Consider the following 461,373-nt stretch of genomic DNA (forward strand, 5'->3'; position numbering starts at 1 on the left):
GCGAGCCGCTTCGAGCCGGTCCGCTCCCCCACCGTGTCGTAGGGCCGTCGGCCTCCCCGTCCACGACGGGCAGAGGCACCCCCACCCGACCGAGACCACGCGACCACGCGACTCCACCCGGCCGCCCCGCCGTCTCCCCGCCTCCCCCTCCCGAAGGGGACAGCAGGCATCACGAGCCACAGCCCCGAGCCCCGGCCCGGCCACGACGTACAGAGCCGAAAACCGCACGCGATGTTCCGGCACGTCTTCAACGAACGTACGAACACCGGAGGTTGCCGTGGCCGATCCCCAGGGCGTGTCCAAGGCCCATGACGTCGCAGTCGTCGGCTGCGGGCTGATGGGCAGCGCCCTCGTGCGGGCCCTCGCCGCCGGCGGGCACTCCGTGGCCGCCTGGAACCGCACCCCCGAACGGGCCGAGGCGCTCGCCTCCGATCACGTCACGCCCGTGCGCTCCGTCGACGACGCGGTGGCCGGCACACGGCTCGTCATCACCTGCGTCCTGAACCACCGGAGCACCCTCGAAGCGCTCCGCCCCGTCCGCTCCTGGGAGGGCGTCACCCTGGCCGATGTCGGCACCACCATGCCGGACGAGGCCCGCGCGATGGAGCGGTGGGCCGCCGACCGGGGCGCCCGGTACCTCGACGGGGCCATCCTGTGCTTCCCCCGGGACATCGGTTCCCCGGAGGCGACGGTCCTCTACGCCGGATCGCCGGCGGCCTGGTCGGAGCACCGGAAGCCGCTGATGGCCTTGGGGGGAGCGTCGCGGTTCCTGTCCGACCGCGTCGTCTCGGCCGGCCTGGTCGACGTCGCCCTCGCCGGCGGCTGGTTCATCGCCTCGCTCGGCGCCTACGTCGAGGCGGCCACCTACATGCTGGAGCGGGGAGTGCCCGCCCGGGTGCTGTACGAGCAGGCCGAAGGAGCTTTGCGCGTGCTGCGCGACGCGGTGCGGGACGCGACCGGCGAGATCGAGCGGGGCGACTTCCGGACGGAGCAGGCGACGCTGGAGATCTACGCCCGCGGAGGCCGCGCCGCTCTCGGCGTCATGCGTGCCGACGGGCACCGGGCGCGGCTGCTGGGAGCCGCCGTCGAGAACCTGACCGAGGCCGAGGCCCACGGCCTGGGCCGGCTCGCCTTCTCCGCCCAGACCAAGGTCGCCCGGGGCACGCGCCCGGCCTGAGAGACACCGTCGGCCTTGCCGGCAGGCGCTCGCGCGGATACCGCCCGGCCCCACCCTCCCCCTCGTCCCGAGGAGACGTCGTGACCCCCACGGAACTGGAACGGCTCCTGACCCGCGTCGTACACGGGGAGAAGGCCCCGCCCGACAAGACCATCGGCCTCTCCGGAGAGGCGCTGGACCGGAGCTTCGAGGACCTGGACGTCGACTCGCTCGCCAGGGCCGAGCTGATCACCATCGTCAGCGACGACTACGGCATCGAGATCAGCGACGCCCAGGCGTCCGCCCTCACCACCGCCCGCTCCGTGCTGGATTTCGTCAACACCCGCCTCGACGCCCGCGCCGCTCGGGGCGACCGGTGAGAGCCGCGGCCGTACGCCCCTGCCGCGTGGCCGCCATCGGCGCCTACCGCCCCGTGCGGGAGGACGCGGGACGGGTGGCCGAACGGCTCGGCGCGACGCGGGACTGGGTCCTCTCCCGCACCGGGGTGGAGACCCGGTGCGTGGCGGGGCCGGACGAATCCGTGGTCGACATGGCCGGTCTCGCCGCCCGCGAGGCGCTGGCGGCGGCCGCGGTGCCGGCGGACGCGGTGGACGCGGTGCTCGTCGCGACGTCCACCAACCCGCAGCCCTGCCCGGCCGTCGCCCCCCAGGTCGCCGCGGGGCTCGGGCTGCGCGTCGCCGCCTTCGACATCAACATCGCCTGCGCCGGCTTCTGCCACGCCCTGCACGTCGCCCGGTCCCTGATCGGGGCCGGCGGCTGCGCGACGGTGCTCGTCGTCGGAGCGGACCGCATGCTCGACCTCGTCGACCCCGTCGACAGGGCCACCGCGCCCGTCTTCGCCGACGGCGCGGGCGCGGTCCTGGTCACCGCCACGGACGGGCCGCCCGGAGTGGGCCCGGTGGTGTGGGGGTCGGACGGCGCGCGGGCCTCCGCGCTGGAGGTACGGCCCCCGCTCTTCGCGGCCCTCGGCCCGCTCTCCCCCACCCCGGCGCTCCGCATGGACGGCCTGGCCGTCACCCGCTGGGCCTGCTCCACCGTGCCGGCCGTCGTACGGGACATCATGTCGGCGACCGGGATCGGCTGGGACGACGTCGCCGCGCTGGTCCCCCACCAGGCGAACGGGAGGCTGATCCGGCGCATCGCCACCCGCCTGGACGTGCCGGACGGGGTCGTGGTGGCCGACGACGTGCGGTTCACCGGCAACACCAGCTCCGCGTCCGTACCCCTGGCCCTGCACGGCCTCCTCGCCGACGGGCGGATCCGCGGCGGCCGGTGGGCCGTCCTGGTCGGCTTCGGCTCGGGTCTCGCCTACGCCGGACAAGCCGTCCGCATCCCCGAACCCCCGTGATTCCCCCGCGCCTTGAGCCCCCCATCCCCTCCGACGGCCCGCGGCAGAGGAGGCAGACCATGCCGATCACTCCACTCGACGACGCCCGCCGGCACCTGCCGGTCCCGCCGGGGCCCCGTATCCCCCCGCCGGTGCAGACGGTCGTCTTCACCTGGTGGCGCCACCTGTGGGCCCCCGGCTGCGCGCGAAGTACGGCGACCTGGTGTCCCTGAGAGTCTTCCCGTGGGGCCGGGTGATCCTCGTCAGCGATCCCGGCCACATCGCGGCCGTGTTCGCCTCGCCGCACGGCAGGTTCCACGCCGGCGAGGGCAACCGCATCCTGGCGCCGGTGTTCGGGAGGCACTCGCTGATCACCTCCGACGGCGACGAACACCGGCGGCTGCGCCGGCTGATGGCGCCCATGTTCGGCGGGGCCGCCGTGCGCGGCTACCGGGAAACCGTGCGCGCGATGACCGAACACGAGCTGCGGGGCTGGCCGGAACGGGTCCCGTTCCGGACGATGGAACGGGTGCGCGGGCTGAGCTTCGACATCATCTGGCGGATCCTCCTCGGCCCCGACGGCGGACGCCGCCACGACCGGCTGCGCACCTCGCTGCGCCGGCTCCCCATGACCGACGTCGCGGTGCTCATGGGGCTCAACCACCCGTGCGCACGCCGCCTGTGGCCCTGGCGGAACACCGTCCGGCTCCTGCGTGAGATCGACGCGCTGCTCTACCGGACCATCCGCGAGCGACGGGCCGCACCGGATCTGCGCGACCGCGTCGACATCCTGTCCCGGCTGATCACCGCGGGCGACGCCGGGGACCGGCTGAGCGACACCGAGATCCGGGACCAGATCGTCACCCTGCTGTTCGCCGGGCACGAGACCACCGCCACCACCCTCGCCTGGGCGCTGCACGAGTTGGCCCGCGCGCCCGAGGCGGCGCGGAACGCCGCACGGGCCGCCCGCTCCGGTGACACCGGCTACCTGGAGGCGGTGGTGAAGGAGACGCTGCGGCGCCGCCCGCCGGTCTTCGAGGCCACCTGGACGCTCACCGAGGACGTCGAGCTGGACGGGTACCGGCTGCCCAGGGGGGCGACGCTCATGCCGCTCCTCGGCATCGTGCACATGGACCCGGCGAACTACCCGGCGCCCGGCGACTTCCGGCCGGAACGCTTCCTCGGCGACGCCGTCCCCCCGCACGCGTTCATCCCCTTCGGCGGCGGCGCGCGACGCTGCATCGGCGCCCAGCTGTCCATGATCGAGTCGGTCGAGGTGCTGCGGGTGCTGCTGTCGCGGCGCGGCGTCACCACCGACCGTCCCGCGCCGGAAGCGGCCGTCTTCAAGCACGTGACCCTCTCGCCCGCGGGAGGCGCCCGCGTCCTCATGACACCGGCGCCGGGCACCATTGATCACACACCTGCGGAAGGGAGTTGACGTGCGGCTCCGCGCGGTCGCGGCCGCCTTTCCCTCACGCGAGATCACCAACGCCGACGTCCTGGAGCTGGTCGGCACCCACAGCGCCGGCCACTTCCGCGGCGACCTCGACCACGCGCTGCACCGGATCGACGGGTTCCTGCGCCGTACGGGATCGGACACCCGCTACTGGCTGGACACCGGCGAACGCCCCGTCGACCTGCTCCGCGACGCGGCGAACACCGCGCTGGCGCAAGCCGGCATCGCCCCCGAACGGATCGACCTGCTGATCTACACCGGCATCGGCCGCGGCTTCCTCGAACCCGGGGGCGCCTACCACGCGGCCGCCGCCATCGGGCTGTCCCACGCGCACTGCTTCGACGTCCTCGACGCGTGCATGAGCTGGACGAGGGCCGTGCAGATCGCCGACGCCCTGTTCCGCACCGGGCCGTTCCGCACCGCGATGATCGTCAACGCCGAGTTCAACATGCGGCCCGGCGGCCCGGTCGTCCCGCACCTGTTCCGCCTGGAACACATGGAGGCCCTGAAGTCGACCCTGCCCGCCTACACGCTCGGCGAGGCGGCCACGGCCACCATCCTCACCGCGGAGGACGGCGCGCCCTGGACGTTCCGCTTCCGCACCCGCCCCGACCTCGCCCCGCTGTGCAACGTCCCCCTCGCCGGTTACGAGGGGTACTGCGACCCCTCCGACAAGCTCGCCGCCAACGGCGTCGGCGTGTTCGCCTCGTTCTGCTTCGAGATGCACGGGCCCGGCGAGCGGGAGGCCCGGGCCGTCTTCGCCCAGCTCGCCCCGCCCGTCGCCGAGGTCGCCGTCCTGTTCACCCACGCCTCCAGCCGACGCGACTGGCAGGACCTGGCCGACGGCGTCGGGCTCGGCGGCGTCGTCCACCACGTCTACGACCGGATCGGCAACGTGGTGTCCGCCTCCGTCCCCGCCGCCATCGCCTCCGCCGTCGCCGCCGGCCGGCTCCGGCCGGGCCGGCGGGCCGTCGGGTGGGTGGGCAGCGCCGGGATGTCCTTCGGCGCCTTCACCTTCGTCCTCTGAACGCCGATCCGCTGGACGCCGACCCCCTGAACCCCGACCCCTGAACACCGGTCCCCAGAACCCCGGCCCTCCTGAACGCCGGTCCCTCGAACCCCGATTCCCTGAACGCCGCTCAGAACGCCGAGTGCCAGCCGGCCCATACGCCGAGTGGGAGCCAGCCCATGATCCGCCACCTCGCCAGAGCCGTCTTCCGGGCCGCGTTCGGGTCGGCACGCTACGCCCTCGCCCGCGCGCGCCGGCCGGATCCCGCCACCCGCGACCGGTGCCGCGCCGAAGCCGTCCTGGACTTCCTGCTCCGGATGGGCCCCGTCTACGTCAAGCTCGGCCAGATCGCCGCCACCCGCTCGGACCTCCTGTCGCCGGACTGGGTGGACACCCTGCGGGCCCTCCAGGACCGGACCCCGCACATGACACCCGAGCGCACCCGCCGCGCGGTCGAACGGGAACTCGGCGGACCGCTGGAGGACACCTTCCGCTCCTTCGCCCTCAAGCCGGTCGCCAGCGCCTCCGTCGCCCAGGTCCACGCGGCCACGCTCCACGACGGCCGCCGAGTCGCCGTCAAGCTGGTCAAGGACGGGGTCCCCCGGCAGATCGAGGAAAGCCTCCGTTCGCTGCGCACCCTGCTGCGCCTGGTGCACCGCGCCGTGCCGCGGGTGCGGAGGCTCGACCTGCCCCGGCGCTTCGACGAGATCGCCCGGCTGCTCGCGCCGCAGGCCGACATGGCCCAGGAAGCCGGCCGGCAGCAGCGCGTCCGCGCCGACTTCGCCGGCCACCCCTACGTACGCGTCCCCGCCGTGCTGGCCGGGCTGGTCACCCCGCGCATGCTCGTCATGGAATACGTGGACGGGATCCCCTGCCGGCACGCCGAGGCCGTCGGCCTGCCCCGCGCGCGCCTGGCCCGGCGGCTCCAGGACACCGTCTACACGATGCTGTACCTGCACGGGCTCAGCCATGGCGACCCCCACCCGGGCAACATCATGTTCACTCCCGCCGGTGAGCTGGTCCTCCTCGACTTCGGCGTCACCGTGGAGCTCGGCGAGGACGAGAAGTGGGGCCTGTCGTCGTTCTACTACGCCTGTTCCCGCAGGGAATGGGACGTGGCGATCGACCGCTTCACCCGCCACTTCGTCCTCTGCGGTCCCGAACTCGACGCGCGCCGGGCCGAGTACGAGGAGCGGATGACGGAAGTGCTGCGCCACCACTTCGACATCAGCTCCAACCGGTGGTCGACCATCGCCTACTTCCACGACGTCAACACCCTGCTGCACCGGTTCGGCGCCCGGTACACCACCACCTTCACCAAGGTCGAGCTGGTGTTCCTCTCCGGCGAGGGGGCCGCCACCCAGCTCGACCCCGGCATCGACATCTGGGCGAACGCCCGCGGGTTCACCGACCGTTACTCGCCCTACATGAGCGAGGAGGTGGAGCGGCGCTTCACGCGGACGTTCGCCGCGCGGATGCCCGCCTCCCTGGCGGCGCGGGACCGGGCGGACGCCACGCTGGTGGCACCGACCCACATCGACCGGTACTTCTTCCCCAGCCTCTTCCCGGTCTTCGTCAAGGAAGCCTTCGGCGGCCGCGTACGCGATCTCGACGGCAACGAGTACCTGGACCTGTGCGGCGGGTACGGGCCGCACCTGCTCGGTTACGCCCATCCCGCGATCACGGCGGCAATCGCCGACGTCCTCGGCCGGGGCTGGGTCAACGGCATCGGCAACCCGTACGAGATCGCGCTCGCCGAGCAGCTCGTGGCCGCCTTCCCGGCGGCCGAGAAGGCGCTGCTGTGCAATTCGGGCAGCGAGGCGGTCCTCTTCGCCGTCCGGATGTGCCGCGGCCGGCGGCGCCGCGGGATGGTCGCCAAGTTCGAGGGCCATTACCACGGCTTCTCCGACCAGGGCATGGTGAGTTCCTGGTTCCGTTTCTCCGGCGACCGGGACCGGCCCGCCCCCATCGCGGGGACCCTCGGCTGCGACCCCGGCGCGGTCGGCGGCACGCTCGTCCTCCAGTACGGCTCCGTCGAGGGCCTGGACCGGCTGCGGGAGCACGCCCGGGACCTGGCCTGCGTCATCGTCGAACCGATGCCGACGTCGGTGGTCGCCCTCGACGTGCCGTTCCTCACCGCGCTGCGCGCCGTGTGCGCCGAACTCGGCGTCCCCCTCGTCTTCGACGAGGTCGTCAGCGGCTTCCGCGTCGCCTACGGGGGCGTCCAGGTCATGACCGGCGTCGCCCCCGACCTCACCTGCCTCGGCAAGGTCATCGGCGGCGGCCTGCCCTGCGGCGCCGTCGTCGGCCGCTCCGACCTCGTCCGGATGGCCAAGAGCTCCCGGGACCCGTTCTACGACTACGAGCACAAGGTCTTCGCCGGAGGCACCCTGAGCGGCAACTCCCTGTCCTGCGCGGCCGGCCTGGCCGCCCTCCGCCACCTCGAAGCCGACCGGCGCCTCTACGACCGCCTGGAGGACAACACCCGGCGGCTCGCGGACCTGCTGCGCCAGGCCGCGGGGAAACGCGGGATCCCCTGCCGCGTCGGCGCCCGCAACTCGATCTTCTCGCTGACCTTCAGCCACCGCGAGGCCGGCCTGTACCGGGACCGCATGACGGGCAGCAACTTCAAGGCCACCATCGCGCTCGCCTATTACATGCGGAAGCACGGCGTCTACCTGCCGGAACTGCACAGCTTCCTCATCAGCGCCGCGCACACCCCCGACGACATGGACGAGATCGCGCACGCCTTCGAGGCGAGCCTCGACGAGATGCTCGCCGACCGGCTCTTCGTGACGTGACCGGCCGCGCCCCCGGCGGGGACGCGGCCGGACACCGGTCCGGGCCGGTCACGCCCGCGCGGCCGCCTCCCGGGCGGGCTCAGCCTCGCCGGAGCCGGAGTCGGAGCCGGACTCGGAGCCGGACTCGGACTCGGAGGCCGCCCGCGTCGGGGCCTGCGGCGGGGCGGGGCGGACGAGGGCCAGGGTGAGCAGACCGCCCAGGACCGCGGCGGCGGCGGACCAGAGGAAGACGGACTGGAGACCATCGGCGAAGGCGCGGTGGACCAGTTCCTCGGCCGCGGACCGGTGCTCCTCCGGCGCGGCGGCGACCAGGCGCCGGGCCTGGCCGCCGGCGAGGGCGGATGCGGCGCCGTGCGCGTCCGGGACGGCGCCGGAGAGGTCGGCGCGGGCGGCGTGGGTGAACACGGCGCCGAGGATGGCGATGGCGAGGCTGGTGCCGAGCTGGCGGAAGGTGTTGACCGCGCCGGCGGCCATGCCCATGCGCTGCGGCGGCACGCTGCCGGTCGCGGCCGACACCAGCACCGGCGTGGCGAGGCCGACGCCGACGCCCGCGACGGCCAGCCCGAGCACCAGGGCCGAGCGGCCGGCGTCGGCGGACATCGCGGTGTACAGCAGGTACATGCCGAGGGCGACGAGCAGCAGGCCGACGCCGATGGGCAGCCGCGGCGCGATCCGCTGGGTGTACCGGCCGGCGAGCGCGGCCACCAGGAAGGAGGCCACGGCCATCGGCGTCAGGGCGAGGCCGCTCTCCACCGGGCCGAGGCCCAGCACGGACTGCAGCCAGATGGAGACGAGGACGAGGCCGCCGAACGCGCCGCCCTGGAACAGCAGCGCGCCGCCCATCAGGCCGGCGAACGACGGCCGGCGGAGCAGGGCCAGGTCGAGCATGGGCACCCCGCCCCGGCGCCCGGCACGGGTCTCGGCGAGAACGAACCCGACGAGGGCGGCGGCGGTGACGGCGAACGAGGTGAGGACGGTGGCCGAGGTCCAGCCGGACTCGGCGCTGCGGATCAGCCCGTAGGTGAGGGCCGCCGCGGCGAGGGTGAAGGTGACGGCGCCGGGGATGTCCACCCGGGTGCGGCGTGCGCCGGCGGCGCGCGGCCGGTCGGCGCGGACGACGCGGAGGGTGAGCAGCACGGCCGCCGCGGCGATCGGCAGGTTGACCAGGAAGATCGCCTCCCAGCCGATGTGCTCGGTGAGCAGTCCGCCGAGGATGGGGCCGGCCGCGGCGGCGGCGCCGTTGACCGCGCCCCAGATGCCGAAGGCCGTACCGCGGTCCCGGCCCTGGTAGGTGGCGCCGAGCAGGGCGGCCGAGGTGGCGAACATCGCGGCGCCGCCGGCGCCCTGCACCGCGCGGGCGGCCACCAGGACGCCCGCGTTCGGGGCGAGCCCGCAGCCCAGGGAGGCCAGGGCGAAGAGGGTCAGGCCCGCCACGTAGAGCCGGCGGTGGCCGAACAGGTCGGCCAGCGAGCCGGCGACCAGCAGCAGCGCGGCCAGGGAGAGGGCGTAGGCGTCGACCACCCACTGGAGGGACGAGAAGGTGGCGTGGAGGTCGTCCCCCATGTCCGGCAGGGCGACGTTCACGATGGTGACGTCCACCAGCAGGATGAAGGCGCCCAGGCTCACCGCCACCAAGGGCCACCATTTACGCATGTGATTACTCCGTTCGTTCGGGCCGCGGAACGGTCGCCGCGTCGCCCGCGTCGAAACCTTCCGCCGGACCGGCCCCTTCCCCACAGCCAGGACGGCCCCAGGCGCGAAATCCGACAGGAGATAGCCTGGAACGGTGAATCTCGACACCCCGGCCGACGCCCCGCCCGGCCCCCCGCTCGGCACCGCGCCCGACGCCTCCCGTGCCGTGCCGCTGCCGCTCGACGCGTCCGACCAGGCCCTGGCCCACGCCCTGCAGGTCGACGGCCGGGCACCGTTCCGCAGGATCGCCGAGGTGCTCGGCGTCTCCGACCAGACGGTCGCCCGCCGCTACGGGCGGCTGCGGTCGGCCGGTGTCCTGCGGGTCCTGGGCCTGACCGAGCCGCTGCGCATGGGGCAGGCGCCGTGGATCGTCCGGATCCGCTGCGCGCCGAGCGCGTCCGCGCAGATCGCCACGGCGCTGGCCCGCCGCAGGGACACGACCTGGATCAACCTGACGGCCGGCGGCACCGAGATCACCTGTCTCGTCCGGCCGGAACGGCCCGGGGAGGACGCCCTGCTGCTGGAGAAGCTGCCGGGCACGCCCCGGGTGGTGGACGTCGCGGCCCATTCGCTGCTGCACGTCTTCTTCGGCCTCGACCGCAGCCTGGTGACCAAGTCGGGCCCGCTGTCGGCGGAGCAGGTGGCCGCGCTCACCCCCCGGGACGGGCCGGACGTCCCGCCGTCCGACCCGTCGCCGCCCTTCCCGGTGGACGCGGGGGACCACCGGATGTTCGACGTGCTGGCACGGGACGGCCGGGCCTCCGTCGGGGAGCTGGCGGCGGCCACCGGGTGGTCGCAGACGACGGTACGGCGCCGGATGTCGGAGCTGCGGGCGGCCGGGCTGCTCTATTACGACGTCGACTACCACCCCCGGGTGATCCAGCGGAACTTCCGCTCCCTGCTGTGGCTGAACGTCGAGCCGTCCCGGATCGAGGAGGTCGGCAGGGCGCTCGCCGCCCACCCGGAGGTGCCGTTCGCGGCGGCGACCACGGGCGACTCCAATGTGCACGCCAGCGTCACCACGCCGGACGTCACGGCGTTCTACCGCTACCTCACCGGCCCGGTGGCGGCGCTGCCCGGCATTCTCGGCACCGGCACCACGCCCATCCACCGCACGATCAAGGGGGCGGGGCCGGTGTGGGTGCCGGAGTGGGGACAGCGGTGATCCGGAGGGCGTCTCCCGAAGACACCGCGACATGCGTGGTCCGGACCAATCGAAACATCGATTTCCGGTCCTCTCCCCTCTTGTGCCTCAGAGGAAAGTGACGGGGGAAAATGCCGAAACCCTCCCGCCGCCTCGCTCCTTTCGCATACCTTCCGTCGCAACGGACACGCCACCGGTAATCGCCCGAGGGCGGGAGAGGATTGTGTGACCGTGCCGTGCACCCGCCCGACTCCACCGAATCCATCATGAGGCGCGCCTTGAGGCAGTTCGCCGGAAGGAGGCAGTCGATGACCGCCGCACCACCCGAAGTGCTCGCGGAGTTACAGGAGTTACGGGTCAGGGTTCCGTATCTGACCGGTGCGATGGTGGCGAGCACGGACGGCCTGGTGATCGCCCACCTGCTCGCCAACGCGGAACCCGACGGGGTGGCCGCGCTGACCGCCGCGGCGCTGGGCGTGGGAGCCCGGCTGACGGACGCCGTGGGCCACGGCGGCTTCCGCGAGCTGCTGGTCAACGGCGAGTTCGGCTACGTGGCCACCTACGCGGCGGGCACCGCCAGCGTCCTGACGCTGCTGGCCACCGCCGACGCGAACGTCGGCCGGCTCAACATCGAGGCCCGCCGGGCCTGCCCCCGCCTCGGCGCCCTGATCGACGGTGCCCTGCAGCGGCAGCGGCAGCCGTAGCGGCGCGTCCCGACGACCCGCGGCGCAGGCGCCCGAGAAGCGCCCCCGCATCCCTTACCGACACCGAAAGCGGAACTCTCATGGCCAACACCGAAATGGCACTCAAGGACGCGATGAACTCCATCGAGGGGGCCATCGGCGTCGCACTCGTCGACTACGGCAGCGGCATGGCGCTCGGCACCCTGGGCGGCAACCAGTCGATCGACCTCAATGTGGCCGCGGCGGCCAACACCGACGTCGTCCGGGCCAAACTGCGCGCCATGGAGATGCTGAACCTCCAAGACCGCATCGAGGACATCCTCATCACCCTCGGCACCCAGTACCACCTGATACGGCTGCTCACCGGGCGCGGGGGCAACGGCCTCTTCCTCTACCTCGTGCTGGACGCCAAGCGGGCCAATCTGGCGATGGCCCGCCACCAGCTCAAGCGCATAGAGAGCGACCTGGAGGTCTGAGCGGCCGGCGGTCAGCGGAGGCCCGCGGGCTGCCGCTCGGCGGACGCACGCTCGTCGAGGAAGGCCGCGAGCTTCGCGGCGAAGCCCTCGGGGTCCTCCGCGGGCGCGCCGTGCCCGGCGTCGATCTCCGCGTACCGGCTGTCCGCGATGCCGGACAGCAGCGCCTGCTGCTGGCCCGCGTCGATGATCCGGTCGTGCGCGCTGGCCAGTACCAGGGTGGGCGCGGTGATGCGGCCCAGCAGCGGGCCCAGGTCGACCGTCAGATCGACCTCGGTCTGCCGGTCGGCGCCGGAGGCGATCGCCCCGGAGAGCGCGCCGACCAGGGCCTCGTAGGAGGTCTCGTCGGTGTGCTCCCAGTACCGCGGGCCGAAGGCCATCAGCGGCAGCATCCGGACGAACAGGTCCGTGCCGTGCAGGGCGTCGGCGCGCAGCAGGGCGAGCCAGTAGCGGAACTCCGCGGCCATTCGGGAGTCCGTGCGCACCCACGCGGCGTGCAGCGCCAGCGAGCGGACGCGGCCGGGGTGCGTCGCGGCGAGGTGCGCGGCCACGACGGCGCCGAGCGAGTGGCCGGCCAGGTGGAAGGTGTCGAGCCCGGCGTCGTCGGCGGCGGCGAGGACCTCGTCGGCGAGGTCGGTGACGGTCAGGGGGCTGCCGTGGTCGGTGGTGGCGCCGGACCCGGAGAGGTCGGGCGCCACGACCGTGAAGCGGTCGGCGACGGCCCCGGTCAGGGGCTGCCACTGTTCCTTGGTCGCGCCCGTGCCGTGGACGAGGACCAGCCCGGGACCGGACCCGGTGCGGTCGTAGGCGACGGTGGCTTCGCCGTGGGAGAGGGTGGCGGTGGTGGTGGGCATGGATGTCCGTTTCTCGTGTGAAGCGTGAAGCGTGAAGCGTGCAGGGGATGGGGCGGCGGCCCGTTACGCGGGGACGCCGTCCCGGATGCCGGCGAGCAGGCCCCGCAGCGCCTCGTTGAAGGCGGCGGGCCGCTCCTGGTGCGCCATGTGGCCGGCGCCGGCGATGACGCGGACCTCGGCGCCGGGGGTCAGCCCGGCGCACTCCCGGGAGACCGCGACGGGGATGTGGCTGAGCTCGCCGTGGATGTAGTGGACCGGCACGCGCAGTTCCGGCAGCGCCGGGCGCGGGTCGTAGGCGAGGGCCCGGTCGAACTGCCCGTCGATGAAGACGCCCGAGTCCAGGATCTGGCGGATCGTCCAGTCGGCCAGCACCGGCGAGGCGTCCGGCCCGAACCAGCCGGGGACCCAGCCGGCCACGGTGCCCGCCCGGTCCTCGCGCAGGCCGTGGAGGAGGTCCGTGGGCAACGGCTCGAGCGTCGGCCAGTGGGCGGATCCGTCCACCGAGACCGCCCCGGCGACCAGTCCGGGGTGCCGCAGGGCCAGTTCGAGGGCGAAGACGGCGCCGATGGACGAGCCGACGACCACGGGCCGGTCCAGCCCCAGGGTGCCGATCAGTTCGACGGTGTCGCGGACCACGCCGTCGATGTCGTTGCCCGCGGCGGGCCGGTCCGACCGGCCGCAGCCGCGCCAGTCGACGGTGACGACGCGGTGGTCCGGGACGAACGCGGGGAGCTGGGCGCCCCACACCCGTCCGCTGGTGCCCCAGCCGTGCAGGAACAGCAGGGCCGGTCCGGTGCCCTCGTCCTCGTAGTACAGCGTGGTGCCGTTGACGTTCGCGTACGGCATGGCGGGCTCCTCCCGGGCGGTCGGACCGGCTCTGCCGCCGGTCCGTCGATGTCCCCACTCCATCGCGAGACCCGCCCGCGACCAAGGCGCGAAGTGCGCCTACACTCATCACGAATCGAGATCGGTGCAGGTGGGGGCGGGCGGGCATGGAGATCAGACAGCTGGAGTACTTCCTGGCGGTGGCGGAGGAACTGCACTTCGGGCGGGCCGCCGAGCGGCTGCACATCGTGCAGTCGGCCGTGAGCCAGCAGGTGCGCCGGCTGGAACGGGAGCTGGGGATGCCGCTGTTCGACCGGACGACGCGGGCCGTCGGACTGACCGAGGCCGGACGCCGCCTGCTGCCGCACGCCCGCGAGGTGCTGGCCGCGCGGGAGCGGGCCCGGGCGGCCGTCGACGAACTGCGCACCGAGCGCGCGGCCACCCTGCGGCTCGGCACCAGCGCGGGACTGGGAGCCCGGCTGGAGGCGATCCTCGACGGCTTCGCCCGGCTCGCCCCCTCGGCCCAGCTCGAACTGATCACCGCCGCCACGGACGACCGGCTGCGGCGCGTCCGCTCCGGCGAGCTGGACGCGACCCTGCTGCGCGGCGACCGGCCGGTCCCCGGGCTGGAGTTGCTGCCGCTGTGGGAGGACGACGTCATGGTCGCGCTGCCCGCCCGGCACGACCTGGCGGTGCGCGACACGATCGACATGGCCGAGCTGGCCGGGCTCCCGCTGCGGCTGTCGGGCCGCGAGCGCAACCCCGCGCTGTACGACCTGATCCTGCGCTCGTGCGAGGAGGCGGGCTTCGTCCCCGACTTCGGCCCGGAGTTCACCACCGCCCAGGACACCCTGGCGTCCATCGGATACGGAAAACCGTCCTGGACGGTCTTCTACGCGCCGCACGCCGACCAACTGCCGGTGCCCGGTGTGGTCTTCCGGCGGCTGCGCGCCCCCGCGCCGGTCATGCGGGCGTACCTGGCGGTGCGCCCCGACCCGCCGCGGGCGGAGCTGCGGGCGCTGATCGAGGCGTGCCACGGCGCCGCGGCCTGAGCCCGCCCCGGGCGGAAGTGCCGGTCCGGTTAATTGCGTTGGGCCGCGGCCGGCCGCTCCCTAGGATGCGGCACATGATCACATCCTCCGCGTCCGTCCCTGACCTGCTGAACCGCCACCGCCCCGCCGACGACCGGGAGCGCGCCGACGTCGGGCGGGTGCGCGCCCTGCTCGCCGCCGGTGGCGACCCCTGGCAGCGCGTCCTGCCCCTGCACCTCACCGCGACGGCGGTGATCGTCCACCCGGAGAGCCGCCGGGTGCTGCTCCGCCGGCACCCGCGTCTCGGTTCCTGGCTGCTGGTGGGCGGGCACGGCGATCCCGGGGAGACCGACCCGCTGGCCGTGGTGGCGCGCGAGGGCCGGGAGGAGACGGCGCTGACGGACCTGACGCCCTGGCCGGACGGGGAGTTGGCGCACGTCGTGGTGGTGCCGGTGCCCGCCTCCGACCGCGAGCCGGCACACGAACACGCCGACCTGCGATTCGTCCTGGCGACCGGGACACCGGAGGCGGTCCGCCCCGAGCATCCGGGCGCGGAGCTGCGCTGGGCGGCCGTCGACGAGGCGCTGGAGTCGGTCGCCGAGGAGAACGTGCGCGAGACGCTGTCCCGGGTACGGCCGTTGCTGGAGGGCTGACGCCCGGGCGGGGGCCCGACTCGGGGCGTCTTACCGACCTCCACGGTCGGGAGCGCCGGGGAGCACTGCGGCCCGTTCCGCATGGTGTCTCGTACGGAGCGTGACCGGCTCCCACTCCGATTCGTTGGATGATCGCACCGGGGTCACGGCCGGATCACACACCGGCCGTGCGGCACGGAGAACAGGCCGCGCCCACCCCCTGACGAACACCGAGGAGCCTTCATGGTCCGCCGTACGCCGAGCGGCCCCGCGTTCCGTCCCGACGGGGCGAGGACCCCGGGCGGAGCGGCCCGCCTTCCCGCTCTCCTGGTCACCGGCCTCGCTCTCGGCGGTCTGGCGTCCGGCACGCTCCAGACCCCTGCCGCCCATGCCCTGCCGTCCGCCCACGGCAGGCGCGTCTTCACCACGGTCCAGGCTCAGATCGTCCCCATCCCCAAGGAGACCAGGACCTTCACCTTCACGCTGTGGGGCGGGGGCGGCGGCGGAGGGGGCGGCGCGGGAGGCGGGGGCGGAGGGGGTGGTGGCGGAGGCGGCGGCGCGCGCAAGGGCTCGTCCGCCAAGGTCTCCTACGGCGGTGGCGGCGGCGGGGCGTCCGGCGCCAGTGGCGGCGGCGCCGGCGGAGGCGGCGGCGCGGGGAGCTTCGTCAAGTGCCGCGTCGTCTTCGGCCCCGATCAGGAGTCGTTCTACTTTCGCGTCGGTGGCGGCGGCCGGGCCGGAGGAAAGGGCCGGAGGACGGGCAACCGCGGCGGGTACGGCAGGGGCGGCGCGGGGGAAGCGGACCGGTAAGCGCCGGCGGCAACGGTGACGACGGCGCCCCCGGCGAAGACGGGCGGCGCGGGGACGACGGAGGCGACACCTTCGTGTGGGGCAAGGGCCGCAAGGAACTGGTCAGGGCGGCCGGCGGCCACGCGGGCACGGGCGGACAGGCCGGGGCCCTGGGCAACGGTGGCGAGGGCGGCTTGTCGGCCTTCCGGGGAGGCACGCCGGGGAAGCGCGCCCCGCTCAACGGCCCGGCGGCGGGCGGCCCGGCGGGTGCCGGTCAGACACAGGTCACATGCGTCGGCGACCTGCTCCGGCGGCAGGACGGGCCGGCCGGACTGCCCGGGTCCGGCTCCGCCCCGGGCGGCTGGCGCAACGTGGGCGCCCACGGCAACGGAACGGAACACGGAGCGGGTGGTGAGGCGCGCGCCCCGGGGCACAAGGGGCGCGCCGGGGCCGGTGTCCACCAGGCTTCGGTCACGGCGGGGAGCGGCGGCGACGGCGGTGACGGCGGCCCGGGCGGGCGCGGAGGGTCCGGCGGGCGAGGTGGTGAATTCGCGGGAGGCGCCGACGGTGCCGACGGCCGCCCCGGAGCACCTGGTCACGACGGCGGGAAGGGCGGCGCGGGAGCCATCGTCATCGAGTGGTGAGGCACCCTCCCGCGACACCGGGGAGAGGTCCGCGGCCGACGGCGCGTCAGGGACGACGTACCCCAAGGGCCGCCTGAGCGGGTGGGATTGACGGGGATCCGGGCTGCGTCGGTCCCGGCGGAGCGCCGAAGTCCGGAGGCCGGGGCTCGCTCTTCGTGGCCGCCCCGGCCCTCGCGGCAGCCCGCCTGTCCTCAGCGACCGGCGGTCACCCTGCGGCGGCCGTGCGTCCGTTCGCCGGCGGCGGACGGCGGCGTGCCGCCGGATGACGCGGTGGTGCCGGAAGACCGCGCGGCGCCGGACCGCGTGCCGGAGCCGGCCACGCGCCGGGACTTCGTGCGCCGCGTCGCGGCGACGGCCACGCCGAGCAGCACGATCAGGCCGCCGACGCCGGCCAGCGGCGCGGGGACGTTGCCGAACAGGGCGGCGTCCAGGGCCAGGGCCGCGACGGGCACGGCGTAGAGCACCAGCGAGCTGGTGGCCGCCGTCGCGGCGCGGAGGACGCGCGACCAGGTGCAGAAGGCGAGGACGGTGCAGCCGAGGCCGAGCCAGCCGACGGCCGCCCCTGCCGCCAGCCGACCGCGGCCGACTGCCGTACGGCGTCGGGGACCGCGAACAGCAGCGGCAGCAGGCCGAAGACGCTGCCGTAGAAGATGCAGTCCAGCCCGAGTAGCGGCGCAGCAGCGGCTTCTGGAGGACGAACGAGGTGGCCTGCGCGGCCGCGGCGACGACGATCATCGCCATGGCGGTGTGCGAACCGCCGCCCGCGCCGCCGGCCATGGCGACGAGGAGGGCTCCGCCCAGCGCCACCAGCAGGCCGACGACGCCCCGGGCGCCGGGCCGTTCCTTGAGGACGAGCATGCCGAGGAGCGTGGCGAAGACGGGCGAGGTGGCCACCAGCATGGCGGCGGTGCCGCCCTCGACGTGCCGTTCGCCCGCGTACAGCAGCAGTTGGTAGGCGGTCATGCCGGTGAGGCCGAAGCCCGCCATGCGCAGGGCGTCCGCCCGGCGGAGCCGGCTGATGCGGCCGGTGAGCGCGCAGGGGACGAGGATCGCCGCGGCGCAGAGGAGGCGCAGGATGGCGATGGACGTCGGGGAGTAGCCGTCGAGGGCGATGCGGATCGCGGGGAAGGCGGACCCCCAGAGGATCGCCGTCGCGGCCATGAACGTCCAGGGGGACGTCGTTCGGCGCTCGGCCGCCATGGGAGGTCACCGCCCATCGGTAGGGGATGTGCAGGAAGGGATGTGTGCGGAGGGGCCGTGGGAAGCGGTTGTTCGCCGGTTTCCGGGCCGCTTTCGACGCTAGCGGCATTCCATCCATAAGTCGAATAATGAATTCCGTTATGGAACCCAAGACTTCCTTTGGGATGGCGTCGGGGAACGACCGCGCGCGGGCACGACAAGGGGGCCGAGGTCGCGCCGGACGCCCTCCCCTCCTCGGGGCGCCGACCCTCCCTCGGCCCGCTCAACTCCCATGATTCCAGAGAGCATTCGTTCCGTCACGAGCTGTAACCGGACGGCCGGGGTGTGGCTCCCGGCCTCGCGCCCCGGCGTGCGCCGTTGTGCCCCATCTGCTCAGCTGGATGAGTGGGCGCAAACCGCCCCGGGAGGAGGAGTCCACATGGCTATGGCCACTCGGGATGCCACCCGGACCGGCACCGGGACCCTGCGCGAGCTGCTGGCCGCGCCGGGCCCGTTCGCCTCGGTCTATTTCGACCTCGAAGCACGCCCGGAGCGGGCGGAGGAGGCCGGGGCCCGCTGGCGCGAACTGGCCGCCCGGCTCGCCCGCGAGGGCGCCGACGCCGCCACCGTCGACGCGCTCACGGCCCACGTCATGGACGCGCTGCCGGGCACCGGCGTCCTCGCCCTCTTCGCCTCGCACGGCGAGGTGCGCCACGCCGCCGGACTGCCCGGCGGCCACCACGGCGACGTCGCCGAATTCGCCGCCGTACCGCACCTGTTGCCGCTGCTGGAGTGGCGGCAGGAGCACCCCGCGCACGTCGTCGCCGTCGTCGACCGCACCGGCGCCGACCTGCTCGTCCACGCCGAGGGCGGCACCGAGCCCCGGCGGCGCACGGTCCAGGGGACCGACGACGAGATCCTGCGCACCTCGGGCCTGCCGAACATGCGCTTCCAGCACCGCGCCGAGGACTCCTGGGAGCGGAACGCGAAGGTCGTCGCCGAGGCCGTGGAGGAGGCGCTCGCCGAGGTGTCGGCGTCCCTGCTGCTGGTCGCGGGCGACGTCCGGGCCCGGCAGTACCTGACCAAGCACCTGCCCGCGCGGGTCCGCCGGGACGTCACCGTCGGGCACATCAGCGGCAGCCGGTCGGCCGACGGCTCGACGGCGGTGCGGACGTCCCGCACCGAGACCGAGGTGGCCCGGGCCGGGCACGCCCGGACCGCGGAACTGCTGCGCACCCTGGAGCATGAGCTCGCGCCCGGTGGGCACGCGGTCGAAGGGGTTCGCGCCACGCTCGACGCACTCGCCGTCGGCCGGGTGGGAACCCTGACGGTCACCGGCGACCCGCGGGACCAGCGGACCGCCTGGTTCGGCGAATCGCCGGCCGAGCTCGCCGAGCGCCGCGACGACCTGCCGCCGGACGGCGGCGGGGAGCCGCACGAGGGGCGCCTCGCCGACGTGGCGGTCCGGGCGGCCCTGCTGACCGGCGCCGACGTACGGGTGCTGGAGCCGGGCGAGGCCCGGACCCCGGCGCAGGGCACGGGAGGCATCTGCCGCTACCCGTGACGGCCGTCACCGCGGTGACCGTCGAGACAGCCGATCCAGACGAGCAGGACAAGGAGAACACCGCATGAAGGTGGCATTTCTCGTGGCCCCCGAAGGCATCGAGCAGGTCGAGCTGACCGACCCGTGGCAGGCGGTCCTGAACGCCGGCGGCACCCCGCGCCTCGTCTCCACCGAGGCGGGCAGCGTGCAGGCGTTCCACCACCTCGACAAGGCCGACACCTTCCCCGTCGACGACGTGGTGGACCAGGTGTCCGTCCAGGAGTACGACGGCCTGGTGCTCCCCGGCGGCGTGGCCAATCCGGACGCGCTGCGGATGCACGAGGGCGCCGTCGCCTTCGTCAAGTCCTTCTTCGAGGCGGGCAAGCCGGTCGCCGCGATCTGCCACGCCCCGTGGACGCTGGTGGAGGCCGACGTGCTGCGCGACCGGACCCTCACCTCGTGGCCCAGCCTGCGTACCGACATCCGCAACGCGGGCGGCACCTGGGTGGACGAGCAGGTGAAGGTGTGCACCGGCGGCCCCAACACCCTGATCACCAGCCGGAAGCCGGGCGACCTGCCGGCCTTCTGCTCGGCGTTCGTGAAGGAGTTCCGCAACACCGCGAACGCCTGACCGCGACAGCCCGGCCGGAACGCCCGGCCGCGTGGGCCGGCGGCACCCCGCCCGTCATGACAGGGCGCGGGCGGCCGCCGGCCGAGTTGCGAGCGGGAGCGGTGCTCCTACGGTGGCACTGTGATCGGCACACCGGATCCCCGGGCCGGTACGGACGGACCGCTCCGCCGGCTCCTGCGCGCCCCGGGCGCACCGGAGGCGCTGCGCCGCGCCACCTGGCTGACCGTCGCCGGCTGCGCGGGGTTCTACACGTTCGCCTACGCCTTCGGCCGGCGCGACATGGCGCTGTTCGCCATGTTCGGCGCACTGCCCCTGATCCTCTTCTCCTCGGTCCCGGGACCACCCCCGCGGCGGACCGGGACCCTGCTGCTGACGCTGCCCGTCGGCTGGGCGCTGGTCACCGCCGGTACCCTGCTCGCCGTCCGCGACTGGTCGGCGGCGCTGGGGATGCTGGTGGTGGGCTTCGCCGTCTCCCTGCTCGCGAACGGGGGCCCGCGGACGGCCGGCCCGGCGCCCGCCTTCCAGCTCTACTACGTGCTCCCCTGCTTCCCGCCCTACGCGCCGGACGCCCTGCCCGCCCGCCTGGCCGGCCTCACCGTCGGCATCCTGCTCACCGCCCTCGTGGACCGGCTGCTGTGGCGCGACCCGCCGACCGTCCCGTACCGCACGCCGCTCGCGGCCGCCGCCGAGGCCACGGCCGGCTACTGCGCCGCCGTCGGCCGGCTCCTGGCGGGCGACGACGGGGCCGAGGACGTCCGGGACGCGCGGGAGGCGGCCCACCGGGCCCTGACGGCGACACTGCTGTCCCAGGTGCCGCCGGCCGAACGCCCCACCACCGCCACGCCCGGCGACCGGGCCCTCGCCCACACCCGCGCCGCCGTGCGGCACGTCCGCGACCTCCTGGACGGCGTCGTCGACGACCCCGGCGGACCCGTGCCCGGCGCGCCCGGGCTGCTGCGGCACTGCGCGGAATCCCTGCGGCGCACCGCCTCGTCGCTGCGCGCGGACGTCCGGGACCCGGGGGCGAGGACGCCCTACCGGCCGTGCTGGCCGCCTTCGACGCGGAGCGGGCCCGGGGGCTCCCCCAGGCCACGCCCGGACGGCTGCGCCGGGACGCCGTGGTCCGCCGGGTGGCGGAAGGGACCCTCGTGGCGGCCGAGGCGGGGCGCCTCGCGGCCGGCGGGCGGCTCTCCGCCGCCTGGGACTACCCCGGCACCCCCTTCGCGTACGCCGGCGTCAGCACCGCCGCGTGGTGGTGGCACCGGCTGGCCGTACGCCTGACCCCGAGGTCCGTGCTGTTCCGGAACGCCCTCCGGCTCTCCCTGGCCCTGGCCTGCGCCCGGCTCCTGGTCGGCGTCCTGGAACTGCCGCACGGCTTCTGGGTGCTGCTGGCGATCCTCAGCCTGATGCGCACCTCCGCGGCCGACACCCGGGCCGCGCTGGTGCCCGGCGTCGTCGGCACGGTCGTCGGCGGCGTCCTCGCCACCGGGATGCTGCTCGCCGCGGACGGCACGACCGCCTTCTACGCGGCCTTCACCCCCGTCTTCCTGCTGGTGGGCCTGACCGTCGGCCCGGTGCTCGGCCCCGCGTGGACGCAGGGAGTGGTGACGGTCGCCCTCGTGCTGATCTTCGGCCAGGTGGCGCCGCCCGACTGGGACCTGCCCGCCGTCCGGCTCCTCACCGTCCTGATCGGCGGGGGATCGGCGCGGTGGCGAGCCTGCTCGCCTGGCCCGGGGCGCGGCCGGACAACTGCGGCACGACATCGCCCAGTTCCTGACCCGGGCCGCCGCGGCGTGCCCGGCCGTCACCGCCCGGCTCGTCCACCCGGGCGACGGGGGCGCGGAGGAACTGGAGGCGGCGCGGCGGGCCTTGTTCCTTGCGCAGGGGACCTACCTCCAGTACCACATGGAGGCCGCCTCGCGGGACGGCCGGGACCCGCCCTGGGAGGCGTTCATGCTGCCCGGGTACGCGGCGGTCGGCGGCGGCGCCATGATGCTCGCCCGGCGCCGGGACGGCGACCGCCCGCCGCTGCCGGGCGCCGCCGGCGAGGAGTTGGCCGGGCTGGCGGGGTGGCGGCGGCGGGGTGCCTGGCGGCGGCGGAGGCCCTCCGCTCGGGGCGGGCCCCCGGGGACGCCGGCGGTACGCCGGCCGCCGAGGCGTCGGGCGCTCTGCGGTGGGCGGCCGGCCACGCGTCGTCGGCCCGGGTGGCCGACGTCCTGCTGGTCGCCGACGCGGAGGCGTGGCTGGCGGGGGTGGTGCGGGACGCCGGCGCGGCTCGCGGGTGAGGGTGCCCCGGTCCCTCCCTTTCGCCGTTTCCTGGGGCTGCGCCCCAGACCCCCTTTCGCGGCTTCGCCGCTCGTCCTCAAGCGCCGGACGGGCTGAAAATAAGCCCGTCCGGCGCTTGAGGACAACCGCGCGGAGCGCGGTTTCGGGGGTGCGGGGGCGCAGCCCCCGCAAGAAACGGTGAAAGGGCGGGCCCGGGGCACCTCACACCCGATCGGCCCCCCGCCGCCGCAGATACACCCCCCACGTGACCACCAAACACACCACGTACCACCCCAGAAACGCCAGATACGCCGGTTCGCCACTCCCCCCGCTCTGGAACGCCTGCCGGAACGCGACGTTGATCAGAACGCCACCGAGCGCCCCGACCGCACCGATGACACCCATGGCGGCGTTGGCGTGCCGGTGCGCCAGCCGGTAAGCCGCCTCCTGGTCCGCACCCTCCGCCACCCGGCGGCGAGCGGCGGCGCGGTGCAGCGCGGGAATCATCTTGTAGGTCGAGCCGTTGCCGAGTCCGCTGAGGCAGAAGAGGAGCACGAACCCGGTCAGGAACAGCGGCAGCGACTGCTCCCGCGAGGCCGCGACGACGAGGGCGGTGCTGCCCGCCATGGCGGCGAACGTCCAGAACGTGACGCGTGCCCCGCCCCACCGGTCGGCCAGGACACCGCCCAGGGGCCGGACCAGGGAGCCCAGCAGCGGCCCCAGGAAGGTGAGGGAGGCCGCCCGGACGGGGGTCGGGAAGTCGTCCGGGAACTGGACGAGGAGCACCTGCCCGAAGGCGAAGCCGAAGCCGATGAACGAGCCGAACGTCCCGATGTAGAGCAGGGACACGATCCAGGTGTGCCCGTGCCGAGCCACCTCGCGCAGCGGCCGGCCGGCCGGGCGGGGGACGTCGAGGTCGTCCATGCGCAGGGCGGCGGCGAGGGCGGCCAGCACGATGAGCGGGATGTAGACGAGGACGATCAGCCGGGGGTGCCCCGCGCCCGCCGTGCCCAGCACCAGGAGGCCGAGCAACTGCACGGCGGGGACGCCGAGGTTGCCGCCGCCGGCGTTGACGCCCAGGGCGCGGCCCTTGAGGCGCTGGGGGTAGAACGCGTTGATGTTGGCCATCGACGAGGCGAAGTTGCCGCCCCCGACGCCCGCGACGGCGGCCACCAGCACCAACGTCGAGTAGGAGACGCCCGGTTCGAGGACGGCGGCGGCGAGCGCCGTGGGGACGAGCAGGGCGGCGGCGCTGATCACCGTCCAGGTCCGGCCGCCGAACACGCCCACGGCGACGGTGTACGGCAGCCGCAGCGCGCCGCCGACGAGTGTGGGCACGGCCGTGAGCAGGAACTTCCCGGCCGGGTCGATGCCGTACTCGGGGCCGAGGAAGAGGACGAGGACGGACCACAGGCTCCACACCGAGAAGCCGATGTGCTCGCAGAGGACGGAGAGGACGAGGTTGCGCCGGGCGGTCCGGGCACCCCCGGCCGCCCAGAACGCCGGGTCCTCGGGCCGCCAGTCCTCGACGCGCCGCCGGCGGCGGGATGCGGGGACGGCGGATGGTCCGGGGGCCCGTTCGGCGGCGGGGGTGGCGGGGGTGATGGGGCTGGCGGGGTTCACGGGTGCTCCCGGGCGGGGCGGACGAGCGGTCGGCGGGCGGGGCGGTGGTCGCGGCGGCGAGGCGGTCGGGGCCGCCGGGAGCGCCTGCGGGGCGCCGACCGGCGGCCTCGGGAGCGCCTGCCCGTCGTCCGGGGTCCTCGGCAGCGCCCGAGCGACAGCCGGCGGCCTCGGAGGCAACGGCGCGGCGGCCGGCGTCGCCGGGCCCGCCGGCCGTGCCCTCCTCGGACGCGCCCGCGAGGCGCACCGGCCACACGGGCAGCGTGGCGGGAGCGCCGCCGGGTGCCTCGGGCTCGTCGGGGCAGACGCCCGAGCGCAGGTCGAAGGCGCGGTGGTACATGGGCTCGACGACGACGGGCGTCCCGTCGCGGCTCCCGAGGAGGCCGCGGGAGACCACGTACGCCCCGCTGAACGGGTCCCGGTTGCCGACGGCGTAGAGCCGTCCGGCGCGGTCCCGGAAGACCGCCACCTGGTGCCCGCCGACGAGCGCGGCGACCCCGCGCCCGGGGATCAGGTCGTCGTAGGAGCAGACGGGGGTCCAGCCGGCGCCGGTGTCGACCTCGACGGCGGCGCGGCGGGCGGTCATCGGGCCACCGCCGCGACAGCCGGGCTGGCCGGGACGCTCGGGACGGGGAGGACGGGCGGGGCGGCCGGGCGGATCCGTCCCGGTTCGCCCTCGAAGCGGACGGCCGGGTCGGGGGTGCCGGGCGCGTTGACGAACGAGACGAAGCGGCGCAGCCGTTCGGGGTCGTCGAGGGTGGCGCGCCACTCGTCCTCGTAGGTGGCGACGTGCCGGTCCATCAGGGCGTCGAGGTCGGCGCAGATGCCGAGGGAGTCGTCGACGACGACGGACCGCAGCCGGTCGAGTCCGCCTTCCATCCGCGCGATCCAGGGGGCGGTGCGCTCCAGCCGGTCGGCGGTGCGGATGTAGAACATCAGGAAGCGGTCGAGGGTGCGGACGAGGGTGTCGCGGTCGGCGTCGGCGAGGAGGAGTTCGGCGTGGCGGGGGGTCGTCCCGCCGTTGCCGCCGATGTAGAGGTTCCAGCCGGCGGCGGTGGCGATGACGCCGAAGTCCTTGCCGCGGGCCTCGGCGCACTCGCGGGCGCAGCCGCTGACGGCGGCCTTGAGCTTGTGCGGGGAGCGCAGGCCGCGGTAGCGGAGTTCGAGTTCGACGGCGAGCGCGACGGAGTCCTGGACGCCGTAGCGGCACCAGACCGAGCCGACGCAGGACTTCACCGTGCGCAGGGCCTTGCCGTAGGCGTGTCCGGACTCGAAGCCGGCGTCGACGAGCCGCCGCCAGATGTGCGGGAGCTGGTCGACGGTGGCGCCGAGCAGGTCGATGCGCTGCCCGCCGGTGATCTTCGTGTAGAGGCCGAAGTCGCGGGCGACCTCGCCGATGACGATGAGCTTCTCTGGGGTGATCTCGCCGGCCGGGACGCGGGGGACGACGGAGTAGGAGCCGTTGCGCTGGAGGTTGGCGAGGAAGTGGTCGTTGGTGTCCTGGAGGGCGGCCTGTTCGCCGTCGAGGATGTGGACGGAGTTGCCGAGGCGGGGGTTGAGGGTGGCGAGGATGGAGGCGACGACGGGTTTGCAGGTGTCGCAACCGTCGCTGCCGTGGGCAGCGCTCCCGTGTTCGTCGATGAGGCGGGAGAAGGTGGTGATGCCGGTGACGCTGATGATGTCGAAGAGTTCGGCCCGGGTGTGGGTGAAGTGTTCGCAGAGGCCCTTGAGGGCGGGAGTGGCGCCGGCGGGCGTGGTCGCGCCCTCGACGAGCTTGGTCACCATGGAGACGCAGGAGCCGCAGCCGGTGCCGGCGTGGGTGTGCCGCTGGACCGCGCGGACGTCCGCGCAGCCGTGCTCGGTGACGGCGGCACGGATGCAGCCCTTGGTGACGTTGTGGCAGGAGCAGACGATCGTGCTGTCCGGGAGGCTCTCCGGGCCGGGTGCCGCCGCGCCCGCCGCGGAGGCCGGCAGCAGGAGCCGTTCCGGCGCGGTGGTGAGCGGGGTGCCCGCCTCCGCGAGCGGCCGGAGCACGTCGTAGGCGTCCGTGTCACCGACGAGGACGCCGCCGAGCAGCCGGCCGTCGGGGGCGACGACGAGCTTCTTGTACACGCCTTCGCGGCTGTTGGCGTAGCTCACCTCCAGGGCGTCGTCGCCGGTGGCGTGGGCGTCGCCGAAGCTGGCGACGGCGACGCCGAGGAGTTTGAGGCGGGCGGCGGGTTCGGCGCCGGTGAAGCTGCCGTCGCCGCCCGTGATCCGGTCGGCGGCGGCCTCGGCCATCGCGTAGCCCGGGGCGACCAGCCCGTGCACCCGGCCGTCGGGGGTCAGGGCGCACTCGCCGACGGCCCAGACGCGGGGGTCGGCGGTGCGGCAGCCGTCGTCGACGACGATGCCGCCGCGCTCGCCGACGGGCAGGCCGCAGGCGCGGGCGAGTTCGTCGCGGGGCCGGACCCCGGCGGAGAACACGACGAGCCCGCACGGGACGACCGTGCCGTCCGAGAGCGTCACGCTGCCGACGGTCCCGTCCGGCCCGGCCTCGACGGCACGGGCGCCGACGCCGGTGTGCACGACGACGCCCAGCTCCTCGACCTTGCGGCGCAGGGCGGCGCCACCGCCGTCGTCCACCTGCGCGGCCATCAACCGGGGCGTGAACTCGACGACATGCGTCTCCAGCCCCAGGGCCCGCAGCGCCCCCGCCGCCTCAAGACCGAGCAGCCCGCCACCGACGACGAGCCCGGTACGCACGCCCTCGGCGCGGGCGCGGAGGGCCTCCAGGTCGTCGAGGGTGCGGTAGACGAAGCAGCCCGGGGTGTCCTGACCGGTGACGGGCGGGACGAAGGGGCGCGATCCGGTGGCCAGGACGAGGGTGTCGTACGCGTACACCGCACCCGAGCGGGTGGTGACCTCGCGGGCGGCACGGTCGACGGCCGTGACGGGGTCGTCGAGATGCAGCCCGATACCGGGGCGCCGCGCGAACTCCTCCGGCCAGAGCGACAGTTCCTCCTCCGAGACACCGGAGAGGAACGAGGTGAGCCGGACGCGGTCGTACGCGGGCCGCGGCTCCTCGGCGAGGACGGTGACGCGCGGGGCGCCGGCACCGAGCCCGTCGGCGCGCCGGACGAACGCTTCCAGGAAGCGCTGGCCGACCATGCCGTGGCCGACGAGCACGAGGTGGGGCGGGGTGCGGTGGGGCGGGGTGCTGAGGGTGGTCATGCGGTCGGTCCGCCTTTCGGGATCGTCAGCGGGCGCACGGAGGCGGCGCGACGCGGCGCGGGACGCTGCGTCGGGCTCGCACCCTGGGTGCACGGGGTGACTGCGGGGCCCCGGCGTCGTCGGCGGGGAGGAAGGCTCACTGGTGTGACAGGGCGGTGCACGGCGGGCTCACGCCCGGCGCCCCCGGATGACTTGGGATGTCGAGGGAGCCCCGGCGCCATTGTCAGGACGAACGGATGAACCGGGGCGGCGTGGAGTGGGCTCGCGCCCGGCCTGTGATGTCGAGGGCCCCGGCGCCATCGGCGGGGAGGACGGACGTCCGGCCGGTGTGGCGGGGAAGGCGCGGCCCCGCCCGCGCGGTGGCGGGTGCCGGCGGGGAGCCGCCCGGCCGTCGTGGCGCGGCCTCATGGGCAGCCCTCCCCCACGAGCAGGTCCAGGGCGTCCCCCGCCACGGGCTCGCCGCGTGCCACGGCGTCCCCCACCTCACCCACGGTCGCCAGATCCCCGACGAGGATCGCGCCGACGGGCACGCCCCCGCGCAGCACCAGCTTCCGGTAGGTGCCGCGCGTCGCGTCGGCCAGGGTGACGACATCGGTGTCGTCGCCCGAGGCCGTGGAGTCGCCGAACGCGGCCACCTCCACCGGCCCACCGCCAAGCCGGAGGAGGCGGCCCGGAGAGATGGAAGGACCGGCGTTCGTCGGGGTTCCGGACAGTTCCGCGGCCAGGGCGTCGGCCAGTGCGTCGGCCTGTTCCCAGGCGGCTTCGGCCCGGCCGTGCACGACGTTCCGGTGCTCGGCGCAGTCGCCGATCGCGTACACGTGCGGCACGGACGTGGTGAGGGTGTCGTCCACGACGACGCCCGTGGCCACGGCGAGGCCGGCGGCCCGGGCGAGTTCCGTCCGGGGACGTACGCCGCAGGTGAGGACGACGGTCCGGGCGTCGATCGACGTCCCGTCCGACAACCGCACCCCGGCGACCGGGCCGTCGTCGCCGAGCGCCGTGAGGGTGCCCGGCTCGTGGTGCACGACGACGCCGAGCGAGGCGAGGGTACGGCGCACGACGGCGGCACCGCCCGCGTCGAGGTGACAGTTCATCAAGTGGGCCTGATCATGTACCAGATGGACCGCGGCCCCCGACCCGGCGAGCGCCTGCGCCGCGCCGACGCCGAGGACTCCCCCGCCGACGACGACGGCCGTCCCGCCGCTCCGGACGCCCGCCGCGATCCTGGCGCGGTCGCCGAGCGTGCGCAACGGGTGGATCCCGTCCCGGAGCGCCCCGGCGGCGGTGCGCAGGCCGGGCAGGTCCGGGACGACGGGCTCGGCGCCGGTGGCCAGGACGAGGGTGTCGTACGCGGCGGTCTCCCCGCCGGCCGTGCGCAGGGTGCGCGGCCCGGGGGCGATCGCGACGACCTCGGTGCCGGTGCGGACGGCCGCCCCGCCGGTGGGCAGGGCGATGGCGCCGGACGCGTACCGGCCGCGCAGCAGGCCGGTGAGGAGGGTGCGGTTGTACGGCGCGTACGGCTCCGCGCCGTACAACGTCACCCGCGCGCTCCCCTCCGGTGCGAGCGCGAGCAGCTGCCGCGCGAACCGGGCGGCGGCCATTCCCGCCCCGACGACGGCGACGCGGTGGGGGCCCGGGGGCGCGGCGACCGCCGTACGGCGGATCCCGGGAGGGGTGGAGCGCCGGGCCCGTCCGCCGATCCGGAGCCATCCTCGGTGGCGCGCGGGGGGCCTGACTCCCGTCCGGGCGTCCCCGTCGGCCGTGGGCCCACCGTGCCTCCGGCCGACGTCACATCCGCCGACGGCTGCCTCACGGGTAACGTCCCGGTCCGGGCATCCGGCGCCGGCGGGACGCCGGCCGCGCCCGCGGACCGTACAGCCGGGCCCGGCCGGTCGGCGGACACCGGGGAAGCTCCGGCGACCCCACCCGTCCCACGCGCGCCCGCCATGACCTCGTTCACTGCGCCACCTCCCGCTCCGCCGCCTCCACCCGTACCGCGCACACCTTGAACTCCGGCATGCGGGAGACCGGGTCGAGGGCGGGGTTGGTGAGGGTGTTGGCGCGGCCGGGGCCGGGCCAGTGGAAGGGCATGAAGACGGTGTCGGGCCGGATCCGGTCGGTGACCACGGCGGGGGCGGTGACGCTCCCCGCCGGCTGGTGACCGTCAGCGGGGCGCCGTCGGCGACGCCCAGCCGGGCCGCCAGCCGTGGGTGGATCTCGACGAAGGGGCCCGGCGCCGCCCGGTCGAGCTCCGGGGTGCGGCGCGTCTGGGCGCCGCTCTGGTAGTGCGCGAGGACGCGCCCGGTCGTGAGGCGCAGCGGGTAGTCGGCGTCCGGTTCCTCGGCCGCCGGCCGGTGGGAGACGTCGGCGAAGCGGGCGCGGCCGTCCGGGGTGGCGAAGCGGTCGAGGAACAGCCTCGGGGTCCCCGGGTGGTGGGGCCGTCCGACGTCGGCGCGGGGGCAGGGCCAGAAGACGCCGTCCTCGGCCCGGATGCGGGCGTAGTCGATGCCGGAGTAGTCGGCCTGGCCGCCGGCGGACGCCTCCCGCAGTTCCTCGAAGGCTTCCTCGGCCTCCGTGGGGAACCCCTTCTCGACGCCGAGGCGTTCGGCGAGCCCGTGCAGGACGTCGAGGTCGGTCCGGACGCCGGGGGCGGGGCGAGGGCCGGGCTGCGGAGGATCACCCGGCCTTCCAGGTTGGTCATGGTGCCGGTCTCCTCGGCCCATTGGGCGGTCGGCAGGACGACGTCGGCAAGCTCGGCGGTCTCGGACCGGACGACGTCGCAGACGACGAGGCAGTCGAGGGCACGCAGCCGCTCCGTGACGTGGGAGGCGTGCGGGGCGGAGACGACCGGGTTGGAGCCCATGAGCAGCAGGGCGCGTACGCCGCCGTCGGTGCCGAGCGTGTCGAGGAGTTCGTACGCGGAGCGGCCCGGCCCCGGGAGGGTGTCGGGGTCGACTCCCCATACGGCGGCGACGTGCGCGCGGGCCGCCGGGTCGGTGATGGACCGGTAGCCGGGCAACTGGTCGGCCTTCTGCCCGTGTTCGCGGCCTCCCTGGCCGTTGCCCTGCCCGGTCAGACAGCCGTAGCCGCTGTGCGGGCGGCCGGCCCGGCCCGTCGCCAGGCACAGGTTGATCCACGCGCCGACGGTGTCCACGCCCTTGCTGTGCTGTTCTCCGCCGCGTGCGGTGAGGACCATGCCGGTGGGCGCGTCGCAGAACAGTTCCACGGCCCGGCGCATGGCGGCCACCGGGACTCCGGTGATGCGCTCGACCCGTTCCGGCCAGTGCGCCATGACGGCCGCTCGGGCCTCCTCCCAGCCGGTGGTCCGGGCGGCCACGAACTCCTCGTCCACCCGCCCCTCCGCGACGACGAGGTGGAGCAGGCCGAGGGCGAGCGCGAGGTCCGTGCCCGGGGCCGGGCGCAGGTGCAGGTCGGCGGTCTCGGCTGTCCGGGTGCGGCGCGGGTCGACGACCACCAGCTTGCCGCCGGACGCCTGTTGGGCCTGGAAGTAGCGCATGGCGGGCGGCATGGTGTCGGCGGGGTTGCCGCCGACCAGGATGAGGCAGCCGGTGCGGGAGATGTCCGCGAGGGGGAAGGGCAGCCCGCGGTCGATGCCGAACGCGGCCCGCTGGGCCGCGGCGGCGGACGACATGCAGAACCGGCCGTTGTAGTCGATGTTGGCCGTGCGCAGCGCGACCCGGGCGAACTTGCCCAGCAGGTACGCCTTCTCGTTGGTGAGCCCGCCGCCGCCGAACACGCCCGCCGCGTCGCGTCCGTACCGCGCGGCGGCGTCCGCGAGTCCTTCGGCGGCCCGGTCCAGCGCCTCGTCCCAACCGGCCTCCCGCAGCCGGCCGGTGCGGTCGTCGCGGACCAGCGGCGCGGTCAGCCGGACGCCGGGCGCGAGCACGGCCGCGGCCGAACGGCCCTTGCCGCACAGCGCTCCGCGGTTGACGGGGAAGTCGGGCCGCTCCTCCACCGCGACGGCGGGCGCGTCCGGCTCCGTGCCGGGTGACTCTGCGCCGGGAGGCTTTGCGCCCGGAGCCTCTGCGGAAACGATACGGCGCAGCCGCATGCCGCACTGCAGGGAGCAGTACGGGCAATGGGTGTCGGCCGGCTGTGCTGCTGGGGTCATGCCGGTTAGCGTCATCCGCCCTCGTTACCACGGTGAAACATCCGTGTTGCCATGCGCTCACGTCGCACACACCCCGGGCGCTACCCGATGTGCGTTCGCCGACACGTTCTTGTACGAATGCATGCACGGTCCTTACGCCCCCGTGACTATGGTGAAATGACGGCTTAATCCCCGTCGGCGAGCCTCGGTCCATGGGAACAGCCGTGCCGGGAGCGCCCGGTGAGACGATCGGGCCGTTGACGGGCCTCACCGTGGGGGTCACCGCGGACCGGCGCCGCGACGAACTCGCCGCCCTCCTGCTCCGCCGCGGCGCCTCGGTGACCGTCGCCCCCGCCCTGCGCATGGTGCCGCTCGCCGACGACGCGCTGCTCCGCGCCGCCACCGAGGCGTGCCTCGCCCGCCAGGTCGACTACGTGGTGGCCACCACGGGCGTCGGCTGGCGCGGCTGGATGAGCGCCGCCGAGGGCTGGGGCCTCGCCGACGCCCTCCTCGCCGCCTGCCGGGAGGCCGCCGTCCTCAGCCGCGGCTCGAAGACGACGGGGGCGCTGCGCGCCTGCGGACTGCGCGAGGACCACGCGCCGGAGTCCGAGACCATGGACGCGCTCCTCGCCTGGCTGCTCGACCGCGACCTGCGCGGACGCCACGTCGTCGTCCAGGAACACGGCGCTCCGACCGCCGGCTTCACCGACGCGCTGCGCGCCCGGGGCGCGGCCGTGACCGTACTCCCCGTATACCGCTGGGGCCCGCCCGAGGATCCCGACGCCGTACGCCGGCTCGTCGCCCGGACGGTACGTGGGGAGATCCACGCGCTGCCGTTCACGAGCGCACCGGCGATCGAGGCGTTCCTGGCCGCGGCGGGCCCTGGACGGAACGACGTCCTGACCGCCCTCCGCCAGGACGTCCTGGCGGCCTGCATAGGCCCCCTGTGCGCCCGCCCTCTCCTGACGGCCGGAGTCCCCTGCGCCTGGCCCGACCGTGGCCGCCTCGGCTCCCTCGTCCGCCTCCTCACCGACGAACTCCCCCGCCGCCACCGCCGCGAACTCTCCACCCCGGCAGGCCCCCTGACCATCCAGGGCACGGCCGTCCTCACCGGCGACGCTCTCCTCCGCCTCCCGCCCTTGCCTGCCGCACTACTCGCCGCTTTGGCGGAACGCCCGGGTGCCGTACTCAGCCGCGCGGAACTGGTGCGACGGCTGTGGCCTCCGGTGGGCGGCGGCGTGCTCGGCCGGGAGGCCGAGCAACAGCAGCACGCGCTGCGCGCGTTGGAGGCGACGGTGGGGAGGCTGCGGGGGCGTTGGGGGCTTATGGAGGTGTGGTGGGGACGGTTACCAAGAGGGGGTATCGGTTGGTGGGGGCGGGGGTTGGGGGTAGGAGGAGTAGGGGGTGAGCCCCGCGTGCGCGGGGACCACCCGAAGCCGGTCTACGCGGATCTGGAGACCTGGGGACCACCCCCGCATGCGCGGGGACCACACCTGGGCATCGGAGTCCAGCACCCCGACCTTGGGACCACCCCCGCACGCGCGGGGACCACAGACCCAGACCTGGCACTCTACCCGGACCCACCCCCGTTCTTACCCACTTCCATAGAACGCGACATAAGGCCCGAAAGCCCCAAATCAAACAGCCGCAGCCCCCCGCTCCACCGCCGTGACCAGCATCGCGCCAATCCGAATCAACTGGTGATTCAGCGCGTCAAGCGCCTGCCGCTCCGTATCCGGAATGTGCCACTCCTCCCACCACCCGGCCTCTTCCACCGAGCACGACTCGAAAGCCTCGGCCTCCCAAGCGCGTAGCAAATCGGCGGCATAAGGAACAGCCGGACGGGCCTGATGGGCGTACGCCTCCAGGAGGGCGATCATGTGGCTCTCCTGGAGGTAGCCGCGCCAGGCGGCGAGGAGGGTGTCGATGATGCCGACGACGTCCTCCAGCCACAGCACGTGCTCGGTCACCCAGCCCTGCGGATCGGGGCAGGCGGGCATGCCGGGCAGCAGGCGCCGCTGGAGCCCTTCGCGGCGGTGGAAGAAATCCTTGCCCAAGGCCACCTCTTCACTCGTGGGCAGCCAGGCGTTCCGGCTCAGGGCGGTCACGGCGGCATCGAAGGGATGGGTCGTCATTCCGCCAACCCTACGCGGTGCGGAGTGCCCCTCGGGAGGGGAGGTTGTGCCTGTTCAGGGGTGGTTCGGCGGCGGTATGACGGCACGTCGCCGAACCAGCTCCCACGACCCGGTCAGCATTCCTCGTGGACGTCCGCGACCACGCAGCTCACGTTGTCCGGAGCACCCGACGCGAGCGCCAGGGCGACCAGTTCGTGAACCGTCCGTTCCGGATCCCCGTCGGTGGTGGCCACGCGTCGTACCGCCGCGTCCGGGACGACCGCCGAGAGGCCGTCGGAGCACAGCAGGTACCGGTCACCCGCCCGTACCTCGCGCAAGCGGACGTCGGCGACGGCCCGTTCGCCCGCGCCCAGCGCCCTGAGCAGCAACGCCCGTTGCGGGTGGGAGGCGGCCTCCTCGGGGGTGAGGGCCCCCTGTTCGACCATCGCGCCGACGAGCGTGTGGTCGTGGGTGATCTGGAAGAACTCGCCTCCGCGCAGCAGGTAGGCGCGGGAGTCTCCGATGTGGACGAGGGCCATACGGGAGCCGGTCAAGAGCAGCGCCGTCAGTGTCGTACCGGAGGTACCAGAAGCACCGGAAGTACCAGAAGCACCGGAAGTGCCGGAAGCATCAGGAGCACCGGAAGCACCGGAGGCGGCAGACGCGTCCGCCACCGTCCCGCCCACCGCCCCGCCCGGCGCCGCGACTTCGCGCACCGCCCGGTCCGCCCGTTCGACCACCTCCTGAAGGGCGTTGAGCAGGTCACCGACGCCAGGGTCCGCGAACCCCTTCAGCGCCTCGACCGCCGCCGCCCCCGCCCGTTCGCCGTGCTCGCCGTACCCGTCCGCGACGGCGAGGAGGCGGGGGCCGGCGTAGGCGGTGTCCTGGTTGTGGGTCCGGACGGATCCGGTGTCGGAGAGGGCCGCGCAGCGGATACGGAGGGACGGGCTGCCGGGCGTCGTCATGGTGGGATGGTCCTTCCACGTGAGGTGGTCGACGAGGAAGGCGGCGAGTTCGCGCCGGGCGGCGAACGCCGTCTCGGACTCGGACCAGAAGGCGCGGACCTCCTCGGCCGCCGCGGGTGGCGCCGTGTCGTGGAGTTCGCACACCCGTCGGATCCGGGCGAGTGGCATGCCGACGCGCCGCAGCCACGCCACGAGCCGGGCCCGTTCGAGCTGGCCGGGTTCGTAAAGGCGGTAGCCGGTGGCCGGGTCGACGCGGGCCGGGGGCAGCAGGCCGAGGTCGTCGTACAGGCGGAGCGCCTTCGGCGAGAGCCGGGACGCCCTGGCGAACGCCCCGATGGTCAGCAGTCCCATGACCGGCCCTTCGTCCTTCCGTCCTTCGTCCTTCCTCGCGCCGGGCCTGTCGCCCGGCATCGCACCGCCGATGCTGAGGCTTCCCCCAGGGGCAAGGTCAACCGCCCGCCCCGGCTAGCGTGCGGATACGTCACACCACACCACCAGGGGGTCCCGACATGGCAACCGAAGCGCTTTACCCGCCGATCGAACCGTACGACGAGGGGATGCTCGACGTCGGGGACGGCAACCTCGTCCACTGGGAGGCGTCCGGCCGGCCGGACGGGAAGCCGGCGCTCGTCGTGCACGGCGGGCCGGGGTCCGGCTGCTCGCCGGGGGCCCGCGGGTTCTTCGACCCGGACCGCTACCGGGTCGTCCTCTTCGACCAGCGCGGCTGCGGCCGCAGCACACCGCACGCCGCCGACCCGTCGACCGACATGCGGCACAACACCACCCACCACCTGATCGCCGACATGGAACGGCTGCGCGAGCACCTGGGCGTCGACCGGTGGACGCTGTTCGGCGGGTCCTGGGGGTCCACACTCATCCTGGCGTACGCCGAGCGGCACCCGGAGCGGGTGGCGGAGATCGTGATCACCGGGGTCACCACCACCCGCCGCTCGGAGATCGACTGGCTGTACCGGGGCGCCGCCCGCTTCTTCCCCGGGCAGTGGGGACGTTTCCGGGACGGCGTCCCGCCGGCGGAGCGCGACGGGGACCTGATCGCCGCGTACGCCCGCATGATGGAGCATCCGGACCCCGCCGTTCGCGAACGGGCCGTACGCGACTGGTGCGCCTGGGAGGACGCGGTCGTCTCCGCCGAACCCGACGCCGAACCCGGCGCCACCCCCGCGCCCTACACCGGCCGCCCGCCGAGGGCCCGGCGTGGCTTCGTCCGGATCGCCGCCCACTACTTCGCGCACGGCGCCTGGCTGGAGGAGGGCGCCCTGTTGCGGGACGCGCACCGGCTGGCGGGGATCCCGGGTGTGCTGCTGCACGGCCGGTTCGACGTCGCCGGCCCGCCGGCCACCGCCTGGGAACTGGCCAGGGCGTGGCCGGACGCCCGGCTGATCATCGTCCCCGACGCGGGCCACCTGGGCAGCGAGACCTTCCGGTCGGAGGCCCGTGCGGCGCTGGACCGGTTCGCCACCGAGGCGGGTGCGTGATGGGAGGTAACAGCCCTCCCATTTCCAAGCGTTCGGCGATCGTCCCCTCAGCGGGCCGTCACCAGGCCACGGGCAGCTCGCGCGGCCCGCGCACCAACAGCCCCGGCCGGTACGGAAGAAGCCCTGGATCGACGGCGAGCCGCAGCCCCGGCAGCGCGTCGAAGAGCAGCGGCAGGGCGACCGTCGCCTCCAGCCGGGCCAGCCGGGCGCCGAGGCAGAAGTGCGGGCCGTGGCCGAACGCGGCGTGCGCGGCGGCCCGTTCGGGACCGGGAAGGTAGCGGCCGGGGCGGAAGGCGTCCGGTTCCGGGAAGCGGCCGGGGTCGCGGTTGGCGGCGGCGAGGACGACGAGGACGGAGGCTCCGGCGGGTATGACCGCTCCCCCGCCCATGTCCACATCCTCGGTCGTCCGCCGCCAGGTGGTCCCCTCCAGCGGGCTGGCGTGCCGCAGCGCCTCCTCGGTCACGGCGTCCCAGTACCGCCCGGCGGTGTCCTGCCGGGCGGCCGCGAGCTCGTCGGGGTGGGTGAGCAGCAGCAGGGTGGCGGAGGCGAGGAGGTTCATGGTCGTCTCGTAGCCCGCGAACAGCAACAGGAAGGCCATGGCGAGGAGTTCCCCGTCCGCCAGGCCGCCCTCCCGGGCGTCGTGCACCAGACAGCTGAAGAGGTCGTCGCCGGGTGCGCGCCGCTTGTCCGCGATGAGCGCGGTGAAGTACGCGTGGAGGGCGGTCCAGGCGTCGTCCACCGCGCCGGGGGCGAGCGCGTCGGCGGGCGATCCGACGCGGTACGTCCACGCGCGCAGGTCGGCGCGGTCGGCCTCGGGGACGCCGAGCACCTCGCCGATGACGAGGACGGGCAGCGGGAAGGCGAACGCGTCGACGAGGTCGGTGGTGCCGTCCCGCTCCAGCCGGGCCGCGAGGTCCCCGGCCAGCCCGGCGGCCAGCCGCGCGATGCGCGGGCGGAGGGCGTCGACGCGGCGCGGGGTGAACGCGGCGGTGGTCAGCCGGCGGAGCCGGGTGTGGTCGGGGGCGTCGGAGTTGAGCATGTGACGGGCGAGGCACGCCTGGGCGCGGCGGGCGGGCGAGTCGGGCCGGGGCGGCCGGCGGCCTTCGGGGGCACGTTGGAGAAGCGGGGGTCCGACAGGACGGCCCGGGCCTCCCGGTAGCCGGTGACCAGCCAGGCGTGCGTGCCGTTGGCGAGTTCCACCCGCGCCGCGGGGCCGCGGGCGCGCAGCCGGGCGTAGTACGGGTAGGGGTCGCGCGCGAAGGCGGGGTCCGCCGGGTTCAGGAGATCGGCCACCCGCTCATCCTCACCGACGCACGGGCCCGGGCACCGGTGCGGCAAGGGTCAGGGCGGACGGGCCGGGCCTGTGGGATCCCTACAACGAGACGGCCGTTGTCAGACCCTGCTGCCATGCTGACGGCATGATCCTGCAAGCGTGTCTCAACGGTTCCCGCGACCGGCGCGAGCATCCGGGCCTGCCCGTCACCGCCGCCGAACTGGCGGAGGCGGCGCGGGAGGCGGTCGCCGCCGGGGCGGTGGACCTCCACGTGCATCCGAAGGACGCCACCGGAGCCGACACTCTCGACCCGGAGGCCGTCGCGGACACCGTGTCGCGGATACGGGCCGCGGTGCCGGGGGTCCCGGTCGGGGTCACCACGGGCGCGTGGGCGGCGCCCGACCCGCGGATACGCGCCGAGCTGGTGCGCTCGTGGACCGTCCTGCCGGACCACGCGTCCGTCAACTGGCACGAGGACGGCGCCGACCTGGTCGCCGCCGCACTGGCCGAGCGTGGCGTCGCCATCGAGGCGGGCCTGTTCTCCGGCACGGACGCGGTGACCCGCTTTCGCGCCTCGCCCTTCGCGGGCGCGGCGCTCCGCATCCTGGCCGAGGTCACCGAACCCGACCCCACCACCGCCGAAACGACGGCCCGGGCCCTGCTGACCGCCCTCGGCCCGGACCTGCCCGCCCCCGTCCTCCTCCACGGCGAGGACGGCGGCGCCTGGCCCGTACTCCGCCTGGCCTTGCGCCGGGGCCTGTCGGCCCGCGTCGGTCTGGAGGACACCCTCCATCTCCCGGACGGCGCCCCGGCCCCCGGGAACGCGGCGCTCACACGGGCGGCGGCGTCCGTCGCCGAAGCCGACGGCGGCCGCCGTTGTGGCGGCGTGGACGAGCGGGGGTGACACCGGCCGACCCGTCGTCCTGGGCCGGTGCGCGGTCGGCTCTCCCGGCCGGACTGTTCCCCTGCGGCTCCGGCTTGTCCCCGACGGCCGGTGCCATGATCGCGCCACGATCCCGGCCGCCACGATGACGGCGGTCGAGATGACGGCGGTTGGGATGACGGCGGTCAGGATGACGATCCGGACGGGTGGGCCGGGACCGCGGCGGTGCCTCCGGGAGGAACACCAGGGGAGCCGGCCCGCGCGCGACCAGCGGGTACACGCCCCGGCGACACGTCGTGCCGTTCGGGAACCCGGGCCGTGAAGGCCAGGGCGGCCGGCGCGTTGACGGCAAGCGCACGCGGATCGGCGAGGCCGTCGTACTAACCGGACTCTCCCCGCGCGCCATCCGGCATCGGCGGCCTCACGTCCGGGACCGCCCTCGCCCGCGCGCGGACCGGGCCGCGGCGGCGGCCCGTGTCGTGGGCCACAGCAGCCGGGTCGCGAGGAGGGCGACGCAGCCGCCGGCCAGGTTCAGAGCGACGCGCACCGCCGTCGCGTACCAGGGCACCGGTTCGTCGAAGTCGCTGAGGAGGAGCAGCAGAACGGGTGAGGCGAGCGACCAGTACACGTAGTCGGCGGGGCGGAAGGCGTAGGCCGCCGCGCCGGACACACCGACGAGCGCCGCCACGGCGTACGGGCCGGGATCGCAGAGCAGGATCAGCGCGGCCGCCACCCCGCCGAGGCTGTTGCCCACCAGTCGCTTGGCGAACTTCGTCCGCGTCTCCTCGGGCGTGGGCCGCAGCGTCAGGAGCAGTGACGTCACGAACCAGTGCCCCTCGCCCCAGAGCCCGCCCTGGGCTCCGGTGACGGCCACGGCCGCGGCGGTGAGCGTGCCGAGGCGGGTGGCGTGCCGCGACCGGCCGGCCGGCGGGGGCGGGGACGCGGGTGGTGGCCGCGGTCCCGCCTCACCGGCCGGCCGGTCGCCCCGGCCGGAGCCGACTCCGCCGTTCCGTCGTGCGACGGCCGTCGTGCGGCGCGCGGTCGCCCTTCCGGCCCGGGGCACTCCCTCACCCCGCCGGAAGGCGGTCGTGCCGTCCGCCAGCCCGGCCCCACCCCGTCGGCGGTGGGCCGCTCCCCGTCCGAGGGCGTCCGCCGTACCCCGGGGGCGGAGCGCGCCGTGGCGGGCGGCGGGCGTTCCGGACCGCCGGAGGCCGGCCCGGTGCCGTCGGCCCTCGACGCGGTGACGGCCGGTGCTCGTTCGCCCCCGCCGGCCCTCGGCCCGGCCCCGGTCCGGCTCCTTCCGGCGGACGGCCGCTGCCGGAGGGGCAGCAGCAGCGCCGACGTCCAGGCGCACCCCACCAGTTGCGCGAGACCCGGGACCGGCAGGCCCTCCGGTGGAGCCCCCTGAGCGCCGGTGATGCCGGTGAGGAGGACGGCGAGGGCCGCCGTGGTGCCCACGCGGGGGAAGAGGGCCCCGGTGAAGGCGGTGACGCCCACGCCCAGGGCCAGGGCGAGTACGCCGCTGCCCGCGAGGGCGGTGTAGACGCCGGCGGCGGTCGTCCAGGCGGCGCGTACGGCGAGGCAGCGGGCGCGTTCGGCCCGGCCCGCGCCTTCCGGAAAGGGCATGGCGAGCAGGACCGCCGGCAGGGCGACGGCCGCGCCCGTGCCGGGGTGGCCGGTGGCGGCGCCGACGGCGAGCGGCACCACGAGCGCGGCCCCGGCGGCGACGCCGTCCGCGTACCGCGGCCGGCCCCCGGGCCGGAGGAGAGCGGGTCGCCGCAGCGGGCCGGGCCGTCGTTTCCTCCGCCCCGTCCCCCACGCCCCGGAACGCGGTCCGGTCATGGAGCGGTCGGGACGGCGGGCGGCGGGGGGCCGGGTGCCGCCGTGGGCAGCCGGACCTCGATCGTCGTGCCGGCGCCGGGCGCGCTGTCCGCCGTGAACCGCCCGCCCGCGCTCTCGACCCGTACGTAGTGGCTGGCCAGGCCGATGTGCCCGGCGCGCAGCCGCTCCTGGACGATGCCCGGGTCGAAGCCGACGCCGTTGTCGCGGACGGTCAGCACGGTCTCGTCGCCCTCCGTGGCCAGGGTCAGCCATACGTCGTCGGCCCGCGCGTGCTTGACGATGTTGCGGAGGAGTTCCCGGGCGGTGGAGTAGAGCAGGGCCTCGTGGCCGACGCGGCCGGGCAGCCGTACGTCGTAGTGGACGCGGAAGCCGCCGCGCCGCGCGAACCGCTCCCCCGCGGCCTCCAGCGCGGCGCCCAGCCCGGCGGCGGCGAGGATCTGCGGATGGAGGTTGAAGATGATCTCCCGCATCTCCCGGACGGTGCGCCGCACTTCGCCCTGGGCCCGGCCGAGGGCGGCGCGGGCCGCCGGATCGGTGACGCCCTCCTCGGCCTCCTCCAGGTCGTGGAGGGCGGCCAGCAGCGTCTGCACCGCGCCGTCGTGCAGGGCGTCGGCGACCCGGGACCGTTCCCGGGTCTCGGCGGCGAGCGCGTCGTCGAGCAGCAGCTCGCGCGTGTCGAGGAGTTCGGCCACCCGCCGGCTGCGCCGGGCCAGCAGGACCGCGATGAGCACCGAGGCGCCGACCGTCCACAGCAGGTACGCCTCGTCGACGACGATGTTCCAGGAGTCCGCCGCCGGGTGCGTCAGGGTGTGCGGCACCGACATCGCAGCGTAGCAGACCACGCAGACGGCGCCGAAGACGGCCGTGACCTTCGGCATCTGCCATAGGACGGTGGCGGTGGACCAGAGGAAGTAGGCGTAGCGGACCGGGGAGTCCGGGCCGCCGGAGACCGCGGCGAGGGCCGTGATCAGGGCGAGGTCCACGACGAGGGCGCCGGCGGCGCCGCGTACGCCGGCCACCGGGCGGCGCCGGATCCACAGCATCCGCCCGACGGCCCAGAGCAGGTAGGCGACGAGCAGGCCGTCGAACCAGTGCCGGTACGAGACGTCGGGCGGCCGGCGGCCCGCCATGAACAAGGGGACGGTCATGGCGAGCCGGATCCAGGCCACGCGACGGGAGGCGAGCGCCGTGGTGCCGCCCAGCCGTTCCTCCCGGTGGTGGGTGGTCATCGGGGGCCGCCGCCCGGGCGGGCCGGCCCGGAACACCCGGGCGGCCCGCCTCCGTCCCGTCCTGTCCGGTACCGCACGGTTCCGACCCTAGACCGGCTCCCCCACCCGCGCCCGGCGGAGCTGGGCGGCAGGCCGTCAGGACACGACGGGCCGCGCGGGAGGGGCGGCGCACGCCAGCAGCGCCGCGAGCACCGGCGGGGCCGTCACCTGGTAGCCGAGCCATATCTCGCCCCCTACGGTGCCGCCCCGCCAGGCCACCAGCAGGGCGGCGAGCGTCGCCGGCGCCCAGCCGCCGTCGTAGGCGATCATCAGCCGCTGGTAGACGGGCAGCGGACGGCGGCGTACGCACCCGAGCCCGACGCCCGCGCCGGCCGGCAGCGCGACGCCCCCGACGCGCGGGCGGCCATGGCACTGCAGATCACCCTGCTGGACATGGCCGTGCACGACCCCGAGCCGGGCGCCCGGTTCGCCGCGACGTTCCGGGAGCAGGAGGGCCGGCTGGTCGCGGTGTTCACCGGGCGACCGCACCGCGCGAGCGTCGTGACGCCGCGTCAGGCCCACCGGCTGACCACCGCGCTCCGCGGCCTGTTCATCGGCCTCAGCCAGGGCGTCGCCCTGGGCCTCGCTCTCCACGCCGACGAGCGGTACTCCGCCGACGCCGCACGCGCCCTGGTGTCGGACGCGACCCTCGTCGAAGACGAGGACGAAGACACGGCCGACGGCGACGGCGACGGCGACGGCGAAAGACCGTCCGGCGGAGAGGACGCCGACAACGACACCCCCGGCCCGGCGTCCCCGTGACCGTCCGCCCTCACCGGCGCGCGCGACGCGGAGCGTCAACCCCCGCGCTCACGGCGCGCGTTGCGAAGTCAGGAGCCCGGGCCCCGGCGTGCGCCGCCGCCTCGCGGGACGGGCGGTGCGCCCGGGGGTGGCTCCCGTAGTATTCGACCATGGGCGACGAGCAGACCCCCGACTTCGAGCGGATCAGCATCACGGTCCCCCGCGAGCTGGCCGAGCAGTTGCGCGGCATGCAGGACGCGAACGTGATCGAGTCCGTGTCCGCCTTCGTGACGAGAACACTGGCCGGCCAGATCGACCGCGACCGCCGCCACCGCGAGAGCGAGGAGCGGCTGCGGCGGGACTTCGGCGTGGACGAGGAGTACATCGCCCTGGCCCGCGAGTGGGCGGACGACGCGACCGGCCGCCGTACCCGGCTGCCCCTCGACCAGTACATCGCCACCCGCCGGAGCAGCGCCGCGTGACGGCCGACGCGGTGACGGGCGTCGTCCTCGACGCCGGATTCCTCTCCGACCTGGCCACCGACCGCAGGATTGAGCACGAGGTCCTCACCGACCGCTGGAGCTGGCACGCCGTCTCGGTCAACGTGCCGCAGACCGAGCTCGTCCTCGCCGAGCGCGAGAAGCCCGGCCGCGCCCGGGCGGCACTGGAGCTGCTGCTGGCCCGCTGCGGGCCCTCGGTGCTCATCCGGCCGCTGGACCTGACGGCCGTCGAGGCGGCCGGGACGATGATGCGGCGGTACGCGCTCGACGACATCGCCCTCGCGCACACGGCCGCCGTCGCGGTCCCCTCCGGGTGGACGGTCTTCACCACCGCCCCCGGGCGCTACCGGCCGCTCGGCGACGCGGTCGACGTGTTCGGGCTCACCTGACTCCCCCGCCCCCACACGGGCGCCTTCCGCGCACCACGGCCGCGCCCTTGCCCTGACGGCCATGACGGGCACCCCACGGCACCCCGACGCCGAGACCGCCCTCCGCTGCCACACCGCCCTGGCCCGCCGGGTCACCGCCGAAGAGCCGGCGCTCTTCTTCCCTCCGGACGTCGTGCAGCACGAGTTCCCCAACGCCCTCGCCCCCGACGGCGCGGTCCGCGACCTGCTCGGGATCCTGGAGGCGGCGGAGCGGGGCCGCGCCGTGCTGAGCGGGCAGGCGTTCGACGTCGTCGAGGCGGTCGCGGCCGGCGGCACGGTCGGTCGTCCTGGAGGTCCGCTGGCGCGGCACGCTCGCCGTGCCGCTGGGCGCACTCCCTGTCGGGCACGAGCTGCGGGCGCGGCTCGCCGTGTTTCTGGAGTTCCGCGACGGCCGGATCGTCGCGCAGCGCAACTACGACTGCTTCGACCGCCTCGTCCGAGATTCGACGACCCCGGCCGGAAGAGTCCGATTCCCTTGCGGTGCATTCTGTGACACTCTTGAGTGCAGTCCAGTGAACCCAGGGAGAGTCATGTCCGCCGCCGACCTCAAGAGCCTGCTCGACACCGCCACCGTCGACCGGGCGGTGCACGTGCTGCGCCCCGACTACCGGGCCCTCCTCGTCGCCGCCGAGGACCTCCGGCCCGGGCCGAGCGACGCCGCGAGCGAGCGGCTGCTGGCGGCGGCCGAGGAGACCGCCCGTCGCCGCTTCGACGCCGCGCCGCCGGAGGAGCACCCGCACCTGGCCGCCTGGCGCGAGGCGTTCCGCGCGTTCGGCGCCAAGCCGCAGCGGACCCGGCCGAGCGCCGAGGCGCTGCTCCGCCGCGTCCCGGCGGGCCTGCCGCGCGTGGACCGGCTGACCGACGTCTACAACGCGGTCTCCGTCGCCCACGCCCTGCCGCTCGGCGGCGAGGACCTGGACCACTACACGGGCGCGCCCCGGCTGGTCCGGGCCACCGGCGACGAGCCGTTCGAGACCACGGCGGGCGGGGAGGCCGTCGTCGAGCACTGCCCGCCCGGTGAGGTGGTCTGGCGGGACGACGCGGGCGTCACCTGCCGGCGCTGGAACTGGCGCCAGTGCACCCGCACCCGGCTCACCGGCACCACCACCCGGGCGCTGTTCGTCCTCGACGCGCTCGGGCCGATGAGCGACGCGGAGCTCGCCGCGGCCGGGGACGCCCTCGCCGAGGCGCTGACGGAGACCAGCCCGGGGGCGGTGCTGGAGTCCCGGCTGCTGACCGGCTGACTCGGACCCCCGGGCCGGAAGCGCCCGCTCAGTGCCCGTCGGGCACCCGCTCCAGGACGAAGACCGGGATCTCCCGGTCGGTCTTCTTCTGGTAGTCCGCGTAGTCCGGGTACGCCGCCACCGCGCGCTCCCACCAGCGGGCCTTCTCCTCGCCGGTCACCTCACGGGCCGTCATGTCCTGCCGCAGGGGGCCGTCCTGGAGTTCGGCCCGGGGGTCGGCCTTGAGGTTGTGGTACCAGACCGGGTGCTTGGGGGCGCCGCCGAGCGAGGCGACGACGGCGTACCGGCCCTCGTGCTCGACCCGCATCACGGGCGTCTTGCGGAGCTTCCCGCTCTTCGCCCCGCGGGTCGTGAGGACGACGACGGGCATGCCGCGCAGCGTCGTCCCCTCGGTCCCGCCGGAGCTCTCGTACTGCTCCACCTGGTCCCTGACCCACTGCTCGGGGCTCGGTTCGTACTCGCCTTCCAGCGGCATGTCCTCTGCCTTTCTCTCGGCACTTCCGTCTCGGCCGGTCTCCGGCGGGCCGTCGGGTGAACGCCTCCGGCCCACACAGGCTCAGGCATACCCGTGGCGCACGGGAGTTCACCCCGTCCACCACCGTCGCGGAACAAGCGCGTGAGGCCGGGACGCATTCCCGGCCCCACCCCCACCCGGCCCCGCGGCGTCAGACGGCCGCGACGGCACGGCCCCGGCGGGCCAGGACGGTCAGCCCGCCGGCCGCCGCCACCACCGCGAGGACCGTCGCGAAGACCGTCGCGCCGGTCGGCAGCCCCACCGCGTCGCTGAGGAAGCCGGCGGCGACGGGCAGGGTGCCCGCCGGTACGTAACCGCCCACGTTCATGGCCGCGTTCGCCTCGGCGAGCCGCCGGGCCGGGACGCCGGCGTTGAGCAGGGAGAGCCCGCCGAGCTGCCCCAGGCCCTGGCCGGCGCCGGCGAGCAGCGCGGCGGCGATCAGGAGGACGGCCGAGGAGAGGCGCACCGCGCCGACGAGGGCGGCCATGGCGAGGACGGTGCTCACGGCGCCGCCGAGCAGGACGGTCTCGGGGCACAGCCGGCGGACGGCGAACTGGATGCCGGTGGCGGCGAGGAACATCACGAAGGCCATGGCACCGGCGACCACCCGGTTGGTGGTGCCGAGGAGACCGGAGAGGAGGGAGGGGCCGAGGGAGAGGACGAACGAGGTGGCGGTGATGCCGGGGGCGAACACGGCGATGCCCCGCAGCAGGTCGCCGCCCCGGCCGCGCGGCACGCCCGGCACCCGGATCCAGGAGCCGCCGCTGCCGCCGGCCGGCCGCGGAAGGGGCATGCGCAGGACGACGGCCAGGGCGAGGACGAGGAGGACGGCCTCGACGCCGAAGACGGTGGCGGTTGGGGCGGGGAGGGTCTCGGAGAGGACGCCGGCCAGCAGCGGGCCGAGGCCCGCGCCGAGCACCATCGCGGTGGAGGCGAGCAGCGCCGCCTGCCGTTTGCGCGCTGGTCCGGCGACGTCGGAGACGGCCGCCATGCCGGCGGAGACGACCGCGCCGACGGCGATCCCGGTGAGCAGCCGGGCGGCCATCAGGGCCGCGACGGAGGAGGCGGTGGCGAAGATCCCGCAGGCGACCAGGGCGAGGAGCACCGCCGGGACGAGGACGGGCCGCCGGCCGATCCGGTCGGAGAGGACGCCCGAGACGAGGAGCGAGCCGATCAGGCCCGCGATGTAGCAGGCGAAGACGAGGGTCAGGGTCCCGCGGGAGAAGCCGATGTCCCGCTGCCAGAGCGCGTAGAGCGGTGTGGCGGCGTTGGAGAGGGCGAACACGGCCGTCACGGGCCAGGCGGCCGCCCAGAGCCACCGGCGGGGGCGGCCCCGGGAGTGGCGGCCGTTCGGCGGGCGGGGCGTGCGTCCACGGGGGCGAGCCGGATGTCCGTCACCGGAGCTCCTTTTCGAAGTCTGGAAGCCGACGAGATCGAGGAAGTCGAGAAAGTCGTGGGCGTCGAGGGAGTCGGGGGCCGGGGCAGGCCGGCGCGCCGTCGGCGGCACCCGGAGGCGCCGCTGTACGAGTTATTTCGAACCTAGCACGTAGTACGATCAAACTCGTACAATCCACGGCCGTCCGGACTCCGTTGGAAACGAGGAAGCAGATGACCGACTCCCGCCCCGCCTTCGCCGTCCCCCCGGAGCCGGCCGGCGCGCCGGCCCCCTGCCCGAGCCCGACGTGGCGGACCTGCGGCTGGAGACCGTCCTCGGCGCGCTGAGCGATCCGCTGCGGCTGCGCGTCGTCCGCAAACTGCTGCTGGAATCCGAGGCGTTCGACCACCCGTGCGGCTGGTTCGGTCTCGACCGGCCCAAGTCCTCGCTGACCCACCACTTCAAGGCGCTCCGCGAGGCCGGCGTCACCCGACAGCGCCAGTACGGGCTGGAGCGGCGCAGCCAGGTACGGGTGGCGGACCTGGAGGCCCGGTTCCCCGGGCTGCTCGCACTGGTGGCCGACTGGACGCCCCCGTCCGGGTGACGCCCGGCGGCCGGCCGGCGCGGCCCTCCGGGCGGGCCGGGTTTCCCGCGCGGGCATCGGGTCAGACGCCTGGCGAACGTCACCGGTCGTCCGGAGGGAACCGATGGACCACACGCAGGCACCCGTCCTGGAAGCACTCGCCGCCTACCACGAGGCGGGCCGGCTGCCGTTCACCCCGCCCGGCCACAAACAGGCCAGGGGCGCCGATCCGGCCGCCCGCCGGGAGCTGGGGGACGCCGTGTTCCGCGCGGATGTCCTGGCCACCGGCGGTCTGGACGACCGGCGGACCAGCGGCCGGGTCCTGGAGCGGGCGGAGGCGCTGATGGCCGAGGCCGTCCACGCCGAGCACACGTTCTTCACCACCTGCGGCAGCTCGCTGTCGGTCAAGGCGGCGATGCTGGCCGTCGCCGGCCCGCACGAGGAACTGCTGGTCGGCCGGGACGCGCACAAGTCGGTGGTCGCCGGGCTGATCCTGGCCGGCATCCGCCCGGTGTGGGTGGAACCGCAGTGGGACGCGGAGCGGCACCTCGCCCATCCGCCGTCCGCCGAGGCGTTCGAACGGGCCTTCGCGGCGCACCCGGACGCGCGCGGCGCGCTGGTCACCAGCCCGACCCCGTACGGGTCCTGCGCGGATCTGGAGGGCATCGCCGAGGTCTGCCACCGGCGGGGACGCCCGCTCATCGTGGACGAGGCGTGGGGCGCCCACCTCCCGTTCCACCCCGACCTGCCGACGTGGGCCATGGACGCCGGCGCGGACGTGTGCGTGACCAGCATCCACAAGATGGGCAGCGGCCTGGAGCAGGGCTCGGTGTTCCACCTCCGGGGCGACCTCATCGACCCGGCCGCGCTGAAGTCCCGCGCCGACCTGCTGGGCACCACCAGTCCGTCCGTCCTCATCCTGGCCGGGATCGACGGCTGGCGGCGGCAGATGATGCTGCACGGCCACGAACTGCTGGACCGTACGCTGGAACTGGCGGCATCGGTGCGCAAGGGGATCGAGCGGATCGACGGGCTGCACGTCAACGACCGGGCCGACTTCACCGGGACCGGACTGGCGGCGGACCTGGACCCGCTGCCCGTGATCATCGACATCGCCGAGCTCGGCACCACGGGCTACCGGGCCGCGGACTGGCTGCGCGACGAGCACCACATCGACCTGCACCTCGTCGACCACCGGCGGATCAGCGCCCAGCTCACCCACGCCGACGACGAGGAGACCGTCCGGACCCTGCTCGACGCGCTGCGCGACCTGTCCGAGCGGGCGCCCGGGCTGCGTCCCGCGCCCGCCGTCGCCGTGCCGTCGCCGCGCGAGCTGCGCATGGAGCAGGTCCTGCCGCCCCGGGACGCCTATTTCGGGCCCGTCGAGGACGTCCCCCACGACCGGGCCGAGGGGCGGATCGCCGCCGAGATGCTGACCCCGTACCCGCCGGGCATCCCGGCGGCCCTGCCCGGCGAGCGCCTCACCGGGCCGGTGCTGGAGTACCTGCGCACGGGGATCGGGGCGGGGATGAACCTGCCGGACGCGGCGGACCCGGAGCTGCGGACGGTCCGGGTGGCGCGGGAGACCGACGGCTCCTGACTGCCCCGGCTTCCCCGCGGGAGGCGCAGCACCCTCATGCCCCCGGCTTCCCCGCGGGAGGCGCAGCACCCCTCGTGCCCCCGGCGGGCCCGCTCCGCCGAGTGTCCCGCGCCGCTCCGCCGCGCGCACGTCCCGTGCGGCCGAACGGCTCGGGGGCCGCACCGCGGGTTTCCCCTGGGCCGCTCAGGGCACTCGGGGGTGCATGGTGCACATCGGCTACACAATGATGACCGAGCAGGCCGGGCCCCGGGAGCTGGTCGAGCACGTGGTGGGCGCCGAGAAGGCGGGTTTCGACTTCTCCGTCACCTCCGACCACTACTTCCCCTGGCTCGCCTCCCAGGGACACGCCCCGAACGCCTGGGCCGTCCTGGGCGCCGCGGCGCAGGCGACCTCGCGGATCCCGCTGATGACGTACGTGACGTGTCCGACGACGCGCTACCACCCGGCCGTCGTGGCCCAGCAGGCGGCGACGGTGCAGCTGCTGTCCGAGGGCCGGTTCCGGCTGGGGCTGGGGTCGGGCGAGAACCTCAACGAGCACGTGGTGGGCGGCGGTTGGCCGTCGGCGGACGTCCGGCTGGAGATGCTGGAGGAGGCCACCGAAATCATTCGGGCCCTCTTCGAGGGCCGCACCCTCACCCATCACGGTCCGCACTACGACGTCGAGCACGCCAAGCTGTGGGATTTGCCGGAGACCGCCCCGCCGATCGGCATCGCGGTGTCCGGCGAGCGCTCGTGCCGGCTGGCCGGGCACCTCGCCGACCTGGTCATCGCCACCGAGCCGAAGAAGGAGCTGCTGGACGCCTTCGACCGGCACGGCGGCGCCGGGAAGCCCCGCGTGGGGCAGTTGCCCGTCTGCTACGACACCGACCGGGACGCGGCCATCGAGCGGGCCCACGACCAGTTCCGCTGGTTCGGCCTCGGCTGGAAGGTCAACTCCGAGCTGCGGGACGACCGCGGGTTCACCGCCGCGACCCAGTTCGTGACCAAGGACGACATCGCGGAGAGCATCGCCTGCGGGTCGAAGGTGGAGGACTTCGTCGAGGCGGTCCGGCCGTACGCGGAGGCCGGGTTCGAGGAGATCGCGCTGGTCCAGATCGGCGGCGGGCACCAGGAGCCGTTCCTGAAGTGGTCGGCCGACGAACTGCTGCCCGCGCTGCGGGAACTGTGACGGCCCCGGAGGGCACGTCCGTCGTGCGCGGCACCGCGAAACCCGCCGTCGGAGCGGCACGGCCCCGCGGGGCGCGGCGGCTGGTCCGGCCGCCCGGGGTGTACGCGCCGCAGGACGACTCGTTCCTGCTGGCCGAGGCGCTCGAACGGGAGCCGCTGCCCGCCGGAGCGCGGGTGCTCGACGTCGGCACCGGCACCGGCGCGCTGGCCGTCGCCGCGGCCCGCCGGGGGCACGGCGTCCGGGTGACGGCCGTCGACGCCTCGCTCCGCGCGGTGCTCACGGCCCGGCTGAACGCCCTGCTCGCCGGGTGCCGCGTCGAGGTGCGGCGGGGCGACCTGCTCGCCCCGGTCGCGGACCGGCGCTTCGACCTCGTCCTCGCCAACCCCCCGTACGTCCCCTCCCCCGACGGCACGTTCCCCGGGCGGGGGCCCGCGCGCGCCTGGGAGGCGGGGGACGACGGACGGGCGGTGCTCGACCAACTGTGCGTCGAGGCACCGCCGTTGCTGCGTTCGTCCGGGGTGCTGCTGCTGGTGCAGTCGGCGCTGAGCGGGGCGGACCGGACGCTGGAGCTGCTGCGGCGGGCAGGGATGGAGGCCGAGGTGGCGGACCGCAGGTCCGTGCCGTTCGGGCCGGTGCTGCGCGCCCGCGCCGGCTGGCTGCGCGAGCGCGGGCTGCTGGCGGCGGGGCAGGACAAGGAGGAGCTGGTGGTGATCCGTGGACGGCGCACGCCCTGACGCGGTGCGGCGGCCCCCGGGGACGAAGGGGCGCGGCCCGGCGCCGGCGGGCCCGCGCCGAAGCCCGCCCGCCGCGTCTCCCGCGAGCCGAACGGGCCGTTCCTGGTGGAGGGGCCGGTGGAGGTGGTCATGGAGGACGGTTCGGTCGTGCGCTCGGACCGTCCGGTGGTGGCCCTCTGTACCTGCCGGCGCAGCGAGCAGTTCCCGTGGTGCGACACCAGCCACCGCCGCCGTCGCAGGCCCCCGGCGTGACGGGCCCGGCGCCGGGTAACCGTCCCTCCCGCGAACCCTGCGGACCTCGGAGGCTCACCATGCACTGTCCGGCCGCGCGCGGCGAACTGTCCGGCGCGCTCCTGGAACTGTTCGGCCGCGACCCGGGCGACGGCCGGGACCCGCTGCCGGGCGCGCCCGCCGTGGCAGCGGCCGACCCCTACGGGGAGGACGTCCAACTGGCCCTCCACCTCTGCTACGAGCTGCACTACCGCGGCCTGCCGGGTGTGTCGGACGCCTGGGAGTGGGACCCGCGCGCGCTGCGGCTGCGGGCCGTGCTGGAGAGCGCCTTCCTGGCGGCGCTGCGGGCCGACGCGCCGATCGGGGAGGGCGTGGACGCCGTGCTGGAGGAGCTGGTCACGGAACCGCCGGACGGCGAGGCGGACGGCGCGTCGTACTTCCTGCGCGACCACGGCACATGGGGACAGCTCCGCGAGTACGCCGTGCACCGCTCGGTGTACCAGCTGAAGGAGGCCGACCCGCACGCCTGGGCCATCCCCCGGCTCACGGGCGCGGCCAAGGCCGGCCTGGTGGCGGTGGAGTACGACGAGTTCGGCGCGGGCCGCGCGGACCGGGTGCACGCGAAGCTGTACGCGGACCTGATGCGAGACCTGGGCCTGGACGACGCCTACGGCCACTACGTCGACGCCGTGCCCGCGGCCACCCTGGCCACCGGCAACCTGATGTCGCTCTTCGGCCTGCACCGGGCGCTGCGCGGCTGCCTGGTGGGCCACTTCGCGACCCTGGAGTGCACCTCGCCGCCCGGCTCGCGGCGGCTGGTCCGGGCCATGGAGCGGCTGGGGGCCGGTCCCGCCGCCGTCCGGTTCTACGCCGAGCACGTGTCGGCCGACGCGGTGCACGAGCAGTTGGTGCGCCGCGACGTGGTGGGCGGGCTGCTCCGGGAGGAGCCCGGGCTGGCGGCGGACGTGGAGTTCGGCGTCACCGCCACGCAGTGGGTGGAGGGGCGGTTCGAGCGCCGGGTGCTGGAGGCGTGGCGCGCGGGGCGTTCGTCGCTGCTGCGCCCGCTGGACGGCGAGGGGGAGCCGGCGGAGGCGGGCGGTACGGGAGCGGCCCCCGGGTCGCGGGGTGGCGGTGCGGGGCCCTGAGCCCGCCGGTGCCCGCGGAATTCAGGAATCCCCTGTTCCCCTCCCCCTGTTTCATGGTCATTCGGGCCCCTTTCGGGTGCACCGCCGCTGCGCCGCCATCCGAATTTCACTTTTTTACCTTCCGATTGCCGGACCCGCTGTGTACGGTCGATGCCGTCCGCCGAGGGGGGACACCTTGGCGTTCCACCACGAGGTGACCACCCCCGGGTCCTTTTTTCGGAAAGGTGTGGAGCATTGTCCGAACTGGCTGATGAGTCCGGCGGTCCGATACCGGGGCGCGCGACGGCGGCGCGGGACTGGCTGCACGACTACGTGTGCCTCCCGGACGCGCGGCTCGCCCGTGAGGGTCCGGTCTGCCCGTTCGTGCCGCCCTCGCTGGAGGCCGGCACCCTGCGGTTCGAGGTCTGGCCGGTGACGGCCTCCCCGGCGGGCCTGGACGCCCTGATCGCGTGCATGGTCGAGGTGTTCGGCGCCACCCGGTGGGCCCACCGCAACCGCACCCTGCACGCTCTCCTGGTGGTCCTCGACGGCCTTCCGGGGGACGCCGACAGCCTGGCCGCGCTGGACGCGGCGCAGGCCCGCGCTAAACCGGGCATCGTGGAAAAGGGGCTGATGATCAGCCAGTTCCACCCGCTCTGCGACGAGTCCGCCGCCCGGAATCCGGAATTCAAAGCGCTCCGCGCGCCGGTGCCGATGCTCGCCCTCCGCCACATGGCCTTGCACGACATCGTATTCCTTAATGGCGACGCGCGATGGTTCGCCGAATACGAGAGCAGGTTCGGCGTCCGTTACGACCGCGGGTCGGTGCAGGATCCCCTTTTCCGCGAGGTGTTCGACCGGGCGCGGGAGCGGTTCTCCCGGTCCGCGCCCGTCCCGGCGCCCGTCTCCGGGGCCCGCTGAGCGCCGCCGTCCGGCGCCCCCTCACTCCCCCGCCCGCCGCCGCACGTCCTCCACCACGGTCCGGTCCAGGGCGGCGCGGACGAGGGCGGCGGCCAGCTCCGGCGTCCGTTCCGGGCCGGCCAGCCGGGCGAGGGCCTCGGGCCGTTCGGGGAGGCCGAGGCGGGCGGCGCCCTGGAGGGCCTTGTCGTCGAGGTACGGCAGGAGTTCCGGCCAGACGCCCTGGACCTCGCGGAGGAAGATGCTCGCCCCGGCGGGGCCCAGACCGGGGATCTCCTGGAGGATCTCCGGGAGGCGGCCGGGATCGCCGTCGGCGGCGGCGCGCATCCGGCGGACGTCGCCGCCGTACCGGTCGAGCAGCAGCTCGGCGCCCTCGCCCAGCTGGGTGGCGGTCCGCTCGTCGTAGCGGCGGTAGCCGCCCGCGCCGAGCGCGTCGACGCGCCGCTGCCAGGTCGCGTCGGCCATCCGGCGCGGATCCTTCAGCCCGGCGTCCGCCAGGCAGCGGGCGGTGGCCACGGCGACCGACGCCCGGATGCGGGCGCTGAGCAGGCAGGCCAGGACGAGGAGGCGGTACAGCGGCTGCGGGGTGTCCCGCAGCCGGATGCCCGCCTCCTCGGCGTAGGTGCGGCCGTACGCGTCCAGCAGCGCCCGTACCGTGCGCCGGCCGTCGGCGGCGTTCACCGTCCGCTCCCCCGGGCTCAGTTGAGCAGGCCCGGGCGGCGCGGGAAGCGGTGCAGCGCGATGGCGGCGGCGAAGGCGTCGGCGACGTCCTCGACCGAGGCGGTGCCGTCGCCGGCGAACACCCCGTAGGAGGGCGCCGATTCGCCGAGGACGACGTCCTCGGGCAGCCGGGCCGCCGTCAGCAGGCGGGTCCCCTCGCCGAAGACCGCGAGCGGCTTGCCGTGCCGGTACGCCTCCTCGACGAACCGCACGGCCGCGGGGTCGGCGGCCAGCACCGACACCGCCTGGGCGCCGCCCGGCACGAGGACCGCGTCGTAGAGGACGGACGCCATGGTGGGCATCGCCCGGTCCACGTCGAGGACTTCGCCCCCGGCGCCCTGCACGGAGCCGTCGCGGGCGGCCAGCACCTCGACGATCGCGCCGTGCGCGGTGAGCCGGCCGCGGGCGGCGGCGACCTGCCCGGCGTCCGTCCCGTCCGCCGCCAGCACGGCGATCTTGCGGGTGCGGATGCCCTCGCCCATCAGGTTCTCCTGGCTCAGGGCGGGGGACGCGGCGGTGGGGACGCTCGCGTCGGGCGCGGGGGCGGGCAGGCCCAGGCCGTCGGCCACCAGGGCGGCCAGCTCGCCGTCGACGTGGGCCAGGTTGCCGACCATGCGCTCGCGCACCTCGACGGACATGACCTTGCCCAGCTCGAAGCGGAACGCCTCGACGATGTGCCGCTTCTCCCAGTCGGCCATGCTGTGCCAGAACAGCGCCGCCTGGCTGTAGTGGTCCTGGAAGCTCTCGCTGCGCACCCGGATCTTCTCGCCGTCCACCCGTTCGGCGTAGTGCCGGAAGACGCCCGCGCCGCCGCCCGCGCCCGCGTGCGCCGGGCAGCCGCCGCCGAGGGAGTTGGGGAAGTAGTTGGTTCCGGGGTGGATGACCTGCTGGCCGAAGCCGTCGCGGTGGTTGTGGTGGACGTCCGCGATCGGCCGGTTGACGGGCAGCTGGCTGAAGTTGGGGCCGCCGAGCCGGATCAGCTGGGTGTCCAGGTAGGAGAAGTTCCGGCCCTGGAGCAGCGGGTCGTTGGTGAAGTCGATGCCGGGCACGACGTTCGCCGTGTGGAAGGCGACCTGTTCGGTCTCGGCGAAGAAGTTCTGCGGGTTCCGGTTGAGGACCATGCGCCCGATCGGCCGGACGGGCACCTGCTCCTCCGGGATGATCTTCGTGGCGTCGAGGAGGTCGAAGTCGAAGTCGAACTCGTTCTCCTCCGGCACCAGCTGGACGCCGAGCTCCCACTCCGGGTACTCGCCGGCCTCGATGGACTCCCAGAGGTCCCGGCGGTTGAAGTCGGGGTCGCGGCCCGCGATGATCTGCGTCTCGTCCCACACCAGGGAGTGCACGCCCAGCTTGGGCTTCCAGTGGAACTTCACGAACGTGCCCCGCCCGTCCGCCGTGACGAAGCGGAACGTGTGCACGCCGAAGCCCTGCATCATCCGGTAGCTGCGCGGGATGGCCCGGTCCGACATCAGCCACATCAGCATGTGGGTGGACTCGGGCTGGAGCGAGCAGAAGTCCCAGAACGTGTCGTGGGCCGAGGCGCCGGTGGGGATCTCGTTGTGCGGCTCCATCTTCACCGCGTGCACGAAGTCCGGGAACTTGATGGCGTCCTGGATGAAGAAGACCGGCATGTTGTTGCCGACCAGGTCGTAATTGCCCTCGCGGGTGTAGAACTTGGTGGCGAACCCGCGGACGTCCCGCACGGTGTCGGCGGAGCCGCGCGGCCCCTGGACCGTGGAGAAGCGGACGAAGACGGGCGTCCGCCGGCCGGCCTCGGCGAGGAAGTCGGCGCAGGTGTACTCGCTCAGCGACTGGTACGGCTCGAAGTAGCCGTAGGCGCCGGCGCCCCGGGCGTGCACCACGCGTTCCGGGATGCGCTCGTGGTCGAAGTGGGTGAGCTTCTCCCGGTTGTGGAAGTCCTCCAGCAGCGTGGGCCCGCGCCGGCCGGCCCGCAGCGCGTTGTCGGTGTCGTCGACGCGCACGCCCTGGTCGGTGGTGAGCGCGTCGTGGGCGGGAGCGGCGCGGAACCGTTCCAGCTGCTGGTCCTTGGCGTCCTGCGCCGCCGGGTCGATGCTCCGGCCTGACTCGGGTTGAGCGGGCACGCGCGTACGTCCTTCCTGGTCGATGCCTCGTCGCGGCGGCCGCCGGCCGGGGCCGTCCCGCGTGCCGCGGTTCCCGGCGCCGGCGCGACCGCCCCGGAGGGCCGGCGTCCTGCGGCGCCGATCGCCTCCTCAGGCTCACCCGCCTGCCCCGGGCGGGCAAGCCGAAACGGGCGGGGCGGGCGGTACCGCCGGGCCCGGGTTGCCCCAGGTGGCCCAACCGCCGGGGCTGTGCGACGCTTCTAGCCGAGCCGCATTCGCTACGGCGGGTCACGACCGCGAGCCCCGGGTGAACCGGGCCGGGTGACCGCCCCCGCGCCGAGCCCTTCCCGGCCGGCCGCAGAGACAGAACTCCATTCCGCGTCGTCCCCGGGCCCCGGCCACCGGACGGTCCGGCGCCGCGGCAGCCCGCCCCGACGGGACGACGACAGCCGGTCCCCCACCGGCGGGCCGTACCGCACCGGGACCGGTGCCCGTACGCGAAGGAGTGAGATCATGGACGAACGACGCTGGACCCGTGCGGTGATCACCGGAGGAGCGGGTTTCGTCGGATCCCACCTGTGCGAACGGCTGCTGGCCGAGGGCACCGAGGTGTGCTGCGTGGACAACCTCGCCACGGGGTCCCGCGACAACATCGCCCACCTGGAAGGGGATCCGCGGTTCTCCTTCGTCCGCGCCGACGTGTCGGACCCGGCCGCCCTGGCCGCCGTCCCCGGCCCGGTGGACCTGGTCCTGCACCTGGCCTGCCCGGCCTCGCCCGCCGACTACCTGCGGCTGCCGATCCAGACGATGGAGGTGGGCAGCAACGGCACCCGGGCGGCCCTGGAGCTCGCCCGCCGGAACGCCGCCCGCTTCCTGCTGACCTCCACCTCCGAGGTGTACGGCGACCCGCTCGAACACCCCCAGCGCGAGGACTACTGGGGCAACGTCAACCCGATCGGCCCGCGCAGCGTCTACGACGAGTCCAAGCGCTACGCCGAGGCCCTGGTCGCCGCCTACCGGCGCACCCACGGCACGGACACCGCCATCGTCCGCCTCTTCAACACCTACGGCCCCAGGATGCGGGCCGACGACGGGCGGGCGGTGCCCAACTTCATCCGGCAGGCGCTCGACGGCGAGCCGCTGACGGTGGCCGGCGACGGCGGCCAGACGCGCTCCCTGACCTACATCGACGACACGGTGGACGGCATCCTGGCGCTCGCCGCCCGCGGCCACCCGGGCCCGGTCAACATCGGCGGGACGGACGAGACGACCGTCCTCGAACTGGCCCGTTTCATCGTGGACCTGACCGGCTCCGCCTCGGTGATCGAGTTCGTCGACCGGCCGGTCGACGACCCCGGCAAGCGCCGCCCCGACACCACGCTGGCCCGCCGCCTCCTCGGCTGGTCGCCCCGTGTGGACTGCGCGGAGGGCCTCAAACGGACCGTGGAGTGGTTCGCGCGGACGGCCCCCTCCTCGTAACCCCCGCCCGGCCCCCGCGAGTTCCGGCGCCCGACCCCCACGAGAGACGGAGCACGGCATGCGCATCCTCGGTATCAACGCCCTCTTCCACGACCCGGCCGCGGCGCTGGTCGCCGACGGGCGGATCGTCGCCGCCGCCGAGGAGGAGCGGTTCTCCCGGCGCAAGCACGGCAAGCGGCCGGTGCCGTTCGCGGCCTGGGAGCTGCCGGTGCTCTCCGCCCGGTGGTGCCTGGAGTACGCCGGGCTCGACCCCGGCGACCTGGACGCCGTCGCCTACTCCTACGATCCGGCGCTCGCCCTGCCCGCCGCCGAGATGGGGCTCGACGACCCGTGGGACCACCTGCGGCAGACCTACGCCCGCGAGGCGCCGGCCTTCCTCGCCGACGCCCTGCCGGGCCTGGACCCCGCGCGCGTCCGCTTCGTCGCCCACCACGTGGCGCACGCCGCGTCCGCCGGCCTCGCGGCCCCGCACGCCGACAGCGCGGTCCTCGTCCTGGACGGGCGCGGGGAGTGCGCGTCGCACCTGGCCGGCCGCTACACCGGCGGCGACCTGGAGGTGCTGGCCACCCAGCGGCTGCCGCAGTCCCTGGGCCTGGTCTACGAGGAACTCACCGCGCACCTGGGCTTCCTGCGCAGCAGCGACGAGTACAAGGTGATGGCCCTCGCGGCGTACGGGAAGCCGCGCTTCCTGGCCGAGGTGCGGACGTACCTGCACGCCACGGAGGACGGCGGGTTCCGGGCGAGCGCGGTGCCGTGGGCGGCGCTCACCGAGCCGCGCGCCCCCGGCCAGGAGTGGACGCAGGACCACGCCGACCTCGCCGCCAGCACCCAGCAGTGCCTGGAGGAACTCCTGTTGGACCTGGCCCGCTGGCTGCACGGCCGGACCGGCGCGGAGTCGCTGGCCATGGCCGGCGGGGTGGCCCTCAACTGCGTCGCCAACTCCCGTATCGCCGTGGAGGGTCCGTTCCGCCGGGTGTGGGTGCAGCCCGCCGCCGGCGACGCGGGCACGGCCCTGGGCGCCGCGCTCCAGCTCGCCGCGGACGGCGGCGCCCCCACCGCGCCGATGGACGGCGCCGACCTGGGCCGCGGCTGGTCCGACGAGGAGCTGCGCGGGTGGCTGGAACGGGCCCGGGTGCCGTACGAGCGGCCGCCGGACATCGCGGCGGCGGTGGCCGAGACGCTGGCCGCGGACGGGATCGTCGCCTGGTTCCAGGGCCGGAGCGAGTACGGGCCCCGGGCGCTCGGCCACCGGTCGCTGATGGCCCACCCCGGCCGGGCGGAGAACCTGGAGCGGCTCAACCACGTCAAGGGGCGCGAGGAGTTCCGGCCGGTCGCGCCGATGGTCCTCGCCGACCGGGCGGCCGAGATCTTCGAAGGGCCGCTGCCCAGTCCGTACATGCTGTTCGTGCACGGCGTGGCCCGGCCGTGGCGGGACCGGATCCCGGCGGTCGTGCACGTGGACGGCACGGCCCGGATCCAGACCGTGGAGCCGCGTCGGGAACCGCTGGTGGCCCGGATGCTCGCCGAGTTCGAACGCCGCACCGGGCTGCCCGTCGTCGTCAACACCAGCCTGAACACGGCCGGCCGGCCGATGGTCGACGACCCGCGCGACGCGCTGGAGTGCTTCGGCTCGGCGCCCGTGGACCTGCTGGCCATCGGCCCGTACGCGGTCCGGCGCGGCGGCGCGTACGCCGGAGGGAGGACCTCGGCATGAACTCCTCTCCCGGAACGACCGGTTCCTTCGGCTACGCGGTGGTGATCCCCACCGTCGGGCGGCCCTGCCTCGCCGACTGCCTCGACGCGCTGGCGTCGTCGGCGGGCCCCGAGCCCCGCGAGGTGGTCGTCGTCGACGACCGTCGCGGCCCCGGCACGCCCGGCCGCCGCTGCCGCTGGCGGCCCTGGGGACGCTGCGGCCCCGCGCGTCGGTGCTGAACGCCGGCGGCCGGGGGCCCGCCGCGGCCCGCAACGCCGGCTGGCGGGCGGTCGACAGTCCCTGGGTGGTCTTCCTCGACGACGACGTCCGGGTGGGGCCCGCCTGGCGCGACGACCTGGCCGGCGACCTGCTGCGGGCCGGCCCCGACGTGGCCGGCGTCCAGGGCGTCATCGAGGTGCCGCTGCCGTCCGGGCGGCGCCCCACCGACTGGGAGCGCAACACCGCCGGACTGGCGGACGCCCGGTGGGCCACGGCCGACATGGCGTACCGCACCGCCGCCCTGAAGGCGGTGGGCGGCTTCGACGAGCGCTTCCCGCGCGCCTTCCGCGAGGACGCCGACCTGGCGCTGCGCGTCCTGGCGACCGGCAGGCGGCTGGAGCGCGGCACCCGGACCACCCGGCACCCGGTGCGCCCGGCCGGCCCCTGGGTCTCGGTGCGCGCCCAGGCGGGCAACGCCGACGACGCGCTGATGCTGCGGCTGCACGGCTCCGACTGGTGGCGGCGGGCCGGGGCGCCGCGCGGGCGGCTGCGCGGGCACGTGCTGGTGACCGCGGCCGGGACGCTGGCGGCGGCCCTGGCGATCTCCGGTCACCCGGGCGCGGGCGCGGCGGCGGCCGCCGGCTGGGCGCTGGGCACGGCCGAGTTCGCCTGGGCCCGGATCGCGCCGGGTCCCCGCACCGCGCCCGAGGTGGCGGCGATGCTCGCGACCAGCGCGGTCATCCCGCCGCTGGCGGTCTGCCACCGGCTGCGCGGCACCTGGCGGCACCGGGGCGTCCGGCCGGTACGGCCGGCGGCGCGCGGCCCGCGCGTCGTCCCCGTGGCGGTACGGACCGCCCCGCGCAAGGGGGTGCGGCCATGACGGCCCGCCGGCTCCCGGCCGCCGTGCTGTTCGACCGGGACGGCACGCTGGTCCGCGACGTGCCCTACAACGGCGACCCGGCGCGGGTGGTCCCCGCCCCCGGCGCCCGGCAGGCCGTGTCCCTGCTGCGGCGGCTGGGCGTGCCGCTCGGGGTGGTCAGCAACCAGTCGGGCGTGGCGCGCGGCCTGTTGACGCCGGCCCAGGTCGACCGGGTGAACGCGCGCGTGGAGCGGCTGCTCGGCCGGTTCGACGCATGGGCGGTCTGCCCGCACGGCCCGCACGACGGCTGCCCCTGCCGCAAGCCCGCCCCGGGCCTGGTCCTGGCGGCCGCCCGCACGCTGGGCGTCGACCCCGAGGACTGCGTCGTCATCGGCGACATCGGCAGCGACATGGACGCGGCGGCGGCGGCCGGCGCGGCGGGCGTCCTCGTCCCGACGCGGGCGACGCGCCTGGAGGAGGTGGCGCGGGCCGGGTGCTGGGCGCCGGACCTGCCGTCGGCGGTACGGATCGCGCTCGCGCGCCACGCGGGCGGCGGCACGACCGCCGCCGAAGTCCCGGTGGCCTCCCCCGCCACCACCGGCGCCCCGGGCCCCGCCCGCACGGCGTCCGGCAGCGGCATCCCGCCCGGGGCGGGGGCCCGGGGCACGGGCGGCGGTGCCGACGGCACGGGCGGAAGCGGGGCCGGCCGCGTCCGGGCCGTCCGCAGGGCGCTGCCGGCCACGGTGGGCGGTGAACGGCGCCGCGCCGCGAACGTTCACGAGCCGTCCGGGGCCCCGCTCCGCCGGGGCCCCCACCCGGCCGCGAGGGGCGCGGCCGGCGCCGTCGCGCCCCGGCCGGCCGGCGGGTCGGCCGGCTCGGGCGGGCGGGCCCCGGATCCGTGCGACGACGGCGTCCGCGCCGTCCGGCGGCCGGGCCCCGGAGCGGGGGCGGCTCCGCCGGTCCCGGAAGCGGGACGACCCGCCCGTGCGGACGCCCCCGTTCCGGACCCGGCGGAAGGGGGCCGGCCGTGAAAGCGCTCGTGGCCCGTCTCGACAGTTTCGGGGACGTCCTGCTCGCCGGCCCCGCCGTGCGGGCCGTCGCCGCGGGGGCCGCCCGGACCACGCTGCTGTGCGGGCCGCGCGGCGCGCCCGCCGCGCGGATGCTGCCCGGCGTGGACGACGTGGTGGTGTGGGACGCGCCGTGGGTGGGGTTCGAACCGCCGGCCGTGGAGCGGGCGGACGTCGGGGCGTTCGTCGGGCGGATCGCCGCGGACCCGCCGGACGTCGCCCTGATCCTCACCTCGTTCCACCAGAGCCCGCTGCCCCTGGCCCTGCTGCTGCGGCTCGCCGGGGTGGAGCGCATCGCGGCGGACTCCGTCGACTATCCGGGCGCCCTCCTGGACGTACGGCACCGGCGGGGGCCGCGCCGGCACGAGGCGGCCGCCGCGCTGGACCTCGCCGAGGCGGCCGGCTTCCGGCTGCCGGAGGGGGACGACGGGCGGCTCGCCGTCCGGGAACCGCCGGGCCCGCTCCCGGAGTTGGGCGACGCGTCCGGCTACGTCGTCGTGCATCCCGGCGCGGCCGTGCCCGCCCGCCGCTGGAGCGGCGACCGGTGCGCGGCGGCGGTCCGGGCGCTGGCCAGGGCCGGCTACCGGGTGGTGGTCACCGGCGGCCCCGGGGAGCGCGAGCTGACCGCGGCCGTCGCCGGCGGCGTGGCCCTCGACCTGGGCGGGCGGACCGGGCCCGCCGAGCTGGCCGGGGTGCTGGCGCGGGCCGCCGCCGTCGTGGTGGGCAACACCGGCCCGGCGCACCTGGCGGCGGCCGTGGGCACGCCGGTGGTGTGCCTGTTCGCCCCCGTGGTGCCGGCCGAGCGCTGGGCCCCGTACGGGGTGCCGCACGTGCTGCTCGGGGACGAGCGGGCGCCCTGCGCGGGCAGCAGGGCCCGGGAGTGCCCGGTGCCCGGCCACCCGTGCCTGAACGGGGTGTCCCCCGAGGACGTGCTGGCCGCCGTGGAGAAGCTGACCGGGCGCACGCCCGGCCTGGAGCCCGGCCCCGCCCCGGCGGGCCGGCCCGAACGGACGGAGCGAACGCCATGAGGATCCTGCTGTGGCACGTGCACGGCTCGTGGACGACGGCGTTCGTCCAGGGCCCGCACACCTACCTGGTGCCGGTGACGCCGGACCGCGGCCCGGACGGGCTGGGCCGGGCGGCCACCTTCGACTGGCCGGAGTCGGTCGTCGAGGTGCCCCCGGAGGAGCTTCGGGACACCGACGTCGATCTGCTGGTCCTGCAACGCCCGCACGAGATCGGGCTGGCCCGCGAATGGCTGGGCCGCCGCCCGGGCGTCGAGGTGCCCACGGTCTACCTGGAGCACAACGCGCCGGGCGGGCCGGTCCCGGACACCCGGCATCCGGCCGCCGACCGCCCTGAGCTGACGATCGTCCACGTCACGCACTTCAACCGGCTGATGTGGGACTGCGGGACGACGCCCACCGCCGTGATCGAGCACGGCATCGTCGACCCCGGCCCGCTGTGGACGGGCCGGCTGGAGCGGGCCGCCGTGGTCGTCAACGAGCCGCTGCGGCGCGGCCGGACGACCGGCACGGACCTGCTCCCGTACTTCTCGGAGGCCGCGCCGCTGGACGTGTTCGGCATGGGCACGGAGGGGATCGCCGGGCGGCTGGGCGTCTTGGAGGACCGCTGCCGGGGCCGGGAGCTCGTCCAGAGCGCCCTGCACCCCGCCCTGGCCGAGCGCCGGGTGTACCTGCACCCGGTGCGCTGGACCTCGCTGGGCCTGTCCCTGCTGGAGGCGATGCACCTCGGCATGCCGGTGGTGGCGCTGGCCACCACGGAGGCGTGCGAGGCGGTGCCGCCGGGCGCGGGGGTGCTGTCCAACCGGTTGGACGTGCTGCACGACGCCGTCCGCGGCTTCGTCGCCGAACCGGAGCTGGCCCGCGAGACGGGCCGCGCGGCCCGGAAGGCGGCCCTGGCCCGGTACGGGCTGCCCCGGTTCCTGGACGACTGGGACCGGTTGATCAAGGAGGTGACGCGATGAGGATCGCCATGGTGTCCGAGCACGCGAGCCCGCTCGCCGCGCTCGGCGGCCCCGACGCGGGGGGCCAGAACGTCTATGTGGCGCGGCTGGCGGACCTGCTCGCCGAGCGCGGCCACGAGGTGACCGTCTACACGCGGCGGGAGGACGCGACGTCGCCGGACCGGGTGCCGCTGCCGTCCGGTGCGGTGGTGGAACACGTCCGCGCCGGTCCCGACCGGTATGTGCCCAAGGACCGGCTGCTGGCCCATATGCCGCACTTCGGCGGGCACTTGGCGCGGGCGTGGCGGCACGACCGGCCGGACGTGGTGCACGCCCACTTCTGGATGTCCGGCCTGGTGGCGCTGATGGGCACGCACGGGCTGGGGGTGCCCGTCGTCCAGACGTACCACGCGCTGGGCACCGTGAAGCGGCGGCACCAGGGGAAGGCGGACACCAGCCCGCCGGAGCGGCTGGAGGTGGAGCGGACCATCGGCGCGTCCTGCGCGCGGGTCCTGGCCACCTGTTCCGACGAGGTGGACGAGCTGGAGCTGATGGGCGTCGCCCGGGACCGCTGCTCGGTGGTGCCGTGCGGGGTGGACACCGAGCACTTCTCGGCCCGCGGCCGGGTCGCCCTGGCCCCGGCTCGCCGGGCCCGGCACCGGCTGCTGGTGGTCGGCCGGCTCGTCCCCCGCAAGGGCGTCGACCTGGCCCTGAAGGCGCTCCAGCGCATACCCGACGCCGAGTTGGTGGTGGCCGGCGGGCCGCCCGTCGACGGGCTGCTGAAGGATCCGGAGGCGGTACGGCTGCTGGGCCTGGCCCGCCGGCTGCGGGTGGCCGACCGGTTCGTGCCGCTCGGCTGCGTACCGCACGAGGACATGCCCGCGCTGATCCGCGGTGCCGACGTGGTGCTGTGCACCCCGGTGTACGAGCCGTTCGGCATCGTGCCGCTGGAGGCGATGGCCTGCGGCGTCCCGGTGGTGGCCACGGACGTGGGCGGCCACCGCGACACGGTCGCGCACGGCGAGACCGGGCTGCTGGTCCCGGCCGGGAAGCACGTCGAACTGGCCGACGCCGTCACCAGTTTGCTCGCCGATCCGGAGCGGATCGCGGCGTACGGCCGCGAGGGGCGGGCCCGGGCGGTGGCCCGGTACGCCTGGGAGACGGTCGCGGAAGGCGTCGAGCAGGTCTACGAGCGGGTCACGGGACGGGTCGCGGAACCGGCCCCCGTCTCCCCCGTCGCCACGGGAGGTGTGCGATGACCGTCACCCGTACCGTACGGCCGCCGGACACCGCCGGCGGCGACCACTGCGGCCGGCTGCTGACGGCCCTGGAGCTGTTCCGCGCGGAGCAGGCGGCCGTCGCCGAGCGCTGGGGCCGGCGGCTGGCCGGGGTGCTGTCCGCGGGCGGCCGGCTGCTGGCCGCCGGCAACGGCGGCAGCGCCGCCCAGGCGCAGCACCTGACGGCCGAGCTGGTCGGCCGCTACCGCGACGACCGGCCGCCGTTCTCGGCCATCGCGCTGCACGCCGACACCTCCAGTTGCACGGCGATCGTCAACGACTACGGCCCGGACGAGCTGTTCGCCCGCCAGGTGCGGGCGCACGCGCGCCCCGGCGACGTCCTGGTCCTGCTGTCGACGAGCGGCGCCAGCCCCAACCTGCTGGCCGCCGCGGCGGCGGGCCGGGCCTCCGCCGTGGAGGTGTGGTCGCTGACCGGCCCGGCCCCCAACCCGCTGGCGGAGGCCGGCCACGACCGGCTGTGCGTGACGGCCGGGACGACGGCGAACGTCCAGGAACTGCACCTGGTCGCGGTGCACTTGCTGTGCGCGTCGTTCGACGCGGCGCTCGCCGCGGGCCCGTGAATCCTCGTCAGGGAACGACAGTTGGGAGCCCCCATGACGCCCCGGACCCCCCTGCTGGTCGTCGGCGACGCGCTGCTCGACCGCGACCTGGCCGGCACCGCGGACCGGCTCGCGCCGGACGCGCCCGTCCCGGTGCTGGACGACTGCGAGGAGCGGCTGCGGCCGGGCGGCGCCGCGCTGGCCGCCTACCTGGCGGCGCGGGCGGGCCGGCCCGTCATGTTGGTGACGCCCCTGGGCGCCGACCCGGCGGCCCGCCAGGTGCGCGAACTCCTCGAACCCTGGCTCCGGTTGATCCCGCTGCCCTCGGACGGGCCGCTGCCGGAGAAGACCCGGGTGCTGGCGGGCGGGCGGCCCGTCGTCCGGCTCGACCGGGGCGCCGGGCGCGCGGCCGGCGTCACCGAACAGGCGCTGGAGGCCGTCGCGGAGGCCCGCGCGATCCTCGTCGCCGACTACGCCCGGGGCACCGCCGACGTCCTCCGCGACGCGCTCGCCGCCCGGGCCCCGCACACCGCCCTGGTCTGGGACCCGCACCCGCGCGGCCGGCCACCGGTGCGCGGGGCGCGGCTGGTGACGCCGACCGGCGAGGAGGCGCGCCGGTTTGCTTCGGACACGGCCGACACCGACGGCGACGCGCTGGGCGCGGTCGCCCGCACGGCGGCCGAACTGGTGCGCCGCTGGCACGCGGTGAGCGTCGCGGTCACCCTCGGCGGGCGCGGCGCGCTGCTCTCGCAGGGCGACAGCCCGCTGCTGGTGCCGACCGCCGCCCGGCACAGCGGCGACGCGTGCGGCGCCGGCGACTGCTTCGCCGCGACGGCCGCGGGCCTGCTCGGCGACGGCGCCCTGCCCGCCGAGGCCGTCCAGGAGGCCGTGGCGGCGGCCACCCGCTACGTGGCGGAGGGCGGCCCGCGCGCGGTGTCCGGCGGCCCCAGCCCGGCCCCGCCCTTCGCCGGCGGCACGGACACCGACGCGCTGCGCCTGGCCCGCCGGGTCCGCGCGGCGGGCGGCACGGTCGTGGCCGCGGGCGGCTGCTTCGACCTGCTGCACGCCGGCCACGTCAGCCTCCTGCAACAGGCCCGGGGCATCGGCGACTGCCTGATCGTCTGCCTCAACTCGGACGCCTCCGTCCGCCGCCGCAAGGGCGCCGGCCGCCCGATCAATCCCCTGCACGACCGCGTCAGAGTGCTCCGCGCCCTCCAGTGCGTCGACGCGGTGGCCGTCTTCGACGAGGACACCCCCGAGGCCCTCCTCGCCGAACTCCGCCCGCACATCTGGGTCAAGGGCGGCGACTACGCCGTCGAACAACTCCCGGAGGCCCCCCAACTCGCCTCCTGGGGCGGCCAGGCCGTCCTCCTCCCCTACCTCGACGGCCGCTCCAGCACACTGCTGGCGACGCGGGCGGCTTCCTGCGCGGAGCGCGGTGGCCTCCGGCGGCCGGCGAACGGGACGGACCGTCCGCCGGCCGGCGGTGCCGTGCGCGCGGCCACGGCCGGAGGCGCGGCGCGGGCCGGGAGCCCCCGGCCGCACCGGTGGGCGCGGGGCCGGCCACGGACACGGTGGCGGTGGGAGGCCCGGATGCCCGGCGTGCCGACGCGGCTTCGGCCCGCGGCGGCCGGGGTGGAGCCGCGACCGGGGGCCCGGAACCCGGCACCGGCCGGTCGCCGGCAGGAGGCACACCGAACGGGCGCGCCGGTACGGGACCGCACACGAGCGCAGCGGCGGTACGGAGCCCGGATGCCGGCCCCGCCACGGCTCGCGGCGCGCGGAGCGGCACCGCGAACGCCGGGCCGGAACCGGGCACCGGCACGACACCGGCACCAAGCCGGCGACCGGAGAGCGGCGCCGGCGCGGACGCGGCGGGCAGAGCGGGGGCAGGCCCGCTGCCGGAAGCGGCGGGGCGGGGACCGGCGGCGTACGCGGTACCAGGAGTGGGCCGGCCGCCGGTGGGCTACGCGGCACGACGTTCGGCCGCACCGGCGGGGAAGACGCTGCGCGTGCGGCGGGACGTGCCGAAGGTGGCCCGGTCGTCGACCCTCCGGGGGGCCGGCACGGTGCTCGTGGCGGTGCCTCTCGGCGTACGGGACCCACGCGGGACGAGCGACGGTGAGCGCGAGGCCGGCCGGGGGCTCCGGCTCGCGGGTGGACCCCGGCTCGCGGGTGGTACGGCCGTCCCGCGCCGCCGCGTCGCCGGACCGCCCCCGGCTGCTGGTGCTGCGCGCCCTGGGGCTCGGCGATCTGCTCGCCGGTGTGCCGGCGTTGCGGGCGCTGCGCCGGGCGCATCCGGGGCATGAGATCGTGCTCGCCGCGCCGGCGGACCTCGCGCCCGTCGCCGCCGCCACGGGCGCCGTCGACCGGCTGCTCCCGGCGTCCGCGCCCGGCAGGGCCGTGCCGAGCGCCCTGGCCTGGACGGGCCGCCCGCCGGAGGTGGCCGTCGACCTGCACGGCAACGGCCCCCCGAGCCACCGGCTGCTTTCCGCGCTGCGGCCGGGACGGCTGCTGGCGTTCGCCCACCCGGGCACCCCCGACATCGACGGGCCGCCCTGGCGGGCGGACGAGCACGAGCGCGAGCGCTGGTGCCGGCTGCTGCGCTCCTACGGCGTCCCGGCCGACGCCGCCGACCTGGCCCTGTCGCGTCCGGAAGCCCCCTCCCCGGCCCCGGAGCGGTGATCGTGCACCCGGGCGCGGCGTCGCCCGCCCGCCGCTGGCCGCCGGAGCGGTACGCGGCGGTGGTGCGCGCGCTCGCCGCGGCGGGCCACGACGTGGTGGTCACGGGCGGGCCGGGCGAGGAGGAGCTCGTACGGCAGGTGGCCGCGGAAGGTGGACGTCCGCTGGCCGGCGGGTTGCCGTTCGCCGCGCTGTCGGCGCTCGTCGCGGGCGCGGCGGCGGTCGTCAGCGGGGACACGGGCATCGCCCATCTGGCCGTGGCCCACGCCGCGTCGAGCGTCACCCTCTTCGGTCCGGTCTCCCCCGCGCTCTGGGGCCCGCCGCCCTGCCCGCGCCACCGGGTGCTGTGGCACCCGGGCCCGCCGGGCGACCCGCACGGCCGCGTACCGGACCCGCTGCTGCTGCGGATCGGGGTGGACGAGGTGCTGGAAGCGGTGGGGTCGGCGACGGGCCGGGAGGGCGGCGGCGGATCCGGGGCACACGTCCCGCGTGGCCCCCGCCCCCACCACGCGGCACCCTGAAGACGAAGACGACAGCCACCGGAACGCCGTGGGGGACGACACGACAGGAAGGCGAACCGCCATGACCGGTACCAACCCCGATCCGGACCCGGCCCGCACGCCCGGTCTGGAGCCCGGCGGCGGCGTACCGCCGGGCGAGACGCCGCCCGGCGAGGACAGCACGGGCGGCGCGGGCCCCGGGAGACCTACAACCCGACGCGGGGCTGGGCGAAGGGGCCGCTCGTCGCGATCGGCATCCTCGTCCTGGTCTTCGTGGTGACGATGATCGTCTGGGCCGCGCTGGTGTGAGGCGCCCTCCGGGAGGAGGGGCCCTGTTTCCGGTGGTTCTCCGGGTCCCTGGACAGGGGCCCACGGCCGGCGGCCCCGCGCCTCCACGGATGGGGACCCGCCGCCCCCGGGACCGGGATCCGTACGGCGGCCGGGCCCGCGCCCGGCTGCGCTCAGGCCGCCGTCTGGAAGGCCGGTTCGGCGACCGGCGCCATCGCCGGGCGGACGGCCGGCACGCTCCGCCGGCGGCGGAACAGCATGCCCGCGCCGATGACGGCCGTGATGACCGCACCACCGATCACGAGCGCGCCGCGCTCGCCCGCGCCCTGGACGAGGAGGCCCAGCAGCGGCGGGCCGGCGAGGCCCCAGGCGGTGCTCACGCTGCGCCAGACGCCGAGGACGCGGCCGCGCATGTGCGGCGGCGGGTCGGTCTGGAGGACGGTCGTGGTGGCCGTGTCCGAGACGGACTCGACGATCGCCATCGGCACCACCATCACCAGCAGCATCATCAGCATCGGGCTCACGCCCGCCGCCATCTGGAGCACCGCCCCCGCCGCGGCGAGCAGCGCGACCAGCCGCACGGTCGGCTTCCGCAGCCGGCCGGCCACCACGGCACCCACGATGCCGCCGACGGCGAGCAGCGCGGAGACCAGCCCGTAGGCGCCGGCGCCGCCGTGCAGCGGCCCGGTGACGAGGGTGGCGAGGGTGAGCTGGTAGTTGCGGCCGAGGACGGCGCTGACGGCGGCGATCACCGCGAGGGCGACCAGCGTGCGCCGGCTGAGGAAGAACGCCAGGCCACCGCGCCCGCCCCCGGCCGCCGCGGCGGCGGCCGGCGCGGCCTCGTCCGCCGCGCGGGCGTCCGGGTGCAGCTTGAGGAACGGGATGACCGCGGTCACGAACAGGAACGACACGCCGTTGAGCGCGTAGGCGCCCGCCGTGCCGATGGTGGCGATGCCGACGGCCGCGAGGGCGGTACCGGCGAGCCGGCCGACGCTGTGCACGACCGAGCCCAGCGCGATGGCCGAGGGCACGTCCTTCTCCGGGACGAGGTCGTTGCCGAGCAGCGAGGTCGCCGGACCGTCGACGGTGGCGATCAGGCCGGTCACGGCGGCGAGGACCATCAGGACGGGCACGGTGAGCATGCCGCAGCCCACCAGCACGGCGGTGGTGAAGGCCACGGCGGCCAGCAGCGCCTGGCTGACGGCGGCGGTGAGCTTGCGCGGCAGCCGGTCCACGACGGCGCCGCCGAGCAGGCCGAACAGCAGGCCGGGCGCGGCCTGGACGGAGAGCGAGAGGCCGGTCGCGGCGGCGGAGCCGGTCAGCTGGAGGACGAGCAGGTTCTGCACGGTCAGCTGCATCCAGGTGCCGAGGTTCGACACCAGGTTGGCGGCCGACCACCAGCGCATGCTGCGGCTGCGCAGACAGCGCCAGGGCGACCGGTCGCCCTGGCCGCCGGCCGGACGGCGGGTGAGCAGGGCGCGGACCGGGCGCACGCGCGTGGCGGCATCGGTCGTGAGGGCTGCGGGCTGGGCGGGCGTGGGGCGCAAGGGTCCGTCCGTGGGTAGGCGAGCGGGTCGGGCGGGCCGGCACGTTCGGGCCCCACGTGTCCGCGCGCCGCGATGGTCGCGTGCGGATCGGTCGTCCGGGCGTCGAAAGCCCCGCCGCGGTGCGCGGCGGGGGCCGGGGGACGCCGTGGACGGGCTCGCGTGGTGGGCGGCGCTCCTGGCGTCCCGGACATCGTCACAAGCGGTTCCCCGCCGGGAGAAGCGCGGGAGGTGTGCGGTGGGTCACCACGGGCGAAGCCGCAGGTGGGAGGCGTGATCGGGGGCCAGTGGGCCCGGTCACAGGGGTGGGGTGCCCCGGTCCCGCCCTTTCTCCCCCAGCTACCGCTGGGAGGTGCCCCCAGTTTCCTGGGGCTGCGCCCCAGACCCCGCTTGTCGCGGCTTCGCCGCTCGTCCTCAAACTCCCCAGAGGGGGCACCCCCAACGGGCTGACTAGTCAGCCCGTTGGGGGTGCCCCCTCTGGGGGAGATTGAGGACAACCGCGCGGAGCGCGGTTTCAGGGGTGCGGGGGCTCGCCCCCGCAAGAAACGGCGAAATGGGGGTGCCCCCTCTGGGGGAGGGACCGGGGCACCCTCACCACCGGCCCCCGCGGCGCCACCGCTCACGGCCCGGTCCGCTGGTTGTAGCGGCGGGCGGCCCGGTCGTTGAGGGCGGTGAGGCGGGCGACCGCGGCGGAGCCGAGGCGGCGGGCGGCCTGTCGGCCGGGTACGTCGTGGGCGGGTCCGGGTCCGCCGCGCGGCAGCAGCCGGGCGCCGAGGGTGAGGGCGCGGGTGGTGGTGGCGGGGGCCAGGCCGTGCAGCCGGACGGCGGCCTTGGCGACGGGGGTGAGCACCAGCTCGGGGCGGCGGCGTTCGGCGGCGCGGACGATGGCGCGGGCGGCCCGCTCGGCGTCCATGGACAGCAGGGGCAGCCCGGAGGAGACGGCGAACCAGGCGTATTCGCGGGTGGGTTGGCCGCTGAAGCGGGCGGCCGTGTGCGATCCGGTGCGCATCAGGCCGGGCAGGACGGTGGTGACGCTGATGCCGTCGGCGGCGAGTTCGGCCCGCAGGCCCTGGGAGAGGCCGGTGAGGGCGAACTTGGCGCCGACGTAGGGCAGGAGGTGGGGCGCGGCGATCCGGCCGCCGAGCGAGGCGATGGTGACGACGCGCCCGCCGCCGCGTTCGCGCATCTCGGGCAGGGCGGTCAGGACGAGCCGCAGCGGCGCGAAGTACATGGTCTCCATGGCGTCGCGGAAGTCGGTCTCCGTCATCGCGGACACCGGCCCCACCTGGATGGTGCCGGCGTTGTTGACGAGGATGTCGATGCCGCCGAACGCGGCGGTCGTGGCGTCGACGAGCCGCCGGGCGGCCGAGGGGCCGGTGACGTCGCAGGCGGGGGCGCGGACTTCGGCGCCTTCGGCGCGCAGCATGCGTTCGGCCCGGCCCAGTTCCTCGCCGTCGCGGGCGCAGACGAGCACCTTGCAGCCGCGGCGGGCGAGTTCGCGGGCGATGAGCAGGCCCAGTCCCCGGGAGGCGCCGGTCACCAGCGCGGCGCGGCCCGCCAGGCGGTCGTGGGACGGATGCGTCATAAACCCTCCTTGGCGGTCACTCGCCGACGGCCTGCTGCATCCGGACCCGTACGAACTGCAGCAGGTCGGAGCCGGTGAGCGCGGTGAGCGCGGCGGCGGCCAGCCGGGTGGGCCGGGGGCGAAGACCAGCCCGGCCGCCAGCCCGCTGACGATCCACATGCCGGTGCAGAACGGGCAGGTCAGCAGCTCGCCGACGACCTTGCGGGCGCCGTGGCCGCGCACCTCCTCCTGGACCTCGCCGGGGCCGCCGGCGCCGCGGAAGCGGGCGAACGGAACCCGTAGCGGGCTGGTCACGGAGTCCTTGGTGATCAGCCGGGACAGCCGGTGGGTGGCGCCCGCGCACAGCAGCACGTCCCACGGCCCGGGCTCGGGCACCCGGCGGCCGGCGAGCCGGGCGGCGCCGGCCAGGGCGGCGATGCCCGCGACGTACACGCCCATGGCTCCGGCGTACGCGCCGACGGGGTGGTCCTCGCCTCCGTAGGCGTCCCGTTCCTCGTCGGCGGCCCGCCGCAGGCGGTTCTCGGCGTCCTCGGGGCTCGGCATGCTGCCTCCAGCTGTGCGCGTCGGTCGGTCGGTTCGGGTCCGTGCCGCGCCCCGCCCACCGTGCCACGGGGTGGCGGTGCGCGCACGTCGGCCGGGGACGGCCGTTTCCCGGGTGGGGCCGTGGGTACGCTCCCCGGCCTCGTCCCGCCAGGAAGGGTTCTCGCCATGGGCTCGCGCAAACCCCCTCTCCGCCCGGTCGTCTGGCTCCCGCCGCGCCGCCTCCGGCGTCCGGTCCCCGGCGCGGCGCCGGCCGGACTGCCCCCGGTGCGGCGGCTGCCGCTGGGCGCCTCCGGCCCGGAGGACGTCCGGTGGGACGCCGCCTCGGGCCGGCTGCTGACCGGGGTGGCGGACGGGCGGATCCTGTCCGTGGACCCGGCGGGCGGCGGTCCGCCCCGGACGCTCGCGGCCACCGGTGGCCGCCCGCTGGGCCTGTGGCCGCTCCCCGACGGGCGGCTGCTGGTGTGCGACGCCGAACGGGGGCTGCTGCGCCTCGACCCGGCGTCCGGCCGTACCGAGACGCTGCTGGGGGCGGGCGGCGATCCGCTGTGGGTGTGCAGCAACGCGGTCGTCGCGCCGGGCGGTGCCGTGTACGTCAGCGACGCCTCCGCCCGGTTCCCGCTGGAGCACTGGATGGGGGACCTGCTGGAACACTCCGGCACGGGGCGGCTGCTGCGGTACGAGCCCGGGTCCGCGCGCCCCGAAGTGCTGCTGGACGGGCTGCAGTTCGCCAATGGCGTGGCCGTGACGGGCGACGGCTCGTCCGTCGTGGTCGCCGAGTCGGGGGCGTACCGGCTGACGCGCCTGTGGCTGACGGGCCCGCGGGCGGGCCGCCGCGAGGTGTTCGCCGACGCCCTCCCCGGTTTTCCCGACAACCTCTCCACCGGCCCGGACGGCCTCGTCTGGGTGGCCCTGGCGGGCCCGCGCGAGCCCCTGCTCGACCTGCTGCACCGGTCGCCGCCGGTCTTCCGGCGGGCCGTCTGGGCGCTGCCGTCCGCACTGCTGTCGCGGCCCCGGCCGGTCACCCGGCTGCTGGCGCTGGACGCGGCCGGCCGGGTGGTCCGGGACCTGCGCCGGCCGTCGCGCGGCTTCCGCATGGTGACCAGCGTGTGCGCCCACGCCGGGCGGCTGTACCTGGGGAGCCTGGTGGAGTCGGCGGTGGGGGTCGTGGAACTGCCGTGACCTTTCGGGGCTCAGCGGCCGAGGGCCCGCTTCAGTTCGTCCTTGTTCATCTGCGACCGTCCTTCGACGTTCTTCTTCTTGGCCTCTTCGTACAGCTGGTCCCTGGTCGGGCCCTTGGCTCCGGAGTGCGACCGCTGACCGCCCCGCTTGGCGGACGACATGTCCTGGAGGGAGGTGCGACTGGCCGTCTCGGACTCGCCGGCGCGGGCGCGTTCCTTGTTGACCGTGCGGCTGGCGATCTCCTTGGCGCGCTTCTCGCTCGCGCCGCGCGATTCCGCGCTGTCCTTGATGTGCTCGTACTGCCGCTCGCGCTTGGGGCTGGATCCTGCGGGCATGGTGCTGCTCCTTCACTCGCTGCGCTCGTTCCCCCTGGACGCGCCTGCCCTCACCGTGACACGCCATGCGGGCCGCCGCCGGGGGAACGGGACCGATCGGGGGCGGCACGGCCGGCCACCCGGCGGCGGGCGGCGGATCGCCGGGCGTCGGGCGTCACTTGCGGGCGCGGTAGCGGAACAGCGCCCAGCAGGGCAGGGCGAACCAGCAGAACACGAACCACACGACGAGCCCGGCGACCACCCACGGCACCGCCGGGCCGCGCAGGGCGACCCGCAGGATGAGCAGCAGTGCCGAGGCCACCGTGGCCAGCAGGAGCATCAGGCCGACGACGGTCAGCCGGGACACCCACACCACCGTCTCGGGCTTCAGCCGCCGCCCGGTGACGATCCGGTGGAAGGAGACGGGCCCGACCAGGGCGCCGGTGGTGGCGGCCCCGAGAACCACCGTGACGACGTAGATGGTGCGGTCGGTGGGGGCCAGGGTGGTGAAGCGCGGGGTGAAGGCGACGGTCAGCAGGAAGCCGAAGAGGATCTGCACACCGGTCTGGGCGACCCGAACCTCCTGGAGGAGTTCGGTCCAGCGCCGGTCGGCGCGTTCCTCCTGCGTCTCGTGCCGCCCCTTGTCCTCGCGTCCCGTCTCTCCCTCCCTGGTCCGCGCGCGGTCGTCGCGTTCTCGGGGCGTGGGCATGGGGCGTCCTCCTCTGGCCGGGGCGGGTACCCCCGCGCACACCCGGCCATGCACGCCCCGGGGCGGCGCCGGGGCCCCCGCCGGCGGGGGCGGGCTCCCGGCCGCCGGAATCCGGGGGCGGACGACCAGGACAAAACGGATCAGGCGGAGGACACTGGAGATGCACAGGCCGTCCCCATGGCGGGTGGGCGACCGACAGGAGGTGATCACTGTGGTGCCGCTGCTCCTGGTACTGATCCTCGCGATCGTTCTCTTCGGCGCGGGTTTCGCGGTGAAGATTTTGTGGTGGATCGCGCTGGCCGTGCTGGTCATCTGGCTGCTCGGCTTCCTCGTCCGCTCCGGCGGAGGCCGGTGGTACCGCTGGTAGCGCGGACCCGCGCCCGGTGAACCACCGGGCGCGGGTCACCGGCGAGGGGTGCCGGAGTCGTTCGACCGGCCACCGCCCGATCGGGCGCTCTCCCATTCGATCAGGCGTTCCCCGACCCGGTCCCGATCAGGCGCTCTCTCCCGGCCCCGATCAGGCGCTCTCCAGACGGCCGAAGGGGCTGTCGTCCAGCCCCTCCAGCAGGTCGGCGGGATCGCGGTAGACCGCGACCGCGCCGGCCTCCTTCAATTCGGCGCGCGCGATGCCGCCGGACAGCAGGGCGACGCAGTCCACTCCGGCCTTCCGTGCCGCGTGCACGTCCCAGACCGTGTCGCCGAGGAACAGCGCGCGGCCGGGCTCGGTCCCGGCCTGTTCCAGGGCCTGCCGTACGGGGTCGGGGGCGGGCTTGCTCGCCTTCACGTCGTCGGCGCTGGTCGCGGCGAGGATCGCGTCGTCCGCCCCGATCGCCTCCCGCAGCGCATCCAGTTCCGACCCCTGGGCCGAGGTGGCGAGGACGACGCGCCAGCCGCGCCCGGCGAGGGTCCGTACCAGTTCCTGTGCCCCCTCGACGACCGGCAGGCGTTCGAACCAGGTGGCGTAGAGGGTCTTGTGCGCGGCGCTGAGGGTTTCGTCGGCGTCGCGGTCGCGGTCCTCGCCCAGCAGCCGGTCGAGGAGCCGGCCGGAGCCCATGCCGATGGTGTGGTGGATGTCCGTCATCGGGACCCGGTGCCCGGCCTGGCGGAGCGCCTCGAACCAGCAGACGGTGTGCAGGTAGTTGGTGTCGACGAGGGTGCCGTCGACGTCGAGGAGGGCCGCGAGCGGCCGGCCGGTCACGCGGCGGCCCCGGGCTTGAGCAGGGTCTTGACCATGCCGTCCTCCTTGGCCTGGAACGTCCGGTAGGCGTTCGGTCCCTCCTCCAGCGGCAGGGTGTGGGTGGCGAACCCCTCGACGCCGAGCGGGTCGGCGTCGTCGAGCAGCGGCAGGATGTCGTCCACCCAGCGGCGGACGTTGGCCTGGCCCATGCGCAGCTGGATCTGCTTGTCGAACATCGTCATCATCGGCATCGGGTCGAGCATCCCGCCGTAGACGCCGGAGAGGGAGACGGTCCCGCCGCGGCGTACCGCCTCGATCGCCGTGTGCAGCGCCGTCAGCCGGTCGACCCCGGCCCGTTCCATCAGCTTCCGCGCCCACGCGTCCGGCAGCATGCCGACGAGCTGGTGGGCGGTCTTCCCCGCCGGCGCGCCGTGCGCCTCCATGCCGACGGCGTCGATGACGGCGTCGGTCCCGCGTCCCTGGGTGAGGTCCCGGATGGCGGTGACGACGTCGTCGCCGGGTTCGGTGTGGGCGCGCAGGTCGAGGACGGTGACGCCGCGGGCGGCGGCCCGGGCCAGCCGCTCGGGCACCAGGTCGACGCCGATGACCAGGCTCGCGCCGCGGTGCAGGGCGATGCGGGCGGCCATGTCGCCGATCGGTCCGAGGCCGAGCACCGTGACGGTGCCGCCGGGCGGGATCGCGGCGTACTCGACGGCCTGCCAGGCGGTGGGCAGGACGTCGGAGAGGTAGACGTACCGCTCGTCGGGCGGCCCGTGCGGAACCTTGACCGGCAGCGTGTTGCCGAACGGCACCCGCAGGAACTCGGCCTGCCCGCCGGGCACCTGGCCGTAGAGCTTGCTGTAGCCGAACAGGGCGGCGCCCATGCCGCGCTCGCGCACCTGGGTGGTCTCGCACTGCGACTGCAGTCCCTGGTCGCACATGTGGCAGGCGCCGCACGAGACGTTGAAGGGGACCACGACCCGGTCGCCGGGCGCGAGGGCGGTGACGTCCGGCCCGGTCTCCTCGACGACGCCCATCGCCTCGTGGCCGAGGATGTCGCCCGGGTCCAGGAACGGTCCGAGGACCTCGTAGAGGTGGAGGTCCGATCCGCAGATGCCGGTGGAGGTGACGCGGACGATGACGTCCGTGGGCTCCTCCAGCCGGGGGTCGGGGACCGTCTCCACCCGGACGTCCCGCTTTCCGTGCCAGGTCAGGGCCCGCATGCCGTCTCCCTCGTGCCGCTTTTCGTCGCTTCGCGCCTGTCGGCCCCGGCTCCGGGGGGGCCGGATTCCGGAACCGGGTTCCCCGGCGGCACGCGGCGAAACCGGGGCGCGGACGGGTCGGCCGAACGGACGAACCGCGAACGCGGGCCCGGGTAGGTCCGCCGCGCGGGGGAATCCGTTCCTCCATGGCGCACCCTTCCGGCCCCTCCGGCCCCTCCCGGCCCTCCGGCCCGCTCCTGCACGGCGAACCCGAGTCGTACTGGCTGTCCACCGCCCCCGCCTCCCCCGACTCCGCGTACCCCCCGCTCACCGGAATCGGGACCGACGTCGACGTGGCCGTGATCGGCGGCGGCGTCGCCGGACTCAGCGCCGCGTGGGAACTGGCCCGCGCCGGGCGGTCCGTGGCCCTCCTGGAGGCGGACCGGATCGCCGCCGGGGTGACGGGCCACACCACCGCCAAGGTCACCGCCCTGCACGGCCTGGTCTACGCCCGGCTGCGGCGCACCCGCGGCCCCGAGGGCGCGCGGCTGTACGCGCGGTCGCAGACGGAGGCGGTCGAGCGCGTCGCGGAGGTGGCGGCCCTGCTGGAGGCCGACTGCGAGCTGGAACGCCGGCCGGCCTTCACTTACGTCACCCGCCCGGAGGGCCGCGGCGACGTCCGCGAGGAGGTCAACGCGGCGGCGCAGGCCGGGCTCGACGCGACGTACGTGGAACGGACCGGCCTGCCCTACCGGGTCGAGGCGGCGGTACGCCTCGACGACCAGCTCCAGTTCCACCCGCGCAAATACCTGCTCGCCCTCGCGCGGGATCTGGTCGCGCACGGCGGTGCCATCCACGAGCACACCCGGGTCACCGGCCTGGACGAGGGCACGCCCTGCCGGGTGACGACCGCGGACGGCGCCGTGCTCACCGCCCGGGACGTGGTGGTCGCCACCCACTACCCGGTGTTCGACCGGGCCCTGCTGTTCGCCCGGCTGTCACCGCGCCGGGAACTGGTGGTCACCGGCACCGTGCCCGCCGACCAGGACCCGGGCGGGATGTACATCACCGAGGAGGGCGGCAAACGGTCCGTCCGCAGCGCCCCGCACGAGGACGGGCGGCGGCTGCTCATCGTCACCGGGGAGAGCTTCAAGCCCGGCACCGCCGACGTCGCCGCCCGCTTCGAGCGGCTGGCCGCCTGGGCCCGCGAGCGCTTTCCCTCGATCGCGTTCGACCGGCACTGGGCGACCCAGGACAACGACTCCACCGACACCGTCCCCCTGGTCGGCGCCTTCCACCCGCGCGCCCGCCACACCTGGGTCGCCACCGGCTTCGGCGGCTGGGGCATGAGCGGCGGCGTCATGGCCGGCCGGCTGCTCACCGAACTGATCGACGGCCGCCGCCCGCCGTGGGCCGACCTCTACGACCCGCGCCGGCTGTGGACCCAGGTCCGCGAGGCCCCCGCGTTCCTCCGGCACCAGGCCGAGGTCGCCCGGCACTTCGTCGGCGACCGGCTCCGGCCGGGCGGCGCGGACGCCGTCGCCGGCATCGCCCCCGGGACGGGCGAGGTGGTGCGGGTCAACGGGCGGCACTGCGCGGTGTACCGCGATGAGGACGGTACCGCGCACGCGGTGTCCGCCCGCTGTACGCATCTGGGCTGCCTGGTCGCTTTCAACGCGGCGGAGCGGGCGTGGGAATGCCCCTGCCACGGCTCGCGCTTCGCACCCGACGGCTCGGTGCTCCAGGGGCCGGCGGTACGGCCCCTGGAGCGGCGGGAGGTCGGGGGGTGAGGGTGCCCCGGACCCGCCCTTTCTCCCCCAGCTACCGCTGGGAGGTGCCCCCAGCTTCCTGGGGCTGCGCCCCAGACCCCCTTTTCGCGGCTTCGCCGCTCGTCCTCAAACTCCCCCAGAGGGGGGAGTTTGAGGACAGCGCGCGCAGCGCGCTTCAGGGGTACGGGGGCTTGCCCCGCAAGAAAAGGTGTAAGGGCGGGACCGGGGCCACCCCACCGTTTGCGCCCCCACGCAACGGTTACCCAGGGAGCGTGACCGACGCCCCCACCTCCCCCACCCCCGCGTAGGCGTCGTCATCATCACCCGCAACCGCCGCCCCCGCCTCCTCCGCACCCTCCGCCACCTCACCGAACTCCCCGAGCACCCCCCGATCGTCGTCGTCGACAACGGCTCCCGCGACGGCACCCCCGCCGCCGTGCGCGACCTGCACCCGGGCGTCCGTCTCCTGGAGACGGGCCGCAACCTCGGCGCCGTGGGCCGCAACGTCGGCGCGGCAGTCCTGGACACGCCCTACGTCGCGTTCGCCGACGACGACTCCTGGTGGGAGCCCGGCTCCCTCGCCGCGGCGGCCGAGTTGTTCGACGCCCACGCGCGGCTCGCGTTGATCGCCGCCACCACCCGGGTGGGCGCCGAAGGCCGTCCCGATCCCATCAACCGCGTCCTCGCGGCCTCCCCTCTGGGCCGGGCGCCCGATCTGCCCGGTCCGTCCATCCTCGGCTTCCTCGCCTGCTCGGCCGTCGTACGGCGGGAGCCCTTCCTCGAAGCGGGCGGTTTCGACCCGCTGCTGCACTTCTTGGGCGAAGAGACCCTGCTCGCCCTCGAACTGGCCCGGCGGGGCTGGGGGCTGGTCCACTGCCCGGCCCTCGTCGCCCGGCACTGTCCCGACCCGGCACCGCGTTCCGGCCGGCCCGCCCGGGCGCGGCGCAACGAGCTGCTGACGGCCTGGCTGGTCCGTCCCCTGCCGTACGCCCTGTCCCGCACCTGGTCGCTGGTGCGGGACTGCCCCGGCGACCGGGAGGCCCGGCGCGCGCTGGCCGGGGTCCTCCGCCGGCTCCCCACCGCCCTGGCACGCCGGCGCCCCCTGCCGCCGGCCGTGGAACGCGGTGCACGACTCGTCGATTCCGCTCCCCGGCCCGCACCGGAAGTGGCTCCCGCCGCCCCGCGCCCGGCCCCCGGAGCGGGCCGCCGCCCGTCACGGCCCGCCGCGCGAGGGAGGAGGAGCCGTGACCGGTCCCCGCACCGACCTCGTAGCCCGCCGCCGACCGGTGGAGGCGCCCCGACGGGCCTCCTGCACCCGACGGGCCTCCCCCGCCCGCCGCTCCAACGGCCGCCCTACCCCTGGCTCTTCCCCTTCGTGACCGCGTCCGCTATGCGGAGGGTCATCTTCATCTGGGTCTGGTCGCGGTGCGTGGGGTTGAAGGAGTACACGACGCGCCGCTGCTGGTCGCGGGTGGCCACCATGGCCGAGTTGTAGCCGTACCGCTCGCCGGTCTTGCCCCAGAGCGTCACCCCGTTCACCGTGACCGTCTGCAGTCCGGTGCTGTAGCGGGCCGGGCTGCCGTCCACCATGCGCACGTTGGAGGGCGGCAGCGTGAACATCTTCTCCAACTGGGCCGCGGGCAGCAGCCGGCCGGAGAAGAGCGCGGAGATGAAGCGGTCCAGGTCCCCGGTCGTGGAGATCATCTCTCCCTCGCCCCAGGCTTCCGTCTGGTCGTAGACCGTGGCGTCCCGGAGAGTGCCGTCGGACATCGCCAAGTAGCCGTGCACGTGCGGCCCGTGGATCGTGGGGTCACTGCCGGGCACGGACGTCCGGGTGAGGTGGAGGGGTCGGATGATCCGCTTGCCTATCTCCTCCCCGTAGGCGTGCCCGGTCACCTTCTCGACCACCATGGCGGCCAGCACGTAATTGATGCCCCGGTATTCCTGCTTGGTCCCCGGCTCGAATTTCATCGGTCCATGGCTCACCAGCGACACCATGTCCCGCGGCGTCCACCGGTCGTAGCGGTGTTCCAGGACCTTCTCGGGGGTGGAGAGGTCCGGGGTGCCGCTCTCCGACGGCAGGCCGCTGGTGTGGTTCAGCAGCTGGGTGATCGTGATCGGAGGGAAGCCGGCGGGCAGGACGCCCGGCAGGTAGCGCTGGACGGGGGCGTCAAGGTCCACCTTGTGCTCCGCGGCCAGTTGCAGCACCACGGTGGCGACGAACACCTTGGTGATGCTGCCGATCCGGAACGCGTCGTCCTGCCGGACGGGACGCTTCGTCCGGAGGTCCGCGACGCCCGACGTGCCGTACCAGCGCCCGGCCGAACCGTCGACTCTCACCTGCGCGGCCGTGGCCTGCGGGTCGCCGAGGTTCGCGATGGCGGCGCGGAGGGCCTGGGTGTCCAGCGGCGGCACCGCCTGCCCCCGGGCGGGGGCGAGGGCCGCGGCGGCTCCCGTGTCGGCCACGGCCAGGGCGGCCGGCGCCCCCACGGTCAGGAACAGCGAACCGGCCAGCGCGGCCCCGGCGAGGGCCCGTCGGCGGCGCCGGGAAGCGGGGGGCACGGTCCCGCCCGTAGCAGACGGAGTGGACGTCGAAGAAGAATTCATGTGCCCCATGCTTCTCCGCCGGCACCGCCCCGGCATCCGGGCCTTCCCCACTTCGTCCCTGACCCCACCCTGAGAAAAGCCGACGCCCCCTCAGGGTCGCACCCCGAGGAGGCCCCCGCCCCGCACACCGCGGCTCAGTGCACCGAGAACCCGCCGTCCACGAACACCGACTGCCCCGTCACGTACGCCGAGGCCCGGCTCGCCAGGAAGACCACCGCCCCCGCGAAGTCCTCGGCGAGCCCGTTGCGTCCGGCGAGGGTGCGGCCGGCGAGCGCGGCGACCTTCTCCGGGTCGGAGGAGAGGCGTTCGTTCAGCGGGGTCATGACGAAGCCGGGGACGAGGGTGTTGCAGGTGACGCCGTACGGCGACCACGCCTCGGCCTGGGAGCGGGCGAGGGATTCCAGGGCGCCCTTGGAGACGCCGTAGGCACCGCTCTGCACGAACGCCCGGTGCGCCTGCTGTGAGGTGACGTGGATGATCCGCCCGTACCCGCGCTCGGCCATGCCGGGCCCGAACCGCTGCCCGAGCAGGAACGGGGCCTCCAGGTTGACGGCCAGGGTGGTGTCCCACACGTCCTCCCCCAGTTCGCCCATCGGCGGCCGCAGGTTGACGCCCGCGCTGTTGACGAGGATGTCGGGCTCGCCGAACGCCCGGACGGCCTCCTCGGCGGCGGCGCGGACGCCGTCCCGGGTGCCGAGGTCGGCGCTGACCCGCGCCGCCCGGCCCCCGTGGGCCGCCATCTCGCGGACGGTGTCGTCGAGTTCGGCCTCCCTGCGGGCCACCACGACGACGCTCGCCCCGGCCCGGGCGAGGGCCACCGCCATGGCCCGGCCGATGCCGGAGCTGCCGCCCGTGACGACGGCGACCCGCCCGTGCAGCGAGAACAGTTCGGAGAGGTAGTCGGTTGCGCTCATGGGGCGCACCCTAGGGTGCACCCCATCAGTCACACCAACCTCAATCGCCTCACCGATATCCGGGAGGCGCCTCCGACTCGGCGTGGGCGACCGCGCGGCGCCGCGCCGGACTGCGGCCCGCGGGCTGTTCCGGCGCGGGCCGGACGGGCAGCTGCGGCACCTCGCGGGACTCCGACGCGGCGGGAGTGACCGTCAGCTTCTCCCCGCAGTGCCGGATGTCCAGGGCCTCCCCTTCGAGGAGGGTGTACGTGGCCGTGGTGCCCGTGATCTCCACCCGCAGCCTGCGCCCCCTGACCTGGAGGGTGAAGGCGAGCCTGCCGAGCTGTTCGGGCAGCCGGGGCGCGAAGGCGAGCGCGTCGCCCTGGTCGCGCATCCCGCCGAACCCCATGACCAGGGCGAACCAGGTGCCCGCGAGGGAGGCGATGTGTATCCCGTCGCGGGTGTTCCCCTCCAGGTCGGAGAGGTCCATCATGGCCGCCTCGCCCAGGTAGTCGTAGGCGAGCCGCATGTGCCCCACCTCGGCGGCCATGACCGCCTGCCCGCAGGCGGAGAGCGAGGAGTCGCGGACGGTCAGCGCCTCGTAGTAGGCGAAGTTGCGCGCCTTCTGCTCGGGGGTGAAGGCGTCACCGCGCAGGCACATGGCGAGGACGAGGTCCGCCTGTTTGACGACCTGCTTGCGGTAGAGGTCGAAGTAGGGGAAGTGCAGCATCAGCGGGTACTGGTCCTCGTCCGTGTGCGCGAAGTCCCACATCTGGTGGCCGGTGAACCCCGCCGACTGTTCGTGGACGCCCAGGTCCTCGTTGTACGGCAGGGTCATCCGGTGGGCGGCGTCGCGCCAGGCGGCGGTCTCCTCGTCGTCGACACCGAGGGTACCGGCCGCGTCGGGGTGGCGTTCGGCCGCCGCGGCGGCGGCACGCAGGTTCTGTTGCGCCATCAGATTGGTGTAGAGGTTGTCGTCGCAGACGGCGCTGTACTCGTCGGGTCCGGTCACCCCGTCGATGTGGAAGTCGCCGTGGTGGTCGTGGTGGCCCAGCGACCGCCAGAGCCGGGCGGTCTCGACGAGCAGCGGCAGCCCGATCTCCCGCTCGAAGTCCTCGTCGTCGGTGGCGGACACGTACCGCACCACCGCGTCCGAGATGTCGGCGTTGACGTGGAACGCGGCCGTGCCGGCCGGCCAGTAGGCCGAGCACTCGTCGCCGTTGATGGTCCGCCAGGGGAACGCGGCGCCGCGCAGCCCCAGTTGGCGGGCGCGCTCCTGGGCGGCGGGCATGGTGCTGTGGCGCCAGCGCAGCGCCTGTTCGACGGCCTGGGGGGCGGTGTAGGTGAGCGCCGGGAGGACGAAGGACTCGGTGTCCCAGAAGCAGTGGCCGTCGTAGCCGGGCCCGGTGAGGCCCTTGGCGGGCAGGGCGCGGGCCTCGCCGCGGGCGCCCGCCTGGAGGACGTGGAAGAGGGCGAAGCGGACGGCCTGCTGGATCTCGGCGTCCCCGTCCACCTCGACGTCGGCGCGGGCCCAGAAGTGGTCGAGGTAGGCGCGCTGTTCCTGGAGCAGCCCGCGCCAGCCGGTGCTGGTGGCGCCGGCGAGCGCGGCGTCCACCTGGTCGTGCAGGGCGGAGACGGAGCGGACGGCCGACCAGCCGTGGGAGACGAACTTCTCCACCCGCAGCCGCTGTCCCGAGCCGAGCCGCGCGGCCACGGTGAGCCGGCTGAGGTTCTCGCTGCTCTCCGACGACACCTCGGTCTTCTCGGGCCCGTCGACGACGTGGTCCGCGGAGACGGCGATCTTCAGGTCGCTGCGGGCGGTGCGGTGGAGCAGCCGCAGCCGTGAGCCGTGGGCGGCGGCCTGCTCCGGGACGAGCGGATCCTTGAGGTGGGAGGCCGTCCGCGGGTCGCCGCCCAGGTCGGGCATCTCCTCGTTGGCCACCAGCTCCGACTGGACGACGATCCGCACCTCGCCGTCGAGGGGTTCCACCTCGAACGCCACGGCCGCCACCGCGCGCTGGGTGAAGGAGACCAGCCGGGTGGAGCGGACGCGGACGCTCCGGCCGCTGGGCGACGTCCACTCGGCGGTGCGGTGCAGCAGGCCGGTGCGGAAGTCCAGCACCCGCTCGTGCCGGTGCAGCCGGCCGTAGCGGAGGTCGAACGGCTCGTCGTCGACGAGCAGCCGGATCACCTTGCCGTTGGTGACGTTGATGACCGTCTGGCCGGACTCCGGATAGCCGTAGCCGGCCTCGGCGTAGGGCAGCGGGCGGAACTCGAAGACGCCGTTGAGGTAGCTGCCGGGGAGACCGTGCGGCTCGCCCTCGTCCAGGTTGCCGCGCCAGCCGATGTGGCCGTTGGACAGCGCGAAGACCGACTCGCTCTGGGAGAGCACCCCCAGGTTGAGTTCGGTCTCGCGGAGGCACCAGGGTTCGACGAGAAAGGCCGGATGAGTGATCACGTTGTCTCCCCCAGAAGGTCGGAAAGGTCGTCCACGACGACGTCCGCGCCGTGTTGGCGCAGCGCCTCGGCCTGGTCGGCCCGGTTGACACCCACGACGTGGCCGAACTTCCCGGAGCGCCCGGCCTCCATGCCGGCCAGGGCGTCCTCGAAGACCGCGGCCTCATCCGGTGCGACGCCGAGCGCCTCGGCGGCGGCGAGGAAGGTGTCGGGGTGCGGTTTGCCCGGCAGGTGCCGTTCGGTGGCGACGAGCCCGTCGATCCGCACCTCGAACAGGTCCTCGATGCCCGCCGCGACGAGGACGTCGCGGCAGTTGGCGCTGGACGAGACGACGGCCCGGCGCAGCCCGGCGTCCCGGACGGCCTCGACGTACCGCACGGAGCCGGGGTAGGGCTGGACGCCCTCCTTCTTGATCTTCGCCAGGACCAGGGCGTTCTTGCGGTTGCCGAGCCCGTGCACGGTCTCCCGGTCCGGCGGGTCGTCGTCGTTCCCCTCGGGGAGGGTGATGTCGCGCGAGGCGAGGAAGGTCCGGACGCCATCGGCCCTGGGCATGCCGTCCACGTAGGCGTCGTAGTCGGCCACCGGGTCGAACGGCCGGAAGTCCGGCCCGTCGCGCTGGGCCAGGAAGGCGTCGAACATCTCCTTCCAGGCCGCGGCGTGGACGGTCGCCGTCCGGGTGAGGACGCCGTCCAGGTCGAACAGGCAGGCGCGGACGGTGGCGGGCAGGCCGAGAGCGGTCACGGTGTTTCCCCTTTCCCTGGTCGCGGCACCGCCTGCCCACGAAGGGGGCGAATCACTCGTTCGCCCGCTTGGGACGACGGGTTCGTCGGGGCGGTCCGGCCGGCCGGAGCGCCGTCGGCGCCCGGAGGAGCGGCTCTCGGCGGTCGCTCGCGGGGGCCGTACGCGCGCGTGAGCCCCCACCGGCGCGCGCGGCCGGCCGGCGCGGGCGCCCGTACACGCTCGTGCGGTCCTGCCGGCGCGCGCCCGTACACGCTCGGAGCTCCTCGCCGGTCCCACCCGCGCGCCCTGCGCCATCCGGCGGCACCGCCCGGCACCGGCGGCCCGCCTCTCGCCGCCGCCGCTGCGGATCGGTGACGCCGGCGCCGGCGCCGGCCGCCGCCGGTACGCATTCGGCCCGCCCGGCCGGGTACGCGGAGCCGGTACCGAGAAGATTCCGACATATCCCGCGCGCGCCCCGAGGGCCGAGCGCGGAGCGAGGAGGCACCATGACCCGGCCGGCACAGCAGCAGGAGGTTCCGGGCGTCGAGAAGGAGCTGCGGCCCCGGGCCGACCACGGCGAGGAGAGCTACCGGGGTTCGGGGCGGCTGAAGGACAAGGTGGCGGTGGTCACCGGCGGGGACAGCGGCATCGGCAAGGCCGTGGCCATCGCCTACGCCCGGGAGGGTGCCGACGTCCTGATCTCCTACCTGGACGAGGACGAGGACGCCCGGGACACCGCCCGCTGGGTGGAGGAGGCCGGGCGGCGCGCGGTGCTGGTCCCCGGCGACCTCGCCCGGCCGGAGCACTGCCGGGCGGTGATCGCCAAGGCCGTCGAGGAGTTCGGCCGGATCGACGTGCTGGTCTCCAACGCCGCGTTCCAAATGACCCACGGGACGCTGGAGGAGGTCACGGACGAGGAGTGGGACCGCACCCTGGCCACCAACCTCAGCGCCATGTTCCACCTGTGCAAGGCCGCGCTGCCGCACATGAGCGCCGGGGCCTCGATCATCGGCAGCAGCTCGGTCAACTCCGACATGCCCGTGCCGACGCTCCTGCCGTACGACGTCACCAAGGCGGGCGTCGCCAACCTCTGCGCCGCCCTCGCCCAGCTCGTCGGCGAGCGCGGCATCCGTGTCAACAGCGTGGCCCCGGGCCCGATCTGGACCCCACTGATCCCCTCCACCATGCCGCCCGAGCAGGTGGAGCACTTCGGCGAGCAGACCCCGCTGGGGCGCCCCGGGCAGCCCGCCGAGGTGGCGCCCGTCTACGTCCTGCTCGCCTCCGACGAGGGCAGCTACATCTCCGGCGCCCGCGTCGCGGTGACCGGCGGGAAGCCCATCCTGTGAGCGCGGCGCCCGGCGTCCCCTGGTACCCGCTGGAGCTGACGACGCCCGTCAGGCAGCACGTCTTCGGCGGCCGGGCCATCGCGGACCGGCTGGGCCGCACCGGGCTCCCGGCGGGCCGGGTCGCGGAGACCTGGGAGGTCAGCGACGTGGACGGGGACATCGCCCGGGTGACCGACGGGCCGCTGGCCGGGCGGACGTTGCGCGAGCTGCACCTGGAGCACCCGGACGAGCTCACCGGGCCGGGCCGGCGCGGCCCGCACTTCCCGCTGCTCACCAAGTTCATCGACGCCCACGGCGCGCTCCCCGTCCACCTGCACGCCGACGACCGCACCGCCCGGCGGCTGGAGAACCAGCCGCACGGCAAGACCGAGGCGTGGCACATCCTGCACGCCGCCCCGGGCGCCACCGCGTACGCCGGCGTGCGGGCGGGCGTCGGCCGGGACGAGCTGCGCCGGGCGCTGCTGCGGCAGGACTTCGACGCGGTGCTCCGCCGGCTCCCCGTCCGCGCCGGGGAGACGGTGTACGTGCCGGGCGGCACCGTGCACAGCTTCGGGCCCGGGACGCTCGTCTACGAGATCGAGCAGACCTCGGACGTCCAGCAGCACGCCATGCGCCACCGGATGGAGGACGGCTCTCCCCTCTCGGACGACGAGTGGCACACCAACGTCGAACGGCTGCTGGAGCAGTGGGATCCCGCGCCGCGGCCCCGGTGCCTGCCCGGCCTGGCACTGCCCGCCGCCCGGGGCGGAACGCGGACGCTGCTGACCGCGGGGCCGTACTTCGTGCTCGAACGCTGGACGGTCCCCGCCGGGGAAGCGCTGCGGCACTCCTTCACCGGCGCCCTCGTCGTCACCGTCCTCGACGGCCCGGCGGAACTGCGGTACGCCGGCGGCGCGTCGACCGTGGGCCGGGCCCGGACGGTCCTGCTGCCGGCGGCGCTCGGGGAGGTGGAACTGACCGGGCCCTGCTCGGCCCTCGTCGGCCGGCTGCCGGACGATCTCGACCGGGACGTCCGCGCGCCCCTGCGGGCGGCGGGCCACCCGCCGGAGGCGGTGGCCGCACTGGTGGCGTCCGGTCCGGACTCCGCTGCGGACTGAGGGGTTCCGGTCCGCTCCCGTACGCGCGCACGGCATCCGACACGCGGGCAGGAACGTGCCTGCGCCGCGCGGGCCGCGGAACGCGGTGCCATGGCCGGGTGGGGTACGGGATGGGAAAGGGGTGGTGCCGGATGTCCGTGCAGTTCGCGGGGCCCGGTCCGGTGCGGGTGCTGGAGGTCGAAAGCGCCGCCTACCGGCGGGCGTTCGAGCTCTTCCTGGCCGGGACGGACGAGAAGGACGACATCGAGGCGCGCCTGGTCGGCCTCGTCGAGGGGCTCGGGCGGCGCCGGGTGTTCCTGGACGTCGGCGCGGGCGAGGGGCGGACCACCGCCCGGCTGGCGCCGTACTTCGAGCGGACGGTCGCCGTCGAGCCCAGCGCGGCCATGCGGGAGGCGCTGCGTGCGGCGTGCCCCGGTGCCGTCGTGGTGGCGGAGCCCGTCGACCGCGCCGAGCCCGGCGTTGGAGCCGATCTGGTCCTCCTCTCGCACGTGCTGTACTACCTGCCCGAGGAGGAGTGGCCAGGCACCCTCGACCGGGTCTTCGGCTGGACGGCGCCCGGCGGCACGCTCCTCGTCCTGCTGCAGGATCCGGACAACGCGTGCATGCGCATGGTCCGGCACTTCACCGGCGCCCGGTTCGACCTGCGGGCCGCCGCCCGGCGGCTGGTGGAGCGGCAGGCGGGGCGGGTGGCCGACTGGTCCGTGGAGACGGTCGGGAACGCGTACCGGACGACCGATCCGCGCGAGGCCCTGGACACCGCCGAGTTCATGATCAATGTGCCCGGTCTGAGGAACCTCGATCCGCTTCCCTCCCGTGCCGGTCTCGCGGCCTACGTGGAGGAGCACTTCGCCCGGCCGGACGGCACGTACGCCATCGACCACGCCCATGACGTCGTGCGGATCCGCCGCGCGCCGGACCAGCCGGGCTGAGAACGGTCCCGTTTCGTCGGCGCAACCCCGCCCGACCTGGGTATACGGGCCTCGAACGACAAGCGGAACCCTGGGAAGGGGCGATGGCGGCATGCGGAGCGTCGGAGTGGAAGAGGAGCTCCTCCTGGTGGATCCGGGCAGCGGGGAACCGCGGGCCGTGGCCGGGACGGTGCTGGCACTGGAGGGCCTGGCCCGGGGAGACGATCCGGAGCTGGAGAAGGAGCTCCAACGGGAGCAGTTGGAGACGGCCACCCGGCCGACGGCGGACATGACGGACCTGGCCGCGGAGGTTCGGCGGCGGCGTGCCACGGCGATCGAGCGGGCGGGGGCCGCCGGCGCCGCGGTGGCGGCCCTGGCCACCTCGCCGCTGCCGGTGGCCCCGTCGCTGAGCGCGGGCCGGCGCTACCGCCAGGTGGCCGAGGAGTTCGGTCTCACGGCTCAGGAGCAGCTCACCTGCGGGTGCCATGTGCATGTGAGTGTCGAGTCGGACGAGGAGGGGGTGGCGGTCCTGGACCGGATCCGCCCCTGGCTGGCCCCCTTGCTCGCGCTCAGCGCCAACTCCCCGTTCTGGCAGGGCCACGACAGCGGCTACAGCAGTTACCGGAGTCAGGTGTGGGGCCGCTGGCCGTCGGCCGGGCCGGTGGAGGTGTTCGGCGGTCCGGAGCGGTACCACGCCCACGTACGGCAGTTGCTCGACACGCGGACGCTGCTCGACAAGGGCATGATCTATTTCGACGCGCGGCTGTCGCGGAACTACCCCACCGTGGAGATCCGGGTGTCCGACGTCTGCCTGGACCCGGACGACACGGTCCTGGTGGCGGCGCTGGCCCGGGGCCTGGTGGACACGGCGGCCCGTGACTGGCGGGCCGGCCGGCCGCCGGAGCCGGTCTCCGTGGGGCTGCTGCGGCTGGCGTCCTGGCGGGCCGCGAAGTCCGGTGTCACGGAGGGGCTGGTGCACCCGCTGGAATTGACGCCGGCCCCGGCGGAGACGGTGGTACGGGCGCTGGTCGACCACGTCCGCGACGCGCTCTCGGACTCCGGCGACCTGGACCTGGTGGAGGAGTCGGTGGCCCGGCTGTTCGCCCGGGGCGGCGGCGCGGCCCTCCAGCGCGCGGCCCTGGCCCGCACGGGCGAGCTGCCGGCGGTCGTCAAGGAGGCGGTGGAGCGCACGGCGTCCTGAGAGCCGACCCTCGCCGATGACCTTTGTTTCATTGCAAGGAAGTGAACCCTTCCTTTCATAACCAGGCCATTCCGGGTTTCGCTCCTACGATCTCCAGCGACCCGCCGGTGATCGTCTTCCGAACCGGCCCCGCATCGGCACCACCCGGAATGAGCCCTCATGAAACACGCACTCCGCCGCGCCGCGGCGACGTCCGTCGCGGCCGCCCTCACCGCCCTGCTGTCGGCCTGCGGGACGTCCGGCTCGTCCGCCGACGGACAGGTGCGGATCGGGGTGAACGGGTCCGACCCGGAGTGGGACGTGCTCGCCGAGGAGGCCGAGAAGGGGGGCATCCACGTCAAGATCGTCAACTTCGACGACTACCAGCTGCCCAACCGGGCCCTGGCCGACGGCGACATCGAGCTCAACGCCTTCCAGCACCTGGCCTTCCTCGGCAAGTTCAACCGGCAGAACGGCACCGCCATCGTGCCGCTCGCCTCCACCTCCGTCGCCCCCATGGGCCTGTACTCGCTCAAGCACACATCGGTGGACGACATCCCCGACGGCGCCCGGATCGCGATCCCCAACGACCCGTCGAACCAGGGCCGGGCGCTGCTCGTGCTCCGTGCGGCCAAGCTGATCGGACTCAAGGAGAAGGCCGGCATCTACGGCACGCCGGACGACGTCACCGACAACCCCAAGCACCTGAAGCTCACCCCGGTCGACGCGCAGCAGACGCCGCGCGCCCTCAAGGACACCGCGGCCTCCGTCATCAACGCCGGCGTCGCGGAACAGGCCGGCTACGGCGTCGGTCAGGCCGTCTTCCGGGACGACCCGGAGAGCCCCGCCACCCGCCCGTACGTCAACGTCATCGCGGCGCGGGCGAAGGACAAGGGCGACGCGACGCTGCGCAAGGTCGTCCGCATCTACCGGTCGGCCAAGGTCCAGGCGGCCGTGCGGAAGTCCGGCAAGGGCGCGCGGTACGTGGTGGACATCCCGCCCGCCACGCTGGAGAAGGAGCTCGACCGCCTCTCCGGGCAGGGGAGCTGACGGCCGTGATCGAACTGCGGGACGTCCGCAAGACCTATCCCGGCAAGCACGGCACGGAGTTCACCGCGGTCGACGGGGTGTCCCTGACCGTCGCCGAAGGCACCGTCCTGGGCGTCGTCGGGCACAGCGGCGCCGGGAAGAGCACCCTGCTGCGGCTCGTCAACCACCTCGAAGTCCCCACCGCGGGGCGGGTGCTGGTCGGCGGCCGGGACCTCACGGCGCTCGACGAGCGGGGGCGCCGGGCCGTCCGGCGGTCCATCGGGATGGTCTTCCAGCACGTCAACCTGTTCCGCTCGCGCACGGTCCTCGGCAATGTCGCCTATCCGCTGCGGCTGGCCGGCACGCCGCGCGCCGAGGCCCGTCGGCGGGCCCTGGAGGTGCTGCGCTTCGTCGGCCTGGAGGACCGGGCCCGGCACTGGCCGGAGCAGCTGTCGGGCGGCCAGCGGCAGCGCGTCGGCGTCGCCCGCGCCCTGGCCACGTCGCCGAAGGTGCTGCTGTGCGACGAGGCGACCTCGGCCCTGGACCCGCAGACCACCCGGGAGGTGCTGGAGCTGCTGCGGCGCGTCAACGCCGAACTGGGCATCACCATCGTCCTCATCACGCATGAGATGGACGTGGTCCGGTTCCTGTGCGACCGGGTGGCCGTGATGTCGGAGGGCCGGGTCGTCGAGAGCGGCGAGGTGTACGAGGTGTTCGCCCGGCCGCGGCACCCCGTCACCAAGGTGTTCGTCCGCTCCGCGCTCGGGGACCCGCCCGAGGGCGAGGCGCTGGAACGGCTGCGCGGCCGGCACGCCGGGCGGCTGGTCACCGTCCCGGTGACGCGGGACGCGCCGGGCGCGGCGCACCTGTCGCGGCTGCTGCGCGAGCACCGGGTGGACTTCACGATCGCCCACGCGGGCGTCGGCGAGGTCCGCGACGCCGCGCTCGGCAGTGTGACGCTCGAACTGCGCGGCGAGGAAGGGGACGTGGACGCGTTCGTGGCGGCGCTGGACGCCGTCCGGACCACGACGGAGGTGGGCGCCGATGCACGCTGACTGGAACGTCTTCTGGCCCAAGGTGGTCGACGCGACCGGCGAGACGGTCTACATGGTGCTGGTCACCCTGGCGCTGTCGGCGGTGCTCGGCATGACCGTCGGCCTCACCCTCTACGCCACGCGCAAGGGCGGGGTGCTGCCGAACCGGCTGGTCTTCGCCCTGCTCAACACGCTGGTGAACATCGTCCGCCCGGTGCCGTTCGTCATCGCCATCGTCGCGCTCTCCCCGGTGACGCGCGAGGTGGTGGGCACGATGATCGGGACGGACGCGGCGGTCTTCCCGATGGTCGTCGTGGCCACGTTCGGCGTCGCCCGGATCGTCGAGACGAACCTGCTGTCCGTCGAGTCCGGGGTGATCGAGGCCGCCCGGTCGATGGGCGCGGGCCCGCTGCGGATCCTCCTCACCGTGCTGGTGCCCGAGGCCCTGGGGCCGCTCGTCCTCGGCTTCACGTTCATGCTCGTCGCGCTGATCGACTTCTCGGCGGTGGCCGGGACGGTGGGCGGCGGCGGAGTGGGCAACCTGGCCATGACGTACGGCTACCTGCGGTTCGACACGTCGGTGATGGTCGTGGCGGTAGCGGTGCTGATCGTCCTCGTCCAGGTGGCTCAGCTGCTGGGGAACGTGCTGGCCCGCAAGGTGCTCCGCCGCTGATGGCGGTGGCGGTGGCGGTGCTGATCGTCCTCGTCCGGGTCGCTCAGCCGCTGGGGAACGCGCCGGCCCGCAAGGTGCTCCGCCGCTGATCCCCCGCCGCTTGCGCGGGCGCCGGGCCCCGGCCGAGACTGAAGGGGAACGGGAGGCGGGAGGTATACGCCGGTGACCGTGACCGTGGCCCTGGCCGGGGACACCATGCTGGGACGCGGCGTCGCCGAACGACTGGCGGCGGCGCCCGCGCCGGACACCCTGGTCTCCCCCGGAGTGCGGGAGGCCCTGGCCGAGGCCGACCTCTTCGTCCTCAACCTGGAGTGCTGCGTCTCCGCGCGCGGAGAACCGTGGCCGGCCCCCGGCAAGCCCTTCTTCTTCCGCGCCCCGCCGGTGGCCGCGCGGGTCCTCGCCCGCCTCGGCGTCGACTGCGTGAACCTGGCCAACAACCACGCCCTCGACTACGGCGCCGAAGCGCTCGCGGACACGCTGCGCCTGCTGGGCGAGGCCGGGATCGCGGTGGTCGGGGCGGGCGCCGACGCGGCCGGTGCCCGGGCGGCCGCCCTGCTGGAGGCGCGCGGCCTGCGGCTCGCGGTGCTCGGCGCCACCGACCACCCGGAGGACTTCGCCGTCGCCCCCGGCCGTCCCGGCGTCGCCTGGGCCGACCTCCACCACGGTCTGCCCGACTGGCTCCACGACGCGGTGGCGGCCGCCGCCGGGGACGCCGACGCGGTGCTCGTCACCCCGCACTGGGGCCCCAACATGACCTCCGCCCCGCCCGGCTACGTCCGCGAGGCCGCCACCCGCCTGCACACGGCGGGCGCGACCCTCGTCGCCGGCCACTCGGCCCACGTCTTCCACGGCGCCGGCCGGCGGACCCTGTTCGACATGGGCGACTTCGTCGACGACTACGCCGTGGACCCCGTCCTCCGCAACGACCTCGGCCTCCTCTTCCTCGTCACCTTCGAGGGCCCCGCCCCGACCCGCCTGGAGGCCGTCCCCCTCCAACTCGGCTACGGCCACACGGAACTCGCCTCGGAGGGCGGCCGCGCCCGGATCGGCCACCGCTTCGCCCGGGCGTCGGCGGACCTGGGGACGACGGTGGCCGTCGGGGAGGGCGGAAGACTGACGGCGGACTGGCGGGAGCCATTCAGCCCGTCCGGGGTACCCCTCTGGGGGAGTTTGAGGACTGGGGGCACCCCCTCCGGGGGAGCGCGCAGCGTGCTTGGGGGTGCGGGGGCGCAGCCCCCGCAGGAAACGGTGAGAGGGCGGGGCTGGGGGCATACCTACCCCGCCGACGGAACCGCGGACCGGGCCCCCCGAACCGCTCCTCGAAGCGGCCGAAGGCCGCCTCCTGCTTCCACTCCACCGCCGCCTTCGCGCTCCCCGCCAGCAGAGCCGCACAGGCCGGCCGAGGCCGCCCCGCCCCGGCCCGGTCCTGGGCACAGGGCGCCGCGGGGACGAAGCCCCCGCGATCCCGCCACAGGCTCCGCCCGGGCAGGAACCCGTACTCCAGCGACGTCCGGGCGAGATCCTTGAGCGCCCGGTAGTCAAGCCGATGGGCGGTGACCGCCTGCTCGTACTCGGCAGTGATGTCACTCCGCTCCACCCCCGCGTCATCCGTCGCGAGAGCGACGGGCACCCCGTGCTCCCGGTAGAGCGCGAAAGGATGCCGACGCCCCGCCACCCCAGGATCTGGGCATTGCTGACCAGTGGGACCTCCACCAGAACCCGCCGCGCCGCCATCACCGCCAACAGCTCGCGCGAGGCGTCCTCCCACCCGATGTCCACCCCGTGCCCGATCCGCCGGGCGTGCCCGGTGAGCACGGCCTGCCGGATGTGCGACCGCAGGTCCTCCGGCCCGACCAGACCGGGCACCAGCTCCCCGGCGTGGAGGGTGACGGGCACCCGCGGGTACCAGGCGTGCAGCCGCTCCAGCATGCGCATGTGCAGCCCGTAATCCCGCAGCGCGACCGCGCCGTCCTCCGGCGAGACCAGGTTGACGGAGACGAACCACCGGTCGCGCCGGGCCAGTTCGAAGCCGAGGAGCAGCTCGGTGAAGACCTGCTCGGGGGCGGCGGAACGGTCGACCTGGGTGATGAACCGGATCTCCAGCCCGCAGCCGGGGCGGGGCCGCCGCGTCCCGCAGCGGGAGGCGGCGCGGAACTCGGCGGCGGCCCGGTCCATGGCGGCCCGGGCCCGGGCGACCAGCCGGCCGAGCCCGTCCCCGGCGAGCAGCCTGCCGCGCAGCCGGCCGAGGTCCGGGTCGAAGCCGGTGCGCGCGGCGAGCGCGGCCACCCCGGCGGTGGCGTGGGTGACCATGGTCTCCAGGTAGAACTGGTGCTGTGCGGCGGCCCGGTCGGCCACTTCGCTCAGCAGCCGGCCCATGTGCCCGATCTCCACCGGCTCGAACTTCTCGAAGGTGGCGAAGAAGTGGTCGTGCCCGGACTCCCGGCCGGGCCGGAAGTCCTGCATGGACCAGGCGCGGACGAGGCGCCGGTGGAACGCCCGGTCGGCGTGGACGTCGGCGGCCGGCCTGCCGCCCGCCGGGCAGGGCGGCGGCACGGCGCGCAGCCGCTCCCCCTCGATGCACAGCCCGTCCCGCGCGGCGAGGTCGACGAGCAGCTCGGTGCCGGCGGCGCCGCCGAGGTGGTTGTGCAGGTCGGCGCCCTTGGGGAGGGCGTGGAGGAAGGCGCGGAGGGCCCGCCGGTCGGTGCGGACGGCTTCCATGTAGGCGGCGGTGGCGGCCTCCGTCCCGGGGGCGCGGGGTTCCGCCGGTCGCGGCCCGGGGTGCCCCAGGCGGGCAGGACGGCGGCGCAGAGGACCGCGGCCAGGGCGCCGCGCAGCAGCGTACGTCGTGGGCTCACGGAACCTCCTGGCGACGGCCGTTGTCCGGGGTGACGACACTGGTCTACCGTCCGGCCACCGCCGTTCACCACGGCAACGCGACATCACACGCACAACGGACCCATTCCCCCTGCGCAGTTGACGCCCCGGATCCACGGCGTTCCACCCGAACGACGCGCCTCAGTAATGGGTCACGGCCCGGCACGGAACGGTCCGCTCCGTACAGCGGGGCGCTGCGCCGCGTACGGGAAGCGTCACGCCGTGCACCCGGACCGGTCGTGGACGGTCGCGCGGACGCCGGCGGCGGCAGAATGGAGGCGGGGACACCCGAGCGAGGAGTGAGCCATGGAGCACACGACCGAGTGGAGGATCCGGCTGGACCTCACCGAGGACGGCGGCACCACGAAGGCCCGCGCGGTCCTCGACACCGGCGCCACCACCGTCACGGGCCAGGGCGTCGCCCGGTGCGCGCCGGGCGACCAGGACGTCCCGGTGATCGGTGACGAGTTCGCCGCGGGCCGCGCCCTGCGCGAGCTCGGGGACCGGCTGATCGGCACGGCGGAGCGGGACGTGGCGACGCGCGGGGCGGGGCCGGAGCCGCGCCGGTCGCCGATGTACGGCTGGGAGCTCTGAGCGCCGGTGTATGGCCGCGAGGCTCCGGTCGGCGGGCTCCGAGGCCCGGACGTCCCGGCCGGTCACGTACCCCCGCCCTCCCGCCGCAGCACGTCCAGGACCACCGCGCCGTCCACCGTCTCCTTGGCGACCAGCAGGTCCGCCAGCCGGTCGAGGGCGGCACGGTGTTCGCGGAGCAGGCCCAGCGCGCGTTCCTCGGCCTGCCCCAGCAGCCGGGCCACTTCCTGGTCGACGATCCGCTGGGTCTGCTCCGAGTAGGGCCGCCGTTGCAGTTCCTCGGCCGTCTCGCCGAGCAGTTGCTGTCCGGGCGCCGCGTATCCGACGGGTCCCAGCACGCTCGACAGGCCGAACTCCCGGACCATCCGGGTGGCGATGAGGGTGGCGCCCGCCAGGTCGTTGGCGGCGCCGGTCGAGCCCTCGCCGAAGACCACCAGTTCGGCGGCCCGGCCGCCGAGCCGGACGGCGAGCAGGTCGGTGAGGTAGCCCTCGCTGTACAGGTGCCGTTCCGCCTCGGGGAGTTGCTCGGTGACGCCGAGGGACACCCCGGCGGGCAGGATGGTGACCTTGGCGACGGGGTCGGCGTGCTCGCACAGGGCGGCGACGAGGGCGTGGCCGGACTCGTGGACGGCCACCGAGCGGCGCTCCTCGGGCAGCAGGGCGTTGGAGGTCTCGCGGCGGCCGAGGAGCACCCGGTCGCGGGCGGTGTCGAGGTCCTGCGCGGTGAGGACGGCCCGGTCGGCACGGACGGCGTTGATGGCGGCCTCGTTGACGAGGTTGGCGAGGTCGGCGCCGGAGAAACCGGGGGTGGCGCGGGCGACGGTGTCGAGGTCGACCCCGGGGTCCAGGGTCTTGCCGCGGGCGTGGACGGCGAGGATGGCCGCGCGTTCGGTCTGATTGGGCAGCGGCACGGTGACCTGCCGGTCGAAGCGGCCGGGGCGCAGCAGCGCGGGGTCGAGGGCGTCCGGCCGGTTGGTCGCGGCGACGACGACGATGCCGCTGCTCTGGTCGAAGCCGTCCATCTCGGCGAGGAGCTGGTTGAGGGTCTGCTCGCGTTCGTCGTTGCCGCCGAGCCGGGTGCCGCCGCCGCGCCGGCCGCCGACGGCGTCGATCTCGTCGATGAAGATGATGGAGGGCGCCCGTTTGCGGGCCTCGTCGAAGAGGTCGCGGACCCGGGAGGCGCCGACGCCGACGAACATCTCGACGAACGCGGAGCCGGTCACGGACAGGAACGGCACGTCGGCCTCGCCGGCGACCGCCCGGGCGAGGAGCGTCTTGCCGGTGCCGGGCGGCCCGACCATGATCACGCCGCGGGGTCCCTTGGCGCCCGCCCGGGCGTACCGCTCGGGGCTGCGCAGGAAGTCGACGACCTCGCCGATCTCCTGTTTGACGCCCTCGTAGCCGGCGACGTCGGCGAAGCCGGTGGTGGGCCGCTCGGCCTCGATGATCTTCGCGCGGGAGCGGCCGATGGCGCTGATGCCGCCGGACAGCGAGCCGGCGGCGCGGCGGGCGCCCCAGAGGAAGAAGGCGCCCAGGAACAGCAGGGGCAGGAAGGCCAGCAGGACGGACAGCCAGGGGCTGCCCTGGCCGCTGCGAGAGGCGGTGATCTCCACGTGCTGCGCCTGGAGCCGCTGTTCGAGCTGCCCGGCGCCGAGGGCGGTCGGCAGCTGGGTGGTGAACTCGGTGCCGTCCTTGAGCCGGCCGGTCACGGTGCCCTTGTCGCCGATGTCGACGCTGCGTACCTGCCCGGCGTCCACCTTGGCGACGAAGTCGCTGTAGGACTGCTCGTGCGTCCGCCCGCCGGGCAGCCCGCGGGCGAGCAGGATGACGATCACGAACAGCACCAGCACGAAGGCCAGCACCCAGCGGCCCCAGCCGGGCTTGGGCTGCGGCGGGGGGCGCCGGGGCGGCTCGGGCGGGGGCCCGGGGCGCCCCGGCGGCGCCAGGTGCCGGTGCGGCAGCCGAATGCGTGTGATCACGGACCGCTCTCCCTCGCGGGGCGCCGCCATGGCACCGCCCCAGTCGTCCCAGTCGACCCAATCATCCTGGTCATCCCATTCGTCCAGGATCGGGGATCAGGGCCCCACCCGGCAGAGCCGAACGGGGTCGCACTGGGCCACTCGGGGCATGCGCCCCTGCTCAGGGGGTACCCGGCCGGGCGCCGCGGGTGGTCCGCCACGGACGGACCCGCCCCGAGTGCCGCGCGGCCGGCCGGCCCGTACGGTCGAGCCGGGGGACGCGGCGGCAGCGGCCGACCACGGCACGACGCAAAGGAGCCCCCGGTGACCAACCCGGACAGCGCGGATCACGTCAGCGTCCATCTGACCGGCTGCGGCCGGGAGACCGCCGACGCGGTCATCGCCGCCCTGGACGCCGCCTTCCCCACCTCCCCCGGCACCGTCGTCGCCGAGCGGAGCGGGGGCCGCGGGACGGCGCCGGGCAAGCCCGTCGTCTGGTGCACGGTGGTCGACACCCGGGCCCGCCGCCCGCGCACCGACCCCGGCCCCGTGGCCCTCGACGCCCCCGTCACCGTCGACCTGTTCGGCGCCGCGCAGCCCGTACGCCAGGTGCAGGAGGAGCTCGCCGGGGCCTTCGGGGTGGAGGAGCACGGCACCGTGCCGGGCGAGCACGAGCTGGAGGTCCGCCTCGTCCTGACGCCGGGCACGGGCGCCTGAACACCGCGGGCCGCGGACCCCGTACCGTACGGTCGTATGGCACACCAGACGGTCACCGACACCCCTCCCCCGGCCCCTCCCGCCCGGCGCCCCCGCCGGGCCCTGCCCGTTCTCCTCCTGTCGGCGGCCGCCTGCTCCCTCCTCCTGACCTCCTGCGGCGCCGACCCGGGCCCCCGCGACGACCACCGCCGCCCGGGCACGTCGAGCGACGCGACCCCCCTCGACGACGAGGCGTACGACGAAGACGGCGACCCCGCCGAGGACGACGAGGACGAGGCGTACGCCGAGGACGACGAGGCCGCCGGCGACGAGGCCCCCGACGCCGGCGCGGAAGCCGAGGACGACGAAGCCCCCGACGACGAGACGACGGCCCCGGACGGCGCGAACCCGGAGGACGACGAGGAGGAGACCCCCGAATCCGCCTACGACGACGGCTTCGACACCGGCCAGGACGTCCTGCGGGCCGGCGGCAAGGGCACGGCCGTCCACGAGGTCGTCCGCGGCGGCTGCGAAAAACGCGCCCACCGTGCCGGCACCGCCTACACGGCCGCCTGGACCCGCGGCTGCCGCGAGGGAGTACAGACCTTCCAGGGCCGGTGACCGGACGCACGGTGCCCCGGCGGCGGCTCACCGCGGCGTGATCACCGTCGCCCGGCCCAGCGCCCCACGGGTCTCCGTCACCCGGACCGCGACGTCGCGGCCCCCGATAAGCTCCGCGAGCCGTGCCCGCCCCGGCTGGAGCCGCCCCCGCGCGTAGAGGACGAAGCTGGTGCGGACCCGGGCCGGCGGCCGGGGACGAGCCCGGTACTGGGCGAAGGTGACGGCGTCGCAGCCGGAGTACCAGCCGGTCTCGGGCTCGTACGCCGTGACGACCAGACAGGGCCGCCGCCCGTCCGCCAGGTCGCGGGCCACGGGCACGGTGGACGCGTGCTGCGCCATCGGCTTCGGCATCGCGTCGCGTGCCACGTACTGGGCGGTGGCCGGCACGGTCACCGCCGCGAGCACGGCGACGGCGGCGAGCAGCGGAGCCGCGTACCGGCCGGCGCGGTCGGCGAGATGCCGGACGCCCAGGATGGTGAGCAGGACCACCGGCAGGTACACGAAACGCGGTTCGCCGTCCGTGGCCGTGCCGAGGACGACGGGGACGAGGACGGCCGTCAGCCCCAGGAAGGCATGGCGCCGGTCCTCTCTCCCCGCGCGGCGGCCGCGCAGCCGCCGGACCGCCGCGGCCGCGCAGCAGAGGCCGGCCGTCATGACCACTGCCCCCAGGTCGCCGGCCAGCCGGTACGGGAAGACGGCCAGGTAGTAGACGAGCCCGTCACCCGGGTAGGAGCGGTTGGCCCGGTCCGTCGCGTCGACGATCAGGCCCAGTGGCGATCCCGTCGCGCCGGTGGCGTGGACGAAGTGCGGGACGAGGCCGGCGAGCAGGACACCGGCGGCGACGGCCAGGCGGCGCCACTGGGCCAGCCAGGCGCGCGGACCGTACGCGAGGGCGGCGGCGAGGGCCACGCCGGCCAGGCTCCCCACCACGCCGTAGCGGAGGTGGAAGGCGACCAGCGCGACCCCGGCGGCGGCCGGCAGCGGAAGCGGACCCGGCGTCTCCTGCGCGCGGACGAGGAGGACGACGACGAGCAGCAACAGGCCTGTCGCCCCTATGTCGTTGAGGAACTCCGGCACCCGGCGCAGAAACCCCAGCCCGCCCAGCACCAGGAGCGTCACGAGCACCGCCTGCCGGGGAGTGGTCCAGCGGGCGGCGGCCCACCAGGTGACGGCCAGGGTGAACAGCGCCAGAACGAGGGCGACCGCCCGCAGGGCGCCCACGTCGTCGTGGACGGCGAGTGCGAGCCGCCCCAGGGCGGGCAGACCCGGCGGCCGGTACTCCCCCCAGCCGGCGGCGGGCGTTCCGTCCCGCCAGGACCGGGCCTTGTTCGCGTACACCGCCTCCTCGTGCCCGATCAGGGGTTCGTGGTCCTGGAGGACGGCCCAGACGGCGCCCGCCGCGGCGAGCACGGCGAGGGCCCCGGCCCACGCGGGCGTCCGCCGCAGGGCGTCCGTCCCCCGCAGGACGGCCCTGGGCACCGGGCGTTTCACCCAGGGACGGGCCACCAGCCAGGCGGGGGCGGCGAGGAGCAGGAAGGGCCACGGCTGCCCGCCGGGCAGCAGGTCGCCGCCCCCGCACGCGAACAGGACCTGCTGTGCGACGGCGACGCCGGTGGCGAGCGCCGCGACGGCCGACGCCGGCCGCCGGACGGCGGGTGGAACGGTCCGCCACCGGGGACCCGGGTCGGCGGCGGCAGGCGGCGGGGGCACGGCGGTCTGCATGGCGGCCTTCTGCGAGCGGCGGGCGGGAGACCCGGATGCTCTCCCGGCACCGCTGAAGGGACGCTGAAGAAAGCTGAGGTTTTCTTCAGGTGACCGCGAGGGGGCCGGTGATACTGGCCCGATGCGCTTGTTGGTGATAGAGGACGAGGAACGGCTCGCCGCCTCCCTGCAAAGCGGGCTCTCCGCCGCCGGATACGCCGTGGACGTGGCCCACGACGGGCTCACCGGGCTGTACTTGGCGCGGGAGCACCCGTACCGGGCGATCGTCCTCGACATCATGCTGCCCGGCCTCAACGGCTACCGGGTCTGCGCCCGGTTGCGGGCGGAGGGCGTCACCACGCCGGTCCTCATGCTGACGGCGAAGAACGGCGAGTACGACGAGGCCGAGGCCCTGGACACGGGCGCCGACGACTTCCTGGCCAAGCCGTTCTCGTACGTGGTGCTGGAGGCGCGGCTGCGCGCCCTGCTGCGGCGGGGCGGTGGCGGCCGGGCGGTCCTCAACATCGGCGACCTCTGGCTCGATCCGGCGGACCGGTCCTGCCGGCGGGGCGAGACGCCCGTGCCGCTGACGGCGAAGGAGTTCGCCGTCCTGGAGTGCCTGATGCGGCGCCCCGGAGAGGTCGTGTCCAAGGCGGACGTCGTCGAGCAGGTGTGGTCGGCCGAGTACGACGGTGACCTCAACATCGTCGAGGTGTACGTGAGCGCACTGCGCCGGAAGGTGGACGCGCCGTTCGGCCGCGCGACCATCGGGACGGTACGCGGGGGCGGTTACCGGGTGAGCGCGGGATGAGAGCCGGTTCCGCGCTCCTGCGGCGGGCGGCGGGCGATCCCCGGACGAGGGCCGCCGGGGCGGCCGCGCTGACGGCGGCCGGTGTACTGCTGCTGGCCGTCCTCCTGTTGCACCTCGTGGACGCCGCCGCGCACGGCGGGGTGCCTCCGGTGGGCCGGCCGCCCGACCGGGCCGGCCCGGTGATCGCATGGATCCGGCGATTCGGTGCGCCCTTGGCGGCCCTGCTGGTGGCCGCCGCGGCCTGGACGGCCGGCGGGCCGCCGCGTGGACCGCGGGTCCGCGCCTCCGTCGCCGCGGGCGCTCTCACGGCGTGGCAGCTGGCCGCGCTCGCGGACTGGCTCCGGGAGTACGACGCCGCCGACCCCCTAGGGACCGCCCGGTACGCCGACCGGTGGGGGCCGCTGTTCGCCGCTCCCGTCGTCGCCCTGGTCGTCGCCGTCGCGGCCTGGACGGCGGCGGAACCCTCGTGGCGGACGCTGTCCCTGCGCGGCCGGCTGGCGCTCGCCGCCGGCGCCGGGGGCGCACTCGTCGTCCCGGGCGGCCTGTGGTGGGGGTCCCATATGGGGGAGAACCCGGCCGGCTACTCGCCCACCCTCGGCTGGGGCCTGCTCTTCTGGCCGCCGGTCGCCGCCGCGCTGCTCGCCGTCGCCGCGTGGACGACGGCCGGGCGGGCGCTGCGGCCGGTCGAGGCGATCCGCCGGGAGCTGGAGGACATCACGGCCCGTTCGCTGGACCGGCGGGTACCCGTGCCCGCGTCGGGCGACGAGATCACCCGGCTGGCGCTGACCACCAACGCGATCCTGGACCGGCTGGAGAGCGCGGCCGAGCTGCAGCGGCGGTTCGTCGCCGACGCCTCCCACGAGCTGCGCAGCCCGCTCACGGCCCTGCGGACCTCCCTCGAAGCCGCCCTGGCCCATCCCGGGGAGGCCGACTGGCCGGGCGCCGTCCGCAGCGCGCTCGCCGACGTCGTCCGGTTGCAGCGGCTGAGCGAGGACCTCCTGCTGCTGGCCCGGCTGGACGGGGGCGTGCCGCCCGGCGACGCGGTGGTCGACCTCGCCGGTCTGGTCCACGACCTGACCGAGGAGTACCGCCACCGGCGCCGGACGCGGCCGTTGCGGATCCACTGCGCCGTCGGCGAGGGCCCGGCCGTGGTGCGCGGCAGCGCCGTCCAGTTGGAACGCCTGCTCCGCAACCTGCTGGACAACGCCTGCCGGCACGCCCGCACCACCGTGGGAATCACCCTGCGCTCGGAGACGGACGGAGCCGTCGTGGTCGAGGTGTCCGACGACGGGCCCGGGGTGCCGGCCGCCGAACGGGAGCGCGTCTTCGAGCGGTTCGGCCGGCTGGAGGACGCGCGGGGCCGGTCGACCGGCGGCGCCGGGCTCGGCCTGGCCATCTCCCGGGAGATCGCGCTGCTGCACGGCGGGACGCTGCGCCTGGCGGACGCGGACCGGGGGGCGCGGGCGGTCGGGCGCTTCCCCGGCCTTGGTGACGGCGCCGCTCCGGCGGAGGCCGGCTGAAGGACTTACAGCACCCGCCGCAGCCAGCCGTGTTCGTCCTCCGCGCGGCCGAACTGGATGTCCAGGACGCGCTCGCGCAGGGCCAGGGTCTTCTTGCCGGGGGTGCCGTCGGCGATGGGGAAGGTGTGGGCTTCGCTCTTGAAGCCGGTGACGGGGGTGATGACGGCGGCCGTGCCGACGGCGAAGACCTCGGTGACGCGGCCGTCGGCGGCGGAGGTGCGCAGTTCGTCGAAGGTGACGGTCCGTTCGACGGGGGTGAGGCCGAGGTCGGGGGCGAGGGTGAGGACGGTGTCGCGGGTGACGCCTTCCAGGATGGTGCCGAGGGACGGGGTGACGAGTTCGTCGTCGGAGGTGATCAGGCAGAGGTTCATGGTGCCGGATTCCTCCAGGGTGCCCCGGCCCGCGCTGTCCAGGTACAGCACCTGGTCGCAGCCGTGGTCCCGGGCCTCGAGCTGGGCGGCCAGGCCGGCGGCGTAGTTGCCGCCGCACTTGGCGGCTCCGGTGCCGCCCGGGGCGGCGCGGGTGTAGCGGCCGCTGATCCAGAGGGTGACGCCGGTGACGCCGGAGGGGAAGTACGGGCCCGCCGGGCTGGCGATCACCGAGTAGCGCGCCTCGGCGGCGGGCCGTACGCCGAGGAACGCCTCGGAGGCGAACAGGAAGGGGCGCAGGTAGAGGCTTTCCTCGCCGGTGGGGACGGGGACCCAGGCCGCGTCGGCCCGGACCAGTTCCTCGATGCTCGCGAGGAAGTCCTCCTCGGGCAGTTCCGGCAGGGCCAGGCGGCGGGCGGAGCGGATGAAGCGGCGGGCGTTGGCCTCCGGGCGGAACAGCCAGACGCTGCCGTCGGGGTGCCGGTACGCCTTCAGCCCCTCGAAGATCTCCTGGGCGTAGTGCAGGACGGCGGCGCTGGGGTGCAGGGTGAACGGGGCGAGCGGGCCGATGCCGCGGTCGTGCCAGCCGGCGTCCGCCGTCCAGGTGGCGGTGGCCATGTGGTCCGTGAAGTACCGGCCGAAGCCCGGGGCCGCGAGCCGCGCGGCCCGCTCGGCCTCGGGGACGGGGCGGCTGGTCCGGGTCAGGGGGAAGGCGGTGCTCATGGCCGGCTCCTCACGCTGGGCGGTCCCGTCATGGTAAGCGCCCGGGGCGTGCGGCTCACCGCCCGCGGGCGGTGCCGACGTCGGAGACGTCGACGGCGAAGCGGGCGGTCGCCCAGGCCATCGCGTCGCCGAACTGGCCGAGGATGGTCCGGTCGAGGTGGGAGAGCGTGTCGCAGGTCTGGTGGTAGCAGGGGTCGGTGAGTTCACCGGCGGTGCCGCCGAACAGCCGTTGCCATTCGGGGGTCTTGAGGTGGTTGTAGCCGGCGGAGCCGCCCCCGGCGGGGATGCCGGCGGCCATGAACGGCGCGAAGTCGGACCGGCCGTCGAACTCCAGCGGGACGGTGGGCAGTCCGCGTCGGGCGAAGCGGTCGGTGAAGACCTTCTCGACGGTGTCGGTACCGGGCGGTACGGCGCCGGTGCCGTGGTAGACCATGCGGGCGTAGTTGGGCGAGGCGATGGTCTCGAAGTTGAGGACGAGCGCGGTCTCGCGGCGCTCCCGGTCGGTCAGCTGCCCGACGTAGTGCCCGGAGCCGATCATGCCCTCCTCCTCGGCGCCCCAGAAGGCGAAGCGCACCCGGTTGCGGACCTCGTCGCGGTGCGGGGCGAGTCGCAGGGCGGTCTCCAGGACCATGGCCGCGCTGCTGCCGTTGTCGTTGAGGCCGGGGCCCTCGGTGGCGCTGTCCAGGTGCGAGCCGAGGACCACGGTGCGGTCGGCGCGTCCGGCGGGGGTGTCGGCGAGCAGGTTGTACGAGTCGGTGGTGACGGCCCGGCCGCGCAGGTCGAGGAAGAGGTCGACGGGTCCGCGGGCGGCGTCGGCGGCGAGCCCTTCGGCCTCGCCGCGCGGCAGGTTGGCGGTGGGGACGCGGGCGACGGCGGGCGGGCGGACGGTGGAACGGATGTTCATTCCGGCCGGCTGCTGGTCGACGTTCACCAGTAGGGCGGCGACGCCGGCCGCGGCGGCCAGTTCGGTCTTGCGGGCCAGGTCGCAGCCGCCGACGCGGGCGAGGACGGCGTGGCCGCGGACGTCCCCGGCGTAGTCGGCGGCGTCGCAGCCGTAGGCGTTCGCCGGCAGGACGGCGAGGCGTCCGCGCCATCCGCCGTCCGGGGTGGCGGGCGAGAACCGGGCGAGCAGCGGGTGCAGGGTGCGCGGGTCGGGCCCGGTGACCTGGACGGTCTGGGCCACGGGCACGCTGTCGGGGAAGGAGAAGCGCTGGACGCGGACCTGGTAGCCGGCCTCGGTCAGCCGCCGGGTGACGTAGCGCGCCGAGGCGTCGTACCCGGCGGTGCCGGCGGCGCGGACGCCGTCGTGGTCGTCGGCCGCGCGCTGGAACGCCTCCAGGTGGCGCCAGGCGCCGGCTGCGGTGACCTCCGACGCCAGCCGGCCGGCCAGCCGCTCGGCGTCCGCCCGGACCGCGTTCGCCCGGCCGGACGGCGCGGGAGTGGCTCCGGACGCGGCGGGGCCTCCGGAAGCGGAAGTGGCTCCGGACGCGGTTGATCCTCCGAAAACGGGAGTGGCTCCGGGGGCGGGCGCCGCCGTGGCCACCAGGAGCGCGGCGCAGGCCAGCGCGCAGGCCGGCGCCGCCGTCCGGAAGGGCGGCCGGGTCAGGGCCACGCGCCACCGGGCGCGCGCCGGGCGACCGGCGGCGGGGCAGGTGGCGGCCGGATCGGGGGAGGAAAGGGGAGGCGCCCCCTGAAGGGCGCGTCGAGCCGTCCGTCGCATCATCCGTCGCAAGAGCATCTGGAGTCCCCCGATTACTCATCCGGCCTGAACCGCGTGTGGCGGGGCAGCCTAACGCGCCCGCTGGGGCGCGCAAGAGGCCGGGCGGCGGTTTCGGGCCGATGTCCGGCCGGGCGAACGGCCCCCGAACGCCCTCCATTTCGCCGATTGACCGCCCCCGAGAGGGCGATGAGAATCGGAACGCCCTCTCCACTTCACGCCCGACCGGGCGTAACCGGGCCTTTCCGGGAAGGGAAGCAGGGGGGAACGATGAGGAAATCCGGGGAAGGAAAAGGGAGTTCCGGCCGCCGGGGTGGCGCGTTCCATACGCTCCGGCGCGTTCGAGGGCGCATGCGACGGGTAGGCGCAGCGAGCATGACAGCCCGTGAAACTCGGGGGAAAACTCAAGGAAAGGGACTGCTCGTGACACGCCTCACCGCCACACGCCTCGTGAGTGTCGCCGCCGCCGCGGGGATCGCGCTCGCCGCCGCGTCCGGGACGGCGGGCGCCGCCCAGGACGGGCCGGAGGCCGCGTCGGGTACTCCGACGTGCGGCACCTCCGACCTGCGGATCTCGTTCGCCGAGCGGCTGGGCGGCGGGATGAACCACGCGGGCGGGACACTGGAGTTGAAGAACACCACCCAGCGCACGTGCGCGCTGCGCGGGTACCCGGGCCTGGGCCTGGCGGACTCCCAGCGCAAGGATCTGCCCTCGCGCACGGTGTGGGGCAGCACCTGGTACGCGGACGACCCGGGCAACAAGCTCATATACCTCAAGCCCGGCGAGGCCGCGCAGGCCAACGTGGCCTGGACGCACTCCGGCACGGCGGCCCGCAAGGGCACGTACCTGCTGGTGACGCCGCCCGCCGCGCGGACCCACCAGGCGATCCCGCTCGACGATCTGGTGGACAACGGAGAGCTGCACGTCACCGCGGTGGCACACAAGGTGCCGGTCCGCGGCTGACGCCAGGCATGACGGGGGGACCGGCCGTCCCGGACGGTGCGAGCGCCTTTCGGCGCAAAAGCACCGCACCGCCCGGGGCTTTGCATTTCCCTGATTGCCCCATGACCAAGACTTGACTAACCTCCGGACCGGAAGTGAGGGGCGTCACTCCGCACCGCGCGGAGCCGGCCCCGAGCACCCACGGCAGAGAACCGCACACAGCACAGAACCCGGGGCCGCCGTTCTCCACGGCGGACACCCGGGTCCTGGTCAGCATCGCGCGGCCGGTCTCAAGCTTGGCGGCAGCGGCCGGCCCGCGCGTTGCCCAACTCACCCCGGAGGGTACCGTGAACCACCCGAATCGGCTACGCGCCGCGATAGCGGACACCGGCACCACCCCGCTCATCGGTGTCTTCGACATGTTCTCCGCCTCCGTGGCGGCCCGGCACTACGACGGCATGTTCGTCTCCGGCTTCGGCTTCGCCGCCTCCCACTACGGCCTGCCCGACATCGGGTTCATCGCCTGGCCCGACCTCGTCGGTTTCGTCCAGCGGCTGCGCCAGGCGTTCCCGGCGCAGCACCTGCTCGTCGACATCGACGACGGCTACGTCGACCCCGAGACGGCCTGCCACGTGGTGCGGTCGCTGGAGCAGGTCGGCGCGTCCGGCGTGATCCTGGAGGACCAGAAGCGGCCCCGGCGCTGCGGGCACGTGGACGGCAAGCTGATCCTTCCGCTGGAGGAGTACCTGGAGAAGCTCGACATGGTGCTCCGGGCGCGCCGCGACATGGTGGTCGTGGCCCGTACCGACGCCACGGACGAGCCCGAGATCCTGCGCCGCGCCAAGGCGTTGGCGGCGACGGACTGCGATGTGATCCTCGTCGATGGGGTGCGCAGCGTCGACCGGATCCGCGCGGTACGGGACGTCATCGGCGACAAGCCGCTGCTGTTCAACCAGATCGCGGGCGGCAAGTCGCCCCGGCTGTCGCTGCCCGAGCTGTCGGAGCTGGGCGTGGACGTCGCCATCTACAGCACCCCGTGCCTGTTCGCGGCGCAGACCGCGATGGACGAGGCGCTGACCGGGCTGAAGCGGGACGACGGACGGCTGCCCGCGTTCACTCCGGCGTCGGTGGGGGTGGCGGACTGCCTGGCGCTGCTGGAGAAGAACATCTCCCGCCATCATGACCGGGGGCACGACCGCGAGCACGACCGGCGGCACGACCGGGAGCCGGTGGCCGCGGGCTGACCGGGACGGTTCCCCCTTTACGGGCGCGAGTGCCGCGCCCGTAAAGGGGGAACGTCAGGCGCGGGTGCGCCGGGTGCTCCGGCTGCCGAACCGGCTGCGGACCACCCGCCGCCTGAGCCGGTGCAGGAGCGGCCAGCGCTCCCGGGACGCCCGCGAGTGCCGGTCCAGCTCCTCCGTCAGCCGCTCGGTGCGCTTCTCGACGTCGAGTTCGTCGAGGATGCGGTCGATCTCGGCGAGCAGCGAGCCGTGCAGCTGCCACTGTCCGGGGTGCTCGCGGACCTTGTCCAGCAGCAGGTGGGCGGCCCGGTCGCGGCTCTCCCGGCCGATGGCCAGGTCCTCGACCAGCCGGGACTCCGCCTCCTCCGCGTTGGCGCTCACCTGGCTGGTGATCAGCACGGCGAAGCTCTCCAGGGCCCGGGCGAGGTGGTGTATGACGTCGGTGAGCGCGGCGGCGACGTCCTCGGGGAAGAGGGGCTCGTCGGTGCGCTCGCGCGCCAGGTCGGTCAGGGACCGGCACATCACCCGGACCACGACGGCGGAGATCTCCAGCGCGTCCAGCCCGGTGCGCAGCACGATCCGGGACAGCAGGCCCTCCTTGACCCGGGGGTTGAGCCGGAGGCTGTCCTCGGCCTGCCGCAGGGAGACGTCCACCTCGGCGACGTCGTGGTCCAGCCGGCGCGCCTCGTGCAGCCGGGCGGCGGCCTCCGCGACGGGGGTGGGCCGGCCCACCTCGGATCCGAGGTGGCGGAGGAGTCCGCTTATCCGGCGCGCCAGGTCCTGGATGGCGTCGCCGGCCGGCTCCACCCAGACGGGCGGTACGAGCAGCACGTTGAAGAGGAGTCCGACGACGGCGCCGATCAGGGTCTCCAGGACCCGGTCCCAGGCCGTCTCCGCCACCCGGGTGACGCCGAGGACGAGCATGGCGCTGATCGCCACCTCGGGGACGAACTCCCCCACGTGGACGAAGCGCCCGATGACCAGTGACGCCAGGATGATCAGTCCCAGGCTCCACCAGGTGAGGCCGACCAGGACGCTGAAGCCGATGGCGATCAGGACGCCCGCGACGACGGAGTTCACCCGGCGGATGCCGGTGGTCAGGGTGGAGTACAGGGTCACCTGGACGACGAGCAGGGCGGTCAGCGGCGCGGTGAGCGGCGCCGGTTCCCTGCTGAGCGTCAGCGCCACCGCGTACGCGATGACGGCGGCGGCCGTGGACCGCACCGTCTGCGCGACCGCGGGCTCTCTGCCGCGTCGGACCAGGGTCGTCAGGGGTTCGGGAAGATCACGCACCGTAGACGCTTTCCCGATCACTCGCGCGGCAGACCCCGAGGTGAGGCACGCCACCCGGGTGGTCGCGGGGCGTTCCGTCGCCGCGCGGTGACGGTCCGTCGGCGGAGGCGGGCGGCACGGTCGCGGCCGGCCAGCGGAAGCGGGCGGCGCAGCCGGGCGGCGAGGCGGCGGGCAGGCCGACCACCGGGCAACCCTGAAGACGGCGGCCGGCCGCGCCCGCGCCGGACGGGACGGACGTCCGGCGGCCGCCGGGACCGGGCGCCTCCGACGCGCGGGCCCGTTCGGCGGACGGCGTCCGCGCCGGCGGTCCGTGGACGGGCGATGGCAGACGACGACGGCCGTAGGCGGCGGAGCGGTCGGTGACGACAGCCGTAGGCGGCGCCGCCCGCCCCACCGTCCCTTCAGCGCACCGCGAGCGGAACCGTCGCCGCCGCCAGGGCGGAGACCGAGATGAGGAGGCCGGCCAGGAAGGTGATGAGGCGGCGTTGGGCGCGGAGCCGGGCGTCGCGGACCGCGTCCTGTACGCGGCGGGCGCGCTCGGCCGTCGCACAGGCGGCGAGGAACTCCCGTTCCGGACCACCGGGCGGGTAGGAGGCATCCGAACCGCCGGGCGGGCAGGAGGCGTCCGGGCCGCCCGACGGGTACGCCGCGCCCGGACGGCCGGGCGCGGCGGCTCCGGCCCCACCCGGCGCCCCCGCCTCCAGCTCCGCCTCCGCCTCGGCGAGCCGCCGCCCGCGCCAGAGGGCCGCCGGGTCGCGGCCGGACTCCTCCCAGGCGCGGGCCGCCCGGGTGAGCCGTCGGCGGCGGCGCAGCGCCTCCGGGTCCTCGGCCGTCCAGGCGGCGAGCCGGGGCCAGCCCTGGGTGACGGCGCAGTGGGCGAGGACGGCCCGGTCGTGGTCGAGGGTGAGCACCCGGGCGGCGGCGAGGCGTTCGAGGACGGCGGACGTGCCGGGGCCGTCGCCGAGTTCGCGGCGGTCGAGGGCGCGCGGCGCCCCGTCGTCGCCGGGTTCGGTCAGGCGGAGCAGGATGTCCCGGGCGCGGCGCCGCGGTCCGTCGGCGAGTTCGGCCCAGACGGCCTCGGCGCCCCGGGTGACGGCGCCCTCGAACCCGCCGGCGGCGTGGAAGCCGGCGAGGGTGAGCCGGTTGCCGTCGCGGTGGCGCCAGGTGGCGAGGAGGGCGGCGGAGAGCATGGGGAGGCCGCCGGGCTGCCGGTGGGCGCCGGCGACGAGGACGGCGAGCAGCCGGTCCTCGACCGTGCAGTCGGCCGCGGCGGCCGGTTCGGTGACGACGCGGGTGAGGTCCTCGGGGGTCGGCGGCGGTACGGTCAGCGGTTCGCCGGCCAGCAGGGGGTGGCCGGCGAACCGGTCGTGGACGTCGGTGCGCAGGCCCAGCACCAGCCGGCAGGGTGCGGCGCGCAGCACGTCCAGGAGGCCGGGCAGGTCCGGCGGGCCGGCGGAACGGACGCGTCCGCCCGGGGCCGGTCCCGGCGCCTGGAGCCGTTCCAGCTGGTCGACGACGAGGACGGAGTCGGGGTCCGGGAGCCGGGCGAGGCAGCGGGCGAGTTCGGCGACGGGGTCCGGCCCCGGGGTGAACGTGCCGACGGCGGGCGGGTTTCCGGCCGTGCCGAGCCGGTGGACGACGCCCGCCTGGAGGAGCGAGGTGGTCCCGGCTCCGGAGGCGCCGGTGACGACGACGAGCCGGTCCCGGCGCAACCGCTCGACCGCCTCGTCCACCAGGCGTTCCCGGCCGAAGAAACGGTCGCCGTCGGCCGCCGTGTACGCGGCGGGGCCGGCGTAGGGCGGTGGCCGACGGCGGGCGAGGGCGGAGGCCACGGCGTGCCAGCGGTCCGCCCACTCCCCCACGTCGCCGCCGCAGGCGCGGACGTAGGCGCTGGTGACGGCGAGGGTCGGGAACCTGCGGCCGCCCGCGGCGACCGAGAGACTGGCGGCCGAGGAGTGGGCGCGGAGGGCGAGTTGGCGGTATGTGGGGCTGCCCGCCCGTTCGCGCAGGGCGCGCAGGTCCGCGGCGAAGCGCAGCAGGGGGCTGTCGCCCGGGTCCAGGGGCCGTTCACTGCGTGCCACTGCCCTGCCTTTCCAGCCGTGCCGCACGGCGCCGGGCCAGGGGTGGGGCGGTGGCGCGAGCGGGCCGAACATAGCGGTGGTCGTTACGGTAACGGCCAGGCAATGGCCAACAACACTATGATTTCCGTCAATTCGACAATGACAGTTCGGTCGTGAATGACCAATCCCCATTGTTCGGCGTTGTTCGGAGTTGCTTGTTCGGGGCACGCGGAGCGGTCTCGAACAGCCCGGGTGCGGTAGGCATGGAACCGCGGGGGCGGATCACGACGCCACCGCGCCCTGCTCGCTTCCGCCGGCCCTCGTCGGAGATCCCATGAAGTACTCGCGGTACTGCCGGTCCCTGCTGTCCACCCCCGCCACCGCCGTCCCTCGCTACGCCGCCGGCCACCGCTCGGGGGCCGACATCTCCATGGTCGATCTGGAGGACTCCGTTCCGCCGGCGCGGAAGGAGGAGGCGCGCAGACGGGCCGAAGGCTTCTTCACCCTCCCCAGCGCCGCCGCGACCCGCTGCGCGGTGCGCATCAACACCATCAGCGGGCCGGACGGCCTGCGCGACCTGCTGGCCCTGCGCCAGTACGCGGTCAAGCCGCCGCTCGTCCTGATCCCCATGGTGGAGTCGCGCCGCGACGTCGAGATCGTGGAGCACGTGCTGGGCCCGGAGTGCCCGGACACCGAGTTCATCGCCGTCGTGGAGACGCCGCGCGGTCTCCAGCACGCGGCCGGCATCGCCTCGTCCTCCCGCAGGCTGCGGGCCCTGGTCTTCGGTTCGGCGGACTACGCGTTCGCCACCGGCGCCCGGATCGCCTGGGACGCCCTGGCCTACGCGCGGGGCGTGCTGGTCAACAGCGCGCGGGCGGCCGGGATCGAGGTGATGGACGCGCCCTTCTTCGAGGTGCACGACGACGGCGCGCTGCGCTGCGAGGCGGCCCTCGCCAAGGACATGGGGTTCAGCGGCAAGATAGCCGTGCACCCCCGCCAAGTGCCGTTGATCAACGAGGCGTTCTCGCCGGACGACGACACGCTCGGCCGCGCCCGCCGGATCGTCGCCGCCGGGCGGGAGAACGGCCGGGACATCACCGTGGTCGACGGCGTGATGATCGGCATCCCGTTCTTCGAGGCGTCCCAGCGGCTGGTCGAGGAGTTCGGCGACGGGCTCCCGGGACCGTCCGCACCGTCTCCCGGAATCGACGGACCATCGCCCCCGAGACCCGCGGCCCCGCTGCGCCGGACCCCGGCCACGCCCCACCCGTACCCCGACGTCCCACGCTCCACCACCGCCACGCAGGAGAGGGAACAGTGACCGACACCCCCCGGAACCCCACGCCCGACGTCGTCGGACCGCACCACTACCGCAACAGCGCCACCATGATCCGCACGGCCGACCCGGCGTGGCTGGGTGCCGCGCAGGCCGGGCTGATCGGCGTCGTCGCCGACTCCCCCGACGCCAACAACCGGCTCGTCACCCCGGACGGGCACGAGTTCGTCAACATGTGCTCCTGCTCGTACCTGGGCCTCAACCACCACCCCGCCGTGGTGGAGGGCGCGATCGAGGCGCTCCGGGAGACCGGCGCCACCTCGCTCGTGATGCCGACCACCCGGGTCCGGCACCGGCTGCTGGCCCGGCTGGAGGAGGAACTCGGCGACCTCTTCGGCTGCCACGCCCTGCCGGGCGCCTCGTGCAGCGCGCTCACCGCCGGCATCCTGCCGCTGATCGCCTCGGGCCATCTGTCCGACGGGCAGCCGCGCGTGATGGTCTTCGACCGGTTCTGCCACTTCTGCATGTCGTACATGAAGCCCGTCTGCGGTGACGAGAGCCTCGTCCTCACCTGCGACCACAACGACCTCGACCGGCTGGAGGAGATCTGCCGGACGTATCCGCGGGTCGCCTACGTCGCCGACGGCGCGTACTCCATGGGCGGCGCGGCGGCCCTGGACGGGCTGCGGCGGCTCCAGGAGCGGTACGGCCTCTTCCTCTATCTGGACGACTCGCACTCGCTCTCCATCCTCGGCGAGCACGGCGAGGGCTTCGCCCGCTCACAGCTGGAGATGAACGAGCTGACCGTCATCACCGCCAGCCTGGGCAAGGCGTTCGGCACCGCGGGCGGCATAGCGATGCTCGGCAGCCGGGAGAAGTTCGAGTTCCTGCACCGCCACGCGGGTCCGGTCGGCTGGTCGCAGAACATCTCCTTCCCGGTCGTCGGCGCCTCCCTCGCCTCGGCCGCCATCCACCGCTCCCCCGAGCTCGGTGAACTCCAGCGCAGACTCCAGGAGAACATCGCCTACTTCGACGCCGCCTTCCCCACCTCCTTCGCCGGCAACGGCCTCCCCGTGCGCCGCATCACCGTCGGCGACCCGGAGGCGGCGGTCAAGCTCTCCGCCGACATGTTCCAGCGCGGTTTCTACTGCTCGGCGGTCTTCTTCCCCATCGTCCCGAAGGGCGAGGCGGGCCTGCGCATCATGATCCGCGCGGATCTGTCCCGGGAGAAGCTCGACGAGTTCATCGGCCACATCAAGGACCTCTCCCCCACGCACTGAGAACGGACGGTACGGATCCATGGCGGACGACACCCCGCCCAGCGGCTACGAACGGCTGGGCCCGCAGCACTACCGGGAAGTGGTGGGCTTCCTCTACGAGGAGTTCACCGTCGGCGACGTGATCGAGCACCGGCCCGGCCGGACCATCACCGAGATGGACAACGTCCTGATGAGCACGCTGTCCATGAACGACGCGCCCCTGCACATCGACGCCGCGTTCTGCGCGGACACCCCCTGGGGCCGGCCACTGGTCTCCAGCCTGGTCACCCTGAGCATCGTCGGCGGCATGACGGCCCGCAGCACCAGCGGCAAGGCCCTGGCCAACCTGGGCTGGGACCGCATCCGGCTGCCCAACCCGGTGTTCACCGGCGACACCCTCTACGCCACCACCGAGATCCTCGGCAAACGGCTCTCCCGCAGCCGGCCGGGCGAGGGCATCGTCTCCTGCCGCACCACCGGCACCAAGTCCACCGGCGAGGTCGTGCTCGTCTTCGAGCGCAGCTTCCTGGTGCCCTGCCGCGACCCCGAGCCCGGCGACCCGGACGCCGCGCCGCGGGGGGACGGATGACGGCGCTCCTGATCGGCAACAACCGGGCCGCGGAGATGGCCGGCGGACCGGACGGCACCCCGGACGAGCGACGGCGGGCGGCCCGGGGCGCCCAGCGGCTGCTGTGGTGGGCCCGGGACGGCGACGTCCTGCTGCTGCCGGAGGCGCCCGACGACGCCTTCGCCGACCACGTCACCGGCCTCACCGGCACCCGCCGCACCACACTCACCGTCGTCACCGCCGCCCTCCCGCCGACCGGCGCCCTGCCCGACGCGACGGTCGCGGCCGTCCGCGCCGCCCTGGCCGGCCGGACCGTCGACCGGGTGCTGCCGGTGTACGCCGACACCGGCGTCACGGACCTCGTCCGGCGGTTGGGCGCCGAACGGGCGCTGCCCGGCTGGGCGTTCCACGCCCAGGGCGGCAGCGCCCTGGTGAACAGCAAGGCCGCCTTCCGCGCGGTGGCGGCGGGCACCGGGACGCCCGTCGCCGCCGGTACGGTGGCCGGCACCCCGGACGCGGCGGGCGCCGCCGCGGCGGAGCTGCTCGCCGCCGGGCACTCCGCCGTCCTCAAGGCCGCGTTCCACTCCGGCGGCCTCGGCAACGAGGTCCTCACCACCGACCCGGCCGTCCGTCCCCTGGGGGCGCACCGCGCCGTCGTCCTCCCGGGGCCGGGCGCCGCCCGGGAGCACGTCGCCCGGCACTGGGCCGGGCTGTCGTCCGGCGGGCGGCACCCCATCGTCGTCGAGCGGTACCACCCCGAATCCACGCCCGTGTACGCCGAGTTCGGGATCGAGGACGCCGGGGTCCTGCTGTCGGGCCACGGCGAGATGCTGATGGACCCGATGGTGGACGGCGAGACCGTGCCCGCCGCCCTGCCGCCGGAGCTGCTGGACCGGCTGGTCGGGGGCGGGCGGCGGCTGTGCGAGGCGTACCACGCCCTCGGCTACCGGGGGACGCTCAGCGCCGACGCCATCGTCACCCCCGCCGGCGAGCTGCTGTTCACCGAGGCCAACGGCCGGCTCACCGGCTCGTCGCACCTGCACTCCGTGCTCGCCGCGCGGCTCGTCGGCGAACCCCCGCGGTCCCGGCGGGTGTTCCTGGAGAAGGGGGCCTGGCAGGTCCCCTCCTTCGGCACGGCCCTCGACGCGCTGGAGCGGTCCGGGCTCGCCTTCGACCCCGCGACGCGCACCGGCGTCGTCCTCGTCGGCGACCGCGTCCCGGTGGACGGCACGGTCGTCCCCTGTGTCATCGCCCCCGACCGGACCGCCGCCGACGCCGTACGGCGCTCCCTCCCGGCCTTCGCCGCCGAGCCCGCCTCCGCCTCCTGAACGCTCCCCCTCGTGAACGCTCCCCCTCCTGAACGAAAGGCCACCGCATGTCCCTGAACAGCTACGACAGTTGGTCCCCCCTGCGTGAAGTGGTCGTCGGCTCGGCCGAGAACTACTCCTCGCACGAACGGGAGCTGTCCTTCGACCTGTTCTTCCACGACGAGATGCCGTACAGCCGCATGTACTACCCGCGCCACCGGGCGCCGGGCGAGGACGCTCCCGGGGCGGACGGCACCGACACCGGGGCCCGGCAGAGCCCCATCAAGAAGCGCTACGTCGAGGAGCTCCAGGAGGACGTCGAGGGGATCGTCGACACGCTCACCTCCCTCGGCGTCACCGTGCACCGGCCCGCGCCGCTCGCCGAGCACATCGAGGTCCGCACGCCGACCTTCCGGGCCGCCGTCATCCCGGCGCTCAACGTCCGCGACAACAGCATCGTCCTCGGCGACGAGGTCATCGAGACGGCCCCGCAGGTGCGCGCCCGATACTTCGAGACGCAGCTCCTCAAGCCGGTGTTCGCCGACTACTTCCGGCGCGGCGCGCGCTGGACGGTGATGCCCCGGCCGCTGATGACCGACGCGTCCTTCGACCTGTCCTACGTCACGGCGCACACCGCGCCCGGCGAGCTGATGGAGCCGATCACCGATCCCCGGCCGTCGCCGTACGACGTCGGGCACGAGATGATGATCGACGGCGCGCAGTGCCTGCGGCTGGGCCGGGACGTCTTCGTCAACGTCTCCACCGCCAACCACGCCCTCGGCTGCGACTGGCTGGAGCGCCATCTGGAGGGGCGGTTCCGGGTGCACCGGCTGGACTCGCTGTCCGACAGCCACATCGACAGCACCGTGCTGGCGCTCCGCCCCGGGCTGCTGCTGGTGCGCACCCCGCAGATCGCCGAGCGGCTGCCCAAGCGGCTCCGCTCCTGGGACATGATCTTCCCGCCGGAGCCGGAGGACAACCAGTTCCCCGTCTACGACGATGACGACCTGCTCCTGACCAGCCGCTACATCGACCTGAACGTGCTGTCCGTCTCCCCCGACACCGTCCTCGTCAACTCCGCCTGCCCGGAGCTCATCCGGACGCTGGAGAAGCACCGCTTCACCGTGGTGCCGGTGCGCCACCGCCACCGCCGCCTCTTCGGCGGCGGCCTGCACTGCTTCACCCTCGACACGGTCCGGGAGGGCTCCGCGCCCGAGGACTACCTGGAGGGCTGAGCGTCATGCGGGCTGTGGTGGTACGCCGGTTCGGCGGGCCGGAGGTGCTGGAGACGACGGAGCTCCCGGAACCGGTCGCCGGCGCCGGGGAGTCCCTCGTCGACGTCACCCTGGCCGGGGTCAACTACGGCGATCTGGAGGTCCGGGCGGGCGTCTACCGTCCGCCGCGGCTGCCCGCGGTCCTCGGCGCGGAGGTCGTCGGCGTCCGGCGGCGGGACGGACGGCGGGTGGCCGCGCTGCTGCGGGACGGGGGCGGCTACGCGGAGGTGGCCGTCGCCCGGGACGCGTACACCGTGGAGCTCCCCGACGGCATCGACGACCGCGCGGGCGCCGCCCTGGTCGAGCAGGGCTGCACGGCGTACGCCGCCCTGGTCACGGCCGGCCGGCTGCGGGCGGGGGAACGGGTGGCGGTCGCCTCCGCCGCGGGCGGAGTCGGTCACCTGGCCGTCCAACTGGCGCGCGCCCTGGGCGCGTCCGTCGTCGCCGGGACCGCCTCGACCGCGGCCAAGCGGGAGTTCGTCCGGCGGCTCGGCGCGGAGCACGCGGTCGAGGGCCCGGAGGACCTGCCGGAGCTGCTGCCGGACGGCGTGGACCTCTACCTGGACTCCCTGGGCGGCCCCCGCGTCGAGGCCGCGCTCGCCGCACTGGCCCCCTTCGGCCGGCTGGTCTCCATCGGCCACCGCGAGGAGCCGGCCGTCGTCGCCGTGGACGCGCTCACCCGGCGCTCGCTCGGCGTGGTGACGCTGTGGATGCAGCAAGTCCTGGAAACGGACGGCCTGTTCGCGGAGGTGGCCGGCCGGGTCCTCGCGCTCGCGGGCGAGGGGCGGCTCGTCCCGCACGTCGACATGGTCGTCCCGCTGGACGGCACCGCCGCGGCGCACCGGGCCGTCGCCGCCCGGGAGACGACCGGCAAGGTGCTCGTGGACGTCCGGGCGGCGGGGTGTTGACACGGGGATTGTGCCGGGCGGCGGCGGCTGGATAGGGTCCCGTCGGGCCCGCGACAGGGCCGTTGCTGGCACGCGGTGGTAGGTGGGGAATGTCTGTGGTCACGGGTAAGATAATCCGCTTCGACGAATTCCGGGGGTATGGGTTCGTCGCCCCGGACACCGGCGGCGAGGATGTGTTCGTGCACGTCAACGACGTCCAGGCGGACAAACGCCTGATCGTCCCCGGTGCTTTCGTCGAGTTCTCGGTGGAGGAGGGCGAGCGGGGCCTCAAGGCGTCCCACGTCCGCCTGCTGGACCGGGCGTCCGCCCGGCCGGCGGAGGTCCCGGTGGAGGGCTACGTCCCCGGCCCGTCGGGCGACGACGGCGACTGCGACGTGCTGTCCGCCAAGGAGTTCACGAACGAGGTCACCGAACTCCTCCTGAGCGCGGCCCCCACCATGACCGCGGAACAGATCCTGCTGGTCCGCCAGCGCCTGGTCCGGCTGGCCGTGAACCACGGCTGGGTCGAGGCGTAAGCGCTGGAACGGCGCCGCCCTTTCGGGGCGGCGCCGCGTGCGTTCAACCCCGCGCCGGCGTAGTGAGCGCCCCCACCGGATCGTGACCGTGTATCCACGCCAGCCGGTCCGGAAGCGTGCCGAGGCTCGCGTCGCGGGCCGTGGCCTGGGGGCCGTCGGGGAGGTGGAGGCAGGTGGCGTTCTGGCGGGAGCCGGTCTGGATGGCCCGGGTCCGGGGGCGGCGCGTCAGTTCGTAGCCGCGCAGGGCGGCGGGGACGTCGGCCGGCGCGGCGTCCGCGAGGAGGGCGGCGAGGACGGCCGCGTCCTCCAGCGCCTGGTTCGCCCCCTGCCCGTGGTGCGGCAGCATGGGGTGTGCGGCGTCGCCGAGCAGGGTCACCCGGCCGTGCGTCCAGACGCGCCGGGGCTCGCGGTCGTACAGCGCCCAGCGGCCGGGGCGGTCGACGGCGGCCAGCAGGCCGGTGAGGGCCGGGTGCCAGCCGTCGAAGGCGGCCAGCAGGTCGGCCGTCCGGCCTTCCGTGACCCAGGACTCGACGGTCCAGGCGGGGTCCGGGACGACGGCCAGGAGGTTGAGCAGGCGGCCGCCCGCGACCGGGTAGACCACCACGTGCCGGCCCGGTCCGACCCACAACCACAGGACGGGCTCGGCGAGTTCGGGCAGGTCCGGCAAGCGGTCGAGGGGGACGAGGGCTCGGTAGCCGCTGGTGCCGGAGAAGACCGCCTCGTCGGGGCCGAAGACGGCGTCCCGGACGGCGGAGTGGATGCCGTCCGCGCCGACCACCGCGTCCGCCTCGGCCGCCGAGCCGTCGGCGAAGCGGACGGCGGCGCCGTCGGGGGTCTGCTCCACGCCGGTGCAGCGGGCGCCGAAGCGCACCGGTATCGCGTCGGCGGCGGCGAGCAGCGCGTCCTGCAGGGCGGAGCGTTCGAGGTGCCAGAAGGGGGCGCCGAACCGCTGCTCGTAGCTGTCGCCGACCCCGAGCCCGGCCACCGTCCGGCCGGTGCGCCAGTGCCGGAAGTCGACGCGCAGCGGGGCGACGGACGTCGCGGCGAGCCGCCGGTCGACGCCCAGGGAGCGCAGCACGCGGTGGCCGTTGGCCCCGATGGCGACGCCCGCGCCGGTGGCCGTCGGCTCCGGCGCCTGTTCGTGGACGACGACGTCGAGGCCGCTCCGCCGCAGCGCGACGGCGGCGGCCAGTCCGCCGATGCCGCCGCCGACGACGGCGATCCTGGGCCGTCTTCCGGCCATGGTCCGCTCCCTCCCACCCGGCGGAATCCGGTCCGTGTCCCGCCCGGACGCCGAGCCTACCCACGGGTCGACGGGCCGCGCACGGGTCCGGTTCCGGAGGATCGGGCGGGCGGCGGACGGGAGGTGGCGGGTTTCCGACAGGAGTTGGCACATTATCGGAAGCGCGACGCGCGAGGGAGCCGTCACGATCGGGGGGTGCCGAAGAACCGATCCCTCAACTCCCGTAACCGCCCGGTCCTGCTGCTGTCCTCGGGGCACGCCTGCGTGGACGTCTACCAGGGAGCGGTCGCCGCCCTGGTCCCGTTCTTCGTCTCGGAGCGGGCGTACACCTACGCCGCCGCCTCGGGCGTCGTCCTGGCCGCGTCGCTGCTGTCGTCGGTGGTGCAGCCACTGTTCGGGGCACTCACCGACCGGTGGGCCATGCCGTGGCTGCTCCCGGTGAGCACACTGGTGGCCGGCGTGGGCGTCGCCCTGAGCGGGCTCACCGGCTCGTACGCGCTCACCCTCGCCGCCGTCGCCGTGTCCGGGATCGGCGTGGCCGCGTACCATCCCGAGTCCGCCCGGGTGGCGCGCCGGGCGAGCCGGGGCAGCCACGTGGCGATGGGCTGGTTCTCCCTCGGCGGCAACCTCGGCTTCGCCGCGGCCCCGCTGCTGGTCTCCGCCGTCGTCGCCACCGGCGGCCTGCGCGCGACGCCGCTGCTGGCGCTCCCGGCCGTCGCGGGCGCGGCCCTGTGCGCCGCCGCGCTGCGCACGGCCCGCGCGCCGGGGGACGCGGCGGGCTCGCGGGCCGCGTCCCGCGCGGCCGGACGGGACGACTGGGCGTCGTTCCGCCGGCTGACCGGGGCCATCATGTGCCGTTCGGTCGTCTTCGTCGGCCTGAGCGCGTTCGTCTCGTTGCACGTCCGCCAGCGCACCGGCTGGGGGCAACTGGCCGGGACGGCGGCCCTGTTCGTGCTGTACGTGGGCGGCGCGGTGGGCACGGTGGCGGGCGGGAAGCTGGCCGGGCGGTACGGGCGGACGACGGTCGTCCGCTGGTCGTACGCCCTGGCGGTGCCGGCGGTCGCGGGCGTCGTCCTCGTCCCCGGCCCGGCGCTCTACCTGTTCGTGGCCCTGACCTCGGCCGCCCTGTACGTCCCGTTCTCCCTGCACGTCACGCTCGGCCAGGACTACCTGCCGCGCCGGGTGGGCACCGCGAGCGGCGTCACCCTCGGCCTGGCGGTCAGCGTCGGCGGCGTGGCGAGCCCGCTGATCGGCGCCCTCGCCGACGTCACGTCGCTGCGGGTCGCCCTCGCGCCGCTGATCGCCCTGCCCGCCGTCGGCTGGCTGCTGCTGCGCCCGCTGCGCGAGCCCGACGCGCCGGGGGCGTCCCGCGTACCCGGCGCGTCACCGGCGGCCGACACCCCGGCGTCCCCCGCGAGGCGTGAGCCGCGTCGTTGGACGCCGGGCGCCGTGGTGCGCGAGAGTGGTCCAAGACGTAATGATCAAGGAAGGGACAGTGCCGTGGCACAGGAAGTCCGGGGCGTGGTGGCGCCGGGGAAGAACCGGCCGGTGCGGGTCGAGACCATCGTGGTGCCGGACCCGGGACCCGGCGAGGCCGTGGTGAAGGTGCAGGCGTGCGGCGTCTGCCACACCGACCTGCACTACAAGCAGGGCGGCATCAACGACGACTTCCCGTTCCTGCTGGGCCACGAGGCGGCCGGCGTGGTCGAGGCGGTCGGCGAGGGCGTCACCGAGGTCGCGCCCGGCGACTTCGTCGTCCTCAACTGGCGTGCCGTCTGCGGCCAGTGCCGGGCCTGTCTGCGCGGCCGCCCGCAGTACTGCTTCGCCACGCACAACGCCCGGCAGAAGATGACCCTGACCGACGGCACCGAGCTGACGCCCGCGCTGGGCATCGGCGCGTTCGCCGAGAAGACGCTGGTCGCGGCCGGCCAGTGCACCAAGGTGGACCCCGAGGTCTCCCCCGCCGTCGCCGGGCTGCTCGGCTGCGGCGTGATGGCGGGCATCGGCGGCGCCATCAACACCGGCGCGGTGGGACGCGGCGACTCGGTCGCCGTCATCGGCTGCGGCGGCGTCGGCGACGCGGCCGTCGCCGGCTCGCGGCTCGCGGGCGCGGCCCGGATCATCGCCGTCGACATCGACGACCGCAAGCTGGAGACCGCCCGCCGGATGGGCGCCACCCACACGGTGAACTCGCGGTCCACCGACCCGGTCGAGGCGATCCGCGAGCTGACCGGCGGCTTCGGCGCCGACGTGGTCATCGAGGCGGTCGGCCGCCCGGAGACGTACGAGCAGGCGTTCTACGCCCGCGACCTGGCCGGCACCGTCGTCCTGGTGGGCGTCCCGACCCCGGACATGCGGATCGACCTGCCGCTGCTCGACGTCTTCGGCCGCGGCGGCGCCCTGAAGTCGTCCTGGTACGGCGACTGCCTGCCCTCCCGCGACTTCCCGATGCTCGTCGACCTGCACCTCCAGGGCCGGCTCGACCTGGCGGCGTTCGTCACCGAGACCATCGGCCTGGGCGACGTCGAGGCGGCCTTCGACCGGATGCACCAGGGCGACGTGCTGCGCTCGGTGGTGGTGTTCTGATGCCGGCCCGGATCGACCACCTCGTCACCTCAGGCACGTTCTCCCTCGACGGGGGCACGTGGGAGGTCGACAACAACGTCTGGATCGTGGGCGACGACCACGAGGCGATCGTCGTCGACGCGGCGCACGACGCGGACGCCATCGCCCGGGCGCTCGGCGGCCGCCGGCTGCTGGCCGTCGTCTGCACCCACGCGCACGACGACCACGTCAACGCCGCCCCGGCCCTGGCCGAGCGCACCGGCGCGCCGGTCCTGCTGCACCCCGACGACCGGCCCCTGTGGGACCGCACCCACCCGGACCGCGCGCCCGACGGCGAGCTGGCGGACGGGCAGGTGCTGCGGGTGGCCGGCACGGAGCTCACCGTGCTGCACACGCCGGGGCACGCACCGGGCGCGGTCTGCCTGCACGCCCCGGAGCTGAACACGGTGTTCTCCGGGGACACTCTGTTCCAGGGCGGACCGGGCGCCACCGGCCGGTCGTTCTCCGACTTCCCGACCATCGTCACGTCGATCCGCGACCGCCTGCTGACCCTCGACCCCGCCACGGTCGTCCGGACGGGCCACGGCGACACGACGACGATCGGGGCCGAGGCGCCGCACCTGGAGGAGTGGATCGCCCGCGGCCACTGAGCCGCGGGGGTCGTCGGGCGCGCCGGCCGGGCGGTGACCGGACCGGCCGGCGACCCGGGCGGCCGGTGACCCGGGCGGCCGGCGCACCTAGGATCGACGGCGTCACGGGACGCGCCGCACGACGGGGGAACCACCATGGACATGACGGACCTGGTCGAGATCACCGAGCCCGGTGAACTGACGGAACTCCTCGGGGAACCGCTCCCCCGCGTCCGCGACAAGACCCGTACGCGCCTGGGCGAGTTGGACCGGCAGTGGCTGGAGCGCTCGCCGTTCTGCCTGGTGGCGACCTCGGACGCGGACGGCAACTGCGACGTCTCCCCCAAGGGCGACCCGGCCGGCGGCCTGACGCTCGTCCTGGACGACACCACCCTCGCCATCGCCGAACGCCCGGGCAACCGGCGGGCGGACGGCTTCCGCAACATCCTCTCCAACCCCCACGTCGGCCTGGTCTTCCTGATGCCCGGCCGCGGCGACACCCTCCGCGTCAACGGCCGGGCCCGGCTGGTGCGCGAGGCGCCGTTCCTCGACCGGATGACGGTCCAGGGCCACCGCCCGCTCCTCGCCCTGCTGGTCGAGGTCGAGGAGGTCTTCTACCACTGCTCGAAGGCGTTCCTCCGCTCCGAGCTGTGGAAGCCGGAGACCTGGCGGCCGGACGAGGTCCCGTCCCGGGCGCGCATCGCCAAGGCCCTGGAACGGCCCGAGGACTCCCTGGAGGAGCTGGAGACCTACTACGGGCCGCGGTACGCCGCGCACCTCTACAACTGAGACGAGGACCGAGGCGGCCGGGCGGCGCGGCACGCGTCAACTGATGCGCGGGGAGATGGACGAACTGGAGGCCGGGCTCCTCAAGATGGCCCGGGGGCGCGGCATGACCTGGCCCGACATCGCCTTCGGGCTCGGGCTCGGCACTCCGCAGGCCGCCCGGCAGCGCTACGAGCGGCTGGCGGACCGCACGGCGGCGGACGAGCGACAGCCGTAGGGCGGAGGGCCGGTGGGGCCGTCAGCCGACGGACGCGGCGTCCGACCGCGCGGCCGCGGACCGCAGCGCGTTCTTGTCGATCTTGCCGGTGGCGTTGCGGGGCAGGGCCGTCACCACCTCCACGGACGTGGGGCACTTGAAACCGGCCAGCCGCTTGCGGCAGAACGCGCGGAGCTCCGCCGGGTCGACCGGCCCTCCGCCGGCCGTCACCAGGACAGCCCGCACCGCCTCGCCCCACTTCTCGTCGGGCACCCCGACCACGGCGGCCTCGACGACGGCGGGGTGTTCGGCCAGCACTCGTTCGACCTCGGCGGGGCAGACGTTCTCGCCGCCGGTGATGATCAGGTCCTTGAGCCGGTCCTCGACGAAGACGTAGCCGTCCTCGTCGATCCGCGCCAGGTCGCCGGTGCGCAGCCAGCCGTCGGGGGTGACGGTCTCCGCCGTCGCGGCGGGGTTGCCGAGGTAGCCCTTCATCCGCTGGCGGGTCCGGATCCACAGTTCCCCCGGTGGCCCGGCGGCAGTTCGGCGCGGGTGGCGGGGTCGACGACGCGGGCCTCGACGCCCGGCATCGGGCGGCCGGCGGAGACGAGGCGGTGGGCCTGGCCGGGGTCGCGGTGGACCTCGGGGGCCAGGACGGTGACGGCGCCGGACAGTTCGGTCATGCCGTAGAGCTGGAGGAACCGGACCTCCGGGAACAGCGCGAGCGCCCGGCGCAGGACCGGCAGCGGCATGGGCGAGGCGCCGTAGAGGCAGTACCGCAGCCCGGCGAAGGCGGCGACCGCGTCCGGGCCGGCGGCCAGGATGCCGGGCAGCAGGGCCGGCACCAGCAGCAGGTGGGTGGCGCCCTCGGCGACGGCCCGGCAGATCGTCTCCGGGGCGGCTTCGCGCAGGACGACGGTGGCGGCCCCGGCGAGCAGCGCGGTGACGACGTAGCAGACGCCGCCGACGTGGAAGAACGGGAGGACGGCGAGGCTGCGGTCGGCTGGGCCCATGGGGAGCAGGGCGAGCAGCGCGGCGCACTGCCCCAGCATGCCGCGGTGGGTCAGTTCGGCGCCCTTGGGGTTTCCGGTGGTGCCGGAGGTGTAGAGGATGACGCAGGTGTCGTCCGGGTCGAGGTCGTCGCGGGCGGCGAGCGGTTCCGCGCGTGCCAGCAGCGACGCGTACGTCTCGTAGGCGGCGGCCGGTTCTGTCCTGTCGGCCGGTTCGGCTCCGGCGAACGGTTCGACGCCGTCGCCCGGTTCGGCGCCGTCGGCCCGGACGGCTCCATGAGCCCGTTCGCCACCGTCGGCCCGCTCGGCGCCATGGGCCCGTCCGGCGCCGTGACCCCGCTCGGCACCATCACCGGTGACGACCAGGCGGGGCGGGGCCTCCATCGTGCCGAGGGCCGTCCGCACGGCGCCCAGCACCTCCGCGTCGGCGAACAGGACGGTGGCGCCGGAGTCGGCGATGACGTGGGCGAGTTCGGGCGGGGCGAGGCGCCAGTTGAGGATGGCGGTGGCCGCGCCGGCGCCGGCGGCGGCGAGGACGGTCTCCAGACAGGCGAGGCTGTTCCGGCCGACGACCGCGACCCTGCTCCCCCGGACCGTGCCGAGGGCGCGCAGGGCGCCGCGCAGCAGGTCGGCGCGGGAGCGGAGGCCGCTCCAGGTGAGGCGGGTGCCGTCGCAGACGAGCGCCTCGGCATCCGGTGCGCGGGCGGCCCAGTGGGCGGGCAACTCGTGCAGCAGGCGCGGGCGTTGTGCGAGCGGTGTGGGCATCCGTTCCCCCCGGTCGGCGCTCCGGGCAGCGTACCCGCGCACCGGTGGGTCCGCCACCGGCGGACGGGAGGGGAGCACACCGGCGGACCGGGGCGTCGGAACGCCCGGCCCGCCGGTGCGCGGCCCGGTCAGGTGCCGGGCTTGCGGCCGTACACGAAGACGTCGTCGCCCTTGTGCAGCAGGTTCCAGTACGCCTGGGCGTCCTTCATCCGCATGTTGACGCAGCCGTGGGAGCCGGGCGGCGAGTAGACGCTGCCGCCGATGGCGTGGAACGCCTGGCCCCCGTCGAAGAACTGGCTGTACGGCATGCTCACGTCGTAGAGCGACGAGCGGTGGTTCTTGTCGCGCCAGTAGACCTTCTTGAGGCCGGTGCGCGTGGCGAAGCCCTTTCTGCCCGAGCGTATGTGGACCGGGCCGTACTTGATCTTCTTGCCGTCCTGTATCCAGCTCACCTGGCGGGTGAGGTCGACACAGGCGATGCGGCCCTTGTCCGTCGGACAGGAGACCTTGGCGGGCGCCTTGGCCGGGGCCTTGGCGGGGGCCGCCTCGGCGGTCCCGCCGGCCGTCACGGCCAGGGGGACGGCCAGTCCGGCGGCGCCGAGGACGACGCCCAGCCGGGTCCGCAGAGGGGTGCGTTTCATTGTCATGAACGGTAAGACCATCGAAATCCCCACTTGGTTGCATACCGCACTCGCCGCTTCGGACGCCGTTTCCGGCGGAACCCGATCTTCCTCCCGCCGACGGTCGACCAGCCGCCCACCTGGGGTTAGGCTCGTCCGGGCGGCAGCACGAACTCCCTTGCGTGCCACGGCTCTTGTCGCGGCACCCCCTCGTACTCCGCCTGCCCCCGTCGCCCCCGCCGACTCCTCGGCCCCGGAAAAAGCAGTCTCCGACCCGTCCCCCGTTCCCCAGCACCAGGACCTCCCCGTGACCATCCCCCCATCCGTCGCCGCCGGCCCGCCGGCCGTCCGCTCCGCCCGCGTCCGCGCCCGGACCACCGCCCACCGTCCACCGGCCACCCGGCCGGCCCTGCACGACGGGGTGGGCTGATGGCCAGGGAGACGACGGCCCCCACCGGCGGCGGCTTCCGCCCGGTCCACCATCCGGCCGGGCTCGACGACGCCCTGCGCATCGCGGTCGAGGAGGTGTGGGCGGGCCGCTGGATGGCCATGCGGGACCTGCTGGACCGCACCGGCGCCGACTGGGCGCTGCGCACGGCCCGTACCCAGGTCCTCGGCGCGGTGGCCGCCGGTTCGACGATCGTCGAGGCGTGGGCGGCGGAGGAGGGCCACAGCGTGGACGCCCGGGTGATGTGGGCCCGGGTGGTGGTGCAGCGGGCGCAGCGCGCGCACCGGCAGCGGCACCCGGAGGCCGTCCATCTGGAGCACCAGGCTCGCGAGGCGTGCCGGCTGGCGGTCGAGGCCGCGCCCGGCGACCCGGTGCCGTGGATCTGCCTGCTGACACTGGCCTCGCTGGACGAGCGCCAGGAGCGGCCCGAACACCAGCTCCAGCCATGGGAGATCATGCTGCCGCCGGGCCCATGGGGGCTGCTCTCCCGGATCTGGGAGCGCGACCAGTGCAACCGCGAGGCGTTCCACCGGATGCTGCAGTTCTTCCAGTCGTGCACGACGGGCGCGGCGGCCTCGGTGTCGGCGGTCGACTTCGCCCGCTGGGTGGCGTCGTGGGCGCCGGCCGGCTCGGCGCTGCTGGCGCTGCCGCTGTTCGCCTACGCCGACCTGCACCGGCGGCAGGCCGCGGACCCGCGGGGCAGGGCCGGTCGGACGCGCTGCTGCGCTCGCAGTGGTCGGTGGACCCGATCCGTTCCGAGACCCTGCGCGCCTACCAGGGCTGGTTCGCCGCCCGGGGCCGCGGCGGGCCGGCGCCGCTGTCCGTGGCCGACCTGTCGCACCTGGCCTTCGCGATGTGGTCGGCCCGGCATTACGCGGAGGCGGCGGAGGTGTTCGCGGCCATGGGCGCGCACACGGCCGTCCAGCCGTGGGCGTCGTTCACCGACGACCCGAGCCGGCCGGACCTGGCGACCGAGGAGTTCCTGCGGGCGCGGCGGCACTGCCTGGGCGCGTGACGGCCGGACGCGGACCGGCGCGGGCGAGTGACCCGGATCACGGCCGGACGGTCGGGAGTTGTGCGATGTTGCCCGGATGAACGCTTCCGCGGATCCGTCCGGGCCGGTCACCGTCCGGCTCGCCGGCTACTCCGTCACCGAGATCTTCGGCGACACCCCCGACCCGTTCGGCATCGGCACCCTGGAGATGACCTGGCGGCCCAAGGACGAGCACTTCGGCGTCCGCTGGGACGGCCGCCTGGTGGCCCACGCGGGGCTGGTGGCCGTGCCGTTGACGGCCGGCGGCGTCCGGATGGACGTGGCGGGGCTCGGCGGGGTCGCCGTGGCGCCCGGGATGCGGGGCCGCGGCCTCGCGCGGCGGGCCGTCGCCGCCGCGATGGACGACGCCCGGGCCCGGGGCTTCTCCTTCGGCCTGCTCTTCTGCCTGCCGGACCGGGTCGGCCTCTACGAGCGGCTCGGCTGGCACCTGGTGACCGGCGAGGTGGAGGTGGAGCAGCCCGACGGTCCGCGCGTCATGCCGCTGCGGACCATGTGGACCGGGCTGCGGGCGGGGGCCGCGTGGCCCCCGGGTCCGGTACGGCTGCACTCGCTGCCGATGTGACCCCGGTGCGACGGGGTACCGGCGGTTCAGTGCCCTCCGAAGCGGACGCTGGAGAACGCCGTGTCGCGCGGCGCCCGCTGCCCCGGCGCCACGCGCACGGCCGTGCCCGAGCACTTCTTGCCGCTGTAGATGGTGGCCGGGGAGTCCGTCCCGTTGTGGGCGCCGTGCGCTTCCTGGCTCATGGTGAAGCAGCGGTTGTCCGGCGGGTTGTCGACGAAGAAGGGCTTGTTCTTCGGGCCGAGGAAGCCGAACGGGCCCTTCGCGGCCACCGCCGCGTCCACGGGTCCGGCCATGGCCAGCGCGAGCCCGGCGAGTACGACGACGATCGGACGGAAGAGACGCATCTGTGGTCCTTTTCCCGGTGGTGGGCGATGAGCCCGGAATGAGCTCATCGCCCTCAACGACGCCGCCCCCGCGCACGACACGTCCGGTGTCAACTCCCCGCCGGGAAAGGACGCTCGCGGTGGCCCGTTCAGCGCCGCGCCCGGCTGCGGACGGCGACCGCGGCGAGACCGGACAGGACGGGCGCGACCAGCCGGAACGTCCCGGCGGCGCAGGTGCCGGCGAGGGTGGGGTCCGGGGCGCCGGAGCGGAGGCCGACGGCGCAGGACCGTCCGTACGGAGGTCCCCGGCCGACCGCGGCCGCCCTTCTCACCGGCCACGACGGCACCACCGGCCCGCGAACACGATGCCCGCGCCGGCACCGGACCGCGGAACGCCCCCGCCCCGCCCCCGTCTCCGAGAACGCACCCACCGCCTGGCCCCTGGGCACCGCGAGGCACAGTGCGCGCCGGATCCCGGCCCTGTGGTTGCATGACCCCTTCCGCGCGGCACACCGGCCGCCGGAGAGGACCGGAGAAGGGGCGGAACCCGTGCTGATCGACACGGTGGCCTGGGTGCGGGTCGAGGACGGACGGGTCCTCTGCGCGCGGCCGAAGGGGAAGGACGTGTTCTATGTGCCCGGCGGGAAACGGGAGGGCGCGGAGAGCGACCTGGAGACCCTGCTGCGGGAGGTCGAGGAGGAGCTGACGGTCCTCCTCGACCCGGCGACGGTGGCCCACGTAGGCACCTACGAGGCACCGGTGCCGGAGCTGCCGGACGGCACGGTGGTGCGGATGAGCTGCTACACGGGCGAGTACGGCGGGACGCTGACGGCCAGCGCGGAGATCGAGGAGGTGGCCTGGTTCTCGTACGCGGACCGTCCGCTCGTCCCGCCGGTCGACCGGCTGCTGTTCGACGACCTCAGGGCGGCGGGCCTGCTGCGCTGACGCGGACGCGGCACGGGAGCTTCGCGCGCGGCGGGCCGCGTGCGCGTTCCGGCTCCGGGCCGGGCGGACCGCGCCGGATCGGACCGGCCCGAGCCGCGGAGAACGACGGGTGGGCCGGGCCGCCCGGGTGGCGAGGAGGCGGCCGCAGGAACCGTGTCCGTACCGGGCCGGGCCCGCGTGAGCCTCTCGCGCGGCCGGACCGACCGAGAGAGTGGAGCGACGACGATCCGGCCCTCGTCTCCGAGGAGGGGAATTCCCCTGATCAGATGACCTTCCCGGAAAGGGCCCGCGTCCCCGCCCGCCGGCCGGTCTACTGGCCGCCGACGGCCGCGCCACCCGGGCGCGGCACCGGAAGACGGGGAAGACCCTTGGGCATCGGGAAGAAGACCGGGACCGTGCTCGCCGCCCTCGCCCTCGGCCTGGTGGCCGCGGCGCCCGCGCAGGCGGGGGTCGACGGGCACTGCGGGAAGTACCTGTGTGTGATGACGGCCCATCACAACCGGTTCGTGCAGGACATCACGGTGGAGACGAAGGACGGCCTGCCCGGCACCCTCCGCGCCTACTGGGGCGACTACCACTCGCCGAAGGCGCACGCGGCGTCCCAACGCTGGGAGGTGGGCCGGGAGCAGAAGAACGCCAAGCTGGTCTGCGGCGGGCTGGAACGCGACGGCCGGACCATCGAGGACGGCGTCTGCGTCACCATCTGACGGGCGGACCGGCGGGCTGTGTCCCTGCCGGTCCGCGGCCGGAGCGGGCGCCATAGTGGCTGTCTGACGGACGGTGTCCACCGCCCGTCGAGCGGCCACAGCGCAGGAAAGGTCCCGGCATGCTCGTGCTTTCCACGGACCGCGGCCACGCCCCCGTCCCGTTCGGCCCGTCGGACAGGTACCAGTACCTGCGCGCCCGGACGGCGGCGGACCCGGCCCGCGCCCACGTCTGCATCGCGGCGCGGATGACGGGACCGCCGCCCACCCGCGAGGAGTTGGAGCGGCTGGTGGCGGACGCGGTGGCGCGCGTGCCGGCGCTCGGGTACCGGGTGGGCGGTACGGTCCGCCGGCCGCGCTTCGAGCCGGCGGGCTCGCTGGACGTCTCGCGGCACGTCGAGGAGGTCGAGGTGCCCGCCGGGCGGTCCCCGGGGCGGTGTGCGCTGGACGCGCTGGCGGCGCCCCTGCCGGCGGGCCGGCCGCTGTGGGGCGTCCGGCTGGTCCGGGGTCACCGCCCGGACGAATACCTACTGGCGTACCGCGCGGCCCATCTCTTCCAGGACGGTCTGGCGATGGCGCAGGCCATGGGCGCCGCCCTGTCGGGCGCCCGGCTGCCGGCGCCCGCGCCCCGGCCGGCGCCCCGGGCGCCCTCGCCGCGGACGGTGGCCGCCTGCGCGCGTCTGCTCCCGCACCTGTTCGGGCGCACGGCGCGCTGGCTGCCGCCGGGCTCCGCCGTCACGGGCGGGCGGACGCTGCACACCGCCACCCTGGACCGGTCGGTGTTCGACGAGGTCGCCCGCCGTACCGGCGCGTCCGCCGCCCAGGTGGCGATCGCCGCGCTGACCGGCGCCCTCCGGGCGTGGACGCCCGGACACTGGTGCGGCACGGGCGGCCGGCGGCAGCGCCACGGCCTGCGGGTCTATCTGCCCGTCAGTCTCCGGCACCCCGGGGACCGCGCGGCGCTGGGCAGCGAGCTGGGCGTCATGCCGCTCGTCCTCCCCTGCGCCGAGCCCTCCCCCGCCCGCCGGCTGGCGGTCGTCGTCCGGGACACCGGGCCGATGACGCTGTACCGGTTCCGCGAGCTCTTCGGTTACCTGCTGCGGGCGCCGGGCCCGGTGGCCTGGCTCGCCCACCGCGCCGTACACCACTGCTCGCCGCCCCGGCTGGGCGTCACCGTCATCCCGGCGGACGCCCACGACGCCGGCCCGGGCATCGCGGGCCTCATCCCGGTGTCCCCGCCGCTCGGTTCGTCCCCGGGCGGCTGCGTGTTCGTCCTGGAGAAGACCCGGGTGTCCGTGTCGTTCCTGTTCGACGCGGGCGTGCCGGGCACGGAGCGGCTGCCGGGGCTGCTGGGGGCGGCGCTGGAGGAACTGCGGGCGGCCGTATAGCCCGTCCGGCGTTGGAGAACACGGGGGTGCGGGGGCGCGGCCCCCGCAAGAAACGGTGAAAGGGCGGGGCTGGGGCACACCCGAAGGCGCGCGCCACGCGGAAGCACCAGCACGATTCAGGAGGCAAGGATGGCAGGACGCAGCCGACGCGAGGCACTGGGCCTCGCGGCCCGAACCGGCCTGGCCGCGCTGGGCGCGGCGGCGCTGGGCAGCCGCGCCGCGGCGGCGGCGACCCGCACGGACTTCCGTGCGGTGGTGGTCGGTTCGGGCTTCGGCGGAGCGGTCGCGGCACTGCGCCTGGGGCAGGCGGGGGTGGACACCGTGGTGCTGGAGCGCGGCCGGGAGTGGCCCGTCGCGCCGGCCCGGCCGCTGTTCGGATCGGTCGACGGGGTGACGGACACGATGTTCTGGTTCCGCCGCACGGCCCGCTACCCGGGGATGCTGCCCGTGCCGCTGCACCCGGGTCCGGGCATCCTGGAGGTGGCGGAGGAACCGGGGCTGGACATCTGGTGCGGGGCGGGCGTCGGCGGCGGGTCGCTGGTCTACACGGGGGTGACGGTCGCTCCGCCGCGCCGCTGCTTCGAGCGGCTGTACCCCTCCGGGCTGCGGTACGAGGAGTTCGCCCGCGTCTGGTTCCCGCGGGCGCGGGCGATGCTGGGCGCCTCGCCGATGCCGCGCGACGTCTACGCGTCCGAGCCGTTCCTCCACTCCCGGGTGTGGGACCGGCAGGTGACTCGGGCGGGCTTCCATCCGGAGCCCCTGGACTCGACGTTCGACTGGGAGGTGGTGCGCGGCGAGCTGGCGCACCGGGTGCCGCTGTCCGCGACGGCCGGCGAGTCGGACTTCGGCTGCGGCAACGGCGCGAAGAAGTCCCTGACGCGCACCTACCTGCCCGCCGCCCTGGCCACGGGCCGCGTGCAGTTGCGCCCGCTGCACGAGGTCCGCTCGGTGAGCCGGCGGCGGGACGGCCGCTTCCGGCTGGAGGTCCGCCGTCTGACACCCGGCGGCGCGGTGCCGGGCACCGAGGAGTTCACCTGCGACCTGCTGTTCCTGGCCGCCGGCACGCTCAACACCAACCGGCTGCTGGTCGCCGCCCGCGACCGGGGCGACCTGCCGGACCTGCCGGCGGCCGTCGGCGAGGGCTTCGGCGACAACGGCGACCAGGTGACCGTCCGTTCGCAGCCGCTCGTCCGGCACGGGGCGACGCAGGGGTCGCCGTGTGCGTCGGGCGTGTTCGTGCCGGACGGCTGCGTGCTGCCGCTGCGTGCGGAGAGCTGGGTGCTGCCCGGGTTCCACGGGCTGCCGGCGGTCGTGACCTTGACCGTGACGGCGGACGGCGACCACCGGGGCGCGTTCCGCTCCGATCCGCGGACCGGCCGGGTGCGGCTGACGGGCTGGGGCGACGGGTCGGCGGCCGCGGCCCGCGCCGCGCTGGCGTTCAGCCGGCGCGTCATCGCCGCCAATCCCGGCACCCTGCCCCTGACCCTGCGGATCCCGTCCTTCACGGCGCATCCGGTGGGCGGGTGCGCGATCGGCCGGGTGACGGACCCGGAGGGCCGGGTCCGGGGCGTGCCGGGACTGTACGTCGTCGACGGGTCGCTGCTGCCGGGGACGGTGGGCGGCGCCAACCCGTCCCTGACCATCACGGCGCTCGCCGAGCGCGCGCTGGCGGGGATCGTCGCGCGGGCGGGGTGACGGCCGGGGCGGGCGCCGCGCTCACCGCGTCCAGCCCGGCGCGGGCCGCGGCGCGGGCGAAGACCGCCGCGTCGAGGACGGCGGCCCCGCCCGGGTCGTTGTTGAAGTAGGCGTATACGTCGGCCTGTCGGGGCCAGGTGTCCGCCACCCGCGCGGCCCAGGTGGCGAGCGCCTGGCGGCCGTAGCGCGGCCAGGGCCGGGCCCGGCCGCCGTGGAAGCGCAGATAGCCCCAGCCGGCGGTGCGCCACAGCGGCCCGGCGGGCCGGGAGCCGGCGTCGGCCCAGCAGAGGGCGGCGCCGCGGCGTTCGAGGACGGCCCGTACCTCGTCCGTCCACCAGGAGGGGTGGCGGGGTTCGACGGCCACCCGGACGCCGGACGGGAACTCGGCGAGGGCGGCGTCCAGCGTCGCGGGGTCGGCGCGCAGGGTGGGCGGCAGTTGGAGCAGGACGGGCCCGAGCCGGTCGCCGAGGCCCGCCGCGTGCCGCAGCAGCCGGGCGACGGGCTCGGCCGGGTCGCGGAGCCGCTTGATGTGGGTGAGGAAGCGGCTGGCCTTGACGGCCATCACGAACCCGTCGGGCGTGCGGTCGCGCCAGTCGGCGAAGGTGTCCGGGGAGGGCAGCCGGTAGAAGGCGTTGTTGTTCTCGACGGTGGCGAAGTGGCGGACGTACTCCTCCAGCCACAGCCGCTGGGGCAGTCCGTCCGGGTAGAGACCGCCGCGCCAGTCGGCGTACTGCCAGCCGGAGGTTCCGACGAGGAGGGGCATGGGGGATCCCTGCCCGGTGGGGGGTGACGGATCACGGGAGGGCGGGCGGTTCAGCCCGTCCGGCGTTCGAGGACAACCGCGCGGAGCGCGGTTTCGGGGATCCGGGGCGCGGCCTCGGGAAAGGGGGGACGGGGGCATCACCAAACCGGACGGCGCCCGGAGCTCACGAGTACCCTCCGGGCGCGAGCCGGTCCCACTCGGCGTCCTCGGTCCCGCTCCCCTGCCGCCAGGGCGGCGCCGCCCCGCCGTCGGTCCACGCGGCGAGGGCCCGCGCGTCGAGGCAGAGGATGCCGCTGCGGGCGGCGTACTCGAGTGCGGGTCCGGTGAAGTCGCTGGTGGTGACGAGGGCCGCGATGTGGGCGCCGTGAATGGTGAAGCAGGTGCCGCCGAAGCGCTGCAGGTCCTGGGAACCGACCTTGTGGTCGGGCCCGTACCGCTTGCACTGGACGACGAGGCGCCGCCCGTCGGGCGCGGTGGCGAGCACGTCGGCCCCGAGGTCGCCCGCGCCGCCGACCACGTGGACGTCGGTACAGCCGTCGCGTGCGCACAGTTCGGCGATCGCCTGCTCGAACTCGGCGGGGTCCATGGCGGCGTAGTCCACCGGCGGAGCGGCTTCCACCATGGGCGCGGGCCGGTCCCCGGGATACCCCGCCGTCGTCCTGAACGCATCACGCAGCCGGTGGCGGCCGCGCAGGCCCGCCGCTCCGGCGCAACCGAGCGCGAGCAGGGTGACGAGGGCGCCGGCCGGATGCTCGCCGGCGTGGGCGGCGGCGGTCCGCAGCGTCAGGCCGACGCCGCAGATCACGATGGTGAGCAGGGCGAGGGCGAAGGCGGTCCGGCGTCCGGTGCGGTCCCGCCGGGGGGCGGAGGGCTCGGGCATCGTCATCTTCGGCGGCTCCCCCCACGTCGACTTTCAAGATCACCTGGTGCCGTGCGCTTGCCCCCTTCCGGGGGTTTCATGGGCCCTTCCCGGGCACCCGAGCGGAAGGGAGGGTTCCACCGTCGCGAAGGCTCATCCCCGGCGAGAATCGCCGCCACGGACAGGTCGCCGGCCCACCGGCCCACGATCGATGGACACTCGGACCATGCGGGAATCACGGAATCCCTCGACGGCGGACTGCGTCTTCTGCGCGATCGCGACGGGCGGGGCGCCCGCCCACCGGGTGCTGGCGGACGACGCGGTGGTGGCGTTCCTGGACGTCCGGCCGCTGTTCCCCGGGCATGTGCTGGTGGTGCCCCGGCGGCACGCGGAGACCCTGACCGAGCTGCCCGAGGCGGACGTGGGGCCGTTCTTCACCCGGGTGCGGCGGATCGCCGGGGCGGTGGAGCGCGGGATGGGCGCGGCCGGTTCGTTCGTCGCGGCGAACAACAAGGTGAGCCAGTCGGTGCCGCACTTCCATGTGCACGTCGTGCCGCGCAACCGGAAGGACGGGCTCCGGGGCTTCTTCTGGCCGCGCACGCGGTACGCGTCGGAGGAGGAGGCGGAGGGGGTCGCGGAGCGCGTCCGGGCGGCGCTGGCGGACGGCGGTTGAGCGCCCCGGCCGGGTTGGTGCGCACCGGCGGGGGTCGCATAGTGGAAGGGAGACCCCTTACCCGCCGGGGAGACCCCTTTCCCGCCGGCCGGGCGCGTCCGGCTGCCGGAGGTGGACGATGCGATTCGACGACCGAGTGGACGCGGGCCGGCGGCTGGCCGAGCGGCTGGAGCACCTGCGCGGAGACGATCCCGTCGTGCTGGGCCTCCCGCGCGGCGGTGTGCCGGTGGCCCACCAGGTGGCCCGGGCGCTGCGCGCGCCGCTGGACGTGATCCTGGTGCGCAAGCTGGGCGTTCCCTCGCACCGGGAGCTGGGTTTCGGGGCGCTCGGCGAGGGCGGGGTGCGGGTGGTGCGCGACGACATCATGCGGCTGGGCCGGGTGGACGAGGACGATCTCGCGGAGGTCCAGCGGGCCGAGGAGCGCCACCTGCGGGAGCAGGCCGACCGCTTCCGCGGCGGGCGGCCGAGGGTGCCGCTGGAGGGCCGGACGGCGGTGGTGGTGGACGACGGGATCGCCACCGGTTCGACGGCCGCCGCGGCGTGCCGGGTGGCGCGGGCCCAGGGCGCCCGGCGGGTGGTCCTGGCCGTGCCCGTGACCTCGCCGGACGCGGTGGCGTCGCTGCGCGGCGAGGTGGACGAACTCGTGTACCTGTCGGCGCCGGCCGGGTTCTCGGCGGTGGGCGAGTGGTACCGGGACTTCTCCCAGACGGAGGACGAGGAGGTCGTCGCCCTGCTGCGGCACGACACGTCCGCGCCGCCCCACACCGGGGCGCACATCCACGGCCCGGCCCCGGTGAAGCTGCCGGTGGACGACCGTACGGTCACGCTGGACGGCGACCTGACGATGCCGCCGGGCGCGCCGGCGGTCGTCCTGTTCGCGCACGGCAGCGGCAGCAGCCGGCACAGTCCGCGCAACCGTGCCGTGGCCGGGGTGCTGAACCGGGCGGGCCTGGGGACGCTGCTGTTCGACCTGCTGACGCCGGACGAGGCGGAGGACCGGGCCAAGGTCTTCGACATCGGCCTGCTGGCCGGCCGGCTGGGCCAGGTGACGGAGTGGATGCGCCGCGAGTCCGTCCCGCTGTGCTATTTCGGCGCGAGCACGGGAGCGGCGGCGGCCCTGTGGGCGGCGGCGGAGGAGGAGGGCCGTGAGGGCCCGGCGGCCGTGGTGTCCCGGGGCGGCCGGCCCGACCTGGCCATGGACCGGCTGGGCACCGTCCGGGCACCGACGCTGTTCCTGGTGGGCGGCCTGGACGAGACCGTCCTCGACCTGAACCGGCGGGCGGCGGCCAGGTTGCGGTGCGAGAACCGGCTGGTGGTCGTGGACGGCGCCACCCACCTGTTCGAGGAGCCGGGCGCCCTGGACACGGTGGCCGAGCTGGCGTGCGAGTGGTTCACGGACCACCTCGGCGCGACGCCCTGAGACCCGCCCTGAGACCCACCCCGGCGCCGCCGTGGCGGCGGAACGATCCGGGGGCCGGGGGCCCTTCGCGCGGGCTTCACCCCCGGTTCCGGGCCGCGTGGACGGCCGGAGGCCGGGTGACCGTCCGCGCGGGCGAGTCGGACCCGGGCGCGCTCCGGCTGCGGTCGCGGTCCCTGTCGACCCTCTCGACGGCATGACCGGGGCCACCCCGCGGATGCGTGAGCTCCAGTGACCCTTTCGCCGGGGACCGGCTCCGCCGGCATGGCGGTCGGCGGGGGAAACCACTCGGCTCGCTGTGCGGTCCGCAACCCGGAGGGCGGCGTCACCGTGCAGGAAGGAACTGCCACGCGACCAGAGCACGAGGTTAGGTTCTCGGAGCGGAACGACAGTCGTTCCGCGGCACACGAAAACCGCGTCTGCGCAGCCGGTTTGCGCTACAGACATGCCCGCAAGGAGAGACCACTGATGTCCGAGAAGCCCAGGGGAAAGAAGACCGGGGTCGCGCTCGCGGTTCCCGCCGTGCGCAGGCGCGCCATCGGCACGGCCGTGGCCTCCGGCGCCCTGGCCCTCGCCGCGGTGCTCGGTGCCGGCGGACAGGCCGTCGCCGGCACCAACGGCCAGCAGATCGTCATCGCCGACTACACCGGCAGGGTCGGGTCGGTGAAGATCATCAGCCAGGACCAGAAGGGCGCGCCCCGCACCTACTGCCTCGCCACTCCCCACAAGGAGACCAGCCTGGCGGGTTGGTGGTGGCGGGACTACACCCGTCTCGCGAAGTGGACCGACTCCAGCTGCGGCGCCGGCGGCGGCACCTACCTCGGCAGCCAGGACGAGTGGGTGAACGCCACGCAGTACGACAGCGACTGGACGTGGCTCAACATCTACAAGAACACCTACTGATCCCACGAGCGCGGGCGGCTCCCACCGCCGCCCGCACCCGGGCCTCGCGGGAGGCGTGGACGAGGACGCGTGCCCCGGCCGAGCAGGGCAGCCGTGCTCTCGCATCCGGACTACCAGGTGACGATCATGTACCCCTTGCCGCCGGAACCACCGCGGGCCCCGTCGGCACCGTCGCCGCCGGGGGCGGCGGGAGCATGGTGGAGGACCGCACCCGCGCCCGAGGACCCGCCACGCCCTCCGGAGCCACCCTGCCCGCCGACGCCGATGCCCGGCGGCAGCTTCACTCCTTCCGGCCCGGTGCTCTTGGCCGATTCCCCGCCGGCTCCCGGAAAGTGCTGTTTCCTTCCCTGCTTGCCGGCGCCACCCTGGAGGGATTCCGTCACCGTGCCTCCGGGGCACCTTCCCGGCCATGCCTTGCGCGTGACCGTGCCGGCGGCGCCCGGCTTGCCGTGGTGACCGGGGCCACCGCTCTTGCCGCCGCCTTCACCGGCCGTGCCTTCCAGCCCGCGGATGCCGGCGGGCCCTTCGTCCACGTTGGCCACCTGCACGTTCTTCGTCGTGTCGAACAGTTCGGTCCGTCGGCGCGCCTCGTTGCCGTTGTTGCCGGGCCGGCCCGGCCGCCCGCTCTGCCCGTCCTGCCCGGAATTACCGGAACCGGCCGCACCGCCCTGGCCCTTGCGGCCGCCCTCGCCTCCGCTGCCACCACCGGCGACCGTCACCTCATAGGTGTGGGACGGATCCAGCGTGATCCGGCAGGCCAGATAAGAACCGCCGCCACCACCGCCGCCGGCCCCTCCCGCTCCACCGGAGCCGCCCCTGCGCCCGTCGGTTCCGGTGTTGGAGTCGAAGACGTCCTTCACGGGGGCTTCGCCACCGCCCCCGCCACCACCGCCACCGCCCCCGCCGCCCGTGCCACCCGCGCCCCAGATGTAGACGGTCGCTTTGCTCACTCCCGCCTGGGGCTTCCACGTGGTGGACGAATCGAAGGTCTTGTGCTGCGCGGCGGGTGCGGCCTCCGCACCGGGGCTCAGGGAGACTGCCAGCAGGTGGGCCGCGACCAGTCCGGCAGTGGCCGCCCATGCCGCGCGGCGCCTCACCGGGGGCACTCGTACGTGCCCCATCCTCGCGTTCTCCTCGTCCATTCGATCACCCATCCGGTCGTGCGTCCGATCGTCCGTCCGGTCGTTCATCCGGCACGTTCCTTTCCTGGCCCCGGGAGCGGCACCGCCGGAATCCGGCTTGGCGGGAACACCACCGACCCGCTGCGCTTTCCGGAAGGGCGGGGAGGGAGGCGACGGTTGCGGGCAGCCGAGCGGGCGGGCGCTGCCGTCGGCGGGGGCGCCTCGGCGGCAGGCCCGTCCTACGGGCCCGGAGCCGGGCCGGTCAAATCGTCCGATGAGTGGGCCGGAAGTGTTCCCTTACACGTGTACGAGGTTCGAGCCGACGTGCCGACGCGGTGCCGCCCCTACGCCGCTCAGCCGCCCGGCCGGAGGCCGTCTCAAACACTCCGCTGACGTACCGAAGGAGTGAACCCGGGCCCTGCGCGGGCAACTCCAAGCGTCTGCCGACGACACCTCGCCCCTTCGGGGTGACGCCGGTCCACTCCGCGCGGCCATCACACCGTTACGAGGGACCGTTCCGGTCCGGGCCGGGCGTCATCGTGTCAGGCCCCCCACGCCACCCGTGATCGGGACCGCTCACGGAGAGGTTCAGGGCCCACTGGCACTGTCCGCTCCGTAGGCGGCGCGCCACGCGGCCGGGGGCGTGGCGGTCTGGCGGCGGAAGAAGGTGGTGAAGGCGGCGGCGTCCCGGAAGCCGAGCCGTCGGGCGCAGCCGACGACCGGCAGGTCGGTGTGCGCGAGCAGCCTCTTGGCCTCGAGCAGGACGCGCTGGTCGAGGAAGGTCTTGGCGCCCGTGCCGGTGGCGGCGCGTGTCGCCCGGGTGAGGGTGCGCACGTCGTAGCCCAACGCCCGGGCGTAGTCGGCCACCTGGTGCCAGTCGGCGAAGTGCTCCTCCACGGCGGCCCGGTAGAGGCCGAACACGCCCGCCGAACGGTCGCGGTGGCCGGCCGAGGCCGCGTCTGTGCGGGCCGGCGCGTCGGGAAGGACACGCAGGAGCAGTGCCGCCAGCAAGTGGGAGAGCAGCGCGGGGGACGCCAGGCGCGGAGTGTCCACCGCCGCGTCGTGCTCGCGCCCGAGGTGCCCGGCCGCGAACAGGGCGAGGTCCAGGCGCTGTCGGCCAAGCCGCCAGCACGCCGGCGCGGTGGCCTCCGCCGTGGTGAAACCGGGAAGGAAACCGGCCCGGAAGAGGATCAGCGGGCCGTCGCAGGCGTCGATGTCGCTCCAGCGGTGCACCATGCCGGGCCGTATCCATACGACGCTGCCTTCCGCCAGCCGGTGGGCGCCGAAGTCCGCTTCGTGGCTTCCGGTGCCGGAGGCGATCAGGGCGAGGACGTGGAAGTCGGGGCGCTGGGGCCGTACGCGATGCCGGTGGACGTCCATGTGCCGCAGCGCGGCGAAGTCGATGACCTCCACGCCGTGGGACGAGCCGACGGCGGGCGAGTAGCGCAGCTGCCGCACCGCCGGATGTCCGTTTTCCACAACGACTGTGTCCCTTTCCAGCGGGCGGCGGAGCTCGCCGCCCATACGGTCGGACAGGCGCCTGACAGCCGACTCGGATCCAGGTCGGATCCGGCGCAGGCCCGAACCAGGTTACGTGTTCCGAGGCTGCGGCCGAGCGGCACCGCTCGCCCCGCGCAGCCGTGGGAGAGATGCGGGAGAGATGTCGTGATGATGGAAACGACAAGGCCGGTACCGGTGGCGGGCGGGGCCCTGGACGTACGCGTGGGAGGCCGCACCGGACCGGCGCTGGTGTTCGTCCACTACTGGGGCGGCTCAGCCGGCACCTGGAACCAGGTGATCGCCCGCCTCCCGTCCGGGCGGGCGACGGTCCGCTTCGACCAGCGCGGCTGGGGCACCGCGCGAACGCTGCCCGGCCCCTACCACCTCGGCCGGCTCGCCGACGACCTCGCCCGGGTGCTCGCCGCCTGCGTACCGGGCGCGTTCGTGCTCGTCGGCCACTCCATGGGCGCCAAGGTGTGCCAACTCCTCGCCGGCCGCGGGCCCGTCGGCCTGGCCGGCCTGGTGCTCGTCGCGCCCGCGCCGCCCGAGCCGCCCACCACGGTGACCGAGGAGTACCGGCGGGGCCTGTCCCACGCCTACGACTCACCCGATGCCGTTCGGTACGCCCTCGACCACGTCCTGACCGCCGGCCCGCTGCCCGAACCGGCACGGACGACCGCGGTGCGCGACAGTCTCGCCGCAGGCCCCGAGGCCCGGCGGGAGTGGCCGCTGCGCGGGATCGCCGAGGACATCACCGACGCCGTACGCCGCATCACCGTTCCGGTGACCGTACTGGCCGCGGAGCAGGACGCGGTGGAACCACCGCGCGTCCTGCGGGAGTTCCTCCTGCCGCACATCCCGCACGCGACCCTCACCACCGTCCCCGACGCCGGCCACCTGCTCCCCGTGGAGCACCCCGGCGCCGTCGCGGCGGCCATCGGCGACTTCTTCGCGGCTCTCGGATCCTGACCATCCCTTGAGCTCGGCCCTCGCTCCCGCCCCGACCGGTCCCGGCCGGCCGCCTACGCGGTCCTCGGTTCCGCCGAGAAGGCCAACACGCCGGGGACCACGGCGAAGACGCGCCGCAGCTCGGCCGCCAGGGCGTCGCGCCCGGGGGCGCCGGGGAGGGCCACCCACGCCTCCAGGGCGTGCCGGTGGGCGGCGACGAAGAAGTCGAGCGCGAGGCGGAGGCGGAGTTCGTCCCGGGGGCCGTCGACGCGCAGCCGACGCGTCAGGATGCCGGCCGCGCTGCGGACGGTGCGGTCGCAGAAGTGCAGGCCGTGGGCGTCCATGGACGGCGTCTCGGCGGCCAGTCGGCGGCTGAGGCGGACGTTCCGCGCCCAGCCTTCGCCGGTCATCCGTTCCAACGCCCCGTACAGCGACGCCTGCAGCGTCTCCGGAAGGGTTCCGCCGATCGGCTCGCGGGTCTCCAGATCGTCGAGGAACGCGGCCCACAGGTCCTGGGTCGGCGCCATCGCCACGTCTTCCTTGCTGGCGAAGTAGCGGAAGAACGTGCGCTTGGACACCTCGACCGCGTCGCACAGTTCGTCGAGCGTCGCGCCGTCGAAACCGCGTTCCGTGAAGAGCTCCAGGGCGGTATCGGTCAGCGCCTGACGGGTGCGCAGCTTCTTGCGCTCGCGCAGCGGCAGGCGTTCCGGGGTGGGTGCGTCGGTGGCGGCCATCGTCCTCAGTGTAGCGCGGGAGCTTATGCGCCTTGTAGGTTTATGCCACTGAGAGGCACAATCGGCTCCCGGAAGGACCGCCCCTGCCATGCGCGCACTCCTCGTCGACCCCACCGCCCCCGCCCGTCTGCGTCTGGGCGAGGCGCCGGAACCCGAACCGGCACCCCACCAGGCGCTCGTCCGCACCGTCGCGACCTCCCTCAACTCCGGTGAGATCAACCACGTTTTGGCGGAGGCGCCCGCCGGGGCCGTGCTCGGCTGGGACGCGGCGGGGATCGTCGAACGCGCGGCGGCCGACGGCTCCGGCCCCGCGGTCGGCACCCCCGTCGTCACGCTGGGCTGGGACGGAGCCTGGGCCGAACTCCGCGCGGTCGACACCGACCGCATCGGCACCGTGCCCGAGGGCGCGGACCTCGGCGCGATCAGTACGATCCCCGTGGCCGGCGCCACCGCCCTGCGCGCACTCCGGCGCCTCGGCCCGCTCCTCGGCCGCCGCGTCCTCATCACCGGCGCCACCGGCGGCACCGGCCGGTACGCCGTCCAACTGGCCCGCCGCGCGGGCGCGTACGTCATCGCGTCCACCGGCGACCCCCGCGCACACGGCGACGGCCTGCGGGCACTCGGCGCACACGAGGTCGTGACCGGCCCGGAAACCCTCACCGGACCGGTGCACGGCATCGTCGACATGGTCGGCGGACGGCACCTCGTCGAGGGATACGCCCGACTCGCCGAACACGGCACCCTCGTCAACGTGGGCCGCGCGACCCCGGAACCCGACACCTTCCCGCCCGGCGCCTTCTCCGGCGCCCCGGAGGCCCACGACCGGGCACTGGTCAGCTTCTTCCTCCTGCGCTGCACAGGGCTCCACGAGGACCTGACCCTACTGGCCGGCCTGGTGGCCTCCGGGGAACTGGACGCCCACATCGCCTGGCGGAGCACATGGAACCAGGCGGCGGACGCCATCGACCTCCTCGTCGGACGCCGCCTGCACGGCAAGGCGGTGCTGGACTTGCCGGCCTGAACACGGCACGAGCCGGCCACCTGAGTACCGAACCTGAGTACGAGCGCTCAGGTCCGGCGGCCTGTCGGGCGGCAGGCTGAAGCCATGACCACGCCGCTCGCCGGATCCCGGCCGCACCCCGCCTACCCGCCGTTCCCCGCCTTCCCGGCGCCCCTCCCGCCCGCACCGCCGCGCCGCCGCCGGCGTGGGCTGCTGGCCGGGGGTGTCGCCCTGACCGTCCTGGCCGGCGGCGGCACCGCCGGGGCCTGGTGGCTGACGCGGGACGGGGACGGTTCCCCGCTGGCCGGGCGCCCCCGGGTGACGGACAGCGCGGCCGGGCTGTCCTACGCCATCCCCAAGGGCTGGGAGCACGACAGGAAGCAGGAGCTCATCGACGCCTTCACCACGGCGATCGGCCGGAAGAAGCAGGACGACCACCACATGGCCGTCGTCCTGACCGGGCGCTCGGGCGCGATCCCCCAGGACCGGCTGCGGATGTGGGCCGAGCGCTCCGCACGTTCGAACGCGGAGTTCTTCTACCCGGACCGGCCCGTCGCGCCGGAGGAGTCCCGCCCGACCTCGGTGGACGGGCACCCCGCCCACACCGTGGCCCTGCGGGTGGACGCCGAGGAAGGCGGACCCGCCCGGCTGCGGATGACGCTCCTGCGCGTGGACGACACCCGGGCCGCCTTCCTCCTCGGCATCGACCAGCCGGCCGGGGGGCCGGTGCAGAAGGAGGTCGATCAGGTACTGGAGAGCGCCAAGGTGACGGAGGGACGGCCGGAGTCCGGCGGACGGCCGGAGTCCGGCGGACGGCCGGAGTCCGGCGGACGGCCGCAGCCCGGGGAACGGTCAGGGCATGGTGAACGGTCAGGGTCCGGGTCACCGTCCGGGTCCGGGTCACCGTCCGGGTTCGGGTCACCGTCCGGGTCCGGGGAACGGTCACGGCCCCAGGAACCGGCAGGGCCCGGCACGCCGCCCCAGTCCCTGCCGGAGCTCGGCACCGACCGTCGCCGCCTCTGACCCGCCTGCCCCGTCCCGTCCCACCTCCACCCCACCCCCTCACTCCTCGAAGAACTCCCGCACCACCCGCTCGGCCGCCTCGTCCGCCGCCGCCGCGGGCGAGAGTTCGCTGAGGGTGTCCAGGTCGGTGTCCTCGCTGAGTTCCGCCTCCCACGCGGCGGCCAGTTGTTCCTGCCGCTCGGGCGGCTGGCTCTCGACCTTCTTCCGGCTCGCGGGGCTCAGGGCCGCCAGGAAGCGGGGCAGTTCGTCGGCGGGCATACGGGCCTCTCTCGTCGCGGTCGCTCCTCCCCCGCCGCACCCGGGGCGCGCGAGGGCTTCTGATCAGGTGTTCCAGGCACCGGCCCGGCATCCCTGCCCGGGGCCGCCCGCTCACCCGAACGGCCCCCGCGCCGCGCGCCGTCGCGTCCCCGATCGGCCGCCGGACGCGCCGTAGCCTGGCGCCATGCCCGTCGCTCTCGCCCTGTTCACCTCCGACCTGCGGCTCCACGACAACCCGGTACTGCGGGCGGCCCTGCGCGCCGGTGACCGCGTCGTCCCGCTGTTCGTCGTCGACAGCGGCGTCGCCGCCGCCGGTTTCGCCGCGCCGAACCGGTCGGCGTTCCTCGCCGGCTGTCTGGCCGACCTCGACGAGGGGCTGCGGGCGCGCGGCGGCCGGCTGGTCGTCCGCCGGGGCGACGTGGTCGAGGAGACCTGCCGGGTGGCCGCCGCGACGGGCGCGGCGGAGGTGCACGTCGCCGCCGGGGTGAGCGGTTACGCGCACCGCCGCGAGGAGCGGCTGCGCGCCGCGCTGGAGGCGGACGGGCGGCGGCTGCGCGTGCACGACGCGGTGATCACGGTGGTGGCCCCCGGCGAACCGGCCCCCGCCGGGAAGGACCACTTCGCGGTGTTCACGCCGTACTTCCGCCGCTGGTCGGCCGAGCCGCCCCGGGCGGTCGCGGACCCGCCCCGACGCGTCGACGTCCCGGACGTGGACGGGCTGCCGGTGCCCTCGGCAGCGGACCTCGGGGCCGGCGGCGCGGCGTCCGGCCTGCCCGCGGGCGGCGAGCGCGAGGGCCGGCGGCGGCTGACGGCCTGGCTGCGGAGCGGCGTCGACCGCTACGCCGAGCTCCACGACGACCTGGCCGCCGACGCCACCTCCCGGCTCTCCCCCTACCTGCACTTCGGCTGTCTGTCACCACTCGAAGTGGTGACGCGGGCGCGCGGCGACTCCCCCGGCGCGGAGGCGTTCGTCCGCCAGCTCGCCTGGCGGGACTTCCACTACCAGGTGCTCGCCGCCCGTCCCCGGGCCGCCGGCACCGACTACCGGACGCGCCACGACCGCTGGCGGTGGGACCCGGGCGAGTTCGACGCCTGGCGGTCCGGGCACACCGGTTACCCGGTCGTCGACGCGGCGATGCGCCAGCTCGCCCACGAGGGCTGGACGCACAACCGGGCCCGGATGATCGTCGCCTCCTTCCTCGCCAAGACCCTCCACCACGACTGGCGGGAGGGCGCCCGGCACTTCCTCCGCCACCTCGTCGACGGCGACCTGGCCAACAACCAGCTCAACTGGCAGTGGATGGCCGGTACGGGCACCGACACCCGCCCCAACCGCGTCCTCAACCCCGTCGTCCAGGGCCGCCGCTTCGATCCCGACGGCGTCTACATCCGCCGTTGGGTCCCTGAACTCGCCGACGTCCCCGGGCCCTCCGTCCACGAGCCGTGGAAGCTTCCCGCCGCCGTCCGCTCCCGGCTGCGCTATCCGGAACCGCTCGTCGACCTCGCCGAGGCCCTGGCGCGCTTCCGGGCGGCACGCGGCCTGGACTGAGCTCCGTGCGTCGCCCGGCCACACGGAGATGCGTGACCAGGTGTTCCGTGGGTGGATGGGGGCAGGGGCCCGGAAGACCGGTCGCGTCGCCGCGCCGGTCGCGTACGACACGGCGGAACGGAGGAGCGTTCTCATGGCCAAGCAGACGGTGGCGGAGCAGTTCGTCGACATCCTGGCGCGGGCCGGGGTGCGGCGGCTCTACGGAGTCGTCGGCGACAGCCTCAACCCGGTCGTGGACGCGGTGCGCCGCAACGCGGCCATCGACTGGGTGCACGTCCGCCACGAGGAGGCCGCCGCGTTCGCCGCGGGCGCGGAGGCGCAGCTGACCGGCAAACTCGCGGCCTGCGCGGGCTCCTGCGGCCCCGGGAACCTGCACTTGATCAACGGGCTGTACGACGCCCACCGTTCCATGGCGCCCGTGCTCGCGCTGGCCTCGCACATCCCGAGCGGCGAGATCGGCACCGGCTTCTTCCAGGAGACCCACCCGGACCGGCTGTTCCAGGAGTGCAGCCACTACTGCGAGCTGGTGTCCACGCCGCAGCAGATGCCGCGCGTGCTGCGCACCGGCATCCAGAACGCGGTCGGGCGCGGCGGCGTCGGCGTCATCGTGCTGCCCGGGGACGTCGCCGGGCAGCCGGCCGCCGCGCCCACCGGGGACCACGCGCTGGTCACCACCCGGCCGTCGGTACGGCCGGGGGACGCGGAGATCGACGCGCTGGCGCGGATGGTCGACGAGGCCGGCAAGGTGACGCTGTTCTGCGGCGCCGGCACGGCGGGGGCGCACGACGAGGTGATGCGGTTCGCCGAACGGGTGAAGGCGCCCGTCGGCCACGCGCTGCGCGGCAAGGAGTGGATCCAGTACGACAATCCGTACGACGTCGGCATGAGCGGCCTGCTCGGCTACGGCGCCGCCTATGAGGCGACCCACGAGTGCGACCTGCTGATCCTGCTGGGCACCGACTTCCCGTACAACGCGTTCCTGCCGGACGACGTGAAGATCGCCCAGGTGGACGTGCGGCCCGAGCACCTGGGCCGGCGGTCCGCGCTGGACCTCGCGGTGTGGGGCGACGTCCGCGAGACGCTGCGCTGCCTGACGCCGAAGGTGCAGGTCAAGAGCGGCCGGAAGTTCCTCGACAAGATGCTGAAGAAGCACGCGGACGCCCTGGAGGGCGTCGTCAAGGCGTACACGCGGAAGGTGGAGAAGCACACGCCGATCCACCCCGAGTACGTGGCGTCGGTGCTGGACGAGGAGGCGGCGGACGACGCGGTCTTCACCGTCGACACGGGGATGAACAACGTCTGGGCCGCCCGCTACCTCACCCCCAACGGCCGGCGGCGCGTCATCGGTTCGTTCACCCACGGCTCGATGGCCAACGCGCTGCCGCAGGCGATCGGCGCGCAGTTCCTCGACCCGGACCGGCAGGTGGTGTCGATGTCCGGGGACGGCGGGTTCTCCATGCTGATGGGCGACTTCCTGACGCTGGTGCAGTACGGGCTGCCGGTGAAGGTGGTGCTGTTCAACAACTCGTCGCTGGGCATGGTGGAGCTGGAGATGATGGTCGGCGGCCTGCCGTCGTACGGCACGGCCAACCGCAACCCGGACTTCGCGGCCCTCGCGACGGCGGCCGGGGCGTACGGGGTGCGGGTGGAGAAGCCCAAGCACGTGCGGGGAGCGCTGCGGGACGCGTTCCGGCACAAGGGGCCGGCGCTGGTGGACATCGTGACCGATCCCAACGCGCTGTCGATGCCTCCGAAGATCAGCGCGGACATGGTGAGCGGGTTCGCTCTTTCGGCGGGGAAGATGGTGCTGGACGGGGGTGTGGGGCGGATGGTGCAGATGGCTCGCTCAAACCTGCGGAACATCCCGCGGCCCTGACCTGGTTCCAGGTGCTTGGCCCCAGGCACTCCCCCTTCCCCAGGCACTCCACTCCCCCGGCACTGCGCCTCCAGGCGCTCGCGGTGGACCGGCCCGCCCGGCGGCCCGTGCGCATCCACCGGACGGACCGGTCCACCGCCACCGTCCGTCGCCCCCGGCTGCCGCCACCCTCGTAAGGAACGTCCGCAGGCCGAGGCGTGCGGAGCGTGCGGGGCCTGCGGAAGGTGGGGCCGTTCGGCCCATGGCACCACCCCGTACGATCGACCACGATCAGCACGAAGCGTGACCGGTCCGACCGGCACGGACGTGACAGGAGGGGCAGTGGAACAGGCAAGGGTCTTCTCTCTGGAGAAGCCGATCCGGGTGTTCCTCCTGGACGACCACGAGGTCGTCCGGCGGGGCATCCAGGACCTGCTGGACGCCGAGGACGACATCACGGTGGCCGGCGAGGCCGGCACGATCGGCCAGGCCCTCGCCCGGGGTCCCGCGCTGCGCCCGGACGTCGCCGTGCTGGACGTCCGGCTGCCCGACGGCGACGGCATCTCGGTCTGCCGGGAACTGCGGTCGCGGATGCCGGACCTGGCCTGCCTGATGCTCACGTCGTTCGACGACGACGACGCGCTGCTCGACGCCATCATGGCCGGGGCGGCGGGCTACGTCCTCAAGCAGATCAAGGGCTCCGACCTGGTGGCGGCCATCCGCACGGTCGCCTCCGGGCAGTCCATGCTCGACCCCGCCACCACCGCCCGGCTGATGAGCAGCCTGCGCGGCGACGAGGGCGCCCACCCGGAGGACGACCGGCTGGCGGGCCTGTCGCCGCGCGAGCGCGACATCCTGGCGCTCATCGGCGAGGGCATGACCAACCGGCAGATCGGCCGGCAGCTCTTTCTCTCCGAGAAGACGGTCAAGAACCACATCTCCCGGCTGCTCGCCAAGCTGGGCGTGGAGCGCCGCATCCAGGCGGCGGTGATCGCCTCGGAGGCGGCCCGGGCGGCCGGCTGAACCACCGGGCTCACCCGTCCCAGGCCCACTCCTCCACCTCCGGCAGGTCCGTGCCGTGCTCGCGGACCCAGGCGTGGTGGCGGGTCCGGACGTCCTCCATCGCCTGCCGCACGGCGGCCGCGCGGACGGCGAGGCCGGGGACGCGGTCGATGACGTCCATGACGAGGCGGTACCGGTCGAGGTCGTTGCGGACGACCATGTCGAACGGCGTGGTCGTCGTGCCGGATTCCTTGTAACCGCGGACGTGCAGGTTGGAGTGGACGGCCCGCCGGTAGGCCAGCCGGTGGATGAGCCACGGATAGCCGTGATACGCGAAGACGACCGGCTTGTCGGTGGTGAAGAGGGCGTCGAACTCGTGGTCCGGCATGCCGTGCGGGTGCTCGCCGTGGGGCAGCAGCCGCGCGATGTCGACGACGTTGACGACGCGCACGGCGAGGTCGGGCAGGTGCCGCCGCAGCAAGGAGGCGGCGGCCAGGGTCTCCTGTGTCGGCACGTCCCCGGCACAGGCGAGGACGACGTCCGGCTCCCGCCGTCCGTCCTCGGTGCCGGCCCATTCCCAGACGCCCGCGCCCCGGGCGCAGTGCGCGCGGGCCTGTTCCAGGGTGAGCCAGTCGAAGCAGGGCTGTTTGCCGGCGACGATGACGTTGACGTAGTCCCGGCTGCGCAGGGCGTGGTCGGCGACGGACAGCAGGGTGTTGGCGTCCGGCGGCAGATACACCCGTACGACTTCCGGGCTCTTGTTGAGGACGTGGTCGACGAAGCCGGGATCCTGATGGGAGAACCCGTTGTGGTCCTGCCGCCAGACGTGCGAGGTGAGCAGGTAGTTGAGGGAGGCGATCGGCCGCCGCCAGGGCAGCCGCCGGGAGACCCGCAGCCATTTGATGTGCTGGTTGACCATCGAGTCGACGATGTGCACGAACGCCTCGTAACAGGAGAACAACCCGTGCCGCCCGGTGAGGAGATATCCCTCCAGCCACCCCTGGCAGGTGTGCTCGGACAGGATCTCCATCACTCGCCCGTGCCGGTCGAGATGCTCGTCGGTGGGGACGGTGGCGGCCTGCCACGCCTTGCCCGTGGCGCCGTAGACCTCCTGCAGCCGGTTGGAGGCGGTCTCGTCCGGGCCCACGAGCCGGAAGTCGCGGCGGCCTGAAGTGGCTTCCATGACGTCGGCGAGCAGCCCGCCGAGGACGGCGGTCGGCTCGTGCCGCCCGGCGCCCGGCCGGTCGACGTCGACCGCGTGCCGCTCCAGGGGCGGAACGGGCAGGTCGCGGAGGAGCAGCCCGCCGTTGGCGTACGGGGTGGCGCCGAGCCGCCGCGCCCCGTCGGGCACGCACTCCAGCACGTCCGGGCGCGGACGCCCGCGCTCGTCGAACAGCTCCTCCGGCCGGTAGGACCGCAGCCACGCCTCCAACTGCCGCAAGTGCGCGGGGTTGTCCCGCACCCCGGAGAGCGGCACCTGATGGGAGCGCCAGGTCCCTTCGACGGGCAGCCCGTCGACCTCGCCGGGCCCGGTCCACCCCTTGGGCGTACGCAGCACGATGAGGGGCCAGGAAGGCCGGTCGGCGATGCCTTCCTCCCGGGCGGTACGCCGAATGGCGGCGATGTGGTCCAGCGCGGTGTCCATGGCGACGGCCATGGCCCGGTGAACGGTCATCGGATCGTCTCCGGCCACGTGCAGAACATGATGCCCGTACCCGTGCAGCAGCCGGTCGAGCTCGTGCTCGGGCAGCCGGGCGAGGACGGTGGGATTGGCGATCTTGTAGCCGTTCAGGTGCAGGATGGGCAGCACGGCACCATCACGAACGGGATCGAGGAACTTGTTGGAATGCCATGAGGCGGCCAGCGGCCCGGTCTCGGCCTCCCCGTCCCCGATGACACAGGCCACGAGCAGCTCGGGCCGGTCGAACGCGGCCCCGTAGGCGTGCGAGAGCGAGTACCCGAGCTCGCCGCCCTCATGAATCGACCCGGGCGTCTCGGGCGCCACATGACTGGGCACCCCGCCGGGAAACGAGAACTGCCGGAACAACCGCCCCATCCCGTCCGCGTCCCGCGTGACGTCGGGATACGTCTCGCTGTAACTCCCCTCCAACCACGAGTTGGCCACCACAGCCGGCCCGCCGTGCCCAGGCCCCCACACACAGAGCGCCTCGGTCCCCCGCCGCTTGATCACCCGGTTGAGGTGGGTGTACACGAGGTTCAGCCCGGGCGAAGTCCCCAGTGCCCGAGCAGCCGCGGTTTGATGTGCTGCGGCCGCAACGGCTCCGCCAGCAGCGGGTTCCCCATCAGATAGATCTGCCCCACGGCCAGATAGTTGGCGGCCCGCCAGTGCGCGTCCAGCACGGCGAGCTCGGCGTCGGACGGAGGCCGAGCATCGTCGGCGCGTACCTGAGACTGCTTGGGCTCCGGCATGCTCCCACGGTTCCACTTCCCGGGGCCGGACGCCATGGGACGGGCGCCGGGCGGGGGCGGTGCGCGGGTCAGCGGCTACCGCGCGCCGGTTCCTCCCCCTCCCGCCGTCCCGTGCCCCATCGGGCACCCTCCCCCCGTCAGCGGGATGCGCCACTCCAGGTGTGTGCCGGTGCCGGCCGGTGGGGTGGTGAGGGTGAGGGTGCCGCCGTGGCGTTCGGCGCGTTCTGTGAGGTTGCGGAGGCCGCTGCGGCGGGTGGCGGTGGGGGTATGCCGTTGCCGTCGTCCACGACCGTCAGGACGAGGGCTCCGCCCTCGTTGACGACGGCGACGTCGACCGTTCCGGCCTCCGCGTGGCGGGCGACGTTGGCCAGGGCTTCGGCGAGGACGGCGACGGCGTCGTCGGCGGCCTCGCGGGGGACCTGGGTGTCGAGGAGGCCCTCCATGCGCAGGCTGGGGGCGAAGCCGAGGGCGGTGCCGGCCTCGGCGACGGCGCGGACGGCGCGGGTGCGGAGGCCGTGCTGGGGGGCGGTCTCGCGGGAGCGGAGGCCGAAGATGGTGGAGCGGATGATCTTTATGGTCTCGTCGAGGTCGCCGACGGCGCGGCGGACGCGTTCGGCGGCCTCGGGGTGGTCGATGAAGCGGTCGGCGCTCTGCAGGGTCATGCCGGTGGCGAACAGCCGCTGGATGGCGAGGTCGTGGAGGTCGCGGGCGATCCGGTCGCGGTCCTCCAGGAGGGCCAACTGGGCGGCGTCGGCCCGGCGTTCGGCCAGTTCCATGGCCAGGCCGGTCTGGCCGGCGAAGGCCAGCAGCGGTTCGGCCTCCCACTCGGGGAAGTCCCCGGCGCCCGCGGCCCGGACGAGCAGCAGGACGCCGTGGACGACGTCGTCGCCGGAGGTGACGGGGACGGCCAGGGCGGGGCCCGGGCCGGCCGGTGCCTCGTCGGCGGGGCCCCGGACGGGTCGGGCGCCGGTGAACGCGGCGCCGCTCAGGGTGCCTTCGAGGGGAAGGACCAGGTGGCGGAGCCCGTCGGCGCCCGTGCCCATGGCCGCCGCGACGGTCAGCGCGCCGTCCCCGGCCTCCGGCTGCGAGAACACGGCGAGGTCGGATCCGGTGATCTCGCGGGCGAGTTCGGTGATGCGGGCGGTGACCTCGGCGCGCGGCCGGTCGGACATCAGGGCGGTCGTCACCTCGGCGCCGGCCCGCAGCCACCGTTCGCGCCGGGTGGACTCCTCGTACAGGCGGGCGTTCTCGATGGCGATGCCGGCGGCGACGGCGAGGGTGGCCAGCACCTCCTCGTCCTCGTCCTCGAAGTCCGCTCCCCCGCGCTTCTCCGTCAGGTAGAGGTTGCCGAAGACGTGGTCGCGGACCCGGATGGGCACCCCGAGGAAGGTGTTCATCGGCGGGTGGCCGGGCGGGAAGCCGTACGAGGCCGGGTGGTCGCAGATCTTCGGCAGCCGCAGCGGTTCCGGACGGCGGATCAGCTCGCCGAGGATGCCGTGGCCGCACGGGTACGGGCCGATGGCCGCGATCTCCTCGTCGGTGAGCCCGACGGTGAGGAACTGGGACAGCCGCCGGCCGTCCGGCCCGATCACGCCGAGGGCGCCGTAGCGGGCGTCGACCAGTACCACGGCCGCCTCGATGATGCCGCGCAGCACCTGTTCCAGCTCCAGGCCGCGGCCGACCGACAGGACGGCCTCCAGCAGCTTGTGCACCCGGTCGCGGGTGCCGCGGGCGGCGTCGAGCCGGGCCTGGACCTCGTCCAGCAGTTCGTCCAGTCTGAGCTGCGGCAGCCGTACCGCCGCCGACCCGGTGTTCTCCACGCCTCTCCTCGCCTCGTCCGGGCCCCGCCGGCACCGCGCCGACGGAGACTTCCGGATACGGCCCCTGACGACCGGTCGGCCCTGTTCAGGGCCCCGCACCACCGTATCGCCGCGCTCTCCGGTGGGGCCGACCGGCCCCTGTCCTCCGCCGCCGGCACCCCGTTGAATGGGTGCGACGGGTCCGCCGCCGAGTGGCGCGGCGGCGGGCTCGCTCCGCCCTGCCCGGCGGCCCGTCGTCCCGCCGGGGGGGCGGGTCCCGCCGGCACGGGCGACCGACGTGCCCAGGGACCAGGAGGGACAGCCATGACCGACACCGCGCTCGACCGGCCCGCCGACCGGGGCGTCCCCGGGCCCGACCGGGCGGCGGGTCCGCCGGACCGGAGGTCCCGGAAGGCCGCCGGGGCCGGCCGGGCGCTGTCCTGGCTGCTGGTCGTCGCCGGGACGCTGGGGCTGCTCGCCTCCTTCCAGATCACCGTCGACAAGATCCGGCTGGCGGAGAACCCGGGGTTCCGGCCCGCGTGCAGCCTCAACGCCGCCGTCTCGTGCACCCCTGTGATGCTGAGCGACCAGGCGTCGGTGTTCGGTTTCCCCAACCCGCTGATCGGCCTGGCCGCCTACGCCGCGGTCGTCGCGCTCGGCGTCGTCCTGCTGACGGGCGCCCGGCTGCCGCGCTGGTGCTGGCTGGGGCTGAACCTGGGGACGCTGGCGGGGGCGGTGTTCTGCATGTGGCTGATGTCCCAGGCGCTGTACGCGATCGGGGCGCTGTGCCTGTGGTGCTGTCTGGCGTGGGTCGTGACGATCGCCCTGTTCTGGTACACGACCGCGCACAACCTCCGGCAGGGCTTCCTGCCGGCGCCGCGCGTGCTGGTGCTGGGGGTGCGGGAGTTCCACTGGGCGGTGCCCGTGGCCTGGTACGGGGTGATCGCGCTGCTTGTGGTGCAACGGTTCTGGGCGCCTTGGTGAGCCCGCGCCCGCCCGCCCGGGTGAAGCCTCGCCCGGTCGAGCCCCTTCCCGGGTAGGCCCCACCCTGACAAGCCGGCCCCGACAATCCCGCCCGGAAGAGGGCCGTTCGGCCCTGCCCCGGGCCCCGCCCGGCCCCTGCTCCGGCCCCCGGCCGCCGCCGATCATGAACGAGGCCGGACGGGCCCGTGGCCCCCACGGTGCGTCCCCGGCCCGTGAAGAACTTTCGGCAGATGCGGAGCAGGTGTGCCAGTGGACGGCGTCGAGGTGCGGAGCGGCCAGAAACCCCTGACGGAACGCCCCCTCGGGGAGGCGACCGCGGGTCCCCGGCCGAGGAGTTCACCCGTCGAGTGGCTGACGACCACCGACCACAAGCGGATCGGGACGCTCTACCTCGTCTCCGCCTTCGTCTTCTTCATCATCGGCGGGGTGCTGGCACTGCTGATGCGCGCGGAACTGGCCCGCCCCGGTTCGCAGATCATGTCGAACGAGCAGTTCAACCAGGCGTTCACGATGCACGGCTCGATCATGCTGCTGCTGTTCGCGATGCCGCTGTTCACCGGCTTCGCGAACTGGATCATGCCGCTGCAGATCGGCGCGCCCGACGTGGCGTTCCCGCGTCTGAACATGCTGTCGTACTGGCTGTTCCTCTTCGGTTCGCTGATGGCCGCCGCCGGCTTCCTCACCCCGCAGGGGGCCGCCGACTTCGGCTGGTTCGCCTACACGCCGCTGTCCGACGCACAGCACTCCCCCACCCTCGGCGCCGACCTGTGGATCATGGGTGTGGCGCTGTCCGGCTTCGGCAGCATCCTGGGTGCCGTCAACTTCATCACCACCATCATCTGCATGCGCGCCCCGGGCATGACGATGTTCCGGATGCCGATCTTCACCTGGAACGTCCTGCTCACGGCCCTGCTCATCCTGCTGGTGTTCCCGGTGCTGGCCGCCGCGCTGTTCGCGCTGGAGATGGACCGCAAGTTCGGCTCGCACATCTTCGACGCGGCCAACGGCGGGGCACTGCTGTGGCAGCACCTCTTCTGGTTCTTCGGGCACCCCGAGGTATACGTCCTGGCGCTGCCGTTCTTCGGCATCGTCTCCGAGGTCATCCCGGTCTTCTCCCGCAAGCCGATGTTCGGTTACTGGGGTCTGATCGCGGCGACGATCTCCATCGCCGGCCTCTCGGTGACGGTGTGGGCGCACCACATGTACGTCACGGGCGGTGTGCTGCTGCCGTTCTTCTCCTTCATGACCTTCCTGATCGCGGTCCCGACCGGGGTGAAGTTCTTCAACTGGATCGGCACCATGTGGAAGGGCTCGCTGTCCTTCGAGACGCCGATGCTGTGGGCCACCGGCTTCCTGATGACCTTCGTCTTCGGCGGTCTGACGGGTGTGCTGCTGGCCGCGCCGCCGCTCGACTTCCACGTCTCGGACTCGTACTTCGTCGTCGCGCACTTCCACTACACGCTCTTCGGCACGGTCGTCTACGCGATGTTCGCCGGATTCCACTTCTGGTGGCCGAAGTTCACGGGCAAGATGCTGGACGAGCGGCTGGGCAAGGTCACCTTCTGGACGCTCACGGTGGGCTTCCATCTGACGTTCCTGGTCCAGCACTGGCTGGGCGCGGAGGGCATGCCCCGCCGGTACGCCGACTACCTGGCGGCGGACGGCTGGACGGCGCTCAACACGCTGTCCACCATCGGTTCGTTCCTCCTCGGGCTGTCGTTCCTGCCGTTCTTCTACAACATCTGGAAGACCGCCAAGTACGGCGAGAAGGTCGAGGTCGACGACCCGTGGGGCTGGGGCCGCTCGCTGGAGTGGGCGACCTCCTGCCCGCCGCCGCGGCACAACTTCTCGTCCCTGCCGAAGATCCGTTCCGAGTCCCCGGCGCTCGACCTGCACCGTCCGGGCCTGGAGTCGGGTGACGCGCGGACGGCGGCGGAACGCGAGCCGGCGGTGACGTCGGCGGGCTGACGGCGGGCTGACGGTCGCGCGGAACGACCGGGGTCCGGGGACGCGTACACAGCGTCCCCGGACCCTTCCGCGTCGCGGACGCAACCACTCCCTCACCCTTTCGTGTGAGTTAGCCCGGAGAGCGACCGTCATCGTCAACGGTCCACCCACTCATGGCGCATTGGGGCACTTCACGTCGCTTGCCCGCTTTCGGGCGCCGCCGTGTCCTTCCCCCATTTGGCGCAGTTGGTCACGGGACCGCCGGAAACGGCACCCGAACGAGTGGAGGGAGCACCAATCGTGACGACCGACCACGAACTCAAACGGACGGCGCACCCACCCGGCCCACCGCAGACGACCGAGGCGGCCGGGGCATCCGAGCCGGCCCGCCCACCCCTGCCCGAACCGAAGGAAGTGCGATGCCGCGACGCCGGGCTACGGGACGCGTTCGAGAGCGCGTCCTTCTTCCGACTCTGCTCCCGCATCCCCGCCCTGCTCGCCCAGATCGCCCGCATGGCCTGGGCGGTCGACCGCCGGGACGTCCTGGTCCTGGTGGGCTGCCAGTTGCTCTCCGGCACGGCGGCGGCCGTCGGCCTCGCGGCGACCGCGCGGGCCATGACGCCCGTGCTCGGCGGCGGCCTGGTGCCCGACCGCATCCGCGAGGCCCTCCCGGCCCTGATCGTCGTGGCGGTGGCCGCGGCCGTCGCCCGCGTCGCGTACGGAGTGGCGTCCTGGGCCGTGAGCCGGCTCAAACCCCGGCTGATGACGGCCGCCGACGTCGCCCTCGTCGAGGCCGTCGTCTCGGTGGAACTGGCCGCGCTCAACCGCGCCGACTTCGCCGACGAGCACGAGGCGGCCGAGACCGGGGCGATCCGCTGCGACCGGATGCTCTACGACGCGCAGGCGTTTATGTCCGCCCTCATCCGGCTCGTCGCCGCCTGCGGGGTGCTGACCGTCCTGCACCCGCTGATGCTGCCGGTGCTGGTGCTGGCGGTGCTGCCGTCCGGGGCGGGCGCGGTCGCCGAGGCGAAGATCGAGCACCGCACCCACTACGCCAACGTGTCCCGCCGCAACGTCAAGGGGATGATGCGCTGGCACGTCACCACACCGCGGCTGGCGGACGAGGTGCGGGCCAACAGCATGCGCGAGTACCTGATGTTCTGGTACCGGACGGTCTCCCACCGCATCGACGCGCGCATCGTCGAGGCCGCCGGCCTGGGGCTGCGCGTCAACCTCCTCGCCGCGGTCGCCGGCGGCGCCTGCCTGACGCTGGCCTGGACGACGCTGGTGTGGCTCACGGTCACCGGCCGGGTGTCGTTCGCCGTCTCCGCCACGGCCGTCGTCGCCGTCCGCGCCGCCCTGGGCAACCTCACCAACGTCGTGCACTACTGCACCAGCCTCTTCCACTCCACCCTCTACCTCGGCGACTGGAAGCGGTTCGTCGACCGCACCCGGGCGCTCGCCCCGAACCGCGGCCGGGAAGCGGCCCCCGCCCACCCGGAGACGATCCGCTTCGAAAAGGTCACCTACTCCTACCCGAACAAGGCCCGGCCCGCCGTCGACGGCCTCGACCTGACGCTGCGCCGGGGCGAGCTCGTCGCGGTGGTCGGCGAGAACGGCTCCGGGAAGTCCACCCTGATGCGGCTGGTGACCGGGCTGTTCACCGCCGACAAGGGGACGGTGTCCTGGGACGGCGTCGACCTGGCGAACGCCGACCCGGACACGGTCTGGGCCCGCACCGGCCTCGTCCCCCAGTTCTTCGCCTACTGGCCGCTCACCGCCCGCGAGAACATCACCCTGGGCCAGCCCCTCACCTGGGACGACGACCGGGTCTGGGAGACCGTCGACCTGGTCGGACTGCGCCCGACCGTCGAGGAGTTCCCCGAAGGGCTCGACATGCTGCTCGCCCGAGAACTGTGGGGCGGCGTCAACCTCTCGGGCGGCCAGTGGCAGCGCATCGCCTGCGCCCGGGCCCTGTACCGCAGGCCCCCGGTGCTCATCCTGGACGAACCGACCAGCGAACTCGACGCCCGCGGCGAGCACATGATCTTCCAGGCGCTCAAGGACATGGCCAAGGACCGCATCACCATCGTCGTCACCCACCGCCTGGACAACACCCGTATCGCGGACCGGATCGTGGTGATGGAGCACGGCCGGATCACCGAGCAGGGGCCGTTCGACCGCCTGGTGACGGCCGGCGGCCTCTTCCAGGAGCTGTACGCGCTCTCGCAGGACCGCTGAGGGTCCGTGGACGACAGAAAGGCGCCCGGCCCCCGGACTGGGAAGTCCGGGGCCGGGCGCCTGCCGCGTCGCGTCGTACCGTCTCCGCTACCCGCGCCGCTCCGCGCGGCGGACGGCCACGCGCCGGCGCAGCAGCACCAGCGGTACGGCGCCGACGAAGGCCACGGCGGTGGGCGCCGTGGCGGCCGCCTTGTCGATGCCCTTCTGGTCGAAGGTGTCGGGCACCGGCAGGGTGGCCCAGCGGTCGATCGGCCAGGCCACGACGATCGCCCGGCCCACGACGTTGCCGACGGGCACGAAGCCGTTGCCCGGCTCCTTCTGGTGGAAGCGGGAGTCGGCGGAGTTCTGCCGGTGGTCGCCCATCACCCAGAGCCGGTCCTTGGGCACGGTGACCTTGAACTGGCCCCAGTCCTCCAGGCTGCACGGGGTGTTCCCCGGGAAGATGTACGGCTCCTGGAGCGGCTTGCCGTTGACCTTCAGCGGGCCGGTTCCCTTGCACTCCACGGTGTCGCCCGCGACCCCGACGACCCGCTTGATCAGATCCTTCTCGTTGGCCGACGGCATCAGCCCGACGAAGCTCAGCGCCTTCTGCACCATGTTGGGCTGCGGCGTCGGCTCGTCCCTCAGCCAGGTGCCGGGGTCGTGGAAGACGATGACCTCGCCGCGCTCGGGCTCCGACCCGAACCACGGGGTCAGCTTGTCGACCAGGACCCGGTCCCCCGGCTGGAGGGTGTTCTGCATGGAGTCCGAGGGGATGGAGAACGCCTGCACCAGGAACGTCTTGATCAGCAGCGCCAGCACCAGGGCGACCACGACGAGGAGGGGCAACTCCTTCCAGAACGGCCGCTGCTGTCCGGCCTTCTTCTTCGCCTTCCCCGTGTTTCCGGCCTGATCGGCCTTCTCGGTCCCGTCGGCCGCCCCCACGGGCTCCTCCTCCGGCCCGCCCTGCTCCGAACGCGCGCCCACCGCAACGTCCCCCACATCCACTCCTCACTTCGACCACCGCCCGTTCCGTGCGCGGCCCGGGCCCCGGCGTTCCCGTCGAGCGGGAGATTCCGGCGGGGTCAGCCTATGCGAAGCGGGAGTGCGGACGTTCGGGGCGGCGGCCTCGCGCGCCGTGACGGGCCGTCGGCGGCGCGGCACGTTCCTCCGTACGGGTCGCGGGCCCCGCCCGGCGCGCCGCCGCGCGCGAGGAGTCTGCGGGCCGCCGGGCGGTGGTGTCGTGGCCCGGGTCGCCTCGGTGACCGGGTCCTCGTCGACCGTGCCGTGGACGGAGGCGCCGGAGGAGTACACCGGCCTGCGCAGGTCCCGGCGCGGCGGCTGGGTGCGTGGCCATGACGTTTGTCATCCCGGAAGGGTGTCGCCGGACACTGACGGCCCGTCGGGGCCGGGCCGTAGCGTGCGGGGCATGGAGATCACGAAGAACGCCGCCGCCCGCACCCGCCGCACCGAGTGGAGCCTGTCGCTCCTGGGCGGCCTCAAGCACCAGGGCGACTTCACGGCCCGGGAGCGGACGGTGCACGTGGCCGCAGTGGGCGGCGCCAAGCTCGACCACACCGCCGCCGACCTGCCGGAGGGACCCACCCACCTGGTGAAGGCGGCCCTCGTCGGCGGCGCGGAACTCGCCTACCCCGAAGGCGCCTCGGCCGAGATCGACGCCTTCTCCGTCCTCGGCGGCGTCGACGTCACCGTCCCCGCCGGCACCACGGTCGAGGTCAGCGGCTTCTCCCTCCTCGGCGGCCGCAGCAAGAACGTGGCCGGCGAGCCCGACGGCGCGGTCGTCAAGGTCCGCTCCTACTCCCTGATCGGCGGCGTCAAGGTACGCCAAGCGTGATCCGGCGCCGCGGCGACGACAGGACGGCGTCTCCCGCCCGCGCCTCCAGGGATCTCGCGCCCGGGACGTGGAGCCGCGTCGTGCCACGGGACACCGCGTGCGGTGCCGCCCCGGAGCCGGTGGACGACGCCGTGACGGGCACGGCGACACCCCGGCGGACGTAGCGGCCCCCGCCGCACCATGAACGACAACCCTCAGCCGTTCAGCGGTGGAACCGGCGGGGCCTCACCGCACGATGCACGTGGTCCTGTTGAGCACGCCGATCGTGTCGCTCCCGCAGTTGTTGCCGCCGCCGTACGCCTGACGTGAGTCCAGGTTCGACAGCACTCCACCCGTCGGGCCGACGAGGGTCCGTTCTCCGTGGCCTCCTCGTCGGACGACGCACTGCCTTTCGTTGAGGATGCCCAGCCTGCTCGTGCCGCACAGGTTCGAGCCACCCGACGCGATCCTGCTGTTGATATTCGACAACAGGCCGCCGGGCAGGGTGTCGATCACGTCGGCGGTGGCGGATCCGGTGACCGTGGGTGACATCAGGAGGGCCGCGGCCATGCCGGCCGGCACCCAGAATCGCTTCGACGCGCGCATCCGTCTGCCTTGCCTTTCCACGGGGAGCGGGTCGTACCGCCCGGCTCCGGTCTGGGTGAGCCGTGGCCGCCGACCATCCGGCCACGCGGATGGGCTAACGCCGTCACACGATCACAGTTACGGCCGGCCCGGAAGGACCCGTGTCGCGTCGTACCGGCGGGGCGCGACGGCGGGCGGGGCGGCGTCCCTGAAGGGCTGTGCGCCCTTGGAGCGCTTTCTTCCGGCCTGGCGTACGGATCATCGGACGGTCATTCGGGACTCGGCGGTCTCCATCCCCCGGCCGTCCCCTCGTACGGGCTAAAGGGCGCGGTGATCGCCCCCACGCCGTCGGGACACCGGGCATGATGCGCCATTTGTGAGAACGTCATATCGGTTCAGCGGGTCCGCGGCGGCCCCCTGCACCACGCATCGGGCCGTGTTGGTGACCGGCTGTTCCACGGGGATCGGGCGCGCCGTCGCCTCGCGGCTGGCGCGCGGGGGCTACGCGGTCGTCGCCACCGCGCGGCGGGTGGAGGACCTTCGGGACCTGGTGGCCGACGGGGATCGGGGGGCCGGCGGTCTGAGCGTCGCGCGCCTCGATGTCACGGACGAGGTGTCGGTGCGCGAGTGCGTGGCCGAGGTCGAGGCGCGGCACGGTGCCGTCTGGGGCCTGGTGAACAACGCCGGGTACGCCCTGCCGGGTCCCCTGGAGGACATCCCGCTCGACGAGGCGCGGCACCAGTTCGAGGTCAATGTCCTCGGTCCGCTGCTCGTGGCACAGGCGGTGCTGCCCGGCATGCGTGCGGCCGGCGAGGGGCGCATCGTCAACGTCTCGTCCGTCGCCGGCCGTTTCTCGCTGCCCGGCGGCGGCTGCTACCACGCCAGCAAGCACGCGCTGACGTCCCTCAGCGCCACGCTCGGGCTGGAAACCCGTTCCTTCGGTGTGCGGGTCAGCACCATCGAACCGGCGGCGGTGCGCACCGCGTTCATCGAGACGGCGCTGAACGTCCTGTCCCGGGGCGGCCGGCGGCTGCCGGTCTACGACGCGTACCGGAAGCGGTTGGAGACCTTTTACGGCCGGGTGCGGAGCCGGCCGCGCCGGTACGGTGTCGGCTCCGCGCAGGCGGTGGCCCGCGCGGTGGAGCACGCCCTGACCTCGCGGGGTCCCCGGTCCCGGTACGTGGTGGGGCCGGCCGCGCGTCTCTCGCTGGGCCTGCACGGTCTGTTGCCCGGTCCGTGGTTCGACGCGCTGGCGTGCGCGGTCTTCCCCGTTCCCCGGCCGGAAGGGGAGTGAACCGTGCGGCAGTGGTGTGTGCTCGTCGCGTTGTGTCTGGCCTTGATGCTGCTGGGCGTCGACCAGACCGTCGTGAACGTGGCCTTGCCGGAGTTGCAGCGCGAGATGGGTCTCACGGCGGCCCAGTTGCAGTGGATCGTCGGGGCCTACACCCTCACGCTGGCCGCGGGGGTGCTGGCCGCGGGCAACTGGGGGGACCGCCGGGGGCGGCGCCGGGCGCTGGTCGCCGGGCTGTGGGTGTGCGTCGCGGCCTCCGTGCTCGGGGGCGTCGCGGGTGATGCCTCTCTGGTGGTGCTGGCGCGCGGGCTCATGGGTGCGGGCGCCGCGTTGATCATGCCGGCGACCCTTTCCATCCTCGTCCATGTGTTCACCTGCCCGGGGCGTCAGCGGCTCGCCGTGACGCTCTGGGCGACCGTCGCGGGCGTGGGCGTCCTGGTGGGCCCCTGGTAGGGGGCTGGCTGCTGGAGCGGTACTCGTGGCGGGCGTGTTTCTGGGGCAACGTCCCCCTGGCCCTGCTCGCTCTGGCCGGGGTCATGGCCGTCGTCCCCGCCTGCCGACAGGAGCGGGCGCCCGGCGCGGATCCGGTGGGACTCCTCCTGGCCTCCGGTGGGCTGGCGGCGGTCGTGTGGGCGTTCATCCAGGCTCCGTCGCACGGGTGGACCAGCGGCCTCGTGGTGGGTGTCGCGGCCGGTGGGGTGGTGCTGCTGGCCGCGATGGTGCGCTGGGAGAGCCGTGCGCGGTCGCCCATGCTTCCGCTGGACCTCTTCCGCGACCGGGGGTACGCGGTGGCGGTGGGGACGCTCTCCCTGCTGTTCTTCACGCTGGTCGGTGCCACCTTCGTCCTCACCTTCCACCTTCAGGGCCTGTTGCGGCTCTCCCCGTTCGAGGCGGGGACCACGATGGTGCTCGGCGGTCTGGGGGTGGCCTGCGGGGGCGTCCTCGCGGCCGTGGCCGCCCGGTGGGTGGCCGCCCGGCACCTGATCGTCGCCGGCCTGGTGTTGTGCGGTGGCTCCTTCCTCGTGCTGGCCGGGGTGTCGGCGGCGGCCGAGGATGCCCGGCTCCGCGTGTTCCTGTGGCTGGTGGGCCTGGGCACCGGCCTGGCCGGAGGCCCGGCCACCGGCCTGATCATGGGCGCGGTACCGCCCGGTACGGCAGGTGTGGGTGCCGCCGTCAACGACGCGGTGCGCAGTGTGGGCAGTACCTCCGGGGTGGCGGCGATGGGTTCGGTGTTCAACACCGTGTACTCCTCGGCCATGCGGAACGGTGCGCCGGCGGCGGGCGGGCCGGGAGCACGGGATCATCTGCTGTCCGCCCTGACGAGGGTGCGGCGCCTGGTGGCCGAGGCCGCGCTGGCCGGCGGGCCCCGCACTCCGGCCGGTGCCCGGCGGCTGCGGGCCGCCGGTGTGCTGGCGCACGACGCGCAGGCGGCGTTCCTCTCCGCGCTGCACCACATCGCGTACCTGTCGGCGGCCTTGTGCCTCGCGGGGTCGTGTGCCGCGGCGTTCCTCCTGTGGGAGAGGGGAAGTGAGCGCGGGCGAGCGGCCCTGGCGCCGGTTCCCGCCGTGCCGGGGCCGGGGCGCCTCCGGTGAGCCGGACGGTCCTCGTCATCGTCAACCCCGCCGCCACCCGGGCGGGGCGGGTCGACGTGGACGCGGTGGTGAGGTCCCTGGCCGGTGCCGGCGGGACGGTGGACGTGGCGGTGACCGGTGGCCCGGCGCACGCGACGGAACTGGCCCGCGAGGCCCGCCGGCGCGGGGTCCGGCTCGTCGTCGCGGTCGGAGGCGACGGGACGGTGAACGAAGTGGCCAACGGCCTGCTGGCCGATGCCCCCGCCGACGGGCCCACCGGCAGACCTGCCGGCGGCGTCCCGGCCGGTGCCCCCGCCCACGGCCTCCCGGCCCACGGGCCCGCCGACGGCGTCCCGGTGCTGGGCATCCTCCCCGCCGGCGCCATGAACGTCGTCGGCCGTTCCCTCGGTGTGAGCACCAGCCCGCCGGGCGCCGTGCGGCAGTTGGCCGCGGCCGTGCGCACCGGCCGGCGCACGCTCGTCAACGTCGGCAGGGTCAACGCACGGTTCTTCCTCTTCGCGTCCGGCGCCGGCTTCGGCGCCGAACTGATGTCCCGGATGGCGGCCGCCCGGCGCCGGAGCGGCAGGACGTCGGTGATCCGCGCCCTCGCCGAGGGCGTGCGGGTCTTCCCCCGCGGAGCGTGCCCGCGCCGGCAGGCGTTGCGGATCACGGGGGGCGGGAGCGAACGACAAGCCCTCGCCCTGCTGGTGGCGAACGCCTCCCCTACGCCTACCTGGGCGGTCGGCCCTCAACCCGTGCCCGGCCGCCGCCTGGGACAAGGACTTGGAGGCGCTGGCGTTCACCGGTTCGTCCCTCCCGCACTGCGCCTTCCTGCTGGCCCGCATGCTCGCGGCACCCCGGCGCGAGCACGCGGGACGGCCGGTGGCGCGGTTCTCCGGCGTCACGAGCCTGTCGGTCACCTCGCAGTCCCCCATCGCGCTGCACGTGGACGGCGAACCGCTGCCCCCTGCCGCGCGCTGTCGTTCCACTCCGTGCGGCAGGCGCTGGCCATCGCCCTGTGAGCGGCCCCGACGGCACTCCCCACAGCCACAGCAGCACCCGTGAGAAAGAGCCACATGCCCCCGACCCGACCTTCGTACGCCCTCGACGGCTCTCCTGTGGCGGAAGTCCCCCACCAGGATCCCGCGCCCTCCGCCCGCCGGGGTCACGGCCGGCCGGACAGCGGACTTCCCGAGATCGTGCGCGCCGACGTGCGGCGCTTCAGCGCCGAGCTGCGCACCCACATCTCGGCGCTCTACCCCGACGCGGACTCCTTCGACGCCCGCGTCGTGCAGGAATTCCTGGGGCTTCCGGACGCCTCGTGCCTCCAGCCCGTGCTGCTCACCCAGATCGTCCCCCGGCTCCACGAGGCCCTGGTGCGGCCCGTGCGGCACCTCGTGGACGGCGGTGGGCGGCGGTGGCGCCCCTACCTGATGGCCAAGGTGATCGAGACGCTGGGCGGTGACAGCCGGCGCTTCGGGCCGATCCTAGCGGCCGGCGAACTCATGCACACCGGTTCCCTCATCGTCGACGACGTCGAGGACGGTGCCGGCCTCCGCCGGGGACGCGGGCGGCCCACCTGGTGTTCGGCGTGCCCGTCGCGCTCAACGCCGGCACCGCGGCGTACCTCGCCTTCCACCGCGCCCTGTGCGCCGTCGTGCCGGACGACGCGCCCTTGCGGTCCGCCGTCCAGGACGTGTACCTGCGCGCGCTCCGTTCGGCCCACGCCGGGCAGGGCCTGGACATCGCCGGGCTGCGGACGGAGATGGACACGGCCGTCGCCACCGGCGACCCGCGGACCCTCCTGGACCAGGTGCGGCTGACGCACCGGCTCAAGTCGGGTGTCCCCGTGCGCGCCGCCTTCGAGGTCGCCGCCCTGCTCACCGGCGCGTCGGCCCGGGTGCGCGACGGGCTCGGGCGCTACGGAGAGGCCATCGGCGTCGCCTACCAGGTCACGGACGACGTCCTGGACCTCCGGGGTGTCGTCCACGAAGGCGCGCCCACGAAATCGGTCGCCGAGGACCTCCGCAACGGCAAGGTCACCATGCCGCTGGCGCACGCGGTCGCCCTGCTCCCCCGCGGGCGGATGCGCGCGCTGTGGCAGCGCGCCCGGGACGGCCGCTGGACACCGGAGTCACTGCGGGAGGACGTGGCCGAGCTGACGCGGTGCGGTGCCCTCCAGGCGTGCGTCGAGGAGGCCGGCCTCCTCCTCGACTCGGCCTGGCGGGAACTCCGGCCGGACCTGCCCCGCAACCGCGCCGCCCTGTTCGTCCGGGCCGTCGCCCGTCACACCGTGCACCGGGCGCGGGTCGCCTGACGACCCGGGGTCAGGGCTGCCGGCGCCACCGGGCGTCGACGTCGCTCGGCGCGGTGACGCCGAAGTCGGCGACCGTGTACTGGTGGTGGGTGCCCGGGTAACTGCGCAGGCTGGGCGGGTCGTCGTAGTACGAGTGGCGCAGCGGCCGTCGCAGGCGCAGCCCGCGCGCCCGCAGCCGCATCAGCGACTCCACCAGGGGACGGGTCAGTCGTGGCTCGGGGTAGGTGAAGGCCCTGCGCAGTGGCTCGTCCATCAGACTGACGACGCCCTTGCGGGCGAGGGGACGAACCGGTGGCGCCACCCAGGAACACGCGATGTCGAGTACGTAGTCCGCGACCTTGCGGCCCGTCGCCGACGGCGCGAACCAGGTCCGCTCGTACTCCCGGTTGAAGCGTTCCAGTCCGGCGTAGTCGTCCGGCAGGTCCTTGACGTTCATGCGCGCGCCGACGGCCCGGTAGAAGCAGAACGCGGCGGTCTTCTCCTGTTCGAGCAGCGGGCGCCATCCGTAGCGGGCGATCCACCGGACCGGCTCGCAGACGAGTGCCGACAGGGTGTAGAGCATGTGCTCGTTGCGGATGGCGTACCAGTGGTGGGCCCGGTTCATGGTGCGCAGGGCGACCTTGCCTTCCGGGGAGTCGTAGCCGTACTTGGCGAGGGCCGCCAGGAGGGCGAGGGTGTCGTCGTAACGGCGCTGGCCGGCGCGGGCGAACTGTCCGGTGGCGTCGATGAGTTCCGAGATCTCGGGCACGGCGAACATGCGGATCAAGGCCAGTTCCAGGGACCGCTGGTAGTCCCAGGGGAACTCCAGGCCCGTACTGAGCCGGTAGATCAGCAGGTGGTCGCGGGCGCCGTCGAGCGAGGCGATGTGGCGGGCACGGTCGTAGCGGGCGCACCGGGAGAGGCGGCTGGGCCGGGAGTCATACTGCCGCATGATCGGACCATGGGCCGTCGCCGGGGAAGGGGCGGGTCACCCGTGCGACGTACACGGCAGGGTGCCACATCCGGCCGTCCACCGGTTCGGGTGGTCTTCCGGCGGGGCAGCGCATCCTTCCCGCCGCCGGTCCGTTGATGTGATGATCCGCGCCCGGCGTCGTGCCGGGCGCGGCGGCCCAGGGTGGAAGCGGCGAGGGGACCGTCATGACCGCGCACACGACGATCCACGCACCCTTCACCGGGCAGGCCCTGGGCCGGGTGCCGCACTGCACGCCGGCCGATGTGGAGCGTACGTTCGGCGAGGCCCGCCGCGCCCAGCGGCTCTGGGCACGGCGGCCGGTGCGGGAGCGGGCCGCCGTGCTGCACCGGGTGCACGAACTCGTCCTGCGGCTCCACGAGGAGGCGCTGGACCTGATCCAGCTGGAGTCCGGCAAGGCGCGCAAGGACGCCTTCGAGGAAGTCCTCGACGTCGCCCTGACCGCCCGCTACTACGGCCGGCACGCACGTGCCCTGCTGCGGCCCAGGCGTCGGCGCGGCGCTCTGCCGGGCTTCACCCACACTGTGGAACACCGCCACCCACGAGGTGTCGTCGGTGTCATCGCCCCGTGGAACTACCCGCTCACGTTCGCGCTCTGCGACGCCCTGCCCGCGCTCGTGGCCGGCAACGCCGTGGTCTGCAAGCCCGATCTCCAGGGGACCTTCACGGCGGTGTGGGCCCGCGACCTGCTGGAGCGGGCGGGACTGCCACCGGGGCTCTTCCGGCTCGTGACCGGCCCCGGCGACGACGCCGGCCCCCTGGTCGTCGCCCACAGCGACTACGTGTGCTTCACCGGTTCCCCGGCCACGGGCAGGAGCGTCGCCGCCTCGGCCGGCCGGCGCCTGGTGGGCTGCACGCTGGAACTGGGCGGGAAGAACGCCCTCATCGTGCTCCAGGACGCGGACGTGCCCAGGGCCGCCGACGGGGCGGTGCGCGCCTGCTTCGCCAACGCGGGCCAACTGTGCATGTCGGCCGAACGCGTACTCGTCCACGAAAGCCTCTACCCGGCGTTCCTGGCGGCGTTCACGGCGAGGACACGCGCACTGCGGATGGGAGCGGCTCTCGACTACAGCACCGACATGGGTTCGCTCGTGTCCCCCGCCCACCTGCGCACCGTGGACGCCCACGTCCGGGACGCCCTGGGCAAGGGCGCCCGCCTGGTCACCGGCGGACGTCCGCGCCCGGACCTGGGACCGTGCTTCTACGAACCCACGATCCTGACCGGCGTCACCGAGGACATGACCGTCGACGGCCGGGAAGTGTTCGGACCGGTCGCGAGCGTCCACCCCGTCCGGGACGAGGACGACGCGGTGCGCCGGGCCAACGCCGGCCCCTACGGCCTCAACGCCAGCATCTGGACACGCGACGCGGCACGCGGCCGTCGCCTCGCGCGGCGCGTCCGGGCCGGGACGGTCAACATCAACGAACCCTACGCGGCCGCCTATTCGTCCGTGGACGCGCCCATGGGCGGCATGGGCGACTCCGGACTCGGCCGCCGCCACGGCCGCGAGGGACTGCTCGCCTACACCGAAGCGCAGACCATCGCCACCCAGCGCCTGCTGCCCCTGCGGGCACCCGCGCACGTGCCCCAGCACCTCTACGCCGAAGCCGCCTGCCGCCTCCTCCTGGCCGCGGCGCGACCCGGGAGACGGGCTCCGCGCGAACCCGTCCGGAGGCGGCGGCCTCCGTGGCCCCGGCTCGGGGCCGATGCCGGGACGGGCCCCCGTGAGAGGCCGGGCACCGGTCACGTCTCGGTCCCGCCCCCGTTCCGCGTCAGCCCGGGGACGCGAGCCTGTGGGCCGACACGAGGTGACGGTCCATCAACCGGCGGGCTGATGCGGCCTGTCCGTCCTCGTGACAGCATTCCGCCGCATGGACACCACGCCGATCGCACGCCGCACCGGGCCGTCCCGCCGCCGCATACTGGGCGCCGCCCTCGCCCTGGGCGCCGTCGCGCCGCTGGGCCTTGCCCGCACCGCCTCGGCCGCTTCCGCCTCCGTCTCCGCCGGCGCTGTTCCCTCCGACGGCACCGGCTCCTCCGCGCGACTCACCCTGCCCGCTCCCACCGGCCCCTTCCCGGTGGGCATGGTGCCGCTGCACCTGCGCGACGAGTCGAGGCTCGACCCGAACGCCAGGCCCGGACGATTCCGCGAGCTGATGGCCACCGTCTGGTACCCGGCCCGGGCGGCGGACGCCGATGCGTACCCGCTCGCCCCCTGGATGACCGAAGGCGCCCTGAAAGCCTTCCTCGACGACGTCGGCTTCCCGATCCCTCCCGCACTCGCTCCGCTCACCGCCGGCCACCAGAGCGCCCCCGTCCACCGGACCGGCCGGCCGCTGCCCGTCGTCCTCTACTCGCACGGCGCGGGAAGCCACCGCGCCGACCACACCATTGTGGTCCAGGAGTTGGCCGCCCACGGCTTCGCCGTCGTCACCGTCGACCACACCCACGACGGCATCACCGAGTTCCCGGACGGGACCGTCGTCACCCGGGACGCCGTCGCCCCGGGTCTGTACCCGAGGGACTACGCCGCCGATCTCCTCTTCGTGCTCGAACGCGTCGTCGACCTCGCCAACGGACGCAACCCCGACGTCGACGGCCGTGCCCTGCCGGCCGGCCTGCTCGGCGGCCTGGACGCGCGGAACGTCGGCGTCTCCGGCTGGTCCAAGGGCGGCACCGCCGCCGCCCTCGCCACGGTCGCCGACCGGCGCATCCGCGCCGGCCTCGCCATGGACGGCCCGATGGAGTCGAACCCCGCCCTCACCAGCGACATCGAGCGGCCGTTCATGCTGATGACGGCCGACTACACGCGGGCCGCCAGCCCGTACGTCGAGACCTTCTGGGGCCACCTGCGCGGCCGGCGCCTCGACGTCCAGGCCATCGGCGCCGTGCACTCCTCGTACGGCGACAACATGACGCTGGTGCCCCAGGCGGGCAGGCTGCTGGGCATGACCGAGCAGCAGATACAGGCCCGGGTCGGCACCATCGACCCGGACCGCGGCGTCCTCATCCAACAGGCTTATCCGCGCGCCTTTTTCGACCTTCACCTGCGCAACCGCCGCTGCGGCCACCTGCTCGACGGGCCGTCGAAGGACTTCCCGGAGGTCGTGTACCACCCGTAGGCCCGGTAGGGCGGCAGGCCGCCACGGGGGTGGTACGCGCGCGGCGCCGCCCCACGGGGCGCGGCGGAACCGCCGGACGGGACGAGGCTCAGCCCCCGGCCGGCGTCGGGCAGGTCGGCAGCAGCCGTGCCGCCATGAGCAGCCCCATCACCGTCCCCGCCTCCGTCAGTTGCCCGCTCCCGGCCAAGCGGACCGCGTCGTCGAGCGGCAGCCAGCACACCCGCATGCCGGCCTCGGTCGGATCGCGCCGGAGGGTGCCCGGGCGCAGGGCGGTGCCCAGGTAGAGGTGGGTGACGGCCGACGTCCGGGACGGGAGCGGGTGGAAGCGGCCCAGCGGCCGGAGGACGCCGGGGCGCCGGCCCGTCTCCTCCTCGCACTCGCGCGCCGCCGCGGCCTCGGGGTCCTCCCCCGCGGCGACGGCCCCGCCCGGTACGTGCAGCAGCCGCCGGCCGAGCGGCGCGAAGGCGTCCTCGACCAGGGCGACCCACCCCTCGTCGTCGACGGGGACGACCCGGGCGCCGTCCGCGAGCGTGAGGCGTTCGTACGTCCCCCGGGTGCCGTCCGGCTGGACGACGCGGTCGCGGTGGAGCGTCAAGTGCCGCCCGCTGTAGAGAACTTCGCTGCCGAGCCGGTCCCAGCCTCGGCACCCGTGGTCGTCGGACATGGCTCGGTGTTCCTCCTGGACGGGTGGCGGCGTCATGGCGCCCTGAGAACGACGCCGCAGCCCGGCGGTTCCGGGGGCCGGGGACGGGAGTTGTGCGCGTTGACGCTCCGGGATACACCTGCTTCACCACAGGAAACGAACAGGAGAGCGACACATTACCCCCGACGAGCGCGTCCCCCCTCCCACCACCGGCGACGAGCGGGAGACGCTGCGGGCCCACCTCGACTACCAGCGCGCCACCCTGGCCCGGAAGTGCGAGGGGCTCACCGACGACGAGCTGCGCCGACGTTCGATGCCGCCGTCGACGCTGACCCTGCTCGGCCTCGTCCGCCACCTCGCCGAGGTGGAACGCACCTGGTTCCGCCGGGTGTTCGAGGACAACGCCCTGCCCCTCGTCTGGTCCGACCGCATGGACTTCCAGGCGGCGTACGACGCGTCCGCCTCGACCCGCGCCGCGGCCTTCGCCGCGTGGGACGCCGAGGTCGCCCACTCCCGCCGCGTCGAGGCCGCGGCCGCCTCACTCGACGCGACGGGCCTCCAGCCGCGCTGGGGGCAGCGGGTCTCCCTGCGCATGGCGATGGTCCACGTCCTCCTCGAATACGCCCGCCACAACGGCCACGCGGACCTCCTGCGCGAGGGCGTCGACGGGACGGTGGGGGCCTGAGACCGGGCCCCCTCCGGTTAGCCTGGCGGCATGGAAGCGATCTTGGTCAGCGTGTGTCTGCGGGGAGTGCCCTGCCGGTTCGACGGGCGGGACAAGGCGTCGCCGGAGGTCGGGGCGGCGGTGGCGGGGCGCGCGGTGGTCCCGTTCTGCCCGGAGGTCGCGGGCGGGCTCGCGACCCCGCGACGGCCCGCGGAACTGGTGGGCGGCGACGGGCACGACGTACTCGACGGGACGGCGCGCGTCGTCGAGGACACCGGGCGGGACGTCACGGCGGAGTTCCTGGCCGGGGCGCGGCGCGCGCTCGCGGCGGCGCGGCGGGGCGGGTGCGCGGAGGCGCTGTTGATGCCGCGCAGCCCGTCGTGCGGGCGGGGCGCGGTGTACGACGGCTCGTTCGGCGGGGAGCTGGTGCCGGGCGACGGGGTGACGGCGGCGCTGCTGGAGCGGAACGGGATCGCCGTGCGCCCCGCGCCGGGGGTGTGAGAGCCGCCCGCCGCCGTCCGCGCACGGGCTTGTTTACCGGCCCGGCGATCGGCAACGCGTGCCTCGACGGCACTTTCCGGCCATGAGGAGGCAGCACAGTGGCAGCGTCCGGCAATGTGAGCACCGAGCTGTGGGACGAGTTCCACACGGCGGTGAACATGACCTCGCGCGAGCTCCAGGACTGGCTGAGCGTCCAGGCGGCGGGCGAACGGGCCGAGGAGGTCCCCGACCGCGCCGGGCCGCCCACCGGGCGGCAGGTCCTCGACATCCTGGCCAAGCGCCGCACCGACCTCACCGAGGACGACGCCCGCGTCATGCGGCGCGTCTGCGACGTCGTTCGCTCCCAGCGGAGCCCGGACCGGGAGCCGGAGGCCGGCGGGACGCAGTGGCGGCACGGCCTGATGAGCATCGGCCACGACCCGCTGAAGCCGTCCTGACCCCGCCCACGACGGCCACGGCGTGCGCCGCGCGCCGCGGCGATCGACACTGGAAACCGGGGAGCGGGCACCGCCCGCCCTCCCAGCCCCTGCAAGCGAAGCGAAGGGCATCGCCGACATGAGCGCCAAGGACAGGACGAAGGCCAAGGCCGACCAGACGAAGGGCCGCCTGAAGGAGACCCTGGGCCGGGTGACCGGCGACCGCCGGACCCAGAGCGAGGGCCACCTGCAGAAGGTCAAGGGCGAGCTCCACGACGCGGTCGCGAAGGCCCGGCACGCGGCGGAGCGGAAGCAGCACAAGGGCAGGTGATGGGCGGACGTCCGCGGGCCCCAAGGGCCTGCGGACGCCCGGCGCCCGGCCGGCCCGCGCTCAGTCCGCCACCCGCAGGAGCAGCTTGCCCGTGGTCGTACGCGTCTCGATCAGCCGGTGCGCCTCCGCCGCCTCGGTGAGGGGGAACTCCGCCGTGACGGGCAGGCTCACGGTCCCGTCGGCGACCGTGCGGAACGCCCGTGCCGCGATCTCGCGTACGGCCTCGGGCGCCGTGGCCACGAGCGTGAGGAGCGAGAAGCCCGCGACGGATACCGCGCCGGGGAACAGCTCCGTCTGCCCCAGCCGCCAGGGTTCCGCCGCGCTCGCGTTGCCGTAGGAGACGAGGCGGCCGAAGGGCGCCAGCGCTTCCAGGCTCTGCCGGAACGTCTCGCCGCCGACCGGGTCCAGCGCGAGGTCCACGCCCCGGCCGCCGGTGGCGGCGCGCACCTTGTCCGCGAACTCTCCGACGAGGACCTCGTCGTACCCGTGCGCGAGCGCGTACTCGGCCTTCGCCGCCCCGGACACCACCCCGAACACCCGCCCCGCGCCGGCGGCCTCGGCCAACTGGCCCAGCACCGTTCCGACACCGCCCGCGGCCCCCTGCACGAGCACGGTCTCGCCCGCGCGCAGGCGGCCCACCTCGTGGAGGAGGGCGTGCGCGGTCGGCAGGACGGTCGGCAAGGTGGCGGCGGTGCGCAGGTCGATGCTGTCCGGCAGGGCGAAGACGGTCGCGGCGTCGACGGCGACGGCCTCCGCGTAGCCGCCGCCCGGGGTGAACGCGGCGACAGGCAGGCCGACCTCCAGCCCCGTCACGCCGTCACCGATCGCCCGGATCCACCCGGACACCTCCAGGCCCGGCACGAAGGGGAGCGACGGCACGCGGTACCCCTCACTCCGCGATTTGATGTCGGCGAAGTTCACCCCGGCGTACGCGACGTCGATGACGACCTGCCCCGGGCCCGGCCGGGGGGCCGGGGCCCGGGTCACCGTCAGGACCTCCGGACCGCCGAACTCCTCGAACCGGACAACACGCATGGCAGCCACCCCTCAACAAGTGTTCCACGGGAAACGAACACCCGGAGTGTACGGCCGCCATCGAACACTCCGCAATCGGCTTGGCCGCGGGGTGGGCCGACGGGCCGCCCCCGTCTTCGTCACGCCCCCGAACCGCTGACGGCGGCCACGCCTCATCCCCCTCCACCGCTCCCGCTTCCACCGCCCCCGCGCGGGAGCAACGGAAGGAACAGCACGTCCACGATCTCCTCCAAGTCGGCCTCGTCCGGCGTGCGGTGGGCCAGGAAGAGGTCGTGGACGGTCAGCGCCACCGGCAGCGTGACCAGCCGGTCGGGGAGCGGGACCGCCGGGTCGATCTCGCCGCGTCGGGCGGCGCGGTCGAGGACCGTGCGCATCCAGTCGCCACCCGGACCGCGGTTGCGGCCGGCCAGGTACGCGGCGAGGTCCGTGTTCCGCCCCTGTTCCGCGGCGAGGACCTGCCGGACGGGGGCCAGTTCCGCCATGCGCCGGACGACGAGGCGCAGCAGGGCGAGGACGTCGCCGCGCAGTGCGCCGGTGTCGGGCGGACCGTCCGGCAGGGGCGGGGCCCGGTGCCCCAGCGCGGCGAGGACGAGCTCCCGCTTCGTCGGCCACCGGCGGTAGAGGACCGGGCGGCTGGTGCCGGCGCGGGCGGCCACCGCCTCGTACGTCAACTCCTCGTAGCCGACGGCGGTGAGCTCGTCCCAGGCGGCCTCCAGCAGGGCCGCCTCCAGTTCGGCTCCCCGGCGGCGCCTGCGCGCGGCGGGTTCCGGCGACGTCTGCCTCATGGACTCTTTGGACACATGCTGTACCTTAACCGGACCCGTAAGATACACAGTGACTCTTATCGGAGAGTGCGGCATGCGCGGCAAAGGCATCCACTACGACACCGGCACGTTCCCGAACGGCGACAGCTCCCGCCCCGTCTTCGACCCCCGCGTCGTCGAGCGCGAGATGCGGGTCATCGCGGACGAACTCCATTGCACGGCCGTCCGCGTCACCGGCGGCGATCCGGACCGGATCGACATCGCCGCGCGGCACGCCGCCGCGGCCGGACTGGAGGTCTGGTACTCGCCGTTCCCCTGCGAGATGACGGACGAGGAGATGCTGCCGTTCCTCGTGGACTGCGCGGAGCGCGCCGAGCGGCTGCGGCGGGACGGTGCCGGCGTCCGGCTGATCACCGGCTGCGAGCTGAGCGTGTTCGCCCGCGGCTACCTGCCGGGCGACACCCTGAACGACCGCATACCCGTCCTGGCCGGACCCGGCCGGGAAGCCGCCCTCGCGGGCATGCCGGACAAGGTCAACGGCTTCCTCCACCAGGTCGTGGGGGCCGTCCGGCCGGTCTTCGGCGGCCCGCTCGGCTACGCGTCGAACCCTCTGGACGGCGTGGACTGGACGCCGTTCGACATCGTCGGCCTCAACCACTTCCGGAGCCTCCGCAACGCCGCCACCTACCGGGAGGAGCTCCGCGAGGGCCGCGCCCACGGCAAGCCGGTGGCGGTCCTGGAAGTGGGGTGCTGCACCTTCCGGGGGGCCGGCGACCTCGGCGGCGCCGGCTGGTACGTGGCCATGGAGCCGGACGGCGTCACCCTCAGGCCGCAGCTCGTGCGCGACGAGGAAGAGCAGGTCCGCTACCTCGACGAGCTCCTGCCCGTCTTCGAGGAGGAGGGCGTCGACACCCTGTTCTGGTTCAGTTTCGCCGGCTACTCCTTCCCCCACCGCCATGACCCGGCCACCGGCCAGGACCTCGACCTGGCCTCCTACGCCATCGTCAAGGTCCTCGCCGAGGACGGCGGTTTCCCCGCCGCCGGCCGCTCCCGTCCCGACCTGCCCTGGGAGCCGAAGGCGGCGTTCCACGCGCTCGCCGCGCGGTACAGGGCCATGGCCGAGCGGGAGGCGAGCGCCTCGCGCCGCGGGTGAGCGCGAGGCGCCGGTGGCCGGAGGGGTTCCGGGGAGCCGGAAGGGCCCCTGGGTCAGAAGGGCTTCGTGGGCAGGTACTTGCCGTCGAGCGTGATGACCGCGCGCTCCCCGCCCTCCGGGTCGGCCACCTTCCGCACGTCGAGCCGGAAGTTGATCGCGCTGATGATGCCGTCGCCGAACTGCTCGTGGATCAGGGCCTTGAGGGTCGTGCCGTAGACCTGGAGCATCTCGTGGAAGCGGTAGATGGTCGGGTCGGTCGGGACGCCGGTGCCGAGGGAGCCCCGGGTGGGGATGGTCCGGAGCAGCGTCACCGCGTCCTCGTCCAGCCCCAGCAGCTCGGCGACGGACCGTGCGGACTCCTCCGGCAGCGCGTGCTGGCCGAGGACGGCGGCGGTGACGAAGGCGACGGAGAGACCGGCCGCGTCGGCTATCTGCTGCCAGGTCAGATCGCGGCGGATCTTGGCCGCCACAGCGGTTTCGGCGAGCTGCAGACGGGCGGTGGGGTCGAGCTGGGCGTGCGGCATGGGTGGTCCCTTTCGTGGGGTGCCGGTCCGCGGGTGCGGGGGCATGGGTGGGGAGGGCTTGGGTGGGGGCGGGTTCCGTCGTGTGCGGGTTCCGCCGCGTACAGGTTCGGTCGTGCACGGGCTCCGTCCCGCATCTGCTTCACCGCGTACGGATCCGCCGGATCCGCGTCCGCGCGGGAAGCGGGGGCGCGCGGTCCGGACGCTCAGGCCGGCAGCGCGGCGGGTGAGGGGGCGGGGACGGCGACGGGGCCGTTCGCGGGCAGCTCGTCGATGGTGCCCGTCGCGATGTCGAAGACCCAGCCGCGCAGGGTGAGCGCGCCCCGGGACAGCGCCCCGGCGACGCACGGGTGGGTGGTCAGGTTCGCCAGCTGCGCGTGGACGTTGGCGCGCACCAGCGCGTCGACGGCCGGCGCCCGCACGGCCGACGCGTCCACGGCCTCCTCGGGCGCCCCGGTGGCGACGCGCGCCCGGGCGGCGTCCGCGTGGCGCAGCCAGTCCGCGACGGCCGGGGTGCCGCTCAGGTCACGGTCCTCCGCCAGCGCGGTCATCGCCCCGCAGTAGGAGTGTCCGCAGACGACGACCTCGGTCACGCCGAGCACGCCGACCGCGTACTCGATGCTCGCCGCCACGCCGTCCGCGCCGGGGGCGTACGCCGGGACGATGTTGCCCGCGGTCCGGACGACGAAGAGGTCACCCGGCTCGCCCTGGGTGATCAGCTCGGGTGGGACCCGGGCGTCGGAGCAGCCGATGAACAGGACTTCCGGCGCGTGCCGGCCGGCCAGCCGGGCGAAGAGGCGCGCCTTGGCCGGGAAGACGTCGCGTCGGAAACGGGCGACGCCCCGGGTGAGGTCGTGCATGATCGCTCCCTTCGATGGGGTCAGCCTCGGGGTGGGCTGACGTCCCTCACCCTGCACGACCAGCACCCATAGCGTCCAAGAGCTGCTGCCCATGCGTCCTATTGATGTCATCTATGGTTGGCCTCATGGCCCTGGAACTGCGCCACCTGCGCTATCTGCTCGCGGTGGCCGAGCACCGCAACTTCACCCGTGCCGCCGAAGACCTGCACATCTCCCAGCCGACCCTCTCGCAGCAGGTCAAGCAGCTGGAGCGGACGGTGGGTGCCCAGCTGCTGGACCGCACGGGCCGCGCCGTCCGGCTGACCGACGCCGGGGAGGTCTACGTCCGGCACGCCCGGCGCGCGCTGCGCGATCTCGCCGCCGCCGAACGGGCCGTACGGGACGTCCGGGACCTGTCCGAGGGCCGGCTGCGCCTGGCGGCGACCCCGACGTTCACCGCGTACCTCATCGGCCCGCTCACCGCCGAACTCCGCACCCGTCACCCGGGAATCACCCTCACCTTCCGGGAGATGGCCCAGGACGAGCTGGAGGCCGCCCTGCTCGCCGACGAACTCGACCTGGGCATCGCCTTCGACGGGCCGCACCAGCCGGGCGTCGCGGCGGCCCCGCTCTTCACCGAGACGCTGAGCCTCGTCACCGGCCCGCGCGCCGACGGGCCGGCCGCCGCCGCTCCCCTCTCCCCGCACGACCTCGCCCGCGTCGAACTGGCGCTCCTCAGCCGCGACTTCACGACGCGCGGGCATGTCGACGCCTACTTCGCCCGGCACCGGGTGAGCCCGCGCATCGTGGTCGAGGCCAACTCCCTCCAGGCGCTCACCGAGATCGTCCGGCGCACCGGGCTGGCCACCGTGCTCCCGGACGCCATCGCGGAGGACGATCCCCGTCTGACCCCGGTCGCCGTCCGGCCGCCGCTCCCCTCCCGCACGGTCGCCCTGCTGCGCCGGGAGGCCGCGTACCACAGCGCCGCCGCGCACGCGTTCACCTGCCTCGCGCACGACCACGTCCGCGCCGCCGGCCACGCGCCCGCGCAAGGCCACGCGCCCGCCCCCGCGCAGGGTGGTGACGAGTGAGCGGCGGCTGAGTTCCGGCGTGCGGCCCGACCGGCCATCCTGCCCGAGCGGAGCCGCGGGCAAACGGGGGCCGGGCGGGACATCAGCCGTGGGTGTCATATCGCGCGCCGCCCGGTTGGCGTGGCACGTCTTCGCGGGCAGAGGTGGTTGAGCGGCCTCAAGGCGAAGCGTCCCGGACCAGGGAAGCGGGAGCGGCAGGACAGGGAGGTGGCGCGGTGGACCGCGCTCCGGTCGACGTCGAACCGTGCAGCCCCGGCTGCGCCCGCGTCCTCGCCCGGCGCGAGCACATCGCGCTGCTGGTCAGCCCCGGCAACCCCTACTTCTCCGTATCCCGGCTGACCACGCTGCTGCGGTGGGCGGCATCCGAGATGAAGGGTGTCGACGTGGTGGTCTCCGACCTCCGGATGACCGCGGCCACCTATCTCGGTCAGGGGCGCTCGCACGCCGAGGCCCACAAGAAGGCCCGGGCGGACGTCCGGCAGATGGCCTCACGCATCCGCCGGGCCCGGGCGGCCGCGGGGAGCCCGGCCATCGGTGTCAGCGAGTTCGAGGACTGGGCCGGCCACCCCGAGTACCGCCGCGCCCACGCCTACGTCCGGCAGGCGACCCGGCACCCGGAATACCGCCCGCTGTACCGGGAGGGCACCCGGCAGGCCCTCAAGGCACGCATGCCCGAGGGCTGGGAACCCACCGAGGAGCAGATCGAGGCCGGGCTCGTGCACAGCGAGAAGGCTCTGCCGTTCACCATCAACGCCGCCGCGATCCTCGGCGTGCCCGAGGCGGTCGTCGCCTACAGCCGGCCGGCGCCCCAGGCCACGTACTTCTTCACCGAGGGCTCCGCCTTCCGCGCCTTCCCCAACCTGGGGTACATCGGCCTGCGGGTACGGGAGTAGGCCCACGCGGCACAGGGGCCGCCCCCATGGCCACACCGGCCCCTGACGTGATCAGCTCACCCCATGGAAGCCATCTGGACGAGTGCCGTCGCGGTCGTGGGAACGCTGCTCGGCTCCGTGATCACCCATGTCCTCCAGCGCCGCGTGTCGGAGCGCGGCGAGTCGTTCGCCCGGTCGGAGGCGCTCCGGCGCGAGCGCCTGACGACGTACAGCGCGTTCGCCGAGGCGATGGAGGACTACCGCCACGGCCAGGCGGACCGCTGGTACAGCGGCCGGGACGCCCCGGGCACCGAGGAGTACGTCGCGGCGCGGAACGAGGCCCACCGCCGTCGTACGGTGGCCCGGCAGGCGCTCTACCGGGTCCGGCTCCTCACCGACGACCCCGAGGTGAACGCCGCCGCCGGGCGGGCCTACGCGAGCACGTGGGAGATCTCCACCGCCCGTGACCAGAGCGGGCGGGACGCCCTCGACGCCCGGGCGAGGCAGGCCATAGAGGAGTTCGTCGGCACGGCCGCGCCGCTGGTCCGTTGAGGCCGGCCTCGTCGAGAGGGACGTCAGCGGAGATGTCCCCCGGCCGGCGCGTCAGACGTGCATGCGGGCGTCCATGGTCTTCATCAGTTCGATGACGGACGCCTCCCAGAACAGGTCGCCGGCCAGGGCCTGCAGGGCGGATCCGCGGACGATGGGCACCCGCTCGCCGTCGAGCCCCTGTTCGCGGAGGAGCGCGCGGACCGCTTCCTCCGCTTCGCCGGCCGCCTCGGGGTCGGCGAGCGCGTCGCACTTGTTGAGGTAGACCGCGAGCCGGCGCACTCCGGCCCCGCGGGCGAGCCGCAGGTGCTCACGCGCCTGCGGGGGCACGGCGCCGAGCGCCGAGACCACGAGCACGACCCCGTCCAGCGGCGCGTGGCCGAGCAGGTCGCCGACGTGGCGGGCCTCCGTGTCGAAGTGGGTGTAGTGGCACCCGGGTGTGGCGTAGGCGCTGTGGGTGCTGTATGGGGCGAGCGCGGCGCGGGTGCTGCCCGCGGCCTCCACGATCCGCTCGACGGCGCCGGCGTCCTGCCGGTACGCCTTCGCCGCCGCCTTCCCCGCCGCGACGGCCAGCGTGGTCTTGCCGTGCCCACGATGCCCGATCGTCCCGATGGTCCTGTGCTTCCTCTGACGTGGTCGTCCGCGTTCCCCGGCCATGGTCCCGGCCTCCTTCCTCCCGGTCCTTCCGGGCCCGCCCTTCGGTGCCCGTACCGCGCAGGTGCCCCGGGCGCCCTCGCCGATGCGGGGCGTGCGGAGTGCGGGAGGTCGCGGACGGAGCGGAGGCGTCCGGTGACGGACGGTGGTACGCGCCGGGTCCGGGGCGCCGGCCCGCGGCGGGCCGAGGGGCGGCCAACCGGCCCTGGGGCAGCGGGGTTTGGCCGCCCGTCCGCTCGGGTTGCGATGTCGGTTCTCCGCCCGCCGCGGCACTGCCGTTCGGCGCTCATGCGCACGTTCGGTGTCCGCGCACCCCGCCTGCGAAGGCGTCACTTCCCGCACGTGGGCCGGCGTCGCCTTGACCAGCCGCGCACCCCGCGTGCGAAGGCGTCAGCGCCGTACCGGCTGCCAGGAGTCCACCGCCAGCCGCCCCGTGCTGCCGAGGTCCACTCCGCCCTCCGGTTCGATCGTCTGGGCGCGGACGCCGGGGGCCGGGGTCACCTCCAGGCGCCGGCCGAGCAGCGGGGGACGGCGGGTGTCGTCGTACGTGTTGCGCCACAGGACTGCGGCCACCGCCGCCGCGCCGGGGCGCAGGGTCACCGGTCGGGCCGGAGTGTTCGGCGCTCCGGAGCGGGCGACGGCCGTGAGGTCGTCGTGCACGGTGACGTCCAACGGCTCCCCCTTCTCGCCCAGCACGCGCAGACCGGGGTGGCCTTCGACGGTGCGGGGCACGGTGCCGCAGTTGTCCAGCCGTATGCCCATGCTGCGCAGTCCCATGGCGCCTTCGACGGGTTCGGCCGTGACCCGCAGGCCCTCGCGCGGGCACGGAGGGGCGGAGGGCCCCGGTCCGGCGGGGGCGCTCGGCGTCCCGCCGTAGGGGACGGCGTTCGTCGGCAGGGGCTCGGCCGCCGGGCCCGGCCGGCCTCCGGCCTGGTCCCGCACGGTGGGCGCGGGGGCGGGCCGCGCGCACGCGACCGGGACGGCCGAACAGGCGATCAGCAGCGCGGCCAGGAAGTGGTTGCGCGACGTCCGGTTCATCGGCCGATCCTCTCACGGCGCGCCGGGTCACGGCCCGTCGGCGGCCCACCGGCCCGTGTACCCCTCCGCGAGGTGGGTCGACGCGGCTGTGGAGCCCACCAGGGCGGCGAGCTCGCCGAGTTGGCGGCGTTCGTCGAAGGCGGTGGCGCCGGGGAGGCGGTGCAGCAGGTGCGTCATCCAGTACGAGAAGTGCTGGGCCCGCCAGGTGCGGCGCAGGGCTCGGGGCCCGTAGGCGTCGAGGTGCCCGAAGTCACGGGTCGTGACGGCGCGTTGCACCGTCTCGGCGAGGAGGCGGGCGTCGGTGAGGGCGAGGTTGAGGCCCTTGGCGCCGGTGGGCGGTACGGTGTGCGCCGCGTCGCCGGCGAGCAGCAGGTTGCCGTACCGCGGGGGTTCGCAGACGAAGCTGCGGAACCGCAGGACCGAGCGGTCGAGCACGGGGCCCTCGGCGAGGGCGAATCCGTCGGCGCCCCGCACCCGTGCCTGGAGTTCCGTCCAGATCCTGTCGTCGGGCCAGTCGGCGGGGTCCTCGTCCGGGTCGCACTGGAAGTAGAGACGCTGGACGGACTCCGTGCGCCGGCTGACGAGCGCGAAGCCGCGCGCGGAGTGGGTGTGGACGAGTTCGTCGACGCTGGGCGGCGCCTGGACGAGGACGCCGAACGCGGGCCTGTGGCTGGGCGATCCGGACGTGGACGCGGTGACCCGGCTCGCCGTCCGGCCCACAGTGACCGGCTGCCGGGGGCCGGCCGCGGTCCTGGCGACGGACACCTGGTGCCCCGTCAACTCGCAGGACACGGCGGTGCACCGGGACGCGCTGCCCGCCTACTACTTCCTGCGGATGGGACAGCCCGTCGGCGGGGCGCCCCTGGAACGCTTCGGGGACATCTTCAGCGGGTACTTCGTCGCCGCGTGCGCCAAGCACCTGGGGCACGCCGTCCGCTTCGGCGGCCCACTGGTCCACCACGAGCGCAACGCCCACGACCTCTTCGCCGACCTCGCCGCCGAGCTGCCCGCGATCCGCTTCATGGACGAACTCCTGGAGTGGCTACGGGAGTTCCATCTCGAAGGGAGCGACTACCGGGAGGCCTACGCCTCGCTGGCGCACGGCCTGCGGGAGTTCGCCGAGCAGGCGCGGGGCCCGGCCTGGACGCAGGACGCGCGGGCGTTCCTGCACCGGAGCGCCCACCTGATGCTCACCTGGCTGACCGCGGTCCGCCGCGTCGACGGCGGATGAGGCGGTCCGTCGAGGGGACGCGCGGCGGGAAGGCGCCGGGCCTCGCGGAGAGCTCCGGCGCCGGTCCGCGGAACGGAGGTTCAGCCCTTGGCGAAAATCGCGTCGACGGTCTCGCCGAGTGTCATCTCCGAGCTGTCGAACCACGTCCCCTGGCCGTCGAGTTCGGAGCGCATCGCCTCGTCGAGGAACGACCAGTCGTCGGCCAGCACCTTGTCCCGCTCGGCGACCCGCCGGGCGACGACGTCCGCCGTGGGCGCGAGGACGATGAGGTGCAGCGGCAGGCCCTTCAGCTGCTCCAGGTAGTAGTCGAGGTGCGCGCGCCGGACGACCACGTCGTCGACGACGGGGACGACCCCGGCGGCGTGGAAACTGCGGGCGAGCACCGAGGCGTTGCGGGCGCGCAGCAGCAGCTGGCGATCGGCCTCCAAGTCCTCCTCCGGGGAGGGCAGGTGCCCGCCGGAGACGATGAGTTCCTGGATGTGGTCGCCCTCGATGTGCGCGCCGAGGGGGAAGCGGCGGGCGAGGGCGGCGGACACCGAGCTTTTCCCGGACCCGGGAATGCCGATGACGAGATAGGCGTCGGACGCGGGTTCGGTATCGACGACCAGACCCTGGAAGGAGTTCTCCGGCATTCTTCCTCTACTCCTTTGTCGAAGGTGTCGCTTTTCGCGTCGAAGAATCGAGCAGTGGTTCGCGCGGCGCCGACCGGCCGGTCCGGCGATCGTAGCAAGCACCGGCACGCCACCCGATCCGATGCGGCGGAATACGAGGGGCTTATGACATTCGACAGTGTGCTGCCGCCTCCGCCACCGTGGCTGCTGGTGTTTTCCGCCGCCACGCGCACGGAGTTGACGCGAGAGGCGAAAAGGGCGGCGGAATTGTTGGCCAACGGTTTTCGGCCCGATGAAGTACCGGCCTTTCCCGGCCGCCCCGGACCGGAACGCCTGGCGGTCTCCGCGGCGGATGTGCCGGGGCTGGTCGACGGGCTGTCCTGCTTCGCCGACAACCTGCCGAGCCCGCGTTGGACGGCGGGCCGGGCCGACGGCGCGGCGGGCCGCGCCGTCTGGTGCTTCGGCGGCCACGGCAGCCAGTGGGCGGGCATGGGCCGCGCCCTGCCGGGCTGGTCACCCGTGGCGGCAGGGGTGTTGGCCGAGCTCGACGGGCTGCTGCCCGGCGGCGTCACCGGGCCGCTCGCGCGTCCGCCCGGCGCGGAGGCCGACGGACCCGGCACGGTGCAGCCGCTCATCTTCGCGCTTCAAGTGGCGACCGCGCGCTGGCTGCTGTCGCTGGGACTGCGGCCGGACGCCGTGGTGGGGCACAGCCTCGGCGAGGTCGCCGCCGCGCATGTCGCGGGCGTCCTCACCCTCCCGGAGGCGGCCCGGGTCGTCGCCACCCGTTCCCGGCTGCTCGCCCGGGCCCGTCAGACCGGAGTCGGCGGGGCGATGGCCACGATCGGCCTGGACCGGCACACCGTCGCACGGCACTGCGCGCGGACGCCGGGGACGGTGGTCGTCGCCGCCCACAGCGCGCCCCGCGAGACGGTGGTCACCGGGGCGGCCGACGCGGTGGGGGCGCTGGTCGCCGCCCTGGGGGCGGAGGGGGTGCGGTGCAGGGCGATCCGGATCGACGCGGCGTCGCACAGCCCGTACGTCGACGGGGTCCTGGCCGAACTCCGCGCGGAACTGGCCGGTCTGGCCCCGGCCGCGCCGCGCGTGCCCTGGGTCTCGACCGTCGACGCGGTCGGGGAACCGGCCGCCGGCGCCGGCCCGGAGCCGACCACCGATACCGGCCCATGGTCGGCCACCGATACCGGCCCATGGTCGGCCACCGACACCTGCCCGTGGTCGGCCGCCGAGGCCGGACCGCAGGCGGCCGCCGGTGCCGGACCGCGATCGGTGGCCGGCACCGCGCCGGGCACGGCCACCGGCTCCGGACCGGGACCGTCCGGTGCCGCCCCGGAGCCGTCAGGCGGCGGACCGGGACCCTCCGGCCCCGGCACCCCGGACTACTGGGCCCGCAACCTCCGCCGGCCCGTGCGGTTCACACAGGCGGTGTCCGCCCTTGCCGGCCAGCCGCACGACGTGCGCACGGCCCTGGCCGCGGGCCGCGCCGGTGACGAGGACGACCTTGTCCCGCATGGATCCGTTCACCGTTTCGTGTCCTCTCCCGGCGTGTCCCGGAAAAATGTTCCCGGCGCGCCGGACGGGCTCGCGGACCGCCGTGGACGGCGCCCGGAGCGAAGGCAATGGTGTGGAGGCGTCCCGGAAGGGCGAAGTGGCCGTCTTGCGGGCCTTGTAGCGGTTCGCCCCCTCCACGGTAGCGAAGCGGCGAGCGGTGTTCACCCGGTTCCGCCGACCCCGGGCGGCCTCTCCGCCTCCCCGCGGGCACCGGCCGCCGGGCCGCGAACTCCCTTCCGCGACACCGTGGTTCCTGAGAGCATGAACGGAAGGGAGGAATACGGAGCACCACCCGAACGTCCGGCCGATCGCCCGCCCTGATGTGCGGAAACGGGCCGGGCGGCGGCCGTCTGTGCCATGCTCGGGACGTGACGAGCGAGTCTGTCCAGGACGAGAAGTCCGGCGTCGAACCCGACGTCGCCGCACTGGCGAAGGTGGTGGCCAAGCTACGGGCGGAGAACGAGCGGCTGGAGCACCTGGCGTCCACCACGGCCGTGCTGGAACGCGCGAAGGGTGTGCTGATGGCGCGCTCCGACTGCTCCGCGCCGGCGGCCTACGAGCGCCTGACGCGGCGTGCGCGCACCGCCGGCCGGACGCTGATAGAGGAGTGCTGGATCGTCCTGGGCGACATGCCGCAGGGCGGCGCCGTCCCCGCCGCCCGCAAGCCTTCCGGAACGCACGGGCCGCACGGGCCGGACGCACCCGACGGGTCCCCCGGCCCGGAGGGCGGCGGCTCGGTGTTCGACCCCACGCGCTACACCCGCCACTCGCCGCCGCGGACCACCGGCGACCGGACGCACGCGGAGGTCCTGGGCGCCGTCGGCGAGGCCCTGGCCCGCGTCTCGGGCCTGCACGAGCTCGCCGGGACGCTGCTGGACCACCTGGCCGGGCCGCCGGTGTGCGCCGACGCCGTAATGATCTTCCTGAGCACCCCGGACGGCGTGCTGGAGCTCGGTGGTCACGCCGGCACCGGGGCCGCCCTCGCCGCCCAGTGGCGGTCCGTACCGCCCGTCAGCGGCATCGCCGCCCAGGACGTCGTCCGCCGCGGCGAGCCCGTCTGGCTGGAGGATCCCGAGCGGGACGCGCGGCGCTACCACCTGATCGGCGCGCAGGGCCGCCGGTGGCCGACGCGGGCCTGGCTCCCCGTCGTCACCGGCGGTACGGTCACCGCGGCCCTGGGCGTCCTCCGGACCGTCGAGGCCCCCTTCGACCCGGCCGTCCGGGAACTGCTCCGGGCGGTCGCCCGGCTGTGCGCGGGGAGTCTGCGCATGTGTGACGCACCGGCCGCCCGGACGGGCCCGGCCCTCGTCGAACCCGTACAGGCGGTCTTCGACGCGCTCATGGGCCCCGCGGCCCTGCTCACGCCCCTGCGGTCGGCGGCCGGGGAGGTCGAGGACTTCCGGATCGACGCCGCCGCGCCGCAGTCCACCGACGTCGCCGGGCGGCGGGGACGGCAACTCGTCGGCCTGCGCGTCCTGGAGTGCTACCCGACCATGGCCGGGTCCTCCGCCTGGCACGGCTACCTCCGCGCCCTGGAGACCGGGCAGCCGTACCAGAGCGAGCCGTTCGCCTACGAGGAGGTCGTCGGGGGCGTCCGCCGGCAGTCCGTCTACTCGCTGCGGGTGGCGCGCCTGGGCGGCTCCCTCGTCGTCTGCTGGACCGGCCACGACACCGAGACCCGGCAGCGGGAGCTGCTCGCCGACCTCCAGCGGCTCGGCAACCTCGGCTGGACCGACTGGAACCTGGTCACCGACGCGGTCACCTGGTCGCCGCAGGTGTACGAGATCCTGGGCCGCGACCGCTCGCTGGGGCCGATGCGCCTCGACGAGCTGCCGCGCCACCTGCTGCCCGAGGACCTGCCGGACTTCGCCCGGGCCGTCCAGACGCTCCTGGACGACGGGACGCCCATGGACCACCTGTTCCGGTTCGCGACCGCCTCCGGCGTCAAACACCTGCGGATCGTCGCCGAGACGCTGCCGGACGCCGACGGCACGCCCGTCGAGGTGCACGGCGTCATCATGGACCTCACCGCCCGGCGGTGCGCCGAACTCGCGCTGCTGGAATCCCAGCAGGCGGTGCTCGCCCAGCGCAACGTGCTGCAGACGGAACGCCTGGTGGCGGCGCGGCTCCAGCACGCGCTGCTGCCGCTGCCCACCCAGTCGCTGAACCTCGCGGACCTCCGCGTCGACGTCGCCTACCTGCCGTCGCACGGCGACCTCAGCGTGGGCGGTGACTGGTACAGCGCCGTCGAGATGCCCGACGGCTGCGTCCTGTTCGCCGTCGGGGACGTGGCCGGGCACGGCATCGACGCGGTGGCCACCATGGCGCAACTGCGCTTCACGGCCAAGGGGATGGTGTTCACCGGCTCCTCGCTGACCGGCGCCCTGCACCGGCTCAACACCCTGCTGCTGCACACCCCGGACGGGCACGCCACGGCCACCATGGTCCTCGGCCGCTACGACCCCACCGATCGCTGCCTGACCTGGGCCCAGGCCGGCCATCCGCCGCCCCTGCTCGTCCGACAGGGCAAGGCGGAGTACCTGACCCCGCCCGAGGGGGTCCTGCTCGGCGCGACCCTGCGGCCCTCCTACGGGGAGGCCAGCTGCCGGATCGAGCCCGGTGACCACCTGCTGCTGTACACCGACGGGCTGATCGAGCGCCCCGGTGAGCACCTCGACGCCGGCCTCGACCGGCTCACCGAGGCCGTACGGAGCGTGTCGCCGCGCGGCGGCAACGGCTCCCTCGACACGCTGCTCGCACGGCTGCTCCCGGACGAGCAGCGCGACGACGTGTGCCTGTTGTCCGTCCATCTTCCTCCGGAGCCCGCGCCCCAAGCCCGGCCGGCGCAGGGCGTGCGGGCCTAGCGCCTGCGGACGTCGGGCGTGCGGGCCCGCACCTGACGGGTCGGTACCCGTCGTTCCCTCACCGGTCCCCTCCTGTCCTCCCGGCACCCGTGGCGCACGGACGCCCGGCGTGCCCGGACGTTTCACCGTACCCGGGTGTTTGGCCGCACCCGGGCGTTCCGGTGTGTTTTCGGCCGGACCGACGGTGTTCCGGCCCAACTGAGTTCATGGACCACTCAGTTCCGGACAACTGAGGCCGATGGGGGTTGCGGGGACACCGGGGGCCGTGAAATCCATGGGTCCCGAAGCCGGACGCCGAGTCGACGGACGCATTTCCGACTCCGGCTTCGCGTGTCGTATTCCCCTGCCTCAGGAGGAGACATCACCATGCGTGAATTCAGGCGAGTCCGCCGAGTTCGTTTCGCCGCCTGCGCCCTGGTCGCCGCCGCCACGGGTATCACCCTCGCCGCGGGACCCGCGTCGGCCGACATTCCGATCGGCCAGAACATGACCGGCAAGATGACCTACTACAACGACAAGGGCTACGGCGCCTGCGGAACGCCGATCGACGCCTCGTCGCAGGACCTGGTCGCGATACCCGCCGCCTGGTGGACCTCCCCGAACCCCAACAACGACCCGCTGTGCAGAGGCGTTTCGGTGGAGGTCTCCTACAACGGCAAGACCATACGGGTCCCGGTCCGGGACAAGTGTCCGTCCTGCGACCGGACGCACATAGACCTCAGCCAGACGGCTTTCCGCAAGCTCGCGCCGCTGGACCGGGGTGTGGTCAACGGAATCACCTGGAAGTTCGTCCGCTGACGCCGTCTCACGTCCCCTGACGACCGCGAGTTACGGCGGGCTCCCCTTTCCCACGCGGGAATGGGGAGCCCGCCGCCGCGGATTCCGCGACGAAATCCCGGCCGCATTTCGAGGCCGCTTCCCGTAATTCACCCGCCGGTGGCCGGTCGCTCCCGCCACCACGCGACCGTGGCCTCGACCTGCTCGTCGACGGGCGTCGAACGGACCGCGAAGGCGGACCGGTAGGCGCTGGAGTCGACGACGAAGGGGCGGTCGAACTGGTAGCGGATCTCCTTCAGCTCGCGCAGCAGCGGGGAAAACAGCGACGCCACGGCCAGGACGGCCGGCGGCGTGGCGCGGACGGTGACCGGTGCCGTTCCGGCCGCGGCGGCGAGGCGGTCCGCCATCTCCCGGACGGACAGGGGCGGTTCCGTGGGGACGTGCCAGGCGCGGCCCCAGGCCCGTTCCTCGCCCGCGGCCTCCACCAGGGCCGCGGCCACGTCGGGAAGGTAGCTCCAGCTGTGCGGGGCGTCCGGGTCGCCGAGGGCGGTGACCGCCTTGCCCCGCAGCAGCGGGGGCATGAAACGCCCGGCCAGATGGCCGCCGTCGGTCACGCCGGGCCCGAAGAAGTCGGAGGCCCGTACCTCGACCGCCCTGATGCGCCCCTGCTCGTGCAGGCTCCGCACCCGTTCCCACACGGCGGCGCGCACCCGCCCCTTGGGGCCCGTCGCCGCGAGCGGCAGGTCCTCGGTGAGGGGCCCGTCCACCGGGCCGTAGCCGTAGAGGTTGCCCAGCATGACGAGGACGGCCCCGGTCGCCTCCGCCGCCTCGGCGAGGGCCGCGACCAGTGGCGGCCACTCCTTCGTCCAGCGGTGGTAGGGCGGCGCGGCGCAGCCGAAAATCGCGGTGGCGCCGCGCGCGGTCTCGGCCAGCCGTGCCGCGTCCGTCGCGTCCGCGGCGACGTGCTCGATGCCGGGCTCCGGGGCGCGGCCCGACCTGGTGACGACGCGTACCGTGTGGCCCTGTCCGGCGAGCAGCCGGGCGGTGGCCGCTCCGGCGGGCCCGTATCCGACGACGATGTAAAGACTCATCGGCGCACCCTAGCGCGAACGGCCGCTGTCCTCGCAGGTGGAGTGGGACGTGGGGGCCGAGGTGCGATCAATGGCGCGGCGTGGTGACGATGGGACGAGCGGTCTCCGTCGGTCGCCCCCGGGAGCGGGCCGCGTGCGCCCTCCGGGCCCGGCCGGGACGCGTTCCCGGACGGGCGGGTCGCGCGCTTCTGCCCCGGCTCCCGGGGCCCGCCGGCTTCGGGAGGCCATCCGGACAAGGAGAGGCACCATGTCGCACTCCTCGCAGCCGCACTCCCCTCATCACTACAGCGAGAGGTCCTTGACGGTCGCCACCGGGCTGACGGTCTTCGCCGCCGTCATGCTGTTGATCGACGGGTTCCTGAACGTGCTCAGGGGCGTATCGGCGATCGTCCACGACACCGTGTTCGTCAACGCACCCGACTACGTCTACAAGTTCAACGTGGCCGGATGGGGGTGGGTCCACCTCTTCCTCGGCATCGCGGCCATCATGGTGGGTGTCGGCCTGTTCCGGGTCTCCGCCTGGGCGCGGGTGCTGGGCATCGCGGTCGCCGCGCTGATCCTGATCGCCAACTTCCTGTCCCTGCCGTACTTCCCGCTGTGGTCGGTCGTCGTCATGGCGGTGTGCGCGTTCGTCATCTGGGCGCTGTGCGTCGTCCGCCACGACTGACCGCCGGCGCTCGGGCGCGCATCGGGCGGACGCCCATCGGACGGCCGGTCGGCGGGCGGACGGTCGACCGGGCTTGGCGCGCGGCCACGCTCGGCGGCGAGCCGGGCTTGGGCGGGTGGCCGGGCTCGGCGGCCGGCCCGCCTCGGCGGTTGGCCCGCTCCGGTCACACCCCCGACGCGGCCAGCTCGGCGAGCACCCGCTCCACGGCCTCCGCGGAGGACTGCCGTGCCGCGCGGGAGGCGGAGCGCCGCAGGCGGGTGAGGCCGACGGCGGCCCCGGCGTAGCCGGCCGCGAGGGTCCAGGCCGCCCGGGACGGCGGCATGATCCGCTCGGTGGCCCGCAGCAGGGCCTGGTGTGCGGAGACGAGGGAGAGCGCGCCCAGGGCGCCGCTCAGCGCCATCGCGGTCCCGGCGAGGCGCGCCCGGCCGACCGCCGTGGTCAGCGGGCCGCCGGGGCCGCCGGCCTCGGTGCGCACCAGTCCGGTCATGTCCCGCCAGAGCCGTCCCGCCGCCTCGGGCCACGGCCCGTCCAGCGGCAATCCGTTCGCCCCCGCCTTCGCCGTCATGAGGTCCTCCGTTCCTCCCGTCCGCCGCGGCCGCCACTGCCGTATGCCGTCACCGCCGGCAAGACGCGGGTGCCACGATTCCGTGCGGCGAAACCGGGCGGGCGAGGGCCGGTGCGTCGTCCGGGGGCCGGAGGGGCCGGTTCCGGGTCGGCCGCGCGGACCGGCTCGTCCCGGGCGTCCCGGCACAGACGGCCGTCCTCCGGCCGGAGCCGAGAACGGCGACGGGCCTGCCGCCCGCCTCACCCCCGGACGGCCCCGACCGCTTCCGGCTCTCCGGAGGACGTCTCCGCCTCCGCGGATCCGGATGCCTGCCGTGGCACGCCGGCCGTCGCCTCCCCGGCCATGGGCGCACCGTGCTCTCCGCCCCCTTGCAGCCCCAGCCGCAGATGGATGATGTCCGCCAGGTCGGCGACGGTGCCGTTGCTGCGCAGCAGTTCCATGGGCGGGATCTCCACGCCGTAGCGGAGGTTGAGGGTGACGAGCAGTTGCGTGGCCATCAGGGAGTCGAGGCCGTAGCGGTCCAGGCGCTGGTACGGATCGAGGTCGGCGGTGTCCAACTCCAGTTCCGCGGCGAGGACTTCCGTCAGCTGCTCGACGAGGAAGGCCCGGGCCTCCTCGGCGGTCATGCCCGCCAGGCGCCGCAGCAGTTCCTCCCGGCCCCCGTCCTCGTCCCGGGTGCGCTCGGGCACCAGCTTCCCGAGTCGAGGCGTGTGCAGCAACGGCAGGAGCAGGGTCGCGTTCCAGTCCAGGCGGCCGGCGACGGCGACCGGCTCCGTCCCGCCGGGGGCCGCGAGGAGCCGGCCGGCCAGCCCCAGGAGCTCGGCCGGGGTCGCCGACGAGACGCCCAAATCGGCGAGGGAGGTCAGCAGACCACTGCGGGCGCTGTACCCCGTCTCGCTGATGCCGCCCCAGGCCAGGGCGAGCGCGGTCTCGCCCCGGGCGCGGCGGGCGCGGGCGAGGGCTTCCATCGCGAGGTTGGCGGCGACGTACGAGGACTGGCGGTACATGCCGACCGAGGCCGTGGCCGACGAGTAGAGCAGGAAAAGGTCCAGGTCGCGCCCCCTGGTGAGGCGGTCGAGGACCAGGGCTCCGCCCAGCTTCGGCGCGAGGACGGCGGCGATCCGCTCGTCGTCGAGATCCGCCAGCGGGTCGTCGTCGAGGTGCATGGCGCTGTGCACCACACCGCGCAGCGGGTGCCCGCTCGCGTCGATCTCGGCGATGACCGCGGCCATGGCGTCCGGGTCCGCGCAGTCGGCGGCGCGGAAGCGGGCCTCGACGCCGCGCGTGGCCAGGGCCGTGCGCAGGGCGGGCGCCTCGGGGTGGTCGGCGCCGCGCCGGCTGACGAGCACCAGGTGACGGGCGCCGAGCTCGGCCAGCCAGGACGCGGTCGCCCCGCCGAAGCCGCCGGTGCCGCCGGTCACCAGGTACGTGCCGTCCGCGTCGAGGGCGGGAGTGCGGGGCAGGGCGTGTGCGGTGAGCGGTTCGTCCAGCGGGTCGAAGGCGACGACCACCTTGCCGAAGTGGCGGGAGTGCTGGAGCAGGCGGAAGGCGTCGGCGACCCGGGCGGCGGGGAAGACGGCGTGCGGGAGCGCCCCGAAGCCGGCCCCGGACATGAGCCGGGTGACGTCGTCGAGTAGTGGTCCCGCCAGCCGTGGGTCGGGCAGGACGGTGGTCAGGTCGAGGGCGTGGAAGGAGATGTTCTTCGCGAACGGGCGCAGCGGCAGGGTCCCGTCCTCGCAGATGTCCCGTTTGCCCAGTTCGATGAAGCGTCCTCCGGGGCGCAGCACGTCCAGGCCCCGGGCGATGGCCTCGCCCGCCAGGGAGTTGAGGACGATGTCGACGCCTTCGCCGCCGGTAACCTCCATGACCTGGTGGGAGAAGTCGAGCGAGCGCGAGTCGAAGACGTGCTCGACGCCGAGGCCGCGCAGGCAGTCGCGTTTGATGTCGCTCCCGGCGGTGGCGATCGCCCTGGCCCCGTGTGCCCGGAGGTACCGCAGCGCCGCGATCCCGACGCCACCCGCCGCGCCGTGCACCAGGACCGTCTCGCCCGGCTTGAGGCGGGCCAGGTGGTGCAGGGCGTAGTGCACGGTGCAGAACGCCACCGGGAGGGTGGCGGCCTCGGTGTACGACATCGTGTCGGGCAGCGGGAGGAGTTGCCGGGCGTCGCAGACGATCTCGGTGGCCAGTGCCCCCATGGTCAGGCCCGCGACCCGGTCACCGGGCTTGATGTGTGTGACGCCCGGCCCGCACGCCGTGACGACGCCCGCGCTCTCCAGGCCGAGGACTTCCTCGCGCGGTACGCCGTGCAGGTTGTCGGGTGGCAGGAGGCCGGTGGCCTGCATGACGTCGCGGAAGTTCAGGCCGGCGGCCTTGACGGCCAGCACGACCTGTCCGGGGCCGGGCCGGTGTGCGGGGGCCTCCTGCCAGGCGAGCCGGTAGGCGAGGCCGGGGTCGACGACGCGCAGTTCGACCGGGCCGGGCGTACGGGAGGTCACCGTCGGTGTGTGCTGTTCTTCGCGGGGCACGAAGCGGCCCTCGGCGGTCAGCAGGATCTCGTCCTCCTCGGTGGGGGTGAGGAGTTCGCGGACGAGACGCTCGGCGTCGTGGCCGGCGTCGCCCGAGCGGTGCAGGCAGACGCGGCGGTGCGTGGGGTCGGGCTGCTCGGTGACGAGGACGCGGGCCGCTCCCCAGGCCGCGACGTCGGCGAGGTGGGCCCCGGCCGGGTGCCCGGCGTCGAATGGTGCGGCGCGGGTGACGAGCCACAGTTCCGTGCCCGGGCCGGGATGCGCGGCGGCGATCGCGCGCAGCCGGCCGATGGCCCGCGTGGCGTCCGCGGTCACCGTCGCGGGGTCGTCGGACGGTGACTGGTCGCAGATCACGACGACGGCCACGCGGTCGCCGCCGGCGGTCCCGAGCAGGGCCTGCCATGGGGTGTCGTCCGCCGGCGGGACCAGCCGGGCGCGCGCCCCGCGGCGCGCCAGCAGCCGGCAGGCGGCCCGGGCCATCGCGTCGTCGGCGGAGGCGAGGGGAACGAGGAGGTGGACGGTCCCGGCGTGCGCGTCCGTGGTCGGCGGTTCGGTGCTCTCGGCGGTGTCCGGCGGAGCGGCCGTCGCGGCGGGGCCGGGTGCGGCGGTTCCCTCCGCTCGTGTCAGGAAGACGGAGAAGTCGCTGCGCAGCGGCTCGGTTTCCGCGCCGGTCATCACGGTCGAGGAGAAGCCGCACTCGTGGAGGATGCCGGGCCACTGGTCGCGGGTGAGCAGCGGGCCGTCCGGGCGTACGTCGAGGTCGGTGCGCGCGTGGAAGCTGTCCATGGTCGCGAAGATCGTGAGCAGTTCGAGGTCGTGCGCCTCCGAGCCGAGGAGGTACCCGCCCGGAGCCGGCAGGGTGGACAGGCGGCGCAGAGAGCCCTTGAGGTCCTTGGCCACGTGCAGGGCGTTGGCCGCCACGACGAGATCGAAGCCGCCGGCGTGGAATCCCTGCTCCGCCATGCCCGCGTCGAAGTCGAGGGTGCGGTACTCGACGAAGTCGTAGTCGGCGAACCGGCTGCGGGCGCGCGGCAGGAAGAAGGAGGAGACGTCGGTGAAGCAGTAGCGGGTCCGGTCGGCGGGGAGGAGGGGCAGGAGGGACGCGGTCAATGCTCCGGTGCCCGCGCCGACTTCGAGGACGCGCAGCGGCCGGCCGGTGGGCCAGGAGCGCACCAGTTCCTCGGTCAGGGCCTGGACGACGCGGTTGTGGAAGCGGCAGGTCACTCCCGTGTCGTAGTACTGCTCCAGGAACCGGGAGGCCACGTCGTCGAGGAACAGGTCGAGTGTGCGTACCTCCCCGCGCAGGATGCGGTCGAGGCGGCAGCAGACGTGCTGGGAGAGGGCCGTCTCGACCGCGAACGGCTGGGTCTCCGGTGCCCACGCCGCCGGCTCCGCGGGGGCGGGCTTTCCGGTCAGCCGCCACGTCCCCGGCTCGACGGCCTCCAGCAGTCCGTGGCGCCGCAGTCGCTCCGCGGTGGAGGGGAAGCGTTCGGCGTGGCCGGGCAGCATACCGACGTCGACCAGGTCGGCGACGGTGAAGGGACGCGTGGGGTCGGGCAGCAGTTTCGACACGGCGGCCGCCAGATGACGTGCCAGATGTTCCCGGTACAGCTGCATGTTGCGGGCGTACGGCAACTCGTCGAAGGCGGCGCGCAGTTCGGCGATGCGGCCGGCGGCCCTCTCCACAAGACGGTGAGGCGCCGGTAGCGGCGCGGGCGCCGGCGGCTCGTCGGGGTGCGGGGCGGCGCGCAGGACCGTGCGGTACGTGGCGAGGGGGACGGGCGCCGTGACCGGGAAGCGCCGCAGCCAGCATCCCTCGATCTCGACGGTGACCCCGCCGTGCTCGTCGGTGAGGGTGATGTCCCAGCACCTCTCGCTGTACCCGGGCGTCCGCTCCCGCAGGTGGATGACGCCGTGGGGGACGGGGTGTCCCAGACCCGGACGGCGGTGAGGGCGGCCGGCAGGTACCCGTCGCCGTCGCCCAGCCGGGCCGCCACCAGGGCGATGCCCGCCTGGAGGGCGGCGTCGAGTACGGCGGGGTGGGCGGTGTAGGGCGCGCCCGGCGCGTCGTGGCGGTAGGTGGCGACGACGGTCCCGTCCCCGGTGTGCACGCTGTCGAGGAGCCGGAAGCCGGGGCCGTAGTTGAGACCCACCTTCCGGCAACTGTCGTAGAGGTGCGGCACGTCGACCGCCTGGGGGCAGGCGGCGCGCAGCGCGTCGAGGTCGAGGGGCGCGGGCCGGGGGCGCAGCAGGGTGCGGACGCGGGCGCGGACGTGGGTGCGGGGCTCGCCGCCGTCCTCGGTGGTGCTGGTGACGGTGAGCTTCCCGTCACCGGGGTTGAGCGCGACCTGGGTGTGCGTGCCGCCCGCGTCGGGCCAGGGCAGCACCAGGGCGCTGTGGATGTCGAGGTGGCGGACCTCGACGGAGGCCGCCAACACCTCGCGGCCGGCGGCGAGCGCCATCTCCGCGAAGCCGGTGGCGGGCATGACGACGGAGGGCCCGACGCGGTGGTCGGCGAGCCATGGCGTGATGACGGGTTCGACGACGGCTTCCCAGGTGGGCACGGGCCCGGGGAGGCGTTCGCCGAGCAGCGGGTGGCGGAGGACGCCGTCGCCGCTCGACCGGATCCACAGTTCGGGCGAGCCGATCCAGTGGCGTTCGCGCTGCCAGGGATAGGCGGGCAGGTCCGCGACGCAGGCGGGGGCCGGGAAGAACCGGTGCCAGTCGATGTCGGCGCCGGACGCGGCCACGGCGGCCAGCGCGGTGGCCACCGCACGCGGCCCGTCGTGGCCTCGGCGCAGGGTCGGCACGACGGCGGTGCGGCGCTCGGGGCGGGCGGCGGCGATGCGGCGCAGGTAGGTGCGGAGCACCGGGTGCGGGCCGATTTCCACGAGGACGTCCGCCCCGTCCGTCAGGGCGCGGGTGACGGCCGCCTCGAAGAGGACGGGGCTGCGCACGTTGCGCCACCAGTAGCCGGCGTCCAGTTCCGCGCCCCGGGCGCGTTGACCGGTGACGGTCGAGTAGAAGGGCACGGTGACCGGCCCGGCGCCAGGCCGGACAGCGACTCGGCGAGGGTGTCGCGTACGGGGTCCATGTGGGCGCTGTGGAAGGCGTGGTCGAGCCCGAGGTCCTTGCGGAAGGCGTCGCCCTCCGCCGTCTCGGCCACCAGTGCGGCGATGGCGTCGGCGGTGCCGCTGACGGTGACGTCCTGCGGACTGTTGACGGCGGCGATCTCCAGCGCGCCGTCGAAGCGCGCGACGAGCGCTTCGGCCTCCGCGCGGGCCAGGCCGAGCGCGGCCATGCGGCCGGAACCGGCGGTGCCGGCCTGGGCGCGGCTGCGCGCGGCGATCACGCGGGCCGCCTCGTCGAGGGTGAGGGCGCCGCAGGCGTGGGCGGCGGCGACCTCGCCGACGCTGTGCCCGACGACCGCGTGCGGTGCGACGCCGTGCTCGCGCAACAGCGCCGTGAGCGCGACCTGGACGGCGAACAACAGCGGTTGCGCGATCTCGGTGCGCTCCAGATTCCACGTGTCGGGTGCGGCGTGCAGGACGTCGGTGACGGAGAAGTCCAGGTGCGGTGCGAGGGCTTTCTCGACGCGGTGGAGGGCGTCGGCGAAGTCGGGGTGGCCGAGCAGATCGGCGGCCATGCCCGCCCATGGCGAGCCGTTGCCTGCGTAGACGAAGGCGATCCGGCCCTTCGCGACGGCGTGGGCGGTGGCACCGGCGGCGGGCAGGAGGCGGTCGGCCGGCCCGGCGGGGACGGGCCCGACGGTCGCCGGCCGGGCGTGTGCGGTGGACTGCTCCGCAGGCGTTTCGGCGCTTGCGGAGGTCTGCTCCGAGGTCTTCTCCGCAGATGTCTCGGTGCGTGCGGAGGTCTCCTCCGCAAGTGTCCTGGCGCGTGCGGAGATCGACTCCACGAACGACTCGGCGGGCACGGAAACCCGCTCCACAGGAGCCTCTGCGCGTGCGGAAGTCTGCTCCACGAACGGCTCGGCGGGCACGGAGACCCGCTCCACAGGCGCATCGGCGGATCCGCCGGCCTGCTCCGCCAACGGCTCAGCCGGCACGGAGACCCGCTCCACAAGCGCATCGGCGGACCCGCCGGCCTGCTCCGCCGAAGGCTCGTCGCGCCCGCCGCTCTGCCCCTCGGGTTCCCCGTCGGCGTCCGGCGCGGCCAGCGCCGCGAACTGCTCGGCGGCTTCCTCGGGGGTCCGGGCGATGACCACCGCGCGGTGTTCGTGCTTGCCGCGCCGGAGGCACGAAGTGTGCGCCACGTCGTAGAAGTCCCGCGCGGGAAGCGTACGGAGGTGGTCGGCGTAGGCGGCCGCCGCCTGTTGGAGGGCCACGGCGGTACGGGCGGAGGCGAGGACCGGCAGCCCCTCGCCCGTCAGCCCCTCGCCCGGCGAGCCCCCGACCGGCGAGCTCTCGCCCGGCGGACCCTCACCCCGCGGACCGGCGGGCGCCGGCCGCGCCGTGGCCGGAGGCGGCACGGTGAGGACGGCGTGGGCGTTCGCGCCACCGAACCCGAAGGAGTTGACGCCCACGACGGGCCGTTCCACCGCCGCGAGGGGACGCGTCTCGGTGGTGACGCTCAGGCCGAGGCCGGGGAAGTCGATGTGCGGGCTGAGGGTCTCCGCGTGCAGCGAGGGCGGCGCCGTGCGGTGCTTGAGGACCAGCAGGGCCTTGAACAGCCCCGCCATGCCGGAGGCGGGCTCCAGGTGGCCGAGGTTGGTCTTCACCGAGCCGATCGGCAGGTCCCCGCTGATGCGCCGCTGTCCCAGGGCGCGGCCGACGGCCAGTGCCTCGCACGGATCGCCGACCGGCGTGCCGGTGCCGTGCGCCTCGAAGTAGACCACGTCGTCGGCGTCGACCGCCGCCCGCCGGTAGACGTCGCGCAACAGGCGTTCCTGCGCTTCGGGGTTGGGCAGGGCCATGCCCATGGTGCGGCCGTCGCTGTTGGTGCCGGTGGCGAGGATGACGCCGTGCACCCGGTCGCCGTCCGCGAGCGCCTCGTCCAGCCGCTTGAGCAGGACGACACCGCCGCCCTCCGCCCGTACGAAGCCGTCGGCCCGGTCGGAGAAGGCGGCGCAGCGTCCGGTGGGCGAGAGCATCGACGCCTGGGAGAAGCCGACGTAGTGCAGGGGGCTGAGCAGGATGTTGGCGCCGCCGCAGACCGCCGCCCGCACCGAGCCGTCCTGGAGCATGCGGCAGGCGCGGTCGAGCGCGACGAGCGAGGAGGAGCAGGCGGTGTCGACGGCCATGCTCGGGCCGCGCAGGTCGAAGGCGTACGAGAGGCTGTTGGCGGCGATGGCGGAGGCGGCGCCGGCCATGGTGTACGGGCGGATGGCGCGCGGCGCCATCAGCTGCATCGCGCCGTAGGAGTTGTCGGAGATGCCGATCAGCACCGCGGTGTCGCTGCCGGCGAGTGCGGCGGGGTCGACGGCCGCGTCGTCGAGGGCCTCGGCGGTCAGCTCCATGAGCATGCGGTACTGCGGGTCGAGGCAGGGGGCTTCCTTCGGGGAGATGCCGAAGTAGGCGGCGTCGAAGGCGTCCACGCGTTCCAGGAAGCCGCCGGCGGCGGTGTAGCTCTTGCCGCGCCTGGGTGCCGAGGTGTCGACGAAGCGGTCGGCGTCGAACCGGTCGGAAGGCGCCGGTCCGATCAGGTGGCGCCGCTCCCGGAGGGCGGTCCACAGGGCGTCGAGGCTGTCGATGCCTCCGGGCAGGCGCAGGGCGACGCCCACGACGGCGACGGGTGGCGGACCGGCGGCGGCACGCGGCATGAGCGGTTCCTCCCCAAGTCGTAGCGGCGGGCGGAGAGGCGCGGCTCCCCCCGCGCGTACGCGACCGCGGCCCGGGCCGCGGGCCCGGTATGCGATTCCCTCCCTGGTTATGACCCGCTGTGTTGTTTATGACCCCCCGTGCCGCGTCTTTCATCCCCTGGAGGGATATGCACAGTTGACGCGCATCGCCACCCTGACGAGTGATGCCCGCCGCGTGGGGTGCGGAGCGTCCCACGCATCGCGCGCGCACCCTCGCGCGACCGACGCCGCGTTGTGGTGTGCTGCCGTCCAAGGATTCAACGACAGCGTCGGCGAGTTGCCTCACCTGCCGCACCGACGTCTCATCAGGAGGCCGCGATGTCCGTCCTGTTCACGGGTGCAACCGGCTTCCTCGGCAGCCGCGTCGTCCGCCGCCTGCTCGCCGAGGACACCGACGAGCCCGTCCACGTCCTGGGCCGGGGGCCGCGCGAACGGCTCCGGTCGCGTACCGAGGCCGCCGTCTCCTGGCTGCGCGAACCGGCGCTCCCGCCAGGCGCCTTGGACCGGCTGCGGTACGTCGAGGCCGACCTCCGCGCGCCCGGCCTCGGCCTGGACGGGGAGGAGCGCGCCGACGTGACCGCCGACTGCACCGAGATCTGGCACTGCGCGGCGAACGTGGCCCTCGAAGGGCGTCCGGAGACGGTGTTCACCACGAACGTCCACGGCACCCGCCGCGTCCTGGAGCTGGCCGAGCGGGCCCCGCGGGCGCGCCTGGTCCACATGAGCACCGGCTTCGTCGCCGGACTGCGCACCGGGCACGTCCTGGAGGACGATCTGAGCGACGAGGCGGGCTTCCTCAATTTCTACGAGGAGAGCAAGTACCACGCCGAACGCCTGGTACGCCAGTGGTCCGCGCGCACGGGCCGGCCCGTCACCGTGCTGCGCCCGACCCAGCTCGTCACCGACGCGTCCATCCCGGAGGACCTGCCGCAGCAGACGGTCACCCTGCTCCTCCGCGTCCTCGAAACGGCGTTCCGGGAGCGCGCGGCCGAGGATCCGTACCTGGCCCGTCTCCTCGCCGGCGAGGACCTCAGCGGCAGCGGAATGACGCTGCGGGTGCCGGGGGACCCCGGCGGCCGGGTGAACATGCTCTCCGTCGACGACGCCGCCGACCTCGCCGTCGCCGTGGCCCGCGCCCACCGCGCCCGGCCCCGGCCGGGAGTGCGTGCCGTGCACCTCGCGCACCCCTCCGACACCGGGTTCGCGGACGCGAAGTACGCTCTGGAGACGCTGTATCCGGGGGTGACGGTGGTCATGACGCCCGTGGTCGCCGACCCGGACCCGTACGAGACCATGCTCGCCAGGTCGTTCGCGCCCTGGCTGGCGTTCTCCGGCGAGCGGCGCACGTACGACCGCGCGCATCTGCTCGCCGATGTCCCCGGCCTCCCCGACCCCACCCCCGTCGACGGGGCCTATCTGGCGCGCGCCCTGCGGCGCCCGACCGTACCCGCTGCCGCGTGACGCCCCCTGGCGCATCGCGACACCGCCTGTACCGCCGCGACTTGACGAGTGTTCACGTCATGTGGACGTTCCCGTCGGCCCCGCCGCGCGGGTCGGGTACGGCCACGCCGTGCCCGCGGTCCGACGGCTCCGGACTCCCCGCCGACGCCCCCTCCTCCCGCGGCCCGTCCCCGGCGATCCGTCCCCCGGCGAGGTGACGCACAGGCACAGCACCGCGTTGAGCGACAGCAGCGCCGCGTAGATCACCATCAACCCCCGGAAGCCGAACGAGCCGTACGTCACCGTGCCGATCAGCGGACCGACGGCGACGCTCAGGCCCGCGCCGAGGGTGTAGACGCCCATCACCTGGCCGCGGCGCTCGGGCGCCTGGGCCGTCATCATCGCGGGCAGCGGTACGTAACCGGCCAGTCCGACGCCGTAGACGGCGACCGCGACGGCCGCCGGCAGGAAGGCGTGGCCGGCCGCAGCGGGCAGTTGGTAGCAGAGCAGGCAGCCGGCCGCACCGAGGACGCCGCCGAACAGCGCGCAGGTCCTGCGGCCGCTCCAGTTGTCGCCCAGCACGCCGAAGACGGGCAGGGCGCAGAGGTTGGCGACCATCATGACGACCAGGAGGGCGTTCCACTCCCCGTCCCCGAACCCTAGGTCCCGGACGAAGAAGGGCATGAAGACCCACATGCCGAACGACGGTGTCGTGTTGATGAGCCGGATGACCAGGCTGATGCCGAGCTTCGGCTTCTCGAACAGGATGCGGAAGGTGCCCGCCAGCTCGGTCCGGGCGTCGCGGCCCGGCGCCAGCCCGGTGAAACCGGTCGGCTCCCGGAGCAGCAGCAGGACGACGAGGGAGCCGGCGAGAACGACGGCGAGGGAGAGCCACAGCGTGGTGTAGAAGCCGAGGGCCGGGGTGGCGGCCGCGAAGACGAACGACCCGATGATGGGGTAGCCCGCGCTGTAGGAGAACCAGAACCACCCGACGGCCTTGCTCTGGTGGTCCCTGGGCGCGACCGCCATGACCCAGGACAGGAAGCCGTAGGCGAACATCGGGTAGCCGAAGCCGCGCAGGCCGTACGTGACCATGACCAGCCAGTAGTTCTCCAGCGGGACCGCCACGGCCAGCATCAGGACGTGGAAGACGACCCAGGCGGCGGCGCCCGCGGCCATGACGCGGCGGGGGCCCCACCGGTCCGACAGCAGGCCCGCGCCCAGGAAGGAGGCGATCGCGGCGGTGACGCCGTAGACGGTGATGACGGCGCCGGCGCCGGTCTCGGAGAAGCCGAGGTCGTCGCCGAGGTACTTGGACAGATAGCTGGTCTCCACCCCGTCGCCGATCATGAAGAGCAGCACGCCGATGTAGCCCCAGCCGAGGGCCCGGGGGATGCCGACCCGTTCCGGGAAGCGGCGCGGGCCGGCGGCGGACGTCGCGGGTCCGCTCATGCCCGTCCGCCCCTTCCCTCGGTCGCCGCCTCGGGGTGCGCGGGCCGCGCGCCCGGCGCGATGTGGATCTTGCGGCCGGTGCCGGCGCGGAAGGCGGCCACCGCCTCGTCGAAGTCGTCGAGCCCGTGGACGTGGCTGACCAGCGGGTCGAGGTCGAGCCCGGCGGCGAGCAGGTCGATCGCCGGCTGGAAGCTGTGGTGCACCGCCATCGAGCCGATGATGTCGATCTCGCGGTTGTAGACGGCGAACGGCGAGAACGCGGCCGTACGGGCCGGGTCGGCCACGCCGAACTGGAGGAACGTGCCGCCCTTCCGGACCCTGGTCAGCCCGTCCTCGATCGCCGCGACCACGCCGGTCGCGTCGATCACCACCTCGAAGCCCTCCGGGCGGCCGAGGGCGCCCGCGTCCATCGCCACGGCGTCCGCCGCGAAGGACTCGGCGAAGGCCAGCCGGTCCGTGTTGACGTCCACCATCGAGACCGAGGCGGCGCCCGCGCCGCGTACCACCGCGGCCATCATCAGTCCCATCGTTCCCGCGCCGTAGACCAGGTAGTGCTCCCCCGGCCGGCGGGGCAGCCGGTTCAGCCCGTGCACCGCGCAGGACAGCGGCTCCACGAGGCCGGCCGCCGCGTCCGAGAGGCCGTCGGGCAGGACGTACGCGCAGCGTGCCGGCACCGCCACCCGTTCGGCGAACCCGCCGTCGCGGGTGACGCCGACCGCGCTGTAGTTCTCGCACAGGTTGCCGCGGCCGATGCGGCAGTAATGGCAGGCGCCGCAGGGCAGGTTGGGGTCGACGGCGACGCGCGTGCCGACCGCCGGTCCCGTCACCCCCGCGCCGAGTGCCACCACCCGGCCGGCCAGCTCGTGACCGGGCACCAGGGGGTAACGGGCGGAGGGGAGTTCGCCGCCGAGGATGTGCATGTCCGTGCCGCACAGCCCGCACGACGACACTTCGACGACCACCTCGCCGGGGCCCGGCTCGGGGTCGGGCACCTCGGCCACCTCGACCCGGCCCGGACCGGTGACCAGGACAGCGCGCATGGGTTCGCTCCTCACTTCGTCGTGTGGTGGCGGGAACGTAACCGCGACGTAAGCGTTTGCGCAAGCGTTTACGTCGGATTGGCGATGCGGTAACTTCGACCGGTCGGACGACAGTCGGACGACATGGGACATCGGAGAAGTCCGCGACCGGGGTCGCGGGCCGAACGGCGGCGCGGCGGCGCCGGCGCACGGGGAGGCTCGGGAGCATGGCAACGATGGCGGATGTGGCCCGGCGCGCCGGGGTCTCCGTGGCCACCGTGTCGCACGTCCTCAACGAGACCCGCCCGGTACGCCGGCCCACCCGCGACGCCGTCCACGCCGCCATCGCGGAACTCGGCTACACGCACAACACACTGGCCCGTTCCCTGGTGACCTCCCGCACGAAGTCCATCGGGCTGGCCGTCTCCGCGATCAGCAACCCGTACTTCACCGAGATCTTCCAGGGCGTCGAGGCGAGCGCCCTGGAGGCCGGGTACAGCTTGCTGATCACCGATCCGCACGACGACCCGGAACACGAGCTCAAGACCGTCCGGCTGCTGCACGAGCGGCGCGTCGACGGCATGATCATCGCGCCGTCCGCCGACCCCGGCGCCATGCTGGAGCACCTCGCGCGGACCAACGTGCCGGCGGTCTTCCTCGACCGTCTCGTCGACGGCGACCACGACCAGGTGTGCGCGGAGAACGAGGCGCCGACGGCCCGGCTGGCCCGCCACCTCGCCGAGCGGGGCCACACCAGGATCGCGCTGGTAGCGGGCGCGCCCGGACTGAGCACCACCACGGAGCGGCTCGCCGGCTACCGCGCCGGGCTGGCGGCGGCCGGGCTGCCGTACGTCCCCGAACTGGTCGTGGGCGGCGACTCGCGGGCGGAGGGCGCCGAGCGGGCCGTCCACCGGCTGCTGGCGCTCGCCGCCCCGCCCACCGCGCTGGTCACCGCCAACAACGCCATGACCATCGGCGCCCTCCGCGCCCTGCGGACCGCGCGGTTGTCCGTCCCGGACGACATGGCGCTCGCCTGCTTCGACGACTTCTCCTGGGCCGACCTGTTCGAGCCCCGGCTCACCGCGGTCGCCCAGCCGAGCCGCGAGATCGGCGCGGCCGCCGTCCGGCTGCTGCTGGACCGCCTCGCCGAGCCCGACCGCGCCCCGCGCACCCTCCGGCTGCCGTGCGCGTTCGTCCACCGGAGTTCCTGCGGCTGCGCCGGCTGACCCTGCCCGACCCGGTTGCCCGCCCGGCATCGTAGGACTCACGCACGGCACTCGGCCATATCCCGCCCCTGACACCCACCGCCCGCATCGAAAGGCCCCTCCCACCATGATCATCGTCGCCGGGGAAGCCCTGATCGACCTCGTCCCCGCGGAGCCCGCCGCCGACGCGTCGGGGACCGGCGGCGGGCGCTCGGACGAGGGGACGCGTCCGGGCCCGAATTCCGGTGCCGAGGCGGGGAGTTCGGGTGGGCGGAGTCGGGACGGCGGGACGCGTGCCGGGGCCGAGCCCGTCGGCACGGAACCCGGCGGCGGGCACCGGGACGGCGGGACGCACACCGGGGCCGAGCACTCCGCCGGCACGGGAAGGTCCGGCGGGCGGCACCCGCGCACCGGCGCCCCGGCCGCGCCCGCCCCCGAACTGCCCGCCCTGCGGCCCCGGCGCGGCGGCGGCCCGTACAACACCGCCATCGCCCTGGCCCGCCTCGGCTCCCCGGCCGCGTTCTGCTCGCGGCTGTCCACCGACCACTTCGGCGAGGCGCTGCTCGACGGCCTGGCGGCGGACGGGGTGGACACCTCGCTCGTCCAGCGGGGCCCCGAGCCCACCACCCTGGCGGTCGCGCACATCGGAGCCGACGGCTCCGCGGCCTACTCCTTCCACGTCGAGGGCACCGCCGACCGCCTCTTCCGGACGCCGGAAACCCTCCCGGCGGCGGCCCGCGCGGTGTCCTTCGGCACCTGCTCCCTCGTTCTGGAACCGGGGGCCTCGGCCTATGAGGAACTGCTGCGCCGCGCGTCGGACGGCGGCCTGTTCACCGCCCTCGACCCCAACATCCGGCCGGGCCTGATTCCCGACGCCGACGCCTACCGGTCCCGTTTCCGCTCCTGGCTGCCGTACGTCACCCTGCTCAAGCTCTCCGAGGAGGACGCGGCCTGGCTCGCGGGGCCCGCCGACCCGGCGGCGGCCGTCCGGCAGTGGCTCGCGGCCGGCCCGTACGCCGTCGTGCTCACCCGCGGCGGCGCGGGCCTGACCGTCCTCACCCGGGACGGCCTCGAACTGTCCGTCCCCGGCGAGAAGGTGACCGTCGTCGACACCATCGGCGCCGGCGACACGGTCAACGCCGCCCTCCTCCACCGCCTCGACGGCCACGCCGCGCTCACCCCGTCCCCGTCGCTCACCGCGGAGCAGTGGCGCGACACCCTCGCCTACGCCGCCCACGCCGCCGCCGCGACCTGCTCCCGCGCGGGCGCCCAGCCGCCGTACGCCGCCGAACTCGCGGTGCCGGCGGCGGTCTGACGGGCCCGGGGCCGTTCCCGGCGCCGCGAACGCACCCGTCCCACCGCGAACGCCCCCGGGCCGGCGCGTCGTTCGCCGTCGCCACGGCCGAGCCGGCGGATGCTCCCCGCCCCGGGCGCCCCACCCGGCGTCGGCCGGCGCCCGCGGACCGCCGCCGGTCCGCTCGTCCGGCGCGGCACCCCGGTCCGGGACCGGCCGAGGCGGTCCGGCCCACGGCGTACCCGGCCTCGGTCCACGTCCACCGGCCCCGCCGGCAAGGCCCGTCAGTCCGGCCGCCGTCCTCCCCGGCTGTCCTCCTCGACCACGGCCGCCGCCGCGGATGTCCTCGGTCCGAAGGACAGGGTGGCCGCGAGCGCGAGGACGAGCAACGCGGCACAGACGTAACTCGCCAGCTCCAGCCCGTGCGCCATGGCCTCCCGCGCGGGCTCGGCAGCGCCGGCGGTGCCGGGGTCGTCGGCGAGTGACGGAATCACGGAGCCGGCGCTCCCGGTGACCATGTCGCTCAGCCGCCCGGCCTTCCCGCCGGGGAATCCGGCGTCGCCCAGCCGCTCCCTCAGGTCGGAGGCGAGCGTGCTGAAGAAGAGGGTGGTGAGCAGGGCGATGCCCAGGGCCGAGCCCAGTTCCCGGGCCGCGCTCTGGATGCCGGAGCCCTGTCCGGCGCTGTGTGCCGGCACGTCGGCGAGGACGATGTTGGTGACCTGCGCCGTGGCGAAGCCGACGCCGGCGCCGTACACGAAGAGGGCCAGGGCGATCAGCCACCAGGCGCTGTCCGTGCCGGCGATCAGTCCCAGCAGCACCAGGCCGGCGGATTCCAGCACCAGCCCGGCCCGCACCTGCCGGAGGGCCGGAACCGACGCGGCCAGGGAGAAGCCGGCGCCGCTCGCGGCGAAGCTGCCTGCCGCCAGGGCGGCGAGGGCGAGGCCCGTCTCGAACGCGCTGTACCCGAGGGCGAATTGGAGCCACAGCGGCAGTACCGCGATGATGCCGAACTCCCCGACTCCCACCAGCAGGGTGACGAGGTTGCCGTTGCGGAAGGTGCCGATGGCGAACAGCCGCACGTCCACGAGTGGTTCTCCTCCGGTGGCGCCCAAGGCTGTCTGCCGGCGCCAGAACAGGCCGAGGGAGACGGCCGCCACGGCGAAGGCGACGAAGACCGGCGACGGGTCCGCGCTCCAGGTGAACGCGCCGAGGTCGAGCGCCTTGACGGTCTCGAACCAGCCGTAGGTGCGCCCCTCGATCAGGGCGAACGCGAGCAGCCCGAGGCCGACGACCGACAGCGCGCCGCCGACCCCGTCGATCCGGGCCCGGGCGCGCGGTGAGGCGTCGAGGTGGACGAGCGTGCCGACGACGATCAGGGCCACCAGGGGGATGTTGACGCCGAAGGCCCAGCGCCAGGAGAGGTCGGCCAGCCGGCCGCCGAGCAGCGGTCCGACCGCGGCGGCGGCACCGATGGTGGAGCCCCAGACCGCGAAGGCCCGCCCCCTCGCCCGGCCGGTGAACGACGCGTTCACCAGGGCGAGGGAGGTGGGCAGGATGGCGGCGGCGCCCACCCCCTGGAGGAAGCGGGCCAGGATCAGGACGCCGCCGTCCGGCGCCACGGCGGCCGACAGGCTGGTCACGCCGAAGACGGCCAGGCCCAGGAGGAAGACCTTGCGCGCGCCGAGTGCGTCGGAGAGGCGGCCGGTCAGCAGGAGGAGCGCGGCGAAGGAGATCGCATAGGACTCCTGGATCCACTGGGCCTCGACGGAGCCGATGTCCAGGTCGTCGATGATCGGGGCCAGGATCACGTTCACGATCGTGACGTCCACCACGATCAGGGCCACGCCCAGCGACACGGCGAGCAGGCCGAGCCATTGGCGTGGGGTGGGAGGGGATTGCACGGGGCCGTTCACAGTACCTCCACTCTGAAGTATCTCCATCGTGAAGTTATTTTGTGGCCGCGCCGGCTGTCAACTCCCCCACATCCGCCTCCACTTCACCGTCCGGCCGAACGAACCCCCGGTGACTCCCCAGCGGAAAGCCTTTACGATGAAGCAAAAGGGGCCGAAAGGACGGGAACAGGAACCATGACACAGCATGCGGCGGCAGACGGCGGCTCCGACCACCACCGCCTCCTCGAGGAACTGCGCACCTTCGGCGCCAACTACACGGAGTTCACCAGGCGGTTCGCCGACTGGCTGGGCCTCCACTCCACGGACGCCGTGGCGCTCACCGAGATCCTGTACGCCGAGGACAAGGGGACGCCGCTGTCCCCCGCCCGGCTGAGCGAGCGCGTCTCCCTCTCCTCGGGAGCCACCACCGCGCTGCTCAACCGGCTGGAGAAGGCGGGCTACGTGGAGCGCCGGCGGGAGGCCGCCGACCGCAGGATCGTCACCCTGCGCAGCAGCCCCGAGGTCCGGCCGCAGGCCATGCGGTTCTTCGGCCCGTACACCGCCGGGATGGAAGAGGTCATGTCCCGTTACCCGGGCGCGCGGTTGGAGGAGCTCCGGAAGCTCGTGGCGCGGCTGAGCGACGCGATGGACTCCTTGCTGGCGCACGAGTACCGCGCACTGGAGCCCGGCGCCACTCCGGGGCTCCCGCCGGCCCCCGACGAGGCACCCCGTCGGCACCGGGCGGGATGACGGTGGAGCCGGGCGCGGTCTGCCGGGCCGGGAGCGGGGCCCCGGGTCGGGACGGCCGCGGTCAGGGACGCAGGTCCTCCAGGAACAGCAGCGCTTCGTCGAGGGCGGCGGCGAAGTCCAGTTCCGGGTCCTTCGCCCAGTCCAGGGAGACCTGGAGCATCACTCCGAAGACCGCCCCGGCGTAGGCGCGGACCGAGGCGTCGCCCGGGTCGCGGCCCGCGCGCTTGGCCACCTGCTCGGACATGGTCTCCATGGTCCGGCTCAGGTTGCCCAGGCCGGCCCCCCACAGCTCCGGCTCGGAGGTGATGAGGACCCAGCGTTCGCGCTGGAGGGCCAGTTCCTCGGGGGGATGTCCTCGAGCATCGACTTGATGGTCCGGCGCTCGGCCTGGATCGGCGTGAGGTCGGGCGACTGCGCCTGGAGCAGCATCGCGAAGGGCAGGTCGTAGTCGTGTGCGAAGACCAGGTCCTGCTTGGTCGGGAAGTAGCGGAAGACGGTGCTGGGGGCGACCTCGGCGGCCTCGGCGATCTGCTCGACGGTCGTGGCCGTGTAGCCCTGTTCCCTGAACATCCGCACCGCCTCCCGCTGGATCGCGGCCTTGGTCCTGGCCTTCTTGCGTTCTCTCAGGCCGGTCACCGGTTCGGCCCGGTCAGGCTGCGTCTTCGGCTTCATGCTGAGATTTTGCGGGCTCGGTGGCGCGATCACCAACACGCCGGGCGCGACCACCAGGACGCCCGGGGCGATCATCAGGACGCCGGGGCAGCATCACCGCAGCGAGCAGGGCTCCGGACAGGCCGAGGCCGGCGGAGACCGCCAGGACGACGTCCAGGCCGTGGACGAAGGCGGAGCCGACCATGTCGGCGAGTGCGGAGGACTTCGTCGCGCGGGCGACGGCCAGGCCGCCGAAGACGGAGTCCCGGGTCGCGTCCTGTGCGCGTCGGGGCAGGTCGCCGACGTCGAGCCCGCCGCGGTAGCCGGAGTTGAGGACCGATCCGAGGATGGCCGCGCCGAAGCTTCCGCCGAGGGTGCGGATCGACTGGTTGACCGCCGAGCCGACGCCCGCGCTCTCCGTCGACAGTTCGCCGAGCGCGGCGTCCATGGCGGTGGGCAGGGCGCAGCCGAGGCCCAGTCCGTAGGCGGCGGTCCAGGCGGCCGCGAGGCCGGTGCCGCTGTCGGTGTCCGTGGTGGCGCCGAGGAACAGGGCGGCGGCGAGGAGGGCGAAGCCCAGGGCGACCGCGGCCTTCGGACCCACGGCCTTGGCGATCCTGCCGGCGAGGGAGACGCCCACGAGCAGGCCGCCGACCATCGGCAGCAGCCGGAAGCCGCTGCCCATCGCGTCGGTGCCCAGGATCGCCTGGTAGTACTGCGGCATCGTGAACAGGACGCCGAACATGGTGAAGTTGACGACCGTGCCGAGCAGGGTGCCCGAGGTGAACCGGGCCGAGCGGAACAGTGACAGGTCGACCAGCGGGTCGGCCGCCCGCTTCTCCCAGAGCACGAAGACGGCGAGGGCGAGCAGGCCGCCGAGCAGCGGCGCCAGCGTGCTGACGTCCGTCCAGCCCTTCTCGCCGCCCTGGATCACGCCGTACGTCATCGCGGCCAGACCGGCGCTGGAGAACACCAGGCCGCCAACGTCGAACCGCTTGGCCCGCGACGCCTTGGACTCCGGCAGCCAGGCGGAGACGGCGAGGAAGGCGAGCACCACCACCGGCACGTTGATCAGGAACACCGCTCCCCACCAGAAGTGGTTGAGGAGGCAGCCGCCCAGGATCGGGCCGAGGGGGTAGGCCAGCATCGCCGCGCCCGCCACCGCGCCGATCGCCTTGGGACGCTCCTCGTCGGAGAACATCACGGGCAGCAGCGACAGCGTCGTCGGCATGATCAGGGCGGCGCCGAGGCCGAGCAGTGCCCGCGCGGCGATGAACGTGCCCGACGACGTGGAGCAGGCGCAGGCCAGCGAGGCCAAGCCGAAGATCACCAGGGCTGCGAGCAGTACCTTCTTGCGCCCGTAGCGGTCTCCGAGCACGCCGGCCGGGATCATCCCGGCGGCGAAGACCAGCGTGTACGACGTGACGAACCACTGCAGCTCGACGTTGTCGGCGCCCAGGTCGTCGGCCATGGCCGGCAGGGCCAGGCTCAGGATCGTCACATCGAAGCCCACGACCAGGGACGCCAGCACGAGCGCTCCGACGGCCCACCACCTGCGCGCACCCGGATCCGCTGATATGACAGTCCACCCCCTCTTGAGAGTCCGATATCTTTTCGGAGCGTACTCTCATTATTCAGGCCGGAGCAATCCCCGCGGCCGAGCGGACCGCCGCGGGAGCCGAGGATCGCCCCGGCCGCCCGCTACTGACGCATCGTCAGAGAGCCGGAACGGCGCGCAGAATGAACCCATGTCGTCGAACGAGCACTCCGACCCGCTGCGCGCGCTCCCCCTCGACCGGCTGCGCCGCCGTACGAGCGCCAAGTGGCGGACGTATCCGCCGGACGTCCTCCCGTTGTGGGTCGCGGAGATGGACGCGCCCCTCCCCGAGCCCGTGGCCCGGGTGCTGACCGAGGCCGTGGCCCTGGGGGACACCGGGTACGCGACGGGCGCGGGCTACGCCGAGGCGCTGGCCGGGTTCGCGCGGGAACGCTGGGGGTGGGACGGCGTCGCGGCGGACCGTACGGCGGTGGTGGCGGACGTGATGCGCGGCGTCGTGGAGGTGCTGCGGCTGGTGACCGGGCCGGGTGACGCGGTGGTGCTCACCCCGCCGGTCTATCCGCCGTTCCACGCCTTCGTCGCGAGCGAGGGGCGGCGGGTCGTGTCGGCCCCCTGGACGGCGCGGGGCGGCTGGACACCGACGCCCTGGAGTCGGCGTTCCGGGAGGCCGTGGCGGGCGGGCGCCGCGCCGCCCTGCTGCTGAGCAGCCCGCACAACCCGACGGGGACGGTCCACACACCGCCCGAGCTCGCGGCCGTCGCGGAGCTCGCGCGGCGGTACGGGGTGCGGGTCGTCGCCGACGAGGTCCACGCCCCGCTGGTGCTCCCGGGGGCCGAGTTCGTGCCCTATCTGTCGGTGCCGGGGACGGAGGACGCCTTCTCGGTCGCGTCCGCGTCCAAGGCGTGGAACCTGGCGGGCCTGAAGGCCGCGCTGGTCGTGGCCGGGCCGGAGGCCGCCGCCGACCTGCGCCGGATGCCGCCCGAGGCGAGCCACGGCCCCAGCCATCTCGGGGTGCTGGCGCACACCGCCGCCCTTCGGCACGCCGGCGACTGGCTCGACGCCCTGCTCGGCGGGCTGGACGCGAACCGCCGGCTGCTCGGCGGGCTGCTCGCGCGGCACCTGCCCGAGGTGGGGTACCTCCGCCCGGAAGGCGGGTACCTGGTGTGGCTGGACTGCCGGTCCGCCGGCCTGGGCGACGATCCGGCCGCCGCCTTCCTGGAGCGGGGACGCGTCGCGCTCACCCCGGGGCCGCCCTTCGGCACGGGCGGCGCCGGCCACGCCCGGCTGAACCTCGCCACCTCGCCGGAGGTGCTCGGGGAGGCGGTCCGCCGGATGTCCCTCACGGTGGGGCGGATGCGGCAGGGCTGACGGGCCGGCGCGGCACCCCGCTCCCCCGGCCACGCCCCGCCGCCGTGCGCCATCCGGCGCACAAAGCGGATGAAGTGCCTCCGCCGCTGGGTACACTCGCCGCGCGTTGCTCGGCGAGGGAGGCCGTACTCATGGGGTGCGGCGATCCGTCCCGTCGCGCTCTCTTCGTACGGGTCGCCGGTGTCCGGGTGACGCCCACCGGACGGTCCGGAGACGACGACACACGAGGAGAGCAGTCATGGCCGAGGTCAAGCTGGCCGCCGAAACGCGCACCGATTTCGGCAAGGGCGCCGCCCGTCGCATCCGCCGGGACGACAAGGTACCGGGAGTCATCTACGGCCACGGCGCCGACCCGAAGCACGTGACCCTCGACGGGCACGCCCTGATGATGGCACTGAAGACACCGAACGTGCTGCTCCGCCTCGAACTCGGCGGCAAGGGCGGCGAGTTGGTGATCCCCAAGGAGGTGCAGCGCGACCCCCTGAAGGGCTTCCTCGTCCACGCGGACTTCCTGGCCGTCAAGAAGGGCGAGAAGGTCACCGTCGAGGTCCCGGTGCACACCGAGGGGGAACTGGCCCCCGGCGGCAACCTGTTGGAGCACATGCTCAACGCGCTGCCCGTCGAGGCGGAGGCCACGCACATCCCGGAGGGGCTGACGGTGTCGATCGAGGGCCTGGAGGCCGGGCACACCGTCCGGGCGGGGGACGTCCCGCTGCCGCGCGGCACCACGCTGGCCGTCGACGAGAGCACGGCCGTGCTCCAGGTCGTCGCCGCGCAGACGGAGGCGCCGCCCGAGGAAGAGGAAGCGGAGGAAGGGGCGGAAGGCGCGGGAGCACCCGCCGAGGCGGCAGCGGCGGAGGCCGCCGCGCCGGCCGAGGAGTCCTGAGCGGCCGCGCCGCTCACCTCGGGACGCCGGGCGGACCGAACGGTCCGTCCGGCGTCTTCCGCGCTCCGGGCGCCCCGCCGCCTACGCCGACAGCGCCGTCCTGCCCTCCCCCGCGCCGCCGTCCTCCTCCGGCGCGGAGGCGGCGGCCAGCGCGTCCAGGGAGATGCCGAGGGCCCCGGCCAGGGCCGCCACCGTGAAGAAGGCCGGCGTCGGGGCCCGGCCCGTCTCGATCTTGCGCAGGGTCTCCGCGGAGACGCCGGCCGCCGCGGCGACCTCCACCATGCTGCGTTCACCCCGCGCCTGCCGGACCAGCGCGCCGAAGATCTCGCCGCGTCGGCGTTCCCAGGGGGTCAGAGGAGTTCTCACCATGACGGCAATACTAATACCGTGATATCAATACCGGGATACCAATACCGGTATGAGAATCGGATGCGGGGAGCGTCGGAGGACATGGTCGAGATCAAGAGCGACGGCGAGCTGGAGGCGATGCGCGAGGCGGGCCGGGTGGTGGCCCGCGCGCTGGCCGCCGTGCGGGAGGCGGCGGACGTCGGAGTGAGCCTGCGCGAGCTGGACGAGGTGGCCCGCGGGGTGCTGGCGGAGGCGGGCGCGACGTCGCCGTTCCTCGGCTACCGGCCGTCCTTCGCGCCCGTCCCGTTCCCCGGCGTGATCTGCACGTCCGTCAACGACGCGGTGGCGCACGGCATACCCACCGGCTACCGGCTGCGCGACGGCGACCTGCTCAGCGTCGACTGCGGGGCCCTGCTGGACGGCTGGGCGGGCGACGCGGCCGTCAGCTTCACCGTCGGGACGGCCCGGCCGGCCGATACCGAGCTCATCGCCCGCACCCAGGAGGCCCTGGACGCCGGCATCGCCGCCGCCCGCGCCGGCGGGCGCCTGGGCGACATCTCGCACGCCGTCGGCACCGTCGCGACGAAGGCGCGCTGCGGCATGCCGGCCGACTTCGGCGGCCACGGCATCGGCCGGGAGATGCACGAGGACCCGCACGTGCCCAACCGCGGCCGCCCGCGCCGGGGTTACCCGCTGCGGCACGGGCTGGTGCTCGCGATCGAGCCCATGCTGATGGCCGGCGGGCGCGACGCCTACCGCACCGCCGACGACGGGTGGACGATGGTGACCACCGACGGCAGCCGGGCGGCCCACATCGAGCACACGGTGGCCGTCACGGACGACGGCCCCCGCATCCTCACCCTGCCGTGAGCGCGGCCCGGCCGGCCCCGCCGAACTCCCGCAGCGCCTCCTGCACGATGGCCTCCAGCCGCGCGTGGTGCGCGCCGCGCCAGTACACGCGCTCGCAGGCCGCGCACTGCGCGAAGACGTCGTAGGTGCGGCGCGTGCCGTGCTCCAGGAGCTCGCCGACGGAGTCCTTGTCGGCGTCCCGGAGTTCCCCGTTGCAGGCGGTGCAGCGCGTCCACGGCGCGAGCGGCGGGGCGAACCGGCCGAGGACGTCGCGCAGTTGGTCGTCGGGCCGGTCGCTGTAGACGTAGGCGCCGGCCCAGAGCTCCCGGCGGCGCAGCAGGCCGCGGTCGCGGGAGAGCATCACCCGGCGTTCGGCGGCGGAGCGGGCGGCGAGCGCGGGGTCGCCGATGTCCTCGCTCTCGTAGGCGGCGTCCACGCCCAGCAGGCGCAGCCGCCGGGCCAGCGTGCCGAGGTGGACGTCGAGCAGGAAGCGCAGGGGCGCCCCGGGGACCCGCTGCGGGCGTTCGACCGCCCGTACCTCCACCGTCTCGCCCGCCGCCGGTACGTGCGACACGGGCACCTCGCGGCCGTCGACGAGGAGCCGGCCGGCCTCGGTGAGGGGCATGCCCAGCGACTCGATCACATGCCCGAGGGACGACGATCCGTCGGTGACGACGGTCATCCGCTCGGCCCGGCGTTCGGCGGGGACGAAGAGCCGCAGTCCGGGGGCGAAGGTCACGGTGATCTCGGGTCGGTTCACGGCTTCAGCATGCCATGGGCGCCCGGCACGGCCGTAAGCGGCCGCCCCTGCCCGCCCGACCCCGCGCGCCCGGCCGGACGCGCCCGACCGGCCGGGCTGTGTACGGTCATGGCGGAGGGCCGCAGCGACGCGTCAGGAGGAAGAACGTGAGGAAGCACCGCAGACTCCGGTCGTCGTTGGCCGCCGTGGCCGTCCTGGCGGCCGTCGCCGGTGGGGCGACGGCGTGCGGCGGCGGGGACGACGGGAAGGCCCGGGACCGTACGGCGGCGTCGGGCCGCCCGTCGTCCCCCGCTGCCGGGCCGGACATCAAGTCGCCGGAGCGGTCGGACGACCAGGACCCGGCCCGCTTCGCGCCACAGGTGAAGCGGTACGCCAAGGAGGCGGGCGTGAGCCCGCAGCTGGTGATGGCGATCCTCTACAACGAGGCGTACAAACCGCACGATCCGGAGTTCGAGAAGTCCTGGCAGAAGATGAAGCCGGACTCGGCGTTCGGGGTGGCCAACATGCACCGGGCCGCCTACGACGAGACGAAGCGGGGACGCCCGTTCGAGAGCCGCAGCTGGTTCGATCTGCCGGACGACCCGGCGCTGGCCATCCGGGCGGAGTCCTGGCACCTGCGCGACCTGGCCGCGGAGCTCCCGGGGTCCTGGCCCGGCTCGTACACCAAGGAGGAGCTGATGGCCCTCGGGTACAACGCGGGCGCGGGCAACATGGCGGCGTTCGCGCGCGGGGTCAAGCCGGGGCCGCAAGCCGGTTCGTACCTCGCGAACCTGCGCGGGAACTGGCCGAAGGCCGCGGCGGCGCTGCGCGGTTCCGGCTGAGCCGGGGGAGGCCCGCGCTCCGGCCGGTCGCGGGCCGCCCATGTCCCCCGGCGGCCCTTCCGCGTTGCTCAGGGTGCGTGTCCGCGAGCGGGCGCGCGTACCGAGCGTCGTCGAGAGGGAGTCCGTCAGCCATGCGCCCACGTCCGCACCGGTTCCGCCGCCCCGCCCCGGACGGCAAGGACCCGTCCGCCCGGCGGGCCGCCCCGTCCGCGGAGGAGGACGGCAGCCTATGGGCCTATCTGCGCGGCGGCGCGCTCCGCCGGGAGGAGGCGCGGCACGGCTTCGAGTGGGCCGCGCCGCACCACAAGCGCCTCTCCAAGGCCCATCCCACCGACTGGCTCACCAACCACAGCACCACCGGGGGCACCCTCCGCGTCAACCTCACCTGGAGCATGCACACCGGCCCGAGCGGGGACGGGCCCACGGGACTGCTGCGCGGCCTGTTCGCCCCGCTCGGCGCGTCGGTGCAGGTGCACGGGCCGGCCGTGGTCTCCGCCGACCTCGACCTGGCCTGCCTGTACGAACTCACCGACGGCACCAAGGGCGTGGTGCAGCCGCTGGGCGGCTTCCACGGCGACCTGTACCGGCCGCCGTACATCTCGCTCAGCGCGGACAGCCGGTTCGGCGGTCCGATGGGCGAGACGCTGTACATCAACCTGGACAAGCGGGACGAGTTCCGGCGGATGCTGGTGTTCGTCTACAACTACGACTGCACGCCCGTCTTCGGCCGGGTGGACAGCGTGCTCACGTTCTACCTGCCGGACGGGCACCAGTTCGCGGTGGAGCTGCGGGAAAGGGTTCCGCAGGCGCGTTCCTGCGCCGTGGCGCTGATCGAGAACCGGCACGGGCATCTGACGGTGCGTCGGGAGGCGACGTACGTGTACGGGTTCCAGTCGGATCTCGACCGGTTGTACGGATGGGGGATGCGGTGGGCCCGGGGGCACAAGCGCCCGTGAGGGCGCCGGACGGGCCTCGCGCCCGCCCCCGCTCTCCGGTTACGGCACGGGCACCGGTTCGAGCAGGCGCCGCCGCAGGGCGGTCACCAGGGCGTCGTCCACGCCGAGCACCCCGGCGGCGTACGCGTGCACGGATCCGTGCCGCCGGGTCAGGCCGTCGAGGAAGAGGCGCAGCACGTCGGCGGGTGCCGTGCCGTAGCCGGGCCAGGTGAGTTCGCGTCCCGGGTGGCCGGCGCGCCAGTCGGCGACGAGCCGCGCGGTGGCGCGTCCGGTGAGGGTGAAGTCCTCGACGGCGTCGGCCTCTTCGACGCCCAGCAGGATCAGGACGAGGGCGGCGAGCAGCCCGGTGCGGTCCTTGCCGGAGGCGCAGTGGAAGACCACCGCCCCCTCCCCCGGCTCGGCGATCACGTCGAGGGCGCGGCGCAGTTCGGCGGCTCCGTCGTGGGCGACCTCCAGGTAGCGCTCGGCGAGGTAGGGGCCCGGGGCGATCTCGGGGCCGAGGGCGGCCTGGTCGTAGGGCCGGTGTTCGACGCTGAGGTTGTGCCAGGTGTAGGACGGGTGCTCGGGCGCCCGTCCGGCGGCGTCGATCTCCCAGGGGTAGCGCAGGTCGATGACGGTGCCGACGCCCAGCTTCAGGAAGCGGTCGAGGTCCGCTCCGGCGAGCTTGCCGAGCGAGTCGGAGCGGTACAGCCGCCCCCAGCGCACCACGGCTCCGTCCCGGGTCGGATAGCCGCCCAGGTCGCGGAAGTTGTGCAGGCGCTCGAACTCCAAGTGTCTGTCCATAAACGGACCTTAGACGCCCGGGCGCCGGGGCCGCCGCGACGTGGATCACTCCCGGCCGGGCCTCCGCCGCACGCCTCCGCTTCACGTCCCTCCGCCTGCGCCTCACATCCCCAGGTCTCCGCTTCACGTCCCCGCGTCTCCGCTTCGCGCCTCCGCCCGGCGGCGTTCGCGGAGGGCGCGGACGCGGCCCCGGCTGGCGCAGGCCGGCGCGGGGCACCAGCGGCGGCGGCCTGACGGGTTGGTGAACAGGCCGCGGCAGTCGTGTTCCGGGCAGACGGCGAGCGTGGCGCACTGGGGGCCGGTGAGGTGGTCGACGGCCTGGCGGGCGATCCGGGCGAGGGCGGCGCCGGTGTCCGCCGGGGGTTCGCGGCGCAGCGGACCGGAGACCGTGAGGCGTACGGGGTCGGGCTGGTCGGCGAGGAAGCGGGCGGTCTCCTCGGCCGCGGCGGCGGGCGGGACGCCGCCCTCGACGACGGGCAGGGCGAGGAGCCGCAGGTTCTCGCGCACGGCGTGGGCCCGCGCCACGTCGGCGGGCCCCGGGGGGCGGGCGGGGGCGAGTTCGACGCGCTGGAGCCACTCCCCCAGCCGCTCCGCGGTGGCGATGCGTTCGACCGGGTGGGCACCGAACGTCCGCCCCTTGGTGGCGAGGAAGTCGAGCCAGGTGGCGCCGAGGTCGAACCGGAAGGTCAGGTGATCCGCTGCGGACATGCCCACCATCGTAACGGCTGATGCGTTACATTGATCGACATCGCCGTAACGGTTCAGCCGTTACGCATTCGGGGCGGGAGGAACGGCATGACGGACGACGTCGGTACGGAGCCGCGGGAAGCGGCGTTCGACCGCGCCGCGGGATACCGGCTGCTGGAGGTGCTCCAGGACGAACGGACACGGGAGGCGACGCTCCCCGCGCTGGAGGCCGTGGCGCCCGGGTTCGCCGACTGGATCGTCACCGGCCTCTTCGGCGGCACGTACCAGCGCGGCGGACTGTCCCTGCGCGACCGGCAGATCGCCAACCTGGCCGCGCTCGCCGCACTGGGGGGCGTCGAGCCGCAGCTCGCCGGGCACGTCACCACCGGTCTGCGGGTGGGCCTGACAGTGGAGGAGGTCACCGAGGTCTTCGTCCACCTGGCCCCCTACATCGGGGGCCGAAGGCGGTGGCCGGACTGCGCGTCGCCGCTCCGGTCCTCGCGGCGACCGGGACCGCCGGGGCCCCGGACGCCCGGCCCGCGACCAGGGGTGCCGCGTGAACGCCGTCGTCCGGACGGTGCTCGGCGACGTCCCCGCGGACACGCTGGGCACGGTCGACGCCCACGACCACCTCTTCCTGCGCAGCCCCCTGCTGCCCGGCCAGGAGCTCGACGACCCGGCGGCGGCCGAGGCCGAACTGCGCGCCTTCGCCGCGGCGGGCGGCGGGACGGTGGTGCAGTGGACGCCGCGCGGCATGGGTCGCCGGGCGGCCGACGTCGCGGAGGCGGCCCGCGCCACGGGCGTGCACGTCGTGATGGCGACCGGCACGCACCAGGCCGCGCACTACACACCGCCACCGAGCCCCACCGAACTGGACGCCCTGGCAAGCGAGTTCATCGCCGACCTGACCTCGGCCCCGGTCCGCGCCGGGCTGGTCAAGGTCGCCGGCGGGTTCCACGGACTCGACGAGCACGCCCGGCGCACCATGACCGCCGCCGCCGAGGCACACCACGCGACCGGCGCGCCCGTGGCCGTCCACCTGGAGCTGGGCACGGCGCCGCTGGAGGTCCTCGACCTGCTCTGCGGCGCGCTCGGCATGCCGCCCGAGGCCGTGCTCCTCGGCCACCTGGGCCGCTGCCCCGGCCCGCGCGTCCAGCGGGAGGCCGCCCGGGCGGGCGCGTTCCTGGCCTTCGACGGTCCCTCGCGCACCCACCACGCCACCGACTGGCGGCTGTTCGACCAACTCGCCGCCCTGGCCGACGCCGGGCACGCGGGGCAGCTGCTCCTCGGCGGCGACACCACGACGGCCGCCGCCCGGTCGGTCGACGGGGGCCCGGGCATGCCGTACCTGCTGCGGGTGCTCCGGCCGCGGCTGGCACGGGAGTTCGGCGAGGACTTCGCCGACCGGCTGTTCACCGGCAACCCGGCCCGAGCCTTCGCACTGCGCCGCCCGGGGGCGGACGGGGGCGGGTCCGGGGGCGTTTGACGGCGGATTCCTGACGGGGTCGCGGGGCCGGTGCCCGGGGCGCCGGACCACGGAACCGGACCACGGACGGGCAGGGGCGCCTTTCGGCCCGCTCGCGAACCCACGCCCCCGGCGGACGTTTCCGCCGGTGATAGCGTTGCGGACCGCGTGCGCGCGGCATGGCACGGCATGGCGTGACGCGGCACGGAGAGGCGGAGGGGGCGTCGGCATTCCCCGGCGCGGGCCTCTCCCGTACGCGAAGCGCGCGGGGAACGGTGTGGACGACGACGCGACGGAGCGGGGGCCTGTGGGCGCGGCGGTACGAGGGTGGTTCCGGCCACCCGGCCGGGAGGCGTGGCGGGCGTGCGCCCGCCGGCTCACCGCGTCCCTCCGCTACACGCTCTCCGCCGGGGCGACGGGCCTGCTCGCCCTGATCGGCTGCGGCCCGCTGTTGGCCGTGGGCGCCCTGGCCCTGGCCGGTCCCGGACTGTTCGCGCTGCCCGCGGCGCTGCGCTGGACGCGCCGGTTCGCGGACGTCCACCGGCGGCGGGCCGGGGTCTGGCTGGGCGCCGACATCCCGTCGGCCGGCGGGACGCCCACGCGTCTGCGGCCCCTGCTGACGGACCGCGCGACCTGGTCCGCTCTCGGCTGGTCGCTCCTGCACGCGCTCACCGGGACGGCCGTCGGCGCGCTCGCGCTGGGCCTGTGCGGCGGCGTGCTGAGCTGGCTGACGACGCCGCTGTGGTGGTGGGCGGTCCCCCACGCGGAGTTCGCGGTGTGGGAGATCTCCTCCTGGCCGGCGGCCCTGACGGCGGTCGCCCTCGCCCCGGTGTACGCGGCCCTCGCCGGTGCGCTGCTGCCGGTACTGGCCCGGGGGCACGCCGTGATGACCCGCGCGCTGCTCGGGCCGCGGCGTGGCCGCGCGTCGCTGGCCCGCCGCGTCGAGGAACTGACCGTCTCCCGTGCCGACGCCCTCGACGCACACGCCGCCGAACTCCGCCGCATCGAACGGGACTTGCACGACGGGGCACAGGCCGGCCTGGTGGCCGTCTCCCTGCGGCTGGGCCTCATCCGTCGCGCCCTGGAAGGACAGCCGGAAAAGCTGCCCGAACTGGTCGACGCCACCCAGCGGTTGGCGGAGCAGACGCTGTCGTCGCTGCGGGCGACCGTCCGCGCCATCCACCCGCCCGTCCTCGACGACCACGGGCTGGCCGAGGCCGCCCGCGGACTGGCCGCGGCCTGCCCGGTGCCCACGGACCTCGACGTCGAGACCGTACCGCCGGGGATCCGGGCGCCGGCGGCCGTCGAGGCCGCCGCCTACTTCGTCCTCGCCGAGGCCCTCACCAACGTCGCCCGGCACAGCGGGGCCGCCCGCGCCGCCGTACGGCTGACCGTCACCCCGCGCGCGATCCGCGTGAGCGTCCGGGACGACGGCCGGGGCCGCGCGGCGGAGGGTCCGGGCACCGGGCTGCGCGGCATCCGGCGCCGCGTCGCCGCCCTCGACGGCGTCACCGAACTGTCCAGCCCGCCCGGCGGGCCGACCCTGCTGCAAGTGGAGCTGCCGTGCGGATCCTGATCGCCGAGGACAACGTCCTGCTGCGGGAGGGCATTTCCCTCCTGCTGACCGGTGCCGGCCACGAGGTCTGCGCGTCCGTCGAGGACGGCGAGGCGCTGCTGCCCGCGCTGCTGGACCACCGCCCGGACGTCGCCGTCCTGGACGTCCGGCTGCCGCCCGGCTTCCGCGACGAGGGGCTGCGCGCCGCCGTCGCGGCCCGCGAACGCGTCCCCGGCCTGCCGGTGCTCGTCCTCTCGCAGTACGTGGAACAGGCGTACGCCTCACGGCTGCTCGCCGCCGGCGCGGGCGGCGTCGGCTACCTGCTGAAGGACCGGATCGGCCGGGTGGACGAGTTCCTGGACGCCCTGGAACGGGTCGCGGCCGGGCAGGCGGCGATGGACCCGGAGGTGATCTCGCAGCTGATGGTACGGAGCACCCGGGCCGACCCGCTGGCGGCCCTGAGCCCGCGGGAGCGGGAGGTGCTGGCGCTGATGGCCGAGGGGCACGGCAACGTGGCCATCGGCGAGCGGCTGTTCATCGCCGAGACATCGGTCAACAAGCACATCGGCAACATCTTCGCCAAGCTCGGCCTGCCCACGACGGACGGCGGCCACCGCCGCGTCCGGGCGGTCCTGGCCTGGCTCCAGGCGGAGGCGCGGTGATGAGCCGCCGCCGGCGACGACGGTCTGGGCCGTGGAACGGCCGATGCCGGTGGACGCCGACGCGCGTCCCGGCCGTTACCGGCCAGGCGGTGGCGAGGGCCACCGGCCTTCTCCCCGGCCGTCACCTGTTTCCGGTGCCCCGTTCGGCGCAGGCGCACACGATCACCTCACGGTCCGTCAGCTGACTGCCCGACACTTGGCCCGCCGCCCGACGGCCCATCAGCTGACGCACCGTCGCACCGCTCCCTCCGTTTGCGGCCCGCCGAGACCGGTCGCAGGGTGGCGCCAGGATCCCCTCTCCGAAGGAGCACCCGATGGACGCCCTCCGCAGAACCGGTCTTCTGACGGCGGCGGCTCTGTGCGCGGCCCTCGCCACCATCCCCGCCCTCGCCGACGCCCCGTCCGCCGCTCGCGTCCCCGCCGACGCGCCCACGCCGTCCGGCAGTCCGGCGCCCGCCGCCGTCGCGCTGTCCTCGGCACCGCTGCCGGTCGCGGCGGCGGAGGCCGCCGACAGCCCTGACGCGCTGCGCCGGGTCGCGGCGGACGCCCTGCGGGTGCTGGACCAGGACGCCATCGGGCAGCGTGCGGCGGAGGCCGCGGCCGTGTGCGGGGCCGTGCGGAGCCCGTCGGCCGAGCAGCGCCGGGCCTGCGACGTGGTGCGGAAACACCTCGACGTGCTGGTCGCGGCCCACACCGGGCTGCGGGAACAGGCCGCGGCGCCCGCCCCCGACCGGGCCGCCGTCGCGCGGATCGTGGCGGACGCCCAGCGGGTACGGGACGAGCTCGCCCCGCCCGCCGCCGACGGCACCGGCGGCGGCCCGCTGTCCCGGGCCGCCGAGCCGCTGGGCGTCCTCGCCGGCCTGGCGACCGGCCTCGTCGGCAGCCTGACCGGCCTGGTGACGGGCCTCTTCGGCTGACCGCCCCGGCCCGGCGGGGCCGCCCTCGTACCCCCGATCGCCCGAAAAGAACGCCGCCAAATGGCGGGACCGCTGGCGTCCGGCAGGTCAACGGCCCTGTGCCGGGTGCATTGTGCAGCTCCGTGAGGGGCCGCGACGGGCGGCCCTCGGCCGGACGGGCCGCGCGCGGTGTGCCGCGGCCCGACGACGAACGGAGCAGCGAACGATGCGTATGCGACACCGGGCCACGACGGCGCTGGCGGTCCTCACCCTCGCCATGGGGCCGGCCGGTACGGCCCTCGCCACGGACGCCCTCGACGACACCTTCCTCGGCGCGGTGCACCAGGGCAACATGGCGGAGATCGCCGCCGGCGGCGACGCGCAGAAGAACGCCGTGTCGGTGTGCGTGCGGGAGACCGGGAAGGTGCTGGTCCGCGACCACACGCTGCTGGACGAGGGGGTCAGGGAGCTCAGCCGCAAACTGAAGGTGGCGCTGCCCCGCTCGGTCACCCCGAAGCAGGAGCAGGAGCTGAAGGAGATCCGGAAGAAGGCGCGCACCCGCGCCTACGACAACCTCTGGCTGCGGGCCCAGGACACCGCGCACGTCCAGACGCTGGACCTGCTGGACGCCGAGGCGGCGCACGGCAAGGACGCGACGGTCCGGGAGGCGGCCAAGAAGGCGCGGCCCATCGTCGCCAAGCACCTGGACATGGTGCGCGACTGCATGATGCACATGCCGCCGCGGCACCGGTAACCCCGGATCCGGCCGGCGACACCCCCTGACGACCGCGGGGCCCGCGAGGGCGGCCCCGCGGTCGTCCCGTTCCGCCGGCCTCCACCAGCTGAGGCGTCCACCGGCCGACACCTCGGCCGGTGGACGTTTCGGCGCCTTCTCCGGCCGGCGCCTCGATCAGTCGACGCAGGTGACGCCGCCCATCCGCACGGTCGGGCCGTGGAACGCGTCGTCCGGCATCCGGCCGTTCGCGTCCTGGACGACGGGCCGGGCGGAGGTGTCGCCCTCCGGCCGCGGGGTGCGCGGGGCGGTGCCGAGGGTGACGACGACGTGCCGGGCGGGGACCGCGGAGTCGCGGAGCGGGTCGGTGCCGAGGCGGGCGGCGATGTGCCGGGCGGCGGCGTCCGCGCCGTCGCCGTACGTGACGGTGGTGGCGGTGGCGGTGGGGGCGTTGGCGATCCGCCCGGGGGCGTAGCCGAGGGCGGCCAGGGCCCGGGACTCGGTGGCCGCGGCGCCCGGCGCCCCGGACGCGTTGCGCACCTCCACGGTGGTCGAGGACGCGTCGGCCGGGAGGGTGGGGGCGGGTGCGGCGGAGGGGGCGGGCTCGGGGGGCCGCCGGTGGTCGGTCATGGCCCGGACGATGCCGCGGATCCGCTCGGGGTCGACCAGGTTGACGGCCTCCCCCTTGCGGCTGGCGAACCCGGCGATGGGCAGGGTGTGGAACTCGGCGTTGCCACCGGTGAGGTTGGGGACCTGCTGGGCGAAGTCGAGGAGGTCCCACTGGTCGTCGAGGACGACGTCCTTCTTGACGACGTCGAGGAGCCCTTCGAGCTTGTCCAGGTCCCCCCAGGCGCCCTGGGAGGTGAGCTTGTGCATCACGGAGGAGAGGAACGCCTGCTGCCGGTGGGTGCGGTCGAGGTCGCCGTTGACCAGGCCGTGCCGCTGCCGGACGAAGGCGAGGGACTGGCGGGCGTCGAGCTCCTGGCGCCCGGCCGGGAAGTCCGCGCCGGAGTAGTGGTCGTGGACGGCGTGGCGCAGGCACACCGGGATCGGCTGCAGCACCTTGGCGATGTCGTAGAAGCCGAGCAGGTTGACCTCGGCGAAGTGGTCGATGGAGACCCCGAGGAAGTCCTGGACCGTCGCGAGGGTCGTCTCCCGGCCCGCCTCGCGGCTGCGGTGCTCCAGCTCGGCGCCCCGGACGCCCTCGGCGGCCAACCGGTCCTCGGCCTCGGCCTTGGCGATGCCGTACGCCTCCTTGATCTTGTGCTCGCCGCGTCCGCCGGCGACCGCGACGTAGTCGTCGCGGGGGATGGAGAACGCGGTGACGCGGCCGCCGCCGGCCGGGATGTGCATCAGGATCAGGGTGTTGGTGTTGTAGCCGCCGATGGCGCTGGAGCCGGCGTGCAGTTCGTCCTGGACGAACTGCCGGGGCAGGTCGCGGCCGTTCATGTCCTTGCGGCTGTCGAGGCCGATCAGCAGCACGTTGACGGAGTCGTCGAGCTTGCGCGGGGCCTTCTCGCGCAGGGCGTCGAGCGCCCGGGAGGTGGTCAGGCCGTCGCCGATCCAGTGGCCGGCGAGCCAGCCGGTGCCGGCGACCGCGAGGACGGCGGCCGAGGCCAGGCAGACGCCGATCCGGGCGGCGTGGCCCGGGCTGCGGGCGGGTCTCGCCCGGCCGTCGGTTCCCCGGTGCCCAGTCCTGCCCCGCGGGGTTCGCGGTTGCCGCGGGGGTCGCGCATCGCCCGCCCTTCCTGCCGTGTCGTCGCCGGCGGGCGGTCATCGGCGACCCGTACCCGCCCGTCCGCTCAACGAGCCAGGCGGGGGTCCGGTGACGGCCGCGGGCGGAGCGGCGTGTTCCGGGGTTCGTACGTCCGACGGGCGAGCGGCCGTGCGCCCGACAGGCGCCCGCCGAACCCCCGTTCGCGGTGGGGAAGGGAGCGGGGCTAGCGTCGGAGGTGGTCGAACACCGCCGCCCGGGGAGGGCCGGCGCGGCGAGGAGGAGCAGGTATGGACGGTCGTCCCGCCCCGCGGGTGCCGCAACGGCGGCGGCTCCCGGCGGTGCTGTCCGAGGAGCGGCCGAGGCCGCGGCGGATACGGGAACGCCCGGGGGCCTGGCGGCTGGCGGTGGCGACGGTGTGCTTCGGCGCGTTCATGGGGCAGTTGGACGCGAGCGTGGTCACCCTCACGTACCGGGGGCTGAGCGCCGAGTTCCACGCCTCGACGGCCGCGGTGGAGTGGGTGTCGCTCGCCTATCTGCTGACCCTGGTGGCGCTGCTGGTACCGGTGGGGCGGCTGGCCGACGTGCACGGCCGCAAGCTGTTCTATCTGCACGGGTTCGCGCTGTTCACCGCGGCCTCGGCCGGCTGCGGGCTGGCGCCCTCGCTGCCCGTGCTGGTCGGGGCGCGGGTGGTGCAGGCCGCGGGGGCCGCGATGATGCAGGCGAACAGCGTCGCGCTGGTGACCACCAGCGCGCCGCGCGACCGGCTGCGGGCGGCACTCGGGGTGCAGGCCGCGGCGCAGGCGCTGGGACTGGCCCTGGGACCGACGATCGGCGGGGCGCTGGTGTCGGCGGTGGGCTGGCGCGGGGTGTTCGCGGTGAACGTGCCGGTGGGCGTCGTCGCGCTGGTGGCCGGCCGGTACCTGCTGCCGCGGACCCGCGGCCGCGCCCCGTCCGGCGGCTTCGACCCGCTGGGCCCGGTGCTGCTGGCCGCCTCCACCACGGCGCTGCTGCTGGGCCTGTCCGCCGCCTCCGGACTCCCGTTCCCCGGCTGGTCGGTGGCCGTGCTGCTGACGGGTGCGGTGGTCGCCGGCCGGGCCTTCTTGTCGCGCTCGCGGTCCCGGCCCCGGCCGCTGCTGGATCCGGCGCTGCTGCGCTCGCGGACGGTCGTTGCGGGGCTCGCGGGAGCGCTGTGCGACTACCTGGTGCTGTTCGGTCCGCTGGTGCTGGTGCCCGCGGCCCTCACGGCCGCGGAGGCGTCGGAACTCCTGGCCGGCCTGGTGCTGACCGCCCTCCCGGCGGGCTTCGCCCTCGCCGCGACCTGCGCGGAACGCGTACTGCCGGCCGGGCTGTCGGACCGGGCGCGCTGTGTGCTGGGCGCGCTCGTCTGCCTCGCGGCACTGGCGGTGATGGCCGTCCTGCCGCTGACCGCGTTCCCCTTGGTGCCGCTGCTGGCGCTGCTCGGCCTGGGCCTGGGTGTCTACACGCCGGCCAACAACGCGACGGTGATGGCGTCCCTCCCCACGCACTCCGCCGGCACGGGCGGCGGCCTGATCAACATGGCGCGGGGGCTGGGGACGGCCCTCGGCATCGCCCTGGTGACCCTGACGCTGCACCTCGCCGGGGAGGCGGGGGCCCGGTGGGCCGTCGTGGCGCTCCTGCCCTTCGCGGGGCTGGCGTTGGCCGCGGCGCTCGGGCCGGCGTGGAAGCGGGCCCGGTGGCGGGGGTAGGCGGCTGCGGCGGGCGGGTGCCCCGGCCCCTCCCCCGGGAGCGGGCTCACCGCTCCTCGCGGGGCTCCGCCCCGCACCCCCAAGCGCGTTGCCTCCAACGCCGGTCGGACTAAGGTCGTCCGCGCAACTGCTCCATCTCGCGACGCTCCCGCTTCGTCGGCCGCCCCGCCCCGCGGTCCCGTACGCCCATGGCGGCGATCACCTCGCGCGGCGGCGCCGGCGGGCTGTTGTCGACGTAGCACTCGACGGCCACCGGGGCACCGACCCGCTTGCGCACCAGCCGGGAGACGACGACGATCCGTTCCCGTCCGGCGTGGAAGAGCCGTACCTCGTCACCGGTCTTCAGCGGCTGTGCGGGCTTGGCGCGCTCCCCGTTGATCTTGACGTGTCCCGCGCGGCAGGCCGTGGCGGCCAGCGAGCGGGTCTTGGTGAGCCGTACCGACCAGATCCAGCTGTCGACGCGTACGGGGCCCTCGTCTCCTGCAACCATGTCCCCGACTCTATGCCAGCGGCCTAGGGGACGAACGGCCGGACCGGGCAGGCGCGTCAGAGGGACAATGACACCGCCTGCACCGCCAGAACCACGTGCAACAGCAGGCACGTCATCCAGCCCCGGGTCCGTCGTATGCCGGCGCGGACCACGCTCACCCAGCCCGCCGCCGTCAGGGCGGCGGCCAGCCCCCAGACCGTCCAGGCCGCGGCGAGCCAGGGCGCCGAGCCGTCGGACATGATCCGGATGAGCAGGGCGGGCGCGAGCACGAGGAGGGGGACGGACCACGTCGCCTCGGTGGCCCTGTCGTCGCGGATGTCGCCGATCGTCATCGCAGTTCTTCCTTCTGTCCGGGCGCGCGGGGAACTTCGCCTGAGAGTGCCTCCATGCATACACGGCGTGACCGGTGGGGCGTCGCGCGGGGTCCGGTTGTCGACGATGGGGTGAGCTTCCTCGGGGAACCGCCGGTGCCTCGGGGAGTCGCTGGTGCCGGGCTGCCGGGGGCTGCGGTCGGGGATCCCGTTCGCGCCGGAGACGGAGCGCCGCGCGCGCTGAGCGATCAGGGGCGCCGGTCCGCCGACCGGGGGACGGCGGGTTCCCCCTGCCGGTCCCCGGCCGGCGGACCGGCCCGCCCTCGGCCCCCGCCTAGCCTGGACGGTCCCGGTGACACCACGGCCCGGGCGCCCGGCGGCGCGGACTCCGCGCGGGGCGAGCCCCGGCCGTCCCCCGGAACCGATCCCGCGAACCCTCGCAACGGAACGGAGAATTCCGATGCCCCAGACGCCCCAGCCCTCTCAGACGCCCCAGCACCGAGCCCCCGTCGGCACTACCGCCGCCGTGCTCGAGCTCCTGGCCCGCGAGCCGGAACGAGGCGTCTCCTTCCGCCGGCTCACCGCCTCCCTCGGTCTGCCGGACCACGCCGTCGGCGATGTGATCAGCGGGCTCCGCGCGGAAGGGCTGGTCGAGTACGACGCCGGCTCCGGCACCTGCCGCCCCGGCGCACCGCTCCGCCGGAACACCGGCCCGTCGGCCCCGACCCGGCCCGACTGCAACGACGTCCGCGCCGCGGCCATGATCTGGGCCGACGGCCTCGCCGCCCGCACCGGCATGAGCGTCCTGCTCGCCGTGGCGCACCCCGAGGGCGCGCAGGTCATCCACCACGTCTTCCGGCCGGACAACCGGCCGCAACGGCTGGCCACCGGAGACGTCCTGCCGCACACGAGCGCCCCGGCCCGGGTGCTGGCCGGCCCGTGCGACGACCGCTGCGTCTACGAGGAGGGGCCCGGCCCGGAAGAGGCCCGGCTGGCCACGTCCGTCCCCTGCCCCGACGGCGTCCGGCACGCGGCGGCGCTGTGCCTGACCGGCCCCCGGCGGCGGCTGGACCCGAACCCGGCGGAAGCGGCGGAGGAGGCCGGGCCCTGGCGCTGCGAAGAAGCGCTGCGGGACGCCGCGCGGACGGTCTCCTCCGCTCTGGTGGGGACGCCGTCGCGGTGACCAGTGGGCCGGCGAGTCGGCGAGGCGGTGGCCGGCGAGGCGCGGGGCCGAAGTGTCGGCGGGGCGCGGGGCCGAAGTGTCGGCCCACCGCTGAGTCAGCGGGTCAACCGATCGCCGGGTCGACAAGTCAGCGGATCGGCGGACCGCCGGGGCGCGGGGCCGAAGGGTCGGCCCACCGCTGAGTCAGCGGTCGACGGATCTCCGGGTCGGCAGGCCGGCGAACCGCCTGACCAGCGAATGTTCGGGGCCGGCACGTCACCCGTGGCGCGCCGAGGCCGTGCGCTCCCGCCGGAGCGGGAGGGGCCCGGGCGTCCGGGTTGCGGGCGGACCGGCGGCACCTAGGGTGGAGTCAGCCATGAAGCGAGCCCCCGGTCCCGCCGGCCCGTACCCGGTCCCGGTCCTTCCGCGTCCGGCGCGCCTGCTCGTCGTCGCCGCGTACATCCTGCTGGCCGCGGCGGTCGGCGTCGACCTCGCCTCGGATCCCCGGCTGACGTTCTCGCCCGTGCTGGGCACGGCCCCGGTGCTGGCGAGCATCGGCGCGCGGCGCGCCCGGGTCCCTCTGCTGACGGGCGCGGTGGCGCTGCTCCTGGTGGCGCCGCTGACGCTCGCGGATCCCGAGGTGCCGATCACCCTGCACCTGACGGCGGCGTTCACGGTGCTCGCCCTCACCTGCATCAGCGCGGCGAGCGTGGTGCTGGTGGCCACGCGGGAGCGGGAGTTGCTGCGTTCGCGCTCGGTCGCCTCCGCGGCGCAGCAGGCGCTGCTGCGGCCGGTGCCGGAGCGGGTGGACGGGCTGCGGGTCGCGGTGCGTTATCTGGCGGCCGCTGCGGACGCGCAGGTGGGCGGCGATCTGTACGAGGTGCTGACGACGCCGTTCGGTGTGCGGCTGCTCATCGGGGACGTCCGGGGCAAGGGGCTGGGCGCGGTCGAGACGGCGTCGGACGTGCTGGGGACGTTCCGGGAGGCCGCGCAAGTGGAGGCGGAACTGGGCGAGGTGGCGCGGCGGCTGGACGCGGCGGTGCGGCGGCGCGGGGTGGGCGAGGAGTTCGTGACCGCCGCGCTGCTGACCGTTCCGCGCTCCGGGGAGACCGTGGAGCTGGTGAACTGCGGCCATCTTCCGCCGCTGGTCAGACGGGGCGGGCGGGTGGTCGTGGTGGGGGCCGGGGAGGCGGAGGCCGGTGAAGCGGATCCGCCGCTGGCCCTGCGCGAGCTGGCGGAGGGCCCGTACCGGTCGGCCGCCTTCGCCTTCGGCAAGGGGGACTTGCTGCTGCTGTACACGGACGGTGTGACGGAGGCGCGGGACGCGGCGGGCCGGTTCTACCCGCTGGAGCGCCGGCTGGCCGCGCTCCCCGAAGGCGCGCCGGGCGGGCTGACGGACCGCCTGGTGGCGGATCTGCTGGCGTACGCGGGCGGGGAACTGGCGGACGACGCGGCGCTGTTGGCCGTCCGGCGGGAGTGACCACCCAAACAAGCAAGACAGCCTTGCCAGTTTTTCTGATCAACAGTTAACCTTCCTTTCTCTTCGGTGCGCCACCGCGCGCCGGGACGGAGGGAGGGGTTCGCCATGCGGCTCGCCACGCGGTTCGCCACGCGGTTCGCCACGCGCAGGTCCGGCGGGAACACCAGGAGGCCCGTCCGGCCACCGGAACCGGACGACGGCAGCGGGACCGCACCCTCGGCGCTCGGCGGCCGGTTCGTCGCGGCCGTGATGGCCGGCTCGATGCTCAACCCGGTCAACTCCAGCATGATCTCGACGGCGCTCGTCCCCATCGGCCGGAGCTTCGGAGCCGGCCCGTCCGCCACGGTGTGGCTGGTCGCGGGGCTGTACCTGGCGAGCGCGGTCGCCCAGCCGGTGATGGGCCGGGTCGCCGACCACCTCGGCGCCCGACGGGTCTACCTGACGGGGCTGGTCCTCGTCGGGCTGTCGGGGGCGGCCGGGCTGGTGGCGGGCTCCCTGGGGGAGCTGGTCGCCGTCCGGGTGCTGACCGGCGTGGGCACGTCGGCGGCGTACCCGGCGGCCATGGCCATGATCCGTCAGCGGTCGGCGCGGACGCCCGGCGGACCGCCCTCGGGCGCCCTCGGCGCGCTGACCATCGCCGCCCTCGCCAGCGCGGCACTCGGCCCGGCGCTGGGCGGGCTGCTCACCGGGCTGGCCGGCTGGCGGGCGGTCTTCGCGGTGAACATGCCCCTCGCGCTGGCCGGTCTGGCCCTCGCCCTGGCCTGGCTGCCCCGGGACGAGCCCCGGCCGCGCCCGGGAGGGGCGCGCGGCGTGTGGTCGGAGCTGGACCCCGCGGGCGTCCTGCTGTTCGCCGGGACCCTGCTGCCCCTGATGTTCTTCCTCACCGACCTCGCCCATCCGCGGTGGCCGCTGCTCGCCGCCGGCGGTCTCGCCGCGGGCGCGCTGGCGGCCTGGGAACTCCGGGTGGCCCGGCACCCGTTCCTGGACCTGCGCATGCTGGCGGCGAACCGGCCGCTGGTCCGCACGTACGTCCGCTACGGGGCGTCGTTCCTCGTCGTCTACTGCGTGCTGTACGGCTATACGCAGTGGCTGGAGGAGGTGCGGGGGTACTCCGCCGCCCTCACCGGGGTGGTCATGCTGCCGATGTGCGCGGTGGCGGCGCTGTGCTCGTGGGCGGGGGCACGGCGGGCGACTGTGCGGGGGCCGCTGCTCGTCGGCACGGTCGCGATGGTGGCGGCCTCGGCGGCGCTGGCGTTCACCGGGCCGGGGACGCCGATGGCGGTGCTGGTGCTGGTCGGTGTCGTGTTCGGGCTGCCCAACGGGCTGAACGCGGTGGGGAACCAGGCCGCACTGTACGCACAGGCGCCGGCCGGGGGGACGGGTACGGCCGCCGGGCTGTTCCGCACCGCCCAGTACGTCGGCGCGGTCGCGTCCACCAGCGTCATCGGCCTGGTCTACGGCGACCGCGCGACGACCGGCGGGCTGCACACGGCGGCCGTCGTCCTCACCGTGCTCGGCGTGCTGCTGCTGCCGGCCACGCTCTTCGACCGGGCCCTGCGCCGGGCGGGCCGCTGACCAGCGGAGGCCCGGCGGACCCGGGCGGACGCGCCGGGTACGCTGGCCCGGTGATGGCCCACGACCAGCAGTCCCCCGCCCCGGCCGCCGCCCCCGAGCTCGCCGAGCTGCACGAGACGGCGTCCCGGATCCGCGTCCTCACCGGGCAGTTGGCCCGCCGGCTGCGCGCGGCGGGAGAACGTACGGACCTGACCCTCTCCCAGTCCGCCGTCCTCAGCCGGCTGGACCGCCGGGGTCCGGCCACCACGGTGGAGCTGGCCCGCGCCGAGCGCGTCCGGCCGCAGTCCATGGGCACCACGCTGGCCGGCCTGGAGGAGGCGGGCCTGATCGAGCGGTCACCGCACCCCAGCGACCGGCGCCAGATCGTCATCTCCCTCAGCCCGGAGGGCCTGCGGCGGCTCGGGAAGGCACGCGAGGTGCGCGAGGGATGGATCGCGCGGGCCCTGGAGGAGCGCTTCGACGAGAGGGAACGGGCGGTCGTGGTGGAGGCGATCGGCCTGCTGGAGCGGCTGACGGAAGACGATTAGGAGCTGTCGGGGCGTCAGCGGCGGCTGTCGGGGTGTCAGCAAGGGCTGCCGGGGCCTTGGTAGGGGGCGCCGAGATGTCAGTAGGGGCTGCCGTGATGCCAGGGGATCCGGCCGTCCATGTAACAGACATGTACTAGGGATCGGTCGGGCGGAACGATTCGCCGGATCAGACGCATCCTGGTGATCAGTAACGCTCGCTCGTACCGACGCGTACGGACTCGTCCCGGCCTGCCCGGCTCGTGTCGACTCGTACCGGCTTGTGCCGAGCGACTGACATCCCCGACCGATTGAGGCAGAAACGATGCGTGTTCAGAAGCTCACCTTCGCCGTCCTGGCCGTCGCCGCGAGCCTTTCGCTGACGGCCTGTCAGAACGACGACGGCGGCTCGGGGCAGAACGGCTCGTCGTCCGCCTCCTCCGCGTCGTCCGCCAAGGGCGGCGATGCGGGGTCGGGCGGCTCCGACCAGGGCGGCTCGGGGCAGAGCGGCGGGAAGGGCTCGTCCGGCAAGGGCTCCGGCGGGCAGGGCTCCACCGGGAAAGGCAGCGGTGAGAAGGGCACCACCGCCGGGGGCGGGTCCGGCGGCGACAGCACGTTCGCCAAGTGCCGCGCCGGCGATCTGGCGATCACGGCGAAGGACAACACCATCGACGGCGACCCCGGCGGCACCGTCGCCGTCACGCTCAAGAACCGCGGCGACCACAGCTGTGCCATCTCCGGGTACGCGGGCGTCGACCTGAAGACCACCGCCGGGTCGCTGTCCGCGAAGCGCACCGGCGAACAGACCCCTCATGTCGTCCTCAAGAGCGGACAGTCGACGGCCTTCGGCATCAACTACCCTATCAACAAGACGGGCGGCTCCGGCGTCCGCATCACGGGGCTGCTGGTAACCCCGCCCAGCGAGACGACAACGGTCACCCTCCGCTGGCCGGGCGGCGCCACCCTGCCCGTGACGGACGAAACCACCTCCGCGGTGAAGGTCGGCCCGGTCGGCAACATCGGCCAGGGCAGCTGATCCGCGGGGCCGTCGCGGCCGCCATCGCGGTTGGGCGGTGATCCGTGCCGCCGTCGGGCCGGTGCGGGCGGCCGGTCCAGGCGGATGAGCCGGTGCCTCGCCCCTCCCCCGCCGGGCGCCCGGTGCCCGGCGCCCGGCCGTCCGGACCGTCCAATGCCGGCGTCCCCCTGCGTGAAGGAACGGCCAGCACCGCGAACGGGTTTCCTGGCGAACGTGCGTCCTGGCGAGCGGAGTTCAGCGCGCGGCGACGCGGGGTGCCGGCGGTCCGAACCACCACTCCAAGGCGGAACGGACCGCCTCTCCGGCCGCTTCCGGACCCGCGCCCGGCCGGGCCACCCAGCCGACGTGTCCGTCCGGGCGGACCAGGACCGCGCACGTGCCGGGCAGCCGGCCGGAGGGGACGGTGGCGGCCGTGACCCGGCCTGCCCAGGGCTCCGCGGCCTCGCGGATGGCGGCCGGCGCCGTCGCGTCGTCCAGCAGCAGCACTCCCCCGCCGCCTCGGGCGGCCGGCGGGAGGAGTTCGCCGACGGGGAGCATCCGGCCCTCCCACGGGTGGCCGTGCGGATCGTGGGCCGGATAGCGGGTGTTGACCCCGGTGATCGTCTCGGCGACATGGCCCGCCGTACCCTCCGCCGTGGCCAGTTCGCCCAGGAGGTCGCGCAGGGGCGCCAGCCGCTCCCCCTCGGCGGCGATCAGCGCCTGGGCGCGGGTGTCGCGCAGCAGGCGGGTGCCGGCCGCGTGGCGTTCGGTGTGGTAGTCGTCCAACAGGCGTTCGGGGGCCAGGCCGCGGGCCACGAGCGCGAGCTTCCAGCCCAGGTTCATCGCGTCGTCGATCGCCGCGTTGACGCCGACCGCCCCGGCCGGCGGATGGATGTGCGCGGCGTCGCCGACCAGCAACACCCGCCCGGCGCGCAGGCGTTCGGCCAGCCGGGCGGCGTCGCCGAACCGGGTGAGCCAGCGGACCTCGGCGATCTCGACGTGGCGGCCCAGCGCCCGGTCCAGCACCTCCTGGAAGCGGGCGTGCGTCACCGGCTCGTCGCGGTCCTCCGGCGGGTCCGGCTCGGCCGTCACCAGGCGGACGTAGCCGGAGCGCGGGATGGTGAACACGGATCCGCCGCCGGGCCCGGCCGTCGTGCCGAAGGGCAGCGCCCCCGGGTCGGCCAGGACGACGTCGCCGAGCAGGGCGAAACGGCGGGAGGGGGTGCCGGGGAACGCGATTCCCGCCGTCTTCCGGACCGTGCTGCGCCCGCCGTCGCAGCCGGCGAGCCAGCGGCAGCGCAACCGGAGCGGACCGTCCGGGCCCGTGACGTCCGCGGTGATCCCGTCGTCGTCCTCGTCGAACCCGGTGATCCGGTGGCCGCGGAGGAGGCGGACGCCGAGTTCCCCGGCCCGTTCGGCCAGCAGTTCCTCGACGCGGGTCTGAGCGATGCCCAGGATGTACGGGTGGCGGGCGCGCATGGCGGCCAGGTCGAGGGCGGCCGTCCCGACGAACGCCGTGGCCGGCAGGGTCGGGCCCTCGGCGAGGAAGCGGTCCGCGAGGCCACGGTGGTCCAGCAGGTCGAGGCTGCGGGCGTTGAGGTTGAAGCCGCGGCAGAAGCCGGGCGGGACGGGGTTCCGTTCGAGGACCGTCGTCCGGACGCCGGCCAGGCCGAGTTCGCAGGCCAGCATGAGTCCGGCGGGGCCGGCGCCGGCGATGAGGACGTCCGTGTGGGTGTGGATCTGGGTCTGGGCCTGGGTGTGAGTGTCAGGCATCGGTGTGCTCCCCCGGCCACGGCAGCGCGCCGCGCTCGATCTCGTCGGCGGTCTCCCGCACCCAGCGCAGCTCCGCCTCGGCCATCGCGCGGGCGTACTCGGCCTCGATGACGAACAGCCGGGGCGCCCGGTGCTCCTCCCGCGCCGTCCGGTACGCCTCCGCGTCGGACGCCATCCGGGCCTCCAGGGCCGCGGCCCGTTCCCGCAGCGCCTCCGCTGCGCGCCGGGGCCCCAGCGCGCCGAGATAGCTGAGGGCGGACACGAACTTCGGGAATTCGCGGGCGGGTTCGCGGATCAGTTCGTCGAGCCAGGCGGTGAAGCGGGTACGGCCCTCGGCAGTGTGGCGGTACACGGTGCGCGCGGGGCGGCCGCCCACCCGCTCGACGCCGTCCTCCTCGATCCAGCCGTCGCGGGCCAGGGCCCGGACCGTGTCGTAGAGGGAACCGGTCGTGAGCTTGAAGGTCAGGTCGAGCTGCCGCTCGCGCAGGACGGCGGCCATCGCGTGTGGGTGCAGGGGCTGTTCCAGCAGGAGGCCCAGGACGGCGAGGGCCAGGGGGTTGGCGGGTCGCTTGGCGGCGAGCGGCTTGCTCGCGGCCGGCCTGTCTGCGGGGTTTTCGACGGGCATCTCACTCCACGCTTCTCATGACATGGCGCTTACTCGGATTCAATTGCTCGGATCCGAGCATAGCTCGTAGGTGCGGAGATGACCATGCTTCCGCCGAAGGGGCTCGTCACGCGCCCGCCTCCGGCGGCGAAGTACCGGAGAGGCCGGCACTTCGCCGCCGGATCAGACCGTCACCGTGCCGACCGCCCCCGGCTCAAGCCATGACCGTGCCGACCGCCTCCGAATCAGGCCGTGACCGCGCCCACCGCCGCCTCCTCCTGCCGCGCGGGGTCTTCCGCCAGCTCGGACGCGTGATCCGCGGCCCACTGGGCCAACGTGCGGCCCGGCCTTCCCAGAACCCGTTCGACATCGGGCCGCACCACGGGCGGCTCCTGCGCGTACTCGGCCTGGTAGCCCAGCAGGTATTCGGCGATTTCCCACGGCATCCCGGCCGTGATGTACGCGGCGCGGGCCTGGCCGTATGTCACCGTCTCGAAACGCAGCGGCCTGCCCAACCCCTCGGCGACCGCCGCGGCTTGTTCCCTCTGGGTGAGGCGCTGCGGCCCGCTGAGCGAGTACGCGCGCCCGGCATGACCGTCCGAAAGGAGCGCGGCGGCGGCCACTTCGGCGATGTCCGCCTCGTGGACGGGGACGCCGAGCGCGGCGGGGAAGGCGCTGCGCACCGTGTTCTCCGCACGGATCGACGCGCCCCACATGCGCAGCTTGTTGCCGGCGAACTCGCCCGGCCGAACGTGCGTCCACGGCAGGCCGGACGCTTCGATGACCTTCTCGACGTCGCTCAGCATCTCGTGACTGCCCGGCCGCCGCACGGTCACGGCGAGGCCGGACAGGTCGACGATCCGCCCGACCCCGGCACGCGTGGCGAGCTCCATGAAGGCGCGGGCCTGCTCTGCCGCACGGTCCGGGTCGAGCACCCCGGACATGTAGTAGACGGCGTCCACCCCGTCGAGCGCCGCGGCGACTCCCGCGAGCTCGGTAAGGCTGCCCGCCACCACCTCGACGTCAGCGGGCAGCCGGGCCCCTTCCGGATCCCTGGTCAGGGCCCGCACGCGCCGCCCGTCGCCCAGCAGCCGGTCGACCAGGACGCGGCCGACCGTCCCCGTCGCTCCGGTCACGAGAATGGTCATGGTTTCTCCTCCTTGGACGAATGCCGAACTCGTCGGCGGGCGGCCGACGATAAGTCCGCGGAGCTCGCTCGCGCACATGAGCCCACGTCTCGTTTGGCAGGTCGGTGGAGGGCGGTTACAGGTACGTATGATCACGCGAATGGAGGCACTCGCTCAGCGCCTGGTCCCCGACGAGATGTGGGAAGCGGCTCGTCCGTTCCTGCCGGACGTGCCACGAAGACCCCAGGGCGGCGGCAGGGCGGCGGCCGACGCGCGCAGGGTCATGGCCGCCGTCGTCTACGTGGTCACCAGCGGCTGCGCGTGGCAGCAGCTCCCGCCCTCGTTCGGCGTCAGCGTGCCCACGGCCCACCGCTGGTTCACGCGTTGGAGCAGCGCGGACCTGTGGCGGAACCTGAGCGAGACGACGTCCCGTACCCCGGCTCTCGCCGCCTGGACCAGGACGATCGAGGAGTGTGCGGCGCGGCGTACGCACCCCTGAAAAAGTCACCATCCGAGACATGGCGCCGCCGCTGCCTGCCCGTGCCCGTCAGAGCGGGGCCGGCGGCCGCACCGGCCGCCCGCACCGCCCGTTCGGCGGGCTGCGCGCCCGGTACGTCGTGCGCCGCGACGGCCCGCGCCGCGCACCGGCCGAGGAGCGGGACGCCTGCCGCCCGGAAACCGGCGGCACGGGGACGGTGACGCTCGCTCGCGGGCGGCGGGAGCGAGTTCGGGCTCGCCGCCGCCGTGGTCCGGCCGGTGCCCTGGACCCGGACCGGACCCGCGGAGTGCGAACGGCTACCGCCGCGCATCGACGGGCGGACCGGCCCCGTGGAAATCAGCGGTGCCGAGCCGACGGTCTCCCGCCGCTTCCTACGGAGTGGGCGGGCCCCGCCGGCCGCCCGCGCGGTCCGGTTTGACTGCTCCGCGCCCCGCCGCCGGCCGGCCCGCCGTTCATCGCGGCCGTCCCCCTGCGGCGTCCCCGGCCTCTGCCACGAGCGCGTCCAGGGAGGTGAATCCATAGCCCTGGTCGTCGACGGCCTTGATGAGGTGTGGCAGCGCCGTGGCGTCGACGGTCGAGGGGTCCGCCGGGCTCGTGCGTCCCACGTGCATGAGGACGATGGTGCCGGGGGTCAGGGCGCGCAGGACGCGGCCGGTCACGGTAGCGGTGGTGGCGCCCCCGGTGGCGCCCTTCCAGCCCAGGGTGTCCACGGTCCAGCGGACGCAGGTGTACCCCTCGTCGTTCACGTCCGCGACGCACTGCCGGTCGACGTCTCCGAACGGGAAGCGGAAGAGCGGCACGGGCGGGCGCCCGGTGGCCTCCTCGACGGCCCGCGCGGCCGAGCGGATCTCGGTCACGCGCTGCTCGTGCGTGAGCCGGGTGAAGGGTGGGTGGGTCATGGAGTGGTTGCCCACCGGATGCGTCCGCGCGACGCGGCGCGCGGCCTCGGTGTGGTCCTGGGCGAAGCGGCCCGTCATGAAGAACGTCGCCGGCAGCCCGTGCTCGCGCAGCGTCGCCAGGACGGCGTCGACGCCGTCCGGACTGCTGCCGCAGTCGAAGGTGAGGGCCACCTCCTTCTCGGTGATGGGCAGTTTCTCGACGTCCCGCCCTGCCAGGCGTCCGGTCACCGGGGGCCTCGCGGAGCCGTTGGCTAGGCGGCCGGGGACGGCTTGCCGGCCGGGGACGGCTTGCCGGCCGAAGGCGGGGCCGGCGGCCGCCACGGCGGTCGTCGCACCGGCAAGGCCGGCCGCCAGGCGCAGGATGCCCCGCCTGTGCCACAACTCATTGTTCATTTCAGCCTGTTCCAGGAGTTCATGGGTTTCGCCAGAGCTTGGCGGTGACGCCGCTGAGGATGGTTTCGACGTCCCCCGCCTGGTTGTCGGCGGTGGAGGCGAGCTGCCCGGCCGGCCCGGCCGAGGAGTCGTCCGAGCCGCCGCCGGTCTCCGTTCCGCCGGCGTGGGCCGGGACGACGAGGAGGCCGAGCAGGGCGAACGCTCCGGCGACAGGGACGAGGAGGCGTCGGATCGCACCGCGCATGATTCCTCCTGGGCAGGCGGCGCCTACGGCGGACGGCAGTGAACTTCCCACGCCCTCACGGATCATGCGATGGTCACCCGAACGAGGCCGCCGAGGGGCCCGTGCCGCTGACGGTGGTGAAGCGGTAACCCGCGTCGATGAGCCGGGGAAGGTAGAACCCGAGCGCGTCGACGGTCTGCGTCCGGTCGGCGTTCCCCTCCCGGTCGGGCAGCGCGCCTTCGCTCAACGTACCGTCGTGGTGCAGCACGATCGAGCCGGTGACCGCTTCCGTCTCCACGGTCCGCACGATGTGCTCCACACCCGGGTTGGACCAGTCCACGGTGTCGACCGACCAGGAGACCGGCCGCAGCCGCAGCCGCGCGCACACGGCGAGGGACGCCGGGGCGAAGAACCCGTAGGGCGCCCGGAACACCCGGGGTGTACGGCCCGTCGTGTCGCCGATGACGTCCTGGGTCCGCCTGATCTCGTCCCGGACCCGGTCCCGCGTGAGCCTGGTCAGATCGGGATGGGACCAGGAGTGGTTCCCCAGTTCATGACCCTGGTCGAGGATCTCCCGTGCCACGTCCGGGTACTTGACGACGTTTCGGCCGATCAGGAAGAAGGTCGCCGGAACGCCGTAGCGGGCCAGGACGGCGAGGACTCTCGGCGTGTACAGCGGGCTCGGGCCGTCGTCGAAGGTCAGCGCCACGGTCTTCGGCCCGGCGGTGACATGGTGCTGCGGTACGGGGAGGGGTGAGCCGGCGCCGCCCTCACCGGTGGCGGCCGTGGCCGGGCCCGGCGACAACGCCAGGAGGGCACCGCCCAGGGCGAGAAACCGGCGGCGGGAGGGGATGCGGTGAAGGTGGTCGATCACCGCACCAGCATCGCGGTGCCGGCCTTCCGGCGGCCGGTGAGCCCGTAAACCCACCCCTTCGGGGCACCGCGCCCACTCCGGTCGACGTCCGCGCCTCCGGTAACTTCCTCCCGTGAAGCGCTTCATCGCATCCGTGATCACCACCTTGGCGGCAACGGCGACCGCTCTGACGGCCGTTGCCACCACTCCCGCGCCCACCACCACGCACCGTACCGTCACGGTCGCGGCCTCCCGTCCGCATGCGTCGCCCCTTCTCGACGGCTCCGAGAACCGCACCTTCCGCACCGGCCGCCGTCTCGTCGCGCTGACCTTCAACGCTGCCTGGAACACCGACGGGATCGGCACGGTGCTGGCCGTGCTGCGTCAACACCACGCCCCCGCCACGTTCTTCCTCACCGGCGACTTCGCCGAACGCCACCCGGCCGCCGCCCGCTCCCTGGCAGCCGCCGGTCACGGCATCGGCAACCACTCCTTCAGCCACCCCCACTTCGGGGAGCTGACTCCCCGCGAGCGCGCGGCCGAAGTCCTCAGCGCCGATCGCGCCATCCGCGCCGCCACGGGCACCGCGCCGCTGCCCTTCTTCCGCTTCCCCTACGGCGACACCACGCCGCGGCAGATCGCCGAAGTCAACGCCCTGGGCTTCGCCGACATCGAGTTCACCACGGACACCAACGGCTACCTGGGTCCCCAGGGCGGCATGACCGTGGAGCGAACGGTCCGGCGGGTGACGGACGCCCTCCGCCCCGGGGCGATCATCCAGATGCACGTGGGTGCCCCGGAGGGCCGCCACACCGTCCTCGACGCCCGGGCCCTGCCTGCCGTTCTCGACGCCCTGCGCTCGCGCGGCTACGGAGTCGCGGACCTCGCCCGCGTCATGGGCGGGCACGCCGATCGTCCCGGACCGCGCGCCTCGATCCGGTCCGGGCGACGATCCCGACTGTCCGGGCCGTACGGACTGGTCGGGCCGTACGGGCGCCGATCCGGGCCGTCCGGGCAGCCTTGACTCCGGACCGCAGGAAACCCCGGTACCGGCCGTGGCGGCGGCCTCCACCGGGGCCGGGGCGGTGAACCGGAACGGGAGCGCCAGCCGATGGCGTGGGAGGACACGCGTGGGGTGGCCAGGGACCCGGGCATGGCGAGTCGGCGCGGGACGGGAGCTCAGTCCCCCAGCAGCTTCGCCTCCGTCTCCGGGTCCGGGCCGACCGGCGGGCGGTCCGGGCGCAGCGGTGGTGCGCCACCGAGGGACTCCAGCCAGGTCCAGGTGTCGGCGACCGTTTCCTCCACGGGCCGGCAGCGCAGCCCGGTGGCCAGGGCCTTGCCGACGTCGGCCGTGAAGAGCGTGGTGTGCTCCTCGCCCGGCGGCAGCCAGATGGGCAGGTCGGTCCAGGGGGCGATCCCCGCCGCGAGGATCGGTTCGGGGTCCGTCCAGCACAGTTCGGCGTCGGAGCCGGTGACGCGGACGCAGGTTTCCAGGAGTTCGCCCATGGTGGTGTGGTCGGGTGGGCTGACGAGGTTGTAGGGACCGCCGAGGCCGTGCGCGGCGGCGTCCAGGGTCCAGGCCGCCAGGTCGCGGGCGTCGATGTACTGGATCGGCGACGCGGCCGGGCCCGGGGCCAGGACCCGGCCGCCGCGCGCGACGCGCAGCAGCCACCAGGGCAGTCGGCCGATGTTCTCGCCCGGGCCGAGGATCAGCCCGGCCCTGACCAGCAGCGCCCGGTCGCCGAAGGCGTCGGTCGCCGCCAGTTCCCCGCCGCGCTTGGCCTCCGGGTAGGGGACCTCGCCGGCGTCCGGGGAGCCGTCCACCAGCGGGCCGTCCTCCGCGAGGCCGGCCGGGCAGGGGTGCGGGTGGACAGAGCGGCTGGAGACGTAGGCGTAGCCCGCGGCGCGGCCGGTCAGCAGCCGGGCGGTGTCGCGGACGGCCGAGGGGGCGCCCGACCAGGTGTCGGCGACCAGGTCCCACTCGCCGCGATCGAGCGCGGCCAGCCCGCCGTCCGCCCGGCGGTCGCCGTGCAGCACGGTCACACCGGGCGGCGCGGGGTGCCGGCCTCGGTGGAAGACCGTCACCTCCCAGCCGCGGGCCAGGGCCTCGTCCGTCAGGGCGCGGCCGACGAATTCCGTTCCGCCGAGTATCAGCAGTCTCATGATCGTGACCCTGCCCGTGCCGGCCCCGGAATGGAACCCCCGCATGCTCTGGGCGTAAATCCGTCTTTCAAGGTCCGGTGTCGACGCCGCTCGGGGGGCTCCCGGCCCTGCCCGTCTCAAGCGGCGGGGATGGCTTTGAGCACGGCGTTGATGACGCGGTCGGCGGCATCCTTGCTGTGCGGGTCGGTGACGTTGGCCCACAGTTTGAACATCGTCTTGCGCACGATGCGGGCACGCAAGCAGTTGGTGGCGATGAGCCTCATGACGTGGGGGTTTCCGAGGGACCGCACCACCAGCCGGCCCACGGTGAAGTAGCCGCCGAACGCGTCTTGGAGGCGGTGCGGGTAGGTGTGCAGGGCGCGTTCGCGCTGGGCGGCGGTGGAGCGGGCCAGCGCCTGGATGATGACCTCGGCACTCAGCCGGCCCGATTCCAGGGCGTAGTCGATGCCCTCCCCGCTGAGCGGGTTGATCATTCCCGTGGCGTCGCCGGTGAGCAGCACGCCGCGTGTGTACTGGGGGCGCCGGTTCATGCCGCACGGCAGTGCGTGTCCACGCACCGCGCCGGTGGCGTGGTCCTCGTCGAACTGCCAGTGCGCGGGCAGCCCTCGGCTCCAGTCCTCCAGCAGTGCGCGGTGGTCGACGTCCAGGCGCCGGTTGACGGTCAGAGTCCCCACTCCGACGTTCCACACCCCGTTGCCGACGGGGAAGATCCAGCCGTAGCCGGGGAGCAACGCCCGGTGGTCGCGGGCGGGATCCCACAGGTTCAGCCATGCCTCGATGTAGCCGTCGTCCTCGCGGCCGGTGGTGTAGTAGCGGCGCACACCCACGCCCAAGGGCCGGTCCTTTCGCTGCTGCAGGCCCATGGCGACCGCGATCCGGCTGGAGGCGCCGTCCGCGGCCACCACGAGGGGAGCCGAGTAGGTGTACCGGGCGTCGTCGCGGCGGGCGACCACCCCCCGTACGCGGTCGGTGCGCTCGTCCGTGACCACACCGGTGACCTTGGTGCCTTCCAGGAGGCGGGCGCCCGCCGCCTGGGCCCGTCCGGCCAGCAGGTGGTCGAAGTCCTGGCGGGTGCGCACCAGTCCGTAGTCGGGAAAGCCGGCCGTGTCCGGCCAGTCCATCTCGATGCGCCGCCGGCCGTCGAAGACGCGCAGTCCACGAGTGCGTACCCAGCCGGGGCCTTGAAGACGGACGCCCATGGTGAGCAGTTCCTTCACCGCGCGCGGGCTCAGCCCGTCGCCGCAGACCTTGTCCCGCGGGAAGACGGCCTTCTCCAGCAGCAGTACCTCCAGCCCGGCCCGGGCGAGGTGGTAGGCGGTGGCCGAGCCGGCCGGCCCGGCGCCCACCACGACCACGTCCGCGGTTTCCTCCGTGTGGCTCGCAGCCATAGTCGATCCCTTTCGTGCGTCATGTGCGGTGCACCGGAACGCGCGGAAGCCGAAGAAGGTCCTGGCCGGGCGCGAGCGCGTCAGCGGTAGGAGATCAAAAGCGCCTGGGCCAGGCGGCCGAGCCGGGCGCGGCCGGCCGTCGTCGGCAACGTTTGCAGTGCCTGCAACGCCGTGCGTACGTGGTTTTCGGCCTGCGCCGCGGCGGCGGCCACCGCTCCGGTGGCGGCGGTGAGCCGGGCGAGGGTACGCAGGGCGTGCTCGGCATCGTGGGTGTCGCGCAGCGCGCGTCGCAGGGCTTCGCGTTGTGGTCCGCTCGCCGCTTCATGGGCGAGCAGCAGCGGCAGGGTCAGGCGCCGGTTGCGCACGTCGCTGGTGTCCGGTTTGCCGGTGACGGCGGACGTGCTGATGTAGGGCAGCAGGTCGTCGTGGATCTGGAAAGCGATGCCCAGATGCCGGCCGAAGTCGCGGATGGCTCCCACCTGGGCCGTCGTGCCCCCGCCCAGGACCGCGCCGCTCTCGCCGGCTCCGCGGAAGAACGCGGCGGTCTTCAGCCGGGCGACTTCCAGGTAGGCGCCGATGTCGAAGCAGGATGCGGCGGTGAGCTCGGCTTCCAGGCTCTGGCCACGGCACAGGTCCCGGCCGGCGCCGGCCACCACCTCCAGCGCCATCACGATGCGGTCGTGGGGGACGCCGCGGTGGCGGCATTCGGCGAGTGCGGCGAACGCGTCGAATATCAGGCAGTCGCCCGCCAGGAGCGCCTCGCCGGCGCCGAACCGGTGGGGTACCGACGGCCGGCCGCGGCGCATGGCGTCGCCGTCGATGATGTCGTCGTGGATGAGGCTGGCCACATGGCCGCACTCGGTGCCCACCGCGGCCGGGAGCACACTGTGCGGATCGCCGCCCACAGCCTGGGCCGCCTCCAGCAGCAGCAGCGGCCGGAGCAGCTTCCCGGACGAGGCCAGAGCGTAACGGCAGACAGCACCGACCGACTTCTGCTGGGTGTCCCAGCGATCCGCCAGCGCCTCCCGCAACAGCAGCCGCAACGCCGCGAGTCCCTCGCGCTCGACGGCACCGTCCTCGCCGGCTCCCGCGCCGACCGCCGGTGGGCGCGGGCCACTGTGCCGCGCCACTGCCCGCGCCGCGGCACAGGTGGTCGGCCGCGTCGGCGGTGCGGTGTCCCGCGGGCCCTCCCTCATGCGGCGGCCCCCGCGAACCCCCGGGCGGCCGCCCGGCAGGCGATCAGGCTCTTCTGCCAGGGGGACAGGGCCACGCGGCGGCTGAAGACGTCGTAGTCGCGCTGTTCGATCTCCGCCAGCAGTGTCCGGTGGGTCTCGGTGATCGCCCACAGGCACGGCCGACTGTCGGGGCGGATCATCCCGATCGTCTCGGCTCCGGCAGCGAACAGCTCATGTGCCCGCCGCACCTGGAAACGGACGAGCCGGCGCAGCTGCGGCGTGGCAGGTCCGCCACGAAGGTCGTTCCGGGCGATGCCGAACCGCTGCAGGTCCTCAGCCGGCAGATACACCCGGCCCTGCCGCGCGTCCTCCACCACGTCACGCAGCATGTCGGTCAGTTGCATGGCTTCCTCCAACGCGACCATGACCTCCTCCGCGCGCGGATCGACCGGCTCCAGCACCCGCAGGAACATCCGCCCCGCGGCTCCCGTGATCCCGGTGATGTAACGGCGGACGTCCTCCCAGGTGGCGTACTGCCGCACCGACAGGTCCGCCCGGAGGCCGGCGAGCAGAGCCTCCACGTCGGCCACGTCGATCGAACACACAGCCGCCGTGTGCGTGAAGGCTTGGCACAGCGGGTCCGTCGAGCGGCCGCTGCGCACGTCCTCTAGCGTCCGCCGGCACCACAGGTCATACCGGTCGGCCCGTTTCCGGGGATCACCACTGTCCGCCAGTTCATCCGCCCACCGGATCAGCGCGTAGATCGCCCATGAATGCGGCCGCTTGTCCGCGGGCAGCAGCAACGACCCCGCCCAGTGGTCCCATCCCTCGAACGCCACCAGCAACCGGCCGCACAGCCGGTACGCCTCTCTCAGCACCGGATCCGAGATCGAGGCCCGGCGCAACGCCACCCGGTCGCCCAGCATCCAGCGTCCACCCCCGCCCAGTTCACGACTGCCGCCGTTCACCTCAAGGCGCACCCTCCGATTCTGGAATGCGGCACGGCGCCACCGCAGCGAAGTCCCGGGCAAACCACTGGAAGGGATGAAAAGACGCTTTTATCTCAATAGTCTCTGGGTTGCCCGACGAAGCGCCCTCCCTTCGCCCCCTGCGCCGCAGGAGACGTATGGGCGCGCGAAGAACCGATTCGCCGTCCACGCACGGGTGATGTCTCGCATGCGGTGGAGATCATGCGGGCAGATCCGCCCCGAACCGATCACCTGTAAACCCGGAAGGCACATCATGCGCCGTATCACCACCGTCCTCCTCGGAGCCGCCGCGATCCTCGGCATCCTGAGCGGGCCCGCGAACGCCGACGACGCGCCGTGGAGCCGCCTGGTGAGTGTGAATGCCAACGCGGCCAGCGCGGACCCGTGGCACTCGGGCGCTCCCGAGCGCAACGGGCTGGTCGTCCTGCCGTGACCCTGCCGTCTTGCCCGGGCGCCGGCGCCCGGGCAAGACGCCGCCCGGCCACCCGGCACGACGCGGGCAGAGTCCCCGCCACCGGCGAGGCGTTCACCCGGACCAGCCACCACAAGGACGGAAGGACATCGCCTCGGGCCTGATGAATGACACTCTGGACCCGGGGAGGTCGGGATTCCGGAGGTGGAGCGGGGACGCTCGCGGGAGGAAGGGCAAGCACGTGACGCGACGGGACGACGTCGGCGACAGCAGCCGTACGGTGGCGATCGTGGGGCCGGGGCCGCCGGGACGAGCGTGTTCGCGCACCTGGTGGCGGCCCTGCCGTGCGCGGGCGGCAGGCCCGTCGGGTCGGTGCTGGTGGTGGACCCGTCGCCGCCCGGCTGGGGACTGGCCTTCGGGGACGACGATCCCCTGCTGATGTGCAACAGCGCCGCCGACGTCAACTCCCTGCTGCCCGACCGGCCGCACGACTTCGTCGACCACCTGCGCGCCCGGGGCTGGACGGGCGCTCCCGACACCTGCGTACCCCGCGCCGCCATGGCCGGCTACTGCGCGGCCCGTTGGGAGGGCGCCCGGGACGCGGCGAAGCAGAAGGGGGTGACGGTACGTCACATCCCTCGCCGACTGGTGTCCATACGGCTCGGTGACGGGTCTCCCCGGTTGCGGCTGGACGACGGGGCGGAGCTCGTCGCCGACGACGTCGTCCTGGCCACCGGGGTCCACCGGCCACGCGTGCCGCGGGGGTTCGCCGCGCTCACCGGCCACCCCCGGTACGTGGACAGCCCGTACCCGTCCGCCCGGCTCCGTGCCGCGCTCGGCGCGGGGCGGCGGCGCGTCCTCGTCCTCGGTTCGCGGCAGTCCGCGGTGGACGCCGCCCTGCTGCTGTGCCGGGACGGCCACCGCACCACGCTGACCTCGCCGTCCGGGTCCCTGCCCGCGGTGCGGCTCTCGCTGCACGCCCCGCCGCGGGACTTCCCGCCGTTGCGGCGGATGGCCAGGCTGGACCCCGACGACCCGCTGCTGGAACGGCGGTTGACGCGCTGCGTGGTGGAGGCCGTACGGCTGCTCGGCGACCGCCCGTTGCGCGCGCAGACGTCCCGGGCCGCCGATCCCGTCCGGCGCCTGGCGGAGGAGACGGCCCTGGCCGAGGCGGGGGTGTGTCTCTGGCCCGGGGTGGCGGTGGCCGTGATCGAGGCGCTGACCGCCTTCGCCGACGGTCTACCGGCCGGCCGTACGCGGTCCCTGATGCGGCGCTTCGACTGGTTCGTCGGCCGCTATCTGACCGCGCTCACTGTCGTCAACGCCCGGCGCCTGCTGGAGCATTGCGCTACGGGCGCACTGCGGGTCGCCCCCTCCTACCCGGAGTCCGTCGCCTTCACGGGCGGAGTGTGGCGGGTGTCGGGGCCGGGCGCTGACCCGCCCGGGACCTACGACCATGTCGTCAACGCGACCGGCTTCGAGCCGCCGGAGGTGACGTGGCGGGCGGATGGAAGGGAACTCCTCCTCCGCCCCGGTGACCCCGGCGACACCGTCGTCGACCACCTGGAGGCGGACCTGCGGGTGCGCCGGGCCCCCGGCGCGCCGCCGGAGCACGTCTGGCTGGCCGGCGTCGGCACGCACGTCCGCATCCCGTTCGCCAACCACCTGCGGACGGTGACCCGGCAGGCCCGGTGGGTCGCCGAACAGGTGGCGGCCCGCGGCTGAGCGGGTGGCGGGATCGCGTCCTTGCCCGGCGGCCCCCCGGGCGGTGGATACTGGCCGCGGCCGGCGCCCGGCCCGCCGGGACGGAACGTTCCGGGCGGCGGGCCGTCGAACGCGCCGAGGCGCTGTCCGTCGGGAGGGATGTCTCATGGCGATGGTCCGGACACGGCGCGGCGAGGACGGCGTCCTCAACCTTCCCCGGACGGCGACGGGCGTCGACCAGTTCTTCCACGCGGTCCGTGCCCGCCGGCCGCGCCGGCCGCCGGGCACGCCCGGGGAGCCGCGCTGGCGCGGCGAGTTCGTCGTCCCGGACGCGGACGGGCCGCGCGTCACCCTCCAGGATTTCGGTTACGCGAGCCGCGAACTCGCCCGCCACGGCGACACGGTGGACGACACCGCGCTCGTCGGCCCGTTCCGCATCCTCACGGCGGAGGGGCTGGACCGGCTCGCCGAGGTGTGCGACCGGCTGGAACCGGCCGCCGGTTCCAGCCGGTTCATCGCCACCCGCCGGCTGCGCGGCGCCGACCTCGTGTCGCCGTTCCTCCACAACATGATCCGCGACCGCGGCTTCCTGCTCGCCTGCTCCCGGATCGCCGGCGTCCCACTGATCCCGCACCCGCTGCGCCTGCCGACCGCGCAGATCAACTACTTCGAGGGCCACGGCCGTCCGGAGATCGTCCGGTGGCACCGGGACGGCATGGACTACGTCTTCACCGTCCAGCTCAGCGACGGCGCCGACTACGAGGGCGGCCGGTTCACCTATTTCCAGGGCCGCACCGGCGAGTTCGACGACGTGACCGCCGACGACCCGCGCATCCGCGAGGCGGACTGCCGGGCCCGCGGAGCGACCCTCTTCCTGCACGGCAGCCGCATCTTCCACGCGGTGACCCCCGTGACGCGGGGCCGCCGCGTCACCCTCGTCGTCTCCCTGTTCTGCCCGTACTTCGCCCGCCGCGACTCCAACACCTTCTGGCACCTGGCCGGCGACGACGGCATCCTCGCCACCGTGCCCGGCTGGCTGCGCCTGAAGTGGCCCGTACGGGACCCGGCCCTGGACTTCGGCCTGCGGGCGGCAAGCCCGGTGGTGACGTGGGAGGATCTGCGCCACTGACGCCCGGCGCGTGAGCGGGGCGCCCGCCGCCTCCCGCCGGTCGCGCGCCCCCCACCGGGCGCGCGGCGCCACGCGCGTACGCCTCGCCCATGCCCGGCCACAGCGCGGGAACGAAACGCCGGATGGCCGCGCCCAAGCAGAGTGCGGAAGACGGGTAGGGCCTGGCCACTGCCACCGCTCCACACCACGACGCCGGGGCGACGGACGCGAGCCGGCGGTGGGGGCGTCTTCGACCGGAGCGTTCAAGCGGGCCCGCGCCTTGGCACACGTCCGGGAGCCGGTCGGTTCGGGAGCCGCATGTCGACTTCGGTCGCGTAGCGGGCGACCTTGGCCATCAGTGGTCCTCCCGCTGGGTAATCCAGGTGACGTACTCCTGACGGACGTAGGCGCGCAGACCGTGGTGCGTCCGGATCTCGTGGTCCGCCGAACTCGGGGAAGCGTCGGCGGACCGGTCGGTGTCCAGGGCGTGGAGCCAGGCGACGGCGCGCTCGGCCTCGGCGACGTCGTCCTCGCGGCAGGAGGAGACGGCCGCGCGGTCCTACACCGCCTCCGCGCGGAGGTAAAACTCGCGCACCAGGCCGTCGTCGGCGGCGCGGTCGTCGGCCAGGATGCCGAGGCGACACACGCCGCTCGGTGTACGGTTCGCCGAATTCTCGCTTTCAGTCGCCGTTGCACCTGCGGCCGTGGTGGCGATCCTGGCAAGAGCGCCTACCGTGGAGAACGGCATCGCTGGACGGCGGCGCATTGCAGGTGAGGGACGCCAGGCTCTATCAACCGGCCTCGGTTTGACGGGTGTTCTGCCGCAAGGCGAGCACGGTCGCGACGGCCTCCAGCCACCGCGCCATGGTTGCGTCGTCATCGAGCCCTTGCGCCACGGAGGCCGCGGTCGTCAGCCACTCGCGGGCTGTGCCGGCGGCCTCGACGCCCGGCAGGGGCTCCGGAAGCCGACTGGCTGCCTGCAGGCCGATTCTGCGGACGGCTTCGCCGAGGAAGGCGACGGAGCGGGGGTGGACGCCGTAGCGTTCGACGGTCAGGGCGGCGGCGATCGTGCCGTCGCCCAAGAGGACAGTACGGTGCGGTCCGCCCAGGAGGAGCCCGTAGCGGATGAGCAAAGGGATGTCGAGTTCGATCAGCTGCTCGTCGGTCAGGGTCTCGTCCGTCATGGAGTTACCACTTCCTAGCGGACGGTGACGCGGTAGGTGAGCGTACGCAGGGCGCCGGGGGAGTAGCAGCGCTGCTTTCTGTCTCCGCAGCGGTTGGTGAAGAGGATCTTCGTCTTTCCCGGTTTTACGGCGTCGAAGGTGAAGTACATGGTGTAGCCGCTGCCGTCGCTCTCCTTCTGCTCCTTTGTCTGACGCGTGCTATTGCCTGCCGGCCGGACGACGCCGCCCGGCGGGCCCGCTTCGGCGGGCTTCCATTCGCGGCGGGCGGAGGCGCTGGTGAGTACGGCGATGGAGAAGCGCTTGCCGTGGTCCACGGAGGCAGGGCCTTCAACGCGGTCGAGGGGTTCGTCGCTTCGTGGTTCCACGGTGTACACGGTGCCCAGGCCGTCCTCGGGTCTTCCGTTGTCGTCGCAGCCGGACAGCGTCAGCAACGCGACGGCCGCTGTCGCGGCGATCCGCGTCGGGCGGTTCACGGGATGGTCCCCCTGGGGCGGCTTGTGGGTCCTTTGCGGAGAGGCGGTCATTGTGGGAGGTGGTAGGCGTATGCCTCGGGCAGGCTGCCTCTGGAGGCTTTGTCCATGCGGTTGTTGATGAAGTCCTCCTCGCTCACCCAGGTGGTGTACCCCCAGGGGTTGTAGATCTGCAGTCTGTCGCCTTCATGGGCGACGATCAGTACCGCGTGCCCCTCGCGTCTGCCGTTCTCGTCCCGCCCTTGTACGCCGACCGGTACGGGCTGCCCGTTGTCCACGGCCTTCTCGATCCCCGCAAGGCATTCTGGCGGGCCTGGGGGTCGGGCAGACCGTGGTACTGGTACGCGGCACCGGTGCGAGGGCCGAGTTCATCGGTCAGGATCGTCCCCTTGCCGTCTTTGCCCATGCCGCCGCCCGGCAGCGTGCCGCCGTCACCCTCTTCGTGGACCCGGTGCTGCTCTTCGGTCAGACGTCGCTGGAAGGCGTCCGGATTGTCCCGGGCGGGGTCGCCGGGACGCCCTCCGGTGGTGAGACGGAGGGCATACAGCGGGTCTGCCATGGCGCGTGCCGTGATGGTGGAAGAGGCGACGCAGGTTCCTTCCGTGTCGGGCTGCTTCCAAGGGGCGGAGCCGAACTGCGCCGGGGACTCCGATCCTGTGGGGGTGGCGGAGCTGTCGGTGTGAAAGGGAGTGAGGTGGTCACGCAGCCAGCCGGCGTCCCGGCCGTGGATCTGCTGGGCATAGGGGCGAAGGACCGCCATGTCGTAACCGGCAGCCAGACCCTTCATCAGGAAGGCCCGCTCCGAGGGAGACGCGGACTGGGCCAGGAGCCGCTCGAACTCCTGCCGGTCACGCCCGCCGAGCTTGTCCAGGAACTGCGATGAGCGGCGTAGTTCATCGGCGGAGAGGATCTCGTTGAGCTGCTGCGGGCCACCGGTGACGAAGGTATCGGCGAGGACCAGGCGATCGGTGTCGGTCAACTCTTGGGTGCCGAGCTTGGCCGCACGGGCCTCGGAAGCGAGCTTGTTCAGGACCTTCGCCGCGGCCGTTCCGGTCTTCTCGGCACCGGAGAAGGCCTGGACCAGCAGATCGAGACCGTCAACGATGATTCCGCGAGCGCGGATGAGGTGGTCGGTGTCCGACACGTTCCCCTGACGGAGGACCTCGGCCGCCGACTCCAAGGCCAGCAGGCCGCGCTCGTGCCGGGCCTGGGCCTCGCGGATGCCGTCGGCAAGACGGAACAGGACCGGCCCCACCTCCTGAAACTTCTTGGCCATCTCGTCTGCGGTGTAGGCGGTGGCGGTGATCGCCTCCGTGGCCTTCTCGCCGGCCTTGCCCACCCAAACCTCAGGCAGTCCCGCAGTGGCCACATCGTGCAGCCGACCCCGGGCGGTGTCGACACGGGAGGCCGCACGAGAGTACCGGGCAGAAACGCTCTCGATGTGTCCGGGATCGCCCAGCGGAGCCCGGTACGACCGGGCAGTGCTGATGGCATGCGACATCCGCATCTGTGCCCCGATGTTGGTGTAGGTTCCCGTTTCCGATGTCCCTTGGAGGAGTCCTGACCAGCACTGACGCGGCTTGTCTCGCCAGGTGTCCTCTCGAATTCGTCCCACTCCCGTGTCCTTTTCCACGTTGCTCGACGGAAGTTGAGACGGACCACATGACGCTTGTCCTGTCGCGGTGCAGCTGGTCCCTAGGGGCTCGTTGAGCTGCACGAATGCCAGGTAGTTCGAGACTGCCAACGGCTGCCGACCTCAGACAGCCTGGCTTTCGCGGAAGTCCCGCTCGCCGTGGAGACAGAAGTCCTGGCGATCGTCGGGCTCGTGACGACATTTGTACAAGACCGAGGGCCGGCAGCCCGGGCATCCTCTCGGGTATGGGTATCTACGACGGTCAGCATGTGCACGGGATGCACGTGGTCCACGACGGCCCGCGGGAAGCGCCGCCGCTGGTGCTCATCCACGGATCGGGGGCCTCGGGCAGCTGTTGGGGCCCGGTAGTGCCGGCACTGGCCAGCCGGCATCACGTCATCCGGATCGACCTCGCGGGCCACGGTCAGTCCCCGCCCGCGCCGTCGTACGACGTGTCTGAGCAGGCAGCCAGGCTGGCTGCGGTGCTCGATGCGCTCGGCCCTCGTTCGGTCACCGTGGCCGGGCACTCCAGCGGCGGGTACATCGCCACCGCCCTCGCCGAACAGCGCCCGGACCTGGTGGGTTCGCTCGCACTGATCAGCAGTGGTCCGAGTCCCGACGCGCTCCTTCCGCAGCCCGTCCTCCTTCGGGTCCTGATCGACCCGCCGCTCGGCCCGCTTCTATGGAGAGTCCGTTCCGACGCGATGCTCCGCCGGGGGGTGACCGCGGTGTGCAACCGCCCGGTGGACGTCCCGAACGACCTGGTCGCCGACGTACGGGGCATCGGTTACCGCACGTTCAGGACGGTGCTGCGCCACAACGGCGCGTACATCGCCGAGCGGAGCGTACCCGCGCGCCTGACCGCACTCGACGTCCCGGTTCTGGTGATCTTCGGCGCTGCCGACCCCCGCTGGGATCCGTCTTCGGCGCACCACTACGACACGGTGCCGAACGCACGAGTCGAGCAGCTGCCCGGCGTCGGGCACTTCCCCATGCTCGAAGCGCCGGAGCCGACCAGCGAGTTGCTGCTGCGCTTCGGGACGACGGGCCGCTGACACCCATCGCCTAGCCTGGTGTTGTGAAGTCCACCGAATCACCACCTGACTGGGCGTCGGTGGAGATCGCTGTGCCCCGGCAGCCGGGCCGGCTGCCAGGAGTCAGCATGGCCGGGTTCCGCCAGCGTGCTCCGGCAGACGTGGATATCGCCATGGTCGCGCACCCCTCGATCACTCTGTTCGTGGACCTGAGCGACGGAGACAACCTTGTCTACGACGCCCACGGCCGGCGCGAATGCGGCAGCACGGTCGTCGGGCTGGTACCGGGCGATCTTCGGCTCGGAGGCCGGGCGGCCGGCGGGATCGAGTGCCTCCAGATCCGGTTGTCACCGGTCCTGGCGGTCGCGGTGTTCGGCGCATCGACCGACCTCAGCGGGACGGTGGCCACCCTGGAGGATGTCTGGGGCCGCGACGCCGGGCGAGCCGAGGAAAGGCTGCGGGCCGCCACGTCGTGGGACGAACGGTTCACGATCGCAGCGGATGCCCTTGGCCGACGGATGAGCGCCCGCCCGCCGCTTGATCCAGAAGTGGCCGCTGCCTGGTGGCTGATGCGCACCAGCCGGGGACGGGTGCGCGTCGACACCCTGGCGAACGAGGTGGGATGGAGCCGTAAGCGCCTGTGGTCCCGCTTCCGGTCCCAGATCGGCCTCACCCCCAAGCACGCCGCCCGGCTGGTGCGCTTCGACCACGCCGCCCAGCTCCTCGCGGCGGGTAACGCCGCCGCCCAGGTGGCGGCCGAAAGCGGCTACGTCGACCAGGCCCACCTCCACCGCGAGGTCAAAGCGTTCACCGGGGTGACACCCACCGCCGTAGCCGCTGCGCCGTGGCTCGCCATCGATGACATCGCGTGGCCGACCTCGTTCGCGGACCTGACACCGTCGACGTCTCCGATGCGTCAGATTCCGGCGAAGTGAGCTGAGGTCCCACGAGAGACGAGGCATCGCCTCTCAGCACATGCCCGGATGAGAAGCGGACGGCACATACGAGAATGGTGGGGATCCGACAGCTTCAACGCGCCAGGACAGCGCTGACCTGGCGTGTCCCACACTGAGGCCAGGCATAGGACACGCCTCGTGAGTAGAGGACAGGAAACGGGAATCTACAGTTGGCTATGGCGCCCAGTTGCAGGCCGGCGATCTCGCGATGCAGATCCATGACCTGCTGCAAGGGAGTCTTCGGCACGTCACCCACCGCCGTCAGGACTGGCTGGGCACGGAGCCCAGGGTCACGGCGATGGCCTTGTCCGTCCCGTGGTAGTCGACAGCGCTGGCACCGATCTTGCGGTGCAGCTCCCGTACGGCCCCCTCCAAGACCTGACACTCGACCTGCCAGGCTCTGGAGAAGGCGAGGAAGGCACCGGCGGCGTGCTCGCCGAACTGCGCCACCGCAGCAACCGGAGCGGCGAAATCCATGCCGAAGAACCCGCCCCCGCCGTGATGCCCGTCGCTCAATGAGGCCTTCACCTCAGCCAACTCTGCAGCCACGTCCCTGAGCCGGTCCCCCTGCCCCCGCACCGCCCCCTGCTGAAATCTCAGATCAACAGCCTTGCCGCTCCCCGCTGTCACGTGAAAGCCCCCGCACCTATGGGATATGAAACCTGACAGGTCCACGATCGCTCCGCATAGTACCGAGCCGATCACAACCAGACAGGACGGGGCCGCGCTACAGAGAGATGTGCACCGAGTCCGTGCGGCTGTGACCGCGCCGTCGGCCGGCGGGCCGAGGCCGGCCTTTGCCGGTCGGCGAACGCCAACGAGGCCATGGTTGTGGAGGGCGTGCCGACGGGCTCGCATAGACTGGCGGCCGATATGAGGCCCGGGCGTTGGGGAGTCGGTCGTGCACTGGCAGCAGGCGGTGAGACGGGCTTGTCAGATCGGCGGCCGACTTCGAGCGGTCGCCGGTATATTCGGCGGCGACGAGGCGGCAGTTGATAGACGGCATACGATGGCGGACCCGGACCGGGGCTCTTTGGCGTGATGTGCCGGAACGTTACGATCCGTGGGACCGGGCGTATGGCCTGTTCCGGCGCCGGCAACGGGACGGAACCTGGGCCCGCATCGTCACCCAGCTCCAAGCCCAGGCCGATGCCAGCGGCCTGATCACCTGGGACGGGGTGCCCCGCATCGGACCGGGGCGGCCCCGCAAGCGCCCGGACCGGGTCCGCGCCGACAAGGCGTACGACTCCCGCAAGAACCGTGCCTACCTGCGGGGACACGGCATCAAAGCGACGATCCCGGTTCCGGCGGACCCGGTCCGCAACCGCCGGAAGCTCGGCAACGAATGGCTGTGACCAGCACTTTCGCAACAGACCCCAGCCGCCTGTGGCGCGCTGTCGCACACCGGCCACTTGGCCGCGCGAGAAGAACCGGACGAAACCGACGCGGCGAACGACGTCTTCCTCACGGCCCGGCCCAGCCCGGCCCCCGGCCCGTCTCCCCTCACCCGGCGGCGACGCGAGATGATCGGATGATCAGAGGAAAGAGAGGAACGATGACACAGCATGCCGCCCCCACCCCGGTGCCGCGATGGGTCGGACAGCTCATGCGCGAAATCGACGCCCTCGATTTCGGCGTGGGTTTCGCGCGGATGACCGACGATACCGAGATGTTCTTCGGCACTGCCCACGTGGTGGGCGCCGAGGCCATCAAAGCGTTCTTCGTCAAGATCGATGAACCGCTGCACATCGATCACACCGTCCTGGAGTGCTGGGAAGCTCCCGGCGGTGTCCTTTTCCTGCGCGGGGAGGCCACCATGGCGAAGAAGACCGATCCGGACGCCACCGCACGGGCTCCGTTCATGCACCTGTACCGCCTTGACGACGGCGGGCGGATCCGCACCATCCACATCACCGCCGGCCCGCTGCGCACCGATGCCGTGATGTGAGACCCGCGAGTGACCGAGCCGGTGGCCCGCCCTTCGGTCCCGCTTCGGTCACTTGGGCAGATCGGCGGAGAGGAAGGGAGCGAGAAGCGCGAGCAGCGCGTCGGGGCGGTCGAGGGGGATGATGTGGCCGCAGTCCCGGAGACGGTGTCCGACGAGGTCGTCGGCGATGGGCCGGAGTTGGCGTTCGAGGCCGGTGCCGATGGGGTGGGAGCCGACCGCCATGGTGGGCATGGTCAGCCGGGCCGTCGCGACGGCGTCCCGGATCTGCCGCGCGCTGGTGGGCAGGGCGCGGTAATAAGAGAACGCGCAGCGCAGGGCCTCAGTCCCGGTGTACGCGTGGACGAAGGCCGCCCGGATGTCGTCGGGCACTCCGCGCCCGAGCGTTCCCGAATCCAGGAACCAGTCGATGTACGCGGCCTCGTTGCCCGCCAGGACGGTCTCGGCGAGGCCGGGGACGGCGTGGAAGCCGAACCACCACGGGGCACCGCCCGCGAGGACGCTCTCCGCTCCGGGCAGGCGGCCGAGCAGTGCCTCCATGGCGACCAGGCGCCGGACGAGGTCGGGCCGGCGCAGCGCGAGCAGGACGGCGGGGGCCGTGCCCGCGTCGATGCCGACCACCGCCGCCGAGGGCTCGCCGAGCGCGTCGAGCAGCCCTTCGGCGTCGGCGGCGAGGGTGCCCGCGTCGTACCCCTCGACGGCACGCGTGCTGTCGCCGAAGCCCCGCAGGTCCGGGGCGATGACCCGGTGGTGCCCGGCCAGTCGGTCCATGACGCCGCTCCAGAGTCGCCAGGTGTGCGGGAAGCCGTGCAGCAGGAGGACCGCGGGTCCGTCCCCGGCGATCGCGACATTGAGCCGGACGCCGTTCGTCGTGACGCGGCGCAGGTGGTGTGCGGTGGTGACGGGCATGAAGGCTCCCCGGGCTGGTTACCATTGGTGACCACGAAACGATAGGTAACCGTCCGACCGTTTCCCAGACGGCACTTTCAGGGAAGGTGGTGAGCTCCAGGTGACCACCCGAGGGTCCCGGGCCGCCGGTCGCGGGGCGCGCGGCGATCTGTTCGATCCGCAGTGCCCGACGCGGCAGTTGCTCGACCGCATCGGTACGAAGTGGACGTCGATGGCCGTCAAGACGCTCGCCGACGCGGCACCGGACGAGGTGCGCTTCGCGGATCTGAGACGCCGGATGCCCGGCGTCTCGCAGAAGATGCTGTCCGTGACGCTGCGGAACCTGACCCGCGACGGCCTGGTGTCACGCCGGGTCGAACCGGCCGTGCCGCCAAGGGTCTTCTACCGGCTCACCGGACTCGGGCTGTCCCTGGAAGTCGCGCTCGCGGGGCTGCGGGCCTGGGCGGAGGAGCACATGGCCGAGATCGACCGCGCCAACGAAGCGGCCGGCCGGGAGGCCGATGAGGGGTGAGGCGGGCCGGTTCCGCGCCCCGTAGCGGTGGCCGGACTGACGATGCGGCCGCCGTCGCCGTCCCGCCTCCCCCGGGCGGACGAAGACGTCGGGGGTGCTGTCGTCGCCCGCCCCGCGCAAGACGCTGCCGCCGGCCGAGCCGCGGCGGACGGCCTGAGCGGCGGCCGTCTGAGCGGCGGCCGGGGGGAGCTACGACCGCCGGGGAGTGGGCGGCGGCCGGAGGAGCGAAGAGGCCCGGCTCACCTCTTGGCGCGCAGGCGCTGCGTGCGCCAGAACAGCACGAGGAACAGGACGAGCAGCAGATCGTCGGGAAGCACGCCCGCCCCGGGATCCGCCCCGGGCCCCACTCCGGCCGCTCCGGGACCCACCCCGGGATCCGCTCCGGGGCCCGCTCCGGGGCCCGCCCCGGGCCCCCTCCGGGCAGCGAGACCACGTGCGGGCGGCTCCCCATCTTGTCGTAGGAGATCTCCAGCGGCCCCACCGCCCGCACCCGGCTGCCGTGTTGGTCGTAATCGAGGCCGTACGGGCCGATGCGCCGGAGCCTGTTGCCCAGTTGGTCGAACTCCAGGTCCCAGGTGCCGACGGCCGTGGGCCGGCTTGTCCATTTGGTGTAGGTGAGCTCGGTGGGGCCGATGCGGCGGATCCGCGAGTTCATGTGCTCGAACTCGATGTCCCAGGGGCCGAGCGCGGTCGGCGTTCCGCTCCATTTGGCGTACGTGATCTCGGTGCGCCCGATGCGGCGCAGCCGCGCGCCCATGGAGTCGTAGGACAGCTCGATCTCCATCCGTCTCCCCTCCTCCCTCCTGTCCCTCTCCGGTACGCGGATCCGCGGCTCAGTGGCCGCCCGTGACCTTGAACCCGCGCGGTACGAGCCACACCGTGAGGACCGTCACCGCCGCCACGATGCCGGCGGAGACGTACGCGGTGGTGGTCAGGGCGTCGTCGAAGGCGGTGTGCGCCGCGTCCAGGACCCGGCGGCCGGTCTCGCCGCCGGTGCGGCGGGCGACGTCGGCCGCGCCGCCGACCGAGCCTCGGGCCTCGCCCAAGTCGGCGCCGTGGAGCGGCAGTCCGGTCATGTGACCGGTGAAGACGGCGCCGTGGATGCTGCCGAGGAGGGCCACGCCCAGGCCGACGCCGAGTTCGTAGGCGGTCTCGGAGACGGCGCCCGCCTGCCCGGCGCGGTGCGGCGGCACGGCGGAGACCAGCACGGCGGCCGCGGCGGTCATCGCCAGCCCGTCGCCGAGGCCGAGCAGCGCCAGGACCCCGGCGACGACCGGGTACTCGTTGGGCACGGGGGTCAGGGCGAGCAGCAGGAAGCCGGCGACGAGCGCGCCGAGGCCGGCGGCGAGAACCGTGCGGACGCCGGTGTGGTGCATGACCCAGGGCGACGCGAGCGAGCCCGCGAGCATGGCCGCCGCCGACGGCAGGGTGCGCAGCCCGGCCTGCGACGGCGAGTAGCCGTGGACGTACTGGAGCCACAGCGAGATCAGGAACAGCGCGGCGCCGATCGCGAGCATGGCAAGCAGGGTGGCCAGCGCGGCGGCCAGGAAAGGACCGTTCCGGAACAGCCGTACGTCCAGCAGCGGATCGTGGGAGGCGAGCTGCCGCCGGGCGAAGAGGGCGAGCAGCAGCACGCCCAGGAGCAGCACTCCCACGTCGGCCGGGGCGAGGCTGCCCTTGGCGACGTGTTTGACGCCCCAGGCGAGGGCCACGACGCCGGCGACGGAGAGCAGGGCGCCGAGCCGGTCGAGGGGCCCGTGCTGGGGCGCGCGGTACTCCGGCAGCAGGCGCACGCCCGCCGCCACCGTCACGACGACGATGGGGACGTTCACCCAGAACGCCGCCGACCAGCCGTGCCGTTCGACGAGGAACCCGCCGATGAGCGGCCCCAGGCAGGCACCCGCGCCGGCCACCGCCGCCCAGATCCCGATGGCCAGCGCCCGCTCGCGGTCGTCGGTGAAGACGGCGCGGATCAGCGACAGCGTCGACGGCATCACCATGGCGCCGCCGAGGCCGAGCAGCACGCGTCCGAGGATGAGCTGCCAGGAGCTGTCGGCCGTGGCGGCGACCACGGAGGCGAGGCCGAAGAGGACGAAGCCGGTCAGGAACAGCCGTTTGCGACCGAAGCGGTCGCCGACCGCGCCGCTGGTCACCAGCAGCCCGCCGAGGACCAGACCGTAGATGTCGATGATCCAGAGTTGCGCGAGGGGGCCGGGCCGCAGGTGGTCGACGAGCGACGGCAGGGCGACGTTGAGGATCGTGGCGTCCATGGCCACCAGCAGCAGGCTGGCGCACAGCACCGCGAGGACCGCCCAGCGGTCCGCTCTCTTCCCGGTCGCGGGCCCGGCGGCCCGGCGCGGGTGGACGCCGGTCATTCGAGGAGGCCCCGGCGCATCGCCTCGGCGACGGCGGCGGCGCGGTCGGACACCCCGAGCTTCTCGTAGAGCCGCTGGGTGTGCGTCTTGACGGTGCTCGCCCCGAGGTAGAGCTCGCCGGCGAGCTGCGGGATGCTCTTGCCCTCCGCGAACCCCCGGAGCACCTGCCGTTCGCGGTCGGAGAGGACCGTCTCGTCGCGGTCGGCGCGCAGCCGGATCTGGTCGACCAGGCCGCCGGAGAGGTCCTCGGAGACGACCTGTCCGCCGCGGGCGACCTTCAGGACGGCGTCCACGATCTCGGAGCGTTTGGCGTCCTTGGCGAGATAGCCCGCGGCGCCCTCCTGGACCGCCCGGTAGACGACCGCGCCGTCGGTGGTCGCGGACAGCAGGAGGGCGCGGGTGGGCAGCCGGTCGCGGACGATCGCGTGCAGCACGGCGAGGCCGTCCAGGCCGGGGAGTCGGTAGTCGATCAGCGCCACCCGCGGTTCCAACCGGCGGACGGCGTCGAGGGCGGCGGGTCCGTCGCCCACCTCGGCGACCACGTCGATCCGGCCGTCGAGCCGGAGGCCGCGGGTGATGCCCTCGCGGTAGACCGGGTGGTCGTCGGCGACCACCACTGTCACCCGCGTACCGGAATCGGATTCCATGGGCTCGCCACCACTTCCGTGCTCGCGGTCGCTCCCGTCCGGGCCGTCCTGCCGGGTCCCGAAGTGCCTCCGGGGCTCGAAGTACCCCCGGGTCCCGAAGCGCCTCCGGGTCCCGAAGCCCCTGGGTCCCGGAATGACCCTTTCGTCCACGATAAGCGGGGCGCGGCCCGTCGGCCGCTCCGGACGGCCGGCCACCGATCGGGGGACCCCGGCTCCCCCGCCGCGCCGCCCGCCCGGCGGAGCCCGGACGGGCGAGGCGTCCCGCAGCCTGGAGGGGAAGCGACGGACGAACGGAAGGAGTGAGCGGCATGGCCACCCAGACGGGGACGGAGACGGGGACAGCCACGGAGACGGAGACGATGGCGATCGAGCGCGTCGTCGTCGGAGTGGACGGTTCCGCGGGCAGCGTGGCGGCCCTCCGGCAGGGCGCCCGGGAGGCGGCACGGCACGGCGCGGTCCTCTGCCCGGTGTACGCGTGGGCGCCGCCCGGCGGCGAGGCGGCCGACGCGGTCAGCCCCGCCCCGGCCGACGTGTGCGCGCACTGGGAGCGCGCGGCGGCGGCGGTGCTGCGGGAGACGTGCGAGGCGGCGTTCGGCCCGGCCCCTCCCGGTACGGTCCTCCGCCCGCGCACCGTACGCGCCGCCCCCGGCCCCGCACTGGTGGCCCTGGCCCGCGACCCCGGCGCCCTCCTCGTCGTCGGCACCGGCGGGCACGGCCTGCTCCACCGCGCCCTGCGCGGCTCGGTGAGCCGCCACTGCCTCCGGCACGCCCGCTGCCCGATCCTGGTCGTCCACCCGACCCCGGCGGACCACCGCGCCGCCCCGGTCCCGAACGGCAGGCCGTACATGGACGCGCCGGGGTGCGGGCCGGACGGGGCTCCGACGGGGCCGGCGCCCGTTCCGGCGGGACGCTGAGCGGACGCTGAGCGACGCGACGAGCGGGAGGCTGAGCGGGGTGACGAGCCGGCGTGGGCCTCCGCGTACGAGCCCCGGCAAGGCGGCCCGTCCGCCCCCGGGGATCCCGACGTCCCCTCGCCCCCACGCGGAACGCGACAGCCCGGAACCGGCCGTGTTCGGACCGTGCGACGACGCCGTAGAGGCCGCCCGGCACCCCTCCGCACCCGGCAAGCCGTCCTCGACGGCCGGAGCCCGCGCCTGTCCGACCTTGGCCCACTCCCCGAACCCGCCCTCACCAAGGGTGACATCATGACTACATGACCAGTAGAGGGTGGTGGGCGGCACTTCCGGAGGAGCACCGCACGACGGGTACCGGCGAGGGCGCGCCGCGCGCCGGCCGGGGCCCCGGATTCCTGACCCTGGGGGCCGAGGAGGAGTACCTGCTCGTCGATCCGGTCTCCCGGCGGCTGCGGCCGGACGCGGAGAAGGTGGTGGCCGAGGCCGCCGCGGAGCTCGGCGGGCGGGTCACCCGTGAACTCACGCGCTATCAGGTCGAGGTGCGCACGGAACCGCACCGCGACCTCGCCGGGTTCGCCGACGAGATCCGGTCGCTGCGCCGGACGGTGGCCCGGGCCGCCGCGCGCCACGGGCTCGCGCTCGTCTCCAGCGGTACGCCGGTGCTGGCGCAGCCGGTGCCGACGGCGTTCAGCGACGGGGCGCGTTACGCGCGGAGCGTCGCGGAGTTCGGCGCCCTGGACGACGAACAGAGCGTCTGCGCCTGCCACGTGCACATCGGCATCCCCGACCCGGACCTCGCCCTCCGCGTCTCCAACCATCTGCGCGCCCGGCTCCCCGTCCTGATCGCGCTGGCGGCCAACTCGCCGTTCTGGCAAGGACGGGACACCGGCTACGCGGGCTGGCGCACGATGACGTGGGCCCGGTGGCCGGCCGCCGGACCGCCGCCGTACCTCGCGTCCCGGGCCCACTTCGAGGACCTCGTCGCGGAGCTCGCCGCGACCGGGGCGGTCATGGACCGCTCCGGGCTGTACTGGGACATCAGGCCCTCGCACCATGTGCCGACGCTGGAGATCAGGGTCGCCGACGCCGCGTCGTCCGCCGAGGACACCGTGCTGCTGGCGGCGCTCGTCAGGGCGGCGGCCGCCACGGCCCTGGCCGACATCGAGGCCGGCAGGCCGCCGCTCCGGCCGTCGGACGAGCTCCTCCGCGCCGCGTACTGGCGCGCGGCGCGCGACGGCCTCTCCGGCGCCGGCGTCGATGTGCGCACCGGCCGCCTCGCCCCCGCGACCGTGCTCGTGGAACGCTTTCTGGACGACCTCCGCCCCGACGTGCTGCGCCGCGACGACATGGCGGCGGTCCGCACCGGCTGGGCGCGGCTGCGCGCGCACGGCGGCGGCGCGGACCGCCAGCGCGCCGCGTACCGGTCCCGGCACCGCCTCTCCGACGTCGTCGACCACCTGATCGGCGCCACGACCGCCCCCGCGCCGGAACACCCACGTCCGGAGATTCCGCTTCCGGAGGGTCCACGTCCGAAGAATCCGCTTCCGGAGAATCCACGTCCGCTGGGTCCACATCCGGAGGATCCGCCTCCAGAGGGCCTGCTTCCCCAGGGCCTGCCAACGGAGGACCCGCCGACGGAGGATCCGCTTCCGGGCCGCCCCTGACACCGGGCGCCGCCCCCGGTGCGAAGCCCCCGCCCGCCCATGATCGACTGTCCCCATGCCGCACGCCATCGCCACCGACGGAACCCGGATCGCCTACCAGGTACGGGGCTCCGGAGCCCCGCTCGTCCTGCTCGCCGGGCAGGCCAACTCCCACCACTGGTGGGACACCGTCCGCGCCGACTTCCACCCGGCCCGCAGCACCGTCACCCTCGACTACCGGGGCACCGGCGACAGCGACAAGCCCGAACGCCCGTACAGCACCGAGGGGTTCGCCGACGACGTCGCGGCGGTCCTCGACGACCTGGGCATCGAACGGGCGGACGTCTACGGGACGTCGATGGGCGGCCGGGTCGCGCAGTGGGTGGCGGTCCGGCACCCGCACCGGGTGCGCCGGCTGGTGCTGGGCTGTACGTCCCCCGGCGTCCGGGGCGTGGCGGCCGACGAGGCGGTCCGCGCGGCCCTGGCCGCCCCGGACCCGGCGGCGGCCGAGCGGACGCTGCTGGACCTGATGTACACCCCCGGCTGGCGGGCCGCGCACCCCGGCCCGTACGGCGTCCTCGGGGACCCGGCCATGCCGGGCCACGCGCGGCGGCGGCACCGCCTGGCCAGCGCGCGGCACGACGCCTGGGACGCCCTGCCGGGCATCGCCGCGCCCACTCTCGTCGTCCACGGCACCGACGACCGCTTCAACCCCACCGCCAACGCGCACCTGCTCGCCGGCCGGATCCCGGGCGCCCGGACGCGTCTCGTCCGAGGCGGCCGGCACGCGTACTTCGAGGAGTTCCGGGCGGAGTCGAGCCCGCTGGTCCTCGACTTCCTGACCGCGCCGGCCTGACCACGCCCCGCCTGACCACACCCCCGCCTGACCGCGCCCGACTGAGCGGCGGGCGCGGGGGGCGGCGCCCGGTCAGGCGGTGTCGAGCCGGGCGGCGAGGCGTGCCACATCCTCCGGGGGCAGGGTGATGCCGAACTCCTCGGCGAGGCAGGCCCCGAACTCGTCGGCCTCCAGCTTGCGTTCGGTGCGGGAGCCGTCCGGGCGGAGGATGGTCACCGTGGCGGCGTCGAGTACGAGCTGCCGGTCGGCGGCGAACCGCTGCGCGAAGGGGCGCCGGACGAACGGGGAGCGGGGATGGGTGGAGACGTAGTGGCTGCCGACGACGTAGTCGATGGTGTGGTGGGGAGCCAGGGTGAAGGTGTGGCGGTCGAGCCAGCCGTCGGAGCGGTGCTCGTGCAGCCACCAGTCGTCGATCCCCCGTTCCCCCGGGCGCCGTTCCACGCGGAAGCGCCGGCCTTCGAAGTCCGCTTCCGCGCCGTCGGCCAGCTCGACCGGCTCCAGGGGGCCGGACCCGAAGCCGACGTCGCAGAGCCACGTCCGCCCGTCGTCCTCGGGCTCGACGGCCAGCAGGGCGTGGGTGGCGGGGAGCATCTTGTCCGCGCCGAGCGTGACCCGGCCCAGCAGGCCGGTGAAGCGGAAGCCCAGTCTTTCGAGCGCGGCCGCGAACAGGACGACGTGCTCGAAGCAGTAGCCGCCGCGGCGCCGCCGCACCAGCTTGTCCTGGACCGCCTCCACGTCCAGCGGGATCGGGACCCCGAGGATGACGTCGAAGTTCTCGAACGGGATCGACGTGACGTGCGCCCGGTGCAGCGCCCGCAGCGCCTCCCGGGTGGGCCGGCGCTCGCCCGCGTACCCGATCCGCTCGAGGTAGGCGTCCGGGTCCAGCAGGTCACCGTGCCATTCCTGGCCGGTCCTCGGCCTGCCGATGTGCGGCGAGGTCATGACTCCACCCTTCCGGACCGCGGGGGTCCGCTTTCGTACGTGCTCGGTGCCCATAGCGGCTCGATGCCGATGGTGGCGCTCGATGCCGATAGTGGCTCGGCGCCCATAGCGGTAATCGCCTGTTCAACCACCAAGTTCCGACCCTACGTGCTGCGGGCCCCCGGACCATCCGCCGCCGGACGGGGGACGAAAGTCCCGGCCCGGGGCGAACGGGCCCGGGACTCAGGACCGGCCCAGGGGGTTCTCACCGCCGCGCAGGGGCCGCGCATGACGCGGCCCCTGTGTTCCGGGCGCCGCCCGCCGGGACCGGCCCCTGCACGGCACCAGCCGGCCGGGGATCGCTGGGCGACGCGCCGGCAGAGCGTGGCGCGGTCGGACCGCCGGACCGCCCACGTCCGGGCTGCCGCGGGCGCCGTGGAAAGGGCGCGTTCTTCGCCGCCGTCAGTGCATGCGCGCGCTGAGGGTGCGTACGACCTGGCGCAGCACCTTGTCGCTCCAGTTGCGGTCCGCTTGCGGGTACTTCCCCACGCCGCCGGCCGTCGAGGTGCCGCTCACCTCGAACTCGTACGGTCCCTGGTGGCAGGTCAGGGTGCCTCTGGCGAGGTCGGCGGCGTAGCAGCCTTGCGGGCCCAGTGAGGTGCCGAGGTCCTCGAACGCCTTGTGGTATTGGGTGGCTTCCTTGCGGGCCTTGGCCAGGTCCTCGGCGTAGTTCTTCGCGACGAGCGCGGGATCGGCGACGGCGGTGAAGGTGAGCGTGATGTTGCTGTTGCTGTCGTCGTGGTGCTTGTCGGGCAGGCCGAAGCTGAGCTTGCAGCCGCCCTCGGGCACCTCGCCCGTCGTGCCGGGGTCCGACTCGACCAGCGGGTTGAAGTTGATGACGGTGACCTGGACCGGTTGTCGTTTGATGCCGCCGGCCTGCGGCACGATCGCCTTGATCTCGGCGTCGCTCAACACCTCGCAGCCGTGCGGCCATTGGGCCAGCGCCAGTGAGCGACCCGACGGCGGCTGGGCGGCGAGGCGGTTTCCCGACGGCTGCGCGGTGCCGAACCTCAGGGCGGGCGGCTCGGCGGGCGCGTCCTTGCCGCATCCGGCGAGCAGGAGTACCGCGGCCCCGGCCAGGGCCGTGGCGACGGACAGGGCGTGGGTGCGTGTCGTCATCGTTTCCCCGGAAGTGTGCGTGTGGATGACCGGCAAGTGGGCCGGCGAAGCAGGACATGGGTGATCATCAAAGACCTCTCCCGGGGCTGATCGATGACGGCTCAAGGGCCCCCTCGCGGGCTGACGCGGCCGCGGTCACCGCCATGGGTCGCGCTGCTGCCCGTGCGGTCCACGGCCGGCCGGGCTCCCCGAACGGCGAGGTGATCACGGGCCGGGGCGCATGGCGGTGGTTGGTTCGTACGACTTCACGCTGCCGGCGATCGCCGCGGTGATCGCCGTCAGAACGCCGAAGATGACCGTCAGTCCCGCGGCGGCTCCGGAGCCCTTGTGGAAGCCGAAGACGAACGTCAGCTGAGCACTCAGAGCCGTGCCCTGCAGTACCGGCAACACGAGGGTCGCCACCGCGTAAAACCCGCTCAGCGCGCACAGTGTCCACACACCGGAAAGCCTCCGGGCGAACGTGAACCCCGCCGCGACCGACAGCAACCCGGCGGCGACGGTGCCGCCGAGCACGTTCTGCCACACCAGCGAGGTCCAGCGACCGGTCGGCCCGTCGGCGTAGAAGACGTTGTAGAGGGCGAACCAGACGAGCATGGCCGTGGTGAGCAGCGCGAGGATGCCGGCGATCAGCGCCGCCCCGGCGTGTGCCTTCGGCCTGGGCGGCGCCGCCCACGGGCTCGGCCCGTCATCCCGCCGCGCGGGTCCGTCCGCCATCGGCGGGTGGGGTGCGCCGACGTGGGGCGCACCGACGTGGGGCGCGCCGACGTGGGGCACGCCGGGCCCCCTAGGGCTTACGCGCGGCATGGGCGGGATGTCAACGCGCGTCGGTACGTAGGCGGCCCCACCGGTGCGCGCCACCGCCTCCAGCGCCGCCAGCGCCTGCGCCGCCCCGGCGCGCTGTGCCGGATCCTTCGTCAGCAACGCCGTGAGGACCGCCCCGAGACCCTCCGCGCGCAGCGCGGGGCGGGGCGTCCCGGTGACCACGGCGATGCACAGCGCGGTGAACGACTCGGCGCTGAAGGGGGGTTCGCCCTCCACCGCGCAGTAGAGCGTCGCCCCGAGCGACCACAAGTCCGTCGCGGGGGCCGGGGGTTGCCCGGAGAGTTGCTCGGGGGCCATGTAGGCCGGCGTGCCGATGAGCGTGCCGGTGTGGGTGAGCGCCGTCGTGGAATCCACCATGTGCGCGACACCGAAGTCAGTGATGATCACCCGGTCGTCCACCAGCAGGACGTTGTCCGGCTTGAGGTCACGATGGATGATCCCGGCCGCGTGGGCGCGGCTGAGCGCGCGCAGCATCGCGGCACCGATTTCGGCGACCCTCCGCACCGGCAGCCCGCCGCTCCGCTCGATCGCCGCGGCCAGGGACATCCCGGCTACATACTCCATGACGATCACGGGCGCGCCCGCGTGCTCGACCACGTCGTGCACGGTGATGATCCCGGGGTGGTTCAACCGCGCGGCCGCGCGCGCCTCACGCAGGACGCGCTTGAGAAGGATCTCGCGCTGTTCGGCGGTGATCCCCTGCGGGAACATCACCTCCTTTACAGCGACGTCCCGCCCGAGCGTTTCGTCCCGGCCTCTCCACACACGGCCCATGCCGCCCTGCCCGATCAGCTCCACGAGCCGGTACCGGCCGCCGATCAACTCCCCGTTTGTCGCCACCACATCGGACACTTTAGGCGCAGCGCCTCCAGCGCCATAGGGCACTCCCTCGGTTCACCGGGCAGACGATCACCGGCTGCCGGCCACTTCGCCGACCGGCACGAGTCCTGGAGCCGCAGAGGGCGGCCCCGGTCCGCCCCCACATGGTGTCGTGGCCGGCGACCGAGTGGCCGGCGGCCGCACCCGGCATGAGGAACGGCCGGTTGATCCGGCCGGGCATCGGGGCCGGGAGGAAGGAGCCGTCCGTCAAGGGCAGGTCCGGCGCGGAAACCGGTGGGCGCCCGTGGCCCGCCGGATACGGCGATCGTCGGGTCCCCCGTCCCCGTCCCCCGGCCGGGGACGCCCGGGTCCCCCGCCCCCTCCCCCGGTCGGCCGGGGCCCGGCGGACGGGCCGCCGCCTAGCGTGGACGTCACGGACACGAACAGAGGAGGAGGGCTCATGACGAGGATCAGGACACCGGCCACCGGGACCGGCAAGGCCGTACGGCACGCCCCGGGCGCGCCCCGCCCGCACTTCCGCGACGGCACGGCCGCGCTCTTCGTGGCCGCCCTCGTGGTGCTGGAGGCGCTGGCCCTCCGCCTGACGCCGGTGGCCGACTGGCCGCTGGCCACGGTGGCCCTGGGCGCCGTCCTCGCCGCGGTCGCCGTGACGGCCGGCGTCCTGTGCCACCGGGTGGGCCACCGGCCGCTCCGCGTGGGCCGCGCCCGCCGGTCCCCGGTGCCGGACGAGGCCCTGTTCGACGCCGCCACCCGCCGGAGCTGCCCGCTCCGGGCCCTGCGCCCCGCCCTCCCGGCGTCGGACCCGACGGCCGAGAACCGGCTCTACGCGGCCTGGGTCCTCGCCCGCCGCGGACGCGACGCGGCCTGGCTGAGCGACCACCTGGAGCTCCCGGACGAGGTGGCGGACACCCTCGTCCGCGCGGCGGACGCGGAACGGGACGGGAAAGGGAACCGGCGCCGGTGAGCGGCGCCGCCGGTGGACCTCACGCCGGACGCTCCCTACCATGCCCTGGTGATCGACAACTCAGGGGAACGACGACTCGCCACGACCACCACGACGCTGACGGTTCCCACGCCGGACGGCCGGGCCGACGCCTTCGCCGCCTTCCCCGAAGGCGGTGGACGGCACCCGGGGGTGCTGCTCCACACGGACGCCTTCGGCCCGCGTCCGGTGATCCGGGAGCTGGCCCGCGAGCTGGCCGGGCACGGCTACTACGTGCTCGTCCCCCACCTCTACTACCGGCAGGGCCCGGCGCCCGTGGCCGAACTGCCCGAGCACATCGGGGAGGAGGCCCGGCCGGGGCTCATCGCCCGGCTGCTGCCCCTGATCCACGAGCACACCCCCGACCGCGTCCTGCGTGACGCCGGCGCCTTCCTCGACTGCCTCACCTCCCGGCCGGAGGTGGCCGACGGCCCGGTCGGCACGGTCGGCTACTGCTGGGGCGCCGTCCTGGCGATGCGGACCGCGGCGGCCCATCCGGACCGGGTGGCCGCCGTCGCCGGGTTCCACCCGGGGGCCCTGGTCACCGACGCGCCCGACAGCCCGCACCGGCTCCTGTCCACGCTCGCCGCCGAGGTCCATCTCGGCCTTGCCGAGGGCGACATGACGCCCGAGGCCCGTGCCGAGCTGGACCGGGCCCTGGACGCCGCGGGCGCCGTCCACACCATCGAGGTCTACCCGGACACCGTCCACGGCTTCACGATGGCCGACACCGACGCCTTCTCCCCCGCCGGGCTGCGGCGCCACTGGGACCGCCTGCTGCCGCTGCTCGGCCGCGCCCTCTCCCGCGGCTGACGGCCTGCGGCTACCGCCCCTCTCCCCCGCCGTGCGTCCGGCAGTAGGCGTCGCGCCCCGCCCGGTATCCCGGGACGCCGGGCACGCTCAACAGCAGCGCCCAGCGGGCGGCGTTCGCCTCGATCGCGTCCTCGGCCCGCCGCCGGGCCGCGGGGCTCCCGGCGGCCGCCAGGCGGCGGGCGTGCTCCCAGGCGATCTCGCGCCACAGGTGGAACAGCTCGTCCGCGGTGGGCCGGGCGATCGGGTTCCAGCGGGCGTCGCCCAGGGCGAGGAGGGGGTCGTAGCGCCGGGCGACGTCCTCGACGGCGGGCTGGTAGGCGCGGTCGAGGACGGCCTGGACGCGTTCGTAGTCCGGTTTGCGGGAGGCGCGCGGCCCGAGCGCGGCCAGGACGTACGGCAGGTCCCGCTGGATGTGGGCGTTCGCGGCGAGCAGCACGTCCTGGCCGGCGTTGAAGTCGCCCGCGCGGGCGGCGTCGAAGGCGGCGCGCCAGGCCGCCGGGACCGGGCGGTCGGCCCGGTCCGCGTGGTAGGCGGCCAGGTAGCGGTTGACGAAGCCGGTGTTGAGGCTGCCGCCCGCCCAGCTCGGCTCGGCGAACAAGCCCGCGCGGACGGCCGCCCCCAAGGACTCCTGGAGCCGCGTGTAGATGGCGGCGAAGGGGGCCCGGTGGTCGCAGCCGAGGTCGTCGCGGAGCCGGCGGAGCACGCCTGCCGCCTCGTCCACGCAGCCGGCCGGCGGCCCGGCGCAGTGGAGTTCGCGCGGTACGGAACCGGCCGGGGCCGCCCCGGCGGGCTCCGCCGCCGACGGGCCGAGCAGGAGCGGCAGCGAGGCGGCCAGGACGACCGCCCGCCGCACCCTTCCTGATCCGGTCACCGCGACCGCCTTCCGTCCCACGACCACCGTCGACGTCACACCGTGTCAACGACGGCGCGGGGCGGGCGTTGCGGCACGGGGACGAACGTCCCGGCGCCGGGAGCGACCGACCGCACGATTCCGGACTTCCCCGGCATACCCTTGCGCACTCGGACGTCCCACCCGCCGCCGTCACGCGTCCGAAAACCTCCCCTCCCGGCCCCCGGCCTCTTGCAAGGGCCTTCCTCCGGGCCGCTTTCCCGACAGAATCTCTGGGCACTGCCTGACCATCCGAACCGGCCGACGGGCCCGCGGCGTCATCCGGCGGCCCCGGCCCTTCGCATCGTCGGACCGGCCGCACCACCAACCGACCATTCCCGAGACACCAGGGGGAACGTGCATCGCATGCGGGGCATGAGCCGTAGAGGACTGTTACGGGCGGGGCTGGGCGCCGGGGGCGCGGCCTGGGCGGCGGCGCACGCGCTGCCGGGGACGGCGTCGGCGGCGCCGATGGGACGGGTCGGCTCCGCGCCGTGGGCCGCGCCGGCCGTACGCCAGGGGGGCTTCCCGGAGTGGGCCCGCTACGCCCGGGTCGCGGACGGCACCTTCGACGAGGACGCCGACCCCGTCCGCGACATGAAGCCCGTGATCAACACGCTCAAGGCGCAGAACGTCAGCGTGATCGAGCTGGACACCATCCTGTCGAACTGGCTGCCCCAGGCCGACTTCGACTTCCACGTCAAGCAGGTCGGCCGGTTCACCGAGCTGGCCCACGCCGCGGGGATCCGGGTCGTCATGTACTACCCGTCGCTCGAACTGATCAGCGTCGGCGGCGAGAAGGGCCGTTCGTTCTACAAGGACGACCACGGCAAGGAGTGGGTGCAGCTCTCCCTCGACGGGCAGCCGAACGTCTTCTACGGCAGCCTGGTCGTCTGGGTGGACCCGGGCGACGAGAGCTGCTGGCTCAGCCCCAACTCGCCCTGGCGCGACTACTACCTCACCCGGGTCAAGGCGCTGGCCGGCTCGGGCCTGGACGCGATCTGGCCGGACGTGCCCATCTACTTCGACGGCAAGGCGAGTTGGTGCGACGCCTCGCCCTGGGCGGCGGCGGCCTTCAAGGCCGACACCGGGCTGCCGCTGCCGAAGAAGGCGGACTTCGGGGACACCACGTTCCGCCGGTTCGTCGAGTGGCGCCACCGCAACCTGCTCCAGTGGCAGCTCGACATCGCCGCCGCCGGGAAGTCGGCCAACAAGGACCTGGTCACCTTCGTCGAGACGGTGAGCATGGACTACCAGTACGCCACCTCCATCGGCCTGGACGGCGCGTACCTGCGGCAGGCCGAGGGCGTCAGCCACGCCTGGGAGGTGGACATCCTCGGCAACTACGACGGCATGCGCCACGCCACCGCGTCCGACTGGACCTGCCTGATCTCCATGTACAAGTACGCCCGCGCGGCCAGCGGCGCCAAGCCGGCCTGGGCGTTCTCGTACGGCTGGAAGGCCGACGACGCCTCGCTGGTGATGGCCGAACTGCTGGCGGCCGGCTGCAACCCGTACGAGGTGAAGAGCCCGTTCAAGAACGCCACCACCGACGCGAGGATGCGCACCCGGATGTACGGGTTCGTGGCGGCGCACCAACAGCGGCTCTACGACGCCGTCCCGGCCGCCGAGGTGGGCGTCTACCACTCCACCGCCTCCCGGGACTACGTCAGCCCCTCGGTCGGCACCGGCATGTACGTCAACGCCAAGAAGCCGTCCGGGGTCAAGGAGTGGTGGAGCGAGGGCACCCCGGAGGACAGCTGCGCCACGATGCCGTGGCTCGGCGAGTTCCGGGGCACGGTCAAGGCGCTGGTGTACGGGCACGTGCCGTTCGACACCGTGCCGAGCCAGGGGGTGACGGCGGCGGACCTGGCCCGCTTCAAGGTGCTGATGCTGCCCAACCTCCAGGCCGTCTCGGACGCCGAGGCGGAGGTGCTGCGCGGCTGGGTGGCGGCCGGCGGCACGGCGGTGATCACCGGTTCGGCGCCGACCGCGCTCACGGAACTGGGCGCGGCGCGGGACGAGTTCGCGCTCGCGGACGTGCTGGGCTTCCGTAAGCGGGACCCGCTCCCGGCCACCCGGCAGAACCGTTTCGGTGCCGGGACCTGCCACTACGTCAAGGACCTGCCCGGCCGCGCGTTCCTGTCGGCCACCGGGCAGGCCGACCCCGGGCCGCTCCTGGCGCCGGTGCTCGCGGCGGCTCCGCCGGCGGTCACGTACAGCGGCGACCGGCGCGTCCACCTGGAGATGGGCCGGCTCGGCGACGACACGGTCGTCCAGCTGGTCAACTTCACCTGCTTCGACGACAAGCCGGGCGCCTTCGCCGTGAAGCCGACGGCCTGTTCCGTGACCGTCGCCGTGCCGGAGGGCAAGCGGGTGACGGCCGCAGCGGTCAGCTCCCCGGACGCGGCCTCGCCCGCGCCGCAGCCGGTGACCTGGACGACGTCCGGGGCAACGGCCACGGTCGCGCTCACGGTGGCGCAGTACTCACTGCTGACCGTCACCATGGCCTGACGGGCGGTCCGCTCGGGCCAGTTCGCGCAGCACCGCGGCGGTGGGCGAGCCCTCCGCCGCGGTGTAGGCCACCATGATCTCCTCGGGGTTGTCGGTGAGCTGGAAGGTCTCCCAGGAGAGCTCCAGCGTCGTCCCGGCCTCCGGGCCGCGGAGCCGGCAGGTGGCGTGGGTGGTGTCGAGGACCGGGAGCTCGGTCCAGATCCGGTCGAAGTCCGGGCTGACCGCGCGGAGTTCGGCGACGTGCCGGGCGAGTTCCCGGTCGTGGGGCCACCGGCCGGTCACCGAGCGCAGATAGGCCACCGTCTCGCGGGCCTTGGACTCCCAGTCGAGGTAGAGCGTCCGGGCCCGCGGCTCGGTGAAGACGATCCAGCCGATGGTCCGCCGTTCCGCCGGGAAGTCGGCGAAGTCGACGAACACCCGGGTCGCCAGCCGGTTCCAGGCGAGGATGGCGCCGTCGCGGCCGATGAGGTAGGCCGGGCTGCCCTCCAGGGTGTCGAGCAGCCGGCGGACGCTCGCCCGCACCCGGGGCCCGGCCTGCGGTGCGGGTCCCCGCGCGGGGCCGGCCCGGCGGGCGCCGGGTCGTGGCGCTCCGGCCGCGCCAGGTCGCGCAGGTACCGCCGTTCGCCGGGGCTGAGCCGCAGCGCGTCGGCGACCGCGTGCAGCACGGCGTCGGAGACCAGGGACGCGTTGCCGCGCTCCAGCCGGATGTAGTGGTCGACGCTCACCGCGGCGAGCGCGGCCACCTCCTCGCGCCGCAGGCCGGGCACCCGGCGCGGGCCGTGCGCGGGCAGGCCCACGTCGCCGGGGTGCAGCCGGGTGCGGCGGGAGACGAGGAAGTCCCGGAGGGCGATCTTGGCGTCCACTCCCGCATTCTGCGCAGCGGACGGGGTCGCGGGAGAGTCGGCAACCGGCCACTTTCCCGGGCCCCCGGCGCGGTGCCAACCCCGCTGCCAGGGCGCGTCCTGCCCTCCCTCGCGGCGCGCCGGCGGGGGATGCTGGTTCCGCTTTCCCGTACGTCCCGCTGTATCCGTACGGCCCTTTGTATCCGTACGGCCCTGCCGGAACGCCCGGTCCCACCGGTGCGTGCCGCGCTCCCCGATCGTCCGGTGCCGGGCCGCGGGTCCGGCGTACCCGGTGGCACCGCGCCCGGCCTCGGCGCGGCGGCCGCCGTACGCCGGAACGGCCCCGCGGCCCGGCACCGGCCGGCCCTCTCCTTTCAGGAGGAGTTCACATGCCCCGCCGCCTCCCCGCGTTCGGAATCCGCGCAGGACGGGACGTCGACGGGCGCCGGCGCGCCGGGTGGCGGGCCGGGCCCGCCCCACCGGGCGGCGTCGCGGCTCAGCCGCGCGGCGCGGGGACGCGCCACAGGGCGGACGGCCGGTCCTCACCGCCCGGATGGGACTCGAACGCGATCCACTTCCCGTCCGGTGACCAGCTGGGGGCGCCGTCGTACGAGGAGTCGTGGCGGGTGACGCGGACCGGACGGCCGCCCGTCACCGGGACGGTGAAGATCTGCGGCAGCTCCAGGCCGCCGGCGGTGGAGGAGAACACCACCCGCTTCCCGTCGGGCGACCAGCTGGGGTCGGTGTGCTCGCCGTCCCCCTGGACGGGCAGTTCGCGGAGCCCGCCGCCGTCCGCGTCCATGACGTACAGGCGCCACTCGTCGCTGCCCTGCCGGCGGCGCTGGAAGACCAGCCGGTCGCCGGCGGGCGACCAGTTGGGCTGCCGGTTGTCGGTATGGGTGCCCGGTCCGTCGACCAGCCGGGTGCGTCCGGTGCCGTCGCGCCGGACCTTCCAGAGGGAGCCGTCGCCGCCGGAGCCGTCCTCGCGCTCGGTGCTCTCCTGGAAGACGATCCACCGGCCGTCCGGGGAGAAGCTGGGCTCCAGGTAGCCGGTGTCGCCGTCGTGTTCCGTCACCCGCTCGGGGCGGCCGCCGGGCCGCAGCACCCACACCTCGTCGCGGCCCGCGCGGTCGGAGGCGAAGGTGACGCCGGCGGACGGGTTCCAGCTGGTCCCCGGCAGGTTGACGGCGGCCCGGTCGGACTCGTCCAGCAGCGTCCGGGGGGCCGCCCGCCGCCGGGCGCCGCCGAGGGGAAGGGTGCGCAGGGCGGCGGCGCCGGCGTTGTAGCCGTCGTGGAAGACCGTGAAGAGGAGGGACGTGCCGTCCGGCGAGAAGGCGGGGTTCTGGGCGCTGGCCCGGCCGCCGGGGCGGTGGAGGAGCTCGGCGCCGTCGCGGCGGGTCTCCTCGCGCGGGCCGGCGGACCGTGGGGAACGGGGGTTCTCACGGTCGTCGGACCCGGAGTCGGAGCCCGACTCGCAGGCCGTCAGCAGGAAGGCGGCGGCGAGCAGGGCGGCGAGCGGTCGTCTGCGCACCGGGCGACGGTAGCGCAGGCGGGCGCTCCGGGTCCGCCGGAGGGCGGGATGCCCGGGTTCGCCGCTTTCCTTCGTACGGCGGGGAGGTGGCCGGATCAGTCGTCTCGGTCGTCTTCCACGATGAGGCCGATGTGCCCGGCGAGGGCCGGGGCCAGATCGAAGAGCTGCGGTGTGCTGATCGTCGCGCCGCCCAGGTCGCCGAGCCCGGCGGCGATGCCCAGGGCGGTGGCGTCGCGCAGATCGACCTTGGTCGGCCGGGCCCGCTCGAACCGGGCGCGCTCCAGGGTGGAGCCGGGGAAACGGACGTCGGTCAGCGCCGCCCCGCCGAAGTCCACGTCCCGCAGCAGGCAGTCGACGAACACCACCTCCCGCAGGGTGGCCCCGCGCAGGTTGACCGAGTCGAGCTTGCACTGGTGGAAGACGACGCGGCGCAGCTCGGCGTCGTGGGCCTCGACGCCGGCCAGGACGCCGGCGGTGAACTCGGCGTCCAGCCACGTGGTGTCGGCCAGTTCGGTGCCGACCACGCGGACGCCGTGCAGCCACACGTCGTCGAACCGGGAGCGCCGGAAGCTGCCGCGCTCGAAGACCGCCGAGGAGAACGCCGACTCGCTGAAGAGGGAGCGGCCGCCCTCCGCGTCCTCGAGGACGGAACCGTCGAAGTGGACGCTCTCGTATGCTCCGGGCCGTTCCATCGGGCCCGTGAAGGGCTCCAGGCGGTGGGCGTAGGGCAGTTCGGCCAGCTCTCGGGGGGCGGGGATGCGCATGCGCCGCACACTACGCGGTACGGCTCGGCCGCACGCTCGCGGGCCGGCTACGCCGCGGGGGCCGCCGCGGCGGGGGCGCCGAGCGCCTGCAGCACGACGCCGAGGAGCTGCTGGAGGTCGCCCAGGAGCTTGCTCACGTCGGCGGCGACTCCGAGGACGTTGGCCGCGGCCAGGTCCATGAGGAGCTGGTTGAGGTCCTTGACGAGCTGGTCCACCACCTTCTGGACGTCCGCGACCAGGTCCCGCTGGGCGGTGCCCGGCTGACCGGACTGGGGCTGCGGGACGTGTGCCTTGACGGAGGCGCGCAGCCGCGCGGCCTGCTCCGTGAGCTGCCGCTGCATCTCCCGCAGCTTGGTGAGGTCCGGCTTGGCCGCCTGGGCCTCCTTGCCGATCCGGGCGCCCAGCGAGAGGATGTCGCCCAGGCTTCCGACCGTGGTCAGCCGGTCGGCGGTGTCCGAGGCGGGCACCGCCTCCGCCGCCGGGCGCTCCGGCGCCGGGTCCGCCGCGAGGGCCGGCCCGGCGACGGCCAGGACCAGCGAGCAGCAGGCCGCTAGGGCGGTGGTGGTCGTTCTGCTGATGCGCATGCGGGAAACTCCCTCCAGGAACGTCCCTCATGGGACGAGGCCCACGGTGTGCCGCGGCGCGGTGCCTCGCAACTGCTCGGCGGGGCGGTGGCGGGTCGTTCCGTGGCGGCCCGCGCTGCCTCCGACCTGGCCTTTCGCTGTGCGCGGCCGTTTTTGTCGGGGCCGGTGGGCCGTTCGGCCGGTAGAGTGCCCCGGTCCCTCCCCCAGAGGGGGACCGGGGCCCCCACAGGGCACAATCATCACGTGCCCCGAAACACCATCACCCCCACCACCCCCTGCCCCTGCGGCCTCGAAGCCGCCTACGGCGACTGCTGCGGCGCCTTCCACGCAGGCGCGAAGCAAGCCCCCACGGCCGAGCGCCTCATGCGCTCCCGCTACAGCGCCTTCGCCGTGGGCGACGCCGCGTATCTCCTCCGCACCTGGCACTCCACCACCCGCCCGCCGTCCCTGGACCTCGACCCGAAGGTCCGCTGGACGGGTCTGGAGATCCTGGCGACCTCGGCAGGCACCGCGTTCCATCAGGAGGGCACCGTGGAGTTCCGCGCCCACTGCGTGGTGCGGGGGCGCGAGGACGCGCAGCACGAGCTGAGCCGCTTCGTCCGGGAGAACGGCGCCTGGGTCTATGTGGACGCCGTCTGAAGACGCTCCGGCTCCCAGTCGGTCTCGTAGAACCTCACCCGCTCGTCCTCCCCCACGAGCCGCATCCCCGCCGCCGTCATGACGCGGTGGGACGGAACGTTGTCGTGGTCGGCGTCGCCCTTCACCCGGCGGACGCCCCGGGCCCGCGCCGACTCCAGGGCCGCGCGCAGCGCTTCGGAGGCGTACCCCTTGCCGCGCTCGGCGAGCAACAGCCCGTAGCCGACGGTCACGGCCCCGTCCCCGTCGGCGGGCCCGTGGAAGTCCAGCCCGCCGACGACCCGCCCGTCCTCCCGGCGCCGTATCTCATAGGCCCCCGGATGCCGCCCGGGCCCCTCCCGTTCCGCCGTCAGAAACCGGAGCGCGGCCCGTACGTCGTCGTCCTCCGGATACCCGGGCACCCAGTGCGGCAGCCGCTCCGGCTCCTCGGCGGCGATGTTCTCCGCCTCGGCGACGGTGAGGCGGTGCAGGATGAGCCGGGTCGTCACAAGATCGTCCATGGCCCGATGGATACCAGCGGCCGTGTGGGCCCGCACTGGATTTCAGAGGACGGGCCGGCGTCGCCGATGGGGCGCCGGCCCGGTGGGGCGTCAGGTGTCCGACATCAGGCAGCCGGTGCCGGACACCGAGCGTCACGCGTCAGCGGACGCGGCCGTACCAGACGCTGTTGGTCCAGATCTTCTCCAGGCGGACCTTCTTGCCCGTGCCGGGAGCGTGCCAGATCTTGTTTCCGCCCGCGTAGATGCCCACGTGGTAGACGTTGCTGCCGGAGTGGAAGAACACCAGGTCACCGACGGAGCGCGAGCCGCGGGAGATGTGCCGGGTGGCGTTGTACTGGTCGGCGGCGACGCGGGGGAGCTTCTTGCCGGCCTTCTTGAACGAGTAGAGCGTCAGGCCCGAGCAGTCGAAGCGGTTCGGGCCGGTGGCGCCCCACTGGTACGGGGAGCCGCTCTTGGACGCCGCGACGTTGACGGCCTTGGAGCCCGGGGTGGCCGCCTGGGCTTCCCCGGTCATGCCGGGGAGCAGGACGGACGCCGCGACGGTGGCGGCGGTGAGGGCCGATGCGGTTCCGGCCCGGGAGATGAGCGCGGGTATGCGAGGCAGCGCAGACATGCCGAGTAAGCCCTTCGTCATCCGCCTGCGAAAGATGACCTGTCGGGTTCGGGCTGACAAAGTTGCCCGGCCACCATGTGGCTTCACCCCTAGGACCACCGCCATCGTGGTCCGTCTTGCCTGGGTCTCCCGCTCCTGCCGATCCGCGTGTATCCGGTCCGCACCCGGAGCGGCGGCAGGACTCGGCGTCCGCCCGGGTGGCCCGCCTCTGTGACGGGTTCTTGGTTGTTCGGTGGATGATCCTGCACCATCCACCGGCGAAATCCGGTGTCGAAACGGCCGTCTGTGAGGTTCTTCACGCCGGCCGGAGGGTTTCGTTCCGGCGGCTTGACCCCCTCTCAGCAGGGACGACGCCAGGAATTGAGACCGAGTTTCTTCTGCATGGAACTGAGCCCCAGATCCTTGGTCCGGCCGCAGAACTCCCCCGGATCCAGCTTGTATTCGACGTGGAACACGGCCTTGCCGCGCTTCACGAAAGGCGACAGTTTGTCGCATTCGCCGAACTCGGCGCACTGTTCGTTCACGGCGAAGTCGAAGTCTCCGACGAGCTCCGGGATCTGGTCGAGGTCGTTCTTGAGGCCGACGGACATCCCGCGGTCGTGGGCGAGCCGCGCGACGAGGCGGTTGAACGCCAATTGGTGGGCCGCGGTGAGGGGGAAGCCCGTCTCGTTGCGGAACCCCTCGGTCAGGTCCGGCTCGACGGCGTCGAAGCCCTTCTTCCGGCACATGTCGAAACGTTCCGCCATGATGGGTTCGAGGACGTCCAGCCGCCGGATGTCGAGCCACTTCTCGCCCTTCCAGCCGTCGTTGTCCGCGCCGAGCACCGCATCCGGGAACTGCTTCGCGTCGGGCCGCCAGTCCTCGTACGCGCCGACGTTGACGTAGCAGACGACCTTGCGTCCGTCGGCGTGCAGGCGCGCCACGGTGGCCGCGTCGTTCTCGAAGCCGTCGATGTCGTAGACGGGGACGTCCACCGAGGTGTCGACCTTCCCGTCGAGCTGCCACTGCCAGCGGGTGCCGGGGCGCGGCTGCCAGCGCGCCGTCCGGCCGGCGGGCTTCCCGGACGACGGGGAGCCGGATCCCGGCGCGGACGGGCCGGCGGACGGCGTGTCCCCGGACGGCGCCGGGCTCGTGCCGTGCCGGGGCTTCGCGGGCGCCGTGTCCCGGTGGCCGGGCCGGGGTTGCGCCGACGCGCCGGGTTTGCCGTCCCGCTCCGGCCCGTCGGCCTGGTCCGCGTCGTCCGCGCCCGACCCCGAGCCGGAGCAGCCGGCGGCGACGAGCAGGGCCACGGCCGTCAGCGCCCCGACGCCCAGGGCCCGGCGGCCCCGCGTCGCCGGGAGCCGGCCGGTCTCGGACGCTCGCCGTCCGGACGTTCACTCTTCGGGCGTTCACTTTTCGGACGCTCGGTCTTCAGGCGCTCGGCCTTCAGGCACCGGCTTTCCAGGCGTTCGCCCTTCAGGCGGCTTCTCAGGCGCCCGGTCTTCGGACGCGCGGCTTTCAGGCGCTCGGCGGTGGTGCGGTCTGCCATGGGTTCTCTCCTGTTCCCGGCACCGCGCAGTGCACTCCCGCGCCGCGCAGCCCGGCCGTGCGGGACACCAGACCGGCCCGCTCCTGGGGCACACCGTAGACCAAGTGGCAGAAGCGCGAGGGGAGATGGGACTTCGTCCAGTCGGGTACGCCGGCCGTCCGGTACGCCTCCCAGTCGCCCTCGAAGGTCACGAGCAGATCGGCGATCCGCGCGTACCCGGGGTCCGGGTGCGCACCGTGGTTGAACACGACCGTACGGCCGCCCAACGCCCGTGCGCAGGCGGCGAGTCGGCGGTAGCGGGAGAGGAAGCCGGGGGCCGTGGGCACCTGGTCGAGGAACACCCCGTCGACGCCGTACCAGCCGCGGTGCCGGCGGACGTCCGCCAGTACCGCGCGGAGCGGACGGCGTCCGTAGCCGGTGTCGACGTACCCCAGCACCGGGACCCCCGCGTCCCGGAGCCGGCCGGCGGCGGCGCGGAAGGCCGGGTCGGGCCGGCGCCCCGGGCCGTCGGCGGCGTTGAGCACCACGCCGCGCAGCGCGGGGGCGGCCCGCAGCAGGGCCGCCCACGCGCCGGGGTCCACCGCCGGGTGGACGTACAGCGGCACGAGCAGCCGCCGGTCCCCGGGCGGCGCCGTCACCGCGGCGCCCGCGCCGGCCGGAGCCGGGCGTCGGCCCACAGGTCGGCGAGGGTGGTGTCGAACGCGTACTCCGGCCGCCAGCCGAGGGCCCGTTCGGCGGCCGTGACGTCGGCCTGCTGCCAGGGCAGCGCCGCCGAGCGCGGCGAGCCGTCGCCGCCCTCGTCGACGCGCCCCCGGAACCCGGCGGCCCGCGCCAGCCCTTCGGCCACCTCCCGGGCCGTGTGCGCCGTCCCGCTGCCGATGTTGAGCACGCCGGTGACCGGCGCGGGGGCGGTGACGGCGAGCACGACCGCGCGGGCCACGTCGCGGGCGTCGACGAAGTCGCGGTGCGCGGAGAGGTCGCCGGTGCGGACGACGCCGTCGGGGCCGGCCTCCCGGATCCCCTCGGCGAGCCGGCCGGGGAGCGACGTGGGCGGCGAGCCGGGGCCGAGCGGGTTGAACACCCGCAGCACGAGCGCGTCCAGCCCGGACCCGGTGACCGCCAGGGTGCCCGCCAGCTTGGCGGCGCCGTAGAGGCCGAGCGGGGCGGTGGGGGCGGACTCGGTGAGCGAGCGGGCGCCGCCCCCCGCCCCGTACTCGGCGGCCGACCCCAGGTGCACCAGCCGGGCGGCGGGCGCGGCGAGCCGCAGCGCCTCGCAGAGCACCGCCGGGCCGCGCGCGTTGACGGCGGTCAGGGCGGTGGCGCCGCCGCCGGTGACCCCGGCGCAGTTGACGACGGCGTCGGGGGCCGCGCCGCGCAGGGCGACGGCCAGGTCGGCGGGGTCGGCGCCGGCCAGGTCGCAGGGGAGGGCGGCGCCCGGCGACCGGCCGCCGTCGAGCACCCGCGCGCCGGGGAGGGCGCGCAGCCGCTCGGCGGCGTGCCGGCCGAGGAAGCCGGTCGCGCCCAGGACGAGGATCCGCATGCGGGTCGTTCACGCTCCTTTGATCAGCAGGTCGCGGCGGTGGGAGAACTCCGCGTTGGCCCGGTCGTAGTCGTCGGGGCGCCCTATGTCCAGCCAGTAGCCGTCGAACTCGTAGGCGTTCGGCGGCGTCCCGGCGGCGAGCAGGTCGAGGACCAGCTCGTCGAAGCCGAGCGGCAGGCCGGGCGTGTAGCGGGCCAGGGCGTCGCGGGTGACGCCGTAGACGCCCATCGAGACGCGGTAGTCGATGCTGGGCTTCTCGGAGAAGCCGGTGACGCGGCCGGATTCGGTGGTCAGCACGCCGAAGTCGATGCTGACCTTGCGGGCGTAGGTGGCGATGGTGAGCGGGGCGCCGGAGGTGCGGTGGTCGCGCAGGACGTCGGCGAAGTCGAGGTCGGTGAGGACGTCGCCGTTCATCACCAGGAAGTGCTCGGGCAGCCGGTCCGCCATGGTGAGGAGCGGGCCCATGGTGCCCAGCGGGCTCTCCTCGGTGGTGTAGTCGACGCGCAGGCCCCACTGCGAACCGTCGCCGACGTAGGCGCGGATGATGTGCCCGAGGTGGCCGATGGCCAGGGTGCAGCTGGTGAAGCCGGCGCCGGCCAGCTGCCGCATCACGATCTCCAGGATGGCGTGCTGATCGCCGATGGGGACGAGGGGCTTGGGCAGGGCGGTGGTGTAGGGGCGCAGCCGGATGCCCTTGCCTCCGGCCAGGATCACTGCGTGCATGGGTGCCGTTTCCTCTCGGGTGAGGTGACTGGCGTACGGGACGGATCGGATGTGCGGGTCGTGGACCGGGGGAAGCGGTCGCACGGTGTCGGTCGCACGGTGTTGATCAACACGGTGTCGGTCACACCGTGTTGATCACACCATTTCGGTCACACGGTTTCGGTCACACGTTGTAGATGCCGGTCTTGTAGCGGGCCAGGTTGGCCGGGTCGCGGAAGAACTCCACGGTCGAGGCGAGGCCGTCCTCCAGGCTGTGCGCGGGTGCCCAGCCGGTGGCGGCCCGCAGCCGGGAGGCGTCGCAGACGAGGCGCATGACCTCGGAGGCGGCGGGCCGGACGCGGGCGGTGTCCTCGCGGACGTCGAGGTCGGTGCCCATGATCTTGCCGATCAGGCCGACCAGGTCGCCGACCGAGATCTCCTGTCCGGTACCGGAGTTGAAGGTACGGCCGACAACGCGCTCGGCGGGCGCGGTGCCGACGGCGCGGAACGCGGCCACCGTGTCCTTGACGAAGCTGAAGTCCCGGGTGGGCCGCAGGTCGCCCAGGGTGATGGTCCGCTCCCCCGCGGCGACCTGCCCGATCACGGTGGGGATGACGGCGCGCATGGACTGGCGCGGGCCGAAGGTGTTGAACGGCCGCAGGGTGACGACGGGCAGCTCGAAGCTGGCGTGGTAACTGTCGGCGAGCCGGTCGCCGCCCGCCTTCGAAGCGGCGTACGGGGACTGGGTGTTGATCGGGTGGTCCTCGGTGATGGGCACGGTCCGCGCGGTGCCGTAGGTCTCGCTGGTGGAGGTGTGCACCAGGCGGCCGATCCCCAAGTGGCGCACGGCCTCCAGCACGTTGAGGGTGCCGGTGACGTTCGTCTCCACGTAGCTGTGCGGGGCGCGGTACGAGTACGGGATCGCGATCAGCGCGGCCAGGTGGTAGACGGTGTCCGCGCCCTTGACCAGGTCCTGGACGGAGCCGGGGTCGCGGACGTCGCCGAGGACGACCTCGACGGAGTCCAGCACCTCGGCGGGCAGCACCTCCAGCCAGCCGTAGGACGAGAAGGAGTTGTACTGCACCATCGCCCGCACCCGGTGGCCGTCGGCGACGAGCGCCTCGACCAGGTGCGAACCGATGAACCCCTCGGCGCCGGTGACGGCGACCCGACCGGTCGCGGTTGTGGAGGCGTTGGGGGACGGGGACTGCGGGGTCATGCGGAGTGCTCCTTCGGTGGGTGCGGGTGGGTTTCGGTGGTGGGCGTACGGAATTCGCGGGGTGGTGGGTCGGGTGGGGCGGGTCGACCGTGCGACGGCCCGGCGCGTTCGCCGCGCGCCGCACGCCCCGGAACGGCCGCCCGCCGGGCCGCCGTTCCGGCGCCGGACACGCCCGGCCCACGGCCCCGGGCACGTTCGGCCGACGCGGCCGGACCGCCCTCGCCGCCGCGGACCGGGCGGCTCCGCCCGGGCCGTCTCAGCGGTGCGCCGTGATCCGTCCGAGCCGCCCGATCGCCGTGGCCGCCAGGGCGGCCGACGTACAGGCGCAGACCGCGAGTTGCACGGCGGCCGGTGACGGGAGCCGGGCCGCCAGGGCGGCGGCCTCCGCCGTGCCGGCCGCGAGGCAGAGCAGGGCCGGTGCCCAGGCGATGCCGTACGCCTGGAGCAGCAGGCCGGTCCAGAGCACCGCGCCGAGGGCGAGCAGGGCCGCCGTGCGCAGCGGGGTCGGTGTCGGGCCGCCGGGCCAGACGGCGTCGGCGGCGAGGACCAGTGCCGCGAGGGCGGTGAGGTAGGCGGCGAGGCACAGGCCGAGGACCCGGGCGACGCCGGCCGGCAGTCCGTGGAGCGTGGTTGCGCGGGCGAGGACCTTCAGTGCCCGGCTGCGGAACCGGTAGAGCAGCCATTCGGCGGCTCCCATGCTGAGGGTGAGGGCGATGACGGCGGGGCCCGCGGGGTCGGCGTGGCTGCCGTGGCGCAGCACGTCCCCGAGCGCGGCGACGCCGGTGAGGACGCCGCAGCCGAGCCCGAAGAGCCCGTAGGGGGCGGAGGCGAGCGGGGGGAGGGCGGGCGGTGGCGTGCCCTCCTCCCGTACGGCGAGGACGTTCTGGTACGCCGCCGTGCCGGTGACCCCGGCCAGGGTGGCCAGCAGCAGGCCGATGGCCAGGGCGCGGGGCGGTTCGGCGACGAGGACGGCCGCTCCCCCGGCGGCGACGGGCAACAGGGTGTACAGCAGGAGGCGTTCGCGGCCCAGGACGAGCAGGACGGTTGCGGCGGACAGGTACAGGGCCTGGCCGACGGCGAACGAGGCGGCCCCGGCGGGCCCGTCGAAGGCGAGGGCCGCCGCGGTGGCGAGGAGCGCGCCGAGCGGGGCGCCGGTGCGGAGGCAGCGGCCCGCGGCGGCCCGGCCCCCGGCCGCGAGCCGGAGGTAGGCGCGGTGGGCGAGCGCCTGGTTCCACGCCCAGGCGGTGAGGGCGGCGGCGACCAGCCCGGCGGTGCCGTCGGGCAGTCCGCCGGCGCCCCGGCCGCCGGTGAGCAGGGGCGCGCCGAGGGCGTAGCCGAAGCCGGGGAGGGTGAAGACGAGGGAGCGGAGCAGGACGAGGGCGGGCTTGACCTGCCAGGGGTCGGGGGCGGGCGGCGGTTCGGGGTGGGCGCGCGGTACCCGGGCGAAGAGGTCGGCGGCCAGTTCGAAGGCGTCGCGCCGCCCGTAGCGTCCGGCGATCTGCTCGCTGGTCAGGCCGTCGGCCTCCAGGACGGCGGCGATCTCGTCGGGGTGGACGGCGGCGGCGCACACGTCGTGCAGTTCGCGGGCGAGTTCGTCGAGGGGACCGTTCCCCGGCCGGGGCCGGGGGTGGCGGTGAGGTCGGGGACGGCCTCGGGGTCGGGTGGTACGAGCCGCAGCGGGCCGCTCATCGGACACCGCCGGCGGCCAGGGCCATGGCGGCCGGGGTGGGCTGCCCGAAGGGGACGGCCGGGGCGAAGACGACCGAGCGCCGCCGGGAGGCGGCGAGGTCGTGGTAGATCTCGCGGAAGGCGCTGATGGTCTGCCGGAGGGTGAACTGCTCGATGACCCGCAGCCGCGCCGACTCCCCCATCCGCGCCCGCAGTTCGCGGTCGCCGAGCAGGGTGAGGGCGGCCTCGGCCATGCTCTCCGGGTCGCGCGGCGGGACGACGAGTCCGCTGTCGCCGACGGCCTCCCGTACCCCGCCCACGTCCGTCGAGACCGTGGCCCGGCCGCAGGACATGGCCTCGATGAGGGTGAACGGGAAGCCCTCGCTGATGCTGGAGAGCATGACGACGTTGCCGGCCGCGTAGGCGTCGCGGATGTCCTCGACGCGCCCCTCGAAGGTGACGGCGTCCCCCACCCCGAGTTCGGCCGCCAGCTTCTCGCAGGCGGTCCGGTAGCCCTCGCCGCCGCGCGGGGTGCCGCCGAAGAGCCGCAGCCGGGCGGCGGGGACGCGTTGTTTGACGAGGGCGAAGGCGCGGATGAGCGTGTCGAGGCCCTTGATGGGGTCGACGCGTCCGGCCCAGCTGAGGGTCGGCACCTCCGGTTCCGGTCCGGCGGGCGGGAACGCGGCGGGGTCCACGCCGTTGTAGACGGTCCGGATGCGGTCGGGCGGGGTGCCGCCGTGCTCCTCCCAGCGGCGGTTGTAGCGGTTGCCGGGGGTGACGAGCGCGGCGCACCGGTAGGACTCGACGGCGAGCTGCCGGAACAGGCCCAGCATCAGCGCCTTGACGGGCCACCGGTAGGGCTCGGTGCGGAACCCGAGGTAGCGCTCGCGCAGGTAGATGCCGTGTTCGGTGAGGAGGAAGGGGGTGCCGTGGCGGTGGTGGGCGATCAGTCCGGGGACGGCCGCGAGGCCGCCGCTGACGGCGTGGGTGATGCCGTCGGCGGGGACGTCGGCGGCCAGCGGACGCAGCGCGTGTTCCAGCAGGTCGGTGGCGGTGAGCGCGTCGTGGAGGGTGGGCCGGGCGGCGGCGGTGGGCAGGGCCGGCCGGTTCCAGACGCGGACGAGGACGCGGACGGCGTCCTCGCCCTGGAGGAGGGCCGGCAGGGTGCCGCCGGCGGCGTGGTCGGCGAGCCGGTGGAAGGCGGGGGCGAAGTCGCCCTCGTGCGCCGGGTCGAGGAGGGAGAGCAGGAAGCGCTCGTAGCCGGCGAGGAAGGTGCGCAGGGTCCGGCCGCGGGGCGCGCGCCCGGCGGGCGTGGTGCCCCACAGCGGGAGGGCGTCCACGCGCCGGACGTTGGCGGGCAGCGTCCAGGCGAGCCGTTCCCGCCCGGTGCCGGTGACGGCGATGATCCGGAAGGGGATGTCGGGCATGCCCTGCACCAGTTGGTCGCACCAGACGCTGACCCCGCCGTGGCTGTGGGGGTATGTCCCCTCGGTGAGCAGCGTCACCGAGGGGGCGTCGGCCGCGGGTGCGGCAAGGGGTCCGTGCATGGGTATTCGGTTTCTCCGCGAGAGACGGTGTGGCGGGAGGAGGTGCGCACGGAGGTTCGGCGGTGTTCAGCGCCGGGTGCCGTCACCGGTGCCGTACGGGACCCGGTGGCCGGTGCCCGGCGGTACGGGCAGGGCGGGGGCGGGCGCCTGGACGCGGGCGGCCTTGCCGGTGGCGTGCGGTGTGGCCGGGGCACCGGCGGCGGGCAGGGTGAAGACGGCCGCGTTCTGGCCGGCGGCCGGGGCGGCCCAGCCGGAGCGCTGCCCGGCGTAGGCGTCGCCGAATGGCGTCGACGTGCCGTTCTTCACCTGGGTGGTGCCGGTGGGCAGGGTGAGGGTGGCCTCGACGCCTGCGGGCGCGGTGACGGTGACCTGGGTGCCGACGCGGTAGGCGGTGACCTTGCCGGCGTCGACGGCGGCGGACCAGGCGGCGCGCTTGCGCATCTCGGTGCCGATGTCGCTCATGCGGAGGCTGACGAGCGGGGTGTTGTCGGCGAAGAGGGCGGCGTGGTCGGCGAGGACCTTCTCCAGGACCTGGTAGCCGATCCGCTCCTCGGCGAGGTTGGACTGGTGCATGAAGTGCGGGCGCGGGTCGTTGGCGAGGACGTGCCCGAGGGCGATCCGGGCCTCCAGGGGCGCGATGTAGGAGGCGAAGCCCGTCTTGGTGTCGAGGGGGGCCTTGAGGCAGGTGGTGACGGTGGAGTTCTCGCAGATGCCGCTGCCGCCGTCGGCCTTCCTGGTGTAGAGCCAGTTGTACTCGTCGGTCTGCTCGGCGGCCTTGCCCACGTTGTAGTAGACGTTCATCGGGTAGCGCGAGACGGTCAACGCGGGGCCGGCCTGGCGCTGCTGCGGTTCCCGGGAACTGTCGCTGGCCAGCCACTTGACGCCGGTGACGGTGAGGGCGGCGGCCAGGTTGGGGTTGTCGTCCTTCTGCTGCGGCAGGGTGCGCAGCCCGGAGTGCTCACCGGTGACGAGCTCGTCGGGGTCGACCTTCAGCCCCCGGGCGGCGGCCCAGGCGAGGTTCTGGGCGATCTCCTGGGTGACCTTCTGACCGTCGACCCAGCGGATGCGGCCGAAGAGGTCGGTGGAGCACTTCCAGGGGACGACGGCGGTGTTCTGCACGCAGCCGAGGAAGGCGTGGGTGTAGGTGTGGTTGAGCCAGCGGAAGGACTGCTGGTCGGCGACGAACCGGTCCAGGAGCGGGTCCGCGGCGCCGTCGTGGGAGGCCCGGTACTCCTCACTGCCGACGCCGTTGAAGGCGAAGTCCAGCGGCAGGTTGTGGCTCTTCGACCACTCCTTGGCGTACGTCGCGTCGGCGGCCGTCATCCGGATCGGCGGGGCGTCGGGGGACGGGTTGCCGGGGCAGTCGACGTCGCCGGGGGTGCACTTGCGCTTGCTGTCCCAGCGGTCGTCGGAGGCGAAGAGGTCGTCGACGTGGACGCCGAGGTAGTTCCGCGAGGCGCCGAGGTGGACGCCCTGGGTGAGCCACTCGACGATGCCGCGGGAGACCAGCCGGAACTGCGTCTGGTACTGGTTGGCGACGAAGGTGACGACGAGCTCGCTGCGGCCGTCGTGGGCGTACTGGCCGATCAGCGAGCCGCGCGAGGAGGTGCCGGGGATGGGCGCGTCGACGTACGTGGTGAAGGTGGCGCCGTCGTCCTGCTTCTCCAGCGGGGCGGAGAGGTAGCCGTAACTCTCGTTGACGGCCGGGTCGTTGTCCTCGAAGGGGACGTTCTTCTTCAGGTAGCCGAAGGGTCCGCCGGCGCCCTCGGCGGTGACCGTCGCGGTCTTGCCGTCCAGGGGGCCGCTCCAGCCGTGTTCCTGGGCGGCGTTGAGGCCGACGGCGGGGCGGGCGTAGGTGTAGGCGTCCACTTGGCGGACGCCGAATCGTTTCTCGTAACCGGCCAGGGCGGCCATCTCCGGCGAACCGTCGCCGAACGGGTTGTCGTTGGGCAGGACGACGCCCTGGAACTTGGCGCGCGGTCTGCCGTCCACGGTGTCGCTGAGGTAGGCCGCGTCGATCCGCGGCCGGCCGGCGTCCTTGAGGTCGACCTTGGTGTACGGCGTGCCGGCGGTGGTCAGTTCGGCGGCTATCGCCTCGACGGCGGGCCCGCCGTCGTCGACGAGCAGGACCCGCAGGTCGACGCGGGGTGCCGGCTCGTCGGCATGGGCGCCGGCGGTGGGCAGCGCCAGCGCCGTCAGTGTCGCGGCGGCCCAGGCCGCGAGCAGACGTGTGGTACGTACCATGGTGCAACTCCCCCCTGCTGGGACGGCGGTGACAGGGCGGCGCCGTCCTCTTGGTGAAGATGTCCGCGCGGGGTGGCCGGGCCCCGGCGCGCACGGGTGGTCGAACCCCCGGCTGTTCGGTCGCGCTCGGCCGGCTCCCCACGCCGGCCGTACTGGTCTCCCCGGCGCCCTTGGTCGAGGGCGTGGGAGCGGGGGGCCACCGGGAGGCTCAGCCGCCCCTCGATCGCCCAGCCATATAGTGCGCCATGCCGGAACGCGGCGTATGTCGCACGGCGCAGGAGGCCGCCGGCGTTTACCTGTACCTGGCCGGAATCCGCCGTAGCGCGGCGGGCCCCGTACGGGACGGCCGCCTTCCGCTCGTCCGCCCGGCCCTCCGGGATGACCTGCCGCGACACCGCGGAGCCCGCGTTCCGGACTCACATCCCCCGAACATCAGTTCATGCTGCGAGGGAGGCGGCGTGTGCCGCGAGATCGGCCTGATGACAACTGTCGGAATTGCCGGGTGTGTTCGACCTCGCGCGGTACGAGACCGACCCTCGGGAGACCGACACCGGAGGGGCGCCTGCGACCGTCTGGATCCGCCGAGGCCGCTGCGACTCTTGACGCCGAGCCGGTTGTCATGGACATTACGGCTGCTTGGCATGGACCAACCCCACCGGGAGGCATCCCATGCGCAGACACCCTCACCCCCTGGCCACCGGCGGCCGGACGCTCCTCGCGGCAGCCCTTCTCCTCGCGTCCGCCGCCCTGACGACGGGCACCGCACAGGGCAGCGCGGCGCAGAGCAGTGCGGCGCAGAGCAGTGCCGGCCGCGGCAATGCCGAACACCGCAGCGCGGCCGTGGAACCGGGCGCCCGGCTCACGGACACCGCCGCGGCATCCGGCGCACGGCCCGGCACCGCCGCCGCGCCCGCCGCAAACCCCGCTCGCGTCACCGTCCGCCCCACCGGCACCACGACCGCCCGCACCCCCGACCCCGCCGCGCCCCACCGCGGCCGGGTGACCGGAGCCCGTACGCCCGACCGCTCCCCCGCCCGCGACCGGGCCGTCCGCGCCTTCGCCGAGGGCCGCCGCGCCGCCGCCCGCGAGGGCGGGCCGGACCGGTTCCACCGGCCGGCGCGCCCGGACGCGGACCTCACCCACGACTGGTGGGGCGTCTTCCCGCAGCCCGGCACCCACGACGGCATCACGGCCACCCACACCGTCGACCCCGCGTACCACGTGCGGGACTCCGAGAACTTCACCTACGCGCCCACCACCAAAGCCCAGAACTCGTGCATGGAAGTGGTCACGGCCTACTGGCAGAGCGGCCCCGAACTGTGGGCCTGGGACTGGTGCGGGTCGGGCGGCCCCGCCAAGACGCTGCCCGTCGACGCGGCGTTCCTCGCGAAGTACACCCCCGGCGGCGGCGCCCCGGCCGCCTACAGCGTCCAGCTGGTGCGCGAGGGCGGCTCGGGCAACACCTGGGGCGCCTACCTGTACAACCACCGCACGGCGAGCTGGGAGCTGCTCTACCGCCAGTCCGGGAAGGACCAGAGCGGGCTCGACCACGGCTGGGACATGTTCGAGATCTACGCGAGCGTCAACCCGGCCACCGGCGTGGGCTGGTACTGCACCGAGGCCCGGAACACCGTCTTCGACAGCTCCGCGGTCAAGCTCCGCCGCGACGGCGCCTGGAACCCGGCGAGCCCGGCGGACTCCCCCTGGACCGACCCCGCGCCCGACGGGCGGGACTTCCTCTGCCCGGGGCTGAGGTTCCTCCGCGCAGGGGCCAACGACCACTGGACCGTCCGCCAGTGACGCGCGGTCCCCGGCCGGGAGGCACCCTCCCGGCCGGGGACCGGCTCCTGAGCGTAAGGTCGGCTCCTGAGCGGAGATCAGCTTCAGAGCGGGGATCAGCTCCTGGCCGGGAAGTAGTCGACCAGCAGCATGTCCCGCACGCCACGTCCGGCCCCCGCGGCCGGACGGATGGGCGTGACGCCGTGGAAGACCCGGCGGTCGTCGAGGACGATGGTCTCGAACGGCGTGGTCAGCAGCGCCTCGTGGACGGGCACCCGGTCCAGGTCGTAGAGGCGCGAGTCGGCCCCCTCCACGTTCTCCCGCCGGATCAGCACCTGGGCCACGTAGCAGTGCCCGTCCTGGTGGACGCCCTCCGGGGCGGGGTGCCCCACGGCGTCCCGGGTGGCGACGACGCGTATCTGGTGCACCCCGCAGGCGTCCATCCCGTCACGCGGCCCGGGCAGCCGCTCGCGCAGGGCGCGGACGACCGTCTCCAGCGCCGGCCCCGCGGCCACGGCGTCGGCGAGCGGCGCGAACAGGCGGTCCACCCCGCCGTTCACCTTGTTCACCGCCCGGTCCTGGAAGAAGGCCACGTGCGGCAGCCGCTCCAGCCGGTCCGGATGGATCCGGAACCGGCTGTACCGGCGGAAGCGGTACGGGGTTCCGGCCCCAAGGTGGGGGTCGGCGGGCAGGTCGTCCCAGGAATCGCTGAACCGGGCCGCCTCCCCTGCCGGAAGCGCCCGGAGGGCCTCCGTCAGCAGTTCGGCGGGGAAGTGGGCGAACGGGGGCGGGAGTTGTGCGGCGGGCGCCTCCGGGCGCTCCGGGGCGCGGGGGGACGCGGACACGGGAATCATCGACTTCCTCAGCCTTTCTCGGCGTGCGTGAGCCGTGGGCCGCCGCGACGAGACCCCGCCGTGGGCCGTCGCGGGCCTTCCTTCCTGTACCGCGGATGAGCCGGTACCGGGCATCGAGCCTACGCACCGCCACGACGGGAGCCCAGCGGATCCCAACCTCCGTCACACAGGTCACACTTGTCACTTACGTACCAACCGCGCGACGGGCGACGGGCGACGGGCGACGGGCGACGGGCGACGGGCGACGGGCGACGGGCGACGGGCGACGGGCGACGGGCGGGAACGAGTCGCGCCGATTCCGGCAACCGCCCACCGCGCCCCCGTGCGGCCCGATTCCAACCGGCCATTCCGGACATCCGCAATTCCGGCCGCCCGGGAATTCATCTCGGCTCCGCGCGTCCCTCTCTCGGAATACATGATTCCGGCACCGGGGCCGCCGAGCCGTCGAGAACAGCGCGCGACCTATTCCGTACGACCCGTCACCGTGCTCCGGAACCCGCGCCGACAGCCTTCCCCCGACCCGCCCACACACCCGAGAACCCCCGACTGACCTGCGTTAACCGCTTGGTAATGTCGCCCTACCGCCCGGGTGGGATTCCGGCGGACTTCCGGGGCGGACATGCGCGCCGCCGAACGGCGCCATAACATGAGATTGCGGTGCATATACGGAACCTCCCCCGGTCGTCCTCCCTCTCTCTCAGGTGAAAGCACCCTCCAGGAGGAGTTACCACCGTGGGTCTCACGTCCCAGAATCTACTGTTGCTCTTGGTGTTCATCGCGGTCGCGGTGTGCGCCCTGGTTCTGTGGCTGTGGCCGCGCGCCGCCCGCAAGGGGGTGCTGTCCTGGGCCTCGCGCCTGGGCATGCTCGTCATCTCCCAGGTGAGCGTCCTCGCCGTGCTGCTCGTCGCCGCAAACAACGAGTTCGGCTTCTACTCCACCTGGAAGGAACTGTTCGGGCAGAACTCCAGCCACCAGGAGCTCCAGCCCGGCAAGGAGGGCGAGAAGCGGGCGCCCGCGCTCGTGGTGAAGGGGCAGGAGTCGGTGGGTCTCGGCCCGCGCGAGAAGGGCGGGCAGGTGGACCGGATATCGATCCACGGGCCGGTCACCGGCCTGAGCATGGACGGGTACGCGTACCTGCCGCCGCAGTACTTCCAGAAGGGCCATGAGAAGGACCGCTTCCCGGTGATCGTCGCGGTCACCGGCCAGCCCGGCGTCTCCAGAAACCTGATCACCCAGATCAAGGTCCCGCAGGCCGCGTCCAAGCTCGTCAAGGAGCGCAAGATGCGGCCGACGATCGTCCTGATGGTCCGGCCGTCGGTCGTCGCCGACCGCGACACCAACTGCACCGACGTCCCGGGCGGCCCGCAGGCGATGACCTTCTTCAACCAGGACCTGCCGGTCGCCGTCAACGACAAGTACCGGGCCGACAACTCGCGCGGCGGCTGGGGCGCGGTCGGCAACTCCACCGGAGGCTACTGCGCGTTGAAGATGGCCATGACCAACCCGGCCCGCTACGGCGCCGGCGCCGGCCTCTCCGCCGACTTCTTCGCCCGCCAGGACCGCGAGACCGGCGACCTCTACGCCGGCAGCAAGCAGCTGAAGAACGAGGCCGACCTGGTCTGGCGCCTGACCCACATGCCCGCGCCGCCGGTGTCGCTGCTGGTCGGCGTCAGCAAGAAGGGCGAGGAGACGTACCTCAAGCAGGCCACGCACTTCGCCGAGAAGGCCAAGTGGCCCACCAAGGTCGACAAGCTGATCCGCGACGAGGGCGGCCACAACTTCCAGACCTGGCGCGAGGAGTACCCCGAGGTCCTCCGCTGGCTCGACCGCCAGCTCGCCGACCCGCGCTGATCGGGCGCTGTTCATTCGCCGGACGGGCTGATCAGCCCGTCCGGCGCTTGAGGACGAGCGGCGAAGCCGCGAAAAGCGGGGTCTGGGGCGCAGCCCCGGGAAACGGCGAAGTGGGGGTCCCCCCTCTGGGGGAGGAACCGGGGCACCGAAACCCTCCCCCCGGGAACGGTATGGCACGCCGTCGCGTCCCAGCCGGTGTGGCCCGATTGCGCGGGTGCCCGGAGCGGCCCGGGCCCCACGGGGGAGGGGGCGGGACGGCATGGACGCCAACGGCGGCGACGAGCGGTTTCCCCTGCTGGCCGGGCGGTACCGGCTGCTGGGCAGGCTCGGCAGCGGCGGCATGGGCGTGGTGTGGCGCGCCTACGACGAGGTGCTGGGCCGCGAAGTCGCCGTCAAGGAGGTCCGGGCCCCCGAGCATCTGCGCGAGGCCGACGTCCGGGTGCTGCACGCCCGGCTGGTCCAGGAGGCCCGGGCGGCGGCCCGCATCAGCCACCCCTACGTGATCACCGTGCACGACGTGGTGGAGGAGCACGGCCGCCCGTGGATCGTGATGGAGCTGGTCCGCGGCCGGTCGCTCGCCGACGTCCTGGAGGCCGACGGCCTCCTGTCGCCCGGGGAGGCCGCGCGCGTGGGGTCCGCGGTGCTCCTGGCGCTCCGCAGCGCGCACGCCGCCGGCGTCCTGCACCGCGACGTCAAGCCCGCCAACGTCCTGCTCCAGGACGACGGACGAGTGGTGCTGACCGACTTCGGCATCGCCCTCGTCGAGGGCACGGGCACCCTCACCCGTACCGGCGACGTCATCGGCTCGCCCGACTACCTGGCCCCCGAACGGGCGCTCGGCAAGCACCCCGGCACCCCCTCGGACCTGTGGTCGCTGGGTGCCACGCTCTACGCGGCCGTCGAGGGGATGTCGCCGTTCCGCCGCGCCTCCGCGCTGGGCACGCTCCAGGCCGTCGTGCACGAGGACCCGCCGCCGCCCCGCCGCGCCGGCCCGCTCGCACCGCTCCTGCTCGGCCTGCTCCGCAAGGACCCGCACACGCGCATGGGTTCGGTGGAGGCGCAGCGGCTGCTGGACGCGGCGGCGTCCGCGCCGGCGGCGGGCGGGCGGACGGGGGCGGGGGCCTCCTTCGCGGATCACGGGCGATCGGGCAGGCGCCCTGGTGAACGTGACACCGGTGAAGGCGCGGGCGCCGCCTCCGAAGCCTCGGGAGAGCGGGCCCCGGACGGGACCACGGAGGAACGGCCGTGGGCAAGGGCCCTCGCCGACCCGCGTACGGGCGGGGGCTCGGGGACGGGTTCGGGATCAAATTCGCGTACGGGTCCAGGTCCGAATACGAGTTCGGGTACGGGGACAAGTCCGGCGACGCCCCGGCCCCGGTCGGACACCGGACCAGCGACGGAGCCCTGGAGCCCCGGTCCGGGGGAACCGGCCGGGCCCGGGACACCATCCCGGCCGGATACGGCGCAGGGCCCCGGCGCCACCGCCGGTCCGGGTGCGGCGTCGGGCTCCGGTATCCCCGCCGGTTCGGGGCCGCCCTCCACCTCTGCGAGCTGGCGAACCCCCGCAGGCCAGGGCACGACCGCGGACCCGGGCAGGACCACGGACCCGGGCCCGTCCTCGGGCCGCAACGCGTCCGCCACCCCCCGCCCACCGGACGGAACCCCGCCCGCGCCCCCGTACCACGACCCCGGCACCCCGCCCGGGCACCTTCCGACGTACATCCCGACCTCGCCCGACGTCCGCCCCTTCTCCCCCTCCCCCACCACGGGCCACCCCGCCCCCGAAACCGGAACACCCCCCACTCCGTACACTCCGTACACCCCGTACACCCCCTACAACTCCTACGCCCCCGCGCCCCACCCCGACTCCCCGGCCGTCCTGCGGTCGTCGGGGACGCCGGGACTCGTCGCCGGCGGTGGCGGGGCGGCGCCGGGCCGCAGGGGCCGGTGGTCCGCGCGCAGGATGGCCGCTCCCCTGCTGGCCCTGCTCATCGCGGGCGGGGCGTCTCGGCCGTCCTGTTCCTCGACGACGGCAAGCAGTCGGGGACGAGCCCTTCGGGCGGGACGTCGACCCCGTCCTCGGCGCCGGTGCGGCAGCCGGAGTCCTCCTCCGGGACGAACGGCGACCGTTCGTCGGCCCCCGCGCCGACCGACGACGGCCGGTCCGGCGGTCCGGCGGAATCCGCGCCCGGCCCGACGACGACCTGTCCGCCCGGCAGCTGGGTGGCGACCTGCCGCCCCTACTGACGCCCAACAACCCGTCCGCACAAGACCGTCAGCGTCCCGGTCCACCCACAGGTCCGCTCACGAGAAGTCCACCGACAGTCATCGGCAGTGCAAGAACCGGCAATCGGGGGTGCGCACATGCGGCTGGAACCCGTCCCCAACGACACGGCGAGCAGGCGGAAACGGCGACGGCTCCGGGCCGCCGCCGTGCTGGCGGTCCCCGTCCTCGCCATCGGCCCGGCCCTGACGGCGTGTTCGTCGGACGGCTCCGGCGGCGGCGACCGCAAGAAGACCATCGCCCTGGAGGCGGTCGGGCAGACCGGTGACGCGCCGTTCGTCTCCGACCCGCACAGTGACGTCCGGGGTGTCAGTTCGACGGACGGCGGAGGGACGACGGTCGGCGACTCCCCGGGCGCGTTCGGCGGCACCCGGCAGGTCTCCCGCTGCGACAAGGCCCAGTTGCTCAAGGACCTGGCGGGCGACCCGGTCAAGGCCAAGGCGTGGGCCGAGGCCCGCGGCATCGCGGAGCCGGCGATCCGGGAGCACGTCGACGGCCTGACGCCGGCGATCCTGATGCACGACACGCTCGTCACCAACCACGACTACGACGGCGACGGCCGGACGCGGGCCTACCCGGCCGTGCTCCAGGCCGGCGTGGCGGTGCTCGTCGACGCCTACGGGAAGCCGGCGGTCAAGTGCAACTGCGGCAATCCGCTGCGGGAGCCGGACTCCTCGGTGAACGTGCGCGGCGCGGCCTTCGACGGGCGGCGCTGGGAGGGCTTCGCCGTGGCGACGGTCACGGTCGTCCTGCCGCGGCCCGCCGACAAGGGGCCGATGAAGGCGATCCCGCTGGTCGACACCGAGCGGAAGGACCGGATGTTCCACCGCGAGGTCGGTGACGACGGCTCGCACGACTCGGCGCCGACGCCCCGGCCGCCGACGCCGTCCCACACCTCTGGTACGGGCACGGGCTCGCCCGCGCCGGACGGCTCCGGCCCGTCCTCCGGCCCATCGGCACCGTCCTCCTCCGACTCGTCCGCCCCCTCGGCCTCCTCGGACGCCTCCTCGGACGCCGCCTCCCGCCCGCCGTCCGACGGACCGTCCGCGTCCGCCCACGGCTCCGCTCCGAACGGCCCCTCCCCCGACGGCTCCTCGTCCCGCCCTCCGTCGACACCCCGCATACCGTCCACACCGCACGTCCCGACGGCACCCCACCCCCCGTCGAAGCAGCCCTCGGTCGTCCCGCCCACCCACGCGGCTCCGACGACGGCGCCGCACGAGTCCGCGGTCAAGCCCTCCGCGCCGCTGATGGCCACGCCGCCGCGTCCACCGCGGACGGCGCCGCCGCCGGAGGCCCGGCCGGCCGAACCGCCCTCGGCGGGCGGCGGACACTCCGCGCCGCGAGCGCCGTCAGAGGAACGCCAGTCCGATCCCCAGCGCCGCGAAACCACCCGCGAAGGCACGGCGAACCCAGCGCGTGGCACGGGGACTTGAGACCACCCGGTCCCGGAAGGCCGCCGCGCACCGCCCGTAGACGACGAACACGAGGAACGTGAGGAGGACGAAGACGGCGCTCAACTCAACCATGCGCGGCAGGGCGTGCGGCTCGTCCTCGCTCACGAACTGCGGGAGGAAGGCGAAGAAGAAAAGGGTCAGCTTGGGATTGAGAATGTTGATCAGCACACCGTCGAGGATCGTCCGCGCCGCGGACCGCGGCGCGGTGTCCTCGTCGGCGGCGAGTGACCCCTTGTCCCGAAGGGTCGCCCAGGCCATGTACAACAGGTAGGCGACACCGGCGTATTTGAGGGTCTGGAAGGCCAGGGCACTGGTGTGCAGCAGGGCCGCCAGGCCGGTGACGGCCGCCGCCATGTGCGGCAGCGTGCCGAGCGTGCAGCCGGTCGCGGCCACGAGGCTCGCCCGGGCGCCGCGCGAGAGGCCGGCGGCCATGGTGTAGAGCACGCCGGTGCCGGGGGTGGCCACGACGATCAGTGAGGTCAGCAGGAATTCGATGCTCAAGGTGCTCCGTCCGGGACACGCGCGCCGGGCCCTGTCCGCCCCGGCGTCTCCTCCTCTCCGACCCTGCCGTCACAATGGCCCGATGGACAGGTCCAAAGAGCGCGCGTCCGAAGGGTCCATAACACCGACACCGGCTGCCTCCGGCCAGGAGCCGAGCGCCGCCGGCCCGAAGTCAGGTACCGCCGGCCCGGGCCCCAGCATCACCGGCCCGGCACCGAGTACCGCCGGTTCGGACTTCCTCCAACTGGACGTCGGCGACGCGCCCCCGGGCGGGCTGGCCGACTGGCTGACCCGGCGGCTCCGCGAGGCGATCGCCGACGGGCGGCTCCCGGTGGGCAGCCGGCTGCCGCCCAGCCGGCAGCTGGCCGGTGAACTGCGGCTGTCCCGTGGCGTCGTGATCGAGGCGTACCGCCGGCTGACGGAGGACGGGCACGCGGCCGGGCGCGGCCGGCACGGCACGTTCGTGGTCGCGGCGCCGGCCGTGCCGCGCGTGCCGTCCGGGCGGGCGCCGGCCCCGGCGCGTCCCGCCCGTCCCGACGGGCTGTTCACGGCCCCCGGGTCGGACGCGTTCGACGCGCTGCGGGCCGCTCCGGCGCGGATCGACCTGTCGCCCGGGCTGCCGGACCTCGCCGCGTTCCCGCGGGCGGCCTGGCTGGGCGCCGAGCGGGCCGTCCTCGGCTCCCTCACCTCCTCGGCGTTCGGCTACGGCGACCCGCGCGGCACGCCGGAACTGCGGCTGGCCCTGGTCCGGTGGCTCGCCCGGACGCGGGGGATCGTGGCGGACCCGGACGAGGTGATCGTCGTCGGCGGAGTCGCCCAGGCGATGGGCCTGGTGGCCCAGGTGCTGGTGCGGGCGGGGATCGGCGAGGTGGCCGTGGAGGACCCGGGCCCGCTGGGCGCCCGGCAGCACTTCCGGTACTGGGGCGCGGCGACGCCGCCGGTGCCGGTGGACGCGGAGGGCGTCCGCGTCGACGCGCTGCGGGCCACCGGCGCGCGGGCCGTACTGCTCACCCCCGCGCACCAGTTCCCCACCGGGGTGGTCCTCGGGGGCGCCCGGCGGCGGGCGTTGATGGACTGGGTCGCGGACGGCGGCCTGATCGTCGAGGACGACTACGACGCGGAACACCGTTACGACCGGCCCCCGGTGGCGGCGCTGCGGTCGATGCTCTCGGACGGCGTCTGCTACATGGGCAGCGTCTCCAAGCTGTTCGCGCCCGCCCTGCGCGTGGGCTGGCTGCTCGCGCCCGCGCGGTACCGGGAGGCGCTGGTGGACGCGAAGCGGTTCACGGACCTGGGCAACGCGGCGCTGCCGCAGCTGGTGCTGGCCCGGCTGCTGGAGTCGGGTGAACTGGAGCGTCATCTCCGGCAGTTGCGGCGGCGGCACCGGAGGCGCCGGGACGCGATGATCGAGGCGATCGGCGCCCGGCTGCCGGGCACGGTGGTGCACGGCGCCGCCGCCGGACTGCATCTGATGGTCACCTTCGACGGCGGTCCGGACGACGCGGCCGTGGCCGAGGCGGCTCTGGAGCGGGGCGTGAAGGTCCAGCCGCTGTCCTGGCACGGCATCCGGCCCCGGCGCCCCGGCCTGGTGCTGGGTTACGCGGCGCTGCCCGCGTCGGACATCGCGGAGGGCGTGGCGACGCTCGCGGAGGTGATCCGCGACCTGTCCTGACGCCTCGTCAACTCGCCTTCTCCATGAGAGCCCGCGCCGCCGCCCGCGCATGCAGCGCGGGCTCGGCGCTCCCGGAGAGGGCCGCGGTGGTGATGGCCCCCTCCGCGAGGAGGAGGAGTTGGTCGGCCAGCGCCTCGGAGCCGCCCGCGGCGGCGGCCAGCCCGCCCAGGTACCGGCGGAAGGCGTCCTTGTGGCGCCGCGCGGCGGCGGCGACGCCGGGGTGGGTGGCGCCCAGTTCCCCATAGGAGTTGACGAAGGCGCACCCCCGGAAGTCCGGCTCGCGGAACCACGCGTGGAGCCAGTCGAAGACGGCCAGCACCCGTTCGGCCCCGGCCGGGCGCGCGCCGGCGAACCGCTCCAGCGAGGCGCGCCAGCGCTCGTCCTGGCGGCTCAGATACGCCTCGACGAGGGAGTCCTTCGAGGGGAAGAGCCGGTACAGCCGCTTGAGCGGCACCCCGGACGCGGCCCGGATCGCGTCCATGCCCACCGCCTGCAGCCCCCGGCCGTAGAACAGTTCCTCGGCCGCGTCCAGCACCCTGTCCTCCGGACTCTCCACCGGTCCGGGCCCCGCCTGCGTCGCGGACTCCGCCACTTCTCTCCCTTGTGCGAGAACCACCGTTCTCCTACGCTACCGCACACCATGGAGAACGATCGTTCTCCGCTGCTCACGGCCGCTGCCCACACCAGGAGACCGCCATGCCCGACGCCCCGAGGCCCCCGCTGCCGCCGTTCACCGCCGAGACCGCCCTGGAGAAGGTGCGCGCCGCAGAAGCGGCCTGGAACAGCCGCGACCCGGAGCGGGTCGCGCTCGCCTACACCGAGGACTCGGAGTGGCGCAACCGCGACGTCTTCCTCACCGGCCGCGCCGAGATCGTCGCCTTCCTCCGCGACAAGTGGCGCCGCGAACTCGACTACCGCCTCCGCAAGGAGCTCTGGGCGTACACCGACCACCGGATCGCCGTGCGCTTCACATACGAGTGGCACGACGCGGCGGGCCACTGGTACCGCTCGTACGGCAACGAGAACTGGGAGTTCGCCGCGAACGGCCTGATGAAACGCCGCTTCGCCTCGATCAACGACGTCCCCATCCGGCAGCGTGAACGCCTCCTGACCACACCCCCCTCCGGCCGGGACGCCTGAGCCGCCTCCCCTCGCACTCCCGCCGCGGTCCGCAGGGCCGGCGGCGTCCGCCGGTTGACGACGCGGGGCCGGGACGGGCCGCGCCGGCCCGTCAGCGCCGCGCCCGGCGAGCACCCCCGGAGCGAACTCCCCGTCCCCCAGGCGTGGCGTCGTGCCGCCCCGCCCCGTCCGGCCCATTCTGGCCCTCGTGCGCACCCCTGAACCGGACCGCCCGTGCGGCGCCTGCTGACGGCCGCCCTCCTGGCCGTCGTCGCGCTGACCGGCCCCGCCGCCGGCGCGCAGCCGCGGGCGGGCGGGGGCCGGGGCGCGGCGGGGACGCCCATCGTCGCCGCCGACCAGGCGAGCCGGGCCGTGTACGTCCTCCGGTCCGAGGCGCGGAGCTGGGACGTGGCCCGGGGCACGGGCGTCCTGTGGTCGTGGAGCGCGGACGGCCGGGCGGAGCTCGCCGACCTGGACCCGGGCTCGTCGTGGAGCAACCCGAGCGAGGCCAAGCTCCGCGAACTCGGCGGCCGCCGCTATCTGCTGGCCACCGCCTCCGGCGGGCTCGCCGCAGTGGTCGGATATCCGGGGCGGGACGTGTACTGGGCCGCCCACACCGGGCCGGGCAACGCCCACAGCATCGACCTGCTGCCCGACGGCGACGTCGCCGTCGCGGCCAGCACCGGCGGCTTCGTCCGCGTCTACGCGGCCTCGGCCGGCTCCCGCGCGACCCGCCACGCGGAGGTGCCGCTGCGGGGCGCGCACGGCGTCCACTGGGATCCCGGGACGCGGCTGCTGTGGGCACTCGGCAGCCGGGAGCTCGTCGCCCTGCGGGTGGAGGGGCCGGCCGACGACCCCGGGCTGGCCGTCGTCCACCGCAGCGCCCTGCCGACCCGGGACGGTCACGACCTCGCCCCCGTCCTCGGCACGAAGGGCCGCCTCTGGGTGACCACCGGCACGGCCGTCTACCAGTACGCGACGGGCCGGCACCGCTTCGTGGACTACCCGCTGAGCTCGCGTATCACCGCTCCCGGCGTCAAGAGCATCGGCGACGACCCCGTCGGCGGCCGGATCCTGACGGCCCGGCCCGAACCGGGGCACTCGTGCGTCTGGTGCACGTCCGTCCTCACGTTCCACCGGCCGGACGGCACCAAGCGGATGGTGCGCGGCGCGATGTACAAGGCCCGCTGGTGGACGTCCCGCCGGAACTGACGCCGCCGGGACCGACACCCCCGCCCCTCATCAAGAGCGCCCGCGGCCGTCCTGACACACTTTCCCGGTGATCAGACTCCCGACCGAACCATCCCGGCCGGCGCCCGCCCGCGCGACCGATCCGGGAGCCGTCCGATGAGCGCTCCCCTGGCCGAAGTCCTCTCCGTCGTTCTCCTCCTGGCGGTACTGGCCTGCACGGTGGTGCGGCCCTGGGGGCGGTCCGAGGCGGTGTTCGCCGTTCCCGCGGCCGGGCTGGTGGTCGCCGTCGGGGCGGTCCCGCTGGAGCACGCCCGCGTTGAGGCCGTGCGGCTCGGGCCGGTGATCGGTTTCCTGGCGGCCGTCCTGGTCCTCGCCCGGCTGTGCGACGACGAGGGGCTGTTCCGGGCCTGCGGCGCCTGGATGGCCCGTACCGCCGCCGGACGGCCGCACCGGCTCCTCGCGCAGGTCTTCGCGCTGGCCTCGCTGATCACCGCGGTGCTCAGTCTGGACGCCACGATCGTTCTGCTGACGCCGGTGGTGTTCGCGACCGTCGCCCGGCTCGGTGCCCGGCCCGGGCCGCACATACACGCCTGCGCGCACCTGTCGAACACCGCGTCGCTCCTCCTCCCTGTCTCCAACCTCACCAACCTCCTGGCGTTCGACGCGACCGGCCTGGACTTCACCCGGTTCGCCGCCCTGATGGCGCTGCCCTGGCTGGTCGCCATCGGGACGGAGTACGCGGTGTTCCGGCGGTACTTCGCCGCCGACCTGGCCGCCGGCGCCCAGGCGCCGCCCTCGGCCGGGCCGCACGAGGTGCCGGTGTTCGCGCTGGCCACGGTGGCGGGCACCCTGGCGGGCTTCGTCGTCACCTCCGCGTTCGGGGTCGAGCCCGCGTGGGCCGCCCTCGCCGGGGCGACGGTGCTCGCGGTCCGCGCCCTGACCCGGCGCCGTACGACACCCGGCGCCCTGCTGCGGGCCGCGTCGGTGCCGTTCCTCGCCTTCGTCCTGGCCCTGGGCATCCTGGTCCGGGCGGTCGTCGACAACGGGCTCGCCGCCGGCCTCGGCCGGCTGGTCCCGGACGGCACCGGGCTGTGGGCCCTGCTCGCCCTCGCCGCGCTGGCCGCCCTGCTGGCGAATCTCGTCAACAACCTGCCCGCCGTACTGGTGCTGCTGCCGCTGACCGCCCCCGCCGGTCCCGGCGCGGTGCTCGCGGTGCTGCTGGGGGTCAACATCGGCCCCAACCTCACCTACACCGGCTCCCTGGCCACCCTGCTGTGGCGGCGCATCGTGCACGAGCACGACGAGGAGGTGTCGCTGGGCGAGTTCACCCGCCTCGGCCTGCTCACCGTGCCCGTCGCCCTGGTGCTGTCGGTGGTGGCGCTGTGGGCGTCGCTCGCCCTCGTCGGCCCCTGACACCACACGGAGGGCCGGGCACGGGCGGCCGGGACGGCCGTGCCCGCCACCGCCCGGGACGCCCGGGGCCTGATCGCGCCGACGCCGTCCGCTCCACGCTCCCGAGGACTCCGACGTCACCCTGCCGCACATCACCGGCCCGGCACCTGCGCCGGACCGCCCGGCCACGGCCGTCCGAAGCGCGCCCCGGGCCGGGAGCCGGAGCGGCCGACGGCGGCGGTCGGGGACGGCATGTGCCCGGCGGGCGCGTACGGGCCTGGCGGAGCCGATGACCGTGGCCGCCACAAGTGGGCACTGATCCACCGGCCCCGGCCCGGCACGGCGGCCGGCCCGCCCCGGCCTCAACAGCTGCGGCCCGACGGGCCGCTTCGTCGCCGGCCGCGCGGCCCGTCCCGGCCTCCTCGCCCCCGCAGGCGCCGGCGGACCCCGGACACCGTCGGGGCCGTGACCGCTCCCCCGCCCGGGCGTGCGGCGCCCCTCACCGCGAGACCGGACGCGGCCCCTCCGCCAGTCGGGCGCGGACGTCCGCGGCGGCGTCGAGGCTGCCGGGCACCTGCTCCCACAGGGCGAGCAGGGCGGGTGCGAGCAGCGACGCCCGGTCCCCGCTGTGCTGCCAGCAGTAGTGGGCGCGCTTGAGGGCCGCGACCGCCTCGGCGTCCGCCGGGCCGCCGCGGGCCAGCCGGTTGGCGGCGGCGGACATCCACAGTTCCGCCGCGCGCGGGTGGTCGCCGGCCAGCCGGGCGAGGTCGGCGCGGACCTCGATCCACAGTCCGGCCTCGGCGCTCTGCGGGCCGTGCCGGCGCAGCACCTGCTGCTCCCAGGCGGCGGCCATGGCGGCGGCCTCGTTGTGCCGGCCGGCGTTGGCGGCGGCCAGGATGCGCGGCAGCGCGTCCTCCTCGCGGGCCGGCGTCGGCGGGGGCCCGGCCGGCGGGGCGGCCGCCGGGACGACGGGCGCGGGGACGGCCGCGGCGGGTGCCGGGGCGGCGTGCGCGGGGTTGGCGAGGACGGGCCCGGGCGTGCCGTGCCGCAGGACGAGCCGGCCGTCGGGCAGCCCCGCCTGGTCCAGGGCGAGTTGGTGCAGCAGGGCCGGGTCGAGGACGGGTCCGGCCGTGGGGTGGCCGAGGTCGAGGGCGGTGAGGAAGGCCCGGGTGTAGGGCGAGGCGCCGGCGGGGGCGCGGTCCGGGCTGGGGGTGACGACGCCGCACACCGCGGGCCCCGCGGTCAGCCGTCCGTCCCGGACGGCGGCGGCGACGTGCGGCCAGGATCTCTCGTCGGCCTCGACGTCGACCACGAGCAGGGTCGGCCCGGCGTGTTCGCCGAGGGTGCGGGTCAGCCACTCCCACGGCAGTCCGGTGTAGCGGACCGTGCCGGGGGTGCTCTCGCGGAGCGCGAGGTGCACCTCGCCGCCCTTGCGGGCCGGCACCATCAGGTGGCCGGTGACCCACACCAGCAGGGGCCCGGGGACGGTGGCGGCGTCGCGGAGGTAGGCCAGGACGCTCTGCGGCCCGGCCATCGCCGGGAGCTGGACCACGTCCGCGGTCGCGGCGGCGAGGAAACCGCGCGGACCGGCCCCGGCGACGGCGTGCGCGGTCGGGTTCGGCACCAGGCCCCGCCGCCGGTCGGGGGTGCCGTCCAGCAGCAGAACACAGCCATGGGTCAGGTGGTCCAACGCGTTCTTCCTTCCGGCCGATACGGAGGCTCGTGGCCCGGTGCGGTGCCCGGTCCCGGACGCCACGCCCGGTGCTGGTCCCACGTCCGTGCGCTACGTCCCGTGCGGTACGTGAGGCAACTCTAGGCGCCACCACTCGTATCGGCTCCGGCAATCACCCCGTGCGTACGGGGTGGGGGTCCCGCCCGCGACGCGGACGGGACCCGGTGCGCCCTGCGGGCGCGTCAGCCCATGGCGCTGCGCGACGCGGGACTGTCGTCCACGGCGCTGCGGTTGAGCATCCGGCAGTAGGGGACGTTGGCGGCCTTGTCGTCGATGTACTTGGCCGCGACCCAGGTCTGGCGGTCCCTCAGCTGGTACCAGACGTTGTTGCCGCCGATGTCCTGGGCGCGGACCTTGCACCGCAGCCCGATCTGGATCCGGTGGCGCAGGATGCCGCGCACGGAGGCGTCGGTGCTGGGCAGGGCGCGCTCGTTGACGCCGGTGCGGGCGCTGACCGTGCCGTACGCCCGGGCGGCGCCGTCGGGCGTCGCCTCGGCCGGTGCGGCGAACAGCGCGGTACCCGCCGCGGTCGCCGCCAGCACGCCGGCCACGGTGAGCCGGCCGGCACGGGTCGCGAGTCTCCTGTACATGGAACTCCTCTGGTACGAGGTGGGAACAGAGCATTGCCCAGATTCCACCCCCAATGTCCGGGTAAACACGGACAACGGGTGATGAGCCCGACTGGCACGCCGTCAGATGGCCGTATCCCCCGCCGCGTCCCCCGCCGCGTCCGTCCCGCCCCGGTCCGTCTTCTTCGCCCGGCTGGGCTGGACGCGCTTGGGCTCGCCCTTCATCTTCGGGTGCTCCGGCGGGTACGGCAGGTCGCCGAGCCCGTGTTCGCTCTCGTCGCGGGCGGCGAGCTCCAGGGCGGCGTCCAGGCCGCAGGGGTGGTTCTCCATGTCGGCGTGCACGTCGCCGAGTTCGGCGTACCGGGCCGGCATGGTGGTGATGTCGAAGTCCTCGGGGACGGCGCTCTCCAGTTCCTCCCAGCGGAGCGGCGCGGAGACCGGGGCGTGCGGGCGGGGCCGGACGGAGTAGGCGCCGACGATGGTGCGGTCGCGGGCGGTCTGGTTGTAGTCGACGAAGACCTTGGCGCCGCGCTCCTCCTTCCACCAGGCGGAGGTGACGTGCTCGGGCATCCGCCGCTCCAGTTCCCGGGCGACGGCGATGGCGGCCCGCCGCACCTGCACGAAAGTCCAGCGCGGGGCGATGGGCACGAAGACGTGCAGGCCCCGGCCGCCGGAGGTCTTGGGCCAGCCGGTCAGCCCCAGCCCGTCGAGGAGCCCGCGCAGTTCCAGCGCGGCGCGCACGGCGTCGGCGTATCCGGTGCCGGGCTGCGGGTCGAGGTCGATGCGCAGCTCGTCGGGGTGGTCGGCGTCGTCCCGCCGGACCGGCCAGGGGTGGAAGGTGAGGCAGCCGAGGTTGGCGGCCCAGAGGACGGCGGCGGTCTCGGTGGGGCAGATCTCGTCCGCGTACCGGCCGCTGGGGAAGGCGATCCGGCCGGTGGGGATCCAGTCGGGGAGGTTCTTGGGCGCCCGCTTCTGGAAGAACGACTCGCCGTCGACGCCGTCGGGGTAGCGCTCCAGGGTGGTGGGGCGGTCCCGCAGGGCCCGCAGGACGCCGTCGCCGACGCTCAGGTAGTAGCGGGCGACGTCGTACTTGGTGTAGCCGCGCTGCGGGAAGTAGACCTTCTGCGGGTTGGACAGCCGTACCGTCCGCTCGCCGACGGTCAGCTCCAGCGTCTCTGCCATGCGGCCACGCTAAGGCGTCCGGGGGCCCGGGCGCCTGTCGGCGGGCGGGCCGGCGCCGCCGCCCGCACAATCGGGATCATGGACCTTCCGGTGATGCCGCCCGTGGAGCCGATGCTCGCCAAGCCCGCCGCGACGATCCCTCCGGGCATGCAGTACGAGGCCAAGTGGGACGGCTTCCGGGCCGTCGTCTTCCGGGACGGTGACGAGCTGGAGCTGGGCAGCCGCTCGGGCCGCCCGCTGACCCGCTACTTCCCGGAGCTGGTGGCGGCCCTGAAGGACAACGTGCCGGAACGCTGCGTCCTGGACGGCGAGATCGTCGTCGCCCGCGGCGGCCGGCTGGACTTCGACGCCCTGCTGGAACGCATCCACCCGGCGGCGTCCCGGGTCCGCCATCTGGCCGAGACCACCCCCGCCGCGTTCGTCGCCTTCGACCTGCTGGCCCTCGGCGACGCCTCCCTGCTGGCCACCCCGCAGCGCGAGCGCCGACGGATGCTGGAGGACGCGCTCCGCGACGCCGGAGACCCGGTCTTCACCGCGCCCGTCACCTACGAACTCGACGTCGCGCACGGCTGGTTCGAGCGGTTCGAGGGCGCCGGCCTGGACGGGGTGATCGCCAAGCCGCCGGACCTGCCGTACCGGCCCGGCGAGCGCGCCATGGTCAAGGTCAAGCACGAGCGGACGGCCGACTGCGTCGTCGCGGGCCTGCGCCCGCACAAGAGCGGGCCGGTGGTCGGCTCGTTGCTGCTGGGCCTGTACGACGCGGCGGGCCGGCTCCAGCACGTCGGCGTGTGCGGCGCGTTCACCATGAAGCGGCGCCAGGAGCTGATGGCGGAGCTGGAGCCGCTGCGCATGCCCACCGCCGAGGGCCACCCGTGGCAGGACTGGGCGGACGCCGACGCCCAGGCCGCCGCCCGCCTCCCGGGCGGCCCCAGCCGCTGGACGGGCAAGAAGGACCTCTCCTGGGTCCCGCTGCGCCCGGAGCGCGTCTGCGAGGTCGCCTACGACCACATGCAGGGCGACCGCTTCCGCCACACGGCCCGCTTCCGCCGCTGGCGCCCGGACCGCGAGCCGGGCGGGTGCACGTACGCGCAACTGGAGGAGCCGGTGTCGTACGACTTGGCGGAGGTGCTGGGAGGTTGACCCCCTGGGCTCCCCAAGTCCCGTACCGCCATAGCGATATATGCGGTGACATTCCCCTGAAGGGCCTATTCCGGCGGAACCTGGGCAGTTCGTTCTCAAAGGAGCTGTCCGAATCATGATGTACCTGGGGGAGTTCATGCCGGACGAACAGGCGGGTGACGCGGTGCGCGAGGGAAGTCCCGACTCGGCGGTCGACCGGGTGGCCGACTTCTACGGCGCGTACATCGACGCGGTCTTCGACGGGACCGACGACCTGGGCCCGGAGCTCCGCGCCCACTATCTGACGGAGGACCTCCGGCAGCGGCTGGCCGCCTGGGAGGAGGCCAACCACGCCGACGGCGTACTGCGCGCCCAGGACGTGCCCACCCACTGGGAGGTCCGCTACCACGACTCCGGTGCCGGACACCTCTTCACCACGGTCACCCTCACCTGGGGCACCGGCCCGGACGCCGGGCACACCCGGCTGGCGGTGCAGAGCGATCTGAGCACCCGGCTCATCTCGGACATCGAGGACGGCTGACGAGCGCTCCGGACGGGCGGGTGGCCGACGGGCGCCGGGTGAGGTCGGCCGGGCACTGTGGGTGGCAGCGGGCGCCGCGCGTGGCCGGGTGGCCGAAGCGGGAGCCTGGCACCGGGGCGCGGGCCGCCCGGCACTCGGTGACCGGCACCCGCCCCGATTCCCCCCGCGGCGTCAGCCGCCCCTCACCCGGCCGGCCCAGCGGCCGACCCACACGGCGCAAGCCCGCGCGACCTGACGGCCCGCCACCTTACAGCCTGGTACGACCACGGTTGCCCAGGTGAAGGGTGGAGCCCATGCGCACCACGAGTCCGGCCCGCGTTCTCGTGCACGCCCGGCGGGGTGCTGTTCTGCTGGCGAGCGCCGGGGCGGTGTGCCTGCCGCTGTGCCCGGGACAGGCGGGCGCCGCGGACGGGGTGACGGCCGGGGCCTCCCCGTTCTGGGTGGAGCCCTCCGGTCCGGCGGCGCGCCAGGTGCGGGTCTGGCAGGAGCGCGGGCGGGAGGGGACGCGGAGGCGTTGCGGCGCATCGCCGACCGCCCCGCGGCCGTCTGGCTGCCGGGGACGATCCCCGGGCGGAGGCGGAGCGGGTGACGCGCGCGGCGGCCGCCGCCGGAAGCGTCCCGCTGCTGGTGGCGTACAACATCCCGCACCGCGACTGCGGCCAGTACTCCTCGGGCGGGGCCCCCGACGCGGCGGCGTACCGCCGGTGGGTGGCCCGGGCCACGGAGGGCATCGGAGACCGCCGGGCCTGGGTGGTGCTCGAACCGGACGCCCTCGCCCACCTGGCCTCGGGCTGCTCGTCGCCGCCGGACGCCCAGGCGGAGCGGCTGGTCCTGCTCGGCGAGGCCGTACGGGCCTTCAAGGCACTGCCCCGGACGTCGGTGTACATCGACGCGGGCAACGCGGGCTGGGTCTCCGACCAGCAGCGGCTGGCGGACCTGTTGCGCCGGTCGGGCCTGGAACACGCGGACGGCTTCGCGCTGAACGTCTCCAACTTCCAGACCACGCCCGTCACCCGCGCCTACGGCGACCGTCTGTCGGCCCTCCTCGGCGGCGCCCACTACATCATCGACACCAGCCGCAACGGCAACGGCCCGTTGCCCCGGCAGGAGGGCAAGGAGGACGCCGGCGACGAGGCGTGGTGCAATCCGCCCGGGCGTGCTCTGGGCGCACCGCCCACCACGGTGACGGGCGCCCCGCTGGTGGACGCGCTGGTGTGGGTGAAGCGGCCGGGCGAGTCGGACGGCGCCTGCCGGGGCGCGCCGCCCGCCGGGCACTGGTGGGCGGCGTACGCGCTGGGCCTGGCGACGACGGAACCGACGCTGCCGCCGGAGGCCCCACCGGAGGCCGCGGCGCCACCCCCGACTTCCACGGCCCCGCCCGCGCCTCCCGCGCCTGCGGCCCAGCCCTCGCCTCCGTCCCAGCAGGCACCTCCCGCCCGGCCTTCACCTGCCGCACAGCCTTCGCCTGCCGCACAGCAAGCGGGTCCCGCCCCGGTACCGTCCGCCGGCCCGGGCGCGAGTCCCGCCCCGGCCACCCCGGCCGCCCCGACGCCCGCGTCACCACCACCCGTCCCGGCCGCCGCTCCCCCGGCACCGGCCACCGCCCCGGCGCAGCGGGCACGCCCCTGACATCACCCTCCCCCTGGCCTGCGGCGGCGGGCCGGGCGCGCCCGCCGCCGTACCGTCTCAGAGGCCGCGGTCCGCCCCGCCGAGCCCGTCCGCGTCCACTCCCACCATGCGCATGAGCGCCTCGGTCATCTCCCGCGCCGAGAGCTTCTGGGCGCCGGAGGGCGCGTCGACCGTCACGGACGTGCTGTCGAAGCCGACCGTCAGCGGCAGCGGGGCCCGTACGTCCTTGTCCAGCGCGGCCATGTCGAGGGTGACGGCGGACAGCCGGCCGCTCTTCAGTGCGACGTCGAAGACGACGTCCTTGTCCGGAGCGTTCTCCAGCGCGCTCAGGTCCTTGCCCTTGCCCGCCGTACGGAGCTGTTTCTCCAGGGGCTTGAGGGCCTCGGCGAGCTGCCCGGCGGCCTTGCGGGCGGGGACGGTGACCTTCACGTGCTCGGCGCCGTTCCTGGTGCCGGCGTCCTTGGTCACGGAGTTGTCGGTGAGCGTCTTCCGGAGGGCGTCGGCGACCCGCTTCTGCGTCTGCGCGTCCGGTTCGCCGGAATCACCGCCGCCCTCGTCCCGCCGGCGCCTCTTCTTCGCCAGCTCCTCGAACTCCCGTGCGTCCAGGACGACCCACTCCCCCTTGAGCGCGTTCCTGACCGCGGCCAGCGAGTCCGGCATCCGGTCTATTCTCTTCAACGCCTCTTCGAAGTCGCGGCGTTCGGACCGCTCCCCGGCGTTCTTGGGCTTCACCATCCCGGCGAACGCCTTGATGTCGCCGCGCAGGTACATCCTCCGGTCGACCGACCGCAGTTCCGCCAGGACCGTGCCGTCCTTCTTGGCCAACCGCCCGGCCGCGGACGCCCGGTGCGCGTCCTTGCCGCCGTCCCGCTCCTTCAGTGGCTTGTCGGAGACGGCGGCGTAACTCAGCTTGAGATCGGCGAGGATGCCGGCCGCGTCACGGTCGACCCCGTCCTTCCCGTCCTTCCCCTCCTTCAGCGCCGCGTATATCGCGTCGGCGTCCGCGTCGAGCGCGAACTCCACCGCGACGGCCCGCTCCTCCCCCAGTCGTTCGAACGCTCTCTCCACCTTGGCGCCGGCGTCGAGCTTCTCTTCCGTGCCACAGGCCACCGCGCTGCTCGCCACGACGAGCGCGCAGCAGGCGACGGCCAGGCCGGTGTGTTTGGCAGCGATGACGATCCCCCAGATCGAATACCCGTTTGAGTACACTCAATTACACACAGTGAGTCTCTGTCAACGGTTTTTCGCCCCTCCCCGCCGAACGCGGTACGGCACCGGCGTCACACCGGCGTCCGCTGCCCCACCGGCCGGGCCGACTCCGGTTCCTGGCCGCCGTCCTGGGCGCCACCCGGGCCGCCGTCCGCCAGGGCGGGGAGCGGCCCGCGGCGGCGCTGCGCGCGCAGGCCCGCCTGCCATACGCCCAGCGGGATGAGCGTCGTCAGCAGCCCCAGGAAGGCCCAGATCCGCATCGCCGTGTGGGCGTGGCTGAGCACGATCGAGGCGAGGAGCGCGAACGCGAGGACGGCGGCCCACGTCAGGTGGGTGCGGAAGGTCAGCACCCGGTCCGGGCTGGCGGAGTCGCCCTTCGGGGTGACGACGAACCGGGAGCGGCGGCGCAGCAGGGCCTCGCCCAGCGACCGGGCGTACAGGGGCGCCGAGAGGGCGGACATCAGCATGCCCGCGGTGCCGGACGAGCCGGCGGGTTCGTGGGGGCTGACGTTGTGGCGCCGGTTCCAGACGTACAGGCCGACCTGGAGGGCCGCCGCGTCGCCGTAGAGCATCAGCCACACCTGGGACTCGACGTTGATGCCGGAGGCGCCGAGGGCCAGGAAGAGGACGCAGGAGACGGCGCCGAGAACCCAGTTGAGGGCCGCCATGGGGTAATAGGCCACCATGAGCGAGTAGTTGACCACCCGTCCGGGCGACATGGTCCAGACGGCGCGCCAGAACTGGCGGAGCAGCGTCTCGTAGGTGCCGCGGGACCAGCGGAGTTGCTGGGAGAAGAAGTCGGTCCAGGAGGAGGGCCCCTCGCCGACGGCGAGCACGTCGGGGGTGTAGACGGAGCGCCAGCGGCGGCCGGTGGCGGGGTTGCGGCGGCGGTGGATCTCCAGGCCGGTGGCCATGTCCTCGGTGATGGAGTCGTAGAGGCCGCCGATCTGGCGGAGCACGCTGACGCGGACGCAGTTGCTGGTGCCGACGAACATGGGGGCGCCGTAGGCGTTTCCGGCCCGCTGGATGAGGGCGTGGAAGAGGAACTGCTGGCTCTCGGCGGCCTTGGTGACGGCCGTGGTGTAGTTGCCGTAGACCTGCGGGCCGACGACGAAGGCGACGTCGGGGTCGCGGAAGTAGCCCATCATCCGTTCCAGGAAGTTGGGCAGGGGCACGTGGTCGGTGTCCACGCAGGCCATGAACTCGTAGTCGTCGCCGTGCGCGTCGAGCCAGGCGTTGTAGTTGCCGTGTTTGGTGCGGGCCCGGAAGCTGCCGGAGGGCTGGTTCCAGCGCTCGACGCCCTTGCGGGTGAAGTGCCGTACGCCGAGCCGTTCGCAGAGCCGCTTCACCTCGGGGTCGTCGCCCTCGTCGAGCAGCCAGACGTCGAGCACGCCGTCGTGCCGGACGCGGACCGCGCCCTCCAGGGTGGCGCGGACCATGGACAGCGGTTCCTTGCCCGGGACGAAGCTGGTGAGGAACGCGACCCGGGTGCCCGGCTGGGCGCGGACCGGGACGGGGTCGCGGGCCACCCAGGTGGCGTGGGCGTTGGAGACGACGTTGACGAGGCGGAACGTCTCGATGAGACCGATGGAGAGCGTCATCACGGCGTCGGCGGCGCGCTCCCAGCCGTCGATGAACGGGCGCTCGACCCAGTGTTCCGGCTGCATCAGCCATACCAGCAGGGCGAGGGAGACCAGGGGGCGGCCGTGACCAGCAGCAGCGCCCCGAGCTGCCCGCGGATGCCGCCGGCGACCAGGCGCCGGTAGCGGACCCGGTAGACGCCGGCGGGGGGTTCGGTCAACTCGCCCGCCAGTCTGCTGAATCCGTCGTAGTCGTAGTCCGGCGGGGGTTCGGACGGTGCGGGGGCGACCGGTTTGCCGCCGCGTGGGCCATCGGGGCCGCCACCCGGGCCGCCCGGGGTGCCGCCGCCCGATCCGGGGGTGCCGGGTCCGCCGGGGGCCGAGCCGCCGCGGCCGCCCAGGGCGGGTACGACGTCGGCCGGCCCGCCGTCGAACGGCAGGCCCCCGGCGGCGATCCCGCCCGCCGGGATCCCGGCGGCGGCCGCCCCCTCGCCGGACACGTTCGCGGCCTTCCTTCCACGGGCCGCCGCAAGTCGGGCCTCTCGCGCAGAAACCGCCACCACCACACCCCCAGCCGCACAACGGACAGACGGGACCAAGCGGCCTCAAGCTAACAAACCGATCCTCTGATCATGTGACAAACGCACCGGACATGCCCTGCGCTCCCCCACATGGCCCCCGCCGATGACGTCGGGGCACCCCCGCACCGTGACCTACGATGATCGAACGGTGTTCGACGGGAGCGGTGTGTGACAGACAGCGAGAAGCAGGCCGAGAAGGCGATCGGCCGGCGCGTGCTGGTCTACATCGTCCTCGGCCATCTGCTGGCCGGATTCATCTGGCTGCTCTTCTACCTCGGATCGCACGCCTCGCACTGACCCGCGCGGGGCACCGGGCGACCGGTTGTTCACAAGGACAGGTGATTTCCGAACGTACGGAATCCCTTCTTCCCCAACCGTCCGATGCACCCTGAATACACGCTTGTCCTATGCCCGGTCGGAACGGCGCAGCCACGGCCCTCCGGCGGCGGCCACAGGGCCGCGGGCACATGCCGAAGCGAACCGTACACCCTGGTCAACCCGCAGGTGGGCGCAGTGAGATCATCCTTCGGATCAGGGGTCGGGAGGGCTTCCACGCTGCTACTGTCCCCCGTCATGGAGGAGCTCTTCAGCCCAGACGAACTCGACCGTATCGAGGCCGCGGCGCATCGAGTCGGCCGCTCCCCGCACGACTGGATCCGCGAGATCGTGCTCAAACGTCTCTCCGGGGACTCCGATCGGACGCACATTTCCCAGCGCCGGACCCTGCGCCCCGATTTCGAGGACGCGGTCTGGCCCATCACCCTCTACCGCCGTTCCGGCGGCGTGCTCCAGGAACTGCACCACGCCGGGTGCTGGGTGCCGAAGGGCGGCGAGGACACCCTGACGACCGCCGAGGCACGGGCCCAGATGGCCACCCACGACGTCCGCCCCTGCGACGCCTGCCAGCCCGAGCGGTTCCTCACCCCGTACGCCTGAGCCCCGCGGGCCCTCCCGGGCCCGGTCCCCGTACCCCCGAGCCCCGCCGCGCCCGGGCTCCCGCGCCGTCCCGGCGCCCGGGCACTCGTACACCCGCGCGAGCACACCAACTACGCTGTCCACGTCAAGATCATCAGATGGCTGGGCGGGGTTGTTGGGCATGAGGGCAGGGACACGGCTCACCGGATGGGCGACCGTGCTCGTCGGATACGCCACCGCGCTGCTCGCCGTACTCCCGTATGGCACCGTTTCCTTCGCCGAACAGCCGCCCAAGCGCCACCTGCTCTGGATGATGGGCGCCACGGCGGCCTGCGCCCTCTCCTGGATCCTGACCTCCCTGGTGGTCCGCGCGCGCCGGCGGGCCGCACTGCGCCGCGAAGCCTCCCGGCGGCGTGCCGCGCGCGGCCGGGCGGCGCGCCGCCGGGCCTCCCGCCGGGGTTACGGGGCCCGGCCGGAGCCGCCCCGGTCGCGCGCCCTCTCCTGGGTGCTGGGCCTCGGCATCGCCCTCACCAGCGCCGCCGCGCTCAGCCAGGCGGTCGGTCCGGACGGTGCGCACGGCCTGTGGCTCGCCGAGGTGAACCGGGCCGGCGGGCGCGTCCACCAGCTGACGGTCGCGAAGGTGATCGGCACGCCGCAGGCCACCGGCGCGGCCCAGCGCAACGTCGAGGAGTTCAGCTCGACGATCGTCGTCACCGTCCCGTTCGACTCCGGCCCGCGCCAGGTGACCGTCGACGGCGTGCGGACCCAGGGGGAACTGGAGCAGGGCCGCTCCATCAAGCTGCTGTACGCCCCGAGCCGCCCCGAACTGGGCGTACGTCCGGCCGGGGACGACGACCTCTCGTCCACCCTCGGCCGCGTCGTGGTCCGGCCGGTGATCTGGATCCTCGCCCTCGTCGCCGGGCTGAGCACCGCCGTCGCCATGCACCGCCGGGAGGCGGGGGTCGCCCGGGCCCGGCGCTTCGAGCCCTGGGTGCACCTGCCCGCCGCGGCATTCCTGGCCGGCGGGGCGGTGCTCGTCGTCCCGCTGCTCACCGGTTTCCCGACCACCGCGACGGGCTGGGGCCTCGCCGCCGGCGCGGCGGCCTGCCCGTGGCTCGCCCTGGCCTGGGTCGTCCGGACGAGCTGAGCGCGGAGCCTCCGGCCGCCCTCCGGCCACCGGGAGACGGCAACTCGCGTGACGCGGCTACGATTTGACGTGATCTTGAGGAAGGGGCGCCGATGGGTACCAGGTTTATCGAGGTGGACGAGTCACGGCGGGGCGAGCCGGGAGTGCGGAAGGGGGGCAGGACGCTGACGGTCGGGGACCAATCCATCACCCAGGAGACATGGGTGAAGGTCGAGGCGTACGACGACCTCGATCCGACCGTGACCGAGGACGTCCACCTCCACACCTTCGCCGTCCCGGGCATGGACGTGCGGGTGGGAGCCGGGAGGAACGACGGTTCCGGTGAAGGCGACGGCGGCGACTTCGAGACGAGACTCGTCCCGTCCCTCCAGTACTACCGGATAGAGCTGGGGCCCGAATCCCTGAACAGGCTCCACGACGCGCTGGAGCCCTTCATCGCCGCCGCCCAGGAGTGCGAACCGCCGAAGCCGCGCAGGGCCCGCGGGGCGAAGTAGCCCGGGAGGGGAAGGCGAGGGCCCCTTCCGAGGGCTCCCGGGGAAGTCCCGGCAGCGCCCGGAAGGGGGACCCGTCGTCAGGAGCGCCGACGGCGGAACGCCTTGCGCACGAAGTGGATGATCAGCCAGATCGCGACGATCACCAGGATGATCACGACGATCAGGATGATCAGCAGGGCGATGCCCAGCTTCGCGAAGAAGCCCTTCTTCTTCTTTTTCTTCTCCTTGGCCAGGACCTGGTCCCCGGCATCGGCCCGCTGGACCCGCGCCACCGGCCCTGCTTCGGACCGCGTCCCCGCCTCCGCCGCGGCGGCCGGTCCGGCGGCGGTCACCGTCCGTACCTGCTGTACCGTCCGGGTCTCGGGCCGGGTGCCGGCGGCCGACGCGGGCGTGGCCAGCAGAGCGGTGCCCAGCGCCAGCGCGACGACAGCGGAGATCCGGCGGGCGAGACGCCCCCGGTACCGCTTCCCGTGCCGCTGTTCGCTCTTCATCGACGCCCCCATCTATCGGTGCTGATTCTCTGTCGGATGTCCGCCGTCGGGCCGACACCGTCGGCGGCCGTCTGGCGGAACCCCCCATTATCCGCACATCGACCGGGGACCGAGCAGAGCACGTACGACGCGGAGCGGACCGATTGCGTGTGCGACCGGCGAGACGCTATGAAGATCACGTCCCATCCCACCCCTCTCGGGAGACCTCCATGCCCCTGCACTGGAAGCTCGTCGTCGACTGCGCCGACCCCAACCGGCTGGCCGCCTTCTGGGCCGCGGCCCTCGACTACGAGGTCGAGGACCACGCCGCCTTCATCGGCCGGCTCCTCGCCGTGGGCGCCGTCGGGCCGGAGGACGTCGTCGAAGTCGACGGACGCCGGGCGTGGCGCGGGCTGGCGGCGGTCCGGCACCCCGATGACCCGGTCGACGCGGAACGGGGCATGGGCCTCGGGCGCCGCATCCTGTTCCACGCCGTCCCCGAACCCAAGCGGGGCAAGAACCGGCTGCACATCGACGTCCACGCCGCCCCCGGGGAGCGTGACGCCGAAGTGGCGCGTCTGGAGGGGCTGGGGGCGTCGGTGGTGCGCGTGGTCACCGAGCACGGTGGCGGGCACGTGACGATGACCGACCCGGAGGGCAACGAGTTCGACGTGCAGTGACCCGGCCGTAAGCAGGGCGGCCGGCGTGTTGCTCCGGACAGGTGTCGTCGCACCCGCCGGCCCGCGCGCGTCGGCGATCGTCATACAGCCTGCTTGTTAGGTTGCCGACGCCCCACCCTTCGGCCCCCGGGCCCTCGGCAGTGAGGAAAGGCATGACATCTCTGTACGAGCCCATCAGGTCCTGCTTGGGCCGGTACTTCGACATTCCGATGGAGAACATCCGCCCCGACAGCACCATGGAAGACCTCGGCATGGACTCGCTCGCCCTGGTGGAGCTGATGTGCGTACTGAAGGACGACCTGGGCCTGCGGATCCCGTCCGGTGACGACCCGCTCTCCCTGCGCACCACCTTCGCCGAGGCGGTGGCCGCGGTGGAGGCGGCGCAGCGGGCGCCCGAGTCGGTCGCCGGACCCGCGGGCCCGTCCGCGTGAGCGCCGGTTCCGTCGCCGTCACCGGCCTGGGGCTGGTCACGCCCGCCGGAGTCGGTACCGAGGCGACCTGGCGGGGAGTCTGCTCGGGGAAGCCGACCTCCGCCCTCGACCCCGAACTCGCGGGCATGCCGGTCCCGATCAGCTGCCGGGTCCCCGCCTACGACGTCCGGGCCGTGGTCGGCCGCCAGACGTGGCGCATGGACCGCTTCGCCCACCTGGCCCTGACCGCCGCCTGGGAGGCCGTCGCCGACGCCGGCCTGGACCCGGCGACGTGGGACGGCGCCCGCGTCGGCGTCGTCGTGGGCGTCGGGACGGAGAGCAAGGAGACGGCGGCACGGAGCTTCACGAAGCTGCTGCGGGCCGACTTCGAGGGCGTCTCCCCGCTCACCGTCCCCCGGATCACCGTGAACGCGGCGGCGGGCGAGATCGGCATCGCCCTCCAGGCGCTCGGACCCAGCATGGCGGTGACCACGGCCTGCGCCTCGGGGGCGACCGCCCTGGGCGTGGCCCGGGACCTGCTGCTGGCGGACCGCTGCGACGTGGTGCTCGCCGGGGGCGCCGAGGCCCCTTGCCACCCCATGTCGTCGGTGTCGTTCTCGCAGATGAAGGCGCTCTCCAGGCGGCTGCACGACCCGGCGGGGGCCAGCCGCCCGTTCGACGCCGACCGGGACGGGTTCGTCCTCGCCGAGGGAGCCGGGATCCTCGTCCTCGAACGGCTCCCCGACGCCCGGGCCCGGCGCGCCCCGGTACGGGCGCTGCTGGCCGGGCACGGCACCTCCACCGACGGCTACCATCACGCCGCCGCGCACCCCGAAGGGGCCGGTCTTGAACGGGCGTTCAGGGCCGCGCTCGCGGACGCCGGACTGGAGCCGGCGGACATCGGGCACGTCAACGCGCACGGCACCTCGACCCCGATGAACGACCGGATCGAGGGACACACCCTCAGCCGGGTGTTCGGCCGCCGTCCGCCGCCGGTGACCTCCGCCAAGGGCGTGACCGGGCACATGCTCGGGGCCGCCGGGGCCGTCGAGGCGGCGCTGGGCGTGCTGACGCTGGAGCACCAGCTCGTCCCGCCCACCGCCAACCTCGAACGCCTCGATCCGGAACTGGACCTGGACGTGGTGGCGAAGGAGGCGCGGCCGTGCCGCGTCGACGCCGTGGCCAGCGACTCGTGCGGGTTCGGCGGGCACAACGCCGTCGTGGTGCTGCGACGGGCGTGACGTACGCGGCCCGGGCGCTTCCCCGGGCCGCCGTCGGCCGCCCGGGACCGTCCGCCCGTCGACCGCACCCGGCCGGCCCGTCCGTCAGCCGCTCTTGCGGCGGAACGACCGCTGGCCGCCGGCCTTCCCATGGGTGCCGTGGATCTTCGAACCGTCCTGGCCGCGGGCGCCGGCGCCCCCTTCGGGCGTCTTCCCCCGCTTGCGGTCCAGCGCCTCCCGGAACCTGCGTTTCACATCGTCCTCCGCGGCCCCGCCTGTATCGGCGCCGCCCTGCTCTGCCGCCGTTGAATCGGGCATCAATACCTCCTGAAGACACGGGTGTTCGCCACAGCTTCGCACAAAAGGGGCGCGCCGGGGCCTGTCGGGCGTGGAACCACCGGAACAGGCGCGCGCCGTCTGCCGCGCGCCCGCCGGCCGGTCAGACCGGGGTCGCGTCCGGGCCGAAGCGGTCGCAGGCCGCGGTCTGGACCTCGGCCTCCTCGGCCGGATCGGCGGCGAGCCTGCGGAGCTGGTCCACCACCCGGGAGTCCGCCGTGGCCGCGTGGCGGGCCGCGAGCTCGCGGGTGGTCTCCTCACAGTCCCACAGGCACTCGACGGCGAACCCGGCGGCGAACGAGGGGTCCGTCGCCGCGAGCGCCCGGGCGGCCCGGCCGCGCAGGTGGGAGGAGGACGTCTCGCGGTAGAGGTGGCGCAGGACGGGCGCGGCGCAGCCGATCCCCAGGCGGCCCGCGCCGTCGACGAGGTCCCAGAGCACGGGGGCGTCGGGGCCCTCGGTGCGGACGGTCCGGCGCAGGGCGCCCAGCACGAGCGGCGCGTCGTAGGCGGCGCCCCGGCAGGCGAGCATGCCCGCGGCGGCGGCGCCCAGCGCGTCGGTCCGGTGCACCCAGGCGCGGGCGCGTTCCAGGGCGGCGGGGCCGCGCATGCGCTCGAAGGCGGTGACGGCGGAGTCCGCCACGGTGCCGGACGGATCCGCGGCGGCGGCCTCGATGAGCTCCAGGGCCTGCGGGTCGTCGTGCTCGGCGAGGTAGCGCAGCGCGGTGGCGCGGGCGGCCTCGGGGCCGAAGGCGGCGGCCTCGATGATCTCCAGGCGGTCCTCGGGGCCCGCCACGGCGTTGAGGCAGCGGGTCGCGGGGACGTGGCGCTGCTGCGGCGGGTGGAGGGCCAGGCCCTCCTGCGCCCAGCCGAGCACCTCGCGCACGCTCCAGCCGGGCCGGGGGCCGGCCGGGCGCAGCTGTCGCTGCCAGCGGTCGAAGGAGCCCTGCTCCCGGGCGGCGCGCACCCGGGCGGCGGTGGCGGGGGCGTGCGGATCCTCGGCCCAGATCCGCCAGGGGCGGGGCTCGAAGGCGTCCCGCACCGCGGCGGCGAGGGCGGCCTCGCCCTCGGGGGTCTCCGGGAAGCGGGCGACGACGGCCTCGCCGAGGGCGGCCAGGGCGGCGTCGTCGTCGCGCACGGCCAGCTCGTCCAGGGCCCAGCTCCAGTTGCCGCCGCCGGCGGCGTAGCGGCGGAGCAGCGCCAGGGCGTCGTCGCGGCCGTACGAGGCGAGGTGGCCGAGGACGGCCAGGGCCAGGCCGGTGCGCTCCTCCGCGGGGTCGAGGAGGTCGTCCGGGTGGAAGAGGTGCTCCTCGATCTCCGCCAGGTCGCCGTCGAGATCCAGGTAGAGCCGCGCGTAGTACAGGGACCGGTTCTCGACCTGCCAGTCGCGCCGGGGGTCGCGGAGCACGCACTGGTTCAGCGCCGCGAGGGCCTCGGCCCGCGGCGCCGCGAGGGCGTGCAGGGTCCCGTCGCCGCGGCCTCGCTGGAGGAGGCCGAGCAGGGTGCCGCTGGGCGCTATGTCTGGATCGAACATGAGGTCAGCATCCGGTGCGGGGGGTCGGCTGGCAACGGGATTTCCGTCGTCCGGCATTCTTGCCGGTGTCCACCCGGGCTATGCCTGGTGAACTGTGGGGACTCGGGGACCGAGCGCCCGCAGCCTACCCGGAGTCGGGCGTTCCGCCGAGCCTCTGTCCGATTTACCCCGTCACGCCGCTGACATATGCCGGAGTCACCACCGGATCGGGTATGGCCAAACGACTTACGGGCCCTCGCCCGCTGTGCAAGAGTCGTCACGCAGTCTTCCGGAGTCGTCACGCGGTCTTCCGGCCGCTCTCGCGGACCACGCCGGCGTCGGCCGCGCCCGCCCCATCGGAGAACCTGATGCCGTCCCCTTCTTCTGCCTCACCCGCGGAGCGTCCGGCGGGCGGCGAGCCGTCCGCCCCCGGCGCGGTCGACGCCCTCATCTCGCAGACGCGCCGGCTGAGAGGCGGCCTCGACGCCGTCCGCCGCGAGACGGCCGGCGAGGAGCTCTCCGACGACCCGCTCGGACGCTGGCGGCGCGCGCTCTGCGACCTGGCCGCCCACCAGCTGGACGACCTCGGCACCCATCTGGACCGGCTGCGCGACGGTTTCCCCGGTCCCGGGGAAACCGTGGCGGACGAACCCGCGGCGTTGTCCCCGGCACCGGCGGGCGGCGCCGAGTGGAACCTCCTCACCGACGAGGTGACCTGGTCCGACGAGCTGTTCCGGATCCTCGGGCGGCTTCCGGAGGAGGGTGCCCTCACCCTGGACGAATTCCCCTCCCTGCTGGTCGAGGACGACCGGGAACTGCTGACCGCGCTGGTCACCGACTGCCTCGTGGACGGCAAGCCCATCGACGGCGAGTTCCGCGTCGTCCACCCCGACGGCACCCCCCGCACCCTGCACATGCTGGGCGAGCCCGTCCTCGACGACGACGGGTGCACCGCCGCCATGTGGGCCGTCCTGCGGGACGTCACCGCGCTGCGGCGCAGCCGGGACGCCGTGGCCGCGACCGGGGACTCGCTCCGGGCGCACACCCGGCGGGCCGTCGCCGAGCGGCGGCTGACGGCCGAGCTCCAGGAGGCCGTGCTGCCGCCCTGGCGGGAGCCGCTCCGGGCGGCCCCCGGCGGGCGGGCCGAGGCCGGTGGGACGCTCGACGTGGCCGCCCGCCACCTCCCCGCCACGGACCCCCTCGCCGTCGGCGGCGACTGGTTCGACGCCCTGCCGCTGCCCGACGGCCGCACCCTGCTGAGCGCGGGCGGGCTGACCGGCCGCGGGGTGACCACGGCCTCCGCCATGGCCGTACTGCTCGGCGCCGTCCGGGGTATGGCCGTGGCCGGCACCGAGCCGGGCCCGCTGCTCGGCTGCCTCAACCACCTGGCCGGCGTCTCGGACCGGCCCGCCCTGGGCAGCGCGGTCTGCTGTCGCTATGACGCCGCGACCCGCACCCTGCTGTGGGCGCGGGCGGGCCATCCCGCCCCCCTGCTGTTCCGCGAGGGGCGGGTGACGGCACTGCGGCCGCCGACGGCCGGCCTGCTCCTCGGAGCCGTGGCCGGGACCGGCTACGCCCAGGCCGAGGTGCGGCTGCGGCCCGGGGACGTACTCGTCCTGCACACCGGCGGCCTGTCGCCCCATGGTGCGGACGCCGACGGCGGGACGGGCCTGCTGCCCGGGCTGGCGGCCCGGTTCACCGCGGCCCGCAGCGCGCAGGAGTGCGTCCGCACCGTCCTGGAGGAGTGGAGCGGGGCGGTACGGGAGGACGACGCGTGTGTGCTCGTCGCCCGGGTCGCTTCCTGAAGCCCCTTCGGCCGCTTGGATGTTCGGCCGCCTTGGATGGTGTGTGCCGGGCGCCCGGGCTCAGGCCGTGGCCGTCCGGCCCCCCGGCCGCCCGGCGCCTTGGGCAGCGCCCGCTCGATCTCCTGCCTCAGCTCGGCGATCTTCGGGAACCCGGAGTACCTGCCGGTGAGCCGGTACATCTCCCGCAGCCGGTCCCAGGTGCGGTGGGAGGAGTTCTCCCCGATGGAGCGCAGCGCCTGCCGGGCGTAGGCGCAGCCCTGCTCGGGATCGTCGTCGATGAAGCAGGCGGAGGCCATCGAGATGTAGTCGAAGATGATCGACCGCTTCTGGTTGGTCCCCTCGCGGAGCCGCAGGGCCTCCAGGGCGTGCCGCTGCGCCACGGCCGCGGCGGACGGGTCGTGCTCGGCGAGGGTGCGGTAGGCCAGGGCCTGCATGCCGTGCATGTCCGCCTCATTGAACATCTGCATCCAGCTCGGCGGGGGCACGTCCCCCTTGTCCGCGACGAACAGCTCCTCGGCCCGGCCCAGGGTCCGCCGCACGGCCTGGCCCCGGCCCATCGACGCCTGCGCCCACGCCTCGATGGTGCAGAGCATCGCCCGGGTGCGCGGGAGCGCCTCCTCGCCCGACCCCGATGTGGCGAGCTTCATCAGGTCGAGCGCGTCGGTCGGCCGGCCGAGGTGCACCATCTGCCGGGCGGCCCGGGACAGCGCCTCGCCGGCCCGGGGCCGGTCGCCGCCCTCCCGGGCCGCGTGTGCCGCGATCACGAAGTACTTCTGCGCGGTCGGCTCCAGCCCCACGTCGTGGGACATCCAGCCGGCCAGCACCGCCAGGTTGGCCGCCACCCCCCAGAGCCTGCGCTGGAGGTGCTCGGGGTGGCGGTACGCGAGCATGCCGCCCACCTCGTTGAGCTGGCCGACGACGGCCTTGCGCTGGAGCCCGCCGCCGCGGGCCGCGTCCCACGCGCGGAAGATGTCGACCGAGCGCTCCAGCTCGTCGATCTCGGACGAGCCCACGGGGGCCGCCTCGTACCGGTCGAAGCCCGCCTGCTCGGCATGGCCGGGGTAGGAGGCGCGGTGCAGAGGGTCGTCGAAACGGGGGGCGTCCGAGGCCAGTGCCGGATCGGAGTGCAGCCAGTCGTGCATCGCCCCGCTGAGTGCTGAGCCTGCGGCGAGCGCGGCGCCCGCGCCCACCAAGCCGCGTCGGTTGAGCATGAGGTCCATTCCCGTGAATTCGGTGAGGACCGCGGCGGTCCGCTCGGGCGGCCAGGGGAGGCCGTCCTGCGACTGCCCCTTGCCCGCTCGCCCGCGCCGGCCGAACCCGAGGTCCTCAATGGTCACGACACGACCGAGACGCTCGGTGAAGAGGGCGGCCAGCACCCGCGGCACGGGATCGCGCGGGACTCCCCCATGTCGATCCAACGCCGCACCCGTGAGGTGTCGGTCGCCAGCTGCGGATGTCCCATGACCGCCGCCTGCCGGTTGACCAGCCTCGCGAGCTCGCCCTTGGACCATCCGGCCAGTCCGAACAGGTCCGCAAGGCGGGTGTTGGGTTCCCTCGTCACGTCAAGCCCCCAGGTTCCTCGGCTGACTTGAAGGTAGCGGTCCCTCAGATGCCAGGCGACTATTCGCCAGGGTTCGCCAGGGTCCGCCAGATGGTGTGCCACCCATCGACGGGTGTGATGTAGGAACGCGCCACCCCGACCACCCGGCGCGCATTCCCCAGGGTGCGCGACGGACGGGGCCCGGCCCCGGTTCGTACCGTTTCGAGCGAACGCGACGAGCGTTCGGAAGTGAAGCGGCCGTTCCGGGCCGGGCCCGCCCTCCGGGCGGCAGGGCCGGAAGCGTCCCCGCGCCGGCGGGGGCGGTCCGGGGGCGCGCCGCAATTCGCCGGCACACGAAGGGATCTGTTCCGCCCATGTATGCAGCATCGGCCTCCGTGTCCGCTCCGCTCCGGCCCCCGCGGCCGCAGCAGATCCGCCCGCCGCAGGGCGGCGGACCGTACCTCGACCCCTCCCACGCCGTGGGAGCCGCGTTCGGGGCCGGACGGGCGCGGAGGGGCTCGGGGCTCGGCACACCGCCGGTCGGCGGGAGAATCGACCTGTCCGGGCCCGACGGCCCCGAGCTGCGCGCGCTGATCGCCTCGGTGCACCACGTCTGCCCGGAGTTCACTCCGAGCCAGGTGCTGCGCCGGAGCGGGCGTTCCGTGCTGCTGGTCGGCACCGCGGGCCGCACCGGCGCCGTGGCGAAGTGTTTACTCGACCGCTCCCCGCGGGTGCCGAGCGGTTCCGGCAGGAGATAGCGGCGTACCGCACGTTCGTGCGGCACCGCCCGCCGGTCCGGGTGCCGCGGCTGATCGCCGCGGACCCCGAGCACGGGATCCTGGTCGCCGAGCGCATGCCGGGCCGTCCGGCCGCCACCCGGCGGCACCCTTCGGACACCCCGCCGCGCGCCGACGTACGGGTGGCGCTCGGCGCGGTCTGCCGGGTCAACCTCTGGCAGCCGCCGGTGGGCATGTTCGACATGCCGCTCGACTACGCCAAGCACATCACCCGCTTCCACGAACTCGGCCTGCTCACCGACCGGGACATGGGCGACCTGCAGAAGCTGCTGCACGGACTGGCGCATGTACAGGGCCAGTTCTGCCATGGCGACGCGCAGCTCGCCAACATGCTCCTCTCCCCCGCCGGCCCGGTGCTGGTCGACTGGGGGCAGGCCGGCTGGTACCTCCCGGGGTACGACCTCGCGACCCTGTGGACGGTGCTCGGGGACGCTCCGCTGGCCCGCCGGCAGATCGCCCAGCATGCGCAGGCGCCGGGTACGCCGTTCCGTGACGCCTTTCTGGTGAATCTGATGCTCGTCCTCACCCGCGAGATCCGGACGTACGAGCTGGCCGTCCAGCGGGCCCAGCAGGAGCCGGTCCCGCCGGGCACCCCGGACACCGGTGAGGAGCAGCGGCTCCTGCTCCGGAGGCTGCACGACGACTGCGCCATGGCCCGACGGGCCGTCCGAGCCGCGGTGGGCACCCGCTGAAGCCCGCCGCTCCCCGCCGACACGCCGTGCCCCGGGCGCGGCGTGTCGGTGTTCACCCCTCCGGCTCAGGGGTCCGACAGGTTCCCGCAGCCCAGGCGTTGACGTGCCCATAACACCCGATCCAGTCTGATTGACGGATCGTCTGTTCGGCATCGCCGCTTGGTAGGTTCGGGTCGCCACCACTCCGGCGCACGGTATGGCCCGGCCCGCCCTCGAGGAGGCTGCCTTGCGAGCTGTTTCCCCCGATCCAGAGCACATGCCACCCCCGAGACCCCCGCGCGGAGCCCGGGGAAAACGGACGGGCGGTCACGCCCGCAGGGCGGCCGGCGCGCTCGCGTCGGCCGCCCTGCTGCTCCCGCTGGTCTCCGGCCTGCCGGCCGCCGATGCCGCAGCCGGCACCGCGAGCGGTCCGGACGCGCTCCAGCGGGACTTCGCCCGGGCGGCGGCCGAGTACCACGTACCGTCGAGCGTCCTGCTCGCCGTCTCCTACCTGCAGTCGCGCTGGGACGCCCACGCGGGGGCGCCCAGCGTCACCGGCGGCTACGGCCCGATGCACCTCACCGACGCGGCCGGAGCCCTCGCCGCGGCAGCGCGAACCGCGCACCACAGCGAGGCCGGCGAGGACGCCCGGGGCGACACCGCCCGTCCGCACCGGGCCGAGGACCGCGCCCGACCCGCGGCCGGCGCGCTCCCCGAGCGGCTCCGCACCCTGGACCGGGCCGCCGGCCTGACCGGGCTGCGCCCCGAGGCGCTGCGCTCGGACCCCGCCGCCAATGTGCGCGGCGGCGCGGCCCTGCTCGCCGACGCCCAGCGACGGCTGGGCCTGCCGGCCGGGGGCGACGCCGCCGACTGGTACGGGGCGGTGGCCCGCTTCTCGGGCGCCCCGGACGCGGCGACCGCGCGGACCTTCGCCGACGACGTCTTCGAGGTGATCCGGACCGGCGCCCGGCGGACGACCGACGCCGGACAGCGGGTGGCCCTGGCCCCCGAACCGCGCCTCGTCCCGCACCGCGAGCAGGCCGGCCGGCCGGGGCGGGCGACGTCCCCGGCCGAGGGCATCGAGTGCCCCGAGAGCGTCGCCTGCGAGTCCGTCCCCGCCCCCTACCAGCGGCTGGAGGGGTCGGACTACGGCAACCACGACGTCTCCGACCGGCCGCGGTCGCAGAAGGCGGACTTCATCGTCCTCCACGACACGGAAGCCACCTGGGAGAAGACCCTCCAGCTGATAAGGGATCCGGCGTACGTCTCGTGGCACTACACGGTCCGCTCCACCGACGGGCACATCGCCCAGCACGTGCCGGTCAAGGACGTGGCCTGGCACGCGGGCAACTGGTACATGAACGCCAAGTCGGTGGGCATCGAGCACGAGGGCTTCCTGGCCCGCCCGGACGCCTGGTACACGGAGGAGATGTACCGGACGTCGGCCCGGCTGGTGCGCTATCTGGCGGGGAAGCTGGACATCCCGCTGGACCGGCAGCACATCCTCGGGCACGACAACGTCCCCGGCACCGTCCCCTCGACGATCAAGGGGATGCACACCGACCCCGGCCCCTACTGGGACTGGGCGCACTACTTCGAGCTGCTGGGGAAGCCGTTCCACCCGACGGCGAGCCCGTTCAGCGGCATGGTGACGATCCGCCCCGACTACGACGACAACGAGCCCGTCTACACCGGCTGCGAGAAGCCGGGCCAGGAGTGCGCGCCGCACGGTTCCGGCGCGGTCCGGCTGCACGTGGCGCCGCGGGACGACGCGCCGCTGGTCAGGGACGTCGGGCTGCGGCCGGACGGCAGCGCGTCGACCACCGACGTCAACGACACGGGGGCGCGGGCCTCGACCGGCCAGCAGTTCGCGGTCGCCGACCGGCTGCCCGGCTGGACGGCCGTGTGGTACCTGGGGCAGCGGGCGTGGTTCCGCGATCCCTGGTGGGAGCCGGTGGCGCTCGGGGCGCGCGGGAAGCTGGTGACGCCGCGCGAGGGGCTGAAGGAGATCCCGGTCTACGGGCGGGCCTACCCGGAGCAGCCGGCGTACCCGGCGGGGGTGCCGGCGCAGGCCGTGACGCCGCTGCCGTACAAGCTGCTCGCCGGGCAGGCGTACGTGCTGGGCCAGACGAGTTCCGCGGAGTATCTGTACGCGAAGGACTTCGACCCGGCGAAGCACGTGGTGGTGCGGGGGAAGGACAGGTACTACGAGATCCAGTTCGGCCACCGGGTGGCCTTCGTCCGGGCGGACGACGTGACGGTCCGCTCGTCGAACCGCTGACGGACGCGTGCCTCCCCGGGCCCGGCGCGCACGGCCGGCCCGGGGAGGCACGCGATCGGGCTCAGCCCGCCTGGAACATCTCGGCCGGGAGCGGTTTGAGCAGCTGGTAGAGGTCGTCCGTGATCGGGCGGTCCCAGCTGGCGATGGTGACGAGGACGCCGTCGCTGCGGTCGAACTGGGTGCAGGAGACGCGGCTCTCGGAGCACTTCAGACGGCGGACGATCAGCAGGTTGTCCTCGTGCATGACCGGGGTGTCCTCGGTCTCCAGCACGGTGACCGGCTCGTCGTTGCCGAGCGCGGCCAGCAGCTGCGCCACCTCGAAGGGCACCTGGCCCTCCTCCAGCTCCCGGGCCGGGGAGCCCTCGGGCAGATTCCCGATGATCATCGCCGGGCCGCGCCCGCCGAACAGGTCGTACCGGAGGAAGACGCCCTGGCAGCTGCCGTCGGGCGCGGGCAGCAGCCCGGCGCCGAGGTCGCCCGGCCAGTCACCGGGGTCCATGGCGAGGACGTCGAAGTCCGGCCCCGTAGGGGTGGCGGCGCTGCGGCGGCGGAGGAAGGACATGCCCACATCGTACGTGCCCGACGACGGAGGGCGCCCCCGGGGCGATCCGCGGTCGGCGGGGTGGGAGCGGCCCAGTTGGTAGCGTCACCGCCTCCGGGGGTACGGGGACAGGGGGGACCGACGATGCGGAATGGCACGCTCGACTACTGGCGGCACGGGCTCGGGCGCGTACCGGAGGAGGTCTGGCGGGCGGAGGGGCTTCGGACGCTGATCCTCGCGGAGAACGGACTGACGGAGCTGCCGGCCCGGATCGGCCTGCTGACCGGCCTGCGCACCCTCGACCTCGGGCACAACGCCCTGACCGCCCTGCCGCCGGAACTGGGTGCGCTGACCGGCCTCGACGGCTGCCTCTACCTGCACGAGAACGCGCTCACCGCGCTGCCCGCCACGCTGGGCCGGCTGTCCCGGGTGCGCTACCTCAACGTGAGCGGCAACCGGCTGACCGAACTGCCGGAGGAGATCGGCGGGATGGCGGCCCTCGTGGAGCTGCGGGCGCGGCACGCCCGCCTGACCCGCCTGCCGGACGGCGTCGGACGGCTCACGGCGCTGCGCGAGCTGTGGCTGCGCGGCAACGCCCTGACCGAACTGCCCGGTTCCCTGGCGGACCTGGGCGAGCTGCGGGAACTGGAGCTCCGCGAGAACGCGTTCACCGCCGTGCCCGGCGCGCTGCGCGGACTGTCCGCGCTGCGCCGGCTCGACCTGCGGTCCAACCGCCTGATGTCGCTGCCCGATTGGCTGGCCGAGCTGCCGTCGCTGGAGAAGCTGGACCTGCGGTGGAACGCGCTCGTTCCGGAGCCGTGGCTGCTGGGCGCACTGGCCCGGCGGGGGTGTGAGGTGCTGGTCTGAAACGGCCTGCCCGTGCCGGTCTGAAACGGCCTGCCCGTCCGACGCGACCGCCCGCCCGAAGAGTCCGCCCGCGCGGCCACTCACCCCAAGAATCCGCCCCCGCGCCGCAACTCGCCCCAAGAGCCCGTCCCGCTACGTGAGATCGAACTCCCCCTCGCGCGCGAGGTTTACGAAGGCGCGCCATTCCTCCGGGGAGAAGATCACGGCCGGGGCGTCGGGGGTGTGCCGGTCGCGCAGGGCGACGTAGCCGTCGATGAAGCCGATCTGGACGTCCCCCGTGCCCGGAACGCCCGACTGCCAGGTGGCGTTGGCCAGGTCCAGCCGCTGCCGCCGGTCGTCCGCCAGGTGCTCGGTCGCGCTCTTCGCCACGTGCCGTTCCCCTCCCCGTCGCGGGTGTTCCGTCCCGCCACCTTAGCCACCCGTCGGCGTCCGGGACAGGCCGCCGTCGGCCGTGGGGGCGGATCGCCCGGACGGGTGGGGGAATCGCGGGCCGCCCCTTGACGAGCGGGGCCGGTGGCTGGTTCTTTTGCCCGGAGGGAAGCTACCGAATGATCGGTCGGGACGGCGGGGGTGGGTCATGACGGCAGTCGCGGCGCTCGACGCGGGAGAGCGCCTGTCGCGCGACGGGCTGGCGGCGCTGCAACAGGAGCGGCTGCGGGCGACGTTGCGGCACGCCTACGACAATGTCGCCTTCTACCGGCGGGCGTTCGACGAGGCGGGGGTGCGGCCGGAGGACTGCCGTACGCCCGCCGACCTCCCCCGCTTCCCGTTCACCACCAAGGCCGACCTGCGCGCCCACTACCCGTACGGCATGTTCGCCGTGCCACGGGAGCGGATCCGGCGCCTGCACGCCTCCAGCGGCACCACGGGCGAGCCGACCGTCGTCGGCTACACCGAGCGGGACCTGGACACCTGGGCCGGCCTCGTCGCCCGCAGCCTCCGCGCGGCGGGCGCCCGGCCCGGTGACACGGTCCATGTGGCGTACGGGTACGGGCTGTTCACCGGCGGCCTGGGTGCGCACTACGGCGCCGAACGGCTCGGCTGCACGGTGATCCCCGCCTCCGGCGGGATGACGGCCCGGCAGGTGCGCCTCATCCGCGACCTCCGCCCGGACGTCATCATGGTGACGCCCTCGTACATGCTCACCCTGCTCGACGAATTGGAGCGGCAGGGCGTCGATCCGCGCGCCACCTCCCTGCGTGTCGGCGTCTTCGGCGCGGAACCGTGGACGGCGGAGATGCGCCGCGAGATCGAGGAGCGGTGCGGCCTCGACGCCGTCGACATCTACGGCCTCTCGGAGGTGATGGGTCCGGGCGTCGCGCAGGAGTGCGTGGAGACCAAGGACGGCCCGCACCTGTGGGAGGACCACTTCTACCCGGAGATCGTCGACCCGCTCACGGGCGAACCGCTGCCCGACGGGGAGGCCGGGGAGCTCGTCCTCACCTCGCTCACCAAGGAGGCCATGCCGGTCGTGCGGTACCGCACCCGCGACCTCACCCGGCTACTGCCGGGCACCGCCCGGGTGTTCCGCCGGATCGAACGGATCACCGGCCGCAGCGACGACCTGATCATCGTCCGCGGGGTGAACCTGTTCCCCGGGCAGATCGAGGCGGTCCTGCTGCGGGTCCCCGGCGTCGCCCCCCACTTCCAGCTGCGCCTCACCCGGGAGGGCCGGATGGACCGGCTGACCGTCCGCGCGGAGGCCCGCCCCGAGGCGACCCCGGAGCAGCGCGCGGCGGCCGCGGACACGATCGTCCGGCGCGTGAAGGACGACGTGGGCGTCTCGGTGGCCGTCGAGATCGTGCCGCCGGAGACGCTGGAGCGGTCGGTGGGGAAGATCCGGCGGCTCGTGGACGAACGCTGACGAGCGTGGATGACGTGGCCGCCCTGGCGCGACGCGGCCGGCCGACCGTGGCGGAGCTGGAGCGACAGCGGTTCACCGGGCGGGCGCCCATCGAGGATCCGGCCGCGGTGGACGCGGCGGTGGCCTGCGGCCGTTCACGCGGGCCCGGCGGTGCGGACCGCCTTGGCGCGGTCGCCGCAGGCCGCCGTGGACACCGCGAGGGGTGGGGGCCGGGGCAGGTGACGGTCCGGGCGCCATTACCTCCCGGGTCATCGCCATCCCCGCTCCCCCCGTCTCACACTGATGCACGACCGCCCCAGCGCGGCCCGCAGCACGGAAGAGCGGAATCAGGAGAGTTCACATGAGCACTGCAAGCCCCGCCACCGGCACCATGGCCGACACCACCGCCGCCACCCGGGCCGTCGTCGGCGAGTTGCTCCGGCGGATCGCGGACGGAGACCCGGAGCGCATCGCCGAGTTGTACGCGGACGGGGCTGACTGGGCTTTCGACTGGCCGGCGGAGGAGGCGGGCCGGTCGGAGACGCCGTGGATCCGGGAGCGGTCGAGCCGGGCGGACGCGGCGGCGCACTACCGGGAGATCGGGGCGCACCACGTGCCCGAGGACACGGACACGCGGATCGAGCGGGTGCTCGTCGACGGGACGGACACGGTCGTCACCGGCGAGCTGCGGCTGACGGCGCGGCCGACGGGACGGCGCTACCGGGCGCGGTTCGCGCTGCATCTCACGGTCGAGGACGGGTTGGTGACGCGGCATCACGTGTACGAGGACAGCCTGGCCGTCGCCCGGGCGTTCGCGGGCTGAGCGGCTAGCCGGGCCCTCGGTGGCGGGCCGCGCGGGTCTGCTGCAACGCGGCCACCTGGCGGTACAGCTCCGCCGCCTCCGCCGTGCGGCCGAGCTGCTGGAGGCAGCGGGCCTCGTCGTTGCGGCTGGCGAGCGCGTCGGGGTGGTCCGCGCCCAGGACGCGCTGGCGCGCCTGGGCGACGTCGCGGTAGACGGCGAGGGCGTCCGTCCAGCGCCCCAGCCAGCCGAGGCCCACGGCCACCTCGCGGCGGCTGACGAGGGTGTCGGGGTGGTCGGCGCCGAGCACGCGGGCGCGGATGGCGCAGACGTCGCGGGCCTCGGCGAGGGCCTCCTCCCAGCGGCCGAGGCGGCCGAGGTTGACGCCCATGCCGTGCCGGGCGCGGAGGGTGTCCGGATGGGCGGGGCCCTGGACACGGGTGCGGTCCTCGATCAGCGCGCGGTACAGCTCCAGCGCCTCCGTGCTGCGCCCGAGGCGGCCCAGGCAGATGCCGGCCTCGTAGCGGGCGGCCAGGGTGTCCGGGTGGTCCGGGCCGAGGACGCGGGTGCGGGCCGCCGCCACCTCGCGGTACGTGCGGAGGGCGTCGCTCCACCGGTCGAGCTGGCCGAGCGTGTAGGCGACCTCGTAGCGGGTGACGAGGGTGTCGGGATGGTCCCCGCCCAGCACCCGGGCGCGCGCGGCGGCCACGTCGTGCGCCATCCGGTACGCCTCCTCCAGCAGCCCCAGTCTGCTGAGGCTGAAGGCGAGGTTGTGGCCACAGCGGAGGGTGTCGGGGTGGTCGGGGCCCATGATGCGTTCGCGGGCCGCCAGGACGTCCGCGTACACCTCCCGGGCCTCGAAGTGGCGGCCGAGCCGCCCGAGGACGTACGCCGTCTCCTGCCGGGCCGCGAGCGTGTCGGGGTGGTCGGGGCCGAGGGTGCGGGAGCGGGCGGAGGCGGTACGGGCGAACTCGCGCAGCGCCTCCTCCGGGCGGCCGAGCCGGCTGAGCGAGAACGCCACCTCGTAGCGGCTGGCGAGCGTGTCGGGGTGGTCGGGGCCGAGCAGCCGCTCCCGTTCGGCCAGCACGGCGCGGTGCGTCTCGTCCGCCTCCGCCCAGCGTCCGGCGCGGCCGAGGCGGAGGCCGCCGCTGTGCCGGGCGGCGAGCTCGTCGAGCACGCTCGGGGGGACGGCGGCCGCCGGGGAAGGGCGTGCGGTACCCGCGGAACCGGTGGCGGCGTCGGCGGGGCGCGGCGCTCCCGGACCGGCCGACGGCCGGCGCGGGTCCGCACCCGGCTCGCGCGCCGGAGCCGTGGTGGCCCTCCGGCCGCCCCAGGGGACCGTCCAGGCGCCGGTCAGCACGGCGGAGGGGTCGGGCGGGAGCGCCATGGCACCGGTGCCGGCCGCTTTCGAGCCGGTGGTCATGTGCCGCGCCCAGGCCGGGAGCCTCGGCGGCGGTTCGGAGAGGCGGTGCGGGTGGGTGCGGGAAGTGGCGCCGGGGTGGGACGTGCCGCCGGTGTATGAGGAGTCGGTGATGTATGAGGGGTCGGCTGGGTACGAGGTGCCGGCGGTGTACGGGGTAGGGGCTGGGTGCGAGGCATTGGTGGCGTGCGAGGTGTGGGCTGGGCGCGGGGTGTCGGTGGCCTGCGAGGTGTCGGCTGGGTACGGCGTGGCGGCGGCGTACGCGATGCCGCCCGTGTGCGTTCCCGGCTGTGCGCCGGTCAGCCGCCGGACCAGGTCCGCCGCGTCGTCGGGACGGTCGTCGGGCTCCTTGGCGAGCAGGTCGAGGACAACGTCCTCGAACGCCGGCGGCAGCTCCGGGCGGAGGTCGCGCGGGGGTGTGGGCGGGGTGTCACGGTGGCCGACGAGGACCGCCCAGGCGTCGTCCATGTCGAACGGCGGCGTGCCGGTGGCGATCTCGTACAGCACGCAGCCCAGCGAGTACAGGTCGCTGCGGTGGTCGACGCTCCCCCCGCCGATCTGCTCGGGCGACATGTAGTGCGGGGTGCCCATGGCGATGCCCGTCCCCGTCAGCCGGGCCGTGAAGCCGATGTCGTGGCCCAGGCGCGCTATGCCGAAGTCGCATATCTTCACCGTGCCGTCGGTCAGCCGCATGATGTTGGCCGGTTTGAGGTCGCGGTGCACGATGCCCTGCCGGTGGGTGTACGCGAGGGCGGCACCCACCTGTCCGGCGATGTCGACGACCTCGGGGACGGGGAGCGGGTGCTGCTTGTTGTCCTCCAGGAGCTGGCTGAGGTTGCGCCCGTCGAGGAGCTCCATCACCAGGTACAGGACCCCGTCGCTCTCGCCGAAATCGTGTACGACCGTGATGCCGCGGTGTTGCAGCGCCGCCGCGACGCGGGCCTCGCGGCGGAAGCGCTCCCGGAGTACCCGAAGGTAGGACGGTTCGTGCCGCGGTCCCAGCGGTTTGAGGCACTTGACGGCCACGTGCCGGCCCAGGGACTCGTCGCGGGCGCGCCACACCTCTCCCATGCCGCCCCGCCCGATCCGGTCGAGCAGCTGGTACCGGCCCTGGATCAGCCTGGTCTCCGCCATCCCCGCCCCGCCGCCCCCGTCGTAGCCTCCGCGCCGCCCCCGGCCTCCCCCAAGTATGGCGGCCTCCCCCAGCGGCTTGTAGGGCGGCGGGGGCGGGTCGCGGCGGCGGGGAGGGTGAAAGAGACCGGGGCGGGAAGCGGCGGGACGGGACGGCCGAGGCAGTCGGGCCCCGGGCGGGAGGAGCCGAGGCAGCCGGAGGAGCCAGGACGTTCGCATGAGGGCGGAAGAGGCCGGAGGGCCCCGGCCCAAAAGAGCGAGGGCCCGCCGTCTCCGGGGAGGCGGCGGGCCCTGGGGGCTCGGCGGGTGGCGGTCAGCGCGCGGCGTGCCTGCGGTGGCGGCCGGGGCGGCGGGGGCCGCCCGGCCCCGGGACGGCGGCGTGGCCGTCCTCCCGGGCCTCCAGCTCGGCGCGCTCCTGCTCCAGGCCGAAGCGGGCGAGCAGTGGCAGCCGGTCCACCCTCGGGAGGATCCAGACGTGCCAGATGCCCGTCACGAAGAAGATCGCCGAGCCGGCGACCAGGACCGAGCCGAAGGTGTCGGTCGGGTAGTGGGCGCCGATGTACATCCGCGAGAAGGCGACCAGCAGCACCGCGAGGACGCCGCAGACCGCGACGGTGCGGCGGTGGCGGGACTCTCGGAAGAGGAAGTACACGGCGACGGCCACCGCGACGGTGAAGGCCGTGTGGCCGCTGGGGAAGCTGTTGGAGCCGATCTCCGGGTCGAGGGAGAACTGCCGCGGCGGCCGGTCGCGGGCCACGAGGGCCTTGGCGACCTGGGTGCTGTTCCAGCCGACCGCCACCACGAGGAAGGTGGCGACGGCCTGGATCGGCCGCCGCCGGACGATCAGCAGCCAGCCGGTCCACAGCGCGAGGATGATCACGCCCGCGACGGGCGAGGCGAGGTAGCTGACGCCCTCCATCACGCTGTTCAGCCAGCCGGTGCGGGTGTTCGTCTGGATGGTGCGGTCCAGGTCCAGGTCGTGCGGCTGGATCAGCGACGTGTGCGCGGCGGTCATGCCGAGCACGATCGCTGCCGCGAACAACAGGACGGAATTGCGCAACCAGTGGCGCACGTAGGGCATGGGTGGGGCGTCCTTCGTATCGGCATGGCGGCGCCGGGGGCGGCAGCACGCGCTTGATGACGAGTACGTGCCGCATGCTCCGGGGTGACCGGTGCGGCCGTACTACAAAAACTACACGTGCGGACGGGTGTCTCCCCAAGCGCGGCGGTCACGCCGGGCACCGGTGGGCACCTTGGGTGATCGACACGTCACCCTCCGCCGCCGGAGCCCGCCTCGTCCCGCGTGCTCTCCTTCCCGGTGACAGTGGATCATGGTCGGCCTAGACTCCCGCGGATGGAGCGCACGAGGAAGCGACGGCCCGGCCGCCGGGCCGTCGTCAGGGCCGGCTGCGGCGCGGCCGGGGCGGGAGTGGTGGCGGTGGGGGCCGCGGCGCTGCCCGGCGCCGGGTGGACGGCGGTCGGCACGATGACCGCGTCGGCCCTGCTCACCCTGGCGGCGACGGGCTGGTGGCCCCGCGCCGCGGGCCGGCTCGCCCGGACGGCGGTGGCCGTGGCGGCGGTGTGCGGGCTGGGCACCGTGCTCGCCGGACCCGGTGCGGCCGTCGAGGGGTCCGTCGCCATCGAGCTGGCCTTCGTCGAGTACGTGTCCGGCACCTGGCTCGTCCTCCTCGTCACCCGGGCGCTTCCGCCCCGGCGGGCGGCCGGGTTCTGGCTGGCGCTGGGGGCGGCCGTGTCCACGCTGCTGCTGCGGGCGGGCGCCTATGACGGGGCGCTGGAGGCCACCGGGCAGTCCGTGTTCCTGTCGGCCGGCCCGCTGGCCGCCGGCGCGCTCGGCACCGCCCTGTACACGGCGCGGGAGCGGCGGGCGCGCGGCGTCCGGGAGGCCCGGCGGGCCCAGCGGCTCGAACTCGCCGCCGATCTGCACGACTTCGTCGCCCACGACGTCTCCGGCATCGTCGCCCTCGCCCAGGCCGCGCAGGTCGTCCACGAGGCACGGCCGGAGCAGGTGCCGCCGCTGCTCCGGCAGATCGAGGAGGCAGGGGTACGGGCGTTGGGGGCCATGGACCGTACGGTGCACATGCTGCGCGACGGGGACGGGGGGCTTGCCGCCACCGCCCGTGCCGCCACCGCCCGTGGCGCGGACGCGCCGGTGCCCGACGACGCCGGTGCCCGGGCGGCGGCGTACGGGCTGGACGACGTGCCGGGGGTCGTGGAGCGGTTCCGGGCGTCCGGTACGGCGGATGTGCGGCTGACGGACGAACTGCCGCCCGGGCGGCGGGCGGACGTGCCGCGCGAGGTCGCGGCGACCGTGCACCGCGTCGTCGTCGAGGCGCTGACCAACGTGCGGCGGCACGCGCCCGGCGCGGAGCGGGTGCGGGTCGTCCTGTCCTGCGGGGGCGGCCCGGCGGGGTCGTCGCTGTCCGTGTCGGTCACGGACTCCGGGCGCGGGGCCGTTCCGCGCGCCGGTGAGCGGCGGGGTGGGCTGGGGCTGGCAGGGCTCTCGGAGCGGGTGGAGGCGTTGGGCGGGGTGTTGACGGCGGGCGGGCGTGCGGGTGGGGGGTGGGAGGTGCGGGCGGAGTTGCCGTGGTGATGGTGAGGCGGTTGCTGCCGGGCGGGGTGTCACGGCCCGAGCACACGCAACCCGAGCCCCCCAAGTCCTGTCCGCCTCCGGTGCCCCACAGCGAGCACCGCGACGGCGCCCCCGGCTCGGCTCGCGCGTCCCCTCCGCTCCAAGCGCTCGATCGCCGATCCGGGTGGTTGGACGCCGATGGGCGCATGCGCCGGAGAGGCGGTGGCCATGCTGCTCCCGACCAGCGGCTCACCTGAACGAGCGGGAGTAGACATGAAGTTCACCAAGGCCGGCGCCCTCGCCGCACTGACCGTCGCGGTGATCGCCGTCGGCGCCGGGCCGGCCGCCGCCGATGACGGTCCCGGAAGCGACCGGTCGCCCGGCGGGCTGCTGACGGACATCGGCAACAGCACTGCCGACGACAGCTCCAACGCCTGCCGCAGCTTCCTCCAGGCCCTGACTCCCATGCGCTGTTCGGTGCCCCGTGACGATCACCGGCCGGCTTCCCGCCCGGGGGCGTCGGGCGGTGTGATCACCGACGACGCGAACATGCAGGCATCCCGCAACAGCAACGCCTGCGGCAGCTCGGTGGCGGTCCTGGCCCCCACCGAATGCGTCGTCAGGACCAAGTAGACCCGCACGCTTCCGCCCCCGCACGGCGCACGTCACCACACGTCACACGGCACCAGGCAGCGCGCCTCACCACACGGCACCGCACGGCCCTCGTGGCCGTGCGGACGGCTTCGCCGCGAGAGCCCGCCGGCGGCACCCGCGGCGGGCGACGACCGCGCCGGCGGCTGCCTCCCCTGGTCACGTTCGTCCGCACCGGCCGCAGGTCCCCCTGCGGCGGAGGTGGTAGGCGAGGGTCGCGGCGCCCAGGGCCAGACCCCAGACCGTCCAGAGGATGCCGGGGCCGTTGGCGCCCCACATCTCGGCGGTGACGGTGCGGGCGTTCATCAGGCCGCCGGGGATGAGGACCAGGGCCACGGTGGTGGCGGGGACGACGGCGGTGAGGGGGTGGATGCGCCGGCCCGCCTTCCACCACACCCACCGGGGCCAGACCTCGCCCCAGCGGCTGATGAGGCCGTGGGTGAGGAGACCGCCGGCGGTGGAGAGGAGGCCGAGGCCCAGGCCGATCTCCAGCATGCCGGGAGTGTCCTGCATGTCCTCGAGGAATGCCCGGGTGATGCCGACGGGCCAGCCGAAGTACCAGGCCAGGCGGGTGAAGTCGTAGGGGACGGAGGAGAGGGCGGCGATGTACACCGCCCAGCGGCCCCAGCCCCGGGTGGCCTCCGGTGTCGTCCAGTGGGCGGCGCCGTGCCGGCCCCGGCCGCAGGCCGCGCAGCGGTTCGCGGTGCGCCACTGGTAGGCGAGGGTGGCGGCGGCCCACAGCAGGCCCCCGAGGAAGATGATGATCAGGTTGCCCCGGTGCCAGTAGAGGATGTCGCCCACCCCGTTCTGCGGCCCGGGCACTCCCGTGAAGGCGAACACGACCAGGAGCGGCGCGAAGACCAGCAGTCCGAGGAGGGAGTAGTCGGGGACGGCGAAGGCCATCACGCAGGCCGAGGTCCATCCGTAGGCGAGCAGCCAGGTCCGCGCCCGGCCCTTGCCCACGCCACAGGCCATCAGGATGCCGGCGACGGCACCCGCCGCGCCCACCGCCGCGATCACCGGGCCGACGGTCTCCGCCCGGCTGGGTTCCAGCAGGGAGGCCGAGGCGCGGTCGTCCACGACCTTGGCGAAGGGGTAACCGGCGCCGCCCGCCGCCCAGTAGAGGCCCGCGGCGCCGTACAGCAGGGACCACAGGGCCGCCAGGCAGCCGGACCAGACCGGCCACCGGGACCACCACCGGCCCCGCGCCTCCCCCGCGGGCGGCGCTGTCACGCCGTCCGAGGCCGGTTCCCCGGTGGTCACCCGTGTGCTCATGGCGGTCCGTCCCCTCGTCCCCGAGTTCCGTCCGGCGGCCGTGTCCGCCGGACGGTGACCACCCTCCCGTCCGGGACCCGGCCGGCACATCCGCCGATCGGCAGAGTGCGGGCGGCCGCCGCCCGGCCCGGGGTATGCCGACCGGCGGAGGGCCGCTACCGTGACGATCATGAGCATCCGCATACTCCTCGCCGACGACCAGGAAGCGGTCCGCATCGGCTTCCGGCTGGTCCTCGACTCGCAGCCGGACATGGAGGTCGTCGGCGAGGCCGAGGACGGGCGGCAGGCCGTCGAACTGGCCGCCCGGCTGCGGCCGGACGTCGTCCTGGCGGACATCCGGATGCCGCGGCCGGACGGGCTGGAGGTCACCCGGCTGCTGGCGGGCCCGGACGTGCCGGACCCGCTGCGGGTGGTCGTGGTGACGACGTTCGACCTCGACGAGTACGTGCACACGGCGCTCCGCAACGGGGCCTGCGGGTTCCTGCTCAAGCGGTCGAGCCCGGCGCTGCTGGTGGAGGCGGTCCGGGCGGCGATGGCCGGGGACGCGATGGTCAGCCCGTCGGTGACGGTCCGTCTGCTGCGGCAGCTGCGGGCGCCCGAGCCGCCGCGCGCGGCACCGCCCGCCGAGCCGCTGACCGAACGCGAGGCGGAGATCGCCCGGTTCGTGGCGAAGGGGCTGACGAACGCCGAGATCGGTGCCGAACTCTTCATCTCCCCGGGCACGGTGAAGACGCACCTCGCCAACGTCCAGCGCAAGCTGGGCGTCCGCAACCGGGTCGGGATCGCCGCCTGGGCGTGGGACAACCGGACGGCTTCCTGACCGTCTCCCCGGCGTCCGCCGTGTGCCCGCGGCCGTTTGGCCGCCGGCCGGGCCCTGTTCCGCGAAGCCCGGCCGGGGATGCCTCAGGCCTTCCCGCGGGCGCGCAGCAACTCGGCCATGACGCCGGGCAGTTCTCCGGCCCGCGAGCCGTCGGCCGCCCGCCAGGCGACGTGCGCGTCCGGCCGGACCAGGACGCAGCCGTCCGGGCCGACCTCCCGGACCCGCGCCCACTGCCCGTACGGGTCGCGCAGGTCCTCGGGCGTGCCGATGACGCGGACCGTCACCGGGACGCCGGTGAGGCGCCCGGCCTCGTGGGCGGCGGCGTGCCACCGCTTCCCGCCGGGGCCGGTGAGCAGGACGAACGCGCCGCGCCCCACGACGTCGAGGGTGGAGAGGGCGCGCCGGCCGTCCTCCAGCCAGGCGTGCGGGACGTGGGCGCCGGGCCAGGTGGTGGGCCGGTAGTAGAGCTCGGGGTCGCGGTCGCCGTCCGGTTCGGGGGTGTCGGGGAGGGTGGCGCCGTCCCGGTAGCGGTAGCCGAGTTCCACACCGTGCGCGTTGACCTGGTAGTTGACGCGGCGGGTGGCGTCGGCGAGGGCCGCGCCGCGGGCCCGGGCCTCCGCCGTGTCGTCGTGCAGCGACTCGAGGATGCGCCGCTGTTCGTCCGCGCTCTGGCCCTCGGTGAAGCCCAGTGCCTCGGGGACGGCCAGCAGGTCGGCCATGCTGCGGACGGCGCGGTCGACGACCTGCCGGCCCACCGGGTGCCGTTCGCTGTGGTAGGTGTCCAGCAGCTCGGGTCCGGCCGGTCCGTCGAGGACGAGTTTGAGCTTCCAGCAGAGGTTGAACGAGTCGGCGACCGCCGAGTTGAGGCCGAGCCCGTTGGTGGGCGGCCCCTGGTGGACGGCGTCGCCGACGCAGAACACCCGCCCGGCGCCGTACCGTTCGGCGACCGTGCCGTTGACGTCCCAGGGTGAGACGTCCTTGATGCGGACGGTGACGGAGTCGTCGCCGATGCTCTCCAGGACCCGCGCCCGGATCGCCTCGTGGTCGCCGGGGTCGAGGGGCGCGTCGGGGTGCGGGAAGGTGAGGAAGACCCACTCGTCCCAGGGACGGACGCTGACGAAGACGCGGCCGTCGGTCGGCGGCCGGCCGGGGACGGCGCCGACGTAGAGGATGCCGGGCCGGTGGGCGGCGTACCGGCTCAGGTCGGCCTCGAACCAGACGGAGACGGCCCGCGCGACGGACCGCGCGCCGGTGAGGCCGAGGCCGAGCTGGCGCAGGACGCGGCTGCGGGCGCCGTCCGCGCCGATGAGGTAGTCGGCGCGGACGGTGTACTCGCGGCCGGTCCCCCGGTCGCGGACGTGCGCGGTGACGCCCTTCTCGTCCTGCGTCAGGGACAGGAACTCCTGCCCGAACCGGAGCTCGCCGACGCCGGCCTCCTCGACCGCCTCGACGAGGATCGGTTCCAGCAGGTGCTGCGGCAGGTTGCACATCCGGGCGGGGCTGGCCGCCCGGTAGTCCCCGATCCGGTCCGGCCCGTTGCCGTACGCGTCGAGCCGGGCGACCTCGGCGCCGGTGAAGGTGGACATGAACACGTGGTTGGCGAGGAGTTCGGGCGGGGTGGCCCGGTCCAGGACCCGCTGTTCGACGCCGAGGTCGCGGAAGATCTCGCCGGTGCGCTGGTTGAGCAGGTGGGCGCGGGGGGTGTGCGCGGTGCCGCGGTGCTTGTTGACGAGGAGGTGGCGGACGCCGTAGCGGGAGAGGGCGAGGGACGCGGCGAGGCCGGCGGGGCCGCCGCCCACGACCAGGACCGGCACCCGGACGTCGGCGGCGTCCCCGCCGGGGTCACAGGCCGGCATCCGTGCTCCCCCCGGCCTTGCGGGCGTACCCGGCGTAGATGACGGAGATGTCGGTGCTGGTGCCGAGCCGGAACTCACGGCCGAGTTCGCCGTACGAGATGTGGCCGCGGGCCCGGCGGCGGAGCAGCCGCAGCACCTCCAGCCGGCCGCGGCTGGAGGAGAAGCCGACCTGGCCCTTGTTGCGCAGGCCGTGCCGGCCGAAGACCCGGTAGAGCTCGTCGGGCTTGATGAACTGCCGCCAGACGTGCAGGTCCTTCTCGGCCCAGCTGACGGACGGCCAGTCCTGCGCCATCTTCACCATGACCAGCCAGGAGGCGAAGGTCCGGTTGATGGTGTCGTAGAGATAGTGGCCGCCGGGCCGGAGCACGCGGGACGCCTCGGAGACCGCGCGGTCGACGTCGGTGACGTGCTCCAGGGTGTCGCAGCAGTAGACGAGGTCGAAACTGCCGTCGGGGAACGGCAGTTCCTCGGCGGTGCCCTGCCGGTAGGTGATGTCCAGGCCCTGCTCCTTCGCGTGCGCGGCGGCCGCGTCCAGGGACGGCTGGGACGGGTCGATGCCGGTGACGCGACAGCCGGCCCGGGTGAACTCCTCGGCGAGGAGGCCGCCGCCGCAGCCGATGTCGAGGACGTTCAGCCCGTCGAGGTCCATCCGCAGCCGACGGGTGAGGACGTCGTGGAAGTAGGCGAAGCGGGCGGGGGTGAACTCCTGGAGGGTGGCGAACGGGCGGTCGTCGCGCCACCAGGAGTCCGGGCGGTCGTAGACCGCGTTGTTGACCTTGGCGGGGGCGTCCTTCACGGGGATTCCTTAGGGGTCGAGGGGGCGGGACGGACGGGAGGGAACGGGAGGGGGCGGGGGCTCAGGTGAGCTTGACGACCGGGCGGCGGACGTCCAGCCAGACGGCCAGGTCGAGGACGCGTTCGAAGGCGTCGCGCGCGTCGCGGCGGACGGCCTCGGGCGCGCCGTGGGCGGCCTCCCGGAGGGCGGCGCCGTCGAAGAAGCCGACGGCCTGGTGGTCCCCGGCCAGCAGCTCGGAGACCTGCGCCTGGAGGGCGGAGACGTAGCGGAGCTCCTGCGTCCGGGGGTACAGGGCCTTGACGCGCTCGACGACGGAGCGCGGCAGGACGTCCTGGGTGGCGCCGCGCAGCAGGCTCTTCTCGCGCCCGTCGTAGGTCTTCATGGCCCACGGGGTGTTGTACACGTACTCGACGATCCGGTGGTCGCAGAAGGGGACGCGGACCTCCAGGCCGACGGCCATGCTCATGCGGTCCTTGCGGTCCAGCAGCATGGGCAGCAGGCTCGTCAGGTGCACGTGGCAGAACTCGCGCATGCGGCGCTCGTGCGCGCCCTCCCCCGGCACCTCGGGGACCTCGGCCACGGAGTCGGCGTACCGCTGGGCCCAGTAGCCGGGCACGTCCAGGGTGCGCAGGAGCAGCTCGGGGTCGATGAGCTTGGTGGGGTGGCCGGACGGGTCGAGGGAGGAGGCCGTGACCCACGGGAACATCGCACGTTCCTGGACGGCCGGGATGTGGAACCAGGGGTAGCCGCCGAAGACCTCGTCCGCGGACTCGCCGGAGAGGGCGACGGTGGAGTGCTCGCGGATCGCCTTGAACAGCAGGTAGAGGGAGTTGTCGGCCTCGCCGAAGCCGAACGGCAGGTCGCGGGCGGCGACGACGGCCCGGCGCACGGCGGGGTCGGCGAGCTGCTGGTGGTCGAGGCGGATGTCCTGGTGGACGGTGCCGACATGGCGTACGACGTCCCGGGCGAAGGGGGCGTCCTGGGTGTCGTGGAGGTCGTCGGGGTTGAACCCCTCGCTCTGGACGAAGTCGACGGTGAAGGTGCGGGCCTGCTTGCCCTGCCGGGCGAGGTGGCGGCCGGCCAGGGCGGTGAGCGCGCTGGAGTCGAGGCCGCCGGAGAGCAGGACGCACTGCGGCACGTCGGCGACGAGCTGGCGGGCGACGGTGTCGTCCAGCAGTTCGCGGATCCGGCGGACGGTGGTCTCCGTGTCGTCCCGGTGCTCCTTCGCCTCCAGCGTCCAGTAGACGTGCTCCCGGACGCCGCCGCGGTCGACGGTGACGACGGTGCCGGGGCGCACCTCGCGCAGGTTCGCCCAGACCGACCGGCCGGGGGTCTTGACGAAGCCGAACAGCTCGCGGAAGCCGTCGGTGTCGACGACCGGTTCGACGAGCGGGTGGGCCAGCACGGTCTTGGCCTCGGAGCCGAAGACCACGCCGTCCTTGGTGAGGTGGTAATGGAGGGGCTTGATGCCGAGCCGGTCGCGGAGCAGGACGAGCCGCTCGGTGCGGCCGTCCCAAAAGCCCAGGGCGTACATGCCGTTGAGCCGGTCGGCGACCCCGGGGCCCCACTCCAGGTAGCCGCGGAGGACCACCTCGGTGTCGCTGGCCGTGCGGAACGCGTGTCCCCGGCGGCGGAGTTCGTCGCGCAGTTCGGTGTAGTTGTACGCCTCGCCGCTGTAGGTGAGGACGACCGGGCCGTCCTCCGTCTCGGCGACCATGGGCTGGACGCCGCCCTCCAGGTCGATGACGGACAGCCGGCGGTGGCCGAGCGCGGCGTGCCGGGACAGCCAGGCACCCTCGGCGTCCGGGCCGCGGCAGACCATCGTGTCGTTCATGGCCCGCAGCACGGGCCCTTCACCCTCCAGGTCGCGTTGGAAGGAGATCCAGCCTGCGATACCGCACATGGTTGCCCAGCCCTCGTTTCCGGTCGTTCGGTGTCGGTATTCGGTTGTCGTTCTTCGGTTGTCGTTCGGTGCGGGTGCCGGAGCCCTTCTTCCCGTGTCGGGCTCCGGCGGTGCCGGCTCAGCGCCGGGTGGTCATGTACGTCCGCAGTCCGTCGATGTGCGACCGGCCCGTCGGCGCGAAGAAGAACCGGTCGAGCGCGTGCCGTACCAGCGGGAGGCTCCAGGGGGCGCGCAGTTCGGCGGCCCACCGCCAGCGCAGCCGGGAGCCGTGCGGGGTGGGTTCGACCACGTAGTCCTCGACCAGCCGCCGGAAGATCGGGCGGGAGGCCGCGGTTCCGGTGAAGGTCTTGCGGCGGCCGTCCTCCCAGCGGTAGAAGCGCTCCTTGAGGACGAAGTCGCCGCTCATGCTGATCTCACGGGTGGTTCCGACGCCGAAGGGGCGTTCGGAGGTCCAGGTCAGTTTCTCCATGCCCCGGGTCCAGCTCGACGCCTCGTCGCCGGTCAGCACCGACCAGGTCTCCTCGGGCGGGAAGGGCAGGTCGACGGTGCGGGTGTGGCGCATGGGCGCCGAGGTGAGGAAGGCGTCGCCCGCCTCCAGGATGGGGTACCAGCGGTGTGCCATGGCCGTCTCCCCTCCGCTCAGCGGGCCGTGCGGGCGCGCCAGAGGCCGACGCAGCCGCGCACGACGAGGTCGTGGTCGGTGAAGTGCTCGGTGAGCTGGTCGCGCAGGTCCTCCAGGCTGTCCTCCTGGTTGTGGAAGACCCCCTTGGCGTTGAGCTTGTCCATCAGCGAGCGGCCGGCGCGGGTGACCGGGACGCCCTGGGAGAGGACCGTGCTGCCGAAGACGTACCCGCCGGGCTTCACGGCCCGCGCCGCGTGGCGGAGGGCTATGCCCTTCTCGCGCAGGCTGCCGGGGATGCAGTGCAGCAGGAAGCTGAGGGCGACCGAGTCGTACGAGGCGTCGGGCACGGGCAGCGGTTCGAGGGCGTTGCCCTGGACCTGGGTGACGCGGTAGCGCTTCAGGCGGCGGGCCGTGAACGCGAGGGTGCTGGGGTTGAGGTCGACCAGGGTGATGTCCGGGTCGGGCGTGGGGAACGGGCAGTTGTCGAGCAGGTAACCGGTGCCGACCCCGACCTCCAGGTGCTTCTCACCGACGCAGGTGGCGTACATCCGGTGGAAGTTGCGCGGCGAGCAGCGCCAGAACAGGGGCGCGCTGCCGCGGAAGACGACCAGGTCGTAGAAGGTGAGCGCGCGCCGGTGGTAGGCGGACTGGCCGTCGATGACGTCCTGGTCGACGGGTTCCGGCCGGCGGACCTGATCGATGCTCATGAGTGCGGTGTCCTTCACTGTTGTGGGTGGTACGGGTGGGTGGTGGTCGTGGAGTGTGCGGGGGTGGTGTGCGGTGTGGGGTGGCTCGCCCGCCGCAATGGCCGTGGTGACCGCGGTGGCCCCGGCGCGGTGGCTCAGCGGCGGTGCGGTGGCTCGACGGCGTTCGGGCCGGCGGCGGTCGGGCCGGCGGCGGTCGGGCCGGCGGCGCCTGGAGCCGCGTCGCCCGGAGCAGCGGCGCCCGGAGCGGCGGCGCCCGGAGCAGCGGCGCCCGGAGCAGCACCATCGGGATCGGCTCCGCCCGGATCGGCGAGCCGCTTCAGGACGGTGCGCAGGGTGCCCGCGGCGTGCTCCCCGGCCAGGCCGAAGTGGTCGCCGGGCACCTCGCCGGCGCTGTCCGCCGCGGGCCAGGCGGCCTGCCAGCCGGCGTCCGGGAAGGCGGCCAGCGGCTCGGCGGCCCGCAGGTGGACGACCGGGGTGGTCAGGGGCTCCGGCCGCCAGTCGGTGAACAGCCGGTCGTAGCCGCCCATGGCGGTCAGGCAGGTGTCGTCCCAGCGGTCGTCGCCGGGGCCGAGCGAGCCGCCGCCGTCGCGCAGCCGCCGGCCGATCTCCTCCTGGATCGCGGACAGCGCCGGGCTGCCGGGGAGGTAGCTGTCCAGCAGGACGAGGGCGTGGGCCGGGGTGCCGAGCGCCTCCAGCCGGGCGGCGACGGCGTGGGCGATCCAGCCGCCCGCGGAGTGGCCGAGGAGGGCGAACGGGCCGTCGGGGGCGCAGCGCCGGACGTCCTCGGCGTGGTGGCGGGCGAGCGCCTCCAGGGTGTCGGGGAGGTCCTCGCCCGGGGTGAAGCCGGGGGCCGGGAGGGCCCACAGTTCGGCCGTGTCGTGGGCGGCCGCGGCGAGCCGGGCGTACTGGTGGGCCCCGGAGCGGCCGGCGAACGACGGGAAGCAGAGCAGGCGGGTGCCGGCCGGGCCCCGGGAGAGCCGCACCGGTTCCGGGTGGGCGGCCGGGCGTTCGCCGGCGCCGAAGACCGGGCGGTAGCGGGAGGCGGTCCGCAGCAGCTCCTGGAAGGCGGCGAACTCGCCGAGTTCCCCGGCGCGCAGGGCCAGCGCGGCGAGGGTGCCGTCGCCGGTCCCCTCCTCGTCGCCTGTCGGTTCCTCCTCCAGGGCGGCCAGCAGATGGGCGGCGAGCGCCTTGAGGGTGGGGTGGTCGAAGACCAGGGAGGTGGACAGGGTGAGGCCGGTGGCCGTCTGGAGGGCGGCGCGGAGCTCGGCGGCGGCGAGCGAGTCGAAGCCCAGCTCGGGCAGGCCGACGCTCGCCTCCACCGCCTCCGTCGTCGGGTGGCCGAGCACGGCGGCGATGTGCGCGGCCGCCAACTCGGTGACGACCCGCTCCCGTTCGCCGCCGGAGAGCGGCAGGAGGCGGTCGCGCAGCGACGTCCCCTCGACGGCGGGTTCGGCGGGCGCCGCGACACGGCCGCCGGTGACGGGGGTTCCCGGCATGGCGGGGGCGACGACGTCGGGCCAGTAGCGCTGCCGCTGGAACGCGTAGGTGGGCAACGCGACGCGACGGGCGCCGCGTTCGGTGTGAAAGCGCTCCCAGCCGGGACCGGCCGCGCCGCGTGCGCGGGTCCGGGCGAGGGCGGTGACCAGGCTCGTCTCCTCGTCCTGGCCGCGCCGGAGCAGCGGTATGGCGGCGGTGCCGTCGTCTTCGCCGCCCAGGGCGTCCCGGACCAGTGCCGAGAGGACCCCGCCGGGTCCGAGTTCGAGGAACGTCGTCACGCCGTCGGCGGCCAGCCGCCGGACGCCGTCGTGGAACCGCACCGGGCGGCGGATGTGCCGCACCCAGTAGTCCGGAGTGCACACCTCCTCCGGCTCCAAGATCTCTCCGGTCACATTGGACACGAGAGTGACGCGGGGGGCGCGGTAGTCGAGCCCGGCGGCGACGGAACGGAAGGCGTCCAGTACGTCGTCCATCAGCGGCGAGTGGAACCCGCGCGTCACGCGCAGCCGCTTGGTGCGGCGGCCTTGGGCGGCGAGCAGGTCCGCCACCCGCTCGACGGCTTCGCGCCGGCCCGATATGACGGTCGCCCGGGACCCGTTGACGGCCGCGATGCCCACGCGGTCGTCGTCGGCCAGGGCGGCGGCCACCTCGTCCTCGGCGGCCTCGACCGCGACCATGATGCCGTCCGGCGAGGAGGCCGCCATCAGCCGGCCGCGGGCGGCGACCAGCGCGCAGGCGTCCTCCAGGGAGAGCACACCGGCCACGTGGGTGGCGGTCAGCTCGCCGATCGAGTGCCCGCCGAGCCGGTCGGGGACGACGCCCCAGCCCTCCAGCAGGCGGGCGAGCGCGACGCCCGTCGCGAACAGGGCGGGCTGGGTGTACGCGGTGTCGTCGAGCAGCGCGGCGCCGGGCGTCCCCTCCTCCGCGAACAGCACGTTTTTGAGGGGGCGTTCGAGGTGCGCGTCCAGGTGGCCGCAGACCTCGTCCAGCGCCTCCGCGTAGGCCGGGAACGCCGCGTACAGCGCGCGGCCGGCGCCCGGCCGCTGGCTGCCCTGCCCGGGGAAGAGGAACGCCGTCCGGCCCCCGGCGGCGACGTCGCGGACGACGTGCGGCGCCGGGTTGCCGGCGGCCAGCGCGGCCAGCCCGGCGAGCAGGCCGTCGCGGTCGGCCGCGACGACGGCGGCCCGGTGCTCCAGCGCTCCGCGCGTGGTGGCGAGGGAGTAGCCGACGTCCAGCGGCGTCAGCCCGGGCCGCTCGGCGACGTACGCGCGCAGCCGCTCGGCCTGGGCGCGCAGGGCCTGCTCGCCACGGCCGGAGAGGACGCAGGGGACGAGGGTGGGCCCGTTCCCGCGCACGTCGCGGTCGGGCGCCACGCCCTTCGCGGGCGCGGACACGTCTGCCCCGGGCGCGAGCGCGTCCTCCGCCCGTTCCATCTCCCGCTCCCCGGGCGCCTGTTCCAGGATGACGTGCGCGTTGGTGCCGCTGATGCCGAACGACGAGACGCCCGCCCGGCGAGGACGTCCGGGCTCGGGCCACTCGCGTTCTTCCGTGAGCAGGGCGACCGCGCCGGACGACCAGTCGACGTGCGGGCTCGGCTCGTCGGCGTGCAGGGTACGGGGCAGGACGCCGTGTTCCATCGCCTTGACCATCTTGATGATCCCGGCCAGGCCGGCCGCGGCCGCGGTGTGGCCGATGTTGGACTTCACCGAGCCCAGCCAGAGCGGCCGGCCGGCGGGCCGTTCCTTGCCGTAGGCGGCGATCAGCGCCTGGGCCTCGATGGGGTCGCCGAGGGGCGTGCCGGTGCCGTGGGCGTCGACGGCGTCCACGTCGGCCGGCGTCAGGCCGGCGTTGGCCAGGGCCTGGGTGATGACGCGCTGCTGGGAGGGGCCGTTGGGGGCGGCGAGGCCGTTGCTGGCGCCGTCCTGGTTGGTGGCGGTGCCCCGGACCAGGGCGAGGACGGGGTGGCCGTTGCGGCGCGCGTCGGACAGCCGCTCGACGAGGAGCAGGCCGGCGCCCTCGCCCCAGGCGGTGCCGTCGGCGGCGGCCGAGAACGCCTTGCAGCGCCCGTCGGCCGCCAGCCCGCGCTGCCGGGAGAACCCGACGAACGCCTGCGGCGTGGACAGCACGGTCACACCGCCCGCGAGGGCGAGCGTCGACTCGCCCGAGCGCAGCGACTGGCAGGCCAGGTGCAGGGCGACCAGGGAGGAGGAGCAGGCGGTGTCCACCGTGACGGCCGGGCCCTCCAGGCCGAACGCGTAAGCCAGGCGGCCCGAGATGACGCTGGCGGCGTTGCCCGTCAGGACGTACCCCTCCAGGCCCTCCGCCGCGCCGGCGGCGAGTGCGGTGTAGTCCTGGCCGCTGGAGCCCGCGAACACGCCGGTGCGGCTGCCGCGCAGCGACGTCGGGTCGATGCCGGCCCGTTCGAACGCCTCCCAGGCGGTCTCCAGCAGCAGCCGCTGCTGCGGGTCCATGGCCAGGGCCTCGCGGGGGCTGATCCCGAACAGTGCGGCGTCGAACCGGTCGGCGCCCTCGATGAAGCCGCCCTCGCGGGTGTAGGTGGTGCCGGGGTGAGCGGGGTCGGGGTGGTAGAGGGCGTCGAGTTCCCAGCCGCGGTCCTCGGGGAACGGGGTGATCGCGTCGCGCCCGTCGGCCACCAGCCGCCACAGGTCCTCGGGGCCGGCGACGCCGCCCGGGAAGCGGCAGGCCATGCCGACGACGGCGATCGGGTCGTCGTCGGCCGCGGTGGTCGCGGCGGACGGGGCCTCCGGCGCGTCCTCGCCGAGGAGTTCGGCGAGGATCCGGCGGCTCAGCGCCTCGGGCGTCGGGTGGTCGAAGACCACCGTCGCCGGGAGCGGCAGGCCCGTCGCCGCGCGCAGCCGGTTGCGGAGCTCCACGGCGGTGAGCGACACGAAGCCGATCTCGTTGAACGGCCGCCCGGGCTCCACCCTCACGTCCTGTCCGAGCACCGCGACGGCGTGCGCGGCCACCAGGTCGACCAGGACCCGGACCCGTTCCGCCTCGGGCAGCCCCGCCAGTCGCCGCAGCAGCGCGGACGCGGCCGTGTCGGGCTCCTCCTCCGGCTCGTCCCGTTCCACGGCCGTGCGTTCGGCGCGCTTGGCCCACCAGGCCGACAGGGTCGGCAACAGGGCTTCCAGCCGGGACAGTTCGTCGGCGTCGGCGAGTTCGAGGAGGGCCGCGAGGCCGTCGTGGTCCTCGTCCGCGACGGCCGTCCAGAACCGCTCCTCCAGCGGGTCCCGGTCGCCGGGGCGGGTCTCGACCCAGTAGCCGCGCCGCTGGAAGGCGTAGGTGGGCAGCTCGGTGAGGCGGCGGGCGGCGGGCGGGAAGGCCGGGGTCCAGTCGACGGCGAGGCCGCGGGTGTGCGCCTCGGCCAGGGAGGTGAGGAAGCGGCGCCAGTCGCCCTCGTCGCGGCGGAGCGAGCCGACGGCGACGGCGGGGACGCCCGCCTCCTGTGCGGCCTCCTCGACGCCGACGGTGAGGACGGGGTGCGGGCTGCACTCGACGAACGCGCCCTGGCCCTGGGCGAGCAGGTCGCGGACGACGGGCTCGAAGCGGACGGTCTCGCGGAGGTTGCGGTACCAGTAGTCGGCGTCCAGCCCGGCGGTGTCGACGGTCTCGCCGGTGAGCGTGGAGTGGAAGGGGACGGTCCCGGTGCGCGGCCGGATGCCGGCGAGGTCGGCGAGGACGCGCTCGCGGACGCGCTCGACCTGGGCGGAGTGGGAGGCGTAGTCGACGGGGACGCGGCGGGCGCGGATCTCCCGGGCCTCGCAGCGCTCCAACAGCTCGTCCAGGGCGGCGGGTTCGCCGGAGACGACGGTGGACAGCGGCCCGTTGACGGCCGCGACGGACGCCCGGTCGCCGAGGCCGTCCAGCAGCTCGGCGACGGCGTCGGCGCCTAGGGTGACGGCCACCATCCCGCCGGTGCCGGACAGGATCTCGCCGATGGCCCGGGAGCGCAGCGCGGCGACCCGGGCGCCGTCCTCCAGCGACAGGCCGCCGGCGACGCAGGCGGCGGCGATCTCGCCCTGGGAGTGCCCGACTACACCGGCGGGCTCGACGCCCATCGACCGCCACAGCGCCGCCAGCGACACCATCACGGCCCACAGCACCGGCTGGACGACGTCCACGCGCTCCAGCCCGGGGGCGCCGGGCGCCTCCCGCAGGACGTCCGTCAACGACCAGTCGACGAACGGCTCCAGGGCCCGTTCGCACGCCTCGACGCTCTCCCGGAAGACCGTGCTGGTGTCGAGGAGGCCGACGGCCATCCCGGCCCACTGGGAGCCCTGGCCGGGGAAGACGAAGACCGCGCCGTCGTGTGTGGCGGCGGCCTCGCCGGTGACCAGGCCGGCCGCGGCACCGGCGGACGCCAGCTCCCGTACACCGGCGGCGAGTTCGTCGGGGCCGCCGACGACGACGGCCCGGTGGGTGAAGGCGGTCCGGCCGGCGGCCAGCGTCCAGCCGACGGCCGCCGGGTCGGCGTCCGGCCGGGTGTGGAGGTGCGCGGCGAGGCGTTCCGCCTGGGCGCGCAGGGCGCCCGCGCTCTTGGCGGACAGCGGCCAGGGCAGCACCTCCGCGACCCCGGCGGGCGCGGCCGGCTCCTCCTCCGGCGCCTGTTCGAGGATGACGTGGGCGTTGGTGCCGCTGACGCCGAACGAGGACACGCCGGCCCGCCGGGCGCGGCCGGTGTCCGGCCACTCCCGGCGCTCGGTCAGCAGCTCGACGGCGCCGGCCGACCAGTCGACGTGCGGTGTCGGCTCGTCGACGTGCAGGGTCCGCGGGAGGACGCCGTGCCGCAGCGCCAGCACGGTCTTGATGACGCCGGCGACGCCCGCCGCGGCCTGCGTGTGCCCGAAGTTGGACTTCAACGAACCGAGCAGCAGCGGCTGTTCGGCGGGCCGGTCCTGGCCGTACGTCGCGAGCAGCGCCTGTGCCTCGATGGGGTCGCCGAGCCTCGTCCCCGTGCCGTGCGCCTCGACGGCGTCCACGTCGCGGGCGGACAGCCGGGCGTCGGCGAGCGCCTGCCAGATGACCCGTTGCTGGGACGGGCCGTTGGGGGCGGTGAGTCCGTTGGAGGCGCCGTCCTGGTTGACGGCGGAGCCCCGGACGACGGCGAGCACGGGGTGCCCGTTCCGGCGCGCGTCGGAGAGCCGTTCGAGGACGAGCATGCCGACGCCCTCGCCCCAGCCCGTCCCGTCGGCGCCGGCGGCGAACGCCTTGCACCGGCCGTCGGGGGCCATCCCCCGCTGCCGGCTGAACTCGACGAACATGCCCGGCGAGGCCATGACGGCCGCGCCGCCCGCCAGCGCCACGGTGGACTCGCCGCGCCGCAGCGACTGGCAGGCCAGGTGCAGGGTCACCAGCGACGACGAGCAGGCGGTGTCCACGGTGACCGCCGGGCCCTCCAGGCCGAGGACGTACGACAGCCGGCCGGAGAGGACGCTGGCCGCGCTGCCGGACAGCAGGTAGCCCTCGAAGTTCTCGGTGGCGCGCTGGAGGAGGGCGCCGTACTCCTGGTGGCCGGTGCCGACGAAGACGCCCGCCCGGCTGCCGCGCAGCGTCTCCGGGTCGATCCCGGCGCGTTCCAGCGCCTCCCAGGAGGTCTCCAGCAGCAGCCGCTGCTGCGGGTCCATGGCCAGGGCCTCGCGGGGGCCGATGCCGAAGAACCCGGCGTCGAACCGGTCGGCGTCGCGCAGGAAGCCGCCCTCGCGGGCGTAGCAGGTGCCCGGGTGGTCGGGGTCCGGGTGGTAGAGCGCGTCGAGGTCCCAGCCCCGGTCGGCGGGGAACGGCCCGACGGCGTCCCGTCCTTCGTCGACGAGCCGCCACAACTCCTCGGGGCTGTCGACGCCGCCCGGGAAGCGGCAGGCCATGCCGACGACGGCGATCGGCTCGCCGGCGACGGCCTCCAGCTCCTCCAGCCGGCGCCGGGTCTCCCCCAGGTCGGCGGTGACGCGCTTGAGGTAGTAGCGCAGCTTGTCCTCGGTGCGCTGTGGCACGCCACCGCCACCGGTGGCGGTCTTCTCCTCGGTCCCCATGGACGCAACACCCTTCACAGTTCGACTTCGACGGCACGGTTTCCGAGCGGTCAGGAGATTCCGAGTTCCTTCTCGATGTAGTCGAAGACCTCGTCGTCGTCGGCGGCGGTGAGGTCGGTGACGGACGCCGGTTCGTCGTCGGCCGGGGCCGGCCGGTCGTCGTCCCAGCGGGCGGCGACGGCCCGCAGCCGGGTGGCGACCCGGACCCGGTCCGGGTCGTCCGGCGGCAGCGCGGCGAGGGCGGTCTCCAGCCGGTCGAGGTCGTCGAGGACGGACCGGGCGGCGGGCGCGCCCTCGGCGGGCAGCGCCTCGCGGAGGTGCCGGGCCAGGGCGGCGGCCGTCGGGTAGTCGAAGACGAGGGTGGCGGAGAGCCGGGTTCCGGTGGCGGCGGTGAGCCGGTTGCGGAGTTCGACGGCGGTCAGCGAGTCGAAGCCCAGCTCCTCGAACGGCTGGTCGGGGGCGACCGCGGCGGCCCCCGCGTGGCCGAGCACCTGGGCGGCCTGGGTGCGGACGAGGTCGAGCAGAACCCGGTCGCGGCCTGCGGCGTCCAGCCCGGCGAGGCGCTGCCGCAGGTCCCCGGCGGCGTCCGGCCCGGCGTTCCCGACGGTCCGGACGGGCGGCGGGACGAGCCCGTGGAACAGCGGCGGCAGCCGGTCGGAGGCGGCGCGCAGGGCGGCGGTCTCCAGTCGGACGGGCAGCAGCACCGGCCGGCCCCCGCCGAGGGCGGCGTCGAAGAGGGCCAGGCCCTCGTCGGCGGAGAGCGGCAGGACGCCGGAGCCGCGCATCCGGCGCCGGCCGGCCTCGTCGAGCGCGTCGGCCATGCCTCCGGTGCCCTCCCAGGGCCCCCAGGCCAGGGAGAGGGCGGGCAGCCCGGCGGCGGCCCGGTGGGCGGCGAGGGCGTCGAGGTAGGCGTTGGCCGCCGCGTAACTCCCCTGTCCGGCGCCGCCGAGGGTGGCGGTGGCCGAGGAGAACAGCACGAACGCGGCGAGCGGCAGGCCGCGGGTGAGCTCGTGCAGGTGGCGGGCGGCGTCGGCCTTGGGCGCCAGGACGGCGGCGGCGCGCTCGGCGGTGAGGGCGGGGACGACGGCGTCGTCGACCACGCCGGCCGCGTGCACGACGGCGGTCAGCGGGCGGTCGGCGGGTACGGCGGCGAGCGCGGCGGCGAGGGCCGTGCGGTCGGACACGTCGCAGGCCCGGACGTCCACCCGGGCGCCTAGGGCCTCCAGTCCGGCCACCAGCTCCTCGACACCGTCGGCATCGGGCCCGCGCCGGCCGAGCAGCAACAGGCTCCGTACGCCGTGCCGTTCGGCCAGGTGCCGGGCGACGAGCGCGCCCAGGGCGCCGGTTCCGCCGGTGACGAGGACGGTCCCGTCGGGATCGAGTGCGGGCGGTACGGCGTCGGCCGGGAGCCGGGCCGCTGCCAGCCGGGGGACGCGTACGGCGCCGTCGCGCAGGACGAGTTGAGGCTCGTCCGAGAGGAGCGCCTTCAGCAGCTCCGGCGTCGCGTCGGCGTCCGGCGGGAGGTCGGCGAGGACGAACCGGCCCGGGTTCTCGGCCTGCGCCGCGCCCACCAGGCCCCAAATGGCGGCCAGTTCGGGGTGCGAGACGGCGTCGTCGGGGCCGGTGGCCACGGCGCCGCGCGTGAGGACGGCGAGGACGGACGACGTGGTGCGCTCGTCGGCGAGCCACCGCTGGAGCAGGGCCAGGGTCTCGGCGACGGTCTCACGGACCGGCCGGCCGGGCGCCGGGACGACCAGCGCGACGTCGGGCACGGGCGTGTCGCTGTCGAAGCAGGGGTGGTTCACCGGCTCGTCCCCGGCGGGCAGGGACGAGGCCACGCCCGGCAGTCCGTCGCCGAGCACCGCCCAGGTGCGGGTGCGGGCCTCCGGCTCGGCGTCGGGGGCGGCGGTCCAGCGGACCTCGTGGAGGGCGTCGTCCCGGCGGGCGGCACGGAGTTGGCCGAGGGAGACCGGGCGGGCCTGGAGGGAGTCGGCGGTGAGGACGGGGGTGCCGTCGGCGTCGGCGACGGTGAGCCGCATGGCGTCGGGCCCGGCGGGGGCGAGGTGGACGCGGAGCGCGGTGGCGCCGGTGGTGTGCAGGCCGACGCGGTTCCAGCAGAAGGGCAGCCGGACGGTGTCGCCGGTGTTGCCGACGAGCCCGGCGTGCAGGGCAGCGTCCAGCAGCGCGGGGTGCACCCCGTAGCCGGCCGCGTCGGAGCGGGCCTCCTCGGGGAGGGTCACCTCGCCGAACACCTCGTCGCCGGACCGCCAGAGCGCGCTCAGGCCGCGGAACGTCGGCCCGTAGGCGAAGCCGTCGGCGACGACCGACGGGTAGAAGTCGGCGAGGTCGACGGGCACGGCGTCCGCCGGGAGCCAGTCGCCGGCCAGGTCGCGGGCGGGCTCGGGGGTGCCGGGGGCGAGGGTGCCGTGGGCGTGCCGGGTCCATTCGGCGGCGTCGTCGGGCCGCGAGTGGACGGCGACGGTGCGCCGGCCGTCGGCGTCGGGGGCGCCGACGGTGAGCTGGACGTCGGCCGGGCGGGTGCCGGTGAGGATCAGCGGCGCCTCCTGGTCGAGCTCCTCGACGGTGCCGCAGCCGACGCGGCGGGCGGCGTCGAGGACGAGGTCGAGGTAGGCGGTGCCGGGGACGATGACCGTGCCGAGGACGACGTGGTCGGCGATCCAGGGGTGGCTGCGGGTGGAGATTCGGCCGGTGAGGACGAGCCGGTCGTCGTCGGCCGGCCGTACGGCGGCGGTGAGCAGCGGGTATCCGGCGGCGTCGAGGCCGAGCGCGGCCGGTCCCGCCGTGCCGTCGCCGGTGTCGGCGGGCCGCAGCCAGTGGCGTTCGCCCTGGAAGGCGTAGGTGGGCAGGTCGAGGTGCGGGGTGGGTCCGGCGGGCAGGGCGGCGGCGAGGCCGGTGCGGGCGCCGCGCGCCCAGGCGTGGGCGAAGGCCGTGCGGACGGTCTCGGGCTCGGGCCGGTCCTGCCGCAGCAGGGGGACGGCGGTGAGGTCGGCGCCGTCCTCCGCGGCGGTGTCCTGGGCGAGGGCGGACAGCACGCCGGCGGGCCCGAGTTCGAGGCAGGTGCGTATGCCCTGGGCGAGGAGCCGGCGGACGCCGTCCTGGAAGCGGATGGTCTCGCGGACGTGCCGTACCCAGTGGCCGGGGTCGTGGGCCTCGTCGGCGGTGAGGGTGCGGCCGGTGAGGTCGGAGACGACGGGGAGGGCGGGGGCGTGGAGGGTGACGCGGTCGAGGACGGCACGGAAGTCGTCCAGCATGCCGTCCATGCGCGGGGAGTGGAAGGCGTGGCTGACGTCGAGGCGCTTGGTGCGGCGGCCGTCGGCGGCGAAGCGTCCGGCGATCTCGCGGACGGTGTCCTCGTCGCCGGAGACGACGACGGCGCGGGGCCCGTTGACGGCGGCGACGGCCGCGAGGTGGGCGCGGTCCGCCAGTAGCGGCAGCACTTCCTCTTCGTCCGCCTGGACGGCCGTCATGGCGCCGCCGGGCGGGAGTTGGGACATCAGGCGGCCCCGGGCCGCGACGACGGCGGCCGCGTCCTCCAGGGAGAACACCCCGGCGGCGTGCGCGGCGGCCAGCTCGCCGATGGAGTGGCCGAGGACGGCGTCCGGGCGCAGCTCCCACGATTCCAGGAGCCGGAAGAGGGCGGTCTCCAGGGCGAACAGGGTGGTCTGGGTGTGCAGGGTGCCCCGGAGGAGGGCCGGGTCGCCGGTACCGAGGACGAGGGCGCGGGTCTCGGCGCCGAGGCCGTCGCCCAGGGCCTCGCACACGTCGTCGAGGGCGCGGGCGAAGGCCGGGTGGCCGGCGTACAGCTCCGCGCCGGCGCCGGCGCGCTGGGCGCCCTGGCCGGTGAAGAGGAACGCGGTCTTGCCGGCGCGCCGGACGGTGTCGCGGACGAGGTGCGGCGCGGACGCGCCGTCGCGCAGCGCGTCGAGCCCGGCGAGCAGGTCGTCGCGGGTGGTGCCGGTGACGGCGGCGCGGTGTTCCAGGGCGGCGCGGGAGCGGACGAGGACGCGGGCGAGGTCGCCGGGGCGCCACTCGGGGTGGGTGCGGACGGCGTCGCCCAGCCGGGCGGCCTGGGCGCGCAGCGCCTCGGGGCTCCGGGCGGACACGGCCCACACCAACGGACCGTCACCGTCCGGCAGTTCGTTGGGAGAGACCGAATTGTCACCCTGTTCGAGAATCACGTGGGCGTTGGTGCCGCTGATGCCGAACGACGACACGGCGGCGCGGCGCGGGCGCCCGGTCTCGGGCCAGGCGACCGGTTCGGTGAGGAGGGAGACGGCGCCGGAGGACCAGTCGACGTGCGGGGTGGGCGCGTCGACGTGCAGGGTGCGCGGGAGGGTGCCGTGGCGCATGGCGAGGACGGTCTTGATGACGCCGGCGACGCCGGCGGCGAGCTGGGTGTGGCCGATGTTGGACTTCACCGAGCCGAGCCACAACGGCCGGTCGGCGGGCCGCCCTTGACCGTAGGTGGCGAGCAGCGCCTGCGCCTCGATGGGGTCGCCGAGGGAGGTGCCGGTGCCGTGCGCCTCGACGGCGTCGACCTGGTCGGGGGTGAGTCCGGCGTCGGCGAGGGCCTCGCGGACGACGCGCTGCTGGGAGGGGCCGCTGGGGGCGGTGAGCCCGTTGGAGGCGCCGTCCTGGTTGACGGCGGAGCCGCGGACGACGGCGAGGACGGGGTGCCCGTTGCGGCGGGCGTCGGAGAGGCGTTCGAGCAGCAGGACGCCGCCGCCCTCGCCCCAGGCGGTGCCGTCGGCACCCGCGGCGAACGCCTTGCACCGGCCGTCGGGGGCGAGCCCGCGCTGCCGGCTGAACTCGACGAACATGCGCGGCTCGGCCATGACGGCCATCCCGCCGGCCAGCGCGAGGGTGGACTCGCCGCGCCGCAGCGACTGGCAGGCCAGGTGCAGGGCGACCAGCGACGACGAGCAGGCGGTGTCGACGGTGACGGCCGGCCCCTCCAGGCCGAGGACGTAGGCGAGCCGGCCGGAGGCGACGCTGACGGTGGTGCCGGTCAGCAGGTAGCCCTCGGCACCGTCGGAGCCCTGCCGGGCGCCGGTGGCGTAGCCGAGCGGCGCGGTGCCGACGAAGACGCCGGTGCGGCTGCCGCGTACGGACTCGGGGTCGATCCCGGCCCGTTCGAACGCCTCCCAGGCGGTCTCCAGCAGCAGCCGCTGCTGCGGGTCCATGGCGACGGCCTCGCGGGGGCTGATGCCGAAGAACGCGGCGTCGAACCGGTCCGCGCCGCGGACGAACGCGCCGTGCCGGACGTAGCTCTTGCCGACCCGGTCGGGGTCGGGGTCGTACAGCTCGTCGGTGTCCCAGCCGCGGTCCTCGGGGAACGGGCCGACGGCGTCGGTGCCGTCGGCGAGGAGCCGCCAGAAGTCCTCGGGGGAGCGTACGTCCCCTGGGAAGCGGCAGGCCATGCCGACGATCGCGACGGGTTCGCGGGCGGCGTCGGCGAGCCGCTGGTTCTCCTGCTTGAGCCGGGTCGCCTCCTTGACGGACGCGCGCAGCGCTTCAAGGACCTTCTCGTAACTTGCAGCCATCGTGGTTCTCCGCCGTCCGGGCGCTATCGGATGTCCGTCATGTCAAGGGCCATGTCCACCAGGCTGTCGGCGTCCATGGTGTCGATCGATTCGGTGCCGTTCTCCTCCGGGCCGGTGCCGTCGGGCGCCAACTCGTGTGTCTCGGCGGCGAGTCGGAGGAGCGGGTCGAGGAGTCCGGCCGCCCGGAGGCGGGCGACCGGGATGCCGGCGAGCAGCGTGCGCACGTCGGTCCCGTCGTCGGGGCCGGCCGCGCCGCCGGGGGCGTCGCCGCCGTCGGGCAGCAGCAGGGTGCGCAGGTGGGTGGCGAGGTCGGCGGGGGTGGGGTGGTCGAAGACGAGGGTGGCCGGGAGCCGGAGGCCGGTGGCGGCGTTCAGGCGGTTGCGCAGCTCGACGGAGGTGAGGGAGTCGAAGCCGAGCGCCTTGAACGGCTGCCGGTCGTGCACGTCCTCGCCCGAGGCGTGGCCGAGGACGGTCGCCGCGTGGCCGCGGACCAGGTCCAGCAGGGCGCCGTCGCGCTCGGCGGCGGGCAGGGCGGCCAGCCGCGCCCGGAGGGCGTCCCGCCCCTCCCCCGCCCCGGCTTCGGCGGTCCGTCGGGCGGGCCCGCCGGCCAGGGCGCGCAGCAGCGGCGGGACGCCCCCGGGCCCGGCGGCGGTGCGCAGGGCCGAGGTGTCGAGCCGCAGGGCGACGGGCAGCGGCCGGTCGCCGGCGAGGGCGGCGGCGAACAGGTCGAGCCCCTCGGCGTCGGTGAGCGGCGCGACGCCGGAGCGCCGCATCCGGGTGTGGTCGGCGGCGTCCAGGTGGCCGGTCATGCCGCTGGCGGTCTCCCACAGTCCCCAGGCGACCGCCAGGCCGGGCAGACCGTCGGCCCGTCGCCGCCGGGCGAGGGCGTCCAGGAACGCGTTGGCGGCGGCGTAGTTGCCCTGGCCGGGGCCGCCGAGGGTGGCGGCGGCCGACGAGAACAGGACGAACGCGCCGAGCGGGGTGTCGCGCGTGAGCTCGTGGAGGTTCCAGGCGGCCCGCACCTTGGGGCGCAGGACGGCGTCGACCTGCGCGGGGGTGAGCGCGGTGACGACGGCGTCGTCGAGCACGCCGGCGGCGTGGACGACGCCGGTGAGCGGGCGGTCGGCGGGGATCGCGGCGAGCACGGCGGCCAGGGCGTCCCGGTCGGCGGCGTCGCAGGCGGCGACGGTCGCCTCGGTGCCCGACTCGCGCAGTTCCTCGACGAGTTCGGCGACGCCTGGGGCGTCTGCTCCCCGTCGGCCGAGCAGCAGCAGGTGCCGTACGCCGTGCCGTGCGGCGAGGTCCCGGGCGACGAGCCCGCCGAGGACGCCCGTGCCGCCGGTGATCAGGACGGTGCCGGACGGGTCGAGGGCGTCCGGCATGGTGAGGACGACCTTGCCGGTGTGCCGGGCCCGGCTCATGAAGCGGAACGCCTCGGGGGCGCGGCGGACGTCCCAGGTGGCCGCCGGGAGCGGCCGGAGCACGCCCCGCTCGAACAGCTCCATGAGCTCGCCCATCATCGCGCCGATGCGCTCGTGCCCGGCGTCGATCAGGTCGAAGTAGCGGTAGGTGGTGCCCGGGTGGGCGGCCTCCTCGGTCGCCGCGTCGCGGATGTCGGTCTTGCCCATCTCGACGAACCGGCCGCCGGGGGCGAGGAGCCGCAGGGAGGCGTCGACGTACTCGTGGGCGAGGGAGTTGAGGACGACGTCCACGCCGCGCCCGCCGGTCGCCGTCCGGAAGGCGGCCTCGAAGTCCAGGTCGCGGGAGGACGCGATGCGCTCCTCGGGCACGCCCAGGGCACGCAGCGTGTCCCATTTGGCGGGACTCGCGGTGGCGTACACCTCGGCGCCGAGGTGGCGGGCGATCTGGAGGGCGGCGATCCCGACGCCGCCGGTGGCGGCGTGCACGAGGAGCGTTTCCCCGGGGCGGACGGCGGCGAGGTCGACCAGCCCGTACCAGGCGGTGAGGAACGCGATGGGGACGGTGGCGGCCTCGGTGTACGTCCAGCCGTCGGGCATCCGGGCCAGCAGCCGCCGGTCGACGACCGCGTGCGGCCCGAACGCCCCGGGCACCATGCCGAACACCCGGTCGCCGGGCGCGAATTCGGTGACGTCGGGGCCTGTCTCCAGGACGACGCCGGCGGCCTCGCCGCCCATGACGTCCTGGTCGACCATGCCGAGCCCGAGGACGACGTCGCGGAAGTTCATGCCGGCGGCGCGCACGGCGATCCGCACCTGCCCCGGCCCGGGCGGGCCGGCCGCCTCGGGGGCGGGGACGAGGGCGAGGTTCTCCAGGGTGCCCTTGCTGGTGACGTCCAGCCGCCAGGCGGACCCGTCGCGCGGGGGTTCCAACGACCGTCCGGAGGCGGCCCGGGCCAGCCGCGGGATCAGCAACCGCCCGTTGCGGAGGGCGGATTCGGGCTCCTCGGAGGCGAGGGCGGCGGGCAGGGCGTCCCGGGAGCCGGGCAGCCCGTCGACGTCCAGCAGCGCGAACCGGCCCGGGTGCTCGGTGCGGGCCGAGCGGACCATGCCCCAGACGGCCGCGTGCGCGAGGTCGTGGACGGTCTCCCCCGGCGCGGCGGGGACGGCGCCGGAGGTGACGAGGACCAGCCGCGACGAGGCGCAGCGCTCCTCGTTCAGCCAGTCCCGCAGCAGGGCCAGGAGACGGTGGGTCACCGCCGTGGCGGCCTCGTCGGCGGGGAGGTTGGCGGTGTCGAAGCGGCAGGGGACGACGACGGTGCCGGGGACGGCGGGTGCGGCGGCGAGCGCCGCGAGGTCGGCGTGGACGGGCACGCCGGGCCGCCCGTCGGCCAGCCCGAGGACGTCCTCGCCCAGCACGGCCCAGTCCGACTCGGCGTCGGTCACGGGGTTTTCGCTCCACTCGACGTGGAAGAGGGAATCGTGGTGCCGGGCGGTGCGGGCGGACTCCAGCTGGTCCCGGGTGACGCTCCGGCTGACCAGCGACGCGACGGTGACGACGGGCGCGCCGGAACCGTCGGCCGCGCGGAGCGTCAGGCCGTCGTCGCCCGTGGGCGCGAGGTGGACGCGGAGGGCGGCGGCGCCGGTGGCGTGCACGGTGACGCCGGTCCAGGCGAACGGCAGCCGGACGTCGCCCGTGGAGCGGGCGGCGGCCGGGTGCAGGGCCGCGTCGAGGAGGGCCGGGTGGAGGGCGAACGAGGCGGCGGCGGCGTGCTGTTCGCGGGGCAGCCGGACCTCGGCGTAGAGGTCGTCGCCGCGTTCCCAGAGGGCGTGCAGCCCCTGGAAGGCCGGCCCGTAGCCGAGGCCGTCGTCGGCCAGGCGCTCGTACAGCGTGTCGACGGGCACGGGGGTGGCGCCCGGGGGCGGCCACGCGGCCAGGTCCCACGACGGAGTGGGGGCGGCGTCGGGGGCCAGGAAGCCGGTGGCGTGGGCGGTCCAGGCGGCGTCGGGCGCGGCGTCGTCGGGGCGGGAGTGCAGGGTGAGCGGCCGCCGCCCGTCCTCGTCGGCGGCACCGACGGACAGCTGGACGTGTGCGCCGCCGCGCTCGGGGAGGACGAGCGGCGCCTGGAGCGTCAGCTCCTCCAGCGCGCCACCGCCCGTCAGGTCGCCGGCCCGCACGGCGAGTTCGGCGAGTGCCGCGCCGGGGACGAGGGTGGTGCCCCAGACGGCGTGGTCGGCGAGCCACGGGTGGGTGTCGCGGGACACCCGCCCGGTGAGCAGCAGCCCGTCCCCGCCGGCCACCGGCACGGCCGCGCCGAGCAGCGGGTGCCCGGTGGCGCGCAGGCCGACGGCGGTGACGTCGCCGCCGGCGGCGTCCCCCTCCAGCCAGTAGCGCTCGCGCTGGAAGGCGTAGGTGGGGAGGTCGACGCGGTGGCGGGCGGCGGCGGGGAACGCGGTGGTCCAATCGGCCGCCACGCCCCGGGTGTACGCCTCGGCCAGAGAGGTCAGGAAACGCCGCCGACCGCCCTCGTCCCGGCGGAGGGAACCGACGACCACAGCGGGGACGTCGGCGTCCTGCACGGTCTCCTCGACCCCCACGGTCAGGACGGGATGGGCACTGCACTCGACGAACGCCCGGTGCCCGGCGGTCAGCAGATCACCGATCACCGACTGGAAGCGGACGGTGTTGCGCAGGTTGTGGTACCAGTAGTCCGCGTCCAGCCCGGCCGTGTCGAAGACCTCACCGGTGAGAGTGGAGTGGAAGGGCACCGACCCGGTACAGGGGCGGATGTCGGCGAGCTCGCGCCGGATGCGGTCCCGGATGCGCTCGACGTGGGCGGAGTGCGAGGCGTAGTCGACCGGCACGCGGCGGGCCCGGATGTCGTGGGTCTCGCAGTGGGCCATGAGCTCGTCCAGCGCGCCCGCGTCCCCACAGACGACCGTGGAGCGGGGACCGTTGAGGGCGGCGACGGATATGCGGCCGTCCCACGCCGCGACCAGCGCCTCCGTCTCGGCGGCGGGCAGCGCGACGGACACCATCCCGCCCTCCCCCGCGATCTCCAACAACGCCCGCGACCGCAGCGCGACGACACGCGCCCCGTCCTCCAGCGACAGACCACCCGCCACACACGCGGCCGCGATCTCCCCCTGCGAATGCCCCACCACAGCCACGGGCTCCACACCGGACGACCGCCACAACCCGGCCAGTGAAACCATCACCGCCCACAACACCGGCTGCACGACGTCGACGCGCTCCAGCCCCGGTGCACCCGGCACCTGCCGCAGTACGGCGGTGAGCGACCAGTCGACGAACGGCGTCAGCGCCCGCTCGCACGCGCCGATCCGCTCGGCGAAGTCCTTGCTCTCGTCAAGGAGTTCGACGGCCATCCCGGCCCACTGCGACCCCTGCCCCGGGAACACGAACACCGGACCCTCGGCCTCACCCGAGGCCACCCCGCACACGACGCCGGGAGTGGGGTCACCGGCAGCCAACGCGCGTACGCCGTCCAGCAGTTCGTCGCGGCCGTCGCCGAGCACCACCGCCCGGTGCTCGAATGCCGACCGCCCCGCCGCCAGCGACCAGCCCACCCGCGCCGGGTCGGCGTCCTCGACGGCGTCGGCGAGTCGCATGGCCTGCGCCCGGAGGGCGTCGGGGGTGCGGGCGGAGACGACCCAAGGCAGGACGCCCGTTGCGCTCTCGGGAGCGGCGGCGGGCTCGTCCTCCGGCGCCTGCTCCAGGATGACGTGGGCGTTGGTGCCGCTGACGCCGAAGGAGGAGACGCCGGCGCGGCGCGGGCGGCCGGTCTCGGGCCAGTCGCGGCGCTCGGTGAGCAGTTCGACGGCGCCGGACGACCAGTCGACGTGCGGTGTCCGCTCCTCGGCGTGCAGCGTCTGCGGCAGTACGCCGTTGCGGAGGGCCATGACCGTCTTGATGACCCCGGCGGCTCCGGCGGCGGCCTGCGTGTGCCCGATGTTGGACTTGAGCGAGCCGAGCCACAGCGGCCGGTCCGCCGGGCGGTCCTTGCCGTACGTGGCGAGCAGGGCCTGCGCCTCGATCGGGTCGCCGAGCTTCGTCCCCGTCCCGTGCGCCTCCACGGCGTCCACGTCGGCGGTGGTGAGTCCGGCGTCCTCCAGGGCGCGGCGGATGACGCGTTGCTGGGCCGGGCCGTTGGGGGCGGCGAGGGCGCTGCTGGCGCCGTCCTGGTTGACGGCGGAGCCGCGCAGGACGGCGAGGACGGGGTGGCCGTTGCGCCGGGCGTCGGACAGCCGCTCGACCAGCAGCATGGCGACGCCCTCGCCCCAGGCGGTTCCGTCGGCGCCGGCCGCGAAGGACTTGCACCGGCCGTCCGGGGCCAGTCCGCGCTGCCGGCTGAACTCGACGAAGGTGTTGGGGGTGACCATCACCGTGACGCCGCCGGCCAGGGCGAGCGTGCAGTCGCCGCGGCGCAGCGCCTGCGCGGCGAGGTGGAGGGTGACGAGCGACGAGGAGCAGGCCGTGTCGACGGTGACGGCCGGGCCCTCGAAGCCGAAGGTGTAGGCGATGCGGCCGGATGCGACGCTGCCGGACGTGCCGCTGCCGAGGAACCCGGCGACGGCCTCGGGCACCTCGATGCCGCGGTTGCCGTACTCGTGGTACATGAGCCCGGCGTAGACGCCGACGCGTTCGCCGCGCAGGCGGCGCGGGTCCACCCCGGCCCGTTCGACGGCCTCCCAGGCGGCTTCCAGCAGCAGCCGCTGCTGGGGGTCCATGGCGACGGCCTCGCGCGGGCTGATCCCGAAGAAGGCCGGGTCGAACCGGTCGGCGCCGTCGATGAACCCGCCCTCGCGGGCGTAGGTGGTGCCGGGGCGGGCCGACTCGGGGTCGGGGTCGTAGAGGTCGTCGATCCGCCAGCCCCGGTCGGCGGGCGGCGCGCCGATCGCGTCGCCGCCCTTGACCACCAACTGCCACAGCTCCTCGGGCGAGTTCACCCCGCCGGGCAGCCGGCAGCTCATGCCGACGACGGCGATGGGCTCGTGGGGTCCGTCCTCCAGCTCCTTGACGCGGCGGCGGGACTCCTTGAGTTCGGCGGTCGCCCACCGGAGGTGTTCGCGCAGCTTCTCTTCGTTGCTCACTTCGAGCCAGCTCCTCGGGGGGGTGTGCGGTCCGGTGGTTCAGCCGCGGTCTGCGGTGCGCAGCTCTCGAAGCGCTTCGAAGAGCTCGTCGTCGGTGGCGGTGGCGAAGTCGTCGTGCGGGCGTGCGTCCTGGCCGGTGTCCGCGGCGGGGTGGCCGGGGCCGTGGCCGGCCCCTTCCGGGTGGGCCGTGCTCCAGCGGGACAGCAGGTCCTTCAGGCGGCGGGCCACGAGGTCCCTGGTCCCGTCGTCGGCGGCGTAGGGGGCCAAGGCGGCCTCCAGCCGGTCGAGTTCCTCCGTGACGGGGCCGTCCAAGTCGTCGGCGGGGGCCTCGGCGGCGAACTCGGCGCAGAGGTGGTCGGCGAGGACGGCCGCCGTCGGGTAGTCGAAGATGAGGGTGGTGGGAAGGTCCAGCCCGGTGGCCTCGTGCAGCCGGTCGCGGAGTTCGAGGTCGGCGAGGGAGTCCAGGCCCAGGTCGACGAAGCCGCGGTCGGGGGCGATGTCGGCGGGCGTCGCCTCGCCGAGGACGGCGGCGGCGTGCGTCCGGACCAGTCCGAGCAGGGCGCGCCGGCGCTCGGGCTCGGGGAGGGTAGCGTAGCGGTGGCCGGGCGGGGCGGGTACGGCTCCCCGGTCTTCGGTCCGTTCCGCCGCCGGTTCCGTCGCGGGCAGCGCCCGGAGCAGTGCCGGGGGCCTCCCCTGTGCCGGCACCCGCGCGGGGTCGAGCCGGAGCGGCAGCAGGACCGGCTCGCCGTGCGCGGCGGCGGCGTCGAGGAGCGCGAGCGCGTCGTCCGTGGCCAGCGGCAGGACGCCGGTCCGGCCGAGCCGGGCCCGTCCGGTCGCGTCGAGCGCGTCGGTGAGCGCGCTGCTCCGCGCCCACAGCCCCCAGGCCAGCGACTGCGCGGGCAGGCCGCGGGAGCGGCGGTGGTGGGCGAGGGCGTCCAGGTAGGCGTTGGCCGCCGCGTAGCCGCCCTGTCCGGCGGAGCCGAACGCCCCGGCGGCCGACGAGAACATCACGAACGCCGCCAGGTCGTCGTCCCGGGTCAGCTCGTGCAGGTGCCAGGCGGCGTCGGCCTTCGGCCGGAGGACTGCGTCGAGGCGCTCGGGCGTCTGCGCGTCCAGGACGCCGTCGTCGGTCACGCCGGCGACGTGGTACACGGCCGTCAGCGGGTGCTCCTCCGGTATCCCGGCGAGCAGCGCGGCGAGCGCGGCGCGGTCGGAGACGTCGCAGGCGGCGACGGTCGCCTCGGCGCCGAGCTCGGCCAGCTCCGCCGTCAACTCCGCGGCGCCCGGCGCTTCCTGACCCCTGCGCGCGGCGAGCAGCAGCCTGCGCGCTCCCGCGCGGGCCAGGTGGCGGGCGAGCTCGCCGCCGAGCGCGCCGGTGCCGCCGGTGACGAGCACGGTGCCACGGGGGGCAAGCGGGCGGGAGCCCGTTCCCTCCGCGCGGGCCGCCACCAGCCGGGGGATCAGAACCTCCCCGCCCCGCACGGCCGCCTGCGGTTCGCCTGCGTCCAGGACGGCCGCGAGCACGCGCCCGTCCACTGCGGCATCGGTGTCGGTGTCGGTGTCGACCAGGACGATGCGGTCCGGGTGCTCGGACTGCGCGGTCCGCAGCAGCCCGAGGGCCGCGGCGGCCGCCGGGTCGGGCACGTCCTCGCCGGGCCGGACGGCCAGGGCGCCGCGCGTGACGACGACGAGCGTCGCGGCGGCGAAGCGGGGGTCCGCCGACCAGTCGCGGGCGAGGGCGAGGGCGGCGCGGGTGACGGCGCGCAGCCCCTCGGGGCCGGGGGTGCCGGCGGGCAGGACGTGAACGACCGTACGCGGGCAGCCCGTTCCGGCATCGACGGCTGCGCCGAGGGAGGCGAGGTCCGGGTGGCGGACGACGGTCTCGGGCAGGTCGGCCAGCGGCGCGTCCCCGGGCCGGGAGCGCCGAGCAGGGCGATGGATGAGTCGGCGGCGACAGAGGGTGCGTGGGCATCCGGCGCGCCCTGACCGGCCGGCGCGGGAGCCGGGGCGGCGGATGCGTCCGGGACGGCGGACACGTCCTGCCCGTCGGGACCGGGCGTACCGGCGGCGGTGGACGCGGCAGGCACGCCGCGGCCCAGGTCGCCGGGCGCGTGAACCGGGAAATCGGGAGTCTTCTGCCCGTCGGCACCGGACGTACCGGCGCCGGACACGGTGGGCGCCCCCGCGACGGGTGCGTGGAAGGGGCTCCATTCCACGCGGTACAGGGCCGCCGGGGCCCCTCCCCGTCCCGCGCTGCCCGCTCGCCCGCCTCGGGCTGCGAGCCGGTGGCGGCCTGCCCGTCCCGGACGGTCCTCAGGACGACCGCGCCCGCCGAGGCGACGGGGGTGCCGGCCGGGTCGGCGAGGGCCAGGGTGACGGTGTCGGGACCGGTGCGGGTGAGGTGGACGCGCAGGGCGCCCGCGCCGGGGGTGTGCACGGCCACGTTCCGCCAGGCGAAGGGGAGTTGAGCCGGGTCGTTTTCCTCTACGAGTACGCCGAGGGCCTGCAGGGCGGCGTCGGCGAGGGCCGGGTGGAGGCGGTAGCGGGTGGCCTCGGCCTGCCGGTCGCGGTCGAGGGCGGCCTCGGCGAAGACCTCGTCCCCGAGCCGGCGGAGGGACCGCAGGCCGCGGAAGGCGGGCCCGTAGGCGTAACCGCGTGCGGCGGCCCGCTCGTAGAAGGCGGTGACGTCCGTCGCGGTGGCGGTCTCCGGGGCCGGGTCCATCAGGTCGTACCCAGGCCGCGGCGCGCCCTCGGCCAGGGTGCCGCTCGCGTGGCGCGTCCAGTCGGCGCCGTCGGCGCACGCGTCGAGGGTGAGGCGGCGGCGGCCGGACGCGTCCGGGCCGGTGACGGACAGCCGGACGCGGACGCCGGTGTCCCCGACGGCGAGCGGGGCGTGCAGGGTCAGTTCCTCGACCAGGCCGCAGCCCGCCCGGTCGGCGGCCCACAGCGCGAGCTCCAGGCAGGCCGTGCCGGGCAGCAGCGTGCGGCCGAGGACGGTGTGGTCGGCGAGCCACGGGTGCGTCCGGGCGGACAGCCGGCCGGAGTACAACATCCCGTCCCCGTCAGGCAGTTCGACGGCTGCGGCCAGCAGCGGGTGGTCGACGGCGCCGAGTCCGGCGGAGGCGACGTCCCCGGCGGCCGGGGCGTCGTCGAGCCAGTAGCGGCGGCGCTGGAACGGGTACGTCGGCAGGTCGACGCGGCGGAGGCCGGCGGCCGGCAGGGCGGCGGACCAGTCCACGGCGGCGGCGCGGACGTGCACCTCGGCGAGCGAGGCCAGCAGCCCCCGGGCGCCGCCGTCCGCGCCCAGCGCGGGGACGACGAACGAGTCCGCCCCGGCGGCTTCGGCGAGGGCGCCGCGGTCCGTCCCCATGACGACGAACACCGTCCGCCCGCGCCCGGCCGACTCACGGACGGCGGAGGCGAGTCCGCGCGGTGACCGGCCGGCGTCGGGGCGCCAGTCGTCGCCGCCGGACGTCGTACGGAACGGCGCCTCGGCCGGACGAAGCGACAGCGCGTCGGCGGCGCCACCGAGCACCGCACGGGCCCCGTCCTCCAGCGACAGCACCCCCGCCGCACAGGCCGCCGCGATCTCGCCGACCCCGTCACCGACGACCGCCGACGGCCGGACGCCGTGGTGCCGCCAGAGCGCGGCGAGGGAGGCGGCGACGGCCCAGCGGGCGGTGCGGGCGCCGGAGCCGTCGGTGGCACCGGGCTTGGCGGTGGCGTCGGCGGGACCGGACGTGTGTTCCGTCTCCGCACTTCCGCCCGCACCGGCGGTCGCGCCCGTCACGTCCGACTCCCCGAGCGCACCGGACGGCCGGTCCCCGCCGCCCTCCGCCGCCGGAAGGTCCGCGCCGCCCCCGGCCGGCCCGTCGGCCGCCGACAGAGCGCGGATCGTACCGTTCAGTTCTCGCAGTACGTCCACCTCGGCCCGCCCGGTGACGGTGGCGAGCGCACCGGCGCACTCCGCCAAGTGCCGGGCGAACACCGGGGACTCGTCCACCAGGCGGCGTACCGCGCCTCCGCTGCCGACACCCTCGTCCGGGAAGAGGAAGGCGACCTTGGTCGCGCCGCGCGCCTCGCCCGTCGCCGTTCCGGGAGCGGGCTCCCCGGCGGCCAACGCGGCTACAGCCGCGCGGAGTTCGTCGCGGTCCGCGCCGACGGCCACGGCCCGGTGCTCGAAGGCCGAGCGGCCGCGGGCGAGGGCCGCGCCGATGTCGGTGGCCGTCTCGTCGGGGTGGGCGTCGAGGTGGGCGAGGAGGCGTGCGGCCTGGTCGCGGAGGGCTTCCGGGGTCTTGGCGGACAGGGCCCAGGGGACGGCCGACACCACAGACGGTACGGCCTCGTCGGAGGTGAGGCCGTCGGCGGCCGCCTCCGTGTCCTCGGCCCCGGCCTTACCGGACGGCGCGGCCTCGCCGGAGGGCGCCGACGCCGCAGTCGCCTCCTCCAGCACCACGTGCGCGTTCGTCCCGCTCACGCCGAACGACGACACGCCCGCCCGCCTGGGCCGCTCCGACGCCGGCCACGGCGCCGGCTCGGTGAGCAGGGCGAGGGCGCCGGCCGACCAGTCGATGTGCGGGGACGGCTCGTCGACGTGCAGGGTGCGCGGGAGGACGCCGTTCCGCAGCGCCATCACCATCTTGATGACGCCGGCGACGCCCGCCGCGGCCTGCGCGTGCCCGATGTTGGACTTCACCGAGCCGACCCGCACGGGCCGGTCGTCCGGCCGGTCCTGGCCGTACGTCTCCAGCAGGGCCTGGGCCTCGATGGGGTCGCCGAGGGTGGTGCCGGTGCCGTGGGCCTCCACCGCGTCCACGTCGGCCGCCGCGATCCGCGCGTTGGTGAGGGCGTCGCGGATGACACGCTGCTGGGCCGGGCCGCTGGGAGCGGTGAGGCCGCTGCTGGCGCCGTCCTGGTTGACGGCGCTGCCGCGGATGACGGCGAGGACGGGGTGGCCGTTACGGCGGGCGTCCGAGAGGCGTTCGAGGACGAGCATGCCGGCGCCCTCGCCGAGGGCGGTGCCGTCGGCGCCGGCGGCGAACGCCTTGCAGCGGGCGTCGGGGGCGAGCCCGCGCTGCCGGCTGAACTCGACGAGCGCCATCGGGGAGGCCATGACGGTGACGCCGCCCGCCAGCGCGGTGGTGCTCTCGCCGAGTCGCAGCGACTGGCAGGCGAGGTGCAGGGCGACCAGCGACGACGAGCAGGCGGTGTCGACGGTGACGGCCGGGCCCTCCAGGCCGAGGGTGTAGGCGACCCGGCCGGAGGCGACGCTCGCGGCGCTGCCGTTGCCGATGTATCCCTCGAACTCGGGCGGTACGCGCCGCAGTCGGGACGCGTAGTCCTGGTAGATCACGCCGGCGAAGACGCCGGTGCGGCTCCCGGCGAGCCCGGCCGGGTCGATGCCGGCGCGCTCCAGGGCTTCCCAGGACGTCTCCAGCAGCAGCCGCTGCTGCGGGTCCATGGCCAGCGCCTCGCGTCCGCTGATGCCGAAGAAGCCGGCGTCGAACCGGTCGGCGCCGTCCAGGAAGCCGCCCTCGCGGACGTACACCCGGCCGTGCCGGGCCGGGTCCGGGTCGTACAGCTCCGGGTCCCAGCCCCGGTCGGCGGGCAGGGGGGTGATCGCGTCCGTGCCGGCCGCGACCAGTTCCCAGAGGTCCTCGGGCGAGCGGACGCCGCCGGGGTAGCGGCAGGCCATGCCGACGACGGCGATCGGCTCGCGGGCGCCGGCCTCGGCCTCGTGCAGCCGCTGCCGGGTCCTGCGCAGGTCGACGGTCAGGCGCTTGAGGTAGTCGAGAACCTTTTCGTCACTGGTCATGTCGCTTGTGGCCCTTCTCTGGCACGAACAGTTCCCGGGTGCCGGGGCGGGACGTCCCGCCCCGGCGGTCAGGACCTGCGCAGTTCGTCGTCGACGATGTCGAGGAGCTCGTCGAGGGTCGCCGCGGTCACCGCGTCGTCGTCCCCGGCGTCGGGCTCCGCGTCGTTCTTCAGCTCGGTCAGCAGGTCGCGCAGCCGGGCGGCGATTCCGGCGCGCCCGGGGTCGCCGGCCGGCAGCGACCGGACGGCGGCCTCCAGCCCGTCGAGTTCCGCGAACCCGGGTGCGGGCGGCGCCTGTTCGTCCGTCACCAGCCGGGACCGCAGGTGCCGGGCGAGCGCGTCCGGGCTGGGGTGGTCGAAGGTGAGCGTGGCCGGCAGCCGCAGTCCGGTGGCGGCGGCGAGCCGGTTGCGCAGTTCGACGGCGCGCAGCGAGTCGAAGCCCGCTTCGAGGAAACCCCGGCCGGTGTCGACCTCGTCCGGCGAGCCGTAGCCGAGGACGGTCGCCACATGGGCGCGGACCAGGTCGAGCAGGACGCTCCCGCGCTCGGCCGGCGGCAGTGCCGCCAGCCGGGCGGCGAACCCGGCCTCGGCGGCGGCCGGTTCGGCGGTCACCGCCCGGCGCCCGGCGGGTGCCGCGAGCGACCGCAGCAGCGGCGGCGGGGTGCCGGTCCGGAGGGCGGCGAGGTCGAGGCGGGCCGGGAGGACGAACGCCCGGTCCTGCCCGAGGGCCGCGTCGAACAGGGCGAGCCCCTCGGCGGCGGACAGCGGCAGGACGCCGGAGCGCCGCATCCTGGCCCGGTCCGCGTCGTCCATCGCGCCGGTCATGGCGCTGGTGTCGGCCCAGTGGCCCCAGGCCATCGACACGGCCGGCAGGCCGAGCGCCCGCCGGTGGGCGGCCAGGCCGTCCAGGAAGGCGTTGGCGGCACCGTAGTTGGCCTGCCCGCCGTTGCCGAGGGTGCTGCCGGCGCCGGAGAACAGGACGAACATCGACAGTCCCGCGTCCCGCGTCAGCTCGTGCAGGTGCCAGGCCGCGTCGGCCTTCGGCCGCAGGACCGCGTCCACCCGCTCCGGGGTCAGGGCGGTGACGACGCCGTCGTCCAGGACGCCGGCCGCGTGGACGACGCCGGTCAGCGGCGGTTCGGCCGCGGCGACGACCCGCGCCAGCGCGTCCCGGTCGGCGACGTCGCAGGCCACGACCGTCACCCGGGCTCCCAACGCGTCGAGTTCGGCGACCAGTTCGGCGGCACCGGGCGCGTCCGGCCCGCGCCGGCCGGCCAGCAGCAGGTTCCGTACGCCGTGGACGGTCACCAGGTGCCGGGCCAGCAGACCGCCCAGCGTGCCCGTGCCGCCGGTGATCAGCACGGTCCCGTCGCCGGGTACGACGGTCTCCGCGCCGCCGGGTGCTCCCGCGCGGGCCAGCCGGGGACGAGCACCCGGCCCGCCCGGACGGCCGTCCACGGTTCGTCGGCGAACGGCACCGTCGGCAGGGCGCGTACGGACGCGGATTCCCCGTCGAGGTCCACGGCGGCGAACCGGCCCGGGTGCTCCACCCGCGCGGACCGCAGCGCGCCGTGCACGGCGGCGGCCGCCAGATCGGTGACGTCCTCATCTTCGACGACGCTCACCGCGCCGCGCGTCACCCACACCACCCGGGTGTTCTCCAGGGCGGGGGCGGCGAGGCAGTCCTGAAGGACGGCCAGGGCGCGGTGGACGGCGGTGTGGGCGGCGGCGGCCGGGTCGGCGCCCGCTTCCGTCCAGGGGAGCAGCAGGACGTCCGGGGCCGCTTCGGCGAGCAGGGACGCGGCGTCGGCGTGGGCGGTGACGGAGGTGCCCGAGTCCGTCAGGGCCGCCGCGAGGGCGTCGGCCTCGGGCGACGAGCCCAGCACGGCCCAGGTGCCGCCCTGTGCCCCACCCTTCTCGGCCCGCTCGGTCCAGTCGAGGCGGAACAGCGCGTCCCGTACGCCCGTCGCCGCGTTCCGCAGCTGCTCGGGCCGGACGGGCCGGACGGCGAGCGACGCGACGGAGGCCACCGGCCGGCCGGTGGTGTCGGTCGTGGTCAGCGACACCGTGTCCGGGCCGGTCCGGGCGAGCCGGACGCGCAGCGCCGTCGCGCCGGTGGCGTGCACCTCGACGCCGGTCCAGGCGAACGGCAGCCGCACCTGGTCCACCCCGTCCAGCAGGGTGGTGTGCAGGGCCGCGTCGAGCAGCGCCGGGTGGACGCCGAACCGGGCGGCGTCGGCCTGCTGTTCGGGGGCGAGCCGGACCTCGGCGAGGAAGGCGTCCTCGGTCCGCCACGCCGCGCGCAGCCCCTGGAAGGCCGGGCCGTAGCCGAACCCGTCGCCGGCCAGGCGCTCGTAGAGCCCGTCGAGGTCCACGGGGATCGCCGCGGCGGGCGGCCAGGCGCCGGCGGCGGGGGCGGCCGGCTCCGCCGCGGGGGCGGTGCCGAGCGTGCCGGTGGCGTGGCACACCCAGCCGTCGTCGGTGAACTCCCGTGCCGACGTGACGAGTCGGGAGTTGATGCCGACCGGCCGCCGTCCGTCCGCGTCGGGCGCGCCGAGCCGTACCTGTACGTCGACCGCGCCGGTCTCGGGCAGGACGAGCGGCGCCTGGAGGGTCAGTTCCTCCAGGGTGCCGCAGCCGGCCTGGTCGCCCGCGTACGCCGCGAGTTCGACCAGCGCGGTGCCGGGCAGCAGGACCGTGCCCCAGACGGCGTGGTCGGCGAGCCACGGGTGGCTCTCCGTCGACAACCGGCCGGTGAACAGCAGCCCTTCGCCCCCGGCGAGGGCCACGCCCGCACCGAGCAGCGGGTGCCCGGCGTCGGCCAGCCCGGCCTGCCCGACGTCCGCGGAGGGACGCGGGGCGTCGACCCAGAACCGCTCGCGCTGGAAGGCGTAGGTGGGGAGGTCGACGCGGTGGCGGGCGGCGGCGGGGAAGGCGGTGGTCCAGTCGGCCGCCACGCCCCGGGTGTACGCCTCGGCCAGAGAGGTCAGGAAACGCCGCCGGCCGCCCTCGTCCCGGCGGAGAGAGCCGACGACCACAGCGGGGACGTCGGCGTCCTGCGCGGTCTCCTCGACCCCCACGGTCAGGACGGGGTGAGCGCTGCACTCGACGAACGCCCGGTGCCCGGCGGCCAGCAGATCGCCGATCACCGACTGGAAGCGAACGGTGTTACGCAGGTTGCGGTACCAGTAATCCGCGTCCAGCCCGGCCGTGTCGAAGACCTCACCGGTGAGGGTGGAGTGGAAGGGCACCGACCCGGAACGGGGGCTGATGCCCGCCAGCTCCTGGTGGATCCGCTCCCGGATGCGCTCCACGTGAGCGGAGTGCGAGGCGTAGTCCACCGGCACCCGCCGCGCCCGGGTCTCCTGGGCCTCGCAGTGCGCCAGCAACTCCTCCAGCGCACCGGCCTCACCGGACACCACTGTCGAGCGCGGGCCGTTGAGGGCGGCGACGGATATTCGCCCGCCCCACGACTCCAGCAGCCCCTCGGTCTCGGCGGCGGGCAGCGCGACGGACACCATCCCGCCCTCCCCCGCGATCTCCAACAGCGCGCGGGAGCGCAGCGCGACGACGCGGGCACCGTCCTCGAGCGACAGGCCGCCCGCGACACACGCGGCCGCGATCTCCCCCTGCGAGTGGCCGACCACGGCGACGGGCTCGACACCCGCCGACCGCCACAGCGCGGCCAGCGACACCATCACCGCCCACAACACCGGCTGCACGACATCGACACGCTCCAACCCCGGAGCCCCCGGCGCCTGCCGCAGTACGGCGGTCAGCGACCACTCCACGTATGGGTCCAACGCCCGCTCGCAGTCGGCGATGCGCTCGGCGAACTCCTGCGAGGTGTCGAGCAGTTCGACGGCCATCCCGGCCCACTGCGACCCCTGCCCCGGGAACACGAACACCGGACCCTCGACCTCACCCGAGGCCACCCCGCACACGACACCGGGAGCGGACTCGTCGGAAGCCAACGCCCGCAGTCCGTCGCGCAGTTCGTCGAGCCCGTCGCCGACGATCACCGCCCGGTGCTCGAACGCCGACCGTCCCGCCGCCAGCGTCCACCCCACCCGGCCCGGGTCGGCGTCCTCGACGGCGTCGGCGAGCCGCGCGGCCTGGGCCCGGAGGGCCTGCGGCGAGCGGGCGGAGACGACCCAGGGCAGGACGCCCGTTGCGCTCTCGGGAGCGGTGGCGGGCTCCTCTTCAGGCGCCTGCTCCAGGATGACGTGGGCGTTGGTGCCGCTGATGCCGAAGGCGGAGACGCCGGCGCGGCGCGGCCGGCCATGCGTGTCCGGCCAGGCGCGCTGCTCGGTCAGCACCTCGACGCCGCCCGCCGACCAGTCGATGTGGCTGGACAGCCGGCTGACGTGCAGGGTCCGCGGGAGGACGCCGTGCCGCAGCGCCAGCACGGTCTTGATGACGCCCGCGACGCCGGCGGCGGCCTGGGTGTGGCCGATGTTGGACTTCACCGTGCCGAGCCAGAGCGGCCGGTCGGTGGGCCGGTCCTGGCCGTAGGTGGCGAGGAGCGCCTGTGCCTCGATCGGGTCGCCGAGCTTGGTGCCCGTGCCGTGTGCCTCGACCGTGTCGACGTCGGCCGCCGCCACCCGGGCGTTGGCCAGGGCCTCGCGGATGACGCGCTGCTGGGAGGGGCCGTTGGGGGCGGCGAGGCCGTTGGAGGCGCCGTCCTGGTTGACGGCGGAGCCGCGGACGACGGCGAGCACTTGGTGGCCGTTGCGGCGGGCCTCGGAGAGGCGTTCGAGCAGGACGACGCCGGCTCCCTCGGAGAGGCCGAAGCCGTCGGCGTCGTCGGAGAATGCCTTGCAGCGGCCGTCCCGCGCCAGCCCGCGGAGCCGGCTGAAGCCGACGAACGCGTCCGGGGTGGGCATGACGACGCTGCCGCCTGCGAGCGCCATGGAGCAGTCGCCGGCGCGGAGGGCCTGGCAGGCGAGGTGCAGGGCGACGAGCGACGACGAGCAGGCCGTCTCGACGGTGACCGCCGGGCCCTCCAGGCCGAACGCGTAGGCGAGGCGGCCGGAGACGACGCTGGTGACGCTGCCCGTCACCACGTAGTCGCCGATCTCGCGCGGCGCGTCCTGGGGGCGCGGCCCGTAGCCGTTGGTCATGGCGCCGATGAACGAGCCGGTGGCGCTGGAGCGCAGGGCCTCGCGGCCGATGCCGGCCCGTTCGAACGCCTCCCAGGCGGTCTCCAGCAGCAGCCGCTGCTGCGGGTCCATGGCCAGGGCCTCGCGGGGGCTGATGCCGAAGAAGCCGGCGTCGAAGCGGTCGGCGTCGTGGACGAAGCCGCCCTCGCGGACGTAGCTGGTGCCGAGCCGGTCGGGGTCGGGGTCGTAGAGGTCGTCGAGGCGCCAGCCGCGGTCGGTGGGGAAGCCGGACACGGCGTCGCCGCCGGTGGCGACGAGCCGCCAGAGGTCCTCGGGGGTCTCGACGCCGCCGGGGAAGCGGCAGGCCATGCCGACGATCGCGATCGGGTCGTCGTCGGCCGCCGGGAGGGCGGGGGCCGGGGCCGCGGGTGCGGCGGGCGCCGGGGTGTCGCCGGTGATCAGTTCGGCGAGGTGCCCGGCGAGGGCGAGGGGGGTCGGGTAGTCGAAGACGAGGGTGGCGGGGAGCCGTAGCCCGGTGGCGGAGGCCAGCCGGTTGCGCAGTCCGACGGCCGTCAGCGACTCGAACCCGAGCTCCTTGAAGGCGCGTTCGGCGCCGATGGCGTCGGGCGCCGAGTGGCCCAGGACGGCCACGGCGTGCGTCCTGACGAGGTCGAGGAGGGCGCGCCGGCGGTCGGCAGGGGACAACCCGGCGAGGCGGCCGCGCAGTTCGGCGCCCTCGCCGGCGGGCGCGGCGGGGGTCTTCCCGTCGTCCTTGGCCGGGCGGGCCTGCGGCAGGTCGCGCAGCAGGGCGCTGGGGCGGGCCGAGGTGAAGAGGGGGACGAAGCGGTCCCAGTCGATGTCGGCGACCGCGATGAAGGTGTCGCGGTGGTCGAGGACCTGCCGGAGGGCGGCGAGGGCGAGGTCGGTGCGCATCAGGGGCAGGCCCTGCTCGCGGACGCGGCGGCGCCGGTCGGCCACGTCCAGGCCGTGGTCCTCCCAGGTGCGCACGGCGTCCTCCCAGACGCCCCAGGCCACGGTGGTCAGCGGGAGGCCGCGGGCCTTGCCGTGTTCGGCGAACGCGTCGAGGGCGGCGTTGGCGGCGGCGTAGGCGGCGTGCTCGCCGCTGCCCCAGACGCTGGCGATCGACGAGAACATGACGAAGGCGTCGAGCTCGGCCGGGTCGAGGAGGTCGGCCAGGTGCCGGGCGCCGGCCATCTTGGCGCCGACGGCGTCGGCGAGGGCGTCGTAGGGGGTGGTGTCGACGCGGTCCAGCTCGATGTGCGCGGCCGTGTGCAGCACGGTACGGACGGTGCGGCCGTCCTCCGCGAGCCCGGCGAGCAGGGCGGCGACGGCGTCGCGGTCGGCGAGGTCGCAGGCGGCCAGGGTGACGTCGGTGCCCGACGCCGCGAGCTCGTCGCGGAGTTCGCGGGCGCCGGGGGCGTCGGCCCCGCGTCGGCTGACGAGGACGAGGTGCTCGGCCCCGGAAGCGGCCAGCCACTGGGCGAGCCGTCGGCCGAGGACCCCGGTGCCGCCGGTCACCAGGACGGTGCCGCGCGGCTTCCAGTCCCGGGCCGGCCGGGCGTCGCCCAGCGGCGCGGAGAGCATCCGCCGGGCGAACAGGCCGGCGGGGCGGACGGCGAGCTGGTCCTCGGAGCCTTCGGCGGGCCCATCGCCCGCTTCGCCGGCGCCCGCCAGCGCCGCGCAGAGCCGGGCGAGCGTCCGGTCGTCCGGGCCCGTGTCGCCGGGCAGGTCCAGCAGGCCGCCCCAGCGCTCGGAGTGCTCCACCGCGACGACCCGGCCGAGGCCCCAGACCTGGGCCTGGACCGGATCCGCGGGCGGTTCGGACGGGCCGGTGGCGACCGCGCCCCGCGTGGCGCACCACAGGGGTGCCGTCACGCCGGCGTCGCCCAGGGCCTGGACCAGGCCGAGCGTCAGGAAGACGCCGGTGCCGGTGTCGGGGCGGCCGTCCCACGGCCGGGTGTCCAGCGCGAGGAAGGACAGCACGCCCGCCGGTTCCGCGCCCGCCAGGGCGGTACGGACGGACTCGGCGAGGGACTCCCGGCCGGCGTCCGCCGCGGGCGGCGAGACGGTGACGACGGAGACGCCGCGGGCCGTCAGGGCGTTCACGACCGCCGCCGGCCACGGGTCGTCCCCGAGCCCCTCGGGCAGGACCACGAGCCAGGTGCCGGACGGTCCGGTGCCGGCGGTGCCGACGGGCTTCCAGCCGATCCGGTAGCGCCAGCCGTCCACGGCGTCGCGCTCGCGGCTGCGCCGCCGCCAGGAGGACAGGACCGGGAGGAGGGAGGCCACGGAGGTGCGCTGCTCGTCGTCCTCCACCCGCAGGGCGGCGGCGAGCGCGTCGGCGTCCCCGTCCTCGACCGCGCTCCAGAAGCCGGCCTCCGGCCCGTCGGCGGACCCGGCCTCCTCCGGCGCGGTCTCCTCCAGCCAGTAACGGCGGTGCTGGAAGGCGTAGGTGGGCAGGTCGACGAGGCGGCGGGCGCCGCCCGAGAAGAGCGAGGGCCAGTCGACGGCGAGGCCCTGGGTGTACGCCTCGGCCATGGAGGTCAGGAAGCGCCGCCAGTCGCCCTCGTCCCGGCGCAGCGAGCCGACGGCCACGACCGGGACGTCCGCCTCCTGCGCGGTCTCCTCGACCCCGACGGTCAGGACGGGGTGGGCGCTGCACTCGACGAACGCCCGGTGGCCGGCGGTCAGCAGCCCCTCGACCACGGACTGGAAGCGGACGGTGTTGCGCAGGTTGCGGTACCAGTAGTCCGCGTCCAGCCCGGCCGTGTCGAACACCTCACCGGTCAGGGTGGAGTGGAAGGGCACCGAGCCCGAGCGCGGCCGGACGTCCGCGAGTTCCTGTCGGATGCGCTCCCGGATGCGCTCGACGTGCGCCGAGTGCGACGCGTAGTCGACCGGCACCCGCCGGGCCCGGACCTCATCGGCCTCGCAGTGGGCCATGAGCTCGTCCAGCGCGCCCGCGTCCCCACAGACGACCGTGGAGCGGGGACCGTTGAGGGCGGCGACGGATATGCGGCCGTCCCACGCCGCGACCAGCGCCTCCGCCTCGGCGGCGGGCAGCGCGACGGACACCATCCCGCCCTCCCCCGCGATCTCCAACAGCGCCCGCGACCGCAGAGCGACGACACGCGCGCCGTCCTCCAGCGACAGACCACCCGCCACACACGCGGCCGCGATCTCCCCCTGCGAATGCCCCACCACGGCGGCGGGTTCCACGCCCACGGACCGCCACAGTTCGGCGAGCGACACCATCACCGCCCACAGCGCCGGCTGCACGACGTCCACCCGGTCGAGCCCGGGGGCGCCCTCCGCGCCCCGCAGGACGTCCACGAGCGACCACTCGACGAACGGTGCGAGCGCCCGCTCGCAGTCGGCCATCCGTCCGGCGAACACCTCGCTGGAGCCCAGGAGTTCGACGGCCATGCCGAGCCACTGCGAGCCCTGGCCGGGGAAGACGAAGACGGGCCGGCCGAGGGAGCCGCCGCCGGTCGCCCCGGTCACCAGGGTGGGGGCGGTGTCGCCGGTGGTGAGGGCGGTGAGGCCGGTGAGGAGTTCCTCGCGGTCGCCGCCGATGACAACGGCCCGCTGTTCGAGGGCGGCGCGCCCGGTGGCGAGCGTCCAGCCGACCTCGCCGGCGGGCCACTCGGCGTGCCCGGTGACGTCCGTACGCAGCCGGGCCGCCTGTTCGCGGAGAGCCTCGGGCGTACGGGCGGAGAGCAGCCATGGCAGGACGCCGGAGCCGTCGGCCACCGCGCCGGCGCCGGTGGGTTCGTCGGTGCCGTCGGCGGGGGCCTGTTCGATGATGACGTGGGCGTTGGTGCCGCTGATGCCGAAGGAGGAGACGGCGGCGCGGCGCGGCCGGCCGGCCTCGGGCCAGTCGCGCTCCTCGGTGAGCAGCGCGACGCCGCCGGCGTCCCAGTCGACGTGCGGGGTGGGCGCGTCGACGTGGAGGGTGCGCGGGAGGACGCCGTTGCGCAGCGCCATCACCATCTTGATGACGCCGGCCACGCCCGCGGCGGCCTGGGTGTGGCCGAGGTTGGACTTGAGCGAGCCGAGCCACAGCGGCCGGTCCGCCGCACGCCCCTTGCCGTACGTGGCGAGGAGCGCCTGCGCCTCGATCGGGTCGCCGAGCTTCGTCCCCGTCCCGTGTGCCTCCACGGCGTCCACGTCGGCCGGGTTCAGCCGGGCTCCGGCCAGGGCGTCGCGGATGACGCGCTGCTGGGCGGGGCCGTTGGGGGCGGAGAAGCCGCTGCTGCCGCCGTCCTGGTTGACGGCGGAGCCGCGCAGGACGGCGAGGATCCGGTGGCCGTTGCGGCGGGCGTCGGAGAGGCGTTCGAGGAGCAGGACGCCGGCGCCCTCGGCCCAGCCGGTGCCCTCCGCGCCGGCGGCGAAGGAGCGGCAGCGGCCGTCCGGGGAGAGGGCGCGCTGCCGGCTGAACTCGACGAAGCCGAGGGTGTCGGCCATGACCGTGACGCCGCCGGCCAGGGCGAGGCTGCACTCCTGGCGCCGGAGGGACTGGCAGGCGAGGTGGGCGGCCACCAGGGAGGAGGAGCAGGCGGTGTCGACGGTGACGGCGGGGCCTTCGAGGCCGAGGGTGTAGGCGATGCGGCCGGAGACGATGCTGCCCTGCCCGCCGGTCATCAGGTAGCCCTCGAGGTCCTCGGGGGCCTTGCGCAGCCGGGACGCGTAGTCCATCTGCATGACGCCGGCGAACACGCCGGTGCGCGTGCCGCGGACGGACGACGGGTCGATGCCGGCCCGCTCGAACGCCTCCCAGGCGGTTTCCAGCAGCAGCCGCTGCTGCGGGTGCATGGCCGTGGCCTCGCGGGGGCTGATCCCGAAGAAGTCGGCGTCGAAGCGGTCGGCGTCGTGGACGAAGCCGCCCTCCCGGACGTAGCTGTGGCCGGGCGTGTCGGGGTCCGGGTCGTAGAGGGCGTCGACGTCCCAGCCGCGGTCCTCGGGGAACGGGGTGATGGCGTCGGTACCGGTGGCGACGAGCCGCCACAGGTCCTCGGGGGACCGGACGTCACCGGGCAGGCGGCAGGCCATGCCGACGATGGCGATGGGCTCGGACTGCGCCTCGGTCAGCTTGCGGTTCTGCTGCCGGAGCTGTTCCGCCTCCTTGAGGGAAACCCTCAGCGCCTTGATGACTTCTTCGCTGGATGCGGTCACAGCTCACTCCGAAAGTCGGTTCCGTGCCGGTCGGTTGTCGCCGGGTCGGTCGTCGGCAGGTCGTTGGTCGGCAAGTCGGTCGTCAGCAGGTCAGTTGTCACCGAGCGCCACCCGTACGAGACTCTGGAGGTCCATGCTGTCCAGGTCGGCCGTGTCGCTCTCGCCGTCGGACGCGTCGGCGGCTTCACCGACGGGCACGCCGGCGGCCTCGGCGAGCCGCAGCAGCTCCGGCAGCAGTCCGGCGTTCCGGAAGCGGTCCAGCGGGACGGCCGCGAGGGCGCGGCGGAACTCCCGCTCGTCGGGCAGGGTTTCGGGCGTACCGTCGGCGGGGCCGTCGGCCGGGCGGAGTTCCGCGTGCAGGTAGCGGCCGACCGCGGCCGGGGTGGGGTGGTCGAAGATCAGGGTGGGGGGCAGCCTGCGGCCGGCGGCGGCGCCGAGCCGGTTGCGGAACTCCAGGGCGGTGAGGGAGTCGAGGCCGAGTTCCAGGAAGCCGCGGTCGAGGTCGAGGGTGTGCGGCGCGGCGTGGCCGAGGACGTCGGCGAGCCGGCCGCGGACGAGTTCGAGGAGGACGCGTTCGCGTTCGGCGTCGGGGAGCCCGGCGAGCCGCTGTTCCAGGAGCTCTTCCCGGACCGTCTCGGCGGGCCGCCGGGCGGGGGCCCGGACGAGGCCGCGCAGCAGGACGGGGACCTCGGCCCGGGACCGGGCGCCGGCGGTGTCCAGCCGGGCGGGCACGAGCAGGGCGCGGCCCTCGTCCCCGCCGGCCGCGACGGCGGCGTCGAAGAGGGCGAGGCCCTGGTCGACGGCCATGGGCAGCAGCCCGGCGCGGCTCAGCCGGCGGACGTCGGCGTCGTCCAGGTGGCCGGTCATGCCGCTCGCCTCCGCCCACAGGCCCCAGGCGAGGGAGAGGGCGGGCAGGCCGTGGGCGCGCCGGTGGTGGGCGAGGGCGTCCAGGAAGGTGTTGGCGGCCGCGTAGTTGGCCTGCCCCGCGGTGCCGAGGAGCCCCGCGGCGGAGGAGAACAGCACGAAGGCGTCGAGCTTCTGATCCTTCGTCAGTTCGTGGAGGTGCCAGGCGGCGTCCGCCTTGGGGCGGGTGACGGCGTCCAGGCGGTCGGGTGTCAGGGAGGCGACGACGCCGTCGTCCAGGACGCCCGCGAGGTGCACGACGGCGGTCAGCGGCGGCTCGGCGGCGGCCACGACCTTGGCCAGGGCGTCCCGGTCGGCCGCGTCGCAGGCCGTCACGGTCACCCGGGCGCCCAGCGCTGCCAGTCGGTCCCTGAGTTCCGCGGCGCCTTCGGCGTCGGGGCCGCGCCGGCTGACGAGGAGCAGGTCGCGGACGCCGTGGGCGGTGACCAGGTGGCGGGCGAGCGTCCCGCCGAGGAGGCCGGTGCCGCCGGTGAGGAGGACGGTGCCCCCGCCACCGAAGCCGGGCGCGCCGTCGGCCGCGACGGCCCGCGCCAGCCGGGGCACCCGTATCCCGCCCGCGCGGACGGCGAGTTGGGGCTCGTCGTCGGCGGCCAGCGCACGCAGCAGGGCCGGGGCGGCGGCCGGACCGGTGCCGTCGGTGTCCAGCAGGGCGAGGCGGCCGGGGTTCTCGGTCTGCGCCGAGCGGACCAGGCCCCAGACGGGCGCGTGCGCCAGATCGGGGACGTCCTCGTCGGGGGCGGTGGCGACCGCGCCCCGGGTGAGCAGGACCAGGCGGGAGGCGGCGAACCGCTCGTCGGCCAGCCAGGACCGCACCAGGTGCAGGGCCTGGTGCCCGGCCGTACGCGCCACCCCGGCGGCGTCGTCGCGCTCCGGCGCGCCGGGCGCGGGGAGCAGCGGGACGAGGACGACGCGGGGTGCCGGGGCGCCGTCGGCGACGGCCCGGGTGAGGGCCGCGAGGTCCGGGTGGGCGGTGGCACGGGCGCCGGCGGCGGTCAGGGTGCCGGCGAGGGCGTCGGCCCCGGGCCCGGCCACGGCGAGGGGCGCGGCGGGGGCCGGCGCGGCGTCGGGCAGGGCGGTCCAGGTGAGTTCGTGGAGCGGCGGGCGGGTGCCCCGCGCGGCGGCGCGCAGTTGCTCCGGGGTGACGGGCCGGAGGGTCAGCGAGGCGACGCGGGCGGCCGGGCGGCCGGTGGCGTCGGTCGCCTCCAGGGACAGGGTGTCGGTCCCGGTGCGGGAGAGGCGGACGCGGAGCGTGGTGGCCCCGGCGGCGGTCGCCGTCACGCCCGTCCAGGCGAAGGGCAGCCGCACACCGTCGGTGCCGTCGAGCAGGCTCGCGTGCAGGGCGGCGTCGAGGAGCGCGGGGTGGACGGCGTAGGCGCCGGCGTCCCCGTGCGCGTCCTCGGGGAGCCGGACCTCGGCGAGGAGCTCGTCGCCGTGCCGCCAGGCGGCGGCCAGTCCCTGGAAGACGGGCCCGTACTCGAACCCGATGGCGGCGAGCCGGTCGTAGGCGCCGTCCAGGTCGACGGGGGTGGCACCGGGCGGCGGCCAGGCGGCGGGAAGGGGGGCCGGGGCGGGGCCCGCGGGGACGTGGGAGCCGGCGGCGTCCCGAGTCCTCGGCTCCCCGGTGCCGTCCGCGGCCGGGTCGGGCGTACCGGCGGGGTGTCGCGGGGAGGCAGCGGCGGGAGCGCCGGCGCCGTCGCGGTTCCACGGCTGCCCGGTGCCGTCGGCGGCCGGACCGGCAGCGCCGGAAGGCTCCCCGGCGGGGGCGAGCACGCCGGTGGCGTTGCGCGTCCACGCCTCCCCCGACTCCCCCGCCTCTCCCGTCTCGTCGGGTGCGCCGGAGGCACCGGGCTCCGGACGGGAGTGGACGGTGACGGGCCGACGGCCGTGTTCGTCCGGCTCTCCCGCCCTGATCTGGACGGTCACCGCCGCGTCCGCCGGGTCCGCCGGGAGGACCAGGGGAGCCTCCAGCGTCAGTTCCTCGACGGAGTCGCAGCCGCTGGCGGCACCCGCCCGCAGGGCCAGTTCCACGAGGGCGGTGCCGGGGAGCAGGACGGTGCCCCGGACGGCGTGGTCGGCGAGCCAGGGGTGGGCGGCGAGGGAGAGCCGGCCGGTGAGGACCGTCTCGTCGCCGCCCGCGAGGGCGAGGCCGGCGCCGAGCAGGGGGTGACCGGCGTCGGCGAGTCCGGCCTCCCGGAGGTCGCCGGCGGGCCGGGGCGCGGTGGCCCAGAACCGCTCGCCGCGGAACGGGTACGTGGGCAGCCCGGGGGTGAAGCGGCGGGCGTGCTCGGGGAACAGCCCGGCCCAGTCCACCGGCAGCCCGCGGGTGTACGCCTCGGCGAGCGAGGTGAGGAAGCGGCGCGGGCCGCCCTCGTCCCGGCGCAGCGAGCCGGTGACGACGGCCGGGTGCCCGGCCTCCTCGGCGGTCTCCTCGACGCTCACGGTGAGGACGGGGTGCGGGCCGCACTCGACGAACGCGTGCCGGCCGCGCGCGGCGAGTTCCCGGACGACGGGCGCGAACCGCACGGTGGTCCGCAGGTTGGTGTACCAGTACGCGGCGTCGAGCCGGGCGGTGTCGGTGACCTCGCCGGTGACGGTGGAGTGGAAGGGGACGGTCCCGGTGCGGGGCCGGAGGTCCGCCAGGTCGGCGAGGATCCGGTCGCGGATGCGCTCGACCTGGGCGGAGTGGGAGGCGTAGTCGACGGGGATGCGCCGCGCGCGGATCCCCCGCTCCTCGCAGCGGGCCGACAGGTCGTCCAGGGCGGCGGGTTCGCCGGAGACGACGGTCGATACCGGCCCGTTGAGGGCGGCCACCGACACCCGCCCGTCGTACGCGGCGATGAGCTCGGCGGTGGCGTCGGCACCGAGGGAGACGGCCACCATGCCGCCGTCGCCCGCCAGTTCCTCGCGGATGACCCGGGAGCGCAGGGCGACGACGCGGGCGCCGTCCTCCAGGGACAGGCCGCCGGCGACGCAGGCGGCGGCGATCTCGCCCTGGGAGTGCCCGACGACGGCGACCGGCTCCACGCCCGCCGACCGCCACATCCCGGCCAGCGAGACCATGACCGCCCACAGAACGGGCTGGACGACGTCCACCCGGTCGAGGCCGGGGGCTCCGGGCCGCTGCCGCAGCACGTCGGTCAGCGACCAGTCGACGAACGGATCGAGCGCGCGTTCACAGGCGGCGATCCCGTCGGCGAACTCCGCGCTGCCGTCGAGGAGTTCGACGGCCATGCCGGCCCACTGCGAGCCCTGTCCGGGGAACACGAACACGGCCCCGGCGAGCGGCGCGGCCGTGCCGGTGACGGCCTCGGGGACCTCCTCGCCCCGGGCGACGGCCTCCAGGCCGCGCAGCAGTTCGTCACGGCTGTCGCCGACGACCACCGCGCGGTGCGCGAACGCCGACCGGCCGGCCGCCAGCGACCAGCCGACCGCCGCCGGTTCGTCGTCCGGGGCGCCGGCCGCGAGGCGCCCGGCCTGCTCCCGCAGGGCCTCCGGGGTACGGGCGGAGACGACCCACGGCACGACGCGCGGGCCGGAGTCGGCGGTCGCCGGCGTCCCGTCCTCCGGGGCCTGCTCGACGATGAGGTGGGCGTTGGTGCCACTGATGCCGAAGCCCGACACGCCCGCGCGCCGCGGCCGGCCGCCCTCCGGCCAGGGCCGCTCCTCGGTCAGCACCCGCACCGCGCCCGTCGACCAGTCGACGCCCGGCGACGGCTCGTCGACGTGCAGGGTGCGCGGCAGGACGCCGTGCCGGAGGGCCATCACCATCTTGATGACGCCGGCGACGCCGGCCGCCGCCTGGGTGTGCCCGAGGTTGGACTTGAGCGAGCCGAGCCACAACGGCCGGTCACCGGGGCGTCCTTGGCCGTAGGTGGCGAGCAGCGCCTCCGCCTCGATCGGGTCGCCGAGCTTCGTCCCCGTCCCGTGCGCCTCGACCGCGTCGACCTCGTCGGCGGCCAGTCCCGCGTCGGCGAGGGCTTCCCGGACGACGCGCTGCTGGGCGCGTCCGCTGGGCGCGGTGAGGCCGTTGGAGGCGCCGTCCTGGTTGACGGCGGAGCCGCGGATGACGGCGAGCACGGGGTGGCCGTTGCGGCGCGCCTCGGAGAGGGGTTCCAGCAGCAGGAGTCCGACACCCTCGCCCCACGCCGTGCCGTCCGCCGCCGCGGCGAACGCCTTGCACCGCCCGTCGGGGGCCAGCCCGCGCTGCCTGCTGAACTGGACGAACAGGCCGGGCGCCGACATCACCGTCGCCCCGCCGGCCAGGGCGAGCGAGCACTCGCCGCGCCGCAGGGACTGGCAGGCGAGGTGCAGGGCGACCAGCGACGACGAGCAGGCGGTGTCCACGGTGAGGGCGGGCCCGTCGAGGCCGAGCACGTACGACAGGCGCCCGGAGAGGACGCTGCCCTCGGTGCCGGTGAGGAGGTGGCCCTCGATGCCCTCGGCCGGTTCGTACAGGCGGGGGCCGTACTCCTGCCGCATGGCGCCGACGAACACGCCGGTCGCGGAGGAGCGCAGCCCGGCCGGGTCGATCCCGGCGCGTTCGCACGCCTCCCAGGCGGTTTCCAGCAGCAGCCGCTGCTGCGGCTCCATGGCCAGCGCCTCGCGGGGACTGATGCCGAAGAAGTCGGCGTCGAAGCGGTCGGCGTCGTGCAGGAACGATCCGTGCCGGACGTAGGTGGTGCCGGGCCGGTCCGGGTCGGGGTGCTGGAGGGAGCCGAGGTCCCAGCCGCGTCCGGTGGGGAACTCCGAGCGGGTCTCCCGGCCTTCCGCGACCAGCCGCCACAGGTCCTCGGGCGTGCGGACGCCTCCGGGGAAGCGGCAGCCGATCCCGACGACGGCGATGGGCTCGTCGGCGGCCGTACGCCCGGCGGCCCGGCGGGCGGTGACGGGCCCGGGGCGCGGGTCGAGCAGCAGCGCGCGCAGGTGCTCGGCGAGGGCCGCGGGCGTCGGGTGGTCGTAGAGCAGGCCGGTGGGCAGCGGGAGTCCGGTGGCGTCCCGGAGCCGGTTGCGGAGCACGACACCGGCGGCCGAGTCGAGGCCGAGTTCGCGGAAGGTGCGGTCGTCCGCGGCGCCGGGCCCGGTGCCGCCGAGGAGGGCGGACGTGTGGGTCCGCACCAACTCCTCCAGTTCGCGCCGCTGTTCGGGTACGGGCAGGGGGCGAGGCGGCGGGCGAGGCCGGGCCCGGAGGCCGGTGCGGGGTCGGCGCACCGGAAGGGGTACGAGGGGAGTTCCACGCGCCGCGCTCCGGCGAGGGCGGGCAGCGCCGACCAGTCCGCGTCCACGCCGTGCGCGTGGAGTTCGGCGAGGGCGGCGAGGAAGCGGCCGGGCCCGCCGTGGTCCCGGCGCAGCGTCTCCACGACGACGGCGTCGGCGCCCGCTCCGGCGTCGTCGAGCGTGTCCTGGAGACCGACGGTGAGGACGGGGTGCGGGGAGACCTCGGCGAACGCCCGGCGGCCGTCCCGGACGAGCGCGCGGGCCGCCGCGTCGAAGCGGATCGGCTCGGTGATGTTGCGGCACCAGTAGGCGCCGTCCAGCTCACGGGTGTCGAGGCGGTCGCCGGTGAGGGAGGAGTAGAAGGGGATGCGGGACGGGCCCGGGGTGATGTCCCGCAGGTCGGCGAGCAACCGCTCGTGCTGCGACCGCAGCAGGGGTGAGTGGGCGGCGAGTCCGTTGCTCAGCTTGCGGGCGCGGACGCCGGCCGCCGTGAGCTCGTCGAGCAGCTCGGCGACGGCCTGGCGCTCCCCGGAGACCAGGGTGGCGCGCGGGCCGTTGGCGCCGGCGGACACCAGCCGGTCGCCGAACCGGGCCAGCCGGGGCGCCAGTTCGTCCGGGGCCAGGAGGACGGAGGCCATGTCCCCGCGTCCGGCCAGGCGGGCCTGCGCCGCGCTCCAGGGCACGACGACGCGGGCCGCGTCCTCCAGGCTCAGCGCCCCGGCGACGTGCGCGGCGGCGATCTCGCCCAGGCTGGCGCCGACGACGGCGGCGGGCTCCACGCCGTGGGCGCGCCAGAGGGCGGCGAGGGAGACCATGACGGCGAACAGCACCGGCTGGACGACGTCCGCCCGCCCGGCGTCGGGGCCGCCGTCCGCGCCGCGCAGGACGTCCAGGAGGGACCAGCCGGTCAGCGGGTCGAGGACGGCGGCGCAGGCGTGCAGCCGGTCGCGGAACACCGGTGAACCGTCGAGGAGTTCACGTGCCATGCCGGACCACTGGGTGCCCTGCCCGGGGAAGACGAACACGGCCCGCCCGTCGTCCGTCCCGCCGGGCCGCGCCACCCCCCGGACGATCCGGGGGTCGCTGTCGCCCGCCGCCAGCGCGGCCAGGGCCCGCACGGCGTCGGCACGGTCGGCGACGAGCAGGACGGCGCGGTGCGGGAACAGCGGGCGGGTGGCGGCCAGCGACAGACCGATGTCGCCGAGCCCGGCCTCGGGGTGCTCCTCGACGTGCCGCGACAGCCTCCCGGCCTGGGCCCGTAGCACGCCTTCGCCGTGCGCGGAGACCGGCCAGGGGGTGAGGGTGGGGGCGGGCGGGCCCGTGACGGCCGTGGCGCCGTCCGCGGCTTCCGAGCGGCCCGCCTCGGCCGTCGCCGGCCCCGCGGTGCCCGGCGCCTCCAGCCGGACGTCGGCCACGGTCACGCCGTCCCGGTCGCCGCCGGTCACACCATCCGTGCCGGTCACGTTCGCATCGGTCACGCCGGTCAGCGCGGCGAGGAAGTCGGCGACGCGGGCGCCCCCCGCCTTCTCCTCCTCCGCGCCGGGCCCGGCCGACGGAAGCCCCTCCGCGATCCCGCCTCCGGCGGCGAGCCGCACCACGCGGTGGATCCGGTCCCCGTCCCGCGCCGCGTGCGCCCACGGCTTGAGGACGACGGCGAAGGCGCCGGACTCGGCGGACGAGCCGACGTGCGCGGCGCCGGCCACGGCGAGGGCGTGCCGGCCGGCGTTCAGTGCGCGCACCGCCCGGGCGACGGCGGTGCCGGGCTCCTCGGCCGGCGCCGACACGGCGCCGGGGCCGGTCAGGCGGAGAGCGGACGCGACGACGTCCGTCACCTCGCCGGACGGGACGGCACCGGGTCCGCCGTCGGGGGAATCCAGGAAAAGGGCGGCCGGTCCACCATGCGCGCCCGGCACGATCCCGGCGTTCTCCAGCGCGGCCCAGCCGAGTTCCGTCAGCAGCCGCCATTCCGCGCCGAGCCGGCCCGCCTCTTGCTCGGAAAGCCCGAAGAATTCCGCGTCGAACAACGCGGGGTCGCACCAGGAAACGGCGTGCGGAGCCGCCTCCCCGTCCATTCGGCCACCCGGCCCGTCGGCAAGCGTCCGCCGTATGTCCGCCGGGTCAAGGGCCCACGGCGTGCGGCCGGCCATTCCGACGACGGCCACCGCCTCGTCCGGGGCGAAGGGCGGTTCCGGCGCTAGGCGTTCGGAATTGCTCATCGGTCTGCTCCCCGTTACCCGGCTGCGCTCTCGGACGTGAATAGGCCGCGGCCCTTCACCGCTTTCTTTCCGGACTTCTCCGGACGACTCCGGGCACCCTAGCGCGGCCGTCTTGGGGGCGTCTTGAAGCCGTCTTGGATCGCTCTTGGACGGCGAACCGGTGACTCAGGAAACAAGAAAGCAACAATGGGGTTGACGGAATTACGGCGATGAAATACACCGCGTGTCGTCGGCGGCGTGAACCTTTTCCGAACAGGGGCCGACGGAAGCGTCGCGCCGACCGCCGGCCGGAAGACGCGGGACGGCTTTCCGGAAGGGGACCGACCGGAGGACCGGGGTCCGGCACCGCTGCCGGTTCCCGTGCGCCGCACCAGCGGTCTTGCGCCTCGCACGTGTTGTTCGTCACGTTTATCCGAGGTCGTTCCGTGTCAATGGGACCCGTCTCGTCGATCATGCCCGGAAGACACTGGTGCGCACGGAGGGGTCCTGTTGGATCATCTGCCGTCCGGGAACGAAAGCCCGGCTGCCCACGTCAGGCAAAAAGGGGCACACTTGGCGGCGGAGGTGCGAACGAACGTGCGCCTCCGATCGTCATGCGCGGAAACGGTATCGGAGCCGGCGGGGGCGACCATTCCCGGGTGCCGGCCGCCGTCAGGAGTCGTCACAGGAGGAAAGCGTCGATGTCCATAACTGCCGGGTTACAGATCAGCGTTCTGGGTCCGCTGGAGGTCCGGGCCGAAGGGCTGCCGGTGGACCTGGGGCCGGCCCGCCAACGCGCCGTACTGGCCGCCCTTTTGTTGACACCGGGTGAAGCGGTTACCACCGAACGGCTCACCGAGGCCGTATGGCCGCGCAACCCGCCCAGTGCCGTGATGACGACTCTGCACAGCTATGTGTCCAATCTGCGGAGGAAATTGGAACCAAGCAGTCCACCACGGTGCCGTAACCGGATTCTGCGCCGGGAGGCTTCCGGATACGTCCTCGCCGTGGAACCCGAACGCATCGATGTCTGCCGTTTCGAACAGCTGCTGCGCGACGGCCGCCGGCTGCTCCAGGAGGGCCGGCACCAGGCCGCCGCCCGCACCCTGGAGTCCTGCCTGGCCCTGTGGCGCGGCACGCCCTACCCGGAGATGTGCGACGACGCGCTGGGCACCCAGGCCGCGGCCCGCCTGGAGGAGCTGCGGCTGCTCGCCCTGGAGAGCCGCTGGGAGGCCGAACTCGCCCAGGAACAGGACTACTCCGTGATCGCCGCCGACCTGGCGACGCTCAGCATGAAGTTCCCGACCCGGGAGCGCCTGAGCTGGCTGCACATGCAGGCCCTCTACCGGGCGGGCCGCCAGGCGGAGGCCCTCAAGGTCTACCACCAGACGCGGCGCCTGCTGGCGGACGAGTACGGCGTCGACCCGTGCCCGGAGCTGCAGGACCTCTTCGGCTCCATCCTCCGGGGCGCGTCGGCCGCCGCCCGGGCACGCCCGGGCGCGATGCTCTAGGACCTGTTGCGACAGTGCGGTTGGGGAGTGGTGCCGAGCCCGGGACGTGGGTGAGGGCACCCACCTCCGTCCCGGGCGGCATCGGCTTACGGCTTGGCGGCGTCGTGCGCGGACAGCTGCGGATACAGAAGGGCCGGGTCCTCGCCGAGCCGGGACTTCCACTGGGCCGTCCGCCCGTCCGCCAGCACTTCGAGGGAACCGGCCTCAAGACCGTCCAGCGCCGCCCTGGAGATCACATCGGGGTCCGACTTCTCGTCCTCGACGCCGGCCATCATGTCGGTGTCGACACTGGCCATGGCCAGCGCCGTGACCTGGGTCCCCTGAGCGGCCAGTTCGTACCGGATGCCGTTGGTCAGCGCCCAGGCCGCGGCCTTGGACGCCCCATAGCTGTTGGAGTGCTCGTACGCCATCCACGCCATGACCGACAGCACGTTCAGCACGGCACCGCCGCCATTGGCGCTCAGGACCGGCGCGAAGGCACGCACCATGCGCAGGGTGCCGAAGAAGTTGGTCTCCATCTCCAGCCGGATGTCCTCCTCCGCGCCATCGGTGAGCCGAGCGAAGGTCGATACCCCGGCGTTGTTGACGAGCAGTGTCGTGTCGTCGGCCAAGGCCGCGGCCCGAGTCACCGACGCGTCGTCGGTGACGTCCAGCATCAACGGGACGACACCGGGCATCCGGGGGACGGCCTCCGGCCGGCGAGCGGCCGCATAGATCTTTTTGACGCCTCTGCGCCGCAACTCGGTGACGAAGCTGTGCCCGATACCACGGTTCGCGCCTGTGACCAGTGCGATCTCGTTTCGCATGTCCATGCCCGCTACGCTAAAACCTCACGCTGACGTGAGAGTCAAGTGTGGGAAGGACGGGGCGATGAAGATCGGAGAACTCGCGCAGCGGGCCGGCGTGAGCGTGCGCGCGTTGCGCTACTACGAGGAACAAGGTCTGCTCAGCCCGGAGCGCACACCGTCGGGACAGCGCCGCTACACCGAGGGCACCGTCGAGGTGGTGCGCCTGTTCCAGCAGTTCTACGCGGCCGGCCTCAGCAGCCGTTCCATCGCGACATTGCTGCCCTGCGTGAACAACGGGCACGTCACCGCCGCCCAGCGTCGAACGCTGCACGCCGAACGGGACCGCCTCGCGGCCAGAGTCGAGGAAATGACCCACACACTGCGCCGACTCGACCAGCTCATCACCGCCGCCGACCACCCTGGCGGGGCTGCTCACAGCCACTCGTCGAGGACCGCGACCAGCACGGTCGCTTCATAGCGGACGGCGAGCTTGACGTACCGAGTGGCGACGGCCCGGTGGTGCTTGTCAGACCCCAGCGTGCCAAGAGACTTGATAATCGACAAACAAGATTCACTTTCGCAACAGACCCTGGCGGCCGCCGCCGCGCACGGTCCGGGACGCGGGCGCCCACGCGGGGGCGCGTTGACGGCCCCCGCGCGCCGGGCGTAATCGGCCGTTTTCCCCAACTCGCCGTGCCGACAGTCGCGTTGCCCCATCCTGGAGCCCACACTTCCGGTCCACCGGCCTCCCGGCCTTCCGGACGTGCCGGACCTCCGGTCGACAGCCGAGAGCCGAGAGCCGAGAGCCGAGAGCCGAGAGTCGAAAGCGAAGGAGCTCAGGTGGGGAAACCGCGACTGCCGCTCGCCGAGTACGTCGCCGGCCTGCCCAAGGCGGCCGTGTACGGGGCGCTGTTCTTCACCGACACCGAGGACCGCCCGCTGCAGCTGCGGTCGTCGGTGACACAGGGGCTGTGGCAGTTCCCGGGCGGGGACATGGACCCCGGCGAGACCCCGTTCGGCACGGCCGTGCGGGAGTGCCGGGAGGAGACGGGCATCGTCTTCACCGGCCGCCCGCGGCTGCTCGCCGTGGACTTCGCCCCGCCGGGGCCGTGGCCGGTGGCGAAGACGGGGTTCGTCTTCGATGGCGGCCGGCTCGGCCGGGACGCCCTGTCCCGCATCGTCCTGGACCCCGGCGAGCACGACGCCTGGGAGGTGCGGCCGATGGACGACTGGGCCCGGACCATGGACAGCCGCTCGTGGCGGCGGCTCGCGGCCGTCAACCGGGCGCGGCGCACCGGCACCACGGTCTACCTGGAGAACGTCCCGGACCCCGCCTGCTGACCGCGCCGCCCCCGGCGGCCCGCCGGACGCGGGCCGTCAGCGGCGTACGTGCCCGTACCGGGCGGCGGGCCCGTCGAGTTCGGGCTCGCCGAACCGCTCCCGCAGCGCCCCGAACGCGGCGGCCTTGCCCGGCCCGAACATCCGGGCCAGGCCGGCGGCGTAGGTCTCGGCGGAGAGGAACGCCGGAGGATCGCTCTTGGTGTGGAACTTGTCGGCGTACATCACCAGTTGTTCCTCGACCGTCGACGCGACGTAGTCCGCCTCCGGCAGCGGCTGTTCCTGCCGCCGGATGTCGTCCCGGGTGATGCCCACGCCGATGTGGCACGAGCAGAACCGGCACAGCCGCTCCGGGAACCCCTCCCGGCGCAGGATCTCGTGCCCGATCACCCCGTGCCGGATGTACTCGCCGAGCCGCAGCCGGCCGTCCGCGTCGAACAGCTCGTAGGCACCGATGTCATGCAGCAGCGCCCCCGCCCGCACCAGCTCCGCGTCCGCCTCCGGCACCGCCTCGGCCCGCAGCCGCTCGGCGAGTTCCGCGACGACGCGGCAGTGGGTGTACACGAGCTCGAACGCCTCGGGGGTGGGCGCGTACTTCTCGTGGAGGGCGCGGATGTCGTCGGGCGTCGGCAGGGAGGACATCCTCGCAGCGTAACAATCCTGCGGAGGCGGAGCGACGGGCGCCGGGCGGCGCGCCGGGTGCGATGCCCCCGCGCGCCGGGCGGTACCGGAAGCCCCCGCACCGGCCGCTCGTCGCCGTACGGCCCCGGGAACCGCCCCGCCCCCACCCGGCGTTCTCAGAAGCGGGACGTAGGGGCCGGTACGGGTCCGGTGCGGGCGGCGTCCCGTTCCCCGTACGGCGAGGACGTGATGGCCGATGAGCACGCTGGTTCCCGGAGCCACCCTGGAGTTGCCCGACGGCGCCCTGACCGTGGAGGTGACGGGCCCCTACGACGTGTCGGTGCTGATCACCGGCGCGGACGGGAAGGTGGCCGGCGACGCCGACTTCGTCTTCTACAACCAGCCGTCGGCGCCCGGCGTCCGGCTCGGTTCCGGCCGGGTCGTGGTGGACCGGTCGGCCCTCCGCCCCGGGGCGAACCGGCTGACGGTCGTCGTCAGCCCCGAGGACCCCGCGGCCCGGCCGGCCGCGCTGCCCGTCCCGGGCCTGCGGGTCACCGGGCCGGGCGGCCGGGCCCTCGCCCGGTTCGCGCCGCCGCGGCCGACGGACGAGACGGTGCTGCTCCTCGCCGAGGTCTACCGCCGGGGTCCCGGCTGGAAGCTGCGTGCCCTGGGCCAGGGGTACGCGGACGGCCTGGCCGGCGTGGCACGGGACTTCGGCGTCGAGGTGGCGGACGAGCCCGGCTCCCCCACCGCGACGACCGCCTCCCCACCCGGCTCCCCCGCGACAACGGCCGTCCCCGCCCCCAGCACCCCCACTCCCGCCTCCCCGCCCCCACGGCCGCCGCAGGCCCCGCGCCCGACGACGCGCGCGCGTTCGCCGCGCTCGTCAACGTCGAGCGCGTCCGGGCCGGTGTGCCGCCGGTGGCCGCGGACGCGCGGCTCGCCGAGGCCGCGCGCCGGCATGCCGACGGCATGGCACGGCAGGGCCGGCTGGGAACCGAGGGCCCGTCCGGCATATCGGTGTTCCAGCAGGTCACGGCGTGCGGTTACGCGTACCTCGGGCTGGCGGAGCAGCTGGTGTCGGGGCCGCGGTCGCCCGCCGGGTTCCTGGAGTTCTGCCTGGGGGACGCCCGTTCGTCGGGTCCGGTGCGGGACCCCGCCCTCACGGCGGTCGGGCTGGCCCGCGCCGTGGACGGACGCTCGGGCGACACGTTCTGGACGGCGTTGTGGGCGCGGCCGTTCACGCCCGACGGCCTGGCGCGCACGGCCGCCGGCGTCCTCGCCCTCACCAACTCCCACCGGACCGCCGCCGGCCTGCGACCCCTCTCCGCCGACCCGCGGCTCACGGCCGCGGCCCAGGCGCACAGCGCGGACATGGCGGCGCGCGGCTACCACGCCCACGTCTCCCCGGACGGCGGCCGCCCCTGGGACCGCGCCGTCGCGGCGGGCTGCGTCCACCGTTCCATAGGCGAGAACATCGCGTGCGGCCAGCGCTCCCCCGCCGAGGTGGTCGAGGGCTGGATGAACAGTCCCGGCCACCGCGCCAACATCCTCACCCCGTCCTTCACCCACCTGGGCGCCGGCTTCGCGGGCGGCGGCCCGGCGGGCACCTACTGGACGCAGCTCTTCGGCGGCGCCGCCTGACCGGCCGTACGGCCGCGGGCGGCGAACTCCCCGCACGCCGAACCCGGGGGCCCGGTCCGCGACCGGCATCGCCACGCGTGGCGACAGCTCCACCACCACGTCAACCGGCCCGCCCTGCCCACGAGCGCCACCCGGGCCTCACCCGCCCACCGTGAGCACGATCTTCCCGGTGGTCCGTCCCGTCTCGGCCAGCGCGTGCGCCTCGGCGGCCCGCTCCAGGGGCAGCACCGTGTCGAGGACGGGCCGCAGCCGTCCGTCGGACGCCAGGGCCGCGACCTCGCGTATGCCCGCGCCGTCGGCCTCGACGGCCATGAAGGCGGCGCGGAGGCCGAGCGGTTCGGCCCGTCGCGCGAGGGCGGCCTCCTCGGGTGAGGCGAGGGAGACGACGATGCCGCCGGGGCGCAGGGTGCGCAGTGAACGGGGGCCGTACTCCCCGCCGATGGCGTCGATGACCACGTCCATGTCGCGGGCCTCGGCGGCGAAGTCGGCCTGGGTGTAGTCGATGAGCTCGTCGGCGCCGAGCTCGCGGAGGAGCGCGTGCTTGGCCGAGCGCGCGGTGCCGACGACGTACGCGCCGCGCGCCTTGGCGATCTGTACGGCGAGATGACCGACGCCGCCGGCCGCCGCGTGGATCAGCACCCGCTGCCCGGGGCGCACCCGGGCGACGTCGACCAGCGCCTGCCAGGCGGTCACCGCGGCGAGCGGCAGGGCCGCGGCCTCCTCGTGGGACAGCGCGGCCGGCTTGCGGACGAGCTGCCGGGCGGGCGCGGTGACGTACTCGGCGTAGGTGCCGGCCGGGAGCGGGTGGCGGGGCATGCCGAACACCTCGTCGCCGGGCTTGTGCACGGTGACGCCGATGCCGACGGCCTCGACGACGCCGGAGACGTCCCAGCCGAGCGGGACGGGCACGCCGTCGTCCCGGAGGCCGCCGGTGGCGCGGTGCCAGACGTCCGTGGGGTTGACGCTGGTGGCGTGCGTCCGGACCAGCACCTCGGCGGGGCCGGGCACGGGCCGCTCGGTCTCGACGACCTTGAGCACCTCCGGGCCGCCGAACGTGTCCTGGCGGATCGCGCGCATCTCACTTCTCCTGGGGTGGGGCGGGCGGCTCCCGGTCGGGCCGGCCTCGCACTGCCCAGATTTCCGCGCCGGAACGATCACGACGAGTGGCAGGAATGCCAGGTTGTGAAAAGATCTTGCCATGCATCGCGTCGTCGTCCTGGCCCTGGACGGGGTCTACCCCTTCGAAATGACCATCCCCGCAAGGATCTTCGGCACGGCGACGGGCCCGGACGGCGAGCCGCTGTACGAGGTCGTCACCTGCGGCCTGGACGCCCGTCCGGTACGCACGAGCGCCGACTTCTCCGTCGCCGTGGAGCACGGCCGCGAGGCCCTGCGGTCGGCGGACACCGTGGTGCTCCCGCCCTTCGCCTGCGGCCCCGAGGGGGACGTCGACTGGTTCCCCCGGGAGCTGGCCGAGGCGTTCGCCCTGCTGCGGCCGGACACCCGCGTCGTGTCTTTCTGTACCGCGTCGTACGTCCTGGCCGCGGCCGGCCTGCTCGACGGCCGGCCCGCGACCACGCACTGGACCGAGGCCGACCGCTTCCAGCGGGCGTTCCCCCGCGTCCGGGTCGACGCGAACGTCCTGTTCGTGGACGATGGCCGGGTGCTCACCGCCGCCGGCGTGGCGGCCGGCGTCGACCTGTGCCTGCACCTCGTCCGCAAGGACCACGGGAGCGAGACGGCCAACCGGGTCGCCCGGCTGTGCGTGGTGCCGCCCTGGCGCGAGGGCGGCCAGGCCCAGTACATCGAACGCCCGGTACCGGAACCGGCCGCGGCCTCGACCGCCGCGGTCCGCGCCTGGGCCGCCGCACGGCTGCACCTGCCGCTGTCCCTCGCGGAGCTGGCCCGGCAGGCGGGCATGAGCACCCGCACGTTCTGCCGCCGGTTCCGCGAGGAGGTGGGCATGCCGCCCGGGCAGTGGCTCACCCAGCAGCGCGTCCGGCACGCGCGCCGGCTGCTGGAGACCACCGATCTGCCGGTGGACCGGATCGCCGCCGCGTCCGGTCTCGGCACCGGCGCCTCCCTCCGCCGGCACCTGTCCGCCGAGGCGGGGGTGTCCCCGGCGGCCTACCGCCGGACGTTCCGGGCGCTGGCCGGGGCGGGCGCGCGGGAAGCCTGAGAAGCAAACCATCACCGCGATCCGGCATTTGAGGCATCCATGTCGTGACGCTGCGTCACCGTCCGCTCACCGCTTCAGCGCGGCGGGCGCCGCCGGACGAGGATGCGGAGGGTGGCCCGGGCGTCCCGGCGGCGCTGGGGGCTGCGGGCGGCGACCGACGCGACGACGACCGCCAGCAAGGTGACGGCGCCCGTGAGTCCCGTGGCGGCGGCCAGCACGGCCGCGCTGTTCAATGCGGGGGATAGCAGGGACATGGCAGAACCTCCTGGGCGGACGGCCCGATGGTCCGGGTCACCGGTCCGTGCTCCCTCGGGAACCCCTACGCCGGATTTCCAGCGACCTCCGGGCGATTGAGGAGCCCGTCGTTACGCTGATACGAAGCATCGGAAAAAGTGTCCGGCGAAGTCTCGCGTCACGTACGGCGCGAACGGATTCACCACGCGGATGGCGGAACGTTCGTGCCTCACCGGCACACTGACGGGCCTCCGCGGGGAATAGGAGGGAGGGGAAGGGCCGGAAAGGACCCGTCCGTCACCTCCGTCGGCATAGAGCCGAAAACCGCCGGAAAGGCACGTTCGCGACCACCGCGAGAACGACTTCGCCGCGCAGCCCTTCGAATCGCTCGCGTACTTGAGCGAAGGCACATGGAATCAGCGGCGGGCGCACCGCCGATGAGCGTGCGGGCCGGACGCTTTCCGTCGCCCGGTTCAAGTCGCCTGCCCGTTCGCCCGGTTCCCTTCCCGCGGGAGGTGCCACCCCCGAAGTCCCGTGCGCGGCCGCCCGCCTCCGCCGGAGGACGCTTCCCTTCCGCTCACCTCTGGGCATCGGACGTCCCATATGCCAAGATCACCCGACGAAGAGACGCATGTCGCGAAGGACCGGCATGCGGCCGAGCACTGCTCCGGGAACGGTGACCCATGTCCGTGCAGATGGCGACAGGGCTCGCGGCCCATGACGAGGAAGCCGGTTTCCGGGAACGGGCCGCGGGGGACGGCACGGCCGCGCTGCGGCTGCGGGTCCTCGGGCCGATGTCGGCCCAGTACGACGGCGTCGAGCGGGCCCTGGGCCCGCGGCGCCACCGCGCGCTGCTGGCCCTGCTCCTGGTCCGGCTCGGCAGGGTCGTGCCCACCGGAGTGCTCGTCGACGACCTGTGGGGCTACGCTCCCCCGCGCCGCGCCGTGGCCACCCTGCAGTCCTACGTCTGCCATCTCCGCCGCGCGCTGGACTCCCCGGCCGGCCGCACCGGCCCGTCCCCGCTGCACTACCGCGCACCCGGTTACGTCCTGCGGCTGGCCCCGGAACAGGTGGACGTCCAGCGCTTCGAACTGACCGTGGCCGCCGGCAACCGGCTGCTGGAGCGCCGGAACCTGCCCGGCGCCCGCCAGGTCTTCACGGAGGCACTCGGCCTCTGGCAGGGCTCCCCCTACCAGGAGTTCGAGGAGATCGGGGCGCTGGCCGACGAGAGCGGGCGGCTGGAGCAGATACGTCTGACGGCCGTGGAAGGGCTGGCCGAGGCCCGGCTGGGGCTCGGCGAGGAGGCCGTCGTCGCCGCCGAACTCGCCCCCGAGGCACGGCGGCACCCCACCCGCGAGCGGCTGGTCGGCCACCTGATGACCGCGCTGTCCGCGCTCGGGCGGCAGGCCGAGGCGCTGCGCGTGCACGAACGGACCCGGGCCTGCCTCGCCGAGGAGTTCGGCGTGGACATCGGCGTCGAGCTGCGGCGCGTCCACGCGGCCGTCCTGCGGCAGGAACCACTGGAGAGACCGCCCGCACCACCGGCGTCCCGCATCTCCTCGGCCCCCTCCGCCGGCCCCGCACTGCTCCTCGACCCGAGTCCCTGGCCGCCGGAGGCGTGGCCCGCCGGCACCGCCCCGCGCGTCCCGGGCGAACTCCGCGTCGCCACCCTCCAGTCGATCAGCATCGGCGTCATCCCGCCCGCGCTGCGCGTCTGGTACCAGCAGAACCCGGCCTCACAGGTCGTCCTCACCGAGTACATGAACGCCGCCGAACTCCAGGCGGCCGTCACCTCCGGAGCGGCCGACGTGGCCGTCGGCCCGCTCCCCGACTCATGGCCGCACCCGGTACGCCTGCTGGGCACCGAGGAGTTCGCCATCGTCCTGCCGCCCGACGACCCGGTCGCCGCCGCCTCGGGCGCCCGGATGCCGTTCACCGCCCTGCGCGACCGTGCCTGGGTGCGGCTGGCGCCCCGCAACGGGCTCGCCCGGTTCCTCGACGAGGGCTGCGCCGCGGCCGGTTTCCACCCGCGGACGGCGATGCTCACCGAGCTGAGCGCAGCCGCCCCGATGCTCACGCACTCCGGGCTGGGCCCCGCCCTCATCCCCGCGAACATGGTCCCCCGGCACTTCGCCGGCCGTGTGATCCTCCCCGATCCGCCCATCCGCCGCACCCTGGCCGCCTACGCGAACGGCCCGCTCGACGCGGTGGCCGCCTCCTTCGTGGAGACCCTCGCCGCCCGGGCCAGCGTCGGTCCGTGACGCCGCCGCGCCGGTCCCGCCCCGCCGGTACGCGGTGACGGCCGCGGCCATCCGCTCCACGACCCGGGTCAGGATCGCCTCCGTGGTGGCGAAGTTGATCCGGACGAACCCCTCGCCCGCCGTGCCGCAGTCGCGCCCGTCGACGAGCGTCACCCCGGCCCGGTCCGCGAAGAACCCCGCGAGGTCCGCCTCGGGCAGACCGAGGCCGCGGAGGTCGGCCCAGCCGAGGTATGTGCCCTCGGGCGGGACGTATCCCGCCTCCGGCAGGTGCGCGGCCAGCAGGTCGCCGAGCAGCCGCCGGTTGCGGTCCAGCCGGGCGAGCACCGCGTCCAGCCACGGGCGCCCCTCCCGGTAGGCGGCGACGGCGGCCACCGCGCCCAGGGTGGCCGTCCCGTCGGTGGCCAGCCGGCCGAGCCGGGCCCACCGCTCCCGGTCGGCGTCGTTGTGGAGCAGCATCTGGGCGCACTTCAGGCCGGCGAGGTTCCACGCCTTGGACGCCGAGGTGGCCGTCAGGGTGTGCAGCGCGGCGGCCTCCGACAGGGAGGCGTACGGGGTGTGCCGCCGCCCGGCGAGCACCAGCGGGGAGTGCACCTCGTCGGAGAAAACGCACCCATGATGAGCCGTCACCAGTGCGCATACAGCGCGGAGTTCGGCGGTCTCCATGACGCGGCCCGTCGGGTTGTGCGGGTTGCACAGCAGGAGCAGGTGCCCTCCGGCGGCGAAGGCGGCGTCCAGCGCGTCGAGGTCGAGGACGTACGGGCCGCCGGCCGCCCGGCCCATGGGGACCTGGAGGACGTCGCGGCCCAGCAGGCGCGGGACGACCAGGAACGGCGTGTAGGCGGGCACCGGCACGATCACCGGGGAGCCGGGGCGGGAGAAGTGCTCGACGGCGACGTGCAGCGCCCGGACCACGTCGGGCAGCAGCCGGACGTCGTCGCCGGACACGTCCCAGCCGTGGCTCTCCCGCTGCCAGTCGGCGCAGGCCGCGCCCGCCTCGGCCGCCAGGGACGGGGTGAGGTAGCCGAGCACGTCCCGGCCGACGGCGGCGCGCAGTGCGGCGAGGACCGGCGGGGCGGTGCCGTAGTCGGTCTCGGCGGCGCAGACGCCGAGACCGTCCGGTCCGGCCGTCTCCCACTTGAGCCGGCCGAGACGGCGGAACGCGTCCGCGTCGGCCCCGGCCGCGTACCGGACGCTCATTCGGTCAGGACGTGCTGTCCGGCGGCCATGCTCGCCTCCCAGTTCCGCCCGTCGAACTCCACGAACTCGATATGCTCGGCGGCCTCCAGGTCCAGGCAGCGCGCGTTGACGCTGAAGTACCCGGTGGGGTGCGAGCGGGGGCGGTAGAAGGGCATGATGCCGCAGACCGCGCAGAAGGTGTGGTCCGCGATCCGGTTGCCGAACCGGTACGGCTTGAGGAACTCCTGCCCCCGGTGCAGGGCGAACCGCTCCTCCGGGACCATCAGTTCCTGGTGTCCGGACTTGTAGCAGATGCCGCAGTTGCACAGGGTGATGGTGAGGTTGCGGCTGGCGGCGGCGGAGAACGCCACGCCGCCGCAGTGGCAGGAGCCCTCGTACCAGACGCGCTCGATCTCCGCCTCGGGCGTGGCGTCGTGGTCAGCCGGCACGGTGGTCCACCCCCGCCAGGGCGCGCCCGCCCGCGGCCGCGGCCAGGTCGTCGAGCGAGGGCAGGGCCGTGGTCATCGGCAGGTCGAGGTGCGGGCGCAGCGAGTCGTGCGCGTGCGAGACGTGCCCCGGCCCGGCGGGCTTGCGGGTGAAGAAGATCAGCATGTCGCGGGTGGCGGGCCGTTCGGGGTCGACGGCGATCACGGGCGAGACGCTGTGCTTCCGCTCGTGATCGACGAGGAGGAGGGTGTCGAGGAAGTGACGGTGCCGCTCCTCGCCGAGCAGCAGGCCGGGGTCGGCCTCGTGCCAGCGGGCGGCGTTGGCCTCGCGCATGTCGTGGATGAACGTCGCCGCGCTGTCGTCGGTCATATTGGTGCTGCCGAGCAGGGTGGTCATGGTGTGGTCCACGCCGTCGCTGTGCACGCCCTCCAGCGCCGGTTCGCCCCGGAGCCGGGCGTCGGTGACGGTCCGCAGGTTGAACAGGGTGCAGATCCACTGCGGCGACGCGTAGTCGAGGAACGGCCGGTGGGCCATCCGGACGTCCTCGATCACCAGGAACTTGAAGGCGAGCAGCGCCTGGAAGGCGGTGTTCTGCTGGAGGTCGTCGCGCACCTCCTCGAAGACCCGCAGTTCGCCCGAGTCGTGCCGGACGAAGTCCTCCTCCTTGGAGAGGACGAACGGCTGGAACTCCAGCCGGCGTGCCCGCCGGTCCACCGGGTCGAGGCAGAACCGGCCGTTGCGGGACTTCCGGAACGGCAGGGTGGGGTCGTCCCGCAGGCCGTCGCTCACGTGTTTAAGCCGTTCCAGGTCCGCGTCGGAGGCGCCCAGGAACCGGAGGATCCCCGTCATCCGCGCGCCCTCGACGAATACCGCCCGGTCGCGTACGTACCGGGATCTGACGTCCGCTATTTCGGAGACGGCGTCGACTGTGAATTCCGAGGTTGTCACTCGACCTCCATGGTGATGGGTCGGACGAGGGCAGGCCGTCACCATGACCGCGGCCCCGCATTCCGCGGTCAACGTAGGGAGGGCGGGAATGCCGTGTCAAGTGCCGGGAATTTCCTTACTGTTATCGGGAAGGCCCGTCGAAGGACGTCGGCGGGGGACGTCGACGCCGCGTCCACATCGCGTTGACGTTTCGTCGACAAGCCGCTGCTAGCTTTTCGGCCCGACAGCGAAATTGCCGTCCGTACCGGAGAAAAGCTAGGGGTGCTCGTGGCGAAAGAGAGCCGTACGGCGATCGGCTTCGATGAGGGCCGCAACGACGGCGCCAAGTGGTTCGGCGACCTCACCCGCTCGCGGTTCGCGGGGCCCGTCACCCCGCACCACCGGGTCCTGTCCCGCGACGTCTCGCCGGAGACGCTGGCCGTGCACGCGGGGACGTACGAGGACCCGGTGACGGGCGCGGTGGGCACCCCGGTCTTCCAGACCAGCACCTTCCTGCTGGACGACGCCAGCTACGCGGCCTTCTCCGACGGGACCTCCCGCGACGTCCCCATCTACACCCGGTACGGCAACCCCTCGCAGTGGTCCGTGCAGGAGAAGATCGCCGCCTTGGAGGGCAGCCGCAGCGCGCTGGTGACGTCCTCCGGGATGAGCGCCACGGCCAGCACGATCTACGCCCTGACCAACGCGGGCAGCCACATCGTCTCGGCCTACGACGTCTACGGCGGCACCTACAACCTGCTGCGCGAGGACATGCCGTCGGCCGGCCGCGAGGTGACGTTCGTCGACCCCTGCGACCTGGACGCGGTCCGCGCGGCGATCCGCCCCGAGACCCAGCTGCTGTTCTTCGAGACGCTGACCAACCCGCTGCTGAAGGCGCCGTCGGTACGCGGCCTGGCGGAGATCGCGAAGGAGGCCAACGCCCTCCTCGTGGTGGACAACACCTTCCTCACCCCGGTCAACATGCGCCCCCTGGAGCTCGGCGCGGACGTCGTCGTGCACAGCGCCACCAAGTACCTCGCCGGGCACAGCGACCTGACCGCCGGCGCGGTCGTCGGCCGGCGGAAGTTCCTGGACCGGATCTGGGCGCAGGCCCTGCGCTTCGGCGGCACCCTCGAACCGCTCGCCGCCTTCCTCCTCGAAAGGGGAATGAAGACTCTTCCGCTGCGGGTCCGGGCACAGAACGCCAACGCCTCGGAAGTGGCGCGTTTCCTGGCCGGGCACGAGCGCATAGCCGCCGTTCACCACCCGGAACTCGGCGGCCCCCGCTATGCCGGTCTGGAACACGCGGACTACGGCGGTTTCGGCGGCATGGTGAGTTTCGAGGTGCGCGGCGGCGACGCGGCCGCACTGGAATTCATGAAGAAACTCCGGATTCCCTATGTGGCCACGAGTCTGGGCGGCGTGGAATCCCTGGTGAGCATGCCGAGCAATACCTCGCACAGTTCGCTCACCGCCCGCCAGCGGTCCCGGATCGGCATCAATCCCGGTCTGGTCCGGTTCTCGGTGGGCATCGAGAACGTCCGCGACCTGATCCGGGACCTGGACGAGGCGCTCGGCGCTCCGGCAGAGGAGGACATGCGATGAGGAACAGTTTCAACACGGCCGGCTTCAGCGAAGTGGTCCACGAGATCCGCAACGACCCCGCCGAGGCGGCGTTCCTCTACTCGGCCGAGGCGTGCTCCTCGCCGTACCGGGGGCTGTCGGCGAAGATCGGCCCGGCCCTGTTCGGCACGGTGAAGTCCGCGCGGCGTTTCTCGGTGGAGCTCCGGGACGCCGCTCTCCGGGACGGCACGGACACGCCCGGCGCCGACGGTCCGCTGCCGATGCACCTGGCCCTCACCGGCGTCGCCTCCTGCGCGCTGACCACGCTGGTCGGCGGCGGCAGCGCCCAGTCGGTGGTCTTCGAGAGCGCCGACATGGACATCGCCTGGGACGGCGGCGCGGTGGCGAGCCGGATCGACGTCGGCGGGGTGCCGGACGACGATACGGTCGCCGAACTCGTCGGCCAGGTCGAGCGGTTCAGCCCCAACTACACCACCCTGACCCGTCCGGTCCCGGTCGTCCTGCGGTACGGGCCGGACGCCGCCCCGGTGAACGCCGGTACGGCGGAGGGTGCGCCGGCCGCCGGCCGCCCGGCCGCCTGCCGGGTCCGCTGGATCAGCGGCACCCAGCTCGCGTCCATGCCCCTGGACCAGCAGCCGGCCGACGAGTTGCGCGTGGACGCGCCCAAGCAGCTGACCGGCGTCGACTGGGGCCCGAACCCGCAGGAGTACCTGCTTATGGGCCTCGCCGCCGACGTCGCCTCGCACCTGGGCCGGCTCGCCCGCGAGCTGACCGGCCGGGCCGTGACGTGGCGGGTCACCGTGCGCGGCAAGGAGGACGTCGGGGGGCTGCTCCAGGCGGACCCGTCGGCCGTCGTCCAGCTCCAGGACATGGAGTGCGCGGTCTCGGACGCGGCCGGGCTCTCCGGTGCCGAACGGGAGAAGGTCGTGGCGGCCGCGTGGGCCGCCTCCGAGGTGCGGTACCTGATCGAGGCGGCCCCGGCCGTCCGGCTGACCTCGCACCGGGTGGAGTCGTGTCCGGCATGAACCGAGACGGCGCCATCCGCGTCCTCGCCGTCGGCGCGGGACCGGCCAACCTGAGCCTCGCCGCGCTGGCCGAGCCGGTCGACGGGCTCCGCGTCACCGTCCTGGAGGCCCGCGACTCCGTCGCCTGGCACCCCGGCCTGCTCTGGACCGACTCCCGGCTCCAGGTCAGCGCGGTGAAGGACCTGGTCACCCTGGTCGATCCGCGCAGCCGCTTCGGCTTCCTGAACTTCCTGCACGAGCGGGGCCGGCTGTACCGGCACCTGATCGCCGCGGCCGGCCACGTCAGCCGCAAGGAGTTCGACCAGTACTTCACTTGGGCCGCCCGGCAGTTGGACGTGCGGCTCGGCGAGCGGGTCGAGGCGGTGGAGCACGACGGCGACGGGTTCGCCGTCCGCACCGGCCGGCGCGTCCACCGGGCCGACCACATCGTCCTCGGCGTGGGCCGGACCCCGTACGTCCCCGACTGCGCCCGCGGCGTCACCGGCCGCCGCCTGTGGCACGCCGCCGACCACCTCGGACGGGAGGACCGGCTGGACGGCCGGGACGTGCTGCTGGTCGGCGGCGGGCAGAGCGCTGCGGAGGTGGCCCTCGACCTGATGTCCGGCCGGTCCGGGCTGCCGCACCGGCTGACCTGGGTCACCGGGCGCGAGGGCTTCGCCCCGCTGGACGACTCGCCGTTCGCCGACGAGTGGTTCAACCCGCGCTACGTCGAGTACTTCCGCGAGCTCCCGGCCGGCCCACGCGCCGCGCTGCTGGAGCGGCAGCGGGCCGCCGGCACCGGGATCACCCGGGAGCTGCTGGCCCGGGTGTACGAGCGGCTGTACGCGCTCGACTACCTCACCGACGGCCCGTTCACCCACGACCTGCTGGCCGGCGTGCGGCTCACCGGACTCGCGGACGCCGACGGCGGGTTCCGCGCCGAGCTGGAGGACACCGTCACCGGCGGCCGCCGCGCGCTGTCGTGCGACACGGTCGTCCTGGCCACCGGCTACCGCACCGAACTCCCGTCCTGCATGGAGCCGTTGCGCGACCGGTTGCCCGTCACCGACGGCGGTTACGCGGTGGAGGCCGACTACCGGGTGCGCTGGGACGGGCCCGACCGGAACCGGATCCACGTCCAGGGCGCGGCGCGGCACACCCACGGTGTGGCGGACCCCAACCTGTCGCTGGCCGCCTGGCGTTCGGCCGTGATCCTCAACAGTCTGCTGGGCCGGGAGCACTACGACCTCAAGGCGGACGAGTCGGCCCTCGGGCCCCAGGACCACGTGGGGGCCCGCCCGTGACCGCCACCGAAGCCCGCCCGCGCCTCTACCGCGAGGTGTTCGCCGTCCCGGGCATGACCCGCTCGGTGCTGCTGATGTTCGTCGCCCGGCTGCCGGTCACGGCGATGGGGCTGACCCTGACCCTGCACGTGGTCAACGGCCTGCACCGGGGCTATGTGGCCGCCGGTCTCGTCGCGACCTCCACCACGGTCGGCACGATGGTCGGCGCCCCGGCGGTCGGCCGGGCGCTGGACCGGTACGGCCTGCGGCCGGTGGTCGCGGTCTGCGCCACGGTCGCCACCGCGTACTGGATCGGCGTCCCCTGGCTGCCGTACGAGGCCCTGCTGGTCGCCGCGTTCCCGGCGGGCGCCCTGGTGATCCCGGTGAGTTCGCTCTCCCGGCAGGTCATCACGGCGCTGGTGCCGGAGGACCGGAGGCGGACGGCGTTCTCGGTGGACGCGGTCGCGATGGAGACGTCGTTCATCGTCGGCCCGGCCGTCGGCATCTACCTGGCCACCCAGTACTCCAGCCGGCTCGCCCTGACGGTGATCGGCGCGGTGGTCGCCGTGACGGCGGTGCTGCTGTACGTGCAGAACCCGCCCCTGCGCGGCAAGAAGGAGGCGGCGGCGCCCGCCCCGGGCGCCCCGCGCACCTGGCTCGACGGGCGCATGACGGCCACGCTGCTGATCTCCATGGGCGTGCTGTTCGTGCTCGGCGGGACGGAACTGGCCCTGGTGGCCGTGCTCCGGGCCGGCGGCGAGACCGCCTGGACCGGAGTGGCGGTCGCCATCCTGGCCCTCGGGTCCATCATCGGCGGTGTGGTGCACGGCGCCCTGCCCCGCGCGCTGCCGCAGTCCGCGCTGATGGCGCTGCTGTCGCTGCTGGTGATCCCGGCCGGGCTGGTCTCCGGGCCGTGGTGGCTGCTCGGACTGGCCCTGGTGCCCATGCAGTTGGTGTGCGCCCCGACGCTGGCGGCCATCGCCGAGAGCGTCAGCCGGCTCGCGCCGCCGCACGCCCGCGGCATGGCCATGGGCCTCCAGGACTCGGCGACCCGGCTCGGCGGCGCCCTCAGCTCCCCCGCGATCGGCTTCGTCATGGACCGCACGTCGCCCGGCTGGGGCTTCGCGGCCTCCGGCGCCGGCGGGCTGCTGCTCGTGGCCGCCGCCGGGGTGTGCGCGGGCGGCGCGCGGATCCGTACCCGCCCCGCGGCCGAGCGGCCGCCCACCGACCTCCCCACCACTGAACCCTCCATCGGAATGGACAGGTGACGACAATGACGACGACGGACACGGACGCCGCGTCCTGGGCGGCCTCCGCCCGCATCTACAACTCTGCCGTCGCCGCGTGGGCGATCGGCGCGGCCTGGGAGGTGGGCGCGCTCGACGAGCTCCAGGAGCGCGGCTCCCTGGACACGGCCGACTTCGCCGCCCGCCACGACCTGGACCCGGCGTCCACGCTGGGCATGTTCCGGGCGCTCGCCTCGGTCGGCGTCGTCCGCCGGGACGGCACCCGGGTGGTGCCGACCGAGGACTTCGCCGAGATCCAGCGCACCCGCTCGCTCTTCCACTGGCTGGTGCGCGGCAGCGGCGAGCTGTTCCGCCAGATGCCGTCGGTGCTCCGCAACGAGAACCGCGTCGGCACCTTCTACCAGCGCGACCCCGTCGCCATCGCCCGGTCCTGCAAGGAGATCAGCGTCTTCTGCTATGACCCCTGGTTCTGGCGGGCGATGGAGGGTTTGGACTTCGACGTCCGGGTCGCGGCCGACCTGGGCTGCGGCAGCGGCGAGCGGCTGATGCAGATCCTGCGCCGGCACCCGGACGCCCGCGGCCTGGGCGTGGACATCGCCGGGGACTCGCTGAAGATGGCGGCGGCCGACGCGGCGGACGCCGGTCTCGCCGGGCGGCTGTCCTTCGTCGAGGCGGACATGCTGACCATGGACCCGCGCCCGGAGTTCACCGAGGTGGACCTGCTCACCTGCTTCATGGCCGGGCACGACTTCTGGCCCCGCGAGCAGTGCGTGGCGACGCTCGCCCGGCTGCGCCAACTCTTCCCGAACGCCCGCCGGTTCCTGCTCGGTGACGCCACCCGCTCGGTGGGCGTGCCCGACGCGGAGATGCCGGTGTTCATGCTCGGCTTCGAGGTGGCCCACGACCTGATGGGCACCTTCATGCCCACCATGGCCGACTGGGAGGGCGTCTTCGCGGAGAGCGGCTGGCGGCTGCGGGAGAAGCACGACATCGGCATGGTCGCCAACGAGGTCATCTTCGAACTCGAACCCCGGTGACCGCCGGGGCGACCACGGCATGACGGGACGACGGCCGGCGGGCCACCAGGGTGAAAAGGCGTGAACAGGCGTGAGGCGAGGGCCGATGACGGCGAAGAGTGACGGGACGGAGGGTGGCGTGGCGCGCGAAGTACCGCTCGTACACGAGGTGTTCGAGGAGCGGGTCCGCCGGCACCCGGGCGGGCGGGCCGTGGTCTGCGGCGCCGACGCGCTCGGCCGGGCGGAGCTCGACGCCCGGGCCAACCGGCTGGCCCGTCACCTGATCGCCCGGGGCGTGGGCCCGGAGGCGCGGGTGGCGGTGGTGCTGCCCCGCTCGGTGGACGCGCTGGTGGCGCTGTTCGCGGTCCTCAAGGCCGGTGGCACGTACGTCCCGGTGGACCCCGCCCAGCCGGCCGGCCGGATCGCGTCCGTGGTCCGGGCGGCGGACTGCGCGGTGGTGCTGGACGGTCCGGTCGACTGCTCCGGCCTCCCGGACTCCCCCGTCACCGACGCCGACCGTCTGGCGCCCCTGGACCCCGCCCACGCCGCGTACGTCGTCCACACCTCGGGCTCGACCGGCACGCCCAAGGGCGTCGTCGTCGAACACCGCGCCCTGGCCGCGCTGTTGCACCGGCACGTCGTCCCGCAGTACGCGGAGGTGGCGGCCGGCGACCGGCTCCGGGTCGCCCTCGTCTCCCCGCTCGCCTTCGACGCGTCCTGGGACCCGGTGCTGGCGATGGTGGCCGGCCACGAGCTGCACCTGCTGGACGACGACACCCGCCGCGACCCGGCCGCGCTCACCGCGTACGTGGCCCGGCACGGCGTGGACGTCGTCGACCTCACCCCGTCCCACCTGGAGCAGCTGCTGCCGCACGGCCTGGTCCGCGACCCGGCCGCCCGGCCCCGGCTCGTCGTCCTCGGCGGCGAGGCGCTGCCCGAACCGCTGTGGCGCGAACTGCGCGACACCCCCGGCGTCACCGCCCACAACCTGTACGGCCCCACCGAGTGCGTCGTGGACGCGCTGTGGGCGGCGTCCGACGCGGCGGAGGACGTGGTCATCGGCCGGCCGGTCGCCCACGGCGACGCCTATGTGCTGGACGGCCGGCTGCGGCCGGTGACGGACGGCGAGACCGGCGAACTTTACGTATCCGGCGCCGGGTTGGCACGCGGCTACCTCGGCCGGCCCGGGGCGACGGCGGCCCGGTTCGTGGCCGACCCGTTCGCGCCCGGACGCATGTACCGCACCGGCGACCTCGTCCGGCGGGGCGCCGACGGCCTGGTGCGCTACGTGGGCCGGGCCGACGACCAGGTGAAGGTCCGGGGCTTCCGGATCGAGCCGGGCGAGGTGGAGGCGGCCCTCCGCGCGCACCCGGCCGTGGCGGCGGTCGCCGTCCGCGCGCACCGGTTCGGGGAGGGCGACCGGCGGCTGGTGGCGTACGTCGTACCGGCCGGGGAGGTCACCCCCTCCGACATACGCCGGTTCGCGTCGGACCGGCTGCCGGAGCACCTGGTCCCGGCCTCCGTCACGCTGCTGGACGCGTTGCCGCTGACCCCCAACGGCAAGCTCGACCGCGCGGCGCTCCCCGACCCCGGTCCTGCGGCGGCGGCCACCGGCGGCCGGGAGGCGCGCACCGACGCCGAGCGAGTGCTGTGCGCGCACTTCGCGGCAGCCCTCGGCCTGGAGCGGGTGGGCGCCGACGCCTCGTTCTTCGAGCTGGGCGGCGACTCGCTGCTGGCGATGCGGCTGGTCGGCCGGATCGGCGCCGACCTCGGCGCGCGCCCGACCGTCCGGGACGTCTTCGACGCCCCGACCCCGGCCGGGCTCGCCACACGGCTCGCGGACGCCCCCGAGCGGCCCGCCACCCCACTGACGGCCGGCCCCCGCCCGGAGCCCGTCCCGCTGTCGTCCGCGCAACAACGGCTGTGGTTCCTCGACCGTCTGGAGGGCCCGAGCCCGACGTACAACGTCCCGCTGGTCTCCCGGCTTTCGGGCCCACTGAACGCGGCGGCCCTGCGCGCGGCGCTGCGGGACGCGGTCGCGCGGCACGAGAGCCTGCGGACGGTCTTCCCGGAGGTCGACGGGCAGCCCGTGCAGCACGTCGTGCCCGTCGACGAGGCGGTCCCGGTGCTGGAGGCCGTACGCCTCGACGCCTCCGCCCTGGACGCGCGGCTGGAGGAGGATGCCCGGCGGACGTTCGACCTCTCCCGCGAACTCCCGGTACGGGCGTGGCTGTACGAAGTCGGGCCGGACGAGCACGCGTTGCTGCTGCTGGTGCACCACATCGCCACGGACGGCTGGTCGCTGGACCCGCTCGTCCGGGACCTGGGCGAGGCGTACGCCGCCCGCGTCCGCGGCGAGGCGCCGCACCGGCCGCCGCTGCCCGTCCAGTACGCCGACTACACCCTGTGGCAGCGCGACCTGCTCGGCGACCCCGACGAACCGGACAGCCCGGCCGCGCGCCAAGTGGCGTTCTGGAAGGAGACGTTGGAGGGCATACCCGACGAACTCGGCCTCCCCTTCGACCGGCCGCGCCCGGCCGTCGCCTCCTACCGGGGCGGGACGGTCGACTTCCACCTCGACGCGGAGGTCCACCGGCGGCTCACCGAGCTGGCGCGGCGGCGCGGCGTGACGACGTTCATGGTGTTCCAGGCGGCCCTGGCGCTGCTGCTGGCGAAGCTCAGTGGCGGCACGGACATCCCCGTCGGCACGCCCGTCGCCGGCCGTTCCGACGAAGCACTCGACGACCTCGTCGGCTTCTTCGTCAACACCCTCGTCCTCCGCACCGACCTCGGCGGCAACCCGACCTTCGAGGACCTGCTCGCCCGCGTCCGCGACACCGACCTCGCCGCCTTCGCCCACCAGGACATCCCCTTCGAGCAGGTCGTGGAGGCGGTCAACCCGGTCCGCTCGCTCGCCCGGAACCCGCTGTTCCAGGTGTCGCTGACGATGAACGAGCCGGACACCGCGCTGTCCCTGCCCGGGCTCGCGGTGACCGGGCGGCGGCCGGTGCTGGGCGTGGCCCGGTTCGACCTGAACGTCAACTTCCATGAGCGGGACGGCGGCCGGGGGGTCGCCGGGCAGATCGAGTACAACGCCGACCTCTTCGACGCGTCCACCGTGGGGGCCATGGCCGCCCGTCTCGTCCGCGTCCTGGCGGCGGTGACGGCGGAGCCCGGCCGGCCGTGCGGCTCGGTCGACGTCCTCTCCCCCGAGGAGCGCACGCGGATCCTCGTCGAGTGGAACGCCACCGCGCTCGACGTGCCGGACAGCACCCTCCCCGCGCTGCTGGAGGCCCAGACGGCCCGCACCCCCGACGCGCCGGCCGTCCAGGCCGCCACCGGCACCCTGACGTACGCGGAGCTCAACGCCCGGGCCAACCGGCTCGCCCGGCACCTCGTCGGCCTCGGCGTGGGCCCGGAGGCGCTGGTCGCGCTGCGGCTGCCGCGCTCGGCGGACCTCGTGGTCGCCGTCTGGGCGGTCCTGAAGGCCGGCGGCGCCTACCTCCCGATCGACGGCGAGTACCCGGCCGAGCGGAACGCGTTCATGCTGGAGGACGCCCGCCCGACGACGGTCCTCTCCGAGCTGCCCGACGTGTCCCACCTGCCGTCGGGCGACCTCACGGACGCCGAGCGGACCGCCCCGCTGCTGCCCGCGCACCCCTGCTACGTCATCTACACCTCCGGCTCCACCGGTGTGCCGAAGGCCGTGTCGATGCCCGGCGGGGCGCTGGTCAACCTGGTCACCTGGTGGGCGACGATCGAACCGCCCGCCCGCATCGCCCTGTTCTCGGCGACCAGCTTCGACGTCTCGCCGATGGAACTCCTCATCGCCACCACGTCCGGCGGCTGTGTGCTCGTCCCGGACGACGCGATCCGCAAGGACGCCGAGAAGCTGGTGGCCTGGCTCGCCGAGCACGAGGTGAGCGACCTGACCGTGGTGCCGAACCTGGTGCTGAACTCGGTGTGCGAGGCGGCCCGCGCCGCCGGCACCCGCCTCCCGGCGCTGCGCCACGTCGGCCAGGGCGGCGAGGCCCTCGTCCTCTCGTCGGCCGTCAAGGACCTCTTCACCGGGGCGGACGGGCGGCGGCTGGACAACTGCTACGGGCCCACCGAGACGCACATGGCCACCGGCTACCGGATGCCCACCGACCCGGCCGACTGGCCGGCGGACCCGCCGATCGGCCGGCCCATCGGCAACACCACGGTGTACGTCCTCGACCGCTGGCTGCAGCCGGTCGCCCCGGGAGTGATCGGCGAACTGTACATCGGCGGCGCCCAGTTGGCGCGCGGCTACCTCAACCGACCCGCACAGACCGCCGGACGCTTCGTGGCCGACCCGTTCGGGCCGCCCGGCTCCCGCCTGTACCGCACCGGCGACCTGGTCCGCTGGCGGGCCGACGGGGAGCTGCTGTTCACCGGGCGCGCCGACCACCAGGTGAAGATCCGCGGCTTCCGCATCGAACTCGGCGAGATCGAGGCGCTCCTGCGGCGCCACCCGGCCGTCGCCCAGGTGGCGGTCCTGGCGGTGGCGGACCGGCCGTCGGTCAAGCGGCTCGTCGCGTACGTCGTCCCGAACGGCCCGGCCGCCGAGCCGGACGCGCTGCGCCGGTACGTCGCCGCGTCCCTGCCGGACTACATGGTGCCGTCGGCCTTCGTCGTCCTGGACCGGATGCCGCTGAGCCCCAACGGCAAGCTGGAGCGCCGGCACCTGCCCGCGCCGGCCGCCGAGGCGTCGCGACGGCCCCGGACCCGGGTGGAGAAGGTGCTGTGCGAGATCTGGTCCGAGGTGCTGGACGCGCCGGGGGCCGGGATCGACGACGACTTCTTCGCGCTGGGCGGGCACTCGCTGACCGCGACCAAGGTGATGAGCCGGGTGCGCGGCAGGCTCCGCGCCGACCTGCCGGTCCGCGCCCTCTTCGAGCGGCCGACGCCGGCCGGGCTCGCCGAGCTCGTCGGCACGGCCGGCGCCGCCGGGCACGCCCTGGCGGCGGGGCCGCGCCCGGAGCGGATCCCGCTGTCGTCCGCGCAGCAGCGGCTGTGGTTCCTCGACCGCCTGGAGGGCCCCAGCCCGACGTACAACAACCCGCTGGTCTCCCGGCTTTCGGGCCCGCTGGACGCCGACGCGCTGCGGGCGGCGCTGCGGGACGTGGTGGCGCGGCACGAGAGCCTGCGGACGGTCTGCCCGGAGGCCGACGGACAGCCCTTCCAGCGGATCCTGCCGCCGGAGGAGGCGGTCCCGGCGCTGAAGACCGTACGCCTAGACGCCGCCGCGCTCGACGGGCGGCTGCGGGAGGACGCCCGGCGGACGTTCGACCTGACGCGGGAGATCCCGGTGCGGGCGTGGCTGTACGCGCTCGGCCCGGAGGAGCACGTCCTGATGGTCGTGGTGCACCACATCGCGTCCGACGGCTGGTCGCTGGATCCGCTCGTCCGGGATCTCGGCGCGGCGTACACCGCACGCCGCCGGGGCGAGGCGCCGGCGTGGTCGCCACTGCCCGTCCAGTACGCGGACTACACCCTGTGGCAGCGCGAGCTGCTCGGCGACCCCGCCGACCCCGACAGCCGGGCCGCCGGTGAACTGGCCTTCTGGAGGCAGGCGTTGGCCGGGCTGCCCGACGAGCTGGGGCTGCCGTCCGACCGGCCGCGCCCGGCCGCCGCCTCCTACCGGGGCGGGACCGTGGACCTGTTCGTCGAGGCCGGCGCGCACGCGGGCCTGGCGGCGCTGGCACGGCTGCGCGGGGTGACGACGTTCATGGTGTTCCAGGCGGCCCTGGCCGTCCTGCTGGGGAAGCTGACCGGCGGTACGGACATCCCCGTCGGCACCCCGGTGGCCGGACGCTCCGACGAAGCCCTCGACGACCTGGTCGGCTTCTTCGTCAACACCGTCGTCCTCCGCACCGACCTCGGCGGCGACCCCACGTTCGACGAGCTCCTCACCCGCGTCCGCGACACCGGTCTCGCCGCCTTCGCCCACCAGGACATCCCCTTCGAGCAGCTGGTCAGGGAGCTCAACCCGGCGCGCTCGGCGGGGCGGCACCCGCTGTTCCAGGTGATGATGCCGTTCAACAGCAACCTGGCCGACACGGCGGTCCGGCTGCCCGGCCTGGCCGCCGAGCCGCTGGACGAGCCGCTGGAGGTCGCCAAGTTCGACCTCTCGGTGAACCTGCGCGAGGAGTTCGGCCCGGACGGCGAACCCCTCGGGGTGCGGGGGAACATCGACTACAGCACCGACCTGTTCGACCACGCGACGGTCGTCGCCGTCGCCGGGCGCCTGCACCGCGTCCTGGCCGCCGTCCTCGCCGACTCCGGCGCCCGGCTGTCGGAGATCGACGTGGTCGGGCCGGAGGAGCGGCGGCGGCTGCTGGCCGAGTGGAACGGCGCCCCGGCGCCCGAACCGGCCGGTGAGCGCGAGCTGTTCGCGCACCGGATGATCGAGGAGCGGGCCGGCGAACGTCCCGACGCGCCGGCCGTCGTCCACGGCGGCACGTCCGTCGCCTACGCGGAGCTGAACCGCCGCGCCAACCGGCTGGCCCGGTACCTGATCGCCCGGGGCGCCGGCCCGGAGGACCGGGTGGCGGTGGTGCTCCCCCGCTCCGCCGACCTGGTCGTCGCGCTGCTCGCGGTGTGGAAGGCCGGTGCGGCGTACGTGCCGGTGGACCCGGAGTACCCGGCCGAGCGGATCGCCTATCTGCTCGCCGACGCGGCGCCGCGCGTCGTCCTCGACGGGCCGGTGGACACCGCCGGGTACGCCGACGGCGACGTCACCGACGCCGAGCGGACGGCGGCCCTGGACCCGGCCCACCCGGCGTACGTCATTCACACCTCCGGCTCGACCGGCCGCCCGAAGGGCGTCGTCGTCGAACACCGCGCCCTGGCGGCCTACTTGCGCTACCTCCGCACGTCCTACCCGGGCGTCCCGGGGACGAGCACCGTGCACTCGTCGGTGGCCTTCGACCTGACGGTGACCGCGCTGTACGGCCAGTTGGTCAGCGGCGGCCGCGTACACCTGGCCGAGCTGGGTGAGGGCGACGCGCCGCGGCCCGACTTCCTCAAGGCCACCCCCAGCCATCTGGAGCTGCTGGCGTCGCTGCCCGGGCAGGCGTCCCCGAGTGCCTGCCTGGTGATCGGTGGCGAGGCGCTGCACGGCCGGGCGCTCCAGGGGTGGCGGGAGCGGCACCCGGACGCCTGGGTGGTGAACGCGTACGGGCCCACCGAGGCCACCGTCAACTGCTGCGACCACCGGCTGCCGCCGGGCGCGCCACTGCCGCCCGGGCCGGTGCCGATCGGGAGGCCGTTCCCCGGCGTCCGGGCGTACGTCCTGGACGGCCGGCTGCGGCCCGCCCCCACCGGCACGGTCGGCGAACTGTACATCGGCGGCGCCCAGTTGGCCCGAGGCTATCTGGACCGGCCCGCGCTGACCGCCGCCCGTTTCGTGGCCGACCCGTTCGGCCCGCCCGGCTCCCGCCTGTACCGCACCGGCGACCTGGCGCGGTGGCGGACCGACGGCGTGCTGGAGTTCGCCGGGCGGGCCGACGGCCAGGTGAAGGTGCGCGGGCACCGGATCGAGCTCGGCGAGATCGAGGGCGTGCTCCGCGAGCGGCCGGGCGTGGCCCGGGCCGCGGCGGCGGTGCACACGGCCGGGGACGGCGACCGGCGGCTGGTCGGCTACGTGGTGCCCGCGCCGGCTGCCGCCGTCGACCCGGAGGAGGTACGGCGGGAGGCCGCGCGGCTCCTGCCCGCACCGCTCGTCCCGGCCGCCGTCCTCGTCCTCGACGCGCTGCCGCTGACGCCCAACGGCAAACTCGACCGGGCCGCGCTCCCGGCGCCCGACTTCGCCGGGGCGGCCCACGGCGGCGTACCGCGCACCGCGCGCGAGGAGCTGCTGTGCGCGCTGTTCGCCGAGGTGCTGGACGTGGAACGGGTGGGTCCCGACGACTCGTTCTTCGACCTGGGCGGGCACTCGCTGCTCGTCGTCCGCCTCGCCGGCCGGCTCCGGGCGGCGTGCGGCGTCCACGTCACCATCCGGGACCTGCTGGACGCCCCGACGCCCGCCGCGCTCGCCCGGCGGACGGCCGCGGGCGAGGCCGGCACGGCGGATCCGCTGGCGCCGCTGCTGCGGCTGCGCGGCGGCACCGGCACCCCGTTGTTCTGCGTGCACCCGGCGGCCGGCACCGGCTGGGTCTACACCGGGCTGCTCCGCTTCCTGGCCCCCGGCCGGCCGGTGTACGCCCTCCAGGCGCCCGGCCTGGGCACGCCGGAGCACGCGGCGGGCACGCCGGACGACGTGGTGAAGGACTATCTGGCCCGGATCCGCGAGGTGTGCCCGGACGGGCCGTACGCCCTGCTGGGCTGGTCCGTCGGCGGGCTGATCGCGCACATGCTGGCGGTCCGGCTCCGGGAGGAGGGCGCGGAGGTCCCGCTGCTGGCCCTGCTGGACGCCTACCCCCGGACCCCGGAGGACGCGGGCGAGGAGCAGGACGCCGACGAGGCCGCCGCGCTCCGGGCGCTGGCCGCGTCGCTGGGGCGGGACCTCGCCCCGGACGGCAGCCTCGCGGGTCCGGCGGACGTGGACGTGGCGTCGCTGGTCCGGGTCTACCGGGAGATGAGCCGCGTCTACGCCGATCCGCTCCTGGGCCGGTTCGACGGTGACGCGGTGCTGTTCCGGGCGACGGCGGACAAGCGGGACGGCTCGCCGTACACCCCGGAGCTGTGGCACCCGCACCTGGCCGGCCGGTTCGACGTCCACGCCGTGGACTGCGACCACGGCGGCATGACCCGGCCGGCGTCGCTCGCCGCGATCGGACCGGAGCTCGACCGGCGGCTGGCCGCCATGACCACACACGGCGCGACCGACGCGACCGACGAGGACGACCACCGCGGAGGAATCCGGTGACGACACCCACCGTGCCCACGGCACACCTGCACCACGTCGGGGTCCAGACCTTCGACCTGGACAACTCCCTCGCCTGGTACCGGGACTTCCTCGGCTGCCGGCCGACCTGGACCGCCGAGACCTTCTCGGAGCTGACGCTCAGCCGGCTGCCCGGGGTGTCCCGGATCACCGAGATCGTCGCCGGGGGCGTCCGGCTGCACCTGATCGAGCGGACGGCTCCGGTGCGGGAGCGCGGGCCCGAGGACCACGTCCAGTTCCAGCACGTCTGCCTCGCCGTGGACACGCCGGAGGAGCTCGCCCGCCGCCGGGAGCTGTGGCGGGAGCTGTACGCGTCCGGGCGGTACGACTTCCTGCTGCCCGACCCGCCGTCCGGGATCGTCACCGACGCCGAGGGGGTACAGAGCTTCTACTGCCTCGACGTCAACGGCCTGGAGATCGAGTTCACCTACGTCCCCTCCGTCCCGGGAAGCACCCGATGAGCCGCAACGCGACCGCGGTCGCCCTCTCCCTGCCCGGCGCGCGCGGCTGGGACTTCGGCGACTACCCCTACGCCCTCGAACCGCTGACCCTGCCGCACCCCGGCGACCCGTGGCCGCTCGCCCCGGACGCGGGTCCCGAACTCCGGGAGGCGTGCCGCGAGTTGCTGGCCGCCGCGGACGAGGGAGCCCTGTTCACCGAGCCGGTGACGGAGGAGGGGCTGGAGCGCCTCTTCTGGTTCCGGTGGATCACCGGGCACCACATCTCGTTCGTCCTCTGGCGGCTCGTCGCCGCCGCCCTCGACCGGCTCGGCGCGGGCGAGGAGGAGGACCTGGCGACGGCCCGGGAGATCCACCACCACGTCCGGGCGTACAGCGCCATGATGCTGTACACGGGTTCCAGCACCCCCGAGATCTACAACGCCGTCATCCGGCCGAGCATGTACCGGCTGCACAGCACGTTCAGCGGCACCTGGGCGGCCGACTTCCCGGCCGTGCGCAGCCTGTTCCGCGGCCGGAAGGTGCCGCCGGTGCCGGCGGGCGAGGCCGACGCGCTGGTGCGGGAGGTGGCCCTCGGGCACCGGATCCACCTCGGGACCGCCGCCAAGCTGGTCGCCGACGGCCGGTCGCTGCTCCAGCACCTGGTCGACAACCCGCCCGAGCGGCAGCCCCGGATGTGGACGAGCGTCTTCGACTGCTACTTCCTCACCCTGCGCGCCCCGGTCGCCGGCCAGGAGGTGCTGGCCCAGCTCCTGCGCCGCTGCAAGGCGGTGGCGATGGACCTGACGACGAACGGGCTCTACCCGTCCGTCGCCCACTACCCCGGGCCCGCCCCGGACGAGCTGTGCACGCCGGACGTCCTGGCCTGCGAGAACGAGCTCACCGACATCGTGCTCCGCACGGCCGCGCTGGCCACCGCCACCGGTGCCGCGCCCACGGGCACCGGACCGACGAGCCCCCGAAGGAACGGCTGAGAACATGGCTGAGACGATGCGACACGGAATCATCATCCTGCCCGAGCAGCGCTGGCAGCAGGCCCGGGACCGCTGGGTGACGGCGGAGCGGCTGGGCTTCGACCACGCCTGGACCTACGACCACCTGATGTGGCGCTGGTTCCGCGAGAAGCCGTGGTTCGCGACCATGCCCACGCTGACGGCCGCCGCCACGGCGACCTCCCGCATCGGCATCGGCACGATGGTGGCCAGCCCCGGCATCCGCCACCCCGTCGCCTTCGCCAAGGAGATCATGACGCTGGACGACATCTCCGGCGGCCGGGCGATCTGCGGGGTCGGCGCCGGGGCGGGCGGGTTCGACGACGAGGCGCTCGGGCTGCGCCGGCTCAACCCGCGTGAACGGGCCGACCGCTTCGCCGAGTTCGTCGACCTCACCGACCAGTTGCTGCGCGAGCCGGAGACCACGTACCGGGGCGACTGGTTCACCACGACGGGCGCCCGGCTGCACCCGGGCTGCGTCCAGCGCCCGCGCGCGCCCCTCGCCGTGGCCGCCACCGGGCCGCGTGGCATCCGGCTGGCCGCCTGCCACGCCGACATCTGGGTCACCATCGCCTGGCCGGGCCACGGCGAGCCGGTCCGTTACGACCAGGCGCTGCCCGTGCTCCGCGAGCAGTCGGCGCTGCTGGACAAGGAGTGCGAGGCGATCGGCCGCGACCCCGCCTCCGTCCGCCGGCTCGTGGTCACCGGCGCGATGATCGACGGCGTCATGGAGTCCGTCGAGACCTACCGTGACGCGTGCGGCCTCTTCGGCGGCATCGGGATCACCGACCTCGTCGTGCACTGGCCGCGCCCCGACTTCCCGTACCAGGGCGACTTCTCCGTGCTGGAGGACGTCGCGAACGAGGTCCTGCTGCCCGGCCGCGCCGCGTAACCCACTTCCCTCCCCCGGCCGTCCGGCCCGTCCCGAAAGGGTTCTCCTCCTGTGCTGTTCCGTCCCGAGCTCCACGGCACGCAGGGCGCCGTCTCCTCCACCCACTGGCTCGCGTCCGCCGCGGGACACGCGATGTTCGACCGCGGCGGCAACGCCTTCGACGCCGCGGTGGCCGCCGCGTTCGTGATCCAGGTCGTCGAGCCCCACCTCAACGGCCCGGCCGGCGACGTACCGATCATGGTGCACGGCGGCGCGACCGGCGAGGTGACGGTCGTCTGCGGACAGGGGCCGATGCCCGAGGCCGCCACCGTCGACGCCGTACGGGCCCTCGGCCTGGACGCCATCCCCGGCTCCGGTCTCCTCGCGGCCTGCGTCCCCGGCGCCTTCGGCGCGTGGATGCGGGTCCTGCGGGACCACGGCCGGCTGCGCGTCGCCGACGTCCTCGAACCGGCCATCGGCTACGCCGAGCACGGCTACCCGCTGCTCCCCCGCGCCGCCCTGATGATCGAGGCGCTGGCGCCGCTGTTCCGCGACCACTGGACCGCGTCCGGGGCCGCCTACCTGCGGAACGGCGAGGTCCCCAAGGCCGGTTCCCGGATGCGCAACCCCGATCTGGCCCGCACCTACCGCCGACTCGTCGCCGAGGCCGAGGCCGCCGGGTCCGGCCGCGAGGCCCAGGCGGACGGCGCCACGCGGGCGTTCTACGAGGGGTTCGTCGCCGAGGCGATCGACGCGTTCGTCACCTCCACCGAGGTCATCGACTCCACCGGCCTCCCCCACAGGGGCCTGCTCACCGGCGCCGACCTGGCCCGCTGGCGGCCGGGCGTCGAGCGGGCCGCCACCCTGGACTACCGGGGGATGCTGGTCCACAAGCCCGGCCCCTGGTCCCAGGGCCCGGTCTTCCTCCAGCAGCTGTCGCTGCTGTCCGGCTACGACCTGGGCGCGATGGGCTTCGGCAGCGCCGACCACCTCCACACCGTCATCGAGTCCGCCAAGCTGGCGTTCGCCGACCGCGAGGCGTGGTACGGCGACCCGGAGCACGCGGACGTCCCCCTCGACGCGCTCCTCGACCCCGCCTACGCCGACGCCCGCCGGGCGCTCATCGGCCCCGTGGCGTCGGCCGTCCTCCGGCCCGGCTCCCCCGACGGCCGCGAGCCGTGGATCCCGCCCGTCCTCGACTCCACGGGCGGCCCGGTCGAGCCCGAGTGGCGGGCCGAACTCCACAACGGCATCCCCACCGTCGTCCGCAAGACCGCCGGCAAGGGCGACACCACCTGCGTCAGCGCCACCGACAAGGACGGCAACATGGTGGTCGCCACCCCCAGCGGCGGCTGGCTGAAGAGCTCGCCCGTGGTGCCGGGGCTCGGCTTCCCGCTCGGTACCCGCGGGCAGATGGCCTGGCTCGCCGAGGGCCACGTCAACCAGCTCGCCCCCGGCAAGCGGCCGCGCACCACGCTCAGCCCCACCATCGTCCGCACCGACGACGGCCGGCCGCACCTCGCCTTCGGCACCCCGGCGGCGACCAGCAGGACCAGTGGACGCTCAACTTCTTCGTCAACCACGTGGACTTCGGCATGTCCCCGCAGGAGGCCGTCGAGGCGGCCACCTTCCACACCGAGCACGTGCCCACGTCGTTCCACCCCCGCCAGGCCAGCCCGCTCGGCGTGGTCGTCGAGGAGGGCGGGTTCCCGGAGGCCACCGTCGCCGAACTCCGGCGCCGGGGGCACGAGGTGCGGAACGCGCCCGCGCTGAGCCTGGGCAAGGTCTGCGCCACCGGCCCCGACGGCGACGGCGGCGTGCTCGCCGCGGCCAGCCCGCGCGGCGGCCAGGCGTACGGCGTGGTGCGGTGACCGGATGACCACCAGACACTCAGGAGGACCGGCCGTGCCGAGGATCGTGCTGCTCAACGTCGGGACCGCGGCCCCGCGCGCCGTCCACCGCCAGCTGTGGCTGCTCCGCGAGGGCGACGTCGTGGTCGTCCCCTTCGTGCCGGACGAGGACTTCCTCCGGTACGTCTGCGGCGAACTCGGCGCCGACCGGGCCGCGATACGTTTCGTGTCCGCCGGGGAGAACCTGACGGACGAGGCCCTGACCGCGCCCGCGCTGATCCGCGAGGTCCGCGCGCTGCTCGCGGACCACGACGCCTGGGAGCTGCTGCCCGCCCACCACACCGAGGGCGTCGCCGCCTTCGCGGACCTCTGCGGCCTGCCGCCCGACACCGGGCTGCGGTTCGCGGCGCAGCGCGGTCCGGTGCTGCTCAACCGCAAGTCGCACTTCCGGCAGCTGGCCGTGGGCGCGGACGTCCCGGTGCCGGAGGGCACCGTCGTCACCGGGCCCGCCGCCCTGGCGGCCGCCGTCGAGCGGTACCTGCCGCGCACCGGCACGGTGGTGGTGAAGCGGGACGACGACCTGGGCGGGCAGGGGAACGTGGCCCTCACCCTCAAGGAGGCCCGGCCGCTCCCCGGCACCCGCGCGACCCTCGCCGCCCACGCGCCCGAGGCCGCCGCGGACGTCCTGTGGGCGGAGCTGACGGACCGGCAGAACCCGGTGCTCGCCGTCGAGTCGTACCACCGGTCCACGCACAGCTTCTACGCCGAGTATGTGATCGGCCCGGCCGGGGAGGTCACGTTCCTCGACAGCGGGACGATCCGGCGGCGCGCCGACACCGACCCGGCCGCCCCGGAACTGGTCTGGGTGGGCCTGGAGTTGCCCGCCGAGCTGCCGGCGGGTGCCGGCGCCCGGGCCCTGACCGCGTCGGCCCGGATGGTCGCGCTCGCGGCGGCGATCGGCTACCGCGGGCACATCAACGTGGACGGCATCGTCACCGACACCGGCGAGGTCCTCTTCAACGAGGCCAACGCCCGCTGGGGCGGCAGCCTCGCGCTGCACGCCGCCGGGGAACGGCTGCTGGGCCCGGCCTATCTGGACACGCACGTGCTGTCCGGGCTGCGGGACGTGCCCGCGCTGCCGCTGCCGGTCGCCCTGGACGTCCTCCGGCGGCACGGGCTCGCCTTCTCGCCGGAGACCGGGGAGGGGACGGTCGTCCTGGGCTACGACCCGTCCGGGGAGCGGCCGTTGGAGTGCGTGGTCCTCGCGCCCACGCGGGAGCGGGCGCGTGCCGTCGAGGTGACGGTCCGTGACGCGGTCGGGGAGGTACGGCCGTGAGCGACGCGCAGGGCGTACGGCAGGAGACCGGCGACCGGCCGTACCGCCAGGGGCTGGACAAGGCCCTGCTGATGAACCTGGCCCGGGCCGACCGGAGGCGGGTCGCCGCGCGCACGGCGGTGCTCGCCGTCGTCTACGCGGCCACGGTGACCGTGGCGCTGCGGCCGGGCGTCGGCTGGTGGGCGCTGTTGGGCTCCGCGTTCCTCGGCTTCGTCCTCGCCGGCTTCATCAACGCCGCCCACGACTGCGTCCACGGCACCCACCTGGGATCGAGGAAGGCCAACCGGGTCGCGGGCGCGGCCTGGTCGACGCCGATCCTCCTCAACTACACCATCTACCGCCACCAGCACCTCGTCCACCACCGCTACACGGGGGTGGAGGGCGACAGCGAGCCCGCGGAGCACTACGCGACGCTGCGCGCCTACCTCTACAACCTGTCCGGGCTGCCGTTCTGGCCGGGCTTCCCCCGCCGGATCGTGAAGACCTGGCGTGGCGACTTCCCGGCGAGCGTCCGGACGGACGACCGCCGACGGGACGCGAAGCGAGACAACTGGGCGATCTTCACCTGGATCGTCCTGATGGCCGTCCTCACGGTCCTCTTCCCGTTCGCGCTGCTGATCGCGTACTGGGTGCCGCTGGCGCTCTCGCTGCCCGCGAGCGTCTTCCTCAGCCTGCCCGAGCACTACGGGCTGTGGGGCATGCCGGAGGTGTCGCGCAACACCCGGACGGTCCGGTCCAACCGCTTCGTCCGCTACTTCATGTGGAACGCCAACTACCACGCGGAGCACCACCATTACCCGGCGGTCTCCTCGCTCAACCTGCACCGGCTGCACCGGTCCATGCCCGTCCCGCACCCGATCCAGGAGAAGTCCTACGTCCGCTTCCACGCGGGCCTGGTGGGGGCGCTGCGCAAGGGGAGGCAGGACTACGGGCGGGCGGCCGGCAGATGAGCGCCCTTTCCCCACTCACCCCCACGACGACCGGGAGGTCACCGATGAGCAACCCGTTCGAGGACGAGACCGGGACGTACCGCGTCCTCGTCAACGACGAGAACCAGCACTCCCTCTGGCCGGACTTCGCCGAGGTGCCCGCCGGGTGGGCCGTGGCGCACGGCCCGGCCCCCCACGGCGAGTGCGTCGACTACGTCGAGCGCCACTGGACGGACATGCGTCCGGCGTCGCTGTCCCGACGGGCGTCCGCCGCATGAGCTCCGGCGGCTACGGCGCGCGGGCACACGCCGTGGGACGGGTGTCCGCCGCGCGCCGGCGGCCGGCCGAGGCGGAGCTCCACGGGTCCGGGGCCCGCGCCGGTGCGCAGTTCCCGTTCGACGTCGCGGACGCTGCGGCGCGGGTCGGCCAGCAGCCGGGCCGCCGCGGCCCGCAGCGCCGCCGGCCGGTACTCGCAGGTGGAGACCAGCCGTGCGGACGGTTCGGCCTCGTGCCGCAGCCGCTCGTGGCCCACGACCGCGCCCAGCAGCTGGAGCGCGTCGGCCAGGGTGAGCCCGTCCAGCACGAACGCCCGTTCCGCCGAGGCGAGTTCATCGGTCGGACGGTGCCCCACCAGCAGGGCCGCGCTGCCGGGTGACACCGGGAGCAGCGGCTCCGGCCGGGTGCCGGGCACGGCGTCGTCCAGGACGAGCAGCAGCCGTCGGCCGTCCGTCATCCGCCGCCACAGCGCGGCGCGTTCGGACACCGGTCCGGGGATGGCGGCGGCCGGGACGCCGAGGGCCGTCAGCAGTTCCCCCCGCACGTCCTCCGGCGGACGCGGTGTGCCGTCGGGCGCGGCAAGGCGCGCGTAGAGCCGGCCGTCGGGGAAGCGCGACCGCAGGTCGCGGGCCACGCGGAGGGCCAAGGCGGTCTTGCCGATCCCGGCCGGACCGGTCAGAGACATGACAACCGGTGGGCCGGGGGCCGTCAGCCGTTCGGCGAGGGCGGCCAGTTCGGCGGTCCGGCCCACGAAGTCCGCGGGCGGCGCCGGAGGTTCCCCGCTCCGGCCCGCCGTCCCGGAGCGCTCCGCCGGGGGAACGGCGGGCGCGGCCGGGGCCGGTGGTTCCAGGGCCAGGATCCCGCGGTGCAGCTCGCGCAGGCCGGGGCCGGGCTCCAGGCCGAGTTCGGTGTGCAGGAGACGGCGGGCGTCCTGGTAGGCCGCCAGGGCGTCGGCCCGGCGGCCGAGGCCGGCGAGCGCCCGGATCCGGAGCTCCCACAGCTTCTCCCACAACGGCCGTCCGGCGAGCTCCGCTTCAAGCATCGCCACGGCTTCGGCGTACCGGCCGAGTCCGATCTGGACGGCGGCCAGCTCCTCGGTGGCCGCGGACCGCAGCTGCTCCCAGCGCTCCCGTTCGGCGGTGAAGTACGGGGTGTCCGCGTCCCCGAAGGGGGTGCCGCGCCACAGCGCGAGGGCGTCCCGGAGGTGTCCGAGGGCGGTGCCGGGGTCCGTCCGGTCCCGGGCCTCGCGCCCCCGCGCCAGGAGGTCCCGGAAGAGTTCGGTGTCGAGCGTCGCGCCGCCGGCGGTGAGCAGGTAACCGCCGCCCTGCTTCCGGATCTCCGGGGCGTCGCCGGCGAGGTCGCCGAGGAGCCGGCGCAGCCGGTATACGTAGGTGCGTACGGTGGTGTCGGCGGACCGGGGGCGGAGTCGCCCCACAGTGCGCGGACGGCGTGCTCGCACGGGACCGGTTGGTCACGGCGTAACAGGAGGATCGCGAGCAGGGCGCGCTGCTGCGGGGAGCCGAGGTCGATCTCGGCCGTCCCCGACCACGCGCGGACCGGGCCCAGCAGGGAGAACCGGGGGGCCGTGGCCGCGGTGGCGGCGGGCGCGTCCGGTGCCGGCCAACGTCCTGGGGAGGTGTTCTCGGGCGTCACGCGCACAGAGTCGACGGCTCCGCTTGCAGTTCGTTTGACGACTCGCTTGCGCCGCCCCGCGCCCCCTCCGCGCCGCGATCTGTCCGGATACCGCCGCCCCGGCGCCCGTTCCTGGCGTTCTCCGCCCCCATCCGGTGTTTTCCGGCCATCGTCAGGGCCGCCCGTGCCGGAATGCCGACGAAAGAAATCGGGAAATTACCGCACCGGGGCACGCTTTTGATAACCGTCTCCATTGCAGCCTTTGAAATCGTGGAAACAATGCGCTTCACTTTCCCTGCCCAGCCCGGAACGAGGGGGTTTCATGCAGCAGGCGCACCGGCATGCCGGCGACACGACGGCGGACGGGGAGGGTCACCGGCACGATTCCCATGACGGCCACGCCCACGATCATGGACACGGACACGGCCACGGGCATCACCACGGCCACGGTCACGGTCACGGCGGGCACAGCCACGGGGTGGCCGCCGACGCGGACCGCCGCTGGCTGAGCATCGCGCTCGGGCTGATCCTCGCCTATATGGCGGTGGAAGTCGTCGTCGCTTTCCTCGCCCATTCCCTGGCCCTGATTTCCGATGCCGCGCACATGCTGTCGGACGCCGGTTCGATCGTGCTGGCCCTGGTCGCGATGCGACTGGCGGCCCGCCCGGCCAAGGGCGGCTACACCTACGGTCTGAAGCGGGCGGAGATCCTCTCAGCCCAGGGCAACGGGCTGACGCTGCTCCTGCTGTCCGCCTGGCTGGCGTACGAGAGCGTGCGGCGGCTGATCGACCCGCCGGAGGTCGGCGGCGGCATGGTGCTGGCCACGGCCGTGTCGGGAGTGGTGGTGAACATCGCCGCCGCGTGGTGCATGTCGAAGGCCAACCGCTCCTCGCTCAACGTGGAGGGCGCCTTCCAGCACATCATCACCGACCTGTACGGCTTCGTCGCCACGGCGGTGGCCGGCGCCGTGGTCATGCTGACCGGATTCACCCGCGCCGACTCCGTCGCCACCCTGGTCGTCGTGGCCCTGATGCTGCGGTCCGGCGTCTCCCTGGTCCGCGCCTCGGGCCGGATCTTCCTGGAGGCCGCGCCCCCGGCATGGAGCCGGACGAGGTGGGCGCCCGGATGGCGCGTCAGGAGGGTGTGGTGGAGGTCCACGACCTGCACATCTGGGAGATCACGTCGGGCGAGGTGGCGCTCTCGGCGCACGTCCTGGTCGAACCCGGCGGCGACTGCCACACGGTGCGTACCGCCGTCCAGGCCGACCTGCGCGCGGGGTACGGCATCACCCACGCGACGCTGGAGGTCTGCGAGGCCCCCGGCGAGCTGGTGGGCGTCGGCTCCGGCGAGGCGGACGGGCGGCACTGCGAGGACCCGCACGGCACGGTCCACCGGCGCGCGCCCGAGGCACGCTGAGCCCGCCCGGCCACCCCATGAACAGGAACCGCCCCCGCCCCCGTCGGGGGCGGTTCCTCATTTCCCGGGAGTCGCCTACGGCCTGGGCCGTCGCCCCGAACCCAGCAGCCGGGTCAGTGGCCGCTCCACCCCCGTGTACATCGCCCAGGACACCGCCACCGAGGCGGCGAGGAAGGCCACGGCGCAGAGCGCCCGGAAGCCGTCCCCGCCCGTGCGGTCCTCGTCCACCAGCCGGTATCCGTAGGTGAGGACGAGCATGTGGACCATGTAGAAGGCGAACGAGACGTCACCCAGCCACACCGCCGTCCGGCTCCGCAGCGGCGAACGCGACGCCCGGACGTCCGCGCCGGCGCCCGCCAGGACCAGCAGCGCCATCGGGATCACCAGCACGGCCGTGATCGCGTACAGGAACGGCACGTACATCGCCAGCGGGTAGCCCACCGCCAGGGCGGGCAGGGCGTGCCGGAACCGGACGCGGGTGCCGCCCGCCTCCGCCAGCGCCCGGGCGAGCAGCATGCCGAGGACGAACTCCGGCAGGCGGGCCGGCGGGAAGGTGTAGACGGCCCAGTAGCGGTGGAGCGTCGTGGGCAGCCCGTAGAACGAGGGCTCCGCCGAGGTCACCGCGGTGACCAGCGCGGGCAGCAGGATCACCGCGAGGGCCGCGGCGCCTGCACAGGCCCACAGCCGGGCGGCGGGGATCCGCCGGACGAGCGGGATGAGCAGCGGGAAGGCCAGGTAGAAGAACGCCTCGCAGGACAGCGACCAGGACACCCCGTTGACGCTGTCGTAGACGTCGAAGACCGGCCACCAGGACTGGACGAGGAACAGGTTGGGCACGGCCTGACGGGTGGTGACCTGGCCGCCCGCCCAGTCGATCAGCAGCAGGGCGGCGAGCCAGGTGACTACGTGCGTCGGGTAGATCTTCGCCGCGCGGCGCCGCCAGAAGGCGCCCGCCCGGTCGCCCGGCCGCGCCGACCAGGTCAGGACGAACCCGCTGAGCAGGAAGAAGAAGGCGACGCCCGAGCGGGCGAGGATCAGCGCGAAGGTGGCCGCGGAGTTGCCCTCCCAGACGCCGTCGAACCAGAAGGTGAAGTAGGCGTGCGCGGCGAACACCGCGAAGGCCGCGACGAAGCGCAGCCCGGTGAGCGAGGGGAGCCGCACGGGGAGCGGTCGGGCCGGTGCGGGCGCCGCCGGGGCGGGGCCCGTCGATGCGGGTATGGGCTGGGCTGCCGAGGCCACGGCGTCTCCTGAGGGAGAGGGGGCGTCTGAGGGGGAAGGGGCGAAATCGCGCCCGAACGTATCAACGCCGATGGCCGGATGTATGCCAACCGAGGATGGCATTCGGCCCCTGCAACCGGGGTTGCAGGGGCCGGAGTCAGATGGGGTTCACCACCCCATGCCGCGGAGCAGGGCCGCCTCTTCGACCGGGGTCAGCCCGGCCGGCGGCCGGCGTCCGACGGCGCGGCCGAGGCGGTCCTCCAGCACCGCGCGGGCGGTGTCGGCGACCGGCCGGGCGCGCAGCCCGGCGTCGGCGGAAGGCCCGGCGGCCCGGGTGAGGGCGCCGTACAGCTCCCTCGGCGGCCACAGCGGCAGCGAGTGCGGCCCGGTCCACGGCCGGACGCCGGCCTCGGTGAGGACGGGCTCGGGCACCGGGACGGGTTCGGGCTCCCGGCCCACGGCGTCGGCGACCTCCGCCAGCAGGTCCGCCAGGGCGACCGCCGGGCCGACGGCGTCGAACGACCCGGCCGTCCGCCGCTCGGCCGCGTCGACGATCCACGCGGCCAGATCGCGGACGTCCAACAGCTGCGCGGGCAGCGGGAGTCCGGCCTCCCCGACGGCGGGCGGTACGACGGTGGGACCGCCGCGCGCCATCCGCAACGGCCAGTAGCCGAACGGGCCGACGTCGTCCCCGGGCCGGTGAGCAGTCCGGGCCGGACCACGAACGCCCGGTCCCCGGCCGCCTCCCGGACGGCGTCCTCGCAGGCCAGCTTGACGCCGCCGTACCGCGCCTGGGACGGCTCGGGGTCCCGGGCCGGGTCGTAGGCGGCGGTGTCGCCGGGCAGGGCGGGCCGCAGCCGGGCGGTCCGGGCGTCCTGCCCGGGGTGTGGGTGTCGGCGTAGACGCTGATGGAGGAGACGAACGTCCAGTGGGCGGCGGTCACCGCGGCCAGCGCCTCCCGCACCCAGGGCAGGGCGAGGGTGGCGGTCTCGACGGCGGCGTCGAACGGGGTGCCGCGCAGGGCGTCGAGGGCGCCGGGCGTGGCGCGGTCGGCCCGCAGCAGGCGGGCTCCGGCGGGTGGTTCGCCGCCGGTGCCGCGGGCGACGCAGGTGACGTCGTGGCCGCGGGCGACGGCCTCGTGGGCGATGGCGCCGGAGACGAAGCCGGTGCCGCCCAGGACCAGGAGGCGCAGCGGGGAGGTGCGGCCGGACGGGGTCATGCGGGCTCCTGGCGTGGGCGGGACGGGCTTTCGCGGACGGCGCGGGCTCAGGCCGGTTCCGGTTCGGCCTTGCCCGGGGCCTTCTCCGGTTCGGGGGCGCCGGTGAGCAGGTCCTTCTTGCGGACCAGGGTCAGCGCGACGGCCGCGGTGCCCACGCAGATGATCGCGGCCCAGGTCATCACGTTGGCCGCGCCGTCGGACACGGCCGTCTCCAGCGTGCGGCGGACCTGGCCGGTCACCGCGTCGGGGACGTGCTCCAGGGCGCGGGAGATGTCGCCCTGCGCTGCGGCGGAGACGATCTCGTCGTGGTCGGCGCCGGCCAGCACGGCCTCGCCGCCGGCCTTGTCGGAGATGCGGTCGCGGAAGAGGATGCCGAAGATCGCGGCGCCGGCGCCGGCGCCGAACATGAAGAGGCTGTTGATGGCCCCGGACGCCATGCCGGCGCGCTGCTTGGGCACCACGTTGACGGCGAGGGACATCGACGGGCTGCCGGCCAGTCCGCCGCCGACGCCCCAGAGGAGCAGGCCGGGCAGGGTGGCCCAGATGGTGGTGTCGCGGTCGAAGGACCAGGCCATGGCGAGGCCGCCGATCGCGAGGATGCCGAAGCCCGCGGCGATGATGTGCGACGGCGAGTACCTGGCCTGGAGCTTGCCGGCCACCAGTCCCATGCCCAGCTGCGGCGCGAAGATGGCCATCATCAGCAGGCCGTTCTGCAGCGGGCTGAGCCCCCGGGCGCTCTGGAAGTACAGGATGTAGTACACCGAGCCGCCGACGGTGGCGAAGCGGGAGAAGAAGGCGATCAGGGTGGCCGCGACGAAGGTGGGCACCTTGAACAGCGACAGGTCGAGCGTGGGCGCCTTCACCCGCCGTTCCAGGACCAGGAAACCGGCGAGCAGCACCACGCCCACGCCGAGCTGGGCCAGGGTGGCGGCGCTCCCCCAGCCCTGGTCCTCGCCGCGGGTGAGGCCGTAGTTGACGACGGCGAGGGTGAGGACGAGCAGTCCCGCGCCGGTCCAGTCGATGCCGGACAGGGAGGTGCGCGGCGGGTCGGCGGGCAGCCGGGTGCGGCAGAGGAACAGGGCTATCGCCCCGATGGGCACGTTGATCAGGAACAGGTAGCGCCACTGGGTGAGGTCGACCAGCAGGCCGCCGATGACGGGCGCGACCGCGCCGCAGGCGCCGAGGGTGGTGCCCCAGACGGCGATGGCCATGTTGCGGGCCTGGCCCTCGTAGACCTGGGCGATCAGCGGCATCGCGTTGGCGAGGACGAAGGCCGCGCCGATGCCCTGCACGCCGCGGGCCAGGTCGAGCGTCAGCGCGTTGGGGGCGACGCCGCAGGCGAGGGACGAGAGGGTGAACAGGGCGATGCCGCTCATGAACATCGCCCGGCGGCCCAGCCGGTCGGACAGCGAACCGGCCGCCTGCTGGAAGGCGCCGAACGTGACCGTGTAGCCGATGATGATCCACTGCAGCGCGGCCAGTGAACCGCCGAGGTCCGACTGGATCGAGGGCAGCGCCACGGAAACGATAGTGATATCGATGACCAATAGCGCCGAGGCGACGACGGTGATGATGAGCACGATGCGGGCCTGCCGGCCCACCGCGGTATCCGTGGCGCTCACTAAAGCCTCTCCGTTGGGTTGCTGCGGCGGCCGGCGGGCCATGGGCGGTGCATTGACAATCGTTTCCGAATTCATTTCCGGCGTACCGCCGCCTCATCGAGTAAGGGTCACCTTACCGCGCATGGTGGCCGCGAGTTTAGCACTCGATTTCCGGCTATTCCGATGTCGGCCGAGAATTTCGGCCGCCACCGGTTCCGGGGGAATTCCCGCCGTCCGACGGCACGTCAGCCGGGCGGCTCGGGGAGGGCGTTGAGGTCGATTTTGCCGGTGACGGTGAGCGGCAGGGCGGCCATCGGGACGAACACGGCCGGGACCATGTAGGACGGCAGCCGGCCCCCCAGGTGCTTCCTGAGCACGACGGGGTCCGGGGCGCCGTCGCACTCGACGTACGCGACCAGCCCGGCCGTGTCGGCGGCGGTGCCCCGGGCGACGACGGCGGCCCGGCGGACCTCCGGCCGCTCCAGCAGGACGCCCTCGATCTCCCCCGGCTCGATCCGCAGCCCGCGCACCTTCACCTGCTGGTCCGCCCGGCCCAGATAGTCGAGTTCGCCGGAGGGCAGCCGCCGGGCCAGGTCGCCGGTCCGGTACATCCGGGCACCGGGCACCCCGGAGAACGGGTCCGGGAGGAACCGTTCGGCCGTGAGCCCCGGCCGGCCCGGGTAGCCGCGGGCCAGACCGGCCCCACCGAGGAAGAGTTCCCCGGCCTCGCCGTCCGGCACCGGCCGCCCGGCGGCGTCCAGGACGTACGCGGTCGTCCCCGTCACCGGCCGGCCGATCAGCGGCTTGGCGCAGCAGCGGGGCACCCGGCTCCACGTGGAGTACGTGGTGTCCTCGGTCGGGCCGTAGAGGTTGTGGACGCGCTCCACGGTCCCGGTGCCGTACAGCTTCTGCGCCAGGGTGGCCGGAAGGGCCTCCCCCGCCAGATTGACCGTCAGCACCGAGGCCGGCAGCGGCTCGGAGGCCAGCAGGTCGAGGAGGAGGCTGGGGACGGTGTTGACGAGGGTGACGGGACGCCGGGCGGCGGCCACCGGCAGGTGGAACACGGTCTCCGCCAGGACGACCGTGCCGCCGCAGGCGAGTGGGGCGAACAGCTCGAAGACCGACAGGTCGAAGCAGAGCGAGGTGGAAGCCAGGGTGTACCGCAGCTCCCGGGGGGTGAACTCGGTCAGCGCCCAGTCCACGAAGGCCGCCGCGCTGCGGTGTTCGACGGCCACGCCCTTCGGCCGGCCCGTGGAGCCGGAGGTGTAGAGGACGTAGGCGAGGTTCCCGGCGTCGGGGCCGGTGGCGGGGGCCGGGCCGGCGGTGGCGATGCGGGACCAGTCGCGGTCCAGCGACACCACCGTGCCGGGGCCGCCCTCCAGCCGGCCGCGGTACGCGTCCTCGGTGACGACCAGCCGCGCGCCGCTGTCCCGCAGCATGAACTCCATGCGGTCCACGGGGAACGCCGGGTCGAGCGGCACGTACGCCGCCCCGGCCTTGAGCACGCCGAGCACGGCGACCACGAGCCAGGGGGTGCGGCCCAGGCAGACGCCGACGGGCGTCTCGGGTCCGGCGCCGAGCCGCCGCAGGTGGGCGGCGAGCGCCTCGGCGGACTCCTCCAGCTCCCGGTACGTCAGCCGCTCCCGGCCGGCCGTCACCGCCTCGGCGTCCGGGGTCGCCGCGGCCTGGCGGGCGACGCGTTCGTGCACCAGCGGCGGCATGTGACGCTGCGTCATCTTCACGCTCTCGCACCGTCCTTCACGGCGTGCCGGCGGGCGGACAGCTCGCGGGCGACCTCCTCCGGGGTCATCCGGGAGACGCGCAGATGGATCCCGGCGACCGCCTCCGAGCGGCCGGGGACGTCCTCCCCCGCCGTGATCGCCTCGGCGAGCCCGGCGACCGTCGGCGACAGGAACAGCGTCCGAAGCGAGATCCCGTCGGAGGTGAACACCTGCCGGAGCCGGGTGACGATGCGGGTGGCGAGCACCGAATCGCCGCCCAGGGAGAAGAAGTTCTCGTGCTCGCCGACGGCCGGGCGGTCCAGCACCTCGGCCCACACGCCGGCGCAGATCTCCGCCACCGCGGAGCGCGGCGCGTCCGGGGAGCCGGTGGGTTCGGCGGCGGGTTCGGGCAGGGCCGCCCGGTCCACCTTGCCGTTGGCGTTGAGCGGCAGCGCGCCGAGGACGGCGAACGCGGACGGCACCATGTGGCCGGGCAGTACGCCGCGCAGGTGCGCGCGCAGCCGGTCGGGCAGCCCGTCCGGGTCCGTGCCGGCGGCCGGTACGACGTACCCGGTCAGGCCCCGGTGACCGGGCCCGGCGGCCGCCCGGCGCCCGGTGACCACGGCGGCGGTCACGTCCGGGTGTGCCAGGAGCGCCGCCTCCACCTCGCCGGGCTCGATCCGGTGGCCGCCCACCTGGATCTGGAAGTCGGCGCGGCCGACGAACTCGATCGTGCCGTCCGGCAGGAAGCGCCCCAAGTCACCGGTGCGGTAGAGGCGTTCGCCGGACTCCGGGTGGGTGACGAAGGAGGCGGCGGTGCGCTCGGGATCGTCCCAGTAGCCGCGCGCGAGGCCGACACCGGCGACGTACATCTCGCCCGTCGCCCAGACCGGCCGGTCGCGCAGCCGCTCGTCGAGGATCCGGTAGCGGGTGTTGGCGATCGGCGTGCCGTACGGGACGGTGCGCCGGCCCAAGTCCAGCCGGCGGACGCGGTGCCGGATGTTCCACAGGGTGGTCTCGGTGGGGCCGCCGACGCTCACCACCTCGACGCCCGCCTCCTCGGTGAGCCGGCGGACGGCGGGCACGGACAGCCAGTCGCCGCCCAGGAAGGCCAGCCGCAGCGGCTCCAGCACCCCGAGGTCGGGGCCCAGGTGCTCCAGCAGCATCTCCATCATCGCGGGGACGGAGTTCCAGAGGGTGATCCGGTGGTCGGCCAGCAGCCGCGCCCAGTGCGCGGCCTCGCGGCGCTGCGCGGCCTCCGGCAGCACCAGCGTCCCGCCCGCGCCAAGCACGCCGAACACGTCGAAGACGGACATGTCGTGGTGGAGCGCGGTCAGCGCGAGGACCCGGTCACCGGGCCCGACGCCGAACTCCTCGACGGTCTCCCGCAGGGCGTTGACGACGCCGCGGTGCTCGGTCATCACCCCCTTCGGGCGGCCGGAGGACCCGGAGGTGAACAGCACGTACGCGAGGTCGGCCGGGGTCGCGGCGGGCGCGGGCGGCTCGTCCGTGTCGGGTACGTCCGCGGGGAGCGGCTCGTCGAGGCAGAGGATCTCCCGCTCGCCCGCGGCCCGTTCGGCCAGGCCGCGCCGGGTGAGGACGAGGCCGGCGCCGCACCGGTCGAGCAGGGCGCGCGTCCGTTCGGCCGGGGCGTCCGGGTCCACGGGCAGGTAGGGGGCGCCCGCGTAGAGGGCGGCGTAGGCGGCGACGATCTGCGCCCACCCCTTGTCGAGGACGATGCCGACGGGCCGGCCGGGGGCCGCGCCCCGGGCGCGCAGCCAGTGGGCGGCGCGGGCGGCCTCGCGGTGCAGCTCGGCGTAGGTGAGGGTGCGGTCGGCGGCGATGACGGCCGGGGCGTCGGGGCGCAGGGCCGCCTGCTCGCGGAAGGCGTCGTGGACGAGGCGGTCGGGCAGCTCGCGGGTGCCGCCGTCGCCGAGACCTGCCGCCGACAGCCGGGTGGGCGACGGCAGGGGGTCCGGCGCGGTCCAGGCGCTGTCGCCGTCGGCGTCGGCCAGCCGCTCCAGCAGCCCGCCGAGCCCGGCGAACACCTCGTCGACCAGCGCGGGGTCGAACAGGGCTTCCTGGACGTCCCAGTTGACGACGAGGTCGCCGTCCTGCACCTCGGTGAGCAGGTCCATCCAGACCTGCGGGGTCTGGGTGATGCCGCCGACCTGCCGGAGCAGCCCGCCCAGCAGTCCGGCGGTGCCGCCGGCCAGCGGCACGGCGCTGGTGAACACCATCGGCATCAGGGCGCCGTCGAACCCGCCGCGCTGCCGCATGAGTTCGCGCAGCAGGTGGACACCGCTGACGTAGGAGTGACTGAGGTCGCTCCACAGCCGCTCCTGCATCCGGCGGGCGCGCACGGCGAAGCCGTCGCCGCCTCCGGTGTCCACCTCGACGAGGGCGAAGGACGCGAACTCGCCCACGGTGGCGTCCACTTCGGGGTGGACCGAGAGCCGGTTGAGGTTGGTGACGTTGAGGGTGAAGCGGGGCTCCTGGGCCCAGGGGGCCAGGGCCTCGGCGTAGGCGGCGAGCAGCAGCCCGGCCGGTGTCAGGCCGGCCTCGCCGGCGCGCGCGACCAGCCGGTCCCAGCGTTCGGCGGGGATCCGTACCGAACGGCGGACGAACCGGGGTTCGGTCACCGACTCGGGGCTGCGGAGCATGGGCAGGCGCGGGGCGGGCGGCAGCGTCCGGAGCCGCTCCTCCCAGTAGGCGGCCGACCGCCGGTGCTGTTCGGTCCGGTCGAGGCCGGCGGTGGCCAGGACGTAGTCCCGGTAGGTCATGGGCGGCGGGGCGAGCTCCGCGCCCGGGTCGGCGTAGGCGCGCGACAGGTCGTCGAAGAGGACGCGGATGCTGGCGAAGTCGCAGCACAGGGCGTCGACGCTGATGTGCACCCGGTAGCGGTCGGCGGGCAGCTCGGCCACCACGACGTCGAAGAGCGGCCAGGTGTCGACCGGCCGGACCTCGTGCGAGTAGCGCTCCCGGATCGCGTCCAGCCCGTCCCGTACGCCGTCCTCGTCGGCGGCGCGGAGGTCCACCACCGGCATCTCGTACGGCGGTACGGACTCCAGGACGCGCTGTTCCATGGTGTCGGGCAGGACGACGGCCCGCAGCATGGGGTGGCGGTCGACGACCCGCCGCCAGGCCCGCTCGAACCGCTCGCGGTCCAGGCCCTCGCCCTCGAACTCCAGGTACATGTGGGCCGAGACGTTGCCGGAGGACAGGGCGCCGGTGCGGCCGACGCAGTACGCCTGCTGCTGGTCGGTGAGGCGGAACGGCTCGTGCGCGGCGGCGGGTTCGGGGCGGACGGGGGGAAGTCCGGTGTGCGCGGCGTCGCCGCCCCGCTCCCCCTCGACTGCCCGGGCCAGTTCGGCGACCGTGCGGTGGCGGAAGATGCTGTGCGGGTCGGCGTCGATCCCGAGCCGCTCGCGCAGCCGGTTCATCACCCGGATGCCGAGCAGTGAGTTGCCGCCCAGTTCGAAGAAGGTGTCGTGCACGCCGACCCGGTCGACGCCGAGGATCTCCGACCACAGGTCGGCGAGCTGGGACTCCAGCGGGGTGCGCGGGGCGTCGGTGCCGGCCGGCGGCCGCTCGCCGGGCGCGGGCAGCGCCGCCCGGTCCACCTTGCCGTGGGCCGTCAGCGGCAGCGTCTCCAGCACGGTGAGGTGGGCGGGGCACAGGTAGGACGGCAGCCGTTCGGCGAGGTGGGCGCGGAGCGCGTCGGGCTCGGGGCGGGCCGCGCCGGCGGGGGTGACGTATCCGGCGAGCGCCCGGTGGCCGGGCTCGCCGTCGAGCCGGGGCAGGGCCACGACGACAGCCGCGTCGACCGCCGGGTGGGTGCGCAACGCGGTCTCGATCTCGCCGAGTTCGATGCGGTGGCCGTCCACCTTCACCTGGAAGTCCTCCCGGCCCAGGAACTCGACGTTCCCGTCCGGCAGGAAGCGGCCCAGGTCGCCGGTGCGGTAGAGGCGTTCGCCGGTGTCGGGGTGGGTGAGGAAGGCGGCGGCGGTGCGCTCGGGGTCGCGCCAGTAGCCGAGGGCCACGCCGGTGCCGCCGATGTACAGGTCACCCGGGACGCCGACGGGCCGGGGCCGGAGCGCCGCGTCGAGGACGTGCACGGTCTGGTTGGTGAGCGGCTTGCCGTACGGGATGCTGGTCCAGGCCGGGTCGACGGTCTCCACGTCGTAGGTGGTGGACAGCACGGACGCCTCGGTGTTGCCGCCGAGGCCGACGAAGCGGACATCGGGGGCGACGTCCCGGGCGCGGGCGGGCAGAGAGAGCGGGATCCAGTCGCCGCCGAGGATGAGCAGCCGCAGCGAGTCGGCCCATGGCTCGTCGTCCTGCTCGACCTGTTCGCAGAACAGCTCGAACAGGGCCGGCGCCCCCATCCAGGTGGTGACGCGCTCCCGGCGGACGAGGTCCAGCCAGTGGGCGGGGTTCCGCTCGGCGCCCGGGTCGGGCAGAACGAGGGCGGCGCCCGCGCAGAGCGCGCCGAACATGTCCCAGACGGACAGGTCGAAGCTCATGGCGGACAGCCCGATGAAGCGGTCCTCGCAGGTCACGCCGTAGCGGTCGTTGACGTCGAGGACGGTGTTGAGCGCGCCGCGGTGCGGCACCATCACGCCCTTGGGGCGGCCGGTGGAGCCGGAGGTGAACAGCACGTACGCCGGGTCGGCAGGGGTCTGGGCGGGTTCCAGCGGGCCGTCGTCGACGCCGTCCCACGCGGAGTCGTCGTCGACGGCGAGCACGGTGACGCCGGCGGGCCACTCCCAGCGGCCGGCCACCGACCGCTGGGTGAGGACGATCCGTGCCTCGGTCGTCTCCAGGACGTACGCGCGGCGCTCGGCCGGGAGGGCGGGGTCGAGCGGCACCCAGGCGGCTCCGGACTCCAGGACGCCGAGGATGCCCACGGGCTGCTCCCAGCCCTTCTCCATGCAGACGGCCACCAACCCGCCAGGCAGCGCGCCGAGTTCGCGAAGCCGGCGGCCGATGCGCCGGGTGCGGGACGCCAGTTCGGCGTAGGCCAGCCGGCGGCCGCCCGCGACGACGGCCGTACGGTCGGGGTGGCGGGCGGCGGCGCGGGCCACGGCCTCGTGCAGCAGGCCCTCGGGGACGGGCGCGGCCGTCGCGTTGACCTCGGCGCGGGCGCGTTCCTGGGCGGCGGGCAGCCGGACCGGGGAGCCGGGCACAGTCCAGGCGTCCGCGTCCTCCTCCAGCACGGCGAGCAGCGCGGACCAGGAGTGGGCCATGTCCTCCGCCATGCCGGCGGGCAGGGCGCCGGAGGCGGCCTCCCAGACGGCGGTCACGCCGTCGTCGGCGGCCGGCCGGATCCGCAGGGCGAGGACGGGCGCCGTTTCCGGGTGGTGCGCGGCCGGGCCGTCGGATTCGTCGGCGAACTCGACGGCGGGTGAGGGCGTTTGAGTGGCTTCCGGGGCGGAGTCGCAGCGCCGGGCCCGGTCGAGGAAGGTGCCTTCGGGGGCGGCGTCGACGGTGACGGCCCTGCGCCCGCCGGCGTCCCGCCACCACAGGGTGAATCGCGGCTCCTTGGACCACAGCGCCAGAACCTCGGTGAACGCGGCGCCGAGCAGGACGGCCAGGGGGATCCCGTGCGCGTCGGCGCGCTCGGCCAGGCGCCGCCGGCGGGGTCCGTCCAGCGTGAGGTGGACGGCCTCGGGGGCGCCGGCGGACCCGCCCGGCAGGAGGGGGAGCCGCGGGCCCGCCACCGTGACCTCGGCGTTCTCGGCGCTCATATGACGATCTCCGATCCGGTGGTGCGGGAGCCGGCGGGCGACGGCAGCGGGCCCCCGGCGGCGAGGTGGTCGAGGTAGCGGTCGAGCAGCGGCCCGTCCACGGGCGGGCAGGGGACCGCGCCGGCGAGCGCCCGGAGCGTGCCGGTGACGTCCAGGCGGAGGCTGCCGAAACCGGGCATGCCCTGGGACGCCCCGGCCAGGGCGGCCACCGAGGCGACGGACTCGTCGCCGTCGGCACCCGCGTCCAGGACGTCGGCCGTGACCGCGCGCGACCACTCCTCGGGGTCGGTCTCCGTCAGCGGGTGGCCGGCCGCGCGCAGCCGTTCGACGACGTCGGCGAACCGGGTGCGGACCGGGTGGGCGAGGTGGTAGGTGCCGCCCAACGCCTGCGGTTTCGCGGCGAGTTCGACAAGGGCGCCGGCCGCGTAGTCGACGGGGACGAGGTCGAAGTCGGCGTCCGGCCCGTAGGCGGGGACGGCGCCGAGCCGGACGCAGGCGCCGAGGAACCGGCCGAAGGCGAAGTCGGGGTCGCCGACGCCGGTCGCCGAGTCGCCGCCGAGCCGGCCGGGCCGGTAGACGGAGACGGGCACGCCGCGCTCGCGGGCCGCGTCGACGAGTTCCTCGGCGGCCCAGCGGGTGCGGACGTAGCCGGAGGGCAGGACGCGGTCGGCCGGTACGCGGCCGTCCGGGGCGAGCGTGCCCGGCTCGGCGTCGCGGTCGAAGAGGACGCCCGGGGACGAGACGTAGTGCACGGCCTTGACCCGCTCGCGGGCCGCCAGCCGCAGCACCTCGGTGGTGCCGCCGACGTTGGCCGCCCGCAACTCGGCGTACGGCAGCGCCAGGTTGGCGTCGCAGCCGGCGTGGTGGATGACGTCGACGGTGGCGGCGAGCCGGGCGAAGGCGATCGGCGACAGGCCGAGACGGGGTTCGCGGAGGCTGCCGGGGAGGGTCACGATCCGTTCCCACGGCACGGTGACGCCGTACCGGTCCAGGGCGCGTTCCAGGGCGTCGGCGGCCTCGGCCGGGTCGTCGGCCTCGACGAGGCAGTGGACGCGGGCGGTGGTGCGGTCCAGCAGCCTGGCGAGCAGGTGGGCGCCGAGGAAGCCCGTCGCGCCGGTGAGCAGGACGTGCTCGGGGTCGGCCGTGCGGCGGGCGTCGTGCGGGGCGCTGTCCGCGCACGTGACATCCGGGTCGAGGACGGCGTCGGCGATCAGCGCGGCGGTGTCCCGGGAGTCCGTCGCGGGCTCGGGGGCGGCGCCGCGGGCCCGGTCGAAGACGGCGGCCAGCGCCGAGACCGTACGGGCCTCGAAGAAGACCTGCACCGGCAGGTCCACGCCCAGCCGTTCGCGCAGCCGCAGCAGCACTCGGACGGCGCGCAGGGAGTGCCCGCCGGCCTCGAAGAAGTCCTCGTCCGGGTCGATCTCGCGGAGGCCCAGGACCTCCCGCCAGACGGCGGCCACCTCGCGTTCGGTGGGGGTGAGGTCCGACGGTTCGCCGGACGCCGCCTCCGTCACGGCCGCGGGCTCCGGCTGGGGTACGGCGGCGGGGGCCGGGGCGGCGGGGAGCGGCAGCGCGGAGACCGGGCGGCGCGGGTCGGCCAGGACCGCGGCGAACAGGGCCTCCAGTTCGTCCGTGAACCGGTCCACGGACGCCGGGTCGAACAGGTCGGCGCTGGCCCGGACGCCACCCTCGACGCGCCCGTCCGTCTCCCAGTAGTGCAGCACGAGGTCGAACTCGGAGGTGTCCAGGCCGAAGTCGAAGGCGCCCACCTCCAGGTCGCCCATCCGCGCCTCACCGGCCACGTTCTCCTCCACGACGGCCGCCTGGAACAGCGGGTTGTCGCCGTGGTTGCGGCCCGGTCGGAGCTCGGCCGCCAGCACCTCGATGGGGGTGTCGCGGTGCGCGTACGCCTCCAGGCACATCTTCCGCACCCGGTCCAGGACACCGGTGAACGAGGGGTCGCCGGACAGGTCGGCGCGCAGGGCCAGGGTGTTGGCGAAGAAGCCGACGAGGTTCTCGGTCTCGGGCAGGTCGCGGCCGTGCACGACGGACCCGGTGACGATGTCGGTGCCCCCGGTGCGCCGGTGCATCAGTGTCTTGAAGCCGGCCAGCAGGACCATGAACAGCGTCGCCTGGTGCTCGCGGGCGAGGGCGCGGAGTCCGTCGGACACCTCGGCGGAGAGGCGGAACGCCCGGCTGACGGCCTGGAGGCTGGTGGCGCCGCGGCGCGGCCGGTCGGCGAGCCGGTCCAGGTTCGGCAGCGGCTCGCGGAGGACGTCCCGCCAGTGGGCGAGCCGCCGCTCCAGCTCCGCGCCGCGCAGCAGGCCGCGCTGCCATTCGGCGAAGTCGCCGTAGGTGACGGTCAGTTCGGGAAGCCGCGGGAAGGGGCGGCCGGTGGTGGCGGCCTCGTAGCAGGCGTAGAGCTCGCGGAAGAGGATGCCCATGGACATGCCGTCGCCGACGAGGTGGTGCATCGTCACCATGAGGACGTGCTCGTCGGACCCCAGCGGCGTGAGGTCGAAGCGGATCAGCGGGCCGCGGGTCAGGTCGAACGGCCGCTGGGACACCTCCCGCAGCCGTTCCGCCACGTCCTCGCCGGGCACCGGCCGCGCACCCTCGGCGAGGACGAGCGGCTGCCGGGCCGGGAAGAGCTGCCGCGGTTCGCCGTCATGGACATCGAAGACGGTGCGCAGGGCCTCGTGCCGGTCGAGCAGGTGCGCCAGGGAGCGGCGCAGGGCGTCCCGGTCGAGGGGGCCGCGCAGCCGGATGGCCTCGACCATGTTGTGGTAGGGGTTGCCGGGGTGCAACTGGGCGAGGAACCACAGGCGTTCCTGGGCGAACGACAGCACGGCGGCGTCCGGCCGGGCGCGCCGGGGGACGGTGGGGCCTGCCGTCCGGCCGCCGCCGGCCAGCCACTTCTCCAGCAGGCGCTGCTTGGTCGCGGACAGCTTCGCCGCGTCGTCGGCGAGGGGGCCGGATGGGGCCATGTGAGCTTCAACCTCCGCTGGGTACCGCGATGTCCGCTATTCCGACAGGAGCCGGGCGGCGTCGTCGTCCGACATGGCGGCGAGCTTCTCGTGCAGCCGCCGTTCGACGGTCGCGGCCGTGCCGGCCACCGTCTGGGTCTCCGCGAGCAGGTCGGTCACCGTGAGGGTGACCGGCAGGACGGCCTGGAGCCGGGCCACGACCTGGGCTGCCATCAGGGAATGCCCGCCCAGGTCGAAGAAGTTGTCGTGCGCGCCGACCGGGGTGACGCCCATGACCTCCTGCCAGACGCCGGCGACCGTCTCCTCCAGCGGGGTGCGGGGGGCGGTGTAGGGGGTGGGCAGGTCGGGGCGGGCGTACCCGGTGAGGGCGGGCGCCTCCTCGGCCGGCGGGGGCTCGGCGGCGTCCTTCACCGGCCGCTCCGGCGCGGGGGCCGCCGGTACGGCCGCCGGAGTCGCCGGGAGGTCGACGAAGAAGCGCTGCCGTTCGAAGGGGTACGTGGGGAGGGGCACCCGGCGGCGGCTCCCGGCGGGCGTCAGGGCGGTCGCGTCGAGGGGTACGCCGCGTGCCCACAGCCGGCCGAGGGCCTCCAGGGCGGGCGTGGCGTCCGGGGCGTCGTGGCGCGTGCCGAGGGTGGGGATCACGGGGGGCTGCCCGGGGGCGGCGTCGCGGGAGGCGAGGGTGCGCAGGGTGTTGCCGGCGCCCACTTCCAGCAGCAGCCGGCCGGGCTCCTGGCGCAGGGTCCGCAGGGCGTCGGCGAACCGGACGGGCTCGCGCAGCTGGCGGCCCCAGTACGCGGGGTCGGTGGCCTGCTCGGCGGTGATCCAGGTGCCGGTGACGCAGGAGAGGAAGGGGGTGGCGGGCGGGTTGAGCCGGACGCCCGCGACGGTGGCGGTGAACTCGGCGACGGCCGGGTCCATCGCCGGGGAGTGGAAGGCGTGCGAGGTGTGCAGCGTCCGGGCGTCGGTCCCGTCGGCGGTGAGCCGTGCGACGAGCGCCTCGACGGCGTCCGCGGGGCCGGAGACCACGGTCTGGTCGGCCGCGTTGACCACGGCGACGGCCAATTCGTGCTGCCCGGCGATGAGTTCCCGGACCCTGTCGGCGGGGAGCGGCACGGCGGCCATCGCGCCGGGGGCGCACCGGTCGACGAGTTCGCCGCGGCGGGCCACCACGCGGAGCGCGTCGGGCAGGGCCATCACCCCGGCGAGGCAGGCGGCGGTGAACTCGCCGATGCTGTGGCCCAGCATGGCCGCCGGGCGCACGCCCCACGACTCCAGCAGCCGGGCGAGCGCGTATTGGGTGACGAAGAGGGCGGGCTGGGCGAGCCGGGTCCTGGTCAGGCGTTCGGCGGCATCGTCCCCCTCTTCGGCGAGGAGAGTGGTACGCACGTCCTCGCCGAGCAGCGGGGTGAGGAGGTCGGCGCACTCGTCGACGACGGCCCGGTACGCGGGTTCGGTCGCGTGGAGGCCGCGGCCCATGCCGACGCGCTGGCTGCCCTGCCCGGGGAAGAGGAAGGCGAGGGCGGGGGCGGCGGACGGGTCGGCGTGGCCGACGGTGACGGGGGTGATGCCGGTGCCGTCGAGGGCCGCCGCCGCTTCGTTCCGGTCGCGGGCGACGACGGCCATGCGGTGGGGGAAGGCCCGGCGGCCTACGCGCAGGGTGTGGGCGGCGTCGGCGAGGGCGGGCGCGTCGTCGGCGCGCAGCGCTTCGGCCAGGGCCTCGGCGGAGCGCTGGAGGGCGGTGGGCGTCCGGGCGGAGAGGACGAGGAGTTCGGGGCCGTCGGGGGTGCCGGCCGGTTCGGGCGCCGGGGGCGGTTCCTCCAGGATGACGTGGGCGTTGGTGCCGCCGACGCTGAAGGAGCTGACGCCGGCCCGACGCGGTTCGCCGGTCCGGGGCCAGGGTGTCGCGCGGGGGCTGACACGGAAGGGGGTGGAGGGGAAGTCGATGTCGGGGTGGGGGGTGTCGCTGTGCAGGGCGGGCGGGATCTCCTCGTGGCGGAACGCGAGGAGCACCTTGATCAGCCCGAGGACACCCGCGGCGGTGTCGGTGTGGCCGATGTTGGGCTTGAGGGTGCCGAGGGTGCAGTAGCCGCGCTTCTCGGAGCCGAACGCCTCGGTGAGGGCCGCGACCTCGATGCCGTCGCCGAGCGGGGTGCCGGTGCCGTGGGTCTCCACGTAGGAGACGGTCTCGGGCTCGGCGCCGGCGACGGCCAGGGCCTCGACGATGACGTCGGCCTGGCCGCGCACGCTGGGCGCGGTGAAGCCGGCCTTGAGGGCGCCGTCGTTGTTGACGGCCGTGCCCAGCAGGACGCCGTGCACCCGGTCGCCGTCGGCGAGCGCGTCCTCCAGCCGCTTGAGGAGGACGACGCCGGCGCCGTCGCCGGGCACGGTGCCGGCGGCGTCCGCGGCGAACGCGCGGCAGTGCCCGTCCGGCGAGTTGACCCCGCCGGGGGTGTGCACATAGCCGGCGTGCTGCGGGAAGTAGACGGTGGCGCCGCCGGCCAGGGCCATGTCGGACTCGCCGTCGAGCAGGCTCTGCACGGCGAGGTGGACGGCGACGAGGGAGGAGGAGCAGCCGCTGAGCACGCTGACGCTCGGGCCGCGCAGGTCGAGCTTGTACGAGACGCGGGGGGCCGTGAAGTCCTTCTCGTTGCCCAGCAGCGCCTGGAACTCCCCCACTTCGCGGAGGTAGCGGGGGTCGGCGGACAGGTGGCGCTGCCAGTACGAGGTGGGTCCGCCGCCGCCGAAGACGCCGACGGCGCCGTCGAAGCGGGTGGTGTCCCAGCCCGCCGACTCCAGGGCCTCCCAGGAGCACTCCAGGAACAACCGCTGCTGCGGGTCCAGGAGTTCGGCCTCGCGGGGGGTGTAGCCGAAGAAGGCGGCGTCGAACCGCTCGACGCCGTCGAGGACGGGCCGGCGGCGGACGAGCCGGGGGTCGGCGAGCAGGTCGTCGGGGACGCCCGCCGCCCGCAGCCGCTCCGGGGTGAACTCGGTGTGCGCCTCGCGTCCTTCACACAGCAGCCGCCAGAACCGCTCGGCGGTGTCCGCGCCGGGGAAGCGGCCGGCGAAGCCGATGACGGCGATGCGGTCGCGGTCCGGGCCGGGGGCGGCGGTGTCGTCGGGCCGGGTCACCGCTGCTCCGCCCCGTCCGGTGCCGTGCCGTCCATGCGCCGGCGCAGCGACGCCGGGCGCATGTCCGTCCAGACCTCCTCGACGCGGCGCAGGCAGGTCTCCCGGGTGCCGGTGGTGCCTTCGTCGTGCCAGCCGGGCGCGTTGTCGCGGTCCGCCGGCCACAGCGCGTACTGTTCCTCGTCGTTGACGACGACGCGGTAGCGGTCGTCGCCTTGTGTTTCAGTCACCGGAAGTGTCACCGGAAGTCCTTCGCGCTGTGCCGGGCGGGGGCTGGACGGACGGGGGCCGTCAGACCTGGGCGAGCAGGTCGTCGGAGATGACGGGCTGGTGGTAGGTGCAGGTGCCCGAGAGGACCATCGAGCCGTGCAAGCGCTCGGCGGGGATGAGCAGCTTGTCGCCCTCGTTCATGGGGATCTGCTGGTTGACGTTGTTCCAGAAGTGCATCTGGCCGACCTCGACGACGACGAGCCGGTGGTCGTCGTGGACGTGGGTGGTGGAGGTCTCCTCGTGGGACTCGACGAAGGTCTCCAGGTCGACCTCGATGTTCCGCTCGCGGATGAGGGCGTCGAGCTTCTCGGCCTTGACCCGGTACTCGTCGAGGCGGTCGGCCCAGTCGAGCTGGACGGCGAGGTCCTCGTCGTGGACGGCGGCGAGCCGGCGGGCGTCCTCGAAGCCGCGGTGGAAGGCGGTGACGGCCTCCTCGCCGTACCGGTCCGCGAGCGGGCCGACGAGGGCGGTGACGAGCGCGGCCAGGTCGTCGGCGGACGGGCGGGGGGCGTCGGCGAAGTACGCGGGGTGCTCGATGCCGAGGCCCTCGCGGACGAGGTCGGCGCGGGCGGGGGCGGTGGCGGCCTCGTCGAGGCGGTGGTGGGTCCAGGCGCCGAGGAACTCGCCGAACCGCCCGTGGTCGTGGGCGACCCGGTGGAGGTGGTTGGCGGTGCCGAGCGCCGAGGAGAGGAGGAACTGCCAGTAGGCGTACGGCTCGGCGCTGAGGTCGGCGGCCGCGAGCAGCCGCCGGTAGAGGGGCGCGCGGCCGGCGCGGTCGCGGTAGTCGTCGAGGAGCAGCCCGCGCAGGGCGGGGTGGGCGGTGTCGTAGTCGCCGAGCAGGTTGCGGCCGACCGCGCTGAGCGCGGCGGGGTGGACGGCCGTGAGCTGGACGAGCGAGAACAGGGCCGCCTCGCGCCGGTGGCGGCAGCCCGCGGCGACCTTCAGGGCGCGGCCGGGGTGGGTGCGCCGCTCCTCCAGGACGCCCTGGACGTGCCGGACGAGGGCGTCGACGCCGGTGCCGGCGGGCTCGGGGCGGTCCTCGTCCAGCCAGGAGAAGAGGTGGTCCTCCAGGACCACGGCGGCCTTGCGGCCGAGGATCCGGTTCTCCGCGCTCCGGAAGGCGGCGGCGTCCTGCCGGCTGGGGTGGTCGTCGCCGCCCGCGGGCAGGAAGAGGAGGTCGGCGTCGTAGACCGTGCGGAGCATGCGGTGGCCGAGCAGTCCGCGCAGCCGCAGCGCCTCGTCGGCGGGCAGCGGTTCGCCGTAGTCCAGGAATCCGAGGTCGTGCGGCCGGACCGGGCGCCGGAAGGGATTGTCGTGGTTGACCATTTCCTCCGACGTCGCGCTGCGGAAGGGGGCGTTCGCCGCGTATTGGCGGACTATTCCATTGGGGTCTTCCGGCGTGCTCCTGATGCGCGAGACGGGGCTCATGCGTTTTCCCTTTCGTGGTCCATCTACCGGGGACGCGGACTTCGGCGCCGGCGAGGCGGCGCCGGTGGGGCGGCGCACCGCTCGCGCGCGACCTCAAGCATCGGGAATTCAACCAGCATTGCGGACCGGCGTCGTCCAACCAGGGTTGGAAGCCCTTGTCTCCACCCGGAGTTGACGCCTTGCGGTGGTGTGCCGGGGTGCGGTCGGCGGTTATGGTGGCTGCGCCGGCCGGGAACCCGATCCGGACGCGCGGGAATCGCAGAGGAAAGGTGTGGAACGCATGACCGAGACCGTGACCGGCCCACCGCCCGGAACCGCGGACGGCGGGCGGGCGCTGCGCGGCTGGCTGGCCGCGAACCGCCGGGAGAATGTGGTGCTGCGGGACGAGGCGACCGGGACCCACCAGGTTTTCGGATATGCCGAGACGCAGCGGATGCTGAAGGACGCGGAAACCTTTTCCTCGGATTTCGGCCGGCTGGTTCCGGCGAATCCGGTCACCGTGCGGACGCCGGAGGGCGAGCGGACGGTGCCCAACCTCCTCCGGGGTCATCTGAGCGTGACCGACCCGCCGCGCCACGGCAAGCTGCGCAAGCTGGTCTCCCAGGCGCTGACGCCGCGCGCGGTGCTGGCGCTGGAGGGGAAGATCGAGGAGATCACGGCAGGTCTGCTGGACGCCATGGCGGGCCGTGACGAGGTCGAGATGGTGGAGGCGTTCTTCAACCCGCTGCCGGTGACGGTGATCGCCGAGCTGCTGGGGGTGCCGGCCGCCGACCACACCATGTTCCGGGGCTGGGCGGACGCGCTGGTCTCCGCGCACCACGACACCGGCGCGGTGGACTCGGCGCGCCTCCGGGTGCCGGACGCGATGAACCACCTGCTGCTGGAGATGGAGTCGTACATCCTCGACCACGCGGCGCACCGCCGCCGGAACCCGTCGGACGACGTGCTCAGCCGGCTGGTGGCCGCCGAGGTGGAGGGTGAACGGCTCAGTGAGAGCGAGGTGTTCACCATCACGCTGATGCTGCTGCTCGCCGGGCACATCAGCACCACCCTGCTCCTGGGCAACAGCCTGATCTGCCTGAACGACAACCCGGACGCCCTGGCCGCGCTGCGGGCGGATCCGAAGCGGGTGCCCGCCGCCCTGGAGGAGGTGCTGCGCTTCAGCCCGCCGGCCCCGCTGGCGTACCGGCTGACCACCCGGGACACCACCCTGGGCGGGGTGGACATCCCGGCGGACACCATGGTCGCCTCCTGGGTGCTGTCCGCGAACCACGACGAGCGGCAGTTCGCGGACCCGGAGACGTTCGACGTCACGCGCAGCCCCAACCCGCACCTGTCCTTCGGGCACGGCATCCACTTCTGCATCGGGGCGCCGCTGGGCCGGATGGAGGCCAGGATCGCGCTGTCCGCGCTGCTGGAGCGCTGCCCGGAGCCCCGGTTCGCCGAGGCGCCGGTGTATTACGAGTCGCCGACCATCTTCGGTGTCAAGCGGCTGGTGCTGTCGAGGCCGGTGGCCTGACCGGCGCCCGCGGACCGGCCCACGGAGATCCCGGCCCCGCCGCCGTGCCGGAACGGGCAGCGGGCCGCCGCGGCGTCCTTCCCCTCCTCCGGCTCGTCGGCCAGGAAGTACTGCCGCCACTCGCGGTTGTCCGGGTCGCCGTAGGAGCCGAGTTCGGGGGCCGCCTCGACGGCGTCGTAGCGGCTCAGCCGCTTGCGGATGGTCCGCCGCGCGGCCATGCCGGGCGGGGTGTCGGCGCCCAGCTCCTCGAAGACCCAGCGCGGCTGGAAGGTGATGAAGAAGGCGGGGCTGTGCCGGCTGCGGCGCAGCACGTGCGCCGGGGTGTTGCAGACCACGAAGATGGACGTGCCGCCGAAGCCGAACTCCCACCAGGGGTCCTCGGTGTCCTGCGGCACGTCCGCCGGCCAGGGCGTGCGGTCGTGGTCGTGCAGGTGCTGCAGGACCGCCCAGAACCGCTCGCGGTACTGCTCCAGGGTCCGGGTCACCCCGTCCGGCCGGAAGAAGACGATCAGCGAGGTCTCGCGGCCGAGTTCGCGGTACTGCTCCAGGTACGCGGTGAGCAGGTCGCCCAGCGGCGCCCAGCTCTCCTCGTCGTCGAGCGATTCGACGAATCCGTAGCGCAGGGTGTCCTTCTTCGTGCCGGCCACGGCGAAGGTGCAGGGAAAGGGAGATGTTTCCGACAGCAGTGTCCGCTGCAATTCCTCTATGTGTGCGGGACCCCAGGCCGGGGTTTCGCCAATGACGTTGTCCGACAATTCAGTCTCACCCCGACGGTCGTGATTCCGCGGCAGGCTGCCCCTCACCCAGGGCATCGGTCGGCGTGGACGCTACCAGCGCCGCCGGGGCCCGGTCGTCCAACCTGGGTACGCATTGGCCCGTGCAACCAGGAGTGGAATTAAGGGTGTTGTCCGCAGTGCGGACGGACTTCCCGGCGAACTTGCCGGTGAACCCGTAAACGTTCCCGGAACTCCTTCCGGGCGGGAAATCCGCCGGTTAGCATGTGCGCCCGTCCTGTCGACCGGCGTTTTACCGGCCCTTCCGACCGGAAACTCACCGACCGCCCGTGAACCCACCGCCACCTGTATTCGCCGGGGCACCCGCAGCGGGCCCGCCCGGCCGGAAATGGAGAAGCACATGTCCGCTCCCGCCCCGGAGACGCCGACCGCGCGGAGCTCCGCCGCTCCCGAGGGGGTCACCGACGAGAGCCTGCGCGCGCTGGAGCGGGTCCTCGACGCCCACCCCGGCGTGGCCCGTTCCGCGGTGCTGGCCGACGAGCACGCCGACGGCACCAGGACCCGTACCGCCTATGTGATGCCGCGCCGCAACGAGGCGGTGGCCGCCGACGGCGCGGAGCTCGGCCGGCAGTACGTGGCGGAGTGGCAGGGCGTCTACGACCACGTGTACGCGCAGCCGGAGCCCGACGACCCGACGTTCGACATCCGCGGCTGGCTGAGCAGTTACACCGGCGCGGAGCTGTCCGAGGACGACATGCGGGACTGGGTGGACGGCACGGTGCGCAGGATCCGTGGCCTCGGCGCCCGCCGGCTGCTCGAAGTGGGCTGCGGTACGGGCCTGTTGCTGCACCGGCTGGTCGAGGGCACCGACCGCTATCTGGCCAGTGACATCTCGGCGGGCGCGGTCGAGCGCATCCGGGCCTCGTTCGGCGGCCGGCCGCCCGCGGGCCTGGAGCTGTTCCAGGCGCCCGCCGACGACCTGTCGGCGGTGGCGCCGGGGTCCGTCGACGGCTTCGTCGTCAACTCGGTGTCGCAGTACTTCCCGGACGAGGAGTACCTGGACCGCGTGGTGCGCGGCGCGGTGGACGCGGTCGCCGAGGGCGGGTTCCTGTTCGTCGGCGACATCCGCTCGCCCGCCGTGAACCGGGCGTTCTGCGCCGGCCTGGAGCTCGGCCGGGCCCCGGAGCGGGCGCCCGCCGAGAAGGTGCAGGTGCTCGTCGAGCGGCGCTGCTGCACCGGCACCGAACTGCTCATCGATCCCTCCTACTTCACCGGGCTGGTCGGCCGGCTGCCGCGGGTCGCGCATGTGGCGGTGCTGCCCCGGCGCGGGCGGCGGGCCACCGAGATGAACCGGTACCGCTACGACGCGGTGATCCGGCTGGACGCCGTCCCGGGCGGCGGGGCGGTGGCGCCCGCCTGGGAGCCGTGGTCCGCCGTGGGGGGCGTGCCGGAGCTGCGCCGGCGGCTGGTTGAGGAGCGGCCGGAGGCGCTGGGCCTGCTGGGCGTCCCCAACGCCCGTATCCTCGCCGACCGGTGGGCCGCGGAGCTGCTGTCCCGCCCCGGGCGCCCGGCGACGGCCGGGGAGGTGGTCCGGGCGGCGGCCGGGGCGGCGCGCGGCGGAGTGGAGCCCGAGGACCTGTGGGAGCTGGGGGAGGGCCCGTCCGGGCTGCCCTACACCGTCCGGCTGAGCTGGGCCCGTTCGCTGCCGGACGGCGCGTTCGACGTCGCGCTGGTACGGACGCCGGACGGCGGCGGGCCCGCGCCGGAGGTCCGCTTCCCGACCGAGCCCGCTCCCCCGCGCCGTCCCGTGAGCCGGCCGTGGTACGGCCGGGTGGAGAACCTGAACCCGGCGAAGCTGCGCGCCCATGTGCGGGAGCGGCTGGCCGACGAGGCGGCCGGGCCCGGCCGGTTCGTCCTGCTGGAGGACTTCCCGCTCACCCCCGGCGGCGAGCCCGACCACGCGGCGCTGCGTTCGCTCCACTGGGCGTGATTCCGGCCGTTCCGGGGCCTTCGCGGGGCGGCCCCGGAAGGCGCGCCGAGCCGCCGGACGGTCCATTGACTTGAACGTCCTTGCGGGCATCCGGGCAGGTGGACGCCGTTTGCGGACATCTGTCCCGGTCGCCCCCCTCAAGGGGGTTCGTCGGCCGCCGGCGGCGGGAACGGGCCGTCCGCCGGTGGCCGAATATCGATTACATGTAGACGCCATTGGGAATGGTTATCATCTCGTAAAGAGCTTCCAAAGACAGCGTTCCGGCCAAAAGTCGGCCATGCGGACCAGCAGGCCCCCACCAAGAGCAAATGGAATTCACGCCAATCTGCGACCGCAATGATCCGGCCCCTTGGAACGCGCAAAAGCTCGCCTACGCTGTCACCGGTAATGGGTTTTCCGGTTCCGCGCGGTGCACGCGCCGGCTTACCTGCGACGACTCGTCTGATGGGGGAACGTGACAATGGGGGGCGTTGGTGCCGTACGCGGTATGGCCGGACGGACGGACAGGTGTACGGCACGGCCGGGTGACCGCGCACCGGGCGCGGGAGGGGGAGGCGGCGGCCCGCGCTTCGGACTGCTGCTGGGCGACGAACAGCCGCTGGTGCGCCGCGGACTGCGCGCCCTGTTCGAGGTCGACCCGGCGTTCCGGGTGCAGGGCGAGGCCGGCAACGGCGAGAACCTCCTGGAACTCGCCCGGATCCACCGGCCCGACGTCGTCCTGATGGACGCCGACCTCCCCGGCCCCGACGTGCTCGGGGTGGCCCGCCGCCTCGTCGAGGACCACACCGGCCGCTGCGCCGGCGTCGTCCTCCTCACCTCCGCGACCGGGCTGACCGAGAGCCGGATCCTGGGGGCCGCGCGGGCGGGTGTCAGGGGCTTCCTGCACAAACGCGAATCCTCGGAGGAGATCGTCTCCGGCGTGCGGTCCGTGGCCCGCGGCGGTGTCGCGATGAGCGAGCACATCGTCGGCCAGGTGCTGGCCGCGCTGCGCTGCGACCACCCGGCGGCGGCCTTCCGGCCCGCCGGCGAGCTCGCCTTACTGACCCCGCGCGAGCTGCAGATCTTCCGGCTGGTCGCCCAGGGGCTGACCAACCAGCAGATCGCCGACGTCCTGGTGCTGTCCGAGGCCACGGTGAAGTCGCACTTCAACCGCATCTGCCGCAAGCTCGCCCTGCGCAACCGGGTGGACGCGGTCATCCTCGCGTACGAGATCGGCGTCGCGGGCGGGGTGGCCGAGCAGCGCTCGTCCGCCTGAACGGGCCGGCCGGGCCCGGCCGGCGGGGGCGGCGGCGCTCAGCCCGTGAGCGACGCCGCCCCCGCCGGCCCGAGCAGGCCCGCCACCTCGGCCACGATCCCGTCCAGGTGGTCCTGGAGGTAGAAGTGCCCGCCGGGGAACGTCCGCAGGGTGAAGCCGCCGGACGTCACCTCACGCCAGCGCGGCATCTCCTCCGGCCGGACGTGCGGGTCGTGGGTGCCGCAGAACGCCGCCACCGGCGCCCCGATCCGCGCCCCCGGCTCGGGCCGGTACGTCTCGATCAGCCGGTAGTCGTTGCGCACGGCGGGCAGGAACAGGGCGCGGAACTCCGCGTCGTCGAGGATCGCCTCGGAGGTTCCGGCGAGCGCGCGCAGGTCCTCCACCAGGTCCTCGTCGGGCAGCAGGTGCACCTGTGACTCCGGTGCCGCGTGCGGGGCCGGGCGGCCCGAGACGCACAGCCGGGCCAGCCCGCCCGGGCAGGCCGCCTCGATCCGCCGCGCCACCTCGAAGGCGACCGCCGCGCCCATGCTGTGGCCGAACAGCGTCAGCGGCCGGTCCGCCGACAGCGGCAGCGCCGCGGTGACGCGGTCGGCGAGCGTCGCCATGTCGGGCACCAGCGGGTCCTCGAACCGGTCCTCGCGGCCCGGGTACCGCACCACCAGCACCTCGGCCTCCGGCGCCAGCCGGTCGGCCCACCCCCGGTAGGCGCTCGCCCCGCCGCCGGCGTGCGGGAAACAGACCAGGCGCGGGGCGCCCGGCAGCGCCGGGTGCCGTCGCGTCCACCGTCGGTCCGCCGTCGTCCCGTCCGTCATGCTCGCTCTCCCGCGCTCCGGTGGCCGGGCGCCGCGGGGCGGTTCGCCCGACGGCCGCGGCCGTGCGTATCCCTTGATCCCGTACGTCGGCCTCGTACTTCACGACTGGTACTTCACGACTCGTACCTCACGCCTTGTACCTACGGGAGGCGCGAGCGTACATATCCCGCCGAGTCCGCGGCAAGCGGAACGGGAGGAATCGGGAGGAGGGGAAACCACGGTTGGAGGCCGTAATGGCTACCGGGGTTGGACGACGTCCGCGGGGCCCGCTGTTACGTTCGGCCGAGGCCACAGGAGTGGTACCGGAACCCCGGTGACCGCCTTTTCCCCGGAATTCCCCCGGAAATTCCCCCGCGTCCGTCCGCGGGGTCCGGCCCGCCGTCCCGCGGCCCGGAGCGAGAAACAGAGGACCGCAGTGACGCGTACCGAGGACCAGTCCGACCCCACCGCCGAGACACAACGTCGGGAACTCGCCGAACTGCTGCTCGCCGAGGCCGGGCTGACCGGCCGGGACCCGTCGTTCGCCCCGGTCGCCGTCGGCGCGGACGGCGACGGTACGGCCCCCGCGCCCCTGTCGTCGGCCGAGCGGCGCATGTGGTTCCTGCGCCGGCTCCAGCCGGACGGCGTCGCCTACAACCTGTGCGGCGGCGTCCGGCTGACCGGCCCGCTGGACCCGGCCGCGCTCGGCGCCGCCCTCACCGCCCTGACGGGCGCCCACGACATCCTGCGGGCCGTCTACCCGGCGGACCCCGACGGCTCCCCCTCTCGCCGGGTGCTGCCCCCGGCGCCGGTCCCGCTGCCGCTCACCGTCCTCGGGGACGCGCCCGCCGCCGAGCGCGCCGCACGGGCCCGGGCGGCCGTGCACGAGGAAGGACGGCGCCCCTTCGACCTGGGCACCGAACGTCCCGTGCGCTTCCGCCTGTTCCGGTTCGCCGACGACGACCACGTGCTGTCACTGACGGTGCATCACATCGCGTTCGACGACCTGTCGTGGGGCCGGGTGCTGGACGAACTCGCCCACCGCTACACCGAGGCCACCGGCGGCGCGCCCGCGCCCTTCACCCCTTCCCGCGTCCAGTACGCCGACTACGCCCGCTGGGAGGCGCGCCGGCTCGCCGAGGGCGCGTGGGACGGCCAACTCGCCCACTGGCGCGAGCGGCTGCTGCCCCACCCGCCGGCCCTCGCGCTCCCCGCCGACCTGGACCGCGGTGCCGCGCCCGCTACGGCGAGTGCCGGCACCGACGGCGTACGGCGCGACGCCCGCCTTGGCCCCGACGCCGCCGGGGCGCTGCGCGCGCTGGCCCGGGAGTCCGGGGTCACCCTGTACACCGCGCTGCTGGCCGCGTACCAGACGGCGCTGCACCGCTGGACGGGCGAGCACGACATCGCCGTCGGATCGCCGGTGGTCAACCGCGGCCGGGCCGAGTTCGAGGACGTCGTCGGGAACTTCGGCAACACCGTGGTGCTCCGCACCGACCTCGCCGGGGACCCCGCGTTCCGTACTCTGCTCGGGCGTGTCCGGGACGTCTGCGCGGACGCCTTCGCCCACCAGGACGTCCCGTTCGACCGCGTCACCGAGGCGCTGCGGCCCGCCGGCGCGGTGGGCCAACCGGCTCTGTTCGACGCGGTGTTCTCGTTCGTCACGGCGGAGCCGAGCCGCGTGCCCACCCCCGGCGTGCTGTTCGAGGAGCTGCCGCACCACAACGGCACCGCCCGCTTCCCGTTGGTCCTGGAGGCCCGGGAGGCCGCCGGGGACGTCGTCCTCGGGCTGACCGCTCGCGCCGACCTGTTCTCGCCGGCCGCCGTCGAGCGGCTGCTCGGGCAGCTCGTGGAGCTGTTCCGGGGCGCGGCGCTCGGCCCGGACCGGCGGCTGGGCGAACTGCCGCTGCTGACACCGGCGGAGGAGCGCCGGGCGCTGGCCGAGTGGAGCCGGACGCGCGACGAACCCGCCGAGACCCGGCCGCTGCACCGGCTGGTGGAGGAGCAGGCCGCCCGCACCCCGGACCTGGTCGCGGTGGTCGCCCGGGACGCCTCCCTCACCTATCGCGAACTCGACGCGCGGGCCGCTGAACTGGCCACGCGGCTGCGCGCTTCGGGTGCGGGGCCGGAGCGCGTGGTGGGCGTCCACCTGACCCGTTCGCCCACGCTGGTGGTGGCCCTGCTGGCGGTACTCAAGGCAGGCGCCGCGTTCATGCCGCTGGAACCCTCCTGGCCGGCGCTGCGGCAGGCGGACGTGGCCCGGGCCGCCCGGCCCGTCCTGGTGCTCACGGACGCGGCGACCACCCCGGCGCCGCCGCAGCTGGACGTCCCGGTGCTCGACCTCGCCGACCCGTCCGCCCCCGTCCACGCTCGGCCCTCCCCGGCCGTGGTGGACATGGAGAACGTGGCCTACGTCATCCACACCTCGGGCTCCACCGGCACTCCCAAGGGCGTGATGATCCGTCACCAGGCCATCTCCAGCCGCCTGGTGTGGCAGTCGCGGCTGCTCGGCATGACCACCGAGGACCGGGTGCTGCACAAGGCCCCGATGGGCTTCGACATCTCCGTCAACGAGATCTTCCTGCCGCTGGTCAACGGCGCCCGCCTGGTCCTGGCCGACCCGGACGCGCACGGCGACATCGTCCACCTCGCCGAGGTGATCGAACGGGAGGGCGTCACCTTCCTCTACATCGTCGCCTCCATGCTGGACGTCCTGTTGGAGCGGGACGACATCGCACGGGCCGCCCGCTCGATCCGCCACCTGTGGTGCGGCGGCGAGGCGCTCACCCCGGCGCTGTACCGGCGGTTCCGCGACCGGCTGGACGCCACGATGTACCACGGCTACGGGCCGGCCGAGGCCACCATCGGCGTCAGCTGCCACGTCTTCGACGAGCGGGCGGACGGCGCGACGGTCACCATCGGACGCCCCAACCCCAACGCCCGCCTGTACCTGCTCGACCGGGCGCTGCGCCCGGTCCCCGTCGGGGTGCCCGGCGAGCTGTACCTCGGCGGGATGCCGCTGGCCCGGGGCTACCTGAACGACCCGCGCCGGACGGCCGAGGCGTTCGTCCCCGACCCGTTCGCCGACGCCCCGGGCGGGCGGCTGTACCGCACCGGCGACCTGGGCCGGTACCGCCCGGACGGCGGGATCGAGTTCCTGGGCCGGGCCGACGACCAGGTCAAGGTGCGGGGGTTCCGCGTAGAGCTGGGCGAGGTCGAGGCGGCGCTCACCGCCCACCCGGACGTCCGGCAGGCCGCGGTCCTGCTGCGGACCGGCGCGCCGGGCGGCGACCGGCTGGCCGCCTGGTGCGTCCCGGAAGCCGGGGCGGAGGCGCCCGCCGCCGCCGCGCTGCGCGACTGGCTCGCCGCCCGGCTGCCGCACTACGCGGTCCCCGGCGAACTGCACGTCCTGCCGGCGCTGCCGCTGACCGGCGCGGGCAAGACGGACCGCAGGGCGCTGCTCGCCCTGGCCCCGGCGGCCCCGGACGAGGCGGCGACCCCGTTCGTCCGGCCGCGTGACGCCTTGGAGCGGGACATCACGGCCGTCTGGGCGGAGCTGCTGGGGCGGGACGACATCGGCATCCGGCACAACTTCTTCGACCTGGGCGGGCATTCGCTGCTGCTGGTCCGGGCCCAGGCCCTCTACCGGAGCCGGCTCGGCCACGACATCCCCCTCGTCGAGCTCTACGACCACCCCACCGTCGCCTCCCTCGCCGCCCGGATGTCCCACGGGACCCCGGCGGAGGAGGGGAACGGAACGGAGCTGGACCGGATCCGGGCGCAGGCCGAGCGCCGGCGGCAGACAGCGGCACGGCGCGCGGCGGTCGCCGGCCGGACGGCGCGACAGCGGGCGCAGGCGCCCGGGGAAAGGACGCGGTGAGGACCGTGAACAGCGACATCGCAGCGGACGGGCCCGACGAAGGCACCGATATCGCGGTCGTCGGCATGGCGGGGCGCTTCCCGGGCGCCCCGGACCTGGACGCGTTCTGGGCCGGCCTGACCGAGGGCCGGGAGGCGGTCGCGCCGCTCGACGACGCGACGTACCTCGCGGCGGGCGGCGATCCCGCGCGGCTCGACGACCCGTACCTGGTCAAGGTGGCGTCGGTGGTGGACGGCATCGACGAGTTCGACGCCGAGTTCTTCGGCTACCCCCGTCGGAGGCCGAACTCCTCGACCCTCAACAGCGGTTGTTCCTCCAGTGCGCCCACCACGCCCTGGAGCACGCCGGTTACGGGCCGGGGACGACGACGGGCGCGGTCGGCGTCTACGCCGGTGCCGTGCAGAGCCGCTACTTCCTCGACCACGTCCACCCCCGGCTGCGCGGCGCGGACAGCGTCACCCTGCACCACGCCCAGCTCGGCAACGTCAACAGCACGCTCGCCACCCGCGTCTCGTACGAGCTGGGGCTCACCGGCCCCAGCCTGTCCGTGCAGACCGCCTGCTCCACCTCGCTGGTGGCGGTGCACCTGGCCTGCCAGGACCTGCTCTCCCACCAGTGCGACACGGCCCTCGCCGGCGGCGTCTCCCTCAACCCGGCGCTGCGGCAGGGCTACCGCTACGTCAAGGACGGCCCGTTCTCGCACGACGGGCACTGCCGGCCCTTCGACGCCGACGCGACCGGCATGCTCGCGGGCGAGGGCCTGGGTGTCGTGGTGCTCAAGCGCCTCGCGGACGCCCTGGCCGACGGCGACCACATCCACGCCGTCGTCAAGGGCAGCGCGGTCAACAACGACGGTGGCCGCAAGGTCGGCTTCGCCGCGCCCAGCGCCGCCGGGCAGGCCGAAGTCATCGTCGCCGCGCAGGCGGTGGCCGGGGTCGACGCCGACTCGATCGGCTACGTGGAGGCGCACGGCACCGGCACCCCGGTCGGCGACCCCATCGAAGTGGCCGCGCTCACCCGGGCGTTCGCGGCCTCCACCGACCGGCGCGGCTTCTGCGCGCTCGGCTCGGTCAAGGGCAACATCGGGCACACCGACGCGGCGGCCGGGATCGCCGGGTTCATCAAGACCGTCCTGGCGCTGGAGCACCGGACCATCCCGCCGACCCTGCACTTCCGCTCCCCCAACCCGCTGCTCGGCCTGGAGGACGGCCCGTTCCACGTCCCCACCGCCACCCGGGCGTGGGAGAGCGACGGCCGGCCGCGCCGGGCCGGCGTCAGCTCGCTGGGCATCGGCGGCACCAACGCGCACGTCGTCCTGGAGGAGGCGCCCGCGCCCCGGCCCACGCCCAAGGACGACGGGGACGCGCTGCTGACACTCTCCGCCCGCACCCCCGAGGACCTGACGGCCCTCGCCGGGAACCTCGGCCGGCACCTCCGGGACCACCCCGGGCTGCCGCTCGCCGACGTCGCCCACACCCTCGCCGCCGGCCGCCGCGCCCGCCCCCACCGCCTCGCCCTCACCGCGGCGGACACCGCCGACGCGGCCCGCCGGCTCCTCGCCGCGCCCCCGGCGACCGGCCCGGCGGACACCGACCGGCCCGTCGTCTTCCTGTTCCCGGGCGCCGGCTCCCAGCACCCCGGCATGGGCCGCGGCCTGTACGAGCGGGAGCCCGTCTACCGGCGGGAGATCGACCGCTGCGCCGACGTGCTGCGCCCGCTGCTCGGCCGCGACCTGCGGGACATGCTGTACGGCGACGCCGCGCCCGCCGCCGCTCCCGGCGCCCCGGAAGGGGTCTTCCCGACCCTCGTCGCCACCGAGTACGCCCTTGCCACGCTGCTGATGTCGTGGGGCGTCCGCCCCACCGCGCTGCTCGGGCACAGCCTCGGCGAGTACACGGCCGCCTGCGTGGCCGGCGTCCTCGCCCCCGAGGACCTGCTGCCGCTGGTGGTCCGCCGCGAGGAGCTGTTCGCCCGCGCCGCCGGCACCGGCGGGATGCTGGGCGTCGCCCTCGGCGAGGACGCCGTCGCCCCCTACCTGGACGGCGGCCTTTCGCTGGCCGCCGTCAACGGGCCCGGCGCCTGCGCGCTGGCCGGTCCGGAGGAGGCGCTGGCCGCCGCGGAGGAGCGGCTGACGCGCGACGGGGTACGGCACCGCCGCATCCGCTTCGGGGCCGCCGCCCACTCCGCGCTCCTCGACCCGGTCCTCGACGCCTACGCCGAGGCCGTCACCCGACTGCCGCTCAAGGCACCGGAGATCCCGTACGTCTCCAACCTCACCGGCACCTGGATCACCCCCGAGCAGGCCACCGATCCGGCCGCCTGGGTGCGGCACACCCGCGAGCCGGTCCGCTTCGGCGCCGGCCTCGACACCCTCCTCGCCGACGGCGACCCGGTGCTGCTGGAGGTGGGCCCCGGCCGCGCCCTCACCGGGCTGGTCCGCGCGCGCGGCGGCGACACCCCCGTCGTCCCCGTGATGCGTCACCCGCGGGCGGAGGAGCCCGACCACCGGACGCTGCTGGACGCGGTCGGGCGGCTGTGGTCCCTCGGCGTACCGGCCGACGTCACCGCCGTGCACGCCGGGCGGTCCCCGCGCCGCGTCCCGCTGCCCGGCTATCCGTTCCGCCGCGCCCGGCACTGGATCGACGTCCACCGGCCCGCGGGCGATGCGGCCCCGGAGCTCCGGCCGGCCGCGTTCCCCGTCCCCCTGGCGGCGGAACTGCCCCGGATGACCCTCGCCGAGCAGCGGCTGCGCACCGAACACCCGCCGCTGCGCGACCCGGTGGAGCTGACCGCCCACCTCGACCGGCTGGCCGTCGCCCACGTGTGCGCGGTGCTCCGCGACGCCGGGCTGTCGCTCGCCCCCGGCACCGTCCTGGAGCGGGAGGACGTCCACCGGGCGTTCCGCACCGTCCCCGCCTACCGGCGGTTCCTCGACGCCCTGCTGGCCATGCTCACCGACGACGGGATTTTCCGGGAGGACGGCGGGCGCCTGCACGTCACCCAGGCCGCCGACGAGGTGGCCCAACCGGCCGCCCTCGCGCGGGAGATCCTCGCCGGCCACCCGGAACAGGCCGAGGACCTGGCGTTCCTGGAGCACTGCGTCCGGCACTACCCGCGGGTGCTCGACGGCACCACGGCCGGCACCGAGGTGCTGCTGCCCGACGGCGACGACGCCCGCCAGCGCGCCCTGATCGACCGGCGCCTCGCCTACAGCGACATCCCCCACTTCCGCCGGCTGATCGCCCGGACCGTCGCCCGGCTCGCCGCCGAGGCGGGCCGTCCGGTGCGGATCCTGGAGATCGGGGCCGGCCGCGGCTACCTCACCTGGGAGGTGGCGGACGCGCTGCGCGAACTCCCGGACGCCACCTACCACTTCACCGACCTCGGCCGGTCCTTCGTCCTGGACGGACAGCGCCGGGCCCGGGAAGAGGGGCTCACCGGCATGGAGTTCGGCGTCCTCGACATCACCAAGGACCCGGCCGGGCAGGGCTTCCCGCCCGGCGGATTCGACATCGCCCTCGCCTTCAACGTCCTGCACGCCACCCCCGACCTGCGGCAGGCCGTGCGCAACGCGGGCGCACTGCTCGTGCCGGACGGCGTCCTGATGCTGCTGGAGGCGTCACGGCAGCAGCGCTGGTCGCTGATGACGACCGGCCTGTACGAGGGCTGGTGGTACTTCGACGACGACCTGCGCGTCGGATCGCCGCTCGTCACGGCGGACCAGTGGACCGGGCTGCTGGCGGCCGAGGGCTTCGCCGACGTCACCGCCTTCCCCCGGGACGGCGGGCCGGACGGCGCCGACCACACGCTCGTCGCGGCCCGCCGCGCCCGGTCCGGCGCACCGGAACCCTCCACAGCCGCTCCGACGGGCCGTTCCTTCAACCAGCGGCCCGCGCTCTCCGTCCCGTACACCCCGCCCGGCACGGACCGGGAGAAGGACGTCGTCCGGCTGTGGGAGGACGTCCTGGGCATCGACGGCATCGGCGTGCACGACAACTTCTTCGACCTCGGCGGTGAATCGCTGCTGGCCATGCAGCTTTTCGCGCGGCTGCGCGACACCACGGGCGTGGAGCTGTCGCTGCAACGGATCTTCGACGCGCCGACCGTCGCCCGGCTCGTCCCGCTGCTCGACGCGCCCACCGCCGGGGCCGCGCCCCGCATCCGGCCCAGCGCCCGCCGCGCCCGGGCCGCCGCCGGCACCACCCGCGACCACAGGACGGAGTAGCCGTGTCCCCGGCCGAGACCAGCCAGCCCAGCACCGCCCCCACCACGCCGGAGGACCCGGACACCCTGCTCTTCCCCGCCTCCTACGCCCAGCAGCGGATGTGGTTCTTCCACCACCTCGACCGCGGCAACCCGTACTACAACATCCCGTTGGCGCTGCGGTTCACCGGCGAGGCCGACCCCGCCGCCCTCCAGGCGGCGCTCGACGGCGTCGTCGCCCGCCACGAGATCCTGCGCACGACCTTCACGGAGCGCGACGGCGAGCCGCACCAACTCGTCGCGCCGGCCGGCACCGTACGGCTGGAGACGGCGGAGCGCGCGGCCGAGGACGAGCACGCGTGGGCGCTGGAGTGGGTGGGCCGGCCGTTCGACCTGACGACCGGGCCGCTGTTCCGGGCCGCCCTGCTCACCACCGGGCCCGGCAGGCACCTGCTGCTGCTCTGCCTCCACCACATCGTCACCGACGGCTGGTCGCTCAACGTCCTCACGCGCGAACTCGCCGCCCTCTACCGGGAGCACCGCACCGGCGAGCCGGCCGGCCTGGAGCCGCTGGAGATCCAGTACGCCGACTTCGCCGAGTGGCAGCGGGAGCGGCTCGACGGCGCGGGGCTGGAACGCCGCCTGGACTACTGGCGGAAGCAACTCGCGGGCACCTTGCCCCCGTTGGAGCTGCCCACGGACCGCCCCCGCCCCCCGGTCCAGTCCTTCCGGGGCGCCCGCCTCGACTTCGAGCTGCCCGACGACCTGACCCGCGCGCTGCGCGCCACCGGCCGCGCCCACGGCACCACCCTCTTCATGACGCTGCTGGCCGGGGTGACCGCCCTGCTGCACCGCTGGACCGGACAGGACGACGTCCTCGTCGGCTCCCCGATCGCCGGCCGCGACGCCCCGGAGACCGAGCCGCTGCTTGGCCTGTTCGTCAACACGCTGGTGCTGCGCGGTGACGTGTCGGGCTCACCGACCTTCGCCGAGCTGCTCGCCCGCACGCGGCGCGCCTGCACCGGCGCGTACGACCACCAGGACGTGCCGCTGGACAAGCTCGTCGAGGTGCTCCAGCCGGAGCGCGACCCGGGCCGCAACCCGCTGTTCCAGGTCATGTTCGCCCTCCAGAACCCGCCGCGCCTCGACTTCCCGCTCCCGGGCGCCCACGTGAGCGCCGAGCCCCTGCCGCGCCACTCCACCCGCTTCGACCTGGAGTTCCACCTCTGGGAGGACGGCGACCGGCTGCACGGGTCCCTGGTGTACGGCACCGACCTGTTCGACGACGAGACGGCCGTCCGTACGGCGTCCCGCCTGCGCCGCCTGCTGGCGGCGGCCGTCCGGGCGCCGGACACCCCGGTCGCCGACCTGCCGTTCACGGACGACGAGCCGGCGGCTCTCGCGCCCGTTCCCGCCGACCCCGACACCACCGTGCCGGCCGCCTTCGCGGAGCGGGTCCGGCGGGAGCCGGGAGCGGTGGCGTTCGCGGGCGGCGGACCGACCCTCGGACAGCTCTCGGGGCGCGCCCACGCCCTCGCCGGGCGGCTCGCCGCCCGGGGCGTCGTCCGGGGCACGCGCGTCGGTCTGCGCCTCCCGCCGGGCCCCGACGCCGCCGCGGCCACGCTCGCGCTGCTGGCGCTGGGCGCGGTCTGCGTGCCCGTCGAGCCGGACCTGCCGGCCGCGGCCGCCCACGCGTGGCTCGCCGCGGCGGGCGCGGGGACGGTCCTGACCGACCGCCCGACGGCGCTCCCCGCGTCCGTCGAAGCCCTCGACCTCGCCGTACTCGACGGCGAGTCGCCCGGGACACCCCCGGCCCCGGCGGACGGACCGCGCGGCGCCGACCCGGCGTTCGTCCTGCGCGGCGTCGAAGGCCCGGTCGAGTACGGTCACGCCGCGCTCCGCGCGACCCTGGACCGGCTTCAGGACCTGGGCCGCCTCGGGGCCGGCGACACCGTCCTGCACCACCGCACGGCGCCGCTGC

Annotated in this window: 343 protein-coding genes, 37 pseudogenes and 1 riboswitch (1 of these 381 running past the window's edge); of the genes and pseudogenes, 206 read left to right on the plus strand and 174 right to left on the minus strand. The window is 74.8% G+C overall.

From position 1 onward, the window contains the following. Positions 1-277: 277 nt before the first annotated feature. The 7 genes from ACQEVS_RS01455 to ACQEVS_RS01485 all read left to right on the plus strand — a co-directional run bounded on the left by ACQEVS_RS01455 (position 278) and on the right by ACQEVS_RS01485 (position 7,770). On the plus strand, positions 278-1,177 hold the full coding sequence (locus ACQEVS_RS01455) for an NAD(P)-dependent oxidoreductase (RefSeq protein ID WP_433014003.1): 900 nt from the start codon (positions 278-280) through the stop codon (positions 1,175-1,177). An 80-nt stretch (positions 1,178-1,257) separates the two neighbouring features. After that, a complete protein-coding gene (locus ACQEVS_RS01460; RefSeq protein WP_433014006.1) occupies positions 1,258-1,536 on the plus strand; it encodes a phosphopantetheine-binding protein in 279 nt (92 codons plus the stop codon). Positions 1,537-1,562: 26 nt separating this feature from the next. Further along, positions 1,563-2,525, plus strand: coding sequence for a beta-ketoacyl-ACP synthase 3 (locus ACQEVS_RS01465; protein WP_433014009.1), 963 nt, complete (start codon positions 1,563-1,565; stop codon positions 2,523-2,525). A gap of 59 nt (positions 2,526-2,584) precedes the next feature. Then, positions 2,585-2,737 carry a hypothetical protein gene (locus ACQEVS_RS01470; RefSeq protein WP_433014012.1) on the plus strand — a complete coding sequence of 51 codons (153 nt, stop codon included), beginning with the start codon at positions 2,585-2,587 and terminating at the stop codon, positions 2,735-2,737. After that, a complete protein-coding gene (locus ACQEVS_RS01475; RefSeq protein ID WP_433014015.1) occupies positions 2,728-3,942 on the plus strand; it encodes a cytochrome P450 in 1,215 nt (404 codons plus the stop codon). The genes ACQEVS_RS01470 and ACQEVS_RS01475 overlap by 10 nt, the downstream gene beginning before the upstream one ends. 1 nt (position 3,943) lies before the next feature. Continuing rightward, the gene (locus tag ACQEVS_RS01480; RefSeq protein ID WP_433014018.1) at positions 3,944-4,987 is read left to right on the plus strand and encodes a 3-oxoacyl-[acyl-carrier-protein] synthase III C-terminal domain-containing protein; all 1,044 of its coding nucleotides are present in this window, start codon (positions 3,944-3,946) and stop codon (positions 4,985-4,987) included. Between the two features lie 161 nt (positions 4,988-5,148). Continuing rightward, positions 5,149-7,770 (plus strand): aminotransferase class III-fold pyridoxal phosphate-dependent enzyme, encoded by a 2,622-nt coding sequence (locus ACQEVS_RS01485; protein ID WP_433014021.1) that lies wholly within the window; start codon positions 5,149-5,151, stop codon positions 7,768-7,770. A 48-nt stretch (positions 7,771-7,818) separates the two neighbouring features. Here the strand turns inward: ACQEVS_RS01485 and ACQEVS_RS01490 are convergent, their stop codons facing one another. Further along, positions 7,819-9,423, minus strand: coding sequence for an MFS transporter (locus ACQEVS_RS01490; RefSeq protein WP_433014024.1), 1,605 nt, complete (start codon positions 9,421-9,423; stop codon positions 7,819-7,821). Between the two features lie 205 nt (positions 9,424-9,628). On the opposite strand from ACQEVS_RS01490, the gene ACQEVS_RS01495 reads away from it, so the two are divergent. The 3 genes from ACQEVS_RS01495 to ACQEVS_RS01505 all read left to right on the plus strand — a co-directional run bounded on the left by ACQEVS_RS01495 (position 9,629) and on the right by ACQEVS_RS01505 (position 11,765). After that, entirely contained in the window at positions 9,629-10,627 is a 999-nt protein-coding gene (locus tag ACQEVS_RS01495; RefSeq protein WP_433027165.1) for an Lrp/AsnC family transcriptional regulator, read from the plus strand. 287 nt (positions 10,628-10,914) lie between these two features. Continuing rightward, a complete protein-coding gene (locus tag ACQEVS_RS01500) occupies positions 10,915-11,310 on the plus strand; it encodes a roadblock/LC7 domain-containing protein (RefSeq protein ID WP_051072525.1) in 396 nt (131 codons plus the stop codon). Positions 11,311-11,390: 80 nt separating this feature from the next. Next, positions 11,391-11,765: a hypothetical protein gene (locus ACQEVS_RS01505; protein ID WP_398265732.1), complete on the plus strand. Its 375-nt coding sequence runs from the start codon at positions 11,391-11,393 to the stop codon at positions 11,763-11,765. Between the two features lie 11 nt (positions 11,766-11,776). Here ACQEVS_RS01505 and ACQEVS_RS01510 read toward each other — a convergent pair whose 3' ends face one another. Beyond that, positions 11,777-12,616 (minus strand): alpha/beta fold hydrolase, encoded by an 840-nt coding sequence (locus ACQEVS_RS01510; RefSeq protein ID WP_433014028.1) that lies wholly within the window; start codon positions 12,614-12,616, stop codon positions 11,777-11,779. 63 nt (positions 12,617-12,679) lie between these two features. After that, entirely contained in the window at positions 12,680-13,462 is a 783-nt protein-coding gene (locus ACQEVS_RS01515) for an alpha/beta fold hydrolase (protein ID WP_433014031.1), read from the minus strand. Between the two features lie 146 nt (positions 13,463-13,608). Between ACQEVS_RS01515 and ACQEVS_RS01520 the strand changes: the two genes are divergently transcribed. The 4 genes from ACQEVS_RS01520 (at position 13,609) to ACQEVS_RS01535 (ending at position 16,534) form a co-directional block, all read left to right on the plus strand. Then, complete coding sequence (locus ACQEVS_RS01520; RefSeq protein ID WP_433014034.1) at positions 13,609-14,493, plus strand: LysR family transcriptional regulator; 885 nt, start codon at positions 13,609-13,611, stop codon at positions 14,491-14,493. A gap of 74 nt (positions 14,494-14,567) precedes the next feature. Next, entirely contained in the window at positions 14,568-15,125 is a 558-nt protein-coding gene (locus ACQEVS_RS01525) for an NUDIX hydrolase (protein WP_433014037.1), read from the plus strand. 222 nt (positions 15,126-15,347) lie between these two features. Further along, positions 15,348-15,911, plus strand: coding sequence for a hypothetical protein (locus ACQEVS_RS01530; protein ID WP_433014039.1), 564 nt, complete (start codon positions 15,348-15,350; stop codon positions 15,909-15,911). A 74-nt stretch (positions 15,912-15,985) separates the two neighbouring features. Continuing rightward, the gene (locus ACQEVS_RS01535) at positions 15,986-16,534 is read left to right on the plus strand and encodes a hypothetical protein (protein ID WP_433028163.1); all 549 of its coding nucleotides are present in this window, start codon (positions 15,986-15,988) and stop codon (positions 16,532-16,534) included. Between the two features lie 191 nt (positions 16,535-16,725). Here the strand turns inward: ACQEVS_RS01535 and ACQEVS_RS01540 are convergent, their stop codons facing one another. Next, positions 16,726-17,190 carry an EamA family transporter gene (locus ACQEVS_RS01540; protein ID WP_433027168.1) on the minus strand — a complete coding sequence of 155 codons (465 nt, stop codon included), beginning with the start codon at positions 17,188-17,190 and terminating at the stop codon, positions 16,726-16,728. A 47-nt stretch (positions 17,191-17,237) separates the two neighbouring features. Here ACQEVS_RS01540 and ACQEVS_RS01545 point away from each other — a divergent pair, with 47 nt between their 5' ends. Next, the gene (locus ACQEVS_RS01545; protein ID WP_433028166.1) at positions 17,238-17,489 is read left to right on the plus strand and encodes a hypothetical protein; all 252 of its coding nucleotides are present in this window, start codon (positions 17,238-17,240) and stop codon (positions 17,487-17,489) included. On the opposite strand, the pseudogene ACQEVS_RS01550 reads toward ACQEVS_RS01545, so the two are convergent. Continuing rightward, a pseudogene (locus ACQEVS_RS01550) lies at positions 17,372-17,734 on the minus strand (DMT family transporter); the annotation flags it as partial. The gene ACQEVS_RS01545 and the pseudogene ACQEVS_RS01550 overlap by 118 nt on opposite strands. 418 nt (positions 17,735-18,152) lie before the next feature. Here ACQEVS_RS01550 and ACQEVS_RS01555 point away from each other — a divergent pair. The 4 genes from ACQEVS_RS01555 to ACQEVS_RS01570 all read left to right on the plus strand — a co-directional run bounded on the left by ACQEVS_RS01555 (position 18,153) and on the right by ACQEVS_RS01570 (position 22,172). Then, positions 18,153-19,277 carry a Vms1/Ankzf1 family peptidyl-tRNA hydrolase gene (locus ACQEVS_RS01555; protein ID WP_433014042.1) on the plus strand — a complete coding sequence of 375 codons (1,125 nt, stop codon included), beginning with the start codon at positions 18,153-18,155 and terminating at the stop codon, positions 19,275-19,277. Between the two features lie 64 nt (positions 19,278-19,341). Then, on the plus strand, positions 19,342-19,887 hold the full coding sequence (locus ACQEVS_RS01560) for a type 1 glutamine amidotransferase domain-containing protein (RefSeq protein ID WP_433014045.1): 546 nt from the start codon (positions 19,342-19,344) through the stop codon (positions 19,885-19,887). Positions 19,888-20,007: 120 nt separating this feature from the next. Beyond that, positions 20,008-21,168 (plus strand): hypothetical protein, encoded by a 1,161-nt coding sequence (locus ACQEVS_RS01565; RefSeq protein ID WP_433014049.1) that lies wholly within the window; start codon positions 20,008-20,010, stop codon positions 21,166-21,168. An 11-nt stretch (positions 21,169-21,179) separates the two neighbouring features. Further along, positions 21,180-22,172, plus strand: a complete 993-nt coding sequence (locus tag ACQEVS_RS01570; protein WP_433027171.1) for an FUSC family protein — start codon at positions 21,180-21,182, stop codon at positions 22,170-22,172. Between the two features lie 202 nt (positions 22,173-22,374). On the opposite strand, the gene ACQEVS_RS01575 is transcribed toward ACQEVS_RS01570, so the two are convergent. From ACQEVS_RS01575 to ACQEVS_RS01595, 5 genes and pseudogenes are all read right to left on the minus strand, one after another. Then, positions 22,375-23,757, minus strand: coding sequence for an MFS transporter (locus ACQEVS_RS01575; RefSeq protein WP_433027174.1), 1,383 nt, complete (start codon positions 23,755-23,757; stop codon positions 22,375-22,377). A gap of 310 nt (positions 23,758-24,067) precedes the next feature. After that, positions 24,068-24,358 (minus strand): annotated as a pseudogene (locus tag ACQEVS_RS01580) (nitrite reductase (NAD(P)H) small subunit); the annotation flags it as partial. Next, complete coding sequence (gene nirB / locus ACQEVS_RS01585; RefSeq protein ID WP_433014052.1) at positions 24,355-26,985, minus strand: nitrite reductase large subunit NirB; 2,631 nt, start codon at positions 26,983-26,985, stop codon at positions 24,355-24,357. The pseudogene ACQEVS_RS01580 and the gene nirB, both read right to left, overlap by 4 nt. A 404-nt stretch (positions 26,986-27,389) precedes the next feature. Then, positions 27,390-28,685 carry an NAD(P)/FAD-dependent oxidoreductase gene (locus tag ACQEVS_RS01590; RefSeq protein ID WP_433027177.1) on the minus strand — a complete coding sequence of 432 codons (1,296 nt, stop codon included), beginning with the start codon at positions 28,683-28,685 and terminating at the stop codon, positions 27,390-27,392. A 256-nt stretch (positions 28,686-28,941) separates the two neighbouring features. Further along, a pseudogene (locus ACQEVS_RS01595) lies at positions 28,942-31,117 on the minus strand (molybdopterin oxidoreductase family protein). Between the two features lie 191 nt (positions 31,118-31,308). Here ACQEVS_RS01595 and ACQEVS_RS01600 point away from each other — a divergent pair. After that, positions 31,309-32,910, plus strand: a complete 1,602-nt coding sequence (locus ACQEVS_RS01600) for a uroporphyrinogen-III synthase (protein ID WP_433014055.1) — start codon at positions 31,309-31,311, stop codon at positions 32,908-32,910. A gap of 434 nt (positions 32,911-33,344) precedes the next feature. On the opposite strand, the gene ACQEVS_RS01605 is transcribed toward ACQEVS_RS01600, so the two are convergent. Next, a complete protein-coding gene (locus ACQEVS_RS01605) occupies positions 33,345-34,526 on the minus strand; it encodes a MerR family transcriptional regulator (protein WP_433014058.1) in 1,182 nt (393 codons plus the stop codon). Positions 34,527-34,684: 158 nt separating this feature from the next. Here ACQEVS_RS01605 and pip point away from each other — a divergent pair, with 158 nt between their 5' ends. Then, positions 34,685-35,671: a prolyl aminopeptidase gene (gene pip / locus ACQEVS_RS01610; protein WP_433014061.1), complete on the plus strand. Its 987-nt coding sequence runs from the start codon at positions 34,685-34,687 to the stop codon at positions 35,669-35,671. A 58-nt stretch (positions 35,672-35,729) separates the two neighbouring features. Here pip and ACQEVS_RS01615 read toward each other — a convergent pair whose 3' ends face one another. After that, entirely contained in the window at positions 35,730-36,710 is a 981-nt protein-coding gene (locus ACQEVS_RS01615) for a cytochrome P450 (protein WP_433014064.1), read from the minus strand. Further along, positions 36,665-36,964 (minus strand): hypothetical protein, encoded by a 300-nt coding sequence (locus ACQEVS_RS01620; RefSeq protein ID WP_433014067.1) that lies wholly within the window; start codon positions 36,962-36,964, stop codon positions 36,665-36,667. The genes ACQEVS_RS01615 and ACQEVS_RS01620 overlap by 46 nt, the downstream gene beginning before the upstream one ends. A 125-nt stretch (positions 36,965-37,089) precedes the next feature. Here ACQEVS_RS01620 and ACQEVS_RS01625 point away from each other — a divergent pair, with 125 nt between their 5' ends. Further along, positions 37,090-37,848 (plus strand): 3-keto-5-aminohexanoate cleavage protein, encoded by a 759-nt coding sequence (locus ACQEVS_RS01625; RefSeq protein ID WP_433014070.1) that lies wholly within the window; start codon positions 37,090-37,092, stop codon positions 37,846-37,848. Positions 37,849-38,248: 400 nt separating this feature from the next. On the opposite strand, the gene ACQEVS_RS01630 is transcribed toward ACQEVS_RS01625, so the two are convergent. The 4 genes from ACQEVS_RS01630 to ACQEVS_RS01645 all read right to left on the minus strand — a co-directional run bounded on the left by ACQEVS_RS01630 (position 38,249) and on the right by ACQEVS_RS01645 (position 41,342). Next, a complete protein-coding gene (locus ACQEVS_RS01630) occupies positions 38,249-38,650 on the minus strand; it encodes an FUSC family protein (RefSeq protein WP_433014073.1) in 402 nt (133 codons plus the stop codon). Beyond that, positions 38,647-39,669 carry a hypothetical protein gene (locus ACQEVS_RS01635; protein ID WP_433014076.1) on the minus strand — a complete coding sequence of 341 codons (1,023 nt, stop codon included), beginning with the start codon at positions 39,667-39,669 and terminating at the stop codon, positions 38,647-38,649. The genes ACQEVS_RS01630 and ACQEVS_RS01635 overlap by 4 nt, the downstream gene beginning before the upstream one ends. Next, the gene (locus tag ACQEVS_RS01640) at positions 39,666-40,898 is read right to left on the minus strand and encodes a sensor histidine kinase (protein ID WP_433014079.1); all 1,233 of its coding nucleotides are present in this window, start codon (positions 40,896-40,898) and stop codon (positions 39,666-39,668) included. The genes ACQEVS_RS01635 and ACQEVS_RS01640 overlap by 4 nt, the downstream gene beginning before the upstream one ends. Positions 40,899-41,033: 135 nt before the next feature. Then, the gene (locus tag ACQEVS_RS01645) at positions 41,034-41,342 is read right to left on the minus strand and encodes a hypothetical protein (protein WP_433027180.1); all 309 of its coding nucleotides are present in this window, start codon (positions 41,340-41,342) and stop codon (positions 41,034-41,036) included. Here ACQEVS_RS01645 and ACQEVS_RS01650 point away from each other — a divergent pair. The 3 genes and pseudogenes from ACQEVS_RS01650 to ACQEVS_RS01660 form a co-directional block, all read left to right on the plus strand. After that, positions 41,271-41,699 (plus strand): annotated as a pseudogene (locus ACQEVS_RS01650) (hypothetical protein); the annotation flags it as partial. The gene ACQEVS_RS01645 and the pseudogene ACQEVS_RS01650 overlap by 72 nt on opposite strands. A 149-nt stretch (positions 41,700-41,848) precedes the next feature. Then, positions 41,849-42,160 carry a hypothetical protein gene (locus ACQEVS_RS01655; RefSeq protein WP_433014082.1) on the plus strand — a complete coding sequence of 104 codons (312 nt, stop codon included), beginning with the start codon at positions 41,849-41,851 and terminating at the stop codon, positions 42,158-42,160. Next, positions 42,157-42,567, plus strand: a complete 411-nt coding sequence (locus ACQEVS_RS01660) for a hypothetical protein (RefSeq protein ID WP_433014085.1) — start codon at positions 42,157-42,159, stop codon at positions 42,565-42,567. The genes ACQEVS_RS01655 and ACQEVS_RS01660 overlap by 4 nt, the downstream gene beginning before the upstream one ends. Here ACQEVS_RS01660 and ACQEVS_RS01665 read toward each other — a convergent pair. Next, positions 42,560-42,916, minus strand: a complete 357-nt coding sequence (locus ACQEVS_RS01665; protein ID WP_433014088.1) for a hypothetical protein — start codon at positions 42,914-42,916, stop codon at positions 42,560-42,562. The genes ACQEVS_RS01660 and ACQEVS_RS01665 overlap by 8 nt on opposite strands. A gap of 220 nt (positions 42,917-43,136) precedes the next feature. On the opposite strand from ACQEVS_RS01665, the gene ACQEVS_RS01670 reads away from it, so the two are divergent. Continuing rightward, complete coding sequence (locus ACQEVS_RS01670) at positions 43,137-43,850, plus strand: B3/B4 domain-containing protein (protein ID WP_433014091.1); 714 nt, start codon at positions 43,137-43,139, stop codon at positions 43,848-43,850. A 28-nt stretch (positions 43,851-43,878) separates the two neighbouring features. Here ACQEVS_RS01670 and ACQEVS_RS01675 read toward each other — a convergent pair whose 3' ends face one another. Together ACQEVS_RS01675 and ACQEVS_RS01680 are read right to left on the minus strand one after the other, a co-directional pair. After that, positions 43,879-44,325 carry a nitroreductase family deazaflavin-dependent oxidoreductase gene (locus tag ACQEVS_RS01675; RefSeq protein ID WP_433014094.1) on the minus strand — a complete coding sequence of 149 codons (447 nt, stop codon included), beginning with the start codon at positions 44,323-44,325 and terminating at the stop codon, positions 43,879-43,881. 190 nt (positions 44,326-44,515) lie between these two features. After that, positions 44,516-45,658, minus strand: coding sequence for an MFS transporter (locus ACQEVS_RS01680; RefSeq protein ID WP_433014097.1), 1,143 nt, complete (start codon positions 45,656-45,658; stop codon positions 44,516-44,518). 314 nt (positions 45,659-45,972) lie between these two features. On the opposite strand from ACQEVS_RS01680, the pseudogene ACQEVS_RS01685 reads away from it, so the two are divergent. The 7 genes and pseudogenes from ACQEVS_RS01685 to ACQEVS_RS01715 all read left to right on the plus strand — a co-directional run bounded on the left by ACQEVS_RS01685 (position 45,973) and on the right by ACQEVS_RS01715 (position 52,100). Then, positions 45,973-46,343, plus strand: a pseudogene (locus tag ACQEVS_RS01685) (ArsR/SmtB family transcription factor). A 103-nt stretch (positions 46,344-46,446) separates the two neighbouring features. Then, on the plus strand, positions 46,447-47,922 hold the full coding sequence (locus ACQEVS_RS01690) for an aminotransferase class I/II-fold pyridoxal phosphate-dependent enzyme (protein ID WP_433014100.1): 1,476 nt from the start codon (positions 46,447-46,449) through the stop codon (positions 47,920-47,922). Between the two features lie 202 nt (positions 47,923-48,124). Next, a complete protein-coding gene (locus ACQEVS_RS01695; protein ID WP_433014103.1) occupies positions 48,125-49,090 on the plus strand; it encodes an LLM class F420-dependent oxidoreductase in 966 nt (321 codons plus the stop codon). A 23-nt stretch (positions 49,091-49,113) separates the two neighbouring features. After that, on the plus strand, positions 49,114-49,824 hold the full coding sequence (locus ACQEVS_RS01700; protein WP_433014106.1) for a HemK2/MTQ2 family protein methyltransferase: 711 nt from the start codon (positions 49,114-49,116) through the stop codon (positions 49,822-49,824). Positions 49,825-49,953: 129 nt separating this feature from the next. Next, positions 49,954-50,076, plus strand: coding sequence for a CDGSH iron-sulfur domain-containing protein (locus ACQEVS_RS01705; RefSeq protein ID WP_433014109.1), 123 nt, complete (start codon positions 49,954-49,956; stop codon positions 50,074-50,076). 59 nt (positions 50,077-50,135) lie between these two features. Beyond that, positions 50,136-51,200, plus strand: coding sequence for an iron-containing redox enzyme family protein (locus ACQEVS_RS01710; protein ID WP_433014112.1), 1,065 nt, complete (start codon positions 50,136-50,138; stop codon positions 51,198-51,200). 234 nt (positions 51,201-51,434) lie between these two features. Then, complete coding sequence (locus ACQEVS_RS01715) at positions 51,435-52,100, plus strand: DUF6875 domain-containing protein (protein ID WP_433014115.1); 666 nt, start codon at positions 51,435-51,437, stop codon at positions 52,098-52,100. A 21-nt stretch (positions 52,101-52,121) separates the two neighbouring features. Here the strand turns inward: ACQEVS_RS01715 and ACQEVS_RS01720 are convergent, their stop codons facing one another. Next, entirely contained in the window at positions 52,122-52,778 is a 657-nt protein-coding gene (locus ACQEVS_RS01720; protein ID WP_433014118.1) for an endonuclease, read from the minus strand. 17 nt (positions 52,779-52,795) lie between these two features. Then, positions 52,796-54,919 carry a catalase gene (locus ACQEVS_RS01725; protein WP_433014121.1) on the minus strand — a complete coding sequence of 708 codons (2,124 nt, stop codon included), beginning with the start codon at positions 54,917-54,919 and terminating at the stop codon, positions 52,796-52,798. Between the two features lie 492 nt (positions 54,920-55,411). On the opposite strand from ACQEVS_RS01725, the gene ACQEVS_RS01730 reads away from it, so the two are divergent. From ACQEVS_RS01730 to ACQEVS_RS01780, 11 genes and pseudogenes are all read left to right on the plus strand, one after another. After that, positions 55,412-56,377, plus strand: coding sequence for a UDP-glucuronic acid decarboxylase family protein (locus tag ACQEVS_RS01730; protein WP_433014124.1), 966 nt, complete (start codon positions 55,412-55,414; stop codon positions 56,375-56,377). Between the two features lie 58 nt (positions 56,378-56,435). Next, positions 56,436-58,091: a carbamoyltransferase family protein gene (locus ACQEVS_RS01735; RefSeq protein ID WP_433014128.1), complete on the plus strand. Its 1,656-nt coding sequence runs from the start codon at positions 56,436-56,438 to the stop codon at positions 58,089-58,091. Beyond that, positions 58,088-59,169, plus strand: a pseudogene (locus ACQEVS_RS01740) (glycosyltransferase family 2 protein). Before ACQEVS_RS01735 ends, ACQEVS_RS01740 begins: the two are co-directional and overlap by 4 nt. Further along, on the plus strand, positions 59,166-60,179 hold the full coding sequence (locus ACQEVS_RS01745) for a D-glycero-alpha-D-manno-heptose-1,7-bisphosphate 7-phosphatase (protein WP_433014131.1): 1,014 nt from the start codon (positions 59,166-59,168) through the stop codon (positions 60,177-60,179). The pseudogene ACQEVS_RS01740 and the gene ACQEVS_RS01745 overlap by 4 nt, the downstream one beginning before the upstream one ends. Then, positions 60,176-61,243 carry a glycosyltransferase family 9 protein gene (locus ACQEVS_RS01750; RefSeq protein ID WP_433014134.1) on the plus strand — a complete coding sequence of 356 codons (1,068 nt, stop codon included), beginning with the start codon at positions 60,176-60,178 and terminating at the stop codon, positions 61,241-61,243. The genes ACQEVS_RS01745 and ACQEVS_RS01750 overlap by 4 nt, the downstream gene beginning before the upstream one ends. Further along, on the plus strand, positions 61,240-62,202 hold the full coding sequence (locus tag ACQEVS_RS01755; protein ID WP_433014137.1) for a glycosyltransferase: 963 nt from the start codon (positions 61,240-61,242) through the stop codon (positions 62,200-62,202). Before ACQEVS_RS01750 ends, ACQEVS_RS01755 begins: the two co-directional genes overlap by 4 nt. Beyond that, the gene (locus ACQEVS_RS01760; RefSeq protein WP_433014140.1) at positions 62,199-63,440 is read left to right on the plus strand and encodes a glycosyltransferase; all 1,242 of its coding nucleotides are present in this window, start codon (positions 62,199-62,201) and stop codon (positions 63,438-63,440) included. Before ACQEVS_RS01755 ends, ACQEVS_RS01760 begins: the two co-directional genes overlap by 4 nt. Further along, complete coding sequence (locus tag ACQEVS_RS01765) at positions 63,437-64,039, plus strand: D-sedoheptulose-7-phosphate isomerase (RefSeq protein ID WP_433014143.1); 603 nt, start codon at positions 63,437-63,439, stop codon at positions 64,037-64,039. The genes ACQEVS_RS01760 and ACQEVS_RS01765 overlap by 4 nt, the downstream gene beginning before the upstream one ends. A gap of 33 nt (positions 64,040-64,072) precedes the next feature. Continuing rightward, positions 64,073-65,449, plus strand: a pseudogene (gene rfaE2, locus ACQEVS_RS01770) (D-glycero-beta-D-manno-heptose 1-phosphate adenylyltransferase); the annotation flags it as partial. Between the two features lie 744 nt (positions 65,450-66,193). Next, positions 66,194-67,221 (plus strand): annotated as a pseudogene (locus tag ACQEVS_RS01775) (glycosyltransferase family 9 protein). A gap of 61 nt (positions 67,222-67,282) precedes the next feature. Further along, a pseudogene (locus ACQEVS_RS01780) lies at positions 67,283-67,509 on the plus strand (DUF6480 family protein). 152 nt (positions 67,510-67,661) lie between these two features. Here the strand turns inward: ACQEVS_RS01780 and ACQEVS_RS01785 are convergent. After that, entirely contained in the window at positions 67,662-68,894 is a 1,233-nt protein-coding gene (locus ACQEVS_RS01785) for an MFS transporter (protein ID WP_433027183.1), read from the minus strand. Between the two features lie 757 nt (positions 68,895-69,651). Then, complete coding sequence (locus ACQEVS_RS01790; protein WP_433014146.1) at positions 69,652-71,160, minus strand: SDR family NAD(P)-dependent oxidoreductase; 1,509 nt, start codon at positions 71,158-71,160, stop codon at positions 69,652-69,654. A gap of 165 nt (positions 71,161-71,325) precedes the next feature. Here ACQEVS_RS01790 and ACQEVS_RS01795 point away from each other — a divergent pair, with 165 nt between their 5' ends. Then, complete coding sequence (locus ACQEVS_RS01795) at positions 71,326-72,339, plus strand: SMP-30/gluconolactonase/LRE family protein (protein WP_433027186.1); 1,014 nt, start codon at positions 71,326-71,328, stop codon at positions 72,337-72,339. Positions 72,340-72,350: 11 nt separating this feature from the next. Here the strand turns inward: ACQEVS_RS01795 and ACQEVS_RS01800 are convergent, their stop codons facing one another. Next, positions 72,351-72,674: a plasmid stabilization protein gene (locus tag ACQEVS_RS01800; RefSeq protein ID WP_433014149.1), complete on the minus strand. Its 324-nt coding sequence runs from the start codon at positions 72,672-72,674 to the stop codon at positions 72,351-72,353. A gap of 154 nt (positions 72,675-72,828) precedes the next feature. Then, on the minus strand, positions 72,829-73,362 hold the full coding sequence (locus tag ACQEVS_RS01805; RefSeq protein ID WP_433014152.1) for a DUF6328 family protein: 534 nt from the start codon (positions 73,360-73,362) through the stop codon (positions 72,829-72,831). A gap of 211 nt (positions 73,363-73,573) precedes the next feature. Here ACQEVS_RS01805 and ACQEVS_RS01810 point away from each other — a divergent pair, with 211 nt between their 5' ends. Continuing rightward, the gene (locus ACQEVS_RS01810) at positions 73,574-73,729 is read left to right on the plus strand and encodes a hydrophobic protein (RefSeq protein WP_171165715.1); all 156 of its coding nucleotides are present in this window, start codon (positions 73,574-73,576) and stop codon (positions 73,727-73,729) included. Between the two features lie 150 nt (positions 73,730-73,879). Here the strand turns inward: ACQEVS_RS01810 and ACQEVS_RS01815 are convergent, their stop codons facing one another. Both ACQEVS_RS01815 and ACQEVS_RS01820 read right to left on the minus strand, forming a co-directional pair. Next, complete coding sequence (locus ACQEVS_RS01815; RefSeq protein WP_433014155.1) at positions 73,880-74,560, minus strand: HAD family hydrolase; 681 nt, start codon at positions 74,558-74,560, stop codon at positions 73,880-73,882. Continuing rightward, positions 74,557-75,762: a zinc-dependent alcohol dehydrogenase gene (locus ACQEVS_RS01820; RefSeq protein WP_433014158.1), complete on the minus strand. Its 1,206-nt coding sequence runs from the start codon at positions 75,760-75,762 to the stop codon at positions 74,557-74,559. Before ACQEVS_RS01820 ends, ACQEVS_RS01815 begins: the two co-directional genes overlap by 4 nt. A 185-nt stretch (positions 75,763-75,947) precedes the next feature. On the opposite strand from ACQEVS_RS01820, the gene ACQEVS_RS01825 reads away from it, so the two are divergent. Both ACQEVS_RS01825 and ACQEVS_RS01830 read left to right on the plus strand, forming a co-directional pair. After that, positions 75,948-77,531 (plus strand): FAD-dependent oxidoreductase, encoded by a 1,584-nt coding sequence (locus ACQEVS_RS01825; protein WP_433014161.1) that lies wholly within the window; start codon positions 75,948-75,950, stop codon positions 77,529-77,531. 277 nt (positions 77,532-77,808) lie between these two features. Next, a pseudogene (locus tag ACQEVS_RS01830) lies at positions 77,809-78,654 on the plus strand (glycosyltransferase); the annotation flags it as partial. A 209-nt stretch (positions 78,655-78,863) separates the two neighbouring features. On the opposite strand, the gene ACQEVS_RS01835 reads toward ACQEVS_RS01830, so the two are convergent. The 4 genes from ACQEVS_RS01835 to ACQEVS_RS01850 all read right to left on the minus strand — a co-directional run bounded on the left by ACQEVS_RS01835 (position 78,864) and on the right by ACQEVS_RS01850 (position 84,208). Beyond that, positions 78,864-80,072 carry a serine hydrolase domain-containing protein gene (locus ACQEVS_RS01835; RefSeq protein WP_433014164.1) on the minus strand — a complete coding sequence of 403 codons (1,209 nt, stop codon included), beginning with the start codon at positions 80,070-80,072 and terminating at the stop codon, positions 78,864-78,866. A 179-nt stretch (positions 80,073-80,251) separates the two neighbouring features. Next, positions 80,252-81,031 carry an SDR family NAD(P)-dependent oxidoreductase gene (locus tag ACQEVS_RS01840; RefSeq protein ID WP_433014167.1) on the minus strand — a complete coding sequence of 260 codons (780 nt, stop codon included), beginning with the start codon at positions 81,029-81,031 and terminating at the stop codon, positions 80,252-80,254. 49 nt (positions 81,032-81,080) lie between these two features. Continuing rightward, complete coding sequence (locus ACQEVS_RS01845; RefSeq protein ID WP_433014170.1) at positions 81,081-83,468, minus strand: glycoside hydrolase family 65 protein; 2,388 nt, start codon at positions 83,466-83,468, stop codon at positions 81,081-81,083. Then, the gene (locus ACQEVS_RS01850) at positions 83,465-84,208 is read right to left on the minus strand and encodes an HAD family hydrolase (protein ID WP_433014173.1); all 744 of its coding nucleotides are present in this window, start codon (positions 84,206-84,208) and stop codon (positions 83,465-83,467) included. Before ACQEVS_RS01850 ends, ACQEVS_RS01845 begins: the two co-directional genes overlap by 4 nt. A gap of 485 nt (positions 84,209-84,693) precedes the next feature. Here ACQEVS_RS01850 and ACQEVS_RS01855 point away from each other — a divergent pair, with 485 nt between their 5' ends. The 8 genes from ACQEVS_RS01855 to ACQEVS_RS01890 all read left to right on the plus strand — a co-directional run bounded on the left by ACQEVS_RS01855 (position 84,694) and on the right by ACQEVS_RS01890 (position 92,981). Further along, positions 84,694-85,533, plus strand: a complete 840-nt coding sequence (locus ACQEVS_RS01855) for an SDR family oxidoreductase (RefSeq protein WP_433014176.1) — start codon at positions 84,694-84,696, stop codon at positions 85,531-85,533. After that, positions 85,530-86,630, plus strand: a complete 1,101-nt coding sequence (locus ACQEVS_RS01860; protein ID WP_433014179.1) for a class I mannose-6-phosphate isomerase — start codon at positions 85,530-85,532, stop codon at positions 86,628-86,630. Before ACQEVS_RS01855 ends, ACQEVS_RS01860 begins: the two co-directional genes overlap by 4 nt. A 131-nt stretch (positions 86,631-86,761) precedes the next feature. After that, the gene (locus ACQEVS_RS01865) at positions 86,762-87,559 is read left to right on the plus strand and encodes a class I SAM-dependent methyltransferase (protein WP_433014182.1); all 798 of its coding nucleotides are present in this window, start codon (positions 86,762-86,764) and stop codon (positions 87,557-87,559) included. 91 nt (positions 87,560-87,650) lie between these two features. Then, the gene (locus tag ACQEVS_RS01870) at positions 87,651-88,739 is read left to right on the plus strand and encodes a glutamate--cysteine ligase (RefSeq protein ID WP_433014185.1); all 1,089 of its coding nucleotides are present in this window, start codon (positions 87,651-87,653) and stop codon (positions 88,737-88,739) included. A 159-nt stretch (positions 88,740-88,898) separates the two neighbouring features. Beyond that, positions 88,899-89,768 carry a MetQ/NlpA family ABC transporter substrate-binding protein gene (locus ACQEVS_RS01875; protein WP_433014188.1) on the plus strand — a complete coding sequence of 290 codons (870 nt, stop codon included), beginning with the start codon at positions 88,899-88,901 and terminating at the stop codon, positions 89,766-89,768. A gap of 5 nt (positions 89,769-89,773) precedes the next feature. Next, positions 89,774-90,802 (plus strand): methionine ABC transporter ATP-binding protein, encoded by a 1,029-nt coding sequence (locus ACQEVS_RS01880; RefSeq protein ID WP_433014191.1) that lies wholly within the window; start codon positions 89,774-89,776, stop codon positions 90,800-90,802. Continuing rightward, positions 90,792-91,454 carry a methionine ABC transporter permease gene (locus tag ACQEVS_RS01885; protein ID WP_433014194.1) on the plus strand — a complete coding sequence of 221 codons (663 nt, stop codon included), beginning with the start codon at positions 90,792-90,794 and terminating at the stop codon, positions 91,452-91,454. Before ACQEVS_RS01880 ends, ACQEVS_RS01885 begins: the two co-directional genes overlap by 11 nt. Positions 91,455-91,616: 162 nt before the next feature. After that, positions 91,617-92,981 (plus strand): CapA family protein, encoded by a 1,365-nt coding sequence (locus ACQEVS_RS01890; RefSeq protein ID WP_433014197.1) that lies wholly within the window; start codon positions 91,617-91,619, stop codon positions 92,979-92,981. Positions 92,982-92,997: 16 nt separating this feature from the next. Here ACQEVS_RS01890 and ACQEVS_RS01895 read toward each other — a convergent pair. Both ACQEVS_RS01895 and ACQEVS_RS01900 read right to left on the minus strand, forming a co-directional pair. Then, positions 92,998-93,222, minus strand: a pseudogene (locus ACQEVS_RS01895) (hypothetical protein); the annotation flags it as partial. Then, a pseudogene (locus tag ACQEVS_RS01900) lies at positions 93,186-94,394 on the minus strand (adenosine deaminase); the annotation flags it as partial. The pseudogenes ACQEVS_RS01895 and ACQEVS_RS01900, both read right to left, overlap by 37 nt. A gap of 240 nt (positions 94,395-94,634) precedes the next feature. On the opposite strand from ACQEVS_RS01900, the gene ACQEVS_RS01905 reads away from it, so the two are divergent. Beyond that, the gene (locus tag ACQEVS_RS01905; protein WP_185944736.1) at positions 94,635-94,922 is read left to right on the plus strand and encodes a DUF1876 domain-containing protein; all 288 of its coding nucleotides are present in this window, start codon (positions 94,635-94,637) and stop codon (positions 94,920-94,922) included. Positions 94,923-94,984: 62 nt separating this feature from the next. On the opposite strand, the gene ftsH is transcribed toward ACQEVS_RS01905, so the two are convergent. Next, positions 94,985-96,898: an ATP-dependent zinc metalloprotease FtsH gene (gene ftsH / locus ACQEVS_RS01910; protein ID WP_433014201.1), complete on the minus strand. Its 1,914-nt coding sequence runs from the start codon at positions 96,896-96,898 to the stop codon at positions 94,985-94,987. 303 nt (positions 96,899-97,201) lie between these two features. Here ftsH and ACQEVS_RS01915 point away from each other — a divergent pair, with 303 nt between their 5' ends. Together ACQEVS_RS01915 and ACQEVS_RS01920 are read left to right on the plus strand one after the other, a co-directional pair. Next, positions 97,202-97,594: a hypothetical protein gene (locus ACQEVS_RS01915; RefSeq protein ID WP_433014204.1), complete on the plus strand. Its 393-nt coding sequence runs from the start codon at positions 97,202-97,204 to the stop codon at positions 97,592-97,594. A gap of 36 nt (positions 97,595-97,630) precedes the next feature. Beyond that, positions 97,631-98,194 (plus strand): hypothetical protein, encoded by a 564-nt coding sequence (locus tag ACQEVS_RS01920; protein ID WP_433014207.1) that lies wholly within the window; start codon positions 97,631-97,633, stop codon positions 98,192-98,194. A gap of 27 nt (positions 98,195-98,221) precedes the next feature. On the opposite strand, the gene ACQEVS_RS01925 is transcribed toward ACQEVS_RS01920, so the two are convergent. Further along, entirely contained in the window at positions 98,222-99,916 is a 1,695-nt protein-coding gene (locus tag ACQEVS_RS01925) for a glycosyltransferase (protein ID WP_433014210.1), read from the minus strand. A gap of 121 nt (positions 99,917-100,037) precedes the next feature. Between ACQEVS_RS01925 and ACQEVS_RS01930 the strand changes: the two genes are divergently transcribed. Further along, positions 100,038-100,706: a response regulator transcription factor gene (locus tag ACQEVS_RS01930; RefSeq protein WP_433014214.1), complete on the plus strand. Its 669-nt coding sequence runs from the start codon at positions 100,038-100,040 to the stop codon at positions 100,704-100,706. Beyond that, complete coding sequence (locus tag ACQEVS_RS01935) at positions 100,703-102,226, plus strand: sensor histidine kinase (protein ID WP_433014217.1); 1,524 nt, start codon at positions 100,703-100,705, stop codon at positions 102,224-102,226. The genes ACQEVS_RS01930 and ACQEVS_RS01935 overlap by 4 nt, the downstream gene beginning before the upstream one ends. Before the next feature lie 5 nt (positions 102,227-102,231). Here the strand turns inward: ACQEVS_RS01935 and ACQEVS_RS01940 are convergent, their stop codons facing one another. Continuing rightward, entirely contained in the window at positions 102,232-103,317 is a 1,086-nt protein-coding gene (locus ACQEVS_RS01940) for a branched-chain amino acid aminotransferase (RefSeq protein ID WP_433014220.1), read from the minus strand. A gap of 55 nt (positions 103,318-103,372) precedes the next feature. Beyond that, positions 103,373-104,929 (minus strand): M28 family peptidase, encoded by a 1,557-nt coding sequence (locus tag ACQEVS_RS01945; protein ID WP_433014223.1) that lies wholly within the window; start codon positions 104,927-104,929, stop codon positions 103,373-103,375. A 528-nt stretch (positions 104,930-105,457) separates the two neighbouring features. Between ACQEVS_RS01945 and ACQEVS_RS01950 the strand changes: the two genes are divergently transcribed. Next, positions 105,458-105,997: a DUF4232 domain-containing protein gene (locus ACQEVS_RS01950; protein WP_433014226.1), complete on the plus strand. Its 540-nt coding sequence runs from the start codon at positions 105,458-105,460 to the stop codon at positions 105,995-105,997. Positions 105,998-106,323: 326 nt separating this feature from the next. Continuing rightward, positions 106,324-107,220: an isocitrate lyase/PEP mutase family protein gene (locus ACQEVS_RS01955; RefSeq protein ID WP_433014229.1), complete on the plus strand. Its 897-nt coding sequence runs from the start codon at positions 106,324-106,326 to the stop codon at positions 107,218-107,220. A gap of 54 nt (positions 107,221-107,274) precedes the next feature. Here the strand turns inward: ACQEVS_RS01955 and ACQEVS_RS01960 are convergent, their stop codons facing one another. After that, on the minus strand, positions 107,275-108,510 hold the full coding sequence (locus ACQEVS_RS01960; RefSeq protein WP_433014232.1) for an aromatic acid exporter family protein: 1,236 nt from the start codon (positions 108,508-108,510) through the stop codon (positions 107,275-107,277). 401 nt (positions 108,511-108,911) lie between these two features. After that, complete coding sequence (locus ACQEVS_RS01965; protein WP_433014235.1) at positions 108,912-110,591, minus strand: hypothetical protein; 1,680 nt, start codon at positions 110,589-110,591, stop codon at positions 108,912-108,914. Positions 110,592-110,904: 313 nt separating this feature from the next. Here ACQEVS_RS01965 and ACQEVS_RS01970 point away from each other — a divergent pair, with 313 nt between their 5' ends. From ACQEVS_RS01970 to ACQEVS_RS02000, 7 genes are all read left to right on the plus strand, one after another. Continuing rightward, entirely contained in the window at positions 110,905-111,891 is a 987-nt protein-coding gene (locus ACQEVS_RS01970; RefSeq protein ID WP_433014238.1) for an HpcH/HpaI aldolase/citrate lyase family protein, read from the plus strand. Further along, on the plus strand, positions 111,888-113,126 hold the full coding sequence (locus tag ACQEVS_RS01975) for an aminotransferase class I/II-fold pyridoxal phosphate-dependent enzyme (protein ID WP_433014241.1): 1,239 nt from the start codon (positions 111,888-111,890) through the stop codon (positions 113,124-113,126). Before ACQEVS_RS01970 ends, ACQEVS_RS01975 begins: the two co-directional genes overlap by 4 nt. A gap of 19 nt (positions 113,127-113,145) precedes the next feature. After that, entirely contained in the window at positions 113,146-113,694 is a 549-nt protein-coding gene (locus tag ACQEVS_RS01980; protein WP_433014244.1) for a MaoC family dehydratase, read from the plus strand. Next, on the plus strand, positions 113,691-115,001 hold the full coding sequence (locus ACQEVS_RS01985) for a peptide ligase PGM1-related protein (RefSeq protein WP_433014247.1): 1,311 nt from the start codon (positions 113,691-113,693) through the stop codon (positions 114,999-115,001). The genes ACQEVS_RS01980 and ACQEVS_RS01985 overlap by 4 nt, the downstream gene beginning before the upstream one ends. Positions 115,002-115,048: 47 nt before the next feature. Continuing rightward, entirely contained in the window at positions 115,049-116,215 is a 1,167-nt protein-coding gene (locus ACQEVS_RS01990; protein ID WP_433014250.1) for a glycine amidinotransferase, read from the plus strand. Between the two features lie 5 nt (positions 116,216-116,220). Then, complete coding sequence (locus ACQEVS_RS01995) at positions 116,221-117,162, plus strand: quinone oxidoreductase family protein (RefSeq protein ID WP_433014253.1); 942 nt, start codon at positions 116,221-116,223, stop codon at positions 117,160-117,162. 89 nt (positions 117,163-117,251) lie between these two features. After that, positions 117,252-117,677, plus strand: coding sequence for a cold shock domain-containing protein (locus ACQEVS_RS02000; RefSeq protein WP_433014256.1), 426 nt, complete (start codon positions 117,252-117,254; stop codon positions 117,675-117,677). A 43-nt stretch (positions 117,678-117,720) separates the two neighbouring features. On the opposite strand, the gene ACQEVS_RS02005 is transcribed toward ACQEVS_RS02000, so the two are convergent. After that, positions 117,721-118,920 (minus strand): FAD-dependent monooxygenase, encoded by a 1,200-nt coding sequence (locus ACQEVS_RS02005; RefSeq protein WP_433014259.1) that lies wholly within the window; start codon positions 118,918-118,920, stop codon positions 117,721-117,723. Positions 118,921-119,115: 195 nt separating this feature from the next. Between ACQEVS_RS02005 and ACQEVS_RS02010 the strand changes: the two are divergent. From ACQEVS_RS02010 to ACQEVS_RS02030, 5 genes and pseudogenes are all read left to right on the plus strand, one after another. Further along, positions 119,116-120,306, plus strand: a pseudogene (locus tag ACQEVS_RS02010) (MFS transporter); the annotation flags it as partial. Between the two features lie 114 nt (positions 120,307-120,420). Next, the gene (locus ACQEVS_RS02015) at positions 120,421-121,506 is read left to right on the plus strand and encodes an S-(hydroxymethyl)mycothiol dehydrogenase (RefSeq protein WP_433027189.1); all 1,086 of its coding nucleotides are present in this window, start codon (positions 120,421-120,423) and stop codon (positions 121,504-121,506) included. Then, complete coding sequence (locus tag ACQEVS_RS02020) at positions 121,506-122,135, plus strand: MBL fold metallo-hydrolase (RefSeq protein WP_433014262.1); 630 nt, start codon at positions 121,506-121,508, stop codon at positions 122,133-122,135. The genes ACQEVS_RS02015 and ACQEVS_RS02020 overlap by 1 nt, the downstream gene beginning before the upstream one ends. A 135-nt stretch (positions 122,136-122,270) precedes the next feature. Next, positions 122,271-122,903 carry a pyridoxamine 5'-phosphate oxidase family protein gene (locus tag ACQEVS_RS02025; protein ID WP_433014265.1) on the plus strand — a complete coding sequence of 211 codons (633 nt, stop codon included), beginning with the start codon at positions 122,271-122,273 and terminating at the stop codon, positions 122,901-122,903. Positions 122,904-122,943: 40 nt separating this feature from the next. Then, positions 122,944-123,117, plus strand: a pseudogene (locus ACQEVS_RS02030) (DNA-binding protein); the annotation flags it as partial. 21 nt (positions 123,118-123,138) lie between these two features. Here the strand turns inward: ACQEVS_RS02030 and ACQEVS_RS02035 are convergent. From ACQEVS_RS02035 to ACQEVS_RS02045, 3 genes and pseudogenes are all read right to left on the minus strand, one after another. After that, positions 123,139-123,591 (minus strand): AMP-binding enzyme, encoded by a 453-nt coding sequence (locus ACQEVS_RS02035; protein WP_433014268.1) that lies wholly within the window; start codon positions 123,589-123,591, stop codon positions 123,139-123,141. Continuing rightward, positions 123,588-124,871: an AMP-binding protein gene (locus tag ACQEVS_RS02040; protein ID WP_433014271.1), complete on the minus strand. Its 1,284-nt coding sequence runs from the start codon at positions 124,869-124,871 to the stop codon at positions 123,588-123,590. The genes ACQEVS_RS02035 and ACQEVS_RS02040 overlap by 4 nt, the downstream gene beginning before the upstream one ends. 128 nt (positions 124,872-124,999) lie before the next feature. Next, positions 125,000-125,464: pseudogene (locus ACQEVS_RS02045) on the minus strand (L,D-transpeptidase); the annotation flags it as partial. A gap of 334 nt (positions 125,465-125,798) precedes the next feature. On the opposite strand from ACQEVS_RS02045, the gene ACQEVS_RS02050 reads away from it, so the two are divergent. The 3 genes from ACQEVS_RS02050 to ACQEVS_RS02060 are packed head-to-tail and all read left to right on the plus strand — an operon-like array spanning position 125,799 to position 127,555. Further along, positions 125,799-125,921: a hypothetical protein gene (locus ACQEVS_RS02050; protein WP_433014274.1), complete on the plus strand. Its 123-nt coding sequence runs from the start codon at positions 125,799-125,801 to the stop codon at positions 125,919-125,921. Beyond that, positions 125,921-126,985, plus strand: coding sequence for a hypothetical protein (locus tag ACQEVS_RS02055; RefSeq protein ID WP_433014277.1), 1,065 nt, complete (start codon positions 125,921-125,923; stop codon positions 126,983-126,985). Before ACQEVS_RS02050 ends, ACQEVS_RS02055 begins: the two co-directional genes overlap by 1 nt. A gap of 45 nt (positions 126,986-127,030) precedes the next feature. After that, positions 127,031-127,555 (plus strand): GNAT family N-acetyltransferase, encoded by a 525-nt coding sequence (locus ACQEVS_RS02060; RefSeq protein WP_433014280.1) that lies wholly within the window; start codon positions 127,031-127,033, stop codon positions 127,553-127,555. A 26-nt stretch (positions 127,556-127,581) separates the two neighbouring features. On the opposite strand, the gene ACQEVS_RS02065 is transcribed toward ACQEVS_RS02060, so the two are convergent. Further along, a complete protein-coding gene (locus ACQEVS_RS02065) occupies positions 127,582-127,899 on the minus strand; it encodes a hypothetical protein (RefSeq protein WP_433014283.1) in 318 nt (105 codons plus the stop codon). A 128-nt stretch (positions 127,900-128,027) separates the two neighbouring features. Next, positions 128,028-128,210, minus strand: coding sequence for a hypothetical protein (locus ACQEVS_RS02070; RefSeq protein ID WP_433014286.1), 183 nt, complete (start codon positions 128,208-128,210; stop codon positions 128,028-128,030). 217 nt (positions 128,211-128,427) lie between these two features. On the opposite strand from ACQEVS_RS02070, the gene ACQEVS_RS02075 reads away from it, so the two are divergent. From ACQEVS_RS02075 to ACQEVS_RS02090, 4 genes are all read left to right on the plus strand, one after another. Then, positions 128,428-128,823 carry an NUDIX hydrolase gene (locus ACQEVS_RS02075; RefSeq protein ID WP_433014289.1) on the plus strand — a complete coding sequence of 132 codons (396 nt, stop codon included), beginning with the start codon at positions 128,428-128,430 and terminating at the stop codon, positions 128,821-128,823. 368 nt (positions 128,824-129,191) lie between these two features. Continuing rightward, positions 129,192-129,530 carry a hypothetical protein gene (locus ACQEVS_RS02080; RefSeq protein WP_433014292.1) on the plus strand — a complete coding sequence of 113 codons (339 nt, stop codon included), beginning with the start codon at positions 129,192-129,194 and terminating at the stop codon, positions 129,528-129,530. Positions 129,531-129,649: 119 nt separating this feature from the next. Continuing rightward, positions 129,650-130,915 (plus strand): wax ester/triacylglycerol synthase domain-containing protein, encoded by a 1,266-nt coding sequence (locus tag ACQEVS_RS02085; protein WP_433014295.1) that lies wholly within the window; start codon positions 129,650-129,652, stop codon positions 130,913-130,915. Between the two features lie 129 nt (positions 130,916-131,044). Beyond that, the gene (locus tag ACQEVS_RS02090) at positions 131,045-132,610 is read left to right on the plus strand and encodes a GMC oxidoreductase (protein ID WP_433014298.1); all 1,566 of its coding nucleotides are present in this window, start codon (positions 131,045-131,047) and stop codon (positions 132,608-132,610) included. Here the strand turns inward: ACQEVS_RS02090 and ACQEVS_RS02095 are convergent. Together ACQEVS_RS02095 and ACQEVS_RS02100 are read right to left on the minus strand one after the other, a co-directional pair. After that, entirely contained in the window at positions 132,558-133,373 is an 816-nt protein-coding gene (locus ACQEVS_RS02095; RefSeq protein ID WP_433014301.1) for a DUF72 domain-containing protein, read from the minus strand. The genes ACQEVS_RS02090 and ACQEVS_RS02095 overlap by 53 nt on opposite strands. Before the next feature lie 163 nt (positions 133,374-133,536). Next, positions 133,537-134,259, minus strand: coding sequence for a restriction endonuclease (locus ACQEVS_RS02100; RefSeq protein ID WP_433014304.1), 723 nt, complete (start codon positions 134,257-134,259; stop codon positions 133,537-133,539). A gap of 199 nt (positions 134,260-134,458) precedes the next feature. Between ACQEVS_RS02100 and ACQEVS_RS02105 the strand changes: the two genes are divergently transcribed. From ACQEVS_RS02105 to ACQEVS_RS02115, 3 genes are all read left to right on the plus strand, one after another. After that, on the plus strand, positions 134,459-134,905 hold the full coding sequence (locus tag ACQEVS_RS02105) for an HIT family protein (RefSeq protein WP_433014306.1): 447 nt from the start codon (positions 134,459-134,461) through the stop codon (positions 134,903-134,905). A gap of 118 nt (positions 134,906-135,023) precedes the next feature. Then, positions 135,024-136,325 carry a phosphoribosyltransferase family protein gene (locus tag ACQEVS_RS02110; protein WP_433014309.1) on the plus strand — a complete coding sequence of 434 codons (1,302 nt, stop codon included), beginning with the start codon at positions 135,024-135,026 and terminating at the stop codon, positions 136,323-136,325. A gap of 465 nt (positions 136,326-136,790) precedes the next feature. Further along, entirely contained in the window at positions 136,791-137,225 is a 435-nt protein-coding gene (locus tag ACQEVS_RS02115; protein ID WP_433014312.1) for a hypothetical protein, read from the plus strand. Between the two features lie 110 nt (positions 137,226-137,335). Here the strand turns inward: ACQEVS_RS02115 and ACQEVS_RS02120 are convergent, their stop codons facing one another. Next, entirely contained in the window at positions 137,336-138,415 is a 1,080-nt protein-coding gene (locus ACQEVS_RS02120; RefSeq protein ID WP_433014315.1) for a hypothetical protein, read from the minus strand. A gap of 519 nt (positions 138,416-138,934) precedes the next feature. Continuing rightward, positions 138,935-139,825 (minus strand): helix-turn-helix domain-containing protein, encoded by an 891-nt coding sequence (locus ACQEVS_RS02125; RefSeq protein WP_433014318.1) that lies wholly within the window; start codon positions 139,823-139,825, stop codon positions 138,935-138,937. Positions 139,826-140,017: 192 nt separating this feature from the next. Between ACQEVS_RS02125 and ACQEVS_RS02130 the strand changes: the two genes are divergently transcribed. After that, complete coding sequence (locus ACQEVS_RS02130; RefSeq protein WP_433027192.1) at positions 140,018-140,815, plus strand: alpha/beta fold hydrolase; 798 nt, start codon at positions 140,018-140,020, stop codon at positions 140,813-140,815. A gap of 53 nt (positions 140,816-140,868) precedes the next feature. Here ACQEVS_RS02130 and ACQEVS_RS02135 read toward each other — a convergent pair whose 3' ends face one another. Then, entirely contained in the window at positions 140,869-141,528 is a 660-nt protein-coding gene (locus ACQEVS_RS02135) for a TetR/AcrR family transcriptional regulator (protein WP_433014321.1), read from the minus strand. 88 nt (positions 141,529-141,616) lie between these two features. Between ACQEVS_RS02135 and ACQEVS_RS02140 the strand changes: the two genes are divergently transcribed. Together ACQEVS_RS02140 and ACQEVS_RS02145 are read left to right on the plus strand one after the other, a co-directional pair. Then, a complete protein-coding gene (locus ACQEVS_RS02140; RefSeq protein ID WP_433014324.1) occupies positions 141,617-142,549 on the plus strand; it encodes a zinc-binding dehydrogenase in 933 nt (310 codons plus the stop codon). Between the two features lie 84 nt (positions 142,550-142,633). Continuing rightward, a complete protein-coding gene (locus ACQEVS_RS02145; protein ID WP_433014327.1) occupies positions 142,634-143,551 on the plus strand; it encodes a hypothetical protein in 918 nt (305 codons plus the stop codon). A gap of 39 nt (positions 143,552-143,590) precedes the next feature. Here ACQEVS_RS02145 and ACQEVS_RS02150 read toward each other — a convergent pair whose 3' ends face one another. Continuing rightward, the gene (locus ACQEVS_RS02150) at positions 143,591-143,809 is read right to left on the minus strand and encodes a hypothetical protein (protein ID WP_185944789.1); all 219 of its coding nucleotides are present in this window, start codon (positions 143,807-143,809) and stop codon (positions 143,591-143,593) included. A 184-nt stretch (positions 143,810-143,993) separates the two neighbouring features. Here ACQEVS_RS02150 and ACQEVS_RS02155 point away from each other — a divergent pair, with 184 nt between their 5' ends. The 3 genes from ACQEVS_RS02155 (at position 143,994) to ACQEVS_RS02165 (ending at position 148,236) form a co-directional block, all read left to right on the plus strand. After that, positions 143,994-145,358 (plus strand): cryptochrome/photolyase family protein, encoded by a 1,365-nt coding sequence (locus ACQEVS_RS02155; RefSeq protein WP_433014330.1) that lies wholly within the window; start codon positions 143,994-143,996, stop codon positions 145,356-145,358. A gap of 133 nt (positions 145,359-145,491) precedes the next feature. Continuing rightward, entirely contained in the window at positions 145,492-147,234 is a 1,743-nt protein-coding gene (locus ACQEVS_RS02160; RefSeq protein WP_433014333.1) for a pyruvate dehydrogenase, read from the plus strand. A gap of 321 nt (positions 147,235-147,555) precedes the next feature. Then, the gene (locus ACQEVS_RS02165) at positions 147,556-148,236 is read left to right on the plus strand and encodes a response regulator (RefSeq protein ID WP_433014336.1); all 681 of its coding nucleotides are present in this window, start codon (positions 147,556-147,558) and stop codon (positions 148,234-148,236) included. A gap of 10 nt (positions 148,237-148,246) precedes the next feature. On the opposite strand, the pseudogene ACQEVS_RS02170 reads toward ACQEVS_RS02165, so the two are convergent. Both ACQEVS_RS02170 and ACQEVS_RS02175 read right to left on the minus strand, forming a co-directional pair. Further along, a pseudogene (locus ACQEVS_RS02170) lies at positions 148,247-150,645 on the minus strand (phosphoketolase family protein). A 75-nt stretch (positions 150,646-150,720) separates the two neighbouring features. Then, positions 150,721-152,465 (minus strand): annotated as a pseudogene (locus tag ACQEVS_RS02175) (GAF domain-containing protein). A gap of 303 nt (positions 152,466-152,768) precedes the next feature. On the opposite strand from ACQEVS_RS02175, the gene ACQEVS_RS02180 reads away from it, so the two are divergent. The 3 genes from ACQEVS_RS02180 to ACQEVS_RS02190 all read left to right on the plus strand — a co-directional run bounded on the left by ACQEVS_RS02180 (position 152,769) and on the right by ACQEVS_RS02190 (position 157,616). After that, positions 152,769-153,428 (plus strand): vitamin K epoxide reductase family protein, encoded by a 660-nt coding sequence (locus tag ACQEVS_RS02180; RefSeq protein WP_433014339.1) that lies wholly within the window; start codon positions 152,769-152,771, stop codon positions 153,426-153,428. A gap of 285 nt (positions 153,429-153,713) precedes the next feature. Continuing rightward, positions 153,714-155,396 carry an aa3-type cytochrome oxidase subunit I gene (gene ctaD / locus ACQEVS_RS02185; RefSeq protein ID WP_433027195.1) on the plus strand — a complete coding sequence of 561 codons (1,683 nt, stop codon included), beginning with the start codon at positions 153,714-153,716 and terminating at the stop codon, positions 155,394-155,396. A 279-nt stretch (positions 155,397-155,675) separates the two neighbouring features. Beyond that, entirely contained in the window at positions 155,676-157,616 is a 1,941-nt protein-coding gene (locus tag ACQEVS_RS02190; protein ID WP_433014342.1) for an ABC transporter ATP-binding protein, read from the plus strand. Between the two features lie 87 nt (positions 157,617-157,703). On the opposite strand, the gene lepB is transcribed toward ACQEVS_RS02190, so the two are convergent. Beyond that, the gene (gene lepB / locus ACQEVS_RS02195) at positions 157,704-158,597 is read right to left on the minus strand and encodes a signal peptidase I (protein WP_433014345.1); all 894 of its coding nucleotides are present in this window, start codon (positions 158,595-158,597) and stop codon (positions 157,704-157,706) included. Positions 158,598-159,024: 427 nt separating this feature from the next. Between lepB and ACQEVS_RS02200 the strand changes: the two genes are divergently transcribed. Further along, positions 159,025-159,450 carry a hypothetical protein gene (locus ACQEVS_RS02200; RefSeq protein ID WP_433014348.1) on the plus strand — a complete coding sequence of 142 codons (426 nt, stop codon included), beginning with the start codon at positions 159,025-159,027 and terminating at the stop codon, positions 159,448-159,450. 225 nt (positions 159,451-159,675) lie between these two features. On the opposite strand, the gene ACQEVS_RS02205 is transcribed toward ACQEVS_RS02200, so the two are convergent. Beyond that, entirely contained in the window at positions 159,676-160,035 is a 360-nt protein-coding gene (locus ACQEVS_RS02205) for a hypothetical protein (protein ID WP_433014351.1), read from the minus strand. Positions 160,036-160,456: 421 nt separating this feature from the next. Between ACQEVS_RS02205 and ACQEVS_RS02210 the strand changes: the two genes are divergently transcribed. From ACQEVS_RS02210 to ACQEVS_RS02225, 4 genes and pseudogenes are all read left to right on the plus strand, one after another. Further along, positions 160,457-161,308 (plus strand): SDR family oxidoreductase, encoded by an 852-nt coding sequence (locus tag ACQEVS_RS02210; protein ID WP_433014354.1) that lies wholly within the window; start codon positions 160,457-160,459, stop codon positions 161,306-161,308. Positions 161,309-161,353: 45 nt separating this feature from the next. Further along, positions 161,354-162,897, plus strand: a pseudogene (locus tag ACQEVS_RS02215) (MFS transporter). Beyond that, complete coding sequence (locus ACQEVS_RS02220) at positions 162,894-163,898, plus strand: diacylglycerol/lipid kinase family protein (protein WP_433014357.1); 1,005 nt, start codon at positions 162,894-162,896, stop codon at positions 163,896-163,898. Before ACQEVS_RS02215 ends, ACQEVS_RS02220 begins: the two are co-directional and overlap by 4 nt. A gap of 54 nt (positions 163,899-163,952) precedes the next feature. Beyond that, a pseudogene (locus ACQEVS_RS02225) lies at positions 163,953-165,193 on the plus strand (polyprenyl synthetase family protein). A 10-nt stretch (positions 165,194-165,203) separates the two neighbouring features. Here ACQEVS_RS02225 and ACQEVS_RS02230 read toward each other — a convergent pair. Next, entirely contained in the window at positions 165,204-166,124 is a 921-nt protein-coding gene (locus ACQEVS_RS02230) for an oxygenase MpaB family protein (protein ID WP_433014360.1), read from the minus strand. Positions 166,125-166,330: 206 nt separating this feature from the next. Here ACQEVS_RS02230 and ACQEVS_RS02235 point away from each other — a divergent pair. Then, positions 166,331-167,731 (plus strand): annotated as a pseudogene (locus tag ACQEVS_RS02235) (succinic semialdehyde dehydrogenase); the annotation flags it as partial. Positions 167,732-168,035: 304 nt separating this feature from the next. Beyond that, a complete protein-coding gene (locus tag ACQEVS_RS02240) occupies positions 168,036-169,286 on the plus strand; it encodes an alpha/beta hydrolase family protein (protein WP_433014363.1) in 1,251 nt (416 codons plus the stop codon). 88 nt (positions 169,287-169,374) lie between these two features. Here the strand turns inward: ACQEVS_RS02240 and ACQEVS_RS02245 are convergent, their stop codons facing one another. Beyond that, the gene (locus tag ACQEVS_RS02245) at positions 169,375-169,950 is read right to left on the minus strand and encodes an NUDIX domain-containing protein (protein ID WP_433014366.1); all 576 of its coding nucleotides are present in this window, start codon (positions 169,948-169,950) and stop codon (positions 169,375-169,377) included. A gap of 154 nt (positions 169,951-170,104) precedes the next feature. On the opposite strand from ACQEVS_RS02245, the gene ACQEVS_RS02250 reads away from it, so the two are divergent. From ACQEVS_RS02250 to ACQEVS_RS02265, 4 genes are all read left to right on the plus strand, one after another. Continuing rightward, the gene (locus tag ACQEVS_RS02250; protein WP_433027198.1) at positions 170,105-170,614 is read left to right on the plus strand and encodes a DinB family protein; all 510 of its coding nucleotides are present in this window, start codon (positions 170,105-170,107) and stop codon (positions 170,612-170,614) included. 30 nt (positions 170,615-170,644) lie between these two features. Beyond that, positions 170,645-171,094: a DUF523 domain-containing protein gene (locus ACQEVS_RS02255; protein WP_433014369.1), complete on the plus strand. Its 450-nt coding sequence runs from the start codon at positions 170,645-170,647 to the stop codon at positions 171,092-171,094. A gap of 98 nt (positions 171,095-171,192) precedes the next feature. Next, positions 171,193-171,531, plus strand: coding sequence for a DUF3140 domain-containing protein (locus tag ACQEVS_RS02260; RefSeq protein ID WP_433014372.1), 339 nt, complete (start codon positions 171,193-171,195; stop codon positions 171,529-171,531). Positions 171,532-171,649: 118 nt separating this feature from the next. After that, entirely contained in the window at positions 171,650-171,841 is a 192-nt protein-coding gene (locus ACQEVS_RS02265) for a CsbD family protein (protein WP_433014375.1), read from the plus strand. Between the two features lie 60 nt (positions 171,842-171,901). Here the strand turns inward: ACQEVS_RS02265 and ACQEVS_RS02270 are convergent, their stop codons facing one another. Then, positions 171,902-172,876: a quinone oxidoreductase family protein gene (locus ACQEVS_RS02270; RefSeq protein ID WP_433014378.1), complete on the minus strand. Its 975-nt coding sequence runs from the start codon at positions 172,874-172,876 to the stop codon at positions 171,902-171,904. Positions 172,877-173,028: 152 nt separating this feature from the next. Then, positions 173,029-173,661 (minus strand): TetR/AcrR family transcriptional regulator, encoded by a 633-nt coding sequence (locus tag ACQEVS_RS02275; RefSeq protein WP_433014381.1) that lies wholly within the window; start codon positions 173,659-173,661, stop codon positions 173,029-173,031. 73 nt (positions 173,662-173,734) lie between these two features. Here ACQEVS_RS02275 and ACQEVS_RS02280 point away from each other — a divergent pair, with 73 nt between their 5' ends. Continuing rightward, positions 173,735-174,793 carry a hypothetical protein gene (locus tag ACQEVS_RS02280; RefSeq protein ID WP_433014384.1) on the plus strand — a complete coding sequence of 353 codons (1,059 nt, stop codon included), beginning with the start codon at positions 173,735-173,737 and terminating at the stop codon, positions 174,791-174,793. A 53-nt stretch (positions 174,794-174,846) separates the two neighbouring features. Here ACQEVS_RS02280 and cynS read toward each other — a convergent pair whose 3' ends face one another. Continuing rightward, the gene (gene cynS, locus ACQEVS_RS02285) at positions 174,847-175,317 is read right to left on the minus strand and encodes a cyanase (protein ID WP_433014387.1); all 471 of its coding nucleotides are present in this window, start codon (positions 175,315-175,317) and stop codon (positions 174,847-174,849) included. A 203-nt stretch (positions 175,318-175,520) separates the two neighbouring features. Then, positions 175,521-176,174, minus strand: coding sequence for a carbonic anhydrase (locus ACQEVS_RS02290; RefSeq protein WP_433014390.1), 654 nt, complete (start codon positions 176,172-176,174; stop codon positions 175,521-175,523). 125 nt (positions 176,175-176,299) lie between these two features. On the opposite strand from ACQEVS_RS02290, the gene cynR reads away from it, so the two are divergent. The 3 genes from cynR (at position 176,300) to ACQEVS_RS02305 (ending at position 178,668) form a co-directional block, all read left to right on the plus strand. Further along, a complete protein-coding gene (gene cynR / locus ACQEVS_RS02295) occupies positions 176,300-177,244 on the plus strand; it encodes a transcriptional regulator CynR (RefSeq protein ID WP_433014393.1) in 945 nt (314 codons plus the stop codon). Positions 177,245-177,459: 215 nt separating this feature from the next. Further along, positions 177,460-178,137, plus strand: coding sequence for a tRNA-dependent cyclodipeptide synthase (locus ACQEVS_RS02300; RefSeq protein ID WP_433014396.1), 678 nt, complete (start codon positions 177,460-177,462; stop codon positions 178,135-178,137). A 63-nt stretch (positions 178,138-178,200) separates the two neighbouring features. Beyond that, positions 178,201-178,668 carry a hypothetical protein gene (locus ACQEVS_RS02305; RefSeq protein WP_433014399.1) on the plus strand — a complete coding sequence of 156 codons (468 nt, stop codon included), beginning with the start codon at positions 178,201-178,203 and terminating at the stop codon, positions 178,666-178,668. Between the two features lie 51 nt (positions 178,669-178,719). Here the strand turns inward: ACQEVS_RS02305 and ACQEVS_RS02310 are convergent, their stop codons facing one another. From ACQEVS_RS02310 to ACQEVS_RS02320, 3 genes are all read right to left on the minus strand, one after another. Beyond that, complete coding sequence (locus tag ACQEVS_RS02310; protein WP_433014402.1) at positions 178,720-179,322, minus strand: GTP-binding protein; 603 nt, start codon at positions 179,320-179,322, stop codon at positions 178,720-178,722. A gap of 387 nt (positions 179,323-179,709) precedes the next feature. Beyond that, positions 179,710-180,357: a DUF4232 domain-containing protein gene (locus tag ACQEVS_RS02315; protein ID WP_433014405.1), complete on the minus strand. Its 648-nt coding sequence runs from the start codon at positions 180,355-180,357 to the stop codon at positions 179,710-179,712. A 27-nt stretch (positions 180,358-180,384) separates the two neighbouring features. Continuing rightward, entirely contained in the window at positions 180,385-181,077 is a 693-nt protein-coding gene (locus tag ACQEVS_RS02320) for an FAD-dependent monooxygenase (RefSeq protein ID WP_433014408.1), read from the minus strand. Here ACQEVS_RS02320 and ACQEVS_RS02325 point away from each other — a divergent pair. After that, positions 181,043-181,588: a hypothetical protein gene (locus tag ACQEVS_RS02325; protein ID WP_433014411.1), complete on the plus strand. Its 546-nt coding sequence runs from the start codon at positions 181,043-181,045 to the stop codon at positions 181,586-181,588. The genes ACQEVS_RS02320 and ACQEVS_RS02325 overlap by 35 nt on opposite strands. Before the next feature lie 80 nt (positions 181,589-181,668). Here ACQEVS_RS02325 and ACQEVS_RS02330 read toward each other — a convergent pair whose 3' ends face one another. Beyond that, positions 181,669-182,220 (minus strand): AAA family ATPase, encoded by a 552-nt coding sequence (locus ACQEVS_RS02330; RefSeq protein WP_433014414.1) that lies wholly within the window; start codon positions 182,218-182,220, stop codon positions 181,669-181,671. Positions 182,221-182,364: 144 nt separating this feature from the next. Here ACQEVS_RS02330 and ACQEVS_RS02335 point away from each other — a divergent pair, with 144 nt between their 5' ends. The 3 genes from ACQEVS_RS02335 to ACQEVS_RS02345 all read left to right on the plus strand — a co-directional run bounded on the left by ACQEVS_RS02335 (position 182,365) and on the right by ACQEVS_RS02345 (position 187,427). Continuing rightward, positions 182,365-184,086, plus strand: a complete 1,722-nt coding sequence (locus ACQEVS_RS02335) for an acyltransferase domain-containing protein (protein WP_433014417.1) — start codon at positions 182,365-182,367, stop codon at positions 184,084-184,086. Positions 184,087-184,133: 47 nt separating this feature from the next. Next, positions 184,134-186,629, plus strand: a complete 2,496-nt coding sequence (locus tag ACQEVS_RS02340) for a SpoIIE family protein phosphatase (protein ID WP_433014420.1) — start codon at positions 184,134-184,136, stop codon at positions 186,627-186,629. Positions 186,630-186,995: 366 nt separating this feature from the next. Beyond that, positions 186,996-187,427 carry a cysteine/serine endopeptidase inhibitor gene (locus ACQEVS_RS02345; RefSeq protein WP_433014423.1) on the plus strand — a complete coding sequence of 144 codons (432 nt, stop codon included), beginning with the start codon at positions 186,996-186,998 and terminating at the stop codon, positions 187,425-187,427. Positions 187,428-187,555: 128 nt separating this feature from the next. Here the strand turns inward: ACQEVS_RS02345 and ACQEVS_RS02350 are convergent, their stop codons facing one another. Then, the gene (locus ACQEVS_RS02350) at positions 187,556-188,497 is read right to left on the minus strand and encodes an NAD-dependent epimerase/dehydratase family protein (RefSeq protein WP_433014426.1); all 942 of its coding nucleotides are present in this window, start codon (positions 188,495-188,497) and stop codon (positions 187,556-187,558) included. A gap of 247 nt (positions 188,498-188,744) precedes the next feature. Between ACQEVS_RS02350 and ACQEVS_RS02355 the strand changes: the two genes are divergently transcribed. Continuing rightward, positions 188,745-189,164, plus strand: a complete 420-nt coding sequence (locus ACQEVS_RS02355) for a DUF7144 family membrane protein (protein ID WP_433014429.1) — start codon at positions 188,745-188,747, stop codon at positions 189,162-189,164. A 163-nt stretch (positions 189,165-189,327) separates the two neighbouring features. Here the strand turns inward: ACQEVS_RS02355 and ACQEVS_RS02360 are convergent, their stop codons facing one another. The 3 genes and pseudogenes from ACQEVS_RS02360 to ACQEVS_RS02370 form a co-directional block, all read right to left on the minus strand. After that, on the minus strand, positions 189,328-189,729 hold the full coding sequence (locus ACQEVS_RS02360) for a hypothetical protein (protein WP_433014432.1): 402 nt from the start codon (positions 189,727-189,729) through the stop codon (positions 189,328-189,330). 239 nt (positions 189,730-189,968) lie between these two features. Further along, complete coding sequence (locus ACQEVS_RS02365) at positions 189,969-193,940, minus strand: SDR family NAD(P)-dependent oxidoreductase (protein ID WP_433014435.1); 3,972 nt, start codon at positions 193,938-193,940, stop codon at positions 189,969-189,971. 263 nt (positions 193,941-194,203) lie between these two features. Further along, positions 194,204-198,033: pseudogene (locus ACQEVS_RS02370) on the minus strand (type I polyketide synthase); the annotation flags it as partial. A gap of 357 nt (positions 198,034-198,390) precedes the next feature. Here ACQEVS_RS02370 and ACQEVS_RS02375 point away from each other — a divergent pair. Beyond that, the gene (locus ACQEVS_RS02375; RefSeq protein ID WP_433014438.1) at positions 198,391-199,533 is read left to right on the plus strand and encodes an SDR family oxidoreductase; all 1,143 of its coding nucleotides are present in this window, start codon (positions 198,391-198,393) and stop codon (positions 199,531-199,533) included. Positions 199,534-199,590: 57 nt separating this feature from the next. On the opposite strand, the gene ACQEVS_RS02380 is transcribed toward ACQEVS_RS02375, so the two are convergent. Both ACQEVS_RS02380 and ACQEVS_RS02385 read right to left on the minus strand, forming a co-directional pair. Next, positions 199,591-200,964 (minus strand): MFS transporter, encoded by a 1,374-nt coding sequence (locus tag ACQEVS_RS02380; RefSeq protein ID WP_433014441.1) that lies wholly within the window; start codon positions 200,962-200,964, stop codon positions 199,591-199,593. Next, complete coding sequence (locus ACQEVS_RS02385; RefSeq protein WP_433014444.1) at positions 200,961-202,004, minus strand: zinc-dependent alcohol dehydrogenase family protein; 1,044 nt, start codon at positions 202,002-202,004, stop codon at positions 200,961-200,963. Before ACQEVS_RS02385 ends, ACQEVS_RS02380 begins: the two co-directional genes overlap by 4 nt. A gap of 206 nt (positions 202,005-202,210) precedes the next feature. Here ACQEVS_RS02385 and ACQEVS_RS02390 point away from each other — a divergent pair, with 206 nt between their 5' ends. Together ACQEVS_RS02390 and ACQEVS_RS02395 are read left to right on the plus strand one after the other, a co-directional pair. Beyond that, the gene (locus ACQEVS_RS02390; RefSeq protein WP_433014447.1) at positions 202,211-203,209 is read left to right on the plus strand and encodes a LacI family DNA-binding transcriptional regulator; all 999 of its coding nucleotides are present in this window, start codon (positions 202,211-202,213) and stop codon (positions 203,207-203,209) included. A 106-nt stretch (positions 203,210-203,315) separates the two neighbouring features. After that, positions 203,316-204,503, plus strand: a complete 1,188-nt coding sequence (locus tag ACQEVS_RS02395) for a carbohydrate kinase family protein (RefSeq protein ID WP_433014450.1) — start codon at positions 203,316-203,318, stop codon at positions 204,501-204,503. A 263-nt stretch (positions 204,504-204,766) separates the two neighbouring features. Here ACQEVS_RS02395 and ACQEVS_RS02400 read toward each other — a convergent pair whose 3' ends face one another. Next, a complete protein-coding gene (locus ACQEVS_RS02400; protein ID WP_433014453.1) occupies positions 204,767-206,422 on the minus strand; it encodes an MFS transporter in 1,656 nt (551 codons plus the stop codon). A gap of 147 nt (positions 206,423-206,569) precedes the next feature. On the opposite strand from ACQEVS_RS02400, the gene ACQEVS_RS02405 reads away from it, so the two are divergent. Then, positions 206,570-207,124: a MarR family winged helix-turn-helix transcriptional regulator gene (locus ACQEVS_RS02405; protein ID WP_433014456.1), complete on the plus strand. Its 555-nt coding sequence runs from the start codon at positions 206,570-206,572 to the stop codon at positions 207,122-207,124. Positions 207,125-207,185: 61 nt separating this feature from the next. Here the strand turns inward: ACQEVS_RS02405 and ACQEVS_RS02410 are convergent, their stop codons facing one another. From ACQEVS_RS02410 to ACQEVS_RS02420, 3 genes are read right to left on the minus strand one after another with little or no spacing between them, the layout of a single operon-like run. Next, complete coding sequence (locus ACQEVS_RS02410; protein ID WP_433027201.1) at positions 207,186-207,461, minus strand: hypothetical protein; 276 nt, start codon at positions 207,459-207,461, stop codon at positions 207,186-207,188. After that, positions 207,386-207,796, minus strand: coding sequence for a TetR/AcrR family transcriptional regulator (locus ACQEVS_RS02415; RefSeq protein ID WP_433014459.1), 411 nt, complete (start codon positions 207,794-207,796; stop codon positions 207,386-207,388). The genes ACQEVS_RS02410 and ACQEVS_RS02415 overlap by 76 nt, the downstream gene beginning before the upstream one ends. Then, entirely contained in the window at positions 207,774-209,303 is a 1,530-nt protein-coding gene (locus ACQEVS_RS02420; RefSeq protein ID WP_433014462.1) for an MFS transporter, read from the minus strand. The genes ACQEVS_RS02415 and ACQEVS_RS02420 overlap by 23 nt, the downstream gene beginning before the upstream one ends. Positions 209,304-209,520: 217 nt before the next feature. On the opposite strand from ACQEVS_RS02420, the pseudogene ACQEVS_RS02425 reads away from it, so the two are divergent. Both ACQEVS_RS02425 and ACQEVS_RS02430 read left to right on the plus strand, forming a co-directional pair. Continuing rightward, a pseudogene (locus ACQEVS_RS02425) lies at positions 209,521-210,698 on the plus strand (MalY/PatB family protein). Between the two features lie 238 nt (positions 210,699-210,936). Then, the gene (locus ACQEVS_RS02430) at positions 210,937-211,584 is read left to right on the plus strand and encodes a 50S ribosomal protein L25/general stress protein Ctc (RefSeq protein ID WP_433014465.1); all 648 of its coding nucleotides are present in this window, start codon (positions 210,937-210,939) and stop codon (positions 211,582-211,584) included. 81 nt (positions 211,585-211,665) lie between these two features. Here the strand turns inward: ACQEVS_RS02430 and ACQEVS_RS02435 are convergent, their stop codons facing one another. Continuing rightward, complete coding sequence (locus ACQEVS_RS02435; RefSeq protein WP_433014468.1) at positions 211,666-211,953, minus strand: helix-turn-helix domain-containing protein; 288 nt, start codon at positions 211,951-211,953, stop codon at positions 211,666-211,668. A gap of 81 nt (positions 211,954-212,034) precedes the next feature. Between ACQEVS_RS02435 and map the strand changes: the two genes are divergently transcribed. Next, positions 212,035-212,802 (plus strand): type I methionyl aminopeptidase, encoded by a 768-nt coding sequence (map, locus tag ACQEVS_RS02440; protein ID WP_433027204.1) that lies wholly within the window; start codon positions 212,035-212,037, stop codon positions 212,800-212,802. Here the strand turns inward: map and ACQEVS_RS02445 are convergent. Further along, on the minus strand, positions 212,789-213,541 hold the full coding sequence (locus tag ACQEVS_RS02445; protein ID WP_433014471.1) for a Mut7-C RNAse domain-containing protein: 753 nt from the start codon (positions 213,539-213,541) through the stop codon (positions 212,789-212,791). The two genes, map and ACQEVS_RS02445, sit on opposite strands and share 14 nt — an antisense overlap. Before the next feature lie 146 nt (positions 213,542-213,687). On the opposite strand from ACQEVS_RS02445, the gene ACQEVS_RS02450 reads away from it, so the two are divergent. Both ACQEVS_RS02450 and ACQEVS_RS02455 read left to right on the plus strand, forming a co-directional pair. Continuing rightward, on the plus strand, positions 213,688-214,362 hold the full coding sequence (locus tag ACQEVS_RS02450; RefSeq protein WP_433014474.1) for a lytic transglycosylase domain-containing protein: 675 nt from the start codon (positions 213,688-213,690) through the stop codon (positions 214,360-214,362). Between the two features lie 131 nt (positions 214,363-214,493). After that, positions 214,494-215,318, plus strand: a complete 825-nt coding sequence (locus ACQEVS_RS02455) for a Tellurium resistance (protein WP_433014477.1) — start codon at positions 214,494-214,496, stop codon at positions 215,316-215,318. Between the two features lie 39 nt (positions 215,319-215,357). Here the strand turns inward: ACQEVS_RS02455 and ACQEVS_RS02460 are convergent, their stop codons facing one another. After that, complete coding sequence (locus ACQEVS_RS02460; RefSeq protein ID WP_433014480.1) at positions 215,358-216,101, minus strand: tyrosine-protein phosphatase; 744 nt, start codon at positions 216,099-216,101, stop codon at positions 215,358-215,360. 123 nt (positions 216,102-216,224) lie between these two features. Continuing rightward, positions 216,225-216,809 carry a CGNR zinc finger domain-containing protein gene (locus ACQEVS_RS02465; RefSeq protein ID WP_433014483.1) on the minus strand — a complete coding sequence of 195 codons (585 nt, stop codon included), beginning with the start codon at positions 216,807-216,809 and terminating at the stop codon, positions 216,225-216,227. Positions 216,810-216,896: 87 nt separating this feature from the next. Between ACQEVS_RS02465 and ACQEVS_RS02470 the strand changes: the two are divergent. The 6 genes and pseudogenes from ACQEVS_RS02470 to ACQEVS_RS02495 all read left to right on the plus strand — a co-directional run. Then, positions 216,897-217,190, plus strand: a pseudogene (locus ACQEVS_RS02470) (carboxymuconolactone decarboxylase family protein); the annotation flags it as partial. A 154-nt stretch (positions 217,191-217,344) separates the two neighbouring features. Continuing rightward, a complete protein-coding gene (locus tag ACQEVS_RS02475; RefSeq protein ID WP_433014486.1) occupies positions 217,345-218,274 on the plus strand; it encodes a phosphotriesterase family protein in 930 nt (309 codons plus the stop codon). Between the two features lie 256 nt (positions 218,275-218,530). Continuing rightward, on the plus strand, positions 218,531-219,829 hold the full coding sequence (locus tag ACQEVS_RS02480; RefSeq protein ID WP_433014489.1) for a sensor histidine kinase: 1,299 nt from the start codon (positions 218,531-218,533) through the stop codon (positions 219,827-219,829). Beyond that, the gene (locus tag ACQEVS_RS02485) at positions 219,817-220,470 is read left to right on the plus strand and encodes a LuxR C-terminal-related transcriptional regulator (protein ID WP_433014492.1); all 654 of its coding nucleotides are present in this window, start codon (positions 219,817-219,819) and stop codon (positions 220,468-220,470) included. Before ACQEVS_RS02480 ends, ACQEVS_RS02485 begins: the two co-directional genes overlap by 13 nt. Before the next feature lie 314 nt (positions 220,471-220,784). Next, positions 220,785-221,387: a hypothetical protein gene (locus ACQEVS_RS02490; protein ID WP_433014495.1), complete on the plus strand. Its 603-nt coding sequence runs from the start codon at positions 220,785-220,787 to the stop codon at positions 221,385-221,387. A gap of 205 nt (positions 221,388-221,592) precedes the next feature. Continuing rightward, a complete protein-coding gene (locus ACQEVS_RS02495) occupies positions 221,593-222,120 on the plus strand; it encodes a DUF4142 domain-containing protein (protein ID WP_433014498.1) in 528 nt (175 codons plus the stop codon). 156 nt (positions 222,121-222,276) lie between these two features. On the opposite strand, the gene ACQEVS_RS02500 is transcribed toward ACQEVS_RS02495, so the two are convergent. Further along, on the minus strand, positions 222,277-223,581 hold the full coding sequence (locus tag ACQEVS_RS02500) for an LCP family protein (RefSeq protein ID WP_433014501.1): 1,305 nt from the start codon (positions 223,579-223,581) through the stop codon (positions 222,277-222,279). Between the two features lie 522 nt (positions 223,582-224,103). Between ACQEVS_RS02500 and ACQEVS_RS02505 the strand changes: the two genes are divergently transcribed. Next, on the plus strand, positions 224,104-225,543 hold the full coding sequence (locus tag ACQEVS_RS02505) for an MFS transporter (RefSeq protein ID WP_433014504.1): 1,440 nt from the start codon (positions 224,104-224,106) through the stop codon (positions 225,541-225,543). A gap of 109 nt (positions 225,544-225,652) precedes the next feature. Here ACQEVS_RS02505 and ACQEVS_RS02510 read toward each other — a convergent pair whose 3' ends face one another. Further along, positions 225,653-226,033, minus strand: a complete 381-nt coding sequence (locus tag ACQEVS_RS02510) for an RNA-binding S4 domain-containing protein (RefSeq protein ID WP_398266353.1) — start codon at positions 226,031-226,033, stop codon at positions 225,653-225,655. Positions 226,034-226,089: 56 nt separating this feature from the next. After that, positions 226,090-226,365, minus strand: a complete 276-nt coding sequence (locus tag ACQEVS_RS02515; protein ID WP_433014507.1) for a hypothetical protein — start codon at positions 226,363-226,365, stop codon at positions 226,090-226,092. Positions 226,366-226,804: 439 nt separating this feature from the next. On the opposite strand from ACQEVS_RS02515, the gene ACQEVS_RS02520 reads away from it, so the two are divergent. The 5 genes from ACQEVS_RS02520 (at position 226,805) to ACQEVS_RS02540 (ending at position 232,100) form a co-directional block, all read left to right on the plus strand. Next, positions 226,805-227,527 (plus strand): IclR family transcriptional regulator, encoded by a 723-nt coding sequence (locus ACQEVS_RS02520; RefSeq protein ID WP_433014510.1) that lies wholly within the window; start codon positions 226,805-226,807, stop codon positions 227,525-227,527. A 355-nt stretch (positions 227,528-227,882) separates the two neighbouring features. Further along, on the plus strand, positions 227,883-228,986 hold the full coding sequence (locus tag ACQEVS_RS02525) for a PP2C family protein-serine/threonine phosphatase (protein ID WP_433014513.1): 1,104 nt from the start codon (positions 227,883-227,885) through the stop codon (positions 228,984-228,986). Between the two features lie 105 nt (positions 228,987-229,091). Further along, complete coding sequence (locus ACQEVS_RS02530) at positions 229,092-230,561, plus strand: MFS transporter (protein ID WP_433014516.1); 1,470 nt, start codon at positions 229,092-229,094, stop codon at positions 230,559-230,561. Positions 230,562-230,614: 53 nt separating this feature from the next. Next, positions 230,615-231,088, plus strand: coding sequence for a MarR family winged helix-turn-helix transcriptional regulator (locus tag ACQEVS_RS02535; protein WP_433027207.1), 474 nt, complete (start codon positions 230,615-230,617; stop codon positions 231,086-231,088). Between the two features lie 301 nt (positions 231,089-231,389). Then, positions 231,390-232,100: a DUF4232 domain-containing protein gene (locus ACQEVS_RS02540; protein WP_433014519.1), complete on the plus strand. Its 711-nt coding sequence runs from the start codon at positions 231,390-231,392 to the stop codon at positions 232,098-232,100. A gap of 234 nt (positions 232,101-232,334) precedes the next feature. On the opposite strand, the gene ACQEVS_RS02545 is transcribed toward ACQEVS_RS02540, so the two are convergent. The 3 genes from ACQEVS_RS02545 to ACQEVS_RS02555 form a co-directional block, all read right to left on the minus strand. Further along, complete coding sequence (locus ACQEVS_RS02545) at positions 232,335-233,852, minus strand: FAD-dependent monooxygenase (protein ID WP_433014522.1); 1,518 nt, start codon at positions 233,850-233,852, stop codon at positions 232,335-232,337. Continuing rightward, the gene (locus tag ACQEVS_RS02550; RefSeq protein ID WP_433014525.1) at positions 233,845-234,477 is read right to left on the minus strand and encodes a PadR family transcriptional regulator; all 633 of its coding nucleotides are present in this window, start codon (positions 234,475-234,477) and stop codon (positions 233,845-233,847) included. Before ACQEVS_RS02550 ends, ACQEVS_RS02545 begins: the two co-directional genes overlap by 8 nt. Positions 234,478-234,701: 224 nt before the next feature. After that, positions 234,702-235,604 carry an SDR family oxidoreductase gene (locus ACQEVS_RS02555; RefSeq protein WP_433014528.1) on the minus strand — a complete coding sequence of 301 codons (903 nt, stop codon included), beginning with the start codon at positions 235,602-235,604 and terminating at the stop codon, positions 234,702-234,704. Positions 235,605-235,743: 139 nt separating this feature from the next. Between ACQEVS_RS02555 and ACQEVS_RS02560 the strand changes: the two genes are divergently transcribed. Further along, on the plus strand, positions 235,744-236,082 hold the full coding sequence (locus ACQEVS_RS02560) for a transposase (protein WP_433014531.1): 339 nt from the start codon (positions 235,744-235,746) through the stop codon (positions 236,080-236,082). A gap of 452 nt (positions 236,083-236,534) precedes the next feature. Here the strand turns inward: ACQEVS_RS02560 and ACQEVS_RS02565 are convergent, their stop codons facing one another. The 3 genes from ACQEVS_RS02565 to ACQEVS_RS02575 form a co-directional block, all read right to left on the minus strand. Then, entirely contained in the window at positions 236,535-237,374 is an 840-nt protein-coding gene (locus tag ACQEVS_RS02565; protein WP_433014534.1) for a polysaccharide deacetylase family protein, read from the minus strand. A 19-nt stretch (positions 237,375-237,393) separates the two neighbouring features. Continuing rightward, complete coding sequence (locus ACQEVS_RS02570; protein WP_433014537.1) at positions 237,394-237,618, minus strand: hypothetical protein; 225 nt, start codon at positions 237,616-237,618, stop codon at positions 237,394-237,396. Between the two features lie 73 nt (positions 237,619-237,691). Next, positions 237,692-238,471 (minus strand): polysaccharide deacetylase family protein, encoded by a 780-nt coding sequence (locus ACQEVS_RS02575; RefSeq protein ID WP_433014540.1) that lies wholly within the window; start codon positions 238,469-238,471, stop codon positions 237,692-237,694. A 112-nt stretch (positions 238,472-238,583) separates the two neighbouring features. Between ACQEVS_RS02575 and ACQEVS_RS02580 the strand changes: the two genes are divergently transcribed. Continuing rightward, on the plus strand, positions 238,584-239,474 hold the full coding sequence (locus tag ACQEVS_RS02580) for a polysaccharide deacetylase family protein (protein ID WP_433014543.1): 891 nt from the start codon (positions 238,584-238,586) through the stop codon (positions 239,472-239,474). 155 nt (positions 239,475-239,629) lie between these two features. On the opposite strand, the gene ACQEVS_RS02585 is transcribed toward ACQEVS_RS02580, so the two are convergent. The 4 genes from ACQEVS_RS02585 to ACQEVS_RS02600 all read right to left on the minus strand — a co-directional run bounded on the left by ACQEVS_RS02585 (position 239,630) and on the right by ACQEVS_RS02600 (position 244,156). After that, the gene (locus ACQEVS_RS02585; RefSeq protein WP_433014546.1) at positions 239,630-240,613 is read right to left on the minus strand and encodes a reductase; all 984 of its coding nucleotides are present in this window, start codon (positions 240,611-240,613) and stop codon (positions 239,630-239,632) included. Between the two features lie 116 nt (positions 240,614-240,729). Continuing rightward, positions 240,730-242,001, minus strand: a complete 1,272-nt coding sequence (locus tag ACQEVS_RS02590; RefSeq protein ID WP_433014549.1) for a geranylgeranyl reductase family protein — start codon at positions 241,999-242,001, stop codon at positions 240,730-240,732. Between the two features lie 80 nt (positions 242,002-242,081). Beyond that, positions 242,082-243,131, minus strand: a complete 1,050-nt coding sequence (locus tag ACQEVS_RS02595) for a polyprenyl synthetase family protein (RefSeq protein WP_433014552.1) — start codon at positions 243,129-243,131, stop codon at positions 242,082-242,084. 62 nt (positions 243,132-243,193) lie between these two features. After that, positions 243,194-244,156, minus strand: coding sequence for a phytoene/squalene synthase family protein (locus ACQEVS_RS02600; protein WP_433014555.1), 963 nt, complete (start codon positions 244,154-244,156; stop codon positions 243,194-243,196). Between the two features lie 262 nt (positions 244,157-244,418). Between ACQEVS_RS02600 and ACQEVS_RS02605 the strand changes: the two genes are divergently transcribed. The 3 genes from ACQEVS_RS02605 (at position 244,419) to ACQEVS_RS02615 (ending at position 247,410) form a co-directional block, all read left to right on the plus strand. Then, positions 244,419-244,598, plus strand: coding sequence for a hypothetical protein (locus tag ACQEVS_RS02605; RefSeq protein WP_433014558.1), 180 nt, complete (start codon positions 244,419-244,421; stop codon positions 244,596-244,598). A gap of 183 nt (positions 244,599-244,781) precedes the next feature. Next, entirely contained in the window at positions 244,782-246,302 is a 1,521-nt protein-coding gene (locus ACQEVS_RS02610; protein WP_433014561.1) for an FAD/NAD(P)-binding protein, read from the plus strand. A 145-nt stretch (positions 246,303-246,447) separates the two neighbouring features. After that, positions 246,448-247,410, plus strand: a complete 963-nt coding sequence (locus ACQEVS_RS02615; RefSeq protein WP_433014564.1) for a hypothetical protein — start codon at positions 246,448-246,450, stop codon at positions 247,408-247,410. Positions 247,411-247,948: 538 nt separating this feature from the next. Here ACQEVS_RS02615 and ACQEVS_RS02620 read toward each other — a convergent pair. The 4 genes from ACQEVS_RS02620 to ACQEVS_RS02635 all read right to left on the minus strand — a co-directional run bounded on the left by ACQEVS_RS02620 (position 247,949) and on the right by ACQEVS_RS02635 (position 250,382). Beyond that, on the minus strand, positions 247,949-248,137 hold the full coding sequence (locus tag ACQEVS_RS02620) for a hypothetical protein (protein ID WP_433014567.1): 189 nt from the start codon (positions 248,135-248,137) through the stop codon (positions 247,949-247,951). A gap of 43 nt (positions 248,138-248,180) precedes the next feature. Next, entirely contained in the window at positions 248,181-248,573 is a 393-nt protein-coding gene (locus ACQEVS_RS02625; protein WP_433014570.1) for a hypothetical protein, read from the minus strand. Between the two features lie 14 nt (positions 248,574-248,587). Next, the gene (locus ACQEVS_RS02630) at positions 248,588-249,046 is read right to left on the minus strand and encodes a protease inhibitor I42 family protein (protein ID WP_433014573.1); all 459 of its coding nucleotides are present in this window, start codon (positions 249,044-249,046) and stop codon (positions 248,588-248,590) included. A gap of 196 nt (positions 249,047-249,242) precedes the next feature. After that, on the minus strand, positions 249,243-250,382 hold the full coding sequence (locus ACQEVS_RS02635) for a hypothetical protein (protein WP_433014576.1): 1,140 nt from the start codon (positions 250,380-250,382) through the stop codon (positions 249,243-249,245). A gap of 539 nt (positions 250,383-250,921) precedes the next feature. Between ACQEVS_RS02635 and ACQEVS_RS02640 the strand changes: the two genes are divergently transcribed. Continuing rightward, entirely contained in the window at positions 250,922-251,731 is an 810-nt protein-coding gene (locus ACQEVS_RS02640; RefSeq protein WP_433014579.1) for an alpha/beta fold hydrolase, read from the plus strand. A gap of 23 nt (positions 251,732-251,754) precedes the next feature. Beyond that, entirely contained in the window at positions 251,755-252,645 is an 891-nt protein-coding gene (locus ACQEVS_RS02645; protein WP_433014582.1) for a helix-turn-helix domain-containing protein, read from the plus strand. Positions 252,646-252,927: 282 nt separating this feature from the next. Here the strand turns inward: ACQEVS_RS02645 and ACQEVS_RS02650 are convergent, their stop codons facing one another. Beyond that, entirely contained in the window at positions 252,928-253,182 is a 255-nt protein-coding gene (locus tag ACQEVS_RS02650) for a hypothetical protein (protein WP_433014585.1), read from the minus strand. Positions 253,183-253,655: 473 nt separating this feature from the next. On the opposite strand from ACQEVS_RS02650, the pseudogene ACQEVS_RS02655 reads away from it, so the two are divergent. Together ACQEVS_RS02655 and ACQEVS_RS02660 are read left to right on the plus strand one after the other, a co-directional pair. Then, a pseudogene (locus tag ACQEVS_RS02655) lies at positions 253,656-254,021 on the plus strand (transposase); the annotation flags it as partial. 200 nt (positions 254,022-254,221) lie between these two features. Continuing rightward, a complete protein-coding gene (locus ACQEVS_RS02660; protein WP_433014588.1) occupies positions 254,222-254,614 on the plus strand; it encodes a nuclear transport factor 2 family protein in 393 nt (130 codons plus the stop codon). Between the two features lie 48 nt (positions 254,615-254,662). Here ACQEVS_RS02660 and ACQEVS_RS02665 read toward each other — a convergent pair whose 3' ends face one another. Continuing rightward, positions 254,663-255,520 carry an alpha/beta fold hydrolase gene (locus ACQEVS_RS02665; protein ID WP_433014591.1) on the minus strand — a complete coding sequence of 286 codons (858 nt, stop codon included), beginning with the start codon at positions 255,518-255,520 and terminating at the stop codon, positions 254,663-254,665. Between the two features lie 100 nt (positions 255,521-255,620). Here ACQEVS_RS02665 and ACQEVS_RS02670 point away from each other — a divergent pair, with 100 nt between their 5' ends. Further along, positions 255,621-256,031 carry a winged helix-turn-helix transcriptional regulator gene (locus ACQEVS_RS02670; protein WP_433014594.1) on the plus strand — a complete coding sequence of 137 codons (411 nt, stop codon included), beginning with the start codon at positions 255,621-255,623 and terminating at the stop codon, positions 256,029-256,031. 239 nt (positions 256,032-256,270) lie between these two features. Here the strand turns inward: ACQEVS_RS02670 and ACQEVS_RS02675 are convergent, their stop codons facing one another. The 3 genes from ACQEVS_RS02675 to ACQEVS_RS02685 all read right to left on the minus strand — a co-directional run bounded on the left by ACQEVS_RS02675 (position 256,271) and on the right by ACQEVS_RS02685 (position 259,053). Further along, positions 256,271-256,399 (minus strand): hypothetical protein, encoded by a 129-nt coding sequence (locus ACQEVS_RS02675; RefSeq protein WP_433014597.1) that lies wholly within the window; start codon positions 256,397-256,399, stop codon positions 256,271-256,273. Positions 256,400-256,864: 465 nt separating this feature from the next. Then, positions 256,865-258,406, minus strand: coding sequence for an MFS transporter (locus ACQEVS_RS02680; protein WP_433014600.1), 1,542 nt, complete (start codon positions 258,404-258,406; stop codon positions 256,865-256,867). Then, positions 258,403-259,053 (minus strand): response regulator, encoded by a 651-nt coding sequence (locus ACQEVS_RS02685; RefSeq protein WP_433014603.1) that lies wholly within the window; start codon positions 259,051-259,053, stop codon positions 258,403-258,405. The genes ACQEVS_RS02680 and ACQEVS_RS02685 overlap by 4 nt, the downstream gene beginning before the upstream one ends. Positions 259,054-259,361: 308 nt before the next feature. On the opposite strand from ACQEVS_RS02685, the gene ACQEVS_RS02690 reads away from it, so the two are divergent. From ACQEVS_RS02690 to ACQEVS_RS02700, 3 genes are all read left to right on the plus strand, one after another. Next, positions 259,362-259,967 carry a universal stress protein gene (locus ACQEVS_RS02690; protein ID WP_433014606.1) on the plus strand — a complete coding sequence of 202 codons (606 nt, stop codon included), beginning with the start codon at positions 259,362-259,364 and terminating at the stop codon, positions 259,965-259,967. 299 nt (positions 259,968-260,266) lie between these two features. Further along, a complete protein-coding gene (locus tag ACQEVS_RS02695; protein WP_433014609.1) occupies positions 260,267-261,631 on the plus strand; it encodes a glutamate--cysteine ligase in 1,365 nt (454 codons plus the stop codon). A gap of 55 nt (positions 261,632-261,686) precedes the next feature. Continuing rightward, positions 261,687-262,466, plus strand: a complete 780-nt coding sequence (locus ACQEVS_RS02700) for an alpha/beta fold hydrolase (RefSeq protein WP_433014612.1) — start codon at positions 261,687-261,689, stop codon at positions 262,464-262,466. Between the two features lie 72 nt (positions 262,467-262,538). Here the strand turns inward: ACQEVS_RS02700 and ACQEVS_RS02705 are convergent, their stop codons facing one another. The 3 genes from ACQEVS_RS02705 to ACQEVS_RS02715 all read right to left on the minus strand — a co-directional run bounded on the left by ACQEVS_RS02705 (position 262,539) and on the right by ACQEVS_RS02715 (position 266,231). Beyond that, the gene (locus ACQEVS_RS02705) at positions 262,539-263,408 is read right to left on the minus strand and encodes an arylamine N-acetyltransferase family protein (protein WP_433014618.1); all 870 of its coding nucleotides are present in this window, start codon (positions 263,406-263,408) and stop codon (positions 262,539-262,541) included. Positions 263,409-263,849: 441 nt separating this feature from the next. Continuing rightward, positions 263,850-264,566, minus strand: coding sequence for a hypothetical protein (locus ACQEVS_RS02710; protein ID WP_433014621.1), 717 nt, complete (start codon positions 264,564-264,566; stop codon positions 263,850-263,852). 204 nt (positions 264,567-264,770) lie between these two features. Next, positions 264,771-266,231: a serine/threonine-protein kinase gene (locus tag ACQEVS_RS02715; RefSeq protein WP_433014624.1), complete on the minus strand. Its 1,461-nt coding sequence runs from the start codon at positions 266,229-266,231 to the stop codon at positions 264,771-264,773. Between the two features lie 436 nt (positions 266,232-266,667). Here ACQEVS_RS02715 and ACQEVS_RS02720 point away from each other — a divergent pair, with 436 nt between their 5' ends. Both ACQEVS_RS02720 and ACQEVS_RS02725 read left to right on the plus strand, forming a co-directional pair. Further along, positions 266,668-267,192: a hypothetical protein gene (locus ACQEVS_RS02720; protein ID WP_433014627.1), complete on the plus strand. Its 525-nt coding sequence runs from the start codon at positions 266,668-266,670 to the stop codon at positions 267,190-267,192. A 48-nt stretch (positions 267,193-267,240) separates the two neighbouring features. Beyond that, positions 267,241-268,023: a dienelactone hydrolase family protein gene (locus tag ACQEVS_RS02725; protein WP_433014630.1), complete on the plus strand. Its 783-nt coding sequence runs from the start codon at positions 267,241-267,243 to the stop codon at positions 268,021-268,023. Positions 268,024-268,033: 10 nt separating this feature from the next. Here the strand turns inward: ACQEVS_RS02725 and ACQEVS_RS02730 are convergent, their stop codons facing one another. Continuing rightward, positions 268,034-268,894 carry a DUF5995 family protein gene (locus ACQEVS_RS02730; RefSeq protein ID WP_433014633.1) on the minus strand — a complete coding sequence of 287 codons (861 nt, stop codon included), beginning with the start codon at positions 268,892-268,894 and terminating at the stop codon, positions 268,034-268,036. A gap of 393 nt (positions 268,895-269,287) precedes the next feature. Here ACQEVS_RS02730 and ACQEVS_RS02735 point away from each other — a divergent pair, with 393 nt between their 5' ends. Next, positions 269,288-271,426 (plus strand): hypothetical protein, encoded by a 2,139-nt coding sequence (locus tag ACQEVS_RS02735; RefSeq protein WP_433014636.1) that lies wholly within the window; start codon positions 269,288-269,290, stop codon positions 271,424-271,426. Here ACQEVS_RS02735 and ACQEVS_RS02740 read toward each other — a convergent pair. The 5 genes and pseudogenes from ACQEVS_RS02740 to ACQEVS_RS02760 all read right to left on the minus strand — a co-directional run bounded on the left by ACQEVS_RS02740 (position 271,400) and on the right by ACQEVS_RS02760 (position 275,147). Then, positions 271,400-271,948: a hypothetical protein gene (locus tag ACQEVS_RS02740; protein WP_433014639.1), complete on the minus strand. Its 549-nt coding sequence runs from the start codon at positions 271,946-271,948 to the stop codon at positions 271,400-271,402. The genes ACQEVS_RS02735 and ACQEVS_RS02740 overlap by 27 nt on opposite strands. A gap of 146 nt (positions 271,949-272,094) precedes the next feature. Beyond that, positions 272,095-272,814, minus strand: a pseudogene (locus tag ACQEVS_RS02745) (hypothetical protein); the annotation flags it as partial. After that, on the minus strand, positions 272,765-273,799 hold the full coding sequence (locus tag ACQEVS_RS02750; RefSeq protein ID WP_433014642.1) for a TolB family protein: 1,035 nt from the start codon (positions 273,797-273,799) through the stop codon (positions 272,765-272,767). The pseudogene ACQEVS_RS02745 and the gene ACQEVS_RS02750, both read right to left, overlap by 50 nt. A gap of 95 nt (positions 273,800-273,894) precedes the next feature. Then, positions 273,895-274,563 carry a pentapeptide repeat-containing protein gene (locus ACQEVS_RS02755; protein ID WP_433014645.1) on the minus strand — a complete coding sequence of 223 codons (669 nt, stop codon included), beginning with the start codon at positions 274,561-274,563 and terminating at the stop codon, positions 273,895-273,897. Between the two features lie 47 nt (positions 274,564-274,610). Beyond that, positions 274,611-275,147, minus strand: coding sequence for a hypothetical protein (locus tag ACQEVS_RS02760; RefSeq protein WP_433014648.1), 537 nt, complete (start codon positions 275,145-275,147; stop codon positions 274,611-274,613). A gap of 243 nt (positions 275,148-275,390) precedes the next feature. On the opposite strand from ACQEVS_RS02760, the gene ACQEVS_RS02765 reads away from it, so the two are divergent. Further along, a complete protein-coding gene (locus ACQEVS_RS02765; protein WP_433014651.1) occupies positions 275,391-275,786 on the plus strand; it encodes a YchJ family protein in 396 nt (131 codons plus the stop codon). Here the strand turns inward: ACQEVS_RS02765 and ACQEVS_RS02770 are convergent. The 11 genes from ACQEVS_RS02770 to ACQEVS_RS02820 all read right to left on the minus strand — a co-directional run bounded on the left by ACQEVS_RS02770 (position 275,768) and on the right by ACQEVS_RS02820 (position 287,344). Continuing rightward, entirely contained in the window at positions 275,768-276,283 is a 516-nt protein-coding gene (locus ACQEVS_RS02770) for a GNAT family N-acetyltransferase (RefSeq protein ID WP_433014654.1), read from the minus strand. The genes ACQEVS_RS02765 and ACQEVS_RS02770 overlap by 19 nt on opposite strands. Positions 276,284-276,422: 139 nt before the next feature. Then, positions 276,423-276,896 carry a C40 family peptidase gene (locus ACQEVS_RS02775; protein WP_433014657.1) on the minus strand — a complete coding sequence of 158 codons (474 nt, stop codon included), beginning with the start codon at positions 276,894-276,896 and terminating at the stop codon, positions 276,423-276,425. A 7-nt stretch (positions 276,897-276,903) separates the two neighbouring features. Then, positions 276,904-277,054, minus strand: a riboswitch (cyclic di-AMP (ydaO/yuaA leader). A 180-nt stretch (positions 277,055-277,234) separates the two neighbouring features. Continuing rightward, a complete protein-coding gene (locus ACQEVS_RS02780) occupies positions 277,235-278,185 on the minus strand; it encodes an endo alpha-1,4 polygalactosaminidase (RefSeq protein ID WP_433014660.1) in 951 nt (316 codons plus the stop codon). Between the two features lie 5 nt (positions 278,186-278,190). Then, the gene (locus ACQEVS_RS02785; protein ID WP_433014663.1) at positions 278,191-278,424 is read right to left on the minus strand and encodes a hypothetical protein; all 234 of its coding nucleotides are present in this window, start codon (positions 278,422-278,424) and stop codon (positions 278,191-278,193) included. After that, positions 278,394-279,062 carry a spherulation-specific family 4 protein gene (locus ACQEVS_RS02790; protein WP_433014666.1) on the minus strand — a complete coding sequence of 223 codons (669 nt, stop codon included), beginning with the start codon at positions 279,060-279,062 and terminating at the stop codon, positions 278,394-278,396. The genes ACQEVS_RS02785 and ACQEVS_RS02790 overlap by 31 nt, the downstream gene beginning before the upstream one ends. Further along, the gene (locus ACQEVS_RS02795; RefSeq protein WP_433014669.1) at positions 279,059-279,964 is read right to left on the minus strand and encodes an NAD-dependent epimerase/dehydratase family protein; all 906 of its coding nucleotides are present in this window, start codon (positions 279,962-279,964) and stop codon (positions 279,059-279,061) included. Before ACQEVS_RS02795 ends, ACQEVS_RS02790 begins: the two co-directional genes overlap by 4 nt. Before the next feature lie 9 nt (positions 279,965-279,973). After that, positions 279,974-280,687 carry a nucleotidyltransferase family protein gene (locus ACQEVS_RS02800; RefSeq protein ID WP_433014672.1) on the minus strand — a complete coding sequence of 238 codons (714 nt, stop codon included), beginning with the start codon at positions 280,685-280,687 and terminating at the stop codon, positions 279,974-279,976. Positions 280,688-280,850: 163 nt separating this feature from the next. Then, positions 280,851-281,885, minus strand: coding sequence for an SDR family NAD(P)-dependent oxidoreductase (locus ACQEVS_RS02805; RefSeq protein WP_433014675.1), 1,035 nt, complete (start codon positions 281,883-281,885; stop codon positions 280,851-280,853). Between the two features lie 256 nt (positions 281,886-282,141). Continuing rightward, positions 282,142-283,455 (minus strand): hypothetical protein, encoded by a 1,314-nt coding sequence (locus tag ACQEVS_RS02810; RefSeq protein ID WP_433014678.1) that lies wholly within the window; start codon positions 283,453-283,455, stop codon positions 282,142-282,144. A 115-nt stretch (positions 283,456-283,570) separates the two neighbouring features. Next, positions 283,571-285,100 (minus strand): GT4 family glycosyltransferase PelF, encoded by a 1,530-nt coding sequence (gene pelF, locus ACQEVS_RS02815; protein ID WP_433014681.1) that lies wholly within the window; start codon positions 285,098-285,100, stop codon positions 283,571-283,573. A gap of 66 nt (positions 285,101-285,166) precedes the next feature. After that, positions 285,167-287,344: a hypothetical protein gene (locus ACQEVS_RS02820; protein WP_433014684.1), complete on the minus strand. Its 2,178-nt coding sequence runs from the start codon at positions 287,342-287,344 to the stop codon at positions 285,167-285,169. A 669-nt stretch (positions 287,345-288,013) separates the two neighbouring features. Between ACQEVS_RS02820 and ACQEVS_RS02825 the strand changes: the two genes are divergently transcribed. Continuing rightward, the gene (locus tag ACQEVS_RS02825; RefSeq protein WP_433014686.1) at positions 288,014-289,144 is read left to right on the plus strand and encodes a carbohydrate-binding protein; all 1,131 of its coding nucleotides are present in this window, start codon (positions 288,014-288,016) and stop codon (positions 289,142-289,144) included. Positions 289,145-289,239: 95 nt separating this feature from the next. Here the strand turns inward: ACQEVS_RS02825 and ACQEVS_RS02830 are convergent, their stop codons facing one another. Beyond that, positions 289,240-289,968 (minus strand): 2OG-Fe dioxygenase family protein, encoded by a 729-nt coding sequence (locus ACQEVS_RS02830; protein ID WP_433014689.1) that lies wholly within the window; start codon positions 289,966-289,968, stop codon positions 289,240-289,242. Between the two features lie 777 nt (positions 289,969-290,745). On the opposite strand from ACQEVS_RS02830, the gene ACQEVS_RS02835 reads away from it, so the two are divergent. From ACQEVS_RS02835 to ACQEVS_RS02845, 3 genes are all read left to right on the plus strand, one after another. After that, a complete protein-coding gene (locus ACQEVS_RS02835; RefSeq protein ID WP_433027210.1) occupies positions 290,746-291,828 on the plus strand; it encodes an alpha/beta hydrolase in 1,083 nt (360 codons plus the stop codon). Between the two features lie 259 nt (positions 291,829-292,087). Continuing rightward, positions 292,088-294,301 (plus strand): protein kinase domain-containing protein, encoded by a 2,214-nt coding sequence (locus ACQEVS_RS02840; protein WP_433014692.1) that lies wholly within the window; start codon positions 292,088-292,090, stop codon positions 294,299-294,301. Continuing rightward, the gene (locus ACQEVS_RS02845) at positions 294,193-295,548 is read left to right on the plus strand and encodes a DUF6777 domain-containing protein (protein WP_433014695.1); all 1,356 of its coding nucleotides are present in this window, start codon (positions 294,193-294,195) and stop codon (positions 295,546-295,548) included. The genes ACQEVS_RS02840 and ACQEVS_RS02845 overlap by 109 nt, the downstream gene beginning before the upstream one ends. Here the strand turns inward: ACQEVS_RS02845 and ACQEVS_RS02850 are convergent. After that, positions 295,465-296,070 carry a LysE family translocator gene (locus tag ACQEVS_RS02850; RefSeq protein WP_433014698.1) on the minus strand — a complete coding sequence of 202 codons (606 nt, stop codon included), beginning with the start codon at positions 296,068-296,070 and terminating at the stop codon, positions 295,465-295,467. The two genes, ACQEVS_RS02845 and ACQEVS_RS02850, sit on opposite strands and share 84 nt — an antisense overlap. 82 nt (positions 296,071-296,152) lie before the next feature. Here ACQEVS_RS02850 and ACQEVS_RS02855 point away from each other — a divergent pair, with 82 nt between their 5' ends. Next, complete coding sequence (locus ACQEVS_RS02855) at positions 296,153-297,742, plus strand: PLP-dependent aminotransferase family protein (protein WP_433014701.1); 1,590 nt, start codon at positions 296,153-296,155, stop codon at positions 297,740-297,742. A 7-nt stretch (positions 297,743-297,749) separates the two neighbouring features. Here the strand turns inward: ACQEVS_RS02855 and ACQEVS_RS02860 are convergent, their stop codons facing one another. Next, on the minus strand, positions 297,750-298,334 hold the full coding sequence (locus ACQEVS_RS02860; RefSeq protein WP_433014705.1) for a TetR/AcrR family transcriptional regulator: 585 nt from the start codon (positions 298,332-298,334) through the stop codon (positions 297,750-297,752). Positions 298,335-298,438: 104 nt separating this feature from the next. On the opposite strand from ACQEVS_RS02860, the gene ACQEVS_RS02865 reads away from it, so the two are divergent. The 3 genes from ACQEVS_RS02865 to ACQEVS_RS02875 all read left to right on the plus strand — a co-directional run bounded on the left by ACQEVS_RS02865 (position 298,439) and on the right by ACQEVS_RS02875 (position 301,465). Continuing rightward, on the plus strand, positions 298,439-298,882 hold the full coding sequence (locus ACQEVS_RS02865) for a nuclear transport factor 2 family protein (RefSeq protein ID WP_433014708.1): 444 nt from the start codon (positions 298,439-298,441) through the stop codon (positions 298,880-298,882). A 213-nt stretch (positions 298,883-299,095) separates the two neighbouring features. Next, positions 299,096-300,073 carry a DUF6528 family protein gene (locus ACQEVS_RS02870; RefSeq protein ID WP_433014711.1) on the plus strand — a complete coding sequence of 326 codons (978 nt, stop codon included), beginning with the start codon at positions 299,096-299,098 and terminating at the stop codon, positions 300,071-300,073. A 135-nt stretch (positions 300,074-300,208) separates the two neighbouring features. After that, positions 300,209-301,465 carry an SLC13 family permease gene (locus ACQEVS_RS02875; RefSeq protein ID WP_433014714.1) on the plus strand — a complete coding sequence of 419 codons (1,257 nt, stop codon included), beginning with the start codon at positions 300,209-300,211 and terminating at the stop codon, positions 301,463-301,465. A 478-nt stretch (positions 301,466-301,943) separates the two neighbouring features. Here ACQEVS_RS02875 and ACQEVS_RS02880 read toward each other — a convergent pair whose 3' ends face one another. From ACQEVS_RS02880 to ligD, 3 genes are all read right to left on the minus strand, one after another. Further along, on the minus strand, positions 301,944-303,134 hold the full coding sequence (locus ACQEVS_RS02880) for a hypothetical protein (protein ID WP_433014717.1): 1,191 nt from the start codon (positions 303,132-303,134) through the stop codon (positions 301,944-301,946). 224 nt (positions 303,135-303,358) lie between these two features. After that, a complete protein-coding gene (locus tag ACQEVS_RS02885) occupies positions 303,359-303,766 on the minus strand; it encodes an SH3 domain-containing protein (RefSeq protein WP_433014720.1) in 408 nt (135 codons plus the stop codon). A 102-nt stretch (positions 303,767-303,868) separates the two neighbouring features. Next, a complete protein-coding gene (ligD, locus tag ACQEVS_RS02890) occupies positions 303,869-304,927 on the minus strand; it encodes a non-homologous end-joining DNA ligase (RefSeq protein WP_433014723.1) in 1,059 nt (352 codons plus the stop codon). Between the two features lie 78 nt (positions 304,928-305,005). Between ligD and ACQEVS_RS02895 the strand changes: the two genes are divergently transcribed. From ACQEVS_RS02895 to ACQEVS_RS02905, 3 genes are all read left to right on the plus strand, one after another. Then, positions 305,006-306,067: an ATP-dependent DNA ligase gene (locus tag ACQEVS_RS02895; protein ID WP_433014726.1), complete on the plus strand. Its 1,062-nt coding sequence runs from the start codon at positions 305,006-305,008 to the stop codon at positions 306,065-306,067. 115 nt (positions 306,068-306,182) lie between these two features. After that, positions 306,183-306,587, plus strand: a complete 405-nt coding sequence (locus ACQEVS_RS02900) for a hypothetical protein (protein WP_433014729.1) — start codon at positions 306,183-306,185, stop codon at positions 306,585-306,587. A gap of 585 nt (positions 306,588-307,172) precedes the next feature. Continuing rightward, positions 307,173-308,216, plus strand: coding sequence for a glycoside hydrolase family 6 protein (locus tag ACQEVS_RS02905; RefSeq protein WP_433014732.1), 1,044 nt, complete (start codon positions 307,173-307,175; stop codon positions 308,214-308,216). Positions 308,217-308,273: 57 nt separating this feature from the next. Here ACQEVS_RS02905 and ACQEVS_RS02910 read toward each other — a convergent pair whose 3' ends face one another. Together ACQEVS_RS02910 and ACQEVS_RS02915 are read right to left on the minus strand one after the other, a co-directional pair. Then, positions 308,274-309,425 (minus strand): hypothetical protein, encoded by a 1,152-nt coding sequence (locus ACQEVS_RS02910; protein ID WP_433014735.1) that lies wholly within the window; start codon positions 309,423-309,425, stop codon positions 308,274-308,276. A 71-nt stretch (positions 309,426-309,496) separates the two neighbouring features. After that, positions 309,497-311,505 (minus strand): annotated as a pseudogene (locus tag ACQEVS_RS02915) (glycosyltransferase family 2 protein). 249 nt (positions 311,506-311,754) lie between these two features. On the opposite strand from ACQEVS_RS02915, the gene ACQEVS_RS02920 reads away from it, so the two are divergent. The 4 genes from ACQEVS_RS02920 (at position 311,755) to ACQEVS_RS02935 (ending at position 314,142) form a co-directional block, all read left to right on the plus strand. Continuing rightward, on the plus strand, positions 311,755-311,883 hold the full coding sequence (locus tag ACQEVS_RS02920) for a DUF6126 family protein (RefSeq protein WP_433014738.1): 129 nt from the start codon (positions 311,755-311,757) through the stop codon (positions 311,881-311,883). 276 nt (positions 311,884-312,159) lie between these two features. Further along, entirely contained in the window at positions 312,160-312,522 is a 363-nt protein-coding gene (locus ACQEVS_RS02925; RefSeq protein WP_433014741.1) for a DUF6233 domain-containing protein, read from the plus strand. 160 nt (positions 312,523-312,682) lie between these two features. Next, positions 312,683-313,648 (plus strand): hypothetical protein, encoded by a 966-nt coding sequence (locus ACQEVS_RS02930; protein WP_433014744.1) that lies wholly within the window; start codon positions 312,683-312,685, stop codon positions 313,646-313,648. A 92-nt stretch (positions 313,649-313,740) separates the two neighbouring features. Beyond that, on the plus strand, positions 313,741-314,142 hold the full coding sequence (locus ACQEVS_RS02935) for a hypothetical protein (RefSeq protein ID WP_433014747.1): 402 nt from the start codon (positions 313,741-313,743) through the stop codon (positions 314,140-314,142). Positions 314,143-314,219: 77 nt separating this feature from the next. Here the strand turns inward: ACQEVS_RS02935 and ACQEVS_RS02940 are convergent, their stop codons facing one another. Continuing rightward, positions 314,220-314,633 (minus strand): hypothetical protein, encoded by a 414-nt coding sequence (locus ACQEVS_RS02940; RefSeq protein WP_433014750.1) that lies wholly within the window; start codon positions 314,631-314,633, stop codon positions 314,220-314,222. 209 nt (positions 314,634-314,842) lie between these two features. On the opposite strand from ACQEVS_RS02940, the gene ACQEVS_RS02945 reads away from it, so the two are divergent. From ACQEVS_RS02945 to ACQEVS_RS02955, 3 genes are all read left to right on the plus strand, one after another. Continuing rightward, on the plus strand, positions 314,843-315,292 hold the full coding sequence (locus ACQEVS_RS02945) for a VOC family protein (protein WP_433014753.1): 450 nt from the start codon (positions 314,843-314,845) through the stop codon (positions 315,290-315,292). Between the two features lie 152 nt (positions 315,293-315,444). Next, positions 315,445-315,723, plus strand: coding sequence for an acyl carrier protein (locus ACQEVS_RS02950; protein WP_433014756.1), 279 nt, complete (start codon positions 315,445-315,447; stop codon positions 315,721-315,723). Beyond that, positions 315,720-316,943 (plus strand): beta-ketoacyl-[acyl-carrier-protein] synthase family protein, encoded by a 1,224-nt coding sequence (locus ACQEVS_RS02955; RefSeq protein ID WP_433014759.1) that lies wholly within the window; start codon positions 315,720-315,722, stop codon positions 316,941-316,943. Before ACQEVS_RS02950 ends, ACQEVS_RS02955 begins: the two co-directional genes overlap by 4 nt. Before the next feature lie 84 nt (positions 316,944-317,027). Here the strand turns inward: ACQEVS_RS02955 and ACQEVS_RS02960 are convergent, their stop codons facing one another. Next, positions 317,028-317,240 (minus strand): DUF5302 domain-containing protein, encoded by a 213-nt coding sequence (locus tag ACQEVS_RS02960; protein WP_433014762.1) that lies wholly within the window; start codon positions 317,238-317,240, stop codon positions 317,028-317,030. Between the two features lie 121 nt (positions 317,241-317,361). Then, a complete protein-coding gene (locus tag ACQEVS_RS02965) occupies positions 317,362-318,789 on the minus strand; it encodes a HEAT repeat domain-containing protein (RefSeq protein WP_433014765.1) in 1,428 nt (475 codons plus the stop codon). A gap of 347 nt (positions 318,790-319,136) precedes the next feature. Between ACQEVS_RS02965 and ACQEVS_RS02970 the strand changes: the two genes are divergently transcribed. Further along, complete coding sequence (locus ACQEVS_RS02970; RefSeq protein ID WP_433014768.1) at positions 319,137-320,573, plus strand: PP2C family protein-serine/threonine phosphatase; 1,437 nt, start codon at positions 319,137-319,139, stop codon at positions 320,571-320,573. A gap of 80 nt (positions 320,574-320,653) precedes the next feature. On the opposite strand, the pseudogene ACQEVS_RS02975 reads toward ACQEVS_RS02970, so the two are convergent. After that, positions 320,654-322,134 (minus strand): annotated as a pseudogene (locus ACQEVS_RS02975) (DNA-binding protein NsdB); the annotation flags it as partial. 353 nt (positions 322,135-322,487) lie between these two features. Here ACQEVS_RS02975 and ACQEVS_RS02980 point away from each other — a divergent pair. After that, positions 322,488-323,602 (plus strand): annotated as a pseudogene (locus tag ACQEVS_RS02980) (aminoglycoside phosphotransferase family protein). 256 nt (positions 323,603-323,858) lie between these two features. Next, a complete protein-coding gene (locus tag ACQEVS_RS02985; protein ID WP_433014771.1) occupies positions 323,859-325,862 on the plus strand; it encodes an N-acetylmuramoyl-L-alanine amidase in 2,004 nt (667 codons plus the stop codon). 61 nt (positions 325,863-325,923) lie between these two features. Here the strand turns inward: ACQEVS_RS02985 and ACQEVS_RS02990 are convergent, their stop codons facing one another. Continuing rightward, on the minus strand, positions 325,924-326,424 hold the full coding sequence (locus ACQEVS_RS02990; protein ID WP_004942599.1) for a hypothetical protein: 501 nt from the start codon (positions 326,422-326,424) through the stop codon (positions 325,924-325,926). A gap of 123 nt (positions 326,425-326,547) precedes the next feature. Between ACQEVS_RS02990 and ACQEVS_RS02995 the strand changes: the two genes are divergently transcribed. After that, complete coding sequence (locus tag ACQEVS_RS02995; protein ID WP_433014774.1) at positions 326,548-327,270, plus strand: leucine-rich repeat domain-containing protein; 723 nt, start codon at positions 326,548-326,550, stop codon at positions 327,268-327,270. 132 nt (positions 327,271-327,402) lie between these two features. On the opposite strand, the gene ACQEVS_RS03000 is transcribed toward ACQEVS_RS02995, so the two are convergent. Next, positions 327,403-327,639: a DUF397 domain-containing protein gene (locus tag ACQEVS_RS03000; protein WP_433014777.1), complete on the minus strand. Its 237-nt coding sequence runs from the start codon at positions 327,637-327,639 to the stop codon at positions 327,403-327,405. 208 nt (positions 327,640-327,847) lie between these two features. Here ACQEVS_RS03000 and paaK point away from each other — a divergent pair, with 208 nt between their 5' ends. Beyond that, a complete protein-coding gene (gene paaK, locus ACQEVS_RS03005) occupies positions 327,848-329,134 on the plus strand; it encodes a phenylacetate--CoA ligase PaaK (RefSeq protein ID WP_433014780.1) in 1,287 nt (428 codons plus the stop codon). Positions 329,135-329,474: 340 nt separating this feature from the next. Next, entirely contained in the window at positions 329,475-329,936 is a 462-nt protein-coding gene (locus ACQEVS_RS03010) for a nuclear transport factor 2 family protein (RefSeq protein ID WP_433014783.1), read from the plus strand. 4 nt (positions 329,937-329,940) lie between these two features. Here the strand turns inward: ACQEVS_RS03010 and ACQEVS_RS03015 are convergent, their stop codons facing one another. Both ACQEVS_RS03015 and ACQEVS_RS03020 read right to left on the minus strand, forming a co-directional pair. Beyond that, a complete protein-coding gene (locus ACQEVS_RS03015) occupies positions 329,941-332,466 on the minus strand; it encodes a tetratricopeptide repeat protein (RefSeq protein ID WP_433014786.1) in 2,526 nt (841 codons plus the stop codon). A 310-nt stretch (positions 332,467-332,776) separates the two neighbouring features. Next, positions 332,777-333,544 (minus strand): phosphatase PAP2 family protein, encoded by a 768-nt coding sequence (locus ACQEVS_RS03020; protein ID WP_433014789.1) that lies wholly within the window; start codon positions 333,542-333,544, stop codon positions 332,777-332,779. A gap of 273 nt (positions 333,545-333,817) precedes the next feature. On the opposite strand from ACQEVS_RS03020, the gene ACQEVS_RS03025 reads away from it, so the two are divergent. Together ACQEVS_RS03025 and ACQEVS_RS03030 are read left to right on the plus strand one after the other, a co-directional pair. Next, positions 333,818-335,074: a sensor histidine kinase gene (locus tag ACQEVS_RS03025; RefSeq protein WP_433014792.1), complete on the plus strand. Its 1,257-nt coding sequence runs from the start codon at positions 333,818-333,820 to the stop codon at positions 335,072-335,074. 252 nt (positions 335,075-335,326) lie between these two features. Next, positions 335,327-335,686 carry a hypothetical protein gene (locus tag ACQEVS_RS03030; protein ID WP_433014795.1) on the plus strand — a complete coding sequence of 120 codons (360 nt, stop codon included), beginning with the start codon at positions 335,327-335,329 and terminating at the stop codon, positions 335,684-335,686. Positions 335,687-335,863: 177 nt separating this feature from the next. Here ACQEVS_RS03030 and ACQEVS_RS03035 read toward each other — a convergent pair whose 3' ends face one another. After that, positions 335,864-336,979 (minus strand): NYN domain-containing protein, encoded by a 1,116-nt coding sequence (locus ACQEVS_RS03035; RefSeq protein ID WP_433014798.1) that lies wholly within the window; start codon positions 336,977-336,979, stop codon positions 335,864-335,866. Between the two features lie 169 nt (positions 336,980-337,148). Here ACQEVS_RS03035 and ACQEVS_RS03040 point away from each other — a divergent pair, with 169 nt between their 5' ends. Continuing rightward, the gene (locus tag ACQEVS_RS03040; RefSeq protein WP_433014801.1) at positions 337,149-337,799 is read left to right on the plus strand and encodes a response regulator; all 651 of its coding nucleotides are present in this window, start codon (positions 337,149-337,151) and stop codon (positions 337,797-337,799) included. 83 nt (positions 337,800-337,882) lie between these two features. On the opposite strand, the gene ACQEVS_RS03045 is transcribed toward ACQEVS_RS03040, so the two are convergent. From ACQEVS_RS03045 to ACQEVS_RS03115, 15 genes and pseudogenes are all read right to left on the minus strand, one after another. Further along, positions 337,883-339,655 (minus strand): FAD-dependent monooxygenase, encoded by a 1,773-nt coding sequence (locus ACQEVS_RS03045; protein ID WP_433014804.1) that lies wholly within the window; start codon positions 339,653-339,655, stop codon positions 337,883-337,885. Beyond that, positions 339,642-340,451 (minus strand): bifunctional 2-polyprenyl-6-hydroxyphenol methylase/3-demethylubiquinol 3-O-methyltransferase UbiG, encoded by an 810-nt coding sequence (gene ubiG, locus ACQEVS_RS03050; RefSeq protein WP_433014807.1) that lies wholly within the window; start codon positions 340,449-340,451, stop codon positions 339,642-339,644. The genes ACQEVS_RS03045 and ubiG overlap by 14 nt, the downstream gene beginning before the upstream one ends. Before the next feature lie 61 nt (positions 340,452-340,512). After that, positions 340,513-342,354 carry an asparagine synthase (glutamine-hydrolyzing) gene (asnB, locus tag ACQEVS_RS03055; protein ID WP_433014810.1) on the minus strand — a complete coding sequence of 614 codons (1,842 nt, stop codon included), beginning with the start codon at positions 342,352-342,354 and terminating at the stop codon, positions 340,513-340,515. A 118-nt stretch (positions 342,355-342,472) separates the two neighbouring features. Next, a complete protein-coding gene (locus tag ACQEVS_RS03060; protein ID WP_433014814.1) occupies positions 342,473-342,976 on the minus strand; it encodes an SRPBCC family protein in 504 nt (167 codons plus the stop codon). A gap of 17 nt (positions 342,977-342,993) precedes the next feature. Next, complete coding sequence (locus ACQEVS_RS03065; RefSeq protein WP_433014817.1) at positions 342,994-343,683, minus strand: class I SAM-dependent methyltransferase; 690 nt, start codon at positions 343,681-343,683, stop codon at positions 342,994-342,996. A gap of 134 nt (positions 343,684-343,817) precedes the next feature. Continuing rightward, positions 343,818-351,230 (minus strand): type I polyketide synthase, encoded by a 7,413-nt coding sequence (locus ACQEVS_RS03070; RefSeq protein ID WP_433014820.1) that lies wholly within the window; start codon positions 351,228-351,230, stop codon positions 343,818-343,820. A 50-nt stretch (positions 351,231-351,280) separates the two neighbouring features. Further along, a complete protein-coding gene (locus tag ACQEVS_RS03075; RefSeq protein ID WP_433014823.1) occupies positions 351,281-356,794 on the minus strand; it encodes an SDR family NAD(P)-dependent oxidoreductase in 5,514 nt (1,837 codons plus the stop codon). A gap of 23 nt (positions 356,795-356,817) precedes the next feature. Beyond that, positions 356,818-363,324, minus strand: coding sequence for an SDR family NAD(P)-dependent oxidoreductase (locus ACQEVS_RS03080; protein ID WP_433014826.1), 6,507 nt, complete (start codon positions 363,322-363,324; stop codon positions 356,818-356,820). A 39-nt stretch (positions 363,325-363,363) separates the two neighbouring features. Further along, a complete protein-coding gene (locus tag ACQEVS_RS03085; protein ID WP_433014829.1) occupies positions 363,364-365,535 on the minus strand; it encodes a type I polyketide synthase in 2,172 nt (723 codons plus the stop codon). Positions 365,536-365,677: 142 nt separating this feature from the next. Continuing rightward, positions 365,678-366,694: pseudogene (locus ACQEVS_RS03090) on the minus strand (polyketide synthase dehydratase domain-containing protein); the annotation flags it as partial. Positions 366,695-366,877: 183 nt separating this feature from the next. Next, positions 366,878-369,211, minus strand: a pseudogene (locus tag ACQEVS_RS03095) (type I polyketide synthase); the annotation flags it as partial. Next, positions 369,208-370,596 carry a type I polyketide synthase gene (locus ACQEVS_RS03100; protein ID WP_433014832.1) on the minus strand — a complete coding sequence of 463 codons (1,389 nt, stop codon included), beginning with the start codon at positions 370,594-370,596 and terminating at the stop codon, positions 369,208-369,210. The gene ACQEVS_RS03100 and the pseudogene ACQEVS_RS03095, both read right to left, overlap by 4 nt. After that, on the minus strand, positions 370,494-379,436 hold the full coding sequence (locus ACQEVS_RS03105) for a type I polyketide synthase (protein WP_433014835.1): 8,943 nt from the start codon (positions 379,434-379,436) through the stop codon (positions 370,494-370,496). Before ACQEVS_RS03105 ends, ACQEVS_RS03100 begins: the two co-directional genes overlap by 103 nt. A gap of 90 nt (positions 379,437-379,526) precedes the next feature. Then, a pseudogene (locus ACQEVS_RS03110) lies at positions 379,527-385,499 on the minus strand (type I polyketide synthase); the annotation flags it as partial. A gap of 197 nt (positions 385,500-385,696) precedes the next feature. After that, a pseudogene (locus ACQEVS_RS03115) lies at positions 385,697-387,790 on the minus strand (acyltransferase domain-containing protein); the annotation flags it as partial. 680 nt (positions 387,791-388,470) lie between these two features. On the opposite strand from ACQEVS_RS03115, the gene ACQEVS_RS03120 reads away from it, so the two are divergent. After that, positions 388,471-389,280 carry an AfsR/SARP family transcriptional regulator gene (locus ACQEVS_RS03120; RefSeq protein ID WP_433014838.1) on the plus strand — a complete coding sequence of 270 codons (810 nt, stop codon included), beginning with the start codon at positions 388,471-388,473 and terminating at the stop codon, positions 389,278-389,280. Between the two features lie 86 nt (positions 389,281-389,366). Here the strand turns inward: ACQEVS_RS03120 and ACQEVS_RS03125 are convergent, their stop codons facing one another. Further along, positions 389,367-390,092 (minus strand): SDR family oxidoreductase, encoded by a 726-nt coding sequence (locus ACQEVS_RS03125; protein ID WP_433014841.1) that lies wholly within the window; start codon positions 390,090-390,092, stop codon positions 389,367-389,369. A 58-nt stretch (positions 390,093-390,150) separates the two neighbouring features. Here ACQEVS_RS03125 and ACQEVS_RS03130 point away from each other — a divergent pair, with 58 nt between their 5' ends. Beyond that, complete coding sequence (locus tag ACQEVS_RS03130; protein WP_433014844.1) at positions 390,151-390,546, plus strand: MerR family DNA-binding transcriptional regulator; 396 nt, start codon at positions 390,151-390,153, stop codon at positions 390,544-390,546. Positions 390,547-390,908: 362 nt separating this feature from the next. Further along, entirely contained in the window at positions 390,909-391,409 is a 501-nt protein-coding gene (locus ACQEVS_RS03135) for an NUDIX domain-containing protein (RefSeq protein WP_433014847.1), read from the plus strand. A gap of 36 nt (positions 391,410-391,445) precedes the next feature. Here the strand turns inward: ACQEVS_RS03135 and ACQEVS_RS03140 are convergent, their stop codons facing one another. Beyond that, the gene (locus tag ACQEVS_RS03140; protein WP_433014850.1) at positions 391,446-392,048 is read right to left on the minus strand and encodes an HD domain-containing protein; all 603 of its coding nucleotides are present in this window, start codon (positions 392,046-392,048) and stop codon (positions 391,446-391,448) included. A 235-nt stretch (positions 392,049-392,283) separates the two neighbouring features. On the opposite strand from ACQEVS_RS03140, the pseudogene ACQEVS_RS03145 reads away from it, so the two are divergent. Further along, a pseudogene (locus tag ACQEVS_RS03145) lies at positions 392,284-393,671 on the plus strand (CAP domain-containing protein). 138 nt (positions 393,672-393,809) lie between these two features. On the opposite strand, the gene ACQEVS_RS03150 reads toward ACQEVS_RS03145, so the two are convergent. Beyond that, positions 393,810-394,748, minus strand: a complete 939-nt coding sequence (locus ACQEVS_RS03150) for an NADP-dependent oxidoreductase (protein ID WP_433014853.1) — start codon at positions 394,746-394,748, stop codon at positions 393,810-393,812. 121 nt (positions 394,749-394,869) lie between these two features. On the opposite strand from ACQEVS_RS03150, the gene ACQEVS_RS03155 reads away from it, so the two are divergent. Beyond that, positions 394,870-395,850, plus strand: coding sequence for a GlxA family transcriptional regulator (locus ACQEVS_RS03155; RefSeq protein ID WP_433014856.1), 981 nt, complete (start codon positions 394,870-394,872; stop codon positions 395,848-395,850). Between the two features lie 74 nt (positions 395,851-395,924). Here ACQEVS_RS03155 and ACQEVS_RS03160 read toward each other — a convergent pair whose 3' ends face one another. Next, entirely contained in the window at positions 395,925-396,104 is a 180-nt protein-coding gene (locus ACQEVS_RS03160) for a hypothetical protein (protein ID WP_433014859.1), read from the minus strand. A gap of 663 nt (positions 396,105-396,767) precedes the next feature. On the opposite strand from ACQEVS_RS03160, the gene ACQEVS_RS03165 reads away from it, so the two are divergent. After that, on the plus strand, positions 396,768-398,345 hold the full coding sequence (locus ACQEVS_RS03165) for a BTAD domain-containing putative transcriptional regulator (RefSeq protein WP_433014862.1): 1,578 nt from the start codon (positions 396,768-396,770) through the stop codon (positions 398,343-398,345). A gap of 63 nt (positions 398,346-398,408) precedes the next feature. Here the strand turns inward: ACQEVS_RS03165 and ACQEVS_RS03170 are convergent. From ACQEVS_RS03170 to ACQEVS_RS03180, 3 genes and pseudogenes are all read right to left on the minus strand, one after another. Continuing rightward, positions 398,409-399,542: pseudogene (locus tag ACQEVS_RS03170) on the minus strand (MalY/PatB family protein); the annotation flags it as partial. Beyond that, on the minus strand, positions 399,539-399,970 hold the full coding sequence (locus ACQEVS_RS03175) for a GFA family protein (protein ID WP_433014865.1): 432 nt from the start codon (positions 399,968-399,970) through the stop codon (positions 399,539-399,541). The gene ACQEVS_RS03175 and the pseudogene ACQEVS_RS03170, both read right to left, overlap by 4 nt. Continuing rightward, the gene (locus tag ACQEVS_RS03180; RefSeq protein WP_433014868.1) at positions 399,960-400,916 is read right to left on the minus strand and encodes a 2OG-Fe dioxygenase family protein; all 957 of its coding nucleotides are present in this window, start codon (positions 400,914-400,916) and stop codon (positions 399,960-399,962) included. The genes ACQEVS_RS03175 and ACQEVS_RS03180 overlap by 11 nt, the downstream gene beginning before the upstream one ends. Before the next feature lie 267 nt (positions 400,917-401,183). Between ACQEVS_RS03180 and ACQEVS_RS03185 the strand changes: the two genes are divergently transcribed. From ACQEVS_RS03185 to ACQEVS_RS03245, 13 genes and pseudogenes are all read left to right on the plus strand, one after another. Further along, positions 401,184-402,500: a trans-sulfuration enzyme family protein gene (locus tag ACQEVS_RS03185; protein ID WP_433014871.1), complete on the plus strand. Its 1,317-nt coding sequence runs from the start codon at positions 401,184-401,186 to the stop codon at positions 402,498-402,500. Then, the gene (locus ACQEVS_RS03190; protein ID WP_433014874.1) at positions 402,497-403,504 is read left to right on the plus strand and encodes an OsmC family protein; all 1,008 of its coding nucleotides are present in this window, start codon (positions 402,497-402,499) and stop codon (positions 403,502-403,504) included. Before ACQEVS_RS03185 ends, ACQEVS_RS03190 begins: the two co-directional genes overlap by 4 nt. Then, positions 403,501-404,787 (plus strand): lysine N(6)-hydroxylase/L-ornithine N(5)-oxygenase family protein, encoded by a 1,287-nt coding sequence (locus ACQEVS_RS03195; RefSeq protein WP_433014877.1) that lies wholly within the window; start codon positions 403,501-403,503, stop codon positions 404,785-404,787. Before ACQEVS_RS03190 ends, ACQEVS_RS03195 begins: the two co-directional genes overlap by 4 nt. Next, positions 404,784-406,034, plus strand: a complete 1,251-nt coding sequence (locus ACQEVS_RS03200) for an MFS transporter (RefSeq protein ID WP_433014880.1) — start codon at positions 404,784-404,786, stop codon at positions 406,032-406,034. Before ACQEVS_RS03195 ends, ACQEVS_RS03200 begins: the two co-directional genes overlap by 4 nt. A gap of 5 nt (positions 406,035-406,039) precedes the next feature. Then, positions 406,040-407,050 (plus strand): class I SAM-dependent methyltransferase, encoded by a 1,011-nt coding sequence (locus ACQEVS_RS03205; protein ID WP_433014883.1) that lies wholly within the window; start codon positions 406,040-406,042, stop codon positions 407,048-407,050. 118 nt (positions 407,051-407,168) lie between these two features. Continuing rightward, on the plus strand, positions 407,169-415,922 hold the full coding sequence (locus ACQEVS_RS03210) for an amino acid adenylation domain-containing protein (protein WP_433014886.1): 8,754 nt from the start codon (positions 407,169-407,171) through the stop codon (positions 415,920-415,922). Further along, complete coding sequence (locus ACQEVS_RS03215; protein WP_433014889.1) at positions 415,919-416,401, plus strand: VOC family protein; 483 nt, start codon at positions 415,919-415,921, stop codon at positions 416,399-416,401. Before ACQEVS_RS03210 ends, ACQEVS_RS03215 begins: the two co-directional genes overlap by 4 nt. Continuing rightward, positions 416,398-417,372, plus strand: coding sequence for a hypothetical protein (locus ACQEVS_RS03220; protein ID WP_433014892.1), 975 nt, complete (start codon positions 416,398-416,400; stop codon positions 417,370-417,372). The genes ACQEVS_RS03215 and ACQEVS_RS03220 overlap by 4 nt, the downstream gene beginning before the upstream one ends. 4 nt (positions 417,373-417,376) lie before the next feature. Continuing rightward, on the plus strand, positions 417,377-418,282 hold the full coding sequence (locus tag ACQEVS_RS03225; protein WP_433014895.1) for an LLM class flavin-dependent oxidoreductase: 906 nt from the start codon (positions 417,377-417,379) through the stop codon (positions 418,280-418,282). Between the two features lie 51 nt (positions 418,283-418,333). Continuing rightward, positions 418,334-420,132 (plus strand): annotated as a pseudogene (locus ACQEVS_RS03230) (gamma-glutamyltransferase family protein). A 34-nt stretch (positions 420,133-420,166) separates the two neighbouring features. After that, a complete protein-coding gene (locus ACQEVS_RS03235; RefSeq protein WP_433014898.1) occupies positions 420,167-421,447 on the plus strand; it encodes a peptide ligase PGM1-related protein in 1,281 nt (426 codons plus the stop codon). Then, positions 421,444-422,397, plus strand: coding sequence for a fatty acid desaturase family protein (locus ACQEVS_RS03240; protein WP_433014901.1), 954 nt, complete (start codon positions 421,444-421,446; stop codon positions 422,395-422,397). The genes ACQEVS_RS03235 and ACQEVS_RS03240 overlap by 4 nt, the downstream gene beginning before the upstream one ends. Positions 422,398-422,441: 44 nt before the next feature. Next, a complete protein-coding gene (locus tag ACQEVS_RS03245; RefSeq protein ID WP_185940916.1) occupies positions 422,442-422,654 on the plus strand; it encodes an MbtH family protein in 213 nt (70 codons plus the stop codon). Here the strand turns inward: ACQEVS_RS03245 and ACQEVS_RS03250 are convergent. Together ACQEVS_RS03250 and ACQEVS_RS03255 are read right to left on the minus strand one after the other, a co-directional pair. Next, the gene (locus tag ACQEVS_RS03250) at positions 422,588-424,111 is read right to left on the minus strand and encodes a BTAD domain-containing putative transcriptional regulator (RefSeq protein ID WP_433014906.1); all 1,524 of its coding nucleotides are present in this window, start codon (positions 424,109-424,111) and stop codon (positions 422,588-422,590) included. The two genes, ACQEVS_RS03245 and ACQEVS_RS03250, sit on opposite strands and share 67 nt — an antisense overlap. A 459-nt stretch (positions 424,112-424,570) precedes the next feature. Continuing rightward, on the minus strand, positions 424,571-424,858 hold the full coding sequence (locus ACQEVS_RS03255; protein WP_433028169.1) for a hypothetical protein: 288 nt from the start codon (positions 424,856-424,858) through the stop codon (positions 424,571-424,573). Between ACQEVS_RS03255 and ACQEVS_RS03260 the strand changes: the two are divergent. Continuing rightward, positions 424,763-425,700, plus strand: a pseudogene (locus ACQEVS_RS03260) (cation diffusion facilitator family transporter). The gene ACQEVS_RS03255 and the pseudogene ACQEVS_RS03260 sit on opposite strands and share 96 nt — an antisense overlap. A gap of 75 nt (positions 425,701-425,775) precedes the next feature. Here the strand turns inward: ACQEVS_RS03260 and ACQEVS_RS03265 are convergent. The 9 genes from ACQEVS_RS03265 to ACQEVS_RS03305 form a co-directional block, all read right to left on the minus strand. Continuing rightward, the gene (locus ACQEVS_RS03265) at positions 425,776-426,939 is read right to left on the minus strand and encodes an acyltransferase family protein (protein ID WP_433014909.1); all 1,164 of its coding nucleotides are present in this window, start codon (positions 426,937-426,939) and stop codon (positions 425,776-425,778) included. 147 nt (positions 426,940-427,086) lie between these two features. Beyond that, complete coding sequence (locus tag ACQEVS_RS03270) at positions 427,087-427,572, minus strand: hypothetical protein (RefSeq protein WP_433014912.1); 486 nt, start codon at positions 427,570-427,572, stop codon at positions 427,087-427,089. A gap of 612 nt (positions 427,573-428,184) precedes the next feature. Beyond that, positions 428,185-429,759 carry an MFS transporter gene (locus ACQEVS_RS03275; RefSeq protein WP_433014915.1) on the minus strand — a complete coding sequence of 525 codons (1,575 nt, stop codon included), beginning with the start codon at positions 429,757-429,759 and terminating at the stop codon, positions 428,185-428,187. Positions 429,760-429,983: 224 nt separating this feature from the next. After that, the gene (locus ACQEVS_RS03280) at positions 429,984-431,474 is read right to left on the minus strand and encodes an amino acid adenylation domain-containing protein (RefSeq protein ID WP_433027213.1); all 1,491 of its coding nucleotides are present in this window, start codon (positions 431,472-431,474) and stop codon (positions 429,984-429,986) included. 2 nt (positions 431,475-431,476) lie between these two features. Further along, positions 431,477-437,209 (minus strand): amino acid adenylation domain-containing protein, encoded by a 5,733-nt coding sequence (locus ACQEVS_RS03285; RefSeq protein ID WP_433014918.1) that lies wholly within the window; start codon positions 437,207-437,209, stop codon positions 431,477-431,479. After that, the gene (locus tag ACQEVS_RS03290) at positions 437,206-440,196 is read right to left on the minus strand and encodes a thioester reductase domain-containing protein (protein WP_433014921.1); all 2,991 of its coding nucleotides are present in this window, start codon (positions 440,194-440,196) and stop codon (positions 437,206-437,208) included. The genes ACQEVS_RS03285 and ACQEVS_RS03290 overlap by 4 nt, the downstream gene beginning before the upstream one ends. Positions 440,197-440,232: 36 nt before the next feature. Next, entirely contained in the window at positions 440,233-443,325 is a 3,093-nt protein-coding gene (locus tag ACQEVS_RS03295; RefSeq protein ID WP_433014924.1) for a type I polyketide synthase, read from the minus strand. Next, complete coding sequence (locus ACQEVS_RS03300; RefSeq protein WP_433014928.1) at positions 443,322-443,552, minus strand: MbtH family protein; 231 nt, start codon at positions 443,550-443,552, stop codon at positions 443,322-443,324. The genes ACQEVS_RS03295 and ACQEVS_RS03300 overlap by 4 nt, the downstream gene beginning before the upstream one ends. Before the next feature lie 61 nt (positions 443,553-443,613). Further along, the gene (locus ACQEVS_RS03305) at positions 443,614-445,020 is read right to left on the minus strand and encodes a hypothetical protein (protein WP_433014931.1); all 1,407 of its coding nucleotides are present in this window, start codon (positions 445,018-445,020) and stop codon (positions 443,614-443,616) included. Positions 445,021-445,300: 280 nt separating this feature from the next. Here ACQEVS_RS03305 and ACQEVS_RS03310 point away from each other — a divergent pair, with 280 nt between their 5' ends. After that, positions 445,301-446,539 (plus strand): cytochrome P450, encoded by a 1,239-nt coding sequence (locus tag ACQEVS_RS03310; RefSeq protein WP_433014934.1) that lies wholly within the window; start codon positions 445,301-445,303, stop codon positions 446,537-446,539. On the opposite strand, the gene ACQEVS_RS03315 is transcribed toward ACQEVS_RS03310, so the two are convergent. After that, positions 446,479-447,351 (minus strand): YqcI/YcgG family protein, encoded by an 873-nt coding sequence (locus ACQEVS_RS03315; RefSeq protein WP_433014937.1) that lies wholly within the window; start codon positions 447,349-447,351, stop codon positions 446,479-446,481. The genes ACQEVS_RS03310 and ACQEVS_RS03315 overlap by 61 nt on opposite strands. A 322-nt stretch (positions 447,352-447,673) precedes the next feature. On the opposite strand from ACQEVS_RS03315, the gene ACQEVS_RS03320 reads away from it, so the two are divergent. Both ACQEVS_RS03320 and ACQEVS_RS03325 read left to right on the plus strand, forming a co-directional pair. After that, on the plus strand, positions 447,674-449,263 hold the full coding sequence (locus ACQEVS_RS03320) for a methyltransferase (RefSeq protein WP_433014940.1): 1,590 nt from the start codon (positions 447,674-447,676) through the stop codon (positions 449,261-449,263). A gap of 487 nt (positions 449,264-449,750) precedes the next feature. Beyond that, positions 449,751-450,518: a LuxR C-terminal-related transcriptional regulator gene (locus ACQEVS_RS03325; RefSeq protein WP_433014943.1), complete on the plus strand. Its 768-nt coding sequence runs from the start codon at positions 449,751-449,753 to the stop codon at positions 450,516-450,518. Positions 450,519-450,556: 38 nt separating this feature from the next. Here ACQEVS_RS03325 and ACQEVS_RS03330 read toward each other — a convergent pair whose 3' ends face one another. Beyond that, positions 450,557-451,330, minus strand: coding sequence for a thioesterase II family protein (locus ACQEVS_RS03330; RefSeq protein WP_433014946.1), 774 nt, complete (start codon positions 451,328-451,330; stop codon positions 450,557-450,559). Positions 451,331-451,745: 415 nt separating this feature from the next. On the opposite strand from ACQEVS_RS03330, the gene ACQEVS_RS03335 reads away from it, so the two are divergent. The 4 genes and pseudogenes from ACQEVS_RS03335 to ACQEVS_RS03350 form a co-directional block, all read left to right on the plus strand. Further along, a complete protein-coding gene (locus ACQEVS_RS03335; protein WP_433014949.1) occupies positions 451,746-455,189 on the plus strand; it encodes a non-ribosomal peptide synthetase in 3,444 nt (1,147 codons plus the stop codon). 65 nt (positions 455,190-455,254) lie between these two features. Then, positions 455,255-455,925 (plus strand): annotated as a pseudogene (locus ACQEVS_RS03340) (polyketide synthase); the annotation flags it as partial. A gap of 6 nt (positions 455,926-455,931) precedes the next feature. Beyond that, positions 455,932-459,414 (plus strand): type I polyketide synthase, encoded by a 3,483-nt coding sequence (locus ACQEVS_RS03345; protein WP_433027216.1) that lies wholly within the window; start codon positions 455,932-455,934, stop codon positions 459,412-459,414. Positions 459,415-459,416: 2 nt separating this feature from the next. Beyond that, positions 459,417-461,373, plus strand: partial view of an SDR family NAD(P)-dependent oxidoreductase gene (locus tag ACQEVS_RS03350; protein WP_433014952.1) — the start only. Its footprint extends 4,658 nt past the window's final position; the window shows 1,957 of its 6,615 coding nt (coding positions 1-1,957); its start codon is at positions 459,417-459,419; the stop codon falls past the right edge of the window.

Source organism: Streptomyces sp. CA-181903 (assembly GCF_050937075.1).
Taxonomy (GTDB): Bacteria; Actinomycetota; Actinomycetes; order Streptomycetales; family Streptomycetaceae; genus Streptomyces.

Excerpts from the sequence above, each read along its gene's own strand:
- ACQEVS_RS01470 (WP_433014012.1), top strand. The coding sequence starts at position 2,585 with ATGCCGATCACTCCACTCGACGACGCCCGCCGGCACCTGCCGGTCCCG.
- ACQEVS_RS01485 (WP_433014021.1), top strand. The coding sequence starts at position 5,149 with ATGATCCGCCACCTCGCCAGAGCCGTCTTCCGGGCCGCGTTCGGGTCG.
- ACQEVS_RS01490 (WP_433014024.1), bottom strand. The coding sequence starts at position 9,423 with ATGCGTAAATGGTGGCCCTTGGTGGCGGTGAGCCTGGGCGCCTTCATC.
- ACQEVS_RS01500 (WP_051072525.1), top strand. The coding sequence starts at position 10,915 with ATGACCGCCGCACCACCCGAAGTGCTCGCGGAGTTACAGGAGTTACGG.
- ACQEVS_RS01505 (WP_398265732.1), top strand. The coding sequence starts at position 11,391 with ATGGCCAACACCGAAATGGCACTCAAGGACGCGATGAACTCCATCGAG.
- ACQEVS_RS01510 (WP_433014028.1), bottom strand. The coding sequence starts at position 12,616 with ATGCCCACCACCACCGCCACCCTCTCCCACGGCGAAGCCACCGTCGCC.
- ACQEVS_RS01515 (WP_433014031.1), bottom strand. The coding sequence starts at position 13,462 with ATGCCGTACGCGAACGTCAACGGCACCACGCTGTACTACGAGGACGAG.
- ACQEVS_RS01520 (WP_433014034.1), top strand. The coding sequence starts at position 13,609 with ATGGAGATCAGACAGCTGGAGTACTTCCTGGCGGTGGCGGAGGAACTG.
- ACQEVS_RS01525 (WP_433014037.1), top strand. The coding sequence starts at position 14,568 with ATGATCACATCCTCCGCGTCCGTCCCTGACCTGCTGAACCGCCACCGC.
- ACQEVS_RS01530 (WP_433014039.1), top strand. The coding sequence starts at position 15,348 with ATGGTCCGCCGTACGCCGAGCGGCCCCGCGTTCCGTCCCGACGGGGCG.
- ACQEVS_RS01555 (WP_433014042.1), top strand. The coding sequence starts at position 18,153 with ATGGCTATGGCCACTCGGGATGCCACCCGGACCGGCACCGGGACCCTG.
- ACQEVS_RS01560 (WP_433014045.1), top strand. The coding sequence starts at position 19,342 with ATGAAGGTGGCATTTCTCGTGGCCCCCGAAGGCATCGAGCAGGTCGAG.
- nirB (WP_433014052.1), bottom strand. The coding sequence starts at position 26,985 with ATGACCACCCTCAGCACCCCGCCCCACCGCACCCCGCCCCACCTCGTG.
- ACQEVS_RS01600 (WP_433014055.1), top strand. The coding sequence starts at position 31,309 with ATGGGAACAGCCGTGCCGGGAGCGCCCGGTGAGACGATCGGGCCGTTG.
- ACQEVS_RS01605 (WP_433014058.1), bottom strand. The coding sequence starts at position 34,526 with ATGGGACTGCTGACCATCGGGGCGTTCGCCAGGGCGTCCCGGCTCTCG.
- pip (WP_433014061.1), top strand. The coding sequence starts at position 34,685 with ATGGCAACCGAAGCGCTTTACCCGCCGATCGAACCGTACGACGAGGGG.
- ACQEVS_RS01615 (WP_433014064.1), bottom strand. The coding sequence starts at position 36,710 with ATGCTCAACTCCGACGCCCCCGACCACACCCGGCTCCGCCGGCTGACC.
- ACQEVS_RS01625 (WP_433014070.1), top strand. The coding sequence starts at position 37,090 with ATGATCCTGCAAGCGTGTCTCAACGGTTCCCGCGACCGGCGCGAGCAT.
- ACQEVS_RS01635 (WP_433014076.1), bottom strand. The coding sequence starts at position 39,669 with ATGACCGGACCGCGTTCCGGGGCGTGGGGGACGGGGCGGAGGAAACGA.
- ACQEVS_RS01640 (WP_433014079.1), bottom strand. The coding sequence starts at position 40,898 with ATGACCACCCACCACCGGGAGGAACGGCTGGGCGGCACCACGGCGCTC.
- ACQEVS_RS01655 (WP_433014082.1), top strand. The coding sequence starts at position 41,849 with ATGGGCGACGAGCAGACCCCCGACTTCGAGCGGATCAGCATCACGGTC.
- ACQEVS_RS01670 (WP_433014091.1), top strand. The coding sequence starts at position 43,137 with ATGTCCGCCGCCGACCTCAAGAGCCTGCTCGACACCGCCACCGTCGAC.
- ACQEVS_RS01675 (WP_433014094.1), bottom strand. The coding sequence starts at position 44,325 with ATGCCGCTGGAAGGCGAGTACGAACCGAGCCCCGAGCAGTGGGTCAGG.
- ACQEVS_RS01690 (WP_433014100.1), top strand. The coding sequence starts at position 46,447 with ATGGACCACACGCAGGCACCCGTCCTGGAAGCACTCGCCGCCTACCAC.
- ACQEVS_RS01695 (WP_433014103.1), top strand. The coding sequence starts at position 48,125 with ATGGTGCACATCGGCTACACAATGATGACCGAGCAGGCCGGGCCCCGG.
- ACQEVS_RS01705 (WP_433014109.1), top strand. The coding sequence starts at position 49,954 with ATGGAGGACGGTTCGGTCGTGCGCTCGGACCGTCCGGTGGTGGCCCTC.
- ACQEVS_RS01710 (WP_433014112.1), top strand. The coding sequence starts at position 50,136 with ATGCACTGTCCGGCCGCGCGCGGCGAACTGTCCGGCGCGCTCCTGGAA.
- ACQEVS_RS01730 (WP_433014124.1), top strand. The coding sequence starts at position 55,412 with ATGGACGAACGACGCTGGACCCGTGCGGTGATCACCGGAGGAGCGGGT.
- ACQEVS_RS01735 (WP_433014128.1), top strand. The coding sequence starts at position 56,436 with ATGCGCATCCTCGGTATCAACGCCCTCTTCCACGACCCGGCCGCGGCG.
- ACQEVS_RS01745 (WP_433014131.1), top strand. The coding sequence starts at position 59,166 with ATGACGGCCCGCCGGCTCCCGGCCGCCGTGCTGTTCGACCGGGACGGC.
- ACQEVS_RS01755 (WP_433014137.1), top strand. The coding sequence starts at position 61,240 with ATGAGGATCCTGCTGTGGCACGTGCACGGCTCGTGGACGACGGCGTTC.
- ACQEVS_RS01760 (WP_433014140.1), top strand. The coding sequence starts at position 62,199 with ATGAGGATCGCCATGGTGTCCGAGCACGCGAGCCCGCTCGCCGCGCTC.
- ACQEVS_RS01765 (WP_433014143.1), top strand. The coding sequence starts at position 63,437 with ATGACCGTCACCCGTACCGTACGGCCGCCGGACACCGCCGGCGGCGAC.
- ACQEVS_RS01785 (WP_433027183.1), bottom strand. The coding sequence starts at position 68,894 with ATGCGCTGGTGGTCGGCCGCCAACCTGGTGTCGAACCTCGGCACCTGG.
- ACQEVS_RS01790 (WP_433014146.1), bottom strand. The coding sequence starts at position 71,160 with ATGCCGAGCCCCGAGGACGCCGAGAACCGCCTGCGGCGGGCCGCCGAC.
- ACQEVS_RS01795 (WP_433027186.1), top strand. The coding sequence starts at position 71,326 with ATGGGCTCGCGCAAACCCCCTCTCCGCCCGGTCGTCTGGCTCCCGCCG.
- ACQEVS_RS01800 (WP_433014149.1), bottom strand. The coding sequence starts at position 72,674 with ATGCCCGCAGGATCCAGCCCCAAGCGCGAGCGGCAGTACGAGCACATC.
- ACQEVS_RS01805 (WP_433014152.1), bottom strand. The coding sequence starts at position 73,362 with ATGCCCACGCCCCGAGAACGCGACGACCGCGCGCGGACCAGGGAGGGA.
- ACQEVS_RS01820 (WP_433014158.1), bottom strand. The coding sequence starts at position 75,762 with ATGCGGGCCCTGACCTGGCACGGAAAGCGGGACGTCCGGGTGGAGACG.
- ACQEVS_RS01825 (WP_433014161.1), top strand. The coding sequence starts at position 75,948 with ATGGCGCACCCTTCCGGCCCCTCCGGCCCCTCCCGGCCCTCCGGCCCG.
- ACQEVS_RS01840 (WP_433014167.1), bottom strand. The coding sequence starts at position 81,031 with ATGAGCGCAACCGACTACCTCTCCGAACTGTTCTCGCTGCACGGGCGG.
- ACQEVS_RS01855 (WP_433014176.1), top strand. The coding sequence starts at position 84,694 with ATGACCCGGCCGGCACAGCAGCAGGAGGTTCCGGGCGTCGAGAAGGAG.
- ACQEVS_RS01865 (WP_433014182.1), top strand. The coding sequence starts at position 86,762 with ATGTCCGTGCAGTTCGCGGGGCCCGGTCCGGTGCGGGTGCTGGAGGTC.
- ACQEVS_RS01870 (WP_433014185.1), top strand. The coding sequence starts at position 87,651 with ATGCGGAGCGTCGGAGTGGAAGAGGAGCTCCTCCTGGTGGATCCGGGC.
- ACQEVS_RS01875 (WP_433014188.1), top strand. The coding sequence starts at position 88,899 with ATGAAACACGCACTCCGCCGCGCCGCGGCGACGTCCGTCGCGGCCGCC.
- ACQEVS_RS01885 (WP_433014194.1), top strand. The coding sequence starts at position 90,792 with ATGCACGCTGACTGGAACGTCTTCTGGCCCAAGGTGGTCGACGCGACC.
- ACQEVS_RS01905 (WP_185944736.1), top strand. The coding sequence starts at position 94,635 with ATGGAGCACACGACCGAGTGGAGGATCCGGCTGGACCTCACCGAGGAC.
- ACQEVS_RS01920 (WP_433014207.1), top strand. The coding sequence starts at position 97,631 with ATGGCACACCAGACGGTCACCGACACCCCTCCCCCGGCCCCTCCCGCC.
- ACQEVS_RS01925 (WP_433014210.1), bottom strand. The coding sequence starts at position 99,916 with ATGCAGACCGCCGTGCCCCCGCCGCCTGCCGCCGCCGACCCGGGTCCC.
- ACQEVS_RS01930 (WP_433014214.1), top strand. The coding sequence starts at position 100,038 with ATGCGCTTGTTGGTGATAGAGGACGAGGAACGGCTCGCCGCCTCCCTG.
- ACQEVS_RS01935 (WP_433014217.1), top strand. The coding sequence starts at position 100,703 with ATGAGAGCCGGTTCCGCGCTCCTGCGGCGGGCGGCGGGCGATCCCCGG.
- ACQEVS_RS01940 (WP_433014220.1), bottom strand. The coding sequence starts at position 103,317 with ATGAGCACCGCCTTCCCCCTGACCCGGACCAGCCGCCCCGTCCCCGAG.
- ACQEVS_RS01970 (WP_433014238.1), top strand. The coding sequence starts at position 110,905 with ATGAAGTACTCGCGGTACTGCCGGTCCCTGCTGTCCACCCCCGCCACC.
- ACQEVS_RS01980 (WP_433014244.1), top strand. The coding sequence starts at position 113,146 with ATGGCGGACGACACCCCGCCCAGCGGCTACGAACGGCTGGGCCCGCAG.
- ACQEVS_RS01985 (WP_433014247.1), top strand. The coding sequence starts at position 113,691 with ATGACGGCGCTCCTGATCGGCAACAACCGGGCCGCGGAGATGGCCGGC.
- ACQEVS_RS01990 (WP_433014250.1), top strand. The coding sequence starts at position 115,049 with ATGTCCCTGAACAGCTACGACAGTTGGTCCCCCCTGCGTGAAGTGGTC.
- ACQEVS_RS01995 (WP_433014253.1), top strand. The coding sequence starts at position 116,221 with ATGCGGGCTGTGGTGGTACGCCGGTTCGGCGGGCCGGAGGTGCTGGAG.
- ACQEVS_RS02000 (WP_433014256.1), top strand. The coding sequence starts at position 117,252 with ATGTCTGTGGTCACGGGTAAGATAATCCGCTTCGACGAATTCCGGGGG.
- ACQEVS_RS02005 (WP_433014259.1), bottom strand. The coding sequence starts at position 118,920 with ATGGCCGGAAGACGGCCCAGGATCGCCGTCGTCGGCGGCGGCATCGGC.
- ACQEVS_RS02020 (WP_433014262.1), top strand. The coding sequence starts at position 121,506 with ATGCCGGCCCGGATCGACCACCTCGTCACCTCAGGCACGTTCTCCCTC.
- ACQEVS_RS02025 (WP_433014265.1), top strand. The coding sequence starts at position 122,271 with ATGGACATGACGGACCTGGTCGAGATCACCGAGCCCGGTGAACTGACG.
- ACQEVS_RS02035 (WP_433014268.1), bottom strand. The coding sequence starts at position 123,591 with ATGAAGGGCTACCTCGGCAACCCCGCCGCGACGGCGGAGACCGTCACC.
- ACQEVS_RS02040 (WP_433014271.1), bottom strand. The coding sequence starts at position 124,871 with ATGCCCACACCGCTCGCACAACGCCCGCGCCTGCTGCACGAGTTGCCC.
- ACQEVS_RS02055 (WP_433014277.1), top strand. The coding sequence starts at position 125,921 with ATGGCCAGGGAGACGACGGCCCCCACCGGCGGCGGCTTCCGCCCGGTC.
- ACQEVS_RS02060 (WP_433014280.1), top strand. The coding sequence starts at position 127,031 with ATGAACGCTTCCGCGGATCCGTCCGGGCCGGTCACCGTCCGGCTCGCC.
- ACQEVS_RS02065 (WP_433014283.1), bottom strand. The coding sequence starts at position 127,899 with ATGCGTCTCTTCCGTCCGATCGTCGTCGTACTCGCCGGGCTCGCGCTG.
- ACQEVS_RS02085 (WP_433014295.1), top strand. The coding sequence starts at position 129,650 with ATGCTCGTGCTTTCCACGGACCGCGGCCACGCCCCCGTCCCGTTCGGC.
- ACQEVS_RS02090 (WP_433014298.1), top strand. The coding sequence starts at position 131,045 with ATGGCAGGACGCAGCCGACGCGAGGCACTGGGCCTCGCGGCCCGAACC.
- ACQEVS_RS02095 (WP_433014301.1), bottom strand. The coding sequence starts at position 133,373 with ATGCCCCTCCTCGTCGGAACCTCCGGCTGGCAGTACGCCGACTGGCGC.
- ACQEVS_RS02100 (WP_433014304.1), bottom strand. The coding sequence starts at position 134,259 with ATGACGATGCCCGAGCCCTCCGCCCCCCGGCGGGACCGCACCGGACGC.
- ACQEVS_RS02105 (WP_433014306.1), top strand. The coding sequence starts at position 134,459 with ATGCGGGAATCACGGAATCCCTCGACGGCGGACTGCGTCTTCTGCGCG.
- ACQEVS_RS02110 (WP_433014309.1), top strand. The coding sequence starts at position 135,024 with ATGCGATTCGACGACCGAGTGGACGCGGGCCGGCGGCTGGCCGAGCGG.
- ACQEVS_RS02115 (WP_433014312.1), top strand. The coding sequence starts at position 136,791 with ATGTCCGAGAAGCCCAGGGGAAAGAAGACCGGGGTCGCGCTCGCGGTT.
- ACQEVS_RS02120 (WP_433014315.1), bottom strand. The coding sequence starts at position 138,415 with ATGAACGACCGGACGGACGATCGGACGCACGACCGGATGGGTGATCGA.
- ACQEVS_RS02130 (WP_433027192.1), top strand. The coding sequence starts at position 140,018 with ATGGAAACGACAAGGCCGGTACCGGTGGCGGGCGGGGCCCTGGACGTA.
- ACQEVS_RS02135 (WP_433014321.1), bottom strand. The coding sequence starts at position 141,528 with ATGGCCGCCACCGACGCACCCACCCCGGAACGCCTGCCGCTGCGCGAG.
- ACQEVS_RS02140 (WP_433014324.1), top strand. The coding sequence starts at position 141,617 with ATGCGCGCACTCCTCGTCGACCCCACCGCCCCCGCCCGTCTGCGTCTG.
- ACQEVS_RS02145 (WP_433014327.1), top strand. The coding sequence starts at position 142,634 with ATGACCACGCCGCTCGCCGGATCCCGGCCGCACCCCGCCTACCCGCCG.
- ACQEVS_RS02150 (WP_185944789.1), bottom strand. The coding sequence starts at position 143,809 with ATGCCCGCCGACGAACTGCCCCGCTTCCTGGCGGCCCTGAGCCCCGCG.
- ACQEVS_RS02155 (WP_433014330.1), top strand. The coding sequence starts at position 143,994 with ATGCCCGTCGCTCTCGCCCTGTTCACCTCCGACCTGCGGCTCCACGAC.
- ACQEVS_RS02160 (WP_433014333.1), top strand. The coding sequence starts at position 145,492 with ATGGCCAAGCAGACGGTGGCGGAGCAGTTCGTCGACATCCTGGCGCGG.
- ACQEVS_RS02180 (WP_433014339.1), top strand. The coding sequence starts at position 152,769 with ATGACCGACACCGCGCTCGACCGGCCCGCCGACCGGGGCGTCCCCGGG.
- ACQEVS_RS02200 (WP_433014348.1), top strand. The coding sequence starts at position 159,025 with ATGGAGATCACGAAGAACGCCGCCGCCCGCACCCGCCGCACCGAGTGG.
- ACQEVS_RS02205 (WP_433014351.1), bottom strand. The coding sequence starts at position 160,035 with ATGCGCGCGTCGAAGCGATTCTGGGTGCCGGCCGGCATGGCCGCGGCC.
- ACQEVS_RS02230 (WP_433014360.1), bottom strand. The coding sequence starts at position 166,124 with ATGCGGCAGTATGACTCCCGGCCCAGCCGCCTCTCCCGGTGCGCCCGC.
- ACQEVS_RS02240 (WP_433014363.1), top strand. The coding sequence starts at position 168,036 with ATGGACACCACGCCGATCGCACGCCGCACCGGGCCGTCCCGCCGCCGC.
- ACQEVS_RS02245 (WP_433014366.1), bottom strand. The coding sequence starts at position 169,950 with ATGTCCGACGACCACGGGTGCCGAGGCTGGGACCGGCTCGGCAGCGAA.
- ACQEVS_RS02255 (WP_433014369.1), top strand. The coding sequence starts at position 170,645 with ATGGAAGCGATCTTGGTCAGCGTGTGTCTGCGGGGAGTGCCCTGCCGG.
- ACQEVS_RS02265 (WP_433014375.1), top strand. The coding sequence starts at position 171,650 with ATGAGCGCCAAGGACAGGACGAAGGCCAAGGCCGACCAGACGAAGGGC.
- ACQEVS_RS02270 (WP_433014378.1), bottom strand. The coding sequence starts at position 172,876 with ATGCGTGTTGTCCGGTTCGAGGAGTTCGGCGGTCCGGAGGTCCTGACG.
- ACQEVS_RS02275 (WP_433014381.1), bottom strand. The coding sequence starts at position 173,661 with ATGAGGCAGACGTCGCCGGAACCCGCCGCGCGCAGGCGCCGCCGGGGA.
- ACQEVS_RS02280 (WP_433014384.1), top strand. The coding sequence starts at position 173,735 with ATGCGCGGCAAAGGCATCCACTACGACACCGGCACGTTCCCGAACGGC.
- cynS (WP_433014387.1), bottom strand. The coding sequence starts at position 175,317 with ATGCCGCACGCCCAGCTCGACCCCACCGCCCGTCTGCAGCTCGCCGAA.
- ACQEVS_RS02290 (WP_433014390.1), bottom strand. The coding sequence starts at position 176,174 with ATGCACGACCTCACCCGGGGCGTCGCCCGTTTCCGACGCGACGTCTTC.
- cynR (WP_433014393.1), top strand. The coding sequence starts at position 176,300 with ATGGCCCTGGAACTGCGCCACCTGCGCTATCTGCTCGCGGTGGCCGAG.
- ACQEVS_RS02305 (WP_433014399.1), top strand. The coding sequence starts at position 178,201 with ATGGAAGCCATCTGGACGAGTGCCGTCGCGGTCGTGGGAACGCTGCTC.
- ACQEVS_RS02310 (WP_433014402.1), bottom strand. The coding sequence starts at position 179,322 with ATGGCCGGGGAACGCGGACGACCACGTCAGAGGAAGCACAGGACCATC.
- ACQEVS_RS02315 (WP_433014405.1), bottom strand. The coding sequence starts at position 180,357 with ATGAACCGGACGTCGCGCAACCACTTCCTGGCCGCGCTGCTGATCGCC.
- ACQEVS_RS02330 (WP_433014414.1), bottom strand. The coding sequence starts at position 182,220 with ATGCCGGAGAACTCCTTCCAGGGTCTGGTCGTCGATACCGAACCCGCG.
- ACQEVS_RS02335 (WP_433014417.1), top strand. The coding sequence starts at position 182,365 with ATGACATTCGACAGTGTGCTGCCGCCTCCGCCACCGTGGCTGCTGGTG.
- ACQEVS_RS02345 (WP_433014423.1), top strand. The coding sequence starts at position 186,996 with ATGCGTGAATTCAGGCGAGTCCGCCGAGTTCGTTTCGCCGCCTGCGCC.
- ACQEVS_RS02350 (WP_433014426.1), bottom strand. The coding sequence starts at position 188,497 with ATGAGTCTTTACATCGTCGTCGGATACGGGCCCGCCGGAGCGGCCACC.
- ACQEVS_RS02355 (WP_433014429.1), top strand. The coding sequence starts at position 188,745 with ATGTCGCACTCCTCGCAGCCGCACTCCCCTCATCACTACAGCGAGAGG.
- ACQEVS_RS02360 (WP_433014432.1), bottom strand. The coding sequence starts at position 189,729 with ATGACGGCGAAGGCGGGGGCGAACGGATTGCCGCTGGACGGGCCGTGG.
- ACQEVS_RS02375 (WP_433014438.1), top strand. The coding sequence starts at position 198,391 with ATGTCCGTCCTGTTCACGGGTGCAACCGGCTTCCTCGGCAGCCGCGTC.
- ACQEVS_RS02380 (WP_433014441.1), bottom strand. The coding sequence starts at position 200,964 with ATGAGCGGACCCGCGACGTCCGCCGCCGGCCCGCGCCGCTTCCCGGAA.
- ACQEVS_RS02385 (WP_433014444.1), bottom strand. The coding sequence starts at position 202,004 with ATGCGCGCTGTCCTGGTCACCGGTCCGGGCCGGGTCGAGGTGGCCGAG.
- ACQEVS_RS02390 (WP_433014447.1), top strand. The coding sequence starts at position 202,211 with ATGGCAACGATGGCGGATGTGGCCCGGCGCGCCGGGGTCTCCGTGGCC.
- ACQEVS_RS02395 (WP_433014450.1), top strand. The coding sequence starts at position 203,316 with ATGATCATCGTCGCCGGGGAAGCCCTGATCGACCTCGTCCCCGCGGAG.
- ACQEVS_RS02400 (WP_433014453.1), bottom strand. The coding sequence starts at position 206,422 with ATGGAGATACTTCAGAGTGGAGGTACTGTGAACGGCCCCGTGCAATCC.
- ACQEVS_RS02405 (WP_433014456.1), top strand. The coding sequence starts at position 206,570 with ATGACACAGCATGCGGCGGCAGACGGCGGCTCCGACCACCACCGCCTC.
- ACQEVS_RS02415 (WP_433014459.1), bottom strand. The coding sequence starts at position 207,796 with ATGAAGCCGAAGACGCAGCCTGACCGGGCCGAACCGGTGACCGGCCTG.
- ACQEVS_RS02430 (WP_433014465.1), top strand. The coding sequence starts at position 210,937 with ATGGCCGAGGTCAAGCTGGCCGCCGAAACGCGCACCGATTTCGGCAAG.
- ACQEVS_RS02435 (WP_433014468.1), bottom strand. The coding sequence starts at position 211,953 with ATGGTGAGAACTCCTCTGACCCCCTGGGAACGCCGACGCGGCGAGATC.
- map (WP_433027204.1), top strand. The coding sequence starts at position 212,035 with ATGGTCGAGATCAAGAGCGACGGCGAGCTGGAGGCGATGCGCGAGGCG.
- ACQEVS_RS02455 (WP_433014477.1), top strand. The coding sequence starts at position 214,494 with ATGCGCCCACGTCCGCACCGGTTCCGCCGCCCCGCCCCGGACGGCAAG.
- ACQEVS_RS02460 (WP_433014480.1), bottom strand. The coding sequence starts at position 216,101 with ATGGACAGACACTTGGAGTTCGAGCGCCTGCACAACTTCCGCGACCTG.
- ACQEVS_RS02465 (WP_433014483.1), bottom strand. The coding sequence starts at position 216,809 with ATGTCCGCAGCGGATCACCTGACCTTCCGGTTCGACCTCGGCGCCACC.
- ACQEVS_RS02490 (WP_433014495.1), top strand. The coding sequence starts at position 220,785 with ATGGACGCCCTCCGCAGAACCGGTCTTCTGACGGCGGCGGCTCTGTGC.
- ACQEVS_RS02495 (WP_433014498.1), top strand. The coding sequence starts at position 221,593 with ATGCGTATGCGACACCGGGCCACGACGGCGCTGGCGGTCCTCACCCTC.
- ACQEVS_RS02505 (WP_433014504.1), top strand. The coding sequence starts at position 224,104 with ATGGACGGTCGTCCCGCCCCGCGGGTGCCGCAACGGCGGCGGCTCCCG.
- ACQEVS_RS02510 (WP_398266353.1), bottom strand. The coding sequence starts at position 226,033 with ATGGTTGCAGGAGACGAGGGCCCCGTACGCGTCGACAGCTGGATCTGG.
- ACQEVS_RS02515 (WP_433014507.1), bottom strand. The coding sequence starts at position 226,365 with ATGACGATCGGCGACATCCGCGACGACAGGGCCACCGAGGCGACGTGG.
- ACQEVS_RS02520 (WP_433014510.1), top strand. The coding sequence starts at position 226,805 with ATGCCCCAGACGCCCCAGCCCTCTCAGACGCCCCAGCACCGAGCCCCC.
- ACQEVS_RS02525 (WP_433014513.1), top strand. The coding sequence starts at position 227,883 with ATGAAGCGAGCCCCCGGTCCCGCCGGCCCGTACCCGGTCCCGGTCCTT.
- ACQEVS_RS02530 (WP_433014516.1), top strand. The coding sequence starts at position 229,092 with ATGCGGCTCGCCACGCGGTTCGCCACGCGGTTCGCCACGCGCAGGTCC.
- ACQEVS_RS02535 (WP_433027207.1), top strand. The coding sequence starts at position 230,615 with ATGGCCCACGACCAGCAGTCCCCCGCCCCGGCCGCCGCCCCCGAGCTC.
- ACQEVS_RS02540 (WP_433014519.1), top strand. The coding sequence starts at position 231,390 with ATGCGTGTTCAGAAGCTCACCTTCGCCGTCCTGGCCGTCGCCGCGAGC.
- ACQEVS_RS02545 (WP_433014522.1), bottom strand. The coding sequence starts at position 233,852 with ATGCCTGACACTCACACCCAGGCCCAGACCCAGATCCACACCCACACG.
- ACQEVS_RS02550 (WP_433014525.1), bottom strand. The coding sequence starts at position 234,477 with ATGCCCGTCGAAAACCCCGCAGACAGGCCGGCCGCGAGCAAGCCGCTC.
- ACQEVS_RS02555 (WP_433014528.1), bottom strand. The coding sequence starts at position 235,604 with ATGACCATTCTCGTGACCGGAGCGACGGGGACGGTCGGCCGCGTCCTG.
- ACQEVS_RS02560 (WP_433014531.1), top strand. The coding sequence starts at position 235,744 with ATGGAGGCACTCGCTCAGCGCCTGGTCCCCGACGAGATGTGGGAAGCG.
- ACQEVS_RS02565 (WP_433014534.1), bottom strand. The coding sequence starts at position 237,374 with ATGAACAATGAGTTGTGGCACAGGCGGGGCATCCTGCGCCTGGCGGCC.
- ACQEVS_RS02570 (WP_433014537.1), bottom strand. The coding sequence starts at position 237,618 with ATGCGCGGTGCGATCCGACGCCTCCTCGTCCCTGTCGCCGGAGCGTTC.
- ACQEVS_RS02585 (WP_433014546.1), bottom strand. The coding sequence starts at position 240,613 with ATGAGACTGCTGATACTCGGCGGAACGGAATTCGTCGGCCGCGCCCTG.
- ACQEVS_RS02590 (WP_433014549.1), bottom strand. The coding sequence starts at position 242,001 with ATGGCTGCGAGCCACACGGAGGAAACCGCGGACGTGGTCGTGGTGGGC.
- ACQEVS_RS02605 (WP_433014558.1), top strand. The coding sequence starts at position 244,419 with ATGCGCCGTATCACCACCGTCCTCCTCGGAGCCGCCGCGATCCTCGGC.
- ACQEVS_RS02615 (WP_433014564.1), top strand. The coding sequence starts at position 246,448 with ATGGCGATGGTCCGGACACGGCGCGGCGAGGACGGCGTCCTCAACCTT.
- ACQEVS_RS02620 (WP_433014567.1), bottom strand. The coding sequence starts at position 248,137 with ATGCCGTTCTCCACGGTAGGCGCTCTTGCCAGGATCGCCACCACGGCC.
- ACQEVS_RS02625 (WP_433014570.1), bottom strand. The coding sequence starts at position 248,573 with ATGACGGACGAGACCCTGACCGACGAGCAGCTGATCGAACTCGACATC.
- ACQEVS_RS02640 (WP_433014579.1), top strand. The coding sequence starts at position 250,922 with ATGGGTATCTACGACGGTCAGCATGTGCACGGGATGCACGTGGTCCAC.
- ACQEVS_RS02660 (WP_433014588.1), top strand. The coding sequence starts at position 254,222 with ATGACACAGCATGCCGCCCCCACCCCGGTGCCGCGATGGGTCGGACAG.
- ACQEVS_RS02665 (WP_433014591.1), bottom strand. The coding sequence starts at position 255,520 with ATGCCCGTCACCACCGCACACCACCTGCGCCGCGTCACGACGAACGGC.
- ACQEVS_RS02680 (WP_433014600.1), bottom strand. The coding sequence starts at position 258,406 with ATGACCGGCGTCCACCCGCGCCGGGCCGCCGGGCCCGCGACCGGGAAG.
- ACQEVS_RS02685 (WP_433014603.1), bottom strand. The coding sequence starts at position 259,053 with ATGGAATCCGATTCCGGTACGCGGGTGACAGTGGTGGTCGCCGACGAC.
- ACQEVS_RS02690 (WP_433014606.1), top strand. The coding sequence starts at position 259,362 with ATGGCCACCCAGACGGGGACGGAGACGGGGACAGCCACGGAGACGGAG.
- ACQEVS_RS02695 (WP_433014609.1), top strand. The coding sequence starts at position 260,267 with ATGACCAGTAGAGGGTGGTGGGCGGCACTTCCGGAGGAGCACCGCACG.
- ACQEVS_RS02700 (WP_433014612.1), top strand. The coding sequence starts at position 261,687 with ATGCCGCACGCCATCGCCACCGACGGAACCCGGATCGCCTACCAGGTA.
- ACQEVS_RS02705 (WP_433014618.1), bottom strand. The coding sequence starts at position 263,408 with ATGACCTCGCCGCACATCGGCAGGCCGAGGACCGGCCAGGAATGGCAC.
- ACQEVS_RS02710 (WP_433014621.1), bottom strand. The coding sequence starts at position 264,566 with ATGACGACACGCACCCACGCCCTGTCCGTCGCCACGGCCCTGGCCGGG.
- ACQEVS_RS02720 (WP_433014627.1), top strand. The coding sequence starts at position 266,668 with ATGACGAGGATCAGGACACCGGCCACCGGGACCGGCAAGGCCGTACGG.
- ACQEVS_RS02735 (WP_433014636.1), top strand. The coding sequence starts at position 269,288 with ATGAGCCGTAGAGGACTGTTACGGGCGGGGCTGGGCGCCGGGGGCGCG.
- ACQEVS_RS02755 (WP_433014645.1), bottom strand. The coding sequence starts at position 274,563 with ATGCGCATCCCCGCCCCCCGAGAGCTGGCCGAACTGCCCTACGCCCAC.
- ACQEVS_RS02760 (WP_433014648.1), bottom strand. The coding sequence starts at position 275,147 with ATGCGCATCAGCAGAACGACCACCACCGCCCTAGCGGCCTGCTGCTCG.
- ACQEVS_RS02770 (WP_433014654.1), bottom strand. The coding sequence starts at position 276,283 with ATGGACGATCTTGTGACGACCCGGCTCATCCTGCACCGCCTCACCGTC.
- ACQEVS_RS02775 (WP_433014657.1), bottom strand. The coding sequence starts at position 276,896 with ATGTCTGCGCTGCCTCGCATACCCGCGCTCATCTCCCGGGCCGGAACC.
- ACQEVS_RS02785 (WP_433014663.1), bottom strand. The coding sequence starts at position 278,424 with ATGGCAGACCGCACCACCGCCGAGCGCCTGAAAGCCGCGCGTCCGAAG.
- ACQEVS_RS02795 (WP_433014669.1), bottom strand. The coding sequence starts at position 279,964 with ATGCGGATCCTCGTCCTGGGCGCGACCGGCTTCCTCGGCCGGCACGCC.
- ACQEVS_RS02800 (WP_433014672.1), bottom strand. The coding sequence starts at position 280,687 with ATGCACGCAGTGATCCTGGCCGGAGGCAAGGGCATCCGGCTGCGCCCC.
- ACQEVS_RS02805 (WP_433014675.1), bottom strand. The coding sequence starts at position 281,885 with ATGACCCCGCAGTCCCCGTCCCCCAACGCCTCCACAACCGCGACCGGT.
- pelF (WP_433014681.1), bottom strand. The coding sequence starts at position 285,100 with ATGCACGGACCCCTTGCCGCACCCGCGGCCGACGCCCCCTCGGTGACG.
- ACQEVS_RS02820 (WP_433014684.1), bottom strand. The coding sequence starts at position 287,344 with ATGGTACGTACCACACGTCTGCTCGCGGCCTGGGCCGCCGCGACACTG.
- ACQEVS_RS02825 (WP_433014686.1), top strand. The coding sequence starts at position 288,014 with ATGCGCAGACACCCTCACCCCCTGGCCACCGGCGGCCGGACGCTCCTC.
- ACQEVS_RS02840 (WP_433014692.1), top strand. The coding sequence starts at position 292,088 with ATGGACGCCAACGGCGGCGACGAGCGGTTTCCCCTGCTGGCCGGGCGG.
- ACQEVS_RS02845 (WP_433014695.1), top strand. The coding sequence starts at position 294,193 with ATGCGGCTGGAACCCGTCCCCAACGACACGGCGAGCAGGCGGAAACGG.
- ACQEVS_RS02855 (WP_433014701.1), top strand. The coding sequence starts at position 296,153 with ATGGACAGGTCCAAAGAGCGCGCGTCCGAAGGGTCCATAACACCGACA.
- ACQEVS_RS02865 (WP_433014708.1), top strand. The coding sequence starts at position 298,439 with ATGCCCGACGCCCCGAGGCCCCCGCTGCCGCCGTTCACCGCCGAGACC.
- ACQEVS_RS02875 (WP_433014714.1), top strand. The coding sequence starts at position 300,209 with ATGAGCGCTCCCCTGGCCGAAGTCCTCTCCGTCGTTCTCCTCCTGGCG.
- ACQEVS_RS02885 (WP_433014720.1), bottom strand. The coding sequence starts at position 303,766 with ATGTACAGGAGACTCGCGACCCGTGCCGGCCGGCTCACCGTGGCCGGC.
- ligD (WP_433014723.1), bottom strand. The coding sequence starts at position 304,927 with ATGGCAGAGACGCTGGAGCTGACCGTCGGCGAGCGGACGGTACGGCTG.
- ACQEVS_RS02895 (WP_433014726.1), top strand. The coding sequence starts at position 305,006 with ATGGACCTTCCGGTGATGCCGCCCGTGGAGCCGATGCTCGCCAAGCCC.
- ACQEVS_RS02900 (WP_433014729.1), top strand. The coding sequence starts at position 306,183 with ATGATGTACCTGGGGGAGTTCATGCCGGACGAACAGGCGGGTGACGCG.
- ACQEVS_RS02925 (WP_433014741.1), top strand. The coding sequence starts at position 312,160 with ATGGAGGAGCTCTTCAGCCCAGACGAACTCGACCGTATCGAGGCCGCG.
- ACQEVS_RS02930 (WP_433014744.1), top strand. The coding sequence starts at position 312,683 with ATGAGGGCAGGGACACGGCTCACCGGATGGGCGACCGTGCTCGTCGGA.
- ACQEVS_RS02935 (WP_433014747.1), top strand. The coding sequence starts at position 313,741 with ATGGGTACCAGGTTTATCGAGGTGGACGAGTCACGGCGGGGCGAGCCG.
- ACQEVS_RS02940 (WP_433014750.1), bottom strand. The coding sequence starts at position 314,633 with ATGAAGAGCGAACAGCGGCACGGGAAGCGGTACCGGGGGCGTCTCGCC.
- ACQEVS_RS02945 (WP_433014753.1), top strand. The coding sequence starts at position 314,843 with ATGCCCCTGCACTGGAAGCTCGTCGTCGACTGCGCCGACCCCAACCGG.
- ACQEVS_RS02950 (WP_433014756.1), top strand. The coding sequence starts at position 315,445 with ATGACATCTCTGTACGAGCCCATCAGGTCCTGCTTGGGCCGGTACTTC.
- ACQEVS_RS02960 (WP_433014762.1), bottom strand. The coding sequence starts at position 317,240 with ATGCCCGATTCAACGGCGGCAGAGCAGGGCGGCGCCGATACAGGCGGG.
- ACQEVS_RS02965 (WP_433014765.1), bottom strand. The coding sequence starts at position 318,789 with ATGTTCGATCCAGACATAGCGCCCAGCGGCACCCTGCTCGGCCTCCTC.
- ACQEVS_RS02970 (WP_433014768.1), top strand. The coding sequence starts at position 319,137 with ATGCCGTCCCCTTCTTCTGCCTCACCCGCGGAGCGTCCGGCGGGCGGC.
- ACQEVS_RS02985 (WP_433014771.1), top strand. The coding sequence starts at position 323,859 with ATGCCACCCCCGAGACCCCCGCGCGGAGCCCGGGGAAAACGGACGGGC.
- ACQEVS_RS02990 (WP_004942599.1), bottom strand. The coding sequence starts at position 326,424 with ATGTCCTTCCTCCGCCGCCGCAGCGCCGCCACCCCTACGGGGCCGGAC.
- ACQEVS_RS02995 (WP_433014774.1), top strand. The coding sequence starts at position 326,548 with ATGCGGAATGGCACGCTCGACTACTGGCGGCACGGGCTCGGGCGCGTA.
- paaK (WP_433014780.1), top strand. The coding sequence starts at position 327,848 with ATGACGGCAGTCGCGGCGCTCGACGCGGGAGAGCGCCTGTCGCGCGAC.
- ACQEVS_RS03010 (WP_433014783.1), top strand. The coding sequence starts at position 329,475 with ATGAGCACTGCAAGCCCCGCCACCGGCACCATGGCCGACACCACCGCC.
- ACQEVS_RS03015 (WP_433014786.1), bottom strand. The coding sequence starts at position 332,466 with ATGGCGGAGACCAGGCTGATCCAGGGCCGGTACCAGCTGCTCGACCGG.
- ACQEVS_RS03020 (WP_433014789.1), bottom strand. The coding sequence starts at position 333,544 with ATGCCCTACGTGCGCCACTGGTTGCGCAATTCCGTCCTGTTGTTCGCG.
- ACQEVS_RS03025 (WP_433014792.1), top strand. The coding sequence starts at position 333,818 with ATGGAGCGCACGAGGAAGCGACGGCCCGGCCGCCGGGCCGTCGTCAGG.
- ACQEVS_RS03030 (WP_433014795.1), top strand. The coding sequence starts at position 335,327 with ATGAAGTTCACCAAGGCCGGCGCCCTCGCCGCACTGACCGTCGCGGTG.
- ACQEVS_RS03035 (WP_433014798.1), bottom strand. The coding sequence starts at position 336,979 with ATGAGCACACGGGTGACCACCGGGGAACCGGCCTCGGACGGCGTGACA.
- ACQEVS_RS03040 (WP_433014801.1), top strand. The coding sequence starts at position 337,149 with ATGAGCATCCGCATACTCCTCGCCGACGACCAGGAAGCGGTCCGCATC.
- ACQEVS_RS03045 (WP_433014804.1), bottom strand. The coding sequence starts at position 339,655 with ATGCCGGCCTGTGACCCCGGCGGGGACGCCGCCGACGTCCGGGTGCCG.
- asnB (WP_433014810.1), bottom strand. The coding sequence starts at position 342,354 with ATGTGCGGTATCGCAGGCTGGATCTCCTTCCAACGCGACCTGGAGGGT.
- ACQEVS_RS03060 (WP_433014814.1), bottom strand. The coding sequence starts at position 342,976 with ATGGCACACCGCTGGTACCCCATCCTGGAGGCGGGCGACGCCTTCCTC.
- ACQEVS_RS03065 (WP_433014817.1), bottom strand. The coding sequence starts at position 343,683 with ATGAGCATCGATCAGGTCCGCCGGCCGGAACCCGTCGACCAGGACGTC.
- ACQEVS_RS03070 (WP_433014820.1), bottom strand. The coding sequence starts at position 351,230 with ATGGGGACCGAGGAGAAGACCGCCACCGGTGGCGGTGGCGTGCCACAG.
- ACQEVS_RS03075 (WP_433014823.1), bottom strand. The coding sequence starts at position 356,794 with ATGGCTGCAAGTTACGAGAAGGTCCTTGAAGCGCTGCGCGCGTCCGTC.
- ACQEVS_RS03085 (WP_433014829.1), bottom strand. The coding sequence starts at position 365,535 with ATGGAGCCCCTTCCACGCACCCGTCGCGGGGGCGCCCACCGTGTCCGG.
- ACQEVS_RS03120 (WP_433014838.1), top strand. The coding sequence starts at position 388,471 with ATGTCCATAACTGCCGGGTTACAGATCAGCGTTCTGGGTCCGCTGGAG.
- ACQEVS_RS03125 (WP_433014841.1), bottom strand. The coding sequence starts at position 390,092 with ATGGACATGCGAAACGAGATCGCACTGGTCACAGGCGCGAACCGTGGT.
- ACQEVS_RS03130 (WP_433014844.1), top strand. The coding sequence starts at position 390,151 with ATGAAGATCGGAGAACTCGCGCAGCGGGCCGGCGTGAGCGTGCGCGCG.
- ACQEVS_RS03140 (WP_433014850.1), bottom strand. The coding sequence starts at position 392,048 with ATGTCCTCCCTGCCGACGCCCGACGACATCCGCGCCCTCCACGAGAAG.
- ACQEVS_RS03150 (WP_433014853.1), bottom strand. The coding sequence starts at position 394,748 with ATGCGCGCGATCCGCCAGGACACGTTCGGCGGCCCGGAGGTGCTCAAG.
- ACQEVS_RS03155 (WP_433014856.1), top strand. The coding sequence starts at position 394,870 with ATGCATCGCGTCGTCGTCCTGGCCCTGGACGGGGTCTACCCCTTCGAA.
- ACQEVS_RS03160 (WP_433014859.1), bottom strand. The coding sequence starts at position 396,104 with ATGTCCCTGCTATCCCCCGCATTGAACAGCGCGGCCGTGCTGGCCGCC.
- ACQEVS_RS03165 (WP_433014862.1), top strand. The coding sequence starts at position 396,768 with ATGTCCGTGCAGATGGCGACAGGGCTCGCGGCCCATGACGAGGAAGCC.
- ACQEVS_RS03190 (WP_433014874.1), top strand. The coding sequence starts at position 402,497 with ATGAGGAACAGTTTCAACACGGCCGGCTTCAGCGAAGTGGTCCACGAG.
- ACQEVS_RS03195 (WP_433014877.1), top strand. The coding sequence starts at position 403,501 with ATGAACCGAGACGGCGCCATCCGCGTCCTCGCCGTCGGCGCGGGACCG.
- ACQEVS_RS03205 (WP_433014883.1), top strand. The coding sequence starts at position 406,040 with ATGACGACGACGGACACGGACGCCGCGTCCTGGGCGGCCTCCGCCCGC.
- ACQEVS_RS03220 (WP_433014892.1), top strand. The coding sequence starts at position 416,398 with ATGAGCCGCAACGCGACCGCGGTCGCCCTCTCCCTGCCCGGCGCGCGC.
- ACQEVS_RS03225 (WP_433014895.1), top strand. The coding sequence starts at position 417,377 with ATGGCTGAGACGATGCGACACGGAATCATCATCCTGCCCGAGCAGCGC.
- ACQEVS_RS03245 (WP_185940916.1), top strand. The coding sequence starts at position 422,442 with ATGAGCAACCCGTTCGAGGACGAGACCGGGACGTACCGCGTCCTCGTC.
- ACQEVS_RS03255 (WP_433028169.1), bottom strand. The coding sequence starts at position 424,858 with ATGGGCGAGGAAAGCGACGACGACTTCCACCGCCATATAGGCGAGGAT.
- ACQEVS_RS03270 (WP_433014912.1), bottom strand. The coding sequence starts at position 427,572 with ATGGCGCGCGGCGGTCCCACCGTCGTACCGCCCGCCGTCGGGGAGGCC.
- ACQEVS_RS03280 (WP_433027213.1), bottom strand. The coding sequence starts at position 431,474 with ATGACGCAGCGTCACATGCCGCCGCTGGTGCACGAACGCGTCGCCCGC.
- ACQEVS_RS03285 (WP_433014918.1), bottom strand. The coding sequence starts at position 437,209 with ATGAGCGCCGAGAACGCCGAGGTCACGGTGGCGGGCCCGCGGCTCCCC.
- ACQEVS_RS03290 (WP_433014921.1), bottom strand. The coding sequence starts at position 440,196 with ATGGCCCCATCCGGCCCCCTCGCCGACGACGCGGCGAAGCTGTCCGCG.
- ACQEVS_RS03305 (WP_433014931.1), bottom strand. The coding sequence starts at position 445,020 with ATGAGCCCCGTCTCGCGCATCAGGAGCACGCCGGAAGACCCCAATGGA.
- ACQEVS_RS03310 (WP_433014934.1), top strand. The coding sequence starts at position 445,301 with ATGACCGAGACCGTGACCGGCCCACCGCCCGGAACCGCGGACGGCGGG.
- ACQEVS_RS03315 (WP_433014937.1), bottom strand. The coding sequence starts at position 447,351 with ATGCCCTGGGTGAGGGGCAGCCTGCCGCGGAATCACGACCGTCGGGGT.
- ACQEVS_RS03320 (WP_433014940.1), top strand. The coding sequence starts at position 447,674 with ATGTCCGCTCCCGCCCCGGAGACGCCGACCGCGCGGAGCTCCGCCGCT.
- ACQEVS_RS03325 (WP_433014943.1), top strand. The coding sequence starts at position 449,751 with ATGGCCGGACGGACGGACAGGTGTACGGCACGGCCGGGTGACCGCGCA.
- ACQEVS_RS03330 (WP_433014946.1), bottom strand. The coding sequence starts at position 451,330 with ATGACGGACGGGACGACGGCGGACCGACGGTGGACGCGACGGCACCCG.
- ACQEVS_RS03345 (WP_433027216.1), top strand. The coding sequence starts at position 455,932 with ATGCTCGCGGGCGAGGGCCTGGGTGTCGTGGTGCTCAAGCGCCTCGCG.